Source organism: Hydrogenophaga aquatica, from assembly GCF_054780915.1.
The window spans coordinates 111,586-464,447 of record NZ_BAAGVK010000002.1; the positions used below are offsets into that span (position 1 = coordinate 111,586).

General features: G+C 65.8%; 342 protein-coding genes, 1 tRNA gene, 3 pseudogenes and 1 riboswitch (1 of these 347 running past the window's edge). Of the genes and pseudogenes, 129 read left to right on the forward strand and 217 right to left on the reverse strand.

The window, feature by feature from the left end; genetic code table 11:
• The 4 genes in view from ACYVHH_RS01575 to ACYVHH_RS01590 are tightly spaced (at most 3 nt apart) and all read right to left on the reverse strand, a layout consistent with a single transcriptional unit that may run on beyond the window.
• Positions 1–366, reverse strand: the beginning of a protein-coding gene (locus ACYVHH_RS01575; protein ID WP_460563251.1) for a Ni/Fe hydrogenase subunit alpha. 1,101 nt of this gene lie to the left of the window's left edge; 366 of the gene's 1,467 nt are visible here — the first part of the coding sequence; its start codon is at positions 364–366; its stop codon lies beyond the left edge, outside the window.
• A gap of 3 nt (positions 367–369) precedes the next feature.
• Positions 370–933 (reverse strand): NADH-quinone oxidoreductase subunit B family protein, encoded by a 564-nt coding sequence (locus ACYVHH_RS01580; RefSeq protein WP_460563252.1) that lies wholly within the window; start codon positions 931–933, stop codon positions 370–372.
• On the reverse strand, positions 930–1,667 hold the full coding sequence (locus ACYVHH_RS01585) for a 2Fe-2S iron-sulfur cluster-binding protein (protein ID WP_460563253.1): 738 nt from the start codon (positions 1,665–1,667) through the stop codon (positions 930–932). The genes ACYVHH_RS01580 and ACYVHH_RS01585 overlap by 4 nt, the downstream gene beginning before the upstream one ends.
• Positions 1,664–3,466 (reverse strand): NAD(P)H-dependent oxidoreductase subunit E, encoded by a 1,803-nt coding sequence (locus ACYVHH_RS01590; protein WP_460563254.1) that lies wholly within the window; start codon positions 3,464–3,466, stop codon positions 1,664–1,666. Before ACYVHH_RS01590 ends, ACYVHH_RS01585 begins: the two co-directional genes overlap by 4 nt.
• 162 nt (positions 3,467–3,628) lie before the next feature.
• Here ACYVHH_RS01590 and hypA point away from each other — a divergent pair, with 162 nt between their 5' ends.
• The 8 genes from hypA to ald all read left to right on the forward strand — a co-directional run bounded on the left by hypA (position 3,629) and on the right by ald (position 10,011).
• On the forward strand, positions 3,629–3,970 hold the full coding sequence (hypA, locus tag ACYVHH_RS01595; protein ID WP_460563255.1) for a hydrogenase maturation nickel metallochaperone HypA: 342 nt from the start codon (positions 3,629–3,631) through the stop codon (positions 3,968–3,970).
• Between the two features lie 31 nt (positions 3,971–4,001).
• Entirely contained in the window at positions 4,002–4,844 is an 843-nt protein-coding gene (gene hypB, locus ACYVHH_RS01600) for a hydrogenase nickel incorporation protein HypB (protein ID WP_460563256.1), read from the forward strand.
• Complete coding sequence (locus tag ACYVHH_RS01605) at positions 4,795–5,967, forward strand: Kae1-like domain-containing protein (RefSeq protein WP_460563257.1); 1,173 nt, start codon at positions 4,795–4,797, stop codon at positions 5,965–5,967. The genes hypB and ACYVHH_RS01605 overlap by 50 nt, the downstream gene beginning before the upstream one ends.
• 1 nt (position 5,968) lies before the next feature.
• A complete protein-coding gene (locus tag ACYVHH_RS01610) occupies positions 5,969–6,214 on the forward strand; it encodes a HypC/HybG/HupF family hydrogenase formation chaperone (protein WP_460563258.1) in 246 nt (81 codons plus the stop codon).
• Positions 6,211–7,374 (forward strand): hydrogenase formation protein HypD, encoded by a 1,164-nt coding sequence (gene hypD / locus ACYVHH_RS01615; RefSeq protein ID WP_460563259.1) that lies wholly within the window; start codon positions 6,211–6,213, stop codon positions 7,372–7,374. The genes ACYVHH_RS01610 and hypD overlap by 4 nt, the downstream gene beginning before the upstream one ends.
• Positions 7,346–8,386 (forward strand): hydrogenase expression/formation protein HypE, encoded by a 1,041-nt coding sequence (gene hypE, locus ACYVHH_RS01620; RefSeq protein WP_460563260.1) that lies wholly within the window; start codon positions 7,346–7,348, stop codon positions 8,384–8,386. The genes hypD and hypE overlap by 29 nt, the downstream gene beginning before the upstream one ends.
• Positions 8,387–8,458: 72 nt before the next feature.
• On the forward strand, positions 8,459–8,839 hold the full coding sequence (panD, locus tag ACYVHH_RS01625; RefSeq protein ID WP_460563261.1) for an aspartate 1-decarboxylase: 381 nt from the start codon (positions 8,459–8,461) through the stop codon (positions 8,837–8,839).
• Between the two features lie 86 nt (positions 8,840–8,925).
• On the forward strand, positions 8,926–10,011 hold the full coding sequence (gene ald, locus ACYVHH_RS01630; RefSeq protein ID WP_460563263.1) for an alanine dehydrogenase: 1,086 nt from the start codon (positions 8,926–8,928) through the stop codon (positions 10,009–10,011).
• Positions 10,012–10,051: 40 nt separating this feature from the next.
• On the opposite strand, the gene nadA is transcribed toward ald, so the two are convergent.
• Together nadA and nadC are read right to left on the reverse strand one after the other, a co-directional pair.
• Entirely contained in the window at positions 10,052–11,149 is a 1,098-nt protein-coding gene (gene nadA, locus ACYVHH_RS01635; RefSeq protein WP_460563265.1) for a quinolinate synthase NadA, read from the reverse strand.
• Between the two features lie 30 nt (positions 11,150–11,179).
• A complete protein-coding gene (nadC, locus tag ACYVHH_RS01640) occupies positions 11,180–12,055 on the reverse strand; it encodes a carboxylating nicotinate-nucleotide diphosphorylase (protein WP_460563266.1) in 876 nt (291 codons plus the stop codon).
• Between the two features lie 151 nt (positions 12,056–12,206).
• On the opposite strand from nadC, the gene panB reads away from it, so the two are divergent.
• Together panB and panC are read left to right on the forward strand one after the other, a co-directional pair.
• Positions 12,207–13,082, forward strand: coding sequence for a 3-methyl-2-oxobutanoate hydroxymethyltransferase (gene panB, locus ACYVHH_RS01645; protein WP_460563267.1), 876 nt, complete (start codon positions 12,207–12,209; stop codon positions 13,080–13,082).
• A gap of 8 nt (positions 13,083–13,090) precedes the next feature.
• Positions 13,091–13,942: a pantoate--beta-alanine ligase gene (gene panC, locus ACYVHH_RS01650; protein ID WP_460563268.1), complete on the forward strand. Its 852-nt coding sequence runs from the start codon at positions 13,091–13,093 to the stop codon at positions 13,940–13,942.
• Positions 13,943–14,387: 445 nt separating this feature from the next.
• On the opposite strand, the gene ACYVHH_RS01655 is transcribed toward panC, so the two are convergent.
• The 4 genes from ACYVHH_RS01655 to ACYVHH_RS01670 form a co-directional block, all read right to left on the reverse strand.
• Positions 14,388–15,413 carry an NAD(P)H-dependent glycerol-3-phosphate dehydrogenase gene (locus tag ACYVHH_RS01655; RefSeq protein ID WP_460563269.1) on the reverse strand — a complete coding sequence of 342 codons (1,026 nt, stop codon included), beginning with the start codon at positions 15,411–15,413 and terminating at the stop codon, positions 14,388–14,390.
• A gap of 19 nt (positions 15,414–15,432) precedes the next feature.
• On the reverse strand, positions 15,433–15,891 hold the full coding sequence (gene secB, locus ACYVHH_RS01660; protein WP_460563270.1) for a protein-export chaperone SecB: 459 nt from the start codon (positions 15,889–15,891) through the stop codon (positions 15,433–15,435).
• 113 nt (positions 15,892–16,004) lie between these two features.
• The gene (gene grxC / locus ACYVHH_RS01665) at positions 16,005–16,262 is read right to left on the reverse strand and encodes a glutaredoxin 3 (RefSeq protein ID WP_460563272.1); all 258 of its coding nucleotides are present in this window, start codon (positions 16,260–16,262) and stop codon (positions 16,005–16,007) included.
• Between the two features lie 32 nt (positions 16,263–16,294).
• Complete coding sequence (locus ACYVHH_RS01670) at positions 16,295–16,705, reverse strand: rhodanese-like domain-containing protein (protein WP_460563273.1); 411 nt, start codon at positions 16,703–16,705, stop codon at positions 16,295–16,297.
• 78 nt (positions 16,706–16,783) lie between these two features.
• Between ACYVHH_RS01670 and gpmA the strand changes: the two genes are divergently transcribed.
• From gpmA to ACYVHH_RS01685, 3 genes are all read left to right on the forward strand, one after another.
• Positions 16,784–17,527 carry a 2,3-diphosphoglycerate-dependent phosphoglycerate mutase gene (gpmA, locus tag ACYVHH_RS01675; protein ID WP_460563274.1) on the forward strand — a complete coding sequence of 248 codons (744 nt, stop codon included), beginning with the start codon at positions 16,784–16,786 and terminating at the stop codon, positions 17,525–17,527.
• A gap of 85 nt (positions 17,528–17,612) precedes the next feature.
• Entirely contained in the window at positions 17,613–19,085 is a 1,473-nt protein-coding gene (locus ACYVHH_RS01680) for a S41 family peptidase (RefSeq protein WP_460563276.1), read from the forward strand.
• 5 nt (positions 19,086–19,090) lie between these two features.
• On the forward strand, positions 19,091–19,840 hold the full coding sequence (locus ACYVHH_RS01685; RefSeq protein ID WP_460563277.1) for a HesA/MoeB/ThiF family protein: 750 nt from the start codon (positions 19,091–19,093) through the stop codon (positions 19,838–19,840).
• Between the two features lie 15 nt (positions 19,841–19,855).
• On the opposite strand, the gene ACYVHH_RS01690 is transcribed toward ACYVHH_RS01685, so the two are convergent.
• Positions 19,856–20,407, reverse strand: a complete 552-nt coding sequence (locus ACYVHH_RS01690) for a MarR family winged helix-turn-helix transcriptional regulator (RefSeq protein ID WP_460563278.1) — start codon at positions 20,405–20,407, stop codon at positions 19,856–19,858.
• Positions 20,408–20,506: 99 nt separating this feature from the next.
• Between ACYVHH_RS01690 and ACYVHH_RS01695 the strand changes: the two genes are divergently transcribed.
• The 4 genes from ACYVHH_RS01695 to ACYVHH_RS01710 are packed head-to-tail and all read left to right on the forward strand — an operon-like array spanning position 20,507 to position 25,485.
• Complete coding sequence (locus ACYVHH_RS01695) at positions 20,507–21,469, forward strand: Bug family tripartite tricarboxylate transporter substrate binding protein (RefSeq protein ID WP_460563279.1); 963 nt, start codon at positions 20,507–20,509, stop codon at positions 21,467–21,469.
• Positions 21,470–21,502: 33 nt separating this feature from the next.
• Positions 21,503–22,474 carry a Bug family tripartite tricarboxylate transporter substrate binding protein gene (locus ACYVHH_RS01700; RefSeq protein WP_460563280.1) on the forward strand — a complete coding sequence of 324 codons (972 nt, stop codon included), beginning with the start codon at positions 21,503–21,505 and terminating at the stop codon, positions 22,472–22,474.
• A gap of 16 nt (positions 22,475–22,490) precedes the next feature.
• Positions 22,491–23,816 (forward strand): sulfatase family protein, encoded by a 1,326-nt coding sequence (locus ACYVHH_RS01705; protein ID WP_460563281.1) that lies wholly within the window; start codon positions 22,491–22,493, stop codon positions 23,814–23,816.
• Positions 23,817–23,826: 10 nt separating this feature from the next.
• The gene (locus ACYVHH_RS01710) at positions 23,827–25,485 is read left to right on the forward strand and encodes a SulP family inorganic anion transporter (RefSeq protein ID WP_460563282.1); all 1,659 of its coding nucleotides are present in this window, start codon (positions 23,827–23,829) and stop codon (positions 25,483–25,485) included.
• Positions 25,486–25,494: 9 nt separating this feature from the next.
• Here ACYVHH_RS01710 and ACYVHH_RS01715 read toward each other — a convergent pair whose 3' ends face one another.
• From ACYVHH_RS01715 to ACYVHH_RS01735, 5 genes are read right to left on the reverse strand one after another with little or no spacing between them, the layout of a single operon-like run.
• Positions 25,495–25,920: a BLUF domain-containing protein gene (locus ACYVHH_RS01715; protein WP_460563284.1), complete on the reverse strand. Its 426-nt coding sequence runs from the start codon at positions 25,918–25,920 to the stop codon at positions 25,495–25,497.
• Between the two features lies 1 nt (position 25,921).
• Positions 25,922–26,644: a GTP cyclohydrolase I gene (folE, locus tag ACYVHH_RS01720; RefSeq protein ID WP_460563605.1), complete on the reverse strand. Its 723-nt coding sequence runs from the start codon at positions 26,642–26,644 to the stop codon at positions 25,922–25,924.
• A 56-nt stretch (positions 26,645–26,700) separates the two neighbouring features.
• Positions 26,701–27,918: a cardiolipin synthase ClsB gene (gene clsB / locus ACYVHH_RS01725; RefSeq protein ID WP_460563285.1), complete on the reverse strand. Its 1,218-nt coding sequence runs from the start codon at positions 27,916–27,918 to the stop codon at positions 26,701–26,703.
• A complete protein-coding gene (locus ACYVHH_RS01730; protein ID WP_460563286.1) occupies positions 27,915–28,646 on the reverse strand; it encodes an endonuclease/exonuclease/phosphatase family protein in 732 nt (243 codons plus the stop codon). The genes clsB and ACYVHH_RS01730 overlap by 4 nt, the downstream gene beginning before the upstream one ends.
• 7 nt (positions 28,647–28,653) lie before the next feature.
• The gene (locus tag ACYVHH_RS01735) at positions 28,654–29,694 is read right to left on the reverse strand and encodes a sensor histidine kinase (protein WP_460563287.1); all 1,041 of its coding nucleotides are present in this window, start codon (positions 29,692–29,694) and stop codon (positions 28,654–28,656) included.
• An 88-nt stretch (positions 29,695–29,782) separates the two neighbouring features.
• On the opposite strand from ACYVHH_RS01735, the gene ribD reads away from it, so the two are divergent.
• Genes ribD through tolA form a run of 9 tightly spaced genes read left to right on the forward strand, consistent with a single transcriptional unit; the run spans position 29,783 to position 36,255 of the window.
• Positions 29,783–30,904, forward strand: coding sequence for a bifunctional diaminohydroxyphosphoribosylaminopyrimidine deaminase/5-amino-6-(5-phosphoribosylamino)uracil reductase RibD (ribD, locus tag ACYVHH_RS01740; RefSeq protein WP_460563288.1), 1,122 nt, complete (start codon positions 29,783–29,785; stop codon positions 30,902–30,904).
• 51 nt (positions 30,905–30,955) lie between these two features.
• Entirely contained in the window at positions 30,956–31,582 is a 627-nt protein-coding gene (locus tag ACYVHH_RS01745) for a riboflavin synthase (protein WP_460563289.1), read from the forward strand.
• On the forward strand, positions 31,579–32,712 hold the full coding sequence (ribBA, locus tag ACYVHH_RS01750) for a bifunctional 3,4-dihydroxy-2-butanone-4-phosphate synthase/GTP cyclohydrolase II (protein ID WP_460563291.1): 1,134 nt from the start codon (positions 31,579–31,581) through the stop codon (positions 32,710–32,712). The genes ACYVHH_RS01745 and ribBA overlap by 4 nt, the downstream gene beginning before the upstream one ends.
• Positions 32,713–32,714: 2 nt before the next feature.
• Positions 32,715–33,185: a 6,7-dimethyl-8-ribityllumazine synthase gene (ribH, locus tag ACYVHH_RS01755; RefSeq protein ID WP_460563292.1), complete on the forward strand. Its 471-nt coding sequence runs from the start codon at positions 32,715–32,717 to the stop codon at positions 33,183–33,185.
• Positions 33,182–33,712, forward strand: a complete 531-nt coding sequence (gene nusB, locus ACYVHH_RS01760) for a transcription antitermination factor NusB (RefSeq protein ID WP_460563293.1) — start codon at positions 33,182–33,184, stop codon at positions 33,710–33,712. Before ribH ends, nusB begins: the two co-directional genes overlap by 4 nt.
• Positions 33,709–34,143 (forward strand): tol-pal system-associated acyl-CoA thioesterase, encoded by a 435-nt coding sequence (gene ybgC / locus ACYVHH_RS01765; RefSeq protein WP_460563294.1) that lies wholly within the window; start codon positions 33,709–33,711, stop codon positions 34,141–34,143. Before nusB ends, ybgC begins: the two co-directional genes overlap by 4 nt.
• Entirely contained in the window at positions 34,140–34,862 is a 723-nt protein-coding gene (gene tolQ, locus ACYVHH_RS01770) for a protein TolQ (protein ID WP_460563295.1), read from the forward strand. Before ybgC ends, tolQ begins: the two co-directional genes overlap by 4 nt.
• 24 nt (positions 34,863–34,886) lie before the next feature.
• The gene (locus ACYVHH_RS01775; RefSeq protein WP_460563296.1) at positions 34,887–35,327 is read left to right on the forward strand and encodes a biopolymer transporter ExbD; all 441 of its coding nucleotides are present in this window, start codon (positions 34,887–34,889) and stop codon (positions 35,325–35,327) included.
• A 22-nt stretch (positions 35,328–35,349) separates the two neighbouring features.
• Positions 35,350–36,255, forward strand: coding sequence for a cell envelope integrity protein TolA (gene tolA / locus ACYVHH_RS01780; RefSeq protein ID WP_460563297.1), 906 nt, complete (start codon positions 35,350–35,352; stop codon positions 36,253–36,255).
• Between the two features lie 5 nt (positions 36,256–36,260).
• On the opposite strand, the gene dnaE is transcribed toward tolA, so the two are convergent.
• The 5 genes from dnaE to ACYVHH_RS01805 form a co-directional block, all read right to left on the reverse strand.
• Positions 36,261–39,824, reverse strand: a complete 3,564-nt coding sequence (dnaE, locus tag ACYVHH_RS01785; RefSeq protein ID WP_460563298.1) for a DNA polymerase III subunit alpha — start codon at positions 39,822–39,824, stop codon at positions 36,261–36,263.
• A 21-nt stretch (positions 39,825–39,845) separates the two neighbouring features.
• Entirely contained in the window at positions 39,846–41,627 is a 1,782-nt protein-coding gene (locus ACYVHH_RS01790; RefSeq protein ID WP_460563299.1) for a methyl-accepting chemotaxis protein, read from the reverse strand.
• A 197-nt stretch (positions 41,628–41,824) separates the two neighbouring features.
• The gene (locus ACYVHH_RS01795) at positions 41,825–42,520 is read right to left on the reverse strand and encodes a DUF599 domain-containing protein (protein WP_460563300.1); all 696 of its coding nucleotides are present in this window, start codon (positions 42,518–42,520) and stop codon (positions 41,825–41,827) included.
• A 49-nt stretch (positions 42,521–42,569) separates the two neighbouring features.
• Positions 42,570–43,124 (reverse strand): flavodoxin family protein, encoded by a 555-nt coding sequence (locus ACYVHH_RS01800; protein WP_460563301.1) that lies wholly within the window; start codon positions 43,122–43,124, stop codon positions 42,570–42,572.
• 50 nt (positions 43,125–43,174) lie between these two features.
• Positions 43,175–43,876, reverse strand: coding sequence for a pirin family protein (locus ACYVHH_RS01805; RefSeq protein WP_460563302.1), 702 nt, complete (start codon positions 43,874–43,876; stop codon positions 43,175–43,177).
• 117 nt (positions 43,877–43,993) lie between these two features.
• Between ACYVHH_RS01805 and ACYVHH_RS01810 the strand changes: the two genes are divergently transcribed.
• The 6 genes from ACYVHH_RS01810 to ACYVHH_RS01835 all read left to right on the forward strand — a co-directional run bounded on the left by ACYVHH_RS01810 (position 43,994) and on the right by ACYVHH_RS01835 (position 49,838).
• Positions 43,994–44,956, forward strand: coding sequence for a LysR family transcriptional regulator (locus tag ACYVHH_RS01810; RefSeq protein WP_460563303.1), 963 nt, complete (start codon positions 43,994–43,996; stop codon positions 44,954–44,956).
• 71 nt (positions 44,957–45,027) lie between these two features.
• On the forward strand, positions 45,028–46,128 hold the full coding sequence (locus tag ACYVHH_RS01815) for an NAD(P)/FAD-dependent oxidoreductase (RefSeq protein WP_460563304.1): 1,101 nt from the start codon (positions 45,028–45,030) through the stop codon (positions 46,126–46,128).
• 10 nt (positions 46,129–46,138) lie between these two features.
• Positions 46,139–47,068, forward strand: coding sequence for a tRNA glutamyl-Q(34) synthetase GluQRS (gene gluQRS / locus ACYVHH_RS01820; protein WP_460563306.1), 930 nt, complete (start codon positions 46,139–46,141; stop codon positions 47,066–47,068).
• 8 nt (positions 47,069–47,076) lie between these two features.
• A complete protein-coding gene (gene trmB / locus ACYVHH_RS01825; protein WP_460563606.1) occupies positions 47,077–47,823 on the forward strand; it encodes a tRNA (guanosine(46)-N7)-methyltransferase TrmB in 747 nt (248 codons plus the stop codon).
• Positions 47,824–47,853: 30 nt separating this feature from the next.
• Entirely contained in the window at positions 47,854–48,801 is a 948-nt protein-coding gene (locus ACYVHH_RS01830) for a pseudouridine synthase (RefSeq protein WP_460563307.1), read from the forward strand.
• Entirely contained in the window at positions 48,798–49,838 is a 1,041-nt protein-coding gene (locus ACYVHH_RS01835) for an acyltransferase family protein (protein WP_460563308.1), read from the forward strand. Before ACYVHH_RS01830 ends, ACYVHH_RS01835 begins: the two co-directional genes overlap by 4 nt.
• A 122-nt stretch (positions 49,839–49,960) precedes the next feature.
• Here the strand turns inward: ACYVHH_RS01835 and alaS are convergent, their stop codons facing one another.
• Positions 49,961–52,597 carry an alanine--tRNA ligase gene (gene alaS, locus ACYVHH_RS01840; protein ID WP_460563309.1) on the reverse strand — a complete coding sequence of 879 codons (2,637 nt, stop codon included), beginning with the start codon at positions 52,595–52,597 and terminating at the stop codon, positions 49,961–49,963.
• 136 nt (positions 52,598–52,733) lie between these two features.
• Positions 52,734–53,792, reverse strand: a complete 1,059-nt coding sequence (locus ACYVHH_RS01845) for an NAD(P)H-dependent flavin oxidoreductase (RefSeq protein ID WP_460563310.1) — start codon at positions 53,790–53,792, stop codon at positions 52,734–52,736.
• Positions 53,793–54,158: 366 nt separating this feature from the next.
• On the opposite strand from ACYVHH_RS01845, the gene hpaR reads away from it, so the two are divergent.
• From hpaR to ACYVHH_RS01910, 13 genes and pseudogenes are all read left to right on the forward strand, one after another.
• Positions 54,159–54,647 (forward strand): homoprotocatechuate degradation operon regulator HpaR, encoded by a 489-nt coding sequence (gene hpaR, locus ACYVHH_RS01850; RefSeq protein ID WP_460563311.1) that lies wholly within the window; start codon positions 54,159–54,161, stop codon positions 54,645–54,647.
• A pseudogene (locus ACYVHH_RS01855) lies at positions 54,644–55,264 on the forward strand (fumarylacetoacetate hydrolase family protein); the annotation flags it as partial. The gene hpaR and the pseudogene ACYVHH_RS01855, both read left to right, overlap by 4 nt.
• Positions 55,265–55,306: 42 nt before the next feature.
• A complete protein-coding gene (locus tag ACYVHH_RS01860; RefSeq protein ID WP_460563607.1) occupies positions 55,307–56,113 on the forward strand; it encodes a fumarylacetoacetate hydrolase family protein in 807 nt (268 codons plus the stop codon).
• A gap of 25 nt (positions 56,114–56,138) precedes the next feature.
• Positions 56,139–57,614, forward strand: a complete 1,476-nt coding sequence (gene hpaE / locus ACYVHH_RS01865; protein ID WP_460563312.1) for a 5-carboxymethyl-2-hydroxymuconate semialdehyde dehydrogenase — start codon at positions 56,139–56,141, stop codon at positions 57,612–57,614.
• A gap of 351 nt (positions 57,615–57,965) precedes the next feature.
• Positions 57,966–58,892: a 3,4-dihydroxyphenylacetate 2,3-dioxygenase gene (gene hpaD / locus ACYVHH_RS01870; RefSeq protein ID WP_460563313.1), complete on the forward strand. Its 927-nt coding sequence runs from the start codon at positions 57,966–57,968 to the stop codon at positions 58,890–58,892.
• A 17-nt stretch (positions 58,893–58,909) separates the two neighbouring features.
• Entirely contained in the window at positions 58,910–59,344 is a 435-nt protein-coding gene (locus tag ACYVHH_RS01875) for a 5-carboxymethyl-2-hydroxymuconate isomerase (RefSeq protein ID WP_460563315.1), read from the forward strand.
• 3 nt (positions 59,345–59,347) lie between these two features.
• On the forward strand, positions 59,348–60,163 hold the full coding sequence (gene hpaH / locus ACYVHH_RS01880; RefSeq protein WP_460563316.1) for a 2-oxo-hept-4-ene-1,7-dioate hydratase: 816 nt from the start codon (positions 59,348–59,350) through the stop codon (positions 60,161–60,163).
• Between the two features lie 30 nt (positions 60,164–60,193).
• A complete protein-coding gene (locus tag ACYVHH_RS01885) occupies positions 60,194–60,952 on the forward strand; it encodes a class II aldolase/adducin family protein (protein ID WP_460563317.1) in 759 nt (252 codons plus the stop codon).
• Entirely contained in the window at positions 60,949–61,956 is a 1,008-nt protein-coding gene (locus ACYVHH_RS01890; RefSeq protein ID WP_460563318.1) for a 2-dehydropantoate 2-reductase, read from the forward strand. Before ACYVHH_RS01885 ends, ACYVHH_RS01890 begins: the two co-directional genes overlap by 4 nt.
• A 14-nt stretch (positions 61,957–61,970) precedes the next feature.
• Positions 61,971–62,813, forward strand: a complete 843-nt coding sequence (locus tag ACYVHH_RS01895) for an aldolase/citrate lyase family protein (protein WP_460563319.1) — start codon at positions 61,971–61,973, stop codon at positions 62,811–62,813.
• 41 nt (positions 62,814–62,854) lie between these two features.
• Positions 62,855–63,346 carry a dihydrofolate reductase gene (locus tag ACYVHH_RS01900; protein ID WP_460563320.1) on the forward strand — a complete coding sequence of 164 codons (492 nt, stop codon included), beginning with the start codon at positions 62,855–62,857 and terminating at the stop codon, positions 63,344–63,346.
• Positions 63,347–63,351: 5 nt separating this feature from the next.
• Entirely contained in the window at positions 63,352–64,479 is a 1,128-nt protein-coding gene (locus ACYVHH_RS01905) for a sensor domain-containing diguanylate cyclase (protein WP_460563321.1), read from the forward strand.
• A complete protein-coding gene (locus ACYVHH_RS01910) occupies positions 64,476–65,252 on the forward strand; it encodes an exodeoxyribonuclease III (RefSeq protein WP_460563322.1) in 777 nt (258 codons plus the stop codon). The genes ACYVHH_RS01905 and ACYVHH_RS01910 overlap by 4 nt, the downstream gene beginning before the upstream one ends.
• Before the next feature lie 46 nt (positions 65,253–65,298).
• Here the strand turns inward: ACYVHH_RS01910 and ntrC are convergent, their stop codons facing one another.
• The 6 genes from ntrC to ACYVHH_RS01940 all read right to left on the reverse strand — a co-directional run bounded on the left by ntrC (position 65,299) and on the right by ACYVHH_RS01940 (position 72,012).
• Positions 65,299–66,798: a nitrogen regulation protein NR(I) gene (ntrC, locus tag ACYVHH_RS01915; RefSeq protein WP_460563323.1), complete on the reverse strand. Its 1,500-nt coding sequence runs from the start codon at positions 66,796–66,798 to the stop codon at positions 65,299–65,301.
• 85 nt (positions 66,799–66,883) lie between these two features.
• Positions 66,884–67,963 carry a nitrogen regulation protein NR(II) gene (gene glnL, locus ACYVHH_RS01920; protein ID WP_460563324.1) on the reverse strand — a complete coding sequence of 360 codons (1,080 nt, stop codon included), beginning with the start codon at positions 67,961–67,963 and terminating at the stop codon, positions 66,884–66,886.
• A gap of 11 nt (positions 67,964–67,974) precedes the next feature.
• Entirely contained in the window at positions 67,975–68,505 is a 531-nt protein-coding gene (locus ACYVHH_RS01925; RefSeq protein WP_460563325.1) for a hypothetical protein, read from the reverse strand.
• A 128-nt stretch (positions 68,506–68,633) separates the two neighbouring features.
• Positions 68,634–70,049: a type I glutamate--ammonia ligase gene (gene glnA, locus ACYVHH_RS01930; RefSeq protein ID WP_460563326.1), complete on the reverse strand. Its 1,416-nt coding sequence runs from the start codon at positions 70,047–70,049 to the stop codon at positions 68,634–68,636.
• A gap of 230 nt (positions 70,050–70,279) precedes the next feature.
• Positions 70,280–71,110 carry a competence/damage-inducible protein A gene (locus tag ACYVHH_RS01935; protein ID WP_460563327.1) on the reverse strand — a complete coding sequence of 277 codons (831 nt, stop codon included), beginning with the start codon at positions 71,108–71,110 and terminating at the stop codon, positions 70,280–70,282.
• Positions 71,107–72,012: an EI24 domain-containing protein gene (locus tag ACYVHH_RS01940; RefSeq protein ID WP_460563328.1), complete on the reverse strand. Its 906-nt coding sequence runs from the start codon at positions 72,010–72,012 to the stop codon at positions 71,107–71,109. The genes ACYVHH_RS01935 and ACYVHH_RS01940 overlap by 4 nt, the downstream gene beginning before the upstream one ends.
• Before the next feature lie 40 nt (positions 72,013–72,052).
• Here ACYVHH_RS01940 and ACYVHH_RS01945 point away from each other — a divergent pair, with 40 nt between their 5' ends.
• Entirely contained in the window at positions 72,053–72,907 is an 855-nt protein-coding gene (locus ACYVHH_RS01945) for an alpha/beta fold hydrolase (RefSeq protein ID WP_460563329.1), read from the forward strand.
• Between the two features lie 8 nt (positions 72,908–72,915).
• Here ACYVHH_RS01945 and ACYVHH_RS01950 read toward each other — a convergent pair whose 3' ends face one another.
• A complete protein-coding gene (locus ACYVHH_RS01950) occupies positions 72,916–73,650 on the reverse strand; it encodes a pseudouridine synthase (protein ID WP_460563330.1) in 735 nt (244 codons plus the stop codon).
• Positions 73,651–73,714: 64 nt separating this feature from the next.
• Between ACYVHH_RS01950 and ACYVHH_RS01955 the strand changes: the two genes are divergently transcribed.
• Positions 73,715–74,293, forward strand: coding sequence for a DUF2062 domain-containing protein (locus ACYVHH_RS01955; protein WP_460563331.1), 579 nt, complete (start codon positions 73,715–73,717; stop codon positions 74,291–74,293).
• 42 nt (positions 74,294–74,335) lie between these two features.
• Here ACYVHH_RS01955 and ACYVHH_RS01960 read toward each other — a convergent pair whose 3' ends face one another.
• The 4 genes from ACYVHH_RS01960 to hemC are packed head-to-tail and all read right to left on the reverse strand — an operon-like array spanning position 74,336 to position 78,598.
• On the reverse strand, positions 74,336–75,610 hold the full coding sequence (locus ACYVHH_RS01960; RefSeq protein WP_460563332.1) for a heme biosynthesis HemY N-terminal domain-containing protein: 1,275 nt from the start codon (positions 75,608–75,610) through the stop codon (positions 74,336–74,338).
• Between the two features lie 11 nt (positions 75,611–75,621).
• Positions 75,622–76,857 carry a uroporphyrinogen-III C-methyltransferase gene (locus tag ACYVHH_RS01965; protein ID WP_460563333.1) on the reverse strand — a complete coding sequence of 412 codons (1,236 nt, stop codon included), beginning with the start codon at positions 76,855–76,857 and terminating at the stop codon, positions 75,622–75,624.
• On the reverse strand, positions 76,854–77,657 hold the full coding sequence (locus ACYVHH_RS01970) for a uroporphyrinogen-III synthase (protein ID WP_460563334.1): 804 nt from the start codon (positions 77,655–77,657) through the stop codon (positions 76,854–76,856). The genes ACYVHH_RS01965 and ACYVHH_RS01970 overlap by 4 nt, the downstream gene beginning before the upstream one ends.
• Positions 77,654–78,598 (reverse strand): hydroxymethylbilane synthase, encoded by a 945-nt coding sequence (gene hemC / locus ACYVHH_RS01975; protein ID WP_460563608.1) that lies wholly within the window; start codon positions 78,596–78,598, stop codon positions 77,654–77,656. Before hemC ends, ACYVHH_RS01970 begins: the two co-directional genes overlap by 4 nt.
• A 109-nt stretch (positions 78,599–78,707) precedes the next feature.
• On the opposite strand from hemC, the gene ACYVHH_RS01980 reads away from it, so the two are divergent.
• Positions 78,708–78,995, forward strand: a complete 288-nt coding sequence (locus ACYVHH_RS01980) for a hypothetical protein (RefSeq protein ID WP_460563335.1) — start codon at positions 78,708–78,710, stop codon at positions 78,993–78,995.
• A gap of 32 nt (positions 78,996–79,027) precedes the next feature.
• Here the strand turns inward: ACYVHH_RS01980 and ACYVHH_RS01985 are convergent.
• The 9 genes from ACYVHH_RS01985 to ACYVHH_RS02025 all read right to left on the reverse strand — a co-directional run bounded on the left by ACYVHH_RS01985 (position 79,028) and on the right by ACYVHH_RS02025 (position 85,249).
• A tRNA-Thr gene (locus ACYVHH_RS01985) sits at positions 79,028–79,103 on the reverse strand.
• Positions 79,104–79,115: 12 nt separating this feature from the next.
• Positions 79,116–79,577 (reverse strand): ClpXP protease specificity-enhancing factor, encoded by a 462-nt coding sequence (locus ACYVHH_RS01990; RefSeq protein ID WP_460563336.1) that lies wholly within the window; start codon positions 79,575–79,577, stop codon positions 79,116–79,118.
• 14 nt (positions 79,578–79,591) lie between these two features.
• On the reverse strand, positions 79,592–80,203 hold the full coding sequence (locus ACYVHH_RS01995) for a glutathione S-transferase N-terminal domain-containing protein (protein ID WP_460563337.1): 612 nt from the start codon (positions 80,201–80,203) through the stop codon (positions 79,592–79,594).
• Between the two features lie 108 nt (positions 80,204–80,311).
• A complete protein-coding gene (locus ACYVHH_RS02000; protein ID WP_460563338.1) occupies positions 80,312–81,067 on the reverse strand; it encodes a cytochrome c1 in 756 nt (251 codons plus the stop codon).
• 22 nt (positions 81,068–81,089) lie between these two features.
• The gene (locus ACYVHH_RS02005; protein ID WP_460563339.1) at positions 81,090–82,526 is read right to left on the reverse strand and encodes a cytochrome b; all 1,437 of its coding nucleotides are present in this window, start codon (positions 82,524–82,526) and stop codon (positions 81,090–81,092) included.
• A 23-nt stretch (positions 82,527–82,549) separates the two neighbouring features.
• Positions 82,550–83,146 (reverse strand): ubiquinol-cytochrome c reductase iron-sulfur subunit, encoded by a 597-nt coding sequence (gene petA / locus ACYVHH_RS02010; RefSeq protein WP_460563340.1) that lies wholly within the window; start codon positions 83,144–83,146, stop codon positions 82,550–82,552.
• Between the two features lie 112 nt (positions 83,147–83,258).
• Positions 83,259–84,272 (reverse strand): 4-hydroxythreonine-4-phosphate dehydrogenase PdxA, encoded by a 1,014-nt coding sequence (gene pdxA, locus ACYVHH_RS02015; protein WP_460563341.1) that lies wholly within the window; start codon positions 84,270–84,272, stop codon positions 83,259–83,261.
• Complete coding sequence (locus tag ACYVHH_RS02020) at positions 84,269–85,069, reverse strand: Nif3-like dinuclear metal center hexameric protein (protein WP_460563342.1); 801 nt, start codon at positions 85,067–85,069, stop codon at positions 84,269–84,271. The genes pdxA and ACYVHH_RS02020 overlap by 4 nt, the downstream gene beginning before the upstream one ends.
• Positions 85,070–85,102: 33 nt before the next feature.
• Positions 85,103–85,249 (reverse strand): DUF3149 domain-containing protein, encoded by a 147-nt coding sequence (locus ACYVHH_RS02025; protein ID WP_460563343.1) that lies wholly within the window; start codon positions 85,247–85,249, stop codon positions 85,103–85,105.
• Between the two features lie 103 nt (positions 85,250–85,352).
• On the opposite strand from ACYVHH_RS02025, the gene ACYVHH_RS02030 reads away from it, so the two are divergent.
• Positions 85,353–86,492 carry a S1C family serine protease gene (locus ACYVHH_RS02030; RefSeq protein WP_460563344.1) on the forward strand — a complete coding sequence of 380 codons (1,140 nt, stop codon included), beginning with the start codon at positions 85,353–85,355 and terminating at the stop codon, positions 86,490–86,492.
• Here the strand turns inward: ACYVHH_RS02030 and tatC are convergent.
• From tatC to ACYVHH_RS02145, 23 genes are all read right to left on the reverse strand, one after another.
• Positions 86,489–87,277, reverse strand: coding sequence for a twin-arginine translocase subunit TatC (gene tatC, locus ACYVHH_RS02035; RefSeq protein ID WP_460563345.1), 789 nt, complete (start codon positions 87,275–87,277; stop codon positions 86,489–86,491). The two genes, ACYVHH_RS02030 and tatC, sit on opposite strands and share 4 nt — an antisense overlap.
• Before the next feature lie 9 nt (positions 87,278–87,286).
• Entirely contained in the window at positions 87,287–87,781 is a 495-nt protein-coding gene (gene tatB / locus ACYVHH_RS02040) for a Sec-independent protein translocase protein TatB (protein ID WP_460563346.1), read from the reverse strand.
• Between the two features lie 67 nt (positions 87,782–87,848).
• Positions 87,849–88,085 (reverse strand): Sec-independent protein translocase subunit TatA, encoded by a 237-nt coding sequence (tatA, locus tag ACYVHH_RS02045; protein ID WP_460563347.1) that lies wholly within the window; start codon positions 88,083–88,085, stop codon positions 87,849–87,851.
• 152 nt (positions 88,086–88,237) lie between these two features.
• On the reverse strand, positions 88,238–88,597 hold the full coding sequence (locus ACYVHH_RS02050; RefSeq protein WP_460563348.1) for a histidine triad nucleotide-binding protein: 360 nt from the start codon (positions 88,595–88,597) through the stop codon (positions 88,238–88,240).
• Positions 88,594–88,962, reverse strand: coding sequence for a DUF4870 family protein (locus ACYVHH_RS02055; protein WP_460563349.1), 369 nt, complete (start codon positions 88,960–88,962; stop codon positions 88,594–88,596). The genes ACYVHH_RS02050 and ACYVHH_RS02055 overlap by 4 nt, the downstream gene beginning before the upstream one ends.
• 26 nt (positions 88,963–88,988) lie before the next feature.
• A complete protein-coding gene (locus ACYVHH_RS02060; RefSeq protein WP_460563350.1) occupies positions 88,989–89,378 on the reverse strand; it encodes a phosphoribosyl-ATP diphosphatase in 390 nt (129 codons plus the stop codon).
• 5 nt (positions 89,379–89,383) lie between these two features.
• Positions 89,384–89,785, reverse strand: coding sequence for a phosphoribosyl-AMP cyclohydrolase (gene hisI, locus ACYVHH_RS02065; RefSeq protein ID WP_460563351.1), 402 nt, complete (start codon positions 89,783–89,785; stop codon positions 89,384–89,386).
• 11 nt (positions 89,786–89,796) lie between these two features.
• On the reverse strand, positions 89,797–90,597 hold the full coding sequence (gene hisF, locus ACYVHH_RS02070; protein WP_460563352.1) for an imidazole glycerol phosphate synthase subunit HisF: 801 nt from the start codon (positions 90,595–90,597) through the stop codon (positions 89,797–89,799).
• An 11-nt stretch (positions 90,598–90,608) separates the two neighbouring features.
• Positions 90,609–91,349: a 1-(5-phosphoribosyl)-5-[(5-phosphoribosylamino)methylideneamino]imidazole-4-carboxamide isomerase gene (gene hisA / locus ACYVHH_RS02075; RefSeq protein ID WP_460563353.1), complete on the reverse strand. Its 741-nt coding sequence runs from the start codon at positions 91,347–91,349 to the stop codon at positions 90,609–90,611.
• A gap of 29 nt (positions 91,350–91,378) precedes the next feature.
• Positions 91,379–92,044, reverse strand: coding sequence for an imidazole glycerol phosphate synthase subunit HisH (gene hisH, locus ACYVHH_RS02080; RefSeq protein ID WP_460563354.1), 666 nt, complete (start codon positions 92,042–92,044; stop codon positions 91,379–91,381).
• A gap of 49 nt (positions 92,045–92,093) precedes the next feature.
• Entirely contained in the window at positions 92,094–92,717 is a 624-nt protein-coding gene (hisB, locus tag ACYVHH_RS02085; protein ID WP_460563355.1) for an imidazoleglycerol-phosphate dehydratase HisB, read from the reverse strand.
• Positions 92,714–93,799, reverse strand: a complete 1,086-nt coding sequence (gene hisC, locus ACYVHH_RS02090) for a histidinol-phosphate transaminase (protein ID WP_460563356.1) — start codon at positions 93,797–93,799, stop codon at positions 92,714–92,716. Before hisC ends, hisB begins: the two co-directional genes overlap by 4 nt.
• Before the next feature lie 127 nt (positions 93,800–93,926).
• A complete protein-coding gene (locus ACYVHH_RS02095; protein WP_460563357.1) occupies positions 93,927–95,465 on the reverse strand; it encodes a cryptochrome/photolyase family protein in 1,539 nt (512 codons plus the stop codon).
• Positions 95,462–95,614: a DUF2256 domain-containing protein gene (locus tag ACYVHH_RS02100; protein WP_460563358.1), complete on the reverse strand. Its 153-nt coding sequence runs from the start codon at positions 95,612–95,614 to the stop codon at positions 95,462–95,464. The genes ACYVHH_RS02095 and ACYVHH_RS02100 overlap by 4 nt, the downstream gene beginning before the upstream one ends.
• An 8-nt stretch (positions 95,615–95,622) precedes the next feature.
• On the reverse strand, positions 95,623–97,155 hold the full coding sequence (locus ACYVHH_RS02105; protein WP_460563359.1) for an FAD-binding domain-containing protein: 1,533 nt from the start codon (positions 97,153–97,155) through the stop codon (positions 95,623–95,625).
• 11 nt (positions 97,156–97,166) lie between these two features.
• The gene (locus tag ACYVHH_RS02110) at positions 97,167–97,601 is read right to left on the reverse strand and encodes a nuclear transport factor 2 family protein (protein ID WP_460563361.1); all 435 of its coding nucleotides are present in this window, start codon (positions 97,599–97,601) and stop codon (positions 97,167–97,169) included.
• Positions 97,602–97,619: 18 nt separating this feature from the next.
• Positions 97,620–98,390, reverse strand: coding sequence for an SDR family NAD(P)-dependent oxidoreductase (locus ACYVHH_RS02115; protein WP_460563362.1), 771 nt, complete (start codon positions 98,388–98,390; stop codon positions 97,620–97,622).
• Complete coding sequence (locus ACYVHH_RS02120; protein WP_460563364.1) at positions 98,387–98,935, reverse strand: DUF3833 domain-containing protein; 549 nt, start codon at positions 98,933–98,935, stop codon at positions 98,387–98,389. Before ACYVHH_RS02120 ends, ACYVHH_RS02115 begins: the two co-directional genes overlap by 4 nt.
• Position 98,936: 1 nt before the next feature.
• Positions 98,937–100,259 (reverse strand): MFS transporter, encoded by a 1,323-nt coding sequence (locus ACYVHH_RS02125; protein WP_460563365.1) that lies wholly within the window; start codon positions 100,257–100,259, stop codon positions 98,937–98,939.
• 9 nt (positions 100,260–100,268) lie between these two features.
• Positions 100,269–100,832 (reverse strand): chalcone isomerase family protein, encoded by a 564-nt coding sequence (locus ACYVHH_RS02130; RefSeq protein ID WP_460563367.1) that lies wholly within the window; start codon positions 100,830–100,832, stop codon positions 100,269–100,271.
• Positions 100,829–102,067: a class I SAM-dependent methyltransferase gene (locus ACYVHH_RS02135; RefSeq protein ID WP_460563368.1), complete on the reverse strand. Its 1,239-nt coding sequence runs from the start codon at positions 102,065–102,067 to the stop codon at positions 100,829–100,831. Before ACYVHH_RS02135 ends, ACYVHH_RS02130 begins: the two co-directional genes overlap by 4 nt.
• A gap of 37 nt (positions 102,068–102,104) precedes the next feature.
• Entirely contained in the window at positions 102,105–102,878 is a 774-nt protein-coding gene (locus tag ACYVHH_RS02140; RefSeq protein WP_460563369.1) for a DUF1365 domain-containing protein, read from the reverse strand.
• The gene (locus tag ACYVHH_RS02145) at positions 102,875–104,233 is read right to left on the reverse strand and encodes an NAD(P)/FAD-dependent oxidoreductase (RefSeq protein WP_460563370.1); all 1,359 of its coding nucleotides are present in this window, start codon (positions 104,231–104,233) and stop codon (positions 102,875–102,877) included. The genes ACYVHH_RS02140 and ACYVHH_RS02145 overlap by 4 nt, the downstream gene beginning before the upstream one ends.
• A gap of 88 nt (positions 104,234–104,321) precedes the next feature.
• Here ACYVHH_RS02145 and ACYVHH_RS02150 point away from each other — a divergent pair, with 88 nt between their 5' ends.
• Complete coding sequence (locus tag ACYVHH_RS02150) at positions 104,322–105,281, forward strand: MerR family transcriptional regulator (RefSeq protein WP_460563371.1); 960 nt, start codon at positions 104,322–104,324, stop codon at positions 105,279–105,281.
• A 6-nt stretch (positions 105,282–105,287) separates the two neighbouring features.
• On the opposite strand, the gene hisD is transcribed toward ACYVHH_RS02150, so the two are convergent.
• The 24 genes from hisD to ACYVHH_RS02270 all read right to left on the reverse strand — a co-directional run bounded on the left by hisD (position 105,288) and on the right by ACYVHH_RS02270 (position 130,743).
• The gene (hisD, locus tag ACYVHH_RS02155; RefSeq protein ID WP_460563609.1) at positions 105,288–106,601 is read right to left on the reverse strand and encodes a histidinol dehydrogenase; all 1,314 of its coding nucleotides are present in this window, start codon (positions 106,599–106,601) and stop codon (positions 105,288–105,290) included.
• Positions 106,601–107,269, reverse strand: a complete 669-nt coding sequence (gene hisG, locus ACYVHH_RS02160) for an ATP phosphoribosyltransferase (RefSeq protein WP_460563372.1) — start codon at positions 107,267–107,269, stop codon at positions 106,601–106,603. The genes hisD and hisG overlap by 1 nt, the downstream gene beginning before the upstream one ends.
• Positions 107,266–108,549, reverse strand: coding sequence for a UDP-N-acetylglucosamine 1-carboxyvinyltransferase (gene murA, locus ACYVHH_RS02165; RefSeq protein WP_460563373.1), 1,284 nt, complete (start codon positions 108,547–108,549; stop codon positions 107,266–107,268). The genes hisG and murA overlap by 4 nt, the downstream gene beginning before the upstream one ends.
• Before the next feature lie 3 nt (positions 108,550–108,552).
• On the reverse strand, positions 108,553–108,798 hold the full coding sequence (locus tag ACYVHH_RS02170; protein WP_460563374.1) for a BolA family protein: 246 nt from the start codon (positions 108,796–108,798) through the stop codon (positions 108,553–108,555).
• Between the two features lie 7 nt (positions 108,799–108,805).
• Positions 108,806–109,561, reverse strand: coding sequence for an ABC transporter permease (locus ACYVHH_RS02175; protein ID WP_460563375.1), 756 nt, complete (start codon positions 109,559–109,561; stop codon positions 108,806–108,808).
• The gene (locus ACYVHH_RS02180; protein WP_460563376.1) at positions 109,558–110,499 is read right to left on the reverse strand and encodes an ABC transporter ATP-binding protein; all 942 of its coding nucleotides are present in this window, start codon (positions 110,497–110,499) and stop codon (positions 109,558–109,560) included. Before ACYVHH_RS02180 ends, ACYVHH_RS02175 begins: the two co-directional genes overlap by 4 nt.
• Before the next feature lie 12 nt (positions 110,500–110,511).
• Positions 110,512–110,799, reverse strand: coding sequence for an STAS domain-containing protein (locus ACYVHH_RS02185; protein WP_460563378.1), 288 nt, complete (start codon positions 110,797–110,799; stop codon positions 110,512–110,514).
• Positions 110,799–111,446, reverse strand: a complete 648-nt coding sequence (locus ACYVHH_RS02190; RefSeq protein ID WP_460563379.1) for an MlaC/ttg2D family ABC transporter substrate-binding protein — start codon at positions 111,444–111,446, stop codon at positions 110,799–110,801. Before ACYVHH_RS02190 ends, ACYVHH_RS02185 begins: the two co-directional genes overlap by 1 nt.
• Before the next feature lie 101 nt (positions 111,447–111,547).
• Entirely contained in the window at positions 111,548–112,264 is a 717-nt protein-coding gene (locus tag ACYVHH_RS02195; RefSeq protein WP_460563380.1) for an MlaA family lipoprotein, read from the reverse strand.
• Between the two features lie 32 nt (positions 112,265–112,296).
• Entirely contained in the window at positions 112,297–112,773 is a 477-nt protein-coding gene (mlaD, locus tag ACYVHH_RS02200; protein WP_460563381.1) for an outer membrane lipid asymmetry maintenance protein MlaD, read from the reverse strand.
• A 12-nt stretch (positions 112,774–112,785) separates the two neighbouring features.
• Positions 112,786–113,568, reverse strand: coding sequence for a lipid asymmetry maintenance ABC transporter permease subunit MlaE (gene mlaE, locus ACYVHH_RS02205; RefSeq protein WP_460563382.1), 783 nt, complete (start codon positions 113,566–113,568; stop codon positions 112,786–112,788).
• On the reverse strand, positions 113,565–114,398 hold the full coding sequence (locus ACYVHH_RS02210; protein WP_460563383.1) for an ABC transporter ATP-binding protein: 834 nt from the start codon (positions 114,396–114,398) through the stop codon (positions 113,565–113,567). The genes mlaE and ACYVHH_RS02210 overlap by 4 nt, the downstream gene beginning before the upstream one ends.
• Positions 114,399–114,490: 92 nt before the next feature.
• Positions 114,491–115,957, reverse strand: a complete 1,467-nt coding sequence (locus tag ACYVHH_RS02215; RefSeq protein ID WP_460563384.1) for a glutamate synthase subunit beta — start codon at positions 115,955–115,957, stop codon at positions 114,491–114,493.
• A 30-nt stretch (positions 115,958–115,987) separates the two neighbouring features.
• Entirely contained in the window at positions 115,988–120,730 is a 4,743-nt protein-coding gene (locus tag ACYVHH_RS02220) for a glutamate synthase-related protein (RefSeq protein WP_460563385.1), read from the reverse strand.
• Positions 120,731–120,914: 184 nt separating this feature from the next.
• Positions 120,915–121,613, reverse strand: a complete 699-nt coding sequence (locus ACYVHH_RS02225) for a transposase (protein ID WP_460563386.1) — start codon at positions 121,611–121,613, stop codon at positions 120,915–120,917.
• Positions 121,614–121,619: 6 nt separating this feature from the next.
• Complete coding sequence (locus ACYVHH_RS02230) at positions 121,620–122,846, reverse strand: MFS transporter (RefSeq protein ID WP_460563387.1); 1,227 nt, start codon at positions 122,844–122,846, stop codon at positions 121,620–121,622.
• A 7-nt stretch (positions 122,847–122,853) separates the two neighbouring features.
• Positions 122,854–124,074, reverse strand: coding sequence for a deoxyguanosinetriphosphate triphosphohydrolase (locus ACYVHH_RS02235; RefSeq protein ID WP_460563388.1), 1,221 nt, complete (start codon positions 124,072–124,074; stop codon positions 122,854–122,856).
• Positions 124,049–125,164 (reverse strand): 3-dehydroquinate synthase, encoded by a 1,116-nt coding sequence (gene aroB / locus ACYVHH_RS02240; protein ID WP_460563389.1) that lies wholly within the window; start codon positions 125,162–125,164, stop codon positions 124,049–124,051. Before aroB ends, ACYVHH_RS02235 begins: the two co-directional genes overlap by 26 nt.
• A gap of 4 nt (positions 125,165–125,168) precedes the next feature.
• Entirely contained in the window at positions 125,169–125,699 is a 531-nt protein-coding gene (locus ACYVHH_RS02245) for a shikimate kinase (protein ID WP_460563390.1), read from the reverse strand.
• Between the two features lie 6 nt (positions 125,700–125,705).
• On the reverse strand, positions 125,706–127,763 hold the full coding sequence (pilQ, locus tag ACYVHH_RS02250; RefSeq protein ID WP_460563391.1) for a type IV pilus secretin PilQ: 2,058 nt from the start codon (positions 127,761–127,763) through the stop codon (positions 125,706–125,708).
• A 38-nt stretch (positions 127,764–127,801) separates the two neighbouring features.
• The gene (locus ACYVHH_RS02255) at positions 127,802–128,353 is read right to left on the reverse strand and encodes a pilus assembly protein PilP (RefSeq protein ID WP_460563392.1); all 552 of its coding nucleotides are present in this window, start codon (positions 128,351–128,353) and stop codon (positions 127,802–127,804) included.
• Positions 128,350–129,030, reverse strand: a complete 681-nt coding sequence (locus ACYVHH_RS02260) for a type IV pilus inner membrane component PilO (protein ID WP_460563393.1) — start codon at positions 129,028–129,030, stop codon at positions 128,350–128,352. Before ACYVHH_RS02260 ends, ACYVHH_RS02255 begins: the two co-directional genes overlap by 4 nt.
• Before the next feature lie 25 nt (positions 129,031–129,055).
• Complete coding sequence (locus ACYVHH_RS02265) at positions 129,056–129,667, reverse strand: PilN domain-containing protein (protein WP_460563394.1); 612 nt, start codon at positions 129,665–129,667, stop codon at positions 129,056–129,058.
• Complete coding sequence (locus tag ACYVHH_RS02270) at positions 129,664–130,743, reverse strand: pilus assembly protein PilM (RefSeq protein ID WP_460563610.1); 1,080 nt, start codon at positions 130,741–130,743, stop codon at positions 129,664–129,666. Before ACYVHH_RS02270 ends, ACYVHH_RS02265 begins: the two co-directional genes overlap by 4 nt.
• A gap of 265 nt (positions 130,744–131,008) precedes the next feature.
• Here ACYVHH_RS02270 and ACYVHH_RS02275 point away from each other — a divergent pair, with 265 nt between their 5' ends.
• The gene (locus tag ACYVHH_RS02275; RefSeq protein WP_460563395.1) at positions 131,009–133,396 is read left to right on the forward strand and encodes a penicillin-binding protein 1A; all 2,388 of its coding nucleotides are present in this window, start codon (positions 131,009–131,011) and stop codon (positions 133,394–133,396) included.
• Here ACYVHH_RS02275 and cyaY read toward each other — a convergent pair.
• On the reverse strand, positions 133,386–133,715 hold the full coding sequence (gene cyaY, locus ACYVHH_RS02280; protein WP_460563396.1) for an iron donor protein CyaY: 330 nt from the start codon (positions 133,713–133,715) through the stop codon (positions 133,386–133,388). The genes ACYVHH_RS02275 and cyaY overlap by 11 nt on opposite strands.
• Positions 133,716–133,802: 87 nt before the next feature.
• Between cyaY and lptM the strand changes: the two genes are divergently transcribed.
• The gene (lptM, locus tag ACYVHH_RS02285; protein ID WP_460563397.1) at positions 133,803–133,967 is read left to right on the forward strand and encodes an LPS translocon maturation chaperone LptM; all 165 of its coding nucleotides are present in this window, start codon (positions 133,803–133,805) and stop codon (positions 133,965–133,967) included.
• A 19-nt stretch (positions 133,968–133,986) separates the two neighbouring features.
• On the forward strand, positions 133,987–135,270 hold the full coding sequence (lysA, locus tag ACYVHH_RS02290; RefSeq protein WP_460563398.1) for a diaminopimelate decarboxylase: 1,284 nt from the start codon (positions 133,987–133,989) through the stop codon (positions 135,268–135,270).
• On the opposite strand, the gene ACYVHH_RS02295 is transcribed toward lysA, so the two are convergent.
• The 5 genes from ACYVHH_RS02295 to ACYVHH_RS02315 all read right to left on the reverse strand — a co-directional run bounded on the left by ACYVHH_RS02295 (position 135,260) and on the right by ACYVHH_RS02315 (position 141,154).
• The gene (locus tag ACYVHH_RS02295) at positions 135,260–135,868 is read right to left on the reverse strand and encodes a protein-methionine-sulfoxide reductase heme-binding subunit MsrQ (RefSeq protein WP_460563399.1); all 609 of its coding nucleotides are present in this window, start codon (positions 135,866–135,868) and stop codon (positions 135,260–135,262) included. The two genes, lysA and ACYVHH_RS02295, sit on opposite strands and share 11 nt — an antisense overlap.
• A 7-nt stretch (positions 135,869–135,875) precedes the next feature.
• Positions 135,876–136,835 (reverse strand): protein-methionine-sulfoxide reductase catalytic subunit MsrP, encoded by a 960-nt coding sequence (gene msrP / locus ACYVHH_RS02300; RefSeq protein ID WP_460563401.1) that lies wholly within the window; start codon positions 136,833–136,835, stop codon positions 135,876–135,878.
• The gene (ccsB, locus tag ACYVHH_RS02305; RefSeq protein ID WP_460563402.1) at positions 136,835–138,196 is read right to left on the reverse strand and encodes a c-type cytochrome biogenesis protein CcsB; all 1,362 of its coding nucleotides are present in this window, start codon (positions 138,194–138,196) and stop codon (positions 136,835–136,837) included. Before ccsB ends, msrP begins: the two co-directional genes overlap by 1 nt.
• Positions 138,193–140,343 (reverse strand): cytochrome c biogenesis protein ResB, encoded by a 2,151-nt coding sequence (locus ACYVHH_RS02310; protein WP_460563403.1) that lies wholly within the window; start codon positions 140,341–140,343, stop codon positions 138,193–138,195. Before ACYVHH_RS02310 ends, ccsB begins: the two co-directional genes overlap by 4 nt.
• A gap of 196 nt (positions 140,344–140,539) precedes the next feature.
• A complete protein-coding gene (locus ACYVHH_RS02315) occupies positions 140,540–141,154 on the reverse strand; it encodes a c-type cytochrome (RefSeq protein WP_460563404.1) in 615 nt (204 codons plus the stop codon).
• Between the two features lie 104 nt (positions 141,155–141,258).
• On the opposite strand from ACYVHH_RS02315, the gene yihA reads away from it, so the two are divergent.
• Both yihA and ACYVHH_RS02325 read left to right on the forward strand, forming a co-directional pair.
• On the forward strand, positions 141,259–141,993 hold the full coding sequence (gene yihA, locus ACYVHH_RS02320; RefSeq protein ID WP_460563405.1) for a ribosome biogenesis GTP-binding protein YihA/YsxC: 735 nt from the start codon (positions 141,259–141,261) through the stop codon (positions 141,991–141,993).
• Position 141,994: 1 nt separating this feature from the next.
• Complete coding sequence (locus tag ACYVHH_RS02325) at positions 141,995–142,912, forward strand: alpha/beta fold hydrolase (RefSeq protein WP_460563406.1); 918 nt, start codon at positions 141,995–141,997, stop codon at positions 142,910–142,912.
• Here the strand turns inward: ACYVHH_RS02325 and ACYVHH_RS02330 are convergent.
• Both ACYVHH_RS02330 and ACYVHH_RS02335 read right to left on the reverse strand, forming a co-directional pair.
• Positions 142,909–143,817 (reverse strand): LpxL/LpxP family acyltransferase, encoded by a 909-nt coding sequence (locus tag ACYVHH_RS02330; RefSeq protein WP_460563407.1) that lies wholly within the window; start codon positions 143,815–143,817, stop codon positions 142,909–142,911. The genes ACYVHH_RS02325 and ACYVHH_RS02330 overlap by 4 nt on opposite strands.
• Complete coding sequence (locus ACYVHH_RS02335; RefSeq protein ID WP_460563408.1) at positions 143,814–144,680, reverse strand: lysophospholipid acyltransferase family protein; 867 nt, start codon at positions 144,678–144,680, stop codon at positions 143,814–143,816. The genes ACYVHH_RS02330 and ACYVHH_RS02335 overlap by 4 nt, the downstream gene beginning before the upstream one ends.
• Before the next feature lie 158 nt (positions 144,681–144,838).
• Here ACYVHH_RS02335 and metK point away from each other — a divergent pair, with 158 nt between their 5' ends.
• Both metK and ACYVHH_RS02345 read left to right on the forward strand, forming a co-directional pair.
• Positions 144,839–146,020, forward strand: a complete 1,182-nt coding sequence (metK, locus tag ACYVHH_RS02340) for a methionine adenosyltransferase (RefSeq protein ID WP_460563409.1) — start codon at positions 144,839–144,841, stop codon at positions 146,018–146,020.
• A gap of 16 nt (positions 146,021–146,036) precedes the next feature.
• Positions 146,037–147,071, forward strand: coding sequence for an adenosine kinase (locus ACYVHH_RS02345; RefSeq protein WP_460563410.1), 1,035 nt, complete (start codon positions 146,037–146,039; stop codon positions 147,069–147,071).
• 20 nt (positions 147,072–147,091) lie between these two features.
• Here ACYVHH_RS02345 and rfbC read toward each other — a convergent pair whose 3' ends face one another.
• From rfbC to rfbB, 4 genes are all read right to left on the reverse strand, one after another.
• Entirely contained in the window at positions 147,092–147,643 is a 552-nt protein-coding gene (rfbC, locus tag ACYVHH_RS02350; protein WP_460563411.1) for a dTDP-4-dehydrorhamnose 3,5-epimerase, read from the reverse strand.
• A 14-nt stretch (positions 147,644–147,657) separates the two neighbouring features.
• On the reverse strand, positions 147,658–148,530 hold the full coding sequence (rfbA, locus tag ACYVHH_RS02355) for a glucose-1-phosphate thymidylyltransferase RfbA (RefSeq protein ID WP_460563412.1): 873 nt from the start codon (positions 148,528–148,530) through the stop codon (positions 147,658–147,660).
• A 21-nt stretch (positions 148,531–148,551) separates the two neighbouring features.
• Positions 148,552–149,466: a dTDP-4-dehydrorhamnose reductase gene (gene rfbD, locus ACYVHH_RS02360; protein ID WP_460563413.1), complete on the reverse strand. Its 915-nt coding sequence runs from the start codon at positions 149,464–149,466 to the stop codon at positions 148,552–148,554.
• Between the two features lie 68 nt (positions 149,467–149,534).
• The gene (rfbB, locus tag ACYVHH_RS02365; protein WP_460563414.1) at positions 149,535–150,605 is read right to left on the reverse strand and encodes a dTDP-glucose 4,6-dehydratase; all 1,071 of its coding nucleotides are present in this window, start codon (positions 150,603–150,605) and stop codon (positions 149,535–149,537) included.
• Positions 150,606–150,680: 75 nt separating this feature from the next.
• Between rfbB and ACYVHH_RS02370 the strand changes: the two genes are divergently transcribed.
• Positions 150,681–150,935, forward strand: coding sequence for an acyl-CoA-binding protein (locus tag ACYVHH_RS02370; RefSeq protein ID WP_460563416.1), 255 nt, complete (start codon positions 150,681–150,683; stop codon positions 150,933–150,935).
• On the opposite strand, the gene ACYVHH_RS02375 is transcribed toward ACYVHH_RS02370, so the two are convergent.
• Entirely contained in the window at positions 150,905–152,047 is a 1,143-nt protein-coding gene (locus ACYVHH_RS02375) for an aminopeptidase (protein WP_460563417.1), read from the reverse strand. The two genes, ACYVHH_RS02370 and ACYVHH_RS02375, sit on opposite strands and share 31 nt — an antisense overlap.
• Complete coding sequence (locus tag ACYVHH_RS02380) at positions 152,044–154,128, reverse strand: molybdopterin-containing oxidoreductase family protein (protein ID WP_460563418.1); 2,085 nt, start codon at positions 154,126–154,128, stop codon at positions 152,044–152,046. The genes ACYVHH_RS02375 and ACYVHH_RS02380 overlap by 4 nt, the downstream gene beginning before the upstream one ends.
• A 91-nt stretch (positions 154,129–154,219) precedes the next feature.
• Here ACYVHH_RS02380 and ACYVHH_RS02385 point away from each other — a divergent pair, with 91 nt between their 5' ends.
• A complete protein-coding gene (locus ACYVHH_RS02385) occupies positions 154,220–155,437 on the forward strand; it encodes a M20 aminoacylase family protein (RefSeq protein ID WP_460563419.1) in 1,218 nt (405 codons plus the stop codon).
• Between the two features lie 6 nt (positions 155,438–155,443).
• On the opposite strand, the gene ACYVHH_RS02390 is transcribed toward ACYVHH_RS02385, so the two are convergent.
• The 4 genes and pseudogenes from ACYVHH_RS02390 to ACYVHH_RS02405 form a co-directional block, all read right to left on the reverse strand.
• Positions 155,444–156,220, reverse strand: coding sequence for a type III pantothenate kinase (locus ACYVHH_RS02390; protein ID WP_460563420.1), 777 nt, complete (start codon positions 156,218–156,220; stop codon positions 155,444–155,446).
• Positions 156,221–156,262: 42 nt separating this feature from the next.
• The gene (locus ACYVHH_RS02395) at positions 156,263–156,673 is read right to left on the reverse strand and encodes a rhodanese-like domain-containing protein (protein ID WP_460563611.1); all 411 of its coding nucleotides are present in this window, start codon (positions 156,671–156,673) and stop codon (positions 156,263–156,265) included.
• A 201-nt stretch (positions 156,674–156,874) separates the two neighbouring features.
• A pseudogene (locus ACYVHH_RS02400) lies at positions 156,875–157,456 on the reverse strand (MBL fold metallo-hydrolase); the annotation flags it as partial.
• The gene (locus tag ACYVHH_RS02405; RefSeq protein WP_460563421.1) at positions 157,425–157,694 is read right to left on the reverse strand and encodes a metal-sensitive transcriptional regulator; all 270 of its coding nucleotides are present in this window, start codon (positions 157,692–157,694) and stop codon (positions 157,425–157,427) included. The pseudogene ACYVHH_RS02400 and the gene ACYVHH_RS02405, both read right to left, overlap by 32 nt.
• A 321-nt stretch (positions 157,695–158,015) precedes the next feature.
• On the opposite strand from ACYVHH_RS02405, the gene dctP reads away from it, so the two are divergent.
• The 5 genes from dctP (at position 158,016) to ACYVHH_RS02430 (ending at position 165,711) form a co-directional block, all read left to right on the forward strand.
• The gene (dctP, locus tag ACYVHH_RS02410) at positions 158,016–159,104 is read left to right on the forward strand and encodes a TRAP transporter substrate-binding protein DctP (RefSeq protein WP_460563422.1); all 1,089 of its coding nucleotides are present in this window, start codon (positions 158,016–158,018) and stop codon (positions 159,102–159,104) included.
• A 97-nt stretch (positions 159,105–159,201) separates the two neighbouring features.
• The gene (locus tag ACYVHH_RS02415; RefSeq protein WP_460563423.1) at positions 159,202–159,846 is read left to right on the forward strand and encodes a TRAP transporter small permease subunit; all 645 of its coding nucleotides are present in this window, start codon (positions 159,202–159,204) and stop codon (positions 159,844–159,846) included.
• Complete coding sequence (locus ACYVHH_RS02420; RefSeq protein ID WP_460563424.1) at positions 159,843–161,336, forward strand: TRAP transporter large permease; 1,494 nt, start codon at positions 159,843–159,845, stop codon at positions 161,334–161,336. The genes ACYVHH_RS02415 and ACYVHH_RS02420 overlap by 4 nt, the downstream gene beginning before the upstream one ends.
• Before the next feature lie 111 nt (positions 161,337–161,447).
• Positions 161,448–164,741, forward strand: coding sequence for a fused isobutyryl-CoA mutase/GTPase IcmF (gene icmF, locus ACYVHH_RS02425; protein ID WP_460563425.1), 3,294 nt, complete (start codon positions 161,448–161,450; stop codon positions 164,739–164,741).
• Between the two features lie 61 nt (positions 164,742–164,802).
• Positions 164,803–165,711: a DMT family transporter gene (locus ACYVHH_RS02430; protein ID WP_460563426.1), complete on the forward strand. Its 909-nt coding sequence runs from the start codon at positions 164,803–164,805 to the stop codon at positions 165,709–165,711.
• A 22-nt stretch (positions 165,712–165,733) separates the two neighbouring features.
• Here ACYVHH_RS02430 and ACYVHH_RS02435 read toward each other — a convergent pair whose 3' ends face one another.
• A complete protein-coding gene (locus ACYVHH_RS02435) occupies positions 165,734–166,183 on the reverse strand; it encodes an OsmC family protein (RefSeq protein WP_460563427.1) in 450 nt (149 codons plus the stop codon).
• A 308-nt stretch (positions 166,184–166,491) separates the two neighbouring features.
• Between ACYVHH_RS02435 and ilvA the strand changes: the two genes are divergently transcribed.
• Genes ilvA through ACYVHH_RS02455 form a run of 4 tightly spaced genes read left to right on the forward strand, consistent with a single transcriptional unit; the run spans position 166,492 to position 170,496 of the window.
• Positions 166,492–168,078 carry a threonine ammonia-lyase, biosynthetic gene (ilvA, locus tag ACYVHH_RS02440; protein ID WP_460563428.1) on the forward strand — a complete coding sequence of 529 codons (1,587 nt, stop codon included), beginning with the start codon at positions 166,492–166,494 and terminating at the stop codon, positions 168,076–168,078.
• 20 nt (positions 168,079–168,098) lie between these two features.
• Positions 168,099–168,953 (forward strand): adenosylcobinamide-GDP ribazoletransferase, encoded by an 855-nt coding sequence (locus ACYVHH_RS02445; protein ID WP_460563429.1) that lies wholly within the window; start codon positions 168,099–168,101, stop codon positions 168,951–168,953.
• Between the two features lie 6 nt (positions 168,954–168,959).
• Positions 168,960–169,547 carry a histidine phosphatase family protein gene (locus tag ACYVHH_RS02450; protein WP_460563430.1) on the forward strand — a complete coding sequence of 196 codons (588 nt, stop codon included), beginning with the start codon at positions 168,960–168,962 and terminating at the stop codon, positions 169,545–169,547.
• A gap of 31 nt (positions 169,548–169,578) precedes the next feature.
• Complete coding sequence (locus ACYVHH_RS02455; protein ID WP_460563431.1) at positions 169,579–170,496, forward strand: 5'-nucleotidase; 918 nt, start codon at positions 169,579–169,581, stop codon at positions 170,494–170,496.
• Here the strand turns inward: ACYVHH_RS02455 and ACYVHH_RS02460 are convergent.
• Genes ACYVHH_RS02460 through flgB form a run of 12 tightly spaced genes read right to left on the reverse strand, consistent with a single transcriptional unit; the run spans position 170,491 to position 182,261 of the window.
• Positions 170,491–171,717 (reverse strand): HDOD domain-containing protein, encoded by a 1,227-nt coding sequence (locus tag ACYVHH_RS02460; RefSeq protein WP_460563432.1) that lies wholly within the window; start codon positions 171,715–171,717, stop codon positions 170,491–170,493. The genes ACYVHH_RS02455 and ACYVHH_RS02460 overlap by 6 nt on opposite strands.
• A 3-nt stretch (positions 171,718–171,720) precedes the next feature.
• Positions 171,721–173,028 carry a flagellar hook-associated protein FlgL gene (gene flgL, locus ACYVHH_RS02465; protein ID WP_460563433.1) on the reverse strand — a complete coding sequence of 436 codons (1,308 nt, stop codon included), beginning with the start codon at positions 173,026–173,028 and terminating at the stop codon, positions 171,721–171,723.
• Positions 173,029–173,042: 14 nt separating this feature from the next.
• Positions 173,043–175,016, reverse strand: coding sequence for a flagellar hook-associated protein FlgK (gene flgK / locus ACYVHH_RS02470; RefSeq protein WP_460563435.1), 1,974 nt, complete (start codon positions 175,014–175,016; stop codon positions 173,043–173,045).
• Positions 175,017–175,034: 18 nt separating this feature from the next.
• Positions 175,035–175,907 carry a flagellar assembly peptidoglycan hydrolase FlgJ gene (gene flgJ, locus ACYVHH_RS02475; RefSeq protein WP_460563437.1) on the reverse strand — a complete coding sequence of 291 codons (873 nt, stop codon included), beginning with the start codon at positions 175,905–175,907 and terminating at the stop codon, positions 175,035–175,037.
• Complete coding sequence (locus ACYVHH_RS02480; protein ID WP_460563438.1) at positions 175,904–177,034, reverse strand: flagellar basal body P-ring protein FlgI; 1,131 nt, start codon at positions 177,032–177,034, stop codon at positions 175,904–175,906. The genes flgJ and ACYVHH_RS02480 overlap by 4 nt, the downstream gene beginning before the upstream one ends.
• Before the next feature lie 35 nt (positions 177,035–177,069).
• Entirely contained in the window at positions 177,070–177,783 is a 714-nt protein-coding gene (locus ACYVHH_RS02485; protein ID WP_460563439.1) for a flagellar basal body L-ring protein FlgH, read from the reverse strand.
• Between the two features lie 26 nt (positions 177,784–177,809).
• Positions 177,810–178,592: a flagellar basal-body rod protein FlgG gene (gene flgG / locus ACYVHH_RS02490; protein ID WP_460563440.1), complete on the reverse strand. Its 783-nt coding sequence runs from the start codon at positions 178,590–178,592 to the stop codon at positions 177,810–177,812.
• 38 nt (positions 178,593–178,630) lie between these two features.
• On the reverse strand, positions 178,631–179,371 hold the full coding sequence (gene flgF / locus ACYVHH_RS02495; RefSeq protein ID WP_460563441.1) for a flagellar basal-body rod protein FlgF: 741 nt from the start codon (positions 179,369–179,371) through the stop codon (positions 178,631–178,633).
• Positions 179,372–179,402: 31 nt separating this feature from the next.
• Positions 179,403–180,698, reverse strand: a complete 1,296-nt coding sequence (flgE, locus tag ACYVHH_RS02500) for a flagellar hook protein FlgE (protein ID WP_460563442.1) — start codon at positions 180,696–180,698, stop codon at positions 179,403–179,405.
• A 30-nt stretch (positions 180,699–180,728) separates the two neighbouring features.
• A complete protein-coding gene (locus ACYVHH_RS02505) occupies positions 180,729–181,385 on the reverse strand; it encodes a flagellar hook assembly protein FlgD (protein ID WP_460563443.1) in 657 nt (218 codons plus the stop codon).
• Between the two features lie 16 nt (positions 181,386–181,401).
• Positions 181,402–181,809: a flagellar basal body rod protein FlgC gene (flgC, locus tag ACYVHH_RS02510; RefSeq protein ID WP_460563444.1), complete on the reverse strand. Its 408-nt coding sequence runs from the start codon at positions 181,807–181,809 to the stop codon at positions 181,402–181,404.
• Between the two features lie 20 nt (positions 181,810–181,829).
• Positions 181,830–182,261, reverse strand: a complete 432-nt coding sequence (gene flgB, locus ACYVHH_RS02515) for a flagellar basal body rod protein FlgB (RefSeq protein WP_460563445.1) — start codon at positions 182,259–182,261, stop codon at positions 181,830–181,832.
• 159 nt (positions 182,262–182,420) lie between these two features.
• Here flgB and flgA point away from each other — a divergent pair, with 159 nt between their 5' ends.
• The 3 genes from flgA to ACYVHH_RS02530 all read left to right on the forward strand — a co-directional run bounded on the left by flgA (position 182,421) and on the right by ACYVHH_RS02530 (position 184,086).
• Positions 182,421–183,197, forward strand: a complete 777-nt coding sequence (gene flgA / locus ACYVHH_RS02520) for a flagellar basal body P-ring formation chaperone FlgA (protein ID WP_460563446.1) — start codon at positions 182,421–182,423, stop codon at positions 183,195–183,197.
• Positions 183,198–183,335: 138 nt separating this feature from the next.
• Positions 183,336–183,656 (forward strand): flagellar biosynthesis anti-sigma factor FlgM, encoded by a 321-nt coding sequence (gene flgM, locus ACYVHH_RS02525; RefSeq protein WP_460563447.1) that lies wholly within the window; start codon positions 183,336–183,338, stop codon positions 183,654–183,656.
• Between the two features lie 25 nt (positions 183,657–183,681).
• Positions 183,682–184,086, forward strand: a complete 405-nt coding sequence (locus ACYVHH_RS02530) for a hypothetical protein (protein ID WP_460563448.1) — start codon at positions 183,682–183,684, stop codon at positions 184,084–184,086.
• A gap of 6 nt (positions 184,087–184,092) precedes the next feature.
• Here ACYVHH_RS02530 and ACYVHH_RS02535 read toward each other — a convergent pair whose 3' ends face one another.
• The 22 genes and pseudogenes from ACYVHH_RS02535 to ACYVHH_RS02640 all read right to left on the reverse strand — a co-directional run bounded on the left by ACYVHH_RS02535 (position 184,093) and on the right by ACYVHH_RS02640 (position 205,928).
• Positions 184,093–184,812, reverse strand: a complete 720-nt coding sequence (locus ACYVHH_RS02535; RefSeq protein ID WP_460563449.1) for an RNA polymerase sigma factor FliA — start codon at positions 184,810–184,812, stop codon at positions 184,093–184,095.
• Positions 184,787–185,509, reverse strand: coding sequence for a hypothetical protein (locus ACYVHH_RS02540; protein WP_460563450.1), 723 nt, complete (start codon positions 185,507–185,509; stop codon positions 184,787–184,789). Before ACYVHH_RS02540 ends, ACYVHH_RS02535 begins: the two co-directional genes overlap by 26 nt.
• Positions 185,502–187,001 carry a flagellar biosynthesis protein FlhF gene (gene flhF, locus ACYVHH_RS02545; RefSeq protein ID WP_460563451.1) on the reverse strand — a complete coding sequence of 500 codons (1,500 nt, stop codon included), beginning with the start codon at positions 186,999–187,001 and terminating at the stop codon, positions 185,502–185,504. The genes ACYVHH_RS02540 and flhF overlap by 8 nt, the downstream gene beginning before the upstream one ends.
• Positions 186,998–189,013 (reverse strand): flagellar biosynthesis protein FlhA, encoded by a 2,016-nt coding sequence (gene flhA / locus ACYVHH_RS02550; RefSeq protein WP_460563612.1) that lies wholly within the window; start codon positions 189,011–189,013, stop codon positions 186,998–187,000. Before flhA ends, flhF begins: the two co-directional genes overlap by 4 nt.
• Before the next feature lie 99 nt (positions 189,014–189,112).
• Positions 189,113–190,264, reverse strand: coding sequence for a flagellar biosynthesis protein FlhB (gene flhB, locus ACYVHH_RS02555; RefSeq protein ID WP_460563452.1), 1,152 nt, complete (start codon positions 190,262–190,264; stop codon positions 189,113–189,115).
• A gap of 91 nt (positions 190,265–190,355) precedes the next feature.
• A complete protein-coding gene (locus tag ACYVHH_RS02560; protein ID WP_460563453.1) occupies positions 190,356–191,000 on the reverse strand; it encodes a protein phosphatase CheZ in 645 nt (214 codons plus the stop codon).
• 11 nt (positions 191,001–191,011) lie between these two features.
• The gene (gene cheY, locus ACYVHH_RS02565) at positions 191,012–191,395 is read right to left on the reverse strand and encodes a chemotaxis response regulator CheY (protein WP_460563454.1); all 384 of its coding nucleotides are present in this window, start codon (positions 191,393–191,395) and stop codon (positions 191,012–191,014) included.
• A 51-nt stretch (positions 191,396–191,446) separates the two neighbouring features.
• Positions 191,447–192,427: a flagellar motor protein MotB gene (gene motB, locus ACYVHH_RS02570; RefSeq protein ID WP_460563455.1), complete on the reverse strand. Its 981-nt coding sequence runs from the start codon at positions 192,425–192,427 to the stop codon at positions 191,447–191,449.
• Between the two features lie 15 nt (positions 192,428–192,442).
• Positions 192,443–193,303 (reverse strand): flagellar motor stator protein MotA, encoded by an 861-nt coding sequence (gene motA / locus ACYVHH_RS02575; protein WP_460563456.1) that lies wholly within the window; start codon positions 193,301–193,303, stop codon positions 192,443–192,445.
• Positions 193,304–193,413: 110 nt separating this feature from the next.
• Positions 193,414–193,716: a YqjK family protein gene (locus ACYVHH_RS02580; protein ID WP_460563457.1), complete on the reverse strand. Its 303-nt coding sequence runs from the start codon at positions 193,714–193,716 to the stop codon at positions 193,414–193,416.
• Complete coding sequence (locus ACYVHH_RS02585) at positions 193,713–194,117, reverse strand: phage holin family protein (RefSeq protein WP_460563458.1); 405 nt, start codon at positions 194,115–194,117, stop codon at positions 193,713–193,715. Before ACYVHH_RS02585 ends, ACYVHH_RS02580 begins: the two co-directional genes overlap by 4 nt.
• Before the next feature lie 19 nt (positions 194,118–194,136).
• Positions 194,137–194,448: an ElaB/YgaM/YqjD family protein gene (locus ACYVHH_RS02590; protein ID WP_460563459.1), complete on the reverse strand. Its 312-nt coding sequence runs from the start codon at positions 194,446–194,448 to the stop codon at positions 194,137–194,139.
• Positions 194,449–194,487: 39 nt separating this feature from the next.
• The gene (gene aspS, locus ACYVHH_RS02595) at positions 194,488–196,281 is read right to left on the reverse strand and encodes an aspartate--tRNA ligase (protein WP_460563460.1); all 1,794 of its coding nucleotides are present in this window, start codon (positions 196,279–196,281) and stop codon (positions 194,488–194,490) included.
• 24 nt (positions 196,282–196,305) lie between these two features.
• Complete coding sequence (locus tag ACYVHH_RS02600) at positions 196,306–196,956, reverse strand: DUF502 domain-containing protein (protein ID WP_460563613.1); 651 nt, start codon at positions 196,954–196,956, stop codon at positions 196,306–196,308.
• Positions 196,957–196,972: 16 nt separating this feature from the next.
• Positions 196,973–197,299, reverse strand: coding sequence for an FmdB family zinc ribbon protein (locus ACYVHH_RS02605; RefSeq protein ID WP_460563461.1), 327 nt, complete (start codon positions 197,297–197,299; stop codon positions 196,973–196,975).
• Between the two features lie 75 nt (positions 197,300–197,374).
• Positions 197,375–198,928, reverse strand: a complete 1,554-nt coding sequence (ubiB, locus tag ACYVHH_RS02610) for a ubiquinone biosynthesis regulatory protein kinase UbiB (RefSeq protein WP_460563462.1) — start codon at positions 198,926–198,928, stop codon at positions 197,375–197,377.
• The gene (locus ACYVHH_RS02615; RefSeq protein ID WP_460563463.1) at positions 198,925–199,527 is read right to left on the reverse strand and encodes a ubiquinone biosynthesis accessory factor UbiJ; all 603 of its coding nucleotides are present in this window, start codon (positions 199,525–199,527) and stop codon (positions 198,925–198,927) included. Before ACYVHH_RS02615 ends, ubiB begins: the two co-directional genes overlap by 4 nt.
• 35 nt (positions 199,528–199,562) lie before the next feature.
• Positions 199,563–200,075, reverse strand: a pseudogene (locus ACYVHH_RS02620) (Tim44 domain-containing protein); the annotation flags it as partial.
• A gap of 183 nt (positions 200,076–200,258) precedes the next feature.
• Positions 200,259–200,990, reverse strand: a complete 732-nt coding sequence (gene ubiE, locus ACYVHH_RS02625; protein WP_460563464.1) for a bifunctional demethylmenaquinone methyltransferase/2-methoxy-6-polyprenyl-1,4-benzoquinol methylase UbiE — start codon at positions 200,988–200,990, stop codon at positions 200,259–200,261.
• 152 nt (positions 200,991–201,142) lie between these two features.
• Complete coding sequence (locus ACYVHH_RS02630; RefSeq protein ID WP_460563465.1) at positions 201,143–201,559, reverse strand: gamma-butyrobetaine hydroxylase family protein; 417 nt, start codon at positions 201,557–201,559, stop codon at positions 201,143–201,145.
• An 11-nt stretch (positions 201,560–201,570) separates the two neighbouring features.
• Entirely contained in the window at positions 201,571–202,011 is a 441-nt protein-coding gene (locus ACYVHH_RS02635; protein ID WP_460563466.1) for an HIT family protein, read from the reverse strand.
• 5 nt (positions 202,012–202,016) lie between these two features.
• The gene (locus tag ACYVHH_RS02640) at positions 202,017–205,928 is read right to left on the reverse strand and encodes a DUF3683 domain-containing protein (RefSeq protein ID WP_460563467.1); all 3,912 of its coding nucleotides are present in this window, start codon (positions 205,926–205,928) and stop codon (positions 202,017–202,019) included.
• A gap of 175 nt (positions 205,929–206,103) precedes the next feature.
• Here ACYVHH_RS02640 and ugpB point away from each other — a divergent pair, with 175 nt between their 5' ends.
• From ugpB to ugpQ, 5 genes are all read left to right on the forward strand, one after another.
• Positions 206,104–207,426 (forward strand): sn-glycerol-3-phosphate ABC transporter substrate-binding protein UgpB, encoded by a 1,323-nt coding sequence (ugpB, locus tag ACYVHH_RS02645; protein WP_460563468.1) that lies wholly within the window; start codon positions 206,104–206,106, stop codon positions 207,424–207,426.
• 100 nt (positions 207,427–207,526) lie between these two features.
• The gene (gene ugpA / locus ACYVHH_RS02650) at positions 207,527–208,408 is read left to right on the forward strand and encodes a sn-glycerol-3-phosphate ABC transporter permease UgpA (RefSeq protein ID WP_460563469.1); all 882 of its coding nucleotides are present in this window, start codon (positions 207,527–207,529) and stop codon (positions 208,406–208,408) included.
• A gap of 83 nt (positions 208,409–208,491) precedes the next feature.
• Positions 208,492–209,346 carry a sn-glycerol-3-phosphate ABC transporter permease UgpE gene (gene ugpE, locus ACYVHH_RS02655; RefSeq protein WP_460563470.1) on the forward strand — a complete coding sequence of 285 codons (855 nt, stop codon included), beginning with the start codon at positions 208,492–208,494 and terminating at the stop codon, positions 209,344–209,346.
• Between the two features lie 14 nt (positions 209,347–209,360).
• A complete protein-coding gene (gene ugpC / locus ACYVHH_RS02660) occupies positions 209,361–210,371 on the forward strand; it encodes a sn-glycerol-3-phosphate ABC transporter ATP-binding protein UgpC (RefSeq protein WP_460563471.1) in 1,011 nt (336 codons plus the stop codon).
• Positions 210,368–211,135, forward strand: coding sequence for a glycerophosphodiester phosphodiesterase (gene ugpQ, locus ACYVHH_RS02665; RefSeq protein WP_460563472.1), 768 nt, complete (start codon positions 210,368–210,370; stop codon positions 211,133–211,135). Before ugpC ends, ugpQ begins: the two co-directional genes overlap by 4 nt.
• An 88-nt stretch (positions 211,136–211,223) precedes the next feature.
• Here ugpQ and ACYVHH_RS02670 read toward each other — a convergent pair whose 3' ends face one another.
• On the reverse strand, positions 211,224–211,502 hold the full coding sequence (locus ACYVHH_RS02670; RefSeq protein WP_460563473.1) for a hypothetical protein: 279 nt from the start codon (positions 211,500–211,502) through the stop codon (positions 211,224–211,226).
• A gap of 53 nt (positions 211,503–211,555) precedes the next feature.
• Here ACYVHH_RS02670 and hemA point away from each other — a divergent pair, with 53 nt between their 5' ends.
• The 6 genes from hemA to ACYVHH_RS02700 all read left to right on the forward strand — a co-directional run bounded on the left by hemA (position 211,556) and on the right by ACYVHH_RS02700 (position 216,702).
• Entirely contained in the window at positions 211,556–212,836 is a 1,281-nt protein-coding gene (gene hemA / locus ACYVHH_RS02675) for a glutamyl-tRNA reductase (RefSeq protein ID WP_460563474.1), read from the forward strand.
• Complete coding sequence (prfA, locus tag ACYVHH_RS02680) at positions 212,833–213,939, forward strand: peptide chain release factor 1 (RefSeq protein ID WP_460563475.1); 1,107 nt, start codon at positions 212,833–212,835, stop codon at positions 213,937–213,939. The genes hemA and prfA overlap by 4 nt, the downstream gene beginning before the upstream one ends.
• Entirely contained in the window at positions 213,936–214,811 is an 876-nt protein-coding gene (gene prmC / locus ACYVHH_RS02685; protein WP_460563476.1) for a peptide chain release factor N(5)-glutamine methyltransferase, read from the forward strand. The genes prfA and prmC overlap by 4 nt, the downstream gene beginning before the upstream one ends.
• Before the next feature lie 80 nt (positions 214,812–214,891).
• Positions 214,892–215,218, forward strand: coding sequence for a Grx4 family monothiol glutaredoxin (grxD, locus tag ACYVHH_RS02690; protein ID WP_460563477.1), 327 nt, complete (start codon positions 214,892–214,894; stop codon positions 215,216–215,218).
• Positions 215,219–215,314: 96 nt separating this feature from the next.
• A complete protein-coding gene (locus tag ACYVHH_RS02695; RefSeq protein ID WP_460563478.1) occupies positions 215,315–216,316 on the forward strand; it encodes an AAA family ATPase in 1,002 nt (333 codons plus the stop codon).
• A gap of 146 nt (positions 216,317–216,462) precedes the next feature.
• Positions 216,463–216,702, forward strand: coding sequence for a hypothetical protein (locus ACYVHH_RS02700; RefSeq protein ID WP_460563479.1), 240 nt, complete (start codon positions 216,463–216,465; stop codon positions 216,700–216,702).
• Positions 216,703–216,708: 6 nt separating this feature from the next.
• Here the strand turns inward: ACYVHH_RS02700 and ACYVHH_RS02705 are convergent, their stop codons facing one another.
• The 11 genes from ACYVHH_RS02705 to ACYVHH_RS02755 form a co-directional block, all read right to left on the reverse strand.
• A complete protein-coding gene (locus ACYVHH_RS02705) occupies positions 216,709–219,780 on the reverse strand; it encodes a transglycosylase domain-containing protein (RefSeq protein ID WP_460563480.1) in 3,072 nt (1,023 codons plus the stop codon).
• Between the two features lie 55 nt (positions 219,781–219,835).
• Positions 219,836–220,270: an SgcJ/EcaC family oxidoreductase gene (locus ACYVHH_RS02710; protein ID WP_460563481.1), complete on the reverse strand. Its 435-nt coding sequence runs from the start codon at positions 220,268–220,270 to the stop codon at positions 219,836–219,838.
• Positions 220,267–220,980: an alpha/beta fold hydrolase gene (locus ACYVHH_RS02715; protein ID WP_460563482.1), complete on the reverse strand. Its 714-nt coding sequence runs from the start codon at positions 220,978–220,980 to the stop codon at positions 220,267–220,269. The genes ACYVHH_RS02710 and ACYVHH_RS02715 overlap by 4 nt, the downstream gene beginning before the upstream one ends.
• Positions 220,970–221,710 (reverse strand): ABC transporter ATP-binding protein, encoded by a 741-nt coding sequence (locus ACYVHH_RS02720; RefSeq protein WP_460563483.1) that lies wholly within the window; start codon positions 221,708–221,710, stop codon positions 220,970–220,972. The genes ACYVHH_RS02715 and ACYVHH_RS02720 overlap by 11 nt, the downstream gene beginning before the upstream one ends.
• Before the next feature lie 21 nt (positions 221,711–221,731).
• The gene (locus ACYVHH_RS02725; protein ID WP_460563485.1) at positions 221,732–222,502 is read right to left on the reverse strand and encodes an ABC transporter ATP-binding protein; all 771 of its coding nucleotides are present in this window, start codon (positions 222,500–222,502) and stop codon (positions 221,732–221,734) included.
• The gene (locus tag ACYVHH_RS02730) at positions 222,499–223,470 is read right to left on the reverse strand and encodes a branched-chain amino acid ABC transporter permease (protein ID WP_460563486.1); all 972 of its coding nucleotides are present in this window, start codon (positions 223,468–223,470) and stop codon (positions 222,499–222,501) included. The genes ACYVHH_RS02725 and ACYVHH_RS02730 overlap by 4 nt, the downstream gene beginning before the upstream one ends.
• Positions 223,467–224,336 (reverse strand): branched-chain amino acid ABC transporter permease, encoded by an 870-nt coding sequence (locus tag ACYVHH_RS02735; protein ID WP_460563487.1) that lies wholly within the window; start codon positions 224,334–224,336, stop codon positions 223,467–223,469. The genes ACYVHH_RS02730 and ACYVHH_RS02735 overlap by 4 nt, the downstream gene beginning before the upstream one ends.
• Before the next feature lie 75 nt (positions 224,337–224,411).
• Positions 224,412–225,578 carry an ABC transporter substrate-binding protein gene (locus ACYVHH_RS02740; protein ID WP_460563488.1) on the reverse strand — a complete coding sequence of 389 codons (1,167 nt, stop codon included), beginning with the start codon at positions 225,576–225,578 and terminating at the stop codon, positions 224,412–224,414.
• A 104-nt stretch (positions 225,579–225,682) separates the two neighbouring features.
• Positions 225,683–226,912, reverse strand: coding sequence for a LysR family transcriptional regulator (locus tag ACYVHH_RS02745; protein ID WP_460563489.1), 1,230 nt, complete (start codon positions 226,910–226,912; stop codon positions 225,683–225,685).
• A gap of 15 nt (positions 226,913–226,927) precedes the next feature.
• Positions 226,928–227,506: a lytic transglycosylase domain-containing protein gene (locus ACYVHH_RS02750; RefSeq protein ID WP_460563614.1), complete on the reverse strand. Its 579-nt coding sequence runs from the start codon at positions 227,504–227,506 to the stop codon at positions 226,928–226,930.
• A gap of 68 nt (positions 227,507–227,574) precedes the next feature.
• Positions 227,575–229,320: a proline--tRNA ligase gene (locus ACYVHH_RS02755; RefSeq protein ID WP_460563490.1), complete on the reverse strand. Its 1,746-nt coding sequence runs from the start codon at positions 229,318–229,320 to the stop codon at positions 227,575–227,577.
• Between the two features lie 129 nt (positions 229,321–229,449).
• Here ACYVHH_RS02755 and ACYVHH_RS02760 point away from each other — a divergent pair, with 129 nt between their 5' ends.
• Both ACYVHH_RS02760 and ACYVHH_RS02765 read left to right on the forward strand, forming a co-directional pair.
• Entirely contained in the window at positions 229,450–230,124 is a 675-nt protein-coding gene (locus ACYVHH_RS02760; protein WP_460563491.1) for an RNA pyrophosphohydrolase, read from the forward strand.
• Positions 230,121–230,642, forward strand: a complete 522-nt coding sequence (locus ACYVHH_RS02765; RefSeq protein WP_460563492.1) for a CNP1-like family protein — start codon at positions 230,121–230,123, stop codon at positions 230,640–230,642. Before ACYVHH_RS02760 ends, ACYVHH_RS02765 begins: the two co-directional genes overlap by 4 nt.
• A gap of 21 nt (positions 230,643–230,663) precedes the next feature.
• Here the strand turns inward: ACYVHH_RS02765 and proB are convergent, their stop codons facing one another.
• The 4 genes from proB to rplU form a co-directional block, all read right to left on the reverse strand.
• Positions 230,664–231,836, reverse strand: a complete 1,173-nt coding sequence (proB, locus tag ACYVHH_RS02770; RefSeq protein ID WP_460563493.1) for a glutamate 5-kinase — start codon at positions 231,834–231,836, stop codon at positions 230,664–230,666.
• A gap of 84 nt (positions 231,837–231,920) precedes the next feature.
• Entirely contained in the window at positions 231,921–233,036 is a 1,116-nt protein-coding gene (cgtA, locus tag ACYVHH_RS02775; RefSeq protein WP_460563495.1) for an Obg family GTPase CgtA, read from the reverse strand.
• Positions 233,037–233,136: 100 nt separating this feature from the next.
• Positions 233,137–233,394 carry a 50S ribosomal protein L27 gene (gene rpmA / locus ACYVHH_RS02780; protein ID WP_460563496.1) on the reverse strand — a complete coding sequence of 86 codons (258 nt, stop codon included), beginning with the start codon at positions 233,392–233,394 and terminating at the stop codon, positions 233,137–233,139.
• Positions 233,395–233,407: 13 nt separating this feature from the next.
• On the reverse strand, positions 233,408–233,719 hold the full coding sequence (gene rplU / locus ACYVHH_RS02785) for a 50S ribosomal protein L21 (RefSeq protein ID WP_460563497.1): 312 nt from the start codon (positions 233,717–233,719) through the stop codon (positions 233,408–233,410).
• 108 nt (positions 233,720–233,827) lie between these two features.
• Here rplU and ACYVHH_RS02790 point away from each other — a divergent pair, with 108 nt between their 5' ends.
• From ACYVHH_RS02790 to ACYVHH_RS02800, 3 genes are read left to right on the forward strand one after another with little or no spacing between them, the layout of a single operon-like run.
• Positions 233,828–234,655: an HAD family hydrolase gene (locus ACYVHH_RS02790; protein WP_460563498.1), complete on the forward strand. Its 828-nt coding sequence runs from the start codon at positions 233,828–233,830 to the stop codon at positions 234,653–234,655.
• The gene (locus tag ACYVHH_RS02795) at positions 234,652–235,881 is read left to right on the forward strand and encodes an MFS transporter (RefSeq protein WP_460563499.1); all 1,230 of its coding nucleotides are present in this window, start codon (positions 234,652–234,654) and stop codon (positions 235,879–235,881) included. The genes ACYVHH_RS02790 and ACYVHH_RS02795 overlap by 4 nt, the downstream gene beginning before the upstream one ends.
• Before the next feature lie 35 nt (positions 235,882–235,916).
• Positions 235,917–236,285 carry a hypothetical protein gene (locus tag ACYVHH_RS02800; protein WP_460563500.1) on the forward strand — a complete coding sequence of 123 codons (369 nt, stop codon included), beginning with the start codon at positions 235,917–235,919 and terminating at the stop codon, positions 236,283–236,285.
• Positions 236,286–236,293: 8 nt separating this feature from the next.
• Here the strand turns inward: ACYVHH_RS02800 and ACYVHH_RS02805 are convergent, their stop codons facing one another.
• A complete protein-coding gene (locus ACYVHH_RS02805) occupies positions 236,294–237,385 on the reverse strand; it encodes a YeeE/YedE family protein (RefSeq protein WP_460563501.1) in 1,092 nt (363 codons plus the stop codon).
• A gap of 153 nt (positions 237,386–237,538) precedes the next feature.
• Here ACYVHH_RS02805 and ACYVHH_RS02810 point away from each other — a divergent pair, with 153 nt between their 5' ends.
• The gene (locus tag ACYVHH_RS02810; RefSeq protein WP_460563502.1) at positions 237,539–238,756 is read left to right on the forward strand and encodes an NAD(P)H-dependent flavin oxidoreductase; all 1,218 of its coding nucleotides are present in this window, start codon (positions 237,539–237,541) and stop codon (positions 238,754–238,756) included.
• A 24-nt stretch (positions 238,757–238,780) separates the two neighbouring features.
• Here ACYVHH_RS02810 and ACYVHH_RS02815 read toward each other — a convergent pair whose 3' ends face one another.
• Together ACYVHH_RS02815 and ACYVHH_RS02820 are read right to left on the reverse strand one after the other, a co-directional pair.
• On the reverse strand, positions 238,781–239,107 hold the full coding sequence (locus ACYVHH_RS02815) for a hypothetical protein (RefSeq protein WP_460563503.1): 327 nt from the start codon (positions 239,105–239,107) through the stop codon (positions 238,781–238,783).
• A gap of 222 nt (positions 239,108–239,329) precedes the next feature.
• Positions 239,330–240,307: a helix-turn-helix transcriptional regulator gene (locus ACYVHH_RS02820; protein ID WP_460563504.1), complete on the reverse strand. Its 978-nt coding sequence runs from the start codon at positions 240,305–240,307 to the stop codon at positions 239,330–239,332.
• 160 nt (positions 240,308–240,467) lie between these two features.
• On the opposite strand from ACYVHH_RS02820, the gene ACYVHH_RS02825 reads away from it, so the two are divergent.
• Positions 240,468–240,896: a cupin domain-containing protein gene (locus ACYVHH_RS02825; protein ID WP_460563505.1), complete on the forward strand. Its 429-nt coding sequence runs from the start codon at positions 240,468–240,470 to the stop codon at positions 240,894–240,896.
• Positions 240,897–240,969: 73 nt separating this feature from the next.
• On the opposite strand, the gene uvrA is transcribed toward ACYVHH_RS02825, so the two are convergent.
• Together uvrA and norR are read right to left on the reverse strand one after the other, a co-directional pair.
• Positions 240,970–247,026, reverse strand: a complete 6,057-nt coding sequence (gene uvrA, locus ACYVHH_RS02830; RefSeq protein WP_460563506.1) for an excinuclease ABC subunit UvrA — start codon at positions 247,024–247,026, stop codon at positions 240,970–240,972.
• A gap of 63 nt (positions 247,027–247,089) precedes the next feature.
• Positions 247,090–248,682: a nitric oxide reductase transcriptional regulator NorR gene (gene norR, locus ACYVHH_RS02835; RefSeq protein WP_460563507.1), complete on the reverse strand. Its 1,593-nt coding sequence runs from the start codon at positions 248,680–248,682 to the stop codon at positions 247,090–247,092.
• 163 nt (positions 248,683–248,845) lie between these two features.
• Here norR and hmpA point away from each other — a divergent pair, with 163 nt between their 5' ends.
• On the forward strand, positions 248,846–250,021 hold the full coding sequence (hmpA, locus tag ACYVHH_RS02840; RefSeq protein WP_460563615.1) for an NO-inducible flavohemoprotein: 1,176 nt from the start codon (positions 248,846–248,848) through the stop codon (positions 250,019–250,021).
• Positions 250,022–250,031: 10 nt separating this feature from the next.
• Here hmpA and ACYVHH_RS02845 read toward each other — a convergent pair whose 3' ends face one another.
• From ACYVHH_RS02845 to ACYVHH_RS02855, 3 genes are all read right to left on the reverse strand, one after another.
• Positions 250,032–250,469 carry a universal stress protein gene (locus ACYVHH_RS02845; RefSeq protein WP_460563508.1) on the reverse strand — a complete coding sequence of 146 codons (438 nt, stop codon included), beginning with the start codon at positions 250,467–250,469 and terminating at the stop codon, positions 250,032–250,034.
• A 95-nt stretch (positions 250,470–250,564) separates the two neighbouring features.
• Positions 250,565–253,399, reverse strand: a complete 2,835-nt coding sequence (locus tag ACYVHH_RS02850; protein ID WP_460563509.1) for a molybdopterin-dependent oxidoreductase — start codon at positions 253,397–253,399, stop codon at positions 250,565–250,567.
• On the reverse strand, positions 253,396–255,150 hold the full coding sequence (locus ACYVHH_RS02855; RefSeq protein WP_460563510.1) for an NAD(P)H-dependent oxidoreductase subunit E: 1,755 nt from the start codon (positions 255,148–255,150) through the stop codon (positions 253,396–253,398). Before ACYVHH_RS02855 ends, ACYVHH_RS02850 begins: the two co-directional genes overlap by 4 nt.
• An 85-nt stretch (positions 255,151–255,235) precedes the next feature.
• Between ACYVHH_RS02855 and ACYVHH_RS02860 the strand changes: the two genes are divergently transcribed.
• Positions 255,236–256,318 carry a substrate-binding domain-containing protein gene (locus ACYVHH_RS02860; RefSeq protein WP_460563511.1) on the forward strand — a complete coding sequence of 361 codons (1,083 nt, stop codon included), beginning with the start codon at positions 255,236–255,238 and terminating at the stop codon, positions 256,316–256,318.
• A 234-nt stretch (positions 256,319–256,552) separates the two neighbouring features.
• On the opposite strand, the gene ACYVHH_RS02865 is transcribed toward ACYVHH_RS02860, so the two are convergent.
• From ACYVHH_RS02865 to ACYVHH_RS02895, 7 genes are read right to left on the reverse strand one after another with little or no spacing between them, the layout of a single operon-like run.
• The gene (locus ACYVHH_RS02865) at positions 256,553–256,786 is read right to left on the reverse strand and encodes a DUF1289 domain-containing protein (protein WP_460563512.1); all 234 of its coding nucleotides are present in this window, start codon (positions 256,784–256,786) and stop codon (positions 256,553–256,555) included.
• A gap of 9 nt (positions 256,787–256,795) precedes the next feature.
• Positions 256,796–257,302 carry a YbaK/EbsC family protein gene (locus ACYVHH_RS02870; protein WP_460563513.1) on the reverse strand — a complete coding sequence of 169 codons (507 nt, stop codon included), beginning with the start codon at positions 257,300–257,302 and terminating at the stop codon, positions 256,796–256,798.
• A 9-nt stretch (positions 257,303–257,311) separates the two neighbouring features.
• A complete protein-coding gene (locus tag ACYVHH_RS02875; RefSeq protein ID WP_460563514.1) occupies positions 257,312–258,229 on the reverse strand; it encodes a hydroxymethylglutaryl-CoA lyase in 918 nt (305 codons plus the stop codon).
• 18 nt (positions 258,230–258,247) lie between these two features.
• Positions 258,248–259,177, reverse strand: coding sequence for a 2-hydroxyacid dehydrogenase (locus ACYVHH_RS02880; RefSeq protein ID WP_460563515.1), 930 nt, complete (start codon positions 259,175–259,177; stop codon positions 258,248–258,250).
• A gap of 32 nt (positions 259,178–259,209) precedes the next feature.
• Entirely contained in the window at positions 259,210–261,228 is a 2,019-nt protein-coding gene (locus ACYVHH_RS02885; protein ID WP_460563516.1) for an acetyl/propionyl/methylcrotonyl-CoA carboxylase subunit alpha, read from the reverse strand.
• A gap of 24 nt (positions 261,229–261,252) precedes the next feature.
• Complete coding sequence (locus ACYVHH_RS02890) at positions 261,253–262,035, reverse strand: enoyl-CoA hydratase/isomerase family protein (RefSeq protein ID WP_460563517.1); 783 nt, start codon at positions 262,033–262,035, stop codon at positions 261,253–261,255.
• A gap of 25 nt (positions 262,036–262,060) precedes the next feature.
• Positions 262,061–263,668 (reverse strand): carboxyl transferase domain-containing protein, encoded by a 1,608-nt coding sequence (locus ACYVHH_RS02895; protein WP_460563518.1) that lies wholly within the window; start codon positions 263,666–263,668, stop codon positions 262,061–262,063.
• A gap of 130 nt (positions 263,669–263,798) precedes the next feature.
• On the opposite strand from ACYVHH_RS02895, the gene ACYVHH_RS02900 reads away from it, so the two are divergent.
• A complete protein-coding gene (locus ACYVHH_RS02900) occupies positions 263,799–264,887 on the forward strand; it encodes an AraC family transcriptional regulator (RefSeq protein ID WP_460563519.1) in 1,089 nt (362 codons plus the stop codon).
• A 19-nt stretch (positions 264,888–264,906) separates the two neighbouring features.
• On the opposite strand, the gene ACYVHH_RS02905 is transcribed toward ACYVHH_RS02900, so the two are convergent.
• On the reverse strand, positions 264,907–265,308 hold the full coding sequence (locus ACYVHH_RS02905; protein ID WP_460563520.1) for a YchJ family protein: 402 nt from the start codon (positions 265,306–265,308) through the stop codon (positions 264,907–264,909).
• A gap of 232 nt (positions 265,309–265,540) precedes the next feature.
• Between ACYVHH_RS02905 and ACYVHH_RS02910 the strand changes: the two genes are divergently transcribed.
• A complete protein-coding gene (locus ACYVHH_RS02910; protein ID WP_460563521.1) occupies positions 265,541–266,764 on the forward strand; it encodes an HD-GYP domain-containing protein in 1,224 nt (407 codons plus the stop codon).
• On the opposite strand, the gene ACYVHH_RS02915 is transcribed toward ACYVHH_RS02910, so the two are convergent.
• Positions 266,761–267,999, reverse strand: coding sequence for an HD-GYP domain-containing protein (locus ACYVHH_RS02915; RefSeq protein WP_460563522.1), 1,239 nt, complete (start codon positions 267,997–267,999; stop codon positions 266,761–266,763). The two genes, ACYVHH_RS02910 and ACYVHH_RS02915, sit on opposite strands and share 4 nt — an antisense overlap.
• Positions 268,000–268,096: 97 nt before the next feature.
• Here ACYVHH_RS02915 and ACYVHH_RS02920 point away from each other — a divergent pair, with 97 nt between their 5' ends.
• The 7 genes from ACYVHH_RS02920 (at position 268,097) to ACYVHH_RS02950 (ending at position 274,341) form a co-directional block, all read left to right on the forward strand.
• Positions 268,097–269,308, forward strand: coding sequence for a sensor histidine kinase (locus ACYVHH_RS02920; RefSeq protein ID WP_460563523.1), 1,212 nt, complete (start codon positions 268,097–268,099; stop codon positions 269,306–269,308).
• A complete protein-coding gene (locus ACYVHH_RS02925; protein WP_460563524.1) occupies positions 269,305–269,961 on the forward strand; it encodes a response regulator in 657 nt (218 codons plus the stop codon). Before ACYVHH_RS02920 ends, ACYVHH_RS02925 begins: the two co-directional genes overlap by 4 nt.
• Before the next feature lie 150 nt (positions 269,962–270,111).
• Positions 270,112–271,515 (forward strand): CmpA/NrtA family ABC transporter substrate-binding protein, encoded by a 1,404-nt coding sequence (locus ACYVHH_RS02930; protein ID WP_460563525.1) that lies wholly within the window; start codon positions 270,112–270,114, stop codon positions 271,513–271,515.
• 4 nt (positions 271,516–271,519) lie between these two features.
• The gene (gene ntrB, locus ACYVHH_RS02935) at positions 271,520–272,386 is read left to right on the forward strand and encodes a nitrate ABC transporter permease (RefSeq protein ID WP_460563527.1); all 867 of its coding nucleotides are present in this window, start codon (positions 271,520–271,522) and stop codon (positions 272,384–272,386) included.
• A gap of 64 nt (positions 272,387–272,450) precedes the next feature.
• Positions 272,451–273,245, forward strand: coding sequence for an ABC transporter ATP-binding protein (locus ACYVHH_RS02940; protein ID WP_460563616.1), 795 nt, complete (start codon positions 272,451–272,453; stop codon positions 273,243–273,245).
• A gap of 64 nt (positions 273,246–273,309) precedes the next feature.
• Positions 273,310–273,753 carry a cyanase gene (cynS, locus tag ACYVHH_RS02945; RefSeq protein ID WP_460563529.1) on the forward strand — a complete coding sequence of 148 codons (444 nt, stop codon included), beginning with the start codon at positions 273,310–273,312 and terminating at the stop codon, positions 273,751–273,753.
• Positions 273,754–273,870: 117 nt separating this feature from the next.
• Complete coding sequence (locus ACYVHH_RS02950) at positions 273,871–274,341, forward strand: rhodanese-like domain-containing protein (protein ID WP_460563531.1); 471 nt, start codon at positions 273,871–273,873, stop codon at positions 274,339–274,341.
• 20 nt (positions 274,342–274,361) lie between these two features.
• On the opposite strand, the gene ACYVHH_RS02955 is transcribed toward ACYVHH_RS02950, so the two are convergent.
• The 8 genes from ACYVHH_RS02955 to ACYVHH_RS02990 form a co-directional block, all read right to left on the reverse strand.
• Positions 274,362–275,636, reverse strand: coding sequence for an FAD-dependent oxidoreductase (locus ACYVHH_RS02955; protein WP_460563532.1), 1,275 nt, complete (start codon positions 275,634–275,636; stop codon positions 274,362–274,364).
• Positions 275,633–276,772, reverse strand: a complete 1,140-nt coding sequence (locus tag ACYVHH_RS02960) for an acyl-CoA dehydrogenase family protein (protein ID WP_460563533.1) — start codon at positions 276,770–276,772, stop codon at positions 275,633–275,635. Before ACYVHH_RS02960 ends, ACYVHH_RS02955 begins: the two co-directional genes overlap by 4 nt.
• A 38-nt stretch (positions 276,773–276,810) precedes the next feature.
• The gene (locus ACYVHH_RS02965; RefSeq protein WP_460563534.1) at positions 276,811–277,371 is read right to left on the reverse strand and encodes an OsmC family protein; all 561 of its coding nucleotides are present in this window, start codon (positions 277,369–277,371) and stop codon (positions 276,811–276,813) included.
• Positions 277,372–277,569: 198 nt separating this feature from the next.
• On the reverse strand, positions 277,570–279,132 hold the full coding sequence (locus ACYVHH_RS02970) for a sigma-54 interaction domain-containing protein (RefSeq protein ID WP_460563535.1): 1,563 nt from the start codon (positions 279,130–279,132) through the stop codon (positions 277,570–277,572).
• 8 nt (positions 279,133–279,140) lie between these two features.
• Positions 279,141–280,604, reverse strand: a complete 1,464-nt coding sequence (locus ACYVHH_RS02975) for a TrkH family potassium uptake protein (protein ID WP_460563537.1) — start codon at positions 280,602–280,604, stop codon at positions 279,141–279,143.
• Between the two features lie 9 nt (positions 280,605–280,613).
• A complete protein-coding gene (locus ACYVHH_RS02980) occupies positions 280,614–282,089 on the reverse strand; it encodes a TrkH family potassium uptake protein (RefSeq protein ID WP_460563538.1) in 1,476 nt (491 codons plus the stop codon).
• A gap of 5 nt (positions 282,090–282,094) precedes the next feature.
• Positions 282,095–283,486 carry a Trk system potassium transporter TrkA gene (gene trkA, locus ACYVHH_RS02985; protein ID WP_460563539.1) on the reverse strand — a complete coding sequence of 464 codons (1,392 nt, stop codon included), beginning with the start codon at positions 283,484–283,486 and terminating at the stop codon, positions 282,095–282,097.
• A gap of 4 nt (positions 283,487–283,490) precedes the next feature.
• Positions 283,491–284,222 carry a DUF4197 domain-containing protein gene (locus ACYVHH_RS02990; RefSeq protein WP_460563540.1) on the reverse strand — a complete coding sequence of 244 codons (732 nt, stop codon included), beginning with the start codon at positions 284,220–284,222 and terminating at the stop codon, positions 283,491–283,493.
• A gap of 166 nt (positions 284,223–284,388) precedes the next feature.
• On the opposite strand from ACYVHH_RS02990, the gene ACYVHH_RS02995 reads away from it, so the two are divergent.
• Positions 284,389–285,633 carry an EAL domain-containing response regulator gene (locus tag ACYVHH_RS02995; protein ID WP_460563541.1) on the forward strand — a complete coding sequence of 415 codons (1,245 nt, stop codon included), beginning with the start codon at positions 284,389–284,391 and terminating at the stop codon, positions 285,631–285,633.
• Here the strand turns inward: ACYVHH_RS02995 and ACYVHH_RS03000 are convergent.
• The 8 genes from ACYVHH_RS03000 to ACYVHH_RS03035 all read right to left on the reverse strand — a co-directional run bounded on the left by ACYVHH_RS03000 (position 285,614) and on the right by ACYVHH_RS03035 (position 294,593).
• On the reverse strand, positions 285,614–286,741 hold the full coding sequence (locus ACYVHH_RS03000) for an acyl-CoA dehydrogenase family protein (protein WP_460563542.1): 1,128 nt from the start codon (positions 286,739–286,741) through the stop codon (positions 285,614–285,616). The two genes, ACYVHH_RS02995 and ACYVHH_RS03000, sit on opposite strands and share 20 nt — an antisense overlap.
• A 16-nt stretch (positions 286,742–286,757) precedes the next feature.
• Positions 286,758–288,278: a methyl-accepting chemotaxis protein gene (locus ACYVHH_RS03005; RefSeq protein ID WP_460563543.1), complete on the reverse strand. Its 1,521-nt coding sequence runs from the start codon at positions 288,276–288,278 to the stop codon at positions 286,758–286,760.
• 48 nt (positions 288,279–288,326) lie between these two features.
• Positions 288,327–289,508, reverse strand: a complete 1,182-nt coding sequence (locus ACYVHH_RS03010) for an acetyl-CoA C-acyltransferase (RefSeq protein ID WP_460563544.1) — start codon at positions 289,506–289,508, stop codon at positions 288,327–288,329.
• Positions 289,509–289,833: 325 nt separating this feature from the next.
• Positions 289,834–291,648 (reverse strand): bifunctional isocitrate dehydrogenase kinase/phosphatase, encoded by a 1,815-nt coding sequence (gene aceK / locus ACYVHH_RS03015; protein WP_460563545.1) that lies wholly within the window; start codon positions 291,646–291,648, stop codon positions 289,834–289,836.
• A 10-nt stretch (positions 291,649–291,658) separates the two neighbouring features.
• A complete protein-coding gene (can, locus tag ACYVHH_RS03020) occupies positions 291,659–292,330 on the reverse strand; it encodes a carbonate dehydratase (protein WP_460563546.1) in 672 nt (223 codons plus the stop codon).
• 51 nt (positions 292,331–292,381) lie between these two features.
• Entirely contained in the window at positions 292,382–293,572 is a 1,191-nt protein-coding gene (locus ACYVHH_RS03025; RefSeq protein WP_460563547.1) for an isovaleryl-CoA dehydrogenase, read from the reverse strand.
• A 48-nt stretch (positions 293,573–293,620) separates the two neighbouring features.
• The gene (locus ACYVHH_RS03030) at positions 293,621–294,073 is read right to left on the reverse strand and encodes a PaaI family thioesterase (protein WP_460563548.1); all 453 of its coding nucleotides are present in this window, start codon (positions 294,071–294,073) and stop codon (positions 293,621–293,623) included.
• Between the two features lie 109 nt (positions 294,074–294,182).
• On the reverse strand, positions 294,183–294,593 hold the full coding sequence (locus ACYVHH_RS03035; RefSeq protein WP_460563550.1) for a MerR family transcriptional regulator: 411 nt from the start codon (positions 294,591–294,593) through the stop codon (positions 294,183–294,185).
• A gap of 105 nt (positions 294,594–294,698) precedes the next feature.
• Between ACYVHH_RS03035 and ACYVHH_RS03040 the strand changes: the two genes are divergently transcribed.
• Entirely contained in the window at positions 294,699–295,625 is a 927-nt protein-coding gene (locus ACYVHH_RS03040) for a UbiA family prenyltransferase (protein WP_460563551.1), read from the forward strand.
• 21 nt (positions 295,626–295,646) lie between these two features.
• On the opposite strand, the gene ACYVHH_RS03045 is transcribed toward ACYVHH_RS03040, so the two are convergent.
• From ACYVHH_RS03045 to ACYVHH_RS03070, 6 genes are all read right to left on the reverse strand, one after another.
• Entirely contained in the window at positions 295,647–296,444 is a 798-nt protein-coding gene (locus ACYVHH_RS03045) for a M48 family metallopeptidase (protein WP_460563552.1), read from the reverse strand.
• A gap of 7 nt (positions 296,445–296,451) precedes the next feature.
• Positions 296,452–297,216, reverse strand: a complete 765-nt coding sequence (locus ACYVHH_RS03050; protein WP_460563553.1) for a lysophospholipid acyltransferase family protein — start codon at positions 297,214–297,216, stop codon at positions 296,452–296,454.
• Positions 297,216–297,779: a D-glycero-beta-D-manno-heptose 1,7-bisphosphate 7-phosphatase gene (gmhB, locus tag ACYVHH_RS03055; RefSeq protein WP_460563554.1), complete on the reverse strand. Its 564-nt coding sequence runs from the start codon at positions 297,777–297,779 to the stop codon at positions 297,216–297,218. The genes ACYVHH_RS03050 and gmhB overlap by 1 nt, the downstream gene beginning before the upstream one ends.
• A gap of 29 nt (positions 297,780–297,808) precedes the next feature.
• Positions 297,809–299,944: a glycine--tRNA ligase subunit beta gene (gene glyS, locus ACYVHH_RS03060; protein ID WP_460563555.1), complete on the reverse strand. Its 2,136-nt coding sequence runs from the start codon at positions 299,942–299,944 to the stop codon at positions 297,809–297,811.
• Between the two features lie 12 nt (positions 299,945–299,956).
• Positions 299,957–300,874: a glycine--tRNA ligase subunit alpha gene (gene glyQ / locus ACYVHH_RS03065; protein WP_460563556.1), complete on the reverse strand. Its 918-nt coding sequence runs from the start codon at positions 300,872–300,874 to the stop codon at positions 299,957–299,959.
• A gap of 390 nt (positions 300,875–301,264) precedes the next feature.
• The gene (locus ACYVHH_RS03070) at positions 301,265–302,341 is read right to left on the reverse strand and encodes a type II asparaginase (RefSeq protein WP_460563557.1); all 1,077 of its coding nucleotides are present in this window, start codon (positions 302,339–302,341) and stop codon (positions 301,265–301,267) included.
• 123 nt (positions 302,342–302,464) lie between these two features.
• Here ACYVHH_RS03070 and ACYVHH_RS03075 point away from each other — a divergent pair, with 123 nt between their 5' ends.
• Complete coding sequence (locus ACYVHH_RS03075; protein WP_460563558.1) at positions 302,465–303,376, forward strand: LysR family transcriptional regulator; 912 nt, start codon at positions 302,465–302,467, stop codon at positions 303,374–303,376.
• A gap of 23 nt (positions 303,377–303,399) precedes the next feature.
• Here the strand turns inward: ACYVHH_RS03075 and lnt are convergent, their stop codons facing one another.
• From lnt to ACYVHH_RS03090, 3 genes are read right to left on the reverse strand one after another with little or no spacing between them, the layout of a single operon-like run.
• Positions 303,400–304,971, reverse strand: coding sequence for an apolipoprotein N-acyltransferase (gene lnt, locus ACYVHH_RS03080; protein WP_460563559.1), 1,572 nt, complete (start codon positions 304,969–304,971; stop codon positions 303,400–303,402).
• Positions 304,968–305,882, reverse strand: coding sequence for an HlyC/CorC family transporter (locus ACYVHH_RS03085; RefSeq protein ID WP_460563560.1), 915 nt, complete (start codon positions 305,880–305,882; stop codon positions 304,968–304,970). The genes lnt and ACYVHH_RS03085 overlap by 4 nt, the downstream gene beginning before the upstream one ends.
• Positions 305,883–305,928: 46 nt before the next feature.
• A complete protein-coding gene (locus tag ACYVHH_RS03090; RefSeq protein ID WP_460563617.1) occupies positions 305,929–306,549 on the reverse strand; it encodes a GNAT family N-acetyltransferase in 621 nt (206 codons plus the stop codon).
• A 1,165-nt stretch (positions 306,550–307,714) separates the two neighbouring features.
• Between ACYVHH_RS03090 and ACYVHH_RS03095 the strand changes: the two genes are divergently transcribed.
• From ACYVHH_RS03095 to ACYVHH_RS03105, 3 genes are all read left to right on the forward strand, one after another.
• A complete protein-coding gene (locus tag ACYVHH_RS03095; protein WP_460563561.1) occupies positions 307,715–309,412 on the forward strand; it encodes an AMP-binding protein in 1,698 nt (565 codons plus the stop codon).
• Between the two features lie 88 nt (positions 309,413–309,500).
• Entirely contained in the window at positions 309,501–310,664 is a 1,164-nt protein-coding gene (locus ACYVHH_RS03100) for a GGDEF domain-containing protein (protein WP_460563563.1), read from the forward strand.
• 3 nt (positions 310,665–310,667) lie between these two features.
• Positions 310,668–311,609 (forward strand): MBL fold metallo-hydrolase, encoded by a 942-nt coding sequence (locus ACYVHH_RS03105; RefSeq protein ID WP_460563564.1) that lies wholly within the window; start codon positions 310,668–310,670, stop codon positions 311,607–311,609.
• A gap of 9 nt (positions 311,610–311,618) precedes the next feature.
• Here ACYVHH_RS03105 and argC read toward each other — a convergent pair whose 3' ends face one another.
• Complete coding sequence (gene argC / locus ACYVHH_RS03110) at positions 311,619–312,539, reverse strand: N-acetyl-gamma-glutamyl-phosphate reductase (protein WP_460563565.1); 921 nt, start codon at positions 312,537–312,539, stop codon at positions 311,619–311,621.
• 214 nt (positions 312,540–312,753) lie between these two features.
• On the opposite strand from argC, the gene sucC reads away from it, so the two are divergent.
• The 7 genes from sucC to ACYVHH_RS03145 all read left to right on the forward strand — a co-directional run bounded on the left by sucC (position 312,754) and on the right by ACYVHH_RS03145 (position 320,264).
• Positions 312,754–313,917 (forward strand): ADP-forming succinate--CoA ligase subunit beta, encoded by a 1,164-nt coding sequence (gene sucC, locus ACYVHH_RS03115; protein WP_460563566.1) that lies wholly within the window; start codon positions 312,754–312,756, stop codon positions 313,915–313,917.
• 23 nt (positions 313,918–313,940) lie between these two features.
• Positions 313,941–314,834: a succinate--CoA ligase subunit alpha gene (sucD, locus tag ACYVHH_RS03120; protein WP_460563567.1), complete on the forward strand. Its 894-nt coding sequence runs from the start codon at positions 313,941–313,943 to the stop codon at positions 314,832–314,834.
• A gap of 142 nt (positions 314,835–314,976) precedes the next feature.
• Complete coding sequence (locus ACYVHH_RS03125; RefSeq protein ID WP_460563568.1) at positions 314,977–315,756, forward strand: Stp1/IreP family PP2C-type Ser/Thr phosphatase; 780 nt, start codon at positions 314,977–314,979, stop codon at positions 315,754–315,756.
• 32 nt (positions 315,757–315,788) lie between these two features.
• Positions 315,789–316,433 carry an FHA domain-containing protein gene (locus ACYVHH_RS03130; protein WP_460563569.1) on the forward strand — a complete coding sequence of 215 codons (645 nt, stop codon included), beginning with the start codon at positions 315,789–315,791 and terminating at the stop codon, positions 316,431–316,433.
• 39 nt (positions 316,434–316,472) lie between these two features.
• Entirely contained in the window at positions 316,473–317,033 is a 561-nt protein-coding gene (locus ACYVHH_RS03135) for an SH3 domain-containing protein (RefSeq protein ID WP_460563570.1), read from the forward strand.
• A gap of 15 nt (positions 317,034–317,048) precedes the next feature.
• A complete protein-coding gene (locus ACYVHH_RS03140; RefSeq protein WP_460563571.1) occupies positions 317,049–317,999 on the forward strand; it encodes a M48 family metalloprotease in 951 nt (316 codons plus the stop codon).
• Positions 318,000–318,017: 18 nt separating this feature from the next.
• On the forward strand, positions 318,018–320,264 hold the full coding sequence (locus ACYVHH_RS03145) for a CHASE2 domain-containing protein (RefSeq protein WP_460563572.1): 2,247 nt from the start codon (positions 318,018–318,020) through the stop codon (positions 320,262–320,264).
• Between the two features lie 21 nt (positions 320,265–320,285).
• On the opposite strand, the gene ACYVHH_RS03150 is transcribed toward ACYVHH_RS03145, so the two are convergent.
• From ACYVHH_RS03150 to pyrF, 4 genes are read right to left on the reverse strand one after another with little or no spacing between them, the layout of a single operon-like run.
• Positions 320,286–321,143 carry a FecR family protein gene (locus ACYVHH_RS03150; RefSeq protein WP_460563573.1) on the reverse strand — a complete coding sequence of 286 codons (858 nt, stop codon included), beginning with the start codon at positions 321,141–321,143 and terminating at the stop codon, positions 320,286–320,288.
• Positions 321,144–321,155: 12 nt separating this feature from the next.
• Positions 321,156–322,559 carry a hypothetical protein gene (locus ACYVHH_RS03155; protein ID WP_460563574.1) on the reverse strand — a complete coding sequence of 468 codons (1,404 nt, stop codon included), beginning with the start codon at positions 322,557–322,559 and terminating at the stop codon, positions 321,156–321,158.
• 56 nt (positions 322,560–322,615) lie between these two features.
• Positions 322,616–324,208: an HD domain-containing phosphohydrolase gene (locus ACYVHH_RS03160; RefSeq protein WP_460563575.1), complete on the reverse strand. Its 1,593-nt coding sequence runs from the start codon at positions 324,206–324,208 to the stop codon at positions 322,616–322,618.
• A 12-nt stretch (positions 324,209–324,220) separates the two neighbouring features.
• Entirely contained in the window at positions 324,221–325,069 is an 849-nt protein-coding gene (gene pyrF, locus ACYVHH_RS03165) for an orotidine-5'-phosphate decarboxylase (protein ID WP_460563576.1), read from the reverse strand.
• A gap of 62 nt (positions 325,070–325,131) precedes the next feature.
• Here pyrF and ACYVHH_RS03170 point away from each other — a divergent pair, with 62 nt between their 5' ends.
• The 8 genes from ACYVHH_RS03170 to ACYVHH_RS03205 all read left to right on the forward strand — a co-directional run bounded on the left by ACYVHH_RS03170 (position 325,132) and on the right by ACYVHH_RS03205 (position 332,838).
• A complete protein-coding gene (locus ACYVHH_RS03170; protein WP_460563618.1) occupies positions 325,132–326,043 on the forward strand; it encodes a DMT family transporter in 912 nt (303 codons plus the stop codon).
• The gene (locus ACYVHH_RS03175) at positions 326,043–327,560 is read left to right on the forward strand and encodes a DHA2 family efflux MFS transporter permease subunit (RefSeq protein ID WP_460563577.1); all 1,518 of its coding nucleotides are present in this window, start codon (positions 326,043–326,045) and stop codon (positions 327,558–327,560) included. Before ACYVHH_RS03170 ends, ACYVHH_RS03175 begins: the two co-directional genes overlap by 1 nt.
• 7 nt (positions 327,561–327,567) lie before the next feature.
• Positions 327,568–328,359: a class II glutamine amidotransferase gene (locus ACYVHH_RS03180; RefSeq protein ID WP_460563578.1), complete on the forward strand. Its 792-nt coding sequence runs from the start codon at positions 327,568–327,570 to the stop codon at positions 328,357–328,359.
• The gene (locus ACYVHH_RS03185) at positions 328,341–329,708 is read left to right on the forward strand and encodes an SLC13 family permease (RefSeq protein ID WP_460563579.1); all 1,368 of its coding nucleotides are present in this window, start codon (positions 328,341–328,343) and stop codon (positions 329,706–329,708) included. Before ACYVHH_RS03180 ends, ACYVHH_RS03185 begins: the two co-directional genes overlap by 19 nt.
• Positions 329,709–329,810: 102 nt before the next feature.
• Complete coding sequence (locus tag ACYVHH_RS03190) at positions 329,811–330,839, forward strand: ABC transporter substrate-binding protein (RefSeq protein ID WP_460563580.1); 1,029 nt, start codon at positions 329,811–329,813, stop codon at positions 330,837–330,839.
• A 5-nt stretch (positions 330,840–330,844) separates the two neighbouring features.
• A complete protein-coding gene (locus tag ACYVHH_RS03195) occupies positions 330,845–331,657 on the forward strand; it encodes an ABC transporter ATP-binding protein (protein WP_460563581.1) in 813 nt (270 codons plus the stop codon).
• Positions 331,658–331,665: 8 nt separating this feature from the next.
• The gene (locus tag ACYVHH_RS03200) at positions 331,666–332,493 is read left to right on the forward strand and encodes an ABC transporter permease (RefSeq protein ID WP_460563582.1); all 828 of its coding nucleotides are present in this window, start codon (positions 331,666–331,668) and stop codon (positions 332,491–332,493) included.
• A 12-nt stretch (positions 332,494–332,505) separates the two neighbouring features.
• Entirely contained in the window at positions 332,506–332,838 is a 333-nt protein-coding gene (locus ACYVHH_RS03205) for an SMR family transporter (RefSeq protein ID WP_460563583.1), read from the forward strand.
• Here the strand turns inward: ACYVHH_RS03205 and ACYVHH_RS03210 are convergent.
• From ACYVHH_RS03210 to gshA, 3 genes are read right to left on the reverse strand one after another with little or no spacing between them, the layout of a single operon-like run.
• On the reverse strand, positions 332,807–333,178 hold the full coding sequence (locus ACYVHH_RS03210; RefSeq protein ID WP_460563584.1) for a VanZ family protein: 372 nt from the start codon (positions 333,176–333,178) through the stop codon (positions 332,807–332,809). The genes ACYVHH_RS03205 and ACYVHH_RS03210 overlap by 32 nt on opposite strands.
• Positions 333,175–334,140, reverse strand: a complete 966-nt coding sequence (gshB, locus tag ACYVHH_RS03215) for a glutathione synthase (protein WP_460563585.1) — start codon at positions 334,138–334,140, stop codon at positions 333,175–333,177. Before gshB ends, ACYVHH_RS03210 begins: the two co-directional genes overlap by 4 nt.
• Positions 334,140–335,435 (reverse strand): glutamate--cysteine ligase, encoded by a 1,296-nt coding sequence (gene gshA / locus ACYVHH_RS03220; RefSeq protein WP_460563586.1) that lies wholly within the window; start codon positions 335,433–335,435, stop codon positions 334,140–334,142. The genes gshB and gshA overlap by 1 nt, the downstream gene beginning before the upstream one ends.
• Positions 335,436–335,596: 161 nt before the next feature.
• On the opposite strand from gshA, the gene ACYVHH_RS03225 reads away from it, so the two are divergent.
• On the forward strand, positions 335,597–336,775 hold the full coding sequence (locus ACYVHH_RS03225; protein ID WP_460563587.1) for an MFS transporter: 1,179 nt from the start codon (positions 335,597–335,599) through the stop codon (positions 336,773–336,775).
• Positions 336,776–336,809: 34 nt separating this feature from the next.
• On the opposite strand, the gene ACYVHH_RS03230 is transcribed toward ACYVHH_RS03225, so the two are convergent.
• From ACYVHH_RS03230 to ACYVHH_RS03245, 4 genes are all read right to left on the reverse strand, one after another.
• Positions 336,810–338,306: a M20 family metallopeptidase gene (locus tag ACYVHH_RS03230; RefSeq protein WP_460563588.1), complete on the reverse strand. Its 1,497-nt coding sequence runs from the start codon at positions 338,304–338,306 to the stop codon at positions 336,810–336,812.
• A 54-nt stretch (positions 338,307–338,360) separates the two neighbouring features.
• A complete protein-coding gene (locus ACYVHH_RS03235) occupies positions 338,361–340,199 on the reverse strand; it encodes a methyl-accepting chemotaxis protein (protein ID WP_460563589.1) in 1,839 nt (612 codons plus the stop codon).
• Positions 340,200–340,247: 48 nt separating this feature from the next.
• A complete protein-coding gene (locus ACYVHH_RS03240) occupies positions 340,248–341,912 on the reverse strand; it encodes a methyl-accepting chemotaxis protein (protein ID WP_460563590.1) in 1,665 nt (554 codons plus the stop codon).
• Positions 341,913–342,002: 90 nt separating this feature from the next.
• Positions 342,003–342,524, reverse strand: coding sequence for a chemotaxis protein CheW (locus ACYVHH_RS03245; RefSeq protein WP_460563591.1), 522 nt, complete (start codon positions 342,522–342,524; stop codon positions 342,003–342,005).
• Positions 342,525–342,755: 231 nt separating this feature from the next.
• Here ACYVHH_RS03245 and ACYVHH_RS03250 point away from each other — a divergent pair, with 231 nt between their 5' ends.
• Positions 342,756–343,337, forward strand: a complete 582-nt coding sequence (locus ACYVHH_RS03250; RefSeq protein WP_460563592.1) for a hypothetical protein — start codon at positions 342,756–342,758, stop codon at positions 343,335–343,337.
• A 5-nt stretch (positions 343,338–343,342) separates the two neighbouring features.
• Here ACYVHH_RS03250 and ACYVHH_RS03255 read toward each other — a convergent pair whose 3' ends face one another.
• Complete coding sequence (locus ACYVHH_RS03255) at positions 343,343–343,888, reverse strand: adenine phosphoribosyltransferase (protein WP_460563593.1); 546 nt, start codon at positions 343,886–343,888, stop codon at positions 343,343–343,345.
• Positions 343,889–343,917: 29 nt separating this feature from the next.
• Positions 343,918–345,906 (reverse strand): monovalent cation:proton antiporter-2 (CPA2) family protein, encoded by a 1,989-nt coding sequence (locus tag ACYVHH_RS03260; RefSeq protein WP_460563594.1) that lies wholly within the window; start codon positions 345,904–345,906, stop codon positions 343,918–343,920.
• Between the two features lie 50 nt (positions 345,907–345,956).
• Between ACYVHH_RS03260 and ACYVHH_RS03265 the strand changes: the two genes are divergently transcribed.
• The 3 genes from ACYVHH_RS03265 to lptC are packed head-to-tail and all read left to right on the forward strand — an operon-like array spanning position 345,957 to position 348,154.
• Positions 345,957–346,946, forward strand: coding sequence for a KpsF/GutQ family sugar-phosphate isomerase (locus ACYVHH_RS03265; protein WP_460563595.1), 990 nt, complete (start codon positions 345,957–345,959; stop codon positions 346,944–346,946).
• Between the two features lie 9 nt (positions 346,947–346,955).
• Positions 346,956–347,525: a KdsC family phosphatase gene (locus ACYVHH_RS03270; RefSeq protein ID WP_460563596.1), complete on the forward strand. Its 570-nt coding sequence runs from the start codon at positions 346,956–346,958 to the stop codon at positions 347,523–347,525.
• Positions 347,522–348,154: an LPS export ABC transporter periplasmic protein LptC gene (lptC, locus tag ACYVHH_RS03275; RefSeq protein WP_460563597.1), complete on the forward strand. Its 633-nt coding sequence runs from the start codon at positions 347,522–347,524 to the stop codon at positions 348,152–348,154. Before ACYVHH_RS03270 ends, lptC begins: the two co-directional genes overlap by 4 nt.
• A 79-nt stretch (positions 348,155–348,233) precedes the next feature.
• Here the strand turns inward: lptC and ACYVHH_RS03280 are convergent, their stop codons facing one another.
• Positions 348,234–348,623: an RNA recognition motif domain-containing protein gene (locus ACYVHH_RS03280; protein WP_460563598.1), complete on the reverse strand. Its 390-nt coding sequence runs from the start codon at positions 348,621–348,623 to the stop codon at positions 348,234–348,236.
• Between the two features lie 321 nt (positions 348,624–348,944).
• Positions 348,945–349,021: riboswitch (SAM riboswitch) on the forward strand.
• 13 nt (positions 349,022–349,034) lie between these two features.
• Here ACYVHH_RS03280 and metX point away from each other — a divergent pair.
• From metX to ACYVHH_RS03295, 3 genes are read left to right on the forward strand one after another with little or no spacing between them, the layout of a single operon-like run.
• The gene (gene metX, locus ACYVHH_RS03285) at positions 349,035–350,279 is read left to right on the forward strand and encodes a homoserine O-succinyltransferase MetX (protein WP_460563599.1); all 1,245 of its coding nucleotides are present in this window, start codon (positions 349,035–349,037) and stop codon (positions 350,277–350,279) included.
• Positions 350,276–350,860: a methionine biosynthesis protein MetW gene (gene metW / locus ACYVHH_RS03290; protein ID WP_460563600.1), complete on the forward strand. Its 585-nt coding sequence runs from the start codon at positions 350,276–350,278 to the stop codon at positions 350,858–350,860. The genes metX and metW overlap by 4 nt, the downstream gene beginning before the upstream one ends.
• A 6-nt stretch (positions 350,861–350,866) precedes the next feature.
• Positions 350,867–351,715 carry a MurR/RpiR family transcriptional regulator gene (locus ACYVHH_RS03295; RefSeq protein ID WP_460563601.1) on the forward strand — a complete coding sequence of 283 codons (849 nt, stop codon included), beginning with the start codon at positions 350,867–350,869 and terminating at the stop codon, positions 351,713–351,715.
• On the opposite strand, the gene ACYVHH_RS03300 is transcribed toward ACYVHH_RS03295, so the two are convergent.
• Positions 351,706–352,779: a homocysteine S-methyltransferase family protein gene (locus tag ACYVHH_RS03300; protein ID WP_460563619.1), complete on the reverse strand. Its 1,074-nt coding sequence runs from the start codon at positions 352,777–352,779 to the stop codon at positions 351,706–351,708. The two genes, ACYVHH_RS03295 and ACYVHH_RS03300, sit on opposite strands and share 10 nt — an antisense overlap.
• Positions 352,780–352,862: the final 83 nt, after the last annotated feature.

Here is a 352,862-nt window from a genome sequence, read left to right on the forward strand (position 1 = left end):
GTGCAGCGCGTGCGATTGCAGGATTTGCCCGTAGTGCATGAGGCGGCGCATTTTTTCGGCCGTGGGCGTGAGCTGGCGCGCGCCCACCACCTGGTCGAGCGCCTTGCTGGCGGCCAGGTGATGCGACACGGGACAGATGCCGCACAGCCGCTGCACCAGAACGGGCACTTCCCAATACGGGCGGCCCTGGATGAAACGCTCGAACCCACGGAACTCGACGATGTGCAGGCGCACCTGCTGCACGCGGTTGTGCTCGTCCAGCAGCAGGGTGACCTTGCCGTGGCCCTCCACGCGCGAGACGGGGTCGATGGCCACGCGGCGCAGCCCTTCGCGCGGGGCGGTGGCGGTTTCCAGGTCGTTGGCCATGGTTCAGTCGTAATGCAGCAGGCCATGGCCCAGGTGGGGCAGCCGGCCGGCGATAAGGTCGTTCAGAAAGGCCCAGATGGCATCGCCGGACGGCGGGCAGCCGGGCAGGAAGTGGTCGATGCGCACCACCTCGTGCACGGGGTGGACCTGGTTGAGCAGCAGCGGCAGTTCGGGGTCGGAGGGCACCTGGCTGCCAGGGACCACACCGTGCCCGCCCAGGTACACGGACTGCAGCACCTCGCCCACCGGCAGGTGGTTGCGCTGTGCGGGCAGCCCGCCGTTGACGGCACACGCCCCCAGCGCCACCAGCACCTTGCACTGGGCACGGAATTCACGCAGCACGTGCACGTTTTCGGCGTTGCACACGCCACCTTCGATCAGGCCGATGTCGCAGGGGCCACAGTGCTTGATGTCGGTGAGCGGCGAACGGTCGAACTCCACCAGCTCAAGCAGGGGCAGCAGGCGTTCATCGATGTCCAGAAAGGACATGTGGCAGCCGAAGCAGCCCGCCAGCGAGACGGTGGCGATCTTGAGCTTGCGCGGGGGCGGGGAAACGGCGGCGTTCATGGCTGTTTACCGTCTGGCGAGGCCTGGGCCGGTGCGTCCACAGCCACCTGGCTGATGGGGTGCACATCGTAGGTGCGCTGGCCAATCGGCGTGGCAAAGCCCACGCGCTTGCGCAAGATGACGCCCACTGGGCAAACGGAGGCAGCGCGGTCACTGACGGCAAAGCTGCTGTCGGCCAGGCGGCCCGACGCGCTGTTGACGACGAGGTGCGACTTCACCCCCCGGCCCGCCAGGGCGAACACGTCCTTGCCGTCCACCTCGTGGCTGGCGCGCACGCACAGTTCGCACAGGATGCAGCGGTTGAAATCCAGCAGCACATCGGGGTGCGAGGCGTCGACCGGGCGGTCGGGGAAGAAGTGGTCGAAATGGGGCGTGAGCATGCCCATTTCGTAAGCCGTGGCCTGCAGCACGCAGTCGCCGCTTTTTTCACAGGCGGGGCAGAAGTGGTTGCCTTCCACGAACAGCAGTTGCAGCAGGGTGCGGCGCTTGTCGTCCAGCTCTTCGGTGCGGTTGGCCACCACCTGGCCTTCGGCGGCGGCCGTGGTGCAGGCGGTGGCAAAGCGCCCGCCCACCTTCACCGTGCACAGTTTGCAGGAGCCGTGCGCGGTGAAGTCCGGGTGCCAGCACAGGTGCGGTATGTAGTGGCCTGCCGCCTGGGCGGCCTGCATCAGAGTCTGGCCGGGCGCGAAGGGCACGGGCTGGCCGTCCAGCTCGAACGTGGCTTGGCTGGTCACGGGCGCGCCTCCCGCGCCATGGCAGCGTGGTTGCTCTGCAGGTGGGCGTCAGCGTCGTCGCGGCCTGTCAGCTGGCGGGCTTGTGAAAGCGCCGCGTCCAAGTCGAACGCGGGCTCGTAATCAGGCGTGGCCAGGCGGCGCTGAAAAGTGGCGGGAAATTTGTCCATCAGGTCTGCAATGGCTACGGTGGCCGTGTTGCCGAGGCCGCAGTGGCTGGCACCTTGCATCAAATGGTGCATGCGCCGGATTTCGTCCAGATCGTAGGGCGAACCGCGCCCTTTGGCCAGCTTGTCGAGCAAACGGGCGTTCACAGCGGTGCCCACGCGGCACGGCGTGCAGAAGCCGCAGCTTTCGTGCTGGAAGAAATGCGCAAAGTTGTGGGCCACGGCGAACAGGTCGCGCTGCGGGCCAAACACCATGATGGAGCCACCCGTGGCCACGTCCTCGAAGCAGATGCGCCGTTCGAACTCGCTGGCCGCCAGGCACGGCCCTGCCGCCCCGGCGGTGGTGACGGCCTGCGCATCACTGCCCCCGGCCTCGGCCAGCACCTCGGCCAACGTCACGCCAAAGGGCACTTCGTAGATGCCGGGGCGCGCCACGTCACCCGATACGGAAAGCACCTTGGTACCGCTGGACGCTGGTGTGCCGATGCCCCGGAACCACTCACCGCCGCGCAGGGCGATGAGCCCGGCCAGCGCCAGCGTTTCCACGTTGTTGACGATGGTGGGCTGCGCCATGTAGCCGTGGGTGACGGGAAACGGCGGGCGGATGCGCGGCTTGCCCGGCTTGCCTTCCAGCGACTCGATGAGTGCCGACTCTTCGCCGCAGATGTAGGCCCCGGCACCCAGGTGGATCTCGATGTCGAAATCGAAGCCCCGGCCCAGGATGTTGCGCCCGAGCAGCCCGGCATCGCGCCGGTGCCGCAGCCGTTCGTTCAGGCGGCCCAGCAGGAAGCGGTACTCGGCCCGCAGATAGATGAAGCCCTGGCTGGCACCCACCGCCAAGGCGGCCACACACATGCCGTCGATCAGCGCGTCGAATCGGCTGCTGAGCAGCACACGGTCCTTGAAGGTGCCGGGCTCGCCCTCGTCAGCGTTGCACACCACGTAGCGGGTCTGCCCTGGAGCGTCGCGGCAGGCACGCCATTTGGCATGGGTGCTGAACCCCGCGCCGCCGCGCCCCCGCAGACCGGAACGCTGGATTTCAGCCAGCACGCCTTCGGCGCCATGCGACAGCGCAGCACGCAGCACCTTGCCGGGCGCCACCTGTTCGTCCAGCAGCAGCTCACGGCGGCAAATGCGGTCTTCCACCACGAACCAGTCTGCAGGCCAGGCGTCCAGCGGCACGCGTTCGCGGATCAGCGCCGCCATCTCGTCCACGCGCTGCGGCGTCATGCGCGTGACCGGGCGCCCGTTCACCAGCAAGGCTGGCCCCTGGTCGCACAGGCCTGTGCAGGACGTGGTGTCCACGCTGACAAGCCCGTCCTCCGACACCCTGCCCGGCTCCAGCCAGAGCTGGCTGCACAGTTGCGCCATCAGTTCGGCACTGCCCACCATGCGGTCGGTGATGTTGTCGGAAAAACGAACACGGTATTCACCCGCAGGCTGCGTGTGAAAGAAGGAGTAGAAATTGGCTGTGCCCTGCACCCGGGCCAGCGGCCAGCCAATGCCGCGCGCAATGGCCTCCAGCGCCTCGGGCGGCAGCCACCCGGACGCGTCCTGCACGTCGTGCAGCATCTGCACCAGACGGTGCCCCTGGCGTGCATGTCTGTCCAGTACGGCTTCAATTGTCGCGGTCAACGCGTTGTCCTCCTGTTTTCCGCCATCTTGCGGACCGTGCGCGGCAGTTTCGTGACGATTCTTACCGCAATATTGATTTATGGGTTGACCTGGAACAAGAAACCAGTGGATCGGGTCATCCTTGCCTCGACAGCGGGCAAGGGGCGGCACGACAATCCCCAGATGCACGAACTGTCCCTGGCGCAAAACGTGGTGGAGTTGATCGAGGCAGCTGCGCTGCGCGAGGGCTTCACACGGGCCCACACGGTGCGGCTGGAAATTGGTGCGCTCTCGTGCGTGGAACCCGAGGCCCTGCGTTTTGCCTTTGAGTCGGCCACGGCGGGCAGTTGCGCCCAGGGTGCCCGGCTGGAGATATTGCCCGTGCCAGGCCAGGGCGAATGCCCGGCTTGCGGTCACCAGGCGGCCATGGACACGCTTTACGATCTGTGCCCGGCCTGCGGCGTTGCGCCATTGCGCGTGCTGCGCGGCACCGAGATGCGGGTACGCGACCTGGACGTGGAATGATCCGTTCATCACCAGAAATAAGGAGCCACACATGTGCACCACCTGCGGATGCAGCGGCGACGGCGCCACCCTGCACACCCACCATGCCAACGACGGGCATGACGATGCGTTGACGCTGACTCCCGAAGTGAGGCACGTGGCCATAGAGCAGGACATCCTCTCGCGCAATGACCACATCGCCGCACACAACCGCCACGACCTGGCCCACGCTGGCGTGTTCGCGCTCAACCTCATGTCCAGCCCCGGCGCGGGCAAGACGACGCTGCTCGTCAAGACCATCGAGCGGCTTGCAGGCCGTTTGCCGGTGGCCGTGATCGAAGGCGACCAGCAGACCAGCCGCGACGCCGAGCGCATTCGTGCCACGGGCGCACCCGCCTTGCAGATCAACACCGGCAAGGGCTGCCACCTGGACGCGCGCATGGTGCAGGAAGCTCTGCCCCGCCTGCCCCTGCAACGCGGCGGGCTGTTGATGATCGAGAACGTGGGAAACCTGGTGTGCCCCGCCGCCTTCGACCTGGGCGAAGCGCACAAGGTGGTGATCTTCTCGGTCACCGAGGGCGAGGACAAACCGCTGAAGTACCCCGACATGTTCCGCGCCGCCGACCTGGTGTTGCTGAACAAGTGCGATCTGCTGCCCTACCTGGAATTCGACGCCGACCTGGCCGAGGCCAACGCACGCCGCGTGCACCCCGGTGTGCGGGTGATGCGCGTGTCCGCCACATCGGGCGAAGGGCTGGACGAGTGGCTGACCTGGCTGACCAGCCATGCCGAGCTGTGCGCACAGAGCCACGACCACTCTCACGAACACCTGCATGCGCACGGGCATGGCCACGCGCACCACCATGGACACCACCCTCACGGCACCCATGCCTGAGACGGCCCAGGCCACCACCTGGCAACGCTTGCCGCTACCGGAAGGCCCGCCCGTGCTGGCCCTGGGCGCCGGGCTGAAGAACACCCTGTGCGCTGCGCTGGGCAACGCCGCCAAGCTCACCCCCACCGTGGGCGACCTGGACACCCCCCAGGCCTGCGCTGTCCACGAAGACAACGCCCGCGCCCTGCTGGCCTGGCTGGATGACCAAGACGCCCGCCCCGCCGCCGTGGCGCATGACCTGCACCCCGACTTTCACTCCACCCGCACGGCCCAAACCCTGGCGGCCGAACTGGGAGTGCCCTGCCTGCCCGTGCAGCACCACCATGCCCACCTGGCCGCCGTGTGCGCGGAACATGGCTGGCACGGCCCCATGGTCGGACTGGCGCTGGACGGCGTAGGCCTGGGCAGCGACGGTAACGCCTGGGGCGGCGAACTGCTGCACTTGCGAGGCCCGCACTGCACCCGCCTGGGCCACCTGCACCCGCTGGCCCTGCCCGGTGGCGACGTGGCCGCCCGCGAACCTTGGCGCATGGCTGCCGCCGCCCTGCACGCGCTGGGCCGCAATGGCAACATCGCCACGCGCTTCGGGCACCAACCCGCTGCCCCAGGCGTGGCCCGGCTGCTGGCGCAAGGCACCCGCTGCCCGCCCACCACCAGCCTGGGGCGCGTGTTCGACGCTGCCTCTGCCTTGCTGGGCCTGTGCGAGGTGATGCACACTGAAGCCGAGGCGGCCATAGCCCTGGAGCAGGCTGCCGCGAGGCACGGCCCCTGCCCGCCATTGGACGGCGGCTGGCGCATCACCCCAGACATGACGCTGGACCTGCGCCCCCTGTTGCAACACCTGATGGAAGCTGCTGACCCAGGCCAAAGCGCCGCCCTCTTCCACGCCACGCTGGGCGCCGCATTGGCCGAATGGTTGGCACTGGCCGCCCGCAGTGCGAGCACTCAAACTGTAGCGGCAGCGGGCGGCTGCCTTTTCAACCGGCTGCTGGCCGCCGACCTGCGGCAGCGCTGCCACGCCCTGGGCCTGCGCCTGCTGGAAGCACGGCAACTCCCACCAGGCGACACCGCCATCGCCTACGGCCAGGCCGCCGTGGCCCGCCAACTCTTGAAAGAGCATTGACATGTGCCTAGCCGTACCCGCCCTGGTGGTGGAACTGCTCCCCCCCGACGAAGCCATCGTCGATCTGGACGGCGTGCGCCAGCGCATCTCGCTCGCGCTGGTGGACGGCGTAGCCGTGGGCGACCACGTGATCGTGCACGTAGGCTTTGCACTGCAGAAACTTGACGTGGAAGAGGCCGAAGCCACGCTGGCGCTGCTGCGCGAACTGGCGCAGGCCGACGCGCCGAACGGGAACGCGGCGCCATGAGATACATCGACGCCTTCCGCGACGGCGAACTGGCCCGTGGGCTGGCCGCCGCCATCGCGCGCGACGCCGACCCCGTCCGCCACTACCGGCTCATGGAGTTCTGCGGCGGCCACACCCACGCCATCTCGCGCTTCGGCATTGCCGACCTGCTGCCCAGTCACATCGAACTCATCCACGGCCCAGGCTGCCCCGTGTGCGTGCTCCCCGTGGGCCGCATCGACCAGGCCATCCGGCTGGCGCTGGACCACGGCGTGATGCTGTGCAGCTACGGCGACACCCTGCGCGTGCCCGCGTCCGGCAAGCTCAGCCTGCTGCGCGCACGGGCGCTGGGCGCGGACGTGCGCATGGTCACCTCGCCACTGGGCGCGCTGGCCCTGGCCCGCCAGCACCCCGATCGGCAGGTGGTGTTCCTGGCCATCGGGTTTGAAACCACCACACCACCCACGGCGGTGGCGCTGCAGCAGGCTCGCGCACAGGGCGTGGGCAACTTTTCGGTGCTGTGCAACCACGTGCTTACCCCGGCGGCCATGCAGGCCATCCTCACGGTGGAAGGCGGCACCCGCATCGACGGCTTCATCGGCCCGGCGCACGTGTCCACCGTCATTGGCAGCGCCGCCTACGAACCCGTGGCGCGTGAACACGGCAAACCCATCGTCATCGCCGGTTTCGAGCCGCTTGACGTGATGCGCGCTATCCAGATGCTGCTGCAACAGATCAACACCGGCCGCGCCGAGGTGGACAACGAATTCACCCGCGCCGTGGGCCCGCAAGGCAACGCCAAGGCGCGCGCACTGGTGGACGAGGTGTTTGAACTCCGCGACAGCTTCGAGTGGCGCGGCCTGGGCACCCTGCCCCACAGCGCCTTGCGCCTGCGCCCGGCCTGGGCCGCGTTCGACGCCGAGCAACGCTTCGCTGCCCCGTACCAGCCCGTGCCTGACCACAAGGCCTGCGAATGCGCCGCCATCGTGCGCGGCGAAAAACGCCCCGAGCAATGCCGCATCTTCGGCACCGCCTGCACGCCCGACCACCCCGTGGGCTCGTGCATGGTGTCGTCCGAAGGCGCCTGCGCGGCCCACTACAGCTATGGCCGCTTCCGCACGGCCCCCGGACCCCACTCACCCGATTCACCCCATGCACCGCATTCCCAACCCGCCGCTTGACCTAGCCCATGGCCGCGTGGACATGTCGCACGGTGCAGGCGGCCGGTCCATGCACCAGTTGCTGCAGCAACTCTTCCTGCCCGCGCTGGGCAACCCCTGGCTGCTGCAAGGCGACGACGGCGCGCGCCTGCCCGAAGCCAATGGCCGCCTCGTCATGGCCACCGATGCCCACGTGGTCTCGCCCCTCTTCTTCCCCGGTGGCGACATCGGCAGCCTGGCGGTGCACGGCACCCTGAACGACGTGGCTGTGATGGGCGCACGGCCCCTGTACCTGGCGGCCAGCTTTGTGCTGGAAGAAGGCCTGCCGCTGGCCGATCTGGCGCGCATCGTGCGCTCCATGGGCGACGCGGCCAAGGCGGCGGGCGTACCCGTGGTCACGGGCGACACCAAGGTGGTGGAACGCGGCAAGGCCGATGGCGTGTTCATCACCACCACGGGGGTGGGCGTGATGTCGGACCCGCTGTACATGAGCGGCGCCAACGCCCAGCCGGGCGACGCGGTGATCGTCTCCGGCCCTCTGGGCGACCACGGCGCGGCCATCCTCTCGGTGCGCGAAGGGCTGGCGCTCGACAGCCCCATCGTGTCAGACAGTGCCGCGCTGCACGGCTTGATTGCCGACCTGCTGGCAGCCGTGCCCACCACACGTGTGCTGCGCGACCCCACGCGCGGCGGGCTGGCCGCCACGCTCAACGAAATCGCTCACCAGTCGGGCGTGGGCATGGTGCTGGACGAAGCCGCCCTGCCCGTGCGCCCCGCCGTGGCCGCGCTGTGCGAGCTGCTCGGGCTGGACCCGCTGAACCTGGCCTGCGAAGGGCGTGTGGTCGCCATCTGCCCGGCAGAGGCTGCTGACACCGCCGTGGCGGCCCTGCGAGCCCACCCGCTGGGCCGGGACGCTGCGCGCATAGGCAGCGTGGCGGCCGACGCGCGCTGCTTCGTGCAGATGCGCACGCGCTTTGGCGGCCAACGCATGGTGGACTGGCTGGCGGGCGACGCGCTGCCGCGGATTTGCTGACCCCCCGCTGCAACCGTTCTGGCCATCTGTCACAATGCGTCCCCATTCGCGCACCGCCCCCAGGAGACGCCCATGTTCCGCACCCTGCTCAAATCCAAGATCCACCGCGTCGCCGTGACCCAGTGCGAACTGCACTACGAAGGCTCCTGTGCCATCGACGAGGACCTGCTCGACGCCGCCAACATCTGCGAAAACGAGCAGATCCACATCTGGAACATCGACAACGGCGAACGCTTCGTCACCTACGCCATCAAGGGCGAGCGCGGCACGGGCATGATCTCGGTCAACGGCTCGGCGGCACGCCGCGCGGCCGTGGGTGACCTGCTCATCATCGCGGCCTTCGCGCAGGTGCATGAGGACCACGTGAAGAACCACCAGCCGCAACTGGTGTTCGTGGACGACAAGAACCGCCAGACCGAGCTGCGGCACCACGTGCCCACGCAGCAGGCCTGAGCCTGCCCGGCGACCGTCCCCGGACTTGACCGGGGATGCGCCCCATGCCATGCTGCCCGCGCCGCCCCACGGCCAGGAGGCAGACCATGCGCATCGGTGTTCCCCGGGAAATCAAGAACCACGAGTACCGCGTCGGGCTGACGCCTGCCAGCGTGCGCGAGCTCACCACGCGCGGCCACCAGGTGCTGGTGCAGAGTGGCGCGGGCACGGCCATCGGCCTGGGTGACGACGTCTACCAGGCCGCCGGAGCCACGCTGGCGCCAGACGCCGCCAGTGTGTTCGCCCAGGCCGACCTGATCGTCAAGGTCAAGGAACCCCAGCCCAGCGAATTCGCCTTGTTGCGCGCCGGGCAGGTGCTGTTCACCTACCTGCATCTGGCACCCGACCCGGCCCTCACCGCCGCGCTGCTGCGCAGCCAGGTGATAGGCATTGCATACGAAACGGTCACCGGCCCGGGCGGCACGCTGCCGCTGCTGGCCCCGATGAGCGAGGTGGCGGGCCGCATGGCAGTGCAAGTGGGCGCTCACTATTTGGAAAAATCCCAAGGCGGCATGGGCTTGCTGCTGGGCGGCGTGCCAGGCGTGGCACCGGCCCATGTGGTGGTGCTGGGGGCAGGTTCGGTGGGTGCCAGCGCCGTTCGCATGGCCATGGGCCTGGGGGCGCGTGTCACGGTGCTCAACCGTGGGCTGGAGCGGCTGCGCGAGCTGGACGCGCTGTACGGCAACCGCATCAGCACGCTGGCGGCCAGAGCACAGAACCTGGAAGACGCCGTGCTGGATGCCGACCTGGTGGTAGGTGCGGTGCTGGTGCCCGGCGCCGCCGCGCCCAAGCTGGTGTCGCGCCAGCAGGTTGGCCGCATGAAGGCCGGCGCCGTGGTGGTGGACGTGGCCATCGACCAGGGCGGGTGCTTCGAAACGTCGCGGCCCACCACCCACCTGGCCCCCACCTTCGTGGTGGATGGCGTGGTGCACTACTGCGTCACCAACATGCCGGGCAATGTGGCTCGAACCTCCACCTTCGCCCTGAACAACGCCACCCTGCCCTGCGTGCTGGCGCTGGCGAACAAAGGCTGGCAACAGGCCTTGCAGGACGACCCGCACCTGCGCAACGGCCTCAACGTGGCCGAGGGCCGCATCGTGCACGAGGCGCTGAAAGGGCGAAAAGACGGTTGAGCGCTGGCGGTCACACCAGCGTCAACTCACGCCGCAGCGCTCAGGCCGCGCCGATGTTCGGCACCAGCGCCCCGGGGTTCTGTCCGCCCTTGAGCGCAGCGGTGAAGGCCAGCATGCGGTCGATGGGCAGGCGCGCACGGGGAATGATGGCCGGGTCCACATCGATCTCGTGGGCGCCCGTCTCCAGCACATAGGCCACGCCCGCCAGGCCGTTCATCGCCATCCAGGGGCAGTGTGCGCAGCTCTTGCAGGTGGCGCTGTTGCCAGCGGTGGGCGCCTCGATGAACACCTTGCCGGGGTTGAGCGTGCGCAGCTTGTGCATCATCCCGTTGTCGGTGGCCACGATGAACTCCCTGGCGTCCATCTCCTGTGCCGCCTTCAGGATGCCCGAGGTGGACCCCACCGCATCGGCCAGGGCGATCACGTCGGCCGGGCTTTCCGGGTGCACCAGCACCTTGGCGCCTGGGTGCTCCTTCAGCAGGGCCTGCAGCTCGAAGGCCTTGAACTCGTCGTGCACCACGCACGAACCCTTCCACATGACCATGTCGGCCCCGGTTTCGCGCTGGATGTAGGCGCCCAGGTGCTTGTCGGGCGCCCACAGAATCTTGTGGCCCTTGTCCTTGAGCGCACGCACGATCTCCAGCGCGCAGCTGGATGTCACCAGCCAGTCCGCGCGGGCCTTCACCGCCGCGCTGGTGTTGGCATAGACCACCACGGTGCGGTCCGGGTGCTCGTCGCAGAAGGCGCTGAAATCCTCCACCGGGCAGCCCAGGTCGAGCGAGCAGGTAGCGTCCAGCGTGGGCATGAGCACCGTCTTCTCGGGGCTCAGGATCTTGGCGGTCTCGCCCATGAAGCGCACGCCCGACACGACGAGCGTCTTGGCCGGGTGGTCACGGCCGAAGCGTGCCATTTCCAGCGAATCGCTGACGAGGCCACCGGTTTCCTCGGCCAGGTCCTGCAGGTCGGGGTGCACGTAGTAGTGCGAAACCATCACCGCGTTGCGCTCCTTGAGCAGGCGGCGAATCTTGTCCTTCAAGGCCGCCCGCTCCTGCGGGCCCGGCTCTTCAGGCACGCGCGCCCAGACGTGGCGGGTCGGGCAGGAGGGCTGCTCGACATCCACTTCAATGACCTTGTCCATCACTTCCAGCTTTCAAAAATACAGGCCTGCTCAAACCGCCTCGAAACGCATCGAGAAATCGACCGCCTTGACATCCTTGGTCAACGCTCCGATGGAGATGCGGTCGACCCCGGTTTCTGCAAGGGCGCGCACGGTGTCCAGGTTCACGCCCCCGGAAATCTCCAGAACGGCCGCGCCGCCCGGATGTGCCGCGTTGATGCGAACCGCCTCATGCAGCGTCGTCAGGTCCATATTGTCCAGCAGGACCATTCGCGCGCCGGCGTCAAGGGCTTCTTGCAGTTGCGCGAGGGTTTCCACCTCGATCTGCACGAACTTGGCCTGGGGTGCGGTTTCCTGCACGCGCCGCAGCACGGCGCTCACACCGCCAGCCGCTGCGATGTGGTTTTCCTTGATCAGCACGGCGTCGTACAGGCCCAGGCGGTGGTTGAGGCCACCGCCCTGCAAAACTGCGTACTTTTGGGCCAGGCGCAGGCCGGGCAGCGTCTTGCGGGTGTCCACGATGCGGGCGCGCGTGCCAGCCACGGCCTGCACGTACTGGGCCGTCTTGGTGGCCACAGCGCTCAGCGTCTGCAGAAAGTTCAGCGCGGTGCGCTCAGCCGTCAGCAGCGGCTGTGCCAGGCCTTCGATCTCCAGCACCACCTGGTTGGCCTCGCAGTGCTGGCCTTCGGCCAAGTGCCAGCGCAGCGTAGCCGCCGGGTCCAGGGCCAGTACGGCGGCATCCACCCAGGGTCTGCCGCAGATCACGGCAGCCTCGCGCGCCAGCACACGCGCCCGGGCACGGCGCGCCGGGCCCACCAGCGCGGCGGTCAGGTCGCCAGCGCCTACATCCTCGGCCAGGGCTCGGCCCACGTCTGCCTGCGCCAGCGCCGCCAGCCGCTCGGGGGAAAAATCGTTCGTGTCGTTCATTCAGGGCTTTTCGGGAAACGCTCGCGGCAAATCCACATTCAACTGTACCGCGAGGGTACGAAGCATAACGGGATCGACTAGACTCCCGACTTCGCGGGCTCTTCCAGCCCACTGTCCCACACGCTCGGCCCCCGAGACACCGAGACAACCCATGAGCGAGACAACCGCCAGCACTCCCTACGGAACCCTCCCATCGGCGTCCCCGCTGCCCCAGCGCAAGCCCGTCAGCCTGCCGCGCCTGCAGGACATGCGCGAGCGCGGCGAAAAGATCACCATGCTCACCGCCTACGACGCGACCTTCGCCGCCGTGGCCGACAGCGCAGGCGTGGAATGCCTGCTGGTGGGCGACTCGCTCGGCATGGTCTGCCAGGGCCTGTCCAGCACCGTGGGCGTGACGCTGGAAACCATGTGCTACCACACCGAAAGCGTCACCCGTGGCCTGCGCCGCGTGCAGGGCACCGCCTGGGTGATTGGTGACCTGCCTTTCGGCAGCTACCAGGAATCGAAGGAACAGGCCATCCGCAGCGCGTCGGCGCTGATGCACGCTGGGGCCCACATGGTCAAGCTCGAAGGCGGCGGCTGGACCGCCGAGACCGTGCGCTTCCTGGTGGAGCGGGGCATTCCCGTGTGCGCCCACCTGGGCCTCACCCCACAAACGGTGCACGCCCTGGGCGGCTACCGCGTGCAGGGCCGCAGCGACAGCGACGCCCTGCGCCTCAAGCGTGAAGCCCTGGAGCTGCAAGACGCCGGTGCTTCCATGCTGGTGCTGGAAATGGTGCCTGCCACCCTGGCCACCGAGGTGACGCAGCAGCTGCCGCGATGCCACACCGTCGGCATAGGTTCGGGCAAGGGCACGGCCGGCCAGGTGCTGGTGATGCACGACATGCTGGGCATGGGCCTGGGCAAGACGCCCAAGTTCGTGCGCAACTTCATGGACGGCCAGTCCAGCGTTCGCGGCGCCATGGCCGCCTATGTACAAGCCGTCAAGGACGGCAGCTTCCCCGACAACACCCTGCACGCCTGGTAAGGCACGCCATGCAAGTCATACATACCATCGCCGAGCTGCGCGAGCAGCTGGCACGCCACGATTCCCCGGCCTTCGTGCCCACCATGGGCAACCTGCACGACGGCCATCTGGCCCTCATCCGCCAGGCCAAAACCCTGGGCGACGTGACGGTGGCCAGCATCTTCGTGAACCGCCTGCAGTTCCTGCCGCACGAGGACTTCGACACCTACCCGCGCACCCTGCAAGCCGACTGCGAGAAGCTGCAGGCCAACGGCTGCGACATTGTCTTTGCGCCTTCAGAAAAGGAGTTGTACCCCGAGCCGCAAGGCTTCAAGGTACACCCGCCCGCCGGGCTGGCCGACATTCTGGAAGGCCACTACCGCCCTGGCTTCTTCGTGGGCGTGAGCACGGTGGTGATGAAGCTGTTCCAGTGCGTGTTCAGCGAAGCCAAGGGTGCGCGCCACGCGGTCTTTGGCAAGAAGGACTACCAGCAGTTGATGGTGATCCGCCAGATGGTGCGCCAGTTTGCCTTGCCCGTCACGGTGCACGGCGGCGAAACGGCACGTGCCGACGACGGCCTCGCCCTGAGTTCCCGCAACGGCTACCTGAGTGCCGACGAACGCGCCGAGGCGGTGCACCTGTCGCGCGAACTCAAGGCGCTGGCGGCCACGGTGTTGGGCAGCGAGCACAACCTGGCCGCCGTGGAGCAACGTGCCATGCAGACCTTGCAGGCACGTGGCTGGGCCCCCGACTACCTGACGGTGCGCCGCCGGCATGACCTGCAGCCGCCTGAGGCGGGGGAGTTCCGCCCTGGCGAACTGGTGGCGCTGGGTGCCGCCAAGCTGGGGCGCACTCGGCTGATCGACAACCTGGAGTTCTGACCAACGCTGCCCTTGTGGGGTCCAGGTCTGTTGCGGCCACGGCGTGAGTCGCTCCTAGTCTGTTGGTGGCCAAGGTGTGTGTGCCCAGGGGCTGGCGCTTCAACGAGGCGGCCGGTGCTGTGCACCGGCTTCCCTGCGATGCTCGATGCCGTGGCCACGCGGCGGAACTCGCTTCGTTCGCTTTGCTCACTGCGCTCAAACAGCCGCCGCAAGCTAGATGACGAAGCGCGCTCACGCGCGCTGGCCACGGCCTCTGCGCTTCTCCGCACCTCGCAAGGCGCGCCAGCCCCTGGGCGCACACACCTTGGCAGAAGCACTGCTGGCACACCACCGGTGGCGCTCCACCATTCTTGGTTGGCTGCGGCAGGCCTGGCCCTGCGGGGGCTAGCGAGGTATCGCAAAAGCAAAAACACCAAGTCCACCGCCCAACCCGAAGGCCAGAAACTCAGTGAACCTCAGCCACAGGGTCACGCCCCATGAGCACGCCCACCGCCTGCGAAGGCTTCAGACGGCCGTCCAGCAACGCCACCACCGCCTCGGTGATCGGCATTTCCACCCCCAGGCTGCGCGCCCGCTGCGCCACGGTGCGCGCGCTGTAAACCCCTTCGGCCACATGCCCCAGGGAATCCACAGCCTCCTGGAGGTTTTTGCCCTGTGCCAGCAGCAAGCCCACCTGGCGGTTGCGGCTCAGGTCGCCCGTGGCCGTCAGCACCAGATCGCCCAAACCGCTCAAACCCATGAACGTCTCGGGCCGCGCGCCCAGAGCCAGCCCCAACCGTGAAATTTCGGCCAGGCCGCGCGTGATCAACGCCGCTCGCGCGTTCAGCCCCAGGTCCAGACCGTCGCACAGCCCCGTGGCAATGGCCATCACGTTCTTCACCGCGCCACCCACTTCCACACCCACGATGTCGTCGTTGGCATAGACGCGCAACGCCGGGCTGTGGAAAGCCTGCACCAGCAGCTCGCAAACCGTCTTTTGCCTGCACGCCGCCACCAGGGCCGTGGGGCGGCCACGCGCCACCTCCTGGGCAAAGCTCGGGCCGCTCAGCACACCAGCCCGCAGCCCGGGCGCAAACTGGGCACAGACTTCGTGTCCCAGCAGGCCCACGCCTCCGGCAGACTCGTCCGCCACGCGCTCAAAACCCTTGCACAGCCACACTACCGGCATGGTGCAATCGCGCAGCAGCGTCAGCATCTCGCGCAAGGCCGCCATGGGCGTGCCAACGATCACCAGATCCTGGCCCTGCAGTTGCACCGCCAGCTCGGCGGCCGGACTGCTGAAAACCGTCAGCCGCTCAGGAAAAGCCAGCCCGGGCAGGTAGCGCTCGTTGCAACGCTGCGCCTGCATGCGCCCCGCCTGCGCGGGGTCACGTGCCCACAGGCGCACGTCGTGCGGTGTGCCGTTGTCGGACGCTGCGGCCATGGCCAGGGCCGTGCCCCAGGCACCGGCCCCCAGAACGCTGATCCTCATGCGTCGCTCAAGGCACCGGTCACTGGGTCACGATGCGCGGCGCGTCTTCGTCCTGCTGCGCCTGCTGCTGCTCGTACATGGCCTGGAAGTTGATCTCGGCCAGGTGCACGGGCGGGAAACCGGCGCGCTGGATCATGTCCGCCACGTTGCCGCGCAGGTAGGGGTAGACGATCTGCGGGCAGGCGATGCCCATGATCGGGCCCATCTGGTCGGCGGGCAGGTTGCGGATCTCGAAGATGCCGGCCTGCTTGGCTTCCACCAGGAAAACCGTCTTGTCGTTGATCTTGGTCTGCACGGTGGCGGTCACGGCCACTTCGTACACACCGTCGGCCACGGGCTGGGCTTCAACGCCAAGCTGGATGTCCACGCTGGGCTGTTCCTGCTCCAGCAGGATGGCCGGGGAATTGGGCTGTTCGAGCGACGCCTCCTTCAGGTACACGCGCTGGATCTGGAACACGGGAGTGGAGTCGTCTGCCATGAAGGTCTCTTCAAGAATCTAGGGTCAAAAAACAGACCCGCTGGAGGCATTCCCGCAGCGGGTCATGAACTCGGAACAATGGGCATTATGTCAGCCCGCTGGCCGGGTGTGCGTCAGGCAGCCAGCAGCGGCGTCAGGCCGCCACGCGCGTCCAGCGCGTGCAGGTCGTCGCAGCCACCCACGTGGGTGTCCCCGATGAAGATCTGCGGCACGCTGGTGCGGCCGGTCAGCTCTTTCATGGCTGCCCGGACGTCGGGCTTGCCGTCCACAACGATCTCTTCCCACTGCGCCACCCCGCGTTCGCGCAACAGGGCCTTGGCGCGCATGCAGTAGGGGCAGTAGTCGCTGCTGTAGATCTTCACCTGGGTCATGGATTCACTCTCCGTTGAAAGCGGGGGAATTGTCAGCCTTTTTGAACGGGCAGGTTGGCGGAGCGCCAGGCGCCCATGCCGCCCGTCAGGGAATGCACTTTTTCGTAGCCCAGTTTCTTGGCCACGGACACCGCGCGGGTGGAACGCATGCCCGAGGCGCACACCATCACCACCGGCAACGCCTTGTTCTTGGCCACCATCGGCAGCTTGGCCTCCAGCTCGCCCAGTGGCACGTTCTTGGCGCCGGTCACGTGGCCATTGGCAAACTCCTCGGGGGAGCACACGTCCACCACCACCGCCTTCTCGCGGTTCATCAGTTGCACAGCCTCGGTGGGTGTGACGCCCGAAGCGCCGCCCCCCTTGCCAACGACCGGCCACAAAAGCATGGCCCCGGAGAGGATGGCCACGGTAAACAAAATCCAGTTTTCCAAAAAGAAAGTCACGTTATACCTTTCAGTGCAACCTGCTATTTTAAAATCAGTTGTTTCGCCCCTGTCCAACGCCCGCCAACCCTGACTCACATGTACAAGCTTGTTCTGATCCGCCACGGCGAATCCACCTGGAACCTGGAAAACCGCTTCACCGGCTGGACCGATGTCGATCTCACCCCCACCGGCGTTTCGCAGGCCATGTCGGCCGGCAAGCTGCTCAAGGCCGAGGGCTGGGACTTTGACCTGTGCTTCACCAGCGTGCTCAAGCGCGCCATCCACACGCTCTGGTACACGCTGGACGAGATGGACCGCACCTGGCTGCCCGTGGTGAAGGACTGGCGCCTGAACGAGCGCCACTATGGCGGCCTGCAGGGCCTGAACAAGGCCGACATGGCCAAGCAGTACGGTGACGAGCAGGTGCTGGTGTGGCGCCGCAGCTACGACACGCCGCCCCCGGCGCTGGAGCCCACCGATCCGCGCTGCGAGCGCAGCGACCGCCGCTACGCCGGTCTGGCACCCGAGCAGGTTCCGCTGACCGAATGCCTCAAGGACACGGTGGCGCGCGTGATCCCCTGCTGGAACGACACCCTGGCACCCGCCATCCAATCGGGCAAGCGCGTACTGGTGGCCGCGCACGGCAACTCCATCCGCGCGCTGGTCAAGTACCTCGACGGCATCTCCGACGCCGACATCGTCGGCCTGAACATCCCCAACGGCATTCCGCTGGTGTACGAGCTGGATGCCAATCTGAAGCCCATCCGCCACTACTACCTGGGCGACGCCGAAGCAGCAGCGCGTGCCGCAGCCGCCGTGGCCAACCAGGGCAAGGCCTGATCAGACACCACTGCTTTACGGAACCGAAACACCCTTTCGGTTTCCAAGGTGTATATTGGCCGGTGACCGTTTAGAAGGTGCAGCAATGGGGCAAAAACTCAAGATAGCAGGCTGGATTGCCGTGGGGGCCGTCGCTGGCGCGCTGACCACCGTCCAGTTGCAGGCCGTGGCGCGAGGGTCCCTGTCGCCCCTGCCGCTGGAAGAGCTGCAGCAGCTCGCGGCCGTGTTTGGCATGGTCAAGAGCGACTACGTGGAGCCGGTGGACGAGAAGAAGCTCATCACCGACGCGATTTCGGGCATGGTCTCCAGCCTGGACCCGCACTCGCAGTACTTCGACAAGAAGAGCTTCAAGGAATTCCGCGAGGGCACCAGCGGCCGCTTCGTGGGCGTCGGCATCGAGATCACCATGGAAGACGGCCTGGTCAAGGTCGTCTCGCCGATCGAGGACTCCCCCGCCTTCCGCGCCGGCCTCAAGTCCAACGACCTCATCACCAAGATCGACGAAACCGCCGTCAAGGGCCTGTCGCTCAACGAGGCTGTCAAGCGCATGCGCGGCGAGCCCAACACCAAGGTAACGCTGACGATTTTCCGCAAGGACGAGAACCGCACCTTCCCGGTGACCATCACCCGCCAGGAAATCAAGACCCAGAGCGTCAAGTCCAAGGTGGTCGAGCCCGGCTACGCCTGGCTGCGCGTGTCGCAGTTCCAGGAGCGCACTGTCGAGGACTTTGCCCGCAAGCTGGAAGACATCTACAAGGAGCAGCCGCAGCTCAAGGGCCTGGTGCTGGATCTGCGCAACGACCCGGGTGGCCTGCTTGACGCGGCGGTGGCGATCTCTGCCGCCTTCCTGCCCGAGAACGTGACCGTCGTGTCCACCAATGGCCAGCTTGAAGAAAGCAAGGCTGTGTTCAAGGCTGCGCCGCAGTACTACCTGCGCCGCGCCAACAACGATCCCATCCGCCACCTCACCGAAGCCACCAGGGGCGCCCTGAAGAACGTGCCGCTGGTGGTGCTGGTGAACGAAGGCTCCGCCTCGGCCAGCGAGATCGTGGCGGGCGCCCTGCAGGACCACAAGCGCGCCACCATCATGGGCAGCCAGACCTTCGGCAAGGGATCGGTGCAGACGGTGCGCCCCCTGGGCCCGGACACCGGCCTGAAGCTGACCACGGCCCGCTACTACACGCCCAGCGGCCGCTCCATCCAGGCCAAGGGCATCGTGCCCGACGTGTGGCTGGACGAAACCGCCGAGGGCAACCTGTTTGCCGCCCTGCGCACGCGCGAAGCCGACCTGGACAAGCACCTGGGCAACGGCCAGGACAATGGCCGCCAGCCCAGCGAGGCGGAAAAGGCCGCCGAACGCCAGCGTGAGCAGGAACGCGAAGCTGCCCGCCTGCGCCTGGAAGAGGAACAGCGCAAGAACCCGGGCCAGCGTCTGGTGCCCGAGTTTGGCTCCGACAAGGACTTCCAGCTGCAACAAGCACTGAATCAGCTCAAGGGCAAGCCCGTGGTAGCCAGCAAGACGCAGACCGAGCGTCCAGCAGCCACCACCGAGCAGTGAGCCCGATGAACGACGAGCAGCTGCTGCGTTACTCGCGCCACATCCTGCTCGACGAGCTGGGTGTGGAAGGCCAGGAAAAACTCCTGGCCGCCCACGCGGTGGTGGTGGGCGCCGGTGGGCTCGGCTCACCCGTGGCGCTCTACCTGGCCAGCGCCGGGGTGGGCCGCATCACCCTGGTGGACCACGACACGGTGGACGCCACCAACCTGCAAAGGCAGATCGCGCACAACCTGGAACGGCTGGGCCAGCCCAAGGCCGAATCGGCCAGGGCGGCCATGCACGCCATCAACCCCGAGGTGCGCATCGACACCGTGCTGCAACGCGCCGACGCCGCCCTGCTCGACCAGTTGCTGCCGGGCGCCGACGTGGTGCTGGACTGCACCGACAACTTCGCCACGCGCCACGCCATCAACCGCGCCAGCGTGCGGCACCGCGTGCCACTGGTTTCCGGGGCGGCCATCCGCTTCGACGGGCAGCTTTCGGTCTACGACCCGCGCAACGCCGAATCTCCCTGCTACGCCTGCATCTTCCCCGACACCGACGGCCTGGAAGAGGTGCGCTGCGCCACCATGGGCGTGTTTGCGCCCCTGGTCGGCATCATCGGCACCATGCAGGCCGCCGAGGCGCTCAAGCTGCTCAGCGGCATGGGCTCGCGGCTGGTCGGGCGGCTCACCATGCTCGACGGCCGGGGCATGGAATTCACTGAAGTCAAGCTCGCGCGCAACCCGGGCTGCCCGGTCTGCGGCGGGCACTGAACCCGCCCGTTTCCCTCAATCCTTCTGCGTGACAGGTGCGCCCGCCAGGTGACGGGCCTGGCCGCCAATGCGCCGCTGGGTGCGTGGCAGCTCGGCATCGTGTTCGGCCACCATGGCCTCGGCCCGGGCCTGCAGGCGGTCCAGCACGCCGTCCAGCCAGTCCAGCTCGGCTTCGTCCAGCACCTCCAGCAACTCGCGGTTGATCTGGCGCGCCAGCGGCAGCAGTTCGGCGTGGATGCCGCGCGCCTTGTCCGTCAGCATCACCTGCGCGTGCCGCCGGTCGGAAGGGCGCTGGATGCGGACCAGCAGCTGCTTGTCCACCATGGAGCCGATGGCGCGTGAAGTGCGCGCCTTGTCCAGACCGGCGCGGCGCGCCAGTTCGGTCGGCGTCAACCCGTCGGTGGGCTCCAGCAGGCTGATCAGCCGCCATTCCCGCCGGGTGATGCCAAAGCGCCCTTCGCACACGCGCACCACCAGACTGCCGGCCTGCGCCAGCACGCGCGTGAACCGGTACAAGGGCATGTCTACGAGCGAGTCGAGCCGCTTCAGTCGGGACGCCTGGGCCATTCGGGTTTTCACGAGGAACAGTTGATTAGATCAATCGATTGTCACGCTTCTACATTTGCCCCACAACCAGAACAAGCCCCCCCAAGACAGGAGACAGACATGCAACGCAGCCCCCTCGCCGTCGCCGCCATCGCGCTGGCAGCTCTCGCCCCTGCCCTGCCAGCCGCGGCACAGGACAGACCCGCCTTGAAAATCGTGGTGGGCTTTCCCCCGGGCGGTTCGGCCGACACCCTGGCACGGCTGATCGGTGAGGCACTGAGCAAGGATTTCCAGCCGGTCATCGTGGAAAACCGCCCCGGCGCGGGAGGGCGCATTGCGCTGTCACAGGTCAAGCGTGCCAAACCGGACGGCCAGACCGTCATCGTGCTGCCCAGCGGGCCCATGGTGCTGTTTCCGCATGTCTACCGCAAGCTGGACTACGACCCGGTGAAGGACTTTACGCCGGTTTCCCTGCTGGCCAGGTTCCAGTTCGGCGTGGTTGCAGGGCCATCCAGCACCGCGCGCACAGTGCAGGACATGGTGGTGCAGGCCAGAGCGAAACCGAACGAATCGTCCTACGGCACGCCTGGACAGGGGACGCTGCCGCACTTCATGGGCGTGCTGTTCGAGCAGCAGGTGAACGCCCGGCTCAACCACGTGCCCTTCCAGGGCGGCGGCCCGGCCAACGCCGCGCTGGTGGGCGGACACATCCAGTACAAGTTCGACGTGGTCTCGGAAACCGCCGAGCTGCACCGCACCGGCCGCGTGCGCATCCTGGCGGTGACGGGACCCCAGCGCGACCCGCAGGTGCCCGAAGTCCCCACGCTCAAGGAAGCCGGGATCGATATGGAAGCCACGGCCTGGTTCGCCATGTACGCCCCGGCAGGGCTGCCGCCGGACACCCAGGCCCGCCTGGAATCGGCGGTGATGGCCGCCGTCAAACGGCCGGACATGCGCGAACGGCTGCTGTCGCTGGGCTACGAGCCCGCGGGCTCCAGCGGCGCTGAACTGGCCAGGACACAGCGTGCTGACCTGGCCCGCTGGGCCGCGCCCATCAAGGCCACGGGCGTCCAGCTGGACTGACCCCCTCTTCATCCCCCACACTCAGGAGACACCATGAACTTCCGCCGACAACTTCTGTGCGCCCTGCTGGGCACCACCGGCCTGCTGGGTCCGCTGGCTGCCAGCGCGCAGGACACCTACGCCACCAAACCGGTCCGCATCGTCAACAACTGGCCGCCGGGCGGCCCCTCGGACATCCTGGCCCGTTCGGTCCAGCCCTACCTGCAGGACCTGCTCAAACAACCGGTGGTGGTGGACAACAAGGCCGGGGCGGCGGGCAACGTGGGCGCAGCCGACGTTGCCCGTGCCCCGGCGGACGGGCACACGGTGCTGTTCGGCATCGACACGACGTTCACCGTGAATCCGCACATCTACAAGTCCATGCCCTTCAAGGGCAGCGACCTGAAGCCCGTGGTGATCATGGCCTCGTCCGGCCTGCTGGTGGGTGTGCATCCGTCCACTGGCATCAAGTCCATGAAGGAACTGCTTGCCACCGGCAAGGGCAAGGGGCTGACGTTCGGCTCGGGCGGCAACGGCAGCCCGGGGCACCTCTGGGTGGAGATGTTCAAGGAAACGGCGGACGTGAAGGTCACCCACATCCCGTACCGGGGCAACACCCCGGCGGTGACCGCCGTGCTGGCCGGAGAGGTGAACGGTGGTGCGCTGGCCACTCCGGGCATGCTGCCGCACGTGCAAAGCGGAAAGGTCACCCCGCTGGCGGTGACGGGACTGCAGCGGTCCAAGCTGGCCCCCGAGCTGCCCACCGTGGGGGAGCTGGGCTTCAAGGAGCTGGCGCAGGAAGTGCTGTACCTTGTGATGGTGCCCGCCGCCACCCCCGACGCCGTGGTGCAGACCCTGCAGAAGGGCATCGTTGACGCCCTCAAGCGCCCCGACGTGCAAACCCGGCTGACCAGCCTGGACCTGCACTTTGAAGGCCAGACAGGCAACGCCGCCGCCAAGCGCCTGGCCGACAGCAGCGCACGTTACGCCAAGGTGGTGGCCGCCACGGGCATGCAGGTCGACTGACGGCAAGGTACGCGCCATGCAACGCCCCAACATCATCTACATCGTTTCGGACGACCTGGGCTACGCCGACCTGGGCTGCTATGGCGGCCGTCAAGCCCAGTTTGGCGACGTGTCGCCCAACATCGACCGGCTCGCAGCAGGCGGCATCCGGTTCGTCGAGGGTTACGCCAATTCCCCGGTGTGCTCGCCCACCCGTTTTGCGCTGATGACCATGCGCTACCAGTACCGCCTGCGCGGCGCGCTGGAAGAGCCCATCAACAGCCGCAGCAAGGGCAGCGACACCCTGGGCCTGCCCGCCCACCTGCCGACCCTGCCCTCACTGCTGCGCGATGCGGGCTACCACACCGCGCTCGTCGGCAAATGGCACCTGGGCTACCCACCCACCTTCGGCCCGCTGCGCTCGGGCTACGACGAGTTCTTCGGCATCATGGCTGGCGGGGTGGACTACTTCACCCACTGCTCGTCCAAGGGCGACCACGACCTCTACCTCGGCGAGGACGAACACATGGAGGTGGGCTACCTCACCGACATCTTCTCGCGGCGCTCGGTGGACTACATCCACCGCATGGCTGATGACGCCAAGGCAGGCAAGCCTTTTTTCCTGAGCCTGCACTACACCGCACCGCACTGGCCCTGGGAAACGCGTGACGACGCCCACATCGCCCCCGACGTGGCCAAGAACCTGTTCCACCTCGACGGCGGCAACATCCACAGCTACCGCCGCATGATCCACCACATGGACGAAGGCATCGGCTGGGTGATGGATGCGCTGCGCCAGCATGGGCTGGAGGACAACACCCTGGTCGTCTTCACCAGCGACAACGGCGGGGAGCGCTTCAGCGACAACTGGCCCCTGGTCGGCGGCAAGATGGACCTGACCGAAGGGGGTATACGCGTGCCGTGGATCGCACACTGGCCCGCCGCCATCCCGGCGGGTTCCGTCAGCCAGCAGCACTGCATGACGATGGACTGGTCGGCCACGATGCTGGACGTTGGCGGCGGTCGGCCCGATCCAGATTTTCCGCTGGACGGCATTTCTCTCAAGGCGGTTCTGAGCGACCCGGCGCGCCGCTTCGAGCGGCCGCTGTACTGGCGCATGAACCATCGCGGCCAGCGTGCCCTGCGGCTGGGGGACTGGAAATACCTGCAGGTGGACGGCAACGAATACCTCTTCAACATTCCGGCGGACGAACGCGAACGCGCCAACCTCGCGCAGCGTGAGCCCGCGCGCATGGCCCACATGCGCCAGATGTGGCTGGACTGGAACGAAACCATCCCGCCCATCCCGCCAGATGCAACCGTAAGCCTGGGCTATTCAACCAAGGACATGCCGCAACGTTAAGCTAGGCGACATGTCACGAATCGCAAGACTGTTCCCTTTCCTCTCATGGCCACGCGCGGACGCCGCATTGCTGCGGGGCGAGGCCCTGGCCGGCCTCACCGTGGGCCTGATGGTCATACCCCAGGGGGTGGCGTATGCCGCGCTGGCGGGCATGCCTCTGGTCACGGGCATTTACGCGTCGCTTCTGCCTGCGCTGGTGGCGGTGTTGTTCGGAGCGTCCACCCGGCTATCGGTAGGCCCTACCGCGCTGAGCTGCCTGCTGGTGAGCGCGTCGCTGGCGGGGCTGGCCACCCCGGGCAGCAGCGAATGGATCGCACTGGCGGTGTGGCTGTCGCTGCTCACGGGCCTGTTACAGGTGGCACTGGGCCTGGCACGCTTTGGCTGGCTGCTGAACCTGGTCAACTCCCCTGTGCTGATGGCCTTCACCCAGGCGGCGGCGGTGCTCATCATCGGCTCGCAGCTGCCCGCACTGCTGGGCCTGCCGGCCAGCCCGGGGGAATGGCTGGCGGGGGCTTCGCCGCACTGGCCGTCGGTGGCGTTCGGCCTGGGCAGCCTGGCCGTGCTGATGCTGGCGCGACGCTGGCGCCCCACCTTTCCGACCGTGCTGGTGGTGGTGCTGGCCACGGCAGGCCTGAGCCAGTGGATGGGTTTCGAAGCCCAGGGAGGTGCCGTGGTAGGCGCACTGCCCGCAGGGATGCCCGCGCTGTACCTGCCGGGCTGGCCCGGCTGGAGTACGCTGGCACAACTGGCGGTGCCGGTGCTGGTGGTCACCCTGGTGAGCTTTCTGGAAACCGCGGCCAGTGCCAAGGTGGACAACGCCCGCCAGGGCCAGCGCTGGGACCAGGACCAGGACCTGATCGGCCAGGGGCTGGCCAAGCTTGCCGCCGGGTTCAGCGGCACCTTTCCCACCAGCTCGTCGTTCTCGCGCTCGGCGCTCAACCTTTACGCTGGAGCCAAGAGCGGATGGGCCACGGTGTTTTCGGTGGCGGTGGTGCTGGCCGCGCTGCTTTTCCTGCTGCCGGTGCTGCACCATGTGCCGTACGCGGTGCTGGCTGCCGTGGTGCTGGTGGCCGTGATCGGACTGATCAAGCCGCGTGAATTCCTGCGCCTGTGGCGCATCTCCCGGGTGGAGGCCGTGATCGCGCTCGCCACCGTGGCCATCACCATCCTGTCGGCCCCGCGGCTGTACTGGGGCGTGCTGGCAGGGGTGCTGATGTCGCTGAGCCACTTCCTGTACCAACGGCTGCACCCGCGCATCATCGAAGTGGGCGCCCACCCGGACGGCCGCCTGCGTGACCGCCACCTGTGGAAGCTGCCGCCACTGGCACCGGCCACCTACGCCCTGCGCATGGATGCGGAATTGGACTTCGGCTCGGCGGCGGCACTGGAACGCGCCGTCACCGAACACCTGGCCGCCCACCCTGCCACGCGGCACGTGGTGCTGATGGCGCAACCCATCAACCGCGTCGACGCCACCGGGGTGGAGACCTTCACCCGGCTGCGCCTGCTGCTGGCAGGACAGGAACGCACCCTGCACCTGGTGGGATTGAAGCTGCCGGTGGAGGAGACCCTGCGCGCGGCAGGCGAGCTCAATGAGTCACCGCACCTGCGCCTGTACGCCACCGAGGCGGAGGCGCTGCGCGCGCTCAACGCCGCCAGCGGCGGTTGAGCAGGTGGATCAGGCCCGGCCGATGATGGAGGCCGTGGCCATCAGCTCTTCCAGCAACGCCAGCGAGACCTTGCCCGAAACGCTGTAAGGGTCGAACTCCGGGCGTTCGGAGTACTTGAGCACGATGGAGGTGTTGAGCTTGCTGAGGTTGACCTGGCCCATGGTCCAGCCACCGAAGCGGCGCTCGGTGATCTCTTCGTAGTGCAGCAACTCCACATCCTTGTGGCGCGGGTCTTCGATGATGTGGCTGTACAGGCGGTTGACCGCCTGGCGCCCGCCTTCGATGGCCTGCACGAAGATACCCCCGCCATAGCAGAGAATGCCCGTGATGCCGTTGTGCAGGTTGTGCTGGCGCGCAGACGCCAGGATGGCATGGATGGCTTCGTCGTTGCCCGGCTCCACGGCCCGGCTCACATACAGCAGGCGCACCAGCATGTCAGTTGCTCCCTCGCGGAATGAGCGACAGGAATTCGCGGCGCAGCGTCGGGTCCTTCAGGAACACGCCACGCATGACCGAGTTGATCATCTTGCTGTCCATGTCCTTCACGCCGCGCCAGGCCATGCAGTAGTGGCTGGCCTCCATGACGATGGCCAGGCCGTCGGGCTGGGTCTTCTCCTGGATCAGGTCGGCCAGCTGCACCACGGCCTCTTCCTGGATCTGGGGGCGGCCCATCACCCACTCGGCCAGGCGCGCGTACTTGCTCAAGCCGATGACGTTGGTGTGCTCGTTGGGCATGATCCCGATCCACACCTTGCCAATCACAGGGCAGAAGTGGTGGCTGCACGCGCTGCGCACCGTGATCGGGCCGACGATCATCAGCTCGTTGAGGTGCTCGGCGTTGGGGAATTCGGTGATGGTAGGCCCCGGGACGTAACGGCCTGCAAATACCTCCTTGAGGTACATCTTGGCCACGCGGCGCGCGGTGTTGTCGGTGTTGTGGTCGTTTTCGGTGTCGATGACCATGCTGTCGAGCACACCCTGCATCTTTTCAGTGACTTCGTCCAGCAGGGCTTCCAGCTCACCCGGCTGGATGAACTGTGCGATGTTGTCGTTGGAGTGGAAACGTTGCCGCGCCGCCTTGATGCGCTCGCGGATCTTCACGGACACCGGGGTGCCCTCGTCCTGGGTGGCGTCGGTCATGTTTTCTGGGGCTTTCATCAGCATGCGGGGATGCTAACACCGCCCGCAAAGGGCGCCAAGCCAAGGGGTTACCTTCAGTAGCGGTGCCCGGTGAGGAAGAGCATCGCCCGCATGATGCCAAAGGCCATGCGGTCGAGCAGCCGCTGGTGCCAGGGCCGGCCGGCGAAACGGCTGGCGTCGAGCTTGTTGCCTGCGGTGCGCATCAGCGTGTCCAGGCGGTCGCGCAAGGCCCGGGCAAAGGCCGTGTCGGTGGTGACGACGTTGGCCTCGCGGGCCAGGAGCAGGCTCAGGGGGTCGAGGTTGGTGGAGCCGACGGTTGCCCAGCGCCCGTCCACCACGGCCACCTTGGCATGCAGCGAGCTGGGCGCGTATTCATGGATATCCACCCCGGCGGACAGCAGCCGGTGGTAGACAGGACGGGCCGCGTGGTACTGCAGGAAGTGCTCGTACTTGCCCTGCAGCAGCAGCCGCACACGCACGCCGCGCCTTGCCGCGAGCACCAGCGCCCGGCGCAGGCGCCGACCCGGGATGAAGTAGGCGTTGGCAATGACGATCTCGCGGCGCGCCTCGCCGATGGCCTTGAGGTACGCCCGTTCGATGTCATGCCGGTGATGGACGTTGTCGCGCAGCAGCAGCGCCGCCAGCGCCACCATGTCCTTGCCGCCACGCGGCGGCAGTTCGGGCCAGTCCTCGGGCGCCAGCTGGGGCAGGGCCTCGCGCAGGGCCAACCAGGCGGCACGGAATTCCCGCTGGCGGGCGCTGCGCACGGCCTGCAGGCGCCACCACAGCTGCTCCATCGTCTCCAGCATGTCGGCCACCAGCGGGCCGCTGACCTGCAAGGAGAAATCCAGCCGCGGCTCGGGCAGGCGGCCCAGTGCCACGTCATCCTTGTCGTCGATGATGTTGATGCCGCCGCAGAAGCCCACCACACCATCGACCACGCATAGCTTGCGGTGCAGGCGGCGCCAGCGGCTGGGGATCAGCAGGCCGAAGTTGCCCAGCGGCGCGTAAATACGCCACTGGACGCCCGCCCGGCTGAGCCGCCGGGCCCATTCGGCAGGCAGGCTCGGGGTGCCTATGCCGTCGACCACCAGCCGCACCATCACACCACGCAGGGCGGCGCGCTCCAGGGCCTGCGCCACCTGCAGGGCGCTGTTGGCGAACTCGAAGATATAGGTTTCCAGGTGCACCAGCTGCCGCGCCCTGTCCATGGCATGCACCAGTGCCGGGAACAGTTCTTCGCCTCCTTCGAGCAGGCGCAAGCCGTGGCCAGAACGCAATGGGGCCTTCACGCCAGCGCCAGCTCCGTGATCAGGGGCAGGTGGTCCGACATGCGCGCCCAGGCCTTGCCATGCGGCACATGCGCCGCCACCGGGCGCAGGCCCCGCACATACACCCGGTCCAGATGGAGCAGCGGCAGGCGCGACGGGTAGGTGGCCAGCCGGACGTCTTCAAACGTGCGCAGGCCGAAGGCCGCCATCGGCTGGTGCAGGCGCACACCCCAGTCGTTGAAATCCCCCGCCACGATCAGGGGTGCGTCGCTTGGCACCTCACGCTCCACGAAGCGGCGCAGCTGTTCAATCTGCCGCTCCCGGCTGGCATGGATGAGCCCGAGGTGCACCACGATCACGTGCACCGGAAACGCGTCTACCTGCACCATCACATGCAAAAGACCGCGCTGCTCGAAGCGGTGGTCGGACACGTCCTGGTGGCCATGCCCCAGCACGGGCCAGCGGGACAGCAGGGCATTGCCGTGTTCGCCATGGCGGGTGAAGGCATTGGTACGGTAGATGGCTTCGTACCCCTCCGGCGCCAGGTAGGCCGCCTGCCCGGCCTGCGGCCAGTGGCGGAACCTGTTCTGGAGCTTGCGGTGGTAGGCGCGCACCTCCTGCAGGCAGACGATGTCAGCGTCGAACTGCTCCACGGCGTGCAGCAGGTTGTGGATTTCCAGGCGGCGCGCCGGCCCCAGGCCCTGCACGCCCTTGTGGATGTTGTAGGTGACCACGCGCAAAGTGCTCATGGCTGCATCATGCCACCGCGTTACCGCTGCTTGCACTGGCTTGCGCACGGCGAATGGGCAGGCGGATCTGCACGACGTATTCGCCTTCGCTGGACGTGTAGGTCTTGAAGCGTGCCTCGGCATCGAAATGCAGGTCCAGCCGCTCACGGATGTTGTCCGTGGCCATGTGGTTGCCGTTGGAAGGCCGTGCGCTCTGGCCTGCCGGTGGCACCGGGTTGCGCACGAACAGCGTCAGGTAGCCCCCATCCTCGTAAGCTTCAACGGTGATTTCCGCCCCGTCGACACAGGGTTCCACGCCATGGCGCACCGCATTTTCAACCAGGGGCTGCAACAGCAGGGGCGGCACCAGGGCGTCGGCGGGCGCGGCGTCGCACAGCCAGCGCACGCGCAGCCGCGGCCCGAAGCGCACGCCCTCCACCGCCACGTAGGCCCGCGCCACCGTCAGTTCGTGCTGCAAGGGCACAAGCGACCGGTTGTCGGCCAGCAGGGCGCGCAACAGGTCGGAAAGGTCATGGAGCATCGCCTCCGCGCGGCGCGGTTCGTCACGCACCAGCGAGAGCACGCTGTTGAGACTGTTGAACAGGAAATGCGGCTGGATGCGCGCCTGCAAGGCCATCAGCCGCGACTCTGCCCAGGCGGGTGAAAGACGGTGATGGCGCCAGTTGAAATAGAAGAGCACGGCGCCCGCCGTGGCAAACGCCACCCAGGCCACGCGCAATGGGTCACCCATGGGGGAAGAAAGCGCCCAGCCCAGCGCCTCTCGCCAGGCCAGGGCCAGCAGAACAGCGGTGAGGAGCACCCAGAGCACTCCCCGCCCGTACGGCTGGCGGCGAAGCCAGGGAGAAGCCGCGAAAAGCACCGCCACGGCTGACAGCAGCACCGGCTCGAACAGCACGCCCTGCAAGAAGAAATCGGTGGCCGCACTGACCCAGCCCGGCTCCGTGGCCAGTATCACCCCCAGGCGCAGCAACTCGGCCAGCACGACCACGCGCAGCACCACGCCAAGGTTGCGGAAATCGGGCAGCACGGGCAACAGAGGGGAACTCATGGCACACCGGTGGACAGGACGGAATGCCGCGTTTATAACCTTTTCCCCTGTATCCTCCTCCTCCCGTACCACCTGAGCAACACCCCAGATGAAAGACCTGGTCCTGCTGGCGGCAAACGCCATCGGTCTCTCCGACCCCAACCCGCGCGTGGCCTGCCGCATCCTGACCCGGTCTGGCCAGGTGTTCGACGGCCACACCCAGCAGGCCGGGGGGCCGCACGCCGAGGTGGTGGCCCTGCGGGCAGCGCAGGCGGCTGGCGCCGACCTCAGCGGCGCCACGGTGTGGGTGACGCTGGAACCCTGCAGCCACCATGGCCGCACCCCGCCCTGCTGCGACGCGCTGGTGGCCGCTGGGGTAGCCCGCGTGATCGTGGCCCTGCAAGACCCCAACCCCCTGGTTGCGGGCCAGGGGCTGGAGCGCCTGCGCGCGGCGGGCATCGCCGTGGAACTGCTGCCCGCCAGCGACCCGGACGCCATTGCTGCACGGGAACTCAACATCGGATTCATCAGCCGCATGGTGCGCGGCCTGCCCTGGGTGCGCATGAAGATCGCGGCCTCGCTCGATGGCACCACGGCGCTGCACAACGGCGTCAGCCAGTGGATCACCGGCCCCGAAGCACGTGCCGATGGCCACGCCTGGCGCAAGCGTGCCGGAGCCATCCTTACCGGCATAGGCACGGTGCAGGAAGACGACCCCCGCCTGGACGTGCGCCTGGGCGACACCCACGTGCAACCCCTGCGCGTGGTGGTGGATTCCCGGCTGGAGCTGGACCCGGCAGCGCGCATCGTGCAGCCACCCGGCCGGGTGCTGGTCTACACCACCGCCGACCCACAGGCCAGCGCCGCCAAACGCGACGCGCTGGCCGCAAAAGGTGTGACCGTGGTCGACTGCCCGCCCCCCGGGCTGCCCCCCGGCGCCGCTACCAAGGTGGACTTGAGCGCCATGCTGCGCGACCTGGCAAGGCGAGAAGTGAACGAACTGCACGTGGAAGCGGGCCACAAGCTCAACGGCTCCTTCCTGCGCGAGGGGCTGGTGGACGAGCTGCTGCTCTACCTGGCGCCAAAGCTGCTGGGGCCGGGCGCGGGCCTGGCCAACATCGGGCCATTCGCCGAACTGACGCATGGCCTGGCCTTCGACTTTCTGGAAGCCACCGCTGTGGGGCCTGATCTGCGCCTGCGTGCCCGGCCGCCCGGCAGGGCCGATTTCTGACCCATCCCCCCGCCTGGCCCCCGCCTTGCGCTTTCCTGCGAGAATAGGGGGATGTTTACCGGCATCATCACAGGCGTGGGGCGCATCGTCGCTGTCCAGCCGCTCGGCAGTTCTTTGCAACACGGCAAGCGCCTCACCATCGAGACGCCGCCGGGCTACCTCGACGACGTTGGCCTGGGCGACAGCATCGCCCTCAACGGGGCCTGCATGACGGTCACCACCCTGGCCGCTGAAGAACGCCGCTTCACCATCGACATCTCCGCAGAATCTCTGGACAAGACCGCCGGCCTGGATCAACCCGGCCCGGTCAACCTGGAAAAGGCACTGCGCGCGCACGACCGCCTGGGCGGTCACATCGTCTCTGGCCACGTGGACGGCATTGGCCGCGTCACCCACTTCGCCCAAGTGGGCGAAAGCTGGGAACTGCGCGTGATGGCTCCCGCTGCCCTGGGCAAATACCTGGCCTACAAAGGCTCCATCACCATCAACGGCGTCAGCCTCACGGTCAACCGCGTGCAGGACAGCGCCGACGGCTGCGAATGCAGCATCAACCTCATCCCGCACACCGTGGAAAACACCGCCCTGGGCCACCTGCGCGCGGGCAGCCCGGTGAACCTGGAAATCGACCTGATCGCCCGTTACGTGGAGCGCATGCTCGGCGCCCCCGCACAATCATGACCACACCCAACCTGGCCCCCGTGCCCATTTCCCCCGTTGAAGACATCGTGGCCGACATGAAGGCTGGCCGCATTGTCATCCTGGTGGACGAGGAAGACCGCGAGAACGAGGGCGACCTCGTCCTGGCCGCCGACCACGTGACACCCGAGGCCATCAACTTCATGGCCCGCTTCGGGCGCGGCCTGATCTGCCTGACGCTGACGCGCGACCGCTGCGAACGCCTGCGCCTGCCCCCCATGGTGCCGCGCAACGGTACCAAGATGGGTACGGCGTTTACCGTGTCCATTGAGGCTGCCGAGGGCGTGACCACCGGCATTTCCGCCGCTGACCGCGCGCGCACCGTGCAGGTGGCCGTGGCCGCCAACGCCCGCGCCGAAGACCTGGTGCAGCCCGGCCACATCTTCCCGCTGCAGGCGGTGGACGGCGGCGTGCTGATGCGCGCAGGCCACACCGAGGCGGGCTGCGACCTGGCCGCCATGGCAGGCTGCACGCCCGCCGCCGTGATCTGCGAGATCATGAAGGACGACGGCACCATGGCCCGCCTGCCCGACCTGCAGCTTTTCGCCGCCGAACACGGGCTGAAGATCGGCACCATCGCCGACCTGATCGAATACCGCAGCCGCGTTGAAAGCCTGGTGCAGAAGGTGGGCAGCCGCCCCCTGAATACCGCGTTCGGCGAGTTCACCGCACACGCCTTCCGCGACCAGCCCAGCGGCGCCCTGCACCTGGCGCTGGTCAAGGGCCAGTGGCAGCCCAGCGATACTGTGAGCGTGCGCGTGCACGAACCCCTGAGCGTGCTGGACGCGCTGGAAGTGGGCCGCTCCATGCACTCGTGGACGCTGGAAACCAGCCTGCGCCACATGGCCGAACAAGGCCGGGGCGTGGTGGTGCTGCTGAACTGTGGCGAAAGCGCCGAACAGCTGCTGGCCCAGTTCGAAGGCACCGCGCGCTCCGCGCAGGCGCCCGAGCGCGGCCGCATGGACCTGCGCACCTACGGCGTGGGCGCGCAAATCCTGCGCGAATGCGGCGTACACAAAATGCAACTGCTGGGCACGCCGCGACGCATGCCCAGCATGGCCGGTTACGGACTGGAAGTGACCGGCTTCCTGAGCAAGACGGAAGGAAACTGAACATGTTGGTAGCCGACAAAGGCAGCGCCGGTGCGCTGGACGGATCGAAACTGCGCATCGGCATCGTGCAGGCGCGCTTCAACCAGGGCATCACCAACGCCCTGGCGCAAGCCTGTGTGACCGAACTGCATGCCCTGGGCGTGGCCGAGGCCAACATCCAGCACGTGCAGGTACCTGGCGCGCTGGAGGTGCCGTCCGCCCTGCAGGCCATGGCTGAAACCGAAAAATTCGACGCCCTGATCGCCCTGGGCTGCGTGATCCGTGGTGAGACCTACCACTTCGAACTGGTCTGCAACGAATCCGCTGCTGGCGTGACACGCGTTGCGCTGGACTACCAGATTCCCGTGGCCAACGCCATCATCACCACCGAGAACCTGCCGCAGGCCGTAGCCCGCCAGGAAGAAAAAGGCCGTGACGCCGCCCAGGTGGCGGTGGAGATGGCCCAGCTGCTCAACCGCATCCAGGCATCATGAGCGACGATACCCCCAACAGCGCCGACAAGGGTGACAAAGCCGCCCCCCGCGCAGCCTTCAAGAAGGCCAGCGACAAGTCCGCCCGCACCCGTGCGCGCGAATTCGCCCTGCAGGCGATCTACCAGCATCTGGTGGGCCGCAACGAGGCCGAGGACATCGACCTGTTCACCCGCGATCTGACCGGCTTCCACAAGGCCGACAGTGCGCACTACGACGCACTGCTGCACGGCTGCATCGCCGAGGCCGACGCGCTGGACGCGCTGGTCACGCCGCTGCTGGACCGCCCGCTGGCCGAGATATCGCCCATCGAACGCGGCGTGCTGTGGATTGGCGCCTACGAGTTCAAGCACTGCCTGGACGTGCCGTGGCGCGTGGTGATCAATGAATGCATCGAGCTGGCCAAGTCCTTCGGCGGCACCGACGGGCACAAGTACGTCAATGGCGTGCTCAACCAGCTGGCGCCCCAGTTGCGCGCGCTGGAAGTGAACCGCGACCAGGCCCGCAAGGGTGGGAGCGCGCAGGCGTGACATCCCTTGCCACGGCAGACACCTTCTGCTGGCCGGTGCGTGTCTACTGGGAAGACACCGACGCTGGCGGCATCGTCTTCTACGCGAACTACCTGAAGTTCTTCGAACGGGCACGCACCGAATGGCTGCGCAGCTTGGGCGTGCAGCAACAGCGCCTGCGCGAGGACACCGGCGGCATGTTCGTGGTGAGCGGCACCGAGCTGCGCTACCACCGCCCCGCGCGGCTTGACGATTTGTTGCAAGTCACGGCACGCGTCGGGGAACTCGGACGCGCTTCGATGACACTGCAACAAGAGGCTTGGCTCACGCAGGACGGCGAACGTTCGGCCCTGCTTTGTGAAGGCAGCATACGCATCGGCTGGGTACAGGCTGATGAAATGCGCCCAGGCCGCATCCCGCAACCGATCATCAACGTTTTGCAACCCCGATGAACCACGATTTTTCCATCGTCGAGCTGATGCTCAACGCGAGCTGGGTGGTGCAGGCCGTGGTGGTTCTGCTCATCACGGTCTCGGTCATCAGCTGGGCAGCGATCTTCCGCAAGGTGTTCGCCCTCAAGCGGGTCAAGCGCCTCACCGAGGAATTCGAGCGCGACTTCTGGTCTGGCGCCAACCTGAACGACCTGTACCTGGCCGCCACGCGCAACGCCCGCGACGGCAGCCCGATGGAACGCATCTTCGCCAGCGGCATGCGCGAGTTCCACAAGCTGCGCGAGCGCCGCATCACGCAGCCCGATGCACTGCTTGATGGCGCACGCCGCGCCATGCGCGCAAGCTACCAGCGCGAACTGGACGCGCTGGAGGTGAACCTGTCCTTTCTGGGCTCGGTCGGCTCCGTGTCGCCCTACGTGGGGCTGTTTGGCACGGTGTGGGGCATCATGCACGCCTTCACCGGCCTGGCCGCGCTCACCCAGGTGACGCTGGCCACGGTGGCACCTGGCATCGCGGAAGCGCTGGTGGCCACCGCCATCGGCCTGTTCGCCGCCATTCCGGCAGTGGTGGCGTACAACCGCTTCACCCACGAGATCGACCGCGCCGCCAACCGGCTGGAGACCTTCATGGAAGAGTTCTCCAACATCCTGCACCGCAACGTTGGCGCCGCCGGTGCAAGTAGCGCGGGGGGCCCGGCCACCGTGTCCCCGGGGCACTGAAGCCACGCCGCAAAGGAAAGCGCGATGCCCGCAGTCACACCCCGAGGCAGAGGCCGCCGCACCATGAACGACATCAACATGGTGCCGTTCATCGACGTGATGCTGGTGCTGCTGATCATCTTCATGGTGACGGCACCGCTCATCACCCCCAGCATGATCGACCTGCCCAGCGTGGGCCAGGCCGCGCGCCAACCTGACCGTTACGTGCAGGTCATCATCGACAAGGACGCCCGGCTGCAGGTGAAGGACGGCACCGCCAGCGCACAGGCCGAGGACGTGAGCGACAAGGCCCTGGTTCAGCGCGTGCGCGACCTGCAGGGCGCGCCCGTGGAAGGCCAGGCCGTGGTGCCGGTGGTCATCAGTGCCGACAAGAGCGTGAAGTACGAGGCCGTGATCAACGTCATGGATCAGTTGCAGAAGGCAGGCATCCAGCGCGTGGGCCTGTCGGTGCAACAGGGGCGCTGAGCGCGGACAGGAGCACGCCCGCATGCAGGCCACCGCCGACACCCTGGACCTGAACCCGCCGCAAGCCGGGCGCTGGCGCGGGCCGCTGCTGATCGCCGTCGTCGTGCACCTGCTGCTGGTGCTGGCGCTGACTTGGGGTGTAGGCTGGCAGCGTGACGCGCAAGTGGTGATGGAGGCGGAGCTGTGGTCGCGCCTGCCAGAGGTGGCGGCACCGCGCGCCAGCGAACCCGAACCGCCTCAGCCACCCGCCCCTGAGCCGCGCCCGGAACCCGAGCCCGCCCCGCCCCCCAAACCCGCACCCGTGGCCGAACCGACCGGCCCTAGCCAGGCCGAGATCGCCCTTCAGAAGAAGCGCGAGAAAGAGCGCGAGGACAAGCTGCACCTGGAAGCGGAGCGCAAGAAGCAGGAAGAAGCCCGCCGCAGGGAAGAGCAGCGGCAGGCCGAACGCGAGGCCGCCGCCAAGCGCGAGGCTGAACGCAAGAAACGCGAGGCTCAGGCCGCCAAGGAGAAAGCCGAGCAGACCGCCCGCGAGAAGGAAGCGGCGCGCCAGCAGGCACAGCTGGAGGCCGAGCGCAAGAAGAACCTGGAGCGCATGCTGGGCCAGGCCGGCGCCATGGGTTCGTCGCGCTCGACAGGCACGGCACAACAGTCCAGCGGGCCTTCTGCGTCCTACGCGGGCAAGCTGGTGGCACGCATCAAGCCCAACATCGTGTTCACCGAAACCATCCCGGGCAACCCGCGCGCGGAGGTGGAAGTCCGCGCCATGCCCGACGGCACCATCGTCGGGCGCAAGCTGCTCAAGTCCAGCGGCCATGCGGGCTGGGACGAGGCCGTGCTGCGCGCGATCGACCGCACCGCCACACTGCCCAAGGACGAGAACGGCCGGGTACCCGGCACCCTGGAACTGATCTTCAGGCCGCAGGACTGAGCGGGTCAGTCAAACACAATCTCTGCCCGGCGCTCGTGGGCCTGCGCCATCCAGGCAGCCAGCGCCGCGTCTGAGGGGAAGAACAGCGCTCGGTCGTCCAGCTGCACCTCGCAACGCGCGGTGTCGCGCAGCACCTGAAAGCGCACCGGCAGCCCACGCACCAGTTCGCCCTGCTCCGTCTGTTCGCGTTGCGGCGGGAACTCGCGCACCAGCGCCGCCACGTCGGGCGCATGCCCATTGACAGCCACACGCAGATACTTGCCAAAGCGGCAGCGCGCCGCGCCCAGGTCCCACAGCTGCTGCACCTTCAGCCGCAAGCCGCCCGAGAAGCGGTCCGGCTGCGCCAGCACCTGAGCAATCACCAACTCGTCGTCCTTGAGCAGGTTTCGGTGCTGGTTGATCAGGTTCTCGTCGGCGGTGGCTTCCATCGTGCCGGTTTTGTCGTCGAGCTTGAAAATGGCCACCTTGCCGCGCTGGCCGTTGATGATGCGCAGGTCGGTCACGATGGCGGCCAGCAGCACTGGATCGCGGCTGTCCACCACGTCGCCCACGGGCGTGCGCGCGAAGCGGCGCACCTCGCGCTCCACTTCGTCGAACAGGTGGCCCGAAAGGTAGAAGCCGATCGCCGTCTTTTCGTGCGTCAGGCGCTCTTTCACGCCCCAAGGCAGCATCTCCACCAGGTCGGGCTCCTGGGTGCTGGCGCCGTGGTCGTCGTCGCCCAGCATGTCGAACAGGCCGCCCTGGTTGGCGTTGGCCTGCTGGGCGTTGGCGTAGTCAAATGCGCGCTCCACCGACGCCAGCAGCGACGCACGGTTGAGATCAAACGAATCGAACGCGCCAGCCTTGATCAGCGCCTCCACCGTGCGCTTGTTCAAGCGGCTGCGGTCCACACGGGCGCAGAAGTCGAACAGGCTGGTGAAGGGCCCCACCACATCACCACGCGGGCCCACGCCACGGCCTTCGCGCGCGGCCACGATGGCCTCGATCGCCTGCTGCCCCGTGCCCTTGACGGCCCCCAGGCCGTAGCGGATCACCTTGTCGCTGACCGGCTCGAAGCGGTAGGTGCCCCGGTTCACGTCCGGCGGGTCGAAAGTGATGCCGAACTTGAGCGCGTCCTCGAACAACACCTTGAGCTTGTCGGTGTCGTCCATTTCGATGGTCATGTTGGCGCAGAAGAACTCCGCCGTGAAGTGCACCTTCAGCCACGCCGTGTGGTACGCCAGCAGCGAATAGGCAGCGGCGTGCGACTTGTTGAAGCCGTAGCCCGCAAACTTCTCCATCAAGTCGAAGACCTCGTCGGCCTTCTCTTCGCTGATGCCCTTCTCGGCCGCGCCCTTGCGGAAGATGATGCGGTGCTCCGCCATCTCCTCGGGCTTCTTTTTGCCCATGGCGCGGCGAAGCATGTCGGCGCCACCGAGCGAGTAGCCGCCCAGCACCTGCGCCGTCTGCATCACCTGCTCCTGGTACACCATGATGCCGTAGGTCTCGGCCAGCACGGGTTCGGTCAGCGGGTGCGGGTAGATCACCTCCTCGCGGCCGTGCTTGCGCGCCACGAAGGTGGGGATCAGGTCCATCGGGCCCGGGCGGTACAGCGCGTTCAGGGCGATCAGGTCTTCCAGCCGCGTGGGCTTGGCGTCGCGCAACATGCCCTGCATGCCGCGGCTTTCAAACTGGAACACCGCTTCGGTCTTGCCATCCTGGAAGAGCTTGTAGGTGGGCCGGTCGTTGAGGGGGATGTTCTCGAACGCGAAGTTGGCCTGGCTGGGGTGGCGCCTAACGATGAATTCCTTGGCCAGCTCCAGGATGGTCAGCGTGGCCAGGCCCAGGAAGTCGAACTTCACCAGGCCGACGGCCTCCACGTCGTCCTTGTCGTACTGGCTCACCGCCGATTCGCTGCCCGGCTGCTGGTAGAGCGGGCAGAAGTCGGTGAGCTTGCCCGGCGCGATCAGCACGCCCCCGGCGTGCATGCCGATGTTGCGCGTCATGCCTTCGAGCTTCTGCGCCAGCTCGATCAACGTCTTGACGTCCTCTTCCTTCTGGATGCGCTCGGCCAGGATGGGCTCCATGGCGATGGCGTAGTTGTTCTTGTCGCCGTCCTTGGGCGGGTTGGGCGGGTATTGCAGCGTCACGCTCATGCCCGGCTTGTTGGGGATGAGCTTGGAGATGCCGTCGCAGAAACCGTAGGCGAAGTCGAGCACGCGGCCCACGTCGCGGATGGCCGCCCGCGCTGCCATGGTGCCGAAGGTGGCGATCTGGCTCACCGCGTCCTTGCCGTACTTGTCCTTGACGTAGTCGATGACGCGGTCGCGGTTGGTCTGGCAGAAGTCGATGTCGAAGTCGGGCATGGACACCCGCTCCGGGTTCAGGAAGCGCTCGAACAGCAGGTTGTACTGCAGCGGGTCCAGATCGGTGATGAGCAGCGCGTAGGCCACCAGCGAGCCTGCACCGGAACCCCGGCCCGGCCCCACCGGGCAGCCGTTTTCCTTGGCCCATTTGATGAAGTCCGACACGATGAGGAAGTAGCCCGGGAACCCCATCTTCAGGATCGTGTTGAGCTCGAACTCCAGCCGCTCCACGTAGCGCGGGCGCTCGGCCTCGCGCTGGGCTTCATCCGGGTAGAGGTGGATCAGGCGGGCCTTCAGCCCCTCGTGCGACACGTGGCGGAAGTACTCCTCCACCGACATCACCACGCCATCGACGGGCGGGATGGGGAAGTTGGGCAATTGCGGCTTGCCCAGCGTCAGCGTCAGGTTGCAGCGGCGTGCGATTTCCAGCGTGTTGGCCAGGGCCGAGGGCACGTCGGCAAACAACTCGGCCATCTCGGCCGCCGACTTGAAGTACTGCTCGCGCGTGAACTTGCGCACACGGCGCTGGTTGCCCAGGATCTCGCCTTCGGCAATGCAGACCCGCGCCTCGTGGGATTCGTAATCGTCGGGCGCCAGGAACTGGATGGGGTGCGTCGCCACCACCGGCAGGCGCAGGCGAGCGGCCAGCGGCACGGCGGCCATCACGTGGCGCTCGTCGTCGGGGCGCTCGGCGCGCTGGATCTCGATGTAGAAGCGGTGCGGAAACGCCCCGGCCAGTTGCAAGGCCAGGTCGGCCGCCTTGGCATCGTCGCCCGCCAACAGGGCCTGCCCTACCGGTCCCATGGCGGCGCCGGACAGCACGATCAGGCCTTCGTTGAGCTCCTGCAGCCACTCCCACTTGATGGCAGCCTGGTCGCGCACCACATTGCCCGTCCAGGCCCTGGCCAGCAATTCACACAAATTCAGGTAACCCTGGTGGCTTTGCACCAGCAGCAGCAGGCGCGGCAGGCTCTGCTGCACGGCGGAAGCACCCGGCGCCGGCTCGCCGCCCAGCCCCTGCACCACCACGTCTGCCCCCAGCACGGGCTTGACGCCGCCGCCCCTGGCCGCCTTGTAAAACTTGACGGCGCCAAACAGGTTGTTCAGGTCGGTCAGTGCCAGCGCGGGCTGGCCATCGGCAGCGGCGGCGGAAACGGCGTCGTCGATGCGGGTGACGCCGTCAACAACGGAAAACTCGGAATGCAGGCGCAGGTGGACAAACATCCACCGATTGTAGGAAGGAAGTCAGAAGCTCTCCCACTCGTCGGCAACCGCCTCGGCCACGGGTTTGGCCAGCCGGGCGTGCTTGGCCGCAGGGGGCGGCACGGCGGCGGACTTGTGCACCGGGAGCGCCTGACGTTTTTGCGGCTCAGAAGGCGCTGCAGCAGGGGCAAGCGCAGGCGCCCTGGCGGCTCGCGGCACGGGCAACTCGGCCTGAGCAGGCCTGGCCTGCGCCACGATCTTCCGTGGGGCCAGCCCATCGCCCAGCTTGAACACGGCCACGGCATCCACCAGGGCCGCCGCCTGGCGGCTCAGACTCTGCGTGGCGGTGGCGCTTTCCTCCACCAGCGCGGCGTTCTGCTGGGTGTCGCGGTCCATGTGGGTGACGGCGTCACTGACCATGGCCATGCCCTGCGTCTGCTCACGCGTGGCGGAACTGATTTCACCTACCAGATCGGTCACACGGCGGATGGAATCCACCACCTGCCCCATGGTGGCACCCGCCCGGTCGGCCAGGGCCGTGCCTTGTGACACCCGCTCCACGCTGGCGGTGATGAGGGTCTTGATCTCCTTCGCGGCCTCGGCACTGCGCTGCGCCAGGCTGCGCACCTCGCCTGCCACCACGGCAAAACCCCGGCCTTGCTCACCTGCCCGCGCCGCCTCCACCGCGGCATTGAGCGCAAGGATGTTGGTCTGGAAGGCGATACCGTCGATCACGGCGATGATGTCCGCGATCTTCTGGCTGCTGGTGTCGATGTCGCGCATCGTATCTACCACCTGAGCCACCACGTCACCGCCCGACCCGGCCACCTCGGAGGCGCTGTGCGCCAGCTGGTTCGCCTGCTGGGCGCTGTCGGCGTTGTGCTGCACCGTGGTGCCCAACTGCTCCATGGCGGCAGCCGTCTGCTCCAGCGTGCTGGCCTGCGCCTCGGTGCGGCCGGCCAGGTCCTGCGTGCCCTGCGCCAGCTGCACCGTGGCGGCGGCCACGCTCTCGGCGTTCGAGCGGACGGTGCCGACAATGCGCTTGAGGTTTTCGTTCATCGTCTGCATGGCGGCCATCACGCTGTCATGGTCGCCCTGGCGCAAGCGGAAGTTGCCGGTCAGGTCACCTTGCGCCACCGTCTGTGCAACCAGACGCACCTCGGCAGGCTCCGCGCCCAGCGCCCGCACCAGCCCGCCAATGATCCACATGGACAAGGCCACCCCGACACAACAGGCAGCCGCTATCGAAGCCAGCACCGTCCAGCGCACCGCCATGCTGTCGGCCTGGGCCTGCGCGTAGGCTCTCTGGGACTCGTCCAGCTGCACCTGGATCAGGCCCGCCACCACTTCCTGCAGCGGATCGAAGACGGGGTACATCTCCCGCGCCCGGAATTCGCCCACACCTGCCTGGTCACCCGCCTTCAGCAAGGATTCCAGCCTATCGGTACTGGCATCGGTCACTTTGAACATGGGCTCGATTCGAGCCACCAGCGCCGCCTCCTCGCCGGTCAGGCGGGTCGCCCGGTACGCCTGCCATGTATCGGCAATCTCCTTCCGGGCACCTTGCACGGCAGCAAGTGCTTGCGCCAGTGTGAACGCGCCATCTGCGGCCTTGTGCGCCGCATCGACGATGTTCACCGCGTACATGTCGGCCACCTTCTTGAGCTGGGAGAGCGGCACCACGCGGTCTGCGTACAACGTCTCCACCCGCCGCTCCGCCACACGCAGTTCGTAAGCGCCTAGCGCCCCAACCCCCACCAGCATGAGCAGCAACACGCCCATCAACAGCAGTAGCTGCGCCTTGATCGTCAATCCCGTTTTCATGGAAATCCCGATGGAATAAAACACCGATGCGACATGCCTCCAATGCACATCACCCGGTTCAATTATTCAACATCAGGATTTACCCTAAAACACCGCTCAAAAGTTGTTTCAAAAATCCAACATCTGCCAACCAGCAAAAAAACAACCCATCCATCAAATAGGGTGATTTATGGAATAGCCATGCATCAATAACCTAATCAATCTCTAAGAATGTGAAGCACCTCGGAACGGAATTCACGGCTATAAAGAATGAGCACCACCAGACCGGTGGCCATGATCATGGCTACGGGTGAAATGAACCACGCCAGCGCAGCAAACGAGAAGTAGTAGGCCCGCAACCCGTCGTTGAAGCTCTCTGCCGCGGCGCCCACCATGGCGGCAGCGCGGTCGGCGTAGACCTTGCGGTCGAATTTGCCGCTGTCGAAATCTTCCGGCGGCGGCATGGAACCAATCACCAGTGCCACGAAAGTGTATTGACGCATACACCACGAAAACCGGAAAAATGCGTAAACGAATATGCTTATCAGCACCAGCACCTTGAATTCGAAGACAATCAGCGGTGTGGATTGGGCAAACGGTATTTCACTCATCAGCTCCGTGGCCTTTTCGGTGGTACCGAGCACGGCAAACAGGCCACCGATCACAAGAATAGCGGTCGACGAAAAGAACGATGGTGTCTGCGACAGGCTCTGGGTGATGAGGCCGTCGAGCATTCGGGGGTCGCGGGCGGTGGCCTGACGCATCCAGTAGGCGCGGTAACGGTTGGTGGTGGCCAGCAAGGACGGCCGCCGCTGGCCCCACACCTTGGCGAACCACGCGTAACCCACCCACAAGGTGAAAAAGCCGACCAGCGCCAGCCAGTCGGCCCAGGGAAGGATGCTGAGGATCTTCATGCGGCCATCTTACGATGGCACCGGCCGGTTTTCAGCACCCGCCGGGTGCTCAACCCTTGAGCCGGGCGGCGACCTGCGCCACGCGTTCGCCCAGGAGCCGTGCGGTTTCCAGGTCGCCAGGGTTCATGTCGGCGGCCCCTACATCGGAGGGGGTCTGGCCCATCACGCCACTGGACGATGCGAGGTAGCCCACGTCGTCGCGCTGCGAGGCCTTGGTGTTGTGGTAGCTCACGCCATTGCCCACCCATATGCCGCCGTGCTGCATGGCCAGGGTAAACATGTAGTGCAAGGTGGACAGCTTGTCGCCGTTGATGTTTGAACTGTTGGTGAAGGCCGCGAACACCTTGTCTTTCCACTGCTGGGTGTACCAGGGCTTGCTGGAAGCGTCTGCGAACTTCTTGAACTGCCAGCTCACGCTGCCCATGTAGGTGGGGCTGCCGAGGATGATGGCGTCGGCCCGGGCCAAGGCCTCCCAGCCGCCGTCGGGCAGGTTGCCCTCGGCGTCGATGGCCAGCAATTCGGCACCGGCCCCCTGGGCCACGGCTTGCGCCAGGCGCTGGGTGTGGCCATAACCCGAGTGGTACACAACGTAAACGTTTGCCATGTGGATTCGCTCCTGCGATTTACCGGCGCGCCTCGCGCCTTGAGAATTGGTCAGTTGGCCAGATCAAACACCAGCACTTCGGCGTCACGCCCCTTGGCCAGCGTGACCTGGGATTCACCCTGCAGCATGGCTGCGTCACCGGCCTGCAGGCGCTGGCCGTTGACTTCCAGCTCGCCCCGAACCAGGTGCACATAACCCAGGCGCGCCGGGTCCAGCGTCAGCTCTGCCTTCTCGTCGCCATCGAACAGGCCTGCGTACAGGGCTGCGTCGGCGTGGATGGTCACCGAGTCCTTGGCGCCGTCGGGCGACGCCACCAGGCGCAGCTGCCCGCGCTTGTCGGCATCGGCAAAGGCCTTCTGTTCGTAGCTGGGGGCAATGCCGGTCACGTTGGGCTCAATCCAGATCTGCAGGAAATGCGTGGTCTGGTTGGGTGCATGGTTGAACTCGCTGTGCATCACGCCGCGGCCCGCGCTCATGCGCTGCACCTCTCCGGGGGGAATGCCCTTGACGTTGCCCATGCTGTCCTGGTGGGCCAGCTCGCCCTGCAGCACGTAGCTGATGATCTCCATGTCGCGGTGGCCGTGCGTGCCAAAGCCGGTGCCCGGGGCAATGCGGTCCTCGTTGATGACGCGCAGGTTGCCCCACCCCATGTGGGCCGGGTCGTAGTAGCCCGCGAACGAAAAGGAATGGAAGCTCTTGAGCCAGCCGTGGTCAGCGTAGCCACGCTCCTGGGAACGACGCAAAGTGATCATGTGGACCTCCGGTTGAGACTGAATGCCGATGGCTTCACTGTACCCATATGGCACACAGATGACGCCGCAGCGGTTTGGTGGCATCATTCAAATTCACTGAACATCAGCGCCTCCAACATGCAAAAACAACGCGTAGCGCTCTCACCCGAAAACCTCCACCTGGTGGAAACGGTGGCCCGCACGGGCAGCATGGCGGCGGCTGCCCGAGAACTGGGCCTGGTGCCCAGCGCCCTGACCTACCGTGTGCGGCAGATGGAGGATGCGCTGGACGTGCTGCTGTTCGACCGCCGCTCGCGCCGCGCCCAGCTCACCCCGGCGGGCGCCGAATTGCTGCGCGCGGGCGAGCACCTGCTGCTGGAGCTGGACGCGGTGGCGCAGCGCGTCAAGCGCGTGGCCACGGGGTGGGAGCCGCAGTTCACCATTGCGGCAGACGCCATCGTTTCCCGCACCACGCTCTTCGAGCTGTGTGAGGCGTTCTACAGCCTGGGCGCCCCGACACGGCTGCGGCTGCGCGCCGAAACGCTTTCAGGCACGCTGGAAGTGGTACTCAACGGCCAAGCCGACCTGGCGCTGGGCGTGTCCATGCACGGCACGGCCTCTTCCAGCTTGCGCTTCGAGCAGCTCGGCGAGGTGTCCTTCGTGTTCGTCGTGGCACCGCACCACCCGCTCGCGGCCGTCTCTCACACACTCACGGCGGCCGAACTGCAGCGCCACCGCGTGGTGGCCGTGGCCGACTCCACGCAACGCGGCGGCGGGCTGAGCTTCGGGCTGCTGCCCGGGCAGGACGTGCTGACCGTGCCGAGCATGCAGCACAAGCTCGAGGCGCAGTTGCGCGGGCTGGGTTGCGGCTCCCTGCCCTTGCCGATGGTGCAGCCCTACATTGATGCCGGTCATCTGGTGCGCAAGGACGTGGCCCTGCCGCCGCGCATCTACCAGCCCGGGTACGCCTGGCGGCTGCCGCACGCAGACCGCCTGTCGGCCGACAGCAACACCCACGGCAGGGCCATGGAGTGGTGGCTCACGCAGCTGGCCAGCCCCAAGACACGCCGCGCCCTGCTGGAGAACCACCACCAGCGCTGACAGCGCCGCGAGACCCGCGAGCGCTGTTACAGTGAGCCCTGAAAAGATACCCCAAACCCACGGAGAACCCCATGCCGAACCCGAAGCGCGCACCCAGCCAACGCACTGCCAACGGTCCTTCGGCGCCGCCACGCCACATTGCCGTGGTGGGCGCAGGCATGGCCGGGGTGACCTGTGCACGTACGCTGGTACAGGCCGGGCACCGCGTGACCTTGCTGGAAAAGAGCAAGGGCGCGGGCGGACGCATGGCCACGCGCCGCAGCGAATTTGGCGGTTTCGACCATGGCGCGCAGTACTTCACCGTGCGCGACCCACGCTTTGCGTTGGCGCTCAAGACCACGCCCGGCCTGGCAGCCCCCTGGCGCGTGAACACCGTGCGCGTGCTTGACGCGCTCGGCCAGACGCTGGCCAGCGCGCCTGCACCCGCCGAGGTGCACTGGGTGGCCTCGCCCGGCATGAGTTCACTGGTCAAGGCCTGGGCTGAACCCCTGGCCGACGGCCGCTTGAATGCCCGCCTGCTGCTGGAGACCCAGGTCACACGCATCGAACCCGATGCCCTGCACCCCAAGCAATGGCAGCTGCGCACCGACTCGCCCGACGGAGCGCAGCAGGTGCACGGTGGCTTTGACCAGGTTGTGCTCGCCCTGCCCCACGTGCAGGCCCAGCAACTGCTCCAGGCCTCGCAGCTGGCCCCGGCCCTGCGCGACGCGCTGGGCGCCGTGCAGGTGTCGCCCTGCTGGACACTGATGCTGGCCTTCCCGCAGGCCATGCAGCCCGGGCTGGCACAGTTCGGCCCGCACTGGCATGCGGCGCGCAGCGACCACCACCGCATCCGCTGGGTGGCACGCGAAACCAGCAAACCCGGCCGCAGCCAGGTGGAACGCTGGACCGTGCAGGCCAGCCCCGAGTGGTCTGCCGAACACCTGGAAGACGACGCCGAGCGCGTGGCAGCCAAGCTGCTCAAGGGCTTTGCCGAGATCACCGGCATACGCGCCACGCCCAGCCACGCCGTGGCCCACCGCTGGCGCTACGCGCAGACGCGCAAGCCGCTCGGCCGCCCCTACCTGTGGAACGCCAAGCTGGGCATCGGCCTGTGCGGCGACTGGTGCCTGGGCTACCGCGTGGAAAGCGCATTCGTCTCAGGTCTGGACCTGGCGCTGGCCATCGCCTGACGGAGCGCCGATGGCGGGCTACGTCGGCCGCTTTGCCCCCTCGCCCACCGGCACGCTGCACCCCGGTTCGCTGGTGGCTGCGCTGGCCAGTTGGCTGGATGCGCGCGCGCATGGCGGGCGCTGGCTGGTGCGGATCGAGGACGTGGACACCCCGCGCTGCGTGCCGGGTGCAGACACTGCCATCCTGCAACAACTGGCCACCTGCGGGCTGGTGGCCGACGCGCCACCCGTGTGGCAGTCGCAACGCGGCACGCTGTACCAGCAGGCGCTGGACAAGCTGGCCTCCGCCGGGCTGGCCTACCCCTGCGCCTGCACCCGCAAAGACATCGAACAGGCTTGGGCCGCCCAGGGCCTGAGCCGCGAACGCCATGCGGAACTGGTTTACCCCGGCACCTGCCGCCCGGAGCGCGGCGGACTTCAAGGCCGCCCAGGCCGTGCCTGGCGGCTGCATGTGGAAGCGGTGTGCCAGCGCCTGCAACTGCCTGCACCACTGCCATGGCACGACCGCCGCCTGGGCGCGCAGCAACAGGATGTGGCCCGCGAGGTCGGCGACTTTGTGCTCAGGCGCGCCGACGGCCTGTGGGCCTACCAACTGGCTGTGGCGGTGGACGACGCGGCGCAAGGCGTCACCCACGTGGTCCGTGGCGAAGACCTGGCAGACAACACCGCGCGACAGATCGTGCTGCAGCAGGCGCTGGGCCTGCCCACCCCGGCGTACCTGCACACCCCCCTGGTGCTGGGGCCCAATGGCGAGAAGCTGAGCAAGCAGAACGGCGCCCAGCCCGTGGATCTGAGCGACCCGCTGGCGGCACTCCACCAGGCCGCTGCTGCATTGGGCCTGCCCCCGCATGGCGGCACGGTGCAGCAGGCCCTGACGGCCTGGACAGCCGACTGGCGGCAAGCCTGCCAGCCCGGGGGTCTCTACAATCCCGGGCCGTGAACACCTCCATTTCCGACACCCCCAGCCCTGCCGCCGACTCGACCAGCGAAGCCCAGGCGCCCGCCCACGTGGCACACCCGAAGACGATCAAGAGTTTCGTCAAGCGCGCGGGCCGCACCACCACCGGCCAGGCCAAGGCCTTTGAGCTGTACGGGCCGCGCTTCGTGCTGCCCTACAGCGGCCAGCCGCTGGACGCAGCCCAGGCGTATGGCCGCACCGCCCCACTGATCCTGGAAATCGGCTTCGGCATGGGCGAAGCCACCGCGCACATCGCCCGCGTGCGCCCGCAAGACAACTTCCTGTGCTGCGAGGTGCACGAGCCCGGCGTGGGCGCGCTGCTCAAGCGCATCGGCGAACAGGACATCACCAACATCCGCATCCTGCAGCACGACGCGGTGGAAGTGATCGACCACATGCTGACAGAAGGCTCCATCGACGGCGTGCACATCTTCTTCCCCGACCCCTGGCACAAGAAGAAGCACAACAAGCGCCGCCTGGTGCAGCCGCCCTTCGTGGCCAAACTGGTGAGCCGCCTCAAGCCTGGTGGCTACATCCATTGCGCCACCGACTGGCAACCCTACGCCGAACAGATGCTGGAGGTGCTGAGCGCCGAGCCGCGCCTGGCCAACACCGCCAGCGATGCCGGCCTGGACGGCTACGCGCCCAAACCCGACTACCGCCCGCTCACCAAGTTCGAGAACCGCGGCCTGCGCCTGGGCCATGGCGTGTGGGACGTGGTGTTCCGCCGCGTCTGAAGCACCACCCCTTTCCGCCAGCCCTGCGCCATGGCCCACGTTGCCAAGAATGCCGCCATCCCCATGCGCGACGGGGTGTCGCCCAGCTGCGTGTCCCTGCCGCGCATGCGCGTGGCACCCTGGCCCACGGTGCTGGACTTTCTGGCCGAACGCCTGCCCGCAGTAAACCGTGCCGAATGGCATGAACGCATGGTGCGCGGCGAGGTGGTGGGTGACGATGGCCTGCCCCTGCCGCCTGGCGCACCCTACGAACACGGCGCGCGCGTTTACTACTGGCGCGCCCTGCCCCATGAGCCCGCCATACCCTTCGAGGAATCGGTTGTCTTCCAAGACGAGCACCTGCTGGTGGCCGACAAGCCGCACTTCCTGCCCGTCACACCCGGTGGCCGCTACGTGCGCGAAACGCTGCTGGTGCGCCTGAAGCAGCGCCTGAACCTGCCCAACCTGAGCCCGCTGCACCGCATAGACCGCGAAACCGCCGGGCTGGTGGTGTTCAGCGTGCAGCCGCCCGAACGTGACGCCTACCAGCGCCTGTTCCGCGACCGGCTGGTGGACAAGACCTACGAAGCCATCGCCCCCTGGCGCGAAGGCATGACCTGGCCACAGACCCGGCGCAGCCACATCCTGGAGCAGGAAGACGCCTTCTACCGCATGCGCGAAGCCCGCCCCGAAGAGAACCTGCCGCCCAACAGCGAGACGCACATCCACCTGCTGGAGCGCCACGGCGACTGGGCCCGCTACCGGCTGGAGCCCGTGACCGGCAAGCGCCACCAGTTGCGCGTGCACATGCACGGCCTGGGGCTGCCCCTGCTGGGCGACCAGTTCTACCCTGTGGTGCGGCGCGGCCCAGGTGAGCTGGAAGACTTTGCCGAACCCCTGCGGCTGCTGGCGCGTGCCATTGCATTCACCGACCCCGTCACCGGCCAGCCCCGCCGGTTCGAGAGCCGCCTGCAACTGGCCCTGCCCGGACCGGCATGAGCTTCCAGCGCCAACCCGCCATCGACGCACTGAAAGTGGTAGCGTCGCAACTGATCGTGCTGCATCACCTGGCCGCCTACGGCCCGGTGGCCGAAAGCATGTACGGCACCACCCCAGGGACCATGGGTTGGCTTTACGACTACGGGCGCATGGCGGTGCAGGTGTTCCTGGTGCTGGGCGGCTACCTGGCCGCGCAAAGCCTGATGCCCGCCATGGCAGGTGATGCGTCTGCCCTGTGGAGCAGCGTCTGGCGACGCTACCTGCGGCTGGCACCACCCTTCTTGGCAGCCTTGCTGCTGGCTCTGGGGGCTGCAGCCGTGGTGCGCCCCTGGCTGGCCGACGACTTTGTGCCCGGCACGCCAACCGTGCAACAACTGCTGGCGCACGCCATGCTGCTGCACGAAGTGCTGGGCGTGGAAGCCCTTTCTGCGGGGGTGTGGTACGTGGCCATCGACTTCCAGCTGCACGCGCTGCTGGCCCTGCTGCTGTGGCTGGGCCAGCGGGGCGGCCAGCGCTGGCCCGCCATGGGGCTCGTGCTGCTGGCCACAGTGGCCTCGCTGCTGCTGTGGAACCGCGACCCAGCGCTGGACGACTGGTCCATCTACTTCTTTGGTGCCTACGGCCTGGGCGTGGCCGCCCGCTGGGCGGGCCAGTGGGGCAGCACCAGCCGCCGGGCCTGGTGGCTGCTGGCCATGGCGCTGGTGGGCCTGCTGGCCTTGGCGCTGGAATACCGCACCCGCATCGCCCTGGCCTTGGCCGTGGCGCTGTGGCTGGGCCTGACCCAGGGGCGCACCTTCACGCTGGCCCCCATCTGGCTGGAAAAGGTGCTGGAAACGCTGGGCCGCTCGTCCTACGCACTCTTCCTGGTGCACTTCCCCGTGCTGCTGCTGGGTAACGCATTGTTCGAAGCGATGGAATGGTCCACCCCCAGTGCAGGCCTGGCCATGTATGCCGCCCTGTGGGCGGTGAGCGTGGCGCTGGGCTGGGCATTCGAGCGGTGGGTGGAGGCACCACTGGCGAGGTGGGTCAGGCGCTGACCTGCAAGCGCAACCAAGCACGACACGAACTTGCCCCTGAGTAGGACAAGCCATCCAACAAAAAAACCGCAGTGCTCAACACACTGCGGTTTTTTCCATTCAGCCGGGAATGGCTTGGGCGGTCACACCCGCTCGGCCACCCACCCTTGCACGCTGGCCAGGGCCTGGGGCAGGCCTGCGGCGTCGGTGCCGCCAGCCATGGCCATGTCGGGCTTGCCGCCGCCTTTGCCGCCCACCTGCTGGGCGACGAAGTTGACCAGCTCACCGGCCTTGACCTTGCCCGTGCTGTCGGCGGTCACGCCAGCAGCGATCTGCACCTTGCCACCGTCCACGGCAGCCAGCACGATGGCGGCGGTCTTGAGCTTGTCCTTGAGCTTGTCCATGGTCTCGCGCAGGGTCTTGGCGTCGGCACCTTCCAGCTTGGCAGCCAGCACCTTCAGGCCCTTCACGTCCACGGCCTGGCCCAGCAGCTCGTCGCCCTGGGCAGAGGCCAGCTTGCCCTTGAGCGCGGCCACTTCCTTTTCCAGGTTCTTGATCTGCTCCAGCGCAGCGCCAATGCGGTTGGTCAGCTCGGCGGTGGGGGCCTTGAGCGCACCTGCCGCCTCGGCCACGGTGCCTTCCAGCTGCTGCAGGTAGGCCAGGGCGTTGGCGCCGGTCACGGCTTCAATACGGCGCACACCTGCGGCCACGCCACCTTCGGCCACCACCTTGAACAGGCCAATGTCACCCGTGCGCTGCACGTGGGTACCGCCGCACAGTTCGCGGCTGGTGCCGATGTCGAGCACGCGCACGGTTTCGCCGTACTTCTCGCCAAACAGCATCATGGCGCCGGTCTTCTGGGCGCTTTCAATGTCCATCACGCGCGCCTGGGTGGCGCTGTTGGCCAGGATCTCGGCGTTGACGCGGGCTTCGATCTCGCGGATCTGCGCGTCGGTAACGGGGGCGTTGTGCGCGAAGTCGAAGCGGGTGCGGTCGGCGTTGACGAGCGAGCCCTTTTGCTGCACGTGGCTGCCCAGCACTTCGCGCAGGGCCTTGTGCATGATGTGCGTGACCGAGTGGTTGCGCATGGTGGCGGCGCGCAAGGCCATGTCCACCTGAGCCTGCACGTGGTCGCCCACGGCGAGGGTGCCGGTCTCGAGCACGCCGTGGTGGCCGAACACGTCGGCCTTGATCTTGAGGGTGTCTTCCACCGCGAACCTAGCAGAGCCACTGGTGAGCGTGCCCTGGTCGCCTACCTGGCCGCCGCTTTCGGCGTAGAAGGGGGTGGTGTCCAGCACCACCACACCGGCCTGGCCTTGCTTGAGTTCAGCCACGGGCGTGCCATCCACGTACAGGGCCACCACCTTGGCCTGGGCTGCCAGCTGTTCGTAGCCCACGAAGGTGTTGCCAGCGCCGGTGTAGTCCAGCGCCTTGTCCATCTTGAACTTGCCTGCGGCACGGGCCTGGGCCTTCTGACGCTCCATGGCGGCGTTGAAGCCGTCGGCGTCCACCGACACGCCACGCTCGCGGCACACGTCGTTGGTCAGGTCCAGCGGGAAGCCGTAAGTGTCGTGCAGCTTGAAGGCCACGTCGCCGGGCAGCACCTTCTCGCCACCGCCCAGGGCTGCGTCGAGAATCTCCATGCCGTTTTCCAGCGTTTCGTAGAAGCGCTCCTCTTCGGCCTTGAGCACTTCGGTGATGCGCTGCGCGTTGGCGGCCAGATTGGGGTAGGCGTCCCCCATCAGCGCCACCAGGTCGGGCACCAGCTTGTGGAAGAACGGTGCCTTGCGGCCCAGCTTGTAGCCGTGGCGGATGGCGCGGCGCACGATGCGGCGCTGCACGTAGCCCCGGCCTTCGTTGCTGGGGATGACGCCGTCGCTGATGAGGAAGGCGGTGGCGCGGATGTGGTCGGCGATCACCTTGAGCGAGGGGTTGGCCAGGTCGGTGCAGCCGGTTTCGCGGGCAGCGGCCTTGATGAGCGCGTCGAAGATGTCGATTTCGTAGTTGCTGTGCACGTGCTGCAGGATGGCGGCCAGGCGCTCCAGGCCCATGCCCGTGTCCACACAGGGGGCGGGCAGCGGGGTGACGGAGCCGTCTTCGTGCATCTCGAACTGCATGAACACGTTGTTCCAGATCTCGATGAAGCGGTCGCCGTCTTCTTCAGGACTGCCCGGGGGGCCGCCGGGGATGTGGTCGCCGTGGTCGTAGAAGATCTCACTGCAGGGGCCGCAGGGGCCGGTGTCGGCCATCATCCAGAAGTTGTCGGACTTGTAGCGGCCACCCTTGTTGTCACCGATGCGGATCACGCGCTCGGGCGGCAGGCCGATCTCCTTCGTCCAGATGTCGTAGGCCTCGTCGTCTTCGGCATAGACGGTGGCGAGCAGGCGCTCGGCGGGCAGCTTGTAAACCTCGGTCAGCAGTTCCCAGGCCCATTTCAGACTCTCACGTTTGAAATAGTCGCCAAAGGACCAGTTGCCCAGCATCTCGAAGAAGGTGTGGTGGCGCGCGGTGTAGCCCACGTTCTCCAGGTCGTTGTGCTTGCCACCGGCGCGCAGGCAGGCCTGCACGGACGCGGCGCGCACGTAGCTGCGCTTGTCGGTGCCCAGGAACACGTCCTTGAACTGCACCATGCCGCTGTTGGTGAACATGAGCGTGGGGTCGTTGCCCGGCACCAGCGGGCTGGACGCCACGACCGTGTGGCCGCGCTCGGCGAAGAAGTCCAGGAAGGTCTTGCGGATCTCGGCCACGGTGGCCACGGGTTTCGCGGATGCTTGGGTCATGGTCGGCTGCGCTGTGGGTCGCGTCGCGGTTGGTCTGGGTTAGGTGTTGGGGGCCTGGGCGCCGGCCTGCCTTGCGGCGGCCAGTGGGCGAACCCTTCATTTTAGCGAAGCCCCGTCGTGGCCGGGGCTTTCAGCCTTACCGCCAGCCCTGTGCCAGCTCGCGGGTGAGCTGCGCCGCCGGCATGGGGCGGCATGCAGGCGCGTTCTGCCCAGCCCACAGGGGAGTGAAATCGGTGCGGCCCGCCTTCTCGGCGGCGGTGCGCAGCGGCGCGATGGCGGTGGCCGCCAGCGGGAAGGCCGGTGCCAGCGGGCTGAGGCCCACCGTGCCCTGCCCCAGTTCCCGCATGGCGCGGTTGACGATGCCGCGTGCGGGCCGCCCGGTAAACACGTTGGTGAGCGCAGTGTGGCGGGCCGCACCAGACTGCAGGGCCTGGCGGTGCATGGGGGTGGTTTGCGCCTCGGGGCACAGCAGGTAGGCCGTGCCCACCTGCACACCCGCTGCACCCAGGGCCTGTGCGGCGGCCACACCTGCCGCGTCCACGATGCCCCCGGCGGCGATCACAGGCACGCGCACGGCCCCCACCACCTGGGGCAGCAGCGCGAAGGTGCCCAGTTGCGTGGTCAAGTCGTCGCTGAGGAATATGCCCCGGTGGCCACCGGCCTCAAGCCCTTGGGCGATGACGGCGTCGACCCCATGAGCTTCGAGCCAGAGGGCTTCGTCCACCGTGGTGGCGCTGGACAGCACCTTGGCGCCCCAGGCTTTGACGCGGGCCAGCAGAGCGGGTTCGGGCAGGCCGAAATGGAAGCTCACCACGGGCGGCCGAAAGGCTTCCAGCAGCTCGGCGGCTTCGGCGGTGAAGGGAGATCGCGCAGCCACAGCGGGGGCCGTGGGTGGGGGCAAGCCCACCTCGGCGTAGTACGGGGCCAGGGCCTGGTTCCAGGCCGCTTCGCGCGCCATGTCTTGGGCGGGTGGGCGGTGGCAGAAGAAGTTGACGTTGTACGGTCCCGCGGCCTGGGCTTGCAGCAACTGCAGTTCGGCGTGCAGCGCCTCCAGGCTGATGGTGGCGGCGGGCAGGGAACCCAGGCCGCCCGCCTGGGTGACAGCCAGCGCCAGCGCGCTGCCCTGGGCACCGGCCATGGGGGCCTGGATGACGGGGAGTGGGATGCCCAGCAGGGCTTGCAGGGGATGGGTCATGGTGTGGGATTTTGCTTGGGTTTTCTGGCGTTGTCCTCGTTGTCTCGAGGGGTTGGCGTTTGCGGTGGTTTCACTCGTCAGGGGTTGGCGGCGCGGTGGGCACCCGCGCCGGACTTCCTCTGACATGCTCACCTACCGCTTCAAGGCTGGTGCCTGGGGGTGGCCGGGCGCAGCGCCTATTCGTGGTTGCCACAGAGGGTGCACACCCATGAGGTGTTGACGAGCTCATGCTGGCACGTTGTTGCGCTGGACCGCGAGCGAAGCATCGCCCGACCACCCCCAGGCACCAGCCGTGCCAACGTCCACGGCCACCCAAGGGTAAACCCTGAAAGCACCCCAACCCAAATCATTTAACATGTTAAATAAATGAACACAACGCCCAACTTCAAACACCGCAACCTGCCGCGCCTGCTGCTGGAAGCCCGCGAAGCCGTGATGGCCCACACCCGGCCCGGCCTTCGCGCCCACGGCCTTAGCGACCAGCAATGGCGCGTGCTGCGCGTGCTCGGCGAACACGCCAGCGACCCGGCAGGCGTGGAAACCGGCCGCGTGGCGCGCGAGGCCTTCATCCTGGGCCCCAGCCTCACCGGCGTGCTCAGCCGCATGGAGCGCGACGGGCTGATCGAACGCGCGCGCTGCCCCGTGGACGGCCGCCGCACCGTGGTGCGCGCCACGGCACGCGGGCTGGAGCTGGCGTCCGGCCTGTCTCACGTCATCGAAGAGCACTACGCCACGCTGGAAGCCCAGATGGGCAAGGCCAAGCTTGACCAGCTCTACGCCCTGCTGGACGAAGTCATCGCCCTGGAGCTGACCGACGCCCCCCACTACGACCCCGACGAGGACAACGAGGCATGACCGCTCCCTTCATACCCAGCGGCACCGTGTACGGCACGCTGCTCAACTTCCAGCACGAATGGGCCTTGTGGGCCGACCGCATGACGCAGCCCCCCTACCAGGCCACGCCACACGCCCCCGTGCTTTACGTGAAGACGGCCAACACCTTCTGCCCCAGCGGCCAAGCGGCGCCCTTGCCGCCAGGCGCCCAGGCGTTGGAAGCCGGTGCAAGCCTGGGCCTGGTCATCGGTGACGACGGCGCCCCGGCCGCTTGCGTGCTGCTGAACGACCTGCAATTGCCCCACGCCAGCTACTACCGCCCGCCAGTCAAGTTCAAGAACGGCGACGGGTGGCTGGGCATCGGCCAGCGCACGGTGCCACTGGAGGCGCTGGGCGGCCTGCAGGCCCTGGCCACGCTGAAGCTGCAAGTCACCGTCAACGGCGAACACCGCCAGACAGTGGACCTGCCCACCCTGCGCCGTGACGCCGCCCAACTGCTGGCAGACGTTGGCGAATTCATGACCCTGCAACCTGGCGACGTGCTGATGCTGGGCACCGATGCCCTGGCAGATGGCACCCGGCCCCGCTTGCAGGCGGGCGACCGCGTGGAGATATCAGCCCCCGGCTTCGAGCCGCTGATGCAGACCATTGCCGCCGCCCAGCCCGCCCGGGGGCCTCTTATCCGTACCAAGAACAGCGCGCCGCCTCAACGCCGCGCCCGCGTGGCGTGGGCAGGTGCCGTGCACGACGCGGTGGAATCCGATGGCCAGCTGCTGCTGACCCGCAGCCCCTACGCCGGCCAGCGTGTGCCTTTTGACGACGTGGTGTGGCTGCCACCGCTGGCCCCGGTGGCGCAGCCGCGCACCGTGCTGGCACTGGGCCTGAACTACGCCGACCACGCCAAGGAACTGGCCTTCAAGGCCCCCGAGGAGCCCCTGGCCTTCGTCAAGGGCGCGGCCAGCCTGATCGGCCACCGCGCCTACACCCTGCGCCCTGCCGGGGTGAAATTCATGCACTACGAATGCGAGCTGGCCGTCGTGATCGGCCGCACGGCACGCAACGTGAAGAAGGACGACGCCTACGACTTCATCGCGGGCTACACCGTGGCCAACGACTACGCGATTCGCGACTACCTGGAGAACTGGTACCGCCCCAACCTGCGCGTGAAGAACCGCGACACCTGCACCCCCATCGGCCCCTGGCTGGTGGACGCCGCCTGGCTGCACGAGCGCCACGGCTCACCCATGAACCTGGCGCTGCAGACCACCGTAAACGGCGCGGTGACACAGCGCGGCCACACGCGCGACATGATCTTTGACGTACCCACGCTGATCGAGTACTTCAGCAGCTTCATGACGCTCAACCCCGGCGACCTCATCCTGACCGGCACCCCCGACGGCGTGGTGAACTGCCAGCCGGGTGATGTGGTGGTCACCGAAATCGAAGGCCTCTGCGCACTGCAGAACACGCTCATCGCCGCCCCCTGAAACCCATCCACACCCGAGCCCCACCATGACCACCCGCATCGACCACCTCATCAACGGCCAGCGCGTTGCCAGCCAGCAGTACTTTGAATCCATCAACCCCGCTACGCAGGGCGTGCTGGCCGAAGTGGCTGCTGGCGGCGAAGCCGAAGTGAATGCCGCCGTGCAGGCCGCCAAGGATGCCTTCCCCGCCTGGGCGGGCAAGCCCGCCACGGAACGGGCCAAACTCATCCGTAAGCTAGGCGAACTCATCACTCAGCACGTGCCCGAGATCGCCCGTACCGAGACGGACGACACCGGCCAGACCATCAGCCAGACCGGCAAGCAGCTGGTGCCGCGCGCAGCAGACAACTTCAGCTACTTCGCCGAAATGTGCACGCGTGTGGACGGCCACACCTACCCCACGCCCACGCACCTGAACTACACCCTGTTTCACCCGGTGGGCGTGTGCGCGCTCATCAGCCCGTGGAACGTGCCCTTCATGACGGCGACCTGGAAGGTCGCGCCCTGCCTGGCGTTCGGCAACACGGCGGTGCTGAAGATGAGCGAACTCAGCCCCCTGACCGCCGCGCGCCTGGGCGAGCTGGCGCTGGAGGCGGGCATTCCCGCCGGGGTCCTCAACATCGTGCACGGCTTTGGCCAGGAAGCCGGGGAGCCCCTGTGCGCGCACCCCGACGTGCGCGCCATCAGCTTCACCGGTTCCACCGCCACGGGCAACCGCATCGTGCGCGCGGCGGGGCTGAAGAAGTTCAGCATGGAGCTTGGCGGCAAGAGTCCCTTCGTGATCTTCGACGACGCGGACCTGGACCGCGCGCTGGACGCTGCAGTGTTCATGATCTTCAGCAACAACGGTGAGCGCTGCACGGCAGGCAGCCGCATCCTGGTGCAGCAGAGCATCTACGCCGAATTCGCGGCCAGGTTTGCCGAACGCGCCAAGCGCATCGTGGTGGGCGACCCGCAGGACGACAAGACCATCATCGGCCCGATGATCAGCCGCAACCACCTGGCCAAGGTGCGCAGCTACATCGAACTGGGCCCCAAGGAAGGCGCCACGCTGCTGTGCGGCGGGCTGGACCGCCCTTCCTACGCGCCCGAGCTGCCCGCGCATGTGGCGCAAGGCAACTACGTGTGGCCCACGGTGTTTGCCGACGTGGACAACCGCATGCGCATTGCGCAGGAAGAAATCTTCGGCCCCGTGGCCTGTCTGATCCCGTTCCGGGACGAGGCGCACGCGATTGAATTGGCCAACGACATTCAGTACGGTCTGTCGAGCTACGTGTGGACCGAAAACATTGGCCGAGCGCACCGGGTGGCGGCGTCGATTGAGGCGGGCATGTGCTTTGTCAACAGCCAGAACGTGCGCGACCTGCGGCAGCCCTTTGGCGGCACCAAGGCCAGCGGCACGGGGCGCGAGGGCGGAACATGGAGTTACGAGGTGTTCCTGGAGCCCAAGAACGTGGCGGTTTCCATGGGGTCGCACCATATTCCTCATTGGGGTGTTTGACGTGTTCTCTGAGGTTTCACGCCTGCACCTGGGCGGGATCAGCGTGCCAGGGTACCCGGCTCCGCGAATGTCCCCCGAAACGGGCACAGCCCGTTTCTCCTCCTTTATTTCGCTGCGCCGTGCACCCCGCCCCACTGATCCTGATGTTGCGCGGGCGCTCAACGTTCAAGCGCTTGGTCGGCCTAGGTGCAACGCCATGAAGAGGTGGGGTGAACACCGCAGCGAAATAAAGGACGAGGGTTTTGCGCAGCAAAGCCCGGGGGACATTCGCGGAGGTGTTCACCCCGCCTCTTCACCCCAAACAAAGGCAGCCCAGCAACGAAAAGCAACCCCACACACAGGAGACAACCCATGGGCAAAGTAGCACTGGTCGGCAAGATCACCCACGTACCGTCGATGTACCTCAGCGAACTCGAAGGCCCGCGCAAGGGCACGCGGCAGGACGCCATCGACGGCCACAAGGAAATCGCGCGCCGCTGCAAGGAACTGGGCGTGGACACCATCGTCGTATTCGACACCCACTGGCTGGTCAACGCCAACTACCACATCAACTGCGCACCCCGCTGGCAAGGCACCTACACCAGCAACGAACTGCCGCACTTCATCAGCAACATGCCTTTCGCCATTCCTGGCAACCCGGAACTGGGGCAACTGCTGGCCAAGGTGTGCAACGAACACCAGGTGGAAACGCTGGCCCACCACGCCACCACGCTCGACCCCGAATACGGCACCCTGGTGCCCATGCGCTACATGAACGAAGACCAGCACTTCAAGGCGGTTTCCGTGTCGGCCCTGTGCACAGTGCACTACCTGAACGACAGCGCTCGCCTGGGCTGGGCCATGCGCAAGGCCGTGGAGGAGCACTACGACGGCACCGTGGCCTTCCTGGCCAGCGGCTCGCTCAGCCACCGCTTCGCGCAGAACGGCCTGGCGCCGGAATACGCCTTCAAGATCTGGAGCCCCTTCCTGGAACAGCTCGACCGCCGCGTGGTGGAGATGTGGCAGCAAGGCCAGTGGAAAGACTTCTGCGAAATGCTGCCCGAATACGCCAGCAAGGGCCATGGCGAAGGCTTCATGCACGACACCGCCATGATGCTGGGCGTGCTGGGCTGGAGCGAGTACGAAGGCCACGCCGAGGTGATCACCCCGTACTTCGGCGCTTCGGGCACGGGGCAGATCAATGCCGTGTTCCCGGTAACCCCGGTGACGGGCCGCGCCATTCCCGCGCCCATGGCCAGCGGGGCACAGGGCTACACGCCAGTGTCTTCGCGCCTGTAAAGTGACGAAAGCAAGCCATGCCCCACCTCGTCATCCTCTACACCGGCCAGCTCGACGCCGAGACCGACATGGGCGCCCTGTGCCGCACCCTGGCCGACACCATGCTCGCCGTGCGCGACGAGGACGACCGCCAGGTCTTCCCCACTGGCGGCACGCGTGTGCTCGCCTACCCCGCTGCACACTGCGCCGTGGCAGATGGCGGCACTGCAGGCCGCGCGACGGGGGGCGATGGCGACTACGCCTTCGTCTACCTCAACCTGCGCATGGGCCGGGGCCGCAGCGCCGCCACGCACCGCAAGGTCGGCGACGCGCTGCTCATGGCCACCAAGGCGCATTTCCAGCCGCTGTTCTCGCGGCGCCACATCGGCGTCACGCTGCAGATCGACGAAGGCCAGGAGGTCTTCGACGCCAAGCACAGCAACCTCCACCCCCTGTTCACCCCCAAGGCCTGACCCATGCTGTCCGACGCACAGATCCAGGAACTCGCCGCCGAACTGCACCAGAGCCAGAAGACCCGCGTGCAGGTCGAACACTTCTCCAAACGCTTCCCCGGCATGACGCTGGAAGACGGCTACCGCATCAGCCGCGCCTGGGTGGCGCAGCAGCTGGCCGAAGGCAGGCATGTCATCGGACACAAGATCGGCCTCACCTCGCGCGCCATGCAGCAGGCCAGCCAGATCGACGAGCCCGACTACGGCACCCTGCTCGACGACATGCTCTACACCTGCACACCCGGCCAGGTGCTGGACATCCCTTCCAGCCGCTTCCTCAAGCCCCGCGTGGAGGTGGAGCTGGCCTTCGTACTCAAGGCGCCGCTGCAAGGCCCCAACGTGACCGTGGAACAGGTGCTGGACGCCACCGAATACGTCACCCCCGCCATCGAGATCATCGACGCGCGCATCGAGCAGTTCGACCGCCATACCCAGGTCATGCGCAAGGTGTTCGACACCATCAGCGACAACGCGGCCAACGCGGGCATTGTGTTGGGCGCAGGCCGCGCCGCACCGCGCGAACTGGACCTGCCTTGGTGCGGTGCCATCTTGCGCCAGAACGGCGTGGTGGAAGAAACCGGACTGGCCGCAGGCGTCCAGGGCGACCCGGCCATCGGCATTGCGTGGCTGGCCAACAAGCTGGCGCCCTGGGGCGAGCGGCTGGAAGCCGGGCAGACTGTGCTGGCAGGCTCGTTCACGCGCCCCGTGGCCGCGCGAGCGGGCGACCTGTTCGACGCCGACTACGGCCCGCTTGGCCGCCTGCAGTTCCGCTTAGTCTGAGCACCCAAAAACACGCCGGAGACAAACCCCATGGAATCCCCCTACATCCGCCCCGCACGCTTCAGCCCCGAAGAGTGGGACGCGCGCGTCAAGCTCGCCGCCACCTACCGCATCTTTGCTCACCTGGGCTGGGCGGAGCTGATCTACAACCACATCTCGCTGCGCGTGCCGGGCGCCGAGCCGCACTTCCTCATCAACCCTTTCGGCCTGCACTACAGCGAGGTCACCGCCTCCAATCTGGTGAAGGTGGACATCGAAGGCAACATCGTCGGCCACTCCGACTGGCCCATCAACCCGGCAGGGTTCACCTTCCATGGTGCCATCCACGCGGCCATGCCTGAAGCCCACTGCGTGATGCACGTGCACACCACCCCCACGCTGGCCGTGTGCTGCACGCAGGAAGGCCTGTCCTACACCAACTTCTACGCCGCGCAGCTGTGGGACCAAGTGGCCTACCACGAGTTCGAGGGCATCACCGTGCACCTGGACGAAGGCCAGCGCATCCTGGACAGTGCTGGCGGCAAACCCGTGCTGCTGCGCAACCACGGGCCTGTGGTCATCGGCCGCACGCTGGCACATGCCTTCAACCTGATGTGGCTGGTGCAACGCGCCTGCGAGGTGCAGGTGGCCTCCCAGGCGCTCGGGCCGTTGCGCCCCATCCCCGTGCCGGTGCTGGAAAAGTGCGTGCGCGACTCCCTCAACTTCAACCCAAACTTTGGCGCCGGTGAAGACTCCTTCGCCGCCATGCAAAGACTCATCGACCGGGTCAACCCCGGCTACGCCGTATGACTGCCACCGCCTCCAACCCCTTGCGCGTGGCCATCGTGGGCGCGGGCGCCATTGGCGGCCTGTTCGCCGCCTGGCTCAGCCAGCTGCCCCATGTGCACGTGAGCATGCTGGCGCGCGGCGCCACGCTGCAGGCGCTGCGCGGCCAGGGCCTGCAACTCACCAGCGCACAGGGCACGCGCACCGTGCAGGTCCATGCCAGCGACGACCCTGCCAGCCTGGGCCCGCAAGACCTGGTGGTGCTGGCCGTGAAAGGCCCCGCCGTGAAGGACGTGGCGCCCGCCGTGCGTGCGCTGCTGGCCCCCGAAGGCCGGGTGCTCGTCGCCATGAACGGTGTGCCGTGGTGGTTCTTCCATGGCCTGGGCGGCGCTTGCGACGGCCTCCATCTGCCCAGCGTGGACCCGGACGGCTCGCTCGCCGCCTCACTGCCCGCCACCCGCGTGGTCGGCTGCGTGGTCCACCTCAGCAGCACCACGCCGGAGCCTGGGCACGTGCGCCACGTCAATGGCAACGGCCTCATCATCGGTGAACCGGCAGGCGGCGCCAGTCCAAGCGTCCAGTCTCTGGCAGCCACGCTGGAACAGGCAGGCTTTGCCGTCACCGTGTCAGATCGCATCCAGCGTGATGTCTGGTACAAGCTGTGGGGCAACATGACCATGAACCCCGTGTCGGCGCTCACGGGTGCCACCTGCGACCGCATACTCGACGACCCGTTGGTGCGCGGCTACATCAGTGCCGTCATGCGCGAGGCCCAGGCCATCGGCGCACGCATCGGTTGTGCCATTGACCAAAGCCCCGAAGACCGCCACGCCGTCACGCGCAAGCTTGGCGCGTTCAAGACCTCCATGCTGCAGGACGTGGAAGCCGGGCGCGCCATCGAACTGGACGCCCTGGTGGGCGCGGTGCGCGACATCGGCCAGCACCTGCAACTGCCCACGCCCAACATCGACGCGCTGCTCGGCCTCACACGGCTGATGGCGCAGACGCGCGGCCTGTATCCCGCCTAAACTTCGAGCCAACCATGCAAGTCCCCACCAACACCTTCCGCGACGCCCTGCGCGCCCAACAACCCCAGATCGGCCTGTGGCTGGGCCTGGCCGACCGCTACTGTGCCGAACTCCTGGCGGGCGTCGGCTACGACTGGCTGCTCATCGACGGTGAACATGCCCCCAACGACGTGCGCAGCACACTCGGCCAGTTGCAGGCCGTGGCCAGCGCCAGCACCGCGCTGCCGCCGGGCCAAGCCGCGTCGCACGCCGTGGCGCGCGTGCCCATCGGCACGGGCGACGTGGGCACCACGCTCATCAAGCAGTACCTGGACATTGGCGTGCAGACGCTGCTCGTGCCCATGGTGGACACACCCGAACAGGCCGCCCAGGTGGTGGCCGCTGCCAAGTACCCGCCCGAGGGCGTGCGCGGCATGGGCAGCGCCCTGGCACGCTCATCACGCTGGCAGGCCTACCCCAATTACGTGAAGGAAGCCAACGCCCAGGTCTGCGTGCTGTTGCAGGCCGAGACAGTGGAAGCCATGCGCCACCTCGACGCCATCGCCGCCACCCCCGGCGTGGACGGCGTGTTCATCGGCCCCGCCGACCTCAGCGCCAGCATGGGGCACCCAGGCAACCCTGGCCACCCGGACGTGCAGGCCGCCATTGAGGACGGCATCGCCCGCATCCTGCGCGCGGGCAAGGCGCCGGGCATCCTGGCCACCAGCGAGGCGCAGGCGCGCAAGTGGCTCGCCGCGGGGGCGCTGTTCGTGGCCGTGGGCATCGACACCATGCTGCTCAAATCCAGCGCCACCGAACTGCTGCGGCGCTACCGCGCCGATGCGCCCACCCAAACAGGTGGCGCGCAGGGTTACTGAAGCCGTCCCGGCACCCGGCGGGCCTGCTATGCTCGCAGGCCATGCGTCTCAATCTGATATTCGCGCGCGCCGCCAACGGCGTGATCGGGCGCGACAACACCCTGCCCTGGCACCTGCCGGAAGACCTGGCCCACTTCAAGCGCCAAACCCAGGGCAGCCCGGTCATCATGGGCCGGCGCACGTGGGAATCCCTGCCCCCGCGCTTTCGGCCGCTGCCCGGCCGGCTCAACATCGTGCTGTCGCGCCAGGGCTTCGCGGCCGAAGGTGCCGTCGTGCTGCCCAGCCTGGAGGCCGCCCTTTCGCACTGCAGCGCCCTGGCGCAAGCACCGCAAGAGGTCTGGGTGATCGGCGGTGCGCAAATCTACGCCCAGGCCCTGCCGCTGGCCCGGCGCGTGGTGGTCACCGAAATTGCCCAGGCCTTTGAAGGCGACGCCCACGCCCCCGAGCTGGGCACCGGCTGGCGCGAAACCTCGCGCGAGGACCACATTGCCGCCAGCGGCCTGCCCTTCGCCTTCGTCACCTACGAACGCTGAGCGCCATGCCGCCCACCGAGACCCGGCCCGCCCACTGGATCGTCGAGATGAACCACAAGGTTCGCTCGGGCATCTTTGCCGTGGTCTTTGTGATGATGCTGTCGCACCTCGCGCAAGGCACCCAGAGCTGGACAGTATGGGGGTGGCTGGTGTTGCAGTTCCTCGTGTACCCGCACCTCATCTACCTTTGGGGCAGATACGCCGAAGACCCCACGCGCGTCGAGATGCGTGCACTGCTGCTCGACCCCCTGTTGATCGGCGGCTGGCTGGCCTGGCTGGGTTTTCCCCTCTGGATCAGTTTTCCCGTGGCCATAGGCACGTTGATCAGTATTTCGCTGTACCGCGGCACGCGTGGCACGCTGCAGGCACTGGCAGCATTGATCGTGGGAGCGGCGGTGGTCATGGTCCTTGATCGCCCGCACTTCGAACCGCAAACCGATGGCCTGACCACCGCGCTGAGCATGCTGGCGCTGAGCGCCTACCTGCTGATGGTCGCGGAAGGCGCCCGTCAGCGCGGCTTGAAGCTGCGCGCCGCACGCGAGGAACTGCGCAGCAAGGAACAGGCCCTGCAGCGCCAGCTCGACGCCAACCGCGTCCTTCAGCAGCAGCTGCAGGAGCAGGCCAACCGCGACCCCCTCACCGGGCTGTTCAACCGCCGCTACCTCGACGCAACCATGGAGCGCGAACTGGCGCGCTGCCAACGCGAAAGCCAGCCGCTGAGCCTGCTGGTCATGGACATAGACCACTTCAAGCGCATCAACGACGAACATGGCCACCCGGCTGGCGACGAGGTGTTGCGCCAGGTGGCGCAATTGCTCGCTGGGCGGGCACGCAACTCCGACGTCGTCTGCCGTTATGGTGGAGAGGAATACCTCGTGCTGCTGCCCAACATGACGGCACACACCGCCCTGGTCCGCGCCGAGGAATACCGCAGCCAGTTGCAGGCGATGGGCATCCCGTTCGAAGACAAGACCCTGCGCACCACGCTGTCCATAGGCATGGCATCCTTTCCCAAGCACGGCCGCACCGTGCACGAACTCATCCGCCTCGCAGATGCAGCGCTCTACCAGGCCAAACAGGCCGGGCGCAACCGCGTGGTGGAAGCCACCCCTTGCAAGTCATCCACACCATGAAACTCGCCACCTGGAACGTCAACTCCCTGGGCGTGCGCCTGCCCCAGGTGCTCGACTGGCTCGCCGCCAACCCTGTTGACGTGCTCGCCCTGCAGGAGCTCAAGCTCACCGACGACAAATTCCCCGCCGACGCCTTTGAGCTGGCGGGTTACCACGCTGCCTGGTTCGGCCAGAAGACCTACAACGGCGTGGCCCTGATCTCACGCCAGCCGCCACAGGACGTGGTGAAAAACATCCCCGGCTTCCCGGACGAACAGTCCCGTGTCATTGCCGCCACCTACGGCGAAGGCAGCGACTCGGTGCGCGTCATCGGCGCCTACTTCCCCAATGGCCAGGCACCGGGCTCCGACAAGTTCGAATACAAGATGCGCTGGCTGGATGCCCTTCGGGCGTGGGTTCAAGGCGAACTCCAGAGCCACCCCGGCCTCGCGCTCATGGGCGACTACAACATCACGTTCGATGACGCCGACGTCTGGGACCCGGACGGCCTTCGCGAAACCATCCACTGCACCACCGAAGAGCGCACGCACCTGCAGGCGCTCATCGCCCTGGGCCTGCACGACGCGCACCGCCTGTTCGAGCAACCACCCAAGAGCTACAGCTGGTGGGACTACCGCATGCTCGGCTTCCAGAAGAACCGGGGTTTGCGCATCGACCACATCCTCGTCAGCAACGCGCTCAAGGCCCGTGCCACCGCCTGCACCATCGACCGCGCGCCGCGCAAGAACAAACAGCCCAGCGACCACGCCCCCGTGGTACTGACCCTGGCCTGAAACCAGGGGCAGCGAAGCATGGGGGCCATGCGCCCCCGGTGCGTTTTCACTCCAGGTGCAGTTCCTGGATCTTGCGCGTGATCGTGTTGCGGCCAATGCCCAGCTTCTGCGCCGCCTCGATTCGCCGGCCGCGCGTGCAGGCCAACGCCGTCTGGATCAGGCGGGTCTCGAAACGGCGGGTCAGCACATCCCACACGTCCGCGCGGCCATCGGACAGCAAGGCCAGCGCCTCCGCCTGAAGGCCCTGCTCCCAGTCGTTCGATGCGCCCTGCGGCGCCGCTGGCGTTGTGGGCGCTGGGGCAAACGCAACCGGTGCTGCCTGCACGGCTGGCGCCGCAGGCGAAGGCAGAGACTGCGGCGCGCCCCCGGCAGTGGCAACCTGCGACGGCCCCAGCACCTCGGGCGGCAGATCCTTCACGTCAATCAGCTGCGCGGGCGCCATCACCGTGAGCCAGTGGCAGATGTTCTCCAGCTGCCGCACGTTGCCCGGGAATTCAAAGGCGCACAGCACCTGCAGCGCCGCCTCGGAAATGCGCTTGGGCTCCACGTCCAGCTGCTTGGCACTCTGCTGCAGGAAGTGCCGTGTCAGCATGGGCACGTCCTCCTTGCGCTCACGCAAGGCGGGCAGGCGCAGGCGGATCACGTTCAGGCGGTGGAACAGGTCCTCGCGGAAGCCGCCCTCCTTCACACGCTGCTCCAGGTTCTGGTGCGTCGCTGCAATCACGCGCACGTTCGCCTTCACGGCGCTGTGTCCGCCCACGCGGTAGAAGTGGCCGTCGCTCAGCACGCGCAGCAGGCGCGTCTGCAGGTCGAAGGGCATGTCGCCAATCTCGTCCAGAAACAGCGTGCCGCCCTCGGCCTGCTCGAAGCGGCCGCGCCGCATGGTCTGCGCGCCGGTGAAGGCACCGCGTTCATGGCCGAACAGCTCGCTTTCCAGCAGGTCCTTCGGAATGGCCGCCGTGTTGATGGCCACGAACGGGCCGCTCGCGCGCGGTGAATGCTTGTGCAGCGCGCGCGCCACCAGCTCCTTGCCTGAACCCGACTCACCGGTGATCAGCACCGTCACGTTGCTCTGGCTCAGGCGGCCAATGGCGCGGAACACGTCCTGCATGGCCGGGGCCTGGCCCAGCATCTCGGGGGTCGCGGTCAAACGCTCCTCCGACACCTCCTCGCGCTGGCTCTCCTCCACCGCGCGGCGGATCAGTTCCACCGCCTTCGGCAGATCAAACGGTTTGGGCAGGTATTCGAAGGCGCCGCCCTGGAAGGCCGACACCGCGCTGTCCAGATCGGAAAACGCCGTCATGATGATGACGGGCAGGCCCGGCAGGCGCTTCTTGACCTGCTCCAGCAACTCCAGCCCTGAGCCGCCCGGCATGCGGATGTCGCTCACCAGCACCTGCGGTCCCTCGTCGTCCGCGTCATCCAGTGCGTCGATCACCTCGCGCGGGTTGGTGAAGCTGCGCGTCGGCAAGTTCTCCCTCAGCAAAGCCTTTTCGAGAACGAACCGGATGGATTGGTCATCGTCCACGATCCAGATGGGTTTCATGCGCGCGCTTCCTGTGTCTGTCATCGACCCCCCTGCACCTTGTTGTGTCTGTCACGTCACCCCGGGCACTTCGGCTGCAACGGCTTCAAGGCAGAGGGATCAGCATCTTGAAATCGGTGCGGCCCGGCTCGCTGTCGCATTCGATCAGGCCATGGTGCTGCTGCACGAAGGTTTGAGCCAACGTCAGCCCCAGACCGGAGCCGCCATCCCTGCCCGACACCAGCGGGTAGAAGATGCGGTCCTTGATCTCTTCGGGCACGCCGGGCCCGTTGTCGATGACATGCAATTCCAATGCCAACCGGTACCGTTGCTTGCCAAAAGTTACCTGTCTGGCCACGCGCGTGCGAAAGACGATCTGCGCGTCACCCTGCTCGATGCGTTCGCGCAAGGCATGTGCCGCGTTGTGCGCAATGTTGAGCACCGCCTGGATGAGCTGCTCGCGGTCTCCGCGGAACTCGGGGATGGAGGTGTCGTAGTCACGCACCACCTTCAGCCCCTTGGGGAACTCCGCCAGGATGAGGGCGCGCACACGCTCGCACACTTCGTGGATGTTCACATCACCCACCACCTGCGCGCGCCGGTGTGGCGCCAGCAGGCGGTCCACCAGCGACTGCAGGCGGTCCGCCTCGTGGATGATCACCTGCGTGTACTCGATGAGCTCGCGCGAATCCAGCTCCATCTGCAACAGCTGCGCCGCGCCACGGATGCCCCCCAGCGGGTTCTTGATCTCGTGCGCCAGGTTGCGGATCAGTTCCTTGTTGGCCTGCGCCTGGTCGATCAGGCGCTCTTCGCGCTCCTGGCGGGCCTGCTGCTCCAGTGGCAGCAGCTCCACCACCAGCTCGCCGGGCACGTCGGTCTGCGCCAGCACCAGGTGCACGGGCAAGGGGTCGTGGTTCAGGCGCTTGAGCCGCGTGTCGTAGCGGATCACCGCGTACTCGTTGCCGCCGGCACCTGCCAGGGCGTTCTGCAGCAGTTCCGGCTCGGTGAACCAGTCGGTCATGGGCACGCCGGCAATGCTGCGGCGCGACAGGCCCACGGCGTCTTCCAGCGCCGAATTGGCGAACAGGATAGCGCCCCGCGCATCCACCACGGCCGTCAGCGTGGCCAGCATGTCCAGCGCGTGGAAGCGCTGCTCGGGGGTAGGCGTCTTGCGGCGTCCGATCATTGCTGCGCGGCTCACCGGCCTGTGTTGCCTTCGGTGCGCGCCAACTCGCGCTTGATGCCCGCGACGTCGGCTTCGGCACGCTCCAGGGTCGCCTTCACATCTGCCAGGCGGTCCTGGTAGAGCTTCGGGTTGCGCACCTCGGCAGGGGTCTTGACCGGCTCGCCATTGTTGTACTCGGCACGCAACTCCGCCACGCGCGCTTCGGCCTTGCGCAGCTCAGCTTCAAGGATGGCGCGCGCATCACTGTCACGCGCACGCTGCTCGGCAGCGCCCACGCGCTCGCCAGGCGCACGGGCACGCGGCGCCGTGGCGTTGGCGGCATTCGGCGCGGCAGCTGGCGCCGGACGCGCCCCTTCCACAATGGTCAGGTTGCCACCCTCGACCAGGCGGCAACCCCGCGCCTTGGCGTCTCCAGGGTTGTTCGTGTATTCGTTGCCACAGCGGTAGATCTGGCTTTGGGCCAGGGCAGGCAGCGCCGCCAGTCCCATGCAAAGGCCCAAAAGCACGGCGCTGGCTTGCCGGTTCTTGCAGGAAATCAACATCTTTTGCTCCGGGGTTCTGTGTACCCCCTTCGTGTCAGACGCCCAGTATCGCTGAAAAGTGCCACGCTTCCCCAAGACAAAAAAGGGACGGTTTCCACCGTCCCTTTCCTGTGCGATCGCAGCGTCGATCAGAGGCTGTAGTACATGTCGTACTCGACCGGAGAGACTTCCACGCGGGCGCGGGTCACTTCCTGCATCTTCAGCTCGATGTAGGCGTCGATCCAGGCGTCGGTGAACACACCGCCCTTGGTCAGGAACGCGCGGTCCTTGTCCAGGTGCTCCAGGGCCTGGTCCAGGCTGTGGCACACGGTGGGCACCAGCTTGTCCTCTTCCGGGGGCAGGTGGTACAGGTCCTTGGTGGCGGCCTCGCCCGGGTGGATCTTGTTCTCCACGCCATCCAGACCGGCCATCAGCAGCGCGGCAAAGCCCAGGTAGGGGTTGCACAGGGGATCCGGGAAGCGGGCTTCCACGCGGCGGGCCTTGTCGGACGCCACGTTCGGGATGCGGATGGAAGCGGAACGGTTCTTGGCGGAGTAGGCCAGCTTCACCGGGGCTTCGAAGTGGGGAACCAGGCGCTTGTAGCTGTTGGTACCGGGGTTGGTGATGGCGTTCAGGGCACGGGCGTGCTTGATGATGCCACCGATGTAGTACAGCGCGAAGTCGCTCAGGCCGGCGTAGCCGCTGCCAGCGAACAGGTTCTTGCCGTCTTTCCAGATCGACTGGTGCACGTGCATGCCGGAACCGTTGTCGCCATGGTAGGGCTTGGGCATGAAGGTGGCGGTCTTGCCATAGGCGTTGGCCACGTTCTGGATCACGTACTTCTGCAGCAGGGTCCAGTCAGCGCGCTCGACCAGGGTCGAGAACTTGGTACCCAGTTCGCACTGACCGGCGCCAGCCACTTCGTGGTGGTGCACTTCCACGGGCACGCCCACGGCTTCCAGGATCAGTACCATCTCGTTGCGCATGTCGATGGTGCTGTCCACCGGCGCCACGGGGAAGTAGCCGCCCTTGGTGCGGGGACGGTGGCCACGGTTGCCGCCTTCGATCTTGGCGCCGCTGTTCCAGGGGGCTTCGTATTCCTCGATCTGGTAGAAGCTGTGGCCGGGTTCGTTGCTCCAGCGCACTTCGTCAAACAGGAAGAACTCGGGTTCCGGACCGAAGAAGGCCACGTCGCCCAGGCCGGTGGCCTTCAGGTAGGTTTCAGCGCGCTTGGCGATGGAGCGGGGGTCGCGCTCGTAGGCCTTGCCGTCGGTCGGCTCGATCACGTCGCAGACCAGCACCAGCGTGGTTTCCTCGACGAACGGGTCGACGAAAGCGGTGTTGGCATCGGGCATCAGCAGCATGTCGGAGGCTTCAATGCCTTTCCAGCCGGCGATGGAGGAGCCGTCGAACGCCTGGCCTTCGTCGAACTTGCTCTCGCCGAACTGCGACACGGGAATGGTAATGTGCTGCCACTTGCCACGGGTGTCGGTGAAGCGGAAATCGACGAACTTGACGTCGTTGTCCTTCACCATATTCATCACGTCTGCGACGGTCTTGGCCATCAGAAATCTCCTGGTCGGATGGGTAAAAAAACTTGACCGCGTCGTTGAAGCAGCATCCATGCCAACTCCGCCGGGCCGGTGGTCGCACCAAGCCGGTACGGCGCACGCCGCTATTGTGCCCGGTTTGCACGCCCTGTTTGCGTGCCGCAGGTGCAAGCAAACCACACCTGCCTGGCTCAAAAATCGCGTATCAGCACCTTATAGGTGCAGTACGCACCAACTAAGTGCAATCAAGAACGCACCATTTCGGGGCCAAGCTTGGCGTCCACCGCCACCAGGCCCTGCCTGAGGTCAGCGTAGGCAGGCGCCGTGAGTCCCGCCTCACCCTTGACGCCCAGTTCGATGTGGCGCCCCCACTGCGGGTGGTCCACGCTAGGCAGGCTGAACACCTTGACACCCGGGTGGCGCGCCTCGACGGCCTCCATCAAGGGGGTCAAGGCCGCCTCCATGGCGCCAAAGACGATGACCGACCGCTCCTCGCGCGTGACACGGCGGAACAGGTGGGCGTACCGCTGGTCCAGCACCCACTCGATCATCGGCCACGCCATGACGGGGAAGCCCGGCACGAAATGCACTGCGCCACCCCCTGGTCCCTCGCACGAGAACCCGGGAATCTTGTTGTACGGATTGGGGATGATGCCCGCACCCGCAGGGAACACGCCCATGTTGAGCCGGTGCACGTTGTCATCGCGGTCCGGCTCGTAGGGAACGCCCTGTTCCTGCGCCACGTCCCGCATGCGCTCCTGTATCAGGGCCTTGGCTTCGGGATGCAAGAGCAGGTCAACCCCCAATGCCGCTGCCGCGCACTGGCGGGTGTGGTCATCCGGTGTCGCGCCAATGCCGCCGCAGGAAAACACCACGTCGCCGCTGGCAAACGCGTCGCGCAGGGCCGCCGTGATGGCCGGGCGGTCGTCCCCGACGTAGCGCGCCCAGGCCAGCGTCAGGCCGCGCGCGCCCAGCAGCTCGATGACCTTGGGCATGTGCTTGTCGGCGCGCTTGCCAGAGAGGATTTCATCGCCAACGATGATGAGCCCGAAGGCGGGCATGGCTGTGGTGCTCATGAGACGTCTCTTGCCTCCACGTCGATCACGTCCGACGCAAGGCGGTTCTTGTCAGGGGAAGAAGGAAACACGGAATCGGACGGCGGCGGGGCATCCACCTTCGGGGCCGCCGCTGCACGCGCCACGTCCAGGGCCGCAAGCAGGTAATGCGCGAACCACAGCGAGGCAAACGCGAACACCAGCGCGTAGATCCAGATGGCCAGCGGCACCAGCAGCGGCGCCAGCGCAATGAACATGGCCCCAGACGCCCACAGCAGGCTGGGCGCGGCCCCCAGGAAGCCGGACAGCACGCCCATCGCCAGCAGCGGCATGCGGTGCGCTGCCATGATCTGCTCGCGTTCCTCGCGGCTGGCATGTTCAGCCAGGGCATCGAAGGCGAACACGCGGTAGGTCAGCCAGCCCCAGATCAGCGGCGGCAGCACCAGCACCAGGGGCGGTATCAGCCACAGGGGCATGGACACCAGCAGCATCAGCGCGGCCAGCACGGTCGACCACAGCGACCACCCGGCACTCGCCCAGAAGGACCCGCCGTGCCTGCGCTCAAGCGCGGCAAACCGCCGCTGCGCCACCAGCTCCACGATGGCGGGCGTCATGAGCAAGGCCACCAGCAGCAGCACCAGCAGCACGATGATGGGCGTGGCCACCACCAGCACGACCAGCGGCGCCAGCACCCCGCCCAGGCTGCCAATGCCCACGGACTCCAGCCAGCGCAACGCAAAGGTGATCAGTTCCTGCGTCTCGATCCACTCCAGAACGCCCGCCACGGCCGCATCCCAGAAGAAGTAGCCGAGCGCGAAAGACGCGGCCACCATCAGCACCAGGGGCAGGATCGACAGGGCGATGACACGCGGGTGCAGGCAGTAGGCCACCGCGCGCCAGAAGGAACCAATGAGCAGACGCATGACGCCAAGAATACAACGAACGCGTTACCACGCCGCTAACATGCCTGCCATGTCCGAAGCCAGCCACACCCTGCCCCCGACGACGCGGGCCACCATCGAAGGCGTGCAGCTTGAGGTGCTGCACATTCCCGCCCCTGCCGAAGCGCCACACCGGGCACCGCTCGTGTTCCTGCACGAAGGACTGGGCTCCGTCTCCCTGTGGGGCACCCGCCACCGCTATTGGCCCATGGAGCTGTGCGCCCGCACCGGCCGCGCCGGTCTGGTCTATTCGCGCCGCGGGTACGGGCAATCCGACCCCGTCCCCAACGTCCGGGGCGCCGCCGGACGAAACGGCTTCTGGCGCACCGGCCGTCACGCGGCTGACTACATGCACGTCGAAGCCTTTGAAGTGCTGCCGCGCCTGCTCGCCAGCTGCGGCGTGGAGCGGCCCGTGCTCGTCGGCCACTCCGACGGCGCCACCATCGCCCTGCTTCACGCCAGCCGCCACCCCGTCACGGCCTGCGTAGCCATGGCCCCGCACGTGTTCGTGGAAGACGTGGCCCTGCGCTCCATCGCACAGGCGCGCGACGCCTACCTGCAGCACGGCCTGCGCGAACGCCTGGCGCGCCACCACCAGGACGTGGACTGTGCCTTCTGGCAGTGGAACGACGTCTGGCTGTCGGACGCGTTCCGCACCTTTGACATGCGTGCGGACTGCCGCCGCATCCGCGCGCCGCTGATGCTGGCGCAGGGCAAGGACGACGAATACGGCACCCTGGCCCAATTGGACGAAATCGAAGCCGCAGCTCCCCAGGCCAAGCGCCTGGAGCTGGATGCCTGCGGTCACAGCCCGCACCGCGACCAGCCGGAAGCACTGACCGCCGGCCTGGAGGCCTTCCTGCGCGATCTACCCTGAGCAGACCGTCAGGCCTTGGCCACCAGCGCGGCAACCTGCTGCGGCGTGAGCCAGCGCCACTCACCGGGCTTGAGGTCATCGGGCAGCTCCACCGGCCCGATCTGGCTGCGGTGCAGCGCCTCCACCCTGTTGCTCACGGCGGCCACCATGCGCTTGACCTGGTGGTATTTGCCTTCGGTCAGCGTCAGCTGCAGCAAGTGGCTGTCCAGCGCGCGGGCGGACGTGGCGCGCACCGGCTTGGGATCGTCGTCCAGCACCACGCCATCCAGCAGCCGCTGGACCTGGGCATCCGTGACAGGGTGCTTGCATGTCGCCAGATAGACCTTGGGCACGTGGTGCTTGGGCGACGACAGGCGATGAATGAACTTGCCGTCGTCAGACAGCAGCAACAGCCCGGTGGTGTCCTGATCCAGACGGCCGACCGCCTGCACGCCGCTGGCCGCGCCCGATGGCCTGGCCCGCAGTGGCGCTGGCAGCAGGGTGTAGATGCTGGGCCAGGCGCTGGGCTTCTGCGAACACTCGTAGGCCGCAGGCTTGTTCAGCATCAGGTAAGCATGGTGCTGATACTCCCAGCGCTGCCCCTGCACATGGAAGACCAGGCCTTCAGGCTCCAGCATTTCCATGGCGTCGGTACAGACACGCGGCGGCTCGCCAATGCTCACCAACCCCTGCTGCACCAGGCCACAGCACACACGCCGTGTGCCGAACCCCTGAGAATAAAGAATGTCTTGCAATGGCGTCATGGCAGACGAGGATACATCAGCGAAAATTTGACATGGAGACGCCCTGCGCAAGACGACACAGACCATGAAGCACCGGTTGAAAAAACTGCTACCCACCCGCGAAAGCCTGCACAACAACCGCTGGCTGCGCTGGCTCGGCCCGGCATTGCACCACCCCCGCTTGTGGCACATGAGCCGCAAGGGCATTGCGCTGGGTCTGGCACTGGGTATCTTCTTCGGCCTGCTCATTCCTGTCGCGCAGATCCCGGTCTCGGCCACACTGGCCGTGATCCTCAGAGCCAACCTGCCGGTTGCCGTGGCCAGCACTCTGGTGACCAACCCTGTCACCTTCGGCCCCGTCTACTACGGTGCCTACAAACTGGGCCGCGCCGTGCTGTTCGAACCCGAAGCAGACAGGAAGGATGTGGAGTCGGTGCTCGCCGTCTCCATGCCCGAGGGCGAACCCGCCGAAGACCTGAGCGTCTGGGGACGGGTGGTCAATGCGTGGCACCAATTGGGAGAAGTCGGCAAGCCGCTGATCGTTGGCCTGGCCATCATCGCCACACTGACGGGCGTCAGCGCCTACTTTCTGGTGAGCCTGCTTTGGGCGCTGAAGGTGCGCTGGTCGCGCAAACGGCGGCTCAAGCAGCGGCAATCCCCCTGACAGACCTTCAGGCCGGATAGGCGGCCCCGACCGCCCCCGCCATCAGACGAGCGCGGCCTTCTTCCAGGCCGCCTGGGCCGCCGTTGCGTCTCCACGCTCTTCGGCCAGGCGGGCCAGGCTGCGCCACGTTCTGCGAGCCAGTTCGGCGTCCTGCGGACCATGGCTGGCCTGCTGCAGCAACGCCGAGGCCTTGCCCCACAGTTCACGCTGCATGAAGGCCTGCCCGGCAAGGTATTGCAGCCCGTGATCCGCCGGCTGTTCGCGCTGGGCCCGTTCAATCCTGGCCAGCCATGTCGCATCAAGCCCCGGCAAGGCAGATTCGAGCCGAAGAACGAGACGAAGCCGCGCATCGGCAGACAGCCTGGGGTAGGCGTCCCAGACCTTGCGCACAGAGTCCTCCAGCATCTGCTTGAGCTCGGTGCTTGCCTCGGCACGCACCTCGTCACCAAGCGCGTCCCAGCGGTCGAGGACCGCCAACGCAAGCTCCGGCGTGGCTTGCTCTCCAGCGTCAAGGGAGCGCCATACCTTGAGCAGCTGGGCACCGTCATGGGTTTCCTTCAGCGCGTCCACCACCAGTCCACGGCGGAGACTCTTGGCCACCTCCGGTGAAAACGCCTGGTGCTTGGCCAGCAGCCGGACCATGTCCAGCGCATCGTGCGTGTCGTGCCGCAACCTGGCCAGCTTGAGCTTGAGCCGCAAGGTCTGGATGCGCCGCGCAGCCCCCTGGGGCAGTTCGCGCAACCAGCGCGACGCCAGGGCCGTATCCCGGGCATCCACGGCCCAGCCAGCGGCTCGAAGCAGCGCCCCCTCGCGCGCGGGGCCAGCGGCGCGCGCCGCTTCACCCTCGACCGCCACTTGCAGGTGGGTATCGCGGCGTGCCAGATTCCCCAGGGAATGCGCGCTCTCAGCCGCCAGCAGACGCGCCAGGACCGTCACCTGGGCATGGTGTGCGAACGTGTCACGGTCCTGCGTCTGGAGCAGGTCCAGCGCGTGCTCCGCCGCCGACTGCGCGCGCACGAAACGGCCAGACAGCTGGTAAGCGAGCGCGTCGAGAACGCTCGCGTGTATCGCCCGCTCCGTCTGGTGAGCACGCCAGCGATGGGCCTGCTCGGGCAGTCGCCTGAGGACCGACAGGCCACGCAACGCTCCATAAAGCAGCGCGAAACCGAAGACCAGCGCGAACAACACCAGGTTGAACGAGACATCAACGCGGTAGGGGTGCCAGAACAGCGTCACAGAAGCCTGGTTGTCCCCCATCAGCATGGCCAGCGCCACCGCCACGGCAGCGAGGAAAAGAAACCAGAAAACACTCCTCATGCCCGCACCTTTCAGCGGCCGCTGGCCGCGGCGGCCAAGGCAGTCAAGGTTTCGTCAGGGCGGGGCAGCGCCTCCTGGCGCAGGTCCTCGTGCAGTTGCTTGAGCGCCGCCATCGCAAGGCGGGTATTCGCGGCCTCGACGTCGAAATAACGGCCCAGCAGCGCCTGAACAGCCCGCACGTCGGCACGCGCCGTGTCCAGCTGGCGCCCCAGCAAGCCCAGGCGGGCGTTGAGCAGCATCAGCTTCACGTTCTCGCGGAGGAAATACGCCTGCTCAGGAGCCAGCAGCGCAGCCTCGGGCCGGTCGATTCGGCTGACACGAACCAGATCGGCTGTGCTTTCACGCATGGCCGCCCACCAGCGCCGGGATTGCGCCTGCCACCAGGCTTCAACCTTCTGCCATGCCCGGCTGACACCCGAGGTGCCATCCTGGTCCACCGCCCCGGGCGCTGCCGGTGGCAGCACATCCTGTTCCGGCGCACGCGCGCCCTCTCCTTCAGCCGGCTCCTGTGGCACGGCATCTGCAGGCGCGGCCTTGGCCACCGCCGTACCGTTTGACGCAGATGCAGTCTTCGCTGCAGGGGCAGGCGCTGCACCCACGGCATTGAGCAAGGGCCATTCGTCCACGCCGCGCAACAATTCGTCCAGGCGGCTGGCCAGGGCCGGCACATCCACCAGCGAGGCGGCCCGGATGCGTTCGATGTCCCTGCCAATGGCGCGCTGGACCGGATTGAGGCGGGGTTGCGCGGCGCGCTCAATGCGTTGGTCAGCAGCCTGCAAGGCGGAAACCAGCGGTTGCACGCTGCCCGTCAGCTGGCTCTGTTGCATGGCCAGACGAACGGCGGACTCCAGGTCCTGCACCAGGCTATCGTCCCGCGAGCGCGAAACGCTCAGCATCAATTCCTCAAGCTGGCTGCGCTGCAAGCTCACTTCCGAGAGCCTCAACTCCGCCACGCCCAGCCTGGCCTGCAGATCCTGCGTGAGCGAGTCGGACTGCGCAGCCATGGCCCGGGCGGCGGTCACTTCAGCCATGGCGTCGGTTGCACGGCGGGCCATTTCCTCCTGGGCACGCTCCTGGCGCTGCCAGAGCATGAAAAGCCCTGCCAGCGCGGCGGCTGCCAGCACAAAAGCCAGCCCACCCCAAGTGACGCCTGTGGCGCGCTTCGGCTCGGGCGCGGGCGCAGCAGCACCCGGCGCCGTTGACGGCGCGGACGACTCCGGGTTGGGGGTGGGTATTTCGTTGTTCATGATTTATGCATCGATTCTAGGCCGTGCAGCACATCGGTGACAGCCGGTCTGGTGCATATCACCTCGGCAAAACCCATCTGACGCACGGACCGCGCGATTCGTTCGTGGGTGGTCAGCGCCCTGCAGTTTTTCCAGGACACCTGCGGGCACAGGCTGCGCAGATTGTCCACGGCCTCGCTGCTGCTGAACAGCCACGTTGCACCTGCCGCCGCCCAGCCTTCGGCACGCGCGCGCGTGGCACCGTCCCACACCGGGACGAGACGTCTGTAGGCGACGCACCAGTCGACAACACCCCCGGCAGCGGTGCACTGGGCGGCCAGCCACTCCCTGCCATTGCCCCGGGCGCCGCTACCGCGTGCTGCAGCCGCATCCGTGGGTGAGACACTCTCCCCCCTCACCACAAGCAGGGTATGGCCCTGGTGAACCTGGGGGGCCACTACGCGCCACAGCGCCTCGGAGTCAAACTGCGCGGCATCCGCCTCCGGCTGATCGATGGCGGCCCGTGGCACGCCTGCCGCGAGCAGCGCGGCGGCCGTGCCAGGGCCTGGCGCCCACGCACGGGTGGAAACCTGCCCGGGCCAGGCCATGCCATCAAGAAAATACCTGACGGCCTGCGCGCTCACGAACATCACCGCGTCGTACTGCGACATCTTCTGGCGCGCGGCCTGCAGCGCAGCCAGCTCGGCCGGGGGCGAAATGTCGATCAAGGGCAAAGGGTGGGCATTCCACCCACCCTCAGCCAGGGCCTTCAACCACGGCCCGGCCTCGGTCGGCGGCCGGGTGACGATGACCGCGGTCATGCCTGGGTTGCGCCCCGTGCCCCTGCCTGCCGCAACAGGGCGGCCACATGCGTGCCGAGCGCATCGGCCGCCTCCAGCGAGCCAACCTGGGCCTGAGCCTGAACTCGAACCAGTGCGCCAGAGCCTTCAGGGTCCCCCCATGCGGCATCCAGGCGGAGCAGCCCGCCCTGGCTGGCGTGCGGCGCCTCCAGCCAGGTGGTGAAGGCCGCGAGCGGCATCGAGCAGCTGCCACCCATGGCGCGCGACACCGCGCGTTCGGCGGCCACGGCCCACCAGGTTGGCATGTGGGCCAGTGGAGCGAGCGCCGCCATGACTTCAGGGCGGTTGCTGCGCACTTCGATGCCAAGGGCGCCCTGGCCTGCGGCGGGCAGCATCTGCGATGGTTCGAACACCGTGCGGATGCGGCCTTCCAGCCCCAGCCGCTTGAGGCCAGCGGCGGCCAGAACGATGGCGTGGTACTGCCCTTCATCGAGCTTGCGCAGACGGGTGTCGAGGTTTCCCCTCAGCGGCTCGATACGCACGTCACTGCGCCCGATGGCCGCCAAGGCGTCGCGCAGCAAAACCACGCGGCGAAGACTGGAGGTGCCGACGACCGCCCCCTCGGGCAGGTCAGACAGTCCGGCGCAATGGGGGGACACCCACGCGTCGCGCGGATCCTCGCGCTCCATCACGCAGGCAAGTTCAAAGCCCTCGGGCAACTCCATGGGAACGTCTTTGAGCGAGTGCACCGCGAGGTCTGCACGCCCCTCCTCCAGCGCAACTTCCAGCTCTTTCACGAACAGGCCCTTGCCCCCCACCTTGCTCAGCGCGCGGTCAAGGATCTGGTCGCCCTTGGTGGTCATGCCCAGCAGTGTCACGCGGTGGCCTAGGCCCTCCAGCAGGGCCTTGACATGCTCCGCCTGCCACAGGGCCAGACGGCTCTCACGCGTGGCAATGGTCATGGACAGAGAGGAGGACTCGGCAAAAGAACTCACGGCTAGAACACCAAGGTTGGAAACGGACGATCCTAGCACGCACCGGTGACATGGCGGCGGCGGCGATAATCCGGGCATGTTCAGTCTGCAACAAGCCGTCCACGCCTCTCCGGTGCTGTCCCAGGTGGCCGATCGGGTGCGCCTGTCGCAGCACATGCTCGAGGTGATCAAGCCACACATTCCCGCAGGCCTGAGGCCCCACGTGCAATCGGGCGCGGTTGAAGAGTCCGCCTGGTGCCTGCTCGTCGCCAATCCGGCCGTGGGGACCAAGCTCAAGCAGCTCACACCGGCCCTGCTTGCCGCGCTGCGCAACGATGGCCAGTCCATCACCCAGCTGCGCATCAAGGTGCGGGCACGCACATAAAAAAACAGCCCGGGCATGCCGGGCTGTGGATCTGGTGCCGCTTGTCGGATTCGAACTGACGACCTACCGCTTACAAGGCGGTTGCTCTACCAACTGAGCTAAAGCGGCGCAGGCAAGATTCTACTTGACTCGCTTGAGGGCCGGCCGGCCGGTTGGCGCAGGCGCCGGCGGCGTGGGAGGCTCGTCGCCATCGCCCTCGGAACCGGGCACCACCTGCAGCCCCTTGGCTGCCCCGTTTTCGGTACCGGCATCGGCAACGGGGGCAGGCGCAGGAAAGGCCATGCCCTGGCCGTTCTCCCGCGCATAGATGGCCACGACGTGATCGACAGGCACGATCACCTCCCGGGCCACGCCGCCAAAACGCGCCTTGAACTCGATGTAGTCATTTCCGAGCCGCAGGTTGCTGGTGGCATCGAAGCTCGTGTTCAACACGATTTCGTTGTTCTTCACGAATTCACGCGGCACCTGCACCGATGCATCGACGGCCACCGCCAAGTAGGGCGTGTACCCGTTGTCGCTGCACCATTCGTGCAGGGCACGAATGAGGTACGGGCGGGTGGAAGGAACGTCGTCCTGGCTCATCACGTCTGGCGCGCTTACTTGCGCATCACTTTCTCGGACGGCGTCAGCGCCTCGATGTAGGCCGGGCGCGAGAAGATGCGCTCTGCGTACTTCAGCAGGGGCGCGGCATTCTTGCTCAGCTCGATGCCGTAGTGGTCCAGACGCCACAGCAGGGGAGCAATCGCCACGTCGAGCATGGAGAAGTTGTCACCCAGCATGTACTTGTTCTTCAGGAACACCGGTGCCAGTTGCGTCAGGCGGTCGCGGATGTGGCTCTTGGCCTTCTCGATGGCCTTGTCGTTGCCTTTGGTCGTGCGGGACTCCAGCACGGACACGTGGGTGAACAGCTCCTTCTCGAAGTTGAGCAGGAACAGGCGCACACGGGCGCGGTCCACCGGGTCACCAGGCATCAGCTGGGGATGCGGGAAGCGCTCGTCGATGTACTCGTTGATGATGTTCGACTCGTACAGGATCAGATCGCGCTCGACCAGGATGGGCACCTGGCCATAGGGGTTCATGACCGCGATGTCTTCCGGCTTGTTGTACAGGTCCACGTCGCGGATCTCGAAGTCCATGCCCTTCTCGAACAGCACGAAACGGCAGCGGTGGGAATAAGGGCAGGTCGTACCCGAATACAGAACCATCATGGCGGTCGCTCCTCAATCACAAAAACAAAAAACAGTGGCTTGCCGTTTCAGCCCGCTGGGGCACGGCAAAACCACTGTGTCGATCTGGCCACCAGGGCCAGATGGGGCTTACTTGACGTCTTTCCAGTAGGCCGCGTTCAGGCGCCAGGCCACGAGCACGAACACACCCAGGAAGATCAGAACCCAGACGCCGAGACGGATGCGGTCGTTCTGGCCCGGCTCAGCCATCCACTCCATGAAGGCGACCAGCTCGGCGACAGAGCGATCGTACTCGGCCTGGCTCAGGGCACCCGGCTTGACCGATTCCCAGCCACGCAGCACTTCCACCTCGTGGCCGTGGCTCATCACCTTCTCGAACACCGGGCGGCGTTCACCCTGCAGCTGCCACAGGGGATGCGGCATGGCCACGCTGGGGAAGGCCATGTTGTTCCAGCCGGTGGCCTTGGTGTCGTCGCGGTAGTAGGTGCGCAACAGGGTGTAGAGGTAGTCCGGGCCGCTGCCTGCGCCGCTGGCACGGGAACGTGCCACCAGGGTCAGGTCAGGCGGGGTTGCACCGAACCACTCCTTGGCCTGCACCGGGTTGATCGCGGACTTCATGGTGTCGCCTACCTTGTCGGTCGCGAACATCAGGTTTTCCTTGATCTGCTTTTCGGTCAGGCCGATTTCGGTCAGGCGGTTGTAGCGCATGAACGATGCCGAGTGGCAGTTCAGGCAGTAGTTGACGAAGATCTTCGCACCGTTTTGCAGCGCCGCCATGTCGTTGGTCAGCTTCGGCGCCTTGTCGAGCGGGAAGTTGCTGCCTGCGGCAACGGCGTTCGTCGCCAGACCCAAGGCCATCAGGCAACCAGCAATCCATTTTTTCATGTTGTTTCTCCTGTGGGCTGCCTCAGTGGGGGGTGTAGTTCACGCGTGCCGGCTCGGGCTTGCACTGGCCCAGACGGCTCCACCACGGCATCAGCAGGAAGAAACCGAAGTAGAAGAGCGTACCGGCCTGAGACACACGCTCACCCACCGGAGACGGCGGCAGCACGCCCAGGTAACCCAGGATCAGGAAGTTGATCACGAAGATGGTGTAGAGGTAGATGTGCCAGCTCGGACGGTAGCGGATCGACTTCACGGGGGAGTTGTCCAGCCAGGGCAGGAAGAACAGGATCACAACCGCGCCGCCCATGGCAACCACGCCCCAGAACTTGGCGTCGATCGACAGCATCAGGGCAGCGACAACCACTGCAGCGGCCACGATGCCGCCCTTGACGGCAGCACCGGCCTTGGCCTTGGTCACACCAAGCAGCGCACCCAGCACGACGCAGGCGATGAGCACGTACATCATTTCGGTGGTGATGGCACGCAGCATCGAGTAGAACGGCGTGAAGTACCACACCGGTGCGATGTGCGGAGGCGTCTTCAGCGGGTCGGCGGGGATGAAGTTGTTGAACTCCAGGAAATAGCCGCCAAACTCCGGTGCGAAGAACACGATGGCAGAGAACACCATCAGGAACACGGTCACGCCGAAGATGTCGTGAACGGTGTAGTACGGGTGGAAGGGGATGCCGTCCAGGGGATTGCCTTTGGCGTCCTTGGGCGCGTTCGGGCCCTTGATTTCCACACCATCCGGGTTGTTGGAGCCGACGTCATGCAGCGCCAGCAGGTGCGCCACCACCAGGCCCAGCAGGACCAGCGGCACGGCGATCACGTGGAAGCTGAAGAAGCGGTTCAGAGTGGCGTCGCCCACCACGAAGTCACCACGGATCAGGATGGCCAGATCGGGACCGATGAAGGGAATGGCGGAGAACAGGTTCACGATCACCTGTGCGCCCCAGTAGGACATCTGGCCCCAGGGCAGCAGGTAGCCCATGAAGGCCTCGGCCATCAGCACCAGGAAGATGGCGCAGCCGAAGATCCAGACCAGTTCACGCGGCTTGCGGTAGGAACCGTAGATCAGGCCGCGGAACATGTGCAGGTACACCACCACGAAGAAGGCGGAAGCACCCGTGGAGTGCATGTAGCGGATCAGCCAGCCCCACGGCACGTCGCGCATGATGTATTCGACGCTGGCGAACGCCACCGGCACACCCGCGCTGTTGAGCGAGGCGTCGGGCTTGTAGTGCATCACCAGGAAGATGCCGGTGACGATCTGGATCACCAGCACCAGCAGGGCCAGCGAGCCGAAGATGTACCAGAAGTTGAAGTTCTTGGGCGCGTAGTACTCCGACATGTGAACGCGGTAAGCGTCAAATGCCGTCGGGAAGCGGTTCTCGAACCAGTTGGTGAGCTTGGCGCCGGCCGTGGCGTTCGGCGGGAGTTCTTTGAATTCTGCAGCCATGTTGTTCCTCGGCAGTGTTCTGGTCAGGCCTTGGGTTCTTCACCGATCAGCACCACCGTGTCAGACAGGTAGTAGTGCGGCGGGACTTCCAGGTTGTCCGGGGCGGGCTTGTTCTTGAACACGCGGCCAGCCACGTCGAAGGTGGAACCGTGACAGGGGCACAGGAAACCACCCGGCCAGTTGTCGGGCAAAGAAGGCTGCGCGCCCGGCTGAAGCTTGTCCACGGGGGAGCAACCCAGGTGCGAACAGATACCGACGCCGATGAAGTATTCCGGCTTGATGGAACGGTGGCGGTTCTTGGCGTAGGCAGGCGTCGGGTAGGCCTTGCGGTCCGAGTTGGGATCTGCCAGATCGCCCTCGATTTTTTCCAGGCTGGCCAGCTGGTCCTGCGTGCGGCGCATGATCCACACGGGCTTGCCGCGCCACTCCACCACTACCTTTTCGCCCGGCTGCAGAGCGGAAACGTCAACTTCCACTGCCGCACCAGCGGCCTTGGCGCGCTCGGACGGCTGGAAGGAACTGACGAAAGGTACGGCTACAGCGGCTGCTCCCACGCCGCCCATGGCGCACGAGGTGATCAGCCAGGTTCGGCGGCCGTTGTCTACGGTTGCTTCGCTCATGGGGATCTTTCAATGACTTGGCTAGACATTTGCACGCCCTGCAGGTGCACCATGTGCCACCGAGGGTCAACCCGAATTGTAGCGGAGCGTAACCACCCGTTCTTCGCCCCCCTCAAGAACGCAGCGCAGCCTCGATCGCGGAAATGAGGCTGGAGGGATCGGCGCGCCCGGTGCCAGCCAGGTCGAACGCGGTGCCGTGGTCGGGGCTGGTGCGCACGAAAGGCAACCCGAGCGTGGTGTTCACGCCGTGCTCGAGGCCCAAATACTTCACCGGGATCAGCCCCTGGTCGTGGTACATCGCGAGCACCACGTCGAACTCGCCCCGGCGTGCCCGCATGAAAACCGTGTCTGGCGCGTGCGGTCCGGTGGCGTCTATCCCTTCGGCCCGCGCATCTTCGACGGCGGGAGCGATCTCATCGATCTCTTCCCGGCCAAACAGGCCACCCTCGCCAGCGTGCGGATTCACCCCCGCCACGGCGATCCGGAGTGCACTGCCCGGCCGCCAGAGGTGCCGATGCGTGATGCGCAGCGTCTGGAGCACGTTCGCGCGGGTGACGGCGGCCAGCGCGTCCCGCAAGGAGACGTGAATGCTCACCAACACCGTTCGCAGTTCGTCGTTGGACAGCATCATGCGAACCGGAAGGTCGGCGGGCTGACAGCCCAGATGCTGCGCCGCCAGCGCCTGCAGGTACTCGGTATGGCCCGGATGGTTCACGCCAGCAGCGGCCAGCGCTTCCTTGTGGATTGGCGCGGTGACGACTGCGCTGACCTCCCCCCGCAAGGCCGCACGCGCGGCCTGCTCGATGGCCTGGGCAGCGGCAGCACCCGCCTCTGCCGAAATCCGGCCCCATGGCACGGGATGCGGCAGGGCCATGGCAGGCCACACGGGCAGGCAGCGTTCCGGCAGGTGTTCGTTGCCGGACGGCCCGTCCACGACGGCGACTGGCAGACTGCCCCCCGTCACGGCCGCCGCGCGGCGCAAGGTGGCGACATCACCAAAAACTACGCATTCGCGAGCCCATTGCGGCTTGCGGCGGAACACCTCGGCGATGATTTCCGGGCCGATCCCTGCCGGGTCACCCATGGTGATGGCGACCGGCGCCTGGCGTTGGGTAGCGGGCTTCATGCTGGATTCTCGATGTCCACGAACTCGTGCTCCAGGCCCAGGCGGGCCGCGACACAAGCCGCCACTGCCGGCGCCCCGTATCTTTCGGTCGCATGGTGGCCGCAGGCCATGAAGGCGACACCGCATTCCCTGGCATAGTGCGCCTGCGGCTCGGATATCTCGCCTGTGATGAAGAGGTCCACGCCAGCCGCGATGGCGGCCTCGAAGTACCCGTGCGCACCACCCGAGCACCAACCGACACGCCGTATCGGACGGGCAGAGGTGTCGAGCAAGGTCACCTGCCGCCCCAGCACGTGCTGCGCGTGCGCGGCCAAGCCAGTCGCGGTGTCCACCGGCGACGTGCCGATGAATCCCAGGTCCTGTTCACCGAACCGCCCCCACCCGCCTTCCAGCGGCGACATGCCCAGCTTCAGGCCCAGCTGCGCGTTGTTGCCGAGCTCCGCGTGGGCATCCAGGGGCAGGTGATAGGCGTAGAGGTTGATGTCGTGCTTCAGCAGCAGCGACAGACGCTGCTTCATCCAGCCGGTGACGCGGCCGTCCTGACCACGCCAGAACAATCCATGGTGCACGAAGATGGCATCGGCCCGCTTGGCAATGGCGGCTTCGATCAGGGCACGGCTGGCAGTCACCCCACTGACGACCCGGGTCACCTGGGCACGCCCTTCCACTTGCAGGCCATTTGGGCCATAGTCCTTGAAGCGTGAGGGCTCCAGCAGTTCGTCGAAAGCGCTCAGCACCTCCTCACGGGAACGTGCAGGGGAAACGGTGTCGTGCGGATTGCGGGTTGCGGTCGTCATGACCGCCAAGCATACCCCTTGACGGCCAACGCATCAGGCGGAGGGATTGTTCCTCTCCGACTCCTCCATCTTGCGCGTGAAGAAGCGCAAGAACCACCAGGCCATGAAAATGATGAACAGGAGCACTCCCAGGCTCAACAGACCGTAATCAGTGGAAAAAAGGTCCACAATTGCTTTCATTCCATACTCCGGACGTGGTTATAGTGTCCCGATTTCAACCAAGTTCACAGGCTGTGGGGTTGATCCACGTCAAGAGCCCAGCACAATACTTTTACCAATTTTCATGAAGCGTTACTGGCTGTTGTTCTCCCAGGTCGTCACGGTGCTGCTGGCGGCCTATTTCGTCGTAGCCACGCTCAAACCCCAGTGGCTGCAGCGCAAGCCCACACTCGCGTCGATCGTGCCTGTCTTCGAATCGGGCAACGTGGAACGCGACCCCGCCGTGGCGTCCAGCAGCTACAGCGGCGCGGCCAAGGCCGCGGCGCCTGCGGTCGTCAGCATTTCAACCAGCAAGGCGGCCAGCAACCTGCCCAGCGATCCATGGTTCCGCTACTTCTTCGGCGACCAGCCCAACAACCAGCCGCAGTCCGGTCTGGGTTCGGGCGTCATCGTCAGCCCCGAGGGCTACATCCTCACCAACAACCACGTGGTCGAAGAGGCGGATGAAATCGAGGTCCAGCTCAGCGATGGCCGGCGCGCCGGTGCCCGGATCATCGGCACCGACCCGGAAACCGATCTGGCAATCCTCAAGATTGAACTCACCGGGCTACCCGTCATCCTGCTGGGCAACTCCGACCTGCTGGAGGTTGGCGATGTGGTGCTGGCCATCGGCAACCCCTTCGGTGTCGGGCAGACCGTGACCAGCGGCATCGTCAGTGCCCTGGGCCGCACGCAGCTGGGCATCAACACGTTCGAGAACTTCATCCAGACCGACGCCGCCATCAACCCGGGCAACTCCGGAGGCGCGCTGGTGGACGTGAACGGCCAGCTGATGGGGATCAACACCGCCATCTACTCCCGCTCAGGCGGGTCCATGGGGATCGGCTTCGCGATCCCGACCTCCACCGCCCGCAGCGTGATGGAGGCCATCGTGCGGGACGGCTCGGTCACTCGCGGCTGGATTGGTGTGGAACCGCAGGACCTGACGCCGGAACTGGCCCAGTATTTCGGCACGAACAACGCCGAAGGCGTGATCATCACAGGCGTTCTGCAGAACGGGCCGGCAGCCTCGGCGGGCATGCAGCCGGGCGATGTGATTTCCAGCGTGGCTGGCGCGCCCGTGCGCGATGTGGCTCAGCTGCTCAGCAAGGTGGCATCACTGACGCCGGGGCAGGCCGTTGACATCGATGTGCAGCGGCGTGGCCAGCGCGTTCGGCTGCAGGTCACGCCGGGGCGCCGCACACCGCCAAGGGCACAGCGTTAAGAAGCGTCGGACGCCTCGGCGTCCGGTGCACGGGTGGCCTTGGAAAACCAGCGGGAGCCCAGGATGCCCAGCTCATACAGCAGGCACATGGGAATCGCCAGCGCCAGCTGGGAAATGACGTCCGGCGGCGTCACCACGGCGGCAATGATGAACGCCACAACGACGAAATAGCCCCTGAAGGCTTTCAGCTTTTCGACAGTGACCATTTCGAAGCGCACCAGCAGCATCACGACGATCGGAACCTGGAAAGCCAGCCCGAAAGCGAGATACAACGAAAGGATGGCCTCGACATAGGACGCGATGTCGGGCGTGGCGTTGACGCTCTCGGGCGTGAAGCCCTGGATGAAGCCGAACATCTTGTCCAGCACGAAGAATTGCACGAAGGCGATGCCCATGTAGGCCAGCAGGCTGCCCAGGACGATCAGGGGCAGGGCAAAACGCTTCTCGTGGCTGTAGAGCCCGGGGGCCACGAAGGCCCAGATCTGGTAGATGAGCCAGGGCAGCGCCAGCAGGACGGCCGTCATCATCAGTACCTTGAGCGGCACGAAGAACGGCGTGAAGACCCCCACGGCAATGAGCTTGACGTCAGGCGGCATGTGGGCCCGGATGGGTACTGCAATCAGGTCGATCAGGCCGCTCGGACCCGGCCAGATGGCCAGCAGGATCATGCAGACGACGATACCGGCGATGCAATAGATCAGCCGGTCACGCAGCTCGATCAGGTGCTGCACGAACGGCTGCTCGGTACCGGCGAGCTCGTCGGTCTTGTCTTGGGGTTCTGACATGAAAGGGACTTACATCGATTTGATCTTCGGGCGGAAGCGCGCCACGCGGGCGGCCCCGGAAAGCGCGCGGCTGCGCACGCCGGTTCGGGCCTTGAACCATTGCGGCACGGCCTTCTGCTTCAGCCTGAAGTTCTTCTTCGGATGCCTGTATTCAGGGTACACAGGCGAGCCGATGGAGTAGGCATCGCTGGGGTTGAATGCATCGGAGGCACTGCTGTCCAGGCCCGCCGTGGCCTCCGACCAGGATTTTTCGAAATCCGTGGTCGTCTCATGGATGGAGGATTCCACATTGCGTGCGGCAGACTCCACCGTGTCCTTCATCTTCTTGAGCTCTTCGAGCTCGATGGAACGGTTGACCTCTGCCTTGACGTCCGCAACGTAGCGCTGGGCCTTGCCCAGCAACGCGCCGACCGTTCGAGCCACGCGCGGCAGTTTCTCCGGCCCGATGACGACCAGCGCCACTGCGCCGATCAGGGCCAGTTTGGAAATGCCCAAGTCAATCATGCACAGCTCTCAAAGATAAGCCAACCGGTGGCGGGACGAAGCCCCGCGCAAAGATCGTGAACCAGGATCAGCCCTTGGTTTTTGCTTCGACGTCGATGGTGGTCTTTTCGGCGGGTGCCTTGTCCTGGGTGACCTGTGCGGCCGGCTTGTCTGCAGCGTCGCTGCCACCTTCCTTCATGCCATCCTTGAAGCCCTTGACGGCACCACCCAGATCAGACCCGATGTTCTTCAGTTTCTTCGTGCCAAACACCAGCACGACGATCAGCAGAACGATCAGCCAATGCCAAACAGAAAAAGTTCCCATGTCACACACTCCATTGCCTGGGGCAACCCACCCCAGTATTGCTTTCGATTCTACGCCGTGCAGGCAGTTCACCCACGGCAGCAGGCCATTGTCCCAAATATCTGTGGCCGCAACGCGATTTCAAGCCAGGGTGAACCCTTGACTGCGCAAACTCATCCCCGTGCCCAGGGCCGGGGCCCACCTATCACGTGGATGTGCAGGTGATGCACTTCCTGACCGCCTTCCACACCGGTGTTTGCCACGATGCGGAAACCGCCGTCTGGATACGGATTGCACCCCTGCTCGATGGCGAGCCGGGGGGCCAGAACCATCATGCGGCCCATCAGGCGTTCGTGCTCCGCACCCAGCTGCGCCATGGACGGAATGTGCATCTTCGGAATCAACAGGAAATGCACCGGCGCCCAGGGATGGATGTCGTGAAAGGCGTAGAGGTCATCGTCCTCGTAGACCTTGCTTGAGGGGATCTGGCCAGAAACGATTTTGCAGAAAATGCAATTCGGGTCGTGAGTCATTCAGCAAACTCCATGGGTTGGCCCGCGTTCATGCGGACCATGCCTTTGACGATACGGTAGAAAAACCAGGCCGAGATGCAGAACCAGGCAATCCACCCAGGAACAAAGAACAGAAACCAGAGAGGGAGCGTCACCAGGTAGGCCAGAAAGGCGAACGCAACAGAGCGGATGCGCCAGCGGAAATGGCTGGCATGCCACGTGCCCTGCGCCTCGTCTTTTTTGACGAAATCGAGGATGAGCGCGACGATCAGGAGCGTCGGCCCCCACTGGCCGCCCGGAATCAACGCACCGACCGCCACAATCAGATGCAGCACGTAGCTGATGGTTCCGACGGTGTTGAGGCTGCGCAGGCGGTCGTCTTCCACGGTCTGGCTCCTTGCTCTGGACAGTGTTATTCGCCGGATTCGCGTGCCTTGGCTTTGCGCAGGGCTTTCTCTTCCAGGCCGCTCAGCCCCTCACGGCGGGCGAGTTCGGCCACCACGTCGGCAGGGCTCAGCCCGAAATGGGCCAGCGCGATCATGCTGTGGAACCACAGGTCGGCCACCTCACCCACCAGGGCCTGGGCCGTGCCCTGGCCGTGCTGCAGGTCCTTGGCGGCCATCATGGCCTCACCAGCCTCTTCGCCGATCTTCTTGAGAAAGGCGTCGGGCCCCTTGTGGAGCAGACGGGCCACGTAGCTTTTTTCGGGGTCACCGCCGTTCGCTGGCTTGCGGCTGTCGATGACGGCAGCCAGACGCAACAGTGTGTCGGTGGACGTGGGCAATTCGCCGGATGCACTCATGGCGGTCATTTGTAGATGGATTCGGGGTCTTTGAGCACCGGCTCGACCGCCTGCCAGTGGCCGCCCTGCGGGTCGGCCTCGAAGCGCTGGAAGAAGCAGCTGTGACGGCCCGTGTGGCAGGCAATGCCCGGTTCGTGGCCCAGCTGGGTGACCTTGAGCAGCACCACGTCGTTGTCGCAATCCAGGCGGATGTCATGCACCGTCTGGACGTGGCCGGACTCCTCGCCCTTGAACCAGAGCTTGCCGCGCGAACGGCTGAAGTACACCGCGCGCCCCAGTTCGGCGGTTTTTTGCAGCGCCTCGCGGTTCATCCATGCGAACATCAGCACGTCACCCGTGGCCTGCTCCTGTGCGATGACGGGCACCAGGCCCTGCGCGTCCCATTTGACTTCGTCGAGCCAGTTCATGTGTTGCCCTTTCACAGGCGCACCGGGATGCCGCGCTCGGCCATGCGCTGCTTGGCCTGGGCAATGGTGTATTCGCCGTAGTGGAAGATGCTGGCGGCCAGCACCGCATCCGCCCCGCCCTGCTGCACGCCGTCGGCCAGGTGGTCGAGGTTGCCCACGCCGCCCGAGGCGATGACGGGAATGTCGATGGCGTCGCTCACAGCGCGGGTGAGCGCCAGGTCGAAGCCCGCCTTGGTGCCGTCGCGGTCCATGCTGGTGAGCAGGATCTCACCGGCGCCATGTTCGGCCATCTGGCGCGCCCAGGCCACGGCATCGAGCCCCACATTCTTGCGGCCGCCGTGGCTGTACACGTCCCAGCCCGGCCCCAGTGGCTGGCCGTTGGCACCCAGGCGGTGCTCTTCCTCAGGCGTGCGGCGCTTGGCGTCGATGGCCACCACGATGCACTGGGAGCCGTACTTGGCCGATGCGTCCTTGATGACCTGCGGGTTGGCAATGGCCGCCGAGTTGAAGCTGGTCTTGTCGGCACCGGCGTTGAGCAGGCGGCGCACGTCATCCACAGTGCGCACGCCACCGCCCACGGTCAAGGGGATGAAGACCTGGGAGGCCACGGCCTCGATGATGTGCAGGATGAGGTCGCGCCCGTCGCTGGTGGCGGTGATGTCGAGGAAGGTGAGTTCGTCGGCACCCTGTTCGTTGTAGCGCGCGGCGATCTCGACCGGGTCGCCTGCGTCGCGCAACTCCAGGAAGTTGACGCCCTTGACCACGCGGCCACCGGTCACGTCCAGGCAGGGGATGATGCGTTTGGCCAGCATGGAGCGTCAGTTCATCCGTTGAGTTCGTCGGCCAGCTGCTGTGCAGCCTCGAAGTCGAGGTCGCCGCTGTAGATGGAGCGGCCGCAGATCACACCTTCGACGCCTTCGTCCTCGACGGCGCAGAGCTTGCGGATGTCTTCCAAGTTGGACAGGCCACCCGAGGCGATGACGGGAATGGTCAGCGCCTGTGCGAGCTTGACGGTGGCCTCGATGTTGATGCCGCTGAGCATGCCGTCGCGGCCGATGTCGGTGTAGATGATGGATTCGACACCGTAGTCCTCGAACTTCTTGCCCAGGTCCGCCACTTCGTGGCCGGTGAGCTTGCTCCAGCCGTCGGTGGCCACCTTGCCGTCCTTGGCGTCCAGGCCCACGATGATGTGGCCTGGGAAGGCGGTGCAGGCGTCCTGCAGGAAGCCAGGGTTCTTGACGGCGGCGGTACCGATGATGACGTAACGCAGACCGGCGTCGAGGTAGCGCTCGATGGTGTCGAGGTCGCGGATGCCGCCACCAAGTTGCACGTCCACTTCGTCGCCGACTTCCTTGAGGATGCCGCGGATGGCCGCCTCGTTCTTCGGCTTGCCGGCGAAGGCGCCGTTGAGGTCCACCAGGTGCACCCGCCGCGCCCCTTTGTTGACCCAGTTGCGCGCCATGGCGGCGGGGTCTTCACCGAACACGGTGGATTGGTCCATGTCGCCTTGTTTGAGGCGCACGCATTGGCCGTCTTTCAAGTCAATGGCAGGAATGAGAAGCATGGCTTTGCAGGGGTTGTGACGCCAAGGCGTCAGGGGTTCCAGTGGAGAAAGTTGCGGTAGAGCGCCAGGCCCTGATCGGCGCTTTTTTCCGGGTGAAACTGGGTGGCGAAGATGTTGTCGCGGGCGATGGCGCACGAGAAACGCACGCCGTAATCGGTTTCACCGACGCTGTGTGCCGGGTTGGCAGGGCGGGCGTAGAAGCTGTGCACGAAGTAGTAGTAGCTGCCGTCGGGCACACCGGCCCAGACGGGATGCGCGGGGCCGCGCCCCAGCTCGTGGAACACCTGGTTCCAGCCCATCTGCGGGACCTTGTAGCGGCTGCCGTCGGGCTGGCGCTGGCCTTCCAGGCGAAAGCGCACAACTTCACCGGGGATCAACCCCAGACCAGCCGTGTCGCCCTCTTCGCTGTGGTCGAGCAGCATCTGCATGCCCACACACACGCCGAAGAGCGGCTTGTGGGCGGCGGCGTGCAGCACGGCCTCGCGCAGGCCGGAACGCTCCAGCTCGGCCATGCAGTCGGGCATGGCGCCCTGGCCGGGCAGCACCACGCGGTGCGCGTCCAGCACGGCCTGCGGCTCGGACGTGACAACCACATCCACGTGGTCCACAGCGGTGGCGGCGTGGATCACCGCCTGCGCCACGGAACGCAGATTGCCCATGCCGTAGTCGACCACGGCCACTGTCTGTCGGTTCATCGGGAAATGGGTTTCAGGCAAAAGCAGGTTCGAAACGGTGCAGCCAGGTTCACAGCGAGCCCTTGGTGGAGGGAATCACGTCGCCCAGGCGCGGGTCGCGCTCCAGGGCGGCACGCAGGGCGCGCGCGAAGGCCTTGAAGATGGTCTCGCACTGGTGGTGCGCATTCACGCCCTTGAGGTTGTCGATGTGCAGCGTCACACCAGCGTGGTTGACGAAACCCTGGAAGAACTCGAACACGAGCTGGGTATCGAGCTGGCCGATGCTGCCTGCGGTGAACCTGACGTCCATGTGCAGGCCGGGGCGGCCGGAAAAATCGACCACCACGCGGCTGAGCGCCTCGTCCAGCGGAACGTAGGCGTGGCCGTAACGGCGAATGCCCTTCTTGTCACCCACGGCCTTGGCGAAGGCCTGGCCCAGGGTGATGCCGATGTCTTCGACCGTATGGTGGCCGTCGATGTGCAGGTCTCCGTCGCAGTGCACGTCCAGGTCGATCAGTCCGTGGCGGGCGATCTGGTCGAGCATGTGGTCGAGGAAACCGATGCCGCTGTGCAGCCGGGACTGACCGGTGCCGTCAAGGTTGACGGCCACACGGATTTGCGTTTCGGCGGTGCGGCGCTGCACGTCTGCCGTGCGCTGGGCCGATGCGGGAAGGGTGGCGGGCAGGTTGGTCATAGGGCGTTGCGCAAAGCCTCCAGCATCTGCACATTTTCGGCGGGGGTACCCACCGTCAGGCGCAGGCATTGGGCCAGCAATGGGTGCATTTTAGAAACATTCTTCACCAGCACGCCAGCAGCTTTCATGCCGGCAAAGGCCTTGTCGGCATCGGGCACGCGCACCAGCACCATGTTGGCCTGGCTGGGGAAGGGTTTCACGCCCGGCATGGCGGCCAGGGCGCTGATCAGCTTTTCACGTTCGGCGCGGATGTCCTGCGCCTGGCGGGCAAACACGTCAGCATGCTCCAGGGCGAACAGGGCGCATTCGGCGTTGAGCACGCTCACGTTGTAGGGGGGGCGGACCTTGTCGATCTCGTTGACCAGGGCTTGAGCGCCGATCATGTAGCCCAGCCGCACGCCAGCCAGCCCGAACTTGGACAGGGTGCGCATCAGCAGCACATGGGCATTGGCCGCCGGGTCGGCGCGCATGTCGTCGAGCCAGGTGCGGCTGGCAAAGGGCTGGTAGGCCTCGTCGATGACCACCAGGCCGCCAAACTCCGCCGCCGCAGCGATGAGGCGGCGCATGACGGCGGCGTCCCACAGGTTGGCGGTGGGGTTGTTGGGGTAGGCCAGGTAGGTGATGGCGGGCTTGTGTTCGCGCATGGCGGCCAGCATGGCGGGCTCGTCCAGCTCGAAATCGGGCGTGAGGGGCACGCCGTGGAAGGCCAGCCCCTGCAGTTGTGCACTCATGCCGTACATGACGAAGCCAGGCAGCGGCGCCAGGACGGAGGCGCCGGGCACGTCGCAAGCCAACGCCAGCAGGGCGATGAGTTCGTCGGAGCCATTGCCCAGCATCAAGCCGAAACCGGCGGGAAGGTCCACGTACCGGGCCAGCGCATGCCTGAGGTCGTCAATGCGGGGACCGGGGTAACGGTTGACGGCCACGCGACCGAGGCGTTCGCCCAGGGCGGCCTGCAGCTCGGGCGGCAGGCCGTAGGGGTTTTCCATCGCGTCGAGTTTGACCATCCCTGCGGCGTCCTGCACGGCATAGGCGTGCATGCCCTGGACGTCTTGGCGGATGCGTTGAATGGCAGTGTTCATGGTGGAAAGTGCGCCCGCATGCGGGGGCGAAGGAGATGGTGCCCGCCCCCTGAGAGGCGCCGGACACGGGCGGTGCGTGCCGGAGGGCCAGTTTACACGAGGCACGGACACCGCCCGCGCCACAGGGTCACAGGCCGTCCAGGTGCGCGATCCAATGGGCCGCCTGCTGACGCAGCGCGGCCTGGTCACCTGCGGACATCTTCCGCCACTGGCGGCTGGGCCATGCCATGCGCGGGTTGCCTTCCAATGCCTCGCCATGGCGGGCGATGAAATTCCAGTACAGGGCGTTGAAGGGACAGGCGTCGGGCCCGGTGCGCTGCAACCGGTTGTAGCGGCAGGAGCCGCAATGGTCGCCCATGCGGTGCAGGTAGGCCGCCGTGCTGACATAGGGCTTGGTGGCGACACGCCCGCCATCGGCGAACTGGCTCATGCCCAGGGTATTCGGCGCCTCAACCCACTCGAAAGCGTCGATGTAGATGCCCAGGTACCAGCGATGGAGTGCCTGAGGGTCCAGACCGGCCAGCAGGGCGAAGTTGCCAATGACCATGAGCCGCTGGATATGGTGGGCATAGGCGTGCTGAAGCGATTGCCCGATGGCCTGCGCCAGGCAGGCCATGTGGGTTTGACCTGACCAGAACCAGGCGGGCAGCGGGCGAGCGTGGCCCAGCGCGTTGGACTCGGTGTAACCCGGCATGTGTGCCCAGTAGACACCGCGGACGTATTCGCGCCAGCCCAGGATCTGGCGCACAAAGCCCTCGACCGAAGCCAGATGGGCGCTACCGGCATGCCACGCGGCCTCGGCACGGCGGATCACTTCCATCGGCCCGAGCATCTTGGTGTTCAGGGCGAAGGACAGCAGGGAGTGGAAGAGCCGCCAGGCGCGGGTGGACATCGCGTCCTGGTACGCACCGAACGCTGGCAGGGCGTGACTGATGAACGCGTCAAGTTGGGCCAGCGCATCGGTACGGTTGAGCGGCCAGCGAAACGCTTCGGCACACGGCTCGCCAAAGGTCTGCACACCGCTGCGGGTGATGGTTTGCCACAGTGTGCCGTGGTTGTGGAGGGGGCGTGTGTCTGGCGGCTCTGCGGGAGAGCCTCGCCAGGGCTTGCGGTTGTCTTCGTCGAAGTTCCAGCGCCCGCCATGCGGCTTGCCCTGCCCATCCAGTAAAACAGCATGACGCGACCGCTGGACCCGGTAGAAACGCTCCATGAGCCAGTGGGGCCGGTCACCAAACAGCTGTAGCGCCTCGTCACGGGATGTGAGGAAATGCTCGCTGTCCACCATGCGGGTGGATAGCGGCTGGCGGGCACACCAGCCGCCCAACTGGGCGTCGAGCCGCCATTCGTCGGGCGCCTGGTATTCAAAAGCGCGCGGGCGGTAATGGGCCAGCAAGGCGTCGAGGTTGCCCTCCAGCGTCTGCCGGTTCGATGGGTCGTCAATGGCAACGTAGCGAACGCGGTGCCCCTCCTGGCGCAAATGGCGGGCCAGGTCCCGCATGCCCGCAAAAATGGCGATGACCTTCTGCGCATGGTGCAGGACGTAGTCCGTTTCCTGCCGCATTTCCAGGAACAGGTAGACGACGTCCGGCCGCACCTCGGCGAACCAGCTGTGCAGGGGGTTGAGCTGATCCCCGAGAACCAGCCGCAGCAGGGGCGCTGACGTCACGGCGCAGTTGGCTTGGCGGGCCCCGCCATGCGGCAACGGTCGGAGCAGTAGCGCACCTGCTCCCAGTCGCGCGCCCACTTGCGCCGCCAGTTGAACGGTCTGCCGCAGGCAGCGCACAACTTGCTGGGAAGCTCGCTTTTCTTGCGCATTTTCATGTTCATAGGTCCAGACTGAGTTGCCGGGAGGCTGCACCAGCACCGGACGCGCGCCGCGTATTGGCGGGCAAACGCCGGGAACCGTGCTTCTCGACGATGGCGGCCTTGGCGGCGCGAACCTCGGGCTGAGCTCGCAGGCCATGCAGGCGCGCTTTGGCTTGCCGGGTGGCCTGGGCCAGATCGACGATGGGTATGGGGATGTCGTCGCCCACTCGGACGCCACATCGAGCCTGCAAGTCTGGGGGCATGCGCCATGGCTCTAACAGCCAGGCGTCTGGCACCCTGCGCATGGCAGGCAGCCAGCGCCGCACGAAGTGGCCTTGGGGGTCGTGGTCTTGCGCCTGTTTGACGGGGTTGTATACGCGCGTGGTGTTGATGCCCGTGGTGCCGGACTGCATCTGCATCTGGCTCCAGTGGATGCCGGGTTCGTAGTCCACAAACTGCCGCGCCAGCCACAAGCCGACTTCACGCCAGTGCAACCACAAGGGGTAAGCGGCCACCGACACCAGCATGGCGCGCATGCGGAAGTTCAGCCAGCCTGTGTCGCGCAGCATGGCCACACAGGCGTCCACCATGGGCCAACCGGTTCGCCCCTGGGTCAAGGCCTCGAAGTGCGTGGGGTTCCATTCGTGTTCACGAAGCCCGTCGTAGCCACGGTGCAGGTTGCGGTATTCCAACTCGGGCTCGCTTTCGAGCTTTTGGATGAAGTGGCAGTGCCAGTGCAACCGTCCCAGAAAAGCGGTGAGTCCCAGCCGGTGCCTTGTGGCAGCGGGTTCCAGTTCGGCCAGGCGCGTCCGCGTGGCGTGGACGGTTTCCCGCAAGCCGAGCGTGCCGAAAGCCAGGTGCGGTGAAAGGCGGGAACACGCGTTCGGCGCGCTCAAGGGTGACGAGATGCCGCCCCGGTAGCTGGCGCAGCGGTCGCGCAAGAAGCTACCAAGCACGGCCAGGGCGTTTCGGCGCCCACCCCGTTGGCGGTTCGGGGGCACCCACAGGTCTGTGATGCCCAGCGATGCCGCGGCGGGCGGCTCGCCAACTGGCCAGGGGCTGTCGGCCCAGCGGGGTTGCGGCAAATCGTGTGCTGGCGCCGCCATGTGCGCCTCCCAACGCTGGTGCCATTCGTCGCGCGAACGCAGGCGCCGCACGACGCCGAACTGCGGGTACTCGCGCCAGGCCACGCCGGCATCGCGGCACCAGCGGCCCACAGCAAGATCACGCGCATAGGTGTGGGCATTGCCGGTTTCTTCATGGGCATGCAGCGCTTCGAATGGCCGGGCAGCATGCAGGCGGTCCAGCACGGGCACCGCCTCGCCCGTGGCAATGTGCAGCCGCGTGCCCAGCTCGCGCAATGCGCCGTCCAGCTCGCGCAGGCTTTCGATCAGGAAGGCGTAATGCCCGGCAGAGGCGTCCGGCTGCGCCCACAGACTGGGTTCGATGATGTACAGGCACAGCACCCTGCCCTGGCGTGCAGCCTCGCTCAAGGCTGCGTGGTCGTGCAGGCGCAGATCGCGCTTGAACCAGACGACATGGCACCCCACGCAGCGCACCCTCAGCTGTTGGCGCGGTGCTTGAGCCAGCGCATCAGGCGGCCGACCACAGGCAGCTTTTCGTACAGCTCCTCGGCGGCATCCCAGTAATCCCGGTGCTGGCACACCTGCCCAGCGTCGTCGAGCACGATGTGTGTGGCACCCCGCACGACCTGGGTGCGCGCGGTGTCGAACCGCCTGAAGCGGAACAGGAAATCCCAGGTCAGGAAACACTGCCTGCCTTGCAGGACCTGTCCGGTCACGACGAAGCGCGGCTCGTCCAATGCATCGAACATGTGGCAGAAGACGCGCTCGATGGCGCGCACGCCCTTCACGTCGTTGAAGGGGTCTTTGAAACGCGCGTCGGGTGCGTAGATGTCGCCGATGCGGGCCAGGTCCTTGGGGGAAAGCCCCTCGAAGAACCGCACCAGGCGGGCGATGGACTGTTCAGGTGTCATGGGATTGGATGCGTGGAATCAAAGCCCGGTGAAGCGGCGCACTGCCGCGAAATACCAGCCATGCGGCAGCAGGCGCAGCAGCTTCATCACGCGGCTGAAACGTTTGGGAAAGTGGATGTGGAAGTCGCCGTCGGCCCAGCCTTGCAGGATGGCGCTGGCGGCGGCCTGTGGCGTGATGACGGCCGGCATGGGGAAGTCGTTGCCCGCTGTCATGGGCGTGGCGACGAAACCCGGCGTCACCACGCTCACGCCCAGCCCTTGCGGGTGGAGATCTAGGTAGAGCGACTCTGCCAGGTTGATGAGCGCCGCCTTGGTGGGCCCGTAGGCGAGGCTCCTGGGCAAGCCGCGAAAACCCGCGACGCTGCTGACTAGGCTGACGTGGCCCGCGCGCCGCGCCTGCATGGCGGGCAGCACTGCGGCGAGCACGTTCCAGGCGCCAGTGACATTGACGTGCTGGTGGCGCAGCGCCTCGTCCAGATCCAGGTCCATGGCCCGCATGGGCCGGTAATGGCCTGCGCAATAGCAAACCAGATCCAGCGAACCTGCGGCCAGCAGCTGTTCTGCAGCCAGACGCACCTGTGGTGCCTCGCCTGCGTCAAGCGGCACGGCGACGCTGCCGGGATGTTCCGCGACGAAAGCCTCCAGAGCGGCGGCGCTGCGCGCCGACACGACCACGCGTGCGCCGCGCGCATGCAAGGCGCTTGCCGTTGCACGCCCAATGCCACTGGACGCGCCCACGATCCACGCCGTGCGGCCGTGCCAGTCCTGCAATGCGGGGTTCAGACTCATGGCAGCTTGGTGAATGACAGCGTGACCTCACCCAGACGGAAACCGAACTTGCTCATGGTCGCGCGGTTGAGCATCACCCGGCCGTCCATCTGGTACATCCAGTCGTCGAACTGGACTTCGTACACCTTGCCGTCCACCGGCAGGCGCAGGGTGTAGTTCCAACGCAGCGTGTTGCCACGGACTTGCCCGCTGGCTTCCCCCACCACATCGTCTGCCCGGCCGGTGTAGCGCCCATCGGCATGGCGCGTGAGCCGCCAGACACGGCGCTCGGTGCGGCCATCGGAGTAAGTGAAGTGTTCGTCCAGCACGCCTTGGTCACCCTCCCAGCGCCCTTCCATTTGCACCACGAAGCGCCGAACCACTTGGCCACCGCGGTCCTGGAAGATGCCATGCGCCACCAGTGGCCCGTTGAAATAGCTGCGCAAGTCGAGCGCTGGCTGTTCGTTGGCGTAACCGTCCAGGTTCTGCGTGGCGCAGCCCGCCAGCCAACCAGCGGTTGACAACAGGCCCAGTGCCATCCATCGGATCGTTCCACGTTTTTGCATCTCATGACTCCTTGAAATGGGGGTCGCGCCGCACCAGGGTGAACAGCACCGCTGCCGCTGCCAGCTTGAGCAGGCAGGGCAGCACGGCATAGGCCCATGTGAGTGCCTGCAGGGCCTGCGGCGCGTCAGAACCCGGCGCGTAACCCCACAAGCCGAGCAGGGGCAGCGCCAGCCCGGCTGCCAGCGCCAGGTTGAGCTTGGTGGCGAAGTTCCACCACCCGAAGTAAGCGCCGGCATGCCGGTCGTGCCCCGCGTGGCGGGTGATGAAACCGGCCAGCAAGGCGCCGGGCAGCGCCAGGTCTGCGCCCAGCGCAAGACCCGACAGCGCGCAGACCAGCCAGAACCCGAACGCATCACCCGGCCCCAGCAGCGCGGCCCAGGCGAACACCAGCACCGACAAGGCCATGCCAGCAAGCCAGGTGCGCGTGAGCGCCCATGCCCGCACCAGACGAAGCCATAGCGGCATGCCCATGGCGGCGCAAACAAAGTACGTGCCCAGGAACACCGGCTGCCAAGCCGTTGTGGCCTGCAAGCGGTCCTCGATGAAGAACAAAACCAGGGTGGCCGGAATGGCGCTGGCAATGCCATTGCAGACGAACACCAGCATCAAACGGCGAAAGGCGGACTGACGCCACGGCAGCCATAGCGCATCGCCGGCCTCCTGCCCCGCCGCCAAGCGGGACGGACGGGGCGCCCTGCCCCAGGCCAGCCAGCCTGCCCCCAAAGCGAGCGCGAAAACCACAAGCATGGCGGGCAAACCCGCCACCGTGGGCAAGACCGATGCACAAACCACGCCCAGCAGGCCCGCAGCCTCGCGCCACGCCACCACGCGTGAGCGGGCCAGACCGTCACCGCCCAGCCGCGCCCCCCAGGACTGGTGCGCAATGGAAAGCAGGCTGTAACCCAGGCAGGTGAATACCAGCATGCCCCATGCCCACGCAAGCAAGGCCTGGGGTTCACGCACCGCCGGGTAGAACAACAGCGCAAGGCCAGCCGCCAGCACCATGCAACCCGCCATGCCGGCGGCCAGCACGGCCTTCATGGACCGGCCGAAAAGCACGTCTACCCAACGCCCCAGCCAAGGGTCGATGACTGCGTCCAGCAAGCGCGCGGCCAGCAGCACGCCGCCCAAGGCAGCCAGCGGCACACCAAAGCTGGTGGCGTAGTGGTGGGGCAACAGCACATATAGGGGCAACGCGACAAAAGCCAGCGGGAAGCCCAGCGAACCATAGGCCACGCCTTCGCGCCAGCCCACCACACCCCCGCCGGAGGGGCGCGCACGGGCTTCCTCCAGAGAGATGACGGAAGCATCGGGGATGGACATGGCTACAGCTCAGGTACGGCCTGCGCCAGCGAGCAACGCTTCGCGCAAAGCGGGTTCGGACGTTGCTGGTGACAGCCAGATGCCAAAGAACAGGCGGGCAAACAATGGATCAGCCACTTCGCCAAGCACCCGTTGCCCTTGCAGAAACACGGCCCCTTCTCCCGGGCGGTAGAGCCCGGTCAGCGCGTCGCCCGCCTTGACGTCAGGCAGCACCGATTCCAGCGCACGCTGCCAGCGCCGGGCCTGTTCGTCGCTCAGGGGCTGCTGGCGGCGCATCTCTTGTATGGAACGGCGGGCAATGGCGCTCGCCTCGAAGTTGCGCAGGTATTCCAGTTCCAGCGCCAGGGGTGCTGCACCGTGGTCGCTGGCGTCAAAGCCCGGACCGATCCACAGGCGCGCACGGTAAACCTCGAAGCCCCACACCCGAAGCAGGCCCTGCCCGGCCAGCCTTGCGCCTGGCAGTGGCGGCACCTGCATACTGGCGCTTGCCGTACTTCCCGCCATGCACAGCAGCGCCGCCAGCCCGGCAAGCAGGCTGCGCCGGCGAACTCCATCCACGGCCAGGGGTTTCATGGCTTTTCCAGCGTGTACTGCATCACGCCAATGTCACCGTGCTCGAACCCGGCCTCGCAGTAAGCCAGGTAGAACTCCCACAGCCTGACGAACTGCTCGTCGAAACCCTGGCGCAGCACCTGTTCGCGCCGCGCCAGGAAGGCCTCGCGCCAGCGGCGGCAGGTTTCGGCGTAATCCGGGCCGAAGGACAGCTCATCCACCACGCGCAGGCCCGCAGCCTCGGCCTCGCGCCGGAACGCGGCCGGGGACGGCAGACAGCCCCCTGGGAAGATGTACTGCTGGATGAAGTCTGTGGAGCGGATGTAACGCTCGAACAGCGCGTCGTCGATCACGATGCTCTGCACGCAGGCCCGGCCACCCGGCTTGAGCAGACGCTGTACCGCCTGAAAGTAGACCGGCCAGTACTCGCGCCCCACAGCCTCGATCATCTCGATGGAGCAGACCGCGTCGAAGGGCCCATCGTCAATGTCACGGTAGTCCTGCAGCCGCAGGTCGGCTCTATCGGCCGCGCCAGCGCGCTGCAGCCGTTGCCCGGCATATTCCAGCTGTTCCACAGAAAGCGTCACCCCCGTGACGCTGGCGCCGAACTCCAGCACGGCCTTTTCGGCCAGCGCGCCCCAGCCGCAGCCGATTTCCAACACCCGGTCACCCGGGCGAACCCCCGCCATGCGCAGCGCGCGCCTCACCTTCGCGTGCTGCGCCTGCACCAGGTCACCGTCGCGCTGGCCGTCAAACCAGGCCGAGGAATAGTTCATCGTTCCGTCCAGCCACAGCGCATAGAAGGCATTGCCCAGGTCGTAATGTGCGTGGATGTTTTTGCGGCTGTTGCTGCGCGTGTTGCGGTTGAGCAGGTGGCGTATGCGGTAGAGCAGGCGGCCTGCCCAGCTGCCATAGATAACCCCTTCCAGCGCCTCCCGGTTGACGAGGAACAGCCGAAGCAGTTCCGGCAGATGCGGCGTGCTCCAGTGACCTGCGATGTAGGACTCGGCAAACCCGATGTCGCCAGACTTGAGCACGGCGGAGCACACACGCCAGTCGTGCAGGTGCAATACGGCATGCGGTTCGTCACCGTTGGACGGGCCGAAATGCCTGATCTGGCCGTCGGGCAACTGCACACTCAGGCTCCCACGGCCGAGCCGTTGCAGAAGGCGGAACACTGCCCGGCCCGCGGCAGGCGTTCCCTGTGGCAACTCGAACACGCCGGTGCGGCTCATGGGGGTGGTGGAGCTGTTCATGTCTGTTCCTGGACGAATGCAATTGGTGAAGATGTGTTCATTGCGTCACGAAGGACTCGGGTGGCTCTGGCTTGCGGTGGAATCCCACCCGCTTGGCCCAGAGCTTGAGCGCCTGCCAGTGGATGCGGGCCACCACCATCAGCGTCAAGGCCGGGTAGCCCCAGAGCGCACGCCGCAGGCTGCTTGTGGTGACAGGCTCCAGCACCCCGCTGACGCTGGTCTGCAGCAACACGCCCTGTTCGTCGTCGTGGTCGATGCGCACCACCGTACACGGCTTGCCGTGACGCGCCGCGTGCATGAAACGGAAGCGGTAGCGCCCCTCCACGCGGCAAAAGGGCGACACATGGAAAACCTTGGTGGCCTGGACCTCGGCCCCCAGGGAAGGGCTTTCCAGCAAGTAACAATGACGCTCGCCGAAGGTGTTGTTCACTTCCACGAGCACAGCGCGCAGAGTACCGTCTGCCCGGTGGCAATACCAGAAGCTCACGGGCTTGAAGGTGTGGCCCAGCACACGGGGGTAGCAATGCAGCCACACCTCGCCGTCCACGTCATCGACCCCATTGGCTCGCAACACCTCTTCCAGCCACGCCAGCGCCCCCCCCGCCTCTGGCCCTCTGCCGTCGCCATGGTCGTGGTCATGAAAGCTGATGCCCGCCCAGCGGTTCAACGGCAACGCCCCAGGTTCCCGCTGCAGCGCGCGCATGGGCAACATGAGGAAGTACGTCGGGTACACGAAGGCATTGCGACGCGGGCGCAGCCGCGTGTGACGCACCTCGCCAAACCCCAGATAAGGCAGAGGCAGAAGGTTCATGCCGCCTCCCCTGAGGTGGTTGGCATCTGGCTCAACATTGCCCTCGCCACCGCCAGCCCCGACTTCAGCCCGTCTTCATGGAAGCCATAACCCGCCCATGCACCGCAGAACCACGTCCGCAGCTGCCCCTGCAACCCCGCCACACGCGTTTGCGCCTGTACCGCAGCCAGGTCGAACACCGGGTGCGCATACTCAAACTCGGCCAGGATGCATGACGGATCGATGGGCCTGACCGGGTTGAGCGACACGATCACCGGCTGTGCAAAAGGCAGGGGCTGCAAGCGGTTGAGCCAGTAATGCAGGCAGACACGGGCCGACTCGCTGCCATCGTCGGCGGCACGCTCGTAGTTCCATGCAGCCCATGCCTTGGGCCGCATTGGCATCACCGACGTGTCCGTGTGCAGCACCGCCCTGTTGGCCTGGTAGCGGATCGCCCCCAGCACTTCCTGCTCGTCTGGCGTGGGGCGCCCCAGCAAAGCCAGTGCCTGGTCGGAATGGGTAGCCAGCACCACGTGATCGAATTGCTCCACCCCGCCATCCGTGAACACCCGCACGCCCTGCGCGTCGCGCTCGATCCGCTGCACCGGCGTGTTCAGGCGGGCATCGGGCAGCCCCGCCACGATCCTGCGCACGTAGTTGCGCGAACCACCCTCCACCGTGTACCACTGCGGCCTGCGCGTGACCTGCAAAAGACCGTGGTTGTGGCAGAAACGGATCATCGTCGCCACCGGGAAACGCAGCATCTGGTCGGTCGGGCAGCTCCAGATGCAGCCCAGCATGGGCAGAAAGTACCAATCCCGGAATGCACTGCCGAAACGGTGCCGGTCCAGAAACTCGCCAAGGGGCTGCAGCAGGTCGGCGTCGCGGTTTTCGCGTGCCAACCGGGTGCACAGCGCGTTGAAGCGCAGCAGGTCCTTCAGCATGCCCAGAAAGCGGGGACTCAACAGGTTGCGGCGCTGGGCGAAAACGCTGCCCAGATCGCTGCCACACCACTCCAAGGGCCTTTCGGCACCTGGACGCGGCACCTGCACCGAAAAGGACATGTCAGACGGCGCGACCTGCACCCCCAGTTCGGCGAACAGCGCGATCAGGTTGGGGTAGGTGCGCTCGTTGTAGACCAGAAACCCCGTGTCCACGCCATGGGTCACCGGCTCGCCGCTGGCACCGGGCAGGATCACGTCCACCGTGTTCGCATGCCCGCCAAAGTGCCCGCCAGCCTCGTAAAGCGTGACCTGAGCGCTGCCGCGCAGGGTATGGGCCGCAGCCAAACCTGCGATGCCAGACCCCACGACCGCCACCCGCCACGGCCGGTCCCGGTTTTCTCCAACAGCAAACTGTCCCTGCGCCTTGTACATTTGAGCACCTTATTTGTCCTAGACAAAACAAAGTATCCTACAATTCAGCGAACCGGTAAACTGCCGTGAAAAAATCCCACAAACAGCCATGAACACCATGCCCCCGGCGCCCAGTTCAGAGCCAACGTTGTCTATTGCAGACGTGGAGCGCGACACGGGCCTGCTCAAGGACACGCTGCGCGTTTGGGAACGGCGCTACGGCTTCCCCACGCCAGGACGCGATGCCCACGGCGAGCGTCGCTACGACGGGGAACAACTGCACAAGCTGCGGCTCATCAAACGCCTGCTGGATGCCGGGCACAGGCCGCACCAGGTGGTCCCCCTGCCCACCCCTGAACTGGCCGGGCTCGTCCAGCAGATACCGGCCGCTGGCGCATGCGAACTTGCGCAGGACATTGGCACCCCGCTGGTCCAGGACTGGCTGCGCGGGCTCAAGGAAAACCGCACCGAGGTGCTGCGGCGTTCACTGGAGGACCACCTGCTGCGGCACGGCCTGGCCTCGACCATCGAAGACTTCATTTCCCCCACCAGCATGGCTGTGGGGCAGGCGTGGCTGTTGGGGGAGCTCTCGGTGTTCCAGGAGCACCTGCACACCGAGATCGTGCAAAGCGTGCTGCGCGAGGCCCTGGCCGTGCTCGACAAGCAGACCGTGCCCGCACCCCATGCGCCGCGTGTGCTGCTGACCACCCTGCCCGACGAACAGCACGCCATGGGACTGCTGATGGCCGAATGCTTTCTGGCACTGGAACGCTGCGAACGCTACCCCCTGGGCGCGTGCACACCGCTGACCGACGTCGTCAACGCCGCGCGGCAGTTGAAGGTTGACGCCGTGGCCCTGAGCTTCAGCGCCCACCAGCCGCCAAACGACACGGTGGCAGGGCTGCGGCAACTGCGGGAACAGCTGCCCGAGGATGTGGCTTTGTGGGTGGGGGGTGGCGCGCCCGTGCTTTACTCGCGGCGCCTGCCCAAGGGCATCACGGCGTTGCGCAAGGCGCGCGAACTGGGCCCGCTCGTGGCAGCATGGCGCCGAGACAGGGCGGGCCGCTGAAGCGCTTCAGGACTTCAGGCGCATCTCGGCAGCGCGGGCGTGCGCCTGCAAGCCTTCGCCATGCGCCAGCACCGAGGCAATCTGCCCAAGGTGCTGGGCACCTGTTTCGCTCACCTCGATTAGGCTGCTGCGCTTCTGGAAGTCGTACACCCCCAGTGGCGAGCTGAACCGCGCCGTGCCGCTCGTGGGCAGCACGTGGTTGGGACCGGCACAGTAGTCGCCCAGGCTCTCGCTGGTGTAGGCCCCCAGGAAGATGGCGCCGGCGTGCTTGAGCAGCGGCTCCCAGCGGTGCGGGTCGGTGCTGCTCACCTCCAGGTGTTCCGGTGCAATGCGGTTGCTGATCGCACAGGCCTCTTCCATGTCGCGCGTCAGAATCATGGCACCCCGGCCATTGAGGCTCTTGGCAATGATCTCGGCGCGCGGCATGGTGGGCAGCAGGCGGTCGATCTCACGCTGCACGGCGTCGATGTAGGCCGCATCGGGGCACAGCAGGATGCTCTGCGCCAGTTCGTCGTGCTCGGCCTGGCTGAAAAGGTCCATGGCCACCCAGTCAGGCGGCGTGGTGCCGTCGGCCAACACCAGGATCTCGCTCGGCCCGGCGATCATGTCGATGCCGACCGTGCCGAACACATGCTTCTTGGCGCTGGCCACATAGGCGTTGCCCGGGCCGGTGATCTTGTCCACCTGAGGCACCGTCTGTGTGCCATAGGCCAGCGCCGCCACGGCCTGGGCACCGCCGATGGTGAACGCACGGCTCACGCCCGCCACGTAGGCCGCAGCAAGCACCAGGGCATTCTTTTCGCCACGCGGCGTGGGCACCACCATGATGATGTCCTGCACACCGGCCACGTGGGCGGGAATGGCATTCATCAGCACGCTGCTGGGGTAGGCTGCCTTGCCGCCGGGCACGTAGATGCCCACGCGGTCCAGCGGCGTCACCTTCTGGCCCAGCAGAGTGCCGTCCTCGTCGCGGTAGGTCCAGCTCTCACCGCTGGCCTTCTTCTGGCGCTCGTGGTAGCGGCGCACACGCTCGGCCGCCTGGCTCAATGCCGTGCGCTGGGCCTCGGGCAGGCCTTCGAAGGCTGCGCGCAACTCGTCCTGCGTCAACTCCAGCCCGGCCATGCCGGCGGCTGCCAGGCCGTCGAAACGGGTGGTGTATTCCAGCACGGCAGCGTCACCGCGCGCCTTCACGTCGGCCAGGATGGAGGCCACGCGCTGCTCGATCTCGGCGTCCGTGTCGGCGGCCCAGTGCAGGCGCTGCTGAAACCGGGTTTCGAAATCAGCGTCGGTGGTACGCAGGAAGAGCGGCGTGGCTTTCATCATGACGTGGCCTTGGCAAAAGCGTCCAGAATGGGGCGCAGCATGTCGCGCTTGACCTTGAGCGCTGCCTGGTTGACCACCAGGCGAGAGGAGATGTCCATGATCTGCTCCACCTCGACCAGGTGGTTGGCCTTGAGCGTGTTGCCGGTGGACACCAGATCCACGATGGCGTCGGCCAGGCCGGTCAGCGGCGCAAGTTCCATGCTGCCGTAGAGCTTGATGAGGTCCACGTGCACGCCCTTGCTGGCGAAGAAGTCGCGCGCGATCGCCACATACTTGGTGGCCACCTTCAAGCGGGCACCCTGGCGCACGGCGCTGGCGTAGTCGAAGTCCGCACGCACGGCCACGCTCATGCGGCATTTGGCGATCTTCAGGTCCAGCGGCTGGTACAAGCCCACATTGCCTGCGCCGCCCCACTCCGCCTCGTGTTCCAGCAGGGTGTCCTTGCCGCACACACCCAGGTCGGCGCCGCCGTACTGCACGTAGGTGGGCACGTCAGAGGCGCGCACCAGCACCACCTGCACGTCGGGCCGGTTGGTGGGCAGGATCAGCTTGCGAGACTTGTCCGGGTCTTCCAGCACCTCGATGCCCGCCGCACGCAGCAGGGGCAACGTTTCTTCAAAGATGCGGCCCTTGGACAGGGCCAGGGTCAGGCGGGCCTGGCTCATGGCATTCTTTCAATGTCGGCGCCCAGGGCGCGCAGTTTCACTTCCATCTGGTCGTAGCCACGGTCCAGGTGGTAGATGCGGTCCACCACTGTCTCACCCTCGGCCACCAGCCCTGCAATCACCAGGCTGGCAGACGCGCGCAGATCGGTCGCCATCACCGCGGCACCCGAGAGGCGGCCCGTGCCGTCCAGGCCCTCGACCAAGGCCACTCGGCCATCGATGTGGATCTTGGCGCCCAGGCGCTGCAGCTCCTGCACGTGCATGAAGCGGTTCTCGAAAATGGTTTCCGTCACGCTGCTGGCGCCCTGGGCCACGACGTTCAGCGCCATGAATTGCGCCTGCATGTCGGTGGGAAAACCGGGGTACTCGGTGGTACGGAAGGTCTGCGCCTTGAGCGCGGCCGCGCCGGGCGATGCCACGCGCATGCCATCGGGCAACGCCTCCACGGTCACGCCCGCGTCGCGCAGCTTGTCGATCACAGCATCCAGGTGGTCGGCCCGCGCGTGCCGCAACACAGCCTCGCCGCCCGTGGCGGCAACCGCGCACAGGAAGGTGCCGGCCTCGATGCGGTCGGCCACCACAGTGTGGTCGCAGCCGTCCAGCCGCTCCACGCCCTGGATGCGGATGCGGCTGGTGCCATGGCCTTCGATGCGTGCGCCCATCTTGATGAGCATCTCCGCCAGATCGGTGACCTCGGGTTCCTGTGCGGCGTTCTCCAGGATGGTCTCGCCCTCGGCCAGCGCTGCGGCCATGAGGAAGTTTTCGGTCCCGGTGACCGTGATCATGTCGGTGGTGATGCGCGCGCCTTTCAGCCGCGTCTGCCCTGCGGGCAGCTGCGCCACCATGTAGCCATGCTCCACCACGATCTCGGCCCCCATGGCCTGCAGGCCCTTGATGTGCTGGTCGACGGGCCGCGAACCGATGGCACAGCCCCCAGGCAGCGACACCTTGGCACGGCCAAAGCGCGCCAGCAGCGGCCCCAGCACCAGCACCGACGCCCGCATGGTCTTGACCAGTTCGTACGGCGCCACTGGCTCGATGGGCGTGGCGGCCTGCAGGGTGAAGCCGCCGCGCTCGCCATGGGTCTGCGTCTGTACGCCCATGTTCTCCAGCAGGTGGCGCATGGTGGCCACGTCGCGCAGCCGTGGCACGTTGCGCAGCATCACAGGCTGGTCGGTCAGCAGGGCCGCACACAGTTCCGGCAAGGCCGCGTTCTTGGCGCCAGAAACCATCACTTCGCCATTCAGGGGCCGGCCCCCACGGATACGGAGCTTGTCCATCGTTCAGCCCTGCTGTTGTGCGGCCCACTCGGCCGGCGTGTAGGTCTTCATCGACAGGGCGTGAACCTCGTCGGTCTGGATGCGCTGGCCCAGAGTGGCGTACACCAGCTGGTGGCGGGCGATCAGGCGCTTGCCCTCAAAGGCCGCAGACACGATCACAGCCGCCCAGTGGCGGCCGTCGCCTGAGACTTCGAGGTGCTCGCAGGCCAGGCCGGCGGCGATGAGGGATTGCAGTTCGTCGGAAGTCATTTCAGCTTCAGTGCCTGATCTTGTAACCGGTGCGCAGCAGGTGCATGGCGATGCCTCCCACCACAAGGAACGCCACCCCCACGATGCCCAGGCTCAGCCAGGGCGAAACGTCGCTGCGCCCGAAGAAACCGTAGCGGAACCCGTCGATCATGTAGAAGAAGGGGTTCAGGTGGCTGACCTTCTGCCAGAACGGTGGAAGGGAATGGATGGAATAGAACACACCGCTGAGGAAAGTCATCGGCATGATGATGAAGTTCTGGAATGCTGCCATCTGGTCGAATTTCTCCGCCCACAGGCCGGCAATCACGCCCAGGGAGCCGAGCAACGCCGCCCCCAGCACGCTGAAAACCACAATCCACAGCGGTGCCACGAAGGACAGGTCTGCGACCCAGAACGTGACGAACAAGACCCCCAGCCCCACCACCAGCCCGCGCACGATGGACGAGCCCACGTAGGCCACGAACCAGGCGCGGTGCGACAGCGGCGCAAGAAGAATGAACACCAGGTTGCCCATGATCTTGCTCTGGATCAGGCTGGACGAGCTGTTGGCGAACGCGTTCTGCAACACGCTCATCATGATCAGACCCGGCAGCAGGAAGGCGGTATAGCTGACGGTGTCGTAGACCTTGACGTGGTCCTCCAGCACGTGGCCGAAGATCATCAGGTAGAGGATGGCCGTCATCACCGGCGCCGCCACGGTCTGGAAACCCACCTTCCAGAAACGCAGCACCTCTTTGTAGAACAGGGTCTGCCAGCCGTTCATGCCGCCACCTCCGCTTCGGCGGCAGCTGGCACGGCACGGCGGCTGCCCGTCAGGTCTAGGAACACATCCTCCAGGTCCGCCTTGGTGATCTCGATGTCCTCCACCGGCACACCCGCCTCGCGCACCCTTGCCAGGATGCGTTCGACTTCCAGCGCGTCGTGCGCGGGCAGCTGCACGAAACGCCCCGTCACCCGCGCCTGCGCGGCCAGGTCTGCCGGCAGCACCGCGTCGGTCTTGAAACGCAGCACGTTGGCCGACGCCCGCTTCAGCAGATCGGAAGTCTTCTCCAGCGCCACCAGCTCACCGTGTTTCAGCATGGCGATGCGCCCGCACAGGGCCTCGGCCTCTTCCAGGTAGTGGGTCGTGAGCAGCACGGTGCTGCCCTGCTTGTTGAGCTGCGAAATGAACTGCCACAGGGTCTGGCGCAACTCCACGTCCACCCCGGCGGTGGGCTCATCAAGCACGATGACGGGCGGGCGGTGCACCAGCGCCTGCGCCACCAGCACCCGGCGCTTCATGCCCCCGGAAAGCTGGCGCATGTTGGCATTGGCCTTGTCGGCCAGGCCCAGCCCATCCAGCAGCTCGTCGATCCAGGCGGCGTTGTCGCGGATGCCAAAGTACCCAGACTGGAAGCGCAACGCCTCGCGCACGGTGAAGAAGGGGTCGAACACCAGCTCCTGCGGCACCACCCCCAGGCGGCGGCGCGCCTGGGCAAAATCGGCCTGCACGTCAGCGCCATGCACCTTGACGTGACCAGAACTGGCACGCGAAAGACCGGCCAGTATGCTGATGAGCGTGGTCTTGCCTGCGCCGTTGGGGCCGAGCAGGCCAAAGAACTCCCCGGGCTCGATGTCGAAGCTCACGCCCTTGAGGGCTTGCAGCTCGCCACGGGGAGTAACGTAGGTCTTGGAGACGTTCTGGAATGAAACGGCGGACATGGGCCCGACATTTTACGCGGGCAGCAATTCGCTCACCCCGTAAAGGGTCGCCAGGTCGCGCAGACGCGGCGGCATGCCGCTTACCTCGAAGACTCCACCGCGGGACACCACCGCACGCCGCACGCCCAGCAAAAGCGCCAGCACGGAGGAATCAAACTCCGTGAGCGCCGACGCGTCGATGCTCACACCGGCACCGGACGCCAGTGCCGCCCCGTTGAGCTGTGCAACGCATTTGGCCAGGAAGCCGTCGGCGTCGGCATGGATCAGACGCGCGGGCAATGCGGGCAGCGTCTGGGTCATCAGCTGGCCTTTGCCGCGTTGGCGCGGTTACGCTCGACCAGCGAGGCGATCAGCCCGTCAATGCCCTTGGTGTTGATCTCCTGAGCGAACTGGCCACGGTAGGTTTCCACCAGCCAGACGCCCAGCACATTGATGTCGTACACCTTCCAGCCGCTCGGCGTTTTTTCCAGGCGGTAGTCCAGCTGCACTGGATCGCCCTTGCCGCGCACCTCGGACCGCACGACCACCTCGGTATCTTCCGGGCGGGAACGCGAAGGCTTCAACGTCAGCGTCTGGTCCTTCAGTTGCGAAAGCGCGCCCGCGTAGGTGCGCACCAGCAGGGTCTTGAATTCTTCCTGCAGGCGCTGCTTCTGTTCAGGCGTGGCCTGGCGCCAGAAGCGGCCAACGGCAGAGGCCGTCATGCGCGTGAAATTCACGTGCGGCATGATCTTGCTGTCCACCAGGGCCACCACCTTGGCCAGGTCACCCGCCTGGATGGCACGGTCGTTCTTGACCTGCTCGATGAGTTCGCCTGCGATGCGCTGGATCAGCGCCTCCGGGGTCTCCCCTTCGGCCCAGGCCAGGGGCAGGTTGGCGGTCAAGGCGAACGCGCCAGCGGCGGTGAGCCACGCCCGGCGCGGCAGATGGTTGAGCTTGCTATCGATCATCGCTTCCTCCTGTGGCGGCCAGCGCAAAACGCGTCAGCTCACCCCTTGGTGGGAACAACAAGGCCGCCGGTTCCACCGGTTTACACCTTGTCACCCCTGATTCATTCGTCGTAACGTTCTTCCTTGGTGCCGCCATTGATCTGGCTCTGGCGGCGTTGCAGGTAGGCATCCCGCGTGAAGGTGTACTTGTCCAGCGCCGCTTCGTCGATCAGTTCGCCCGCCCTCAGCAGCCCGGCGCGGGTGTCCGTGGCCCGCAGCACGTGGAGCGAATTGCGGGTAGGCACGTGGTCCACACCCTGGGACACCATGTCACCCTGGTTGTCCACCACCAGGCCGGTGGCGTCACGCACCGACGAAGGGCCAAAGAACGGCAACACCAGGTAGGGGCCCGAAGGCACGCCCCAGCGCCCCATGGTCTGGCCAAAATCGAGCGTGGTGCGCTCGATCCCCATCTCGCTGGCGATGTCCAGGATGCCACCCAGGCCGAAGAAGGTGTTCACGTTGAAGCGCATGAAGTTTTCCGCCGCTTCGCGCGGGCGGAACTGCAGCAGCGCATTCACCGCCGACCATGCATCCCGCAGGTTGGCAAAAAAGTTGTTCACACCCGTGCGCACGGGCCGCGGCACGGTGCCCTGGTAGGCGGTCGCCACTGGCTTGAGCACCGCTTCGTCAACACCGTCGTTGAAACGGCTGACCGTGCGGTTCATGGGCTCCAGCGGGTCTTGCGGGTTCGCCGCAGGCCCCGTGGCACAGCCCGACAGCAATGCCGCACCCAGACAGACAGACAAGGCGGCTTTGCGCCAGCTTTCGGTAATCATTTCAACTCCCCGGTATCGCTACAGGCCAAGGTTCACTTCGCAGCCGTGTCACCCGCCTCGGCCGCCTTGTTGAACAGGAACTGCCCGATGAGGTTCTCCAGCACGATGGCCGATTGGGTCTGGGTGATCAGATCACCCTGCGCAAGGTTGTCTTCGGCACCGCCGGGCTCAATCCCGACATACTGCTCTCCCAGCAGGCCGCTGGTCAATATCTTCACCGAACTGTCCTTGGGGAAGGCGTAGCGTGATTCCAACGCCAGCACCACGTTGGCCTGGAAGGTCTTGTCGTCAAAACCGATCGACTCCACGCGGCCCACCACCACGCCTGCGCTGCGCACGGCAGCCTTGGGTTTGAGCCCGCCAGCGTTGTCAAAACGGGCCGTGACGCGGTAGGTCGGCTCGAAGCTCAGGTTCAGCAGGTTGGCAGCCTGAAGCGCCAGGAACAGGATGGCTGCACCGCCGATGACGACGAACAGACCCACCCAGACATCGATCTTGGAGCGTGGCACTGGCTCTCTCCTTCAAATGGTGAACATCATGGCCGTCAGGATGAAATCCATGCCCAGCACAGTGAGCGACGCCACGACCACGGTGCGGGTGGTGGCGCGCGAAACCCCCTCGGGGGTGGGATGGGCCTCAAAGCCCTGCAGCAATGCGATGAAGGTGACGGCGATGCCGAACACGATGCTCTTGACGATACCGTTGCCCACATCGGCCCACACGTCGACGCCACCCTGGATCTGGCTCCAGAAGGCACCGCCATCAACGCCGATCATGAGCACGCCGACGACCCAGCCGCCAATGATGCCCATGGCACTGAACACCGCCGCCAGCAAGGGCATGGCGATGACACCGGCCCAGAAGCGCGGCGCCAGCACACGGTCCACCGGGTCCACGGCCATCATCTCCATCACGCTGATCTGTTCGCCCGCCTTCATCAAGCCGATTTCTGCGGTGAGCGACGTGCCCGCGCGCCCCGCGAACAGCAAGGCGGTGACCACGGGCCCAAGCTCGCGAACCAGACTGAGCGTGACCAACAGCCCAAGCGCCTCGGATGAGCCGTAGCGCTGCAGCGTGTAATAGCCCTGCAGGCCGAACACGAAACCCACGAACAGCCCCGACACGGCGATGATGGCCAGGGAATAGTTGCCCAGGAAATGGATCTGGTCGCGGATCAGGCCAAAACGGCGCCAGCTGCCCCAGGACCCAAGGAACAGGCGAACAAACAGACGCGCGCCCAGGCCCAGATCAGCGAGCTTGGAGCGCATGGCCAGCCCCACGCGGGCAGGATGCCAGCGGTTCATGAAAGCCTCCCTGCACGCAGACCATCGCCGTTCGGGCCGAAGTCATCGGCCACCGGCGCCGCCGGGTAGTGGAAACGCACCGGGCCTTCCGGCGACGCGGTCACGTATTGCCGGATCAACGGGTTGTCGCTGTGGCGCACGTCGTCAGGGGTGCCCTGCATGGCCACCTTGCCGTTGGCCAGCACGATGATGTGGTCCGCCACCTGGAAGGTGGACTCCAGCTCGTGCGAGACCATGATGCTGGTCAGCCCCAGCGTGTCATTGAGCTGGCGGATCAGACGTGCCGCCGTGCCCAGCGAAATCGGGTCCAGCCCGGAGAACGGCTCGTCGTACATGATGAGCTCCGGGTCCAGCGCAATGGCCCGCGCCAGCGCCACGCGGCGCGCCATGCCGCCGGAAAGCTCGCTGGGCATCAGGTGGCGCGCACCTCGCAGGCCGACGGCGTGCAGCTTCATCAGCACGATGTCGCGGATCAGCGGTTCGGACAGGCTGGTGTGCTCGCGCAAGGGAAAAGCGACGTTGTCGAACACGTTCTGGTCGGTGAACAGCGCGCCGAACTGGAACAGCATGCCCATGCGGCGGCGCATGGCATACAGGCCCTTGCGGTCCAGCGCACCCACGTCCTGGCCGTCGAACAGCACCTGTCCGCTCAAAGCCTTGTTCTGGCCACCGATCAGGCGCAACATGGTCGTCTTGCCGCCGCCCGAAGCCCCGATCAGCACCGTCACCTTGCCGCGCGGCACGTGAACATCGATGTTGTCGAGCACGACGCGGCCATCCCCATACCCGAAGGTGAGGTTCTTCAGTTCAACGAGGTTGGCGGAGGGCATGCTGCTTGAAAAATGACAAAAGCCGGACGAACCGGCCTTCGTATCATACGGGATAACCCGGGGGACCCCGCCATGGCGGGGTTCGCCCAGGCTCAGCGTGGCAGGTCGCTGAAGCCCATCAGGAACTCGTCCACGGCGCGTGCAGCCTGACGGCCTTCGCGGATGGCCCAGACCACCAGCGACTGGCCACGGCGCATGTCACCGGCGGCAAACACCTTGGCCACGTTGGTGGCATAGCCACCCGTGAAATCGGTCGTTGCCTTGGCGTTGCCACGCGCGTCCTTGTCCACGCCAAAGGCATCCAGCACGGTGGCGACCGGGTTCACGAAGCCCATTGCCAGCAGCACCAGGTCGGCCTTGTATTCCTTCTCGGTGCCCGGAATCTCCACCAGCTTGCCGTCCTTGAACTCCACGTTCACCGTGGTCAGGCTGGTGACCTTGCCCTTGGCGCCGTTGAACGACTTGGTGGAGATGGCGAACTCGCGCACGCAACCCTCGTCGTGGCTGGAGGAGGTGCGCAGCTTGATCGGCCAGTACGGCCAGGTCAGCTCCTTGTTCTCCTGCTCGGGGGGCATGGGCATCACCTCGAACTGGGTGACGCTGGCTGCACCATGGCGGTTGCTGGTGCCCACGCAGTCGGAACCGGTGTCGCCGCCACCGATCACGATGACGTGCTTGCCGTCGGCACGGATCTGCTTCTTGATCTTGTCGCCAGCGTTGACCTTGTTCTGCTGCGGCAGGAACTCCATGGCGAAATGCACGCCATCCAGCTCACGGCCGGGCACGGGCAGGTCACGGCTCTGCTCGGAACCACCGGTCAGCAGCACGGCGTCGAACTCGGCCTTGAGCTGCTCGGCCGACACCACTTCGGTGGCGTCGTTGGTGACCTTGGAGCCTTCGGGCATGGCGCCCACCAGCACGCGGGTGCGGAAGGTCACGCCCTCGGCCTGCATCTGCTCGACGCGGCGGTCGATCAGCCACTTCTCCATCTTGAAGTCGGGAATGCCGTAACGCAGCAGGCCGCCGATCCGGTCGTTTTTCTCGAACACCGTCACGTCGTGCCCTGCACGGGCAAGCTGCTGTGCTGCCGCCAGACCGGCCGGACCGGAACCCACGACCGCCACCTTCTTGCCAGTCTTGATCTTGGCAGGACGGGGTTTGACCCAACCCTCGGCCCAGGCCTTGTCGATGATGGCGTGCTCGATGGACTTGATGCCCACCGCATCGTCGTTCACGTTCAGCGTGCAGGCCGCCTCGCAGGGCGCGGGGCAGATGCGGCCGGTGAACTCGGGGAAGTTGTTGGTGCTGTGCAGCACCGCGATCGCGTTCTCCCAGTCGCCCCGATACACCAGGTCGTTGAAGTCCGGGATGATGTTGTTGACCGGGCAGCCGTTGTTGCAGAACGGCGTGCCGCAGTCCATGCAACGCGCGCCCTGGACCTTGGCCTGGGCGTCGTCGAGCCCCACCACGAATTCCTTGTAATGCTTCAGGCGCTCTTCGACGGGCCGGTAGCCCTCCTCCAGGCGCTCATACTCCATGAAGCCGGTGATTTTTCCCATGATCTGTGTCCTCGAATCTGTTCAGTGGGTTCAGGCTGCGGCCACGGCCTTGGGCGCCGCAGCGGCCTTGGCTTGAAGCTCGGCCAGCGCGCGCTTGTATTCCGTCGGGAACACCTTCACGAACTTGCCACGGGTCTGCGCCCAGTTGTCCAGGATCTCGCGCGCCTTGGTGGAGCCGGTCCAGCGGTTGTGGTCTTCCAGCAGCTTGCGCAGCTGGGCCTCGTCGGTCTGGCCACGGTGCCAGGTGGCACGGTCGGTGGTGGCCTCCTGCTCTGCCGCGCTCACAACCTTGTCCAGGCTCACCATGGCGGTGTTGCAGCGCTTGGCGAACAGGCCGTCCTCGTCATAGACGTAAGCCACGCCGCCGCTCATGCCTGCGGCGAAGTTGCGCCCGGTCTGGCCGAGCACCACCACGGTGCCGCCCGTCATGTACTCGCAACCATGGTCGCCCGTGCCTTCCACCACAGCGGTGGCACCGGACAGACGCACGGCGAAACGCTCGCCAGCCACGCCACGGAAGAAGGCCTCACCGCGGGTCGCACCGTACAGCACGGTGTTGCCCACGATGATGTTCTTGGCCGCGTCGCCACGGAACTCAATGCTCGGACGCACCACCACACGGCCGCCGGACAGCCCCTTGCCGGTGTAGTCGTTGGCATCGCCGATCAGGTACAGCGTGATGCCGTTGGTCAGGAACGCGCCGAAGGACTGGCCGCCCGTGCCTTCCAGCTGGATGCGCAGCGTGTCATCGGGCAGCCCCTCGGGGTGGTGACGCGTCACCTCGCCCGAGAGCATGGCGCCCACGGTGCGGTTCACGTTGCGGGCCGCTTCCATGAAGCTGACCTTCTCGCCCTTGTCGATGGCGGCACGGGACTTTTCGATCAGTTTCACGTCCAGCGCCTTGTCCAGACCATGGTCCTGCACGTCCACATGCTTACGCGGCACGTCTGCGGGCACCTCGGGCTGGAAGAACAGGCGGCTGAAGTCCAGGCCCTTGGCCTTCCAGTGGGCAATGCCGGCGCGCGTGTCGAGCAGGTCGGCACGTCCCACCAGATCGTCGAACTTGCGGATGCCCAGCTGGGCCATGATCTGGCGCACTTCCTCGGCAACGAAGAAGAAGTAGTTCACCACGTGCTCGGGCTTGCCTGCGAACTTGGCACGCAGCTCCGGATCCTGCGTGGCCACGCCCACCGGGCAGGTGTTCAGGTGGCACTTGCGCATCATGATGCAGCCTTCAACGACCAGCGGTGCCGTGGCGAAGCCAAACTCGTCAGCGCCCAGCAACGCGCCGATGACGACGTCGCGGCCGGTCTTCATCTGGCCGTCGGCCTGCACGCGGATACGGCCGCGCAGGCGGTTGAGCACCAGGGTCTGCTGGGTCTCGGCCAGGCCGATTTCCCAGGGCGAGCCCGCGTGCTTGATGGAGGACCAGGGCGAAGCGCCCGTGCCGCCGTCGTGACCGGCGATCACCACGTGGTCGGCCTTGGCCTTGGCCACGCCTGCGGCGATGGTGCCCACGCCCACTTCCGACACCAGCTTCACAGAAATGTCGGCACGCGGGTTCACGTTCTTCAGGTCGTGGATCAGCTGCGCCAGGTCCTCGATCGAGTAGATGTCGTGGTGCGGCGGCGGGCTGATGAGGCCAACGCCCGGCACCGAGTAGCGCAGGAAGCCGATGTACTCGGACACCTTGCCGCCCGGCAGCTGGCCGCCTTCACCCGGCTTGGCACCCTGTGCCATCTTGATCTGGATCTGATCCGCGCTGACCAGGTACTCGGCGGTCACGCCGAAACGGCCAGACGCCACCTGCTTGATCTTGGAGCGCAGGCTGTCCCCTGCCAGCAGGGGGATGTCGGACGCGACCTTGTCGCTGCCGATGATGGACGCCAGGGACTCGCCCTGCTTGATGGGGATGCCCTTGAGTTCCTTGCGGTAACGTGCCGGGTCTTCACCGCCTTCGCCGGTGTTGCTCTTGCCACCAATGCGGTTCATTGCCACAGCCAGGGTGGCGTGCGCTTCGGTGGAGATGGAGCCCAGCGACATGGCGCCGGTGGCGAAACGCTTGACGATCTCCTTGGCGGGCTCGACCTCTTCCACCGGAATGGCCTTGGCGGGGTCCACCTTGAACTCGAACAGGCCGCGCAGCGTCATGTGACGGCGCGTCTGGTCGTTGATGATCTGCGCGTATTCCTTGTACGTGTTGAAGTTGTTGGCACGCGTGGAATGCTGCAGCTTGGCAATCGCGTCCGGCGTCCACATGTGTTCTTCACCACGGGCGCGCCAGGCGTATTCACCGCCAGCGTCCAGCATGTTGGCCAGCACCGGATCGTCGCCAAAGGCGGCCTTGTGCATGCGAATGGCTTCCTCGGCGATCTCGAACACGCCGATGCCCTCGACACGGCTGGGCGTGCCGGTGAAGTACTTTTCCACCGTATTGCTGTTCAGGCCGATGGCTTCGAACAGCTGCGCGCCGCAGTAGGACATGTACGTGCTCACGCCCATCTTGGACATGATCTTGGACAGGCCCTTGCCGATCGCCTTGATGTAGTTGTAGATGGCCTTTTCGCCAGACAGGTCACCCGGCAGGTCCTTGTGGATGGCCTTGAGCGTGTCCATGGCCAGCCACGGGTGCACGGCCTCGGCACCGTAACCGGCCAGCACGGCGAAGTGGTGCACCTCGCGGGCGGAGCCGGTTTCCACCACCAGGCCGGCGGTGGTGCGCAGCCCTTCGCGCACCAGGTGCTGGTGCAATGCAGACAGGGCCAGCAGCGCCGGAATGGCCACGCGCTGCGCGCTCACGCCACGGTCGCTGAGGATCAGGATGTTGCTGCCGCTCTTGATCGCGTCCACCGCCTCGGCGCACAGCGACGCCAGCTGTGCTTCCACGCCTTCCTTGCCCCAGGCAAACGGGTAGGTGATGTCGAGCGTGTAGCTCTTGAACTTGCCGTTGGTGTACTTCTCGATCTCGCGCAGCTTGGCCATGTCGGCCGGGTTGAGCACGGGCTGGCTCACCTCGAGGCGCATCGGCGGGTTGACCTGGTTGATGTCCAGCAGGTTCGGCTTCGGGCCTATGAAGGACACCAGCGACATCACGATCGCCTCGCGGATCGGGTCGATCGGCGGGTTGGTCACCTGGGCGAACAGTTGTTTGAAGTAGTTGTACAGCGGCTTGTTCTTGTCAGACAGCACGGCCAGCGGGCTGTCGTTGCCCATGGAGCCGATGCCCTCTTCGCCGTTCTGGGCCATCGGCGCCATCAGGAACTTGATGTCTTCCTGGGTCATGCCGAAAGCCTGCTGCATGTCCAGCAGCGAAGCATCCACGTGATCCATTGCGGCGTGCGAAGACTCTTCCGTCAGCACCTGACGGCCTTCGGCCTCACCAGCCACGGGCTGGGTCACGTCATCCAGGCGGATGCGCAGGTTCTCGATCCACTGCTTGTAGGGCTTGGTGTTGGCGAGGTTGGCCTTGAGCTCCTCGTCATCGATCATGCGGCCCTGCTCCAGGTCGATCAGGAACATCTTGCCGGGTTGCAGGCGCCACTTGCGAACGATCTTGCTCTCGGGCACGGGCAGCACGCCCGACTCGGAACCCATGATGACGAAGTCGTCATCGGTCACGCAGTAACGCGAGGGGCGCAGGCCGTTGCGGTCCAGCGTGGCGCCGATCTGGCGACCGTCGGTGAACACGATGGATGCGGGACCGTCCCACGGCTCCAGCATGGCTGCGTGGTACTCGTAGAACGCCTTGCGGCGCTCGTCCATCATGGTGTGCTGTTCCCACGGCTCGGGGATCATCATCATCACCGCCTGGCTGATGGGGTAGCCCGCCATCGTCAACAGTTCCAGGCAGTTGTCGAAAGTGGCCGTGTCGGACTGACCAGCGAAGCTGATGGGGTAGAGCTTCTGCAGGTCGCCGCCCAGCACGGGCGAGGACATCACGCCTTCGCGCGCCTTCATCCAGTTGTAGTTGCCCTTGACGGTATTGATTTCACCGTTGTGAGCCACGTAGCGGTAGGGGTGGGCCAGCGGCCACTCGGGGAAGGTGTTGGTGGAAAAGCGCTGGTGCACCAGACCCAGGGCGGACACGCAGCGCGGGTCCTGCAGGTCCAGGAAGTACTCACCCACCTGGTTGGCCAGCAGCAGGCCCTTGTACACCACGGTGCGGCTGCTCATGCTGGGCACGTAGTATTCCTTGCTGTGCGTCAGCTTCAGGCGCTGGATGTTGGCGCTGGCGGTTTTGCGGATGACGTACAGCTTGCGCTCCAGGGCGTCCTGCACGATCACGTCGCTGCCGCGGCCCACGAACACCTGGCGGATGATCGGCTCGGTCTTGCGCACGGTGGGGGACATGGGCATGTCCTTGTTCACCGGCACGTCGCGCCAGCCCAGCAGCACCTGGCCTTCGGCCTTGATGGCGCGCTCCATCTCCTGCTCGCAGGCCAGACGGCTGGCGTGCTCCTTGGGCAGGAAGATCATGCCGACGCCGTACTCGCCCAACGGCGGCAGGGTCACGCCTTGCTTGGCCATCTCCTCGCGGTAGAGCTGGTCGGGGATCTGGATCAGGATGCCCGCGCCGTCACCCATCAGGGCGTCGGCACCCACCGCGCCGCGGTGGTCCAGGTTTTCCAGGATCTTGAGACCCTGTTCCACGATGGCGTGGCTCTTCTGGCCCTTGATGTGGGCAACAAAGCCCACGCCGCAGGCGTCGTGTTCTTGGGCAGCGTCGTACAGACCGTGCTGTTGCAGCTGCGCGATTTCGGTGGAATGGGTCACGCCTAACTCCTCATACAAAGCATGAATGTGAACAGCATAGTGCAATGCAGCATTCATGCCAAGAAAAATAAATGGGGTCGGAATCCAATTTAAAGAAAACAAAAATATCAGTGTGCTTTATTGGGGACAGATTACGTTCCGGCAAACGGATCCCACAGCCAAAAAAGGCCAATCAGCCAGCAGGCTATTCGCCAGGGCGCCTGGCGGGCGGCCGACCGGCACGCCCTTTCTGCAACCTGCGGGGGGTTTGCTCGGCCAGCCGCTGCAAGAACGCATCACCACCCAAGGCCCACCCCTTGAGCGCCGACTCGGTCAGCGCTGCCTCATCGGCACCACTGACCCCTCGTGCCACGCATTGCGCGTAGGCCGCCTCCCGGGCAAAAGGCGTGTTGCCCAAGGCCCAGACCAGCGGATGGGGTGTCAACCAACGCTCGTTGCGCAAACCAACGTAGTGCCCATGACTTGACCACGGATACTGCTGCGGCGACGGCACCAGACCGGCGCGCACTGGACTCAGATCGAAGTAGGCCATGCAAGGGAGCAGGTAGCGCTCGGCGTCCACCACCGTTGCACGGTACCGCCCTTCCCATAGGGTGCCGGTGCGCCCGTGACGTTGATTGAAACGCCTGACGTAGCTGCGGCCCACGGCCTGCATCGTTCTTGGCAAGGCTTCCGCAAGCTGCGGGGTGAGCAGCAGGTGCAGCTGGTCATCCATGAGGACATAGGCATGCACCTGCACTTGCTCGCGCCTCGCGTGCTCGGCCAGCAACGACAGGAACAGCTCCCGGTCTGCTGCATCAACAAACACCGGCTGGCGGTTGTTGCCACGCAGGATGACGTGGTGGACCATGCCAGGGAGGGTGAGGCGAGGCAAGCGCGCCATGGAGCGTCAGCCTTCCAAACGAGCCACGCGCCGTTGCAGCATAACCGCCAACGCAACACCCGCGACGCAGCAAGCCACGTTCACCGTCCAGGTAAGGTGCCAGCCGCCTGCACTGGCGGCAATCCATGCCACGACCGGCGGGCCGATGAACTGCCCCAGCGACGACAGCTGCTGGACCCAGCCTACCGTGGTGGAGACCGTCTGGCCATCCGGAGCCAGGCGAACGGCCAGAGCAAAAAGTGTCCCCGGGATCAAACCACCCACGGCGGAGAACACCAGCACCGCCAGGTATTGCCCCAACGGTCCGACAGCGCCGCCAAACGCCAGCAGAGCGCCCAGGGCCATGAAGCCGTAGCCACCGGCCAGCAGCACGATGGGACGCACGCCATGCGCCATGAACCGCCCGGCGGCGATGTTCCCCGTCAAGTTGATGCCCGCGGCCAGTGCACTCAGAAGGCCCACGGCAGCCACGGACCACCCCGCCTGGGTATAGATCGTCGGCAGGAAACCCACCACCGCCAGCCATTGCCCGGAGTACATGAAAAAAGCCAGCGCCACCAGCCACGGACCAGAAGCACCCAATGTCAACGCCAGCCGCCGTGCAATGGCCCCCTTGACCTCGGCGCCACGGGCCTTCTCATCCACCGGTATGCGGTGCCAGACCAGCCACGCCCAGACCGCAGTCAGCAAGGCCAACCCGGCCCAACTCCAGCGCCAGCCGATATGCGCATACGCCAGTGGCGCAACCAGCAAGGCCGTGGCCGTTCCGATCGGCATGTACGCCCCCCAGAACCCCAAGGCCTTGCTCAGCGACCTGGGTTCATGCACGAAACGGCGTACAAGCCCCGGCGCCGGCAGAACGGCTAGCAAAAACCCCAACCCCTCGACCACGCGCGTCAGGAGCAGCACCTCGGCCCTGGGTGCCAGCGCGCCAACCAGGCTGGCCACCGACAGCAAACCGAGCCCACACAACATCACTCGGCGCGGCCCCACGCGATCGGCAAGGGTCCCGATGAACACGCCCAGCAGCATGCCAGCCAGCTGCACGACGGCCAGAAGAAAGCCCCCCTGAACCAAGGTGACGCCCAGCTCGTCACGCAACACGGGCAACACCGGAGGAAGCTTGCCCACGTGCAAGGCAGACACGACGCCTGCAGCGATGATCACGGCCGCCCGCTCCAAGGCCGTGTGCTCGGCAATCTGTCCCTGCGCTGCGGGCATCGGGTTCTTCATGGCAGACTCAGGCAAACAGCCGCTGACCGGTAAGACGCTCGTGTTCCCGAATCGCAAAGCGGTCCGTCATGCCGGCGATGTAGTCCGCCACCCGGCGGCGGACGCTGATCAGGCTGCCGCCGCCCTGCCCACCCGGCATTTCGGCGGGCGCTGCGCAGTACGCGGCATAAAGATCCGAAACGATCCGCCTGGCGCGCCCAGTGGTCTCCATCACTTGCGGATGGCGGTAAAGGTTGACAAGCAGGAAGCGCTTGAGCTCTGAGGACTGGCGCTTCATCTCGGGCGAAAAACGCACGAGCACCGGCGCCTTGCGCACCTCGTCCAGTGAAGCGACGCCTGCGCTCTGCACGGCGTCCCTCGTGGCGTCAATCACGTCGTACACCTGGGCACTCAACATCCGCCGGATCGTCTCGAACAGCAGCCGCCTGCCACGCAACTGGGGAAACTCGGTCAGGGACGACTTCAGGTTCACCTCAAACAGGGGCACGGACGCCATCTGCTCCAGGGTCAACAGGCCGGACCGCACACCGTCGTCTATGTCATGCGCGTTGTACGCTATTTCGTCCGCGAGGTTGGCCAGTTGCGCCTCGAGCGACGGGCTCCAGCCGTGCAGAAAACGCTCCCCCACCCCACCAGGCTCCTTGCTTTCAAGCCAGTGCGCGTTGGCTCGTGAGCAATGCTTCAGGATGCCCTCCCGGGTCTCGAAGCACAGATTCAAGCCATTGAACGCCGGGTAGCGCTCCTCCAATTCGTCGACGACCCTCAGGCTCTGCATGTTGTGCTCGAAACCGGACGCCGGTTCGTCGGGAGAGACAGGCACGGCGGCAACGGCATCCTGGTGCATGCAACTGTTCAGCGCATCCTGCCCCGCATGCCCGAAAGGCGTGTGCCCCAGATCGTGGGCGAGCGCCACGGCTTCCACCAGGTCTTCGCACAAGCCAAGGGCGCGCGCGATGCTGCGGCCCAGCTGCGCGACCTCCAGCGAATGCGTCAATCTCGTGCGAAACAGGTCACCTTCGTGGTTGAGAAACACCTGCGTCTTGTAGACCAGCCGGCGAAATGCCGTGGAATGGATGACGCGATCACGATCGCGCTGGAAATCGCTGCGGGTCGGCGCTGGCAACTCCGGGAAACGCCGGCCTCGCGTCCGCAGGGGGTCGCAGGCGTAAGGCTGCAGGCCACGCCCTTCGCCCACAGCCGTTTCAAGCACAGCAGGCATCGATGACATCGGCCACCAGCGCATCGGGTGCGCCCCGCACCACCGCTTGCCCCTGGCCATTGACGAGCACAAACTTGATCTCCCCTGCCTCAGCCTTCTTGTCCACCCGCATCAGCGCCAGGTAGCGCGCCGCGTTGCCGGCAGGGTCCAGAACCGGGCCCCTCACGGGCAGCCCGCATGCCTGGATCAAGGACTGCAGACGGTCGACCTGCGACGAGGACAGCAAACCAAGACGTTCGGACAACCTCGCCGCCATCACCATGCCGCATCCCACGGCCTCGCCATGCAACCACTGGCCATAACCCAGCCCGGCTTCAATCGCATGGCCAAAGGTGTGCCCGAAATTCAGGATGGCCCGAAGACCAGCCTCCCGCTCATCCTGCCCCACCACGTCAGCCTTGATCTCGCAACTGCGTTTGACCGCGAAGGCCAGAGCCTGCGGCACCCGGGCACGCAGGGCGTCCACATTCGCCTCGATCCAGTCCATGAATGCCAGATCGTGGATAGGACCATACTTCACCACCTCGGCCAATCCTGCACTCAGCTCCCGATCCGGAAGGGTCTTCAAGGTGGCCAGGTCGCACACCACGCGCACGGGCTGGTAGAAGGCACCGATCATGTTCTTGCCCATGGGGTGGTTGATGGCCGTCTTGCCGCCCACCGACGAGTCCACCTGGGCCAGCAGAGTGGTGGGCACCTGGACAAATGGCACGCCACGCATGTAGCAGGCCGCCGCAAAGCCGGTCATGTCACCTATCACGCCCCCGCCCAGGGCAAACAGCACCGTCTTGCGGTCACACCCCCGCGCCAGCAGCGCGTCGAAGATGAGATTCAACGATTCCCAGGTCTTGTGAGCCTCGCCATCAGGCAGTGTGACGATGTGCACCTGGGGGTAATGTGCCTGCAGCGCCTCGCGCAATTGGTCGGCATACAAAGGCCCGACGGTGTCGTTCGTAACGATCATGGCCACCGACGACGACGGCAACCCCTGCCAAGTCTCGGGCCGGGCAATCAGCCCCTCGCCAATCAGTATGGGATAACTGCGCTCACCCAGCGCGATGGAAACGGTGGCAATGGCTTCTTTCGGGGACAGGTTCATGTCGCTAGTGTAGCGACGCTGGCACCACCGCGCCCGCAAGCTCCAGCTGCATCACGATCATGTTGACCAGGGTCGCCACCGAGGGCCGTCCTGTATCGATCACGAAATGGGCAGTTTCCCGGTACAGCGGGTCCCGGGCATCGTACAGATCGCGAAGGCGCTGCAGCGGATCAGCAACCAGCAGCAATGGACGGTTGCGGTCGTGCCGCACGCGCCGGTAGACATCTTCAGGGGTGGATCTCAGATAGACCACGTGGCCCCTGTCGCGCAGGTGTTGGCGGTTCAGAGGGCGCAGCACGGCCCCCCCGCCGGTGGACAGGACACAGGATGCGCCCGAGGACAACTCGTCAATCACCTGTTGCTCCACGTCGCGGAAACGTTCCTCGCCTTCGCGTTCGAAGAAGTCGCGGATGGAGCACCCAAGATGCTGCTCGATCACGTGGTCCGAGTCCACGAACGGCAGCTTCAACCGCCGGGCCAGTTGCCGCCCGACGGTTGTCTTGCCTGACCCAGGCAGGCCTACCAATACGATCACTGCAATTTACCGAACCAGCGCAGTCGACTGCTCACTCAGAAGACGGGGCGTGATGAACACCAGCATCTCCGTCTTGGCAGTGGAGAAGCCTCGCGATTTGAACAGGTTACCCAACACAGGCAGATCGCCCAACCCAGGCACCTTTTCGACGGTCCTGGAATCCGACAGTGTGTAGATGCCGCCGATGACGATCGTTCCACCGTTCTCGACAAGCACCTGCGTTTCAACCGTCTTCTTCAGAATGGAGATCAGCTCGCCGGTCGTCTCGTTGAGGTTCGCCGTGTCTTTCTTGATCTGCAACTTCATGATGACGTCGCCATCCGGGGTGATCTGGGGTGTCACCTTCAGGGACAGCAGGGCATCGATGAACTCGGTCGTCGTGTTGCCCGCCTGATCGATCTTGTTGTAGGGAATGGTACGGCCATCCTCGATCTTGGCTTCACGTTGATCTGCGGTCAGGATTTTCGGACTGGCGATGGTCTTGACCTTGCCATCGGACTCGTTTGCCGAAATCTCAAGGTTGAGCAAGCGGGTCACGCCGGAATTGAACAACGAGAGCGCGAACAACCCTTGGTCACTCTCGGTTGCGGGAATGCTGGTGACCTGGGTAGACCCCACACCAAGAGAGCCGAAGCCGAACGAGGCGCCACCAGCCGTGCGGGCTGCGTTGTAGGAACGCCCACCGAAGCGCACGCCCAGGCTTTTGCTGAACCCGTCACCCGCCTCGACAATGCGCGCCTCGATCAGCACCTGACGAACGGGCACGTCGATTTTCTTGATCAGCTTCTCGATCTCTTCCAGCTTGGAAGAGATATCGGTGACGAAGAGCTGATTGGTGCGCGGCTCTGCGAACACAGACCCTTGCTTGCTCAGGATCCGCACCTGGTTCTCGCCACTGCCCACCGCGGTGGTGAGCTGTTTCGCCACGTCTTCGGCGGTGGCGAAGTTCAGGCGGAAGCTCTGCGTGCGCGGCAACTCAAGTGTCTGGATCTGCTGCCTGGCGGTCAGTTCCGCCTGCTCTTTCGCAAGGATTTCGTCCTTGGGCGCGATCCAGATCACGTTTCCGGTCTTGCGCATGCCCAGGTTGCGGGCCTGCAGGATGATGTCCAGCGCCTGGTCCCAAGGCACGTCCTTGAGCCGCAGGGTCACGTTGCCCGTGACCGTGTCAGACGTAATGATGTTGAAGTTGGTGAAATCAGCGATGACCTGGAGCAGGGAGCGAACTTCAATGCTCTGGAAATTCAACGACAGCTTTTCGCCCGAATAACCAGGCCCCTGGGTCAGCTTGCTCGGGTCGACCTTGACCTCACGCACCTCCAGAACGAACTGGTTGTCGCTCTGGTAAGCGCTGTGCTCCCAGTTACCCACCGGCTCCACCACCAAGCGAACCCGGTCACCATTCTGGGTGGTGGTGATCGTGCGCACCGGCGTTCCAAAATCGGCAACATCCAAGCGGCGGCGCAAAGCCTCCGGTAGCGAGGCCTTCATGAACTCAACCACCAGCGCCTTGCCTTGAGGACGGATGTCGACGCCTGTCTGGTTGTTGGGCAGGCTCACGATGATCCGGCCAGCATTCTCCGAGCCACGCCGGAAATCGATGTCGGCCAATGGCAGGACATCTGCTGCGCTGGACGTCGCGGCAAACAGCGGCGAGGTCGCGCCGGTCGACTCCGGCGCGGTGGCAGAAGCGGGCTCAAGCAGCACGAGAACGCCGTTGCCGTCCAAGCGCGTCTGGTACTTCACGGGCTGGCTGAGATTGAACACCACTCGCGTGCGGTCCCCGGCCTCCACCACGTTCGCCGACCGCAGGTTGCCCTGGTTCAACTCCACGAGATTGCGGCCAAGACCATTGGTGGCACCCGGGAAATCCAGCGCAATGCGCGCCGGGGACTGGATCACGAAACCCGCCGGCAGTTGCTTGAGCGGCTCACTGGTTTGTATGCGGATGACCTCCGCCCCGCCCTGCACGGCAGCGGTGACCGACTGGATGGCGAGTTGCGCCTGAGCGATGCCTGCAAACCACAAGGCGGACAACAGGACAGGAACCTTCACGAATCGGGACATGGCACGGCCTTGCTGGTGGCTGGGAGAAATATGTTGTGTCATTTGGTGGTTCCCTCTTGAAGCTGCAGCGTGGCAGAACGCTCGACCCATTCGCCCGCTGCATCCTGCACGATCTCCCTCAGCGTGATCCCGGTTTCGTTGATGCGCGTGACGCGGCCGTAATTCTGCCCGAGGTAATTCCCTACACGCACTTGGTAGAGAAGGCTGTCGGCCCTGACCAGCGCGACGCGCTGCCCCGCGCGGTCAAGCAGACCGACCATCTGCATGGTGTCCAGCGGCAAAGCCTCCAAGGGCTCCTTGCGCCTGTTCATCTCGGATGCCAGCAGTGCGGAAGACCCAGGCTTCCCGGCCTCGGCACGCAGCAGTTTGGCCAGTTTCTCGGAGCTGAAAGGGGACAGGGCATCCGCGCTGGCGTATGCCTGCGGAACGAACCGGGTAGGCTCGGCGATGGGCTCCACCCGCGGCCGGACGGTGGCCTGTTGCTCGGCCATCCATTGCTGAACTTCTTGTTGAGACCCGCCCGTGCAACCGGCGAGAAGTGACACAGCCAGCGCGACGGGCAGGGCGGCGGAAAGCATCCGTTGGATCATTTCTTGCCTCCTGCAGCCTTGGCCTTCTGCTGTGCCAGCAGCTCTTCCGGATCCAGGTAACGGAACGTCTTGGCGGTTGCGTCCATCGTCAGGACATCCGGCCGGTTGGCGACCGGCGCCAAAGTGATGTTGTTCAAGGTGACGATGCGCGACAGATGCGCGATGTCGGACGCGAACAGGCCGATGTCACTGTAGCTGCCGGACACGCGAACCGCGATCGGAAGCTCTGCGTAGTACTCGTGCATGTTGATCGTGCCGGGCCGGAACAGCTCAAACTGCAGGCTGCGGCCCAGGCCGGCCTGGTTGATGTCCGAGAGCAGCTGATCCATCTCCGCCTTGCTGGGCAGCTGCTTTTCCAGCTGCGTGACGTACTGCTGCACCTGCTCCAGCTGAGCCTTCAACGGTTCCAGGTTGACGGCCTGACCCAGCTTGCCTGTGTACTCTTCCTTCAACTGAACCTCACGCCGCTCCTCGGCGGCAAGCGTTTCCTCGTAGCCGGAAATCCAGGCAAACCACAGGGCCACCACCACCACCACGGCCAACGCGATCAGCAGGAGGTAGCGCGGCAGGTCTGGCCACAGAGAGGGGTCGTTGGGATCCAGATCGGTGAACTGCGCGCGCAGCTTTTGCTGGATCTCAGCAAAATCTATGGAAGTCTTTTTGGTCTTTTTGGGCATGATGCATCCACTTCCGGCCGGAGCCTCAAGCCTTCCCAGGCGGCTGGCCGGCGGCACCCTTGGCCGCACCGTCAGACGGGCCGCGGGTCAATGTGACGCGCATGGAAAACTCGAATGCGCGACGCTGCTCTCGTGTTGAAAGTGTGACATTGCCCGCAACGATTTCCACCAGCTGCGGCTGCGTGAGCCAGGGGCTGTTGGAACTGAAGTTGCGCAACAACTCCGACACGCGCTCCTGCGACTGTGCAACGCCGGTGAGGGTGATGGACATGCCGTCCTGTTTCAACGATTTCAGGTAGACACCGTCTGGCAGCTGCCGCACCATTTCGTCCAGCAGGTGAACCGGCAGATTCCGGTCAGCCTGCAGGCTCTCGACCCCGGCCTGCCGCGCCTTGAGCCCATTGAGCTGCGTCTGCAAGCCGGAAATCTCCTTGATCTGGTTGTCCAGCTTCGCAATCTCGGTGCGCAACAGCACATTTCGCTGTTCCTGCGTCTCGATGCGAACCTGGTACCAGGCAAAAACACTGCCGGAAATGCCGATGCCAAGTAACGCCGCCAGGCCTAGCTGTACGAAAAACAGCTCGCGGCGCTTCTTGCGGGCGGCCTCGCGATGAGGCAAGAGGTTGATCTGGATCATTGGCTGAACCTCCGCAAGGCCAGGCCGGTCGCCACAAGATAGGAAGTGGCTTCGGTCGCGAGCTGCTTGGCCTGCACCGAGGGTGCGATGGACATGCCATCAAAAGGGTTGATGACCTTGCAGGGGAAGGAGGTCAGTGATGTCACGATGTCGACCAGCCCAGGCAAGGAGGCCGAACCTCCAGACAGCAGAATGTGGTCGACCTTGTTGTGCGGTGTGCTGGTGAAAAAGAACTGCAGCGCCCGGCCCAGCTCCTGCGCCAGGCTTTCCATGAAAGGCCGCAGCACCGACTCGGGGTAATCCGCCGGCAGCGCACCTTTCTTCTTCTTTTCGTCAGCCTCGTCAAACGACATGCCGTAATGGCGCGAAATGAGGTTGGTCAGCTGGACGCCGCCGAACATCTGGTCTCGCTCGTAGATGACATCCTCGTTGCGGATGACCTGCAGGCTGGTGGTCTGCGAGCCCACTTCGAAAAGCGCAATGAGCAGATCCTGGCCGCGGTTGGGCAATGTCTCGACCACCCGGCTCGCCGCCAGACGCGACGCGTAAGACTCAACGTCCATGATCACCGGCGTCAGGCCGGCGGCCTCCGCCAGGCCCTGCCTGTCGGAAACTTTTTCCTTGCGGGACGCTGCAAGCAGGACATCGACATAGGTCGGCGAGTTCGCCGTCGGGCCGATGACGCAGAAGTCCAGGCTCACATCGGCCAGCGGAAAGGGGATGTACTGGGTCGCCTCGGACTCGACCTGCACCTCCATATCGCGATCACTCAGACCCGCGGGGAGCACGATCTTCTTCGTGATGACCGCAGAACCCGGCAAGGCCAGCGCGACGTTCTTCGTCTTGCTGCCCGACTTGCGGACGAGCCGGCGCAGCACTTCGGCGACCTCGTCGAACTTCTCGACGTTGCCTTCGTTGACCCAGCCTCGCTCCAACGTCTCCATGGCGCAGTGCTGCAGCACCAGTCCGCCTTCACGCGTACGCCCCAGCTCGACCAGCTTGACTGTGGTGGAACTGACATCAATGCCGAGGAGCGGCGCGGGCTCCCGGCTGAACATAGACCCCAATGAGATCAATTCCATCCCCTACATGAGGGCCCCGGAACGAGGCCAAATGTCACATCGTTTATCAAATCCTAGCAGCAAGGCGATGGCGCTAACAAGGAGAACAGTGGCAACGCCATTCGCAGACGTTGTCAAAACCCCACGCCAGAGGCGATGCTGACAGACATCAGTATCCACCATTTTTCACCTTTCGTTACAAGCTTTTCAGCGCCCCAGCACCGGAAAAGACAGCACCAACACCCGGATTTTTATAATCGGACAGACTCCAAAGGGATACATGTCCAAACCTAACACCTCTCCGTCAGACAAAAGCAGCGCTCCGCAACACCCGGTGTGGGCGAGCAAGGGCGCGCGGCTGCTTGCCGGTCTGGCCGCAGCCGGTGTGGCTGGGGTTGCAGCGTTGATGCTGGCCGTAGGTATCGGCCTCGCGGCGGCCTATCCGAATTTGCCCGATGTGGTAGAACTGACCGACTACCGCCCCAAGCTGCCACTCAGGGTCTATGCGTCTGATGGCGAGCTGATCGGAGAGTTTGGCGAGGAGCGGCGCAACCTGCTGCCTTTCGAAGACATTCCGCCAGTGATGGTGAATGCGGTGCTGGCGATCGAGGACGCGCGCTTCTTCGAACACAACGGCGTCGACTACCGGGGCATGCTGCGCGCGGCGCTGGCCAACCTCGGGCAGGCCAAGAGCCAGGGGGCATCGACCATCACCATGCAGGTGGCACGCAACGTGTACCTGTCGAGCGAAAAAAGCTACGTCCGCAAGATCTATGAGGTTCTGCTGACGTTCAAGCTCGAACACCTGCTGACCAAAGAGCAGATCCTGGAAATCTACATGAACCAGATTTTCCTCGGTCACCGCGCTTACGGCTTTGCGGCCGCATCACAGGTCTATTTCGGCAAACCGCTCAAAGACGTCACGATCGCAGAGGCGGCCATGCTGGCCGGCCTGCCCAAGGCTCCATCGGCCTACAACCCCATCAGCAACCCGAAGCGGGCCCGCATACGCCAGCTGCACATCATCGACCGCATGCAGGAAAACGGCTTCATCACGGCCGAAGAGGCGCGGCGGGCCAAGGAAGAGCCCTTGAAGCTGCGCAAGCTCAATGGCCAGAGGGATGTCCACGCCGACTACATCGCGGAAATGGTCCGGCAGGCCATCTTCGAGCAGTATGGCGAAGAGGCGTACACAAGAGGGCTCCAGGTACACACCACCGTCGACTCCCAGGCGCAAAGAGCTGCCTACCAGGCGGTACGCTCAGGCGTGATGGAGTTCGAGCAGCGGCAGCATTACCGCGGGCCGGAGCGTTTCATCGAACTCCCTGCCGAGAAGCAGGCCAGGGAAACCGCGATCGACGAAGTCATCGCAGCTCTGCCAGACAACGGTGAACTCCTGACGGCTGTCGTGCTGGCCGTCAACCCGCGCAAGGTCACCGTGGTGCGGGGTGACGACGAGCCGATCGACATCACCGGAGATGGACTGCTGCCCGTGCAGTCCGGCCTGTCCGAGAAAGCGCCGCCCCACCTGAAGCTGCGCCCGGGCGCCGTGGTTCGCATCATGAAGAGTTCACGTGGCAGCTGGACCATCACCCAGGTGCCCGAAGTGGAGTCGGCCTTCGTCGCACTCGACCCCCGGACGGGCGAGATTCGCGCACTGGTCGGCGGCTTCGATTTCGACAAGAGCAAGTTCAACCACGTCACACAGGCTTGGCGCCAGCCAGGCTCCAGCTTCAAGCCATTCATTTACTCGGCGGCACTGGAAAAGGGCATCACCCCCGCCACGATCGTCTACGACCAGCCGCTGTTCTTCAGCGCAACCGTCACGGGTGGCAAGCCGTGGGAGCCGAAGAACTACGATGGCAAGTTCGAAGGCCCGATGACTGTTCGCACCGCCCTGGCGAAATCGAAGAACATGGTGTCGATCAGCATCCTGAAGGCTGTCGGCACCGGCAGTGCCCAGGACTGGGTGACCAAGTTCGGCTTTGACGCCGACAAACACCCACCCTACCTGACGATGGCCCTGGGCGCGGGCTCGGTCACCCCCATGCAGATGGCTTCGGGCTATGGCGTCTTTGCCAACGGCGGCTATTACGTCCCGCCGATGCTCATCACGCAGGTCACCGACCACAAGGGCAAGGTGCTGCTGGACAACCCACCCAGGGTGCCCGAAGAGTCACAGCGCGTGATAACCCCCCGCAACGCTTTCATGATGAGCCAGCTGCTGCAGGAGATCACCCGCTCGGGAACCGCGGCACGCGCGCAGGCAACCCTGCGACGGCCCGACCTGTACGGCAAGACCGGCACCACCAACGATGCCGTGGATGCCTGGTTCGTGGGCTACCAGCCTTCACTGGTGGCAGCTGCCTGGGTGGGCTACGACCAGCCGCGCAACCTGGGCAGGAGGGAAACCGGCGGCGGCCTGAGCCTGCCCATCTGGATTTCCTTCATGCGTGAGGCCTTGAAGAACACGCCGGTCGAAGAGCCGGCCGTGCCGCCTGGCGTCGTCTACACCCAGGGCGAATGGTTCTACGAGGAATTCCAGCCGGGAGAGGGCGTAGCCAGTCTGGGCACTGCGGATGCCCAGCCCGTGGGACGGTCGGAGATCCCGTCCGACACGGGCAACCCTCAGGAAAAACGCAGCATTCTGGACCTGTTCAGGAACTGAACTGCAGAGGCTGGCCCGCCTGCGCGCTGGCTTCGCGTGACAGGTGGGCGAACAGCTCACCCGCCCCTTTGGTGTCCATCCAGTGCTGTCCGTCAAATTTGTAATGGAAGCCACCGGCACGCGCGGCCACCCAGATTTCGTGCAAGGGCTTCTGCATGTTGATGACGATCTGGCTGCCATTGCGGAAGACCAGCGTGATCATGCCGCCGACGCGCTGGTTGTCGATGTCGGCATCGGTGTCGTCGTTGATGCGGTCGCAAGCCATCTCGACCGCCTTGAGCACCGCCTCAGCGCGATCCATGTATTCGAGGTCCGTCATTACAATTCCCAGATGTTTGAATTTCGGCGAATTTTAGGCCTCGCGGCTGCAACCCCAAGAACCGGACACCATGCCCGGCATTCCTTCATGGACATGCGTAGCTCCCGTCTCTGGTGCGCCTGCGTGCTGAGCCTTGGCCTGTGGACGGCTGGCTGCGGACAAAAGGGCCCGTTGTACATGCCGGACCAGACCGCGCCCGCCTCCACCGCTCAACCCGTGGACGACACATCCGCTGCACGCCAGCCCCGCTGACCCCTCCTGCTTCCTCACCATGTCCCTTCCCGCCCCCCTGCCTGGCCACCCCTGGTTTGCCTACCGCGACGGCCAGCTGATGGCAGAGTCCGTCCCGGTTGCTGAACTCGCTCGTACCCATGGCACACCGCTGTTCATCTACTCGCAGTCGTCCATGCTTGCCGCACTGGCGGCCTACCAGCGCGGTTTCACCGGCCGAAACGCACTGATCTGTTACGCGATGAAAGCCAACTCCGCCTTGGCGGTGCTGCAGACGTTTGTGCAGGCAGGATGCGGCCTGGACATCGTGTCAGGTGGCGAACTGGAACGGGCATTGCGGGCGGGGGCCAAGCCGGAAACCATCATCTTTTCGGGTGTAGGCAAAACCCGTGCCGAAATGCGGCGCGCGCTTGAGGCCGGCATCGGCTGCTTCAACGTCGAGAGCCTGGCCGAGCTGGACGTTCTCAACGAAGTGGCGCTGAGCGTGGGCCGACGTGCGCCGGTGAGCCTGCGCGTCAACCCAGATGTGGATGCCAAGACCCACCCGTACATCTCCACGGGGCTCAAAGGCAACAAGTTCGGCGTGGCCCATGGCGACGTGCTGGCCGCTTACCGGCATGCATCGAGCCTCGCCGGTTTGCGCGTGGTCGGCATCGATTGCCACATCGGCTCGCAGATCACCGAAAGCTCACCCTATCTGGACGCGATGGACCGCATCCTGGATCTGGTGGACGCGATCGAAGCGTCGGGCATTCACCTGGAACACATCGATTTCGGCGGCGGCCTGGGCATTGAGTACCAAGGTGAAACGCCGCCTGCGGCAGACCGTTTGTGGAAAGCCTTGCTCGACAAGCTCGATGCTCGCGGGTACGGCCAGCGCAAGTTGCTGATCGAACCGGGACGCTCGCTGGTCGGCAACGCTGGCATATGCGTGACGGAGGTGGTGTTCCTCAAGCCCGGCGAACACAAGAACTTCCTGATCGTCGACGCGGCGATGAACGATCTTCCCCGACCTGCGATGTACGAGGCCTTCCACGCCATCGTGCCGGTGCAGCCGCGCGAAGGCGCCCAGGCCACGTGGGACGTCGTCGGCCCGGTGTGCGAAAGCGGCGATTGGCTGGGCCGGGACCGAGCCTTGAATGTGCAGGCTGGCGACCTGTTGGCGGTGTGCTCGACAGGGGCTTACTGCATGAGCATGTCCAGCAACTACAACACCCGGGGGCGCGCGGCCGAGGTGCTGGTTTGCGGCGACCGCTCACAGGTGATACGCACGCGTGAAACGCTGGAGGATCAGTTCCGAAACGATCAGCCGCTCAGCTTCTGAGCCGCAGCAGCACGCGCCAGACCATGAGTCCGAAGAGGATGGCGGCATAGACCGCCACGTCGCCGAAATGGTTCTTTCCGGCGCGCATCCAGAAGAAGTGCAGTACAGCCAGGGCCGCCACACCATAGACGGCCCTGTGAAGCAGCTGCCAGCGTGCGCTTCCAAGCCAGCGCACAGCCGCGTTGAATGACGTGGCCGCCAGCGGCAGCATCAGCGACCATGCCAGCGCCCCGACCAGAATGAACGGCCGCTGGGCAATGTCCTTCAGGATGTCTTGCACCACCCAGCCCATGTCGAACCACGCGTAGGCGAGCAGATGGAGGCTGGCATAGACAAAGGTCCAGACGCCCAGCCCGCGACGCAGCCGCGCCAAGGCGTGCCAGTGAAACGTTCGCCGCAGAGGGGTGACAGCCAGCGTCAGACAGAGCAGGCGCAGGGTCCAGTCGCCCAGGCCCCGAATCAAGGCCTCTGCAGGATTGGCGCCCAGCCGGTCTGCAAAGCCCGCCCCGATCAGCCAGATGGCCGGGACCGAGCAGGCCGTCAGGACCAGCCCCTTGACCCAGGGCTGCGCAAGGAGACGTGCTCCGGCCTGTTGCACCAGACGATCAGTAGAACTTGCGCAGGTCCATGCCGGCGTAGAGCTGGCCGACCTCCTGCTCGTAGCCATTGAAGAGCTGGGTCTTCAGGCGCCTCGCCAGCAGACCGCCGTCTCCGATCCGCCGTTCGGTGGCCTGGCTCCAGCGCGGGTGGGGAACATCCGGGTTTACGTTGGAATAAAAGCCGTATTCTTGCGGCGCCGCCATGTTCCAGGCCGTAGCAGGTTGTTTTTCAACAAAACGGATTCTGACGATCGACTTGCCGCTCTTGAAGCCATACTTCCAGGGCACCGCCAGACGCACGGGCGCCCCGTTCTGGTTGGGCAAGACTTCGCCATACATGCCAAACACAAGCATGGCCAAGGGGTTGCGGGCTTCGTCCAGCCGCAGGCCCTCGACGTAAGGCCAGGTCAGGACGCTGGAACGCACCCCGGGCATGGTGTCCTTGTCCGCCAGGGTGTGAAACTCGACGTACTTCGCGCTGCCCTGGGGCTCGACCTGGTTGATCAGCGCAGACAGGGAGTAGCCAATCCACGGAATCACCATGGACCACCCCTCGACGCAGCGCAGCCTGTAGATGCGCTCCTCCATGGAGCTGAGCTTGAGGAGATCTTCGATACCGAATGTGCGAGGCTTGTTGACCAGGCCATCGACCTCGACGGTCCACGGCCGGGTCTTCATCTTCCCGGCATGGCGCGCGGGATCGCCCTTGTCGAGACCGAACTCGTAGAAGTTGTTGTAGCCGCTCGCGTCCTGGTAGGGGGTGAGCTTCTCGATGGTGCGCGCGCCACGCAACTCTGAAGGCCGTGCCGCCAGCGCGGCCAGCTTGCCGGGCCGGGCGGGTTCGGCGGCTGCGGCGTGCTGCGCTGTCCATGGCGCCACGGCCGCTCCTGCCGCAACGCCAAGCAACCACTCTCTTCGCCGCAGGTAGACCTCGCGCGGCGTGATCTCACTGGGCTGAATGGTCATCAGAGTTCTCCGTAACTGTGCAAGCCGCTGAGGAACATGTTGACACCAAGGAAGGCAAAAGTGGTGACCGCCAGGCCTACCAGGGCCCACCAGGCGGCGACCGTGCCGCGCAGCCCCTTCATCAACCGCATGTGCAACCAGGCGGCATAGTTGAGCCAGACGATGAGCGCCCAGGTTTCCTTGGGGTCCCAGCTCCAGTATCCGCCCCAGGCCTCGGCAGCCCAGAGGGCCCCCAGAACAGTGGCGATGGTGAAGAACGCAAAGCCCACGGCAATGGCCTTGTACATGACGTCATCCATCACCTCCAGGCTGGGCAACCGTTCGGCAATGCGGCGGCGCGCCGCCAGGATGCCGCCCACGATCAGGGCCGACAGACCGAAGTAAATGAACCAGTAGCTGCCCCCGGACTCAGTGGCACCACGTCGGAACACCAGCGGCTCGAAGCAGAGAACCACCCCGAGGAGCCAAAGTGGCGCAAGCTTCCACCAACGGGTCTCGCCAGCGCTTTGTTTGATCAGGTAGGCAAACGCGAGCATGGCGGCAATGGCAAACGTGCCGTAGCCGATGAAGTTGGCGGGCACGTGCAGCTTCATCCACCAGCTCTGCAGCGCTGGCACCAGGGGCTGGATCTCGTGCGCCTCGCGCACCACCGTGTACCAGAGCAGGAAGCCCACTGCGGCGCTGACGACCAGCATCACGAAAGCGCCCATGCGACGCGTCTGGTAACGGTCTTCGTAGTACAGGTAATACGCAGCCGTGAGCCACGAGAACAACACGAACACTTCGTAGAGGTTGCTGACGGGGATGTGCCCGACGTCCGGGCCGATGAGGTAGCTCTCGTACCAGCGCACCAAGGAGCCCACGAGCGCCAGCGTCACGGCCACCCAGGCCAGACGGGAGCCCAGCTTTTCGAACACGTCACCCGCGGCGCGGGAAAAGATGCCCGCCCAGAAGAAGGCGGTGCTCATGAAGAACAGCATGCTCATCCAGAGGATGGCGGACTGGCTCGAAATGAAGTACTTCAACATGAAGGCCTGGTCCGCCCTGGCGAGCTGAGGCACTCCATCGACGTGATAGAGCCATATCGCCAGCAGGGACAGCGCCGCGACGACGACGGTGAGCAAGCGCACGGGGCGCCAGAACCAGGCCAATGCCACGAGACAGGGGACGGTGCCGATCAGAATCGCCTTCTCATAGCCATCCATGAAATTGCCGTACAGGAACAAGGCATAGGCCCCCCCGGCCACCACCAGTGCCGCGTAGAGCCAGTCCCAGATATCGCGTCTGGCAAAGTAGCCCTTGTTCAAGCCATCGGGTGTGGTGTCCTTTTTCAGATCAAAGGTCTGTGTTGCTGCGTTCATGGGGCCACCTCTTTGGAAGTCTGTAGCAAACGGCTCTTGAGTGCCTGGAATTCACGGTCGTTGTCCATCAGCTTGCGGTTCGAGGACAGGGCCATCGTCACATGGACCTGACCGGTGCCGTCACCACGCGGGGCCAACCAAACCCACAGCCGCCGTTCACGCACGTAGAGCATGGCAAAAACACCGACGATGAGCAAGAGACAACCGATGTACACAATGGTTTTGCCTGGCGCCCGGGCAACCTGGAAGACACTCGCCTGGACCTGCTGGAAATCCGCCAGCTGGAAGGCGATGGGCGCCGGGTAGAAGAAAGCGTCGCTCAGGCTGAGGACGGACTGCGTCATGAAAGCAGCGCTTTGCTCCCCGGCTTCTGCCCGGGGAAGACCCGCCCTTTCGCGGCTGAGCTGGTACAGCTCGAAAAGCGAACCGTTGAGGATGCGCAGTAACACATCGCCAGCACGCTCGCGCTCGCCTTCGGGCACGTTCACTTCCATGAAGGCAGAGACGGCCTGCAGCCCGCCAAGGCGCACGGCACCAGAACGCGGAAGGGTGTCGATGGAAGGATCGGCACCAGCGAAAAGATCGACGGCACGTTGCGCGGACATGGCCAAGGCCTGGGCAACCTCCGCGCTCTGTCCTTCAGCGGCCATCTTCACGTAGCGGCGCACGGCCTCTTCCCGCATGGCACGGTCTGCCAGCGCCTCACGCAACCGGACAAAACCGTCCATGGTGTCGTTCTCGTCCACAGGCACGCGCAGGTAACGGAACGGTTCTGCCGGGGTGTCGCGCACCCCCATCACGAACACGCGGGAGCCGTCGATGTCGATGGGCAGCATGTAGTTGTGGAACTCACGCGCCTGCCCTGCGTCGTCACGCAGTTTGTAGGTGACGCTGGGACCGACGTTGCGCAGCTCCTTTTCGGTCACGGTCTTGTGGGCAGACCCGAGCCGGCTTTCAATCGCCCCGCGCAGGTCCACCTTGCGCACATCCGCGCTGCTGTTCCCCGCGTCGCGGAAGTTCTCGACGTTGATCACACGCAGGCCTGTGAATTCCAGGGTCATCCGGTCGTCGCCGTTGGTGAGTGCCACCGACTCGCCGACACGCCCCTCAACGGAGAAAGACTTTGCCGCGCCGCCCATGGGGACGGCATTGAGCTTGAGCAGCGAGCCGCCGTCGTCAAAACTCGACTGGTAGATCTCGATGCCGCGGTAGCTCACCGGATGGTTCACCTCGACACGGGCCTCACGGGATTCACCGGTGTACCTGTCGTGGATCACGATGTCGCTGGCAAACAGCTTGGGCATGCCGGTGGAGTAATACTCGACCACGAACTTTTTGAGCTCGACGTCAAACGGCAGCTCCTGGAGGATGACCCCTTGCGGCTGAGCCAATATGGCCGTACCGGCCCGTGTGCCCTCGGTAACGAGCAGGTTGCCCCGAAAGGTCGGGTTGCGGTCGGTCAGCCGGTGCTGCGGCGAGACATCGGCAATCAGCCCGCCGCCAGTGAAAGGCGTCTTGTCGTTGAACCACATCTGTGCCCGAACGACGAGGTCGCCATCGAACAGCCCGCCGATGCAGATCAGCACAATCGCGCTGTGGGCGGCAAGGTAACCCAGCTTGTTGGCGGCACCGGCCTTGGCGGCCACCATCCAGCCGGGGCCCGCGGAGGTCTCCCGCTGCTGCAGGCGTACCTTCCAGCCTGCAGCCAGCAGTGCCTGCCCCATGCGCCGTGCAGCTGGCTCACCGCCTTCGCTCAGGTCCGCCTCGGCTCGGTGAGGAAACGCCTTGAGGCTTTGCTCGCGGATGTTTTCCTTGAAGAGCTTCAGGTCGTGAAAGATCTTGGGTGTGTTGCGGACGATGCACAGCGACGTGCTGATCACCAGGAAGGCCAGGATCAGCAGGAACCACCATGCGCTGTAGACCGAGTAAAGGTCGATGGCGCCAAACACTTCAGCCCAGAAGGGGCCGAACTGGTTGATGTAGTTGTTGATGGGCTCGTGCTGCTTGAGCACCGTGCCAATCACCGACGCGATGCAGATCACCGTCAGCAGTGATATGGCGAAACGCATCGACGACAGCAACTCCACCGCGTCGCGGAAATAGCGTGAGCCGCCTTTGATCTCGAAACCTGCGGTGGAAACACTCATGGAGAAACAGTACCCAGAAAAAAGGCAGGCCTTGAAACGGGGCCTGCCTTGGCTAAGAGGAGTTTTTCGGCCGCCGGTTCAATGCATTTGTTGAACTTGGCATTCTCGCGCCGAAATATTAACGCCGACTTATATTGGAAACGAAACCCCCGATCTGCCCTGGGTCTTTTTCGACAGCGGGGGATCGGGCGGGAGATCAGCGCAAACCGGCGATGTAGTCCGCCACCGCCGCGATTTCCTTGTCGGTCATGTGAGCGGCGATCTGCCCCATCGGGGCGCTGTTCTTGCGGCCGCCAGAGCGGAAGGCGTTCATCTGGGCGATGGTGTAGTCGCTGTGCTGGCCGGACAGACGGGGGTACTGAGCGGGAATGCCAGCACCGTTGGGCGCGTGGCAGCCGGCGCAGGCCGCAATCTGGCGGTCTGCGATACCGCCGCGGTAGATGCGCTCACCCAAAGCAACCAGGTCCTTGTCGCGCGCAAAGCCGGTCTTCGCGGGCTGGGAAGCGAGCCAATAAGAAACGTTGCGCATGTCTTCCTCGGACATGCTCGCGGCAAAGCCGGACATCACGGCGTTGGCCCGCTTGCCAGACTTGAACTCTTGCAACTGTTTCACGAGGTACTCGGGATGCTGCTGCGCCAGCTTGGGGTTAGCGGGAATGGTGGAGTTGCCGTCGGCGGCATGGCAGGCCACGCATACCTGACCGTAGAGGGCGGCCCCCTTGCTCAGATCGGGTTTGGCGGCCTGCGCCTGGACGGACAAGGACAGGGTTGCCAGAAGTGTGGCGCCGATGAGGGAGGGGATCAGTTTCATTTCGTGGGCAGGTGACGTCGGGTTGCTACGAAGTCACGCCTCGCCGGGGTGGCAAGGCGCAAAACGCGTTGATTTTACAATGGCCCGTGAACCCAATTCCGCACATGAGCCAAGACGACGCCCTCTCCCCCCCCTCCAACCCGGCGTCCGCTGGTGCGCCGCCACGCCCAACGCAAGCCCCCATCGACCCAAAGACGGCACACGCGTGGCTGCACACGGCGCGTTTCCTGACCACCGCGCCCCAGCTGGAACACCTGCCGCCGCTGGACGTTCCCGAGATCGCGTTCGTGGGCCGCTCGAACGCGGGCAAGTCCACCAGCATCAACACGCTGACGCAGCAAAAGCGCCTGGCCTTCGCGTCCAAGACACCCGGGCGCACCCAGAGCATCAACCTTTTCGCCCTGGGCAAACAAGGGGCTGTGGACGCCGTGCTGGCAGACCTGCCGGGCTATGGCTACGCCGCAGTTCCCAGGGAAGCCAAGCTGCGCTGGCAGCGCGTGATGGCGAACTACCTGCTGACCCGCCCCAACCTGCGGGGCGTGGTACTGCTGTGCGACCCCCGCCTGGGCCTGACCGAACTGGATGAGGTGTTGCTGGAAGTGATACGCCCCAGGGTGGAACAGGGGCTGCGCTTCCTGGTGCTGCTGACCAAGGCAGACAAGCTGACCCGGGCCGAGGCCAACAAGGCACTGTCCATCGCGCGACTGCAAGCTGGGGGCGGGGAAGCGAAACTGTTTTCCGCCCTCAAACGGCAGGGCCTGGACGACGTGGCTCAGCTGCTGTGGCACTGGTCCCACGCTGATACCCCTGCCGCACCACCCCCTCAAGCCACCGACTGACATGATCGAACAGCGCCTCGTTCCTCTCCCCCACGGCATTGAACTGGATTGCCGGATGGCAGGAGACACGGGGCGGCCGGTGCTGTTGTTCCTCCACGGTTTTCCCGAGGCGGCGTTCGTCTGGGACGGGCTGCTGGAACACTTTTCCCATCCAGACCACGGAGGGTACCGTTGCGTGGCACCCAACCTGCGGGGCTATGGGCAATCCAGCGCGCCTGCAGAGGTATCTGCCTACCGCGCCAGACACCTGGTGCAGGACGTGACGGCCCTGATTGATCTGGAGACAGCTGCCAGCCCCACGCCCGGGCGGCTGGCCTGCCTGGTGGCGCACGACTGGGGCGGCGCCATCGCCTGGAACCTGGGCGCTCAACACCCCCATTTGCTGCAGCGTCTGGCCATCCTCAACTCACCCCACCCTGGCACCTTCCTGCGCGAACTGCAACACTCCCCGGAGCAGCAGGCTGCCAGCGCCTATATGAACTTCCTCGTGCGGCCCGACGCCGAGGCGTTGCTCAGGCAGGACGACTTCCGCAGGCTGTGGGAGTTCTTCTCCGGGACCTGGGGTAGCGAAAGGAGCGGCTGGATGACAGAAACGCTGCGCCAGGCCTACCACGACGTCTGGAACCGCGGACTGAACGGGGCGCTGAACTACTACCGTGCTTCGCCCCTGCGCCCGCCCGACACGGAGGCGGCCGCCAATCCCCTGGAGCTGCCCGCCGAGCTACTGCACGTCGGAGTACCCACGCTGGTCATCTGGGGCGAAAAGGACCGCGCGCTGCTACCCGGCCTGCTGGATGGCCTGGAGCGTTTTGTGCCGGATATGCGTATCGAACGGGTGAGCGATGCGTCTCACTGGATCGTGCACGAGCAACCCGAACGGGTGGCCTCGCTGCTCGACGGTTTCATCCGGGGGCACTAGACGTAAAACGGCGGCTCCCCGGCCGGACGGGTCTTGAAGCGCTTGTGCACCCAGTAATACTGCTCCGGCATGGCGCGGATCATGCGCTCAAGCTCGCAGTTCATACGGGCCACGTCATCTTCCAGGGCGTCGGAAGGGTAGCCCTTCCAGGCCGGCCAGACCCGCACCTCGTAGCCGTCACGGGTCATGCGACTGGTGACGGGGACCACGGTTGCACGCCCCAGGCGTGCAAACCGGGGCAGCGACGTGAGTGTGGCAGCCTGCACACCAAAGAAAGGCACAAATACGGCGTCGCCTATGCCGTGGTCCATGTCGGGCAGCAAATAGAGCGGCTCACCCGCGCGCAGGGCCGACACCATCGGCTTCACCCCCTGGTGTTTGGCCAGGATGTGAGGCTCACCAAAGCGCTGGCGCCCCTGGGCCATCCAGCGGTCAATATCTGGGTTGAGCTGCTCGGCGTAAATGCCACAGAAGCGCCTCGGCAGATGGGCGGTCAAGGCCGTCCAGCCTGCATCCATGCCCACGAAATGGGGCGCGAAGATAACGCGGGGCGAATCATCGCTCAACTGGTCAACGCCCCCCACCAGATGCAGCCGACGGCGAACCACGTCAGGCCGCCCTTCCCACAGCCACCCGCGGTCCAGCCAAGCCTGCGCAAAGCGGACGAAATGCTCGCGCACGGCATGGTTGCGCCGAGCTTCGCTGTCCTCGGGGAAGCACAACGCCCAATTGATCCGGGCAATGCGCCGGCGCCGCACCGCCACCAGGTGCAGTACCCTGCCGAAGGCCCACCCCAGCGCGCGCACCACCGGCAACGGCAAACGGGCCATGAAGCGCATGACACCCAGCCCCGCTGAGTTGACCCAGCGCTGCCAGAAGGTGCGTGAGTCGACGGTATCGTTCATCCGTGCATTCCTTTGCGCGGGGTCTTGTACCGCGCATAACCCCAAAGGTACTGCTGGGGGCAGCGCAAGATCACCTGTTCCATGGCGTGGTTGATCTGGGCGGCGGCGGCCCCCGCGTCCTCGGCGAGCGGCGTGTCCAGCATCAGCGAAAGCGGCTGGACATGCACGACGTAGCCCCGCCCCCAGGAAAGACGCTCACCCCAGGCCAGCATCACCTCGGTGCCCGGTGTGCGTGCGAACCGCAGCGCCAGCGTCATCGTGTAGGCGGGTTTACCGAAAAAGGGCGCCCACACCCCCAGCCCCTCGGGAGGAACCTGGTCAGGCAGCAAGCCGACTGCCTCTCCATTGCGCAAGGACTGTATGAGCTGACGCACGCCCGCCAGCGTGGTCGGCGCTGTGGCCAGCCCCGGCCGCGACCGGGCTGCCTCCACCACCTCGCGCAACGCTTCCTGCCGTGGCGGGCGGAACAACACCGAGATGGGCTTGCCGCCCTGTCCCGGCTGGCTGCCAAAACGCTGCGCGTAGGCCTGCGCCGTGATTTCGAAGCAACCCAGGTGCGGGGTGAGAAACAGGATGCCGTGGCCATGGTTCAGTGCGGCGTGGATGTGCGCGGCCCCCTCCCAACCCACCTGGACAGGCCGGCCAAACCACAGACGCGGCAACTCTGCCACCTGCTGCCCTGCTGCTGCCACGGACGCCCAGCGCGCCCGGCCGTGCACCCCTGCCTGCCGCGTGTTCTCCCACCAGCGGCGCCGGTAGGCAGGGGACACCAGCCAGGCCAGCCAGCCGCCAGCCGCCCCCAACAGGTGCAGCAGCGGCAAAGGCCAGCGCGCAAAGAAACGGAATACCAGGAACATGGACATGACAGGCCGCTGCCAGCGGCCCAGTAATCTGTGTTTTAGAATGCCAACATCGCCGAGTTACTGAACAACTTGCGGGCGATTCACAAATTCAGCTAAAGCGTTCGCCACAGCTCCCCAGCCCGGCGACCGCCGAGCATCAGACCAAGGAGTGTATTCAAATGGCGAACGACTTTCTTTTCACGTCCGAATCCGTGTCCGAAGGCCACCCCGACAAGGTGGCAGACCAGATCTCCGACGCCATCCTCGACGCGATCTTCGAGCAGGACCCGCGCAGCCGCGTGGCGGCAGAGACCCTGACCAACACCGGCCTGGTGGTGCTGGCGGGTGAAATCACCACCAACGCACACGTGGACTACATCCAGGTGGCGCGCGACACCATCAAGCGCATCGGTTACGACAACACCGAATACGGCATCGACTACAAGGGCTGCGCGGTGCTGGTCGCTTACGACAAGCAATCGAATGACATCGCCCAGGGCGTGGACCATGCCAGCGACGACTACCTGAACACCGGCGCCGGGGACCAAGGCCTGATGTTCGGCTACGCCTGCGACGAGACGCCCGAGCTGATGCCCGCGCCCATTTACTACGCGCACCGCATCGTGGAGCGCCAGGCCCAGCTGCGCAAGGACGGCCGCCTGCCCTTCCTGCGCCCTGACGCCAAGAGCCAGATCACCATGCGCTATGTGGATGGCCGTCCGCACAGCATCGACACCGTGGTGCTGTCCAGCCAGCACAGCCCCGAGATGAGCGACGGCAAGCACATGAAGCCAGAGTTCGTCGAAGCCTGCGTGGAAGAGATCATCAAGCCGGTGCTGCCGAAAGAGTGGCTGCAGGACACCAAGTACCTGATCAACCCGACCGGCCGTTTCGTGATCGGTGGCCCGCAAGGCGATTGCGGCCTGACCGGCCGCAAGATCATTGTGGACACCTACGGCGGTGCCTGCCCGCACGGCGGCGGCGCCTTCAGCGGCAAGGACCCGACCAAGGTGGACCGCTCGGCCGCTTACGCTGCCCGCTACGTGGCCAAGAACATCGTGGCCGCAGGCCTGGCCAAGCAGTGCCAGATTCAGGTGGCCTACGCCATTGGTGTGGCGCGCCCGATGAACGTGACCGTCTACACCGAAGGCACGGGCGTGATCCCCGACGAGCAGATCGCCAAGATCGTGGGCGAGGTGTTCGACCTGCGCCCCAAGGGCATCATCCAGATGCTGGACCTGCTGCGCCCGATCTACTCGAAGACGGCCGCCTACGGCCACTTCGGTCGCGACGAGCCCGAATTCACTTGGGAGCGTGCCGACAAGGTGGCCGTGCTGCGCGACCTGGCCGGTCTGAAGTGACCCGGGAAGGCCGTCGATGATCCACCCGCACCCCCACATCCACCTGTACGCCATCGGCAATGCGCTGGTGGACACGGAGCACCACGTCAGCGACGAGCAGTTGCAGGCGCTGGGCATCGAAAAGGGCCGCATGACCCTGATCGATGCCGAGCGCCGCACCGAACTGCTGCGCCTGCTGGACGGCCAACCCGGTCACCATCCACACCAGCGTGTGGGTGGCGGCTCGGCAGGCAACACCGTGGTGGCGCTGGCACAGCTGGGGGGACATGGCTTCTACTCGTGCAAGGTGGCCGACGACGACCTGGGCGACTTCTACCAGCGCGACCTGGAGCACCACGGGGTGGCCACCAACCTGAACCACACCCGCCCGGAACCTGGGCAAAGCGGGCACTGCATGGTGTTCGTGACGCCCGATGCGGAACGCAGCATGTGCACCTTCCTGGGGGCCACGGCAACGCTGGATGCGTCCGCTCTGCACCCCAGGGACATCGCCAAATCGCGCGTCTATTACATGGAAGGCTATCTGTCGGCATCACCCAGTGGCCTGGACGCTGCCCTGCAGGGCCGGGCCGCTGCCAAGGCGGAGGGCGTGGCTCTGGCCACCACGCTGAGCGACGTGTCCATGATCACCTTCTGCCGCCCCGGCCTGGAAGCCATGATCGGTGACGGTGTGGACTACCTGTTCTGCAACGAGGAAGAGGCCCAGGCGTGGACCGGTCTGACGGACACCGCCGCCGTGGTGGACGCGCTGTCGAAACTGGCGGGTACGGTGTGCATGACACGGGGCCCGCAAGGGTGCATCGTGATTCGAGGTGACAGGCGCGACGCGGTGCCTGCCCCGCAGGTTCGCGCGCTGGACACCGTGGGTGCAGGCGACATGTTCGCGGGCGCCTTCCTGTACGCCGTCACGCACGGGCACGACGCTGTGCCTGCGGCGCGTCTGGCCACGGCCGCGGCGTCCACGGTGGTGGCACAAGCCGGTGCACGGTTGCGCACAGAACAGTTGCATGCGCTGCGCAGCGCATGGCTGCGGGAGACGGCAACAGCCTGATTTCCGCGAACGGCAGGAAATCAGGGATAAGTCTCGGCCTGCGCCAACACTGGTGCAGCAGCATCCTTGCCCGCCAGCAGCGGCGTGGCCGCGACTTGCCAGTCTATGCCCAGTGCCGGGTCGTTCCACAACAGGCTGCGCTCGTGCTCGGGGTACCAGTAGTCTGTGGTCTTGTACAGGAACTCGGCCGTTTCGCTCAACACCACGAAGCCGTGTGCGAAGCCCGGCGGCACCCACATCTGCTTCTTGTTGTCAGCACTGAGCCGCTCGCCCACCCAGCGCCCGAAGGTGGGTGAACTGCGCCGCAGGTCCACCGCCACGTCGAACACCTCGCCCTGCACCACGCGCACCAGCTTGCCCTGGGCGTGTTGGACCTGGTAGTGCAGCCCGCGCAACACGCCCTGCGCGGACTTGCTGTGGTTGTCCTGCACGAAGGTGACATCCAGGCCCGTGGTCTGCATGAAGTCGCGCTGGTTGAAGCTCTCGAAGAAGAAGCCGCGTGCGTCGCCGAAGACCCGGGGTTCGAGCACCAGGACGTCGGGAATGGCGGTAGGGGTGACGGTGTAGGGCATGGTGTTTCTGGGTATCAACGCAGCAGGGCCAGCAGGTATTGCCCGTAGCCGTTCTTGGCCAGGGGCTGTGCCAGGCGCTCCAGCTGTTCGTCGCCAATGAACCCCTTGCGCCAGGCGATTTCCTCGGGGCAGGCGATCTTCAGGCCCTGGCGCCGCTCCAGGGTGGCGATGAACTGACCCGCATCGAGCAGGCTGTCGTGCGTGCCGGTGTCGAGCCAGGCGTAGCCGCGCCCCATGGTCTGCACCGTCAGCTCGCCGCGCTCCAGATAGGCTTGGTTGACGCTGGTGATTTCCAGCTCGCCGCGTGCGCTGGGCTTGACCGCCTTGGCGATGTCCACCACCTGCTGGTCGTAGAAATACAGACCCGTGACGGCGTAGTTGGACTTGGGCATCTTGGGCTTTTCTTCGATGCTCACGGCCTTGCCGGTGGCGTCGAACTCGACCACGCCGTAGCGCTCCGGGTCCTGCACATGGTAGGCGAAGACGGTGGCCCCCTGGGCCTGCGCGTCCGCCGCGCCCAGCATGGGCTCGAAGTCGTGGCCGTAGTAGATGTTGTCACCCAGCACCAGCGCACTGGGAGCGTTGCCAATGAATTGCTCGCCGATGATGAAGGCCTGGGCCAGACCGTCGGGGCTGGGCTGCACGGCGTATTGCAGGTTCATGCCCCACTGGGAGCCGTCACCCAGCAATTGCTGGAAACGCGGGGTGTCCTGCGGGGTGCTGATGATGAGCACGTCGCGCATGCCCGCGAGCATGAGCGTGCTCAGCGGGTAGTAGACCATGGGCTTGTCGTACACCGGCAGCAGTTGCTTGCTGATGGCCAGCGTGGCGGGGTGCAGCCGGGTGCCGGAGCCCCCGGCGAGGATGATGCCTTTGCGTGCGGTCATGGTGGTCGGATCAGGTTCGTGTCAAAGGATTTCGGCAAGCATGCGTTCCACGCCCTGCTGCCAGGGCGGCAAGGTCAGGCCGAAGGTGTCGCGCAGGCGGCGGGTGTCGAGCCGGGAGTTGTGTGGCCGACGCGCGGGCGTGGGGAAGGCGCTGGTGGGCACATGAGCCACGTCGTTCACCTGCCAGCCACCATCGGGCTGAAGGCGGCGAGCTGTGTCGATGACGTGGCTGGCGTAGCCGTGCCAGGTGGTTTCACCCGCGGCGGCAAGGTGGTAGATGCCCTGCCCCGCGCCCGTGCGCAGCACGTGGCGGATGGCATGGGCGGTGACGTCTGCGATGAGCTCCGCACCCGTGGGCGCGCCAAACTGGTCATCGATGACGGTGAGGCGTTCGCGCTCGCGCGCCAGGCGCAGCATGGTTTTGGCGAAGTTGCCACCGCGAGCCGCGTAGACCCAACTGGTACGCAGGACGAGGTGCCGCTCGCAGGCGGACCGCACAGCGTCTTCGCCTTGCAGCTTGCTGCGGCCATAGGTGTTGATGGGGCCGGTGGCATCGTCTTCGCGCCAGGGCTGGCGGCCGCTGCCATCGAAAACATAGTCGGTGCTGTAGTGAACCAGCCAGGCGCCCACGGCCTGGGCGGCACGAGCAAGTGCACCGGGCGCCTCGGCGTTGAGCAGGTGGGCTAGTTCGGGTTCGCTCTCGGCGCGGTCTACGGCGGTGTGGGCGGCCGCGTTGACGATGACCTGGGGGCGCAGGGCCTCGACGGTGCGCGCCAACCCGGCTGGATCAGCCAGATCGCCTGCAAGCCACACGCCGGACTGAACCGGGTGGGCGGCGCCGTGACGGTCAAGTGCGATGACTTCACCCAGCGGCGCAAGACTGCGCTGCAGCTCCCAGCCCACCTGGCCGTTCTTGCCCAGCAAAAGGATGGTCACGCCCCCACGCTCTCTGCGTTCGCTGCCCCCCGAGGGGGCCTTCGCACCTTGGGTCGGCCCTGCGATGCTCATGCTGCGCCCGCGTCCCCGTACTGCTTGCCTATCCACTCGCGGTAGGCGCCGCTTTGCACGTGCCGCACCCACTCGCCGTTGGCCAGGTACCACGCCACGGTCTTGCGGATACCGCTGTCAAAGGTCTCGGCAGGCCGCCAGCCCAGTTCACGCTCGATCTTGCGGGCGTCGATGGCGTAGCGGCGGTCGTGCCCGGGGCGGTCGGCCACGAAGGTGATCTGCTCGCGGTAACTGCCGCCGCCTGCCTTGGGGGTGAGTTCGTCAAGCAACGCGCAGATGGTGTGCACGATCTCGATGTTGGGCTTCTCGTTCCAGCCGCCCACGTTGTAGGTCTCGCCGGGGTGGCCCGCTTCGAGCACGCGGCGGATGGCGCTGCAGTGGTCCTTGACGTAGAGCCAGTCGCGCACCTGCATGCCGTCGCCATACACCGGCAAGGGCTTGCCCGCCAGGGCGTTGACGATCATGAGCGGGATGAGCTTCTCGGGGAAGTGGTAGGGGCCGTAGTTGTTGCTGCAATTGGTGGTGAGCACCGGCAGCCCGTAGGTGTGGTGCCAGGCACGCACAAGGTGGTCGCTGGCGGCCTTGCTGGCGCTGTAGGGGCTGTTGGGCTCGTAGCGGTTGGTTTCGGCAAAGGGAGCGTCACTCTGGCTCAGCGTGCCGTAGACCTCGTCAGTGCTGACGTGCAGGAAACGGAAGGCGGCTTTCTCATCAGCGGGCAGGGCCGACCAGTGGCTGCGCACGGCTTCGAGCAGGCGGAAGGTGCCAACGATGTTGGTCTGGATGAAGTCTTCAGGGCCGTGGATGGAGCGGTCGACGTGGCTTTCAGCGGCAAAATTGACGACGGCACGCGGGCGGTGCTCGGCCAGCAGCCGCTCGACCAGAGCGCGGTCGCCCATGTCACCCTGTACGAAAATGTGGCGCGCGTCGCCGCGCAAGCTGGCCAGGTTCTCCAGGTTGCCCGCGTAGGTGAGCTTGTCCAGGTTGATGACCGGCTCATCGCCGCTCGCCAGCCAGTCCAGCACAAAATTCGCGCCTATGAAACCGGCGCCTCCAGTGACCAGGATCATCCCATACCCTTAATCTGATGACAGTTTGTCGATTATCCGACAGGCCGCTTTGGCCAATTGCCGGAAAATAGCCCTATGTCAGACCTGAAATCCGCATTCGAAGCCGCTGTGGCGGCCACCAAGGACCTTACCCAGCGCCCGGACAACGCGACGCTGCTGAAGATCTACGCCCTCTACAAACAAGCCACCCAAGGCGACAACGCCGAGACCAAGCCGGGTTTTTCCGACCTGGTCGGCCGTGCCAAGTGGGACGCCTGGGCCGCCCTCAAGGGCACCAGCGCCGACGACGCCATGCAGCGCTACATCGAACTGATCGACTCGCTGGAATGAGCAGGCGCCCCAGCGCCTGACGAAACCGCTGGAACCAGTGCACGCAAGGCAGCCAGGCGGTCGCCATGCGGCTGGCCAGCCAAGGCGCGAACCGCTTCGAAGAACCTGTTGAAGTCCCGCCCTTCACGTTCAAACAGCGCCACGAAGGCGGGCACCTGTTCGTCGTAGGCCGCCTGGACGGCGAACAGCGCATTGTTCGCCTGCGCCACCCAGGCGTCGTACCCCGCGTAGCCGCCCCACCCGGCCTTGAGCCTGGCGTAGCTCGCGCGGAAGGCGTCCAGTATTTCAGCCTTGCCGCTCGACTTGTCCTGCGCGCTGGCGCCGGACGCGTACAGGTTCTCCAGGCGCTTGCGCGTCTGACGCATGAGCTCTCGGAAAGCCTGGCGCCGCGCGTCGAAGACGGCGTACTCGGCCCGCGCCGCGTCGCTGGCATGCTGTTGCAGCCACAGGTCACCCCCCAGGCGCTCTACCGCCGTGGCAAAGGATTCGTTGAACACCGTGTCCTGAGGGACATAGACGACCTGGTGAGCCAGCTCGTGGAACACGATGCGAGCGAGTTCGCCTTCGGGGTAGCCGATGAAAGTGCTGAGCAAGGGATCACCCCCGGCCCAGTTGAGCCACCCTAGCGTGGAATAGGCCGGCACGGGATACACCGCCACGTCCAACTCAGCGGACAGCGTCTGCGCGAACGCTCGTGCCTGCGCCTCGTCGTAATAACCCCGGTAGCCCTGACACCCGGCGAACGGGTAACACCAGGCGCGCAATGCCAGGCCGTCGCCTGGTGCAGCCACGACGTTCCAGACCGCGGCACGGCGCCCGAGGTCTGCGTACCGGGTGTAACTGGCGTTGTCAGGCAAAGCCAGCACGTCGCTGGCAAAAGCCCTCAGGCGCTGGGCCAGCGCCAGCTTGCGGCGCAGGGGTTCGGGCGTGGCGGGATCGCTCAGCCAGTCGTCGATGGGGCGCGCGGCACGCAACACCCCAAGGTGTCCGCCCACGGACTGGAGGTAATACCCCGGCGCCAGCACCCATTCTTCGGCTGGCGCCTGGCCGTGTTGCGCGCACCCTGCCAGTCCGAGGGCCGCCAGCACCGCCACAACGCCCTGGCGGATCATGCCCGGGCCACCTCGACCAGACAGTCGTAGAAGGTGGGCGCGCGCCCCAGGTCGGTCAGGCGCTGGCTGGTGAGTTCGTTGACGTTGGTCCCGTCACGCCCCCACTTGCGCCACCAGATGCCCAGCCCCACGACCACGCCCTTGCGCGCGCGGGTGCTGACGCGCGCCACGCAGGTGTGACTGCCGCGGTCGTTGAACACCCGGACCACGCTGCCATCGTCAATGCCCCGCTCGGCGGCGTCCTCGGGGTGGATTTCCAGAGCGGGCTCGCCTTCCGCATCTCGCAGGCTCTGCACGTTGACGAAGGTGGAATTGAGGAAATTGCGCGCGGGCGGGGAGATCATGGCCAGGGGCAGGTCGGCGCGGCTGCCCACCGGCTCGGCGTTGGGCAACACCTCGGGCAGGCCGTCCAGGCCCTGCGCAGCGAGCCGATCGCTGAAGAACTCGCATTTGCCCGAAGGCGTGGGGAAGCCCCCACCGGCGAATGGCGCCTCCGGCAAAGGCAGTGTCGCAAAGCCCTGCGCCAGCAACACATCGAAATCCACCTTGTCGCCGTAGGCCTGTCGGCAGAGCGCGAGATCGTCGTCCTGGAAGCACGGGTCGTCAAAACCCATGCGCGCGGCCAGTTCCCGGAAGAATTGGGTGTTGGGCCGCGCCTCACCCTGCGGGGCGATCGCCGGGCGGTTGAGCAGGACATCGGTGTGGCCGTAGCTGGAATGCACGTCCCAGTGCTCCAGCTGGGTGGTGGCTGGCAGCACATAGTCGGCGTAGTCTGCCGTGTCGGTCTGGAAGTGCTCCAGCACCACGGTGAACAGGTCATCGCGCGCGAAGCCGGCCACCACCTGGCGCGAGTCGGGCGCCACCGCCACGGGGTTGCTGTTGTAGACGACGAGCGCCTCGATGCGCGGCCCCCAGGCGGGGGATGCCGGGCGCAGCAGGTCGTCGCCGATGGTGCTCATGTTCACGGTGCGCGGCCGCTCCACGCCGGAAGCAGCCATAAGGTCGGGTCGCTGCAGCGCGGCGCGTTGCACCGGAAAACTGCCGGAACTGCTGAGCAACAACCCACCAGCAGGATGCCGCCACGCGCCGATGAGCGCAGGCAGGCAAGCTACCGCTCGCACCGCGTTGCCGCCGCCCCGCACGCGCTGCATGCCGTAGTTGAGCCGGATGGCCACCGGCTCCCGCCGCTGGAAGCACTCGCCCATGTCGCGCGCCAAGGCCTCGATCTGCGCGGCCTCGATACCGCAGACGGCCGCCGCACGGGCGGGTGTCCATTCAAGGGCGCGTTCGCGCAGCTGCGCCCACCCCAGCGTGTGGCGGGCGATGTAATCGTGGTCCAGCCAGTCGTGGCGGATCAGCTCGTGCATCAGCGCATAGGCCAGGGCCGCGTCCGTGCCCGGCAGGATGGCCAGGTGGTCGTGGCATTTGTCGGCGGTTTCGGTGCGGCGCGGGTCGATGCAGACCAGCCGCGCGCCCCGGCGCTTCGCTTCCTGCGCGTAGCGCCAGAAATGCAGGTTGCTGCCGATGGAGTTGCTGCCCCAGACCAGGATCAGCCGCGACTCGGCAAAGCGCTCCACCCGCATGCCCTGCTTGGTGCCCAGCGTGTACTCCAGGCCCGCCGCACCGGCCGACGCGCATATGGTGCGATCCAGCAAGGAGGCCCCCAGGCGGTGGAAGAAGCGTGCGGCGATGCTCTCGCCCTGCACCAGCCCCATGGTGCCCGCGTAGCTGTAGGGCAGGATGGCCTGTGGGTCACGCGCTGCGATGGCCTGGAGGCGAGTGGCGATGTCGTCCAGCGCCTCGTCCCAGCTGACGCGAATGAACTGCCCGCTGCCCTTGGGCCCCACCCGTTTGAGGGGGTGCAACAGGCGGTCGGGGTGGTGGGTGCGCTCGTGGTAGCGAGAGACCTTGGCGCACAGCACGCCCCCGGTCTGCGGATGTGCGGGATTGCCCTGTACGCGGATGGCCACGCCGTCGGCCACGGTGGTGACCAGCGAGCAGGTGTCCGGGCAGTCGTGCGGGCAGGCGCCAACGACCTGCTTGAGCGAAGGGGAAACGGAAGGGGAGACCGCAGAATTCATCCCCAAATTGTGAAGCATCTGACTGGAACGGGGTGCGGTCCGTGGTCAATTTGGGTACCATGGGCGGTCAAGCGCAGAGCAAGGCAGCGGTATGAAACTCAACGACTCCATCCTCTCCCAGGCAGCGGCCCTGGCCCAGATCCGGCGCGACATACACGCCCACCCCGAACTTTGCTTCGAGGAGGTGCGCACCGCCGACCTGGTGGCGCAGAAGCTCACCGAATGGGGCATTCCCATACACCGTGGCATGGGCAAGACCGGGGTGGTCGGCATCGTCCATGGCCGTGACGGCGGCGCCTGTGGCCGGGGCATTGGCCTGCGCGCCGACATGGACGCGCTGCCCATGCAGGAATTCAACACCTTCCCCCACGCCAGCCAGCACACCGGCAAGATGCACGCCTGCGGCCACGACGGCCATACCGCAATGCTGCTGGCCGCCGCGCAGCACCTGGCAAAACACCGCACTTTCGACGGCACCATCTACCTGATCTTCCAGCCCGCGGAGGAAGGTGGTGGTGGTGCCCGGGAGATGATCGCCGATGGGCTGTTCGAGCGCTTCCCCATGGAAGCGGTATTCGGCATGCACAACTGGCCCGGCTTCGCGGCAGGCACATTCGCCGTGAGCCCGGGGCCGGTCATGGCTTCCAGCAACGAATTCAAGATCACCATCCGTGGCAAGGGCGGGCACGCCGCCCTGCCCCACAACACGGTGGACCCGGTGCCAATTGCCTGCCAGATGGTGCAGGCCTTCCAGACCATCATCACCCGCAACAAGAAGCCGGTGGATGCGGGCGTCATCTCGGTCACCATGATCCACACCGGTGAGGCCACCAACGTCGTGCCCGACACCTGCGAGATCCAGGGCACGGTGCGCACCTTCACGCTGGAAGTGCTGGACCTGATCGAAGAGCGCATGCGCGACATTGCGCGCCACACCTGCGCCGCTTTTGGGGCAACGTGTGAATTCGAGTTCGACCGCAACTACCCGCCCACCGTCAACAGCCCGGCAGAAGCCGCGTTCGCGCGTGAGGTGATGCAGGAGATTGTGGGCGTGGACCAGGTGCTGCCCCAGGAGCCCACCATGGGCGCGGAAGACTTTGCCTACATGCTGCAGGCCAAACCCGGGGCTTATTGCTTCATCGGCAACGGCAACGGTGCCCACCGGGGCAAGTACGAAGGTTCAGGACACGATGCGGGCCCGTGCACCCTGCACAACGCACGCTACGACTTCAACGACGACCTGATTCCGCTGGGCGGCACCTACTGGGTGGAACTGGCCACGCGCTGGCTGGCGCGGCCCGCGGCCTGACGCAGCTCAGTTCTCGCAAGCTCCGAAACGCTGGGCTGCGATGGCCAGCAGGCCATCGAAGATCAGGCTTTCGACCAGTTCAAAGGGTACCGTCATGCTGGGCGCCATCTTCCAGCCCGCGCCACCGGTCATCACGCATACCGGCTCCTGACCGGTTCGGTGACGCAGGTTGTCCACCATGCGCTGCACCGCTCCGGCAATGGCAAAGGTGCCGCCACTGGTGAGGGCATCGCTGGTGTTGGTGGGGAAGTCGCGAACCTCGCCCGTGGGCACGTGCAGGCCGGCGGTGCCGGACTCCAGGGCGCGCAGCATGATGCCATGCCCCGGCAGGATGATGCCGCCCAGGAAGTGCCCTTCCGCATCGATGGCCTCGACCGTCACCGCCGTACCGACCATCACCATCACGCAAGGTTGCCGCAAGCCACGGGCCAGCAGGCGCTGGCGTGCGCCGATCATGGCCACCCAGCGGTCGGAGCCCAGGCGCGCCGGGTGATCGTAACCGTTGGCCAGACCCGCCTCGGCGGCGCTGGACACGACCCACTGCGGCGTCACGTCCCACAACTCCATCTGTTCCTCGACGCGGCGCTTGACCGCGTCACCGGCGACGATGCACCCCAGCACGCACGCAGGCGCGCGCAACTGCGCCCAATCGCCTTCGGCCAGGGTTTCAATGTTCTCAAGGAACTGAACGCCGTGCGCCAGCATGCGCGCGCCCACGGCGGCCTTCTCGTACAAGGCCCACTTCAGGCGGGTGTTGCCGACGTCCAATGCAAGCAGTGTCATGCGCGGATGATAAACACTCGCCAGGGGATCTTCGGCAATGGATCAGTTCTGCCGCCAGGGCAGGCCATGGAAGCGCCAGCCGCCCTTGCGGCCCCGGTGGGCGTCGCCGTCGGGATCTCCCTCGAAGCCTTCCAGGATGTTGTACGCGTCGAAACCCAGCTCGGTGGCGCGCTTCGCCGCAGCGATCGAGCGCACGCCGCTGCGGCAGAGCATCAGCAGCTTCTTGCCGTCGGCGGCTGCGGCCCGAACACCGTCGTCGAACCCCGGGTTCATGGCCATGCCGGGCCACTGCTTCCATGCCAGCGCCACCGCGCCGGGCACGAAACCCACCCATTCGCGCTCTGCGTCGGTGCGCACATCCACCACCACGGCCTGGCCTGCCTGCACCCATTGCCAGGCCAGCTGAGGCGAAACATCGCCCGCGTAGGCCTGTGCGGGACGCGGTATCTGCATGAATGCGCCGTCGGCGTCATGGCGCAACCCGGAAGTGAGGTTGGCAGGAACGGCCTCGTCGATGCGGCGGGGCTTTGGCAGATTCAGCCCATTCATGATGGCCACAAACTCTTCCAAGGACTTTCCCGCCACCCGCGCATTGCTCGACTGCTCCTGACCGATCGTCGAATGGCTGCGCCCCTGGTAGTCGTGCCCTGGCCACACCACGGTGTCCGCCGGCAACTTGAAAAGCACCTGCGTCAGGCTGTGGTACATCGCTTCGGCGCTGCCCGACTGGAAATCGGTGCGGCCGCAGCCATTGATGAGCAGTGTGTCACCCGTGAAAACGTGGTGGCCGCCATCCACGTCCCAGGTGAAGCACATGCTGCCGGCCGTGTGCCCGGGCGTGGCCAGCGAACGAATGGACTGGCGGCCGAACTGCAGCTCGTCGCCATCGTTCAGCTGGATCGATGCGGTGGTGATACCGCAGGCCGCTGGCGCTGCGGTGCGCGCGCCAGCGTGCTCGGCCAGCTTGCCCGCACTGGTGATGTGGTCCGCATGGGCGTGGGTTTCCACCGTCCAGACCAGTTTGAGTCCGCGCTCGCGAAGCACCGCCAGATCGCGCTCCAGCTGCGTGTCCACGGGATCGATGATCAGCGCATCGCGGGTATCTATGTCGAACAGCACGTAGGTGTAGGTGCTGGAATCCGGGTCGAAAAGTTGAATGGGCTGCATCGGTGGTTCCTCCTGCGCGTTCGCCAGCAGGGACGCCTCAGGAAAAACGCGCCAGCATTTCTGCCACATCGTCCGGAGGAGTCTCGCCCTGCGCGATCACACACCCCACCATCATAAAGAAGGACTTGTCCAGCGCCTTGCGTGCGGCGGCCAGTTGCTGGGCAACCTTCTCGCAATCGACGTCGTCCTCGATGAGACGCTGAATGCCGCGCAACTGCCCCTCCACACGCTTGAGGCGCAACAGCAATGCCCGTTTGCGTTCGGGGTCGTTAACAGAAACCATGGCCCACTCCATCGTCGACAGCATGAATGAACCACGAAACTATACCCAACACAGTATCAAAGTCAAAAACAAAAACCCCTTAAAACAGGGCACATTGGACTGCAGACATCAGCAATCGCATCTTCAAGACCTGTTGGAAATATATTCAAAAAGATTTGTACATACATTCAATATCCAACAAAACATCTTTTAAATCAATGACTTAAAAGACAAATTACCTCACAGAACGAACCACACTGTCTCCAACGCTACTACACCCCAGGGTTTACACGCAGGACCCGCACCCCATGCACTGCTGAAACTGCGATCGCCTCATATCGGACGGCATAACCATTGGAGACAAGCATGGATGTGAAGACTCGACGCGGCCTGCTCAAGGCAGGTGCCATGGGCGCCCTGGCGGCACCCTTTGTCAGCAACGCACAGACCGCACGCGGCCAGACCTGGAAGGTTCAGACGACCTGGGACGCAGGCACGACCGGCTACCGCCTGTTTGAAACTTGGTGCAACGAGTTCAAGGAGAAATCCGGCGGCGAGCTGACCATTCAACCCTTCCCCGCCAAAGCTGTTGCAGCGGACAACAACGCCCTGTTCGAAGCAGTCAAGACCGGCGTGCTGCAAGGCATGGTGCCCTGGACGCTGTACTGGGCCGGCAAGATCCCGGCCACGGTGTTTCTCTCAAGCTACCCCATGGGGCCGGACCAGCCCGCGCAGTGGGACACGCTCTTCTACGGCATGGGCATGCTGGAGATGGCGCGCCAGATCTACGCCAAGCAGGGCATGTTCTTCGTGGGCACCATCCAGCACGACGCCAACATCATCCACTCCAAGGTGCCCATCACCACGCTGGCCGAGATGAAGGGCAAGAAGATCCGCCTGCCCGGGGGAATGGTGTCGGAGGTGTTCCAGCAGTTCGGTGTGTCCACGGTGGCGTTGCCTGGATCGGACATCTTCCCCGCCCTGGAAAAGGGCACGATCGACGCGGCCGACTTCGTGGGCCCCGCAGTGAACTACGACCTGGGCTTCCACCAGGTGACCAAGTACATATTGATGGGCCCGCCCGGCACCATGAGCCTCTACCAGCCCGTGGACCTGATGGACCTGACCGTGAACATGGGTGCCTGGAAGCGTCTGTCGCCCAAGATGCAGGCCTTCGTGGAAGAACAGGTCAAGGCCTACTCGCTGACGCAATACGTGGCCATCCAGAAGGCCAACGTGGACGCGATGGCGAAGTTCGCCGCGGCGGGCACCCAGGTTTCCCGCCTGTCGAACGCCGACACGGAGAAGTTCCGCCTGGCCTCCATCCCGATCTGGTTCAACTGGGCACGCAAGGATGCGGACGCCGCCCGGGTGTTCAAGCTGCAACTGGACTACATGAAGAACGGTGTCGTCGGCTACATCGACGACGCCATGCTCAAGGGCCAGAAGCTCTGATACCGCGCACATCAAAAAGGTGAACCTGCCGGCCGCTGGCTGGCAGGTTCGCTCTCGAAGCGGTCAGCCGGTGGCCGCTTCCTTCTTGGGGAAACACATGGATACCGAAAGCGTAGGTTTTGTCCTGCCGCACTGGATTTATTGGGGCTGGCTTGCCGTCATGCCCCTGCTGATCATGGCCCTGGCCAAGGCCAGGGGCGTGATGCCCGCCGTGCCATACCACCCTCAGGCCAAGGGGGGCGAACGGCTGCTTGACTGGATCAGCGACCGCAGCGGCACCTTCGTGGCGCTGTGGAGTGTCAACGCCGTGGTCATCTACACCTACGAGGTGACTGCGCGCTACCTGTTCAACATGCCGACGATCTGGGTCCACGAGGCCAGCTTCCTGATGTTCGGCATGCAATACATGCTGGCTGGCGCCTACGGCCTGCTGCACGGCGCGCACGTGCGGGTGGACGTCATCTACGCCAAGCTCACACCGCGCAAACAAGCCGCGGTGAGCGTCTTCACCAGCGTGTTCTTCTTCGTCTTCGTGCTTGCCATGCTGGGAACGTCCTGGACCTTCTTCAAGGGCAGCATCGACATCGACGAACGGTCAATTGAAACGTGGCAGGTGCACTACTGGCCGGTCAAGGCAATGATGTTCCTTGGCACGCTGCTGATCCTGCTGGCGGGCGTCTCCCAGCTCATCAAGGACATCCGCACATTTGAACGCACTTTGCGCGAAGGAGGTGCAGCATGAACCTGCGTCTGATGACCTATGGACTGTCTCTGCTGACCGCCGCCATCGTTGGCGTGGAGATCGTCAACATCCTGGCCTACGACCCCTATGGTGACGCGTATTTCCTGTTCCGGCTGCAAGGCGCGCTGGCAGGCGTCGACATGGCCACGCTCACGTGGGTCATGTTCGGCTCGCTGTTTGTCCTGCTGATGGCGGGGCTGCCGCTCGCCTTCGTGGCCGGGGGGCTCGGCGTCGTCTTCCTGTACCTGCTCGGAGACGCCGCGATGCTCAACATCATCCCGAGCCGCATCTTCCCGATGATGACCAACCCCGACCTGGCCGCCATTCCGCTGTTCATCTTCATGGCAACCATGCTGGAACGCGCAGGGCTGATCGAGGAACTGTTCGATGCCGTCTACCAGTGGATGGGCGGCCTGCACGGCGGGCTGGCCGTGGCCACCATCGTCGCGTCGACGCTGCTGGCCGCCATGGTCGGCGTGGTGGGCGCCGCCATCGTGACCATGGGCATCATCGCGCTGCCCGCCATGCTCAAACGCAACTACGACCCGCAGATTGCCATGGGCTCCATCATGGCGGGGGGGACGTTGGGCGTGCTGATTCCGCCTTCCATCCTGGCCATTCTGTACGCCGTGGTGGCACAGCAGTCGGTCGGGGAGCTGTACCTTGGCAGCGTGATGCCGGGGCTGCTGCTGTCGGGCCTGTACATCCTGTACGTGGTGGTGCGAACCACCCTGAACCCGAAACTGGGACCACCCGTGCCGCTGGAGGAGCGGCTGACCACCACCCAGAAGCTGGCGCTGCTCAAAGGACTGGTCGCACCGATCGCGCTGGTGCTCATCGTGCTGGGGCTCTTGTTTGCGGGGATTGCCACCCCGGTGGAAGCCGCCGGCCTGGGCAGCTTTGGCGCCGTGGGTGTGGCACTGATGCACAAGCGCTTCACGCTGGATGGCCTGATCCAGGCCAGCACCTCGACGCTGAAAGCCACCGCCATGGTGCTGTGGATCATCTTCGGAGCGTCCATCTTCGTGGGGCTGTACATACTGCAAGGCGGGCAGGCCTTCATCACCGAGACCATCCTGGGCACCGGCCTCGGCTCCTACGGCATTCTGCTGATCATGATGGTGCTGCTGGTCATCCTGGGCATGTTCCTGGACTGGGTGGGCATCCTCCTGCTGGCCGTGCCCATCTTCGTGCCCATCATCAAGTCGCTCACCTTCGACGGCCTGCTGGGTTTGCCCGGCCCGTCGCCGGATGCGGTCGTCCTGTGGTTCGGCGTGCTGTACCTGGTGAACATGCAGATGAGCTTCCTGAGCCCGCCATTCGGCTACGCGCTGTTCTACATCCGTGGCGTGGCGCCGCCCTCCATCTCCATGGCAACGATCTTCAAGTCGTCACTGGTGTTCCTGGCCATCCAGGTCCTGGCCCTGGTCATCGTTGTGCTGGTGCCGGGCGTAGCCACCTGGCTGCCGTCGCTGGTCTACAGCCGCTGACGGAACAGCACCGAAACGGGAAACCGAAGGGCGCGCAATGCGCCCTTTTTTTTCGATTCCGGTTAATATTGACGTTTACGTAAACGTAAACACGATCAGGAGACCCTCGCCATGACCGACCTGTCCGCTGAATTCAAGGCGCTGGCCGAATACCGCCCCACCCACAAGGTCCGCTTCGTGACCGCCGCCAGCCTGTTCGACGGGCACGACGCGGCCATCAACATCATGCGGCGCATCCTGCAGAGCATGGGAGCCGAGGTGATCCACCTGGGGCACAACCGCTCGGTGGACGACGTGGTGACGGCAGCGCTGCAGGAGGACGCCCAGGGCATCGCCATCAGCTCCTACCAGGGCGGGCACGTCGAGTACTTCAAATACATGGTCGACCTGCTCCGCCAGCGCGGCGGCGAGCACATCCAGGTCTTTGGCGGCGGCGGCGGGGTGATCGTGCCCGCCGAAATCCGCGAACTGATGGAATACGGCGTGGGCCGCATCTACAGCCCCGAGGACGGCCAGCGCATGGGCCTGGCGGGCATGATCGGCGAGATGGTGATGCGCTGCGACAAGGACGTGTCAGCCCACGCACCGAAGGCGCTGGCGGCCATACAGGGCCACACCGACGCCGCCTGGCGCGCCCTGGCCCAGCTGATCACCGTGCTGGAAAACGGCCGTGCCGATCAGGGGCTGGTGACGAAGCTGCGCGAGCAGGCACAGGGCACGAAAGTGCCGGTGCTGGGCATCACCGGCACGGGCGGCGCGGGCAAGTCCAGCCTGACCGACGAACTCATCCGCCGCCTGCGGCTGGACCAGAACGACGCGCTGCGCGTGGCGGTCATCAGCATCGACCCCAGCCGCCGCAAGAGCGGCGGCGCGCTGCTGGGCGACCGCATCCGCATGAACGCGATCTCTCCGTGGCAGCAAGGCTCCCGCGTCTACATGCGCAGCCTGGCCACGCGCGACTTTGGCAGCGAGATCTCTGCGGCCCTGCCGGACGTGGTTGCCGCCTGCAAGGTGGCGGGCTTCGACCTGGTGATCGTGGAGACCTCCGGCATTGGCCAGGGCGACGCCGCCATCGTGCCGCACGTCGATGTGCCCATGTACGTGATGACGCCCGAGTTCGGCGCGGCCAGCCAGCTGGAAAAGATCGACATGCTCGACTTCGCCGAGTTCGTGGCCATCAACAAATTCGATCGCAAGGGCGCCTCTGACGCGCTGCGCGACGTGGCCAAGCAGGTGCAGCGCAACAAGGAAGCCTGGGGCAAGCGCCCTGAAGAGATGCCCGTGTTCGGCACCATGGCCGCCCGCTTCAACGACGACGGCGTGACCGCTCTGTATCAGGCGCTGAAACATCGTCTGGCTGAGCTGGGCCTTCCCCTGCGCGATGGCCGCCTGCCCGTGGTGAACGTGCGCCACAGCAGCAACCAGACACCCATCGTGCCCCCTGCCCGCACGCGCTACCTGGCCGAGATTGCCGACACCGTGCGCGGCTACAAGAAGAAGGCCCGTGAACAGGCCCGTCTGGCGCGCGAAATCCAGCAACTGCGCAGCAGTGCCGAGATGCTGCGCATAGGCAAACCCGACCGTGCCAAGGCTGCCGAGGCCGTCATCGATCTGGCCCAGCAGCGCGAGCTGCAGCAGGACCCGGGTGCCCGCAAGCTGCTTGCCCAATGGCCCGACATGCAGAAGGCCTACGCGGGCGACCAGTACGTGGTCAAGATCCGCGACAAGGAAATCCGCACCCAGATCACGCACACCACGCTGTCGGGCAACAAGATCCGCAAGGTGGCCCTGCCCACTTTCGAGGACCACGGCGAAATCCTCAAATGGCTGATGCTGGAGAACGTGCCCGGCAGCTTCCCCTACACCGCTGGCGTGTTCGCCTTCAAGCGCGAAGGCGAAGACCCCACCCGCATGTTCGCCGGCGAAGGCGATCCCTTCCGCACCAACCGCCGCTTCAAGCTGCTCTCTGAAGGCATGCCCGCCAAGCGCCTGTCCACCGCCTTCGACTCGGTCACGCTCTACGGGCACGACCCCGACCCGCGCCCCGACATCTACGGCAAGGTGGGCAACTCGGGCGTGAGCATCGCCACACTCGACGACATGAAGGTGCTGTACTCGGGCTTCGATCTGTGCAACCCGAGCACATCGGTGTCCATGACCATCAACGGCCCGGCGCCCAGCATCCTGGCCATGTTCATGAACACCGCCATCGACCAGCAGATGGAGAAGTTCAAGGCCGACAACGGCCGCGAGCCCACCGACACCGAAGCCGAGAAGATCCGCGAATGGGTGCTGGCCAACGTGCGCGGCACGGTGCAGGCCGACATCCTGAAGGAAGACCAGGGCCAGAACACCTGCATCTTCTCCACCGAATTCAGCCTGAAGGTGATGGGCGACATCGCCGAATACTTCGTGCACCACGACGTGCGCAACTTCTACTCGGTGTCCATCAGCGGCTACCACATTGCCGAAGCCGGGGCCAACCCGATCAGCCAGCTGGCCTTCACGCTGAGCAACGGCTTCACCTTCGTGGAAGCCTATCTGGCGCGCGGCATGCACATCGATGACTTCGCGCCCAACCTGAGCTTCTTCTTCAGCAACGGCATGGACCCGGAATACACCGTGCTGGGCCGCGTGGCGCGCCGCATCTGGGCCGTGACCATGCGCGACAAGTACGGCGCCAACGAACGCAGCCAGAAGCTGAAATACCACATCCAGACCAGCGGCCGCAGCCTGCACGCACAGGAAATCGCCTTCAACGACATCCGCACCACGCTGCAGGCGCTGATCGCCATCTACGACAACTGCAACAGTCTGCACACCAACGCCTACGACGAGGCCATCACCACCCCCACCGAGGAGTCGGTGCGCCGCGCCATGGCGATCCAGCTCATCATCAACCGCGAATGGGGCCTGGCCAAGAACGAGAATCCGAACCAGGGTGCGTTCATCATCGACGAGCTGACCGAACTGGTGGAAGAAGCCGTGCTGGCGGAGTTCGAGCGGATTGCCGAGCGCGGCGGCGTGCTGGGCGCCATGGAGACCGGCTACCAGCGCGGCCGCATCCAGGACGAATCGATGCACTACGAGATGCTCAAGCACACGGGCGAGTACCCCATCATCGGCGTCAACACCTTCCGCAACCCGCATGGCGACCCGATCCCTGAAAGCCTGGAACTGGCCCGCTCCACCGAAGAGGAAAAGCAAAGCCAGCTGACCCGCCTGAACGACTTTCACCAGCGTCATGCCAGCGAGGCCCCGGCCATGCTGCAGCGCCTGAAGGACGCGGTCATCGAAAACCGCAACGTCTTCGAGGTGCTGATGGACGCCGTGCGCGTGTGCTCGCTGGGGCAGATCACCTCGGCGCTGTTCGAGGTGGGTGGCCAATACCGGCGCAACATGTGAATGTGAAAGTGGCACCAGAATGGGGCACGGGCGCGGCTATAGTCGGCCGGTGACCCACCCCATGCCCCTCCATTCCCGCCACCAGGGCAACGTCAAGAGCATCACCGCCATGGTCGTGGCGGTGGGCTTCTTTGCCTTGATGGACAGCATCCTCAAGACACTGGCCGACCATTACCCTGCCGTGCAGGTAGCCACGTTGCGCGGGCTGGTGGCTTTGCCCCTGGTGTTTGGCTACCTGAGCTGGCGGCGCGCCTGGCACAAGGTGTGGCACCTGCGCTGGCCACTGCACCTGCTGCGCGGCGTGCTGGCCGTGTGCATGCTCTCGCTCTTCACCTACGGTGTGCACGGGCTGCCCCTGTCCAACGCGTACACGCTGTTCTTCATTGCCCCGCTACTCATCACGCTGCTGGCCATTCCGGTGCTGGGCGAACGCGTGCCCCGCACGCACTGGTGGGCCATCGGCGTGGGGCTGGTGGGCGTGGTGGTGGCCCTGCGCCCCAGCCCGGACGCCTTCGTCGGCTGGGCGGGCATGGCCGTGCTGGCGGCAGCGGCCTGCTATGCGGCGTCGGCCGTGTCGGGCCGCCTGCTATGCCGTACCGACGCGCCCGAGAGCCTGGTGCTTTGGTCGATGGTGATGATGGCGGTTTTTGGCGGCGCGCTGGCGCTGCCTGGTTGGGTGGCAGTGCGGGCGGAGGATGGCTGGCTGCTGCTGGCCCTGGCCATCACGGGTTTCGGCGGGCAACTCGCCATCACCCAGGCGTTCAGTCACGGCCAGGCTTCTGCCGTGGCGCCTTTCGAGTATTCGGCCCTGGCCTGGGGCATCGGGCTGGACTGGGTGTTCTGGCACACCCTGCCCGACGTCTACACCCTGCTGGGGGCAGCCATCATCGTGGCCAGCGGCATCTATCTGGTCCGGCACGAGCGCGTTCACGCGCAGGCCGACATCCACACGAGTGCGGAACATCCCTGAGCGTTTTTAGGGTTTGTCTGGATCAGGCTTCGATCAAGTCGAAACTGGTGGTGATGTCCGCCGTCTTGCCCAGCATGATGCTGGCCGAGCAGTATTTCTCGTGGCTCATGGCAATGGCCCGTTCCACGGCGGCGGCCGGAATGCCCTTGCCCGTGACCGTGAAGTGCATGTGGATCTTGGTGAAGACCTTAGGCTCGGTTTCGGCGCGCTCACTGGTCAGCTTCACGCTGCACCCCCGCACGTCGTGGCGGCCGCGCTTGAGGATCAGAACCACATCGTAGGCCGTGCAGCCGCCAGTGCCTGCCAGCACGGTCTCCATCGGGCGCGGCGCCAGGTTGGCTCCGCCGTTTTCGGGTTTGGCGGCGTCGGGCGCGCCGTCCATGGCCAGCACATGGCCGCTGCCAGTCTCGGCCACAAAGCCCATGTTCGAACGGGTACCAGCGGCGCCGGTCCAGGTGACGGTGCATTCCATCGCGGGAAATCTCCAAAAAAACAACACCCGGTCAACACAGGATGTTGCAACGCACAAATTTCGGGTTTATACTTAGAGCCATTGTATGAAATCCGAATCCACCGTTGATTCCGCTTTCATCGCCCGGGGCTTTGCCCCGCTGACAGTTGTCTCCTCTGCCCTCTATGGGTGGTTCATGCCCGGACCCCGCGTCCGGGCTTTTTTTTACCTGCAGCACCCGCCCCCACGGCCGTCTGCCGGCCCGGGGTGTTCACGGTTTTATGATGTGGCCTTGTCATTGGCGGCCATTGCCGCCATCCGGTTGCACCATGCCCTCCAAAAAGAACCCTCCCGCCGCCCCTGCCATCCCGCTGACTCCCGCTGATTACCTGAAGAAGATTCTGACCGCCCGCGTGTACGACGTGGCAGTGGAGTCGGCACTGGAACCGGCCAAGAACCTGAGCCGCCGCCTGCACAACAAGGTGCTGCTCAAGCGCGAGGACCAGCAACCCGTCTTCAGCTTCAAGCTGCGCGGCGCCTACAACAAGCTGGCCCACCTGTCGCCCGAGCAGTTGCAGCGTGGTGTCATCTGCGCCTCGGCGGGCAACCACGCGCAGGGCGTGGCACTGGGTGCGCACAAGCTGGGCACGCGCGCGGTCATCGTCATGCCCACCACCACGCCGCAGGTCAAGATCGAGGCAGTCAAGGCACTGGGCGGCGAAGTCGTGCTGCACGGCGACAGCTATTCCGACGCCTACCAGCACTCGGTCAAGCTGGAAAAGGAACAGGGGCTGACGTTCGTGCACCCCTTTGACGACCCCTACGTCATCGCCGGGCAAGGCACCATTGCCATGGAAATGCTGCGCCAGCTGCAAAGCCTGGGCAGCCAACGGCTTGACGCGGTGTTCGTGGCCATCGGCGGTGGTGGTCTCATCAGCGGTGTGGCCAACTACATCAAGGCCGTGCGGCCCGAGATCAAGGTCATTGGCGTGCAGATGAACGACTCCGACGCAATGATGCAGTCGGTGGCGCAGGGCGAACGCGTCACCCTGCCCGACGTCGGCCTGTTCAGCGACGGCACCGCTGTGAAGCTGGTGGGCGAGGAGACCTTCCGCGTGGCGAGCGGCCTGGTGGACGAATTCATCACCGTGGACACGGACGCTGTCTGCGCCGCCATCAAGGACATCTTCGTGGACACGCGCAGCATCGTGGAGCCTGCGGGCGCGCTGGCCGTGGCGGCCATCAAGAAGTACGTGGCGGCGAACAAGACCAAGGGCGAGACCTACGCCGCCATCCTGTGCGGCGCGAACATGAACTTCGACCGCCTGCGCTTCGTGGCCGAGCGTGCCGAGGTGGGCGAGGAGCGCGAGGCGCTGTTCGCGGTGACCATCCCCGAGGAGCGCGGCAGCTTCAAGCGCTTCCTGGAAGCCATTGGCGGCCTGCCCGGTGGCCCGCGCAACGTCACCGAGTTCAGCTACCGCATCAGCGACGCCAAGGTGGCCCACGTGTTCATGGGCCTGACCACCCACGGCAAGGGCGAAAGCGCCAAGATTGCCACGAACTTCGAGAAGCACGGCTTTGCCACGCTGGACCTGACGCACGACGACCTGGCACAGGAGCACATCCGCCACATGGTGGGCGGACATTCCCCGCTGGCGCAGGAAGAACGCCTGCTGCGCTTCGTCTTCCCGGAGCGCCCGGGCGCACTGTTCAAGTTCCTGAGCCTGATGCGGCCGAACTGGAACATCAGCCTGTTCCACTACCGCAACCAGGGAGCTGACTACGGCCGCATTCTGGTGGGCCTGCAGGTGCCCGACAAGGACGGCAAGGCCTTCCAGAAGTTTCTGGACACCCTGGGCTACCCCTACGTGGAAGAAACCCAGAACCCGGTGTTCCGGCTGTTCCTCAAGGCCTGACCCGCCACAGGCAGCGCAACGTGCAAGGCATCAGGCACTTCCTGCTGGCGCTGCAGTTCTTCACGCGCATTCCAGTGACTGGTGCGCTGGCACGCTGGGTGGGCTTCAGCCCCGCGATGCTGCGCGCCAGTGCGGCCCACTTCCCCGGCGTGGGCTTGGTGGTGGGCACGGTGGCCGCCGTGGTCTACCTGTTGCTGTGCCTGCAACTGCCGGGCACCAGTGCCACGCCCTGGGCGGCGGCGGTACTCAGCACCTTCGCCACCATCTGGGTCACGGGCGGCTTCCATGAAGACGGCCTGGCCGACCTGACCGATGGTCTGGGCGGTAGCTACAACCGCGAGCGTGCGCTGGAGATCATGAAGGACTCGCGCATAGGCGCCTTTGGTGCCATGGCGCTGGTGCTGGTGCTGCTGACCAAGGTGGTGCTGCTGGCCTTGCTGGGTCAGGTGTCGCTCAGCGTTGCCGCTCTGGGCCTGGCCCTGGCCCATGTGACGTCGCGCACCTGGCCCCTGCTGACCATACGGCTGTTGCCCCATGTGGGCGACACGGCGCAGAGCAAGTCCAAACCGCTCGCCGACCAGATAGGCAACGCGGCGCTTGCCGCTGGCACCTTGTGGTGCGCGCTGGCGGTGACTTTGGCGCTGTGGCTGACCGATGCCTTGCCTGCGCACTGGAGCGGTGGCCTGCCCACGGCCCAAGCGCAAGCCGAGGTGCTGCTGTGGGGCGTGGCGGGCTCGGCCCTGGGCTGGCTGGCGGTGCACAGCCGCCTGGCCCGGCGCCTGCAAGGCTTCACCGGCGACGGCCTGGGCGCCTGCCAGCAGATCAGCGAAATCACCGCCTATCTGGCCATGGCGCTGGCCTTGGGCTGGCGCTGAACGACGATGGCGGCTTCACTGGAACTCTGGCTGGTGCGCCACGCCCGCCCGCTGGTGGCACCCGGCACCTGTTACGGCCGCAGTGACGTACCCGCCGACCCGGCCCACACCGCCGAGGCTGCGCTGGCCCTGGCCACGGCCCTGTCGGCCATGCCCACACCACGGCTGGTGGTGCGCACGTCTCCCCTGCAGCGAGCACAGGCCCTGGCCACGACGCTTGCCCGGCACTGGCCCGGCACCGTGGCCATACAAACCGACCGGCGCCTGGCCGAAATGGACTTCGGCGCCTGGGAAGGCCGGCCATGGAACTCCCTGACCGAAGAAGACTTCATCCCCTGGAACCAGAACTTTGCCCACCACCGCGTGGGCGGCGGCGAAAGTGTCGCGCAGCTCATGGCGCGGGTGGCCGCTGCCTGGGAAGACTGCCGCCGCATCTGCCAGGAGCAGGGGCTGAACCGGGTGGTTTGGGTCACGCACGCTGGTGTGGCACGGGCGATGACGCTGCTGCACGGTGGCACGGCGTGTCCGCTGCATAGCAGCGACTGGCCGCGCGAAGCCCCCGAACCGGGTGCCTGGACGGTACAGCGTTGGTGAGCCTGCCCCTTTCCACTAAGATGGCGCTTCCATGTCTAACGCACCCAACCTGGACGGTCAGCTCGTCGTCGCCATTTCCTCGCGCGCGCTTTTCGACTTCGAGGAAGAAAACCTGATCTTCGAGCAGGGTGACGACCGTGCCTACATGCAGCTGCAATTGCAGCGGCTGGAAGAACCGGCCAGCCCTGGTGTGGCGTTCTCGCTGGTCCAGAAGCTGCTGAGCTTCAACGATGCAGAACACCAGCGGGTGGAGGTGGTGATCCTGTCACGCAACGACCCGGTTTCGGGCATGCGCGTGTTCCGCTCGGCCAAGCACTACGAATTGCCCATACAACGTGGCGTGTTCACCCGCGGCATGCCGCCCTGGCGTTACCTGCGGCCATTGCGCGCCAACCTGTTCCTGTCCACACACCTGAGTGACGTGCAGGCGGCCCTGGAAGCGGGCGTGCCCGCCGCGCGGGTGTACCCGCTGTCGGTTCGCGCATCCGACGCGCACCCCCATGAAGTCCGCATTGCCTTCGACGGCGACGCGGTCTTGTTCTCGGACGAGGCCGAACGTGTCTACCAGCGTGACGGGCTCAGCATGTTTCAGGAACACGAAGCCAGCAAGGCGAGCCAACCCCTGCCCGGTGGACCGTTCAAGCCCCTGCTGGAAGCGTTGCACCGGCTGCAGAGCGAAGGAACGGCACGCATGCGTATCCGTACCGCCCTGGTCACGGCGCGCAGCGCACCGGCGCACGAACGCGCCATTCGAACGCTCATGGAATGGAACATCGACGTGCACGAGGCGATGTTCCTGGGTGGACTGCCCAAGGGCGAGTTCCTGCGCGAGTTCGAGCCCGATTTCTTCTTCGACGACCAGACGCGGCACATCGAGTCCGCGTCGCGCCACGTCCCGGCCGGGCACGTGGCCAGCGGTATCTCGAATACCGTTCCTACGGCGTCATAAAACGTTGCGCCACTGCGAAAACGTGCGCAGCAGCGCGCGGTTCACATGGTCCAGCCCGAACCCGGCCTCGGCGCAGACGTTGGCCAGATGTTCCAGCTGTTCCGGACTTTCCATGCGCTGGGCGATGTCGAGGTACACGTGGTAAGGGCCGGATTGGCGCAACAGCGCGTCGCTGACGGCGGACGAAACAGGCACCCTGCCCAGGGCCACCCCCAAAGGCTCATGCGTCAGTTGACCCAACCCGGAAAACAGGCCGGTCACGTAGATCTCGGTGGCCAGGTTGTTCTGCACACCCGCATTCATCAGCTGTGCCATCAGCTTACCTCGCAGCACCAACGACTGGCGCACAGGCAGCAGATCCACGTCCGTCGCAGAACCCGGCATCAATTCGAGCAACCAATCGCGCAAGCGCGTCTGCCCCAGCAGGAACAAGGCCTGACGCACCGTTTCCACCTGGCGCGTTGACCCGAACAGGGGAGAGTTCACCAGCCTCAGCACACGGTGCGTCAGCACCGCGTCCTGGTGGATCAGGTGCTCCACCGCATCCATCGACGATTCGTGCATCAGCGCCTGTTGCACACGCACCAGGGTACGCCTGTCCACAGGCACACCGTACCGCTGATGAGACTTGAGCACGTCTTCGGTGGGCCAGCCACACACCCCCCAGCCTTTGGCGTCGTCCAGGGCATGGGCAGCGAGCGGCCGTGTGCCCAGGTGATGGTAGAGCTGATCGGGCAGCAAGGGGGTCGCCTGCCCGCCTGGCCGGCCTTTCTGCTCAGAAGCGATCATGGCCTGCGCCACCTGATCCGGCCACAGGTCAAGCAGGTACCGGAAGTTTTTGGCGCCGTTGCCGCCGCCCAGAACGCGCGCACGGGCCAGGGGCGAGCGCTGCACCAGCCGGTGCCCGACACGGCGTGCCAGCGCCACCGCCTGTACCACCTCCGGCGGGGTGTATTCGCCAAAGTCCGGCAGCTCCAGCCAGATCGAGTCGTGCGGGTTGAACGCCAGGGCCTGCAGCAGCTGCGCCTGATCGGTGAACGAGACGAGCAGGAATGGCGCGTCGCGCGACCACTCGTTTTCCAGGGCCTCAAGCAGGTGCGCCGCATCCACCGAGTCCGGGTGCAAGGCACGCACGCGCAGACGAACGCCGATCAGCTGGCGTTTCGGCCCCCAGATGGGTTGGTAGGTGAATGTGACGTGCTCAAGAATGTTGAATGCCATACATCAGGCAATGTACTGGAAGAGCGATAGCTTTTGCACCTGCCCGTACGATTGCAGGGCCGCCTGAAGGCCCAGCTGTTGCATCTGGAACTGCGAGATCGCCTTGACCATGTCGAGGTCCGTCAGATTGGAGAGCTGCTTCTCATGGTTCAGTGAGCGGTCCTGCAACTGCGAGTCCAGGCTGTCGGCGCGGCGCAGCCACTCGCCCAGGCGGCCGCGAACCAGCAGCAGCCGGTCCAGACCGGTTGCGATCTCTTGGTGCGCCTGGTTGAGTGCCTGCGTGACCTTGGTCAGGCCATCTGTCGCTCCGCTGTTCTCCAGTGCGTCGATGGTGCGGGTCAGTGTGGCAAACAGGCTGTCTGGTTCACTGGGGTGGATGGCCAGGCGGGCGCCCGGCGTGGCTGAGCCTGTCAGCGTCACCTGAATGCCTTCGAACTGCACCGACTTGCTCGTCAGGCCGATCGGCGTACCCGGCACGTACTCACCCAGATCGATGTTCGGCGTCAGCACGTTGGAGGTTCCTGTGCCCTTGTCGTACTGGGTGACCTGGATTTCCAGACGCGATGGCGCGCCGGGCACCTCGACGAATTCAAGCTCGTAACGCCCCTGAGGGTCGACGGCGCCATCGTAGGGGAACACCTGCCCGTTGACTGCCGTCTGGTCGAACACCCCGCCGCCAGCGATGTGCACCGAGCCGCTGACATGCTCTGCGGCAAAGACTCCATTGCCGGTGAGGTTGCGCATCAGCGCATAGTCGCCGTCCACGCGGTTGGGCAAACCGGTCTCCGACGACGTGGCTTGCCCGGGAATGGCCTGGTAAACCACCGTGGACTGTGTGGCGGAGAACACGTCGGCAAACGCCTTGCCGGAGGTGTTGATCACCCCCAGCCCTCCGAAAAGGGAGGACCCTTCGCTGTCCTGCGTGTTGGCCAGGTTCAGCAGCTGTTCCCGCAAGCCCCGCAGCTCGGAGGAAATGCTGAGACGGTCGCTGTTGGACAAACCCGTGTTGCCCGCCTGGACGATCAATTCCTTGACCCGGTGCAGCATGTCGGCCGCTTGACCGACGGTGCCTTCGGCCTGTTCGAGCGATGCGCGCGAGCGCTCCAGTGCACGCATGTCGGCCTCCACGCGCATGAGCCGGTTGGCCTCGCGTTCCGCCATGGTGGCGGCAACCGGGTCGTCCGTTGCCCGGAGCACCCGTTTGCCAGCCGAGAGCTTTTCCTGCATCTGCGAGACCTCGGCGGTGCGCTGCGTGATGCGGGAAATGGTGGAGTCGTAGGTATGGGCAGTGCTGACTCTGAAGTAACTCATGTCGGCTCCTTGGTTCAACGGAAGGTCTGCAGCAGCGTATCGAAGATCGACTGCGCCGTCTGCAGGTATTTGGCTGCCGCCTGGTAAGCCTGCTGGAACTGCAGCAGCCTGGCAGCTTCCTCGTCAAGGTTGACACCAGCCTGGTTCGCGCGGGCGGCTTCGGCCACCTCTGCCACCCCAGTGGAGAACGTTGACGCCGATTTCGCGGTCTGGATGCTGGACGAGACCGCTGCAAACACGGGGATGTAACCGTCCGACAAGGTGTAGCCGTCCAGCGCATTGGCGTCCCTCAATGCAAGCATGGCCTGCCCGTTGCCCGCGTTCTGGCGCATGTCCACACCCGCGCTCACGGCGTCGCGCACGGTGAACGTGTCGCCCACCGACGGCGTTCCACGCAGCGTCAGCTTGAATCCGTCCACTTCGATCGGCTGCCCCGAAACGAAGGGCGTCACCGTCACACCACCGTCGGTCGTGTAGCCGCCGGCCACGAACTCGATCGTCGTGGCTGTCCACCCACCAGGGGGCGTTGTGCCAGCCGGCCGGTACAGGGACTCGATCTGCAGGTTGCCGGAGTTGCCCGTGGCCGTCTCAACGTACACAGGGCTGGCAACCGCCAGCTGTGAGGGAGAACTCAACACCACCCGCACCTGCGAAGCCACGGTGGCAAAAGGCCTCAGCAACAGCGACTGACCGGCCGCAAAAGACCCCGTGGACGTATCCTGCCGGTAGCGCAGGCCATCGAAATCGATGTAGTCGCCGTCCACGTCGGATGTCAGCGTCAGCGGCGTGCTGGGGGCCGTCGAAGTCCAGAGGTAGTCGCCAGTCGTGCCATCGATGCCTGAGAAATACAGGCCGTCGCTGTTGCGACGGATCTGCACCTCGTTGGTGCTGGCATAGGTGACCGTGTAGTCGCTCGCCTTGAACTTCGTGGCCGCTGCCGGGTCGCCGGGAATCACACCGATCGAGGTGGTCGTGGTGTTGCTGACGTCCTTGACGATGGCGTTCGCAAAGCTGATGTCCTGGAACAGGTTTCCGCCGGGCTGACCGTTCAGGTCCAGACCAGCCTTGTGCTGCATGTTGGTCAGTTCCACCATCGACAGCGCCAGACGTCCCAGCTGGTTGCGAACATCCCCAATGTCGTGGTTGTAGAAGCGCAGCAAGCCCGAGAGTTCGCCACCACCCAGCAGGTCGTTGTTGATGATGGCGTCCTTGTTGCCAAGCGCCAGCGACAGGTTGCCCGCCGTGTCGGTCGGCGGCGGGTTCACCAGCGTGTTCGAAAAACTGCCGAGCACGATGGGATAGCTCCCGGCCACGAACACCGTCATGGACTGATCGCTGGCCACCAGCGTGCTCGTCTGCACGTACTTGTTCATTTCGGCCACCAGCTTGTCGCGCTGGTCAAGCAGGTCATTGGGGCTGCGTCCCGACCCGGAAGCCTCGACGATCTTCTGGTTCAGCGTGGCAATGTCCTTGGCCAGGCGGTTGACTGTGTTGATCCCCGCCTCGATCTGCGTGCGGGTCGTCACGGTCATCTCGTCGAGCTGGGACGCCGTCTGGCGCAGCCTGGTGGCGATTTCCTCCGCACGGGTCAACACCACCCCGCGAGCCGTCTGGTTGGTGGGCGAAGCCACCACGTCTCCCCAGGAGTTGAGGAATCCGTTGAGCTGCGTGCCCATGCCTGCCGACCCCATCGGGAACAGCTGCTCCAGCTGCTGCAGGCGGCTGTAGCGGATGTTGTCTGCCGCTGCGGCCGACTTCGCGAGATTGGCCTCGCGGGTCAGGAAGGCGTTGTAGCTGCGCTCCACGCTGGCAATCTCGACGCCCTTGCCGAAGTAGCCGTTGCCAAACAGCTGCCCAGGCACCTGCTGCAGCTGCACGGTCTGCCGGGAATAGCCTTCCGTGTTGGCGTTGGAAATGTTGTGACCAATGACCTGCAATGCAGTCATGTTGGTCGTCAAGGCGCGGCTTGCGATGTTGAGGCTGCTCACGTTGGAATCCTTTCAGCCTCAGGCCTGTGCTCGCTGCAGGCTGAGCGTGGTGTTGATGGCACGGCTGAGCTTGGCCGCGTACTGCGGATCGGTGGCGTAACCTGCTTTCTGCAGACCGGCCGCAAAGCCCTGCACGGAGTTCAGGCTCTGCATCACCTGTGCATAGCGGGGGCTGCTGCTGATCAGGCGGGCGTAGTCGCGGAAGGAGTCGGCGTAGGAGTCGTAGGCGCGGAAGCGTGCGGTCACCTTGCGGGGCTCACCATCGACGTACTCGGTGGTGGTGATCTCCGCGACCTTGCCCTTCCAGCCCGCTCCGGCCTTGATGCCGAACAGGTTGAACGCATTGCTGCCGTCGGCATGGCGGATCTCGCTGCGCCCCCAGCCGGTTTCGTGCCCGGCCTGCCCGATCATGAAGCTCGCCGGGATGCCCGACTCGCGCGACACCTGCAGCGCAGCATCGCGATGCTGGGCCACGAAGGACTCCTGGCTCGCGGACGGACGGGAGACCGCTGCCCGGGCCACTGGCGCGGGGGATGCGCCCTGCGCACCGGGCGCTGCCGCGCCGCCAGCCTGCGGAGTGATCTGTTGCGACAGCTGCCTTTCGATCATCTCGCTCAGCCCGCCGGGAATGCCCGTCATCATCTGCGCCCATTGCTGGTCGAGCAGCTGCGTGCCCAGCTCGGACTCCTCACCATCCATGAGCCCGCTCTTCATGGTCGCGTCACGCATGCTCTTGAGCAATTCCTGCATGAACAGCGCCTCGAACTGGCGAGCCGTTTCCTTCAGTGCAGCACGGCCGTCCTTGCCAGCCAGGGTGTTGAGCTTGTCGAGCGACTTGGAATCGGCTGCCAGCCCGCGCTGGTTGGCAAGACTGAGAGTGGACGGTGTCATATCACCTCCAGCTCCGCCTTCAAGGCCCCGGCCGCCTTGAGCGCCTGCAGGATGGCGACCAGATCCTGAGGCGTGGCACCCAGTGCGTTGAGCGCCTTGACGACGTCACCCAGCTGGGCCGACGCCTCCATCTGCACGAGCGCGCCGCCTTCCTGGTTGATCTGGATGTTGGCCTTTTCCGTCACCACCGTCTGGGAACCAGGGGGGGCCAGCGGCCCCGGCTGGCTGATCACGGGGGTGGAACTGACGCTGACCGACAGGTTGCCATGCGCAACGGCACAGGCACCCAGCGCGACCTGCTGATTCATCACGACGGACCCTGTGCGGGAGTTCACGACCACGCGCGCCTGCGGTGTGGGCAGGTCCAGCGACAGCTCCTCGATGTCCGCCAGAAACGCCACCCGGTCACCGGAGTTCGGCGGGGCGAACACACGGACCACGCGGCCGTCCATGGCCTGCGCCGTGCCCTGTCCCTTGGCACGGTTGATCGACTCGGCCACCCGCCGCGCGGTCTGGAAATCGAACGCATTGAGCGTCAGGTCGAGCGTTTCACCCGAAAGCAAAGGTGTGGGAACCGTGCGTTCCACCTGCGCCCCGGCAGGAATGCGGCCCGCACTCAGGTGGTTGATCTGCACGGAGCTGCCCCCTGCGGACGCCCCTGCGCCACCGACCAGCAGGTTGCCCTGCGCCAGGGCGTAGATCTGGCCATCCACGCCGCGCAAGGGCGTGGTGATGAGGGTGCCGCCGCGCAGCGATTTGGCGTTGCCGACGGACGACACCGTCACGTCGATCATCTGGCCAGGCCGTGCAAAAGCGGGGAGCTGGGCCGTCACCAGCACGGCCGCGATGTTCTTGGGTTGTGCCGCCACCCCTTCCGGCAGCGTGATGCCCATCTGCTGCAGGTAGTTCGCCAGGCTCTGGCGCGTGTAAGGCATCTGCTGCGACTGGTCACCCGTACCGTCAAGGCCCACCACCAGCCCGTAGCCCGTCAGCTGGTTGCTGCGGACGCCTTGCACCCCGGCCACGTCCTTGATGCGCGTGGCCTGCGCGGGCGTCGTACCCAGCAGCGCCAGCGCCGACAGGACGGAAATCGAGAAACGGGAAAGGAAAAAAGCAAATCGGTTCATAAGGCTGTACCTCGTGAACCGATTGTCGAAAAACTTTAGAACGGTAGAAGCGTTAAAAAGAACCGTGAAAGCCAGCCAAATGTCTGGGCATCGTTCTGCGCCCCGCGCCCGCGCGACAGCACACGCACGTTGGCCACCTGGGTGGAAAGCACCGTGTTGCCTGGCTGGATGGTGCGCGGGTCCACCGTGCCCGAGAACTGCAGCACATCCACGTTCTGGTTGACGCCGATCTGCTTCTCACCGATCACCACCAGGTGACCGTTGGGCAGCACCTCCGTGACCGTGGCTGTGATGTTGCCTGCAAAGTTGTTGGTGGCCCGGGTCGCCCCGTCCCCGCTGAAGGTGTTGGACGAACCCGCGCCCGCCTGCAAGCGGCCAAGAGTCGTGCTGCTCAGGTAAGGAAACGCCGACACCCCGGCGCTGAGTTCCGATTCCCGGCTGACTTCCGACGACGACTGCTGCGACGCTGTCAGGCGCTCCGCTATGCGCACGGTCAGCGTGTCACCCACCAGCCGGGCGCGGTGGTCTTCGAAGCCGGGCCTGAAGGTGGACGCCGCGTAGAGGCTGCCGGTGGCAGGCATGGCCTGCATCTGCTGTGCCATGGCCTGCTGGGGGTACTCCAGGCGCTCCGGTGCCTTGGCCAGATCGACATCAGGGATCTGCGACAGGCTGGCACAGCCAGACAACCAGAGAGACGCCACGGCCACCACCAGGGTGCCCAGGCGGCCGGGTTCAAGACGGTGTTTCATGTGTTTGCTCCAGAGGACGCGCGGCATCACAGCTGCGACAGGCGCTGCAACATCTGGTCCGACGTCTGGATCGCCTTGGAATTCATTTCGTAGGCGCGCTGCGTCTGGATCATGTTGACCAGCTCCTGCACCACGTTGACGTTCGATCCCTCCAGGAAGCCCTGCATCACTACCCCAAGCCCTTCCGAGCCGGGCGTGCCCGTGGTGGGGTTGCCCGAAGCCAGCGTCTCGGTGAACAGGTTCTGGCCCCTCGGCTCCAGGCCGGCGGGATTGACGAACGTGGCCAGATCAATGGTGCCTGCCTGCTGGGGCGTTGTGCTGCCCGGCACGTTGACCGTCACCACGCCATCCGCGCCGATGGTCACGTTGCGCGCTTCCACCGGGATCGTCACGCCGCCCAGCACGCGGTAGCCGCTGGAGGTGACCAGCTGCCCCTGCGAGTTGACCTGAAAGCTGCCATCGCGGGTATAGGCGGTCGTGCCGTCCGGCATCTCGATCTGGAAGAACCCCCCGCCGTTGATGGCGACGTCCAGGCTGTTGGTGGTCTGCTGCAGGTTGCCCTGGGTGTAGGTGCGCGCGGTGGCCACGGTCCGCACGCCCAGGCCGATCTGCAAACCGGTCGGCAGCTCGGACTGCTCCGATGTGTTGCCGCCCGCCTGACGCAGGTTCTGGTAGATCAGGTCCTCGAAGATGGCCGTGCCGCGCTTGAAGCCCGACGTGGAAACGTTCGCCAGGTTGTGCGAGATGACGTCCAGCTGCGTCTGCTGGGCCTGCATGCCCGTCTTCGAAATGTTCAGGGAATTCATCATGGTATTGCTCCTGGTGGGAACGCAGCCGGGCCTTTGCCTCAGCCGTTCAGGCTCAGCAACTGAGCCGCTGTCTGGTCATTCTTCTCGGCGTTCTGCAGCATGCGCATCTGCACTTCAAACTGCCGTGCCACGGTGATCATCCCCACCATCGCCTCGATCGGGTTCACGTTCGACCCCTCCAGCATGCCTTCGGCCAGCCTGGCGTCAGGGTCCTGGGGCAGAGGGTTGCCATCGGCACTGCGAAACAGGCCATCGTCGCCCCGCTTGATCCTGACGTCGGCATTCGGTGTCACCATCTTGAGGCGGCCGATCTCGGTAACCGGTTGTCCCTGCACCTTCGCAGAGACCGTCCCGTCCGAGGCAATCGACACTTCGGCGCCAGCGGGCACGTTGACAGGAGCCCCGCCGCCGTCCAGCATGGGCAGCCCGCCATGGCCGACCAGCACGCCATTGGGCGACACCTGCAGGGCACCGGCACGCGTGTACGCCTCGGTGCCGTCCAACCCCTGGATGGCGAAGTAAGCCTGGCCAACCGCGGCAATGTCCAGGTTGCGGCCGGTCGCGCTCATGGTGCCCGGCGTGTCCAGATGCCCGGCCGTGGCCTCCAGCGCGTGCACCCGGGTGCTGGCGCCTTCGCCACGCAGGGGCACGGAGCGAAACGTGGCCATTTCCGCGCGGAAACCATTGGTGTTGACGTTCGCCAGGTTGTGCGAAAGCACCTGCTGGCGGTGCATCGCCGCATTTGCGCCGGTCGAGGCGGTGTAGATGATCCGGTCCATGGCCTGAGTCGCTCAGTGTTTGAACAATCGATCAGCGCAGGTTGACCAGCGTCTGCTGGACCTGGTCCTGCGTCTTGATCGTCTGCGCGTTGGCCTGGTAGGCCCTCTGCGCCACGATCATGTTCACCAGTTCCTGGGTCATGTCGACGTTGGATTCCTCCAGCGCGCTCTGCCTGATCAGGCCCAGGCGGCCTTCCTGAGGCCCCGCCAGGAGGGCCTGGCCGGAAGCATAGGTTTCCGCCCAGTAACCGCCGTTGATCGGCTGCAGCCCCTGCAGGTTGCGGAAGTTGCCCAGCGCAACCTGCCCTTCGGCCTTGGACACGCCGTTGGAATAGCGCGCCAGGATGACGCCGTTTTCACCGATGTCGATCGAGGTCATCTCACCCGAGGGGTAGCCGTCCTGGACCAGGTCGTACACGGCAAACTTGGTCCCGAACTGCGTGATGGTGTAGCCGCCGTCCGGTTTCTCGATGTTCACGGGGAAAGTCAGCGGGTCGTCGGCGGGAATGCCCGATGCGAACGCCCCGCCAGGGATGCTGATGTCGTTCGTCAGGTTGTTGGCCGTCACCTTGCCATCGACGCCGAACGTCACCGTGCCGACGGAACTGGCCGTCTGGCCGCCGTCAATGCTCCAGAGCGCCTGCCATTCAGAGGAAGTCGAAACAGAGCCATCGTCAATGCGGACGAAGTAGAGCTGCACGGGAATGGCGTTGCCTCGCGAATCGTAGGCATTGAAAGCCGTGCCGTACTGCTTCTGTTCCGGCGGCAGTGGCTGCGTCAGGTCCACCGTGTAGGACGTTGCACGCGCATCCAGGTTCGCGGTCACGGACACGCCCCGCTTGTTGGGGTCCTCGCCTGCACCGGTCGCACGGGGGTCGATTGCCGCGCCGGTGGGCAGCAGCAGGTCTCGCGTCACCACGCTGGTGCGGTTGCCCAGTTCATCGGTCGAGAAGCCCTGCAGCCGCGCGCCGTTGTTGGTGATGATGTAGCCCTCCTTGTCGAGCTTGAACTCGCCATTGCGGGTGTACACCAGGGAGCCGTCGGTCATCTTGACCTGGAAGAAGCCCGTGCCGTTGACCGCCAGGTCCAGCTGGTTGCCCGTCACCTTGATGTTGCCCTGGGTGAAGAGCTGGCTCACCGACGCCACCTGCACACCAATGCCGTTGTTGGAGCCACCAGTGGCCCCCAGCGCACTGGCGTACATCTCGGAAAACTCCGCGCGCGACGCCTTCATCCCGGAGGTGTTGGCGTTGGCGATGTTGTGCCCAATCACATCCAGGTTCTTGCTGGAAGCGCTCAAACCTGACAAACCTGTCTGGAAACTCATGATTCACTCCTTAATAGCCGATTCAAACGCTCACAGGAAAGCCAGCACATCGCCGTAGCTGACGGAGCTTCCGTTTTCAGTGCGCAGCCGCAACGTGCCGTCAACCATGCCGACGGCATCCACCCTCTGCCTGGACAGCGGCGTCACCGCCACCGACTGACCGCCCGACGTCGCCGTGACCTGCATCTTCGCGATGCGAGAAGGGTCGATGTCGCCGAATGGCCACTCAAAGTTGTGCATGCCCGCCGACCTGGCGCCCAGGTTCACGGTACCCAGGATCGCGCCCGCGCTGTCAACAACATCCACCTGCAGGCTGTCCACACTGCTGCTCAGGCTGAAACTGCCCTTGGCCACGTTGCCATCGATGGACAGCTGGTTGCCCTGGGTGATGACCTGGCGGCCGACCAGAGTGGCCCCCTGAATGCTTTGCACCGCCGTGAACTGCTCAGCCAAGCTCTTGAGCGTCTGGTTCACCTGCTGCAGCCCTGTCACCGTGTTGATCTGAGCCATCTGCGTGGTCATCTGGGCGTTGTCCAGGGGATTGAGCGGGTCCTGGTTGCTCAGCTGCGCGACGAACAGCTTCAAAAAGCGGTCCTGCGCCACCTTAGGATCTGTCGAATCGGCCTGGCTGCCACCCTTGAGGTTGTAGGCGTCGATCTCACTGCTGCTCAGCGGCGTCATAAACATGTGAAGCTCCTGTTGGTCACTGGCCCATCTGCAGCGTCTTGAGCAGCAGGGATTTGGCGGTGTTCATCACCTCCACGTTGTTCTGGTAAGAGCGCGATGCCGAGATCATGTTGACCATCTCTTCCACCGGATTGACGTTGGAGTGCGTGACATAGCCCTCGGCATCCGCGTTCGGATGCTGCGGGTTGAACACGCGCCGGTTGGGCACTTCGCTCTCCACGATGTTCTGCACCTTCACGCCCGCAGAAGCGGCGTTGTTGGCCATCGGGACTGTCTGGAACACCACCTGGCGCGCGCGGTAGGCCTGGCCATCCGGCCCGGCCACGGCGTCGGCGTTGGCCAGGTTGCTGGCCACCGTGTTGAGCCGCTGTGCCTGGGCGCTGATAGCGCTGCCCGACACCCCGAAGATCGTGAACATGGACATGGTGTGCCTCCTGTTTCGTCTCACTGACCCTGGATCGCGTTGAGCATCGTTTTCACGTGCCCATTGATGAAGCGCAGGGTGGATTCGTAATGAATGGCGTTGTCGGTGAAGTTGGCACGCTGCTGGTCCATGTCCACGCTGTTGCCATCCAGTGACGGCTGCGTCTGCACTGTGTAGGCCATGCGCACACGGTCAACCGAGCCTTCGGAGCCCAGCGCCGTGCGCAGGTGACGTTTGTCGCTGCCGGCCAGCATGTTGGCGCCACCGGCTTTCATGCCTGCCTGCCCGGAACCTGCTGCGTCCTGCAGCGCGGCCTGGAAATTGAAATCCCTGGCCACGTAACCCGGCGTGTCGGCGTTGGCGATGTTGCTCGCAATCACCTGCTGGCGGTGCGCGCGCAACTGCAGCGACTGGGAGAAGAACTCCATTCGACTGGTCAATTGCTGGAACATGCTCACCTCACTGGACTGGACCGGAAACTCACCGGCGTGCTGGAATTGTCAAAAACTTGAGCCCTGGCAATCCTTGGATAAGACGGGCAAAGCCGACGCATTTCCCCGTCTGACCGGCCGTGGTGAACGCTAAAGTTCTGCTCCAGGATGACGACGGCCATGCAAACACCCACCCCGCATCAAGGCGAACACCCCCGTGCCCTGCCAAGGCAGCGCGGTGTGTGGGCGAAAGTCTGCATGCTGCTGGCGGCGGCTGTGCCTGGCGTGGCACTGGCCTCGGGCCCCGCACTCACGCCCTGGGAACGGCAGGCCCAGACCTGGATAGACCAGCAGCTCTCAGGCACGCAGCAAGCCGGTGGCGAATCCGCTGGCGCCGTGCTGCGGCCAGAGGTGAAGGTCGGAGAACTCGACAAGCGCCTGAAGCTCACCCCCTGCCCCACGGTCGAACCCTACCTGCCCCAAGGCACCCGTTTGTGGGGAAGGTCGCGCATCGGCCTGCGTTGCCTGGACGGCCCGACCCGCTGGAACGTGTTCCTGCCCGTCACCGTCAAGGCCTGGGGCCCTGCCTGGGTGATCAAGCAACCCGTGGCGCCAGGCGCCACGTTGAGCGAAACCGACGCCGAATTGACAGAAATAGACTGGGCGGAAAGCATTGCCCCCGTGCTCGCGCTTCCCCAGGACTGGGTGGGCACGCAGACCACACGCGCCCTCATGCCAGGGCAGGTGCTGCGCAAGGGCATGGTGCGCACGCCCCAAGTGTTCGAAGCAGGCACCCAGGTCCGCGTCACGGTCCGTGGCCCGGGGTTCCAGCTGGCAGCCAACGGCGAAGCGCTGGCGCACGGCTATGTCGGACAGACCGTGCGGGTACGCATGCCCAGCCGGCGGATACTGACGGGCACCGTGCGCGATGCGGAAACGGTCGAGATCAGCCTCTGACGACCACCTGTGGACTCCAGGCAACGGCCGGGAGCCCACAAAACACCCCTTTTTTTTAAAAAAGGGGTAAAGTCCCGACTTGTCTGGTCGATAAACCTCTCGAACAGCCCCGCACAGCTGCAGGGCATGGAGAGTGCCATGAAAGTCAACAACCTGTCAGAAAAGCCAGTTGGCGCCACCCCCGTGGGAGCCGCGAAGCCCGCGGACAGGCCCGTCAACTCGCAAAACACCCCTGAAACACAAGGGGTGGGCGCCAGCGTTACCGTGAAACTGTCACCGGTCACGCAGACGATGACTAACGGCGTGGCACGTTCTGGCACAGACGTCTTCAACGCCGAGAAAGTCCAGGCCATGCGCGCCGCCATCGAAAACGGCTCCTTCTCCGTCAACGCGGAAGCCATTGCGGACAAACTGCTTTCCAACGCCCGCGAAATGCTGGGCGTGGCATCGGCCAACTGAACCTTTTCCCTCATCCCTCCAGAAGATGACCCCGGCGCCCTCCCCTTGGCCCCAATGTCTTGAAACTCTGGAAGAGTTGCTCAAAATCACAGAGGCCGCATCCGCGGCCTCTGTGGCTTCTGTTTCATCCGGAAACTTTGATGAATTTGAGGCCTGCTGTCAGAGGCTTCAGCAGGCGCTGGCCAAGGCACAGCCGTTTCTGGCCGCCAGCTTCCAGACCGAACCCGTGCCCGCCCACATCCTGGAAATGCACGGAAAACTGCAGACGGCGTTGGGCAACCTGTATGAGGGCACGATGCGCGTACAGGCCCATGCCACCCGGGCGCTGTCGGTCCTGTTCCCGCAAGACCAGTTGCGGGCGTACAGCAAGCTTGGCAGCGGCGGCTACGGCGCTCCAGGAAAACCCGGAAGCACCGTGCTCAAGGCCTGAGGCCGGTCAGTGTTCGCGCAAGCGGGCGCGCAAACGGGCGATCGACTGGCTGTGCAGCTGACAGATCCGCGACTCGGTCACCCCCAGAACAGCAGCAATCTCCTTGAGGTTCATGTCATGTTCGTAATACATGCTCATGACGTGCTGCTCACGTTCCGGCAACTTCTTGATCGCCTCCACCAAGGCCGCGCGCATGCGCTGGTCTCCCAGCAGCGACTCCGGGTTCGACTGGCTGTCGGCCGGTAGGTAGCGGTCCAGGAAGTTGTCCTCGTCATCGCCCTTGGCCGAAAGGTCTTCAAGATAGACCAGCTGGGTGCCCCGCACCCGGGCCAGCATCTCCTGGTAATCGGGCAAGGACATGTCCAGCTCCTCGGCGATCTCGGACTCCCGGGGGACGCGCTGCAGACGCTGCTCTAGCCGCTGCACGGCATGCTCGATGTCTTTCTGCATCTTGCGTGCGCCGCGGGACATCCAGTCGCCATCGCGGAGTTCGTCAAGCATGGCCCCGCGGATGCGCTGGCTCGCAAACGTCTCGAACTGCACACCCTGGGACGGCTCGTAACGGGCAAGGGCTTCCGTCAGGCCGATCATGCCGACCTGGATGAGATCGTCGACCTCCACGCTTGCCGGCAACTTGGCAATCATGTGGTGGGCAAGACGATGAACCAAAGGGCTGTACTTGCGCAACTGGGCATCACGGTCAAGCGTGCCTTTGGCGGTGTACATCTGAAGCTCCGATGGACTGATCGGCTTGTGACTGGCGGTACTCAAGGTTGTGGTCAACATGGTTTCGGGCGCGCTCGTCATCAATCATCAAAGCACTGTCCAGCACTCGCAAGAGACAAGCATCGTCTGCACGACGCAAAACCCCCGAACACTGTTCATCATACCCCAGCATCCACAGCGATGGAATCACTCCCAGGCGCTCGCGGCACGTGCTGGCAAAGGCTTCCGATATCCGCTCGCGGCGTGCCGCAGAGCCCTCTTCCGGCTGGACAAGGATCGGTTGCAGGCCTGCCGCCTGCACCAGAACCTTCACAGCGTTATACGCCCAGACGAGCGAATGCTTTTCGTCGCGCAAGGCCACCAGCGGTCTGGCCTGGCTGTCCGCCAGCAGCACCGCCAGCACCTCCAGCGGCGCATGCAGCAGAACGACGCTCCCTTGGGCAACGTCCCCCAGCCAGCGGCTCAGCACGGCTCGGTGGCCGAGCCTCACGTCCTGAGGACGCAGGCCGTGGAGGCCTTCCATCACAGTCACCGGCAATTCCTGACGGCTCAGGCCCTGCTCCAGCATCCACAGGAGTTCATGGCTGACGCCCAGCGTCGCGGCGGAGTCGCCTGCAACCACGGGAACGACTCTGGTAGGCGGCTGCAACTCCCAGGCTGCCAGGCCACGGGCCTGGTCGAAATGTGACTCAAACATGCCAGGCATCCAGTTGCACTGCGGACTGAACCGGATCGGTAAAGAAGAAGGCAAGCTCCGAGGAGCGCGGGTCGTATGCCGACTTGCCGCTGCTGGCCATGGACATGCGCACGAGCGCCTGCGCGTCAGGGCGCTGCCAGTCTTCAGGCACGCGCTGCCCCGTGCTCAAGCCACGCAACGTCACCTGGTGACGCAGCAGCGCATCGACCGCCGGTCCCAGCTTCGCCGCCTCGTCCACCTTGGACAACACAGCGCCGTACAGCTGGGTGCCCTTGTATGCCTGGAACACTTCGTCCAGGGTGTCACCGTGGCTGCCTGCATTCAGCACCAGAAGCTTCTTGATCTTCGGGGTGGCAAGCATCTCCATCATCTCCTGGATCCGCGGGTCTTTCTGCCCCAGGCCTGCCGTATCGATGATGACCATGCGCTTGTTGGCCAGCAGGTTGAGCAGGTCCTGCAGCGCGGCGCGGTCATGCGCCAGGTGCGCGACCACGCCCAGCATGCGGCCGTATGCGCGCAGCTGCTCGTAGCCCGCCACCCGGTAGGTATCCAGGGTGATCAGGCCCACGCTGTTCGCGCCATAAGCCTTGACACACTGGGCGGCCAGCTTGGCGGCAGTGGTGGTCTTGCCGACACCAGTGGAGCCGATGAGCGCAAACACGCCGCCTTCGTCACAGAGCGAGCTGGAGTCCTGGGCCGTCCTGAGGTTGCGTGCGAGCACCTCCTGCGTCCACCGGAAGGCGTCTGCGGCTCCATGCTCGGAGGGGAGGCGCTCCATCACGGCACGAGCCACGGTGGGGGAATAGCCCGCGCGGATCAGCTTGTGCATGAGGCTCGACTGGATCGGGTTCTGACGGGCGTTACCCATCCACGCCAGCGTGTTGAAGCGCTCCTCCATCATGGTGCGCAGGTTGTTGATCTCGTCGGCCAGACGCGGGTTGGCACCTGCCTCCTGTTCGGCCGGCTTGCGGGCGGCCTCGGGGGCAGCCTTGGCAGCCGCGGCAGGGCGGGAGGCAGGCTCACTGGCCTGGCCGAAGGGCAGCGTCACGTCGGCAGGGCGCGCCACCTGCGCCGCCACACGCTCGGCCTTGGCCGCACGCGCCTGGGCTGGCTGGGCATCGCCCTGCATGGCTTCGCGGCGCTTGCGCAGCATGCGCTCACGCACGTAATCCTGGAACGAAAGGGTGCTCATGGCCAGGGTCTCGGTGTCCTGTGCCACGCTGCTGGCAGGCGAAACCGGCGCAACCGCCAGCTGCCGGTCTGCCCGCTGCTGCAGACTCATGCTCTGACGAGTTGCCGCAGGCGCGGCCTGCGCCCGGGGCATGGCGCTCTGCGCGGTCAGCGCTTCCAGGTTTTCTTCGGCGGTGGCCACCACCTCGAACCCGTCCTGCGTTGCCCGGCTGGACAGGATCACCGCGGTGTCACCATAGGCCGCGCGGGCCAGGGACATGGCTTCACGGGATGTCGGTGCGATAAAGCGTTGGGCGTTCATGCGGGCTCTCCAAGGATCGGGCCGATCCGGATCAGATGGGTTTCAGGGATTTCACTGTGGGCCAGCACCTGCAGGCGGGGCGCAGCACGGCGCAGCAGGCGTGCCATCGCGGAGCGGATGCCGTCCGGCACCAGCAGGCAGGCGGGGACACCAGATTCTTCTTGCCGGTTGGCGACCTTGGCTGCCGACTGCGTGAGCATGTCGGCAACGCCGGGGTCCAGCGCGGCCATGCCGTTGCCACTGAGCGCCTGCGTCAGCAGACGCTCCAGGCCAGGTTCGATGGCGATGACTTCGAGCTCGTTGACAGGACCGTAGATCTGCTGAACGATGGCAGGCGCCAGGGCTTGCCGCACGCGGCGCGCCAGTTCCGCCGGGTCTTGCGTCTGCCCGGCGTGCTCTGCCAGTGACTCGATGATGGTGCGGATGTCGCGGATGTTCACAGACTCTTCCAGCAAGAGCTGCAGGACTTTCTGGAACACGCCAATGGACACCATCTTGGGTACGACTTCTTCGATCAGTTTCGGGGCAAGTTTCGCCACGTGCTCCACCAGTTCCTGGGTCTCGGTTCGGCTCAGCAACTTGGCGGCGTGGACTTGCATCAAGTGTGACAAATGTGTCGCCAGCACGGTCTCCGAATCAACCACGGTATAGCCCGCCATTTGAGCGTTTTCCTTCTGGCGGTCGTCGATCCAGTTGGCAGGCAGGCCGAAGGCCGGGTCGGTGGTTGCGGTGCCGATGAGCGGTGTCTTGATGTGCCCGGGGTTGATGGCCAGGAACTGTCCGGGGAACACCTCGCCCTCACCCACCACCACGCCACGCAAGGTGATGCGGTAGGCACTCGGGCGCAGTTCCAGGTTGTCGCGCACGTGCACGGGCGGGGGCAGGAAGCCCACTTCCTGCGCGAACTTCTTGCGCACCCCCTTGATGCGGGTCAGCAGGTCACCCTGGCGGCTCTTGTCCACCAACGGGATCAGGCGGTAACCCAGCTCCAGCCCCAACAGGTCAACCGGCTGCAGGTCGTTCCAGGAGGCTTCGGTGTCAGCGGGCGACTGGGCTGCCGCAGCGGCCTGCTGCGCTTCAAGCTCGGCCTGCTTGGGCTTGGCCTGCTCGCGCACCATCCAGTAGACAAACAGACCAATCACCGTTGCGAAGAACAGAAACACAAAGTGCGGCATGCCCGGCACGATGCCCAGCAGGAAGAGCACGCCAGCGGTCACGCCCAGCACCTTGGGCGAGGCGAACATCTGCTGCATGATCTGCTGGCCCAGGTCCTCGTCCTTGCCCACGCGCGAAACCACCATGGCGGCGGAAACAGAGATCAGCAGACCGGGGACCTGCGCCACCAGCGCATCGCCCACCGCCAGCGTGATGTAGCTGTTGGCGGCATCGGCAAGGCTGAGCCCGTGCTGGGCCATGCCGATGGCGAAGCCACCAATGATGTTGATCAGCAGGATGAGGATGCCAGCGACGGCGTCGCCTCGCACGAACTTGGAGGCACCGTCCATGTTGCCGAAGAAGTCTGCCTCTTCGCCCACTTCGGAGCGGCGCCGCTTGGCCTCTTTCTCGTCGATCAGTCCGGCGTTCAGGTCCGCGTCAATGGCCATCTGCTTGCCGGGCATGGCGTCCAGGGTGAACCGGGCGCCCACTTCGGCAATGCGCTCCGCGCCTTTGGTGATCACCACGAAGTTGATGACGACCAGGATCAGGAAGACGATCAGACCAACCGCAAAGTTGCCACCGATGAGGAAGGTGCCGAAGGCTTCGATCACGGCGCCAGCCGCGCCCGGCCCCGCATGCCCCTCCATCAGCACCACGCGCGTGGACGCCACGTTCAGCGCCAGGCGCAGCAGCGTGGTCAGCAGCAACACCACCGGGAACGCCACGAAGTCGAGCGCCCGCCGCATGTAGGAGGCGACCATCATCACGGTCAGCGCTATGGCGATGTTCAGCGTGAAGAAGGTGTCCAGCATCCACGGCGACAGCGGCAGCACCAGCATCGACAGGATGAGCATCACCAGAATCGGCGCGGCGAGCGCCGAAGCGTGCCCGCGTTTGCCAGACAACCACTGCTGCACGTCGTTCCACTGGAAGTTCATTCTTCTTTCTCCACGTTACGCAGGCACGGCTTCACGCCCATGGTGCGGGTCCAGCTCAACAGGCACGTCCGGCCGGGGCGGTTCGGCAGGCATCGGGCCCTCACCGCGCATGGCCGCACGCAGCTGGTACACATAGGCCAGCACCTGGGCGACGGCGGTGAACAGGGCCGCCGGAATCTGTTGGTCGATCTCGGTATGCGCGTACAGGGCGCGCGCCAGCATGGGCGACTGCAGCACGGGCACCTTGGCGTCGTTGGCCACGTCGCGGATGCGCAGTGCCAGCAGGTCGGAGCCTTTCGCGATCACCTGGGGGGCAGCCATCGTGGCCTCGTCGTACTTCAACGCCACCGCGTAGTGGGTCGGGTTCATCACCACCAGATCGGCCTTGGGAACGCGGGTGATGCTGCTGCGCTGTGCCATCTCACGCTGGCGCTGGCGGATCTTGCCCTTGATCTGGGGGTTACCATCGGTTTCCTTGTGCTCGTCCTTGACTTCCTTCAGGGACATGCGCAGGCGATGGCGGTGGAGATACTGCTGCAGCGGCACGTCGATCACGGCCACCAAGGCCACCACCGCGAGCAGGCCGCCCACGCCAACGGCAAACCACTGCCCGAGCTGGCTCATCGACGCACTCAGCGAACGCAGAAGCAGCGTGCCGAACTGGAACATGTGCGAACTGATGAACGTCCAGGCCACCACCGCGAGCAGGCAGGTGATGACCAGCAGTTTCAAGACCTCAAAGAACTGCTGGCGGGAGAACAGGCGCTGGAATCCGCTGAGGATGCCGATTTTCGACAGCTGGGGCATCAGCGGCTTGACGCTGTAGGCGTACGAGCCCGCGGCCACGGACACGAACACGGCCGCCATGGCCAGCGTCAGACCCAGGGGAAGAAAAAAGAGCAATGCCTGCTTGACGCCTTCGGCCAGGTATTCCGTCGTCGCCTCCGGGTGGCGGATGACGTTCAGGTCAAACGTGAAGCTGGCGCGCATACCCTGGCGCAGGGTCTCGTAACCCCAGGGGACCAGCATGTAAAGCATGAAGATCCCACCGCCAAGAACCACCAGGTTGAGAAGATCCTTGGAGCGCGGAACCTGGCCGTCCTCCTTGGCCTTCTGCAACCGCCTGGGGGTGGCGGGTAGGTTCTTGTCTTGGGTTGAGGAGTCCATGGGCGGTCAAACGAATCGTTGACCGCATTGTCCGGCGGGGTATCCGCCAGCTAAAGGGCAATAAGCCGGGGCAAACCCGGCTTATTCCACATCAGAAGCCAAGACTGGCCAGAAGGTCGTCCACCTGCGACTGGTCGGTCACGACGTCCGTGCGCCCTTCGGGATTGACGACAGGCCCGCTGAGCTCTTCACGAGACACCGCCTTGGCAGGCGCTTCCGCAGGTTCGGCCTGCTGCAAGGCATGGGGCGCTGCCTGCAGCAGCAGCTGCAGCAACTGGCCCTCGATGGTCGCGGCCAGGGCCACCACCTTCTTGATGACCTGACCAGTGAGGTCATGGAAGTCCTGGGCCATCATGATCTCGGTCAGGTGCTGGTCTGTGCGCTCGGCACTGACCTGGATCTTCTCCGACCACTCGGTGAGCTCGGGCATGGCCCACTTCAAGCCTGGCACGCGGCGCAACGTGTCCAGCAGCTGCTTGCTGTGATCGATCACCCGCTCCTGCTCGGCCTTGGCCTCGTCCACGCGGTTGAGGACCTTTTCGGCCGCTTCGCCTGTCAGGCGGGCGATGTACTCCAGGCGGCTGCGCGCATCGGGCAACTCCTCGACGGTGCCTTTGAGAACGGGCGTGTAACCCAGTTCGTTCAATGCGTCATGCAACTGCCGGGTGATCTGGCCCAGCTTGTGGTACATGTCGGACGACGCTTGGTCTTCCGGCTTGGCGCGGTCGTCAGTCATGGGCTGGTCTCCTACCAACCCATCTTCTTGAAGATGTTGGCCAGCTTTTCTTCCAACGTTGCCTTGGTGAAGGGCTTGACGATGTACCCCGCAGCGCCACCTTGCGCTGCAGCAATGATGTCTTCCTTGCGTGCTTCGGCAGTGACCATCAGCACCGGGATGTGCTTGAGCTTTTCGTCCGCCTTGATCTGCGTGAGCAGCTCAAAGCCGTTCATGTTCGGCATGTTGATGTCGCTGACCACGAAATCGAACTTGCCGTTGCGCAGCTTGTGCAAGGCCACCACGCCATCCTCCGCCTCGTCCGCATCGGCATGGCCGATTTCCTTGAGGAGGTTGCGCACGATGCGGCGCATGGTGGAAAAGTCATCAACAATCAAAAATCGCAAATCGGCCATGGAATGCTCCGGCTGGAGAGGGCTCTTAGTGTAAGTGTAAGGCGAAGTGGCTCACCGGGATGGCGAGGGCGGGGCAAGAGGCGGCATTGACCCCTGATCCACCCCGCCAGCGGCGTTGGGGAGAGACGGCGGCAACGATGACTCGGTCTGTGTGTCCAGTTCGAACGAGCGGTTCATCCGCTCCTCCGCCTCTTTCGACATCACGAGGATGCTGATGCGCCGGTTCATGGCTTCGAACGGCTTGTCGGGTTCGAGCGGGCTGCTCGCAGCCAGGCCGACCACCCGTGCCAGCTTGGTGTCCGGCAGCCCGCCGAGCACCAGCTCCCGCCGGGATGCGTTGGCGCGGTCGGCCGACAGCTCCCAGTTGCTGTAGCCCCGGTCGCCACTGCCATAGGGTGTGGCGTCGGTGTGACCAGACAGGGCAATGCGGTTCTCCACGTCACGCAAGGCCGATCCGATCTCGCGCAGTATGTCGCGCATGTAGGGTTTGACCACTGCGCTGCCGACGTCGAACATCGGGCGGTTCTGCTCGTCGATGATCTGGATGTTCAAGCCGTCCTGCACCTTTTCCAGCCGAATCTGGCTCTTGAATTCGGCCAGGCGGGGGGTGGTGCTGATGACGGCCTCGATCCTTTCCTTCAATATCTGCAGCCGCCGCATGTCTTGCCGGAAGGCCTCCGCCCTCGCGACTGCCGCGCCCAGCTCCCGGTTCTTCACTTCCGCATCCCCGCGAGCGGCCTCACCAATCTCCTGGGTCAGGTCGTCGCCGCCGCCAGGCAGGATGGAGTTGCTCGCGCCGCTGCCGTCACCGCCAAACAACGCCACCTTCAGCGGCGCGCTGAAATAGTCGGCAATCCCCTTGCGGTCGCCCTCGGTCGTCGAGCCCAGCAACCACATCAGCAGGAAAAAGGCCATCATCGCCGTCACGAAGTCGGCGTAGGCGATCTTCCAGGCACCGCCATGAGCACCATGCCCGCCTTTCTTGACGCGCTTGATGATGATGGGCTGCAGCTGCTTGCCAGAGGTGGCCATGGGCTTGTTCCTGCCTTACTTCTTGCCCTTGACGTGGCCTTCGAGTTCCATGAAAGACGGGCGCTCGGTCGAGTACAGCACCTTGCGGCCGAACTCGATCGCCGTCATGGGCGCGTAGCCCTGCATGCTCGCCAGCAAGGTGGTCTTGATGCACTGGAGCTCCTTCGTGGCCTCTTCCACCTTCTGTTCCAGCAGACCGGCCAGCGGTTCGGCGAACGCGTAGGACAGGAAGATGCCCAGGAACGTACCGACCAGGGCCGAGCCGATCATGCCGCCCAGGATGGCTGGTGGCTGGCCGACGGACCCCATGGTGTTCACCACCCCCAGCACCGCAGCCACGATACCGAAGGCAGGCAAGGCACCTGCCATGCGCTGCAGGGCAGCGACGGCGGCGTGCTCTTCCTGATGGTGGGTCTCGATCTCGCTGTCCATCAGGGACTCGATTTCATGGGCATTGAGGTTGCCCGAGACCATCATCCGCAGGTAATCGGTGACAAACTCGACCACATGGTGGTCGGTGCCGACGACCGGGTACTTCTGGAACAGAGGGGAGCTTTCGGGGTTTTCGACGTCGCTCTCGATCGCCATCAGGCCTTCCTTGCGTGCCTTCTGCAGTATCTCGAACAGCATGGCGAGCAGTTCCATGTAGCGGTCCTTGGTGTACTTCGACCCCTTGAAGCACAGTCCAACGCCCCGGGCGACCGCCTTGACGACCTTCATCTGGTTGTTGGCCAGGAAAGCCCCCATCGCCGCCCCGAAGATGGTGACCATCTCGAAGGGCAATGCCTTGAGAATGACGCCAATATTGCCACCGTGGACGATGAACACGCCAAACACACAACCCAGTGCGATCAACCACCCGATGATGACAAACATCTGCGTTTACCCAAGACAGTATGAATTCATTATCTATCGACACAAAGCCGACGAAACAATAGGGTGAGCAACGAACTCACCCCAAAACGGCACGGTTTCCAGCACAGTTTTCATTTTCGTCCGCCCAGTTCACCCCAGAATTCCGCGATCCGCCGAACGAATTTGCGCGCCGCCCAGATCCGCGTGCCCCACCGGATCAGCGACATGGGTCGCCGCCAGACCAGCAACAGGATGCCAGCCAGGGGAACGGCCGGATGATCCTTGGCCCAGCGCAGGCCGCCGCGCACGGCATCGGCCCACCCCAGCACAGGCGCAAAAGCCTGGCTGTGCTCGACCAGGCGCTCGCGCAACGCCCCCGACTCGCGCACCAGTTCAATGCGGCGATGCCACAGGGCGAGACGGCGCGGGCTCATGGCCTGGACCGCTCTTCATCGAGGCGCAGTTCACGCAGGCTGGCGTCGAACCACTTCTGCTCCCGGCGCCAAAGCCGCCATGCCAGCAACAAGGCGACCACGCCCAGGGTAAGGAACAAGACGGCAAACACGGTGAGCGCCAAGGTCCGGTGACCATCCCACAGCAACACCGTCAGAAGGATGGAAAGGAAGCCCAGCCCAAGACCCAGCAGGATGACGGCCGACAGACCAAGCAACAACAACTCGACCACACCCAAGGCGTGGTCCCTGGCCTCGACACTCAGCAGCTCAAGACGCACGCGCAGCAGGCGTGCGCCATCGTGGAGCCAACCACGCAGGCCAGCCGCCAAACTCTCCGTGGAGGTGGAGGAGGACGCGGCTGCGCGGTCGGTTTCCGCCATGGCCCGATGGAGCAGCCGCTCAGCGGCGCCCGATGAGCAGGCCGATGATCAGACCCGCGCCAGCGGCGATGCCGATGGACTTCCAGGGGTGCTCGTGAACGTAGTGATCGGTCGCGGTGGCCACCTCGCGGGTCTTGGCCCGGATGGCATCCTCTGCGTCGGCCAGCTTGTGGCGGGCGGCACGCAGGTTTTCTTGCATGCGCTCACGCAACTCGGCCACCTTCTCACCGGTCTGGTGAGCGGTGGCGGCAAGCAGTTCCTCGGCATCGGCCACCACGACCTTCAGGTCGGCAACCAGCTTGTCCTTGGGTTCGAGCGTGTTGTCAGGCATGAATATCTCCCGTGAGAATGGCAACGAACCCACTATACATCAGGCTGGCTGAGGGTTGCGCAGGCGGATGTGCAATTCACGCAACTGCTTCTCGTCGACCGCGCTCGGCGCCTGGGTGAGCAGACACTGGGCACGCTGCGTCTTGGGGAAGGCGATCACGTCGCGAATGGACTCAGCCTTGGTCATCAGCGTGATGAGACGGTCCAGGCCGAAGGCCAGGCCACCGTGCGGCGGCGCACCATACTGCAGCGCATCAAGCAGGAAGCCGAACTTGGCCTGAGCCTCTTCCGGCCCGATCTTCAGCGCGGAGAACACCTTGCTCTGCACGTCGGCACGGTGGATACGCACCGAGCCACCACCCAGCTCCCAGCCGTTGAGCACCATGTCGTAGGCCTTGGCCAAACACTTGCCGGGGTCGCTGTCCATGTAGTCCTCGTGCCCGTCCTTGGGCGCGGTGAACGGGTGGTGCACGGCGTTCCAGCGGCCTTCGTCCTCGTCGTACTCGAACATGGGGAAATCCACCACCCACAGCGGTGCCCAGCGGTCCTCGAAAATACCGCTCTTGCGGGCAAAGTCGCTGTGACCGATCTTGATGCGCAGGGCGCCGATGGCGTCGTTGACGACCTTGGCCTTGTCGGCACCGAAGAACAGGATGTCGCCGTTCTGAGCGCCAGAGCGCTGCAGGATGGCGGCAATGGCCGCATCGTGCAGGTTCTTGACGATGGGGCTTTGCAGGCCATCGCGGCCGGCGGCCACGTCGTTGACCTTGATCCAGGCCAGGCCCTTGGCACCGTAAATCTTGACGAATTCGGTGTAGGCGTCGATCTCGGAGCGGCTCATCTCGGCCCCGCCCGGCACACGCAGGGCCACCACACGGCCGTTTTTCATCTGTGCGGGCGCGCTGAATACCTTGAAGTCCACGTCGGCCATCACGTCGGTCAGCTCGGTGAATTCGAGCTTGACGCGCAGGTCGGGCTTGTCGGAGCCGTACTTGTACATGGCCTCGGCAAAAGGCATCACCGGGAACTCGCCCAGGTCCACGCCCAGCGTGTGCTGGAACACATGCTTGATCATGCCCTGGAACATGGCGCGGATGTCCTCCTCGGTCAGGAAGGAGGTCTCGATGTCGATCTGCGTGAACTCGGGCTGGCGGTCGGCGCGCAGGTCCTCGTCACGGAAGCACTTAGTGATCTGGTAGTAGCGGTCGTAGCCAGCCACCATCAGCAGCTGCTTGAACAGCTGGGGCGACTGCGGCAGCGCGAAGAAGTGGCCATCGTGCACACGGCTGGGCACGAGGTAGTCGCGCGCGCCTTCGGGGGTGCTCTTGGTGAGCATCGGCGTCTCGATGTCGATGAAGCCGTTGGCGTCGAGGAACTTGCGAACCTCCATGGCCACGCGGTAGCGCAGCATCAGGTTGTGCTGCATGTAGGGGCGGCGCAGATCCAGCACACGGTGCGTCAGGCGGGTGGTCTCGCTCAGGTGCTCGTCGTCCAGCTGGAACGGGGGGGTCACCGAGGGGTTGAGCACGTTGATCTCGTGGCAGAGCACTTCGATCTTGCCGCTCTTCATGTTCTCGTTGGTGGTGCCCTCGGGGCGGGCGCGCACCACGCCCTTGACCTGCACGCAGAACTCGTTGCGCAGGCCTTCGGCGGTCTTGAACATCTCGGGGCGGTCCGGGTCGCACACCACCTGGACGTAGCCTTCGCGGTCACGCAGGTCGACGAAGATCACCCCGCCGTGGTCGCGGCGGCGGTTGACCCAGCCGCACAGGGTCACTTGCTGGCCCAGCAGGGCCTCGGTCACCAGACCGCAGTATTCGCTTCGCATTGCCATAGGTGTGTTGCTTTCAGAGAGGTGTCAGGCCTGGCTCGTGACCGGGCCAGCAGGGGAAGTGGGGAGCGCCTTGGGTCCACCGGGAACGATGACCCCCATGGAGATGACGTAGGTGAGCGCTTCGTCGACGCTCATGGTCAGTTCGACGCAGTCGCGTTTGTGCACCATCACGAAGTACCCGCCTGTGGGGTTGGGCGTGGTAGGCACGTAGACGCTGAGGTAGTCCTTGGGGTTGAGGTGGCTGGCCACGTCACCGGCAGGCGCGCCAGTGAGGAAGGCGATGGTCCACATGCCCTCGTGCGGCCACTGCACCAGCAGGGCCTTGCGAAAGGCGTTGCCCTTTTCGGACAGCACCGTATCGGACACCTGCTTCACGCCGGAATAGATGGACCGCACCACCGGGATGCGGTGCAGCAGCGCATGCCACCAGTTGATGAGGCGGTTGCCGACGATGTTCGATGCCAGTGCGCCGATGCTCAGGACGATGGCCAGCGCCAGGATGACACCCAGGCCGGGAATGCGCATGCCGAAATAGCGCTCGGGCTGCCAGGACTCGGGCAGGATGTTGAGAGTCTGGTCCAGCGTGGACACGACCCACTCGAGCACCCACAGGGTGACGATGAAGGGCACGAGGACCAGCAGGCCCGCGAGCAACCATTTGCGCAAGGCAGCCACGTTCAGCGGGCCCGGCTCAGTGACAGGCACAGGAAGCGCCACAGCCACCGCTGGCGGCCGGCGTGCTGCCGGAGTCGCTGCTGGAAGCGGCTGGGGCGCTGTCGGACGCGGCAGCGGAGGTGGCCGGGGCGCTCGTGGTACCGGCAGACGCGCTGCCGCCACCGTTGCGGAAGTCGGTGACGTACCAGCCGGAGCCCTTGAGCTGGAAGCCTGCCGCCGTCAGCTGCTTCTTGAAGGCTGCGGCGCCACAGGCCGGGCAATCGGTCAGGGGAGCGTCGGAAATCTTCTGCAAAACGTCCTTGGCGTGGCCGCAGGACTCGCATTTGTAGGCGTAAATGGGCATGGCGGAAACCTAAGGAAGTCAAAAATCAGGGAACCGGCCATTATAAATCGCGGCACCGGCTCCCGTTTTCAAGGGCTACCACAGCGCCACACGCACCACCAGCTGCATGGCCAGCAACCCCAGGACGAACCCCACGCCCGTGTAGATGATGCCCTGCAACAAGCGGTTGGTGCGGCGCTGTTCGTGCAGCAGCTGCTGCATTTCCCGCTTCAGCTCCGTCGGGCGTTGCGTGAGGAAGTCGTGCAGCAAGCGCGGCAGCTCGGGCACCAGCTTGGCGTAGTGCGGCGCCTCGGCCTTGAGCTGCTCCCAGAACTTCTTGGGACCAACCTGCTCGACCATCCACTTTTCCAGGAAAGGCTTGGCCGTGCTCCAGAGGTCCAGCTCCGGGTCCAGCTCGCGCCCCAGGCCCTCGATGTTCAGCAGCGTCTTCTGCAGCAGCACCAGCTGGGGCTGGATTTCCACATGGAAGCGGCGCGATGTCTGGAACAGGCGCATGAGCACCATGCCCAGCGAGATTTCCTTGAGCGGGCGGTCGAAGTAGGGTTCGCACACGGCACGGATGGCCGCTTCCAGCTCGTCGATGCGGGTGTCTGGCGGGACCCAGCCGGACTCGACGTGAAGTTCAGCCACGCGCTTGTAGTCACGCCGGAAAAAGGCCGTGAAGTTCTGTGCCAGGTATTCCTTGTCGAACTGGGTGAGCGTGCCGACGATGCCGAAATCCAGGGAGATGTAGCGCCCAAAACTGCCCGGCGCGACGCTGACCTGGATGTTGCCAGGGTGCATGTCGGCGTGAAAAAAGCCGTCGCGGAACACCTGGGTGAAGAAGATGGTCACGCCGTCGCGCGCCAGCTTGGGGATGTCCACCCCGGCGGCACGCAGGCGCTCGACCTGGCTGATGGGGATGCCATGCATGCGCTCCATGACCAGCACGTCGGAGCGGCACCATTCCCAGTGCATCTCGGGAATGAGCACAAGGCTGAGGTCGTGCATGTTGCGGCGCAGCTGGGCCGCGTTGGACGCCTCACGCACCAGGTCAAGCTCATCGTGGAGGTATTTGTCGAATTCGGCAACCACTTCGCGGGGTTTGAGGCGCTTGCCGTCGGCAGACATCCGCTCTACCCAGCCCGCCATCATGCGCATGAGGGCCAGGTCTTTTTCGATGACGGGCAGCATGTTGGGCCGCAGAACCTTCACGGCCACCTCGCGGCCATCGTGCAACACGGCGAAATGCACCTGTGCAATGGACGCGCTGGCCACCGGCACGCGGTCGAACTGACTGAACACGGCGTCCAGCTTCTTTCCGAAAGCCCGTTCGATGGTGGCCACGGCCACGTCGGAGGAAAATGGCGGCACACGGTCCTGCAGGCGGGCCAGTTCGTCGGCAATGTCCGGCGGAAGCAGGTCCCGCCGGGTGGAAAGCACCTGCCCGAACTTGACGAAGATGGGGCCAAGCTGCTCCAGCGCCTCGCGCAGGCGCTGGCCGCGCGGCGTGCTGAGGTTGCGGCCGACGGTGATGACGCAGCGCAACAGGCGCAGCGCAGGATTGCGGAAACCCGAGAGCACAAGTTCGTCCAGGCCATAACGCAGCACCACCCAGACGATGAAAGCCCCCCTGAAGAAGCGCGTCATGAGTCGGTCCTGGCGGTGCCGCCATCCGGCATCGGGCGCATGGCCGCCATGCGGTCACGCACCTCGCCAGCCCGGTTTGCCGCCTGCGCCGCAAAGCCCTTGAGCCCAAAGCCCAGCCGGCGCAATGCACCAACCAGCCCGTGGGCAGCGGCGTCCCCGATCAGGCGGGACAGGTCTTCCTCTATGTCCCAGCGGACGTTGTCGACCAGCCAAGCCACTTCGGCGGCCAGCTGAACGTCGCCCTGGATGTCGACGTCCGGCTTGTCCCCGGCCAACACCTTCTGCGCCAGGGAAAACGGCGTGTCTTCCGTGACGCCCAGCGTCAGGTCGGGCGTGCTGGTGTCGGGTGCCAGTGCAAGGAGACCGGCCGGGCTGGCCTGCAAGGGCAGACTGATCCGCCCCCAGCTGACCTGCACCGTCTTGCCCTGCTGGCGCTTGAGCCTGGCCATCGCTTGCGGCTCCTGCATCAGAACGTGGTTGAGCAACAGAATGACCCGGTTGCGCAATTCGGACTGGAGCCAGGCGGGGGGCTGGGGCACCGCGCGCAAGATCGACTCCAGCGCTTCAGGTGACGGAAACAAAAAAGGGGGCTTGTTCATAGCCCCCCGATTTTGACGGATAAACCGCATGGCGTTCAGCCCAGGGCCTGCACCCCCGCAACCAGCCAGCCGCCCTGTCCGGTCTTGGGCCGGGTGATGCTCCACACCTCACGGAACGGATTGGGCCCTGCCGAGGGCTCCTCGCGGATCAGGCCAGAGAACTCGACGCTGGCCATGTACTCACCGGGAAGCTCCTCGATGCTCAGCAGCTGTGCCTCGAGCATGACCACGTCCGTCTTGTTGGCAGCCCGGCCAGTGTGCTTCTCGCGCTCGGCCAGCTGCGCCTGGATCTGGGCGATCATGTCGTCGGTCATCATGGCGCGCAGGGCAGGAACGTCGGCACGGTCCCAGGCATCCTGCAGCTTGACGAAGTTGTCCTTGGACGCGAGCAGGAAACCGCCCACGTCGAAGTCCTCGGGTGCAGGCTGTCCAGCCACCGTGGACGCAGTGCTGACCGGCAGGGCATCCGGGCCGAAAGTGCTGACGCTTTGCTCCCAAGGCCGGGCCGACGCGTCGTTGCCGACGTTCTTGGGACTGTAGTCACGGGGCAAGGGAGACACCGGCAGGTCGCTTCCCAAGGCGCTGCGGCGCACATCCTGTCCGCCTGCCCGGCTGCGCGAACGCCCGAACCAGACCAGCGCGCCGACCACCAGCAACGCAGCCAGAACCCAAACCACTATCGACCAATCAGTCATGTCCCCTCTCTCCACTGGCTCGCCGCGTCGACGGACTCAGCACTTTATTCCGACATGCAGCGCGGTGACTCCCGCCGTGAGGTTGTGCACGTCCACATGTCCAAAACCGGCATCCTTCATCATGCCGCGCAAGGTCTCCTGGTCAGGGTGCATCCTGATGGACTCTGCCAGGTAACGGTAACTGTCCTCGTCCTTGGCAATCCACTTTCCCAGCTTGGGCAGGATGTTGAAGCTGTACCAGTCGTAAGCCTTCTCCAACGGCGGCGCTACTTTCGAGAACTCCAGCACCAACAGCTTGCCACCGTGCCGGAGCACACGGTTCATTTCCTTGAGGGCCACGTCCTTGTGCGTCATGTTGCGCAGGCCGAAGGCCACGGTGACGATGTCGAAACTGCCATCGGCAAAGGGCAGCTTTTCGGCGTCGCACACCATGGTGGGCAGCACCAGGCCCTTGTCGAGCAGGCGGTTGCGCCCTTCGCGCAGCATGGACTCGTTGATGTCGGTGTGCACCACCATGCCGGTGGGGGCCACCCGCGGCGCGAAGGCCAGGCCCAGATCCCCAGTGCCACCCGCGATGTCGAGCACCCGGTCACCCGGACGAGGGTTGACCAAGTTGATGGTATAGGCCTTCCACCAGCGGTGAAGGCCAGCCGACATCAGGTCATTCATCACGTCGTAATTGGACGCGACGGAGTCGAACACCTGCCGGACGTGACGCGCCTTGTCGCGCTCGTCGACGGTCTGGAATCCGAAATGTGTCTGGCTCATGGCAGAAATGTTAGGTGAAGGACAGGTGCTGTTCACAATGCCGCACGAAATCAGTGCGCATTGCAGGGTGATGCACCACCCTGGCCAGCCAGCGGTTCACGCCGGGCCCGGCAACCCTGGGCAGGCACAACCCTTTGATTCTGATAGATATTTCAGTGATGGTGCCCGCATGCCGAGGCAGCCTTTTCGGGCATGGGGGCGTCGCGGTCCACACCGGCGGCCTGCAGGCGTGCGTTGTAATCGGCCCACAGTTCGTCCTGCTTGGCGCCCAGGAAGTACAGGTAGTCCCAGCTGAAGATGCCGGAGTCGTGCCCGTCGGAGAACGTGGGTTGCACGGCGTAGTTCCCCACCGGCTCCAGCGCCACGATCTCGACGTTGCGCTTGCCGGTCTGCAGCGTTTCCTGCCCAGGGCCGTGGCCCTGCACTTCGGCGGACGGCGAATACACACGCATCAGCTCGAAGGGGATGCGGAACATCGCGCCGTCGGAGAAGCCCACTTCAAGCACGCGCGACTGCGCATGCACGGTGATGGATTCGGGGGTGGGGGTGGTGTTTTGCAGACCGGCCATGGTGTTCACCTTCAGTTCAGGGTCAGGGCCGCGATGGCGGCATCGCAGGCAGACAGGCGTTGACGGACACCGTCCCAGCGCGCCTCGTCGTTCGGGCGAACGGGGGCCGCCCAGATGGGTGCAGGGAAGCGGCTGTCCCATTCGAAACGGGCCACCACGTGCCAGTGCAGGTGCGGCACCATGTTGCCAAGCGCCGCCAAGTTGATCTTGCGGGGCTGCACGGCATCGCGCACGGCGCGCTCCACCGCGCTGACGGCACGCATGCACAGCAGCTGGTCACCGTCAGAGAGGTCGGACCATTCGGCGACATGGCCGTTCCAGACGACGCGGTAGAAGGCCGGGAAATCGGCCGCCTCGGCGCCCTGGACGCGGATGACGCGGAATTTCTCGTGGCGCAACACCACCAAGCCGCCGTCGCCTTCGCACAGCGGGCAAGCGGACACGGGCGCCACCTGGCTCACACCAGCACCCGCTCGATGCCACCGGCGTTGGCGCGGGCCACATAGTCGGGCAGCCAGTTCTCGCCCAGGATGTGGCGCGCCATCTCGATGACGATGTAGTCCGCCTCCAGCAGGCCATTGGGCAAGTCCTCGCCATAACGGCTGAGGCCTTGCAGGCAGCTGGGGCAGCTGGTGAGGATCTTGGTGGTGCCAGGGGTGGCAGCCACACCGTTCTGCTCGGCCAGTGCCGTGAGTTGCTGGGCGTTCTTGCGCAACTCCTCTTCCTTGCGGAAGCGCACCTGCGTGGACACGTCGGGGCGGGTGACGCCCAGCGTGCCCGATTCGCCGCAGCAGCGGTCGCTCTGCAACACCGTGTCGCCCAGCAGTGCCTTGACGGTCTTGAGCGGAGCCTGCTGCTTCATGGGGCTGTGGCAGGGGTCGTGGTACAGGTAGGCGCCCTTGCCTTCCAGGGTGATGCCCTTTTCCAGCAGGTACTCGTGAATGTCGACGATGCGGCAGCCAGGGAAGATCTTCTCGAATTCATAACCCGAGAGCTGGTCGAAGCAGGTGCCGCAGCTCACCACCACGGTCTTGATGTCGAGGTAGTTGAGCGTGTTGGCCACGCGGTGGAACAACACGCGGTTGTCGGTGATGATCTTCTCGGCCTTGTCGAACTGGCCGCTGCCGCGCTGCGGGTAACCGCAGCAGAGGTAGCCCGGCGGCAACACAGTTTGCACGCCTGCATGCCACAGCATGGCCTGGGTGGCCAGGCCCACCTGGCTGAACAGGCGCTCGGAGCCGCAGCCGGGGAAGTAGAACACTGCCTCGGTGTCGCTGTTGGTGGCCTGCGGGTCGCGGATGATGGGGACGTAGTCCTTGTCCTCGATGTCCAGCAGGGCACGCGCCGTCTTGTTGGGCAGGCCGCCCGGCAGCTTCTTGTTGATGAAGTGGATGACCTGCTCTTTGATGGGCGCGGTGCCGACCGTGGCCGGAGGCGCCGAGGTCTGCTTGCGCGCCAGCCCCTTGAGCAGGTTGTTGGCCATGCGCTGCGCCTTGAAGCCCACGCCCACCATGGCGCTGCGCGCCAGCTTGATGGTTTCGGGGTTGGTGGCGTTGAGCATGAACATGGCCGCCGCGTTCCCGGGGCGGAAGCTCTTCTGGCCCATCTTGCGCAGCAGGTTGCGCATGTTCATGGACACGTCGCCAAAGTCGATCTTCACCGGGCAGGGCGTGAGGCACTTGTGGCAGACGGTGCAGTGGTCGGCCACGTCCTCGAACTCTTCCCAGTGCTTGATGCTGATGCCGCGGCGGGTCTGCTCCTCATACAGGAACGCCTCCACCAGCAGAGAGGTGGCCAGGATCTTGTTGCGCGGGCTGTAAAGCAGGTTGGCGCGCGGCACGTGGGTGGAGCACACCGGCTTGCACTTGCCGCAGCGCAGGCAGTTCTTGACCGAATCGGCGATGGCGCCGATGTCGCTCTGCTGCATGATGAGCGACTCGTACCCCATGAGGCCGAAGCTGGGGGTGTAGGCCTGGCTGAGGTCGGCCTGGCGCTGATCGGACGCGCCGAACAGGGCGCCGCCGCGCAGCAGCTTGCCCTTGTTGAAGCGGCCTTCGGGGTCGACCTTGGCCTTGTAACCGGCGAACGGGGCAATTTCCTCGTCGCTCAGGTATTCCAGCTTGGTGATGCCGATGCCGTGCTCGCCAGAGATCACGCCGTCAAGGCTGCGCGCGAGAACCATGATGCGGTCCACGGCCTCGTGCGCGGTCTGGAGCATCTCGTAGTCGTCGCTGTTGACAGGGATGTTGGTGTGCACGTTGCCGTCACCGGCGTGCATGTGCAGTGCGACCCACACGCGGCCCTTGAGCACGCGCTTGTGAATGGCCTTGCATTCGGCCAGCACGGGCGCAAACACGCTGCCGGTGAACAGCGCGGCCAGCGGTTCGCGGATCTGGGTTTTCCAGCTGGCTCGCAGGGTGTAGTCCTGCAACTGCTCGAAGAAGCTGCGGCCAGTGTCGGCCTGGGTCACGTCCAGCCCATCCATCCACTGCTGCCACAGGGCACGTGCGGCGCGGATGACGGCCAGCGCCTCTTCCGTGCGCTCCTGCACCGTCTCGGGGCTGGGCATGTCGGCCGCTTCCTCGGCCTTGCCCAGGGGCAGGTTGCCGCGCAGGAAGAAAGCTTCCAGCTCGTTGGTCAGCTTGAGCTTGTTGCGCAGGCTGAGCTCGATGTTGATGCGCTCGATGCCCAGGGTGTATTCGCCCATGCGCGGCAAGGGGATCACCACGTCTTCGTTGATCTTGAAGGCATTGGTGTGCTTGCTGATGGCCGCCGTCTTCTTGCGGTCGGCCCAGAACTTCTTGCGCGCCTCGGGGCTGATGGCGGTGAAGCCTTCGCCCGCGCGGCCGTTGGCCAGGCGCACCACCTCGCTGGCGGCACGTGCCACGGCGTCCGGGTCGTCGCCCACGATGTCGCCAATCAGCACCATCTTCGGGAAACCGCCGCGCTTGCTCTTGGTGGAATAGCCCACGGCGCGCAGGTAGCGGTCGTCCAGGTGCTCCAGGCCGGCCAGCAGCGTTCCCGAGCGTTTCTGCTCGGCGAACATGTAGTCTTTGATCTCGACGATGCTGGGCACGCCGTCCTTCGGGTTGCCGAAGAACTCCAGGCACACCGTGCGGGTGTGCTCGGGCATGCGGTGCACCACCCAGCGGGCGCTGGTGATGAGGCCGTCACAGCCCTCCTTCTGCACACCGGGCAGGCCCGCCAGGAACTTGTCGGTCACGTCCTTGCCCAGGCCTTCCTTGCGGAAGGTCTTGCCGGGAATGTCCAGCCGCTCGGTGCGGATCAGCGTCTTGCCGTCAGCCTCGAAGTACTGCAGCTCGAAGCTGGCCACTTCGGCGTCGTGGATCTTGCCCAGGTTGTGGCCGACGCGGGTGACCTGCAGCCACTGCGCGTCGGGCGTGACCATGCGCCAGCTGGCCAGGTTGTCCAGCGCGGTGCCCCACAGCACGGCCTTCTTGCCGCCTGCGTTCATGGCAATGTTGCCGCCCACGCAGGAAGCCTCGGCCGAAGTGGGGTCCACAGCGAAGACGAAACCGGCACGCTCGGCGGCGTCGGCCACGCGCTGCGTGACCACACCAGCTTCGGTCCAGATGGTGGGCACCTTGTGCTCCAGGCCCGGCAGGTCGATCTGTTCGACCTCGGTCATGGCTTCGAGCTTTTCGGTGTTGATGACCGCACTCTTCCACGTCAGGGGGATGGCGCCGCCGGTGTAGCCGGTGCCGCCCCCGCGCGGGATGATGGTGAGCCCCAGTTCGATGCAACCCTTGACGAGACCGGCCATTTCGGCCTCGGTGTCGGGGGTGAGCACGACGAAGGGGTACTCGACGCGCCAGTCGGTGGCGTCGGTGACGTGGCTGACGCGGCTCAGGCCATCGAACTTGATGTTGTCCTTGGCAGTGTGGCGGCGCAGCACCTTGCCCACGCGCTGGCGCAGGCCGGACATTTCTTCAAACATGGCGGCAAAGGCCTGCACGGCCTTCTGCGCGGCCACCAGCAGTTCACCCACCAGGGCGTCGCGGTCACCGTCTTCCTGCGGGCGGCGGCGCTTTTCGACCTCGCCCAGGCGGTGGCGCATGGCGTCCACCAGCGCGGCGCGGCGCTTGGGGTTGTCCAGCAGGTCGTCGTGCAGGTAGGGGTTGCGCTGTACCACCCAGATGTCACCCAGCACTTCATACAGCATGCGGGCGGAGCGGCCCGTGTGGCGCTCCTGACGTAGCTGGTTGAGCACTTCCCAGGCCCGGGAGCCCAGCAGGCGAATGACGATCTCCCGATCGGAAAACGAGGTGTAGTTGTACGGGATCTCGCGCAGGCGCGGCGCGTCGGACGCGGCGTCAAGCAGGTGCTGGAGGGGAGTGGGCGCGTTCATTTCTTGAGAGGGAACAGCCGGTGTGCCGGGTCGCCGATGTTACCGCAGCGCAGCATAGGCCCACCGATCTCATGGAAACCCCTGATGTCACGGAACCGCCAATGGAATGAAATAGTTTTGACATTTCCCGCGGGTACGCTGCGGCGCTTGTCTGAACCACTGAACAGGAGCGAACATGAAACACAAGCTATCCCGCCTGGTCGCAGTTCTGGCGACGGGCGTCTGCCTGGCGTCGGGAGCCCAGGCCCAGACCGAGATCCAATGGTGGCATTCGATGGGCGGCGCCCTGGGGGAATGGGTGAACGACCTGGCCAAGGACTTCAACGCCAGCCAGAAGGACTACAAGATCGTGCCGACCTTCAAGGGCAGCTACGACGAGTCGATGACGGCAGCCATTGCCGCCTTCCGCGCGGGCAATGCCCCGCACATCCTGCAGGTGTTTGAGGTGGGCACCGCCACCATGATGGCCAGCAAGGGCGCCATCGTGCCGGTGGGTGACGTGATGAAGCGGGCGGGCGTGGCGTTCGACGCCAACGCCTACGTGCCCGCCGTGGCCGGGTACTACACCGCCCCCAATGGCCAGATGCTGAGCTTCCCCTTCAACAGCTCGACGCCCGTTTTCCATTACAACATCGACGCATTCAGGGCCGCAGGACTGGACCCCGCCAAACCGCCCACCACCTGGCCCGAGGTGGCCCTGGCAGCCGCCAAGCTCAAGGCCAGCGGCCACAAGTGCCCGTTCACCACCAGCTGGATCAGCTGGACGCAGCTGGAAAGCTTCTCGGCCTGGCACAACACACTGTTTGCCACCAGGAACAACGGTTTTGGCGGGCTGGACACGCGCCTGGCCATCAACACACCGCTGCACGTGCGCCATATCGAAAACCTGGGCAACATGGCCAAGCAGGGGCTGTTCGTCTACAAGGGCCGGGGCAACGCGGCTGACGCCACCTTCGTCTCCGGCGAGTGCGCGATGATGACAGGTTCCTCGGCGCTGTACGGCAACGTCAAGCGCAACGGCAAGTTTGCCTACGGCATCGGCACCCTGCCCTACTACCCGGACGTGCCCGGCGCTCCGCAGAACACGGTGATCGGCGGCGCCAGCCTGTGGGTGATGGCGGGCAAGAAGGACGCCGAATACAAGGGCGTGGGGCAGTTCTTTGCCCACCTGTCCAAGCCCGACGTGGCAGCGGCCAGCCACCAGCGCACCGGCTACCTGCCCGTGACCACGGCCTCGTTCGAGCTGACCGACAAGTCCGGCTTCTACAAGCAGAACCCTGGCACCGACGTGTCGGTGACCCAGATGATCCGCAAGACCACCGACAAGTCGCGCGGAGTGCGTCTGGGCAACTTCGTGCAGATCCGCACCATCATCGACGAGGAAATGGAACAGGTCTGGTCAGGCCGCAAGGCGGCCAAGCAGGCCCTGGACGATGCTGTTCGCCGTGGCGACGAGCAACTGGAACGCTTCCAGCGAGCCAACAGCGGCCGTTCCTGACCCCTCCCTTGCCGGCCGGGGCCCGGGCGCCCTGGCCTGACCTTCCTCACGCCTGCCACGTGCCCTTTCGCATGCGGCAGGCGTTGACTGTTTGAAAACCATGGAAAAACGCGTCCGATTCCGGTCCTGGTGGCTTCCCTGGCTGCTGGTGGCCCCGCAGCTGGCGGTGGTGCTGGTGTTCTTCTTCTGGCCAGCGGCGCAGGCCCTGTACCAGAGCGTGCTGTCGCAGGACGCTTTCGGCATGTCCACCGAGTTCGTGGGATGGGAAAACTTCGAACGGCTCTGGAACGACGAGACCTACATCGCCTCGTTCCGCACCACCGCCGTGTTCTCGGTGTTGGTGGCGGTGGTCGGCCTGTCGCTGGCCCTGCTGCTGGCGGTGATGGCCGACCGCGTGATCAAGGGCTCGGGCGTCTACAAGACCTTGCTGATCTGGCCCTACGCGGTAGCACCGGTGGTGGCTGGCGTGCTGTGGCTGTTCATGTTCGCTTCGCCCTTCGGCACGGTGGCGCACGCGCTGCGGCTGCTGGGGCTGGACTGGAACCACCTGCTGGACCCTGACCATGCGATGGCCCTGATCGTGATGGCCGCCGTGTGGAAGCAGATCTCTTACAACTTCCTGTTTTTCCTGGCGGGGTTGCAGTCGATTCCCAAGTCACTGATCGAGGCCGCGGCCATCGACGGCGCACACCCGTGGCGGCGCTTCTGGACCATCGTGTTCCCGCTGCTTTCGCCCACCACGTTCTTTCTGCTGGTCATCAACATCGTCTACGCGTTCTTCGACACCTTCGCCATCGTCGATGCGGCCACCCAGGGCGGGCCGGGCAAGTCCACGGCCATTCTGGTCTACAAGGTGTACTACGACGGCTTCAAGGCCCTGGACATGGGCGGCTCGGCTGCGCAGTCGGTGGTGCTGATGGCCATCGTGATCACGCTGACGGTGATCCAGTTCCGATTCGTCGAGAAGAAGGTTCAATACTGACATGATGCAGCCCCCACGCTCACTTTGTTCGCTGCCCCCCGAGGGGGCTTCAGCCTCCTTGAGGCGGCTCGGCGGAGGCTGACATGATTGAGAGACGCCCCGGACTGACGTTCCTGTCGCATCTGATCCTGATCGCTGGCGTGGCGGTGGTGGCCTTCCCGGTCTACCTCACGCTGGTGGCTTCGACCCAGTCGGCCAGGGAAATTGCCTCGTCCACCCCCATGTCGCTGCTGCCGGGCAGCAACCTGTGGCACACCTACAAGGTGGCGCTCTTCGGCGGCGAAACGGAAGCTGGCAGCACGCTGGCGCCCGCGTGGCCGATGATGTGGACGAGCTTCGTGATGGCGATGGTGATCGCGATCGGCAAGATCGTGATCTCGCTGCTGTCGGCCTTTGCCATCGTGTACTTCCGCTTCCCGGCACGCAACCTGGTGTTCTGGATGATCTTCGTGACGCTGATGTTGCCTGTGGAGGTGCGCATCGGGCCGACCTACGAGGTCGTCTCGCAACTGGGCATGCTCAACAGCTACGCAGGGCTGACCATACCGCTCATCGCTTCGGCCACGGCCACCTTCCTGTTCCGCCAGTTCTTCCTGACGGTGCCGGACGAGCTGGTGGAGGCCGCCCGGGTGGACGGCGCGGGCCCCATGCGTTTCTTCTGGGACGTGCTGCTGCCCATGTCGCGCACCAGCATCGCGGCGCTGTTCGTCATCCAGTTCATCTATGGCTGGAACCAGTACCTGTGGCCGCTGCTCGTCACCACCAACGAAAACATGTACCCCATCGCGCTGGGCATCAAGCGCCTGGTCTCGGGCGAGGCCTACACCGAATGGAACGTGCTGATGGCGACCGCCTTCCTGGCCATGCTGCCGCCAGCCGCGGTGGTCATCCTCATGCAAAAGTGGTTCGTCAAGGGCCTGGTTGACACCGAAAAGTAAAAAAGACAGACAACATGGCTTCCATTACCTTCAAGAACGTCATCAAGCGCTACCACCAGGGCAAGCAGTCGCTGCAGGTCATCCACGGTGTGAACGCGCAGATCGCTGATGGCGAATTCATCGTCATCGTCGGCCCGTCGGGTTGCGGCAAGTCGACCCTGCTGCGCATGGTCGCGGGGCTGGAGGAGATTTCCGAAGGCGACATCCTTATCGGCCAGCGCGTGGTGAACAGCCTGGAGCCGGCCGAGCGCGACATTGCCATGGTGTTCCAGAACTACGCGCTCTACCCGCACATGAGCGTGTTCGACAACATGGCCTACGGCCTGAAGATCGCCAAGGTGCCCAAGGACGAGATCAAGGCCCGGGTGGACAAGGCGGCGGGCATTCTTGAGCTGTCGCACCTGCTGGAGCGCAAGCCGCGCCAGCTTTCGGGCGGGCAACGGCAGCGCGTGGCCATGGGCCGTGCCATCGTGCGCCAGCCGCAGGTGTTCCTGTTCGACGAACCGCTGTCCAACCTGGACGCCAAGCTGCGCGCCCAGACCCGCCTGGAGATCCAGAAGCTGCACCGGGAACTGGGCATTACCAGCCTGTTCGTGACGCACGACCAGGTGGAAGCCATGACGCTGGCGCAGCGCATGATTGTGATGAACGCAGGCAACATGGAGCAGTTCGGCACGCCGGAAGAGGTTTACGCCCGGCCTGCCACCACCTTTGTGGCCAGCTTCATTGGCGCTCCACCCATGAACCTGCTGCAACACGCCCCAGGCACGCGCCCCGGCGAGATTCTGGGCGTGCGGCCCGAACACCTGACCCTGGGCGACGATGGCTGGGAAGCACAGGTGGAAACGACCGAGATGCTGGGTGCGGAGCGGTTGATCTACGCCCGCGTGGGGGACGAACAGGTGATTGTGCGCACGCACACCGACCAGCCCGCACCGGGCCTGGGGCAGGTGGTGCGCATCAAGGCCCGCCCTGACCAGCTGCACCGCTTCCACGCCGACACCGGCCGGCGCATCGACGCATGAACAAGACAGCACTCCCCCACTGGCCCTACCCGCGCTGGATCGCCCACCGGGGCGCAGGCAAGCTGGCCCCGGAGAACACCCTGGCGGCCTTCCGGCTGGGGGCCGCGCATGGCTGGCGCATGTTCGAGTGCGACGTGAAGCTCAGCGCCGACGGCGTGCCGTTCCTGCTGCACGACGCCACGCTGGAACGCACCACGAATGGCCGCGGCACGGCTGGCGCGCTGGCCTGGTCTGCCCTGAAAGCGCTGGACGCCGGCAGCTGGCATGGCCCGGCCTATCAGGGTGAACGGCTGCCCACGCTGGAAGCGGTCGCCAACTTCTGCCTGGACCACGGTTATGCATTGAACATCGAGATCAAGCCCACCCCTGGGCAGGAAGACGAGACCGGCCGCGTGGTGGCACAACACGCCGAACGGCTTTGGCGGCTGCGCGGCGCCGGGGCGGGCATTCCCTGGCCGCTGCTGACCTCTTTCAGCCCCGAAGCGCTGGCGGCCGCTCGGGAAACCGCCCCTGTGTTGCCACGCGGCCTGCTGCTGCAGGAGTGGTGGCCCGGCTGGGACCAGGCTGCCAAAGAACGAGCTTGCGCGGCGATCGTGGCACACCACCCGATCTGGACGCCAGATACGGTTCAACAGGTGCATGCCAACGGCTGGCGCGCGCTGAGCTACACCGTCAACGACGAAGAAACAGCCCAGCGACTTTGGGCCTTGGGCCTGGACGGCTTGATCACCGACGCGGTGGACCGGTTCGAGCCGCGCGGCTGAGGGCGGCCGGGCGGGCAGGGCTCATGCCCCCCACGCTTCGCTGCCCCCCGAGGGGGCTTTCATCGCCTTGGGGCGGCCCGGCGGCGACTCAGTGCCTGCGCAGCCACCACGCCGTGCTGCCCATGACCAGCACCAGAGCGGCATAGGTGGCCATCCTGCCGTCGCGCCCGTACCAGGCCAGCCCGATCATGAGAACCCCCATGCCCACCCCGCCGAGCACAAGCCACACGTGCAGGAAGCGGCGCGCAGCGGGGCCGGTCAGACGCAGGCCGCGCCACCCCACCACGCCAGGCGTGAGCAGGCCAGCCAAGGCCACCGCAGGCAGCAGGAAGTTGATGACGTGGAAGAAAAGGTCGAGGATGCCCATGAATTGCGCGTCAGGCGCCAAGGTAGTGCGGTCAATTTTATAATCCACGCCTTATGGCTGTCTGGGCGCTCGGCATCAACCACCAAACCGCTCCGCTCGATCTGCGCGGAAGGTTTGCGTTCGCCCTCGATCAGCTCCCCCCGACGCTGCAGCGCTTCCGCACCGCCCTGGTGCGGGAACCGGAAGCCACACTGCTGTCCACCTGCAACCGCACCGAAATCTACTGCGCCGCTGACGAGCCCGCGCTGGAGTCCACCCTCAACTGGCTGGCCGAGACCGGTGGCGTGCCGCCGCATGTGCTGCGTGAGCATGCCTACCTGCTGCGTGACGACGAGGCCGCGCGCCATGCCTTCCGCGTGGCCAGCGGCCTGGACAGCATGGTGCTGGGTGAGGCGCAGATCCTGGGTCAGATGAAGGACGCCGTGCGCGTGGCCGATGAGGTCGGCGCCCTGGGCACCACGCTGCACCAGCTGTTCCAGCGCTCCTTTGCCGTGGCCAAGCAGGTGCGCAGCTCCACCGAGATCGGCGCCCACTCCATCAGCATGACGGCCGCCGCCGTGCGCCTGGCTGGCCAGTTGTTCGAGGACCTGAAGGACATCCGCGTGCTCTTCGTGGGCGCGGGCGAGATGATCGAACTGGCCGCCACGCACTTCGCGGCCAAGACACCCAAGTCCATGGCCATAGCCAACCGCACGCTGGAGCGTGGCGAAAAACTGGCTGGCCGGTTTGGCGCCGAGGTGATGCGCCTGTCCGACCTGCCCGAACGCCTGCACGAGTTCGACGCCGTCATCAGCTGCACCGCCAGCACCCTGCCCCTGATCGGCCTGGGTGCCGTGGAACGCGCGCTGAAGAAACGCCGCCACCGCCCCATGTTCATGGTGGACCTGGCCGTGCCGCGCGATATCGAGGTGGAAGTCAAGCACCTGGACGACGTGTACCTTTACACCGTGGACGACTTGGCCGCCGTGGTGCAGACCGGCAAGGACAACCGCCAGGCAGCCGTGGCGCAGGCCGAGGCCATCATCGACGCCGGGGTGCAGAGCTTCATGCACTGGATGCAGCAGCGCGACCCCCGGCACGGCACGGTCAACCTGATCCGCCAGATCAATGCGCAGGCCGACGCCTGGCGTGCCAACGAGATCGCCCGCGCCCGCAAGCTGCTGGCCAGGGGCGACGACATCGACACCGTGCTGGAGGCCCTGTCGCGCGGGCTGACCCAGAAGATGCTGCACGGCACCCTGGCCGAACTGCACGCAGGCGACGAACGCACCCGCCAGGCCACCGCTGAAACCGTCTCGCGCCTGTTCCTGCGCGGCGGCGGTGAGCGGGGATGAAACCCTTCGTCCGCGACACCCTGGAACGCCAGCGCCTGCGTCTGCACGAGCTGGACGCCCTGTTGAGCGCGCCCGACGCCGTGGCGGACATGGAGCGCTTTCGCAAGCTGACGCGCGAACACGCCGACACCGACGCCGTGGTGCAGCCCTACCTGCGCTACCTGCAACGCGAAGCCGACCTGCGCGAGGCCGAAGCCATGTGCCGGGACAGTGACGCCGACATGGCCGCCATGGCGCAGGACGAGGCCGCACAGGCCCAGGCCGACCTGGCCGCGCTGGACACCGAACTGCAGACCCTGCTGCTGCCCAAGGACCCCGACGACGAGCGCCACGCCTTCCTGGAAATCCGCGCGGGCACGGGTGGTGACGAGGCGGCCCTTTTCGCGGGCGACCTGGCGCGCATGTACACCCGCTACGCCGAACGGCAGGGCTGGCGTGTGGAGGTGATGAGCGAGTCCCCCAGCGAACTGGGCGGCTACAAGGAGGTGGTGCTGCGTGTGCTGGGCCACCACGCCTACGGGCGGCTGCGCTTCGAGTCGGGCGGCCACCGCGTGCAGCGCGTGCCTGCCACAGAATCGCAGGGCCGCATCCACACCAGTGCCTGCACGGTGGCCGTGCTGCCCGAGCCCGACGAAGCCCAGGCCGTGCAGATCAACCCTGCGGACCTGCGCATCGACACCTTCCGCGCCAGCGGCGCGGGCGGCCAGCACATCAACAAGACCGACTCTGCCGTGCGCGTGACGCACCTGCCCACGGGCATCGTGGCCGAGTGCCAGGACGACCGCAGCCAGCACCGCAACAAGGCCAAGGCCCTGCAGGTGCTGCTGGCGCGTCTGCAGGAAAAGGAACGCAACGAGCGCGAGGCCAAGGAAGCCGCCACCCGCAAGGGCCTGGTGGGCAGCGGCGACCGCAGCGACCGCATCCGCACCTACAACTTCCCCCAGGGCCGCGTGACCGACCACCGCATCAACCTCACGCTGTACAAGCTGACCTTCGTGATGGAAGGTGACCTGGACGAAGTCGTTCACGCCCTGCAGGTGGCACGTGGCGCCGAGATGCTGGCCGAGTTGGAAGACCGCGCCGGTAACGGCGCGCTGGCATGACACATCACCGAACAACGGTGCGGGACGCGTTGCAGGCAGCGCGCCAGACCGGGCTGGACCGGCTGGACGCCCAGGTGCTGCTGCTGCACTGCCTGGGGCGCGAGCACCACGACCGCGCCTGGCTGATTGCGCACGACAGCGACACCCTGCCCACGGAGGCAGCTGAACGGTTCACCGCGCTGTGCCAGCGTCGGCTGACAGGCGAGCCTGTGGCCTACCTGGTGGGGCAGCGCGAATTCCATGGGCTCACGCTGCAGGTGGACGCCCGCGTGCTGGACCCACGCCCCGACACCGAAACCCTGGTGGACTGGGCGCTGGATGTGCTGGCAGGCCAGACTGCCCCCACCGTGCTGGACCTGGGCACCGGCAGCGGCGCCATTGCCCTGGCGCTGCAACACCGCCGTCCCGATGCACAGGTGTGGGCTGTGGACGCGAGCGCCGACGCGCTGGCAGTGGCACAAGGCAACGCCACGCGTCTGGGCCTGCCGGTGCGTTTTCGGCTGGGCCACTGGCTGCGTGGTTGGCCCACGGGCACCACCGACACCCCGCCCGCCCGCTTCGACATGATCGTGAGCAACCCACCCTACATCCGCGCCGACGACCCGCACCTGGCCGCGCTCACGCACGAACCCATGCAGGCCCTGGCCAGCGGCGCCGACGGCCTGGACGACATCCGCGAGATCGTGGTGCAGGCGCGCGCACACCTGCGGCCGGGCGGCCACCTGCTGCTGGAACACGGCTGGGACCAGGGCGCGGACGTGGCCCATCTGCTGAACATGTCGGGTTACCGCCAGATCGCGCACCGGCAAGACCTGGCCGGACACGTGCGCTGCACCGGTGCAGCCTGGCCGGGCCAACCCACACCGTTTTGAGGGGACTCCCCGCAACGGGGATAATCCGGGGCATGGGACACGCGGCCGGTGGCCGCACCCACTTTTTGGAAACGGCAACCATGAGCGATACCCAGCAACGCATCGACCAACTGGTCAAGAACAACGACATCGTGCTCTTCATGAAAGGCACGGCGAGCTTCCCCATGTGCGGCTTTTCCGGCCGCGCGGTGCAAATCCTCAAGGCCTGTGGCGTCGAGCCGCGCACGCTGACCACCGTCAACGTGCTGGAAGACCAGGAAGTCCGCCAGGGCATCAAGGAATACAGCAACTGGCCGACCATTCCCCAGCTGTACATCAAGGGCGAATTCATCGGCGGCTCCGACATCATGATGGAGATGTACGAATCCGGCGAGCTGCAGCAGCTCATCGGCGGCAACGGCGTCTGAATTTCGCAACTGGCGGGTTTACCGGGGTTTTTCCGGCATTGAATGCTGGCACGGGCTGTGCTTGAATGAAAGCACAGTGTCGTGAAGGAGATTCCGATGAGCTCGACCAGCCTCACCGTACCGTCTCTCGGGCTGCCCATTGCCCGCATGCGCAGCGTGTTCCGCGCCGACGACGTGGAACGCAAACTGGCCAAGCTGCAGGCCCAGGGCAACGAACGCGAACACGAAAGCCTGCGCTCCACCTACGAGCGCATGTTGGAACGCGGGCCGCAGCGCTTCGCGGTCAAGCCTTCGGGCGTGCCCGACATGGCCGCCCTCTACGACCAGCTCCCCAACTTCGGCGAACCGCTGGACGACCTGCGCCGCCACGTGGCGCTGAGCCAGGACAGCCAGGACAACCTGGAACTCACCCCCATGCTGCTGCTGGGTCCACCCGGGGTGGGCAAGACGCACTTCGCACGCAAGGTAGCCGACCTGCTGGGCACCACCATGAACCTGGTGCCCATGAGTTCCATGACGGCGGGCTGGTTGCTGTCGGGCTCGTCATCGCAGTGGAAAGGCGCCCGCCCAGGCAAGGTGTTCGAGGCCCTGGTGGACGGGCAATACGCCAACCCGGTGATCGTGGTGGACGAGATCGACAAGGCCAGCGCCGATGCCCAGTACGACCCGCTGGGTGCGCTTTACAGCCTGCTGGAACACGACACGGCACAGCACTTCATCGACGAATTCGCCGAGGTGCCTATCGACGCCAGCCAGGTGATCTGGATCACCACCGCCAACGACGAGCGTGGCATCCCCGAGCCCATCCTGAACCGCATGAACGTGTTCCAGATCGACACTCCGAGTCTGGAGGCCGCCCGCCAGATCGCGCGGCAGATCTACCAGGGCCTGCGTGACGAGCACGACTGGGGCCGCCTGTTCGCCGAGGAACCTGCCGATGACGTGCTGGACCAGCTGGCCACGCTGGCCCCGCGCGAGATGCGGCGTGCGCTGATGACCGGCTTTGGCAACGCCCGGCTGGCCAGGCGCGACGCGATCGAGGTGACGGACCTGCCCCGGCCAGGCAACGGCAAGACGCGCATCGGTTTCGTGCAGTAACGGGCCTGTGCCGCCCACGGGGCACGGCACCCCCCGAAAACCCGACATGTTGACAGGTTTGGCAACTCGGGACTACGGTTGCGCTGCCACTGGCGCTTCATGGCCGCAAGGCCACGCCACTGGCACAACATCAGAGAGGATGCACCATGAAACACATCGTTCTGGCACTTGGAGTGCTTGTCTCGGCGCCCTTGGCCCTGGCGCACGGATGCCCCGCAGAGATGGCCGCAATCGACGCCAAACTGGCCACCCAGCCCACGCTCGACGAAGCGACCCTGACGAGAGTCAAGCAGTTGCGTGCCGGTGGCGAAGCGGCCCACAACTCGGGGGCGCACGATGACTCGATGAAGCTGCTGGGCGAGGCGAAGAAGCTGCTAGGCATCTGAACCGGGTCACTCCGGACAGCCGCTGCCCGCCCCCGGGTCGAGGTGAGGAACAAGGATAGGGCCCATCGAGCGCAGAATCTGCACCGGCAGGCCCGACGTGAAGCTGTGGCTGGCGGCGTTGGGGCCGACCACGTAAGCCGTGATGCTGCCGAAGTGCCTGGGCCCCAGATAGAAAACGAAGGTGGCTGTGCGGTTGAGGGCATAGGTGCTGCGTCCCCTGACGACAACGCGGTTGTCGCCAGTGCCCGTCTTGCCGCCCGGTGAAAGGTCTTCGCCGTTGCTGGCACGGAAGCTTCCCGCCAGACGCCGCGCCGTACCTCGCTCTACCACTTCCGACAGTGCCCGCCGCAGCGCACGGGCAACTTCGGGCGCCATCACGCGTTCGCTGTCGACCGCCTTCGGAAGGAAAGACGTTTCCCATGGCGTGTGCTGCGCGAACCGCAAGGCCGAGATGCGGCGTGACGGCTGGCGCATGCCGTCGTTGACGATGATGCCCATCAGCTCCACGAGTGCCGCAGGCCTGTCGCCGGAGCTGCCCAGGGCCGTGGCAAGCGACGGCACGAGCTGGCCGAAGGGGTAGCCGAGCCGGGCCCAGCGGCGGTGAATCTCGCCAAAGGCTTCGACTTCCAGCATGGTCTGGATGCGGGAGTCCTGAGCGTCCTTGGCGCGCGTCTGGAACAGCCAGCGGTACACCGCCTGCCGTTCGGCTGCGCTGGCGGCCAGCGCCTGCGTCAAGGTGGCCTGGGGGTGCTTCAGGCGGTAAGCCACCACCCACAGCTCCAGCGGGTGCAGGCGTGCCACAAACCCCCGGTCGGGCAGATCGAACGCGTCCGGCGCATAACGCTGGTGCAGTTGCAGCACACGGTCCGGGCTGGGAGCGCGGTCGCCCAGGCGGTCGGACAGGAAGACTGCCAGCGCCTGGGGCGAGGCGCCTGGCTCCAGATAACGGAACACGGCGGCCAGGCGGTCGGCCGAGGCCCCCAGCCCGTCCAGCAGAATGGCGCGCAGCTCTTCCGGCTCGCGGCCATCGGTCTTGCGCCAGAAGCGGCGCACAAAGGTCTGGCCCTCACGGTCGGCGAAGCGGGCCAGGTATTCCTCGCGGCGCGGGTCACGCTCGTCCTGCAACAGGCGCGCAGTGCTGCCTGGCAGTTGCACCATGGTATGGCGCACCACCTCGCGCAGCAGCCGCACAAACGGCAGGTTGATCGAAGCCTGCATGGCTTCGCGCAGAGTGGGATTGCGGCTGTTGTCTTCGCGATTGAAGTTGCCGAAGGTGTGCAGGCCGCCGCCAGTGAAAAAGTTCTCTGCCGGGTTGGCGGAGAAACGCCGGTCCATGGCGGCGTCCAGCATCTTGTTGAGGTCGCGGTCTTCGGCCCCCAGCAGGTGGTCCACCGCCCAGCGGGTGAGGCTGTCCTGCCGGTCCACTTCGGTGGCGCGCAGCTGGTCGGGGGGCAGCTGGGCCAGGCGTTCGTGCAACTCGGCCACCAGTTCCAGGTAGGTGGCCAGCACGCGCAGCTTGGCGGTGGAACCCAGCTCCAGCTTGCTGCCTTCGTTGATGTCCAGCGGCTGCGCGGTGGTGTCGGTCTGCACGCGCACCTGGTTGCCCTGCGGGGTGGTTTCCCACAACGTGAAGCTGTAGCGCACCTCGCCAAAATTGCCGGGCCGCAGCAACCGCTCGCCAAACAGGCCCCTCTCGCGCGCGAAGGCGGGATCGGAAAGCTTGCCCAGGAAGTCGGTGACCGCCGACTGAAGCTGGCCATGCAGCGTGGCGGACATCTCGGCATCAAGCCGGTCCAGGCCGTAGAGCGAGGTGTCGAGCAGACCCGCCAGCCGGGTGCGCACGGCAGTGGTGCCCTTGCCGGACTGCGCGGGCAACAGCGGCGGGTTGCGCGCCATGTCGCGAAACACCAGGGGGTGGCGCAGCGCCTCGTCGCGCGTGGCGGCGTCGATGATGCCTTCGGCCGCCAGCAGGCGCAGGTGGGCATCGGTGCTCTGGTTCAAATCATCGCGCCCCTGCGCCAGGTACCACGATGGCCGCCGGTGCGCGATCATCAACGACACTGCCTGTCGCAGCACCTGGGCGCGCTCCTCCAGGTCTATCTCGCCCTGCCCGTCCGGCAGGCCGTCCAGGGGGGCCAGCAGGCGGCGGGCGCGTTCCGGGTCGGTGCCGAACCACACCCACAGCCCGTCGCCCAGACCGTTGACCTCACCGTGGCGCGGCGCGGCAGACAGGGGAACGGTATTCAGGTAGTCCAGCACCAGCTGGCGCCGCACCGGCAAGGTCTCTTCGCCTTGCTGGTAGGCGCGCACGGCAGCGGAAACCATCTGGCGCAGCTTTTCGCGCGCGTCCTGCGTGATGCCGTCGGGCGAATGGCGGTATTTCTCGATCTGGGTGGCCAGCGTGCTGCCGCCGGGGGTGTCCATCTCAGGGTGGAGCTTGCTCCCCAGCTGACCCAGCACGGCACGGGTGAAACGCACCCAGTCCACTGCCGGGTTCATGTATGGGCGTTTTTCGTCGAGCAGGTCACGGTTCTCGATAAACAGCAGCGCCTGCACCAGCATGGGCGGAATGCTGTCGAAGGACTCGAAGTGCCGGAAGGGGTAGCGGAAGGCGTAGATGGGTTCGCGGCGGCAGTCCAGCACGGTCAGGCCTGCCTGGGATTTCTCGGCATAGGGAGCGAAGAGCCCCCTGTCCTGATGCGCCAGCAGCGCGCTGTTGTGGCGCGCCTGCTCGGCCACCTCGAAGCCGCGCTCCTGCAGGCGCTGGGTGAAGTGGGGAATGCGCGTATAGCCCAGCCGCTCGTCGAACGGCCCGTGGGTGGGAAAGCGTATGTGCTCGCTAGGCCCTGCGCCCAGCTCGTGGCGCAGGGTGGCAGCGTAGCGGCTGGCCTCGGTTGCCTGAACGCGGGAGTGCTCGGCCTCCCAGATCACGAACGCACCCGCAGCCACCACCAGCACCAGCGTCACCACCAGCGCGATGCGCAGTGCCGAGCGCAAGACGACTCGGCCCGTCTGGCGGATGTTCCGACGGCGAGGTTCGGCTGGGGGGCGCTCCCTGCTGGCGCTTTGTTCTGACATGGCGGACGCTGACACTGCTGCAATGCAGCGATTATCCGGTCCACCGGAACAAACCTCAGCGGAACAGGGTGAAACTGGCGTCGCGGCGCTGGATAAGCCAGCCTTGCGAAGTGAGTGTCAACCGGTCCACGATCTCGCCAACCTGCTCGGCAGCGTCCGCGGGACGCCCCTTGGGAGTAAGCGGATCGCTGCGTTTGCCGCTCCACAGCAGCACGCGGCAGCGCGACAACGCTGCGCCCCCAGGCTCCACCTGGACCGCGTGGTTGCAGATCAGGTGCTGGGTGAGCCGGTCCGGGTCGCGCGCTGCGTAAGCGGCACGGATGGCCTCTCGCCCCTGCAAGGGCTGGCCGCCCGGGCGCACCAATGTGGCGTCGGGCGTGAACAGGCGCACCAGGGCGTCGTGGTCCTGCGCATCCACCGCGTCGGCGGCGGCCAGCACCACGTCGCGGCAGGCTTTTTCCGCCAGCAGGCATTCCAGGGGCGTCATCATGATGCGAGCCAGTTGACGAGTGCGCCGGCCACAGCGGCCGGGCGCTCCATCGGAGCCATGTGGCCTGCGTCCTCGATGATTTCCAGCAAGGCATGGGGCGCAAGCCGATGCATCGCCTCGTGCTGCGCCACGGGCGCCCAACTGTCCTGGCGGCCACAAAGGATCAGCGTTGGCACCTGCAAGCTCGCCAGCACACCGCTGGCGTCGGGGCGTTCCAGCAAGGCATGTATCTGGCAGGCAAACACGTCTGCGGACTTGCGCTCGAACATCGCCAGAATGGCTTCGATCAGCGGCGCATCTGCCAGGCGAGCAGGATGGACCATGCCCTGCACCCAGGCGGAGGCCATGGTGCGCACGCCCTGCGCCCGAGCCAGCGCCAGCAACGCATGGCGCTTGCGGGCCTCTTCCTCCCCGGCGGCGCCATTGGCTCGGGCCTGGTAACCGGTGTCGAGCAGCGCCACGCGCGTGATCCGTCCGGGCGCCTGGCGCAACACTTCCAGTGCCACGCGCGCGCCCATGGAATGCCCGGCAATGGCAAACCTGTCAGGCGCAGCGTCCAGCAACTGCCGGGCCATGCGCGGCAGACTGTCGGCCATGCCATGGTCCACCACCGTGCAGGTACGCCCGGCGTTCAACATGGGCAGCAGCGGCTCCCACACAGTGTGGTCGCACATCAGCCCCGGCACAAGCAGCAATGGTTCAGTCTGCATGATCGCCTCCTGCCGAACCACCCACGCCAATCAAGCGCTCCAGCAGCGAAGGATCGTTCAGCAGCACCTGTGCGTCACCCTGATGGATCAGGCTGCCGTGGTCCAGCACCACCGCACGGTGGCTGATGGCCAGCACCGCCTGCGGGTGCTGCTCCACGATGATGGCCGATAACCCCTCTTCACGGGTAATGCGGCGGATGGCGCGCAGCAGTTCCTCCACGATGATGGGGGCCAGCCCCTCCAACGGCTCGTCGAGCAGCAGCAGGCGCGGGTTGAGTACCAGCGCGCGGCCAATCGCCAGCATCTGCTGCTCACCGCCCGACAGCTGTGTGCCCAGGTTGCGCTTGCGCTCGGCCAGGCGCGGAAACATCTCGTACACGCGCGCCGGCGTCCAGGGCGACGGCCCCTGCCCTGCGCGAGCTACAGCGGTCAGGTTCTCGTCCACGGTCAGCGACTTGAAGATGTTGCGCTCCTGCGGCACCCAGCCCACACCTGCCGCCGCACGCTGGTGCGAAGGCATGCGGTGCAGGTCCGCGCCGCCGAGGCGGATGGTGCCACCATGCTGGCGCGTGGCCCCGGCAATGGTGTTGAGCAGCGTGGTCTTGCCCGTGCCATTGCGCCCCAGCAGCGCAAGCGTCTGCCCCTGGGGCAGCGAAAAGCTCACGCCGGTCAGCACCACCGCTTCGCCGTAGCCTGCGCTCAGTTCTTGAATGTCCAGCAAATCCGTCATAGGTATGGTTCCCCCCTGCCTTCAGGCGCCTGCCAAGGCGCCATGGCCCAGGTACACCGCCTTCACGCCTGGGTCGTTGGCAATCACGCCCGGCTCCCCCTCGACCAGCACCGCGCCGTTGACCAGCACAGTGATGAAACGCGCAAACTCGAACACCAGGTCCATGTCGTGCTCGATGAGCAGCACCGACACATCCGCAGGCAACGCTGCCACGGTGTGCAGCAATTCCTCGCGCTCCCCTGCGGGCACGCCCGCCACGGGCTCGTCCAGCAGCAACACGCGCGGCTCGCAGGCCAACGCAATCGCAATCTCCAGCAGGCGCCGCTTGCCGTAGGCCAGGTGCTCGGTGCGCACGTGGCCCACGTCAGCCAGGTGGAACTGCTGCAACAGCTCATCTACCCGCCGGTTCACCTGGGCGTGGCTGCCCAGCGGGCGCCACCAGCGGCCACCCAGGCCTTGGTGCTGCGCCACCACCATGGCCAGCGTTTCCTGCGGAGTCAGGCTGTGGAACAGCTGGTTGATCTGGAAGGTGCGCACCATGCCCCGGCGCACGCGCTGGTGCGGCGGCAAGGCAGAAATGTCCTCGCCGTCCAGCAAGATGCGCCCGGCCGTGGGCTTGAGCACGCCCGTCAGCAGGTTGATCAGCGTGGTCTTGCCCGCACCGTTCGGCCCGATGAGCGCGTGGCGTGCGCCTCGCTCCACGTTCAGGCTCACGTTCTGTGTGGCGGTGATGCCGCCAAACTGCTTGACCAGCCCCTCGGTGCGCAGCACGAAGTCAGGTTGCCCGCTCATCGCGCACCGCCTTTCGCGCCACGGCCAAACCACGTCCACGGGCGCAGCAGGCGGTCGCGCCCGACCAATACCAGCACCACCAGGAACAGGCCGATCCAGAAGGTCCAGTACTGCGGCGTGATCCCGGCGATCACGTCGTGCATCAGCTTGAACACCACGGCCCCCGCGACGCCACCGTAGAGCCAGCCCACGCCGCCAATCACCAGCATCAGCATCACGTCGGCCGAACGCTCGATGGAGAACACGTCCAGCGAGGCAAAGCCCGTGGTTTGCGCCAGCAAGGCCCCGGCCGCCCCGGCCATGCCAGCCGACACGGTGTAGACAACAGCCAGCCGCGCCGTCACGGGAATGCCAATGGCCATGGCACGCAGGCGGTTGTCGCGCACTGCCATGAGCGTGGCTCCGAAGGGCGAATGCACCACACGGCGCGCCAGCAGAAAACACACCAGCAGCACCACCAGCGAATACCACGCGGCCACCTGGCCATACAGGTCAAATTCAAAGCGCCCCAGCACCGGCCCCATCATCACGCCCTGCAGGCCGTCGGCACCGCCGGTGAGCCAGTCCAGCTTGTTGGCCAGCTCATAAAGAATCAGCGCCAGCCCCAGCGTCACCATGATGCGCGTGAGGTCCGTGCCCCGCAGAATGGTGAAGGAACACAGCGCTCCCAGCACGGTGGACGCCAGCACCCCCACCACCAGCCCGGCCAGCGGGTCGGGCATCACGAACTTGGCGAACAGCGCCGCCGTATACGCGCCAAAGCCCAGAAAGGCTGCATGCCCGAGCGAGACGATGCCGGTGTAACCCAGGATGAGGTCCAGCGACACCGCGAACAGCGCGACGATGGCGACCTCGTTGATGATGAGCGAGTGCTCCATGAACAGGGCGGGCGACGCCAGCGCACCCACCCACAGCGCGTATTCCCAAGGCCGCCAGCGGGCCTTCTGCAACAGCGACGGCGTGTTCATTTGCCACCTCCCATGCGAGAGAAAAGACCATGCGGCCGCCAGATCAGGATGGCAATCATGAGCGAATAGACGATGAACGCCCCCAGCTTGGGGATGAAGTACTTGCCAGCGACGTCGGCCACGCCCAGCAGCAGCGCTGCCAGCAGCGGCCCGGTGATGGACGAGGTGCCGCCCACAGCCACGACGATGAGGAAGTACACGAGAAACTTGAGCGGGAAGCTCGGGTCCAGACCCAGCACCTCGGCCCCCAGCGCGCCACCCAGCCCCGCCAGGCCCGAGCCCACCGCAAAGGTGGCGGCAAACACCACGTTGACGTTGATGCCCAGGCCTGCGGCCACACGCGGGTCGTCCACGCTGGCCCGCAGGCGGCTGCCAAAGCGCGTGCTGGACAGCACGTACTGCAACCCCACGGTGAACGCGGCGCAGATGGCAATGATGAAGAGCCGGTAATGCCCCATGCCCAGCGCACCGTCGAACAGCTCGGTGCGGCCACGCAGCCATTCGGGCAACTGGATGATCTGCTGCTGCGACCCCATGAAGTAGTCGGTGGCCGCCACGGCCATGAACGTCAGCCCGATGGTGAAGAGCACCTGGTCCAGGTGAGGCTTGCCGTACATGGGCCGGTACAGCGTGCGCTCCAGCACCGCCCCCGCCAGCGCCGTGCCCGCAAAGGCCAGCGGCAGGCAAATCAAGAAAGGCACACCGTGGCTCTGCATCAGTGCCACCGTCAGGTAGCCGCCTGCCATGGCAAACGCGCCGTGGGCCAGGTTGATGAAGTTCATCAGACCCATGGTCACCGACAGTCCCACGGCCAGGATGAACAGCAACATGCCGTAGGCGATGCCGTCGAAAAGAATGGTCAGCATGGAAACACTCCTCCCGGGAGCGGGCACAGGGGCACCCGCTCCGGAAGCCGAGAAAAAAGTCCCGAAGGTCCGGGGTCAGCGCGCCTTGCCAGGGTCCTTGACGTCGGTCACCGTCTGGATTTCCTGGTTCCAGAGCTGGCCGTTGACCTTCTCCACCCTGCGCACGTAGACGTTGTGCACCACGTCACGGGTCTGCGCGTCGATCAGAACGGGGCCGCGCGGGCTCTCGAACACCTGCCCCTTCATGGCCTGCAACAAGGCCTCGCCGCCGGTGCCTTTGGTCTTCTTCGCGGCTTCGTAGATCACACGCATGCCGTCGTAAGCACCCACCGCCATGAAGTTCGGGCGCATGCCATTGTTGGCCTTGCCAAAGGCCTCAACAAACTGGCGGTTCAGGGCCGAGTTGTGCGATGCCGAATAGTGGTGCGCGGTGACCACGCCCAACGCCACGTCGCCCATGCCGTTGAGGATGTCGTCATCGGTCACGCTGCCCTCGGCAATCATGCGGATGCCGGCCTTGTCCAGGCCACGCTCGGCAAACTGCTTCATCAGCGCAGAACCCACGCCGGAAGGCACGAAGGTGAACAGCGCGTCGGGCTTGGCATCACGCACCTTCTGCAGGAAGGGGGCGAAGTCCGGGCTGCGCAGCGGCACGCGCAGCGACTCGATCACCTGGCCGCCGTTGGCGATGAAACGCTCGTTGAAGTACTTTTCGGAGTCCACGCCGGGGGCGTAGTCGGTGACCAGCGTCACCACCTTCTTGATGTTGTTCTTGGTGGCCCAGTCGGCCAGCGTGGTCACCACCTGCGGCACCGTGAAGCTGGTGCGGATGATGTAGGGCGACGCTTCGGTGATGCTGGACGTGGCCGCAGCCATGACCACCAGCGGCGTCTTGGACTGCGTGGCCACCGGGGCCGTGGCCATGGCCAGCGGCGTCAGGCCGAAGCCCGCCAGCACCTGCACCTTCTCGTTGATCACCAGTTCCTGCGCAATGCGCTTGGTCACATCGGGTGCGCCGGTGTCGTCCTTGACGATGAGCTGCACCTTCTTGCCCGCCACGCTGTCGCCGTGCTGCGCCATGTACAGGCGGGCTGCGGCTTCGAGCTGCTTGCCAGTGGAGGCGAACGGCCCGGTCATGGGCAGAACCATGCCAATCTTGAAGGTTTCCTGGGCCAAGGCGTGGCCCATGTGGCCAGCTAGGGCCATGGTGGCAAGGGCGCTGAGGAAGTGGCGTTTGCGCATGAATCTGTCTCCTGTTGTTGATCTCACAGAGGAAACATCTTCGTGCGGACACCGTGGAAGCGTCCAATGCTATTGCCGGACGAGCTATGCGAATTGCTTATAGCTTACTCGTCATCGGCTCCGGCGATAGCCTGTGCAACCAGCCTCAGGGTGTCGGCCAGCATCTGTGCAGCAGGCGTGGGCAAGTAGTCTGCCCTGCGGATCACGCCGATCGTGCGGGGCTCGTGGCTCACGGGCAGTTTCAACTCCACCAGCAGACCCGCCTCGATCTCCCGCTGCAACTGGCGGGGCGCCATCATGGCCAGCCGGTCGCTCTGTGCCAGCATGGCCAGCATCATGATCGCGCTGTTGACGCGCAATGCGCTTGCAGGCATGGGCAGCCCGGCAGCAAGCAAAGTCCGCTCAAAGGCTGCCTGCGCGGGCGTGTTGGGCATGGGCATCACCCATTGGGCATCGCGCAGGTCCTTCCACACCAGCCTGCGGCGCCGCGCGAGCGGGTGGCCTGCCCTGGCCATCACCGCCAGGCTGTCGATGAACAGCGTTTCCTGCGCCAGGTCCGGCCCCGGCAACGCGGGCCGCAGCGCGCCCACCACCATGTCGATCTCGGCGTGCCGCAACTGGTGCAGCAGGGCATCGTAGGTGCCGTCGATGATGGTGATGTTCAAGCCTGGGTAGGCACGCAGCACGGCATCGACCGTCTGCGCCAGCAGCCGCCCTGTGGAGAAAGGCAGGGTACCGATGACAATGCGCCCCTGCACCACGCCAGCGCGCATGGAAAGCTCGTCACCCGCCTGCTGCAATTCGGCCAAGCAGAGCTTGGAGGCCTTCAGCACCGCCTCGCCCACTTCCGTGAGCCGCAAGCCCTTGCGCGCCCGAACAAAAAGAAGCGCGCCAGCCATGTGCTCCAGCTGCGCCAGACTCTGATGTACCGCCGATTGGCTGATGCCCAGCCGCTGCGCGGCGGCAGATTCGGAAACGGTCTCGGCCAGCAGTACCATGGTCTGCAGGTGCCGCTGGCCCGCTCCCAAGGCCAGCCGGCTGGCCAGCCAGTCGAGCCCACCGTCGAGGGGTTTGTGCGTCAGCGGCCGTGCGTGCGCCAGGTGGTTGAGCGCTCGCGCCGCGCGGCGCAGCAGCTGCGCGGCGGCCGCGGCTGGCCGCATGCCGCGCCCGGATCGGTCGAACAGCGACTGACCAAGCGCCTCCTCCAGCTCCTGCACGGCGCGAGCCACCGAAGACTGCGACAGGTGCAAGGCCTCCGCCGCCCGCACCGTGCTACCCAGCGCCGCCACGGCGCAGGCCGCTTTCAAACGCTTGAATTGACCGGCCAGAAGCATGGACTCGGCGCGGCCTCAGGCCAATCGCCACTGTTTCTGCGCCGCAAACACCGCGTTCGGGTACTGCGGCTTGCCCCGGCTGCCGTTGTAGCGGCCCAGCGCCAGGAACAGGTCGCCGTTCTCCCGGTCCAGGTAGTGGCGCAGGATCACGCAGCCAAAGCGGATGTTGGTCTGCATGTGAAAGAGTTTGCCCGCGTCGCCGTCGCCAATGAGCCGTGCCCAGAAAGGCATGATCTGCATGTAACCCCGGGCCCCCACGCGCGAGATGGCGAACTTGCGAAACGCACTTTCCACCTGGATGAGGCCGAGCACCAGCGAGGTGTCGAGCCCGGCCCGGCGCGTTTCGTACCAGACGGTCTGCAAAAACTCGACGCGGGTCTGCAGTTCGGGCTTGCGGCGCTGCAGCCTGGGACTCATCTCGCCCAGCCAGCGCAAGTAGGCCAGCCGGGCATCGGTGCTCATGAATTCCGGCTCGGGCGGCCCAGCGTATTCCACCGCCGCGCGCAAGGCCAGACGCACCGAATCGGCCAGAGGCTCTTCCAGCTGCCCTCCTGCCCACGCCACAGGCGCGCCGCCGGGCAGCACACCGGCCATGGCAGCCCCCAGCCCCCACGACAGGCAACGGCGGCGCTGCGGTGAATGGCTGACGGAACCCACGGCGATCACACCCCCAGACGCTCCTTGAGCAAGCCCAGCACGTCGGCGGCGGCCACCTTGGTGGCGGCGGCATCGCGGCGGTGCTGGTATTCGACCTGGCCATCTTTGAGGCCCTTGTCGCCGATGGTGACACGGTGCGGCACACCGATCAACTCCCAGTCGGCGAACATGGCGCCCGGGCGCTCACCCCGGTCGTCCAGCATCACGTCCACACCCAGCGCGGCGAGCTGGTCGTGCAGCTGTTCGGCGGCGGCTTTCACGGCCTCGCTGCGGTCCATGCCGATGGGGCAGATCACCACGGTGAACGGCGCAATGGCGTCGGGCCAGATGATGCCGCGCTCGTCGTGGTTCTGCTCGATGGCCGCCGCGGGCAGGCGCGTCACGCCAATGCCGTAGCAACCCATCTCGAAGGGCTTGGGCTTGCCGTCCTCGTCGAGGAAGGTGGCGTTCATCGCGCGGCTGTACTTGGTGCCCAGGTAGAACACGTGGCCCACCTCGATGCCGCGCTCGATGGCCAGCACACCTTTGCCGTCGGGCGACGGGTCGCCCGCGACGATGTTGCGGATGTCGGCCACCAGCGCGGGCTCGGGCAGGTCGCGGCCCCAGTTCACGCCGGTGATGTGGTGATCCACCTCGTTGGCGCCACAGATCCAGTCGGCCATCACGGCCACCTCGCGGTCGGCGACCACGGTCACCGGCTGCTTCATGTTCAGGGGCCCCAGATAACCCGGCTTGCAGCCGAAGTGGGCCACGATCTCGGCCTCGGTCGCGAAACGGAAGCCCAGGTCCAGGCCAGGCAGCTTGCCGACCTTCACTTCATTCATGTCGTGGTCGCCACGCAGCAGCAGTAGCCACACACGGGACTTGACGACTTCATCGCGCTCGTTGATGTCGTCGGTGGCCAGCACGATGGACTTGACCGTGGTGGACAGCGGCACGCCCAGCAACTCGGCCACCTGAGCACAGGTGCTCTTGCCCGGCGTGGGGGTTTTGGTCAGCGGCTGGCTGGCTGCAGGGCGTGGGCCTTGGGGCGCCAGGGCCTCGGCCTTCTCGATGTTGGCCGCGTAATCGCTGTCGGGGCAATAGACAATCGCGTCCTCGCCGGTGGCGGCGATCACCTGGAACTCCTCGCTCAGGTCGCCGCCAATGGCGCCGCTGTCGGCAGCCACGGCACGGTAGGTCAGGCCGAAGCGGTCGAAGATGCGGCGGTAGGCCGCCGCCATGACCTGGTAGCTGATCTGTGCGCTGTCGCGGTCGCGGTCAAAGCTGTAGGCGTCCTTCATGATGAACTCGCGCCCGCGCATCAGGCCAAAGCGGGGACGGCGCTCGTCACGGAACTTGGTCTGGATCTGGTAGAAGTTCTTGGGCAGCTGCTTGTAGCTGCGCAGCTCCTGGCGCGCCACGTCGGTCACCACTTCTTCGCTGGTGGGCTGCACCACGAAGTCACGCTCGTGCCTGTCCTTGATGCGCAGCAACTCCGGGCCCATCTTGTCGAAGCGCCCCGTCTCCTGCCACAGTTCCGCGGGCTGGATGACGGGCATGGTCATCTCCACCGCGCCAGCGGCGTTCATCTCCTCGCGGATGATTTTTTCTACCTTCTGGATCACCCGCAGGCCCATGGGCATGTAGGTGTAGATACCGGCACCGAGCTTCTTGATCATGCCCGCGCGGGTCATGAGTTTGTGGCTGACGACCTCGGCATCGGCCGGGGCTTCCTTGAGGGTGGAGATGAAGAACTGGGAGGCTTTCATGGATGGGTGTTGCACGACCCGCCCGTGGCCTGGTCTGGCAGGCGCTCCTCGGGATTTCCCCCCCGAAACGCTACTCAAGCCCGGGCCTACGATGCATAATCGAGACAGTTTCAAAATTTGGGGTTGATTATGCTTGACAGAGATGGCTTCAGGCCCAATGTCGGCATCATTCTGCTCAACCAGAAGAACCAGGTGTTCTGGGGGAAGCGCATTCGCACCCACTCCTGGCAGTTTCCGCAAGGGGGCATAGACCGGGGTGAAACCCCCGAACAGGCCATGTTCCGGGAACTGCACGAGGAAATCGGTTTGCGCCCGGAGCATGTGAGCATCGTTGCCCGCACACGGGACTGGTTGCGCTATGAAGTGCCAGACCGCTACATCCGCCGGGATGCACGCGGTCATTACAAGGGGCAGAAACAGATCTGGTATCTGCTGCGCCTGGTGGGCGGCGACTGGAACCTGAACCTGCGCGCCACCAACCATCCGGAATTCGACGCCTGGCGCTGGAACGACTACTGGGTTCCGCTCGACGTGGTCGTGGAGTTCAAGCGCGGCGTCTACGAGATGGCCTTGACGGAGCTTGCGCGCTTCCTGCCCAGGCAGGACAACCGCAACCGCTACCTGCGCAGCAATGCGCGCCCCAGGCAGTTGCAGCCCGTCCAGGAGTTGGCGGCGACGCGCGCGAGCCACCTGAGCGTCCCCGTGAACCTGGAACTGCCGCCCGGCGCCTGTTTCGACCCGGACCCGCAACACCCCGCCCGGGAATCCGCCCCCAGACCATCTTCCCCCGGAGGCCCCGCATGAGCGCGCCGTTCCATTCGGCGCCGTCGCTTGCTGCGGCGCTGCTGTCCTGCGCCTGCGCGGGCGCCTTCGCTCAACGCGCCGCGGACGACGTGGATTGGCGCGAATCGGAAGTCCCTGCGCCGCCCGCACTGCGGACCGAGGGGCTTCTGAAGTTCGACGTATCGGTGAACTCGGAGCTGAGCTACGGCGTTGACCCTGCGTCCATCGGCATCGGCGAGGACGGCGTGGTGCGCTACGTGATGGTGGCGGCCAGCCGCAGCGGTGCGCTCAACGCACTGTATGAAGGCGTGCGCTGCGCCACTGGCGAAGTGAAAACCTACGCCCGCTGGAACCCCGCGCCTCCGGGCTCGTGGACGCTGGCGCAACAGCCGCAATGGCGGCCGATGCTGGCAGGCAACGCCGCTTCGCGGCCCGCGCTGGCCTTGGCCAGGGCCGGCCTGTGCCAGGGAGCGGCACCCAACGGCCCTGTGCCGAAGATGCTGCGCGAACTGCGCTACGGCCGCCCGACGCAGCCCTGAAACCCGGCCCGGTGCACCCGCTCAGACGCGGGTGAGCACCAGGTTGTCGCGGTGGATCATCTCGGGCTCGGCGGCGTAGCCCAGCAGCTTCTCGAAATCGGCTGACGACTTGCGGCAGATGAGGCGCGCCTCGCTGGCAGCGTAGTTGGCCAATCCGCGCGCCACTTCGGCACCGCGCATGTCGCGGATGGCGATCACGTCGCCACGCGAGAAATCGCCTTCCACACCCGTCATGCCGATGGGCAGCAGGCTCTTGCCCTCCTGCACGATCTTGGCCACGGCGCCGTCGTCCACCATCACTGCACCGCGCAGCTGCAGGTGGTCGGCCATCCACTGCTTGCGCGCCTGCTTCTTGGGGGTGTCGGCAATCAGGCAGGTGCCTATGGGCTCGCCCGCCACCAGGCGCAGCAACGCATTGGGTTCGCGGCCCCAGGCAATGACGGTGGAGGCGCCCGACCCGGCAGCGCGCTTGGCCGCCAGGATCTTGGTGATCATGCCGCCAGTACCCACGCGCGAACCGGCACCGCCTGCCATTTCCTCAAGCTGGGGATCGCCCGCACGCGCCACATGCACGAACTGCGCGCCGGGGTCCTTGCGCGGATCGGCGGTATACAGACCCTTCTGGTCGGTCAGGATGACCAGCACGTCGGCTTCCACCAGATTGGCCACCAACGCGCCCAGGGTGTCGTTGTCGCCGAACTTGATCTCGTCGTTGACGACGGTGTCGTTTTCGTTGATGACCGGCACCACCCCCAGCTGCAGCAGTGTGAGCAGGGTGGAACGGGCGTTGAGGTAGCGTTCGCGGTCGGCCAGGTCGGCGTGGGTCAGCAGCACCTGCGCGCTGCCTATGCCCTGCTCGCGCAGCTTGGTCTCGTACATCTGCACCAGGCCCATCTGGCCCACTGCAGCGGCGGCCTGCAGTTCGTTGACTTCCTTGGGGCGAGCCTTCCAGCCCAGGCGCTTCATGCCTTCGGCTATTGCACCGCTGCTGACCATGATGACTTCGCGCCCGTCCTTGACCAGGGCGCTGAGCTGCTCGCTCCACTGACCAATGGCCGCTTCGTCCAGGCCCCGCCCTTCGTTGGTGACCAGGCTGGAGCCCACCTTGACCACGATGCGGCGCGCAGCGCTGAGCACATCGGCGGGGGCGGACTGGGGCGCGGCAACGGCCGGTGCAGCGATTTCTTGGCTCATGATCGTCGGTCAGGCGAAGAGAAAACGGGCTCTGGGAGCGGCTGGGGCAAGGAGCTGCCCCGCAAAGGCTGGATCAATACAGGGTCAATCGCGAAAACGCGGGTCGTCCGATGGAGGCGGCGCCTCGTCAGCCGGGCCGCGCGCTGCATCGAAACGCGGGTCCACGTCCACCGGGGGCTTCTCGGCCTCGCGGGTGGCCACGATGTGCTGGAAGATCTTCTGCACCAGCAGCTCGCAGCCTTCACGCGTGAGCGCGGAAATCTGGAACACCGGGCCCTTGAACTTGAAACGCTTGACGAAGTCCTTGACGCGCGCCTCGCGCTCTTCTTCGGGCACCATGTCGAGCTTGTTGAGCACCAGCCAGCGCGGTTTGGCATGCAGCTCGGGGTCGTACTTCTTGAGTTCGGCAACGATGGCCTTGGCCTGTGCCACCGGGTCCACGGCATCGTCGAACGGGGCCATGTCCACCACGTGCAGCAGCAGGCGTGTGCGCTGGAGGTGGCGCAGGAACTGGTGCCCCAGGCCCGCGCCCTCGGAGGCACCTTCGATCAGCCCGGGCACGTCGGCCACGACGAAGCTTTTCTCGGGCCCCACGCGCACCACGCCCAGGTTGGGGTGCAGCGTGGTGAAGGGGTAATCGGCAATCTTGGGGCGTGCATTGGACACCGCCGCGATGAAGGTGGACTTGCCCGCATTGGGCATGCCCAGCAGGCCCACGTCGGCCAGCACCTTCAACTCAAGCTGAACGCTGAAGCGCTCGCCCGGGTGGCCCGGCGTCTTCTGGCGCGGCGCGCGGTTGATGGAGCTTTTGAAGCGCAGGTTGCCAAAGCCACCGTCACCGCCCTTGGCCAGCAGAATCTGCTGCCCGGGCTGCAGCAGCTCGTGCATGATCTCGCCGGTCTCGGCGTTGCGGATGATGGTGCCCACCGGCATCTTCAGGACGATGTCCTCGCCCTTGGCGCCGAACATGTCGGAACCCTTGCCGTGCTCGCCACGCTGCGCCTCGAAGCGGCGCGAGTAGCGGTAGTCCACCAGGGTGTTGAGGTTCTCGTCGGCCAGTGCATAGACGTGGCCGCCGCGTCCGCCATCCCCGCCATCGGGGCCGCCGAACTCCTTGTATTTCTCGTGCCGGAAGGACACGCAGCCATTGCCACCGTCGCCAGCGGCCACGTCGATGTAGGCTTCGTCAACGAATTTCATGACTGCATTGTCCCTGAATCAAAAAAACACAAAAGGCCCGCGCTTGCGGGCCCTTGGAGCTGCCGGGGCGGGCACGGGGCGCCGCCACGGAGCAGGTGCATTACACCGGGGTGACGAAAACCGTCTTGCGGTTCAGTGCGCCCTTGGTGGCAAAGCTGACCTTGCCGTCCACGGTGGCGTAGATGGTGTGGTCTTTGCCCAGGCCGGTGCCTTCACCAGCGTGGAAACGGGTGCCGCGCTGACGCACGATGATGGCGCCTGCGGAGATTTCCTGGCCGCCGAACACCTTCACACCCAGCATCTTGGGCTTGGAATCGCGACCGTTTCGCGTTGAGCCGCCGCCTTTTTTCTGTGCCATGGTGCTTTACTCCTTAGCCGTTGATCGAGCCGATCTGCAGCTCGGTGTAGTTCTGACGATGGCCCTGGCGCTTCTGGTAGTGCTTGCGACGGCGCATCTTGAAGATGCGAACCTTGTCGCCACGACCGTGAGAAACCACGGTGGCCGTGACCGTTGCGCCGGAGACCAAGGGCGTGCCCACCTTGATGCTTTCGCCGTTGCCGACGGCCAGCACCTGGTCGATCACGATCTCTTGACCCACGTCCGCAGCAATCTGTTCTACTTTAAGTTTTTCGCCAACGGCAACGCGATACTGCTTGCCGCCGGTTTTTATGACCGCGTACATATGAACCTCGAATGGTGATTTCGACGGACGGATTTCCGCCGAACCGCGAATTCTAGCCGATAAGCCCCGCGCACGCAAGTCAGGCCCGCACGCTGCTATGCTGCACCCATGCTTGCCCTTGCCGACTGGCCCCTGCCGGAACGCCGTCACATCACCGGCGTGCTCACCGACATCGACGACACCCTGACCGACGGCGGGGCGGTTGGCCCCTTGGCGCGCGCAGCGCTGAATGCCTTGCGCGACGCCGGGCTGCCCGTGATCGCCGTGACCGGGCGCCCTGCCGGCTGGAGCGAGGAACTGCTGCGTGGCCAAACGGGCGGCCCCCTGCCCTGCCCGCTGGACGCCATCGTGGCCGAGAACGGCGCCGTGGCCCTGCTGCCGGGCGAAACCCGCAGGCGTTACCTGCAGGACGAAACCACCCGCCATGCCAATGCTGTGCGCCTGCACGCCGCCGCAGAACGCGTGCTGCGCGAAGTGCCCGGCGCCACGCTGGCGCAGGACAGCCCCGGACGCGAGACCGACATCGCCATCGACCACAGCGAACACGCCCACCTGCCGCCCGACGCCGTGGCCCGGGTGGTGGCCTTGCTGCGCGAAGAAGGCCTGACCGCAACGGTCAGCAGCATCCACATCAACGGCTGGATTGGCAACCACGACAAACTGGCGGGCGCGCGCTGGATGGTGGCCGACCTGCTGGGCCGCACGCTGGACGCCGAGGCCGACCGCTGGGTGTACGTGGGCGACTCGACCAACGACCAGGTGATGTTCGCGCACTTTCGCCACAGCGTGGGCGTGGCCAATGTGGCGCGCTTTCTGCCGCAACTGCGCCAGCCACCACGTTATGTGACGCGGCAGGAGCGCGGCGCGGGCTTTGCGGAGGTTGCCAGCGCCCTGCTGCAGGCGCGCGGGCTGCCGGGCGTGGGGGGCATGGCTTGAGTCAGGCAGCACACCCCCTGCCCGCCCACGCCCGCCTGGGGCTGGTCAGCATCTTCGGCTCCACCTTCTTCGAGCTGGTGGGCTACTTCATGCTCACGCCCTGGCTGATTCTGCGGCTCAAGAGCGCGGACGTGCCTACGGCGCTGGCTGGGCTGTTCGCGGCCAGCGGTTGGCTCGGCATTTTTTTGATGACACCTTTCGCCTCTGCAGTGACCCGGCGGCTCGGGCGGCGGCCGACGCTGTGGCTTTCCGGCGCGGTGCCAGTGGCGGCTGGCGTGGTGTTCGGCTTGACGCAAGGCCTCGCGCAGGGGCTGGTGCTGTGGTTCGGCCTGAAGATGCTGGTAGGCACGGCTTCAGGCCTGCGCTGGGTGCTGGCCGAGGCCGTGGTGGCCGAATTTTCGGCACCGAGCCAACGGGGCCGCAACGTTGGCCTGTTTGAAACCATGGTGGGTGCCACCTTCGTGCTCGGCCCCGCGCTGCTGGCCTGGCTGGGCCCGGCCTCCATGACATCCCTTTGGGTGGCGGTGGGCTTTCTGGTGGCGGGGCTGGCCTGGAGCCTGTCCATTCCACCACTGCCGCCCGCGCACGACGAGGCCGACGCCAAGGTGGGCCTGAGCGGCGTGTGGCATGCGCTGTGGGCTCACCCGGTCATCATGCTGGCGGGTTTTGCGGGCGGTTTTTTTGAAAGCGGCGTCACCTCCATCCTGCCGCTGTACGGGTTGGCATTGGGCCTGGGCGCGGCGGCGGCGGCACTGCTGGTGTCGGCCAGCGGGCTGGGCAGCGCCGTGCTGATGCTGCCCGCAGGCATGCTGGCCGACCGCCTGAGCCTGCGCCACCCCCAGGGCTTTTGGGGCGACGCCCGACACACCCGGCTGCAACTGATGCGCGTGTTTGCCGCCATCACGCTCGCAGCCACGGCGCTCATTCCCTGGGTGGCAGGCACACCGTGGCTGGCCTGGCCGGTGGCTTTCGTTTGGGGCGGTGCAGGCGGCAGCCTCTACACGCTGGCGATGATCGACATCGGCTCCCGCGAAAAAGGCGTGACGCTGGTCAACAGCACGGCGGTGCTGGTGATGTCTTACACCGCCGGGGGTGTGCTGGCGCCCGCCCTGGGTGGAGCGGCACTGCAGTGGTCGCCATTGCTGGGCTTCCCTGCCCTGCTGATCCTGGTGGCCGTACTGGGCCTGTGGATGCTGCTGAAGGCCCGCATCGGTGAACGGATGTGACCGCTCGCGGTCGAAGCCTGAACAAAGGAGACGACATGGCCATATCCTGGCTGACCGCCTTGAAAGTGATCCCCTGGGGCGACGTGATCGAGCACGCGCCAGCCGTGCTCAAAGGCGCACGCCGCTTGCTGGAACGGCAGAACGACCCCCACGTGGCGGGTGACCCGCCTGCGGCCGGAGAAACGGGGGCAGACCTGCCCGCCCTGCAGCTCAGGCTGCAGCAGCTGGAGCGGCAGCACGCCGCCGACATGGCGCAGCTGACCCAGATGGTGGCCGACCTGGCCGAACAGAACGCGCGGCTGGTGGCCGCCGTGGAGCTGTTGCGCCTGCGCACCCGCTGGCTGCTGGTGGGCACCGCCGTGCTGGCAGCAGGCTTGGCCGCTCTGGCTTTCTGGGGGCGGTGACAGCGCCCTCAGGGCGCGCGCGCAGGCTCCACACCCGGCGCGGGTGCGGTATGCGTGCCGCGGTCCAGCACCCGATCGGCCAGGCCGCCACCTGCCCACATGCCCAGCAGCGCCAGCCAGGCTGTGACGGCAAAGATGGAGCCGCCCGTCATGCCCGCGCCCACGGCACACCCACCTGCCAGCATGGAGCCGAACCCCATGAACACGGCGCCGACGATGTAACGCGGCATGGTGTAGCCGCCGCCAAAGCCTTCGAGCTTCCATTCCCGCCCCACCAGCGCTCCCGCCAGCGAACCCAGAAACACCCCGGGCATCAGGCCCAGGCCAAAGGTCCAGGGGCCTGCCGGGTCGTTCAGCACGTGCATCAGCCATTCGGCGGAAGGGCCGCTGAACGTCAGCCCCTGAATCTGCACCACCTCGAACGAGTTCGACATCACCTGAAAGGTGAAATACCAGCCGCCAGCCACCATCAGACCCGTGGCCATGCCGCCGAACCACTTCCAGAAACCCCAGCCGCTGCGCACCGCGAAGAACAAGGCGGCTGCCATCCAGACCAGGCCAAACGCCAGCCCCACCATGGGGCCACCGCCGATCAGGGCCAACACGCTGCGCGATGGGCCACCCTCCACCACCCACCAGCTGCTGACGGCTTCGCGCCAGGGCGCAAGGATGCCCCCCAGAGACGCCTGGGCCACCACGGCAAAGATGAGCCCCGACAGCAGCGCCCGCAGGTTGCCGTTGGCCGAGAGCACCAGCAGGCGGCTGGCGCAGCCCCGCGTCATGACCATGCCCACGCCGAACAGCAGTCCGCCGATCAGCGCGCCAGACAGGCTGCCGCGGGACGACAACTGGCGCGCGCTGGACACATCCAGCCCGCCCAGCAGCACCAGCGCCTGCACCACCACCACCGCGGTGGAAAACGCCAGCAGCCAGACGGCCAGCTTGTCGCCAAAGCGCCGGTGCCAGAACTCGATGACCGCCGCGCGCAGGCAGAACTTGGAGCGCTGCCCGAAAAACCCAAAACCCACACCCAAGGCCAGCCCGCCCATGGCCAGCACGGCGGCCTCGCCAAAGGCCTCGTTCCATCCCGCCCAGTTCATCCCATGCTCCATCCGTAAATCATTAACAGATGATATTCAAGGTTTTACCAAAGACGGGCGTTGATCCAGATCAACCCCCCAAGGGATACACCCTGCGAGACTGCACGCTGGTTTTTTGAGCACGCGGCAGGCATTCGCGCTCCGCCAGAGCAAATGGAACATTCAATCCCCTCCCCCTCACTTGAAACAGCAGCCCAGCGCCTGCACGACCTGGCCCGCACCTCGGGCTTGCGCGCGTGGCAGCTGGGCGGCAAGACCCTGCTGCCCGTGGTGCAGGGTGGCATGGGCGTAGGCGTGTCCGCTGGCGGCCTGGCGGGCCACGTGGCCCGGCTGGGTGGCGTGGGCACCATCTCGTCGGTGGACCTGCGCCGCCTGCACCCCGACCTGATGGCCCAGACCCAGCACCTGGACAAGGAACCCGACGCCCGCGAGCAGATTGACGCGGCCAACCTGACGGCGCTGGACCGCGAAATCCAGCGGGCCCGCACGCTGTCGCAGGGCCACGGCATGGTTGCCGTGAACGTGATGAAGGCCCTGAGCGCCTATGAAATCTACGTGCGCCAGGCGCTGGAAAGCGGCGCCGACGCCGTGGTGGTGGGCGCAGGCCTGCCGCTGGACCTGCCCGACCTGGCAGCCGAACACCCGCAGGTGGCGCTCATTCCCATCCTGTCGGACGCAAGGGGTGTGCAACTGGTGGTGCGCAAGTGGGAGAAAAAAGGCCGCCTGCCCGACGCCATCGTGATCGAGCACCCCCGGCTGGCCGGCGGCCACCTGGGCGCGGCCAAGGTGGGCGACCTGCAGGACACACGCTTCGACTTCGACGTGGTGATACCGCAGGTGCTGGCCTTCTTCAAGACGGCGGGCATTGAACGCGAGATTCCCCTGATCGCGGCGGGCGGCATCAGCAGCCACGAGGACATCGCCCGCCTGCAGGCCCTGGGCGCCAGCGCCGTGCAGCTGGGCACCGCCTTTGCCGTGACGCAGGAAAGCGACGCCGACGCCCACTTCAAGCAGGTGCTGGCCAACGCCCGCCCCGAAGACGTGGTGGAGTTCGTGAGCGTGGCGGGCCTGCCCGCGCGCGCCGTGCGCACCCCCTGGCTGGACAAGTACCTGCGCGTGGAGCCCAAGCTCAAGGCCGTGGCCCACGTGAAGAAGAAATGCAACATGTCCTTCGACTGCCTGGCGCACTGCGGCCTGCGCGACGGCAAGGCCGAGATGGGGCAATTCTGCATCGACCAGCAACTGGGCCACGCGCTGGAAGGTGACACCGAGCGCGGCCTGTTCTTCCGGGGGGCGGGCAAGCTGCCCTTCGGCCACGAGATCCGCCCCGTGCAGGATTTGATGCTGCACCTGCTGGGCGAACCCGCCTGAACCCGCCTGGCGCGCCGCAGGCCTTCAGCGGCGCACCGGTTCCAGGTCTGCGTCGCACCCCTGCCCGGCGGCCACCCAGCGTGGCGCCAGCCGCCGCAACAGGAAGGCCGCCCAGCGCCACCGCATTGGCAGCACGCCTGCCGGATCGCTGATGGCGCCGCACACATAGCGCTTGTCAACTTCTGCCCAACGCAATGCTGTGCACGCGCCCCTGCGGCGGCCGGACAACACCATGCCCAGGGGGCAAGGCTCGGCCAGGCAGCACACGCCACAGCCGTTGCAGGGCGCTCCCACAGGGGGCTTGGCCGGGGCCTGCGGGTGGATGTGGATGACCTGTTCGCGTGGTGCCAAGGCTGCCCCTTACCAGCGCAGCAGGCGCGCGCCCGCCAACAGGCCCTGCACAAACCGGCCATGCAGATCGCGCTTGGTCGAAGTTAAAGCCCTTATTCGTTTCATGGTCCGCAAAGGTTACAGCAGCGGCGGAAGTTCTTCAGTCAGGCATCCGACGCATCATGGGCCTGGCCCTGTGGCGCGCGCTCCCGCGCGAGCCACAGGGGTTTCGATCAATGCAAATCAACCAGAGAGGTCCTCAAGTTCCACAGATGCGTAGCCACCCCGTCGGAAATCACTTGGGGTGGTGCCAAAGCGCCGCCGGAAGCGCCGGTTGAAGTGTGAGATGTCGCGAAACCCGGCCTCGAAGGCAATGCCTGCAATCGACCACGCGGCGTAGCGTGGGCTGCGCAGCATGGCGCGCGCAGCGTCCAGTCTGCGTGCCGTGACAAATTCGCCAAAGGTGGTCCCCCGCTCTTCGAAGAGCATTTGCACGTAACGCGGCGTCACGCCCTGTCGACGGGCAATTTCGTCAATCGGAATGGCCGGGTCCTCGGTCAACTCGGCCTTGATGGCCTCCAGCCGCGCAGCACGCACGCCGCGGCCACGTGCAATCTCGCGGCCTTCTCCACTGGCGCCAATGGCCAGCGCCATCAAGTCATACACATGGGTGGCTACCAGCCTGCCCATCTCCGGATCGGCAAGCCGGTCGGGCAGGCTAGCCACATAGTGCCTCAAGAGTTTCAGCGCTGCCGTCTCGCTTGGAATGCAGCGCGCAGCGGCGGCCTCCACGTCTGCCAGCAAGGCCAGTTCGTGGAATGGAACCCGGACCGAGAGGTAGGTTGCGTCCTGGAAGCGGATCTGGCTGGGTTGCCGGTAGACCAGCAGAAGGCCGTCCCCCACCTCCGGAACACCCTCCCGCCGCCCCTGGCGCAGCGCTATCTGACCACTGGCTTTGACCATCAGACAAACCGTGTCGTCGCCATCAGAAAGACGCACTGCCGGACGCGCTGCTTGCGCGGTAAACGGACACAACATGAGAGCACGGCGCAAACCGGGCACCACCTGGATCTGCAGATCGACGGGCTGACCACGCTCCCCGACGATATCCATGCCAATCGATCGGTCGAACAGATCGGACAGCGCGGGGAGACGGCGTGCGGCTGGCAAACTGCCCGTGGTGATGCGCAAGGTAGAGAAGGATTCCAGTTCGGTCGTCATTTGAACCCCTTCCGGCATGACTGCAAGAATGAATTCTGGAACCGGGGAAGCCGCCTGTCCAGAAAGTCCGTTCGCTGGCAGCCCAGCGGGGTTCGCAGGCGTCCAAGACAGCGGGGTTTGCGGCTTTCAGAATCAAGGCCCTGTCTTAAAGGAGACGACCATGTCAGCAAAACCTTGTACCGCCCTGTTTCTGATGGCTTTTTCGATGGCACTGCCCGCCGCTGCACAAACCGCCGTGCCGGTACCGCCGCAGACCATGAATGCGACACAGCCGATCAAGCGCATCCCGCTGCAGCGCTTCGACGTGCCTGGCACCTCGTTCGAAACCGTGATCGGGATCGCCGAAATTGCGCCCAACGTCACCATTGGCCGCCACACGCATCCGGGCCCCGAGTCGGGCTATGTGATCACGGGCAGTTTCGAACTGCTCGTTGACGGGCAGGCACCGCGCCTGATCATGGCCGGGGAGTCATACCAGGTTCCGTCCGGCACAGTGCATGACGCCAAGTCTGGGACCGAAGGCGCTAAAGTCATTGCCACTTACGTGGTTCAGAAGGGACAGCCGCTGGCCGCCTCTGCTGCCCCGTGAGTCCGGGTCGTCTGGGTGAAGCCCGGGCCGGTCAACGCCACTTGCACGGCGACAACAACCGTTCACCCATCCCTCACCCCCGGCCCAACACCGGCCCGAGCGCCCTGCCCGTGTGCGTACCCAGCCGCACCAGTTCCTCCGGCGGCGCGGCGGCCACGATGCGCCCACCGGCCTGACCGCCTTCGGGGCCCAGGTCGATGATCCAGTCGGCTTCGGCGATCACGTCCAGGTCGTGCTCGATGACCACCACGCTGTGCCCGCCATCGACCAGGCGGTGCAGCACGCGGATGAGCTTGTCCACGTCGGCCATGTGCAGGCCCACGGTGGGTTCGTCGAGCACGTACAGGGTGTGCGGCGCCTTCTGGCCGCGCCGCCCCACTTCGTCGCGCACCTTGGTGAGTTCGGTGACGAGCTTGATGCGCTGCGCCTCGCCGCCGCTGAGCGTGGGTGAGGGCTGGCCCAAAGTCAGGTAGCCCAGCCCCACGTCCTTCAGCAGTTGCAGCGGGTGGGCGATGCTGGGCATGGACGCGAAGAAGTCCACGGCCTCGTCCACTTCCATGCGCAGCACGTCGCCAATGCTCTTGCCGCGCCATGTGACGGCCAGCGTCTCGGGGTTGAAGCGCGCGCCGTGGCAAGCCTCGCAGGGCACTTTCACGTCGGGCAGGAAGCTCATCTCGATGGTGCGCATGCCCTGCCCTTCGCAGGTGGGGCAGCGGCCGTCGCCGGTGTTGAAGCTGAAGCGCCCCGGCGCGTAGCCGCGTGCCTTGGCTTCCAGCGTTTCGGCGTAGAGCTTGCGGATGGTGTCCCAGAAGCCGATGTAGGTGGCCGGGCAGGAACGCGGCGTCTTGCCGATGGGGGTCTGGTCCACCTCCAACACGCGCTGGATGGCCTCGCTGCCCACCACGCCTTCGCAGCCCTGCCACTTGGGGCGTTCGCCTGCGTGCCAGGCGTCGCGCCCGGCCTTGGTCGCTTGCATCTGCACGGCGGCGGCCACATTGGTGAGCAGCACGTCGCGCGCAAAGGTGGATTTGCCCGAGCCGCTCACGCCAGTAACGGCCACCAGGCGCTTGAGCGGCACCTGCGCGGTGACGTTCTGCAAGTTGTGCAGGTTGGCGCCTTTGACGGTGAGCCACTGCTGTTCTTCGGCATCGGCCTGCACGGATTCGGCGGCCACCAGGCGGCGCGCCTGCAACGGGTGCCGCATGGCGTGCAGCAGGTAGCGCCCGGTCTGTGAATCGTGGGCGGCCATCACGTCGCTCACCGAACCTTCGGCCACCACGCGCCCGCCGCGCAGGCCCGCGCTGGGCCCGATGTCGATGACGTGGTCGGCACGGCGGATGGTGTCTTCGTCGTGCTCCACCACCACCAGGGTGTTGCCCTTGTCGCCCAGCTTGTGCAGGGCGTCGAGCAGGATCTGGTTGTCGCGCGCGTGCAGGCCGATGGTGGGTTCGTCGAGCACGTAGCACACGCCTTGCAGGTTGGAGCCGAGCTGTGCCGCCAAGCGGATGCGCTGCGCCTCGCCACCGCTGAGGGTGGGCGCGCCACGGTCGAGCGTGAGATAGCCCAGGCCCACCTCTTCCAGGAACTCCAGACGGCTCTGGATTTCGGGCAGCAGGTCGCGGGCAATGTCGGCCTCTCGCGTGGTAAGACCTTGCACGGCATACGAATCACCCTGCACAGAGCCTGCCACGGCGAGCGGTGCCTGTTGCAAGGCCTGCACCCACAGGCGCACGTCGCGCACGCTCAGCCGCGCGAGTGACGTGATGGTCTGCCCATGGAACTTGACGGCCCGCGCCGTGGCGTTGAGGCGCGTACCGCCGCAACTGGTGCAGGGCTGGTCGGCCACGTCTTCCACCTCGGGCTCTGCAAAGCTCTGCTCGCGGCCTTTCTGGTCGTCGTCGCGCACGGAATCGTCGAACGCCTTGCGCTGCTCGCGCGTGAGCTGCACGCCCGTGCCGACGCAGTCCGGGCACCAGCCGTGCTTGCTGTTGTACGAGAACAGGCGCGGGTCCAGTTCGGCGTAGCTGGTGGAACACACCGGGCAGGCGCGCAGCGTGGAAAACACCTGCAACCGCCCAATACCCACCGTAGATTCACCGTTGGCCATGGCCGCCTCCAGCCCGTGCATGCCCGACAGCACGTGCACCACGCCCTTGCCGTGTTCCAGCGCTCGCATCAAGGCCTGGCGCAGTTCGGCTTCGTGTTCGGGGGCCACATCCAGGCTGCCCACGGGCAGTTCGATGGTGTGTTCCTTGAAGCGGTCGATGCGTGGGAAGCCCTGCGTGGGCAGGAATTCGCCGTCCACCCTCAGGTGGGTGTAGCCACGTGGGCGCGCCCAGTCGGCCAGTTCGGTATAGACGCCCTTGCGGTTGACCACCAGCGGCGCCAGCAGGCCGATGTGCTGGCCACGGAAGGCCGTCATCAGCTGCGCCAGGATGCTTTCGGGCGTTTGCGGTTGCACGGGGGTGTCGTCGTGCACACAATGCTGGGTGCCCAGCTTCACGTACAGCAGGCGCAGGAAGTGCCAGACCTCGGTGGTGGTGCCCACCGTCGATTTGCGCCCGCCGCGCGACAGCCGCTGCTCGATGGCCACGGTGGGCGGGATGCCATAGACCGCGTCCACCTCAGGCCGGCCTGCGGGCTGCACGATGCTGCGCGCATAGGCGTTGAGGCTTTCGAGGTAGCGGCGCTGGCCTTCGTTGAACAGGATGTCGAACGCCAGCGTGGACTTGCCCGAACCGCTGACGCCAGTGATGACGTTGAACTTGCCTCGGGGAATGTCCACCGACAGGCCCTTGAGGTTGTGTTCCCGCGCGTTGATGATGCGGATGGCATGCGCATGTGACGCGGCGGTTTCCAGCGCAGGTACGCCCACATCCGCCGATTCAATGGCTGCGGCCCTTGAAGCGGCAGCGGGAGCCAACACATCAGCCCTGGCGACCACTGGCGCAGAACCCACCTCTCCCCGCACAGGCAGGTAATCCGTCACACGCCCTTCTTGCGCCATGTACAGCTCGCCCACCGCCTCGGCGTACTCCCGCAGCGCCTGGCCGGTATAGCTGTGCGGGTGCAGCCGCACCTCCTCGGGCGTGCCCTCGGCCACCACCAGGCCGCCCTGGTCGCCGCCGTCCGGCCCCAGGTCGATCAGCCAGTCGCTCGCGCGGATCACGTCCAGGTTGTGTTCGATGACGATGAGCGAATGCCCCGCCTCCAGCAACTTGCGCAGCGCGCGCATGAGCTTGGCGATGTCGTCGAAGTGCAGGCCAGTGGTCGGCTCGTCGAACAGGAAGAGCATGCCCTTGGTGGCCAGGGGCTGGCCCGACGCGGTGCGACCCGAACGAGCGCCTTTGCCTTTCTTGCCCGCCTTGGCGGCCTCGGCCAGAAAACCCGCCAGCTTGAGGCGCTGCGCCTCGCCGCCGCTGAGTGTGGGCACCGGCTGGCCCAGCTTCACGTATTCCAGACCCACGTCCACGATGGGCTGCAGCGCCACGATGACCTCGCGGTCATGCGCGAACAGTTGAGCGGCCTCGCTCACCGTCAGGTCCAGCACGTCGGACACATTGAGCAGCCGGCCGCCGCGCTCGATGGTGATCTCCAGCACCTCTGGGCGGTAGCGCTGGCCGTTGCAGTCGGGGCAGCGCAGGTACACGTCGCTCAGGAACTGCATCTCCACGTGCTCGAAGCCCGAGCCGCCGCAGGTGGGGCAGCGCCCGTCACCGCTGTTGAAGCTGAACTTGGCCGCCGTGTAGCCGCGCTGCTGCGATTGCGGCGCGGTGGCAAACAGGTCGCGGATGGCGTCCCATGCGCCGACGTAGCTCACCGGGTTGGAGCGCGCCGTCTTGCCGATGGGGGACTGGTCAACAAACACGACGCCGCTGAGGTGATCGGCCCCCAGCAGGCGGTCGTGCGCGCCGGGCGATTCGGTGGCCTGGCCGAAGTGGCGCATCAGCGCCGGGGCCAGCACGTCTTGGATGAGGGTGGACTTGCCCGAGCCGCTGACGCCCGTGACGGTGACCAGACGCTGCAGCGGGAATTCGACGTTGAGGTGGCGCAGGTTGTGTTCGCGCGCGCCCTCCAGCACCAGGCGGGGCGTGGCGTCGGTGACCATGCGCTTGAAGCCGAAACCCACCTGCTTGCGCCCGCCCAGGTAGGCGCCAGTCAACGTGTCGGCCTCGCGCAACTGGTCCACGGTGCCGTCGAACACGATGCTGCCGCCACGCTCGCCGGGGCCCGGGCCCATGTCGATGACGCGGTCGGCCGCCAGCATGACGGCGGGGTCGTGCTCCACCACCACCAGGGTGTTGCCCGCGTTGCGCAGGCGCGCCATGGCCTGGTTGATGCGGTTCATGTCGCGCGGGTGCAGGCCGATGCTGGGCTCGTCCAGCACGAACAGGGTGTTGACCAGTGAGGTGCCCAACGCTGTGGTGAGGTTGATGCGCTGCACCTCGCCGCCGCTGAGCGTGCGGCTTTGCCGGTCGAGCGTCAGGTAGCCGATGCCCACGTCGCACAGGTAGCGCAGGCGGGTGGTGATTTCGTCGAACAGCAGCTTGAGGGCCTGCTGTTCGCCGCTTTCGCTGGCACCGGGCAGGGCCAGCCGGGCGAAGAATTCGCGCAGGCGCTCTATGGGCAGCTGCATCATGTCGTGCAGGCACAGGCCGGGCAGCGCTTCGAGCTGCTCGCGCGTCCAGTCCACACCCGTGGGCATGAAACGTTGTGCAGGCGGCAGAACGGCGTCCGCATCGGCCTTGGAACCCAGGCGCCACAGCAGGCTCTCTGTCTTGAGCCGCGCGCCCCGGCACGCGGGGCATTCGGTGTAGCTGCGGTACTTGGACAAGAGCACGCGGATGTGCATCTTGTAGGCCTTGCTCTCCAGGTAGTCGAAGAAGCGGCGCACGCCGTACCACTGCTGGTTCCACTTGCCGTTCCAGTTGGGCGAACCTTCGATGACCCACTGCTGCTGCGCCTCGCTCAGCTGGTACCAGGGCGTGTCGCGCGGAATGCCTGCGGCCTCGGCGTGGCGCATCAGGTCGTCCTGGCACTCTTTCCACGCGGGGGTCTGCATGGGCTTGATGGCCCCGGCACGCAGGGTGAGCCTGTCGTTGGGGATGACGAGGCCCATGTCCACGCCGATGACGCGCCCGAAGCCCCGGCAGGTGTCGCACGCGCCCACGGCGGAATTGAACGAGAACATGGACGGCAGCGGCTCGGCGTAGCGCAGGTCGCTTTCGGGGCAGTGCAGGCCGGTGGAGAACTTCCACAGTTCCGGCTCGGGTTCGTTGCCATCATCACCCGCCGGGCGCAGGGCGTACACGGTGAGCCGCCCGCTGCCACGCTTGATGCCAAGCTCGATGGCCTCGACGACTCGGGCACGCTCGGCCCCGCTGAAGCGGAAGCGGTCGGCCACCACGTCGAGCACGCGAACCTGCAGGTCGGCAGGCGTAGCGGTTTTCTTGGCCTTGCCCGTGTCTTTGGCTGGCTTGGCGGTGTCGTGCGGCGCCGGGCGGGTCACCACGCGCTCGGCCTGCACGCGGGTGAAGCCGCTGGCCGCCAGCCATTGTTCGATGTCTTCGGGCGTGGCGCTGGCGGGCAGTTCCACGGGGAAGGTGATGACCAACCTGGGATCGCCCGCTGCCTCTGCCCGCTGGCGCAGCTCTTCGTAGATGGTGTCGGGCGAGTCGTGCCGCACGGGCAGCGCGGTGCGCCGGTCGAACAGCTGGGCAGCGCGCGCGTAGAGCAGCTTGAGGTGGTCGTTCAGTTCGGTCATCGTGCCCACGGTGGAGCGCGACGAGCGCACGGGGTTGGTCTGGTCGATGGCGATGGCCGGGGGCACGCCTTCCACCTTGTCCACGGCGGGCTTGTCCATGCGGTCGAGGAACTGGCGCGCGTAGGCGCTGAAGGTCTCGACGTAGCGGCGCTGCCCTTCGGCAAAAAGGGTGTCGAACACCAAGCTGGACTTGCCCGAGCCGCTGGGGCCGGTGACCACTGTCAGCTCGCCGGTGCGGATGTCCAGATCGACGTGCTTGAGGTTGTGCTGGCGCGCGCCACGGATGCGGATGAGGCCCGTGCCGTCGTGGGCGGGGGTCTCAGGAGCAGAAACGGGAAGGCTGGGGGCGTTGTTGGGCTCTGACATGGTCTGCCTTGGCTTGAAGGCAAACATTCTAGGCAGGCAATGATGACCCTTGCCTGCGCTGTGTCAGCCCGGCGGTGTGCGCCCGGCCACACCCAGGCGGCGCGCCAGCCGCACCAGGTTGGCGCGGTCCACCTGCAGCTCGCGCGCGGCGGCGGCCCAGTTGTGGCCATGGCGCCGCAGGCAGTCTTCCACCAGCTGGCGTTCAAAGGCGTCCACCCGGGAGCGCAAACCAACCGTGCCACCCTCGCCCGGTACAGGCGAGGCTTGCGCTTCTTGCCCAGCGGGCACCGCCCCTTGGGGCTGTGGCGGGGCGGCGGCGGGCAGACCCAGGTCTGCTGCCGTGAGGGTGAGGATGCGCGGCCGGGGCTGCTGGCGCCCCACGGCGCGCAGCACGCTGCGGCCGATGAGGTGCTCCAGCTCGCGCACATTGCCCGGCCAGTCGTAGGCCAGCAGGGCCGACTGAGCCAGTTCATCCAGCCGCACGCTGCCCAGACCCAGGCGGGAACGGTTCTCTTCCAGGAAGAAGCCGCTGAGCAGCAGCACATCGCGCCCGCGCTCGCGCAGCGGCGGCACACGCAAGGGATAGACGCTGAGGCGGTGGTAGATGTCGGCGCGCAGCCGCCCGGCACGCACTTCGGCGGCCAGGTCGCGGTTGGTGGCCACGATCAGGCGCACGTCCACATGGTGTTCACGGTCAGAACCCAGGCGCTGCAGCTGGCCGCTCTGCAGCACGCGCAGCAGCTTGGCCTGAACCGGCAGGGGCAATTCGCCCACCTCGTCCAGGAACAAGGTGCCGCCGTCGGCCAGTTCGAACTTGCCCTTGCGTTCGCTCACGGCACCGGTGAAGGCGCCGCGCACATGACCGAACAGTTCGCTTTCCACCAGGGTGTCGGGCAGGGCCGCGCAGTTGAGGCTGACCAACGGCCGGTTGGCACGGCTGGAGCGCGCATGCAGCGCCTGCGCCACCAGTTCCTTGCCCACGCCGGTCTCGCCGGTGACCAGCACTGTGAGGTCGCTCGCCCCCACCAGGTCGATTTCCTTGAGCATCTGCCGCATGGCCGCGCTTTGCCCCAGCAGGCGACGGTTGGGCTGCCCTGCCGCGCGCTGGTAACGCTCCACCTGCATGTGCTCGTCTTCCACCGCCAGGGTCAGGCGGTTGATGCGCGTGGCCGCAGCCACCGTGGCGGCGGCCAGGTTGCCGAAAGCGCTCAGCACCTCCAGATGTTCGGGCTGAAAGCTGCCTGGGGTGAGCGCGTCCAGCGTGAGCAGGCCCCAGGGCTGCGACTCCACCTGCAGTGCGCAGCCCATGCAGTCGTGCACCTCCAGGGTGCCGCTGCCGCCCTCCACCAGGCCGTCGTAGGGGTCTGGCAAGGGGCTGCCGGGCTCGAAGCGCTTGGGGCCGCCGGCCGACAGCAGCGCCTGGAAACGCGGGTGTTCCGCCACACGAAAGCGCCGCCCCAGCGTGTCGCGGCTCAGGCCATCGATGGCCAGAGGCACCAGCCAGTCGCCCTCCAGCCGCAGCAGGCAGGCGGCATCGCATGGGAAAAGCGCGCGCAGCGCTTCGAGCAGGCGGCGGTAGCGCTCCGGCTCGGGCAGCGCGCGCGACAGGTCGGCCACCAGCGGCACCAGGGCCTTGATCCACAAGGAAGATGTCATTTCGACTTAAAACAGGTCATACCGACACGACTCAAAGACATGTCAATGCGACACGTTAGCACACAAGTCCTTGTCACGTAAGGCAAAGTTCTTTGGCACGGGCCTTGCCATGCAGAACGCCCCGGCCCGCCGTGGCCATGTCGAACATATTGAAGGAGACCCCGTGCTCAACGACGCTCAACGCGCCATAGTCAAAGCGACCGTACCCCTGCTGGAAACCGGCGGTGAAGCCCTGACCACCCACTTCTACCGCATCATGCTGGGCGAGTACCCCGAGGTCCGGCCCCTGTTCAACCAGGCCCACCAGGCCAGCGGCGACCAGCCGCGTGCCCTGGCCAACAGCGTGCTCATGTACGCGCGCCACATCGACAAGCTGGAAAACCTGGGCAACCTGCCTGCGCAGATCATCAACAAGCACGTGTCGCTGCAGGTGCTGCCCGAGCACTACCCCATCGTGGGCACCTGCCTGCTGCGCGCCATCCGCGAAGTGCTGGGCGCCGAAATCGCCACCGACGAGGTGCTGGCCGCCTGGGGCGCCGCCTACCAGCAGCTGGCCGACATCCTGATCGGGGCCGAGGAACAGGTGTATGCCGCCAACGCGGCAGCGCCCGGTGGCTGGCGCGGCGTGCGGGTGTTCCGCGTGGAGCGCAAGGTGCCCGAGAGCAGCGAGATCACATCGTTCTACCTGCGCCCTGTGGACGGCCAGCCCGTGGTGGCCCACCAGCCCGGGCAATACATCGGCCTGCGCATGAACATCAACGGCACGGAGCAGCGCCGCAATTACTCGCTGTCTGACGCGCCCAACGGCCGGGAACTGCGCATCAGCGTCAAGCGCGAAGCGGGCGGGCTGGTGTCCAACCACCTGCACGACCAGATCCAGGCCGGTGACACGCTGGAGGTGTATCCGCCTGCAGGCGCGTTCACGCTGCAGGAAAGCGACAAGCCGCTGGTGCTGATCAGCGGTGGCGTGGGCATCACCCCCACGCTGGCGATGTTGAAGGAAGCGCTGGGCACCGGCCGCACGGTGCACTTCATTCACTGTGCGCGCAACCGCACCGTGCACGCGTTCCGCGAGGCGATCGACGCGCTGGCCGCGTTGCACCCGCAGCTGCGCCGTTTCTACTGCTACGACCAGGCCGCCCCTGAAGATGGCGCGGACGCCGTGGGACTACTGGACAAGGACCTTCTGGCCAACTGGCTGCCCGGCCGCGACGTGGACGCCTACTTCCTGGGGCCCAAGCCGTTCATGGCACTGGTGAAGCGCCACCTGGCCGAACTGGGTGTGCCCGAAGCGCAGACGCGCTACGAGTTCTTCGGCCCGGCGGCGGCGCTGAACTGACCGGCGACGCTCAGGGCTTGACGATCAGCACGGGCACCTTGGCGTGCGTCAGCACCTTCTGGGCCACACTGCCCAGGATGAGTGCCTGCACGCCCTTGCGCCCGTGCGAGCCCATGACGATCAGGTCCACGCCTTCGGCCTGGGCGGTTTCCAGGATGCCTTCGTAGGTGACGTTGCGCTCGATGGTGTCGCCCGCGAAGGCCACGCCACGGGCTTCGCAGCACTGGCGGATGTCGTCCAGCGACTTGCCCGCTGCCGCCTGGGCTTCGGCCATGTAGGCCTGCAGACCGACGGCGGATGCATCACCGATACCGATGTAGGGGAAGGGGTCGATCACGTAGACGCCCACGACCTGGGCGCCGTGGGTCTTGGCGAGGTCGGCGGCGAATTCGGCAGCCTCGTGGGCCAGCTGAGAGCCGTCGGACGGCACAAGGATCTTCTTGAACATGGTCTTACCTCCTGTATGAGCGGTTGTGTGGAATGCCACATGTCTTGTGGACACCGCAGTCTAACCCCGGGCGCGGGGCCCGGGGTTGTCTCAGATCAAGCCTCGGCCGGCAAGGGCTCCACACACGCGGCGCAGTACTTCACCTCAGCGATCTTGCCGAAGGGGTCCAGCGCCGGGTTGGTAAGCAGGTTGGCCGAAGCCTCTACGTAGGCAAACGGGATGAAGGCCGCGTCGGCGGGCATGCCGTCGTCGGCGCGAACGCGCAGCCGCACTTCGCCCCGGCGCGTGCGCACGCGGGCCCAGTCGCCCGCACGCAGGCCCAGGCGCTCGGCGGTGGCCGGGTGCAGGCTCACGCCGGGCGCGGGCTCCAGCGCATCCAGCACCTCGCTGCGCCGCGTCATGGAGCCGGTATGCCAGTGCTCCAGCTGTCGCCCGGTGATGAGCACCATGGGGTATTCGGCGTCTGGCTGCTCGGCGGGCGGTGTCACGCTTGCGGGCACCAGCCTGGCCTTGCCAGTGGGCGTGGGAAAGCGGTCGGTGAACACGATGGGCTGGCCCGGGTCTTGCGCACTGGCCACGGGCGCGGTGACGGCACCCTGGCGCAGCAGGCGCTCCCACGACAGCCCGGCAATGGAAGGCATGAGCGAGCGCATTTCGTCATACACCTGCCCGATGCCGCTGCCCGGCTCGGCTCCGCTGCCGTCGGGCGCAATGCCATAGCCCCAGTCGAACCCCAGACGCAACGCCAGCTGTTCGGTGATCCAGGCGTCGGCGCGCGCTTCGCCGGGAGCGTCCACGGCCTTGCGGCCCAGCTGCACGGTGCGGTCGGTGTTGGTGACAGAGCCGGTCTTCTCGGGCCAGGCGGTGGCGGGCAGCACCACGTCGGCCAGTGCGGCGGTTTCGGTCAGGAAGATGTCCTGCACCACAAGATGGTCAAGCGCGGCCAGCGCAGCGCGGGCGTGTTCGGCGTCGGGGTCGCTCATGGCCGGGTTCTCGCCCTGGATGAGCATGGCCTTGATGCGCCCTTCGTAGGCGGCGTCGATGATCTCGACGACGGTGAGGCCGGGCTGGTCGTCCAGCGCGCCAGCAGACAAGCCCCAGGTCTGTTCCGCCAGACTGCGCGCGCCGGGTTCGCCAACGCGCTGGTAGTCGGGCAGCACCATGGGAATGAGGCCCGCGTCGCTCGCGCCCTGCACATTGTTCTGGCCGCGCAAGGGGTGCAGGCCAGTGCCGGGGCGGCCGATCTGCCCCGTGACCATGGCCAGCGCGATGAGGCAGCGCGCGTTGTCGGTGCCGTGGGTGTGCTGGCTCACGCCCATGCCCCACAAAATGATGCTGCCGCGTGAGGTGGCGTAGGCGCGTGCCACTTCGCGCAGCGTCTCGGCGGGAATGCCGCAGATGGGCGCCATGACCTCGGGCGTGAAGGCCTGGATGTGTTCACGCAGTTGCGCGTATTCCAGCGTGCGCTGTTCGATGAAAGCCTGGTCGGTCAACCCTTCGGTGACGATGACGTTGAGCAGCGCGTTGAGCAGTGCCACGTCGGTACCCGGGCGGAAGTTGAGCGTGCGCCAGGCGTGGCGCGAAAGCTCGGTGCGGCGCGGGTCGGCCAGCACCAGGCGCGCGCCTTTCTTCACGGCGTTCTTGATCCAGCTCGCACCCACCGGGTGGTTTTGCGAAGGGTTGGCGCCGATGAGGAAGATGAGGTCGGCGTGCTCCACGTCGCGCAACGGGTTGCTGACCGCACCTGAGCCCACGCCCTCCATCAGCGCGGCCACGCTGGACGCATGGCACAGACGGGTGCAGTGGTCCACGTTGTGCGTGGCAAAGGCGCTGCGGATGAGCTTCTGGAAAAGATAGGCCTCTTCGTTGGTTCCCTTGGCCGAGCCAAAGCCTGCCACGGCGGCGTCTCGGCCCTTGGCGGGGTGGGCGTCGCGTGTGCGCAGCAGGCCTTGGGCGGCCCGTTCCAGGGCCTCTTCCCAGGTGGCTTCGCGGAACTGCGCGCGCAGGGTTTCGGGGCTGGCGCGCCCGCCCTCGCCACGGGTGAGGATGGCCGGCTCCTTGGGGGCATCGTCACGGCGCACCAGCGGGTGTGTGAGGCGCTGCGGGCTGTGGGCGTAGTCGAAGCCGAAGCGCCCTTTCACACAAAGGCGCGCCTCGTTGGCGGGGCCGTTGGCACCTTCCACGTGGTCGATGCGCCCGTCCTTCACGTGGTAGGTGAGCTGGCAGCCCACGCCACAGAAGGGGCAGACGGAATCGACCGTGCGGTCGGCCACGCGGGCGTAGGCGCCGTTGGCCGGTGCGATGGCACCCGTGGGGCAGGCCTGCACGCATTCGCCGCAGGCCACGCAGGTGCTTTGCCCGGCGGCGTCCTGCTGGTCGAACACGATGCTCGCCTGCCCACCCCGGAAGGCCAGGCCCAGCACGTCGTTGCCCTGGATGTCACGGCAGGCGCGCACACAGCGGGTGCACTGGATGCAGGCGCCCAGGTTGACGGCGAGCGCGGGGTGAGTGCAGTCGGGGCCAGCCACCATGGCGGCAGCCTGCGACGCGCCTCGCCCGCCAAACCGCGTGGCCTGCACGCCCAGGCGCTGGCCCCACTGGGCCAGTTCGCTGTTGACCTTGAGGCTGGTTGTGGCGGGTGCGTCGGCCTGCAGCAGTTCGAGCACGGTGCGCTGGGCGCGCTGCACGCGCGGGGTTTGGGTCTGCACCTGCATGCCCGCCTGCGGCGCGCGGCAGCACGATGGGGCCAGCACGCGTTCGCCCGCCACCTCCACCACACAGGCGCGGCAGTTGCCCGCCGTTGGCAAGCCTGGCTTGTGGCACAGGTGGGGAATGTCCACGCCCATGCGCTTTGCCACCGCCCACAGGCTTTCGCCCGGCTGGGCCTGCGCGGGGCGGCCGTCCAGCGTGAAGTCGATGGTGTTGTTCATGGCCGCACCTCCTGCGGGAAAAACCGCAGCACAGAATCGAAGGGGTTGGGCGCCGCCTGGCCAAGGCCGCAGATGGAGGCTTCGCGCATGACGTGGGACAGGTCGCCCAGCACGTCGACTTCCCATGCGGGCGCCTGCATCAGCTTGGCCGCCTGGGCGGTGCCTGCGCGGCAGGGCGTGCACTGCCCGCAGGACTCGTGTTCGAAAAAGTGCATGAGGTTGAGTGCCGCGTCGCGGGCCCGGTCGTGCTGGCCCAGCACCACCACGGCCATGGAACCCACGAAGGCACCGTGTTCGGCCAGGGTGTCGAAGTCCAGTGGCACGTCCGCCAGACTGGCGGGCAGGATGCCGCCGGAGGCGCCGCCGGGCAGGTAGGCGTAGAGTTCGTGGCCTTCGGCCATGCCGCCCGCATGCTCGTCGATCAATTCACGCAGGGTAATGCCTGCAGGCGCCAGGTACACGCCAGGTTTTGCGACCCGGCCAGACACGCTGAAGCGCCGCAAACCGCTGCGCCCACGCCGCCCTTGCGCGGCCAACCAGGCACCGCCACGCGCCAGAATGTCGGGCAGCCACCACAGGGTCTCGAAGTTGTGGGCAAGCGTGGGCCTGCCGAACACGCCGTTCATGGCCACGATGGGCGGCTTGAGCCGTGGCATGCCGCGCTTGCCTTCCACCGATTCGATGAGCGCGGATTCCTCACCGCAGATGTAGGCGCCCGCGCCGCGCCGCAGCTCCACCTGCGGAAAGGCCACGCCCGGGTACTGCGTGCGCCACTCAGCGATGTGGTCCTGCAGCATGCGAAGTTCTGCCTGCAACACCTGGCGGGCATCGTGGTATTCGTCGCGCAGGTAAATCCAGACGTGTTCCGCCCCCACCACCAGTGCAGCGATGAGCATGCCTTCGAGCGCCTGGCGCGGCGCAGTGGCCAGCAGGTGCCAGTCCTTGAAGGTGCCGATTTCGCCTTCGTCCAGGTTGACGACCATGTGGCGCGGGCCGGGCTGGGCGCGCACCGTTTCCCACTTGCGCCAGGCGGGGAAACCCGCGCCGCCCAGGCCGCGCAGGCCAGAGGCCTTGAGTTCGGCCAGCACGGCATCTGCGCTCAGTTCGCCCGCCAGCAAGCGGCGCAGCTGGGCATGGTCACCGGGGTGCACGGGCACGCCGAGCGAAGGCAGCGCGCGCGGGGCCGTTTCGCCCTTGGCCAGCAAGTCTTGCACGGCGTCGGCACTGGCCTGCGGCAACTGGTGCTGGCCCACGCAGGCGGCGGGCGCCTGATGGCACTGGCCGATGCAGGGGGCTTCGACCACACGCACGGCGGTGTCACCGTTCAAGCGATCCTGCACGGCGCGCAGCAGGTCCTGCCCGCCCGCCATCTGGCAAGGCAGGCTGGTGCACACACGCACGGTGACGGCGGGCAGCGCGGCGGCGTCCTCCACCACGTCGAAGTGGTGGTAGAAGGTGGCCACCTCGTACACCTCCACCTGACTCAGGCGCAAGCGTTCGGCCAGCGCCGCGAGGCGCCCTTTGCGCAGGCCGCCCTCACCGTCCTGCAGGCGGTGCAGGTGTTCAATCAGCAGGTCTGAGCGGGGTTCCAGGCCTTCGCACAAATCGGCCACGCACTGGCGGTCCGCGTCCGCCACCTGGCGGCCCTTGGGCGTGGGGCGCCAGCGGCGGGCGGCCTGCCCTTCGGGAAGGATGGGGATCACCGCGCCGGAAGGCTGCGAACGGTGTGTCGATGAGGGATGGCTTTGCATGGTTTCAGCGTAGCAGCAAGCATGCGAATAAATATGTTGTTGATTGCATAATTTATTCCTTCTTCCACTTGCCCGTTGGCCAGCCATGCTGCAAATCCAGCTTCAGCCCCGCTGGGCGTTTTCCGATGCATCGTCATCAGCCGTGGACGCCACGGTTTTGCTGGCCTTGCTGGCTGCCGTACAGCAAAGCGGCAGCATTGCGCAGGCGGCACGCGACACAGACCTGTCTTACCGGCACGCGTGGGGCCTGATCGAGCGTGCCGAAGCGCTGTTGGGCCAGCCGCTGCTGGTGCGCGCACGCGGGCGTGGGCGCGGCTGCCAGTTGACGGAGCTGGGTGCCCGGCTGGTGTGGTCGGACGCCCGCATTGCCGCGCGCTTGCAACCGCTGATGGCATCGCTGGCTTCTGAAATGGCGGGTGAGCTGGGGCGGCTGGCGCCCGAAACGCTGCCGCCCCCGCGCTTGCATGCCAGCCACGGCTTTGCGGTGGAGGCCCTGCACGAGCAGTTGAGCCAGCAGGGCGCGGCGGTGGACATACGCTACCGCAACAGCCTGGAAGCGGTGGCCGCGCTGGCTGCGGGCGACTGCGAACTGGCGGGGTTCCATGTGCCGCTGGGCACTTTCGAGAAGGCGGCTGGCGAACGCTACCGGCAATGGCTGCGGCCCGACGAACACTGCCTGATCCAGCTGGCGGTGCGCACGCAGGGGTTGTTCGTGGCGCGGGGCAACCCGTTGGGTGTGCACGGGCTGGCCGACCTGGCACGCCCGGAGTTGCGCTTTGTGAACCGCCCGCCGGGGTCGGGCACGCGCATGTTGACCGACCTGATGCTGGCACACGCGGGGCTGCGCCCGGAGGCGGTGAACGGTTACCGCACCACGGAGCTGACGCACGCGGCGGTGGCGGCGTTTGTGGCCAGCGGCATGGCGGACGTGGGCATAGGTGTGCAAACGGCAGCACACCGCTTTGGGCTGCACTTCATTCCGCTGACGAAGGAACGCTATTTCTTTGCCGTGCAACGCAGGCAGTTGGACGGGCCGCGCCTGCAGCCGGTCTTGCGGGTGCTGCAGTCACCGGGGTTCCGTGCGCGGGTGGCAGGGCTGAAAGGCTACGACGCTAGCCGCACGGGGTTGGTGCTGGATGTGGAGTCGGTATTGCCTTTAGCGGGGTGAGGCGTTTCTGCTGTGGAGTTTTGGCGGCCAAGGCGTGTGCGCCCTGCGGCTGGGCGCGCCTTTGGCGCGCTTCGTCAACTGACTCGCGGCAGCTAAGCGCGCAGCGAGTTCCACCGCGCCAGCCCCAGGCCGTCAGGCACAGCGAAGTCGGCAAAGCCGACCACCCTGGATGAGCCCCCACAGGGCCAGGCCTGCCGCAGCAAGCAAGGTCCAAGCAACACACACAGGAGCAGCTCAAGCCCCCCGCTGCCGAGCCTCCACCAACCGCCAAACCGCAACCTTCTCGTCGTCCGTGCTGCGGCTCCACCCAGCTATCTCGTCGATCGTGCGAAAGCAGCCCTCACACCAACCCGTGGACGGACTCATGCGGCACACCCCCACACAAGGCGAAGGCACAGTCACACCCGCCGGGGCGCGGCGCAGCGCAACTTCAAGAGACAGGAAACGGCGTTCGGCGGCTTCAGACATGCGCGCACTCTAGCGCAGCGTCACGTCCGCCACGGGTGCCCCGGTCAAAGCCCCCAGATCGTGTGGTGTCAGGCGGAACACGCCATGCGGGTGCCCGGCAGCCGCCCACACAACATCAAAGCGGAACAACTCCTCGTCGATCAGCGTCACCGGCGCCTCGGCATGCGCCACGGGCGACACACCGCCAATCGAAAAACCCGTGCGCGACTTCACAAAATCGGCATCGGCGCGCCCCAGCTTCTGGCCATCGGCACACACCAGGGCCTGCACCTTCTTCTCGTCCACGCGGCGGTCGCCAGACGTGATGACCAGCACCGCCGCCTCGTCGGGCTTGCGGCGGAAGATGATGCTCTTGGCAATCTGGCCCAGCGCCACGCCCAGAGCGTCGGCCGCCTGTTGCGCGGTGCGCGCGGCGTCATCGAGCATGACGGGCAGGTGCGGGTGCCCGCGCTCTGTCAGCACAGCGGCAACGCGTTGCACCCCTTCGGGCAAGGATTTGAGTTCGGCTCCACACATGGCGGGTGATTATCCCGCGCGTTTGGCCAGCAGCGCGCGCGCCACGCGGGACCCCGTGGGCCGCCCCAGTTGCTCGCTGATGTAGGCCCCGGCGTCCACCAGCGCGTCCAGGTCGATGCCGGTGGTTATGCCCAGCCCGTGCAGCAGGTAGACCACGTCTTCGGTGGCCACGTTGCCGGTGGCCCCCTTGGCGTAGGGGCAGCCGCCCAGCCCCGCCACCGACGACTGGAAGTTCCACACCCCCATCTGCAGCGCGGCCAGCGTGTTGCTCAGGGCCTGCCCGTAGGTGTCGTGGAAATGGCCACTCACCTCGTCAATGCCAAAGTGCTGCAGCGTCGCATCAATCGCGCGCTGCACCTTCAGCGGCGTGCCCACGCCGATGGTGTCGGCCACGTCCACGCGCTGCACGCCTATGTCCCTCATCAGCCGGGCAAGCATGCCCACGCGCTCGGGCGCCACGTCGCCTTCGTAAGGGCAGCCCACGGTGCAGCTCATGGCGCCACGCACCGCAATGCCCGCGGCCAGCGCAGCCTCCACCACCGGCGCAAAGCGTTCGATGCTCTCGGCAATGCTGCAGTTGATGTTCTTCTGGCTGAAAGCTTCGCTCGCCGCGCCAAAGACGACGATCTCGTCAGGCTTGTCGGCCAGCGCGGCCTCGAAGCCCTTCATGTTGGGCGTGAGCACCGAATAGCGCACACCCGCCTGACGCTGCATGCCCGCCATCACCTCGTGGTTGTCGGCCATCTGCGGCACCCACTTGGGGCTCACGTAGCTGGTGACTTCCACCTCCTTCAGCCCGGCGGCCTGCAAGCGGTGCACCAGTTCGATCTTCACTGCGGCAGGGACAGGCTGCTTCTCGTTCTGCAGGCCGTCGCGCGGGCCCACGTCGATCAGGCGGACGCGGGCGGGATAGTGTTGGGTGTTCATGGCATGGTCCTTGGGAGATCAGTAACCCCGTGCCCGGTCCACCACGCCCGCGATGGGCTCACCCTGCTCCAGCGCGCGGATCTTGCGTGCGATCTGGGCAATGCTTTCGTCACGCAGGGTGCGGGCCGAGGTGTGCGGGGTGACGGTGATCTGGGGGTGGGTCCAGAATGGGTGTGCGGCGGGAAGGGGCTCGGTGCGGAAGACGTCCAGCGTGGCGCCGGCCAGGTGGCCGCTGTCGAGCAGCGCAAGCAGGTCTTCTTCCACCAGGTGCGCGCCGCGAGCCACGTTGATGACGTAACCGCCCGGGCGCAGGCGGCCCAGCGTGTCGCGGTTGAGGATGTCGCGCGTGTCGGGTGTGAGGGGCAGCAGGTTCACCAGCACCTGGCTCGCGGCCAGGAAGGCATGCAGGCCTTCGCCCATGCCGTGGAAGGTCTGCACGCCGTCGAGCGCCTTGGGGCTGCGGCTCCAGCCCTTGACCGGGAAGTCGAAACCCCGCAGCGCCTGCGCCACGCGCGAGCCAAGCACGCCCAGGCCCATCACGCCCACGGTGAAATCCTCGCGGCGGCGGGGTTTGCGGAACGCCCATTCACCGCGCGCCTGCGCCTGCTGGTACAGGTCGAACTCGCGGAAGTGGCGGATGACGGCGTGGCACACGTACTCGGCCATCTGCATGGCCATGCCTGCGTCGTCCAGCCGCACAATCTTCAAGGCATCGGGCAGTCGAAGGCGCAGCAGAGCATCCACGCCCGCGCCGATGTTGAAGAGCGCGCGCACGTTGGGCTGCGCGTCGATGAAGGCCTGGGGCGGCGCCCAGACGACAGCGTAGTCGGCAGGTTCTGTGGGCTCACCGGCCTGCCAGAGGCTCACTTCGGCCTCGGGCAAGGCGGCACGCAGGCCCTCCAGCCAGGGCTCGGGGCGGGTATCGGAACAGCAGAAAGAGATGCGCATGGCGCAAGGTTAACCGCTGTGCAATCTCAGACTCAGGCCAGCGCCAGCTTGAGCAGTTCCGCGCCTTCGGCCACCTGGTCGCCAGGGGCGTAAAGCAGCTCGGCCACGGTGCCGTCTGCCGGTGCGGCAATGGTGTGCTCCATCTTCATGGCCTCCATCACCGCCAGCGGCTGGCCCTTCTTCACGGCGTCGCCCGCCTTCACGGCGAAGGACACCACCTTGCCCGGCATGGGCGCGGTCAGGCGCCCGCCTTCGGCGGCGGTATCGCCAGCGTGGGCCAGCAGGTCGATCTCGACAATCTGCGTGGCGCCGCGTGGCAGGAACACGTGCGCCCGCTCGCCCTGCATGTACACGGTAGCGCGGGTGCGCTCGCCAGCAAAGCTCAGGTCCAGCGCCCAGCCGCTGCCATGCGGCGCGCGGGCGAAGGTGAGCAGGCCGCTGGTGGCGTCTGCCCCCTCACCCACCGTGAGCTGCAGGCCACCGTCGTGCAGGTAGGCCAGCGTGGCGCCATAGGACTGCCCCTGGAAATCAAACGCAAAGCGGCGCGTGAAGAGCCCGTGGCTGCGCCAGCCGTCGGTCTTGCTGAAGGGGTCGTTGCCCTCGGCGGCGCGCTCGGCCAGCAGGGTTTCGGCCACGGCGGCGGCTACGGCCAGCGGCAGGCCCACGGTCTCTTGCTGGAACAGCACCGCCGCCTCGCGGGGGATGAGCGCCGTGTCCAGCCGCGCCTGCGCGAACGATTCGCTGCGCACCACGTGCCGCAGGAACTGCACGTTGGTGGACAGGCCCACGATGTGCGTGTGCGCCAGGGCTTCGTCCAGCCGGGCCAGCGCCTGTTCGCGGGTGGCACCGTGCACGATGAGCTTGGCCACCATGGAGTCATAGAAGGGGCTGATGGTGTCGCCTTCACGCACGCCATCGTCCACGCGCACGTCTGCCACGCGGAAGGTGCCGCACGCAGGCTTGCGGTACACGGCCAGGGTGCCGGTGGCAGGCAGGAACTGGTTGTCGGGGTTCTCGGCGCAAATGCGCGCCTCGATGGCATGGCCGTGGATGGCCAGCTCTTCCTGGCGCAGCGGCAGCGGTTCGCCAGACGCCACGCGCAGCTGCCACTCCACCAAGTCCAGCCCGGTGATGGCCTCGGTCACGGGGTGCTCCACCTGCAGGCGGGTGTTCATCTCCATGAAGAAGAAGTTCATGCTGCCGTCATCGCGCTGCTCCACGATGAACTCCACCGTGCCCGCGCCCACGTAGTTCACGGCGCGCGCAGCAGCCACGGCGGCCAGGCCCATCTGGGCGCGCATCTCGGGCGTCATGCCCGGGGCCGGGGCTTCTTCCAGCACCTTCTGGTGGCGGCGCTGCACCGAGCAGTCGCGCTCGAACAGGTACACGCAGTTGCCGTGCGTGTCGCCAAACACCTGAATCTCGATGTGGCGGGGACGCTGCACGTACTTTTCAATCAGCACCGCGTCATCGCCAAAGCTGTTGATGGCCTCGCGCTTGCACGAGGCCAGGGCCTCGTCGAAATCTTCAGCGCGCTCCACGGCACGCATGCCCTTGCCGCCGCCGCCCGCGCTGGCCTTGATGAGCACGGGGTAGCCGATGCGCTCGGCCTCGGCGCGCAGCAGCGTGGCGTCCTGGTTGGTGCCGTGGTAGCCCGGCACCAGCGGCACGCCCGCCTTTTCCATGAGCTGCTTGGACTCGGCCTTCAGCCCCATGGCCTGGATGGCCGACGCGGGCGGGCCGATGAACACCAGCCCGGCAGCAGCACAGGCGTTGGCGAACTCTTCGTTCTCGCTCAGGAAGCCATAGCCTGGGTGGATGGCCTGCGCCCCCGTGGCCTGCGCGGCTTCGATGATGCGTTCCCAGCGCAGGTAGCTGTCCTTGGGCGCGCTGCCGCCAATGTGCACCGCCTCGTCACACGCGGCCACATGCTTGGCGTGGGCGTCGGCGTCGGAATACACGGCCACGGTCTTCACGCCCATGCGGCGCGCAGTGGCGGCCACGCGGCAGGCGATTTCGCCGCGGTTGGCGATGAGAATCTTTTTAAACATGATGTGTCTCCGCGTCGAAACCGCTCAGGCCAGCCAGCCGGGTTGGCGTTTGTCCAGGAAGGCGGCGATGCCATCGCGCGCCTCGGGCGTGGCGCGCAAGCGGGCAATGCGTTGGGCCGTGTCCTCCACCACCGTGTCGGTGATGGGCTGGTTGTCCACGGCACGGATCAGGTCCTTGGCGGCGGCCTGCGACAGCGGCCCGCCCAGCATCAGCGCGTTGACGACCTCCTGCACCTTGGCGTCCAGCTGCTCGGGTGCCACCACCTCGTGCACCAGCCCGATCTCGCGGGCACGGGCTGCGTCAATGCGCTCTGCCGACAGGAAGTAGCGGTGCGCCTGGCGCGCGCCAATGGCCCGCACCACGTAGGGGCTGATGGCCGAGGGTATGAGGCCGAACTTGACTTCGGACGTAGCGAACACCGCCTGTGTGGAAGCCACGGCGATGTCGCACGCCGCCGTGAGGCCGGTGCCACCGCCCAGCGCCGCGCCCTGCACGCGGGCGATGGTGGGTTTGCGCATCTCGGCCAGCGCGCGCAGCATGCCTGCCAGGTCACGCGCGTCCGAAAGGTTTTCGTCCAGGCCGTTCTGGGCGGCGCGCTTCATCCAGTTCAGGTCGGCGCCCGCCGAAAAGCTCTTGCCCCGGCCCGCCAGCACCACCACGCGCACGGCGGGGTCGGCGTCCAGCGCACGGCAGGCGGCGGTCAGTTCCGCGATCAAGGTTTCGTCGAAGGCGTTGTGCACGTCCGGGCGGTTCATCCACACGGTGGCCACGCGCTGGTCGATCTGGATGTCGAGGGTCTGGTACATGATGTTCAGGCTTTCGGAAGAGGGGTCACATGCGGAAGACACCGAACTTGGTGTCGGGCGTGGGGGTGTTGAGGCTGGCCGACAGGCTCAGCGCCAGCATGCGGCGCGTATCGGCGGGGTCGATCACGCCATCGTCCCACAGACGGGCGGTGGCGTAGTAGGGGTGGCCCTGCTCCTCGTACTGGCGGCGGATGGGCGCCTTGAAAGACTCCTCTTCCTCCATGCTCCAGCTGCCGCCCTTGGCTTCAATGCCGTCGCGCTTCACCGTGGCCAGCACGCTGGCGGCCTGCTCGCCACCCATCACGCTGATGCGTGCGTTCGGCCACATCCACAGGAAGCGCGGCGAATAGGCGCGGCCGCACATGCCGTAGTTGCCCGCGCCAAAGCTGCCGCCAATGATGATGGTGAACTTGGGCACGCTGGCCGTGGCCACAGCCGTCACCATCTTGGCGCCGTTGCGGGCAATGCCCTCGTTCTCGTACTTGCGCCCCACCATGAAGCCGGTGATGTTCTGCAGGAACACCAGCGGAATCTTGCGCTGGCAGCACAGTTCGATGAAGTGCGCCCCCTTGAGCGCCGATTCGCTGAACAGGATGCCGTTGTTGGCGATGATGCCCACCGGCATGCCTTCGATGTGCGCGAAGCCGCACACCAGCGTGGTGCCGAAGCGCGGCTTGAATTCGTGCAACTCGGAGCCGTCCACGATGCGCGCGATGATCTCGCGCACGTCGAACGGCTTGCGCGTGTCCGTGGGGATCACGCCGTACAACTCTTCCTCGGCGTACTTGGGCGGGCGCGGTTCGCGCAGGGCCGTGTCGGTGTGCTTTTCGCGGTTCAGGTGTCGCACGGCCTCACGCGCCAGGCTCAGGGCGTGCAGGTCGTTCTGCGCCAGGTGGTCGGCCACGCCGCTCAGGCGCGTGTGCACGTCGCCGCCACCCAGATCCTCCGCGCTCACCACCTCGCCGGTGGCAGCTTTCACCAGCGGCGGGCCACCCAAAAAGATGGTGCCCTGGTTCTTCACGATGATGGTTTCGTCGCTCATGGCGGGCACGTAGGCGCCGCCCGCCGTGCAGGAGCCCATCACCACGGCAATCTGCGAAATGCCCTGCGCACTCATGTTCGCCTGGTTGTAGAAGATGCGGCCGAAGTGGTCGCGGTCGGGGAACACGTCGTCCTGGTTGGGCAGGTTGGCACCGCCCGAATCCACCAGGTAGATGCACGGCAGGCCGTTCTGCTGCGCGATCTCCTGCGCCCGCAGGTGCTTCTTCACCGTCATGGGGTAATAGGTACCGCCCTTCACGGTGGCGTCGTTGCAGACGATCATGCAGTCCACGCCGCTGACCCGCCCGATGCCTGCGATCAGGCCCGCGCAAGGCGCTTCGTTGTTGTACATGTCCAGCGCGGCCAGCGGCGCCAGCTCCAGGAAGGGAGTTCCGGGGTCGAGCAGCATCTGCACGCGGTCGCGCGGCAGCAGCTTGCCGCGCGCGGTGTGCTTGGCGCGCGCCGCCTCGCCACCGCCTTGCGCCACCTGGGCAATGCGGGCGTTGAGGTCATCCACCAGCGAACGCATGGCTTGCGCGTTGGCCTGGAAGTCGGCGGATCGGGGGTTGAGCTGAGTCTCCAATACGGTCATGGCGTGCTTTCCGTGGGCAAGTTTGCTAAGCGGATTGTGCGGCAGCCCTGGCGACACGGCCAACCTGCGGGGCCGTCAACATGGGTGCAAATCCCGCCACAGAATGGACTTTTTTTGGCACACTTGCGGCATGCTCGCACGGCCCGCCCCTCCCCAGCCCGGCCCCGTTTCCGCACCTTCGCCCAAACCCGGAGGGCGTGCCGCCACGCCCATGGCTTTCGTGCGCGCCATCGTACAGGCCTACCAGCAGCGCGGGCTGGACCCGGCGGGCGCCCTGGCGGTGGCACAGATCGCGCCGGAGCAGTTGGCGCGGCCAGACGCCCGCATCACCGCCGCGCAGATGGAGCGCATTTCCGGCCACGCCATGCGCGAGCTGGACGACGAGGCGCTGGGCTGGTTCAGCCGCCGCCTGCCCTGGGGCAGCTACGGCATGCTGGCACGCGCCTCCATCAGCGCGCCCACGCTGGGCGTGGCGCTCAAGCGCTGGTGCCGCCACCACGGCCTGCTCACGGCCGACCTGGAACTGCGCCTGCTCACCGCCGACGGCGTGGCCGACATCGTGGTCACCGAACAGCGCGACCTGGGCGGGCTGCGCGAGTTCTGCCTGGTGTCGGTGCTGCGCAACGTGCACGGGCTGGGCAGCTGGCTCATCGATTCCCGCATTCCGCTGCTGGCGGCACGCTTTGCCTTCCCGGCGCCAGCGCACCACGACGCCTACACGGTGCTGTTCCCCGCCGCCGCGCCCGCGCAGTTTGGCGCCACGCAAACGCTGCTGCGCTTTGACGCGCGCTACCTGGAGTTGCCGCTGCGCCGCGACGAACTGGCTCTCAACCAGATGCTGCAGCACGCGCTGCCGCTGATGGTGCAGGCCTACCGGCGCGACCGCCTGCTGGTGGAACGCGCGCGGCAGCTGCTGCTCACCCAACCACAGCAGACGCACAACGCCGAGCGCCTGGCCGCGCTGCTGCACGTGTCGGCCCGCACCCTGCACCGCCAGTTGCACGAGCAAGGCGCCACACTGCAGGGCCTGAAGGACGCCGTGCGCCGCGAACGCGCCAGCGAACTGCTGCACCGCACGAACAAGCCCATCAAGCAGGTGGCCGAGGCCGCCGGCTTCCAGAACGAAAAAAGCTTCATCCGCGCCTTCCGGGGCTGGACGGGGCTCACGCCCGCCGAGTTCCGCCGACAAGGCGGCCAACCCGCCACCGCCTCAGCCTGACGCGCGGGAGCCAGACCACTCAGCGAAAGTCGCCGTCCACGTAATACCAGCGCCCGCCCTCGCGCACAAAGCGGCTGCGCTCTTGCAGGCGCTGCCCACGGCCCGCCACGCGAGAACGGGCCACAAACTCCACCTCGGCATGGTCTTCGTCGATCACGCGGTGATCACGCACCTCCAGCCCCAACCACTTCACGCCGGGCTCCAGCGTGAGTTCGGCCGGGCGCGTGCTGGTGTGCCATGTGGCCAGCAGGTGATCCACCCGGCCCTGCACAAAGGCGGTGTAACGCGAGCGCATGAGCGCTTCGGCGTCTGGTGCGGGTTGGGCAGCGCCGGGCTCCATGCGCGGCCCGCAACAATCGGTGAAGGAAAAGGCGCGCCCGCGCGCATCGCGCCCGCCACAGGGGCATGCTGTTTCGCTCATTCGTTCATTATGGAGCGGCAGCAACGCGCAAGTGCCCCGGGGAAAAAGACACGCGAAGTTCTGCCACAATAGTAAATATGTGACGTTTGCCTGGAACCCCTGAAGGCACCCCCGATTACTGCGGCAAAAGCTCTTATTTGTTAATTATTATCAAAAACAGATGTCGCAAGAAATCACAATAAACACTTCGCATCTGACGCGAGCGATCCTCCAACTCGGGGCCGAACGCCCCGTGGTCGCCAAGCAAGCCATCTTCAATGCCCAGGGCATCAAACTCCTCGACAAGGGCGCGCGCCTGCATGAGGGCCTTTACGAACGCCTCACCACCCACAAGCTGAGCCAGCCGATCGAGGAATCGGTCACGATCGAAGGGCTGGTGGATGGCCGGTCCTTGGTGACGGGCATAGAGATGCTCATCAGCGCAGAGCCCCTGTATGGCCGTCTGCTGACGGCGCCGCTGGAGCGGCAGAGGCTGCTCGACATCATCGAAAAACTGCCGCTGCCAGAACCCCTTGCATTCCAGCTGACGGTGGCGCGGGCAACGCGGCCCAGGCTTTTCGACAATTCGCTGCGCTCGGCCTGGCTCATGGCGTGGCTAGCGCACTGTGCGGGAGAGTCGCAGTTCGACATCGGCATGGCCGCCGCCGCGGGGCTGCTGCACGACCTGGGCATGCTGCACCTCAGCCCTGTGCTGCTGGACCACGAGACCGAATTGACGCGCGAACTGCGGCGCGAACTCTACAGCCACCCCATCGTCAGCAACCTGCTGATCGAACGCCACCACGCCTACCCCAGGGAGGTTCTGGAGGGCGTGATCCAGCACCACGAATACCTCAATGGATCGGGCTACCCCCGGCACTTGGCCGGCGCGCAGATCAGCCTGATGGGCAAGCGGCTGGCGCTTTGCGACCTGGTCGTCGCAATGACGAACGGCACCCATGGCGGCAGCGAACTGCGGCTGGGTGTGCTGCTGCGCCTGAACACCCACCGTTACGAGCGATCTCTCATCGACCAGATGCTGGCCGTGCTGCGCCCGGAAGAAGATTCGCGCAGCGAGCAACTCGACCGGCTTGAACAACCCGAGCGGGTGCTGGCAGCCGTACATGAGGCGTTGCAGTCCTGGCCGCGCGATGCCTCGCAGTTCTCGGGCGTCACGGCGTCCAGGCGGGAGGCCATGGATGCCGTTTCGGTGCTGGTGGACCAGGTGGGCCGCAACCTGGCAGAGGCAGGCATCACCCCCGCCCAACTGGAACAGCTGGGGGCGGCGGCCGACGACCCGATGGTGCAGCGCGAACTGACCCTGCTGGCGCAGGAGGCGGCATGGCAGCTGCATGTGCTGGCCCGTCAGGCGCGGCGCCGCTGGGGTGCGGGGCGCGACGGCGTCTACCCCAGCCAGATCGAGGACTGGGCCAGCCACGTTGACGCGCTGACCCGAAGCGTCCTGTCGCGGGCCTAGCCCGCCGCCAGAATCCCGCCGGACCAGATGTCGTCCAGCCCCGAGATGTTCCACTTGGCGGGGTCTTCGCGGGTCACGATGCTGTGCCGGCACGACGGGCTGGACAGGTCAATCAGCTCGGGCACCAGCCGCTCCTGGCTGGAAACGGAATACACGGTCTTGACGACGGGCTTGAGCAGCGACTTCTGGGACTGGTCAACCACCACCGCCAGCTTGCCCGAGTTCAACCGCACGAGCGAGCCGACAGGGTAGATGCCAAGGCTGCGGACAAAGGCCTGGAACACGCGGTTGTCCAGATGCCCGTCCACCCAGCGCGCCATCTGCGCCAGCGATTCGGCCGGATCCCAGCCCGCCTTGTAGGGCCGGTTGGACGTGACAGCGTCGTAGATGTCGCACACCGCCCCCATGCGGGCCATGAGGCTGACGGCGTCACCACTGAGCCGGTCCGGGTACCCCGTCCCGTCCAGCTTTTCATGGTGGTGCAGACAGACGTCCAGCGTCACCTCATCCTTCACGCCCGCATCCAGCAGACGCCGGTGGCCGTTGACCGGGTGCTGCCGCACGTGGGTGAACTCCTCGTCGGTCAGGCGGCCCGGCTTGTTCAGCACCTCCAGGGGAATGTCCACCTTTCCAAGATCATGCAGCAGGCCCGCCATACCAGCCTGGCGCACCTGCTCGTCCGGCAGGCCCAGCTGCCTGCCAAGCGCCACCATCAACGCGCACACGGCCACCGAGTGCATGTAGGTGTAGTCATCCGCCGTCTTCAGGCGTGCCAGACTGATGAGGGCGTGCGTGTTGCGCGTGACCGAGTCGGCGATGTCCTCCGCCACCTGGCGGACGACCTCGCCGTTGATGGCCTTGCCCATGCGCGCATCGGCGAACATGCTGGTCACCGCGCCCCGCGCGTTCTTGACCAGCGTTGCCGCGCGCCGGAACTCCTCTTGCGTGGATGTGGCTGCCAGTGAGCGCTCGGTGATGCGGTCGAAGGCCTCTGCGGCAGCCACCTGCTCCACCGTTTCAAGTTCCGGCACGGGCTCGTGGTCTGGCGGCACGTCGAGCCCCTGTGCGGTATCGATCCACAGCTCCCTGACCGCACTGGCGCGCACCAACGCCAGGTCAGCCGGGTCTTCGACCACGAAACGCAATCGCCAGAACGGGTGGTCGAGCCACGAGCCGCAAAAGGCATGAATGAACATACCCAGCCGCAAATCCTGAACGGGAATCTTTTTGAGCATCAGGTTAACGGACAGCAGTGCATAAGACCCCTATCATATTGGGCATTCCCAGGGAAGCAAGAAGGTGGGCTGGCACACCCGTTGCATAAGTGCCTGCATGACCGTCCATAGCCCGCCCCTTGAGGCAAGCACAAGCGCACCGGCACTGCCCGGAGGCGCCTGGTACGACCGCCTGGGCTTGCTGCTGGAGTCCACCGGCGAGGGCATTTTCGGTATCGATCTCGACGGCTTGTGCGTCTTCATCAACCGTGCCGGCGCACGCATGCTGGGCTACGACACCCCTGGTGCACTGCATGGGCTCAACATGCACGACGTCACGCACCATTCCGATGCACAGGGCCACCCCTACCCGGTCGAATGCTGCCCCATCTTCAACGCCTTCCGGCAGGGGCTGCCCTGCCGCATCGACAGCGAGGTGTTCTGGCGCCGTGACGGCAGCGCCTTCCCGGTCGAATACTCCAGCTACCCCATCCAGGACGGCACTCGCATCTTGGGGGCAGTCATCACGTTTGTCGACATCACCGAAAGGAAGCAGGCCGAACAAGCCATGCGTAACGCCCGCGCAGCCCTGGAAGAGCGCATCAGCGAGCGCACCCGCGAACTGCGCTCCGCCCTCACCCAGCTGCGCGAGCTGGCGGCCCACTCCAACAGCGTGCGGGAAGAGGAACGTACACGCATCGCCCGCGAGATCCACGATGAACTGGGCAGCCTGCTGGTGGCGCTGAAGATGGACGTCAACTGGATGGACAAGCGCCTGTCGGAGCAGCCGCAGCGCAGCCCCGAGGCACAGGACGACATGCGCCAGCGCCTGCGCTGCAAATGCCAGAACATGAGCCGCCTGATCGAGAACGCGGTGGACAACGTCGGGCGCATCATCACGGACCTTCGCCCCAGCATTCTGGACCACCAGGGCCTGTGGGCCGCGCTGGAATGGCAGACCCAGGAATTTGTGCAGTCCGCAGAGCTGTCGCTGCTGTGGCACATGCAGGTCAACGAAGGGCTGGAACTGCCCGAGGCCGACGCCATGGCCGTCTTCCGCATCTTCCAGGAAATGCTCAGCAACGTGGGGCGCCACGCCCGGGCCAGCACACTCAATGTGCGCATCGAAACCCTGGATGGCGCGCTGCGCATCCTGGTCTGCGACAACGGCGTGGGCGCGCCCATGCAGGCGTTCGAGGCGGCGGATGCCTATGGCATCCTGGGTATGCGGGAACGCGCACGTCACCTCGGCGGCGAACTGCACATCTGGAGCGAGCCGGGCCAGGGGTCGTGCTTCCGGCTGGATCTGCCACTGGAGGCTCAGGCGTGAACGCTCCTTCCATTCGCGTGCTCATCGGCGACGATCACCGCATCGTGCGCGAAGGCCTGAAGCAGGTGCTGGCCGACGCGCAGGAAATCGCCGTGGTGGCCGAGGCCGCCAGCGGCACCGAGGTGCTCCAGCTGGTGTGCAGCGGCGGGCACGTGGACGTGGTGCTGCTGGACATTGCCTTGCCGGGCCTGGATGGCCTGGAGGTGCTGCAGCAGCTCAAGCGCGAGCACCCCGGCGTGGCGGTGCTGATGCTGAGCACCTACCCGGAAAAGCAATACGCGGTGAGGTGCATACGCCTGGGCGCATCGGGCTACCTGAACAAGAGCGCCGACCCCGACGCCATGGTGGACGCCGTGCGCCGGGTGGCCAGCGGGGGGGTGTACGTCACCCCGGCCACGGCAGAGGCCCTGGCCAAGGCGGTGGGCGCCCCCAAGACACGGCTGGGCACGGAAGCGCTATCCCACCGCGAGCACCAGGTGTACCGCCTGCTCACCGCCGGCCTGAGCGTGAGCGAAATTGGTGCACAACTGGGCCTGGCTGCCAACACCGTGAGCACTTACCGTGCACGGGTGCTGGAAAAGACGGGCACGCGCAACGACGTGGAGCTGGCCCTTTACGCCGAACGACAGGCGGGCCAGCACGCCCCCTATTGAAGCTTCGACAAGCCTTGTAGTGCCACCACTACAAGACATGCCCAAACCTTCGGTGACTTTGCATTTGCATACCCCTGGTGGCACACCTGGGCACCAAACAGGCCCGATGCTTGCATTGGTGCAGACATCTTTGTTCCAGCGAGGTGTCACATGACTCAGTTCTTCGATCCCTACAACGCAGACCGTCCCCTGATGCTCAAGTGCAGCTGTGGCCGCGACCACACGGTGGCAGAGCACCAGCAGGAACTGGCCGCGCAGCAGGCCGCCACCGAACTCCGCCGGCGCAGCGAAACCGCCGAGTTCGAGGACTACTCCAACCAGTTCATCGAAGCCACGCTGATCAAATCCCTCTTCCCGCACGACGCCGTGCGCCGCCGCTTCCTGCGCGCAGTGGGCAAGGGCACGGCGATGGCCGCCATCTCCAGCGTGCTGCCCGTTGCCAGCCTGCAGGCCATGGCCCAGGAGAAAGGCACCCTGGAAAAAACCAACCTCAAGATCGGCTTCATCCCCATCACCTGCGCCACGCCGCTCATCATGGCCCACCCCCTGGGCTTCTACAAGAAGCAGGGGTTGAACGTGGAAGTCACCAAGACGGCAGGCTGGGCACTGGTGCGTGACAAGGTCATCAACAAGGAATACGACGCGTCGCACTTCCTGTCGCCCATGCCCCTGGCCATGAGCCTGGGCCTGGGGTCCAACCCCATCGCCACCAACGTGGCCACGGTGCAGAACATCAACGGCCAGGCCATCACGATCTCTGTCCGCCACAAGGACAACCGCGACCCCAAGAACTGGAAGGGCTTCAAGTTCGGCATCCCGTTTGAATACTCGATGCACAACTTCCTGCTGCGCTACTTCCTCGCGGAGCATGGGCTCAACCCCGACACCGACGTGCAGCTGCGCGTCGTTCCACCAGCCGAGATGGTGGCCAACCTGCGCGCGGGCAACATCGACGGCTTCCTGGGCCCTGACCCCTTCAACCAGCGCGCCGTGTTCGAGGAAGTGGGCTACATCCACACCCTCACCAAGGACCTGTGGAACGGACACCCCTGCTGCGCCTTCGGCACCACCACCGAGTTCATCCAGCAGAACCCCAACACCTTTGCCGCGCTGTACCGCTCGGTGCTGACCGCCGCCGCCATGGCGCGCGACCCGAAGAACCGCGAACTCATCGCCAAGGTGATTGCGCCCGCACAGTACCTGAACCAGCCGGAAGTGGTGCTGCAGCAGGTGCTCACCGGCAAGTTCGCCGACGGCCTGGGCAAGATCCAGAACGTGCCCGACCGCGCCGACTTCGACCCGATGCCGTGGCAAAGCATGGCCGTGTGGATGCTCACTCAGATGAAGCGCTGGGGCTACATCAAGGGCGACGTGAACTACAGGCAGATCGCCGAGAAGGTCTTCCTCATCACCGACGCGCGCAAGCACATGAAGGACCTGGGCCAGGGCTTCGAGGCCGGACCGGCCTACAAGAAGCACAAGATCATGGGCAAGGAGTTCGACCCGGCCAAGCCGGAGGACTACCTCAAGGGCTTTGCCATCCAGAAGGTCTGACCGCATGAAAACACACAAGAACCTGAACCTGCGCTCGGCCATCGTCTCGCTGCTGATCCTGCTGGTGCTGGTAGGGGCATGGCAGCTGGCCACCACGGGCGCCAGCGTGGGCCCGGCGGCCACCAACCTGTCGGCCGAGGAGCTGGAGTACCTGCGCATGATGGGCAAGGACCCGGGTACCGCCAAGAGCAGCGGCTTCCCCACGCCACTGGAGGTGGCCCGGGCATCCTGGGGGCATCTGTCGGACCCGTTCTACGACAAGGGCCCCAACGACAAGGGCATCGGCATACAGCTGCTGCACTCGCTGGGGCGGGTTGGCCTGGGCTTTGCGCTGGCTGTTGCCGTGGCGCTGCCGCTGGGCTTCGTCATCGGCATGTCGCCGCTGATGCGCAAGTCCTTCGATCCCTTCATCCAGGTGCTCAAGCCCATCAGCCCCCTGGCGTGGATGCCGCTTGCACTCTACACGCTCAAGGACTCCGACGTCAGCGGCATCTTCGTGATCTTCATCTGCTCGGTCTGGCCCATGCTCATCAACACCGCCTTCGGCGTGGCGTCGGTCAAGCGTGACTGGCTCAACGTGGCCAGCACGCTGGAGGTGTCGCCCTTGCGCAAGGCGTTCCGGGTGATCCTGCCCGCCGCCGCGCCCACCATCCTCACTGGCATGCGCATCAGCATGGGCATCGCGTGGCTGGTGATCGTGGCTGCGGAGATGCTGGTTGGCGGCACAGGCATCGGCTACTTCGTGTGGAACGAATGGAACAACCTGTCGCTCACCAACGTCATCTTCGCCATCCTCACCATCGGCCTGGTCGGCATGTTCCTCGACCAGATCTTCGGGCAACTGCAGAAGTGGGTGACCTATGTGGAGTGATACGCACCTGGAAGAACCGGCGCTGAACACCAGCGCCACCTACCCCACCGCCAAGGCCACCGCCATGCGTGACTTCCTGAAAATCGAAAAACTCAGCAAGGCCTACTCGGCCGCCAGGCCCGTGTTCGCCGACGTGTCCTTCGGCATCGACCGGGGCGAGTTCGTCTGCGTGATCGGGCATTCCGGCTGCGGCAAGACGACCATCCTCAACGTGCTCGCGGGGCTCGACAACGCGACCAGCGGCAACGTGTTCATGGATGGCCGGGAGATTTCCGGCCCCAGCCTGGAACGCGGCGTGGTTTTCCAGGGCCATGCGCTCATGCCGTGGCTGACGGTGCGGCGCAACATCGCGTTCGCGGTGCAGTCGCGCTGGCCGGACTGGAACGCCAGCCAGATCAACGATCACGTCGAGAAGTACGTGGCCATGGTCGGCCTGAGCCACGCCATCGACAAGAAGCCCAGCGAGCTGTCGGGCGGCATGAAGCAGCGCGTCGGCATCGCCCGCGCCTTCTCCATCGCCCCCAAGATGCTGTTGCTCGACGAGCCCTTCGGCGCCCTGGACGCGCTCACGCGCGGCACCATCCAGGACGAGCTGATGTCCATCGTGCGCCAGACCCAGCAGACGGTGTTCATGATCACGCACGACGTCGACGAGGCCATCCTGCTGGCCGACCGCATCCTGCTGATGAGCAACGGCAGCGACACCCCCCAGGGTTACGTGCCGGGCGGCATTGCCGAGGTGGTGCGCAACCCCCTGCCGCGCGAACGTACGCGTGCCGGGCTGCACCACCTGGACGGCTATTACGAGCTGCGCAACCACATCGTGGACTTCCTGGTCACGCGCGCCAAAGCGCATTGACCCGGCCAGTCCCGCTCCCCTCTTTCCATTTTTTAACCCTCGAAGCACCTGTGAAGGAAACCAAATGAACCGCATGGACGTCACCGAAAAAATCATCAGCACCAAAGTGGCCAAGGGCATCCAATGGGCCGATGTGGCCAAGAAGGTCGGCCAGTCCAAGGAATGGACCACCGCGCTGTGCCTGGGCCAGATGACCGCCACCCCGGCACAGGCCAAGGTCCTGGGCAAGATCTTCGGCCTCACCGCCGAGGAGCAGAAATGGCTGCAGGTCGTGCCCTACAAGGGTTCGCTGCCCTCCCAGGTTCCCACCGATCCGTTGATCTACCGCTGGTACGAGGTCGTGAGCGTCTACGGCACCACGATCAAGGAACTGATCCACGAGGAATTCGGTGATGGAATCATGAGCGCCATCGACTTCAGCATGGACATCCAGCGCGAGGCCGACCCCAAGGGCGACCGCGTGAACGTCGTGCTGTCGGGCAAGTTCCTGCCGTACAAGCAGTATTGACCGGCGCCCGCCCGGGCAAGGCAGGCGGCCGTCCCGGGCCGCCACCTGGGGAAAAAGCGGACTGACAAAACATCATTGATGACTTATATTTGATCCTTTTCCCCCGAGGATCGCCCAGTGAACCCGTCCCCCGCCCGCCTTGCCATGATCGCCGCCGTCCTGGCGGCGTCCGTGCTGACAGCCCCTGCCGCCCTTGCCGACAAGGGCGCCGCCATCGACGAGATGGAGGGCTACCTGGAATTCGTCGACTACGGGGGCGGGGTCATCTTCGCCGAACAGATTCCCAAGGACGAATGGCCCAAGATCCTGGTGATCGACGCGCGCGATGCAGGCCAGTTTGCCCGCGGCCACATTCCCGGTGCCATCAACATGGACTGGCGACAGGTATTGGCCCGGCGCAACGAGATTCCCCGGGACCGCCCGGTGCTGATCTACTGCAACACGGGCTCGCTCTCGGCGCAGGCGGGCTTTGCCCTGCGCGTTTCAGGCTGGGACAACGTGCGCATTCTGCAAGGTGGCATGGAAGAGTGGAAAGCCAAGGGTGGCTTTGATGCCGCGAGCCGGGCAACCGCACCCGCCAGGCACTGACCGGCGGCACCCGGCACAGGTCAGTGCAGGGTCAGCGGGCAGGAGGTGGTCTTGACCCTGACGACGGCCGGCTTCGCCTCGTAGGGGCGCGGGCAAGCGTCCAGCCCGGCACCTTGGAGACGTGCCGCCAGCTTGGCGGCGATGGTCGCGGCCTGCCGCGTTATCGGCTCGATGTAGCGGCAAGCCTGGCCGTCAATGGTGATGCAGTCGCCCAGCGCATGGATGCGCGGATGGCTCGTGGCAAGCGTGCGCGCGTCCACGGCGATGCCCTGGTTCCAGGCCAGGCCCGCGCTGGCGGCCAGCCGGTTGGGCGTGGCCAGGCCCGTGGCGGCAACCACCTGGTCCACCACGAGTCGCCTGCCGTCGGCAAGTGTCAGCACCTTGTCACCGCCCTCGCTCGCCACGGCAAGCACCTGGGCGCCCCCCAGGAAAGTGATGGGCAAGTCTTGCCATGCAGCCAGCATCTGCCCCCCTGCACCCTGCTTTGCCCAGCGCGCCAGCGGTTCGGGCTGGGGGTCCAGCAGCGTGACGCGGTGGCCCGCCAGTGCAAGGTCGTTGGCCAGTTCGCAGCCAATCAGTCCCGCCCCAACCACCGCCACGTGCCGTTGCGCGGCCGGAGCGCTGGCGCCTTCCAGTGCGGCGCGGAACTTGAGGTAGGCGTCCAGGTGGTTGATGCGCCAGCACTGGTCTGGCGGCAACGCGGAGGGCAAGGCCACCTGCGCCCCGTGGGCCAGCACCAGCTCGGTGAAGGGCAAGGTACCCCGGGTGGTCGACAGCGTGAGCGTGCGCGGGCAGACACGGGTGGCCTGCGTGAAAGGCATCAGCCTGACGTTCAGGCGGGCGGCCGCGGCAGCGCCGGACTCGCGCACGAGCCGGCCAGGCGCCAGCCCCCTGGCCAGGGCCACCGACAACAGGGGCTTGTCGTACACGTCCCCCGTGCAGGCGCTCACCAGGGTGATGGGCACGGCACCGTCCAGCTGCCGCAGCGCCTCGGCCACGGCCCAGCCTGCCCGCCCACCGCCAACCACCACCACACCGGGTGCCTGGCGCGCTGCCATGCGGCCCACGCTGGGTCTGGCAGCGGCCTGGTGCTGCACGGCAGTGGCACGGCCCGGTGGCGTGTAGGGAACAAAGTCCGCCTTCGTCACCTGGCACAACGGGCAGGCCCAGTCGTCAGGGATGTCGGCAAAGCGCGTTCCGGGCGGCAGGCCGCTGTCGGGGTCGCCCTTGGCCTCGTCGTAGATCAGCCCGCAAGCGTTGCAGATGTATTGGCGGTAGGGCGGCACGGCAGTCATGCGGGCAGCTCCTCGGCGCAGAGTGCCGCCACTTCCTTGCGCAGGTGCTTGATGGCCGGTGTGACGATGGCAACGAACTGCGCCTCGCGCACGCGGCGCTGCACGTCCGACCGCATGAGGTAGCCGCGCGCGCCCTGGTGCATCAGGGCCGAGTTGGCGGCGCGCAGACACAGTTCGCCGCCCGCCAGGCGGGCGCTGAGCACGTCCACAAAAAACGCGTTGGTCGAGTCGTAAGGCGTGCGGGCCAGTTCGGCCACGCGCGCCAGCAGGTCGTCCAGCTCGGCCTGCAGCTGGTCCGGCCGGTCGTCCAGAAACTGGTTGACATGGCCCAGCTGGTCTTCCACCGCCCACATGCTGTCGATGGCCCCCTGGGCAATGCCCGCTGCCATGCCGCATTGCAACAACACGAAGGCCGCGCGGATCTGGCGAATGAACGGCCGCGCGGGGTCGGCAACCACGTCGGCCGCGCCCACGAATAGGTCCTTGCACGCAACGGCGTAGGTCCCCGTGCCTTCCATGCCCGAGAACTTGGGGCAGGCCTTGAGCGTGACGCCGGGTGCGTCGCAATTGAGCATGAACATCAGCTCCCGGCCACTCTCGCCGGTCACTGCGGCAATCGCGCCGAAACAGTGGTTGGCGCCCAGGTTGCTGACCCAGGGCAGCGTGCCATTGACCAGGTATCCCCCCTCCACCGGCGTGGCCTTGAGCAGGAAGTTCTCGATCTGCGCAAAGCTCTTCATCGGGTTGGACAGTCCAGTGCCCCCCATGGTTTCGCCCCGCATGTGCCGCGCCAGCCGGTCACCAGCGAGCGCCGGATTGCCCGACGCCGACATGTAAAGCGCGCAGACCGACTGGCACCACATCATGAACGCCGTGGCCCCGCAGACCTTGCCCACCTCGGCCATGGCGCCAATGGCTGCCATGTAGTCGCCCGGCTGCCCCGGGAGGTCTATGTGGGCGCTCATGGCCCCGGCGGCAGCCAGTTGCTGCAACAGGTCAAGCGGGTAGTGGCCGTCCTGGTCGATGGAAGGCGCGCGTTCGGCCAGCGGCCCCTGGGCAATGGCGCGCACAGCGCTCAGCAGGTCTTCGGTCTGGACGGCGGCGGAAACGTCTGCAGGCAGGTCGATGGCGTTCATGGTGGGCTTCCTTCAATGGTGATGCGAGGCGTGCGGGCTCAGGCCATGCTGATCTTGAAAGGCACAGGGTTGCGGATGGTGTTGGCCACGGGTGAATAGAAGTTGGCGTGCTGCACGATCTCTTCCAGCACCTCGCGCGGCGCGTCACCTTCCACCAGCACCTTCACGCGCACTTCCTGAAAGCCCATCTGCGGCGGGGTCATCTCCAGCGCGCCGCCAGCCCCCCAGGCCGCGGGGTTGCCGATGTCGCCTTCCAGGAACACCTCCAGCCGGGTCAGCTTGATGCCTTTCCACGTGGCCACGGCCGTCACGCCCACGGCGATGCAGCCGCCCAGACCGGACAACACGATTTCGCCCGGCGCGGGAGCGGTGTCCTGGCCGAACAGGTGCAGGGGCTCGTCAACGACGACGGTGTGCTTGTCGCCGACCTGGGAAAGGGAACGGTATTGCCCCTCCATCACGGTGTGGACCTTGTTGGTGCCGCGACGCGCGGGGTTGGCCTTGCCGCCGGCGGCGAATTCGGCCAGGCCCTTGGCATCGATGGGGCGCAGGTAGGACTTGACGGTGGTGACGGAGGGAGTGAGTTCGGTGGTGGACATGGTTTTCCTGGTGGTTGCGTTGAAGAAAGAAGCGGAAGACTCGCTCCTTCCATCGCAAGCGCCGTGCCACGGCCGCACCAGAAACTCAAACCATTGTTTTCAAAAGGAAATTCGCCAGAACACGGCCCGGCAAACGGGTTGCATCAGTTGCCTCGCGGGACGCATTGTTAACAAATTGTCAACACAATGGCAACAACATCAACGCAAACCGGCCTTGCGCAAGCGGTAGCCAAACTGCCTGAGCGTCAGCCCCAGGCTCTGCGCCGCGCGCGACTGGTTGCCCGCGTGCTCGTGCAACGCAGCCTGCAGCGCTTCAACCGAATGGGCGTGCGCGGGCAGGTATTCACGCACCAGCCCGGCTACGGCAGGCTGGGCGGCACGGGCGGCCAACGGCTCGTCCCGGTCCTTCATGGGCATGTAGCGGCGCAGGTCGGCCGCCTGTATCTGTGGCCGCTCTGTCAGCAGCACCACGCGCTCGATCAGGTTGCCCAGCTCGCGGATATTGCCCGGCCAGTCGTGCGCCTCCAGCACCGCAAGGGCCTCGGGCGCCAGGTGTACGTTGCGCTGGTGAGCCTGGTTGGCCCGGCTCAGGAAGTGCAGGGCCAGTTCCCGTACGTCCTCGCGGCGCTCGCGCAGCGAAGGCAGGCGGATGGGAATGACGTGCAACCGGTAGTACAGGTCCTGACGGAAGCGCCCTGCCGCCACCTCCTGCGCCAGATCGCGGTGGGTGGCCACCACCAGCCTCACGTCCACCTTCTGCTCGCGCCGCCCGCCCAGGCGCACCAGCGTGCCTTCCTGCAGCGTGCGCAACAGCTTGGGCTGGAGCGTCGCGGGCAGCTCCCCGATCTCGTCCAGGAACAGGGTGCCACCGTCGGCCTGTTCGAACCAGCCCGCACGGGCTGCCTGCGCCCCGGTGAAGGCCCCGCGCTCATGCCCGAAAAGCTCGCTTTCGAAAAGCGTTTCGGGAATCGCCGCGCAGTTCACCTTGATGAACGGGCCGTCGCGCCGCCCGCTGGACAGGTGCACGGCACGCGCGAACAGCTCCTTGCCCGTGCCGGACTCTCCCAGCAGCATCACCGTCGCCGCAGACTGCGAAACACGCTCCAGCTCGGCCAGAGCGCCCAGCAGCGCCGGGGAACGCCCCAGAATGCCGTAACGCGCGCTGCGGACTTCCAGGGCCTTGCTCAGGCGTTCGTTCTGCGCCTGCAGTTCACCGGTCCGCTCCTGGACCAGGGCCTGCAGCTGCAACAGCTGTCCGGCCAGCGTCGCCAGCACCCGCAGCACCGCCATGTCGTCGTTGAGGCGGCGCTGCCTGCTGCGAATGCGGTGGCAGGCCAGCACGCCCACCGTGCGGCCGTTGACCTCCACAGGCAGGGCGATGAAGGCCACCGTCTCAGGCGGCAGATCCTTGCGGCGCACGGCACGGAACAGGAAGGCGGGCTCTTCGTCCACGTCCTGCACGAGGACAGGCTGCCCCGTTGCCCACACGCGGCCGGTGACGCCTTCGCCGCGCTGGTACTGCCCGCGCGTCACCTCGGCCCGGGTCAGGCCGTAGGCATGGCGGATGCGCGCCTTGGCGCCGCCCGGCTCGTCCTCCAGCACCACCCGGCCCCGGTTCAGGCCCAGCAGCTCGCTCATCAGGTGCAGCATCTCGCGCAGCACCACGTCCGGGCTCAGGCTGCGGCCGATCAGGCGGGTGACCTCCCGCAGCAGCAGCAACTCCTGCGCATGCCAGTCGGTTGCCACGCTTTTGCCTGCCATGGCCGCACTCAACGGCGCCAGAACTGGCCGGTGAACAGCACCAGCACCGTCAGCAGTTCCAGGCGGCCCAGCAGCATGGCAAAGCTCAGCACCCACAGCTGAAAGGGGTTGAGCACGCCGAAGTTCCCCGAAGGCCCCACGTCGCCCAGCCCCGGTCCGATGTTGTTCACGGTGGCCACCACAGCCGAGAACGCCGTGACGATGTCCAGGCCGGACAGCAGCATCAGGAAAGTCAGCCCCATGGTCGCCGCACCGTAGATCAGCATGAAGCCGAGCACGGTGGTCATCACGGAAGGCGCAATGGTCTGCCCGCCCAGGGTCACGGGGTTGACCACGCGCGGGTGGATGATGCGCACCATCTCCCGCCGGGCCTGCTTGATCAGCAGCACCATCCTCACCATCTTGATGCCACCCCCGGTGGACCCGGCGCACGACACAAAGCATCCCAGGAACATCAGGAACACCGGGATGAAGGTGGGCCATTGCGCGTAGTCGGCGGCGGCGTAACCGGTGGTGGTGGCCAGCGAAAGCACATGGAAGGCGCTGCTGCGCAGGGCCTGCGGGAAGCTGTCGTGGGTGCCGTGGACGGCCAGCATCATGGCGACCAGCACGATGGACGCCGCCAGCACGGTGAGGTAGGTGCGGATTTCCCGGTCCCCGGTGATGGGGCGCAGGGACAAGGAGCGCAACACCACGAAATGGCGCAGGAAGCTGATCCCGGCCAGCGTCATGAAGAACACGGCCACCATTTCAATGCGTGCGGAATCCCAATACCCGAAGCTGGCGTCGTGCGAGGAGAAACCGCCCAGCCCCATGGTCGTGCACATGTGCATGAAGGCATCGGACCAGCTCATGCCGGCCCACCGGTAGGCCAGGAAGCAGGCACCCGAGAACAGGAAGTACACCCCCCACAGGCCGCGCGCCGTCTCCGAAATGCGCGGCGTGAACTTGGCGTCCTTCATGGGCCCCGGCGTTTCGGCCTTGTAGAGCTGCACACCGCCCAGGCCCAGCAATGGCAGCACCGCCACCACGAGCAGCATGATGCCCAGGCCCCCGACCAGTTGCAGGAAACACCGCCAGATGTTGGCCGACACCGGCAGGTCGTCCAGCCCCGACAAGGCGGTGGATCCGGTGGCGGTCAGCGCGCTCATCGCCTCGAAATAGGCTTTGCTCCAGGTGATGTCCGGCACGGTGAACATCAGCGGAACAGCGGCATACGCCGTGAGCACCAGCCACACCAGATTGACGAGCAGGAAGCCGTCCCGGGGCAGCAGCTCGCGGCGGTAGTTCTTCGTGAACTGCCAGAGCAGCCAGCCACTGGCGAACGTGAAACCGAAGCAGCCGCCCCAGACAGTCCGCAGATGTTCCGCGTCCTGCGGCCAGGCCCACGCCAGCGGCACCAGCATGGCAAAGGCGAACGCCATCACAATGCGCGCCAGCAAGGCCAGGACCGGACCGAAAAGCTGCATCATGCGTGCACCCTACTTGCGCCAGAAACCGCGCGTGAACAACACCAGGAACGACAGCATCTCCAGCCGCCCTAGCAGCATCGCCAGCGTGCAGATCCACAACTGGAACGGTGTCAGTCCAGCGAAGTTGCCCGCAGGGCCAACCTCATTGAGGCCAGGGCCCATGTTGTTCACGCTGGCCACAACGGCGCTGAAGGCGGTGTCGAAGTTCATGTCCGTCAGCAGCAGCAACATCGTCAGGCCGATGATGGTGCCGCCGTACACCAGCATGAAGGCCAGCACGGAGAAGATGGTGGCGCTGTCGATCACGGCGCCCCCCATGGTGACCGGGTTGACCGCGCGCGGATGAATGATGCGCGCCATTTCACGCCTGGCCTGCTTGATGAGGATCACCACACGCGCCATCTTGATGCCCGCCCCCGTGGAACCTGCGCTCGTGGCAACACCGGACAGCATGATCATCAGGATGGGGGCGAATATCGGCCACTGCGTGTAGTCGACCGTCGAGTAGCCGGTGGTGGATGCGATGGAAACCACGTTGAAGGCAGCCATGCGAAGCGCCTCCCAGGGGTCTGACACGGTACCTTTGGCCACCAGCAGGCCCGCCACGAAGACGCACGCGCCAGACAGGATGATCATGGTGCCACGCCATTCCGAGTCGCGCCAGATGCGCCCCGGGCTGCGCTTGACGATGGCCATGAAATACAGCGCGAAGTTGCAGCTGGCCAGTGCCATGAAGATCACCGCGATCCATTCCAGTGCTGGCGACTGGAAATAACCGAAGCTGCTGTCGTGCGACGACAGGCCGCCCAGGCTCATGGTGGAGAACATGTGTATCCAGGCGTCGAGCGGGGTCATGCCACCCCACCAGTACGCACCAACGCACAGCAGCGAAATACCGGCGTAGACGCTCCACAGCCCCTTGGCGGTTTCGGTGATGCGCGGGGTGAGCTTGGAGTCCTTCATGGGCCCCGTGGCCTCGGCGCGGAAAAGCTGGCTGCCCCCCACGCCCAGCAGCGGCAGGATGGCCACCGCCAACACCAGAATGCCCATGCCGCCCAGCCACTGCAGGAAACACCGCCAAAGGTTGATGGAGCCCGGCAAGGCGTCGAGTCCCACCAGCACGGTCGCGCCCGTCGTCGTCAGGCCGGACATCGCCTCGAAGTAGGCCTGGGTGAAGCTGATCGGCTGGCCTGCGTCGTGAAAGTAAGCCAACAGTGGCAAGGCAGCGAACACGGGCAGACAGGTCCAGGCCAGGCCCACCAGCAAGATGCCATCGCGCGCCTGCAGGTCCATCTTGAGCGCGCCGCGGTACAGGCCAAACAGCCAGAGCGCCCCGCCACACACCAGCGTGAGCAGCATCGGCCACAGGTAGGCCCAGGCCGCCCCATCGCCAATCCACCCTGCCACGGCGGCGGGCACCAGCATGGTCAGGCCAAACACCATCACAATGACCCCGAACACCGGGGCAACACGAACAAATGGCATGGGCGTCAACCGAAGAAGGTGGCCCCGACCTGGAAGAGCTTCTCCACCTCGCGCACCAGGCGTTTGTTGGGAATGAAGATGACGATGTGGTCATCCGTCTCGATCAGGGTGTCGTGGTGCGGCATGAGCACCTGGGCACCGCGCCCTTCACCGCGCACGATGGCACCAATGCGCGCGCCCTTGGGCAGCTTCACTTCCTCGATGCGCCGCCCCACCAGGCGTGAGGTCTTGACGTCGCCGCGTGCAATGCCCTCCAGCGCTTCCGCAGCACCCCGGCGCAGACTGTGCACCGCCACCACGTCGCCACGGCGGATGTGCGCCAGCAGCTCACCGATCACCGTCTGGGCAGGCGAAACGGCAATGTCGATGGCACTGCCCTGCATCATGTCCGCATAGGCCCTGCGGTTGATCAGCGACATCACGCGGCGCGCGCCCAGCCGCTTGGCCAGCATGGCCGACATGATGTTGTCCTCGTCGTCGCTGGTGAGGGCGAGGAACAGGTCCATGTCGGCGACGTTCTCTTCCAGGAGCAGGTCCTCGTCCACGCTGTCGCCGTGGAGCACCAGCATGCTTGATGGCAGCTGGCTGGCCAGGTACTCGCAGCGCTTGGCGTCGTGCTCGATGATCTTCACCTGGCATTGGCCGACCAGGCTGCGCGCCAGCCTCAGCCCCACCTTTCCCCCGCCAGCGATCATCACGCGCTGCACCGGTTTGTCGACGTTGTGAATGGCCGCCAGCACGTGGCGGATCTTGTCGCTGTCGGCCAGCAGGAACACCTCGTCGCCCGGCAGGATGCGCGTGCTCTTGGTGGCCTCCATCTCGGTGTCAAGGCGGTACAACGCCACCACGCGCATCTCGGCGTGAGGGAACCGCTCCTTGAATTCACCGATGGTATGCCCCACCAGGGCGCCGCCAGCCGACGCGCGAACCGCGATCAGGCACACCCGGCCTTCGGCAAATTCCAGCACCTGCAAGGCCTCGGGGTAGTCGATCAGCTGGTGGATGTAGCGCATCACCGACTCTTCCGGGCAGATCACGCGGTCCACCGCGAAGCCCGTCTTGGACATGAGTTCGTCGCCCTCGACGAATTCGGGCGAGCGCACGCGCGCGATGGTCGTCGGCACGTTGAACACGTCGTGCGCCACCTTGCACACGACCAGGTTGGACTCGTCCGCCGCCGCGCAGGCGATGAGCATGTCGGCGTCCTTGGCCCCCGCCTCGCGCAGCACCGATGGCTGGATGCCGTTGCCGACGACGCCCCGCAGATCCAGGCGTTCCTCCAGTGCGCGCAACCGCGCCGGGTCCTGATCGATGACGGTGATGTCGTTCTGTTCGGACACAAGGCTCTCGGCCACGCTCTCGCCGACGCGGCCTGCGCCCAGGATGATGATGTTCATGGTGTCACTTCAAAGCGCCAAAGACTTTCTGGAGGATCTGGCTGCCGGTACCCACCGGGTCCTGCCGGATCTTCTTTTCTTCTTCCCCGATGACCAGGTACAGCCCATCGAGCGTCTTGCCGGTCACGTACTGCTGCAGGTTGGCATCCTGCTCGCGCACCAAGCCATAGCGGGCGGCCCGGCCAGCAAAATCGTTGTATTTCTGCGCCAGCGCCACCTTCTGCGTGGCCTGGGTCACGATCGGCAGGAACCGCCCCGTCAGGGGGTCACGCGTCTTGCCCGCGAAGAAATCGGTCACCGACGTTTCGCCGCCGGTGAGTATGTTCTTCGCGTCGGTCACGGTCATCTCGCGCACGGCCTTCACCAGCAGATCGCGCCCCATGGGCACGGCCTGCTCGGCGGCACGGTTCATGGCCGTCACCAGCTCGTCCACGCGCTGGCCCTGGCCGAAGGTTCGCATCAGCTTCCCGGCATCTTCCAGGTAACCCGGCAGGGGAATGCGCACCTTGGGGTTGCCCAGAAAACCATCGGCTCGGCCCAGCAGGCCTACCGCCGCCAGCGCACCCCGTTCCAGGGCGGTCTTGACGCCGGCATTGGCGTCCGACGCGGAAAGATCAGCGAGCGTGAGGGCGTGCACCCGGCGCCACAGGGCCAGGGAAAGCAACAGGCCAAAGCTGGTCTGCAGGGCACGTCGCCGTGAGGCGAGGGACGCATGTGAGTAATGCAGGGCTGCCATGGACAGGATTATGCGCCTGCGTTTGCACGGCAAAGCGCGGTGTGGCGAAACAGCGATACGGGCACAACGCGTCAGCGGTGGCGGGCTGGCGCCACCACGGATCGGGGACAATGGGGCGTTTTGACACATTTTTGACACGCGCCTGACACCCGCCCTCTTCTGACCCATGCCCCCCGTCGACCACACCGGCACCCCACGCCCCCTGCATCTGGTGCTACTGGAGGACGACCCCGTCCAACTCCGGCTGCTGGAGCGTGTGCTGCAGCACCTGTGCGGAGGCACCATCCGGGGGTTTCAGGACGGCTTCGACATGCTGTCCTACCTGGCTTTGACGGACACGCCCGTGGACGCCGTGTTCTGCGACCTGCAGGTGCCCAAGCTCGACGGCGTGCAGGTGATCCGCCTGCTGGCGGAGCGGGCGTTTCCCGGCTGGCTGGTGCTGATCAGCGCCGAAGACACCCGGCTGATGGCCACGGTGCGGCAAGTGGCCATCAGCCACGGCCTGGCGGTCATGCCCCCCATGGCCAAGCCGGTGGGGCCGGCGGCCTTGCGCACACTGATTGACGAGCTGCGCACGCCCCCTCCGCCCCGGCAGGCCCGCCCGATCTACCGCGACGTGGATCTGCAGACCGCCCTGGCACGCGGCGAATTGGTCAACGTCTACCAGCCCAAGGTGAATGCCCGCACCGGCGAATGGGAGGGCGTGGAAGCCCTGGTGCGCTGGCGCCATGGCATCGACGGCTGGATTTCGCCGGAGCACTTCATCTCCCTGGCGGAACAGCACGGCCTGATCGATCAGTTGACCCGAACGGTCATCGTCAATGCCTTGCAAGACGCCAGGGCCTGGCACGACGCGGGCTGGCAGCCCGCCCTGTCCATCAACGTGTCCATGGACAACCTGACCCAGGTGGACTTTCCCGACTGGGTGCTGCAGCAGCTGTCGCAATCCTGCGTCTCGCTGGGCCGGTTCAACCTGGAGGTGACCGAAAGCCGCCTGATGGACCAGCCCAAGCTGACCCTGGAGGTGCTCAGCCGCCTGCGCCTGCACAAGATTCAATTGGCCATCGACGATTTCGGCACCGGCCACTCATCGCTGCGGCAATTGCTGCAGGTGCCCTTCCACGAGCTCAAGCTCGACCAAGGCTTCGTCAACGGCATCAGCCGCGACAGCTCGGCCCAGGCCATTTTCGACGCGTCCATCCTGATGGCGCGCAAGCTCCACATGCGCACCGTGGCCGAAGGCGTGGAAACGCCGGAAGACCTGGACTACGTGCGTGCCAGCGGCTGCGACGCCGTGCAGGGCTACCTGATCGCGCGCCCCATGGCCAGCGCCGACCTGATCGCGTGGGCCGACCAGTGGCCCACGCAGCGGGCACAGCTCTGGCCGGCCGTCACAACCCGCGCTGGATGATGATCTTCTGCACGTCGCTGGTGCCTTCGTAGATCTGGCACACGCGCACGTCGCGGTAGATGCGCTCCACGGGGAAGTCGCTCACCACACCGTAGCCGCCCAGCGTCTGGATGGCCACCGAACAGACCTTCTCGGCCACCTCGCTGGCAAACAGCTTGGCCATGGCAGCTTCCTTCAGGCAGGGGCGGCCCGCGTCGCGCAGGCTGGCCGCGTGCCAGATGAGCTGGCGCGCCGCTTCCAGCCGCGTGGCGCATTCGGCCAGGCGGAACCCCACCGCCTGGTGGTTGAAGATGGCGGTACCAAAGGCCTCGCGCTGCTTGGCGTAGTCGATCGCCACGTCCAGCGCGCTGCGCGCCATGCCCACGCTCTGCGCGGCAATGCCAATGCGCCCGCCTTCCAGCGCGCTCAAGGCGATCTTGTAGCCCTCGCCCTCCTCGCCGATCAGGTTCTCGGCGGGGATGTGGCACTGGTCGAAGTTGATCTGCGCGGTGTCGCTGCTGTGCTGCCCCAGCTTGTCCTCCAGCCGCGCCACCACATAGCCCGGCGTGGCGGTGGGCACCAGGAAGGCGCTCATGCCTTTCTTGCCCGCAGCCTTGTCCGTCACCGCGATCACGATGGCCACATCACCGTTCTTGCCGCTGGTGATGAACTGCTTCACGCCATTGATGACGTAGCTGTCGCCCTCGCGCACGGCGGTGGTGCGCAGGGCAGACGCGTCCGAACCCACATGCGGCTCGGTCAGGCAGAAGGCCCCCAGCATCTCGCCGCGCGCCAGCGGGGCCAGCCACTTCGCCTTCTGCGCGTCGTTGCCGTAGCGCATCAGGATGGCGTTGACCGGGCAGTTGGTGACGCTGATGGCGGTGCTCACGCCACCGTCACCAGCGGCGATCTCTTCCAGCACCAGCGCCAGGGTCAGGTAGTCCAGGCCAGCACCGCCCAGTTCCTCGGGGACGCAAATGCCGTAGGCGCCCAGCGCCGCCAGACCCTTATGGGCTTCCTTGGGAAAGTGGTGCTCCTTGTCCCACTTGGCGGCATGCGGCCACAGCTCCTCTTGAGCAAAGGCACGCACGGCGTCACGGATCATTTCCTGGTCTTGGGTCAGCAGCATGGGTTTGTGTGAAGTTTCAAAGTTTGAAGGTACTCACCAACTGGTTCAGGTGCTGCGCCTGCTCGCGCAGGCTCATCGCTGCGGCGGTGGACTCCTCGACCAGTGCAGCATTCTGCTGAGTCATCTGGTCGAGCTGCACCACCGAGGCGTTCACGTTGCCAATGTCGGTGCTCTGTTCGGAAATGGCGGCGGTCACCTCGCCAATCAGGTCGGCCACGCGCCGCACGGCCTCCACGATCTCGCTCATCGTCTGCCCCGCACCGGACACCAGCGACGAGCCCGCCTCCACGCGCTCCACGCTGGTACCGATCAGGGTCTTGATCTCTTTGGCGGCTTCGGCGCTGCGGCTGGCCAGGCTGCGCACCTCGGAGGCCACCACGGCAAAGCCCCGGCCCTGCTCGCCCGCGCGCGCCGCTTCCACGGCGGCGTTGAGGGCCAGGATGTTGGTCTGGAAGGCAATGCCATCGATGACGCCGATGATGTCGGCGATCTTCTGCGAACTGGCGCGGATGTCGTCCATCGTGGCCACGACCTTGGACACCTCCTCCCCGCCGCGGGACGCCACATCGGCCGCCGAAGTGGCCAGCTGGTTGGCCTGGCGCGTGGCGTCGGCCGACTGGCGCACCATGCCCGCCACCTGCTCGATGGACGCTGCCGCTTCCTCCAGGTTGGCGGCCGTGCGCTCGGTGCGCTGGCTCAGGTCCTGGCTGCCGGTGGCGATCTCGTCGCTGGCGGTGGTGATGTTGCCGGTGGAATGGCGCACCTCGCCCACGAGCTGCCGCAGCGACTGCTGCATGCGAGCCAACCCGCCCATCAGGCTGCTCTGGTGCGCGCTGGCGGCCAGCGGCACCGACAGGTCACCCGATGCGATCTGCGCAATGGCAGAGCGGGCCTCGGCCGGGTCACCGCCCAGTTCGCGCCGCACCGTGTTGCGGATGTAGAGGGTGAAGAGCACCGACACCACCACGGCCACCATCGACAGGGCCACAGCAAACGCCACCGCCCGGTCCACGTTGCGGTTGACGTTGCCGAACACCTGCTCGGAAGTGGCCCCGGCTGCCTCGATGAGCTTGAGCAGCTCGCCGCGCAGCTGGCGCCAGGCAGGGGTTTCCGTCCCGCTCAGGAAGGAAACCGTGTCAGCCGCCTGTTCGCGCACCTTGGCCAGCACCTGGTCCTGTGCCTGGGCGTGGCTGGCACGCAACGCCGCCAGCTGACGCACCCCCTGTTCGAACCCGGTGCCCTGCGACACCTGGGTCACGTCCGCGTAGGCCTTGTCATAGGCCTTGCGGGCGTTGTCCAGGTTCTCGACCGCGCGCTTGTCCTCGGGGTTCAACACCACGTTGCGCAGCGCCTGGCCCATCTGCAGGCCCTGGGCGTACATCTCGGTCAGTCCAGTGCTGATGCGTTGTTCCGTCTGCACATAGGCGCCGAACTGCTGCTTGGTGTACAGCAGTCCTCCTATACCCCCGGCCAGGCCAAGGATGAACAGCAGCGCGGGCAGCACTGCGGACAACAGGATACGGGTATCGAAACGCATCAGTCAGGCCTCCTCAAGCCAAGTATCACACTCAGCAAAAAGGCCAGATCATAGGACTTCCAGCGCAACGGCTGTGGCTTCGCCGCCACCAATGCACAGCGTGGCCACACCTTTCTTCAGGCCGCGAGCCTTCAGCGCATGGATGAGCGTGACCATGATGCGTGCGCCGCTGGCGCCGATGGGGTGGCCCAGCGCGCAGGCGCCGCCGTTGACGTTGACCTTGTCGTGCGGCACGTTCAGTTCAGCCATCAGCGCCATGGGCACCACGGCGAAGGCCTCGTTGATTTCCCACAGGTCCACGTCGCCCACGCTCCAGCCCGCCTTGGCCAGCACCTGATGGCTGGCGCCCACCGGCGCGGTGGAAAACCATTCCGGCTCCTGCGCGTGCGTGGCGTGCGCCACGATGCGCGCCAGCGGCTGGCAGCCCAGGCGTTGTGCGGTGGACGCCTTCATCATCACCAGTGCGGCGGCGCCGTCGTTGATGCTGGAGCTGGACGCGGCGGTGATGGTGCCGTCCTTCTTGAAGGCGGGCTTGAGCGCAGGAATCTTGTCCAGCTTGATCTTGCCCGGCCCTTCATCGATGCTGACCACGCGTTCACCCGAACGCTCCTTCACCGTCACGGACGTGATCTCGGCGGCAAAGCTGCCGTCTTGCGTGGCACGTTGGGCGCGCTTGACGCTTTCGGTAGCGAAGGCGTCCTGCTGCTCGCGGCTGAAGCTGTACTTGGCGGCACAGTCTTCACCGAAGGTGCCCATGCTGCGGCCGGGCTGGTAGGCGTCTTCCAGGCCGTCAAGCATCATGTGATCGAAGATGCGGTCGTGGCCGATGCGGTAGCCGCCGCGCGCCTTGGGCAGCAGGTAGGGGGCGTTGGTCATGCTCTCCATGCCCCCAGCCACCAGCACCTCGTGGCTGCCCGCCAGCAACATGTCGTGCGCAAACATGGCCGCGCGCATGCCGGAGCCGCACATCTTGCTGAGCGTCACCGCACCAGCGCTCTTGGGCAGGCCGCCCTTGAACGCGGCCTGGCGCGCCGGGGCCTGGCCCTGGCCCGCCATCAGGCAGTTGCCGAAGATCACCTCGGTCACCAGTTCCGGTGCCACACCAGCGCGTTGCACGGCGGCCTGGATGGCTGCACCGCCCAGATCGTGAGCGGCGAGCGAGGAAAAATCACCCTGAAAGGCGCCCATGGGGGTGCGTGCGGCGCCGACGATGACGATGGGGTCTTGCATGGTTTGCTCCTGTGAGGGTTAGTTGACGTTTACGTAAACGTTAATTCTCGCAGAGTCTCTGGCTGGCGTCATCTGTGCTCTCAAAATTGTTGCTGCGGTGAACCTCGCTTGCTGCGGCAGATGTCCGGCCGGAGCGTTTCGCTAGAAACGTGCAGGGAGTTTCGGCCGCGTAGCCACGGCATCAAGCATCGCAGGGAAGCCCCTGCTACGCAGGTGCCACCTCGTTGAAGCGCCAGCCCCTGGACGCACACGCCTTGGTCACCAAATACCCGCGCTCGAAACAAGCCTTGGCCCGCCAACACCCCAGGCGATGAAAGTCCAAGCGTCAACCCCGCCCTGCCCTCACAGCAAACCGCCGTTCCCGCTCGTAAGGAAAAACGTCGTGCACATGCCCCGCCAGAATGCGTTCCTTGTGCGCCTGCCAGAAACCCGGGTCAAGCAAGTTGGCGTGGTGCTTCATGAAGACCTCGCGCACCAGTGGGTGCCCCAGCAAAAACGGCTCAAAGGTCTCCGGAAACACATCGTGCGGCCCCACGCTGTACCAAACCTCGCCGCTCATCTCCTCCTCTTCGTCGCGCGGTGGCGGCACGCGGCGGAAGTTGCAGTCGGTGATGTACTCGATCTCGTCGTAGTCGTAGAACACCACCTTGCCGTGGCGGGTGATGCCAAAGTTCTTCCACAGCATGTCGCCCGGGAAGATGTTGGCCGCCACCAGGTCCTTGATGGCTTTGCCGTACTCCACCACCGCATGCTCGATCTGCCCGCGTGCCCGCTCGTCGCCAGGGTTCTTCTGCAAGGCATCGAACGCCTCCTGCAGATAGATGTTGAGCGGGATCATGCGCCGCTCGATGTAGACATGCCTGATCAGCACCTCGATGTTGCCGTCGCCATTGCGGTCACCGATCTCGATCTGGCTGGGCGCGTGCTTCTGGATCTCGGCGATCAACTCGTCGCTGAAACGCTCACGCGGAAAGCCTACGCCTGAGAACTCCAGTGTGTCGGCCATGCGGCCCACGCGGTCGTGCTGCTTGACCAGCAGGTATTTGCCCCGCACCTGCTCGCGCGTGGTGTCCTTGGGCGCCGGGAATCGGTCCTTGATCACCTTGAACACGAAGGGAAAGCTCGGCAAGTCGAACACCAGCATCACCATGCCCTTGATGCCGGGTGCGATGCGGAACACGTCGGTGCTGTGGCGCAGGTGGTAAAGGAAGTCCCGGTAAAAGAGCGTCTTGCCCTGCTTGGCCAGGCCCAGCGCGTTGTAGAACTCGGCACGCGGCTTGCGCGGCATCAGGCTGCGCAGGAACTGCACGTAGGCACTCGGCACCTCCATGTCCACCATGAAATAGGCCCGCGCGAAGCTGAAGATCATCAGCAGGTCGTCCTCGCCATGCAGCAGCGTGTCGATGATGAGCTGGCCCTTGCGGTTGTGCAGGATGGGCAGTGCGAACGGAACCTCCTGGAAACCGTTGATGAGCTTGCCCACCACGTAAGCACCCTTGTTGCGGAAGAACAGGCTGTGGAGCACCTGGACCTGGAAGTTGGCGCGCAGCTTCTCGTGGTCGAACAGCGGCTGCAGGGCCTGCCACACACTCAGCGTGTCGCGCTCGAAATCCTCGAACGGCACGCGCAGGCCGAAGTCCGCCACCATGCGCCGGATCTCATCCAGCACGTTGTGCTGCGTGGGGTAGTAACAGCGGTAGGTTGGGTGGGCGTCGGGGTTTTCGGGCTCGATGTATTCGGTGCTGACCGCCGGGCGGACGAAGATGAAGTCGTTCTGGAAGTAGCTGCGGTGCAGGATCTTAGTGGTCACCGAGTTGAAGAAGGTCTCGGCCAGTTCGGGCTGGCGGTGGTCCACCAGCATGCCGATGTAGTGCAGCTTGACCTGTTGCCACACATCCATAGGCTGCTGCGCGGCCTTGAACTCGCGCTCCAGCCGTGTCACGCATTCCTTCACGCGCAGGTCGTAGAACTCGATGCGCTCGCGCTGCGCGCGCTGCTGGGCGTGCCAGTCCTGCGTTTCGAAGCGGTGCTTGGCCCGGGCAGATTCTGTACGGAACAGGCGGTAGTGCCTGTTGAAACCGTCGATCATCGCCCGCGCGATATCCACGGCCACGGAGGAGTCGAGACGACGGGGCAGCATGAGGGAAAGGCTATGGGCGGGCCGCCGGGAGCACCCCGCGCGGATAGCGCTTGAGGGCATCGCGGAAAACCTGCATCACCTCTTCAGGGCGGCTCATGCTCACGCCCAGATCTTTCACCAGACCGTCCTTCAAACCGTAGCACCAGCCGTGCACCGAAACCCGCTGCCCGCGCGCCCAGGCGTCCTGTAGCACATTGGTCAACGCCACGTTGCCCACCTGCTCGATCACGTTCATCTCGCACAGCACGTCTTCCTGTTCAGGCTCGGGCAGGTGCTCCAGGCGACGGCGGTGGCGGATTTTCACGTCGTGCACATGGCGCAGCCAGTTGTCGGCCAGACCCACCCGCGCGCCGCGCAGCGTGGCCAGCACACCGCCGCAACCGTAATGGCCCACCACCAGAATGTGCTCCACCTTCAGGTACTCCACGGCAAACTGGATCACCGACAAGGCATTCAAGTCCGAATGCACCACCACGTTGGCAACATTGCGATGCACGAACACTTCACCCGGCTCCAGGCCCGTGATCTGGTTGGCGGGAACCCTGCTGTCCGAGCACCCGATCCACAGGTACTTCGGGTTCTGCTGCCGCGCCAGTTGCTGGAAATAGCCCGGCCGCTCCTGCTCGACCTGGGCGGCCCAGCGGCGATTGGCTTCAATGAGGTTCTGGAGGGGATGAGTCATGCCGCGATTGTGGCCCATGCGGGCCACCGCCGACACACCGGGAGCCCCGGCTCAGCAGGTTTCGGCGAACAGTTCGCGGCCAATCAGCATGCGGCGAATCTCGCTGGTGCCCGCGCCAATCTCGTACAGTTTGGCGTCGCGCCACAGGCGGCCCAGCGGGTACTCGTTGATGTAGCCGTTGCCACCGAAGATCTGGATGCCGTCGCCCGCCATGCGCGTGGCCTGCTCAGCGCACCACAGGATGACGGAGGCGCAGTCCTTGCGCACCTGGCGCACGTGCTGCGCGCCCAGCTGGTCCAGGTTCTTGCCGATCTGGTAACAGAACGCGCGGCCAGCCTGCAACACGGTGTACATGTCAGCCACCTTGCCCTGGATGAGCTGGAACTCGCCAATGCTCTGGCCGAACTGCTTGCGGTCATGGATGTAGGGGATGACGTTGTCCATCACCGCCTGCATGATGCCGATGGGCCCGGCCGCCAGCACGGCGCGCTCGTAGTCCAGGCCGCTCATCAGCACCTTGGCGCCATTGTTCAGGCCACCCAGGATGTTTTCTTCGGGCACTTCCACGTTGTTGAACACCAGTTCACCCGTGTGGCTGCCGCGCATGCCCAGCTTGTCGAGCTTTTGCGCAATGCTGAAGCCCTTCATGCCCTTTTCGATGATGAAGGCGGTCACGCCGCGCGCGCCCATCTCCGGCTCGGTCTTGGCGTAGACCACCAGCGTATCGGCGTCGGGCCCGTTGGTGATCCACATCTTGCTGCCGTTGAGCACGTAATAGCCGCCCTTGTCCTCTGCCTTCAGCTTCATGCTGATCACGTCCGAGCCCGCACCCGGCTCGCTCATGGCCAGCGCGCCCACATGCTCACCGCTGATGAGCCCGGGCAGGTATTTGCGCTTCTGCGCCTCGTTGCCGTTGCGCTTGATCTGGTTGACGCACAGATTGGAATGCGCGCCGTAGGACAGGCCCACCGAGGCGCTGGCGCGGCTGATCTCTTCCATGGCGATCATGTGCGCCAGGTAACCCATGTTGGCGCCGCCGTACTCTTCGGGCACGGTGATGCCCAGCACGCCCAGGTCGCCCATCTTGCGCCACAGGTCCATGGGGAACTGGTCGGTGCGGTCGATCTCGGCGGCACGCGGTGCGATTTCTGCCTGGGCAAAGTCGCGCACGGCGTCGCGCAGGGCGTTGATGTCGTCACCCAGCATGAAGTCGAGGCCGGGCAGGTTGGGCAGTGCGTTCATGGGAAAAGTCTCCTGTTGCGGAATGTGTGGTCGGGGTAGTCAGTACTGTCAGTACGTTTTGGGCACGGGCACCAGGGTCTGCTGCATCACCGCGCAGTCGCTGCGCTTGCCGTCGGCAGCCACGTGTGTGACTTCGGCGGTGGTGACGATCAGCCGCTTGCCTGCGCGGACCACGCGGCCGGTCGCCTGCAGCTCGCCGCTCTGGAACGCCGCGAGGAAGTTGATCTTGTATTCCACGGTGGTCACCTCCATCTTGGGCGGCGCCACGGTAAGGGCCGCGTAGCCGCCGGCAATGTCGGCCAGTGCACCCATGGCGCCGCCATGGAAACCGCCCTGCTGCTGCGTCACACGGTCGGAATACGGCACGGCGAGCGTCACTTCGCCGGGCGCCACGCTCAGCAGGCGCACGCCCAAGTGCTGCATCATGCCCTGGCGGGCCAGGCTGGCCTGCACGCGTTCACGCAGCGCAGCTTCATCGGCGGGGGCGGCGGTTTGGCTCATGGGTCTCCTGCATGTTCGTGCTCCACACGACAATTGACGTTTACGTAAACGTCAATTATGCAACGAAGCCGGGCGTTGTCGACTAAGGGGCTTCCCGAGGGGTCGCCGTTCAGGCGGGCACGCCGTTCTTGTCGAGCTTGGCCAGCAGGGCGCGGGCTTCTTTTTCGTGGACCTTCACTTCGTCCAGGTTGGCCTGCAGGTCGGCCAGCTGCTCCTCGATCTGGCGGCGGTGCTCGGCCAGCACGGCCAGGAACTTGCGCAACTGCGGCCCGGTGTCGCGCGGGCTGTCGTACATGTCGATGATGTCCTTGGCCTCGGTCAGCGACAGGCCCAGGCGCTTGGCGCGCAGCGTCAGCTTCAGGCGAGTGCGGTCACGCGACGTGTAGACACGGTTGCGACCAGCCGGCCCTTCGCGGCGAGGCTGCAGCAGCCCCATGTCCTCGTAGAAGCGGATGGCGCGCGTGGTCAGGTCGAATTCCTTGGCCAGATCGCTGATGGTGTAAGTGGTGACAGTTGCCATGTTGCGTCGATGGAAATTGACGTTTACGTCAACGTCATGGGCGAATCTTAGCGGAAGGCCTCGTCGCGTGCATCCCCGTGGTGCTCCAGGGGGTATATTTACCTCATGGAAACCGCTGCCGCTCCCCTGTCCTTGCGCACAGCCTGGCGCCTTTGCCGCCCGGGCTTTCTCGTCATCACCGTGGTGGCAACCCTGCTGGGCATGGCCTCTGCGGCAGCCTGCGGCTGCGGATTCGACACCATGAAGGCAGGCGTCACGGTCATACTCGCGTGCATGGCCCACGCTGGCGCCAACGTGCTCAACGACTACCAGGACGCGCGCAACGGCGCCGATGCGGCCAACCCCGCGCCGCTGAGCCCCTTCACCGGCGGCTCGCGGCTCATCCAGCAGGGCGCGGTGTCGCTCGAAGACACCAGGCGGCTGGCGTGGATGCTGCTGGGCCTGGCCGCCCTGGGCGGGCTGTGGCTGGCCGTCAAGAGCGGCGGCGGTTTGCTGCTCGTGGGCATGGCGGGGCTGCTCCTGGGCTGGGCTTATTCCGCCCCGCCCCTGGCACTGATGACGCGTGGCCTGGGTGAACTCACCGTGGCAGGCGTGTGGTGGCTGATGGTGATCGGCGCGGACTACGCGCAACGCAGCCAGTTCTTCCCCATCCCGGCCAGCCTGGCCTTGAGCTACGCCATGCTGGTGGCCAACATCCTGCTGGTCAATGGCCTGCCCGATGCGGCGTCAGACGCACAGGTGGGCAAGCACACACTGGCGGTTCGCCTGGGGCCGCGCCTGTCGGCATTGCTCTACCTGCTGCTGGCCTTGCTGGCGCACGGCTGGCTGGCGCTCAGCGCCTGGTTGCTCATTCCGCCCATGCAGGCACTTTGGGGGCTGTTGTCGCTGCCGCTGTCGCTGTGCGCGGCCGCCCTGGTGTGGCAGCGCGCTGCACGGCCCGAAACGCTGCGCCCGGCCATCGTGCTCACCATCGCCGCCACCGTGGTGCACGGCCTGGGCATGGCCGCCGGGTTGCTGAGCATGCCGCGCTAAGGCGGCCAGTAACGTTGGCCCTCAGGCCTGCCTGAGCCGTATGCGTTTGAGTGCCTGCCGCCGCTCGGCATGGTCGGGCAGCACGGCGGCCACCACGGCCCAGAAGGCCGGGCTGTGGTTCATCTCGCGCAGGTGGCTCAGTTCGTGCACCACCACGTAATCGATCAGGTCCGGTGCGAGGTGGATGAGCCGCCAGTTGAGCCGGATGCGACCGTCTGACGAGGCACTGCCCCAGCGCGTGCCCGCGCTGGACAGGCTGAGCTGCGTGTAACGAACGCCCATGTGCGCGGCAAAGTGGTCCAACCGCTGACGGAAAAGCTCGCGCGCCTCACGCATCAGCCAGGCGTGCACGGCGTCCTTCAGCCGCTGCTCATCCGCGTCACGCGCCAGCCCCACCAGCAGGCGGTCACCCTGCACGCAGGCACCCGCGCCGTCAAAGGCGTGGCTCGGGTCCAGCACCAGCGTCAGGCTGCAGCCCAGGTAGTCCAGCGTGGCGCCATCGTGCCAGCGCTGCGGGGGCTGCGCGTTGCGCCCGTGCTCCTGCATCTGCCGCAGTTTGTCCAGTACCCACGCGGCCTTGGTCTGGATGAAGGCCTCCACCTCGGCCACGGGCGCCCAGCGCGGCGCTCGCACGCTCAAACCCAGCGGCCCCACCGACAGGCCGATGGTGCGGCGCTGGCCGCGCTTGAACTCGTAGGCCACCACGGCCTCGCCCACACGGCACTGGCGGTTGGCGCGCGGGTGCCGCCAGACCAGGGAGTCGTGGGCCTGCGCCCCGAACAGGTCGAGCTGCAGCGTTTCCCCGGCGGTCTGCCGCATTGCCGTTTCAGGCTGTCGCCGTGCTGGCGCTGGTACTTGTGCTGTAGGCCTCGGGGTCCAGGCGCCGCATCTCCGCCTCGATCCAGTCCTCCACCTCGCGCATCAGCTCATCGGGATCACGCCCCTGGCTGGGAATGGGCTTGCCGATGGAGAACTCCACCACGCCCGGCTTCTTGATGATGGCGCGGCGCGGCCAGCACTTGGCCGACGTCACCGCGATGGGGATGACCGGTGCGCCGGTCTGCACCGCCAGCCGGGTGCCACCGGACTTGTACTGCCCCTTCTGCCCACGCGGGATGCGGGTTCCCTCGGGAAACATGATGACCCAGGTGCCCTGATCCAGCAGACGCTGCCCCTGCTGCACCACCTTGTTGAAGGCCTGGGCGCGCTTGCTGCGGTCGATGTGGATCATGTCCAGGCGCGACATGGCCCAGCCGAAGAAAGGCACGTACAGCAGTTCCTTCTTGAACACATAGGCCAGCGGATGCGGCATCAGCGCGGGCATGGCAAAGGTCTCCCACGTGGACTGGTGCTTCAACAGCAGCACGGCGGGCGCCTTGCTGCCCACGGGCAGGTTCTCGTATCCGATGACGTGGTTGCGGATGCCCAGGATCCAGCGCCCGCCCCACACCGCCACCCGCAGCCAGCCAGCGCACATCCAGTAGAGCTTTGTGCTGCTCAGGAACGGTGAGACGATGATGACCGCCAGGGCCCAGGGCACCACGGTCACCGCCATGAACAGCAGGTGCAGGATCGAACGGATTGCGGACATCAGGAAGCTTTCTGCGCGTCAAGCGCGAGCACGGCGTCGGCAAAGGCCGACAGGTCTTGGTGCACGGTCACGCCTTCGGGCAGGCCCGAAGGCAGGGTGCCATCGCGGTGCAAGGCAGACTGCCCGGTCAGCACCAGATGCGGCTGGCAACCGGCGGCCACGGCGGCCTGGGCGTCGCGCACGGAATCGCCCACGGCCAGAATCTGGGCAAGCGGGGTACCCATGCGCGCAGCGATCTGGTGGAAAAGGCCGGGCGCGGGCTTGCGGCAGTCGCAATCGTCCTCGGGCGCGTGGGGACAGAAGAACACCGCCTCCACCCTGCCGCCCACGGCCCCCAGCATCTTGTGCATGCGGGCGTGCACGGCGTTGAGCGTGGCCACGTCGAACAGGCCGCGGCCCAGGCCAGACTGGTTGGAGGCCACCACCACCCGCCAGCCGCCCTGGTTCAGGCGGGCCACCGCCTCCAGCGCGCCGGGCAGCGGAACCCAATCGTCGGGGGTGCGGATGAAGTCTTCGGGGTCCTGGTTCAGGGTGCCATCCCGGTCGATGACGATCAGCTTCATGTCCTTCACCCGCTCCTTGCGCGTGGCGGTCAGGCCGCCAGGCGCGACAGATCGGCCACGCGGTTCATGGCCTGGTGCAGCGTGGCCAGCAAGCCCAGGCGGTTGGCTTTGAGGGCCGGGTCGTCAGCATTGACCATCACCTGGTCGAAAAAGGCATCCACGGGGGCCTTCAGCGCGGCCAAGGCCTTCAAGTTGGCAGTGTAGTCGCCTGCCGCCCAAGCTGCATCGGCCACGGGCGCCACCTGCGCCAGCGCGGCATTCAGCGCGGCTTCGGCCGCCTCGCGCAACAACTCGGGCTTCACCGCGGGCTGCACCTCACCTTCGGCCTTCTTCAGGATATTGCCCACGCGCTTGTTGGCGGCGGCCAGGGCCGGGGCCTCGGGCAACGCGGCGAAGGTGCGTACAGCCGCCAGACGGCGCGCCACCTCGCCCAGGCGCTGCGGGCGCAGGGCCAGCACGGCGTCCACTTCCTGGGCGCTGTAGCCCTGCTCGCGCAGGCTGCCACTCAGGCGGTCGTAGATGAAGTCGCTGAGCGCGGCAGACGGATCGGTGATCTTGTCGCCAAACACGGGCACGGCCAGCGCCAGCAGGGCCGTCAGGTCCAGCGGCAGGTCTTTCTCGATCAGCATGCGCACCACGCCGAGGGCGTGGCGGCGCAGGGCGAAGGGGTCCTTGTCGCCGCTGGGCAGGTTGCCGATGCCGAACATGCCCACCAGCGTTTCCAGCTTGTCGGCCAGCGCCACGCACACGCCCACGGCGTTGCGCGGCAGCTCGTCACCCGCAAAGCGCGGCTTGTAGTGGTCTTCGATCGCTTCGGCAATGTCGTTGCCCAGACCGTCGTGGCGGGCGTAGTAGCCGCCCATGATGCCCTGCAACTCTGGGAACTCGCCCACCATGTCGGTCAGCAGGTCGGCCTTGGCCAGCAAGGCAGCCTGGTCGGCCTGGCGCGCCAGCGCATCACCGCCCAGTTGCTGCGCAATGCCGCGCGCAATGGCACTCACGCGCTCCACGCGCTCGCCCTGCGAACCCAGCTTGTTGTGGTACACCACCTTGGCCAGCCCCAGCACGCGCGACTCCAGCGGGCGCTTGCGGTCCTGGTCGAAGAAGAACTTGGCGTCGGCCAGGCGCGGGCGCACCACGCGCTCGTTGCCGCCGGTCACGGCGCTGGCGTCAGCCGGGCTGATGTTGCTCACCACCAGGAACTTGTTGGTCAGCTTGCCTTGCGCGTCCAGCAGGGGGAAGTACTTCTGGTTGGCCTTCATCGTCAGAATCAGGCACTCCTGCGGCACTTCCAGGAATTCGGGCTCGAACTGGCACACCAGCACGTTGGGGCGCTCCACCAGCGCGGTCACCTCATCCAGCAGGGCGTCGTCCTCGATCGGGCGGCAGCCGCCGCCCACCTCGGCGGCGCGGGCGGCCAGCTGGCGCGCGATTTCGGCGCGGCGCTCGGCAAAGCTGGCGATCACCGCGCCGTCGTCACGCAACGTCTGCGCGTAGGCGTCGGCGTGGGCCAGCACCACGGGCGACTTGACCGCCTCGAAGCGGTGGCCCTGCGTGGCGTTGCCCGCCGTCAGGCCCAGTGCCTTCACCGGCACCACGGTGTCGCCGTGCAGCGCCACCAGACCGTGCGCGGGACGCACGAAGTTCACGCTGCTCCAGCCGGGCAGCTCGCAGTCGGTCTCCAGCTGGTAGGTCATCACCTTGGGGATGGGCAACTGGCGGATGGCTTCGTCCAGCGCCTTCTGCAGGCCCACGTCCAGCGTGGCGCCCGTCACCAGGCTATCGTAGAACAGGGCTTCGGCTTTGCCCTCGCCCTGGCGCTTCAATGCCGCCACGGCGGCGGCCGGGTCGGACACGTCGGCTCCCAGCGACGCCAGCTTCTTGAGCAACGCGGGCGTAGCCTGGCCGTCGGCCGTGAGGCCCACCGAGACGGGCATGAGCTTTTGCTGCACGGCCTGGTCTTCAGCCTTGAGCCACACGTGCGACACGTGCGCGGCCAAGCGGCGCGGCGACGCATAGGCCTTCACCTCGGCGTCCGCGCCAGCCAGGCCCATGACCTTGAGCTGATCGAACAGCACACCGGCAAACGCGTCGCCCAGCTTCTTCAGGGCCTTGGGGGGCAGTTCCTCAACAAAGAGTTCCACCAGCAGGTTCTTCGTGGTCATGTCGTGCTTTCCTCAGGCGGCTTTCTTTTCGGTCTGTGCCACGATCTGTTCGACCCATTCGCGCGGCGCCATGGGGAAGCCCAGGCGTTCGCGGCTCTCGTAGTAGGCCTGCGCCACGCTGCGCGCCAGGTTGCGGATGCGGCCGATATAGGCGGCGCGCTCGGTCACGCTGATGGCGCCGCGCGCGTCCAGCAGGTTGAAGGTGTGCGCGGCCTTGAGCACCTGTTCGTAGGCAGGCAGCGCCAGCTTCTGTTCCATCAGGTGCTTGGCGTTGCCTTCGTGCGCGGTGAAGGCGGTGAACAGAAAGTCGGCGTTGCTGTGCTCGAAGTTGTAGGTGGACTGCTCCACCTCGTTCTGGTGGTACACGTCACCGTAGCTCAGCGTGTCGGTCCACTTCAGGTTGTAGACGTTGTCCACGCCCTGCAGGTACATGGCCAGGCGTTCCAGGCCGTAGGTGATCTCACCCGTGATGGGTTTGCAGTCGATGCCACCCACCTGCTGGAAGTAGGTGAACTGCGTCACCTCCATGCCGTTGAGCCACACCTCCCAGCCCAGGCCCCAGGCGCCCAGCGTGGGGTTCTCCCAGTCGTCTTCCACAAAGCGGATGTCGTTCTTCTTCAGGTCGAAGCCCAGAGCCTCCAGACTGCCCAGGTACAGCTCCAGGATGTTGCTGGGCGCGGGCTTGAGCACCACCTGGTACTGGTAGTAGTGCTGCAAGCGGTTGGGGTTCTCGCCGTAGCGGCCGTCCTTGGGGCGGCGGCTGGGCTGCACGTAGGCGGCCTTCCAGGGCTCGGGCCCGATGGCGCGCAGGAAGGTGGCGGTGTGGCTGGTTCCGGCACCCACTTCCATGTCGTAGGGCTGCAACAGCGCGCAACCCTGCGCGTCCCAGTAGGACTGCAGCTTCAGAATGATTTGCTGGAAGGTCAACATGAGGTCTCGGGCACTGGCGGCGCCAGGGCCGGATGAATGGAAAAACGTTGGAATGGGCTCGCGGCCCAGGCGTAACCCGCGATTTTACGGTGGGCTCGCAGCCCCCACGCTTCGCTGCCCCCCGAGGGGGCTTTCGTCGCCTTGGGGCGGCCCGGCGGCGCCTCAATTGCCCCCACGCTTCGCTGCCCCCCGAGGGGGCCTTCGTCGCCTTGGGGCGGCCCGGCGGCGCCTCAATTGCCCCCACGCTTCGCTGCCCCCCGAGGGGGCCTTCGTCGCCTTGGGGCGGCCCGGCGGCGCCTCACATAAACAAAAGCCGGAGCCCTGGTGGGACTCCGGCCTCGGCAACCGTCCAGCGGCGCGGATCGCGCCGGGACAGAACACTGTCTGGGATCAGTACTCCCAGAAAATCCGTTGCAGTTCCTTGCTGTCCTGCGTCTTGGTCAGGGCCACCATGGCCAGGATACGGGCCTTCTGCGGGCGCAGGTCGTGCGCCACCACCCAGTCGTACTTGTCGTCGGGCTGTTCGGCGTTGCGCAGCACGAAGCCATCGGGCACGCGGGCCGAGCGGATGACATGCACACCAGCGGCGCGCAGCGTCTTGAGCGATTCCACCGCCTGCGCGGCCACCGAGCCGTTGCCCGTACCGGCATGCACCAGCGCCTTCACGCCAGCCTTGCCGTAGGCCTCGATGCCGGTGGTGTTCATGTTGCCGTAACCATAGACGATGTCCACCGCAGGCAGGGCCTTGATGTCATCGATGTTGAACTCAGACTGTGTGGTGTGGCGCTTGACCGGCGCGCGGAACCAGTAGTTCTTGCCTTCCACCACCATGCCCAGCGGACCCCACTGGCTCTTGAAGGCCTCGGTCTTGATGTTGATGGTCTTGCTCACGTCGCGGCCGCTCTGGATCTCGTCGTTCATCGTCACCAGCACGCCCTTGCCTGCGGCGTCCTTGCTGGCGGCAACGCTCACCGCGTCGTACAGGTTGAGCGCGCCGTCGGCCGACAGGGCCGTGCCCGGGCGCATGGAGCCCACGAGCACGATGGGCTTGGCGGTACGCACCGTGAGGTTCAGGAAGTAGGCGGTTTCTTCCAGCGTGTCGGTGCCATGGGTGATGACGATGCCGTCCACGTCGGCCTGCTTGGCCAGCGCCGAAACGCGCTGCCCCAGCTTGAGCAGGTGGTCGTTGGTGAAGCTCTCGGACGCGATCTGGAACACCTGTTCCCCGCTGACCTTGGCCACGCTGGCCAGCTCGGGCAGCCCGGCCAACAGCTTGTCGACCGGCACCTTGGCGGCGGCGTAGGTGGCGCTGTTGGCAGCCGAAGCCCCGGCACCCGCGATGGTGCCACCCGTGGCCAGCACCACCACATGCGGCTTGGCCGCCTGAGCGAGCGCCACCGTGGAAGCGGCGGTCAGCAGCAGGCCGGCAAGCCAGCGGGACACCGGGGAGGAAGAAATGACGGACATGAATCGGGTCTCCTGAAAATGAGTTATTGGTTTCCGGGAGCCGGATGCTATGGGAAATAGATGCACATACATGAGGAATAATTGGCGCAACATTGTGAATTTCACTCACAGTCAGCAAACCCCATGAACCTGCGCCAACTCGAAGTTTTTCAAGCCGTGCTGCAAACGGGCAACATGAGCGCGGCGGCGCGGCTGCTGTGCATCACCCCATCGGCCGTGAGCAAGGCGGTGGCCCATACGGAACTGCGGCTCGGCTACCGGCTGTTCAACCGCTCTCCAGCGGGCCTTACGCCCACGCCCGAAGCGCAAGTGCTGGCAGCAGAGTCGAACAGCATCCACCGCCAGCTGGAGGCCCTGCAACGCACCGCGCGCAACCTGGCCAGCCGCGAAGGCGGCGAGGTACGTCTGGCGGCCATCCCCGCCATATCACACGAATTTCTGCCGCAGCTGCTGCAGCACCACGCGCAAAAGCACCCCGAAGTGGGCGTGGCTGTGCGCACCATCCACCAGGACCAGATGACCCAGGCCTTGCTCACGCGCAGCGTGGACTTTGCCCTGGGCTTCTACAAACACCCCCACCCGCAAATCGCCAGCGAACTGCTGGTGAGCGGGCGGCTGTACCTGGCGGTGGCGCAGACCCTTTGGTCGCGCGCGCCGCGTGCCTCGTCACCCTCCACCCGGCTGGCCCGCGTGCCTGCCATACGCCTGGTGGGCGACGACCCCATGCGCCAGTCCATCGACGAACTGGCGCAGCGCCTGGGTACCCGTGAAGGGCCTGGCATTCAGGTGCAGACATCGCGGCTGGCCGTGGAACTGGTGAAGCTGGGCATGGGCTGGACGGTGGTGGACTTCATCACCGCCACCCGGCTGGACAACTCGCAGATCATGGCGCTGGAACTGCACGAGCTGCCGCCCATTTCGCTCTACAGCTACCACGCGCGCAACTCGCCGCCCGGGCTGCACGCCACACGCATGCTGGCCATGCTGCCTGCGCTGCTGCGCGAAACGTTGTCGGCGGGGGCAACAGGGCGTTGAGCCACCCGTTCTGACAGGCCAACCTATCGAGCTCCGATCCGGGTACGCCGTGCCGCCCAGGCCAGGGCAAGCACCGCCACCAACACCAAGGGCCACAGCCCCCAGCGCCCCGCCCAGCGCGCAAAGGGCGTTGCGCCGTCTCGCCCCTGCACCGTGGCGTCCAGCGCGCCGCGCGTGAGACGCGGCAGTTCGTGCGTGACGCGGCCCAGGTGGTCGATGGCCGCCGTGGCGCCCGTGTTGGTGGCGCGCACCATGGGGCGTTGCAGTTCCAGCGCGCGCAGACGCGAGATGTTGCGGTGCTGGTCGATGGCCACCGTGTCGCCAAACCAGGCGATGTTGCTCACGTTCACCAGCACGGTGGGCGCCTGCGCCGCGTCGCGGAAGCTGGCGGCCAGTTCTTCGCCAAACAGGTCTTCGTAACAGATGTTGGGCGCAATGCGCTGGCCCGCCCACACCAGCGGCGGCTGCGCCAGCGGGCCCCGCGCGAAGTCCCCCAGCGGGATGTGCATGAGCTGGGTGAACCAGCGAAACCCTGTGGGAATGAACTCGCCAAAGGGCACCAAGTGGTGTTTGTCGTAGCGGTGCTGCTGCAGGCCGGGCGTCCAGCTGAGCGTGGCATTGGTGAAGCCGTCGGTCCAGTTGCCAACGGGCAGCCCCACCATCACGGCAGACGTGCCTGCAGCCACCGCGTCCAGCAGGCCGCGCAGGTAGGCTGGTTCCAGCTCCTGCGGCAGAACCGGTATGGCCGTTTCGGGCGCCACCACCAGGTGGGGGGCGTCGGCACGGGCCACGGCCTGGCGCAACTGCGCGCCGTACCACTCCAGGGCCAGGGGTATGCCCGCACCGGGGGTGAACTTTTCATCCTGCGGCACGTTGCCCTGCAGCAGGGTGACGGTCAACTCACCGTGGCTGCGGGTATGTGCTGGCAGGTGCTCCACCAGCCAGCGGCCCGGCAAGGGCCAGCAGACCAGGGGCACGGCCACCATGGCAAACGCCCGCCAACCCCAGCCCAAGCCACGGCGGTTGCCTTGACTGAACGCCGCCAGCAGCCCGGCAGCCAGTGCCGCGCTGACCGCGCCCATGCCATACACGCCCACATAGGGCGCCAGCGCCCCGAGGGTGTCAATGTGCGCGTAACCACCCGCCCCCCAGGGGAACCCGGTGAACAAGGTGCCCCGCGCCAGCTCGGCCAGCGTCCAGAGGGCGGCAAAAGCCACGGCCTGAGTGGCAGGGGGTGCGTTGCGCCAGCGCCAGTAAACAGCGCCGGCCACGGCGTAATACAGGCCCAGGGCTGCGGCCAGTGCCAGCACGGCCACGGCCGCCAGCGGCGCCGCCAGACCGCCGTAGATGTGCATCGATATGAAAAGCCACCAGAAGGTGGCGACCAGCCACGCTGTGGCAAAAGCCCAGCCCCGCGCGAAAGCTGCCCGCGCCGTGGGCGCGGCCCGCAAACCGGCCAAAAGAACCAGCAGAGACAGCCACTGCAAGGCGGGCACCGGCTCGCCGGTGGGCCCGAAAGCCCACGGCCAAGCGAGGGACAGCGCCTGCGCGCCGCCCGCCAACAACAGCCCCAACCACCAGAGCCAGCGGCTCAATCCGCCCCCGGCAGGCGCGACACCTTGAACCACTTCACGGCGCCGCCCTTGGCATGCTGGACCAGGAAGCGCAGGCCCTGCACGTCGTGCGCCTCGCCGCGCTTGGGCACATGCCCCATGTCATGCGACACCATGCCGCCTATCGTCTCAAAGGGCTCCACCGGCAGCGCCACCTGGAACCACTCGTTCACCATGTCGATCGATGTGTCGCCACTGACGCGCCAGGTGCCATCGGCCAGCGCAAAGATGTCGCCCTCGTCCTCGCCTTCGTCGAACTCGTCTTCTATTTCGCCGACGATTTCCTCCAGCACGTCCTCGATGGTGATGAGACCCGCCACACGGCCGAACTCGTCGATGACGATGGCCAAGTGGTTGCGGTTGCCCCGGAACTCGCGCAGCAGATCGTTCAGTCCTTTGCTCTCGGGCACGAACACCGCTGGCCGCAACAGCGCGCGGATGTTCAGCTCCGGTGCGCGCTGCAGCTTGAGCAGGTCCTTGGCCATGAGGATGCCGAGAATGTTCTCGCGCTCGCCTTCGTAGACGGGGAAGCGTGAGTGCGCCGTCTCGATGACGGTGTGCAGCAGGTCCTGGTAGGGAGCGTTGATGTCCAGGGCGTCCATGCGGGGGGCCGCCACCATCACGTCGCCGGCCGTCATGTCGGCGATGCGGATCACCCCTTCGAGCATCACGCGCGACTCGGCGTCGATGATGTCGTTGTCCTCTGCCTCGGCCAGGGTCTCGATGAGTTCGTCCTTGGAATCGGGCCCAGGGTTGATGAACTCGGCCAGCTTTTGCAGGAGACTGCGCTTGTCTTCATGCCGCACACCACGGTGCGGCGACGTACTGGGATAGGGGTCGGCCACTGACTGCAGACGGAAGTTGAACTGAGGCCAAGGATACAACAAGCCCATGACACGGCGCCAGCATGCGCACCGCGCGCGGACCGGCCCGCAGGGCTCAGCGCCAGACCATCAGTCGGCGCAGGAAGTTGCGGAAGTGCCGCGTCTGGGCCTTGAGGTGGTAGTCGGTCCGCGCCACCTGCTCCTCCATCAGCTCGGCCATCTGCGAGCCAAAGTCGGCGGGCGGCAGTTCCAGGTGGGCTTCGCTTTCCGAGCCGTCGCGCACCACGGTGGCGCCGCCTTTGCGGGCGATCTTGAGCATGGCCACGTTCTCGCTGAGCGCGTGGATGTACATCAGGGACACGCCCTGGTTGCGCGCGTGCATCACGGCACGCTCGAACAGGCGGTTGCCATAGCCGCGCCCGCGTGCGTGACGGCTCACGCTCACCCCGAACTCGGCGCTGTTGCGGCGGTCCGGCTCGATGGCGTAGGCCAGGTGCGCCATGGCAATCAGTTCCAGGCGGCGGTTGAAGATGCCAAACACCTCGTCACGGTCAAAGCGAATGCCCTCGACGTAGCGGCGGATCTGGTCGTCGTTGGCGGCATAGCCGAAGCGCAGGTAACGGTCCCCCTCACCCAGAGCCAGCAAGTGGCGCTCGATGGCGGCGCGCTGCGACGCCTCCAGTGCCCGTATGGGCACGAGGGATGAAGACGAGGAGCGTTCGGCGACCGTTGGCATGGCGCGAATATAAGGGTTTTCCCTAGATTTGCAAGCCCCTTCTGTCACATGGGCAAGCTGGGTGGAGGGGTTTTCCGGCTCGCCCTGCAAGGCGTCCAGCAAGGACAGCAAGGGCGCTGGATGAAAAACCAGGGACACATGCCCCACACCCATGGCCACATGCTCGTGGGCCCCCGGCCAGCGGGTGGCCCCCTGCGGGTAGACCACGGCGTCGCATGGCGCGGCCCAACTGTGCGCCAGGACAAGGTCGCGCGCGGGTTCGTCCCGGCCCAGGTCGGCCAGCCAGTCGCTGCCCGGGCGCATCTGGCGGCCGCACGCCACGTGGCTCAAGCGCGCCAGCCAAGTCCCCTGGTGCGGCGTGCCCAGCGTGACGATGCCCTGGACCCGGCTGCCCAGGGGTGGAACGGCGCGTCCCTCGACCGCAGCCTGGCGTCGCCAGGCCCGCCACCACGCCCGAATAGCCAACCCGCCCATGCTGTGCCCCACCAGCCAGGGACGCTGGCCGGTGGCCGCTGTCATGCGTTGCACGGCCTCCTCGATCTGCGGCACGTGCCCGTCGATACCGCCGAAGACGGAACGCAGGGTGATGGCCGCACAGGGAACGCCACGCGAACGCAGCTCGCGCAGCCACGGCACCCAGAGCGCCCGGTTGCACAGGTAACCGTGAACCAGCACCACCCCTGCCTTTGGCGGCGGCAGGCCGGGCGCGGGCCAATGGTCCGGCTCGGCATGTTCGCGCCAAGGTTGGCGCCACGCGAACACCAGTGTGGCCGCCCAGGTCTCGCGCCACCAGGCGACAGCCCAATCCTGCCACGCAGGGCCGCCGCCGGACGGGCGCGGTGCCTGCACCAAGGCCAACAAGGTGTGGGCCAGCTGCGCCCAAGCCATGCCCCCGAGCCAGAAGACCACCCCGCCCCACGCCCAGGCCGGGTGCTGCGGCCACCAGTGCTGCCATGTCAACCAGGCCAGCGCCAGGGTCCACAACACGGCGCCGCGCTGCAACCAAGCCACCATCGCCACCTCCTAGCGGCAGGCAACATGCCCCACATGGCCCAAGTGTGCCTCGGGCGACAGTTTCTAGGGGCTTGCCCTGACTGGCCGCGCCAGCGCTCAAGAACACAATGCCTGCTCCTGACGAATTCTCCGGCAAGCACCCACCCATCACATGAACAACCACAAGATCTGGCACGACAGCTACCCCGCAGGCGTCCCGCACGACGTCGACCCGTCGCAATACCGCTCCGTCAACGAACTGCTTGAAGCCTCCTTCAAGCGCAATGCCAAGGAGCCGGTCACCGTCTGCATGGACCGCTGGATGACCTATGGCGAGCTGGACGGGCACAGCGCCGCGCTGGGCGCCTACCTGCAGTCGCTGGGCCTGCCCACGGGTTCGCGCGTGGCCATCATGCTGCCCAACGTGCCGCAGTTCCCGGTCACCATGTCGGCCGTGCTGCGGGCGGGCTACACCTGCGTGAACGTGAACCCCCTCTACACCGCGCGCGAACTGGAGCACCAGCTGAAGGACTCGGGGGCCGACACCATCGTCATCCTGGAAAACTTTGCCAAGACGCTGGAAGAGGTGATCGACCGGACCCCGGTCAAGAATGTGATCGTGGCCAGCATGGGCGACCTGCTGGGCTTCTGGTTCGGCCGCTGGATCACCTTCGCCGTGCGCCACCTGGCCAAGATGGTGCCGGCCTACAAGCTGCCACTCAACGGCCCCACGGGGCAGCGGCACATCGTGCCCTTCCGCCGCGCGCTGGACGAAGGACACCGCCTGAACCTCAAGCCCGCTGACGTGAACCACGACAGCATCGCCTTCCTGCAGTACACCGGCGGCACCACCGGCCTGTCCAAGGGCGCCATCCTCACCCACCGCAACATCATTGCCGCCACGCTGCAGGCCGAAGCCTGGTTCACCCCGGCACTGAGCAAGGTGGGCGACGTTCGCCACGCCAACCACATCATGGCGCTGCCGCTGTACCACATCTTCGCGCTCACGCTGATGCTGCTGGTGATCCGCCAGGGCGCGCACGCCACGCTGATTCCCAACCCGCGCGACATCGCCAAGTTCGTCGACGTGCTCAAGAGCCGGCCGTTCAACGTGCTGCCCGCCGTCAACACGCTGTTCAACGGACTGCTCAACAACGCGCGCTTCCGCCAGCTCGACTTTTCCAGCCTGGTGCTGTCGCAGGCGGGCGGCATGGCGGCGGCCGAAGGCACCGCGCGCCAGTGGCAGGCCGTCACCAAGTGCGCCATGATCGAAGGCTGGGGCATGAGCGAAACCTGCGCCATCGGCACCAACAACCCGGTCACCAACAACAGTTTCACAGGCACCATCGGTTTGCCACTGCCGGGCATCGACATCGCCATCAAGGACGATGCGGGCCAAAGCCAGCCCGTGGGCGCTTCCGGCGAGATCTGCATCAAGGGCCCCAACGTGATGCGCGGCTACTACAACCAGCCCGAGGAAACCGCCAAGACCTTCACCGCCGACGGCTACATGCGCACGGGCGACATCGGCGTGATGGACGAGCGCGGCTACATCCGCATCGTGGACCGCAAGAAGGACATGATCATCGTTTCGGGCTTCAACGTGTTCCCGACCGAGCTGGACAACGTCATCTCGTTGTGTCCGGGTGTGCTGGAATGCGCCACCGTGGGCGTGCCAGACGAGCACTCGGGCGAGGCCATCAAGGTGTATGTGGTGCGCAACGACCCCACCCTGACGGAGGAAGCCGTGCTGCGCTACTGCCACGAGAACCTGACCGGCTACAAGCGGCCCAAGTACATCGAATTCCGCGACGAGCTGCCCAAGAGCAACGTGGGCAAGATCCTGCGGCGGGAGCTGCGGCAGAAGTGACCTGGGCGGGCTGGACAAACCCGGCAGGCATCACGAACTGACCAGCCTTGCCTATACTGGCGTCACCAGCCACTCAGCACCGCCCAGCATGCCCCACCTGGACCCCCGCACCATCGTCTTCCTGACGGGCGCCATGGGGGCCTTGATGGCGGTGGTGCTTTACTCGCTGCACCTGGGGCACCGCTCGTCCATACGCGGTCTCAAGGACTGGGCGGCTGCCCCGTTGGTCATCTTCATCTCGACGTTGCTGCTGGGCGCGCGGGGCATCGCCCCCGACTGGCTGACCATCGTCGTGGCCAACCTGATGCTCTTCAGCGGCGGACTGCTGATGCTGGCAGGCAGCCACAGGTTCTTCGACCGGCCGCTGCCGCGCTGGCTGATGCCAGCCACCCTCCTGGCCATCAGCGTGCCCTTGGTCTGGTGGGGCCTCATGGCCCCGGACTACAACTCGCGTCTGGTGCTCATCAGCGCCTGCATGGCCGCGCTGCACGCCTCCCACTTCCGGCTGGTGTGGCGGCATGACCGGCGCAGCTTCGCCGCGCGCTTCCTGATGGTGGTGCTTGGCGCCACCATCCTCATCATGGTGGTGCGCGCCATCACCGCCTTGGTGGCACCGGTGGGCAACGATCTGTTCACGCCTTCGGCGCTGCAGAGCTTCTACATTGGGGGCTACAGCTTCTCGCTGTTGATGCTCACCATCAGTTTCGTGCTGATGGCATCGGAACGCCTGCGCCAGCAGCTGCATCACCTCATCAGCCACGACACCCTGACCGGGGCGCTCAGCCGCCGGGCCATTTTCGACCAGGGCCTCATCGAGCTGGAGCGCTGCCGCCGCACGCACCGCCCCATCACGGTGATGATGCTGGACCTGGACCATTTCAAGCTCATCAACGACCGTTACGGCCACATGACGGGCGACCGCGTGCTGCGCGACTTCGCGCTGCGCGTGCGCGACGAACTGCGCAAGATCGATCTGCTCGGCCGCTTCGGTGGCGAGGAGTTCCTGGTGATCCTGCCCGAAACCGACCAGGCCCAGGCACTCAACGTGGCCGAACGCATCCTGGCCAGCAAGTCTGCCGAGGCCGACCTGCCCCGCTGCACCGTCAGCATAGGCATCGCCACCCGCAACGGTGCAAAACTGGAGCAGGCAGCCCTGCCCATGCTCGAAGAACTCATTTCCCAGGCCGACGCGGCGCTCTACCGTGCAAAGGCCGCTGGGCGCCACCGCGCCGAGGCCGCCCTGCCCACCTGACCCATGCCAGAGACCTCCTCCCCGCCCCTGCTCCCCCCCGGCATCCGCGTGTTTGAACGCGGCTGGCTGTCTGCCAACAATGTGCTCTGCTCAGGGCCCGAAGGCCATGCCCTGATCGATTCAGGCTACGGCAGCCATGCAGAGCAGACCGTGGCGCTGTTGGAGCACGCGTTGCAAGGCCGGCCGCTGGACCGGCTGATCAACACCCACTTGCACAGCGACCACTGCGGAGGCAACGCGGCCCTGCAGGCCCACTATCCGCAGATGCAGACATGGATACCCCCCGGGCAGGCCGATGCCGTGGCCCGGTGGGACCACCGAGGCCTGAGCTATGCCCCCACCGGACAAACCTGCCCGCGCTTTGCCATCGACGGCGTGCTGCGCCCCGGCGACGAACTGACACTGGCCGGACTGCCCTGGCAGATACACGCTGCACCAGGGCACGACCCGCATGCCGTGCTGCTGTTCCAGCCCGGGCACCGGGTTCTGGTCTCGGGTGACGCGCTGTGGGAAAACGGGTTTGGCGTGGTCTTCCCTGAGCTGGAGGGGGAGCCCGCCTTTGCCGAAGTGGGCGACACCCTGGACCTGATCGAAGACCTGGAGCCGCTGGTGGTGATTCCGGGTCATGGCCGGCCGTTTGGTGGAGACGAAGACAGCGTGGCAGCGGCGCTGGAGCGCGCCCGCAGCCGCCTGCGCCAGTTCACCGAAGACCCCGGCAAGCACCTGCGCTATGCGCTGAAGGTGCTGCTGAAGTTCAAGCTGCTGGAGTGGCAGCGCGCCAGCGTTGAGCAGGTACACACCTGGGCCCGCGCAACGCCCTACCTGCTGCAACAGCACGAACGCCACGCCCAGGCCGATTTCGACACCTGGCTGCAGGCTTTGATCGACGAGCTGTGCCGCTCCGGCGCCGCCCGGCGCGAGAACGGCTGGCTGGTCGACGCCTGACGCAGGCGTTTACAGACCCAGCATCAGCTGCAGGTTCTGCACGGCAGCGCCGCTGGCGCCCTTGCCCAGGTTGTCCAGCCGCGCCACCAGCACGGCGTGGCGGTAGGCTTCGTTGCCATACACGCGCAACTCCAGCTTGTTGGTGTTGGCCAGGGCCACTGCATCCAGCTTGCCGTCGGTGGTGGCGGGCTCCACCGTCACCCACTGGCTGCCCGCGTAGTGCGCCGCCAGTGCATCGTGCAAATCCTTCAGCCCGACCTGCCCGGGCAGCGCGTCCAGGTGCAGCGGCAGTTGCACCAGCATGCCCTGCGGGAAATTGCCCACCGAAGGCACGAAGACCGGCCGACGCGTCAACCCCGTGCAGGCCATGATCTCGGGCAGGTGCTTGTGGCTCAGCCCCAGCGCATACAGCTCGAAAGGCGCGGCCGAACCGGCCTCGTAAGCTTCGATCATGGTGCGGCCGCCGCCGGTGTAGCCACTCACACTGGGCAGACACAGCGGGTGGTCCTTGGGCAGCAGACCGGCATCCACCAGCGGGCGGATCAAGGCGATGGCACCCGTGGCATAGCAGCCCGGGTTGGCCACGCGGTCGGCCTGGCGCACGGCCTCGGCCTGCCCCGCGCACAGCTCGGGAAAGCCATACACCCAGCCCGGCGCCACACGGTGGGCGGTGGACGCATCGATGATGCGCGGCGCCTTTTCGCCTGCGGCCTTGAGCCCGTCGATCATGGCCACGGACTCGCGCGCGGCATCGTCGTGCAGGCACAGGATCACCAGGTCAGCCCGAGCCATCAGCTCGCGTTTGGCGGCGGGGTCCTTGCGGCGCTCCGGGGCAATGCTGAGCAAGTCGATCTGCGGCATCTGGGCCAGCCGCTCGCGTATCTGCAGACCGGTCGTGCCTGCTTCGCCGTCAATGAAAACCTGTGGCATGGGGAATTCTCCGTGGGGTATACGCATCACCAGCGCGAACGGTACGCCTCGCACTGGGCGTCAGTTTGGCACAAGTTTTGTGCATGGCAGCATGATACATTTCAGGGTTCGTGTGTCCTTTGGCCTGTTGCACCGTAACCGTGGCCGCCATGCCCACGCTACCTTGCCCTCAGGGCGGACGTGTTGTGTTTGACTCTTTCAGAGAGCGATTTTCATGAAGATTCACGAGTACCAAGGCAAGGAGATCTTGCGTCAATTCGGCGTGCCCGTTCCCCGTGGCATTCCCGCCTTCACGGTGCAGGAGGCTGTTGAGGCCGCCCAGAAACTCGGCGGCCCCGTGTGGGTTGTCAAGGCGCAGATCCACGCCGGTGGACGCGGCAAAGGCGGCGGCGTCAAGGTCGCCAAGACCATTGACCAGGTCAAGGAACTGGCTGGCCAGATCCTGGGCATGCAGCTCAAGACGCACCAGACCGGCCCCGAAGGGCAGAAGGTCCGCCGCCTCTACATCGAAGACGGCGCCGACATCCAGAAGGAATACTACCTGTCCGTGGTGACCGATCGCGGCACCCAGAAGGTGGCTTTCATTGCCTCCAGCGAAGGCGGCATGGACATCGAGGAAGTGGCCCACAGCACCCCCGAGAAGATCGTCAAGGTTTTCGTGGACCCGCTGACCGGCCTGACCGAAGCCCAGGCCAAGGAACTCGCCGCCGGCATCCAGATGCCCGCCGACTCCGTCGCCCAGTTCACCGACGTGTGCCAGAAGCTCTACAAGTGCTACATGGACACCGACGCCTCCCTGGTCGAGATCAACCCCCTGAACCGCGACAGCAAGGGCAACATCATCGCCCTGGACGCCAAGTTCAACTTCGACGCCAACGCCCTGTTCCGCCACCCCGAGATCGTGGCCCTGCGTGACCTGGACGAAGAAGACCCCGCCGAAATCGAAGCTTCCAAGTTCGACCTGGCTTACATCAGCCTGGACGGCAACATCGGCTGCCTGGTGAACGGTGCCGGTCTGGCCATGGCCACCATGGACACCATCAAGCTGTTCGGCGCCGAGCCGGCCAACTTCCTCGACGTGGGCGGCGGCGCCACCCCCGAGAAGGTCACCGAAGCCTTCAAGATCATGCTGAAGAACCCGAAGGTCAAGGCCATCCTGGTCAACATCTTCGGCGGCATCATGCGTTGCGACACCATCGCCACCGGCGTCATCACCGCCTGCAAGGCCGTGAACCTGAACGTGCCGCTGGTGGTGCGCATGAAGGGCACCAACGAAGAGCTGGGCAAGAAGATGCTGGCCGAGTCCGGCCTGCCCATCATCAGCGCCGACACCATGGCCGAAGCCGCCCAGAAAGTGGCAGCCGCCGTCAAAGCCTAAGCCCAGGAAAGCGAGAACACGTCATGTCGATCTACATCAACAAAGACACCAAGGTCATCACCCAGGGCATCACCGGCAAGACCGGCCAGTTCCACACCGAAAAGTGCCAGGAATACGCCAACGGCAAGAACTGCTTCGTTGCTGGCGTGAACCCCAAGAAGGCCGGTGAGTCGATCTTCAACATCCCCATCTACGCCTCCGTCAAGGAAGCTGCGCAGCAGACCGGCGCCACCGTGTCCGTGATCTACGTGCCTCCGGCAGGTGCCGCGGCCGCGATCTGGGAAGCCGTCGAGGCCGACCTGGACCTGGCCATCTGCATCACCGAAGGCATTCCCATCCGCGACATGCTGGAAGTGCGCAACAAGATGAAGGCCAAGGAAGCCGCAGGCGGCAAGAAGACGCTGCTGCTGGGCCCCAACTGCCCCGGCCTGATCACGCCCGACGAGATCAAGATCGGCATCATGCCCGGTCACATCCACAAGAAGGGCCGCGTGGGCGTGGTGTCGCGCTCCGGCACGCTGACTTACGAAGCCGTGGCACAGCTGTCCGAGCTGGGCATTGGCCAGTCGTCTGCCGTCGGTATCGGTGGTGACCCGATCAACGGCCTCAAGCACATCGACGTGATGAAGGCGTTCAACGACGATCCGGACACCGACGCCGTGATCATGATCGGCGAGATCGGCGGCCCCGACGAGGCGGAAGCCGCCCAGTGGTGCAAGGCCAACATGAAGAAGCCCATCGTCGGCTTCATCGCTGGCGTGACTGCCCCTCCGGGCAAGCGCATGGGCCACGCTGGCGCGCTGATCAGCGGCGGCGCCGACACGGCCGACGCCAAGCTGGCCATCATGGAAGAGTGTGGTTTCAAGGTGACCCGCAACCCGTCCGAAATGGGCAAGCTGCTCAAGGGTCTGCTGTGATCCCAGGCCGGGCCTTGCCCGGCCTGACTCCCGCCCTGAAGGGCCCGCGCACGCGGGCCCTTTTTCTTTATGCACAGGCGCGGGGCGGCAACACCCGTGGCGCTACACTCATGCGTCAACCCCACCACCACACACCCGCCCGATGAAATGCGACTTCTTCAGCCTCAGCGACGCGGGCCGCGTGCGCCTGAACAATGAGGATGCGGTTGCGGTGGTCGAACAATCGGGCCTGGCGGTACTGGCCGACGGCATGGGAGGGTACAACGCGGGAGAGGTGGCAAGTGCCATGGCCACCCGGCTCGTCAGCCAGTCGCTGGGCCCGCGACTGCAGACAGGCGTGGCCAGCACACGGGATATCCGCCGGTGGATCGAGCAGAGCGTGGAGGCCGCCAACCTGGCCATCTACGAAGCGTCTTTGGCTGACCCGGCCTGCCGGGGCATGGGCACGACGCTGGTGGTGGCCGTGTTCAACGGCGCGCGCCTCACCGTGGCGCACGCGGGGGACTCCCGGCTTTACCGGTTGCGCCAAGGGCAACTCACCCCGCTGACGCGCGACCACTCCCTGTTGCAGGAACAGATCGACGCGGGCCTGGTGGCACCAGAACTGGCACGCACGGCGCAGTACAAGAACCTGGTCACCCGCGCGCTGGGCGTGGAGCCAGCAGTGGCAGTGGCCCTGGCTGACCATGTGGTGCAGCCAGGCGACACCTACCTGCTGTGCTCCGATGGCCTGAACGACATGCTGACCGACGCCCAGATGGCCGCCATCCTGCGGCGCGAGCGCGCCTTGGCCACTGCCGGGCACGCCCTGGTGGATGCGGCCAATGCGGCCGGGGGGCGAGATAATATTTCGCTGGTGCTGGTGCAATGCTCACCAGACCCGGCACGCGAAGTGTCACCGTCCCGCCCGGTGCCGCTGTAGACCGAGAACCCTAGACACGGGGGGAGACCTTCATGACCAGAATCACCATCTCCATGGAAGGGGTGGATCTCAAGGAGTTCGAACTCACGAAGGAACGGACCACGCTGGGACGGCGCCCGTACAACGACATCGTGATCGACCACCTGGCCGTCAGTGGCGAACATGCCGTGTTCGTGCAGAAGGACGGAACGATCTCCATCGAGGATCTTCACAGCACGAACGGCACCTACGTCAACGGCCGGGCCGTGCGCACCGCGCAGGTGGGCGCTGACGACCTGATCGAGATCGGCCGCTACCGCATCCATGTGCTGCCCGCCGGACACGTACCGGCGCCGCTGCCCGAGGAAGCCCCGCCCGACCCGGCGCAACCTGTGGCGGCCCCGGCAGCCACCGCACAGAACCGCGCCGCACGCATCCGGGTGATCAGCGGCCCGGCGTCGGGCCGCGAGATGCCCCTGATCAAGGTGGTCACCACGCTCGGCAAACCCGGTGTGGCGGTGGCGGCGATCACACAGCGCAACAATGGCTACACCCTGGCCCTCGTGGACGGAGACACCCTCCCCACGGTCAACGGGCAGCCCGTGGCCGGGCAGGAGCCCGTCATGCTCAAGCACAACGATGTGATAAGCCTGGCAGGCACCGAGATGCTGTTCCAGCTCACAGCCGGCCAGGGATGAAGCTACCCCGCCAAATCTTCCGTCCAGACGAGAATGACCATGAACCAGACGTTGCGCACCTTGGTGCTTCCCCTGCTGGCCCTGCTGCTGTCGTCCGCTGCGCAAGCGCAGAATAACGACGAATGGCAGGCGAAATCGGACGTCGCCCTGCGGAAGGCCGCCGGAGACCAGCAGCCGGCCGTGACACAGGTCAAGGCACTGACGCCGCTGACCAAGACCGGTCCCCGCACCGGCCCATGGACCCAGGTCCGCACTCCGGCTGGGCAGGTGGGCTGGGTGCACATGTTCGATCTGCAAAAACCATCCGGCGCAGCGGCCAGCGCACCGCCGGCAGGCACAGGCCTGATGCGCACCCTGACCCAGGCAGGCAAGAGCGCCAGCGGCTCGACCACCGCCACCACTCTGGCAGGTGTCCGCGGTCTGGACGCCGAGGACATCATGAAGGCGTCCCCCAATGCGGCTGCGGTCGCTCAGGCGGAAAAGCGTCAGGTTTCGGCGGATCAAGCCCGACAGTTCGCCAGCGCGGCCAAGCTGAGCACCCGTGAGGTGGACGAATTGCCCGCGCCCCCGCTGCCCAGCGTCACCGCGACGCAGAAATGATGTGAAAGGCCACGCATGAACACCAGACTGACCACATCACGCCGGGCAGGCGCAGCCATCACGCTGGGCCTGGGCCTTTTGCTGAGCGCCTGTGTGAGCAACCCCTCACAACCCGGAGACACCTCCATTGCGCAGGCACTAGGCGCCTTGTCGAGCGCAGCCGCGCAAAGCGGCCTTCCGGTGGGCTCACTGGGTGGCCAGGCATCCACACATGTTCAGACCTTGCAGCTGGTCGTGCAGGCGCTGGACAACATGGACGAGGCGCGCGAGATCGAATTGGGCAGGCAGCTGTCCTCTGTTCTGTTGGGCAGCGCCAGGGCCTTGAACGATGAACCCACGCAGCGCTACGTGAACCGCCTGGGCCGCTGGATCAGCCTGCACTCCAGCCGCCCCCATTTGCCCTGGACCTTCGTGGTGCTTGACAACCCCGGCTTCAACGCCTTTGCCGCACCGGGAGGCTACATCTTCGTGACCAAGGGTCTGCTGGAACGCACCCCGACGGAGGCGGAGCTGGCCGGGGTGCTTGCCCACGAAATCATCCACGTGACCCAGAAGCACCACCTCAAGGCCATGGTCACACAGGCACGCACCCAGCTCGGCGCACAGGCCGTGGGGCACCTGTTGAGCAGGAGTGGCAGCGACACCGTCAGCGGTCTGCTGCTCAACCTCGGCCGGGACCTCTACGCCAAGGGCCTGGACCGCGCAGACGAGTTCGAAGCCGACCGCATGGGGGTGGCCCTGGCCACGAGGGCAGGCATGGACCCATACGGCTTGCTGGCCCTGTTGCAACAGATGTCAGGCGAACAGCCCGACCACCCCGCCTACGCGCTGGCCTTCTCCACCCACCCGCCCGCCCAGCAACGGCTGGCCTACCTGCAGCAGGCGATGGGTGACCGGCTGGACAAGTATGCGGTCACCTCCTCGCCAGCATTGGCGCAACGCATCCGCTCACAACGCAGCCGTTGACGGCACTTGAGGAAACGCATGCGCCCTTTGCGGCACCTGCGCCGCACCCTGATCACAGCCCTGCCGGTGCTTCTGGCACTGCTCGTCGCAGGCGGCTGGTGGCGGCCTGCCATCGTGCAGAAGCTGGACGCCTTCGTCTACGACGCCCGCCTGCGCGCCAGCATGCCTGGCACGCTGGACGACCGCATAGCGATCATCGACATAGACGAACCCAGCCTGGCAGAAGTGGGCCGCTGGCCGTGGCCGCGCAACCGCGTGGCCGAGCTGGTGGACGAACTGTTCGTCAACCAGCGGGTGGCCGTGCTAGGCATGGACATCGTCTTTGCCGAGCCGGACGAAAGCTCGGGGCTGAAACGGTTGAGATCCCTGGCGGAAGGCCCGCTCAGGCACGAGAAGGGTTTTCAGCGTGAGCTGGCGCGGCTGGCGCCCGAACTGGACAACGACCAGCGCCTGGCTCAGGCCTTGCGCGACAGACCGGTGGTGCTGGGCTACTACTTCACCAGCGACCGCAACGGCCACCGCTCTGGCGCCCTGCCCGAGCCAGTGCTGACACGTGACAGCCTGGGTGGCCAGGGCTTTCACGCCACGCGGTGGAACGGCTATGGCAGCAACATTCCCGTGCTGACCGAAGGTGCCGCCCAGGCGGGCTTCCTCAACGCCATCGTGGACAGTGATGGCGTGGTGCGCTCGCTGCCGCTGCTCGCGGAATTCGAGGGCGGCTACCACGAGTCCCTGGCGCTGGGTGTGTTCCGCGCCCTGGCGGGCATGCCCGACGTGGTGCCGGGCTTTCCCCCTGGCGACCTGCAACAGCAACACCCGCACCTGGCCAGCGTGGTGCTGGCGCAAGGCGACCGCACACTCGCCATTCCCGTGGACCAGCGCGTCGCCACGCTGATCCCTTTCCGCGGCCAGGGCGGGCCGCAGGGCGGGTCCTTCGCCTACCACTCGGCAGCGGACGTGCTGCGGGGCAGGCTGCCTGCCGGCACCCTGGAAGACAAGATCGTTCTGCTGGGCACCACCGCCCCGGGCCTGATGGACTTGCGGGCCACACCCGTGAGCGAGGTGTTCCCGGGCGTGGAGACGCACGCCAACCTGCTGTCTGCGCTGCTGGACGGCCACCTGCCCGTGCAGCCCGACTACGCCATGGGATTCGACCTGCTGCAGACCCTGGCCGCCGGGCTGCTCTTGCTGGCCCTTCTGCCGCGTCTGAGCGCCCTCTGGTCTGCGTTGGTGACCGCCGCCGTGGCAGCCGTGCTCATCGGGCTCAACGCCTGGCTGTACGTGTCGGCGGCACTGGTGCTGCCCATGGCATCCGTGCTGCTGATGGTGTTCGCGTGCTATGCCATCGACACCGCCTACGGCTATTTCGTTGAAAGCCGTTCAAAGCGGCAACTGGCGGGGCTGTTCGGCACCTACGTGCCGCCGGAACTGGTCGACGAGATGGTGAAAGAGCCCGAGCGCTACGACATGCGCGCCACGGAACGGGAGCTGACAGTGATGTTCAGCGACATGCGCGGCTTCACCAACCTGTCCGAGACCATGTCACCCCAGGCCTTGCAGGAATTGCTGAACCGGGTCTTCAGCCGCCTGTCGGCGTGCATAAGGCACCAGCGCGGCACCATAGACAAGTTCATGGGCGACTGCGTCATGGCCTTTTGGGGAGCCCCGATGGAAACCCCCGAACATGCCCGGCTGGCCGTGCTGGCGGCGCTGGACATGCGGCAGGCCATTGCCGACATCAACCGCGAACATGCATCGGAAGGCCTGCCCCCCATCGGCATGGGCGTGGGCATCAACACCGGACACATGTGCGTTGGCGACATGGGCTCTGACCTGCGCCGCAGCTACACGGTTATCGGCGACGCGGTGAACCTGGGTTCGCGCCTGGAGGGGCTGAGCAAGCACTATGGGGTGGACATCGTCGTCAGCGAAAGCGCACGCGCGCAAGCTGGAGACGCCTTCGTGTGGCAGGAGCTGGACCGGGTGAAGGTCAAGGGCAAGGAAGAGGCTGTGACCATCCATGCCTTGCTGGGCCGCCTGGAGGACGTCACCCCCGCTCAGCAGGCCGAGCTGACGCAATGGCACGATACGCTGCAGGCCTACCGGCGGCAGGACTGGATCGCCGCGTTGGCAGGGCTGGACACGCTTCAGACTCTCGCCCCCGACAGCACGCTCTACGGCCTGTACAGGCAACGCATTGAGGAATGGCAGCAACAGCCGCCGCCGCCCGGCTGGGACGGCAGCAACAAGTTTGACTCGAAATGAACCGAGGCTGCCCTGGTGGCATCAAGGCAGCAGGAACTGACGCGACGGCGTATTCAAGATGCCCGTGAGGTCCACCCACTCGGGCGCAGACGGCAGCCAGGGATAGGCAGGCGCGCCGGGTTGCGCACCATCGGGCCGCAGCGGCATGGGCAGGTGGGTCACACTGGTCTGGCCGCCCAGTTGCTCCTCGGGCAGCAGCCCGCTGGACAAGCGCACGGTTTCCTGGTCCTGCGTTCGGGTGGTCCGGTCGTTGAGGATGGCAGGCGGCGCGATCAGGCGCTTGGCGGCCACCTGGCTGTCCTGCACGTAGAAGTATTCCTGCTGGCCGAACTCCACGTCGCCACCGCCATTGGTCACGCCTATGCGGCCGTCGGTAACGCCGCCGTAGGTGCCGTTGCTCTCTTGCCCGCCCTCTGGCCGGGGGCAGTCGTCCTGGCAATGCAGCGCCACGAAATGCGTGCCGCGCACGCCGACCACAGCCGTTGGGGTGGTCAGGGAAAAGTTGGGCGGGTGCGCCTTGCCGATCAGGCCGGTCACGGTCCTCAAGCCGCCTTTGGCCAATGAAACCGACAGCTTTTCATCAGCAGCCCCGTTGGCGTATTTGTACTGGTCGATCCGGAACACGGTATTGGCACGCAGGGCCACCAGAGACTCATCGGTAAAGCGCACCTGAACGGCAGCCCGCTCACCCACCAGCAACGTATCACCCGGCTCCAGCAACGCTCCAGCCGTCAAGCCCTGCCGCTGCCCTTGTCGCTCCAGCTGCGACTCACCCTTGGCCAGCAGCACACGCGCCACCGGCTCCGCCAGCGCCACCGAAGCACACCCCAGCCCCAGCAACAGGGCCAGCACCTTGCGCAAAGAATTTCCAGTTCTCATGCCCGCTCCCTGTCACTTGAATTCATAGCGCAGCTTGGCAAACACCTCGCTGCGTGTGTGATCGTGCCAATCCACGTTGGAGCGCTGCCACTGCCGGGCCCACTCCCCTTGCAGCGTCCATTCGCGCGCCAGGCGGTACTGCACCGCCAGGCCTGCGTTCCACAAATTGTCTTGGCGGGTCGGCAAGCCTGGCCCATAAGGCGCACGGTAGCTGCTGCGCATGAGCCCGGCATTGAGGACCACCAGCCAGCGGCTAGCGGGGCGGAAAGCCAGCTGGCTCCTCACCCCCGTCATGTGGCGTGACAGGTCACTGCGCCCGACGTGGTTGCGTTCAGTACCCACGATCAGCTCGTTCACCCACATGGGTGCCCAGGGGTGCACGAAGAAGTACGACCAGTTGACGCTGGCCTGCGTCAGGGCGCTGTCGCGCACACTGCCGTCGGTAGTGACGGTACCGCCAGAGCCATCCTTGTTCCGCTGGTAGTTGATGCTGTGGTAGTTGAGGTCTGAGTAGGCCAGGCTGGCACCCCAGCGGTGGAACTGGTCGGGCCGGTAATGCCAGTCGCCAGTCACCGAGGCCACGTCCAGAAAGCGCTGCCCATCAATACGGGCCTGACGAAGGTCCAGCCCCAGACGGTAGAGATGGCGCCCCTTGGCCAACTCCACGCCTGCTTCGGCGCTCGCATCAGATGAGTCGAACTGCTGATTGGCACCGGTCTGGTTCCAGCGGCCGCGCGCATGCAGCCCGCCATACGCCACCCAGCCGGGCAGGAAGGGATAACGGCCACTGACGCCCAGGGCCGCATGCGTCTGCGTATCGGCCTCGCGCTCGTAGGTGGCCCCCTCCAGCACGTTCAAGCCGGGAATGCCCGCAACGGGCCCGGCAGGCAGGCCAGCGTTGATGTTGTCGCTGCGGCCAATACCCGCTTCAGCGTAGAAGCGGCCAACTGGCCGGTAACGCCCCTCGCGCCACCAGATGTTGTCCAGATACTGCCAGATGACCGCAGCCTCGTCCGGGTCCTTGCCCGTCGCGAGCAGGTCTTCAAATTCTTCCTTGGCCCGCAGGTCTTCACCCAGCACGAAGTAGCCCTTGCCCAGCATGAAGTGCCCCAGCCGGCTGGGCTGTTGCGCCACGTGGCGTTCCAGGGCGAACACCGCCTCGCCGGGCTCCCCGGTGTGCAGCGCGGCAATGCCGTAATACAAGTCGAAGACAGGATGCCCCAGCAGACTTTCGTGGGCCCTACCCAGGGAGTAGGCTTGGTCGTGGCGCGACTGGCGCACCAGTTCCTGCATCTGCGTGACCACAGCCTCGTCTGCCGTGGCAGGGGACTGCGCCCTTGCGCCTGCAGCAGCCATGCCCATCAAAAGCAGGCACAGGCCAGCCCGGCGCCATTTCGTCGAACGTCCCTCTCTCATCCCCACTCCTCGCGGCCACGGCGGGCCCCATGCTCACCGGCGGCAGGCGCCGGACCTCAGCAATCGACCTGTTCTGGCGCCAGGAAGCGCCGGGCGTATTGCTTGTAGACCTCTTTGTTCACGAACACATCGTACAGATCTGGGTCGATGTGACCGTTGGCTTTGAAGTTGTCCATGATACGCAGCGCCTGGGTCAGCGTCATCGCCTTCTTGTAGGGGCGGTCGTGCGCCGTGAGCGCTTCGAATATGTCCGCGATTCCCATCATGCGCGCCTGCCAGCTCATCTGATCGCGCGTCAGGCCTTTGGGGTAACCCTTGCCGTCCATGCGCTCGTGGTGCCCGCCCGCATACTCGGGCACATTCTCCAGCCCTTTCGGCCAGGGCAACTGCTCCAGCATGTTGATGGTGGCGACGATGTGGTGATTGATGACGTCACGTTCGGCCGGGGTCAGGGTGCCCGCTCGCACGGTCAGGTTCTCCACCTCGTTGCCATCCAGCAAGGGCTGGGGCCGACCGTCAGGCGAAGTCCAGCTGTACTGGCTGGCCAGCACCCGCACGCGCTCGATATCTTCGTCGCTCATGCGCTCGCCGCCCACGTTGCAGCGGCGCAGGAACTCGCGGTCCTGCTCCAGCCGCTCACACCAGGCGTGGTGCTCGGCCTCGGCAGAGGCACGACTCTTCTCGCCCAGCGCTATGGCCCGCCACATGGCGGCCTCGGCCTCGCGCCGCGCGACTTCCAACCTGGCGTCGACCAGGTGGATGCGGTCAAAAATGGTTTCCAGCTTGGTGGCCTTGTCTACCACGTGCACGGGCGTGGTGATCTTGCCGCAGTCGTGCAGCAGGGCGGCAATGCGCAACTCGTGCAGGTCTTTGTCGGTCAGGCGCACGCCGGCCAGCGGCCCATCGCTGGTGCCGTTCACGGCCTCGGCCAGCAGCATGGTGAGTTCTGGCACGCGCTCGCAGTGCCCGCCCGTGTAGGGGGACTTTTCGTCGATCGCGACGTTGATGAGCTTGATGAAGGCCTCGAACAGGTCTTCCAGCTGCTGCAACAGGTGCCGGTTGGTGAGTGCCACCGCGGCCTGTGAAGCCAGCGATTCGGCCAGCCGCTGGTCGGCGGCGGAAAAGGCTGTAACGGCGTTGCTCTGGGGGTCGGTGGCGTTGAGCAGCTGCAGCACGCCAATCAGCTCCCCCTCATGGTTCTTCATGGGAACCGTCAGGAAGGAACGGGAACGGTAGCCGGTGCGCTCGTCGAACCTGCGCGTGCCGGAAAAATCGAACCCCTCGGCGGCATAGGCGTCGGGGACGTTGACCGTCTTCCCGGTGTTGGCCGCACAGGCCGCCACCAGCGCGTTGTTCGGCGTGCCATCGTCCTGGTACAGGGGGAGGTCGTGGAACAGACCGGTGATGGGTTGCCCGCCAGCGCCGCCCAGGGCAATGTTCAGCGAATCGGTGCGGACGATCTCGAATCGCAGGTGGCGCTTGTCCGGCGTGAGGGAGTAGAGCGTGCCGCCGTCGGCCCGGGTCAGCTTCTTGGCGGCCAGCAGAATGTTTTCCAGCAGGCGCTGCAGGTTGCGTTCACTTGACAGAGCCACCCCGATGTCATTGAGTTGCTCGAAACGGTGGAACAGGCTCTCGAGACTCTCTGCCATGGGGTCTCTCCCTCAGTTGGTGGTGGTACGCGCAGCGTGCAGCATGTCGCGGGTGCGCAATGCCTCACGCCGTGCCGCCTCGGCAAAATCCTCGCCAGCGCTGGCGTAAAGAATGGCCCGCGACGAATTGACCGCGATGGCTCCCGTGGTCTCGCCCCCCTGGCCGCGCCAGCCTGCCTGCACGGTGGCGTGTGCGTCGCCGCCCTGCGCGCCCACCCCGGGAATCAGCAGCGGCAAGGTGGGCGCCAGTTCGCGCACGCGGGCGATTTCCGCCGGGTAGGTAGCCCCCACCACGAGCCCCAGTTGCCCATTCAGGTTCCAGGGCCCCTGCGCGAGCCGCGCGATGTGTTCGTAGAGCAGCGGCTCACCTGCCACGCTGGCCAGCCGCTGGCTCTGGAAGTCGTCGCCCCCTGGGTTGCTGGTGCGGCACAGCAGGAAGGCCCCCTTGCCCGGGTACTGCAGATAGGGCTGCACGGAGTCGAAGCCCATGAAGGGCGACAGTGTGACGGCGTCCGCGCCGTAGCGCTCGAACGCCTCCTTGGCGTACTGTTCGGCAGTGCTGCCGATATCGCCGCGCTTGGCGTCGAGGATGATGGGCACCTGGGGCGCGCGCACCCGCATGTGGGCCATCAGCTGCTCCAGCTGGTCTTCGGCGCGGTATGCGGCAAAGTAGGCGATCTGCGGCTTGAAGGCCATGGCCAGGTCAGCCGTGGCGTCCACGATGGCAGCGCAGAAATCGTAGATGCGCGCCGGGTCGTTGCGCCAGTGGTGCGGGAAACGCGTGGGCTCGGGGTCCAGGCCCACACACAGCATGGAGCGGTTCTGGTGCTCGGCGGCACGCAGCATGTCGGTGAAGTTCATGCCCCGGATTGTAGGCAGGGGCTGTTTTTTTGGTAACGTCGGTGCCTCACACCACCCACGCCATGCCCACGCTCACACGCCAACAGACCATCCTCCTCGTTCTTCTCACCCTGGCCTGGGGCGTGAACTGGCCGGTCATGAAGCTGGGCGTCACAGGCTACCCGCCGCTGACTTTCCGGGCGCTGTCGATGTGGCTGGGGCTGCCCGTGCTGCTGGCAGCCCTGTGGCGGCTGAAACTGCCCGTGCGCATTGCCCCCGGCGCTGGAGGCGCGAACTGGCTCGAGGTACTCAAACTCGCAGCGGCCAACATGTTCGTCTGGCACGTCTGCATCATCCTGGCCATCAGCGTGCTGTCCAGCGGGCGCGCGGCCATCCTGGGCTACACCATGCCCATCTTCTCGGCGGTGATCGGGGCGCTGCTCTTCTCGACCCGCCTGCAAGGCCGGGGCTGGGTCGGCGTGGGTGCGGCGGCGCTGGGGGTGCTGTTGCTGCTGTGGCACGAGTTCACCGGCCTGAGCGGGCAACCGCAGGCGGTTGGGCTGGCCCTGCTGGCCGCCGCCGTCTGGGCGCTGGGCACACAGCTGCTGCGCCGCACGCCGCTCACCGTGCCCACGCTCACCCTGTCGTTCTGGATGACCGTGCTGGCGGCCATCGTCATGTCCGTGCTGGCCTGGGTGTTTGAACGCCCTGCCAACGGCCAGTGGCCCGCCATGGGGCAGGCCACGCTCTGGGCCATTGTCTATAACGGCATCATGATTTTTGGTTTTGCACACGCCACGTGGTTCTTCCTGGCGCGCAGCCTGCCGCCCATCGCTTCCACGCTCAGCGTCATGATGATTCCCGTGCTGGGGGTGTTCAGTGGCGCATGGTGGCTGAACGAACGGCTCTTCTGGCAGGACTGGGCGGCTGTTTGCCTGATGGTGCTGTCCATCGCGTCCGTGCTCTGGCCGTCCGCCAGAAGCCAGCAGGCCTGATGCACCGAGGTGACATGGACACGCCCGGCCCCGCTCCCGGCAGCCTGCAGGCGCTCAGCACGCGATACGGGCCACGCTACCGCTGGCTGCTGCTGATGTCGGTGATGGTGGGCACCATGGCCGCCATCATGTCCTCCACCATCGTGAACGTGGCCATTCCCGACATGAGCCACCACTTCGGCCTGGGCCAGGAGCGCGCGCAGTGGGTGACATCGGGCTTCATGGCAGCCATGGTCGCCTCCATGCTGACGACGCCCTGGATGCTGTCCCGGTTCGGCTTCCGCAAGACTTACGCCATCTGCATGGGGCTGCTGCTGGCGGGTGGCGTGGCAGGCGGCATGGCCAACCACTTCGCGCTGGTGCTGGCCGCCCGGGTGGTGGAAGGCCTGGCCGCAGGTGTGGTTCAACCCATTCCCGCCATCATCATCCTGCGCGCCTTCGACGCCAACGAACAGGGCCGCGCCAGCGGCATCTTCGGCATGGGCGTGGTGCTGGCGCCAGCGCTGGGACCCAGCCTGGGCGGTCTGCTGGTCGACGCCTTCGGCTGGCGCTCCATCTTCTTCATGGTGGTGCCGCTGTGTCTGGCGTCACTTTGGCTAGGCCGCCTCTTCGTGCCGGTCACGGCCCCTGGGGGCGTGGCCGCACGGCGCGACGTGAGCATCGACTGGATCGGCCTGCTGCTGGCCAGCGCGGGCACCGTCTGCCTGCTCAATGGCCTGGTCCAGTGGCAGGGCGGAACACTGGCCACGGCTGCCACACTGCTCACGGGTTTTGTCGTGTGCCTGGGCGGATTCATCACGTGGCAGCACCGGCTGCGGCACCGCCGTTCAAGCGGTGGACCGGAGCCGCTGATGAACCTCAGCCTGTTCCAGCACCGCCCTTTCGCCATGGGCAGCCTGGTTGCCTTCATCTATGGCACGGCGCTGTTCGGCTCCACCTACCTCATCCCCGTGTATCTGCAGATGGGGCTGGGCCTCTCGGCCTCTTACGTTGGCGCGCTGCTGCTGCCAGCCGGTCTGGTGCTGGCCGCCACGATCGCCGTGGTCGGCAGGCTGGCCGACCGGCATCCGGCGCACTGGCTGGTCAGCACCGGGCTGCTCTTGCTGGCCCTGTCTTTTGCGCTGGTCGTCCTGCTGGACCGAAGCACCCCGCTGGCCTGGCTGGTGGCCCTGACCATCCTGGGCCGCGTGGGACTGGGTTTCGTGCTGCCATCGCTCAACCTGGGCGCCATGCGTGGGGTCGCGCGTGACCATATCGCCCAGGGGGCCAGCGCCATCAATTTCCTGCGCATGCTTGGGGGCGCCGCTGGCGTGAGCCTGTGCGGCATGGTGCTGGAATGGCGCTTGGCCGCCCACGGCGTGTCGCTGTCCAGCGCGGCAGGCATCGAAGAGCGGCTGGCCGCGTTCAACGAGACCTTCATCATGCTCGGAGCCATCTGTGCACTGGCGTTGCGCGCCGCTTGGAATTTGCGCCCCGGGGTGGCAACATCGCGGGAAGAACCCCGTCATCCGTCCTGAGTTTTCCATGTGCCAACTGCTCGGTCTCAACTGCGCCACGCCCACCGACGCCAACTTCAGCTTCACCGGCTTCAGCAGGCGCGGCGGCGCCACCGACCATCACGCTGACGGCTGGGGCATCGCATTCTTCGAAGGCAAGGGCCTGCGCCTGTTCGTCGACCAGCAGAGCGCCGCACAATCGCCCATGGCGGCGTTCCTGCGGCAATACCCGCTCAAGAGCACCAACATCATCGCCCACGTGCGAAAGGCCACCGTGGGCCAGGTGCGGCTGGAAAACGCCCACCCCTTTACCCGGGAGCTGTGGGGGCGCCACTGGGTCTTCGCCCACAACGGCGACCTGAAGGACTACCACCCCCACCTGCACGGGCACTTCCACCCGGTGGGCGACACCGACAGCGAAAGGGCCTTCTGCTGGCTGATGCAGGAACTGGCCAAGTCCCACGCCGGGGTGCCCAGCGTGCCCGAGCTTACGCTCACGCTGCAAGAGCTGGTGCCACAAGTGCGGCAGTTCGGCACCTTCAACTTCCTGCTGTCCAACGGTGAGGCTCTGTGGGCCCACTGCAGCACGAACCTGCACTACCTGGTGCGCCAGCATCCCTTCGCCGCCGCCACATTGATGGACGAAGACTGGACCGTGAACTTCGCTGAGGTCAACCAGACCAGCGACCGCGCCGCCGTGATCGTGACCACGCCGCTGACACGCAACGAAACCTGGACCGCCTTCCAGCCTGGAGAGCTCAAGGTCTTCGTCGACGGACTGCCACAGGACCCGCCTGCCCCATGCCAACGCGCGCGCTGACCCTGCTCATCTGCGTGCTGCTTGCGGCGGCCAGCCATCTGCTCATACCGGGCGACGAACGCGTCAGAACTGGCCTGGCGCTGTTTGTCCTGATCGGCAGTCTCTGGATCAGCCAGGCCCTGCACCTGAGCCTGACGGCGCTGCTCGTGCCGCTGCTCGCGGCACTGACCGGAACCTTGACCGTGCGGGAAGCGCTGGGAGCCTTTGCCCAGCCCGTGATCTTCCTCTTCCTGGGCGGCTTCGCACTGGCGGCGGCGCTGGCGCGCCATGGTCTGGACATCGCCCTGGCCCGGGCCATACTGCGCGCAGCCCGGGGGCACATGCCCTTGGCCGTGGCCGGCCTGTTCGCACTGACGGCGTTTCTCTCCATGTGGCTCAGCAACACCGCGACGACGGCAATGATGCTGCCCCTGGCGCTCGGCCTCCTGCGCGCCGAATCGGACCAGGAAACCGCACCCGACACCAGCCCGGCCGCCCGCACCCGGGCCTTCGTGCTGCTGGGCCTGGCCTACAGCGCAAGCATCGGCGGCATGGGAACGCTGGTTGGCAGCCCGCCCAACGCCATAGCCGCCGCCCAGGCAGGCATCAGCTTTGCGCAATGGATGGCCATCGGACTGCCCCTGGTCTTGCTGCTCCTGCCGCTGATGGTACTGACGCTGTACCTGATGCTACGCCCCTCGCTCTCAGCCCTCTCCACGGCCGATTCCTCCCCTGCGACCCCTGGCTTCACCTGGACACGCGACAGGCAACTCACCCTGGGCATCTTCTGCCTGACCGTCACAGGTTGGGTGTTCGGTGAGCCGCTCGGCGCCATGCTGGGCGTGAAGCAGGACATGGACACCCTCGTCGCCTTGGGTGCCATCGGCCTGCTGGGCGCAACGGGCGTACTGGAATGGCGCGACATGGAGCGCCAGACCCAGTGGGGCGTCTTGCTGCTGTTCGGCGGCGGCCTGGCGCTCAGCCAGGTGATGTCGGTCACGGGCGCTAGCCACTTCCTGGCACAAGGCCTGATGTCGGCAGTCGAAGGGGCTCCGGCCTGGCTGATCCTTCTGACGCTCGTCGCCTTCGTCGTGATGCTCACGGAACTCGTCAGCAATACCGCCAGCGCGGCGCTCATCATCCCCATCGTCATGGGCCTGGCCCCGGCCTGGGGCATGAGTGAAGCGGGCGTTGCCGCGGCCGTCGCGGTCTCTGCATCGTGCGCGTTCATGCTGCCAGTGGCCACGCCGCCGAATGCGATTGTCTTCGGCTCGGGACACGTGTCGCAACGCACGATGATGCGCTGCGGGCTCGCGCTGAACGCCGTCGCCGCCGTCACCGTCACATTGGCGCTGTCACTTTGGCGCTGATGGAACACGGCACGCTGAAGATGCCGGCGGTATGATGGAAACGGCATCGGGGCTGCGGCCCCGGTGGCCTGCCTGCAGACAACACAGAAGGAGACACTTGCGATGCTGAACCGACGTCACGTGATTGCCGGCGGCCTGACCGCCGCCGCCCTGCCGCACCTTGCCATGGCTCAGGGCATTGAGAAGCCCAAAGTCACCATCGCCGTGGGCGGCAAGAACCTCTTCTACTACCTGCCGCTCACCATTGCAGAACAACTTGGCTACTTCAAGGCGGAAGGGCTGGACGTCAACATCGTGGACTTTGCTGGTGGTGCGCGTGCGCTGCAGGCCGTGGTCGGCGGCAGTGCCGACGTGGTCTCCGGCGCGTTCGAGCACACCGTCAACATGCAGTTCAAGGGGCAGCCCATGCGCGCCTTCGTGCTGCAGGGTCTGGCCCCGCAGATCGTGCTGGGCGTCAACCCCAAGACCATGCCCAACTTCAAATCCATCGCCGACCTCAAGGGCAAGAAGATTGGCGTGACGGCACCTGGCAGCTCCACCAACGTGATGGTGAACTTCGTGCTCGCCAAGGCCGGTCTCAAGCCCAGCGACGTCAGCATCATCGGCGTGGGCGCCAGCAACGGCGCGGTGGCCGCCATGCGCTCGGGCCAGATCGACGCCATCAGCAACCTGGACCCGGTGATCACGCTGCTGCAGCGTTCGGGCGACCTCAAGATCGTTTCCGACACACGCGTTGTTTCCGAGGCTGAAAAGGTCTTTGGCGGCCCCATGCCCGCAGGCTGCCTGTACTGCCCGCAGCCTTTCGTCGACAAGAACCCCAACACCGTGCAGGCCCTCACCAATGCCATGGTGCGTGCCAACAAATGGATCCAGCAGGCCGGCCCCGGCGACATCATCAAGGTGGTGCCCGAGAGCTATCTGCTGGGCGACCGTGCCGTCTACATCGACGGTTTCCTCGCCGCCAAGCCTGCACTGTCGCCCGACGGAACCATCCCTCCGAAAGGTGCGGACACGGCGTTCCGCGCGCTGGCCAGCGTCGACGAAAAACTGGGCGCCACCAAGCTCGACCTGAACGCTGTCTACACCAACGACTTCGTCAAGAAGGCCAACGCCAAGTACCCGAAAGGCTGAGAGCGATGTCTGCGGCGATCGAGTTGCAGGACGTTGCCTGCACATTCATCAGCAAGGACAACCCCGGCCAGCGCTACACGGCGGTCGAGCATGTCTCGCTCACCGTGGGCGCCGGGGAGTTCGTCAGCGTGGTGGGCCCCACCGGCTGCGGCAAGAGCACGCTGCTCAACGTCGCGGCCGGGCTGCTGGTGCCCAGCAGGGGCTCGGTGCGCATCTTCGGCGAACCGCTGGCCGGCATCAACACCCGTGCTGGCTACATGTTCCAGACCGAAAGCCTCATGCCCTGGCGCACCGCGCTGGAGAACGTCATGGCGGGCCTGCAGTTCCGGGGCATGCCCGAGCGCGACGCCCGCGCACAGGCCGAGGACTGGCTGCGCCGCGTTGGCCTGGGCTCGTTCGGCGACCGCTACCCGCACCAGATGAGCGGCGGCATGCGCAAGCGCGCCAGCCTGGCGCAGACCCTGGTGCTGGACCCCGACATCATCCTGATGGACGAACCCTTCTCGGCGCTCGACATCCAGACCCGCCAGCTCATGGAAAACGAGGTGCTGGACCTTTGGCAGTCCAAGAAGAAGGCCGTGCTCTTCATCACGCACGACCTGGACGAGGCCATTGCCATGAGCGACCGCGTGGTGGTGCTCAGCGCCGGTCCCGCCTCCCACCCCATCGGGGAGTTCCACATCGACATCCCGCGCCCGCGCGACGTGGCCGAAGTGAAAACGACCCCGCGCTTCCTCGAACTGCACGCGGCCATCTGGGGCGTGCTGCGCGAGGAAGTGCTCAAGGGCTACCAGCAACAACTGCAGAAAGCCGCCTGAACCTGCCTATGTGGAACCTCATCAAACCGCGCGCCGCCAACCTGCGTGTGTGGCAACTGGGCCTGCTGGTGCTGCTGTTCACCTTCTGGTATGTGATGACCAGGCCCGGCCTGATCCCGCCCTTCATGTTCGACAACGACCGTCAGGCGGCATTCTTCTTCGGCGAGCCGCTGAAGGTGCTTGAGCGCATCTGGACATGGTTTGTGACCGACGCCGACATCTACGGCCACCTGGCCGTGACACTGGCCGAAACCGTCATGGCCTTCGCCATCGGGGCACTGGGCGGACTGGGTTGCGGCCTGTGGCTGGCCCTCTCGCCCATGGCCTCAGCCATTCTCGAACCCTACGTCAAGGCGCTCAACTCCATGCCACGCATCATCCTGGCGCCCATCTTCGCGGTGTGGTTCGGCCTGGGCATGGGCTCCAAGGTGGCGTTGGGTGTCACGCTGGTGTTCTTCATCGTGTTCTTCAACGTCTACCAGGGCGTCAAGGAAGTCAGCCCCGTGGTGCTGGCCAACGCGCGCATGCTGGGCGCCAGCCAGAAGCAGCTGCTGCGGCACGTCTACCTGCCCAGCGCCACGAGCTGGGTGTTCAGCTCGCTGCACACCTCCGTGGGCCTGGCCTTTGTGGGTGCAGTGGTGGGAGAATACCTGGGCTCCAGCCAGGGCGTGGGCTACCTCATCCTGCAGGCCGAGGGCACTTTCGACATCAACACCGTGATGGCTGGCATCCTCGTGCTCACGGCATTCGCCCTGGCGCTTGACGCCATCGTCGGGCGCATCGAGAAACGCCTGATGAAGTGGCAGCCCAAGGCCGGTGAAACCGAGAAACTGTAAGGACAAATACCCATGAACGCCTACCTGGCCCTGGGGCTAGCCATCGTGGCCGAAGTCATCGGCACGTCGGCGCTCAAGGCCAGCGACGGCTTCACGCGGCTGTGGCCGTCGGTGGTGGTTGCGGTGGGCTACGCCACCGCGTTCTACTGCCTGGCCCTGGTGCTGCGCACGGTGCCGGTCGGCATTGCCTATGCCATCTGGTCGGGCCTGGGCATCGTGCTCATCACCCTCGTGGCCTTCCTGGTGTACGGCCAGAAAATCGACGGCCCAGGCCTGGCAGGGATGGGGCTGATCATCGCAGGCGTGCTGGTGATCAATCTGTTTTCAAAGTCCGCCGGCCACTGATCCAGCGCCACATCCAGGCACCGGCCAGAACGCCAACGGCGTCAGCCATCAGGTCAGCCCACTCGCCATAACGCCAGCCGGTGGCCGCCTGCGCCAGCTCGATGGCGGCGCCCAACAACAACAGCCCCGTCAGCACCCGCCGTGGCTGTCGCGAGTAGGCCCACAAACCCAGCAGCGAAAGCGCCAGAAAGGCCAACGCATGCTGCGCCTTGTCCCATATGCTGAACACCTGTGGCGGCAAATGCTCGACCGGGGTGAGCGAAAGCACCACCACAGCCGCCAGCACGAGCCAGAAAAAGACGCGTGCCAAAGGCTGGCAATACGGCTTCGCCCATGTCATGCCAACGCCGCCTCCAGTGCATCCACAAACATGGCAGGCGCGTCAAACCCGGTCTGCTGCTGGATTTCCTGGAAACAGGTCGGGCTGGTCACATTCACCTCGGTCACCTTGTCGCCAATCACATCCAGCCCCACCAGCAAAAGGCCGCGCTCGGCCAGCCTGGGGGCGATGGCGTTGGCGATGCGCCAGTCGCTCTCGCTCAATGGCCGGGCCACGCCCTTGCCGCCTGCGGCCAGGTTGCCTCGCACCTCGTTGCCTTGCGGAATGCGCGCCAGACAGAAAGGCGCAGCCTTCCCGCCAATGAGCAGTAGACGCTTGTCACCATCCACGATTTCGGGCAGGTAGCGCTGGACCATCACCGTCGTGGTCCCGCCGCGGTTGAGCGTTTCAACGATGGACCCCAGGTTCATGCCGTCAGGCCCCACGCGGAATATCCCCATGCCACCCATGCCATCGAGCGGCTTGAGGATGACATCGCCGTGCAGCGCATGGAAGTGGCGCACGGCCTCGGGCGAGCGCGTTACCAGTGTCGGCGGCGCAAAATCCGCGAACTCCATGAGCGCCAGCTTCTCAGGATGGTCGCGCAGCGCACAGGGTTTGTTGAACACCCGTGCACCTTCGCGCTCGGCCTGCTCCAGCAGATGGGTGGCGTAAAAATACTCGCTGTCGAAAGGCGGATCCTTGCGCATCAGCACCGCGTCAAAGTCGCGCAGGGCCTCGCGGCCCTGGTGCGTCACCCGGTACCAGTCATCGGCCTCACCGGTCAACGCAATCTGCCGCACCAGGGCAGTCACCGGCTGCCCGCTTTCCCACTGCAGGTGCGAAGGCTCACAGGCGGCCACGGCGTGTCCACGGCGCTGCAGCTCACGCATCATCGCGAAGGTGGAGTCCTTGTAAGTCTTGAACGTGGCCAAGGGATCGGCCACGAACAGCACGCGCCTGGATGCCCCGGGCGCGGCCATCACTCGTACACCTCGGCGTCGGGGTCGGTGGCTTCCAGTTCGTAACTGGCGGCCAGCATGGCCAGACGGCCAATGACGCCGTACATGTAGAAGCGGTTGGGCACGCTGGCGCCAGGCTTCACGCCCGGTTGCGGCTGCTGCGCCCCTTTCTCGAACGCCAGCGGCACAAAGCTCGCGCCCGGTGCGTTCAGGTTTTCATCCACGCCACGGTCCGCATGCACGCGGTAGAAGCCCCCCACCACGTAGCGGTCCATCATGTAGACCACCGGCTCGGCCACGGCGTCGTTGATGCGCTCGTTGGTCAACACACCTTCCTGGATGATGACGTCGGACACCTGCTGGCCGTCCTTGATGACGTTCATCTTGTTCTTCGTCTTGCGGTTCAGGCTCTCCAGCTCCTTGGCGTCGCGCACCGTCATGATGCCCATGCCATAGGTGCCGTTGTCGGCCTTCACCACCACGAACGGCTTCTCGTTGATGCCGTATTCCTTGTACTTGCGCTTGATCTTGGTCAGCAGCGCGTCAACGTTGGACTGCAGGCACTCCATGCCCGTGCCTTCGGCGAAGTTGACTTCACCGCACTGATTGAACATGGGATTGATGAGCCACGGGTCCATGCCCAACAGCTTGCCGAAGCGCTTGGCCACTTCCTCGTAGGCCTTGAAGTGGTTGCTCTTCTTGCGAACGTGCCATCCACCGTGCAGCGGCGGCAACAGGTACTGCTCATGCACATCCTCCAGAATGCCGGGAACGCCCGCACTCAGGTCGTTGTTTAGCAGGATGGTGCACGGATCAAAATGCTTGAGCCCCAGCCGGCGGCCATTGCGGATCAGCGGCTCCAGCGTCACTTCGTCGCCATTGGGCAGCTGGAAAGTGGTGGGCTCCTTGATCTCGGGGTTGAGCGAGCCCAGGCGCACGTTCAGGCCTGCCTGGTAGAAGATGCGCTGCAACTGCGCCACGTTCATCAGGTAGAACATGTTGCGCGTGTGGTTCTCGGGCACCAGCAGCAGGTTCTTAGCCTCGGGGCAGATCTTCTCTATGGCGGCCATGGCCGCCTGCACGGCCAGCGGCAGCATTTCCGGCGTCAGGTTGTTCCAGCCGCCGGGGTACAGGTTGGTGTCCACCGGTGCCAGCTTGAAGCCAGCGTTGCGGATATCCACCGAGCTGTAGAACGGGGGGGTGTGCTCCATCCACTCCAGACGGAACCAGCGCTCGATCACCGGGGTGGATTCAAGAATGCGCTGTTCGAGTTCGTTGATGGGGCCGTTGAGGGCCGTGACAAGATGCGGAACCATTGAGGGCCCTCTGCTGTACGTTGGTCAATGCAAAATCTGAGGCGATTTTAGAGAGTGGGGATGAATTCGCCTATTCCAAGGGTTGCACCCCGAAGATCCCCGTCACCAAGATGGCCCCACGCAGGACGGCTGCCGCCCGGATCGTATATAAATGAATGATTATGAATAGAAACCTGTGGTTGCTGGCCATCGCGCAAGGCTTGTTCCTGACAAACAACGTTGTCTTCATCGCCATCAACGGTTTGGTGGGGTTGAGCCTGGCGCCTGCTGGCTGGATGGCCACGCTGCCCGTCATGGGTTATGTCGTTGGCGGCGCGCTGTCGACCGGCCTGGTGGCGCGCAGCCAGGCGCGCTGGGGCCGCAAGACCTCGTTCCAGCTCGGCCTGCTCGTTGCCTTCGGTTCGGCGCTGCTGTGTGCAGCCGCGTTGTACGCGAACAGCTTCTGGCTGCTGGTGCTGGCCACCCTCGTGGCCGGGTACTACAGCGCGAACGGACAGCTCTACCGCTTTGCGGCGGGCGAACTGGCCGCGCCAGCGTTTCGCGAAAAGGCTGTGTCGCTGGTTCTGGCGGGCGGCCTGATTGGCGCCATTGCCGGCCCCAACCTGGCCAACCACACCCGCGACGCCCTTGGCGCGCCCTTCCTGGGCGCATACCTGGCACTCGCAGTGGTGGCCATGCTTTCCATGGCCGTGATGGCCGGTATCCGTTTCCCGGCGGAGCCTCCTCGCCGCGAAGGCCCCGCGCAAGGCCGGCCTCTGGCGGAAATCATGCGCCAGCCTGTCTTCATCGTGTCCACGATGGGGGCCGCACTCGGTTACGGCGTCATGAACCTGCTGATGGCCGCAACCCCGTTGGCCATGCAGGTCTGCGGCATGCCTTTTTCCGACGCGGCCCTGGTTCTGGAATGGCACGTGATCGGCATGTTCGCACCGGGCTTCTTCACCGGGCACCTGATCAAGCGCTTCGGCGTACTGCCGGTCATGGGCACGGGCGTTCTGCTGAACGCGCTGTGCATCGGCATCGCCCTGTCCGGGCAGGAGCTTCACCAGTTCCTCATCGCGCTGTTCCTGCTGGGTGTCGGCTGGAACTTCCTGTTCACCGGCAGCACCACGCTGGCCATGCAGGCCTACCGCCCCGAGGAAAAGGACAAGGCACAAGCCGCCATCAACTTCTTCGTCTTCGCCACCATGGCGGTGACGTCGTTCGCATCGGGCGCTCTGGTCACCACCCAGGGCTGGGCGCTGCTGAACATGGGCTCGCTGATCCCCGTCGGCCTGACGGGCCTGTCCCTGCTGTGGCTCGCGGCCAGACGGCGCGCACGTGCCGCCGAGGCCACCTGACCGCCCGCTGCCCCATTGACGCGGGGCAGCGCCCTCACGGCATCCGGGCAATCACTTCGGCCACGGCAGCCGTCAGGCGCTGGGCGTAGGGAACGTGAAGGAATTCATTGGGCCCGTGCGCATTGCTCTTCGGCCCGAGCACGCCGCAGACCATCATCTGCGCCTTCGGGAATCCCTGGCTGAGCATGTTCATCAGCGGAATGGTTCCGCCTTGCCCGATGAACCCGCAGGGCGCGCCAAAATGGATCTGGCTGGCGGAATGCAAGGCGCGCTCGAACCAGGGGTCGGTGACAGGCGCGTTCCAGCCAGATGCCGCGCCTTCGGGCTCGAAGGTGACCTTGGCCTGGTAAGGCGCGTTGTCCTCCAGCAAGCCTTTGAGCTCCTGCACAGCCTGCCCCGCGTCCACCAGCGGCGGCAAGCGCAAGCTGAGCTTGAAGGCCGTATAGGGCCGCAACACGTTGCCTGCGTTCTGCAAAGTGGGAAAACCTTCGGCGCCGGTCACGCTGAGGGTTGGCCGCCAGGTACGGTTGATCAGCGCCTCCACGGGATCGGTGGTCGTGGGGAGCGTGAACAAGGTCGACCCGCCGCAGTCGTGGTGCGCCCACGGAAAGCGCCGGTAGACCTCTTCGCCCAGGATCGCAGCCGTGGCCTGCGCCTGCGCCCACCGCTCGGCCGGGACTTCGCAATGAAAACCGGCGGGCAGCAACCTTCCCGTGGCGCTGTCCTCCAGGCGGTCGAGCACCTGGCGCATGATGCGAAAGCTTGAGGGCACCAGCCCGGAGGCATCACCCGAGTGCACGCCTTCGGTAAGCACCTCCACCTTGAGCACCCCGCTGGCCATGCCACGCAGACTGGTCGTCAGCCAGAGCTGATCGTAGTTACCTGCCCCGCTGTCCAGGCAAATGACCAGCCCCACGTCCCCCAGCCGCGCGCGAAGCGCATCCACATACGGGAGCAGGTCTCGGGAACCGCTTTCCTCGCTGGTCTCGATCAGACCCACGATGCGGGGATGGGCCACCCCCTGGGCCTTGAGCGCCTGAATGGCCGCGATGCTGGCGTACAGGGCATAACCATCGTCGGCGCCGCCCCGGCCATAGAGCTTGTCATCCACCAGTTTGGGCGACCAAGGACCCAGGTCGCTGCGCCAACCCGTGAACTCAGGCTGCTTGTCCAGATGCCCATACATGAGCACCGTCTGGGCGCTTGCGGGTGAAGAGCTGCCCTGACGGCCCGCACTGGCCGGCACCTCGAAGAACAGCACGGGGGTCCGCGGGCGCCCGTCTGAGGTCTGCAGCCGCACGACCTCCAGCGACAGGCCTTCAACGCGCTGCGCGGTCACCCAGTCGGCGGCATCACGCACAACGGCGTCCAGATACCCGTGGGCCGACCAGTCTGCGTCAAATGCCGGCGATTTGGCCGGCACCTCGATGTAGCGGTGCAAGGCCGGCAGAATGCCCTCTCGCCACTGGCTGCCAACATGCTCGGCCAGGGCCGAGGCATTGAGAACATCTTCGGGGCAACGGGCATTCATGGCGGTCTCCAAACAGATCGGAAACCGCCAGTCTACCCAAACGTCAAGCAGCCGTCAGAAGCTCTCCCACTCCCCCTCTTCCCGTGCGGGCTGCGCCTTTTTCGGCGAGGATGCTGCCGCCAGCTGGGGGCGCTTGAGTTCCGCTTCGGGGCGGGATGTTGGTGCAGGCTCCGCCGCTCGAGCAGCCGTGGCAAGCCCCTTGACCTTGCTGTCGGGGTGCGCCGCCGGGGACGGCAGCTTGGCTCCGGCAACGGGCTTGGGCGCCGTCTTGGCCGCTGCTGCAGCCGCCGGTTTGACCGCCGAAGGCGCGGGGCGGTGCGAAGGCGCGGCCACCGCCTGGAAATCGTTGCCACCGGTGCGGAACACCGCAATGGCCTGGCTCATGCGCGCCGCCTGCTCCCTCAGGCTTTCGGCCGCCGCAGCGCTCTGCTCCACCAGCGCCGCGTTCTGTTGCGTCATCTGGTCCAGCTGGTTCACCGCCGTGTTCACCTGCGCTATCCCGTCGCTCTGCTCCCCAGCCGCCGCCGTGATCTCGCCAATGATGTCCGTCACCCGCTGCACGCTCTCCACGATCTCGCGCATCGTCGTGCCCGCGTCCTGCACCAGCCGGCTGCCGCTTTGCACCTTCTCCACACTGGTGTTGATCAGTTCCTTGATCTCCTTGGCCGCCTGTGCGCTGCGCTGCGCCAGCGTGCGCACCTCGCCCGCCACCACGGCAAAGCCCCGGCCCTGCTCGCCCGCGCGCGCCGCTTCCACCGCCGCGTTCAGCGCCAGGATGTTGGTCTGGAAGGCGATGCCGTCGATCACGCTGATGATGTCGCTGATCTTCTGGCTGCTGTGGTTGATTTCGTCCATCGTCGTGACCACCTGGCCCACGACTGAACCACCGCGCTGCGCCACTTCCGCCGCGCTGGACGCCAGCTGGTTGGCCTGACGCGCCGCGTCTGCCGTCTGGCGCACCGTAGAGGTCAGCTCCTCCATGCTCGACGCCGTCTCCTCCAGGTTGCTCGCCGTCTGCTCCGTGCGTGCGCTCAGGTCCTGGTTGCCACTGGCCACCTCGCCGCTGGCCACTTGAATGCTGTCGCTGGACTGCCGGATCTGCCCCACCACCTTCAGCAGGCTGGACTGCATCTCGTCCAGCGACCTGAGCAGATCACCCAGCTCATCCTGCCGCTGGGTCTGGATGCGGCGCGTCAGATCGCCATGCGCGATCCCGCTGGCGACGTCCACGGCTTCACGCACCGGCCGGGTGATCGAACGGACGATCGAAACGGCAACAAGCACGCCCAAAGCCACCGCCCCCGCGGCCAGGGCGATGACCAGCATGTTCGATCGCGCTGCATCGCTGTCGGCTCTGGAGGCGAATTCATCCACGAGCCGGTGTTGCAGCTTCACCAGCTCGTCCTGCGACGCCATGTAGGCGTTGGCAGCAGGAATGAGCTTGTCGTTGAGGATGCCGTCCGCGCCAGACTCATCGCCAGCTTTCAGCGTGTCAAAGAAAGTCTTGCGCACGGCAATGTAATCGGCCCGCTGCTTGGCAATGCGCTCCATGAGCGCCTTGCCATCGGCGGATTCGACCGTGCTTTCCAGGGCCTTCTGCAGTTCGTTGATCTGCTGCGTGGTCTGAGCGATCAGGGGCGCGAAGTACGCCTCCACCTGGGCGTCGTTGCGCGACTTGGCGATCGCCATGACCCTGTTGACGTTGAGCCGGGTGCTGACCGCCCAGTTGTCGGCAAGCAAGGCGCTGCGCTCCATCCTCAAGGTCTGGTTCAGTTCCTGCAGAAGCTCCCGGGACTGAACGACCGAGATGGCCACCACAGCAGCCAGCAGGGCAAAAACTGCACCGAAACCCAATGTCAGCCTGTAGCCGAGCCGAATGTTATTCATGCTCATCAACGTCTCCTTGTTATCACGTTCCCAACCAACAAAAAAACCGCAGCGTCACTCCCTGGCGCGCTGCCTGCGCTCCGGGCCGCCATAGCTTCCGGCCTGTCCGTGGCCACGCGTGGCGGCAGGCAGCAGGGGCGCGTGTCCACCGGCACCATTGCCCAGCTGGAAGACCGCCACCAGGTCGGCAAGGCGCTGCGCCTGATCACGCAGGCTCTCCGCTGCGGCGGCACTCTCCTCGACAAGCGCAGCGTTCTGCTGGGTCATCTGGTCCAGCTGCCCGACCGCGCCATTCACTTCCCCCAGCCCCTGCGACTGCTCCGCAGAGGCCGACGTGATCTCGCCAATGAAAGATGACACCTTCTGGGCGTTGTCCACGATTTCGTGAATCGTGCTGCCTGCCTGGTGCACGAGCTGTGTGCCGGCATTGACCTTGTCGACGCTGGCGCTGATGAGCGCCTTGATCTCGCGAGCGGCTTCGGCACTGCGCTGCGCAAGGCTGCGCACCTCGCCAGCCACCACGGCAAACCCGCGGCCGGCTTCCCCCGCTCGGGCAGCCTCGACGGCGGCGTTCAATGCCAGGATGTTGGTCTGGAACGCAATGCCGTCAATCACACCGATGATGTCGTGAATCTTCTGGCTGCTGTGGTGGATTTCCTCCATGGTGCTCACCACCTGCCCCACGAGCTGTCCGCCGCGCTGGGCCACGTCGGCGTTGTTCTGAGCCATCCCGCTGGCCGAACGCGCGGCCTCCGCCGACTGCTGTGCCGTGGCCGTGATCTGGTCCATGCTGGATGCAGCCTGCTGCAGATTGCTGGCGGCCTGTTCGGTCCTGGCACTCAAGTCCTGGTTGCCGGTGGCAATCTCGTTGCTGGCCGTGCGGATGCCATCGGCAACGTCACGCACCTCCCCCACCGTTCTGGACAAGGAAGACTGCATGTCCACCAGACAGCGCATCAGCTCCGTCAGCTCGTCCGCCCCTCGCAAATCGGGGCGGGTCGTCAGGTCACCCCGCGCGATGGACACCGCCAGGCCCTGGGCCTGTTCCAGCGGACGCGTGATGCTGTGCATGTTGGCCAGCGTCGTAGGCACGACGATCAGTGCCGCCACGCCCACCGCCACCCCAAACACGATCAGGATCACAGCCGACGTCTTTTCAGCACTCTCGTAGGACTGGCGAACCTCGTCGCCAAGCATCTTGTCCAGCTCGACCATGGTCTGGTCGACCCGTTCAAACGCCCCATGCGCCGAACGCAGCAGCAGGTTAGCGGTCGTCGCGGAATCGTAGCCGCCATCTTCCAGCTGCTTGGCCACCGGATCGAGCGCCTTGGCATACACATCCAGGTTCTCGCGCATCTGCTTGACCAGCACGTTGTCTTCGTCAGGCTCGCCCGCCAACAGGGCATCCATGCGCCCCTGAACGTCCTGCCATGCCTTGTCCCAAAGCGCCTTGGCAGCGCGAACCGCCTCCGGCTTTTCGTAGTTGATGATCATGTCGCGCTCATAGCGCCGCAATTCACCCAGCCCCACCTGCAATTTGCCCATGGCAACGGATTCGGCGAACGAGTGCTCGACGAAATCGTGGTTGAACGACTGCATGCGGAACATGCCCCAGAGGCCGGCGCCCCCCACGCCCAGAAGCAACACCAGCACCACACCAATCGCACCGATCATGCGCAACCGTATGGTGAATGCCCTCATCAACGACAACAGACTCATCAACCGCCTCCTTGTTGTTGCACTTCAGGCGGTTGCCCGCCCGAGTCGCTTGGTCCTGCGTGCGCCGGTTACTGCGGCGCGATGCCGCGCTTATTGCGCAGCTGCGTCGATGAGCCCCATGTCCGGACTACCCATCAATGACTCGATGTCCATCAGGATGAGCATGCGCTCGCCGACGCTGGCAATACCCGTGATGAAGGCCGTGTCGACGGACGCGTTGTTCATTTCGGGTGCCGGCTTGATGGCGTCACGCGGCAGCTCCAGCACATCGGACACGGAATCGACAACAGCGCCGACGACCCTCCCCCGGACGTTGAGGACGATCACCACCGTGAAATCGTTGTACTCGACCTTTTCGCAACCGAGCTTGATGCGCAGATCGACGACAGGCACGATCACGCCGCGCAAGTTCACGACCCCCTTGATGAAAGAGGGCGAATTCGCAATCCGGGTGGGCTCCTCGTACGATCGGATTTCCTGCACGCGCAGGATATCGATCCCGTACTCTTCCGCCCCAAGGCGGAAAGTGAGAAATTCGGCGCCCCCTTGCGTCGCCGCCCCGCTGGCGGATATATGGCTCGATTGAGAACCTGGACTTTGCACGGTTGTCATATGGGCTCCTTGGGGTCTGAATTGGTTGGATGCAATGTCACAAGTATCGAACAAAAACAAGGCTGGCGGCGCCAAAGCTGCGCCGTTTCGGCAGTGCTTTTTCACAGATCCGATACAGGCTTGACCTCAACTCAAGCACTTTTCGCAACTGAAAAGACCCAGCGACGATACCGGTTGAGGCGCCATGCAGAATACACCACAATGGCGGACCCACCTCTTGCGTCTTTCCCCATGTCACGACCATCCCTGTGGCACCGGTTTCTCTCCAGGCTCGCGCCGTCGGCAACCGTTGCCGCACAGCGCCCGTCCGAGGGTGCCCGGCATCCACACCCACCATCAGGCACGGGCGAAGAACTGCGCTCAGACGATTCCCGCGACGAGCGGGGACACCGGAAAGAACAGCTGTTCGGCGTCCTGAAAGAAAACATGGCCCGGGCGGGGGTTCTCTCCAGCGCCTACAAGTTCAAGGTGCTTACCGTGGACCGCCAGGGCCGCCGCTTCATCGTCATGTTCGACGTTGACAGCGATGCGACGGATTGCCGTCCAGCGGCGTTGCAGGCGCTGGAACGGACGCTCCAGGACGAGGCCTTGGAGCACACGGGAGCGGAGATACAGGCGGTTTACTGGCGCGCCAGGAGCAAGGCGCCTCCCCCCGCCCCGGAGGTCACTGGCAAAGAGCGGCTGGAAGCCTTTCTGGAAAAGCGCCGCCAAGAGCACCCCAGGGATTTCGAGCCGACACAACCCATGAGCCGGGAAGATGAGTTCAGCGACACCGCTTCACTCGGTCAGCCCCCGCACGGGAAGGCGGGCTGAAGGGCTCAATGCCCTTCGAAGTCGACCAGGGTGTACAGGCTCAATCCAGACGAGCGCAGGCGCCCCTCGCCGCCCAGTTCCGGCAGGGAAACGATGGCCGCCCCCTCTGTGACTGTCGCCCCGAGTTTCTCCAGGAGCTTCTTGCCGGCCATCATCGTCCCCCCTGTTGCGATCAGGTCGTCGATCAGCAACACCCGGTCGCCAGGCTTGACCGCGTCGGTATGCAATTCGACCGTTGCGCTGCCGTACTCCAGCTCGTAGGTTTCCTCGACCGTGGTGAAAGGAAGCTTCCCCTTCTTGCGTATCGGCACAAAACCGACCCCCAGCTCGTACGCCAGCACCGAACCGATGATGAACCCCCGGGCGTCCAGACCGGCAACGACGTCGGGCCGCAGGGCCGGATCCATGTAGCGATGGACGAAGGTGTCGATCAGCACACGAAACACCTTGGGGTTCTGCAGCAGAGGCGTGATGTCCCGGAACTGCACGCCGGGTGCCGGCCAGTCGGGCACCGTGCGGATGTGGGACTTGAGGTAGGCGGAGTTCTCCATGGCGCCGATTATCACCGCCTCCTGGCGTATCACGCCCCCAGCACCAGCTTGTCCTCTGCCAAGGCAAGCACTTCGAAAGTCCCGGACAAGACGAGGGTATCCCCGCCCTCCAGCACCAACTCATCGCTCAGCGGAATGGTCTTGCCATTGGCGCGGCGCAGGCTGAGCACCTGGACGCCGATGGCCGGCAGGGCCAGGTCCGCCAGCCGCATGCCCACGGTGCGCCCCGCGGTCGGCACAACAACCGTCGTCAGCCGCTCCTGGTAGAGGTCGTCAACGGTGCTGTCGTCCGCCCCGTGGAAATACCCGCGCAACAGGCTGTAGCGCGCTTCGCGCTGGCTCTGGACAAGGCGCAGGACCCGCCTGACAGGAACACCCACCAGAGCCAGCGCGTGGCTCGCAAGCATCAGGCTGGCCTCTATCGCTTCCGGCACGACTTCGGTGGCCCCCGCGGCCTGCAGCTTGCCCAACTCCTGATCATCCACCGTCCGGACCACCACGGGAACCTTGGGCGCATGCTCCCTCACATGGTGCAGCACCTTCATCGCACTCGGAGTGTCCAGATAGGTCACAGCCACCGCACTCGCCCGGGCCAGCCCTGCGGCCACCAGCGCCTGCAAACGCGCCGCATCGCCATACACCACAGAATGCCCGGCCGCAGCCGCGTGACGAACGCGATCAGGGTCCAGGTCCAGCGCCATGTACGGAATGTGCTCGGCTTCCAGCATGCGGGCCAGGTTCTGTCCGCAACGGCCATAGCCGCAGATGATGACGTGCTTGTCGGTGGCCATGGCCCGCGTGGCGATCTGTGTCATCTGCACCGACTGCATCAGCCAGTCACTGCCGACAAGCCTGCCGACGATGCGGTTGCTGCTCATGATCACCAAGGGCGCCAGCAACATGGAAATGACCATGGACGCCAGAACCGGGTTGAACAGCTCGGGCGGCACCAGCCGGTTCTGATTGGCCAGGCTGAGCAACACAAAACCGAATTCACCCGCCTGCGCCAGGTACAAACCCACCCGCAGCGAGGTGCCCATCGCGGCACCGAACATGCGCGTGAGCACGGTGATCAGTCCCAGCTTGAATGTCAATGACAGCACCAGCAGAAGCAACACCAGCGGCCAGCGCTCAAGCACCAGTCGCCAGTCCAGCAGCATGCCAATGGTGATGAAGAAGAGACCGAGCAGCACGTCGTGGAATGGCCGGATGTCGGTTTCCACCTGATGCTTGTATTCGGTTTCGGCAATCAACATCCCCGCCACAAAAGCCCCCAGCGCGAGGGACAGACCCGCGTGCTCGGTCAGCCAGGCCAGGCCCAGGGTGATGAGCAGCAGGTTGAGCATGAACAGCTCATCGCTCTTGCGCCGCGCCACAAGCGTCAACCACCAACGCATCAGCTTCTGTCCGCCGGTCAGGAGCAGAAGCAACAGCGCCACCGCCTTTAGCAGCGCCAGCCCCAGAGAGGCCATCAGCTGTTCGGGGTCGGAACCCAGCGCCGGAATCAAGACCAGCAATGGCACCACGGCCAAGTCCTGGAAAAGCAATATCCCAACCACCCGCTTGCCATGCTCGGATTCCAGCTCCAGGCGGTCCGCCACCAATTTGACAACGATGGCGGTGCTGCTCATGGCCATCACGCCGCCCATCGCCAACGCCGTCTGCCAGTCCATGCGCCACCACGCGGGCATCAGCCAGCCCATGGCCAGCGAGGCCAGCGTGGTGAGCAGCACTGTCAGCACCACCTGCGCCGTCCCCAACCCGAACACGTAGCGCTTCATGGCCCGCAACTTGGGCAGGCTGAACTCCAGGCCGATCACGAACATCAGGAACACCACGCCGAATTCGGCCAGGTAGCGCACGCCAGCGGAGTTCTGAGCCAACGCCAGCGCATTGGGCCCGATCACCACCCCCACGACAAGGTAACCCAGCATGGGAGGCAGCTTCAGCGACCGGCATGCCACCACGCCGGCCACAGCGGCGAACAGATAAAGCAGCGTGATGTCCAAGGCATTCATGCATGAATCTTAGCTGCTGCCATCCCGCCCCCATGGCCGATAATCCTGCCATGACGTCTGCGCCCTTCCCCTCAGCCGAGACATTGCTCACCCTCGCCCGCGAGGCCCTGACCATAGAGGCCAACGCCCTCACGGACATGTCCAACCGGCTCGGTGACGCGTTTCCCGCATCTGTGCGAGCGGTACTCTCCTGCTCGGGACGGGTGGTGGTCATGGGCATGGGCAAGAGCGGGCACGTCGGCCGCAAGGTCGCGGCAACACTCGCATCCACCGGCACACCGGCGTTTTTTGTCCATCCCGCAGAGGCCAGCCACGGCGACCTGGGGATGATCACCCCGGCGGACACGGTCCTGGCCATCAGCAACAGCGGCGAGAGCGAGGAGCTGACAGCCATCCTTCCCATGATCAAGCGCATGGGCGTGACCCTCATCGCGATGACCGGCCGGCCGGGCTCCAGCCTGGGTAGGCATGCCGACATCGTGCTGGACACGGGGGTCGAGAAAGAAGCCTGCCCCCACAACCTGGCCCCCACGGCGAGCACAACCGCCCAGCTGGCCATGGGAGACGCCCTGGCCGTGGCCCTGCTTCATGCGCGGGGGTTCCGCCCCGACGACTTCGCGCGATCACACCCTGGCGGAGCCCTGGGCCGCAAGTTGCTGACACTGGTCAGCGACATCATGCGCCCCTCGGACGCGGCGCCTCGGGTGGGCTTGAACGCGACCCTCACCGAAATGATGAAAGAGATCAGCGCCAAAGGCCTCGGAGCAACCGCCGTCGTCGACGACGGCGGGCGCCCCGTGGGCATCTTCACGGACGGCGATCTGCGCCGACTGATCGAATCTGGCACCGACCTGAAAACCGTGCGCGCAGCGTCAGTGATGCATCAGCATCCACGAACCATTTCCCCGCGGGCACTGGCGGTAGAGGCCGCTGACCTGATGGAGTCGCACCGCATCAACAGCATCCTGGTGGTTGACGAAGACGGGACGCTCTGCGGCGCACTCAACAACCACGACCTGATGCGTGCCAAGGTCATCTGAACCCCCAACATGTCATCCAGCCCCCTCCCCCCGCTGAAGCCGACGTTGCTGTTCCCCCCGGAACTGCTGCTTCGTGCACAGGATGTCCGCGTCGCATTCTTCGATGTGGACGGCGTGCTCACCGACGGCGGACTCTACTTTTCAGAACACGGCGAGGCACTCAAGCGCTTCCACACGCTGGACGGCCACGGACTGAAGTTGCTGCAGCGTGCGGGCATCACCCCCGCCGTGGTCACCGGCCGGGACTCGCCCGCCCTTCGGCTGCGTCTGCAGGCCCTTGGCGTGACGCACGTGCGCTACGGCACCGAGGACAAACGGCCTGCCGCTGAAGCGATCCTTGACGAACTCGGCTTGAACTGGTCACAGGCTGCAGCCATCGGTGACGACTGGCCCGATCTGCCCGTGCTACGCCGTTGCGCCTTCGCCGCCGCCCCCCCTGGGGCGCAGGCCGAGGTGCTGGCAATGGCACACCACGTCACCCGCGCCCCAGGAGGCCTAGGCGCTGCACGTGAATTCTGCGATCTGCTGCTCGTCGCCAGCGGGCACTACGCCAGGTTGCTCGACGAGGCGGCGAAATGAAGCGAAACGCCGTATCGTCCCGGCCTCGATGGCTGGCGCATGCCTGGGACCACATCTCGATCTATTTGCCCGTCTTGTCCATGGGCTTGCTGGCGCTTGGCAGCTACTGGGTGCTCCGCAACGCCCCGCCGCCACCCGCGCCAGTGGCAGAACGCCCCGTCCGCCACGAACCCGATTACTTCATGCGCGGTTTTTCCGTCCGCGACTTCGATGCCCAAGGCCAGCTCACAAGCGAGGTCACGGGGAGGGAGATGCGCCACTACCCTGACGACGGAAGCATGGAGGTGGACGTGGCAAGGCTTCGCTCACTCAACCCCAACGGCGCGGTGACCCACGCACAGGCAGACCGGTTGTCCGCCAACGCTGCACAGACCGTGTACGTCCTGGAGAAACAGGTGCGGGTTTCCCGGGACGGACCAGCCCAGAACGGGAAAATCTCACCCAGGGTCGAGTTCGAAGGGGAGCAGCTGCGGATCCTGGTCGAGGCCGATCGCATCGAATCCGACCTGCCTGTCTGGATGACACGTGGCGGCGACCGCATCACGGCAGACAGCCTGCGTTACGACGACAACCAGCGTGTCGCCGACCTCCAAGGAAACGTACGCGCAACCTTGGCGCCGCGCCCTTGAATGGCAGGCACACAAGAAAAAACCCCGTGCCGCTTGTGCGGGACGGGGTTGCTTTCAGCGCCCGTGTGGGCGCCAGCGATCAGTAGCCGCCGCGGCCACCACCGCCTTCACGGCGGCCACCATGGCCGTAGGGGCTGCGGAAACCGCCTTCGCCACCGCCGCCACCGAAGCCGCCTTCACGACGGCCGCCACCGAAGCCACCGCTACGGGGAGGACGGGGCTCCATCGGACGAGCCTCGTTCACCACCAGGCTGCGGCCGCCCAGAGACTGGCCATTCATGCCTTGGATGGCAGACTGGGCCTCGGAATCGCTGCCCATTTCCACAAAGCCGAAGCCTTTGGAACGGCCGGTGTCGCGCTCCATCATGACCTTTGCGCTGCTGACGCTGCCAAAGGCGCTGAATGCTTGCTGCAGGTCGTCGTCACGCACGGTGTAAGGCAGATTGCCGACGTACAGTTTGTTGCCCATCAAGGGACTCCTCAAAAAACACGGAACGAATAGCGATGGAGCCCCGGTAGCACGACGAAACCGCTTTTTGGCCGCTGTGGCGCGCGAAACTGACCGATCACCTGTCACTGCACATCCCTGAAAAGACGTGCGCAACCATTATGCGCTGGAGGTCCCGCGGCGAATAGCCTTTTTTGTTCACGTCAGGGCAAACCCCAATTCGCGGTCGATTTCATGGGCATTTCGGCACAATTGGCGTGCATTTCCGTTGCTGGGGCGCAACAACACCAGGAGTGCAGCCTGCCTTGGGCACTGCCCACAAGCTCGCTGCAACAACTTATACTTAGCCATTGCGCCGATTTGATTCCGGATTGCGGGCGCTTTAGAAATGCCGCTAAAGAGGGACACCCGGTCTCGCACCCGTCTCTGCCCATGACGGACTTTGCGGCACCGGGTTTTTGTTTTCTGGGTCCAGACCCCGAGGTGATTCAGTTGATCGTTACGCCACAAACCATGCGGTTCGAACAGCCGCTACCACTCCAGAGCGGGGCCGTCCTGCCCGCATACGAGCTGGTTTACGAGACCTACGGTACGCTCAATGCCGACAAATCGAATGCCGTGCTGATCTGCCACGCGCTCAACGCCTCCCACCACGTGGCGGGCGTTCACGCCGACGCGCACGGACAACCCATACCCCGCAGCGAGGGCTGGTGGGACAACATGATCGGTCCGGGCAAGGCTGTGGACACGCGGCGCTTCTTCGTCATCGGCGTCAACAACCTGGGTTCCTGCTTTGGCTCCACGGGCCCCACACACACCAACCCGTCCACCGGCATGGCCTGGGGGGCAGACTTTCCGGTGGTCACCGTCGAGGACTGGGTCAACGCCCAGGCACGGCTACTGGATGCCCTGGGTATCGATCAACTGGCGGCAGTCATGGGTGGCAGCCTGGGCGGCATGCAAACGCTCAGCTGGACAGTGCAGTATCCAGACCGCGTGCGACATGCTGTGGTCGTAGCCAGCGCCCCCAACCTCACGGCGGAGAACATCGCCTTCAACGAGGTAGCCCGGCGCGCCATCGTTACCGACCCGGATTTTCACGGTGGCCACTACCTGCGCCACAACACAGTTCCCCACCGCGGCCTGCGCATCGCCCGGATGATCGGGCACATCACCTACCTGAGCGACGACGTCATGAACGAGAAGTTCGGGCGTCAGCTCAAACCGCTGCAACAAGCTGCCGAGGACGGGCTGGAGAGCATCGAACGGCTGGCCTACCACTACACGACACAAGATGTCGAGTTCCAGATCGAAAGTTACCTGCGCCACCAAGGCGACAAGTTCAGCCAGTATTTCGACGCGAACACCTACCTGCTGATCACCCGCGCACTGGACTATTTCGACCCGGCACGGCAATACGGAGGAGACCTCAGCGCTGCGCTTGCGCCAGCCAAGGCGCGCTTTCTGCTTGTCAGTTTCAGCACCGACTGGCGCTTTTCACCGGGGCGCAGCCGTGAGATCGTCAAGGCGCTGCTCGACAACCGACGAGACGTCAGCTACGCCGAAATCGATGCTCCCCATGGACACGACGCCTTCCTGCTCGACGACCCCCGTTACCACGCAGCCGTGCGCTCGTATTTCGACACCACCATTCTTCCGGAGGTAGCCAGCGCATGAGCGACCGACTGACCCAAACCTCCATCGCCAGACTGGTACCCAAAGGCTCCCGCGTCCTGGACCTGGGCTGCGGCGACGGTTCGCTGCTGGCTCATCTGCGCGACACACGAGGCTGCACCGGCTACGGCGTGGAAATCGACGACAGCAAGGTGCACGCCTGCCTGCAGAAAGGCGTCAGCGTTCTTCAGCTGAACCTGGAAGAAGGCCTGGCCATGTTTGATGACAACAGCTTCGATGTCGTCTTGCAGATCGACACGCTGCAGCACTTGCGCAATGCAGAAACCATGCTGCGTGAAACAGCGCGCGTCGGGCGCATCGGGATCGTTGCCTTCCCGAACTTTGCCCACTGGCCTAACCGCCTGAGCGTGCTACAGGGCCGCATGCCTGTTACCAAACGCCTGCCTTACCAGTGGCACGACACCCCCAACATTCGCGTGGGGACGTACACCGACTTTGAAGTCCTCGCGCGCAAGAACGGCCTGCAGATTGAAGACAGCTTCGGACTCGAAAACGGCCACGAGGTGAGGCTGCTGCCCAACCTGATGGCGAGCACGGCGGTCTTCAAGTTCACACAAGGATGAGACATCATGCTGGAACGCATTGAAGCATCGCTGCCGTCGTTGGCACCTGCCGAACAAAGGGTGGCCCGCCTGGTACTGAGCAATCCACGCCAATTCGCCAGCCTGCCCGTCAGCGAACTCGCGGAGCGGGCCCACGTGAGCAAACCTACCGTGGTCCGCTTCTGCCGCAGCATGGGCTACGACGGCCTCAGCGATTTCAAACTCAAGCTGGTGGGCACCGTCAGCGAGGGCGTCCCGTTCATTCACCGCAGCGTGGATCCCGACGACAAGGTGAGCGATGTTCTGGTCAAGGTCATTGACAACAGCGTCGCGGCCTTCCTGCGCTACCGCAACGATGCCTCCACCAGCGCGTTGGAAAAGGCTGCCGACGCGTTGGAAAACGCTTACAGACACAACCACCGCATCGAGTTCTATGGCGTGGGCAACTCCGGGATTGTCGCCATGGATGCCCAGCACAAGTTCTTTCGCCTTGGCGTCAACTCCATCGCCTACAACGATGGCCACATGCAAGTGATGAGTGCCGCCCTGCGCCGCCCGGGCGACGTAGTCGTCATCATCTCAAATTCCGGACGCACGCGCGACCTGATGGATGCCGGAGACATCGCCCGCAAGCATGGCGCCACGACGATCGTGATCACGGCAAGCGGCTCGCCACTTGCCGCGGCGGGGCACATCCATCTTGCGGCGGATCACCCCGAAGGCTACGACCGTTACAGCCCCATGACCTCGCGGTTGCTGCACCTGATGATCATCGACGTGCTGGCCACCTGCCTGGCGCTGCGCATCGGCAGCGACAAGCTGCAACCCATGCTGCGCGACATGAAGTCGAATCTGCGCAGCAAGCGTTACGCCTGAAGCAGCTCGGCAGGCAGCCAAGTGCGCCTTGGAGCATCCTTCTGCACAGCCTGGCCAATGGCCGCGATGTGATCTGGCGTAGTGCCACAGCAACCACCGACGATGTTGACCAGCCCTTCGGCCGCAAACTCGTGCAGCAAGCGCGAAGTGTCGGCGGGAGTCTCGTCGAAACCGGTATCGCTCATCGGGTTGGGCAAGCCCGCATTGGGGTAGCAGCTGATGAACGTGCCCTCAGCCACCTTCGCCAACTCCTGAATGTACGGCTTCATCAGTGCGGCACCCAAAGCGCAGTTGAGGCCGACGGCAAGCGGCTGTACATGGCGGACACTCGCCCAGAACGCCGAGACAGTCTGACCACTCAGAATTCGACCCGACGCGTCTGTGACCGTCCCGCTGATCAGGATGGGAAGGCATTCACCGGACTCGTCGAAATATTCCTGAATGGCAAAGAGCGCCGCCTTCGCGTTCAAGGTGTCAAAAATCGTCTCGACCAGCAGAACGTCCGCCCCGCCCTCGACCAGGCCGCGCGTCTGTTCAAGGTATGCCGCACGCAGCTCGTCAAAGGTCACGTTGCGCGCGCCAGGATCGTTTACGTCCGGGCTGATACTCGCCGTCTTGGGGGTCGGGCCAAGGGCACCGGCCACGTAACGGCGACGCTGTGCCGTGCTGTATTTGTCGCAAGCCTGCCGGGCGAGCCTGGCCGACGTCACGTTCATCTCGTACGCCAGATCGGCCATGCCGTAATCTTCTTGCGCAATGGAAGTCGCACCAAAGGTATTCGTCTCGACAAGATCCGCACCGGCAGCCAAATAGCTTTCATGGATATCGCGAATGACGTCCGGGCGGGTCAAGCTCAACAGCTCGTTGTTGCCCTTCACATCGCGCGGAAAGTCTTTGAAACGCTCGTAACTGGCCCCTGGGCCTTGGTACCCGTACCCGCGGTACTGCTGCTCATCCAGCTTGAAGCGCTGGATCATCGTCCCCATTGCACCATCGAGGATCACGATACGTTCGGCCAGGAGTTCGGGCAGCGCCTGCGCGCGGGTGTATTGCAGCGATTTCATGATCGAGTCACTATGCCACCAAAAGCAAAACCCCGATCCGAGTATGTTGAGTACTTGGGGATCGGGGTTTTGGGGATAAGAGC

Coding starts and splice junctions, on each gene's coding strand:
- ubiE (WP_460563464.1), bottom strand. CDS start 200,990: ATGAGCCAGACACATTTCGGATTCCAGACCGTCGACGAGCGCGACAAG.
- ACYVHH_RS02765 (WP_460563492.1), top strand. CDS start 230,121: ATGAGCGCGCCGTTCCATTCGGCGCCGTCGCTTGCTGCGGCGCTGCTG.
- ACYVHH_RS03225 (WP_460563587.1), top strand. CDS start 335,597: ATGAATAGAAACCTGTGGTTGCTGGCCATCGCGCAAGGCTTGTTCCTG.
- dnaE (WP_460563298.1), bottom strand. CDS start 39,824: ATGTTTGTCCACCTGCGCCTGCATTCCGAGTTTTCCGTTGTTGACGGC.
- hypB (WP_460563256.1), top strand. CDS start 4,002: ATGTGCACCACCTGCGGATGCAGCGGCGACGGCGCCACCCTGCACACC.
- pdxA (WP_460563341.1), bottom strand. CDS start 84,272: ATGAAGCCCGCTACCCAACGCCAGGCGCCGGTCGCCATCACCATGGGT.
- ACYVHH_RS03265 (WP_460563595.1), top strand. CDS start 345,957: ATGACGTCTGCGCCCTTCCCCTCAGCCGAGACATTGCTCACCCTCGCC.
- ACYVHH_RS02455 (WP_460563431.1), top strand. CDS start 169,579: ATGTCTAACGCACCCAACCTGGACGGTCAGCTCGTCGTCGCCATTTCC.
- hypD (WP_460563259.1), top strand. CDS start 6,211: ATGAGATACATCGACGCCTTCCGCGACGGCGAACTGGCCCGTGGGCTG.
- ACYVHH_RS03180 (WP_460563578.1), top strand. CDS start 327,568: ATGTGCCAACTGCTCGGTCTCAACTGCGCCACGCCCACCGACGCCAAC.
- ACYVHH_RS02890 (WP_460563517.1), bottom strand. CDS start 262,035: ATGTACCAGACCCTCGACATCCAGATCGACCAGCGCGTGGCCACCGTG.
- hisA (WP_460563353.1), bottom strand. CDS start 91,349: ATGCTTCTCATTCCTGCCATTGACTTGAAAGACGGCCAATGCGTGCGC.
- sucD (WP_460563567.1), top strand. CDS start 313,941: ATGTCGATCTACATCAACAAAGACACCAAGGTCATCACCCAGGGCATC.
- hpaH (WP_460563316.1), top strand. CDS start 59,348: ATGCTGTCCGACGCACAGATCCAGGAACTCGCCGCCGAACTGCACCAG.
- flgB (WP_460563445.1), bottom strand. CDS start 182,261: ATGTTCCAGCAATTGACCAGTCGAATGGAGTTCTTCTCCCAGTCGCTG.
- hisC (WP_460563356.1), bottom strand. CDS start 93,799: ATGAACACTGCCATTCAACGCATCCGCCAAGACGTCCAGGGCATGCAC.
- ACYVHH_RS03090 (WP_460563617.1), bottom strand. CDS start 306,549: ATGCCAACGGTCGCCGAACGCTCCTCGTCTTCATCCCTCGTGCCCATA.
- folE (WP_460563605.1), bottom strand. CDS start 26,644: ATGAAAGCCCCAGAAAACATGACCGACGCCACCCAGGACGAGGGCACC.
- aroB (WP_460563389.1), bottom strand. CDS start 125,164: ATGAACCTGTCCCCGAAAGAAGCCATTGCCACCGTTTCCATCGCGCTG.
- ACYVHH_RS03025 (WP_460563547.1), bottom strand. CDS start 293,572: ATGAACGCACTGCCCAACCTGCCCGGCCTCGACTTCATGCTGGGTGAC.
- ACYVHH_RS02420 (WP_460563424.1), top strand. CDS start 159,843: ATGAACCTGCGTCTGATGACCTATGGACTGTCTCTGCTGACCGCCGCC.
- rpmA (WP_460563496.1), bottom strand. CDS start 233,394: ATGGCACAGAAAAAAGGCGGCGGCTCAACGCGAAACGGTCGCGATTCC.
- ACYVHH_RS02370 (WP_460563416.1), top strand. CDS start 150,681: ATGTCAGACCTGAAATCCGCATTCGAAGCCGCTGTGGCGGCCACCAAG.
- ACYVHH_RS03050 (WP_460563553.1), bottom strand. CDS start 297,216: ATGTCCGCAATCCGTTCGATCCTGCACCTGCTGTTCATGGCGGTGACC.
- tatB (WP_460563346.1), bottom strand. CDS start 87,781: ATGATTGACTTGGGCATTTCCAAACTGGCCCTGATCGGCGCAGTGGCG.
- hpaE (WP_460563312.1), top strand. CDS start 56,139: ATGACCACCCGCATCGACCACCTCATCAACGGCCAGCGCGTTGCCAGC.
- ACYVHH_RS02025 (WP_460563343.1), bottom strand. CDS start 85,249: ATGAAAGCAATTGTGGACCTTTTTTCCACTGATTACGGTCTGTTGAGC.
- ACYVHH_RS01805 (WP_460563302.1), bottom strand. CDS start 43,876: ATGATCACTTTGCGTCGTTCCCAGGAGCGTGGCTACGCTGACCACGGC.
- ugpA (WP_460563469.1), top strand. CDS start 207,527: ATGGAAAAACGCGTCCGATTCCGGTCCTGGTGGCTTCCCTGGCTGCTG.
- ACYVHH_RS03175 (WP_460563577.1), top strand. CDS start 326,043: ATGCACCGAGGTGACATGGACACGCCCGGCCCCGCTCCCGGCAGCCTG.
- dctP (WP_460563422.1), top strand. CDS start 158,016: ATGGATGTGAAGACTCGACGCGGCCTGCTCAAGGCAGGTGCCATGGGC.
- ACYVHH_RS01795 (WP_460563300.1), bottom strand. CDS start 42,520: ATGAAGATCCTCAGCATCCTTCCCTGGGCCGACTGGCTGGCGCTGGTC.
- ACYVHH_RS03240 (WP_460563590.1), bottom strand. CDS start 341,912: ATGAGTCTGTTGTCGTTGATGAGGGCATTCACCATACGGTTGCGCATG.
- ACYVHH_RS02310 (WP_460563403.1), bottom strand. CDS start 140,343: ATGAGTGTTTCCACCGCAGGTTTCGAGATCAAAGGCGGCTCACGCTAT.
- ACYVHH_RS01895 (WP_460563319.1), top strand. CDS start 61,971: ATGCAAGTCCCCACCAACACCTTCCGCGACGCCCTGCGCGCCCAACAA.
- hypE (WP_460563260.1), top strand. CDS start 7,346: ATGCACCGCATTCCCAACCCGCCGCTTGACCTAGCCCATGGCCGCGTG.
- ACYVHH_RS03095 (WP_460563561.1), top strand. CDS start 307,715: ATGAACAACCACAAGATCTGGCACGACAGCTACCCCGCAGGCGTCCCG.
- ACYVHH_RS02115 (WP_460563362.1), bottom strand. CDS start 98,390: ATGAGTCTGAACCCCGCATTGCAGGACTGGCACGGCCGCACGGCGTGG.
- hemA (WP_460563474.1), top strand. CDS start 211,556: ATGGCTGTCTGGGCGCTCGGCATCAACCACCAAACCGCTCCGCTCGAT.
- metK (WP_460563409.1), top strand. CDS start 144,839: ATGGCGAACGACTTTCTTTTCACGTCCGAATCCGTGTCCGAAGGCCAC.
- ACYVHH_RS03045 (WP_460563552.1), bottom strand. CDS start 296,444: ATGCGGCAGACCGCCGGGGAAACGCTGCAGCTCGACCTGTTCGGGGCG.
- hisH (WP_460563354.1), bottom strand. CDS start 92,044: ATGAACCGACAGACAGTGGCCGTGGTCGACTACGGCATGGGCAATCTG.
- flgJ (WP_460563437.1), bottom strand. CDS start 175,907: ATGACACCGTCCACTCTCAGTCTTGCCAACCAGCGCGGGCTGGCAGCC.
- ACYVHH_RS01610 (WP_460563258.1), top strand. CDS start 5,969: ATGTGCCTAGCCGTACCCGCCCTGGTGGTGGAACTGCTCCCCCCCGAC.
- ACYVHH_RS02260 (WP_460563393.1), bottom strand. CDS start 129,030: ATGCCCAAAAAGACCAAAAAGACTTCCATAGATTTTGCTGAGATCCAG.
- ACYVHH_RS03135 (WP_460563570.1), top strand. CDS start 316,473: ATGAACCAGACGTTGCGCACCTTGGTGCTTCCCCTGCTGGCCCTGCTG.
- ACYVHH_RS02975 (WP_460563537.1), bottom strand. CDS start 280,604: ATGATGCAGCTTTTCGGTCCGGTCCTGGCCTTGCTGGCGCGCATTGTG.
- prfA (WP_460563475.1), top strand. CDS start 212,833: ATGAAACCCTTCGTCCGCGACACCCTGGAACGCCAGCGCCTGCGTCTG.
- ACYVHH_RS02990 (WP_460563540.1), bottom strand. CDS start 284,222: ATGGCAGCCCTGCATTACTCACATGCGTCCCTCGCCTCACGGCGACGT.
- motA (WP_460563456.1), bottom strand. CDS start 193,303: ATGTTTGTCATCATCGGGTGGTTGATCGCACTGGGTTGTGTGTTTGGC.
- ACYVHH_RS02210 (WP_460563383.1), bottom strand. CDS start 114,398: ATGCCCTCCGCCAACCTCGTTGAACTGAAGAACCTCACCTTCGGGTAT.
- ACYVHH_RS03005 (WP_460563543.1), bottom strand. CDS start 288,278: ATGCGTTTCGATACCCGTATCCTGTTGTCCGCAGTGCTGCCCGCGCTG.
- ntrC (WP_460563323.1), bottom strand. CDS start 66,798: ATGAAACCCATCTGGATCGTGGACGATGACCAATCCATCCGGTTCGTT.
- ribBA (WP_460563291.1), top strand. CDS start 31,579: ATGACCACACCCAACCTGGCCCCCGTGCCCATTTCCCCCGTTGAAGAC.
- metW (WP_460563600.1), top strand. CDS start 350,276: ATGAGCGACCGACTGACCCAAACCTCCATCGCCAGACTGGTACCCAAA.
- ACYVHH_RS02430 (WP_460563426.1), top strand. CDS start 164,803: ATGCCCCTCCATTCCCGCCACCAGGGCAACGTCAAGAGCATCACCGCC.
- ACYVHH_RS02590 (WP_460563459.1), bottom strand. CDS start 194,448: ATGCCTGACAACACGCTCGAACCCAAGGACAAGCTGGTTGCCGACCTG.
- can (WP_460563546.1), bottom strand. CDS start 292,330: ATGACTCATCCCCTCCAGAACCTCATTGAAGCCAATCGCCGCTGGGCC.
- ACYVHH_RS02405 (WP_460563421.1), bottom strand. CDS start 157,694: ATGCTGTCGACGATGGAGTGGGCCATGGTTTCTGTTAACGACCCCGAA.
- ACYVHH_RS02920 (WP_460563523.1), top strand. CDS start 268,097: ATGACCGTCCATAGCCCGCCCCTTGAGGCAAGCACAAGCGCACCGGCA.
- ACYVHH_RS01910 (WP_460563322.1), top strand. CDS start 64,476: ATGAAACTCGCCACCTGGAACGTCAACTCCCTGGGCGTGCGCCTGCCC.
- ACYVHH_RS02345 (WP_460563410.1), top strand. CDS start 146,037: ATGATCCACCCGCACCCCCACATCCACCTGTACGCCATCGGCAATGCG.
- ACYVHH_RS02125 (WP_460563365.1), bottom strand. CDS start 100,259: ATGTCCATCCCCGATGCTTCCGTCATCTCTCTGGAGGAAGCCCGTGCG.
- ACYVHH_RS01845 (WP_460563310.1), bottom strand. CDS start 53,792: ATGACCCATCCCCTGCAAGCCCTGCTGGGCATCCCACTCCCCGTCATC.
- ACYVHH_RS02375 (WP_460563417.1), bottom strand. CDS start 152,047: ATGATCCGCCAGGGCGTTGTGGCGGTGCTGGCGGCCCTCGGACTGGCA.
- ACYVHH_RS03245 (WP_460563591.1), bottom strand. CDS start 342,524: ATGACAACCGTGCAAAGTCCAGGTTCTCAATCGAGCCATATATCCGCC.
- ACYVHH_RS02745 (WP_460563489.1), bottom strand. CDS start 226,912: ATGCTTCTGGCCGGTCAATTCAAGCGTTTGAAAGCGGCCTGCGCCGTG.
- ACYVHH_RS03205 (WP_460563583.1), top strand. CDS start 332,506: ATGAACGCCTACCTGGCCCTGGGGCTAGCCATCGTGGCCGAAGTCATC.
- ACYVHH_RS01790 (WP_460563299.1), bottom strand. CDS start 41,627: ATGAAAACGGGATTGACGATCAAGGCGCAGCTACTGCTGTTGATGGGC.
- ACYVHH_RS02605 (WP_460563461.1), bottom strand. CDS start 197,299: ATGCCCATTTACGCCTACAAATGCGAGTCCTGCGGCCACGCCAAGGAC.
- ACYVHH_RS02030 (WP_460563344.1), top strand. CDS start 85,353: ATGAAGCGTTACTGGCTGTTGTTCTCCCAGGTCGTCACGGTGCTGCTG.
- ACYVHH_RS02395 (WP_460563611.1), bottom strand. CDS start 156,673: ATGCAGATACCGCGTCCCGCACAGGCCTACGCGGGCGATGTTTCGCCT.
- ACYVHH_RS03010 (WP_460563544.1), bottom strand. CDS start 289,508: ATGCAAGACCCCATCGTCATCGTCGGCGCCGCACGCACCCCCATGGGC.
- ACYVHH_RS02535 (WP_460563449.1), bottom strand. CDS start 184,812: ATGTACACCGCCAAAGGCACGCTTGACCGTGATGCCCAGTTGCGCAAG.
- ACYVHH_RS02760 (WP_460563491.1), top strand. CDS start 229,450: ATGCTTGACAGAGATGGCTTCAGGCCCAATGTCGGCATCATTCTGCTC.
- ACYVHH_RS02180 (WP_460563376.1), bottom strand. CDS start 110,499: ATGTCCGCCGTTTCATTCCAGAACGTCTCCAAGACCTACGTTACTCCC.
- glyQ (WP_460563556.1), bottom strand. CDS start 300,874: ATGTTGACCTTCCAGCAAATCATTCTGAAGCTGCAGTCCTACTGGGAC.
- ACYVHH_RS03250 (WP_460563592.1), top strand. CDS start 342,756: ATGTCACGACCATCCCTGTGGCACCGGTTTCTCTCCAGGCTCGCGCCG.
- sucC (WP_460563566.1), top strand. CDS start 312,754: ATGAAGATTCACGAGTACCAAGGCAAGGAGATCTTGCGTCAATTCGGC.
- hpaR (WP_460563311.1), top strand. CDS start 54,159: ATGAACACAACGCCCAACTTCAAACACCGCAACCTGCCGCGCCTGCTG.
- ACYVHH_RS02050 (WP_460563348.1), bottom strand. CDS start 88,597: ATGACTCACGACCCGAATTGCATTTTCTGCAAAATCGTTTCTGGCCAG.
- ACYVHH_RS03230 (WP_460563588.1), bottom strand. CDS start 338,306: ATGAATGCCCGTTGCCCCGAAGATGTTCTCAATGCCTCGGCCCTGGCC.
- msrP (WP_460563401.1), bottom strand. CDS start 136,835: ATGACCATTCAGCCCAGTGAGATCACGCCGCGCGAGGTCTACCTGCGG.
- ACYVHH_RS01835 (WP_460563308.1), top strand. CDS start 48,798: ATGAGCTTCCAGCGCCAACCCGCCATCGACGCACTGAAAGTGGTAGCG.
- nusB (WP_460563293.1), top strand. CDS start 33,182: ATGAGCGACGATACCCCCAACAGCGCCGACAAGGGTGACAAAGCCGCC.
- trkA (WP_460563539.1), bottom strand. CDS start 283,486: ATGAACATCATCATCCTGGGCGCAGGCCGCGTCGGCGAGAGCGTGGCC.
- ACYVHH_RS02140 (WP_460563369.1), bottom strand. CDS start 102,878: ATGAACCTTCTGCCTCTGCCTTATCTGGGGTTTGGCGAGGTGCGTCAC.
- ACYVHH_RS01730 (WP_460563286.1), bottom strand. CDS start 28,646: ATGAGCACTTTGCGCGTGGTCACCTACAACATCCACAAGGGCGTGCAG.
- ACYVHH_RS01695 (WP_460563279.1), top strand. CDS start 20,507: ATGCAACGCAGCCCCCTCGCCGTCGCCGCCATCGCGCTGGCAGCTCTC.
- petA (WP_460563340.1), bottom strand. CDS start 83,146: ATGAGCGAAGCAACCGTAGACAACGGCCGCCGAACCTGGCTGATCACC.
- ACYVHH_RS03040 (WP_460563551.1), top strand. CDS start 294,699: ATGGAAACCGCTGCCGCTCCCCTGTCCTTGCGCACAGCCTGGCGCCTT.
- ACYVHH_RS01715 (WP_460563284.1), bottom strand. CDS start 25,920: ATGCTGGTGCGCCTGCTGTATGTGAGCCGGGCCGTGGAGCCGGGCAAC.
- ACYVHH_RS02580 (WP_460563457.1), bottom strand. CDS start 193,716: ATGAGCCCGCGCCGTCTCGCCCTGTGGCATCGCCGCATTGAACTGGTG.
- ACYVHH_RS02845 (WP_460563508.1), bottom strand. CDS start 250,469: ATGTTCAAGAAGATCCTTGTGCCGTCCGACGGCTCTCAGCTGGCCCAC.
- ACYVHH_RS02275 (WP_460563395.1), top strand. CDS start 131,009: ATGTCCAAACCTAACACCTCTCCGTCAGACAAAAGCAGCGCTCCGCAA.
- lysA (WP_460563398.1), top strand. CDS start 133,987: ATGTCCCTTCCCGCCCCCCTGCCTGGCCACCCCTGGTTTGCCTACCGC.
- rfbB (WP_460563414.1), bottom strand. CDS start 150,605: ATGATCCTGGTCACTGGAGGCGCCGGTTTCATAGGCGCGAATTTTGTG.
- ACYVHH_RS02855 (WP_460563510.1), bottom strand. CDS start 255,150: ATGCAAAGCCATCCCTCATCGACACACCGTTCGCAGCCTTCCGGCGCG.
- tatA (WP_460563347.1), bottom strand. CDS start 88,085: ATGGGAACTTTTTCTGTTTGGCATTGGCTGATCGTTCTGCTGATCGTC.
- glnL (WP_460563324.1), bottom strand. CDS start 67,963: ATGATCGGACGCCGCAAGACGCCTACCCCCGAGCAGCGCTTCCACGCG.
- ACYVHH_RS01945 (WP_460563329.1), top strand. CDS start 72,053: ATGCCTGCCATGTCCGAAGCCAGCCACACCCTGCCCCCGACGACGCGG.
- ACYVHH_RS02900 (WP_460563519.1), top strand. CDS start 263,799: ATGCTCGCACGGCCCGCCCCTCCCCAGCCCGGCCCCGTTTCCGCACCT.
- rplU (WP_460563497.1), bottom strand. CDS start 233,719: ATGTACGCGGTCATAAAAACCGGCGGCAAGCAGTATCGCGTTGCCGTT.
- lptM (WP_460563397.1), top strand. CDS start 133,803: ATGGACATGCGTAGCTCCCGTCTCTGGTGCGCCTGCGTGCTGAGCCTT.
- metX (WP_460563599.1), top strand. CDS start 349,035: ATGACGGACTTTGCGGCACCGGGTTTTTGTTTTCTGGGTCCAGACCCC.
- ACYVHH_RS02725 (WP_460563485.1), bottom strand. CDS start 222,502: ATGAGCGGGCAACCTGACTTCGTGCTGCGCACCGAGGGGCTGGTCAAG.
- ACYVHH_RS02225 (WP_460563386.1), bottom strand. CDS start 121,613: ATGGCGCGCTTGCCTCGCCTCACCCTCCCTGGCATGGTCCACCACGTC.
- rfbC (WP_460563411.1), bottom strand. CDS start 147,643: ATGCCCTACACCGTCACCCCTACCGCCATTCCCGACGTCCTGGTGCTC.
- ACYVHH_RS02790 (WP_460563498.1), top strand. CDS start 233,828: ATGCTTGCCCTTGCCGACTGGCCCCTGCCGGAACGCCGTCACATCACC.
- ACYVHH_RS03075 (WP_460563558.1), top strand. CDS start 302,465: ATGAACCTGCGCCAACTCGAAGTTTTTCAAGCCGTGCTGCAAACGGGC.
- flgF (WP_460563441.1), bottom strand. CDS start 179,371: ATGGACCGGATCATCTACACCGCCTCGACCGGCGCAAATGCGGCGATG.
- ACYVHH_RS02875 (WP_460563514.1), bottom strand. CDS start 258,229: ATGAACACCCAACACTATCCCGCCCGCGTCCGCCTGATCGACGTGGGC.
- ACYVHH_RS02145 (WP_460563370.1), bottom strand. CDS start 104,233: ATGTACAAGGCGCAGGGACAGTTTGCTGTTGGAGAAAACCGGGACCGG.
- grxC (WP_460563272.1), bottom strand. CDS start 16,262: ATGACCCAGGTGAAGATCTACAGCAGCGACTACTGCCCCTACTGCATG.
- alaS (WP_460563309.1), bottom strand. CDS start 52,597: ATGACCCAAGCATCCGCGAAACCCGTGGCCACCGTGGCCGAGATCCGC.
- ACYVHH_RS01965 (WP_460563333.1), bottom strand. CDS start 76,857: ATGAACAACGAAATACCCACCCCCAACCCGGAGTCGTCCGCGCCGTCA.
- tolQ (WP_460563295.1), top strand. CDS start 34,140: ATGAACCACGATTTTTCCATCGTCGAGCTGATGCTCAACGCGAGCTGG.
- ACYVHH_RS02810 (WP_460563502.1), top strand. CDS start 237,539: ATGGAACATTCAATCCCCTCCCCCTCACTTGAAACAGCAGCCCAGCGC.
- ACYVHH_RS02000 (WP_460563338.1), bottom strand. CDS start 81,067: ATGAAAAAATGGATTGCTGGTTGCCTGATGGCCTTGGGTCTGGCGACG.
- ACYVHH_RS03260 (WP_460563594.1), bottom strand. CDS start 345,906: ATGAATGCCTTGGACATCACGCTGCTTTATCTGTTCGCCGCTGTGGCC.
- ACYVHH_RS02230 (WP_460563387.1), bottom strand. CDS start 122,846: ATGAAGAACCCGATGCCCGCAGCGCAGGGACAGATTGCCGAGCACACG.
- ACYVHH_RS02450 (WP_460563430.1), top strand. CDS start 168,960: ATGGCGGCTTCACTGGAACTCTGGCTGGTGCGCCACGCCCGCCCGCTG.
- ACYVHH_RS03000 (WP_460563542.1), bottom strand. CDS start 286,741: ATGCTGCTGACCCAAGACCAGGAAATGATCCGTGACGCCGTGCGTGCC.
- ACYVHH_RS01980 (WP_460563335.1), top strand. CDS start 78,708: ATGTTCAGTCTGCAACAAGCCGTCCACGCCTCTCCGGTGCTGTCCCAG.
- ACYVHH_RS01925 (WP_460563325.1), bottom strand. CDS start 68,505: ATGTTGATTTCCTGCAAGAACCGGCAAGCCAGCGCCGTGCTTTTGGGC.
- ACYVHH_RS02820 (WP_460563504.1), bottom strand. CDS start 240,307: ATGACGACCGAACTGGAATCCTTCTCTACCTTGCGCATCACCACGGGC.
- ACYVHH_RS02805 (WP_460563501.1), bottom strand. CDS start 237,385: ATGAACTGGGCGGGATGGAACGAGGCCTTTGGCGAGGCCGCCGTGCTG.
- ACYVHH_RS02315 (WP_460563404.1), bottom strand. CDS start 141,154: ATGAAACTGATCCCCTCCCTCATCGGCGCCACACTTCTGGCAACCCTG.
- ACYVHH_RS01705 (WP_460563281.1), top strand. CDS start 22,491: ATGCAACGCCCCAACATCATCTACATCGTTTCGGACGACCTGGGCTAC.
- hisG (WP_460563372.1), bottom strand. CDS start 107,269: ATGAGCCAGGCCCGCCTGACCCTGGCCCTGTCCAAGGGCCGCATCTTT.
- ACYVHH_RS02980 (WP_460563538.1), bottom strand. CDS start 282,089: ATGCCATTTGTTCGTGTTGCCCCGGTGTTCGGGGTCATTGTGATGGTG.
- ACYVHH_RS03035 (WP_460563550.1), bottom strand. CDS start 294,593: ATGGCAACTGTCACCACTTACACCATCAGCGATCTGGCCAAGGAATTC.
- ACYVHH_RS02110 (WP_460563361.1), bottom strand. CDS start 97,601: ATGACACCTGAACAGTCCATCGCCCGCCTGGTGCGGTTCTTCGAGGGG.
- ACYVHH_RS02540 (WP_460563450.1), bottom strand. CDS start 185,509: ATGTTTGAGTCACATTTCGACCAGGCCCGTGGCCTGGCAGCCTGGGAG.
- flgM (WP_460563447.1), top strand. CDS start 183,336: ATGAAAGTCAACAACCTGTCAGAAAAGCCAGTTGGCGCCACCCCCGTG.
- ilvA (WP_460563428.1), top strand. CDS start 166,492: ATGCCCTCCAAAAAGAACCCTCCCGCCGCCCCTGCCATCCCGCTGACT.
- ACYVHH_RS03195 (WP_460563581.1), top strand. CDS start 330,845: ATGTCTGCGGCGATCGAGTTGCAGGACGTTGCCTGCACATTCATCAGC.
- aceK (WP_460563545.1), bottom strand. CDS start 291,648: ATGCTGCCCCGTCGTCTCGACTCCTCCGTGGCCGTGGATATCGCGCGG.
- ACYVHH_RS03100 (WP_460563563.1), top strand. CDS start 309,501: ATGCCCCACCTGGACCCCCGCACCATCGTCTTCCTGACGGGCGCCATG.
- ACYVHH_RS02750 (WP_460563614.1), bottom strand. CDS start 227,506: ATGGCCGGTGTGCTGCCCGGCGGCGCGCCTGTGGCGTGGGCAGGAGGG.
- ACYVHH_RS01905 (WP_460563321.1), top strand. CDS start 63,352: ATGCCGCCCACCGAGACCCGGCCCGCCCACTGGATCGTCGAGATGAAC.
- ACYVHH_RS02380 (WP_460563418.1), bottom strand. CDS start 154,128: ATGAATTCTGCGGTCTCCCCTTCCGTTTCCCCTTCGCTCAAGCAGGTC.
- ACYVHH_RS02460 (WP_460563432.1), bottom strand. CDS start 171,717: ATGGCATTCAACATTCTTGAGCACGTCACATTCACCTACCAACCCATC.
- flhB (WP_460563452.1), bottom strand. CDS start 190,264: ATGGACTCCTCAACCCAAGACAAGAACCTACCCGCCACCCCCAGGCGG.
- ACYVHH_RS02705 (WP_460563480.1), bottom strand. CDS start 219,780: ATGTCAGAACAAAGCGCCAGCAGGGAGCGCCCCCCAGCCGAACCTCGC.
- cyaY (WP_460563396.1), bottom strand. CDS start 133,715: ATGACGGACCTCGAATACATGGATCGCGCTGAGGCGGTGCTCAAGGCG.
- lptC (WP_460563597.1), top strand. CDS start 347,522: ATGAAGCGAAACGCCGTATCGTCCCGGCCTCGATGGCTGGCGCATGCC.
- ACYVHH_RS02170 (WP_460563374.1), bottom strand. CDS start 108,798: ATGACTTCCGACGAACTGCAATCCCTCATCGCCGCCGGCCTGGCCTGC.
- ACYVHH_RS02325 (WP_460563406.1), top strand. CDS start 141,995: ATGATCGAACAGCGCCTCGTTCCTCTCCCCCACGGCATTGAACTGGAT.
- ACYVHH_RS03070 (WP_460563557.1), bottom strand. CDS start 302,341: ATGTCCGTCATTTCTTCCTCCCCGGTGTCCCGCTGGCTTGCCGGCCTG.
- ACYVHH_RS01745 (WP_460563289.1), top strand. CDS start 30,956: ATGTTTACCGGCATCATCACAGGCGTGGGGCGCATCGTCGCTGTCCAG.
- ACYVHH_RS02695 (WP_460563478.1), top strand. CDS start 215,315: ATGAGCTCGACCAGCCTCACCGTACCGTCTCTCGGGCTGCCCATTGCC.
- ntrB (WP_460563527.1), top strand. CDS start 271,520: ATGAAAACACACAAGAACCTGAACCTGCGCTCGGCCATCGTCTCGCTG.
- flgG (WP_460563440.1), bottom strand. CDS start 178,592: ATGATGAATTCCCTGAACATTTCGAAGACGGGCATGCAGGCCCAGCAG.
- ACYVHH_RS03030 (WP_460563548.1), bottom strand. CDS start 294,073: ATGAGCCAAACCGCCGCCCCCGCCGATGAAGCTGCGCTGCGTGAACGC.
- ACYVHH_RS01685 (WP_460563277.1), top strand. CDS start 19,091: ATGAACGACGAGCAGCTGCTGCGTTACTCGCGCCACATCCTGCTCGAC.
- ACYVHH_RS02435 (WP_460563427.1), bottom strand. CDS start 166,183: ATGGAATGCACCGTCACCTGGACCGGCGCCGCTGGTACCCGTTCGAAC.
- ACYVHH_RS01775 (WP_460563296.1), top strand. CDS start 34,887: ATGCCCGCAGTCACACCCCGAGGCAGAGGCCGCCGCACCATGAACGAC.
- ACYVHH_RS02390 (WP_460563420.1), bottom strand. CDS start 156,220: ATGACACTGCTTGCATTGGACGTCGGCAACACCCGCCTGAAGTGGGCC.
- ACYVHH_RS01680 (WP_460563276.1), top strand. CDS start 17,613: ATGGGGCAAAAACTCAAGATAGCAGGCTGGATTGCCGTGGGGGCCGTC.
- ACYVHH_RS02850 (WP_460563509.1), bottom strand. CDS start 253,399: ATGAACAACACCATCGACTTCACGCTGGACGGCCGCCCCGCGCAGGCC.
- ACYVHH_RS02185 (WP_460563378.1), bottom strand. CDS start 110,799: ATGACCCAGACGCTGCCCGCATTGCCCGCGCGTCTGATCCATGCCGAC.
- prmC (WP_460563476.1), top strand. CDS start 213,936: ATGACACATCACCGAACAACGGTGCGGGACGCGTTGCAGGCAGCGCGC.
- ACYVHH_RS01810 (WP_460563303.1), top strand. CDS start 43,994: ATGCAAAAACAACGCGTAGCGCTCTCACCCGAAAACCTCCACCTGGTG.
- ACYVHH_RS02735 (WP_460563487.1), bottom strand. CDS start 224,336: ATGCTGACCATTCTTTTCGACGGCATCGCCTACGGCATGTTGCTGTTC.
- ACYVHH_RS03140 (WP_460563571.1), top strand. CDS start 317,049: ATGAACACCAGACTGACCACATCACGCCGGGCAGGCGCAGCCATCACG.
- ACYVHH_RS01655 (WP_460563269.1), bottom strand. CDS start 15,413: ATGAGGATCAGCGTTCTGGGGGCCGGTGCCTGGGGCACGGCCCTGGCC.
- ACYVHH_RS03300 (WP_460563619.1), bottom strand. CDS start 352,779: ATGAAATCGCTGCAATACACCCGCGCGCAGGCGCTGCCCGAACTCCTG.
- ACYVHH_RS01700 (WP_460563280.1), top strand. CDS start 21,503: ATGAACTTCCGCCGACAACTTCTGTGCGCCCTGCTGGGCACCACCGGC.
- ACYVHH_RS03160 (WP_460563575.1), bottom strand. CDS start 324,208: ATGGCAGAGAGTCTCGAGAGCCTGTTCCACCGTTTCGAGCAACTCAAT.
- norR (WP_460563507.1), bottom strand. CDS start 248,682: ATGACATCTTCCTTGTGGATCAAGGCCCTGGTGCCGCTGGTGGCCGAC.
- flhF (WP_460563451.1), bottom strand. CDS start 187,001: ATGAACGCCCAACGCTTTATCGCACCGACATCCCGTGAAGCCATGTCC.
- pyrF (WP_460563576.1), bottom strand. CDS start 325,069: ATGAACTTCACCGACATGCTGCGTGCCGCCGAGCACCAGAACCGCTCC.
- ACYVHH_RS02480 (WP_460563438.1), bottom strand. CDS start 177,034: ATGAACCGATTTGCTTTTTTCCTTTCCCGTTTCTCGATTTCCGTCCTG.
- ACYVHH_RS02330 (WP_460563407.1), bottom strand. CDS start 143,817: ATGAACGATACCGTCGACTCACGCACCTTCTGGCAGCGCTGGGTCAAC.
- ACYVHH_RS02960 (WP_460563533.1), bottom strand. CDS start 276,772: ATGAACGCCATCGACCTGCCTGCAGACGTTTCCGCCGCCGTCCAGACC.
- ACYVHH_RS02190 (WP_460563379.1), bottom strand. CDS start 111,446: ATGATCGATAGCAAGCTCAACCATCTGCCGCGCCGGGCGTGGCTCACC.
- ribD (WP_460563288.1), top strand. CDS start 29,783: ATGAAAGACCTGGTCCTGCTGGCGGCAAACGCCATCGGTCTCTCCGAC.
- ACYVHH_RS02335 (WP_460563408.1), bottom strand. CDS start 144,680: ATGTCCATGTTCCTGGTATTCCGTTTCTTTGCGCGCTGGCCTTTGCCG.
- ACYVHH_RS02615 (WP_460563463.1), bottom strand. CDS start 199,527: ATGAACAAGCCCCCTTTTTTGTTTCCGTCACCTGAAGCGCTGGAGTCG.
- secB (WP_460563270.1), bottom strand. CDS start 15,891: ATGGCAGACGACTCCACTCCCGTGTTCCAGATCCAGCGCGTGTACCTG.
- ACYVHH_RS03210 (WP_460563584.1), bottom strand. CDS start 333,178: ATGACATGGGCGAAGCCGTATTGCCAGCCTTTGGCACGCGTCTTTTTC.
- ACYVHH_RS02895 (WP_460563518.1), bottom strand. CDS start 263,668: ATGACCGTATTGGAGACTCAGCTCAACCCCCGATCCGCCGACTTCCAG.
- hemC (WP_460563608.1), bottom strand. CDS start 78,598: ATGACCATTGCCACGCGTGAGAGCCGTCTGGCCCTGTGGCAGGCGGAG.
- glnA (WP_460563326.1), bottom strand. CDS start 70,049: ATGGCCAAGACCGTCGCAGACGTGATGAATATGGTGAAGGACAACGAC.
- ACYVHH_RS02715 (WP_460563482.1), bottom strand. CDS start 220,980: ATGCAGACTGAACCATTGCTGCTTGTGCCGGGGCTGATGTGCGACCAC.
- ACYVHH_RS01950 (WP_460563330.1), bottom strand. CDS start 73,650: ATGACGCCATTGCAAGACATTCTTTATTCTCAGGGGTTCGGCACACGG.
- grxD (WP_460563477.1), top strand. CDS start 214,892: ATGAGCGATACCCAGCAACGCATCGACCAACTGGTCAAGAACAACGAC.
- ACYVHH_RS03280 (WP_460563598.1), bottom strand. CDS start 348,623: ATGGGCAACAAACTGTACGTCGGCAATCTGCCTTACACCGTGCGTGAC.
- ACYVHH_RS01800 (WP_460563301.1), bottom strand. CDS start 43,124: ATGGCAAACGTTTACGTTGTGTACCACTCGGGTTATGGCCACACCCAG.
- ACYVHH_RS03255 (WP_460563593.1), bottom strand. CDS start 343,888: ATGGAGAACTCCGCCTACCTCAAGTCCCACATCCGCACGGTGCCCGAC.
- ACYVHH_RS02265 (WP_460563394.1), bottom strand. CDS start 129,667: ATGATCCAGATCAACCTCTTGCCTCATCGCGAGGCCGCCCGCAAGAAG.
- flgL (WP_460563433.1), bottom strand. CDS start 173,028: ATGAGTTACTTCAGAGTCAGCACTGCCCATACCTACGACTCCACCATT.
- ACYVHH_RS02870 (WP_460563513.1), bottom strand. CDS start 257,302: ATGTGTGGAGCCGAACTCAAATCCTTGCCCGAAGGGGTGCAACGCGTT.
- ACYVHH_RS02710 (WP_460563481.1), bottom strand. CDS start 220,270: ATGATGACGCCCCTGGAATGCCTGCTGGCGGAAAAAGCCTGCCGCGAC.
- ACYVHH_RS01735 (WP_460563287.1), bottom strand. CDS start 29,694: ATGAGTTCCCCTCTGTTGCCCGTGCTGCCCGATTTCCGCAACCTTGGC.
- ACYVHH_RS02195 (WP_460563380.1), bottom strand. CDS start 112,264: ATGATTACCGAAAGCTGGCGCAAAGCCGCCTTGTCTGTCTGTCTGGGT.
- flgA (WP_460563446.1), top strand. CDS start 182,421: ATGCAAACACCCACCCCGCATCAAGGCGAACACCCCCGTGCCCTGCCA.
- ACYVHH_RS02175 (WP_460563375.1), bottom strand. CDS start 109,561: ATGAACGGCTGGCAGACCCTGTTCTACAAAGAGGTGCTGCGTTTCTGG.
- murA (WP_460563373.1), bottom strand. CDS start 108,549: ATGGACAAGCTCCGTATCCGTGGGGGCCGGCCCCTGAATGGCGAAGTG.
- ACYVHH_RS02940 (WP_460563616.1), top strand. CDS start 272,451: ATGCGTGACTTCCTGAAAATCGAAAAACTCAGCAAGGCCTACTCGGCC.
- panC (WP_460563268.1), top strand. CDS start 13,091: ATGCAAGTCATACATACCATCGCCGAGCTGCGCGAGCAGCTGGCACGC.
- ACYVHH_RS01890 (WP_460563318.1), top strand. CDS start 60,949: ATGACTGCCACCGCCTCCAACCCCTTGCGCGTGGCCATCGTGGGCGCG.
- hisF (WP_460563352.1), bottom strand. CDS start 90,597: ATGCTGGCCAAACGCATCATCCCCTGCCTGGACGTGACCGGTGGCCGC.
- rfbA (WP_460563412.1), bottom strand. CDS start 148,530: ATGACCGCACGCAAAGGCATCATCCTCGCCGGGGGCTCCGGCACCCGG.
- ACYVHH_RS02235 (WP_460563388.1), bottom strand. CDS start 124,074: ATGTCATCGATGCCTGCTGTGCTTGAAACGGCTGTGGGCGAAGGGCGT.
- ACYVHH_RS02970 (WP_460563535.1), bottom strand. CDS start 279,132: ATGGCAGGCAAAAGCGTGGCAACCGACTGGCATGCGCAGGAGTTGCTG.
- nadA (WP_460563265.1), bottom strand. CDS start 11,149: ATGGACAAGGTCATTGAAGTGGATGTCGAGCAGCCCTCCTGCCCGACC.
- ACYVHH_RS01935 (WP_460563327.1), bottom strand. CDS start 71,110: ATGAGCACCACAGCCATGCCCGCCTTCGGGCTCATCATCGTTGGCGAT.
- ccsB (WP_460563402.1), bottom strand. CDS start 138,196: ATGAACGCAGCAACACAGACCTTTGATCTGAAAAAGGACACCACACCC.
- ACYVHH_RS01830 (WP_460563307.1), top strand. CDS start 47,854: ATGGCCCACGTTGCCAAGAATGCCGCCATCCCCATGCGCGACGGGGTG.
- ACYVHH_RS02005 (WP_460563339.1), bottom strand. CDS start 82,526: ATGGCTGCAGAATTCAAAGAACTCCCGCCGAACGCCACGGCCGGCGCC.
- ACYVHH_RS02630 (WP_460563465.1), bottom strand. CDS start 201,559: ATGGCCGGTCTGCAAAACACCACCCCCACCCCCGAATCCATCACCGTG.
- ACYVHH_RS01815 (WP_460563304.1), top strand. CDS start 45,028: ATGCCGAACCCGAAGCGCGCACCCAGCCAACGCACTGCCAACGGTCCT.
- cheY (WP_460563454.1), bottom strand. CDS start 191,395: ATGGCCGATTTGCGATTTTTGATTGTTGATGACTTTTCCACCATGCGC.
- ACYVHH_RS02120 (WP_460563364.1), bottom strand. CDS start 98,935: ATGCAAAAACGTGGAACGATCCGATGGATGGCACTGGGCCTGTTGTCA.
- ACYVHH_RS02965 (WP_460563534.1), bottom strand. CDS start 277,371: ATGTCCACCACCGAACTCACTCCCTCCGTCACCACCGTCAAGTCCTAC.
- ACYVHH_RS03125 (WP_460563568.1), top strand. CDS start 314,977: ATGAAATGCGACTTCTTCAGCCTCAGCGACGCGGGCCGCGTGCGCCTG.
- ACYVHH_RS02135 (WP_460563368.1), bottom strand. CDS start 102,067: ATGAACAGCTCCACCACCCCCATGAGCCGCACCGGCGTGTTCGAGTTG.
- uvrA (WP_460563506.1), bottom strand. CDS start 247,026: ATGTCAGAGCCCAACAACGCCCCCAGCCTTCCCGTTTCTGCTCCTGAG.
- aspS (WP_460563460.1), bottom strand. CDS start 196,281: ATGGCAATGCGAAGCGAATACTGCGGTCTGGTGACCGAGGCCCTGCTG.
- ACYVHH_RS01940 (WP_460563328.1), bottom strand. CDS start 72,012: ATGCGTCTGCTCATTGGTTCCTTCTGGCGCGCGGTGGCCTACTGCCTG.
- ACYVHH_RS02730 (WP_460563486.1), bottom strand. CDS start 223,470: ATGAACACGCCGTCGCTGTTGCAGAAGGCCCGCTGGCGGCCTTGGGAA.
- hisI (WP_460563351.1), bottom strand. CDS start 89,785: ATGAACTGGCTCGACGAAGTCAAATGGGACGCGCAGGGCCTGGTGCCC.
- ubiB (WP_460563462.1), bottom strand. CDS start 198,928: ATGACGCGCTTCTTCAGGGGGGCTTTCATCGTCTGGGTGGTGCTGCGT.
- nadC (WP_460563266.1), bottom strand. CDS start 12,055: ATGAACGACACGAACGATTTTTCCCCCGAGCGGCTGGCGGCGCTGGCG.
- ACYVHH_RS02860 (WP_460563511.1), top strand. CDS start 255,236: ATGCTGCAAATCCAGCTTCAGCCCCGCTGGGCGTTTTCCGATGCATCG.
- ACYVHH_RS03150 (WP_460563573.1), bottom strand. CDS start 321,143: ATGAGAACTGGAAATTCTTTGCGCAAGGTGCTGGCCCTGTTGCTGGGG.
- ACYVHH_RS02930 (WP_460563525.1), top strand. CDS start 270,112: ATGACTCAGTTCTTCGATCCCTACAACGCAGACCGTCCCCTGATGCTC.
- icmF (WP_460563425.1), top strand. CDS start 161,448: ATGACCGACCTGTCCGCTGAATTCAAGGCGCTGGCCGAATACCGCCCC.
- mlaE (WP_460563382.1), bottom strand. CDS start 113,568: ATGAACCGCTGGCATCCTGCCCGCGTGGGGCTGGCCATGCGCTCCAAG.
- ACYVHH_RS02865 (WP_460563512.1), bottom strand. CDS start 256,786: ATGTCTGAAGCCGCCGAACGCCGTTTCCTGTCTCTTGAAGTTGCGCTG.
- ACYVHH_RS02740 (WP_460563488.1), bottom strand. CDS start 225,578: ATGCGCAAACGCCACTTCCTCAGCGCCCTTGCCACCATGGCCCTAGCT.
- panD (WP_460563261.1), top strand. CDS start 8,459: ATGTTCCGCACCCTGCTCAAATCCAAGATCCACCGCGTCGCCGTGACC.
- ACYVHH_RS02915 (WP_460563522.1), bottom strand. CDS start 267,999: ATGCTCAAAAAGATTCCCGTTCAGGATTTGCGGCTGGGTATGTTCATT.
- ACYVHH_RS02670 (WP_460563473.1), bottom strand. CDS start 211,502: ATGGGCATCCTCGACCTTTTCTTCCACGTCATCAACTTCCTGCTGCCT.
- proB (WP_460563493.1), bottom strand. CDS start 231,836: ATGAGCCAAGAAATCGCTGCACCGGCCGTTGCCGCGCCCCAGTCCGCC.
- ACYVHH_RS03270 (WP_460563596.1), top strand. CDS start 346,956: ATGTCATCCAGCCCCCTCCCCCCGCTGAAGCCGACGTTGCTGTTCCCC.
- ACYVHH_RS02215 (WP_460563384.1), bottom strand. CDS start 115,957: ATGGGAAAAATCACCGGCTTCATGGAGTATGAGCGCCTGGAGGAGGGC.
- ACYVHH_RS01990 (WP_460563336.1), bottom strand. CDS start 79,577: ATGAGCCAGGACGACGTTCCTTCCACCCGCCCGTACCTCATTCGTGCC.
- ald (WP_460563263.1), top strand. CDS start 8,926: ATGCGCATCGGTGTTCCCCGGGAAATCAAGAACCACGAGTACCGCGTC.
- ACYVHH_RS02905 (WP_460563520.1), bottom strand. CDS start 265,308: ATGAGCGAAACAGCATGCCCCTGTGGCGGGCGCGATGCGCGCGGGCGC.
- ACYVHH_RS03295 (WP_460563601.1), top strand. CDS start 350,867: ATGCTGGAACGCATTGAAGCATCGCTGCCGTCGTTGGCACCTGCCGAA.
- ACYVHH_RS02415 (WP_460563423.1), top strand. CDS start 159,202: ATGGATACCGAAAGCGTAGGTTTTGTCCTGCCGCACTGGATTTATTGG.
- ACYVHH_RS01690 (WP_460563278.1), bottom strand. CDS start 20,407: ATGGCCCAGGCGTCCCGACTGAAGCGGCTCGACTCGCTCGTAGACATG.
- ACYVHH_RS01955 (WP_460563331.1), top strand. CDS start 73,715: ATGAAGCACCGGTTGAAAAAACTGCTACCCACCCGCGAAAGCCTGCAC.
- gshA (WP_460563586.1), bottom strand. CDS start 335,435: ATGGTTCCGCATCTTGTCACGGCCCTCAACGGCCCCATCAACGAACTC.
- ACYVHH_RS02150 (WP_460563371.1), top strand. CDS start 104,322: ATGAACACCATGCCCCCGGCGCCCAGTTCAGAGCCAACGTTGTCTATT.
- ACYVHH_RS02060 (WP_460563350.1), bottom strand. CDS start 89,378: ATGAGTGCATCCGGCGAATTGCCCACGTCCACCGACACACTGTTGCGT.
- ACYVHH_RS03085 (WP_460563560.1), bottom strand. CDS start 305,882: ATGGGCTTGTTGTATCCTTGGCCTCAGTTCAACTTCCGTCTGCAGTCA.
- ACYVHH_RS03200 (WP_460563582.1), top strand. CDS start 331,666: ATGTGGAACCTCATCAAACCGCGCGCCGCCAACCTGCGTGTGTGGCAA.
- pilQ (WP_460563391.1), bottom strand. CDS start 127,763: ATGTCCCGATTCGTGAAGGTTCCTGTCCTGTTGTCCGCCTTGTGGTTT.
- yihA (WP_460563405.1), top strand. CDS start 141,259: ATGAGCCAAGACGACGCCCTCTCCCCCCCCTCCAACCCGGCGTCCGCT.
- gshB (WP_460563585.1), bottom strand. CDS start 334,140: ATGGCCGCGCCCGGGGCATCCAGGCGCGTGCTGTTCGTGGCCGATCCC.
- ACYVHH_RS02800 (WP_460563500.1), top strand. CDS start 235,917: ATGGCCATATCCTGGCTGACCGCCTTGAAAGTGATCCCCTGGGGCGAC.
- ACYVHH_RS02255 (WP_460563392.1), bottom strand. CDS start 128,353: ATGATCCAACGGATGCTTTCCGCCGCCCTGCCCGTCGCGCTGGCTGTG.
- ACYVHH_RS02720 (WP_460563483.1), bottom strand. CDS start 221,710: ATGACGGATTTGCTGGACATTCAAGAACTGAGCGCAGGCTACGGCGAA.
- ACYVHH_RS02825 (WP_460563505.1), top strand. CDS start 240,468: ATGTCAGCAAAACCTTGTACCGCCCTGTTTCTGATGGCTTTTTCGATG.
- flhA (WP_460563612.1), bottom strand. CDS start 189,013: ATGCTCATCCTGTCGATGCTGGTGCTGCCGCTGTCGCCGTGGATGCTG.
- hisB (WP_460563355.1), bottom strand. CDS start 92,717: ATGACCAACCTGCCCGCCACCCTTCCCGCATCGGCCCAGCGCACGGCA.
- ACYVHH_RS02530 (WP_460563448.1), top strand. CDS start 183,682: ATGACCCCGGCGCCCTCCCCTTGGCCCCAATGTCTTGAAACTCTGGAA.
- ACYVHH_RS02385 (WP_460563419.1), top strand. CDS start 154,220: ATGAAACTCAACGACTCCATCCTCTCCCAGGCAGCGGCCCTGGCCCAG.
- flgC (WP_460563444.1), bottom strand. CDS start 181,809: ATGTCCATGTTCACGATCTTCGGGGTGTCGGGCAGCGCTATCAGCGCC.
- ACYVHH_RS03105 (WP_460563564.1), top strand. CDS start 310,668: ATGCCAGAGACCTCCTCCCCGCCCCTGCTCCCCCCCGGCATCCGCGTG.
- gpmA (WP_460563274.1), top strand. CDS start 16,784: ATGTACAAGCTTGTTCTGATCCGCCACGGCGAATCCACCTGGAACCTG.
- panB (WP_460563267.1), top strand. CDS start 12,207: ATGAGCGAGACAACCGCCAGCACTCCCTACGGAACCCTCCCATCGGCG.
- cynS (WP_460563529.1), top strand. CDS start 273,310: ATGAACCGCATGGACGTCACCGAAAAAATCATCAGCACCAAAGTGGCC.
- motB (WP_460563455.1), bottom strand. CDS start 192,427: ATGGCCACCTCTGGCAAGCAGCTGCAGCCCATCATCATCAAGCGCGTC.
- ACYVHH_RS01875 (WP_460563315.1), top strand. CDS start 58,910: ATGCCCCACCTCGTCATCCTCTACACCGGCCAGCTCGACGCCGAGACC.
- gmhB (WP_460563554.1), bottom strand. CDS start 297,779: ATGAAGCTGATCGTCATCGACCGGGATGGCACCCTGAACCAGGACCCC.
- ACYVHH_RS02995 (WP_460563541.1), top strand. CDS start 284,389: ATGCCCCCCGTCGACCACACCGGCACCCCACGCCCCCTGCATCTGGTG.
- ACYVHH_RS03235 (WP_460563589.1), bottom strand. CDS start 340,199: ATGAGCATGAATAACATTCGGCTCGGCTACAGGCTGACATTGGGTTTC.
- ACYVHH_RS02955 (WP_460563532.1), bottom strand. CDS start 275,636: ATGACTGCCGTGCCGCCCTACCGCCAATACATCTGCAACGCTTGCGGG.
- ACYVHH_RS03155 (WP_460563574.1), bottom strand. CDS start 322,559: ATGAGAGAGGGACGTTCGACGAAATGGCGCCGGGCTGGCCTGTGCCTG.
- ACYVHH_RS02505 (WP_460563443.1), bottom strand. CDS start 181,385: ATGTTTATGACGCCGCTGAGCAGCAGTGAGATCGACGCCTACAACCTC.
- ACYVHH_RS01995 (WP_460563337.1), bottom strand. CDS start 80,203: ATGATGGTTCTGTATTCGGGTACGACCTGCCCTTATTCCCACCGCTGC.
- ACYVHH_RS01885 (WP_460563317.1), top strand. CDS start 60,194: ATGGAATCCCCCTACATCCGCCCCGCACGCTTCAGCCCCGAAGAGTGG.
- ACYVHH_RS03170 (WP_460563618.1), top strand. CDS start 325,132: ATGCCCACGCTCACACGCCAACAGACCATCCTCCTCGTTCTTCTCACC.
- flgE (WP_460563442.1), bottom strand. CDS start 180,698: ATGAGTTTCCAGACAGGTTTGTCAGGTTTGAGCGCTTCCAGCAAGAAC.
- ACYVHH_RS03130 (WP_460563569.1), top strand. CDS start 315,789: ATGACCAGAATCACCATCTCCATGGAAGGGGTGGATCTCAAGGAGTTC.
- ACYVHH_RS02485 (WP_460563439.1), bottom strand. CDS start 177,783: ATGAAACACCGTCTTGAACCCGGCCGCCTGGGCACCCTGGTGGTGGCC.
- ACYVHH_RS02100 (WP_460563358.1), bottom strand. CDS start 95,614: ATGCGCAAGAAAAGCGAGCTTCCCAGCAAGTTGTGCGCTGCCTGCGGC.
- cgtA (WP_460563495.1), bottom strand. CDS start 233,036: ATGAAATTCGTTGACGAAGCCTACATCGACGTGGCCGCTGGCGACGGT.
- hpaD (WP_460563313.1), top strand. CDS start 57,966: ATGGGCAAAGTAGCACTGGTCGGCAAGATCACCCACGTACCGTCGATG.
- tatC (WP_460563345.1), bottom strand. CDS start 87,277: ATGTCAGAACCCCAAGACAAGACCGACGAGCTCGCCGGTACCGAGCAG.
- ACYVHH_RS03185 (WP_460563579.1), top strand. CDS start 328,341: ATGCCAACGCGCGCGCTGACCCTGCTCATCTGCGTGCTGCTTGCGGCG.
- ugpB (WP_460563468.1), top strand. CDS start 206,104: ATGAAACACAAGCTATCCCGCCTGGTCGCAGTTCTGGCGACGGGCGTC.
- ACYVHH_RS02885 (WP_460563516.1), bottom strand. CDS start 261,228: ATGTTTAAAAAGATTCTCATCGCCAACCGCGGCGAAATCGCCTGCCGC.
- glyS (WP_460563555.1), bottom strand. CDS start 299,944: ATGACCACGAAGAACCTGCTGGTGGAACTCTTTGTTGAGGAACTGCCC.
- ACYVHH_RS01710 (WP_460563282.1), top strand. CDS start 23,827: ATGTCACGAATCGCAAGACTGTTCCCTTTCCTCTCATGGCCACGCGCG.
- argC (WP_460563565.1), bottom strand. CDS start 312,539: ATGCCACAGGTTTTCATTGACGGCGAAGCAGGCACGACCGGTCTGCAG.
- ACYVHH_RS02640 (WP_460563467.1), bottom strand. CDS start 205,928: ATGAACGCGCCCACTCCCCTCCAGCACCTGCTTGACGCCGCGTCCGAC.
- ACYVHH_RS02130 (WP_460563367.1), bottom strand. CDS start 100,832: ATGAAACCCCTGGCCGTGGATGGAGTTCGCCGGCGCAGCCTGCTTGCC.
- ACYVHH_RS03145 (WP_460563572.1), top strand. CDS start 318,018: ATGCGCCCTTTGCGGCACCTGCGCCGCACCCTGATCACAGCCCTGCCG.
- ugpC (WP_460563471.1), top strand. CDS start 209,361: ATGGCTTCCATTACCTTCAAGAACGTCATCAAGCGCTACCACCAGGGC.
- hypA (WP_460563255.1), top strand. CDS start 3,629: ATGCACGAACTGTCCCTGGCGCAAAACGTGGTGGAGTTGATCGAGGCA.
- ACYVHH_RS01605 (WP_460563257.1), top strand. CDS start 4,795: ATGGCCACGCGCACCACCATGGACACCACCCTCACGGCACCCATGCCT.
- ACYVHH_RS02585 (WP_460563458.1), bottom strand. CDS start 194,117: ATGGCGGAAACCGACCGCGCAGCCGCGTCCTCCTCCACCTCCACGGAG.
- ugpE (WP_460563470.1), top strand. CDS start 208,492: ATGATTGAGAGACGCCCCGGACTGACGTTCCTGTCGCATCTGATCCTG.
- ACYVHH_RS02560 (WP_460563453.1), bottom strand. CDS start 191,000: ATGACTGACGACCGCGCCAAGCCGGAAGACCAAGCGTCGTCCGACATG.
- ACYVHH_RS03190 (WP_460563580.1), top strand. CDS start 329,811: ATGCTGAACCGACGTCACGTGATTGCCGGCGGCCTGACCGCCGCCGCC.
- hisD (WP_460563609.1), bottom strand. CDS start 106,601: ATGAAAGCCACGCCGCTCTTCCTGCGTACCACCGACGCTGATTTCGAA.
- ACYVHH_RS01900 (WP_460563320.1), top strand. CDS start 62,855: ATGCGTCTCAATCTGATATTCGCGCGCGCCGCCAACGGCGTGATCGGG.
- ACYVHH_RS02700 (WP_460563479.1), top strand. CDS start 216,463: ATGAAACACATCGTTCTGGCACTTGGAGTGCTTGTCTCGGCGCCCTTG.
- ribH (WP_460563292.1), top strand. CDS start 32,715: ATGTTGGTAGCCGACAAAGGCAGCGCCGGTGCGCTGGACGGATCGAAA.
- ugpQ (WP_460563472.1), top strand. CDS start 210,368: ATGAACAAGACAGCACTCCCCCACTGGCCCTACCCGCGCTGGATCGCC.
- ACYVHH_RS01960 (WP_460563332.1), bottom strand. CDS start 75,610: ATGAGGAGTGTTTTCTGGTTTCTTTTCCTCGCTGCCGTGGCGGTGGCG.
- gluQRS (WP_460563306.1), top strand. CDS start 46,139: ATGGCGGGCTACGTCGGCCGCTTTGCCCCCTCGCCCACCGGCACGCTG.
- ACYVHH_RS01970 (WP_460563334.1), bottom strand. CDS start 77,657: ATGACCGCGGTCATCGTCACCCGGCCGCCGACCGAGGCCGGGCCGTGG.
- tolA (WP_460563297.1), top strand. CDS start 35,350: ATGCAGGCCACCGCCGACACCCTGGACCTGAACCCGCCGCAAGCCGGG.
- ACYVHH_RS02755 (WP_460563490.1), bottom strand. CDS start 229,320: ATGAAAGCCTCCCAGTTCTTCATCTCCACCCTCAAGGAAGCCCCGGCC.
- ACYVHH_RS02020 (WP_460563342.1), bottom strand. CDS start 85,069: ATGACGACCGCAACCCGCAATCCGCACGACACCGTTTCCCCTGCACGT.
- ACYVHH_RS01580 (WP_460563252.1), bottom strand. CDS start 933: ATGAACGCCGCCGTTTCCCCGCCCCCGCGCAAGCTCAAGATCGCCACC.
- ACYVHH_RS02880 (WP_460563515.1), bottom strand. CDS start 259,177: ATGCGCATCTCTTTCTGCTGTTCCGATACCCGCCCCGAGCCCTGGCTG.